The 344461-nt window shown below is 65.9% G+C and carries 363 protein-coding genes, 4 tRNA genes, 1 other RNA gene, 1 pseudogene and 1 riboswitch (1 of these 370 running past the window's edge); of the genes and pseudogenes, 177 read left to right on the plus strand and 192 right to left on the minus strand.

The genetic code is table 11. From position 1 onward, the window contains the following. Both EZM81_RS04930 and EZM81_RS04935 read left to right on the plus strand, forming a co-directional pair. Positions 1-124: the final stretch of a heme NO-binding domain-containing protein gene (locus tag EZM81_RS04930; RefSeq protein ID WP_136645000.1), read on the plus strand. It extends 452 nt beyond the left edge of the window; only the last 124 of its 576 coding nucleotides appear in the window; its start codon lies off the left edge, out of view; its stop codon occupies positions 122-124. A 13-nt stretch (positions 125-137) separates the two neighbouring features. Then, on the plus strand, positions 138-1127 hold the full coding sequence (locus EZM81_RS04935; protein WP_136645001.1) for a GGDEF domain-containing protein: 990 nt from the start codon (positions 138-140) through the stop codon (positions 1125-1127). A 9-nt stretch (positions 1128-1136) separates the two neighbouring features. On the opposite strand, the gene EZM81_RS04940 is transcribed toward EZM81_RS04935, so the two are convergent. The 10 genes from EZM81_RS04940 to EZM81_RS04985 form a co-directional block, all read right to left on the minus strand. Next, entirely contained in the window at positions 1137-2177 is a 1041-nt protein-coding gene (locus EZM81_RS04940) for an ABC transporter ATP-binding protein (RefSeq protein ID WP_136645002.1), read from the minus strand. Further along, positions 2174-2974 carry an ABC transporter permease gene (locus EZM81_RS04945; RefSeq protein ID WP_136645003.1) on the minus strand — a complete coding sequence of 267 codons (801 nt, stop codon included), beginning with the start codon at positions 2972-2974 and terminating at the stop codon, positions 2174-2176. Before EZM81_RS04945 ends, EZM81_RS04940 begins: the two co-directional genes overlap by 4 nt. After that, complete coding sequence (locus tag EZM81_RS04950) at positions 2964-3830, minus strand: ABC transporter permease subunit (protein WP_248298136.1); 867 nt, start codon at positions 3828-3830, stop codon at positions 2964-2966. The genes EZM81_RS04945 and EZM81_RS04950 overlap by 11 nt, the downstream gene beginning before the upstream one ends. A 135-nt stretch (positions 3831-3965) precedes the next feature. Then, on the minus strand, positions 3966-5180 hold the full coding sequence (locus EZM81_RS04955; protein WP_136645004.1) for an ABC transporter substrate-binding protein: 1215 nt from the start codon (positions 5178-5180) through the stop codon (positions 3966-3968). Between the two features lie 185 nt (positions 5181-5365). Further along, the gene (gene parE, locus EZM81_RS04960) at positions 5366-7321 is read right to left on the minus strand and encodes a DNA topoisomerase IV subunit B (RefSeq protein ID WP_136645005.1); all 1956 of its coding nucleotides are present in this window, start codon (positions 7319-7321) and stop codon (positions 5366-5368) included. 486 nt (positions 7322-7807) lie between these two features. Continuing rightward, the gene (locus tag EZM81_RS04965; RefSeq protein WP_135448949.1) at positions 7808-9016 is read right to left on the minus strand and encodes an FAD-binding oxidoreductase; all 1209 of its coding nucleotides are present in this window, start codon (positions 9014-9016) and stop codon (positions 7808-7810) included. A 58-nt stretch (positions 9017-9074) separates the two neighbouring features. Next, the gene (locus tag EZM81_RS04970) at positions 9075-9551 is read right to left on the minus strand and encodes a TrmO family methyltransferase (protein WP_211195385.1); all 477 of its coding nucleotides are present in this window, start codon (positions 9549-9551) and stop codon (positions 9075-9077) included. Between the two features lie 105 nt (positions 9552-9656). Continuing rightward, the gene (locus EZM81_RS04975; protein WP_136645007.1) at positions 9657-10169 is read right to left on the minus strand and encodes a copper chaperone PCu(A)C; all 513 of its coding nucleotides are present in this window, start codon (positions 10167-10169) and stop codon (positions 9657-9659) included. Positions 10170-10345: 176 nt separating this feature from the next. Beyond that, positions 10346-10708 (minus strand): hypothetical protein, encoded by a 363-nt coding sequence (locus tag EZM81_RS04980; RefSeq protein ID WP_136645008.1) that lies wholly within the window; start codon positions 10706-10708, stop codon positions 10346-10348. Between the two features lie 31 nt (positions 10709-10739). Continuing rightward, positions 10740-11651, minus strand: coding sequence for a hydrogen peroxide-inducible genes activator (locus EZM81_RS04985; protein ID WP_136645009.1), 912 nt, complete (start codon positions 11649-11651; stop codon positions 10740-10742). Positions 11652-11814: 163 nt separating this feature from the next. Here EZM81_RS04985 and katG point away from each other — a divergent pair, with 163 nt between their 5' ends. Continuing rightward, complete coding sequence (katG, locus tag EZM81_RS04990) at positions 11815-13983, plus strand: catalase/peroxidase HPI (protein ID WP_136645010.1); 2169 nt, start codon at positions 11815-11817, stop codon at positions 13981-13983. A gap of 161 nt (positions 13984-14144) precedes the next feature. On the opposite strand, the gene EZM81_RS18215 is transcribed toward katG, so the two are convergent. The 7 genes from EZM81_RS18215 to ileS form a co-directional block, all read right to left on the minus strand. Next, positions 14145-14300 carry a hypothetical protein gene (locus EZM81_RS18215; protein WP_169052312.1) on the minus strand — a complete coding sequence of 52 codons (156 nt, stop codon included), beginning with the start codon at positions 14298-14300 and terminating at the stop codon, positions 14145-14147. A 137-nt stretch (positions 14301-14437) separates the two neighbouring features. After that, on the minus strand, positions 14438-15022 hold the full coding sequence (locus EZM81_RS04995; protein ID WP_136645011.1) for a hypothetical protein: 585 nt from the start codon (positions 15020-15022) through the stop codon (positions 14438-14440). Between the two features lie 89 nt (positions 15023-15111). Further along, the gene (metG, locus tag EZM81_RS05000; RefSeq protein WP_136645012.1) at positions 15112-16830 is read right to left on the minus strand and encodes a methionine--tRNA ligase; all 1719 of its coding nucleotides are present in this window, start codon (positions 16828-16830) and stop codon (positions 15112-15114) included. Positions 16831-16929: 99 nt separating this feature from the next. After that, entirely contained in the window at positions 16930-17766 is an 837-nt protein-coding gene (locus EZM81_RS05005; protein ID WP_135448941.1) for a DMT family transporter, read from the minus strand. 166 nt (positions 17767-17932) lie between these two features. Then, positions 17933-18160, minus strand: a complete 228-nt coding sequence (locus EZM81_RS05010; RefSeq protein WP_240783996.1) for a DUF3253 domain-containing protein — start codon at positions 18158-18160, stop codon at positions 17933-17935. Further along, on the minus strand, positions 18157-18681 hold the full coding sequence (locus tag EZM81_RS05015) for a methylated-DNA--[protein]-cysteine S-methyltransferase (RefSeq protein WP_136645013.1): 525 nt from the start codon (positions 18679-18681) through the stop codon (positions 18157-18159). Before EZM81_RS05015 ends, EZM81_RS05010 begins: the two co-directional genes overlap by 4 nt. Continuing rightward, the gene (gene ileS / locus EZM81_RS05020) at positions 18623-21553 is read right to left on the minus strand and encodes an isoleucine--tRNA ligase (protein ID WP_136645014.1); all 2931 of its coding nucleotides are present in this window, start codon (positions 21551-21553) and stop codon (positions 18623-18625) included. The genes EZM81_RS05015 and ileS overlap by 59 nt, the downstream gene beginning before the upstream one ends. A 297-nt stretch (positions 21554-21850) precedes the next feature. Between ileS and EZM81_RS05025 the strand changes: the two genes are divergently transcribed. Then, entirely contained in the window at positions 21851-22216 is a 366-nt protein-coding gene (locus EZM81_RS05025) for a DUF2237 family protein (protein WP_135448938.1), read from the plus strand. On the opposite strand, the gene EZM81_RS05030 is transcribed toward EZM81_RS05025, so the two are convergent. The 10 genes from EZM81_RS05030 to EZM81_RS05075 all read right to left on the minus strand — a co-directional run bounded on the left by EZM81_RS05030 (position 22213) and on the right by EZM81_RS05075 (position 30239). Next, positions 22213-22734 (minus strand): helix-turn-helix transcriptional regulator, encoded by a 522-nt coding sequence (locus EZM81_RS05030; protein WP_136645015.1) that lies wholly within the window; start codon positions 22732-22734, stop codon positions 22213-22215. The genes EZM81_RS05025 and EZM81_RS05030 overlap by 4 nt on opposite strands. A gap of 38 nt (positions 22735-22772) precedes the next feature. Then, positions 22773-23144: a hypothetical protein gene (locus tag EZM81_RS18220; protein ID WP_169052308.1), complete on the minus strand. Its 372-nt coding sequence runs from the start codon at positions 23142-23144 to the stop codon at positions 22773-22775. 85 nt (positions 23145-23229) lie between these two features. After that, positions 23230-23667, minus strand: coding sequence for a PepSY domain-containing protein (locus tag EZM81_RS18225; protein WP_169052309.1), 438 nt, complete (start codon positions 23665-23667; stop codon positions 23230-23232). 209 nt (positions 23668-23876) lie between these two features. Further along, positions 23877-25109, minus strand: a complete 1233-nt coding sequence (gene trpB, locus EZM81_RS05045; RefSeq protein ID WP_135448934.1) for a tryptophan synthase subunit beta — start codon at positions 25107-25109, stop codon at positions 23877-23879. A 123-nt stretch (positions 25110-25232) separates the two neighbouring features. Continuing rightward, positions 25233-25901: a phosphoribosylanthranilate isomerase gene (locus EZM81_RS05050; protein WP_136645017.1), complete on the minus strand. Its 669-nt coding sequence runs from the start codon at positions 25899-25901 to the stop codon at positions 25233-25235. Then, the gene (locus tag EZM81_RS05055; protein WP_136645018.1) at positions 25901-26254 is read right to left on the minus strand and encodes a LapA family protein; all 354 of its coding nucleotides are present in this window, start codon (positions 26252-26254) and stop codon (positions 25901-25903) included. Before EZM81_RS05055 ends, EZM81_RS05050 begins: the two co-directional genes overlap by 1 nt. A gap of 68 nt (positions 26255-26322) precedes the next feature. After that, positions 26323-26604 (minus strand): integration host factor subunit beta, encoded by a 282-nt coding sequence (gene ihfB, locus EZM81_RS05060; RefSeq protein ID WP_135448931.1) that lies wholly within the window; start codon positions 26602-26604, stop codon positions 26323-26325. Positions 26605-26782: 178 nt separating this feature from the next. Further along, the gene (gene rpsA / locus EZM81_RS05065; protein ID WP_136645019.1) at positions 26783-28462 is read right to left on the minus strand and encodes a 30S ribosomal protein S1; all 1680 of its coding nucleotides are present in this window, start codon (positions 28460-28462) and stop codon (positions 26783-26785) included. Between the two features lie 189 nt (positions 28463-28651). Next, positions 28652-29140: a hypothetical protein gene (locus EZM81_RS05070; RefSeq protein ID WP_136645020.1), complete on the minus strand. Its 489-nt coding sequence runs from the start codon at positions 29138-29140 to the stop codon at positions 28652-28654. A 508-nt stretch (positions 29141-29648) separates the two neighbouring features. Beyond that, on the minus strand, positions 29649-30239 hold the full coding sequence (locus tag EZM81_RS05075) for a d(CMP) kinase (protein ID WP_135448928.1): 591 nt from the start codon (positions 30237-30239) through the stop codon (positions 29649-29651). 361 nt (positions 30240-30600) lie between these two features. On the opposite strand from EZM81_RS05075, the gene EZM81_RS05080 reads away from it, so the two are divergent. Beyond that, positions 30601-30822: a hypothetical protein gene (locus EZM81_RS05080; protein WP_136645021.1), complete on the plus strand. Its 222-nt coding sequence runs from the start codon at positions 30601-30603 to the stop codon at positions 30820-30822. A gap of 35 nt (positions 30823-30857) precedes the next feature. On the opposite strand, the gene aroA is transcribed toward EZM81_RS05080, so the two are convergent. The 3 genes from aroA to EZM81_RS05095 all read right to left on the minus strand — a co-directional run bounded on the left by aroA (position 30858) and on the right by EZM81_RS05095 (position 33503). Beyond that, a complete protein-coding gene (gene aroA / locus EZM81_RS05085) occupies positions 30858-32204 on the minus strand; it encodes a 3-phosphoshikimate 1-carboxyvinyltransferase (RefSeq protein ID WP_136645022.1) in 1347 nt (448 codons plus the stop codon). Between the two features lie 64 nt (positions 32205-32268). Continuing rightward, entirely contained in the window at positions 32269-33066 is a 798-nt protein-coding gene (gene hisN / locus EZM81_RS05090; RefSeq protein WP_135448926.1) for a histidinol-phosphatase, read from the minus strand. A gap of 77 nt (positions 33067-33143) precedes the next feature. Next, positions 33144-33503, minus strand: coding sequence for a helix-turn-helix domain-containing protein (locus EZM81_RS05095; protein ID WP_135448925.1), 360 nt, complete (start codon positions 33501-33503; stop codon positions 33144-33146). Positions 33504-33870: 367 nt separating this feature from the next. Between EZM81_RS05095 and EZM81_RS05100 the strand changes: the two genes are divergently transcribed. Then, entirely contained in the window at positions 33871-34839 is a 969-nt protein-coding gene (locus tag EZM81_RS05100) for an NADPH:quinone oxidoreductase family protein (protein ID WP_136645023.1), read from the plus strand. Here EZM81_RS05100 and EZM81_RS05105 read toward each other — a convergent pair. Beyond that, the gene (locus EZM81_RS05105; RefSeq protein WP_135448923.1) at positions 34827-35678 is read right to left on the minus strand and encodes a LysR family transcriptional regulator; all 852 of its coding nucleotides are present in this window, start codon (positions 35676-35678) and stop codon (positions 34827-34829) included. The two genes, EZM81_RS05100 and EZM81_RS05105, sit on opposite strands and share 13 nt — an antisense overlap. A gap of 109 nt (positions 35679-35787) precedes the next feature. On the opposite strand from EZM81_RS05105, the gene EZM81_RS05110 reads away from it, so the two are divergent. Continuing rightward, positions 35788-36018, plus strand: a complete 231-nt coding sequence (locus EZM81_RS05110; protein ID WP_136645024.1) for a DUF1127 domain-containing protein — start codon at positions 35788-35790, stop codon at positions 36016-36018. Positions 36019-36147: 129 nt separating this feature from the next. After that, the gene (locus EZM81_RS05115) at positions 36148-36885 is read left to right on the plus strand and encodes a Bax inhibitor-1/YccA family protein (protein WP_135448921.1); all 738 of its coding nucleotides are present in this window, start codon (positions 36148-36150) and stop codon (positions 36883-36885) included. A gap of 60 nt (positions 36886-36945) precedes the next feature. Here EZM81_RS05115 and EZM81_RS05120 read toward each other — a convergent pair whose 3' ends face one another. From EZM81_RS05120 to EZM81_RS05165, 10 genes are all read right to left on the minus strand, one after another. Beyond that, positions 36946-37467, minus strand: a complete 522-nt coding sequence (locus tag EZM81_RS05120; RefSeq protein WP_136645025.1) for a GNAT family N-acetyltransferase — start codon at positions 37465-37467, stop codon at positions 36946-36948. Positions 37468-37542: 75 nt separating this feature from the next. After that, entirely contained in the window at positions 37543-38235 is a 693-nt protein-coding gene (locus EZM81_RS05125) for a VIT1/CCC1 transporter family protein (protein WP_135448919.1), read from the minus strand. Positions 38236-38390: 155 nt separating this feature from the next. Next, on the minus strand, positions 38391-38558 hold the full coding sequence (gene rpmG, locus EZM81_RS05130; RefSeq protein WP_135448918.1) for a 50S ribosomal protein L33: 168 nt from the start codon (positions 38556-38558) through the stop codon (positions 38391-38393). 100 nt (positions 38559-38658) lie between these two features. After that, on the minus strand, positions 38659-39003 hold the full coding sequence (locus EZM81_RS18230; RefSeq protein WP_169052313.1) for an EF-hand domain-containing protein: 345 nt from the start codon (positions 39001-39003) through the stop codon (positions 38659-38661). 396 nt (positions 39004-39399) lie between these two features. Beyond that, positions 39400-39797, minus strand: an RNA gene (gene rnpB, locus EZM81_RS05140) — RNase P RNA component class A. 12 nt (positions 39798-39809) lie between these two features. Continuing rightward, a complete protein-coding gene (locus tag EZM81_RS05145) occupies positions 39810-40535 on the minus strand; it encodes an N-acetylmuramoyl-L-alanine amidase (RefSeq protein WP_136645027.1) in 726 nt (241 codons plus the stop codon). Continuing rightward, a complete protein-coding gene (locus EZM81_RS05150) occupies positions 40532-41281 on the minus strand; it encodes a hypothetical protein (RefSeq protein WP_136645028.1) in 750 nt (249 codons plus the stop codon). Before EZM81_RS05150 ends, EZM81_RS05145 begins: the two co-directional genes overlap by 4 nt. Before the next feature lie 32 nt (positions 41282-41313). Further along, the gene (gene gatA, locus EZM81_RS05155) at positions 41314-42792 is read right to left on the minus strand and encodes an Asp-tRNA(Asn)/Glu-tRNA(Gln) amidotransferase subunit GatA (protein ID WP_136645029.1); all 1479 of its coding nucleotides are present in this window, start codon (positions 42790-42792) and stop codon (positions 41314-41316) included. Further along, positions 42789-43076: an Asp-tRNA(Asn)/Glu-tRNA(Gln) amidotransferase subunit GatC gene (gene gatC, locus EZM81_RS05160; RefSeq protein WP_135448913.1), complete on the minus strand. Its 288-nt coding sequence runs from the start codon at positions 43074-43076 to the stop codon at positions 42789-42791. The genes gatA and gatC overlap by 4 nt, the downstream gene beginning before the upstream one ends. A 26-nt stretch (positions 43077-43102) precedes the next feature. Then, the gene (locus EZM81_RS05165) at positions 43103-43768 is read right to left on the minus strand and encodes a ceramidase domain-containing protein (protein ID WP_248298137.1); all 666 of its coding nucleotides are present in this window, start codon (positions 43766-43768) and stop codon (positions 43103-43105) included. Positions 43769-43832: 64 nt separating this feature from the next. Between EZM81_RS05165 and EZM81_RS05170 the strand changes: the two genes are divergently transcribed. After that, the gene (locus tag EZM81_RS05170) at positions 43833-44531 is read left to right on the plus strand and encodes a metal-dependent hydrolase (protein WP_136645031.1); all 699 of its coding nucleotides are present in this window, start codon (positions 43833-43835) and stop codon (positions 44529-44531) included. Between the two features lie 39 nt (positions 44532-44570). Here EZM81_RS05170 and EZM81_RS05175 read toward each other — a convergent pair whose 3' ends face one another. Then, positions 44571-45017 (minus strand): nucleoside deaminase, encoded by a 447-nt coding sequence (locus tag EZM81_RS05175; protein ID WP_136645032.1) that lies wholly within the window; start codon positions 45015-45017, stop codon positions 44571-44573. Positions 45018-45111: 94 nt separating this feature from the next. Between EZM81_RS05175 and EZM81_RS05180 the strand changes: the two genes are divergently transcribed. The 6 genes from EZM81_RS05180 (at position 45112) to EZM81_RS05205 (ending at position 51640) form a co-directional block, all read left to right on the plus strand. Continuing rightward, on the plus strand, positions 45112-46167 hold the full coding sequence (locus EZM81_RS05180) for a pseudouridine synthase (protein ID WP_136645033.1): 1056 nt from the start codon (positions 45112-45114) through the stop codon (positions 46165-46167). Positions 46168-46367: 200 nt separating this feature from the next. Continuing rightward, positions 46368-47231, plus strand: coding sequence for a 5-bromo-4-chloroindolyl phosphate hydrolysis family protein (locus EZM81_RS05185; protein WP_136645034.1), 864 nt, complete (start codon positions 46368-46370; stop codon positions 47229-47231). A 17-nt stretch (positions 47232-47248) separates the two neighbouring features. Next, positions 47249-48421 carry a toxic anion resistance protein gene (locus tag EZM81_RS05190; protein ID WP_136645035.1) on the plus strand — a complete coding sequence of 391 codons (1173 nt, stop codon included), beginning with the start codon at positions 47249-47251 and terminating at the stop codon, positions 48419-48421. A gap of 16 nt (positions 48422-48437) precedes the next feature. Next, positions 48438-49376 (plus strand): DUF2927 domain-containing protein, encoded by a 939-nt coding sequence (locus EZM81_RS05195; RefSeq protein ID WP_135448906.1) that lies wholly within the window; start codon positions 48438-48440, stop codon positions 49374-49376. Between the two features lie 19 nt (positions 49377-49395). Next, positions 49396-50496, plus strand: a complete 1101-nt coding sequence (locus EZM81_RS05200) for an SPFH domain-containing protein (protein ID WP_136645036.1) — start codon at positions 49396-49398, stop codon at positions 50494-50496. A gap of 7 nt (positions 50497-50503) precedes the next feature. Then, entirely contained in the window at positions 50504-51640 is a 1137-nt protein-coding gene (locus EZM81_RS05205; RefSeq protein WP_136645037.1) for a primosomal protein N' (replication factor Y) - superfamily II helicase, read from the plus strand. On the opposite strand, the gene EZM81_RS05210 is transcribed toward EZM81_RS05205, so the two are convergent. Continuing rightward, positions 51641-51829, minus strand: coding sequence for a hypothetical protein (locus EZM81_RS05210; RefSeq protein WP_135448903.1), 189 nt, complete (start codon positions 51827-51829; stop codon positions 51641-51643). A 49-nt stretch (positions 51830-51878) separates the two neighbouring features. Between EZM81_RS05210 and EZM81_RS05215 the strand changes: the two genes are divergently transcribed. Continuing rightward, positions 51879-52196 carry an antibiotic biosynthesis monooxygenase gene (locus EZM81_RS05215; RefSeq protein ID WP_135448902.1) on the plus strand — a complete coding sequence of 106 codons (318 nt, stop codon included), beginning with the start codon at positions 51879-51881 and terminating at the stop codon, positions 52194-52196. 357 nt (positions 52197-52553) lie between these two features. Here EZM81_RS05215 and ppk2 read toward each other — a convergent pair whose 3' ends face one another. Both ppk2 and EZM81_RS05225 read right to left on the minus strand, forming a co-directional pair. Then, positions 52554-53477, minus strand: coding sequence for a polyphosphate kinase 2 (gene ppk2 / locus EZM81_RS05220; RefSeq protein ID WP_248298138.1), 924 nt, complete (start codon positions 53475-53477; stop codon positions 52554-52556). Positions 53478-53785: 308 nt separating this feature from the next. Next, positions 53786-55537: a LuxR C-terminal-related transcriptional regulator gene (locus EZM81_RS05225; protein WP_169052314.1), complete on the minus strand. Its 1752-nt coding sequence runs from the start codon at positions 55535-55537 to the stop codon at positions 53786-53788. 112 nt (positions 55538-55649) lie between these two features. Here EZM81_RS05225 and EZM81_RS05230 point away from each other — a divergent pair, with 112 nt between their 5' ends. Then, positions 55650-56309, plus strand: coding sequence for a glutathione S-transferase family protein (locus tag EZM81_RS05230; RefSeq protein ID WP_136645040.1), 660 nt, complete (start codon positions 55650-55652; stop codon positions 56307-56309). 34 nt (positions 56310-56343) lie between these two features. Here EZM81_RS05230 and EZM81_RS05235 read toward each other — a convergent pair. Next, positions 56344-56429 (minus strand) — tRNA-Leu (locus EZM81_RS05235). A gap of 100 nt (positions 56430-56529) precedes the next feature. Between EZM81_RS05235 and EZM81_RS05240 the strand changes: the two genes are divergently transcribed. Beyond that, the gene (locus EZM81_RS05240) at positions 56530-57543 is read left to right on the plus strand and encodes a hypothetical protein (RefSeq protein ID WP_136645041.1); all 1014 of its coding nucleotides are present in this window, start codon (positions 56530-56532) and stop codon (positions 57541-57543) included. Positions 57544-57655: 112 nt separating this feature from the next. On the opposite strand, the gene EZM81_RS05245 is transcribed toward EZM81_RS05240, so the two are convergent. Then, entirely contained in the window at positions 57656-58210 is a 555-nt protein-coding gene (locus EZM81_RS05245; RefSeq protein ID WP_136645042.1) for a LuxR C-terminal-related transcriptional regulator, read from the minus strand. 107 nt (positions 58211-58317) lie between these two features. Between EZM81_RS05245 and EZM81_RS05250 the strand changes: the two genes are divergently transcribed. Together EZM81_RS05250 and EZM81_RS05255 are read left to right on the plus strand one after the other, a co-directional pair. Further along, positions 58318-59022, plus strand: coding sequence for a CoA transferase subunit A (locus EZM81_RS05250; protein ID WP_135448896.1), 705 nt, complete (start codon positions 58318-58320; stop codon positions 59020-59022). Further along, positions 59022-59663, plus strand: a complete 642-nt coding sequence (locus tag EZM81_RS05255; protein WP_135448895.1) for a 3-oxoacid CoA-transferase subunit B — start codon at positions 59022-59024, stop codon at positions 59661-59663. The genes EZM81_RS05250 and EZM81_RS05255 overlap by 1 nt, the downstream gene beginning before the upstream one ends. 217 nt (positions 59664-59880) lie before the next feature. Here EZM81_RS05255 and EZM81_RS05260 read toward each other — a convergent pair whose 3' ends face one another. Then, positions 59881-60756 carry a lytic transglycosylase domain-containing protein gene (locus tag EZM81_RS05260; RefSeq protein WP_135448987.1) on the minus strand — a complete coding sequence of 292 codons (876 nt, stop codon included), beginning with the start codon at positions 60754-60756 and terminating at the stop codon, positions 59881-59883. Positions 60757-61102: 346 nt separating this feature from the next. Between EZM81_RS05260 and EZM81_RS05265 the strand changes: the two genes are divergently transcribed. The 13 genes from EZM81_RS05265 (at position 61103) to EZM81_RS05325 (ending at position 73239) form a co-directional block, all read left to right on the plus strand. Continuing rightward, positions 61103-61303 (plus strand): hypothetical protein, encoded by a 201-nt coding sequence (locus tag EZM81_RS05265; RefSeq protein ID WP_136645043.1) that lies wholly within the window; start codon positions 61103-61105, stop codon positions 61301-61303. A gap of 203 nt (positions 61304-61506) precedes the next feature. After that, positions 61507-61692 (plus strand): hypothetical protein, encoded by a 186-nt coding sequence (locus EZM81_RS05270; protein WP_135448893.1) that lies wholly within the window; start codon positions 61507-61509, stop codon positions 61690-61692. A 120-nt stretch (positions 61693-61812) separates the two neighbouring features. Beyond that, positions 61813-62655, plus strand: coding sequence for a Flp pilus assembly protein CpaB (gene cpaB / locus EZM81_RS05275; protein ID WP_136645044.1), 843 nt, complete (start codon positions 61813-61815; stop codon positions 62653-62655). A gap of 207 nt (positions 62656-62862) precedes the next feature. Then, positions 62863-64257 (plus strand): type II and III secretion system protein family protein, encoded by a 1395-nt coding sequence (locus EZM81_RS05280; RefSeq protein ID WP_136645045.1) that lies wholly within the window; start codon positions 62863-62865, stop codon positions 64255-64257. Between the two features lie 4 nt (positions 64258-64261). Next, positions 64262-64906, plus strand: a complete 645-nt coding sequence (locus tag EZM81_RS05285) for an OmpA family protein (RefSeq protein WP_136645046.1) — start codon at positions 64262-64264, stop codon at positions 64904-64906. 257 nt (positions 64907-65163) lie between these two features. Next, on the plus strand, positions 65164-66423 hold the full coding sequence (locus EZM81_RS05290; RefSeq protein WP_136645047.1) for an AAA family ATPase: 1260 nt from the start codon (positions 65164-65166) through the stop codon (positions 66421-66423). Positions 66424-66437: 14 nt separating this feature from the next. Next, complete coding sequence (locus EZM81_RS05295) at positions 66438-67877, plus strand: CpaF family protein (protein WP_136645048.1); 1440 nt, start codon at positions 66438-66440, stop codon at positions 67875-67877. An 8-nt stretch (positions 67878-67885) separates the two neighbouring features. Further along, positions 67886-68854 (plus strand): type II secretion system F family protein, encoded by a 969-nt coding sequence (locus tag EZM81_RS05300; protein ID WP_135448887.1) that lies wholly within the window; start codon positions 67886-67888, stop codon positions 68852-68854. A 7-nt stretch (positions 68855-68861) separates the two neighbouring features. Next, positions 68862-69848, plus strand: coding sequence for a type II secretion system F family protein (locus EZM81_RS05305; RefSeq protein ID WP_136645049.1), 987 nt, complete (start codon positions 68862-68864; stop codon positions 69846-69848). Positions 69849-69892: 44 nt separating this feature from the next. Continuing rightward, positions 69893-70450 carry a tetratricopeptide repeat protein gene (locus EZM81_RS05310; protein WP_136645050.1) on the plus strand — a complete coding sequence of 186 codons (558 nt, stop codon included), beginning with the start codon at positions 69893-69895 and terminating at the stop codon, positions 70448-70450. Between the two features lie 54 nt (positions 70451-70504). Next, complete coding sequence (locus EZM81_RS05315) at positions 70505-71362, plus strand: lipopolysaccharide assembly protein LapB (protein ID WP_136645051.1); 858 nt, start codon at positions 70505-70507, stop codon at positions 71360-71362. Next, on the plus strand, positions 71362-71859 hold the full coding sequence (locus EZM81_RS05320) for a prepilin peptidase (RefSeq protein WP_240783990.1): 498 nt from the start codon (positions 71362-71364) through the stop codon (positions 71857-71859). The genes EZM81_RS05315 and EZM81_RS05320 overlap by 1 nt, the downstream gene beginning before the upstream one ends. 63 nt (positions 71860-71922) lie before the next feature. Continuing rightward, positions 71923-73239 (plus strand): ATPase, encoded by a 1317-nt coding sequence (locus EZM81_RS05325; protein WP_135448883.1) that lies wholly within the window; start codon positions 71923-71925, stop codon positions 73237-73239. A 55-nt stretch (positions 73240-73294) separates the two neighbouring features. Here EZM81_RS05325 and EZM81_RS05330 read toward each other — a convergent pair whose 3' ends face one another. Both EZM81_RS05330 and mgtE read right to left on the minus strand, forming a co-directional pair. Continuing rightward, positions 73295-73846: a 5-formyltetrahydrofolate cyclo-ligase gene (locus EZM81_RS05330; protein WP_135448882.1), complete on the minus strand. Its 552-nt coding sequence runs from the start codon at positions 73844-73846 to the stop codon at positions 73295-73297. After that, positions 73843-75213 (minus strand): magnesium transporter, encoded by a 1371-nt coding sequence (mgtE, locus tag EZM81_RS05335; protein ID WP_135448881.1) that lies wholly within the window; start codon positions 75211-75213, stop codon positions 73843-73845. The genes EZM81_RS05330 and mgtE overlap by 4 nt, the downstream gene beginning before the upstream one ends. Positions 75214-75335: 122 nt before the next feature. Here mgtE and guaD point away from each other — a divergent pair, with 122 nt between their 5' ends. The 7 genes from guaD (at position 75336) to EZM81_RS05370 (ending at position 81680) form a co-directional block, all read left to right on the plus strand. Next, positions 75336-76619: a guanine deaminase gene (guaD, locus tag EZM81_RS05340; RefSeq protein ID WP_135448880.1), complete on the plus strand. Its 1284-nt coding sequence runs from the start codon at positions 75336-75338 to the stop codon at positions 76617-76619. Between the two features lie 89 nt (positions 76620-76708). After that, the gene (locus tag EZM81_RS05345) at positions 76709-77521 is read left to right on the plus strand and encodes a TIGR00282 family metallophosphoesterase (protein ID WP_135448879.1); all 813 of its coding nucleotides are present in this window, start codon (positions 76709-76711) and stop codon (positions 77519-77521) included. Between the two features lie 175 nt (positions 77522-77696). Further along, positions 77697-79475 carry an SLC13 family permease gene (locus tag EZM81_RS05350; protein ID WP_135448878.1) on the plus strand — a complete coding sequence of 593 codons (1779 nt, stop codon included), beginning with the start codon at positions 77697-77699 and terminating at the stop codon, positions 79473-79475. A gap of 10 nt (positions 79476-79485) precedes the next feature. Then, positions 79486-79842 (plus strand): hypothetical protein, encoded by a 357-nt coding sequence (locus tag EZM81_RS05355; protein ID WP_136645052.1) that lies wholly within the window; start codon positions 79486-79488, stop codon positions 79840-79842. A 155-nt stretch (positions 79843-79997) separates the two neighbouring features. Next, positions 79998-80738 (plus strand): YebC/PmpR family DNA-binding transcriptional regulator, encoded by a 741-nt coding sequence (locus tag EZM81_RS05360; protein WP_136645053.1) that lies wholly within the window; start codon positions 79998-80000, stop codon positions 80736-80738. Positions 80739-80831: 93 nt separating this feature from the next. Next, positions 80832-81290, plus strand: coding sequence for a cytochrome c (locus EZM81_RS05365; protein WP_240783989.1), 459 nt, complete (start codon positions 80832-80834; stop codon positions 81288-81290). A gap of 183 nt (positions 81291-81473) precedes the next feature. Beyond that, positions 81474-81680 carry a cold-shock protein gene (locus EZM81_RS05370; protein WP_135448984.1) on the plus strand — a complete coding sequence of 69 codons (207 nt, stop codon included), beginning with the start codon at positions 81474-81476 and terminating at the stop codon, positions 81678-81680. Between the two features lie 55 nt (positions 81681-81735). On the opposite strand, the gene EZM81_RS05375 is transcribed toward EZM81_RS05370, so the two are convergent. Then, a complete protein-coding gene (locus EZM81_RS05375; protein ID WP_136645054.1) occupies positions 81736-82614 on the minus strand; it encodes a LysR family transcriptional regulator ArgP in 879 nt (292 codons plus the stop codon). An 82-nt stretch (positions 82615-82696) separates the two neighbouring features. Between EZM81_RS05375 and EZM81_RS05380 the strand changes: the two genes are divergently transcribed. Together EZM81_RS05380 and EZM81_RS05385 are read left to right on the plus strand one after the other, a co-directional pair. Further along, a complete protein-coding gene (locus EZM81_RS05380) occupies positions 82697-83077 on the plus strand; it encodes an ACT domain-containing protein (protein WP_135448875.1) in 381 nt (126 codons plus the stop codon). After that, positions 83070-83672, plus strand: a complete 603-nt coding sequence (locus EZM81_RS05385; protein WP_135448874.1) for a LysE/ArgO family amino acid transporter — start codon at positions 83070-83072, stop codon at positions 83670-83672. The genes EZM81_RS05380 and EZM81_RS05385 overlap by 8 nt, the downstream gene beginning before the upstream one ends. Positions 83673-83685: 13 nt before the next feature. Here the strand turns inward: EZM81_RS05385 and EZM81_RS05390 are convergent, their stop codons facing one another. The 3 genes from EZM81_RS05390 to EZM81_RS05400 form a co-directional block, all read right to left on the minus strand. After that, positions 83686-84003 (minus strand): ribonuclease E inhibitor RraB, encoded by a 318-nt coding sequence (locus EZM81_RS05390; protein ID WP_135448873.1) that lies wholly within the window; start codon positions 84001-84003, stop codon positions 83686-83688. A 390-nt stretch (positions 84004-84393) separates the two neighbouring features. Beyond that, complete coding sequence (locus tag EZM81_RS05395; RefSeq protein ID WP_136645055.1) at positions 84394-85734, minus strand: 8-oxoguanine deaminase; 1341 nt, start codon at positions 85732-85734, stop codon at positions 84394-84396. A 130-nt stretch (positions 85735-85864) separates the two neighbouring features. After that, entirely contained in the window at positions 85865-86596 is a 732-nt protein-coding gene (locus EZM81_RS05400; protein WP_136645056.1) for an SDR family oxidoreductase, read from the minus strand. A gap of 106 nt (positions 86597-86702) precedes the next feature. Between EZM81_RS05400 and EZM81_RS05405 the strand changes: the two genes are divergently transcribed. After that, on the plus strand, positions 86703-87803 hold the full coding sequence (locus EZM81_RS05405) for a hypothetical protein (protein ID WP_136645057.1): 1101 nt from the start codon (positions 86703-86705) through the stop codon (positions 87801-87803). 36 nt (positions 87804-87839) lie between these two features. Here EZM81_RS05405 and galE (EZM81_RS05410) read toward each other — a convergent pair whose 3' ends face one another. The 6 genes from galE (EZM81_RS05410) to EZM81_RS05435 all read right to left on the minus strand — a co-directional run bounded on the left by galE (EZM81_RS05410) (position 87840) and on the right by EZM81_RS05435 (position 97596). Further along, positions 87840-88826 (minus strand): UDP-glucose 4-epimerase GalE, encoded by a 987-nt coding sequence (gene galE / locus EZM81_RS05410; protein WP_135448869.1) that lies wholly within the window; start codon positions 88824-88826, stop codon positions 87840-87842. A gap of 17 nt (positions 88827-88843) precedes the next feature. After that, complete coding sequence (locus EZM81_RS05415) at positions 88844-92080, minus strand: calcium-binding protein (RefSeq protein WP_136645058.1); 3237 nt, start codon at positions 92078-92080, stop codon at positions 88844-88846. Between the two features lie 181 nt (positions 92081-92261). Next, positions 92262-93566 carry a UDP-glucose/GDP-mannose dehydrogenase family protein gene (locus EZM81_RS05420; RefSeq protein WP_135448867.1) on the minus strand — a complete coding sequence of 435 codons (1305 nt, stop codon included), beginning with the start codon at positions 93564-93566 and terminating at the stop codon, positions 92262-92264. Between the two features lie 129 nt (positions 93567-93695). After that, entirely contained in the window at positions 93696-94052 is a 357-nt protein-coding gene (locus EZM81_RS05425) for a hypothetical protein (RefSeq protein ID WP_136645059.1), read from the minus strand. A gap of 10 nt (positions 94053-94062) precedes the next feature. Continuing rightward, positions 94063-96537: a DUF2793 domain-containing protein gene (locus EZM81_RS05430; protein WP_136645060.1), complete on the minus strand. Its 2475-nt coding sequence runs from the start codon at positions 96535-96537 to the stop codon at positions 94063-94065. A gap of 165 nt (positions 96538-96702) precedes the next feature. Continuing rightward, the gene (locus tag EZM81_RS05435; protein WP_248298139.1) at positions 96703-97596 is read right to left on the minus strand and encodes a DMT family transporter; all 894 of its coding nucleotides are present in this window, start codon (positions 97594-97596) and stop codon (positions 96703-96705) included. A 138-nt stretch (positions 97597-97734) separates the two neighbouring features. On the opposite strand from EZM81_RS05435, the gene EZM81_RS05440 reads away from it, so the two are divergent. The 7 genes from EZM81_RS05440 to pdeM all read left to right on the plus strand — a co-directional run bounded on the left by EZM81_RS05440 (position 97735) and on the right by pdeM (position 106453). After that, entirely contained in the window at positions 97735-100122 is a 2388-nt protein-coding gene (locus EZM81_RS05440; protein ID WP_136645061.1) for a ligase-associated DNA damage response DEXH box helicase, read from the plus strand. 449 nt (positions 100123-100571) lie between these two features. Beyond that, complete coding sequence (locus EZM81_RS05445) at positions 100572-101591, plus strand: UDP-glucuronic acid decarboxylase family protein (protein ID WP_136645062.1); 1020 nt, start codon at positions 100572-100574, stop codon at positions 101589-101591. Continuing rightward, a complete protein-coding gene (gene galE / locus EZM81_RS05450) occupies positions 101588-102577 on the plus strand; it encodes a UDP-glucose 4-epimerase GalE (protein WP_136645063.1) in 990 nt (329 codons plus the stop codon). Before EZM81_RS05445 ends, galE (EZM81_RS05450) begins: the two co-directional genes overlap by 4 nt. Further along, positions 102567-104402, plus strand: coding sequence for a glycosyltransferase (locus tag EZM81_RS05455; protein WP_136645064.1), 1836 nt, complete (start codon positions 102567-102569; stop codon positions 104400-104402). The genes galE (EZM81_RS05450) and EZM81_RS05455 overlap by 11 nt, the downstream gene beginning before the upstream one ends. A gap of 12 nt (positions 104403-104414) precedes the next feature. After that, on the plus strand, positions 104415-105305 hold the full coding sequence (locus EZM81_RS05460; RefSeq protein ID WP_135448860.1) for a glycoside hydrolase family 26 protein: 891 nt from the start codon (positions 104415-104417) through the stop codon (positions 105303-105305). Between the two features lie 97 nt (positions 105306-105402). After that, a complete protein-coding gene (locus EZM81_RS05465; protein ID WP_136645065.1) occupies positions 105403-105666 on the plus strand; it encodes a hypothetical protein in 264 nt (87 codons plus the stop codon). A gap of 142 nt (positions 105667-105808) precedes the next feature. Then, a complete protein-coding gene (pdeM, locus tag EZM81_RS05470; RefSeq protein ID WP_136645213.1) occupies positions 105809-106453 on the plus strand; it encodes a ligase-associated DNA damage response endonuclease PdeM in 645 nt (214 codons plus the stop codon). Positions 106454-106470: 17 nt separating this feature from the next. Here the strand turns inward: pdeM and folD are convergent, their stop codons facing one another. From folD to ruvC, 19 genes are all read right to left on the minus strand, one after another. Beyond that, positions 106471-107361: a bifunctional methylenetetrahydrofolate dehydrogenase/methenyltetrahydrofolate cyclohydrolase FolD gene (gene folD / locus EZM81_RS05475; protein WP_136645066.1), complete on the minus strand. Its 891-nt coding sequence runs from the start codon at positions 107359-107361 to the stop codon at positions 106471-106473. Positions 107362-107375: 14 nt separating this feature from the next. Beyond that, positions 107376-108254 (minus strand): bifunctional 5,10-methylenetetrahydrofolate dehydrogenase/5,10-methenyltetrahydrofolate cyclohydrolase, encoded by an 879-nt coding sequence (locus EZM81_RS05480; protein ID WP_135448857.1) that lies wholly within the window; start codon positions 108252-108254, stop codon positions 107376-107378. A 7-nt stretch (positions 108255-108261) separates the two neighbouring features. Beyond that, positions 108262-108573 carry a chorismate mutase gene (locus tag EZM81_RS05485; protein WP_136645067.1) on the minus strand — a complete coding sequence of 104 codons (312 nt, stop codon included), beginning with the start codon at positions 108571-108573 and terminating at the stop codon, positions 108262-108264. Positions 108574-108638: 65 nt separating this feature from the next. Beyond that, positions 108639-110315, minus strand: a complete 1677-nt coding sequence (locus EZM81_RS05490) for a formate--tetrahydrofolate ligase (protein ID WP_136645068.1) — start codon at positions 110313-110315, stop codon at positions 108639-108641. Between the two features lie 225 nt (positions 110316-110540). Then, positions 110541-111125 carry an MOSC domain-containing protein gene (locus tag EZM81_RS05495; protein ID WP_135448854.1) on the minus strand — a complete coding sequence of 195 codons (585 nt, stop codon included), beginning with the start codon at positions 111123-111125 and terminating at the stop codon, positions 110541-110543. Between the two features lie 13 nt (positions 111126-111138). Continuing rightward, entirely contained in the window at positions 111139-112116 is a 978-nt protein-coding gene (locus EZM81_RS05500) for a magnesium transporter CorA family protein (protein WP_135448853.1), read from the minus strand. A 94-nt stretch (positions 112117-112210) separates the two neighbouring features. Then, entirely contained in the window at positions 112211-114139 is a 1929-nt protein-coding gene (gene ftsH / locus EZM81_RS05505) for an ATP-dependent zinc metalloprotease FtsH (protein WP_136645069.1), read from the minus strand. A gap of 82 nt (positions 114140-114221) precedes the next feature. Next, entirely contained in the window at positions 114222-115418 is a 1197-nt protein-coding gene (gene tilS, locus EZM81_RS05510; protein WP_248298140.1) for a tRNA lysidine(34) synthetase TilS, read from the minus strand. Beyond that, positions 115409-116239: a tol-pal system protein YbgF gene (gene ybgF, locus EZM81_RS05515; protein ID WP_135448850.1), complete on the minus strand. Its 831-nt coding sequence runs from the start codon at positions 116237-116239 to the stop codon at positions 115409-115411. Before ybgF ends, tilS begins: the two co-directional genes overlap by 10 nt. 3 nt (positions 116240-116242) lie before the next feature. After that, complete coding sequence (gene pal, locus EZM81_RS05520) at positions 116243-116770, minus strand: peptidoglycan-associated lipoprotein Pal (RefSeq protein WP_135448849.1); 528 nt, start codon at positions 116768-116770, stop codon at positions 116243-116245. Positions 116771-116852: 82 nt separating this feature from the next. Continuing rightward, entirely contained in the window at positions 116853-118193 is a 1341-nt protein-coding gene (tolB, locus tag EZM81_RS05525; protein ID WP_135448848.1) for a Tol-Pal system beta propeller repeat protein TolB, read from the minus strand. A gap of 99 nt (positions 118194-118292) precedes the next feature. Continuing rightward, on the minus strand, positions 118293-119423 hold the full coding sequence (locus EZM81_RS05530) for a cell envelope biogenesis protein TolA (RefSeq protein ID WP_136645071.1): 1131 nt from the start codon (positions 119421-119423) through the stop codon (positions 118293-118295). Positions 119424-119431: 8 nt separating this feature from the next. Continuing rightward, positions 119432-119938 carry a protein TolR gene (tolR, locus tag EZM81_RS05535; RefSeq protein ID WP_136645072.1) on the minus strand — a complete coding sequence of 169 codons (507 nt, stop codon included), beginning with the start codon at positions 119936-119938 and terminating at the stop codon, positions 119432-119434. 3 nt (positions 119939-119941) lie between these two features. Continuing rightward, positions 119942-120637 carry a protein TolQ gene (tolQ, locus tag EZM81_RS05540; protein ID WP_135448845.1) on the minus strand — a complete coding sequence of 232 codons (696 nt, stop codon included), beginning with the start codon at positions 120635-120637 and terminating at the stop codon, positions 119942-119944. A 209-nt stretch (positions 120638-120846) separates the two neighbouring features. Next, entirely contained in the window at positions 120847-121251 is a 405-nt protein-coding gene (gene ybgC, locus EZM81_RS05545; RefSeq protein WP_135448844.1) for a tol-pal system-associated acyl-CoA thioesterase, read from the minus strand. A 28-nt stretch (positions 121252-121279) separates the two neighbouring features. Continuing rightward, positions 121280-121900 carry a hypothetical protein gene (locus EZM81_RS05550; RefSeq protein ID WP_136645073.1) on the minus strand — a complete coding sequence of 207 codons (621 nt, stop codon included), beginning with the start codon at positions 121898-121900 and terminating at the stop codon, positions 121280-121282. A 172-nt stretch (positions 121901-122072) separates the two neighbouring features. Further along, positions 122073-123101, minus strand: a complete 1029-nt coding sequence (ruvB, locus tag EZM81_RS05555) for a Holliday junction branch migration DNA helicase RuvB (RefSeq protein ID WP_136645074.1) — start codon at positions 123099-123101, stop codon at positions 122073-122075. Further along, entirely contained in the window at positions 123098-123772 is a 675-nt protein-coding gene (gene ruvA, locus EZM81_RS05560) for a Holliday junction branch migration protein RuvA (RefSeq protein WP_136645075.1), read from the minus strand. Before ruvA ends, ruvB begins: the two co-directional genes overlap by 4 nt. Beyond that, complete coding sequence (gene ruvC / locus EZM81_RS05565; RefSeq protein ID WP_136645076.1) at positions 123769-124278, minus strand: crossover junction endodeoxyribonuclease RuvC; 510 nt, start codon at positions 124276-124278, stop codon at positions 123769-123771. The genes ruvA and ruvC overlap by 4 nt, the downstream gene beginning before the upstream one ends. A gap of 320 nt (positions 124279-124598) precedes the next feature. On the opposite strand from ruvC, the gene EZM81_RS05570 reads away from it, so the two are divergent. After that, positions 124599-124802 carry a DUF1127 domain-containing protein gene (locus tag EZM81_RS05570; protein WP_136645077.1) on the plus strand — a complete coding sequence of 68 codons (204 nt, stop codon included), beginning with the start codon at positions 124599-124601 and terminating at the stop codon, positions 124800-124802. A gap of 112 nt (positions 124803-124914) precedes the next feature. On the opposite strand, the gene EZM81_RS05575 is transcribed toward EZM81_RS05570, so the two are convergent. From EZM81_RS05575 to EZM81_RS05595, 5 genes are all read right to left on the minus strand, one after another. After that, on the minus strand, positions 124915-125262 hold the full coding sequence (locus EZM81_RS05575) for a hypothetical protein (protein WP_136645078.1): 348 nt from the start codon (positions 125260-125262) through the stop codon (positions 124915-124917). A 121-nt stretch (positions 125263-125383) separates the two neighbouring features. Further along, positions 125384-126256, minus strand: a complete 873-nt coding sequence (locus tag EZM81_RS05580; protein WP_136645079.1) for a 50S ribosomal protein L11 methyltransferase — start codon at positions 126254-126256, stop codon at positions 125384-125386. A 76-nt stretch (positions 126257-126332) separates the two neighbouring features. Further along, positions 126333-126986 (minus strand): peptide-methionine (S)-S-oxide reductase MsrA, encoded by a 654-nt coding sequence (gene msrA, locus EZM81_RS05585; protein WP_136645080.1) that lies wholly within the window; start codon positions 126984-126986, stop codon positions 126333-126335. A 50-nt stretch (positions 126987-127036) separates the two neighbouring features. Then, the gene (locus tag EZM81_RS05590) at positions 127037-128269 is read right to left on the minus strand and encodes an MFS transporter (RefSeq protein WP_136645081.1); all 1233 of its coding nucleotides are present in this window, start codon (positions 128267-128269) and stop codon (positions 127037-127039) included. A gap of 185 nt (positions 128270-128454) precedes the next feature. After that, a complete protein-coding gene (locus EZM81_RS05595; protein WP_136645214.1) occupies positions 128455-130629 on the minus strand; it encodes a primosomal protein N' in 2175 nt (724 codons plus the stop codon). 132 nt (positions 130630-130761) lie between these two features. On the opposite strand from EZM81_RS05595, the gene fsa reads away from it, so the two are divergent. From fsa to EZM81_RS05615, 4 genes are all read left to right on the plus strand, one after another. Continuing rightward, positions 130762-131415, plus strand: coding sequence for a fructose-6-phosphate aldolase (gene fsa / locus EZM81_RS05600; protein WP_135448834.1), 654 nt, complete (start codon positions 130762-130764; stop codon positions 131413-131415). A gap of 301 nt (positions 131416-131716) precedes the next feature. Then, positions 131717-132415, plus strand: a complete 699-nt coding sequence (locus tag EZM81_RS05605) for a DUF484 family protein (protein ID WP_136645082.1) — start codon at positions 131717-131719, stop codon at positions 132413-132415. Further along, a complete protein-coding gene (locus EZM81_RS05610; RefSeq protein ID WP_136645215.1) occupies positions 132412-133335 on the plus strand; it encodes a tyrosine recombinase XerC in 924 nt (307 codons plus the stop codon). Before EZM81_RS05605 ends, EZM81_RS05610 begins: the two co-directional genes overlap by 4 nt. A gap of 54 nt (positions 133336-133389) precedes the next feature. Further along, entirely contained in the window at positions 133390-134094 is a 705-nt protein-coding gene (locus tag EZM81_RS05615; RefSeq protein ID WP_135448979.1) for a phosphatidylcholine/phosphatidylserine synthase, read from the plus strand. A 10-nt stretch (positions 134095-134104) separates the two neighbouring features. Here EZM81_RS05615 and EZM81_RS05620 read toward each other — a convergent pair whose 3' ends face one another. Next, positions 134105-134740, minus strand: a complete 636-nt coding sequence (locus EZM81_RS05620) for an ImuA family protein (protein ID WP_136645083.1) — start codon at positions 134738-134740, stop codon at positions 134105-134107. Positions 134741-134835: 95 nt separating this feature from the next. Here EZM81_RS05620 and EZM81_RS05625 point away from each other — a divergent pair, with 95 nt between their 5' ends. From EZM81_RS05625 to EZM81_RS05635, 3 genes are read left to right on the plus strand one after another with little or no spacing between them, the layout of a single operon-like run. Further along, entirely contained in the window at positions 134836-135876 is a 1041-nt protein-coding gene (locus EZM81_RS05625; protein ID WP_135448831.1) for an aldo/keto reductase, read from the plus strand. A gap of 59 nt (positions 135877-135935) precedes the next feature. Beyond that, positions 135936-136529, plus strand: coding sequence for a hypothetical protein (locus tag EZM81_RS05630; RefSeq protein ID WP_136645084.1), 594 nt, complete (start codon positions 135936-135938; stop codon positions 136527-136529). Beyond that, positions 136526-137017 (plus strand): lipocalin, encoded by a 492-nt coding sequence (locus tag EZM81_RS05635; RefSeq protein ID WP_371685721.1) that lies wholly within the window; start codon positions 136526-136528, stop codon positions 137015-137017. The genes EZM81_RS05630 and EZM81_RS05635 overlap by 4 nt, the downstream gene beginning before the upstream one ends. A gap of 74 nt (positions 137018-137091) precedes the next feature. Here the strand turns inward: EZM81_RS05635 and EZM81_RS05640 are convergent, their stop codons facing one another. After that, entirely contained in the window at positions 137092-137958 is an 867-nt protein-coding gene (locus tag EZM81_RS05640; RefSeq protein WP_136645086.1) for a helix-turn-helix domain-containing protein, read from the minus strand. Positions 137959-138067: 109 nt separating this feature from the next. Here EZM81_RS05640 and EZM81_RS05645 point away from each other — a divergent pair, with 109 nt between their 5' ends. Next, complete coding sequence (locus EZM81_RS05645) at positions 138068-139060, plus strand: fatty acid desaturase (RefSeq protein ID WP_371685722.1); 993 nt, start codon at positions 138068-138070, stop codon at positions 139058-139060. Here the strand turns inward: EZM81_RS05645 and EZM81_RS05650 are convergent. Further along, positions 138980-139588, minus strand: a complete 609-nt coding sequence (locus EZM81_RS05650; RefSeq protein WP_136645088.1) for an NUDIX hydrolase — start codon at positions 139586-139588, stop codon at positions 138980-138982. The genes EZM81_RS05645 and EZM81_RS05650 overlap by 81 nt on opposite strands. Then, positions 139581-139997 (minus strand): DUF983 domain-containing protein, encoded by a 417-nt coding sequence (locus tag EZM81_RS05655; protein ID WP_135448825.1) that lies wholly within the window; start codon positions 139995-139997, stop codon positions 139581-139583. Before EZM81_RS05655 ends, EZM81_RS05650 begins: the two co-directional genes overlap by 8 nt. 149 nt (positions 139998-140146) lie before the next feature. Here EZM81_RS05655 and EZM81_RS05660 point away from each other — a divergent pair, with 149 nt between their 5' ends. Genes EZM81_RS05660 through EZM81_RS05675 form a run of 4 tightly spaced genes read left to right on the plus strand, consistent with a single transcriptional unit; the run spans position 140147 to position 142147 of the window. Then, positions 140147-140689 (plus strand): EF-hand domain-containing protein, encoded by a 543-nt coding sequence (locus EZM81_RS05660; protein WP_169052316.1) that lies wholly within the window; start codon positions 140147-140149, stop codon positions 140687-140689. A gap of 44 nt (positions 140690-140733) precedes the next feature. Next, positions 140734-141342 (plus strand): RNA polymerase sigma factor, encoded by a 609-nt coding sequence (locus EZM81_RS05665; RefSeq protein WP_135448823.1) that lies wholly within the window; start codon positions 140734-140736, stop codon positions 141340-141342. Continuing rightward, positions 141332-141670 (plus strand): dihydroorotate dehydrogenase, encoded by a 339-nt coding sequence (locus tag EZM81_RS05670; RefSeq protein WP_135448822.1) that lies wholly within the window; start codon positions 141332-141334, stop codon positions 141668-141670. The genes EZM81_RS05665 and EZM81_RS05670 overlap by 11 nt, the downstream gene beginning before the upstream one ends. Positions 141671-141673: 3 nt before the next feature. After that, positions 141674-142147 (plus strand): periplasmic heavy metal sensor, encoded by a 474-nt coding sequence (locus EZM81_RS05675; protein WP_135448821.1) that lies wholly within the window; start codon positions 141674-141676, stop codon positions 142145-142147. Between the two features lie 4 nt (positions 142148-142151). Here EZM81_RS05675 and EZM81_RS05680 read toward each other — a convergent pair whose 3' ends face one another. Further along, positions 142152-143537 (minus strand): diguanylate cyclase, encoded by a 1386-nt coding sequence (locus tag EZM81_RS05680; protein ID WP_136645090.1) that lies wholly within the window; start codon positions 143535-143537, stop codon positions 142152-142154. A gap of 128 nt (positions 143538-143665) precedes the next feature. Between EZM81_RS05680 and EZM81_RS05685 the strand changes: the two genes are divergently transcribed. The 3 genes from EZM81_RS05685 to EZM81_RS05695 all read left to right on the plus strand — a co-directional run bounded on the left by EZM81_RS05685 (position 143666) and on the right by EZM81_RS05695 (position 146316). Continuing rightward, the gene (locus EZM81_RS05685) at positions 143666-143950 is read left to right on the plus strand and encodes a DUF3572 domain-containing protein (protein WP_135448820.1); all 285 of its coding nucleotides are present in this window, start codon (positions 143666-143668) and stop codon (positions 143948-143950) included. 14 nt (positions 143951-143964) lie between these two features. Next, a complete protein-coding gene (locus tag EZM81_RS05690; protein ID WP_135448819.1) occupies positions 143965-144657 on the plus strand; it encodes an HAD family hydrolase in 693 nt (230 codons plus the stop codon). A gap of 102 nt (positions 144658-144759) precedes the next feature. Then, on the plus strand, positions 144760-146316 hold the full coding sequence (locus EZM81_RS05695; RefSeq protein ID WP_136645091.1) for a trimethylamine methyltransferase family protein: 1557 nt from the start codon (positions 144760-144762) through the stop codon (positions 146314-146316). A 9-nt stretch (positions 146317-146325) separates the two neighbouring features. Here EZM81_RS05695 and EZM81_RS05700 read toward each other — a convergent pair whose 3' ends face one another. Continuing rightward, a complete protein-coding gene (locus EZM81_RS05700) occupies positions 146326-147024 on the minus strand; it encodes an SDR family oxidoreductase (protein ID WP_135448817.1) in 699 nt (232 codons plus the stop codon). A gap of 130 nt (positions 147025-147154) precedes the next feature. On the opposite strand from EZM81_RS05700, the gene EZM81_RS05705 reads away from it, so the two are divergent. Continuing rightward, positions 147155-148189 carry a LacI family DNA-binding transcriptional regulator gene (locus EZM81_RS05705; RefSeq protein WP_136645092.1) on the plus strand — a complete coding sequence of 345 codons (1035 nt, stop codon included), beginning with the start codon at positions 147155-147157 and terminating at the stop codon, positions 148187-148189. 91 nt (positions 148190-148280) lie between these two features. Here the strand turns inward: EZM81_RS05705 and EZM81_RS05710 are convergent, their stop codons facing one another. The 3 genes from EZM81_RS05710 to EZM81_RS05720 are packed head-to-tail and all read right to left on the minus strand — an operon-like array spanning position 148281 to position 151447. After that, a complete protein-coding gene (locus tag EZM81_RS05710; protein ID WP_136645093.1) occupies positions 148281-149423 on the minus strand; it encodes a Gfo/Idh/MocA family protein in 1143 nt (380 codons plus the stop codon). 10 nt (positions 149424-149433) lie between these two features. Next, positions 149434-150324: a TIM barrel protein gene (locus EZM81_RS05715; protein WP_135448814.1), complete on the minus strand. Its 891-nt coding sequence runs from the start codon at positions 150322-150324 to the stop codon at positions 149434-149436. Between the two features lie 7 nt (positions 150325-150331). Continuing rightward, positions 150332-151447 (minus strand): Gfo/Idh/MocA family protein, encoded by a 1116-nt coding sequence (locus EZM81_RS05720; RefSeq protein WP_136645094.1) that lies wholly within the window; start codon positions 151445-151447, stop codon positions 150332-150334. Between the two features lie 115 nt (positions 151448-151562). Here EZM81_RS05720 and iolD point away from each other — a divergent pair, with 115 nt between their 5' ends. From iolD to EZM81_RS05740, 4 genes are read left to right on the plus strand one after another with little or no spacing between them, the layout of a single operon-like run. Next, on the plus strand, positions 151563-153425 hold the full coding sequence (iolD, locus tag EZM81_RS05725) for a 3D-(3,5/4)-trihydroxycyclohexane-1,2-dione acylhydrolase (decyclizing) (RefSeq protein ID WP_136645095.1): 1863 nt from the start codon (positions 151563-151565) through the stop codon (positions 153423-153425). Beyond that, the gene (gene iolC / locus EZM81_RS05730) at positions 153425-154402 is read left to right on the plus strand and encodes a 5-dehydro-2-deoxygluconokinase (RefSeq protein WP_136645096.1); all 978 of its coding nucleotides are present in this window, start codon (positions 153425-153427) and stop codon (positions 154400-154402) included. The genes iolD and iolC overlap by 1 nt, the downstream gene beginning before the upstream one ends. A gap of 10 nt (positions 154403-154412) precedes the next feature. Next, complete coding sequence (locus EZM81_RS05735) at positions 154413-155267, plus strand: 5-deoxy-glucuronate isomerase (RefSeq protein WP_136645097.1); 855 nt, start codon at positions 154413-154415, stop codon at positions 155265-155267. Further along, positions 155264-156103 carry a class II fructose-bisphosphate aldolase gene (locus EZM81_RS05740; RefSeq protein ID WP_136645098.1) on the plus strand — a complete coding sequence of 280 codons (840 nt, stop codon included), beginning with the start codon at positions 155264-155266 and terminating at the stop codon, positions 156101-156103. Before EZM81_RS05735 ends, EZM81_RS05740 begins: the two co-directional genes overlap by 4 nt. Positions 156104-156109: 6 nt before the next feature. On the opposite strand, the gene EZM81_RS05745 is transcribed toward EZM81_RS05740, so the two are convergent. The 9 genes from EZM81_RS05745 to miaB form a co-directional block, all read right to left on the minus strand. Then, positions 156110-156802: a tRNA (guanosine(46)-N(7))-methyltransferase TrmB gene (locus EZM81_RS05745; protein WP_136645099.1), complete on the minus strand. Its 693-nt coding sequence runs from the start codon at positions 156800-156802 to the stop codon at positions 156110-156112. Positions 156803-156943: 141 nt separating this feature from the next. Continuing rightward, positions 156944-158110 (minus strand): methionine adenosyltransferase, encoded by a 1167-nt coding sequence (gene metK / locus EZM81_RS05750; RefSeq protein WP_136645100.1) that lies wholly within the window; start codon positions 158108-158110, stop codon positions 156944-156946. A gap of 7 nt (positions 158111-158117) precedes the next feature. After that, a riboswitch (SAM-SAH riboswitch) is annotated at positions 158118-158167 on the minus strand. Between the two features lie 35 nt (positions 158168-158202). Further along, positions 158203-159681 (minus strand): apolipoprotein N-acyltransferase, encoded by a 1479-nt coding sequence (gene lnt / locus EZM81_RS05755; protein WP_136645101.1) that lies wholly within the window; start codon positions 159679-159681, stop codon positions 158203-158205. Then, entirely contained in the window at positions 159682-160569 is an 888-nt protein-coding gene (locus tag EZM81_RS05760) for a transporter associated domain-containing protein (RefSeq protein ID WP_135448806.1), read from the minus strand. Further along, entirely contained in the window at positions 160559-161110 is a 552-nt protein-coding gene (gene ybeY, locus EZM81_RS05765; protein ID WP_136645102.1) for an rRNA maturation RNase YbeY, read from the minus strand. Before ybeY ends, EZM81_RS05760 begins: the two co-directional genes overlap by 11 nt. 292 nt (positions 161111-161402) lie before the next feature. Continuing rightward, positions 161403-162410 carry a PhoH family protein gene (locus tag EZM81_RS05770; protein WP_136645103.1) on the minus strand — a complete coding sequence of 336 codons (1008 nt, stop codon included), beginning with the start codon at positions 162408-162410 and terminating at the stop codon, positions 161403-161405. A 187-nt stretch (positions 162411-162597) separates the two neighbouring features. Then, the gene (locus EZM81_RS05775; protein WP_136645104.1) at positions 162598-163017 is read right to left on the minus strand and encodes a hypothetical protein; all 420 of its coding nucleotides are present in this window, start codon (positions 163015-163017) and stop codon (positions 162598-162600) included. 5 nt (positions 163018-163022) lie between these two features. Next, the gene (locus EZM81_RS18495) at positions 163023-163571 is read right to left on the minus strand and encodes an OmpA family protein (RefSeq protein ID WP_305791168.1); all 549 of its coding nucleotides are present in this window, start codon (positions 163569-163571) and stop codon (positions 163023-163025) included. A gap of 195 nt (positions 163572-163766) precedes the next feature. Beyond that, the gene (gene miaB / locus EZM81_RS05785) at positions 163767-165080 is read right to left on the minus strand and encodes a tRNA (N6-isopentenyl adenosine(37)-C2)-methylthiotransferase MiaB (RefSeq protein ID WP_136645106.1); all 1314 of its coding nucleotides are present in this window, start codon (positions 165078-165080) and stop codon (positions 163767-163769) included. Positions 165081-165200: 120 nt separating this feature from the next. Here miaB and EZM81_RS05790 point away from each other — a divergent pair, with 120 nt between their 5' ends. After that, positions 165201-166070, plus strand: a complete 870-nt coding sequence (locus tag EZM81_RS05790) for a hypothetical protein (RefSeq protein ID WP_135448801.1) — start codon at positions 165201-165203, stop codon at positions 166068-166070. A gap of 156 nt (positions 166071-166226) precedes the next feature. Here the strand turns inward: EZM81_RS05790 and irrA are convergent, their stop codons facing one another. Next, the gene (irrA, locus tag EZM81_RS05795; protein ID WP_135448800.1) at positions 166227-166637 is read right to left on the minus strand and encodes an iron response transcriptional regulator IrrA; all 411 of its coding nucleotides are present in this window, start codon (positions 166635-166637) and stop codon (positions 166227-166229) included. Positions 166638-166946: 309 nt separating this feature from the next. Here irrA and fabA point away from each other — a divergent pair, with 309 nt between their 5' ends. The 3 genes from fabA (at position 166947) to EZM81_RS05810 (ending at position 169623) form a co-directional block, all read left to right on the plus strand. Next, a complete protein-coding gene (fabA, locus tag EZM81_RS05800; protein WP_135448799.1) occupies positions 166947-167456 on the plus strand; it encodes a bifunctional 3-hydroxydecanoyl-ACP dehydratase/trans-2-decenoyl-ACP isomerase in 510 nt (169 codons plus the stop codon). A gap of 142 nt (positions 167457-167598) precedes the next feature. After that, positions 167599-168828 (plus strand): beta-ketoacyl-ACP synthase I, encoded by a 1230-nt coding sequence (fabB, locus tag EZM81_RS05805; protein ID WP_136645107.1) that lies wholly within the window; start codon positions 167599-167601, stop codon positions 168826-168828. A gap of 6 nt (positions 168829-168834) precedes the next feature. After that, on the plus strand, positions 168835-169623 hold the full coding sequence (locus EZM81_RS05810; protein ID WP_136645108.1) for an enoyl-ACP reductase: 789 nt from the start codon (positions 168835-168837) through the stop codon (positions 169621-169623). A gap of 156 nt (positions 169624-169779) precedes the next feature. Here EZM81_RS05810 and EZM81_RS05815 read toward each other — a convergent pair. From EZM81_RS05815 to EZM81_RS05830, 4 genes are all read right to left on the minus strand, one after another. Further along, positions 169780-169853: transfer RNA gene (locus EZM81_RS05815), tRNA-Gly, on the minus strand. Positions 169854-170038: 185 nt separating this feature from the next. Further along, a complete protein-coding gene (locus EZM81_RS05820; protein WP_136645109.1) occupies positions 170039-170998 on the minus strand; it encodes an alpha/beta fold hydrolase in 960 nt (319 codons plus the stop codon). A gap of 3 nt (positions 170999-171001) precedes the next feature. Further along, positions 171002-172093: a nitroreductase family protein gene (locus EZM81_RS05825; RefSeq protein ID WP_136645110.1), complete on the minus strand. Its 1092-nt coding sequence runs from the start codon at positions 172091-172093 to the stop codon at positions 171002-171004. 152 nt (positions 172094-172245) lie between these two features. After that, positions 172246-172902, minus strand: a complete 657-nt coding sequence (locus EZM81_RS05830) for an SOS response-associated peptidase (protein WP_136645111.1) — start codon at positions 172900-172902, stop codon at positions 172246-172248. A 478-nt stretch (positions 172903-173380) separates the two neighbouring features. Between EZM81_RS05830 and EZM81_RS05835 the strand changes: the two genes are divergently transcribed. Both EZM81_RS05835 and EZM81_RS05840 read left to right on the plus strand, forming a co-directional pair. Then, positions 173381-173719: a DUF952 domain-containing protein gene (locus EZM81_RS05835; RefSeq protein ID WP_135449163.1), complete on the plus strand. Its 339-nt coding sequence runs from the start codon at positions 173381-173383 to the stop codon at positions 173717-173719. After that, on the plus strand, positions 173716-174777 hold the full coding sequence (locus EZM81_RS05840; protein ID WP_136645112.1) for a quinone-dependent dihydroorotate dehydrogenase: 1062 nt from the start codon (positions 173716-173718) through the stop codon (positions 174775-174777). Before EZM81_RS05835 ends, EZM81_RS05840 begins: the two co-directional genes overlap by 4 nt. A gap of 25 nt (positions 174778-174802) precedes the next feature. Here EZM81_RS05840 and EZM81_RS05845 read toward each other — a convergent pair whose 3' ends face one another. Continuing rightward, positions 174803-176758 (minus strand): methylmalonyl-CoA mutase family protein, encoded by a 1956-nt coding sequence (locus tag EZM81_RS05845; protein ID WP_136645113.1) that lies wholly within the window; start codon positions 176756-176758, stop codon positions 174803-174805. Between the two features lie 188 nt (positions 176759-176946). Here EZM81_RS05845 and EZM81_RS05850 point away from each other — a divergent pair, with 188 nt between their 5' ends. The 10 genes from EZM81_RS05850 (at position 176947) to EZM81_RS05890 (ending at position 185923) form a co-directional block, all read left to right on the plus strand. Continuing rightward, entirely contained in the window at positions 176947-178281 is a 1335-nt protein-coding gene (locus EZM81_RS05850; protein ID WP_136645114.1) for a 1-acyl-sn-glycerol-3-phosphate acyltransferase, read from the plus strand. A gap of 129 nt (positions 178282-178410) precedes the next feature. Continuing rightward, positions 178411-179703, plus strand: coding sequence for a crotonyl-CoA carboxylase/reductase (gene ccrA / locus EZM81_RS05855; protein ID WP_135449167.1), 1293 nt, complete (start codon positions 178411-178413; stop codon positions 179701-179703). Positions 179704-179844: 141 nt separating this feature from the next. Then, a complete protein-coding gene (locus EZM81_RS18240) occupies positions 179845-180021 on the plus strand; it encodes a hypothetical protein (protein WP_169052317.1) in 177 nt (58 codons plus the stop codon). A gap of 47 nt (positions 180022-180068) precedes the next feature. Then, the gene (locus EZM81_RS05860; protein WP_136645115.1) at positions 180069-181631 is read left to right on the plus strand and encodes an ATP-dependent RecD-like DNA helicase; all 1563 of its coding nucleotides are present in this window, start codon (positions 180069-180071) and stop codon (positions 181629-181631) included. A 21-nt stretch (positions 181632-181652) separates the two neighbouring features. Then, on the plus strand, positions 181653-181889 hold the full coding sequence (locus tag EZM81_RS05865; protein ID WP_135449169.1) for an Lrp/AsnC ligand binding domain-containing protein: 237 nt from the start codon (positions 181653-181655) through the stop codon (positions 181887-181889). Positions 181890-181915: 26 nt separating this feature from the next. Next, positions 181916-182320, plus strand: coding sequence for a hypothetical protein (locus EZM81_RS05870; RefSeq protein WP_136645116.1), 405 nt, complete (start codon positions 181916-181918; stop codon positions 182318-182320). An 82-nt stretch (positions 182321-182402) separates the two neighbouring features. Beyond that, positions 182403-182762 carry a DUF6455 family protein gene (locus EZM81_RS05875; RefSeq protein WP_136645117.1) on the plus strand — a complete coding sequence of 120 codons (360 nt, stop codon included), beginning with the start codon at positions 182403-182405 and terminating at the stop codon, positions 182760-182762. 160 nt (positions 182763-182922) lie between these two features. Continuing rightward, positions 182923-183627 carry a purine-nucleoside phosphorylase gene (deoD, locus tag EZM81_RS05880; protein WP_136645118.1) on the plus strand — a complete coding sequence of 235 codons (705 nt, stop codon included), beginning with the start codon at positions 182923-182925 and terminating at the stop codon, positions 183625-183627. Then, complete coding sequence (glyA, locus tag EZM81_RS05885) at positions 183624-184943, plus strand: serine hydroxymethyltransferase (RefSeq protein WP_136645119.1); 1320 nt, start codon at positions 183624-183626, stop codon at positions 184941-184943. The genes deoD and glyA (EZM81_RS05885) overlap by 4 nt, the downstream gene beginning before the upstream one ends. Further along, complete coding sequence (locus EZM81_RS05890; protein WP_135449173.1) at positions 184940-185923, plus strand: aldo/keto reductase; 984 nt, start codon at positions 184940-184942, stop codon at positions 185921-185923. Before glyA (EZM81_RS05885) ends, EZM81_RS05890 begins: the two co-directional genes overlap by 4 nt. Positions 185924-185947: 24 nt before the next feature. On the opposite strand, the gene EZM81_RS05895 is transcribed toward EZM81_RS05890, so the two are convergent. The 16 genes from EZM81_RS05895 to EZM81_RS05970 all read right to left on the minus strand — a co-directional run bounded on the left by EZM81_RS05895 (position 185948) and on the right by EZM81_RS05970 (position 197406). Then, the gene (locus EZM81_RS05895) at positions 185948-186823 is read right to left on the minus strand and encodes a DUF1989 domain-containing protein (RefSeq protein ID WP_136645120.1); all 876 of its coding nucleotides are present in this window, start codon (positions 186821-186823) and stop codon (positions 185948-185950) included. A gap of 111 nt (positions 186824-186934) precedes the next feature. After that, positions 186935-187129 carry a hypothetical protein gene (locus EZM81_RS05900; RefSeq protein WP_135449175.1) on the minus strand — a complete coding sequence of 65 codons (195 nt, stop codon included), beginning with the start codon at positions 187127-187129 and terminating at the stop codon, positions 186935-186937. Between the two features lie 7 nt (positions 187130-187136). Next, on the minus strand, positions 187137-187913 hold the full coding sequence (locus EZM81_RS05905; protein ID WP_135449176.1) for a succinate dehydrogenase iron-sulfur subunit: 777 nt from the start codon (positions 187911-187913) through the stop codon (positions 187137-187139). Positions 187914-187924: 11 nt separating this feature from the next. Next, positions 187925-189076: a glycosyltransferase 61 family protein gene (locus EZM81_RS05910; protein WP_136645121.1), complete on the minus strand. Its 1152-nt coding sequence runs from the start codon at positions 189074-189076 to the stop codon at positions 187925-187927. A 2-nt stretch (positions 189077-189078) separates the two neighbouring features. Continuing rightward, positions 189079-189372 carry a hypothetical protein gene (locus EZM81_RS05915; protein ID WP_135449178.1) on the minus strand — a complete coding sequence of 98 codons (294 nt, stop codon included), beginning with the start codon at positions 189370-189372 and terminating at the stop codon, positions 189079-189081. A gap of 4 nt (positions 189373-189376) precedes the next feature. Then, complete coding sequence (locus tag EZM81_RS05920; RefSeq protein ID WP_135449179.1) at positions 189377-189694, minus strand: hypothetical protein; 318 nt, start codon at positions 189692-189694, stop codon at positions 189377-189379. Further along, on the minus strand, positions 189694-190053 hold the full coding sequence (locus tag EZM81_RS05925) for a hypothetical protein (protein ID WP_136645122.1): 360 nt from the start codon (positions 190051-190053) through the stop codon (positions 189694-189696). The genes EZM81_RS05920 and EZM81_RS05925 overlap by 1 nt, the downstream gene beginning before the upstream one ends. Continuing rightward, entirely contained in the window at positions 190053-191855 is a 1803-nt protein-coding gene (sdhA, locus tag EZM81_RS05930; RefSeq protein WP_135449181.1) for a succinate dehydrogenase flavoprotein subunit, read from the minus strand. Before sdhA ends, EZM81_RS05925 begins: the two co-directional genes overlap by 1 nt. A 10-nt stretch (positions 191856-191865) precedes the next feature. Next, complete coding sequence (gene sdhD, locus EZM81_RS05935) at positions 191866-192237, minus strand: succinate dehydrogenase, hydrophobic membrane anchor protein (protein ID WP_135449182.1); 372 nt, start codon at positions 192235-192237, stop codon at positions 191866-191868. A gap of 8 nt (positions 192238-192245) precedes the next feature. Beyond that, positions 192246-192632, minus strand: a complete 387-nt coding sequence (gene sdhC, locus EZM81_RS05940) for a succinate dehydrogenase, cytochrome b556 subunit (RefSeq protein ID WP_136645123.1) — start codon at positions 192630-192632, stop codon at positions 192246-192248. A gap of 205 nt (positions 192633-192837) precedes the next feature. Then, a complete protein-coding gene (locus EZM81_RS05945; RefSeq protein ID WP_136645124.1) occupies positions 192838-193473 on the minus strand; it encodes a TorF family putative porin in 636 nt (211 codons plus the stop codon). A 105-nt stretch (positions 193474-193578) separates the two neighbouring features. Further along, on the minus strand, positions 193579-194601 hold the full coding sequence (locus EZM81_RS05950) for a MaoC family dehydratase (protein ID WP_135449185.1): 1023 nt from the start codon (positions 194599-194601) through the stop codon (positions 193579-193581). Further along, positions 194598-194801, minus strand: coding sequence for a DUF1737 domain-containing protein (locus tag EZM81_RS05955; protein WP_135449186.1), 204 nt, complete (start codon positions 194799-194801; stop codon positions 194598-194600). Before EZM81_RS05955 ends, EZM81_RS05950 begins: the two co-directional genes overlap by 4 nt. A 95-nt stretch (positions 194802-194896) precedes the next feature. After that, on the minus strand, positions 194897-195442 hold the full coding sequence (locus EZM81_RS05960) for an NnrU family protein (protein ID WP_136645125.1): 546 nt from the start codon (positions 195440-195442) through the stop codon (positions 194897-194899). Between the two features lie 36 nt (positions 195443-195478). Next, entirely contained in the window at positions 195479-196321 is an 843-nt protein-coding gene (locus EZM81_RS05965) for a CoA ester lyase (protein ID WP_136645126.1), read from the minus strand. A gap of 335 nt (positions 196322-196656) precedes the next feature. After that, a complete protein-coding gene (locus tag EZM81_RS05970) occupies positions 196657-197406 on the minus strand; it encodes a sulfite exporter TauE/SafE family protein (RefSeq protein WP_136645127.1) in 750 nt (249 codons plus the stop codon). Between the two features lie 156 nt (positions 197407-197562). Between EZM81_RS05970 and mdh the strand changes: the two genes are divergently transcribed. The 12 genes and pseudogenes from mdh (at position 197563) to lpdA (ending at position 210893) form a co-directional block, all read left to right on the plus strand. Further along, positions 197563-198525 carry a malate dehydrogenase gene (gene mdh / locus EZM81_RS05975; protein WP_135449190.1) on the plus strand — a complete coding sequence of 321 codons (963 nt, stop codon included), beginning with the start codon at positions 197563-197565 and terminating at the stop codon, positions 198523-198525. 453 nt (positions 198526-198978) lie between these two features. Then, complete coding sequence (locus EZM81_RS18245) at positions 198979-199149, plus strand: hypothetical protein (RefSeq protein WP_167850952.1); 171 nt, start codon at positions 198979-198981, stop codon at positions 199147-199149. 107 nt (positions 199150-199256) lie between these two features. Further along, positions 199257-199811, plus strand: a complete 555-nt coding sequence (locus EZM81_RS05980; RefSeq protein ID WP_248298141.1) for a class I SAM-dependent methyltransferase — start codon at positions 199257-199259, stop codon at positions 199809-199811. A 291-nt stretch (positions 199812-200102) separates the two neighbouring features. After that, complete coding sequence (locus EZM81_RS05985) at positions 200103-201284, plus strand: hypothetical protein (RefSeq protein ID WP_136645129.1); 1182 nt, start codon at positions 200103-200105, stop codon at positions 201282-201284. 259 nt (positions 201285-201543) lie between these two features. Beyond that, positions 201544-202737: an ADP-forming succinate--CoA ligase subunit beta gene (sucC, locus tag EZM81_RS05990; protein WP_135449193.1), complete on the plus strand. Its 1194-nt coding sequence runs from the start codon at positions 201544-201546 to the stop codon at positions 202735-202737. Positions 202738-202742: 5 nt separating this feature from the next. Then, a complete protein-coding gene (gene sucD / locus EZM81_RS05995; protein ID WP_135449194.1) occupies positions 202743-203627 on the plus strand; it encodes a succinate--CoA ligase subunit alpha in 885 nt (294 codons plus the stop codon). 69 nt (positions 203628-203696) lie between these two features. Beyond that, positions 203697-206666 (plus strand): 2-oxoglutarate dehydrogenase E1 component, encoded by a 2970-nt coding sequence (locus EZM81_RS06000; protein WP_136645130.1) that lies wholly within the window; start codon positions 203697-203699, stop codon positions 206664-206666. 13 nt (positions 206667-206679) lie between these two features. After that, positions 206680-207912, plus strand: a pseudogene (gene odhB / locus EZM81_RS06005) (2-oxoglutarate dehydrogenase complex dihydrolipoyllysine-residue succinyltransferase); the annotation flags it as partial. A gap of 115 nt (positions 207913-208027) precedes the next feature. Beyond that, entirely contained in the window at positions 208028-208801 is a 774-nt protein-coding gene (locus tag EZM81_RS06010; RefSeq protein ID WP_169052318.1) for a hypothetical protein, read from the plus strand. Continuing rightward, a complete protein-coding gene (locus EZM81_RS06015) occupies positions 208798-209028 on the plus strand; it encodes a hypothetical protein (RefSeq protein WP_136645132.1) in 231 nt (76 codons plus the stop codon). Before EZM81_RS06010 ends, EZM81_RS06015 begins: the two co-directional genes overlap by 4 nt. Beyond that, positions 209025-209420 carry an MAPEG family protein gene (locus EZM81_RS06020; protein ID WP_136645133.1) on the plus strand — a complete coding sequence of 132 codons (396 nt, stop codon included), beginning with the start codon at positions 209025-209027 and terminating at the stop codon, positions 209418-209420. The genes EZM81_RS06015 and EZM81_RS06020 overlap by 4 nt, the downstream gene beginning before the upstream one ends. Positions 209421-209504: 84 nt before the next feature. Further along, complete coding sequence (gene lpdA, locus EZM81_RS06025; RefSeq protein WP_136645134.1) at positions 209505-210893, plus strand: dihydrolipoyl dehydrogenase; 1389 nt, start codon at positions 209505-209507, stop codon at positions 210891-210893. Positions 210894-210902: 9 nt separating this feature from the next. On the opposite strand, the gene EZM81_RS06030 is transcribed toward lpdA, so the two are convergent. The 4 genes from EZM81_RS06030 to EZM81_RS06045 form a co-directional block, all read right to left on the minus strand. Next, complete coding sequence (locus EZM81_RS06030; RefSeq protein ID WP_136645135.1) at positions 210903-211646, minus strand: class I SAM-dependent methyltransferase; 744 nt, start codon at positions 211644-211646, stop codon at positions 210903-210905. Positions 211647-211775: 129 nt separating this feature from the next. Then, a complete protein-coding gene (locus tag EZM81_RS06035) occupies positions 211776-212687 on the minus strand; it encodes a pirin family protein (protein WP_135449201.1) in 912 nt (303 codons plus the stop codon). Between the two features lie 144 nt (positions 212688-212831). Further along, entirely contained in the window at positions 212832-213476 is a 645-nt protein-coding gene (locus EZM81_RS06040) for a GntR family transcriptional regulator (protein ID WP_135449202.1), read from the minus strand. Between the two features lie 32 nt (positions 213477-213508). Beyond that, on the minus strand, positions 213509-214201 hold the full coding sequence (locus tag EZM81_RS06045; RefSeq protein WP_135449203.1) for a M48 family metallopeptidase: 693 nt from the start codon (positions 214199-214201) through the stop codon (positions 213509-213511). Between the two features lie 122 nt (positions 214202-214323). Between EZM81_RS06045 and EZM81_RS06050 the strand changes: the two genes are divergently transcribed. The 4 genes from EZM81_RS06050 to EZM81_RS06065 all read left to right on the plus strand — a co-directional run bounded on the left by EZM81_RS06050 (position 214324) and on the right by EZM81_RS06065 (position 217284). Beyond that, positions 214324-214659, plus strand: a complete 336-nt coding sequence (locus EZM81_RS06050) for a TIGR02300 family protein (protein WP_135449204.1) — start codon at positions 214324-214326, stop codon at positions 214657-214659. Positions 214660-214765: 106 nt separating this feature from the next. Then, positions 214766-214841, plus strand: a tRNA-Ala gene (locus EZM81_RS06055). Positions 214842-215102: 261 nt separating this feature from the next. Beyond that, positions 215103-216440 carry a DEAD/DEAH box helicase gene (locus tag EZM81_RS06060; protein WP_136645136.1) on the plus strand — a complete coding sequence of 446 codons (1338 nt, stop codon included), beginning with the start codon at positions 215103-215105 and terminating at the stop codon, positions 216438-216440. A gap of 265 nt (positions 216441-216705) precedes the next feature. Beyond that, positions 216706-217284 carry a thymidine kinase gene (locus tag EZM81_RS06065; protein ID WP_135449206.1) on the plus strand — a complete coding sequence of 193 codons (579 nt, stop codon included), beginning with the start codon at positions 216706-216708 and terminating at the stop codon, positions 217282-217284. Here EZM81_RS06065 and EZM81_RS06070 read toward each other — a convergent pair. Continuing rightward, the gene (locus tag EZM81_RS06070) at positions 217257-218192 is read right to left on the minus strand and encodes a DMT family transporter (protein ID WP_135449207.1); all 936 of its coding nucleotides are present in this window, start codon (positions 218190-218192) and stop codon (positions 217257-217259) included. The genes EZM81_RS06065 and EZM81_RS06070 overlap by 28 nt on opposite strands. A gap of 181 nt (positions 218193-218373) precedes the next feature. Here EZM81_RS06070 and EZM81_RS06075 point away from each other — a divergent pair, with 181 nt between their 5' ends. Then, on the plus strand, positions 218374-219396 hold the full coding sequence (locus EZM81_RS06075) for a hypothetical protein (protein ID WP_136645137.1): 1023 nt from the start codon (positions 218374-218376) through the stop codon (positions 219394-219396). Here the strand turns inward: EZM81_RS06075 and EZM81_RS18250 are convergent, their stop codons facing one another. The 8 genes from EZM81_RS18250 to EZM81_RS06110 form a co-directional block, all read right to left on the minus strand. Beyond that, on the minus strand, positions 219397-219561 hold the full coding sequence (locus EZM81_RS18250) for a hypothetical protein (RefSeq protein ID WP_167850954.1): 165 nt from the start codon (positions 219559-219561) through the stop codon (positions 219397-219399). It abuts the gene before it with no gap. Positions 219562-219632: 71 nt separating this feature from the next. After that, entirely contained in the window at positions 219633-219944 is a 312-nt protein-coding gene (locus EZM81_RS06080; protein ID WP_135449209.1) for a hypothetical protein, read from the minus strand. A gap of 1 nt (position 219945) precedes the next feature. Continuing rightward, on the minus strand, positions 219946-220578 hold the full coding sequence (gene upp, locus EZM81_RS06085) for a uracil phosphoribosyltransferase (RefSeq protein WP_135449210.1): 633 nt from the start codon (positions 220576-220578) through the stop codon (positions 219946-219948). Further along, positions 220579-221556 carry an adenosine deaminase gene (locus tag EZM81_RS06090; RefSeq protein WP_248298142.1) on the minus strand — a complete coding sequence of 326 codons (978 nt, stop codon included), beginning with the start codon at positions 221554-221556 and terminating at the stop codon, positions 220579-220581. 72 nt (positions 221557-221628) lie between these two features. Continuing rightward, the gene (locus EZM81_RS06095) at positions 221629-222825 is read right to left on the minus strand and encodes a phosphopentomutase (RefSeq protein ID WP_136645139.1); all 1197 of its coding nucleotides are present in this window, start codon (positions 222823-222825) and stop codon (positions 221629-221631) included. Continuing rightward, positions 222825-224135 carry a thymidine phosphorylase gene (locus EZM81_RS06100; protein ID WP_135449213.1) on the minus strand — a complete coding sequence of 437 codons (1311 nt, stop codon included), beginning with the start codon at positions 224133-224135 and terminating at the stop codon, positions 222825-222827. Before EZM81_RS06100 ends, EZM81_RS06095 begins: the two co-directional genes overlap by 1 nt. Further along, positions 224132-224545 carry a cytidine deaminase gene (locus tag EZM81_RS06105; RefSeq protein WP_205909965.1) on the minus strand — a complete coding sequence of 138 codons (414 nt, stop codon included), beginning with the start codon at positions 224543-224545 and terminating at the stop codon, positions 224132-224134. The genes EZM81_RS06100 and EZM81_RS06105 overlap by 4 nt, the downstream gene beginning before the upstream one ends. Before the next feature lie 114 nt (positions 224546-224659). Continuing rightward, positions 224660-225742, minus strand: a complete 1083-nt coding sequence (locus EZM81_RS06110; protein ID WP_136645140.1) for a cupin domain-containing protein — start codon at positions 225740-225742, stop codon at positions 224660-224662. 139 nt (positions 225743-225881) lie between these two features. On the opposite strand from EZM81_RS06110, the gene EZM81_RS06115 reads away from it, so the two are divergent. The 4 genes from EZM81_RS06115 to EZM81_RS06130 all read left to right on the plus strand — a co-directional run bounded on the left by EZM81_RS06115 (position 225882) and on the right by EZM81_RS06130 (position 232157). Next, complete coding sequence (locus EZM81_RS06115; RefSeq protein WP_136645141.1) at positions 225882-228161, plus strand: NADP-dependent malic enzyme; 2280 nt, start codon at positions 225882-225884, stop codon at positions 228159-228161. Positions 228162-228426: 265 nt separating this feature from the next. Then, positions 228427-230313 carry a propionyl-CoA synthetase gene (locus tag EZM81_RS06120; protein WP_136645142.1) on the plus strand — a complete coding sequence of 629 codons (1887 nt, stop codon included), beginning with the start codon at positions 228427-228429 and terminating at the stop codon, positions 230311-230313. Positions 230314-230352: 39 nt separating this feature from the next. After that, a complete protein-coding gene (locus EZM81_RS06125; RefSeq protein ID WP_136645143.1) occupies positions 230353-230745 on the plus strand; it encodes a hypothetical protein in 393 nt (130 codons plus the stop codon). Then, complete coding sequence (locus tag EZM81_RS06130) at positions 230742-232157, plus strand: sigma-54 dependent transcriptional regulator (RefSeq protein WP_136645144.1); 1416 nt, start codon at positions 230742-230744, stop codon at positions 232155-232157. The genes EZM81_RS06125 and EZM81_RS06130 overlap by 4 nt, the downstream gene beginning before the upstream one ends. Before the next feature lie 72 nt (positions 232158-232229). Here the strand turns inward: EZM81_RS06130 and EZM81_RS06135 are convergent, their stop codons facing one another. Further along, positions 232230-232988 (minus strand): NAD kinase, encoded by a 759-nt coding sequence (locus EZM81_RS06135; protein ID WP_240784021.1) that lies wholly within the window; start codon positions 232986-232988, stop codon positions 232230-232232. Positions 232989-233194: 206 nt separating this feature from the next. On the opposite strand from EZM81_RS06135, the gene glyA (EZM81_RS06140) reads away from it, so the two are divergent. Further along, the gene (glyA, locus tag EZM81_RS06140; RefSeq protein ID WP_136645145.1) at positions 233195-234490 is read left to right on the plus strand and encodes a serine hydroxymethyltransferase; all 1296 of its coding nucleotides are present in this window, start codon (positions 233195-233197) and stop codon (positions 234488-234490) included. Between the two features lie 210 nt (positions 234491-234700). Here glyA (EZM81_RS06140) and EZM81_RS06145 read toward each other — a convergent pair whose 3' ends face one another. Beyond that, positions 234701-235192: a GNAT family N-acetyltransferase gene (locus tag EZM81_RS06145; protein WP_136645146.1), complete on the minus strand. Its 492-nt coding sequence runs from the start codon at positions 235190-235192 to the stop codon at positions 234701-234703. Between the two features lies 1 nt (position 235193). Then, the gene (locus tag EZM81_RS06150) at positions 235194-235457 is read right to left on the minus strand and encodes a YjhX family toxin (RefSeq protein WP_135449222.1); all 264 of its coding nucleotides are present in this window, start codon (positions 235455-235457) and stop codon (positions 235194-235196) included. Positions 235458-235921: 464 nt separating this feature from the next. On the opposite strand from EZM81_RS06150, the gene hrpB reads away from it, so the two are divergent. Together hrpB and EZM81_RS06160 are read left to right on the plus strand one after the other, a co-directional pair. Continuing rightward, positions 235922-238456 (plus strand): ATP-dependent helicase HrpB, encoded by a 2535-nt coding sequence (hrpB, locus tag EZM81_RS06155; protein WP_136645147.1) that lies wholly within the window; start codon positions 235922-235924, stop codon positions 238454-238456. After that, positions 238453-238725, plus strand: a complete 273-nt coding sequence (locus tag EZM81_RS06160; RefSeq protein WP_136645148.1) for a DUF167 domain-containing protein — start codon at positions 238453-238455, stop codon at positions 238723-238725. The genes hrpB and EZM81_RS06160 overlap by 4 nt, the downstream gene beginning before the upstream one ends. On the opposite strand, the gene EZM81_RS06165 is transcribed toward EZM81_RS06160, so the two are convergent. Beyond that, entirely contained in the window at positions 238698-238940 is a 243-nt protein-coding gene (locus EZM81_RS06165; RefSeq protein ID WP_135449225.1) for a hypothetical protein, read from the minus strand. The two genes, EZM81_RS06160 and EZM81_RS06165, sit on opposite strands and share 28 nt — an antisense overlap. Positions 238941-239077: 137 nt before the next feature. Between EZM81_RS06165 and EZM81_RS06170 the strand changes: the two genes are divergently transcribed. From EZM81_RS06170 to EZM81_RS06185, 4 genes are all read left to right on the plus strand, one after another. Continuing rightward, entirely contained in the window at positions 239078-239785 is a 708-nt protein-coding gene (locus EZM81_RS06170; RefSeq protein WP_136645149.1) for a M48 family metallopeptidase, read from the plus strand. 66 nt (positions 239786-239851) lie between these two features. Next, positions 239852-240103, plus strand: a complete 252-nt coding sequence (locus EZM81_RS06175; RefSeq protein WP_136645150.1) for a DUF6455 family protein — start codon at positions 239852-239854, stop codon at positions 240101-240103. Positions 240104-240236: 133 nt separating this feature from the next. Beyond that, entirely contained in the window at positions 240237-240620 is a 384-nt protein-coding gene (locus EZM81_RS06180) for a YigZ family protein (protein ID WP_135449228.1), read from the plus strand. 29 nt (positions 240621-240649) lie between these two features. Next, positions 240650-241366 carry a GNAT family N-acetyltransferase gene (locus EZM81_RS06185; RefSeq protein WP_136645151.1) on the plus strand — a complete coding sequence of 239 codons (717 nt, stop codon included), beginning with the start codon at positions 240650-240652 and terminating at the stop codon, positions 241364-241366. A gap of 139 nt (positions 241367-241505) precedes the next feature. Here the strand turns inward: EZM81_RS06185 and EZM81_RS06190 are convergent, their stop codons facing one another. Continuing rightward, positions 241506-241724 (minus strand): hypothetical protein, encoded by a 219-nt coding sequence (locus EZM81_RS06190; protein WP_169052319.1) that lies wholly within the window; start codon positions 241722-241724, stop codon positions 241506-241508. Between the two features lie 516 nt (positions 241725-242240). Here EZM81_RS06190 and mce point away from each other — a divergent pair. Together mce and EZM81_RS06200 are read left to right on the plus strand one after the other, a co-directional pair. Continuing rightward, positions 242241-242645 (plus strand): methylmalonyl-CoA epimerase, encoded by a 405-nt coding sequence (gene mce, locus EZM81_RS06195; RefSeq protein WP_135449231.1) that lies wholly within the window; start codon positions 242241-242243, stop codon positions 242643-242645. Beyond that, a complete protein-coding gene (locus EZM81_RS06200; protein ID WP_135449232.1) occupies positions 242642-242911 on the plus strand; it encodes a DUF1467 family protein in 270 nt (89 codons plus the stop codon). Before mce ends, EZM81_RS06200 begins: the two co-directional genes overlap by 4 nt. Positions 242912-242962: 51 nt before the next feature. Here EZM81_RS06200 and EZM81_RS06205 read toward each other — a convergent pair whose 3' ends face one another. Next, positions 242963-243559: a GcrA family cell cycle regulator gene (locus EZM81_RS06205; RefSeq protein ID WP_135449233.1), complete on the minus strand. Its 597-nt coding sequence runs from the start codon at positions 243557-243559 to the stop codon at positions 242963-242965. A gap of 77 nt (positions 243560-243636) precedes the next feature. Continuing rightward, positions 243637-244734, minus strand: a complete 1098-nt coding sequence (locus EZM81_RS06210) for a Hint domain-containing protein (protein ID WP_169052320.1) — start codon at positions 244732-244734, stop codon at positions 243637-243639. 386 nt (positions 244735-245120) lie between these two features. Here EZM81_RS06210 and EZM81_RS06215 point away from each other — a divergent pair, with 386 nt between their 5' ends. The 3 genes from EZM81_RS06215 (at position 245121) to EZM81_RS06225 (ending at position 247951) form a co-directional block, all read left to right on the plus strand. After that, positions 245121-246311: an aspartate aminotransferase family protein gene (locus EZM81_RS06215; RefSeq protein WP_136645154.1), complete on the plus strand. Its 1191-nt coding sequence runs from the start codon at positions 245121-245123 to the stop codon at positions 246309-246311. A gap of 77 nt (positions 246312-246388) precedes the next feature. Then, on the plus strand, positions 246389-247315 hold the full coding sequence (argF, locus tag EZM81_RS06220) for an ornithine carbamoyltransferase (protein ID WP_135449236.1): 927 nt from the start codon (positions 246389-246391) through the stop codon (positions 247313-247315). A gap of 141 nt (positions 247316-247456) precedes the next feature. After that, positions 247457-247951 (plus strand): DUF1993 family protein, encoded by a 495-nt coding sequence (locus EZM81_RS06225; RefSeq protein ID WP_135449237.1) that lies wholly within the window; start codon positions 247457-247459, stop codon positions 247949-247951. Positions 247952-248047: 96 nt separating this feature from the next. On the opposite strand, the gene EZM81_RS06230 is transcribed toward EZM81_RS06225, so the two are convergent. From EZM81_RS06230 to EZM81_RS06245, 4 genes are all read right to left on the minus strand, one after another. Next, complete coding sequence (locus tag EZM81_RS06230; protein ID WP_136645155.1) at positions 248048-249244, minus strand: MFS transporter; 1197 nt, start codon at positions 249242-249244, stop codon at positions 248048-248050. Positions 249245-249349: 105 nt separating this feature from the next. Beyond that, a complete protein-coding gene (locus tag EZM81_RS06235) occupies positions 249350-250063 on the minus strand; it encodes a sirohydrochlorin chelatase (protein WP_136645156.1) in 714 nt (237 codons plus the stop codon). A 93-nt stretch (positions 250064-250156) separates the two neighbouring features. Beyond that, entirely contained in the window at positions 250157-251305 is a 1149-nt protein-coding gene (locus EZM81_RS06240) for an aromatic ring-hydroxylating dioxygenase subunit alpha (protein ID WP_135449240.1), read from the minus strand. 61 nt (positions 251306-251366) lie between these two features. Continuing rightward, positions 251367-252008, minus strand: a complete 642-nt coding sequence (locus EZM81_RS06245; protein ID WP_136645157.1) for an SGNH/GDSL hydrolase family protein — start codon at positions 252006-252008, stop codon at positions 251367-251369. Positions 252009-252157: 149 nt separating this feature from the next. On the opposite strand from EZM81_RS06245, the gene EZM81_RS06250 reads away from it, so the two are divergent. The 10 genes from EZM81_RS06250 (at position 252158) to EZM81_RS06295 (ending at position 262149) form a co-directional block, all read left to right on the plus strand. Next, positions 252158-253225, plus strand: a complete 1068-nt coding sequence (locus tag EZM81_RS06250) for a LacI family DNA-binding transcriptional regulator (protein ID WP_136645158.1) — start codon at positions 252158-252160, stop codon at positions 253223-253225. 159 nt (positions 253226-253384) lie between these two features. Further along, positions 253385-254701 carry an ABC transporter substrate-binding protein gene (locus tag EZM81_RS06255; RefSeq protein ID WP_136645159.1) on the plus strand — a complete coding sequence of 439 codons (1317 nt, stop codon included), beginning with the start codon at positions 253385-253387 and terminating at the stop codon, positions 254699-254701. Positions 254702-254860: 159 nt separating this feature from the next. Beyond that, complete coding sequence (locus EZM81_RS06260; RefSeq protein WP_135449244.1) at positions 254861-255805, plus strand: carbohydrate ABC transporter permease; 945 nt, start codon at positions 254861-254863, stop codon at positions 255803-255805. Between the two features lie 148 nt (positions 255806-255953). Beyond that, entirely contained in the window at positions 255954-256895 is a 942-nt protein-coding gene (locus EZM81_RS06265; RefSeq protein WP_135449245.1) for a carbohydrate ABC transporter permease, read from the plus strand. Continuing rightward, positions 256892-257080, plus strand: a complete 189-nt coding sequence (locus EZM81_RS06270) for a hypothetical protein (RefSeq protein WP_135449246.1) — start codon at positions 256892-256894, stop codon at positions 257078-257080. The genes EZM81_RS06265 and EZM81_RS06270 overlap by 4 nt, the downstream gene beginning before the upstream one ends. 3 nt (positions 257081-257083) lie before the next feature. After that, positions 257084-258178 carry an ABC transporter ATP-binding protein gene (locus EZM81_RS06275; RefSeq protein ID WP_135449247.1) on the plus strand — a complete coding sequence of 365 codons (1095 nt, stop codon included), beginning with the start codon at positions 257084-257086 and terminating at the stop codon, positions 258176-258178. Then, positions 258171-259163 (plus strand): ABC transporter ATP-binding protein, encoded by a 993-nt coding sequence (locus EZM81_RS06280; RefSeq protein ID WP_136645160.1) that lies wholly within the window; start codon positions 258171-258173, stop codon positions 259161-259163. The genes EZM81_RS06275 and EZM81_RS06280 overlap by 8 nt, the downstream gene beginning before the upstream one ends. Positions 259164-259175: 12 nt before the next feature. Further along, positions 259176-260798, plus strand: a complete 1623-nt coding sequence (locus EZM81_RS06285; RefSeq protein ID WP_136645161.1) for a dihydroxyacetone kinase subunit DhaK — start codon at positions 259176-259178, stop codon at positions 260796-260798. Between the two features lie 39 nt (positions 260799-260837). Then, positions 260838-261131 carry a hypothetical protein gene (locus EZM81_RS06290; RefSeq protein WP_136645162.1) on the plus strand — a complete coding sequence of 98 codons (294 nt, stop codon included), beginning with the start codon at positions 260838-260840 and terminating at the stop codon, positions 261129-261131. 49 nt (positions 261132-261180) lie between these two features. Further along, positions 261181-262149, plus strand: coding sequence for a phosphoribosylaminoimidazolesuccinocarboxamide synthase (locus EZM81_RS06295; protein WP_135449251.1), 969 nt, complete (start codon positions 261181-261183; stop codon positions 262147-262149). On the opposite strand, the gene EZM81_RS06300 is transcribed toward EZM81_RS06295, so the two are convergent. Next, complete coding sequence (locus EZM81_RS06300; RefSeq protein WP_136645163.1) at positions 262136-262549, minus strand: Hsp20/alpha crystallin family protein; 414 nt, start codon at positions 262547-262549, stop codon at positions 262136-262138. The two genes, EZM81_RS06295 and EZM81_RS06300, sit on opposite strands and share 14 nt — an antisense overlap. 190 nt (positions 262550-262739) lie before the next feature. Here EZM81_RS06300 and EZM81_RS06305 point away from each other — a divergent pair, with 190 nt between their 5' ends. Continuing rightward, a complete protein-coding gene (locus EZM81_RS06305; RefSeq protein ID WP_136645164.1) occupies positions 262740-263663 on the plus strand; it encodes a carbohydrate kinase in 924 nt (307 codons plus the stop codon). After that, complete coding sequence (dtd, locus tag EZM81_RS06310; RefSeq protein WP_135449254.1) at positions 263660-264103, plus strand: D-aminoacyl-tRNA deacylase; 444 nt, start codon at positions 263660-263662, stop codon at positions 264101-264103. Before EZM81_RS06305 ends, dtd begins: the two co-directional genes overlap by 4 nt. Before the next feature lie 4 nt (positions 264104-264107). Here the strand turns inward: dtd and EZM81_RS06315 are convergent, their stop codons facing one another. The 4 genes from EZM81_RS06315 to EZM81_RS06330 all read right to left on the minus strand — a co-directional run bounded on the left by EZM81_RS06315 (position 264108) and on the right by EZM81_RS06330 (position 269388). Further along, the gene (locus EZM81_RS06315) at positions 264108-264632 is read right to left on the minus strand and encodes a hypothetical protein (RefSeq protein WP_135449255.1); all 525 of its coding nucleotides are present in this window, start codon (positions 264630-264632) and stop codon (positions 264108-264110) included. A 132-nt stretch (positions 264633-264764) separates the two neighbouring features. Continuing rightward, entirely contained in the window at positions 264765-266657 is a 1893-nt protein-coding gene (locus tag EZM81_RS06320; RefSeq protein ID WP_136645165.1) for an acyl-CoA synthetase, read from the minus strand. A gap of 114 nt (positions 266658-266771) precedes the next feature. Next, complete coding sequence (locus EZM81_RS06325; RefSeq protein ID WP_169052321.1) at positions 266772-268556, minus strand: ABC transporter transmembrane domain-containing protein; 1785 nt, start codon at positions 268554-268556, stop codon at positions 266772-266774. A gap of 70 nt (positions 268557-268626) precedes the next feature. Next, positions 268627-269388: a DeoR/GlpR family DNA-binding transcription regulator gene (locus EZM81_RS06330; RefSeq protein ID WP_135449258.1), complete on the minus strand. Its 762-nt coding sequence runs from the start codon at positions 269386-269388 to the stop codon at positions 268627-268629. A gap of 246 nt (positions 269389-269634) precedes the next feature. Between EZM81_RS06330 and glpD the strand changes: the two genes are divergently transcribed. From glpD to EZM81_RS18255, 10 genes are all read left to right on the plus strand, one after another. Then, positions 269635-271239 carry a glycerol-3-phosphate dehydrogenase gene (gene glpD / locus EZM81_RS06335; RefSeq protein ID WP_135449260.1) on the plus strand — a complete coding sequence of 535 codons (1605 nt, stop codon included), beginning with the start codon at positions 269635-269637 and terminating at the stop codon, positions 271237-271239. A 9-nt stretch (positions 271240-271248) separates the two neighbouring features. Continuing rightward, positions 271249-272337: an ABC transporter ATP-binding protein gene (locus EZM81_RS06340; RefSeq protein WP_135449262.1), complete on the plus strand. Its 1089-nt coding sequence runs from the start codon at positions 271249-271251 to the stop codon at positions 272335-272337. 1 nt (position 272338) lies between these two features. After that, the gene (locus EZM81_RS06345) at positions 272339-273409 is read left to right on the plus strand and encodes an ABC transporter ATP-binding protein (protein WP_135449264.1); all 1071 of its coding nucleotides are present in this window, start codon (positions 272339-272341) and stop codon (positions 273407-273409) included. A gap of 3 nt (positions 273410-273412) precedes the next feature. Next, positions 273413-274285, plus strand: coding sequence for a carbohydrate ABC transporter permease (locus tag EZM81_RS06350; RefSeq protein WP_135449267.1), 873 nt, complete (start codon positions 273413-273415; stop codon positions 274283-274285). Further along, on the plus strand, positions 274285-275088 hold the full coding sequence (locus EZM81_RS06355; protein WP_135449269.1) for a carbohydrate ABC transporter permease: 804 nt from the start codon (positions 274285-274287) through the stop codon (positions 275086-275088). The genes EZM81_RS06350 and EZM81_RS06355 overlap by 1 nt, the downstream gene beginning before the upstream one ends. Positions 275089-275090: 2 nt before the next feature. Continuing rightward, positions 275091-275495 carry a DUF2160 domain-containing protein gene (locus EZM81_RS06360; RefSeq protein WP_205909966.1) on the plus strand — a complete coding sequence of 135 codons (405 nt, stop codon included), beginning with the start codon at positions 275091-275093 and terminating at the stop codon, positions 275493-275495. Positions 275496-275580: 85 nt separating this feature from the next. After that, entirely contained in the window at positions 275581-277302 is a 1722-nt protein-coding gene (locus EZM81_RS06365; protein ID WP_136645166.1) for an ABC transporter substrate-binding protein, read from the plus strand. 212 nt (positions 277303-277514) lie between these two features. Then, positions 277515-278999, plus strand: a complete 1485-nt coding sequence (gene glpK, locus EZM81_RS06370) for a glycerol kinase GlpK (protein ID WP_136645167.1) — start codon at positions 277515-277517, stop codon at positions 278997-278999. Then, positions 278996-280123 carry an iron-containing alcohol dehydrogenase gene (locus tag EZM81_RS06375; protein ID WP_135449275.1) on the plus strand — a complete coding sequence of 376 codons (1128 nt, stop codon included), beginning with the start codon at positions 278996-278998 and terminating at the stop codon, positions 280121-280123. The genes glpK and EZM81_RS06375 overlap by 4 nt, the downstream gene beginning before the upstream one ends. A 115-nt stretch (positions 280124-280238) precedes the next feature. Continuing rightward, positions 280239-280415 carry a hypothetical protein gene (locus tag EZM81_RS18255; RefSeq protein WP_169052322.1) on the plus strand — a complete coding sequence of 59 codons (177 nt, stop codon included), beginning with the start codon at positions 280239-280241 and terminating at the stop codon, positions 280413-280415. Positions 280416-280574: 159 nt separating this feature from the next. On the opposite strand, the gene EZM81_RS06380 is transcribed toward EZM81_RS18255, so the two are convergent. Then, on the minus strand, positions 280575-281345 hold the full coding sequence (locus EZM81_RS06380; RefSeq protein WP_135449277.1) for an alpha/beta fold hydrolase: 771 nt from the start codon (positions 281343-281345) through the stop codon (positions 280575-280577). A 95-nt stretch (positions 281346-281440) separates the two neighbouring features. On the opposite strand from EZM81_RS06380, the gene EZM81_RS06385 reads away from it, so the two are divergent. The 3 genes from EZM81_RS06385 (at position 281441) to rpmB (ending at position 283346) form a co-directional block, all read left to right on the plus strand. After that, positions 281441-281812, plus strand: a complete 372-nt coding sequence (locus EZM81_RS06385) for a hypothetical protein (protein ID WP_135449279.1) — start codon at positions 281441-281443, stop codon at positions 281810-281812. Positions 281813-281950: 138 nt separating this feature from the next. Next, the gene (meaB, locus tag EZM81_RS06390) at positions 281951-282925 is read left to right on the plus strand and encodes a methylmalonyl Co-A mutase-associated GTPase MeaB (protein ID WP_136645168.1); all 975 of its coding nucleotides are present in this window, start codon (positions 281951-281953) and stop codon (positions 282923-282925) included. Between the two features lie 133 nt (positions 282926-283058). Continuing rightward, complete coding sequence (gene rpmB, locus EZM81_RS06395; protein WP_135449282.1) at positions 283059-283346, plus strand: 50S ribosomal protein L28; 288 nt, start codon at positions 283059-283061, stop codon at positions 283344-283346. Positions 283347-283763: 417 nt separating this feature from the next. On the opposite strand, the gene EZM81_RS06400 is transcribed toward rpmB, so the two are convergent. Continuing rightward, positions 283764-284072, minus strand: coding sequence for a hypothetical protein (locus EZM81_RS06400; protein ID WP_135449284.1), 309 nt, complete (start codon positions 284070-284072; stop codon positions 283764-283766). A gap of 355 nt (positions 284073-284427) precedes the next feature. On the opposite strand from EZM81_RS06400, the gene lepA reads away from it, so the two are divergent. Further along, the gene (lepA, locus tag EZM81_RS06405; protein WP_135449286.1) at positions 284428-286227 is read left to right on the plus strand and encodes a translation elongation factor 4; all 1800 of its coding nucleotides are present in this window, start codon (positions 284428-284430) and stop codon (positions 286225-286227) included. 72 nt (positions 286228-286299) lie between these two features. Here the strand turns inward: lepA and EZM81_RS06410 are convergent, their stop codons facing one another. From EZM81_RS06410 to EZM81_RS06425, 3 genes are all read right to left on the minus strand, one after another. Further along, positions 286300-287037: a TIR domain-containing protein gene (locus tag EZM81_RS06410; protein ID WP_248298143.1), complete on the minus strand. Its 738-nt coding sequence runs from the start codon at positions 287035-287037 to the stop codon at positions 286300-286302. Positions 287038-287355: 318 nt separating this feature from the next. Continuing rightward, positions 287356-287832 (minus strand): BrnA antitoxin family protein, encoded by a 477-nt coding sequence (locus tag EZM81_RS06420; RefSeq protein ID WP_136645169.1) that lies wholly within the window; start codon positions 287830-287832, stop codon positions 287356-287358. 130 nt (positions 287833-287962) lie between these two features. Beyond that, the gene (locus EZM81_RS06425) at positions 287963-289954 is read right to left on the minus strand and encodes an AsmA family protein (protein ID WP_136645170.1); all 1992 of its coding nucleotides are present in this window, start codon (positions 289952-289954) and stop codon (positions 287963-287965) included. A gap of 164 nt (positions 289955-290118) precedes the next feature. Here EZM81_RS06425 and rimO point away from each other — a divergent pair, with 164 nt between their 5' ends. The 3 genes from rimO (at position 290119) to EZM81_RS06440 (ending at position 292270) form a co-directional block, all read left to right on the plus strand. Then, a complete protein-coding gene (gene rimO, locus EZM81_RS06430) occupies positions 290119-291513 on the plus strand; it encodes a 30S ribosomal protein S12 methylthiotransferase RimO (RefSeq protein WP_136645171.1) in 1395 nt (464 codons plus the stop codon). 64 nt (positions 291514-291577) lie between these two features. Further along, positions 291578-291820: a CDGSH iron-sulfur domain-containing protein gene (locus EZM81_RS06435; RefSeq protein WP_136645172.1), complete on the plus strand. Its 243-nt coding sequence runs from the start codon at positions 291578-291580 to the stop codon at positions 291818-291820. Between the two features lie 84 nt (positions 291821-291904). Continuing rightward, positions 291905-292270: a thiol-disulfide oxidoreductase DCC family protein gene (locus EZM81_RS06440; RefSeq protein WP_248298144.1), complete on the plus strand. Its 366-nt coding sequence runs from the start codon at positions 291905-291907 to the stop codon at positions 292268-292270. Here the strand turns inward: EZM81_RS06440 and EZM81_RS06445 are convergent. The 6 genes from EZM81_RS06445 to EZM81_RS06470 all read right to left on the minus strand — a co-directional run bounded on the left by EZM81_RS06445 (position 292267) and on the right by EZM81_RS06470 (position 298137). Then, a complete protein-coding gene (locus EZM81_RS06445; protein ID WP_136645174.1) occupies positions 292267-292629 on the minus strand; it encodes a diacylglycerol kinase in 363 nt (120 codons plus the stop codon). The genes EZM81_RS06440 and EZM81_RS06445 overlap by 4 nt on opposite strands. 59 nt (positions 292630-292688) lie before the next feature. Further along, positions 292689-293162, minus strand: coding sequence for a DUF1993 family protein (locus EZM81_RS06450; RefSeq protein WP_136645175.1), 474 nt, complete (start codon positions 293160-293162; stop codon positions 292689-292691). Continuing rightward, positions 293162-294958, minus strand: coding sequence for an aspartate--tRNA ligase (gene aspS, locus EZM81_RS06455; RefSeq protein ID WP_136645220.1), 1797 nt, complete (start codon positions 294956-294958; stop codon positions 293162-293164). The genes EZM81_RS06450 and aspS overlap by 1 nt, the downstream gene beginning before the upstream one ends. A gap of 148 nt (positions 294959-295106) precedes the next feature. Further along, positions 295107-295715: an aminotransferase class IV family protein gene (locus EZM81_RS06460; protein WP_371685723.1), complete on the minus strand. Its 609-nt coding sequence runs from the start codon at positions 295713-295715 to the stop codon at positions 295107-295109. Continuing rightward, complete coding sequence (locus tag EZM81_RS06465; RefSeq protein WP_136645177.1) at positions 295673-296809, minus strand: aminodeoxychorismate synthase component I; 1137 nt, start codon at positions 296807-296809, stop codon at positions 295673-295675. The genes EZM81_RS06460 and EZM81_RS06465 overlap by 43 nt, the downstream gene beginning before the upstream one ends. Positions 296810-296907: 98 nt before the next feature. After that, complete coding sequence (locus EZM81_RS06470) at positions 296908-298137, minus strand: urate hydroxylase PuuD (protein ID WP_136645178.1); 1230 nt, start codon at positions 298135-298137, stop codon at positions 296908-296910. 95 nt (positions 298138-298232) lie between these two features. On the opposite strand from EZM81_RS06470, the gene EZM81_RS06475 reads away from it, so the two are divergent. Further along, the gene (locus EZM81_RS06475; protein ID WP_136645179.1) at positions 298233-299153 is read left to right on the plus strand and encodes a LysR family transcriptional regulator; all 921 of its coding nucleotides are present in this window, start codon (positions 298233-298235) and stop codon (positions 299151-299153) included. A gap of 3 nt (positions 299154-299156) precedes the next feature. Here the strand turns inward: EZM81_RS06475 and EZM81_RS06480 are convergent, their stop codons facing one another. The 3 genes from EZM81_RS06480 to uraH all read right to left on the minus strand — a co-directional run bounded on the left by EZM81_RS06480 (position 299157) and on the right by uraH (position 302177). Next, entirely contained in the window at positions 299157-300149 is a 993-nt protein-coding gene (locus EZM81_RS06480) for a phosphatase PAP2 family protein (protein WP_169052323.1), read from the minus strand. Between the two features lie 67 nt (positions 300150-300216). Then, positions 300217-301644, minus strand: coding sequence for a DUF2125 domain-containing protein (locus tag EZM81_RS06485; protein ID WP_169052324.1), 1428 nt, complete (start codon positions 301642-301644; stop codon positions 300217-300219). A gap of 179 nt (positions 301645-301823) precedes the next feature. Continuing rightward, complete coding sequence (uraH, locus tag EZM81_RS06490) at positions 301824-302177, minus strand: hydroxyisourate hydrolase (protein ID WP_136645182.1); 354 nt, start codon at positions 302175-302177, stop codon at positions 301824-301826. Between the two features lie 138 nt (positions 302178-302315). Between uraH and puuE the strand changes: the two genes are divergently transcribed. From puuE to EZM81_RS06510, 4 genes are all read left to right on the plus strand, one after another. Beyond that, complete coding sequence (puuE, locus tag EZM81_RS06495; RefSeq protein WP_136645183.1) at positions 302316-303731, plus strand: allantoinase PuuE; 1416 nt, start codon at positions 302316-302318, stop codon at positions 303729-303731. Then, on the plus strand, positions 303728-304570 hold the full coding sequence (locus EZM81_RS06500; protein WP_135449318.1) for a bifunctional allantoicase/(S)-ureidoglycine aminohydrolase: 843 nt from the start codon (positions 303728-303730) through the stop codon (positions 304568-304570). The genes puuE and EZM81_RS06500 overlap by 4 nt, the downstream gene beginning before the upstream one ends. 88 nt (positions 304571-304658) lie before the next feature. Further along, complete coding sequence (locus EZM81_RS06505; protein ID WP_136645184.1) at positions 304659-305135, plus strand: ureidoglycolate lyase; 477 nt, start codon at positions 304659-304661, stop codon at positions 305133-305135. Between the two features lie 83 nt (positions 305136-305218). Then, positions 305219-306634, plus strand: a complete 1416-nt coding sequence (locus EZM81_RS06510; protein WP_136645185.1) for a uracil-xanthine permease family protein — start codon at positions 305219-305221, stop codon at positions 306632-306634. Between the two features lie 64 nt (positions 306635-306698). Here EZM81_RS06510 and EZM81_RS06515 read toward each other — a convergent pair whose 3' ends face one another. Next, positions 306699-307052, minus strand: a complete 354-nt coding sequence (locus EZM81_RS06515; protein ID WP_135449321.1) for a cupin domain-containing protein — start codon at positions 307050-307052, stop codon at positions 306699-306701. Positions 307053-307198: 146 nt separating this feature from the next. Between EZM81_RS06515 and EZM81_RS06520 the strand changes: the two genes are divergently transcribed. Continuing rightward, positions 307199-307771 (plus strand): GNAT family N-acetyltransferase, encoded by a 573-nt coding sequence (locus tag EZM81_RS06520; protein WP_167850962.1) that lies wholly within the window; start codon positions 307199-307201, stop codon positions 307769-307771. Positions 307772-307851: 80 nt separating this feature from the next. Here EZM81_RS06520 and EZM81_RS06525 read toward each other — a convergent pair whose 3' ends face one another. Then, complete coding sequence (locus EZM81_RS06525; RefSeq protein ID WP_135449325.1) at positions 307852-308706, minus strand: SH3 domain-containing protein; 855 nt, start codon at positions 308704-308706, stop codon at positions 307852-307854. A 139-nt stretch (positions 308707-308845) separates the two neighbouring features. Between EZM81_RS06525 and EZM81_RS06530 the strand changes: the two genes are divergently transcribed. The 4 genes from EZM81_RS06530 to EZM81_RS06545 all read left to right on the plus strand — a co-directional run bounded on the left by EZM81_RS06530 (position 308846) and on the right by EZM81_RS06545 (position 311772). Further along, positions 308846-309307 carry a RidA family protein gene (locus EZM81_RS06530; protein WP_135449327.1) on the plus strand — a complete coding sequence of 154 codons (462 nt, stop codon included), beginning with the start codon at positions 308846-308848 and terminating at the stop codon, positions 309305-309307. Further along, positions 309304-310077: a glycerophosphodiester phosphodiesterase family protein gene (locus EZM81_RS06535; RefSeq protein WP_136645186.1), complete on the plus strand. Its 774-nt coding sequence runs from the start codon at positions 309304-309306 to the stop codon at positions 310075-310077. The genes EZM81_RS06530 and EZM81_RS06535 overlap by 4 nt, the downstream gene beginning before the upstream one ends. Before the next feature lie 95 nt (positions 310078-310172). Beyond that, positions 310173-311330 carry a GNAT family N-acetyltransferase gene (locus tag EZM81_RS06540; RefSeq protein WP_136645187.1) on the plus strand — a complete coding sequence of 386 codons (1158 nt, stop codon included), beginning with the start codon at positions 310173-310175 and terminating at the stop codon, positions 311328-311330. Positions 311331-311406: 76 nt separating this feature from the next. Beyond that, positions 311407-311772 (plus strand): 4a-hydroxytetrahydrobiopterin dehydratase, encoded by a 366-nt coding sequence (locus tag EZM81_RS06545; RefSeq protein ID WP_136645188.1) that lies wholly within the window; start codon positions 311407-311409, stop codon positions 311770-311772. 93 nt (positions 311773-311865) lie between these two features. Here EZM81_RS06545 and EZM81_RS06550 read toward each other — a convergent pair whose 3' ends face one another. After that, positions 311866-312351 (minus strand): peroxiredoxin, encoded by a 486-nt coding sequence (locus EZM81_RS06550; RefSeq protein WP_136645189.1) that lies wholly within the window; start codon positions 312349-312351, stop codon positions 311866-311868. An 88-nt stretch (positions 312352-312439) separates the two neighbouring features. On the opposite strand from EZM81_RS06550, the gene EZM81_RS06555 reads away from it, so the two are divergent. The 5 genes from EZM81_RS06555 (at position 312440) to EZM81_RS06575 (ending at position 318245) form a co-directional block, all read left to right on the plus strand. Next, positions 312440-313642 carry an NAD(P)/FAD-dependent oxidoreductase gene (locus tag EZM81_RS06555; RefSeq protein WP_136645190.1) on the plus strand — a complete coding sequence of 401 codons (1203 nt, stop codon included), beginning with the start codon at positions 312440-312442 and terminating at the stop codon, positions 313640-313642. Next, on the plus strand, positions 313639-314199 hold the full coding sequence (rsmD, locus tag EZM81_RS06560; protein WP_135449339.1) for a 16S rRNA (guanine(966)-N(2))-methyltransferase RsmD: 561 nt from the start codon (positions 313639-313641) through the stop codon (positions 314197-314199). The genes EZM81_RS06555 and rsmD overlap by 4 nt, the downstream gene beginning before the upstream one ends. Then, positions 314196-314852: an HAD family phosphatase gene (locus tag EZM81_RS06565; protein ID WP_136645191.1), complete on the plus strand. Its 657-nt coding sequence runs from the start codon at positions 314196-314198 to the stop codon at positions 314850-314852. Before rsmD ends, EZM81_RS06565 begins: the two co-directional genes overlap by 4 nt. Positions 314853-315048: 196 nt before the next feature. Then, positions 315049-317073: an NADPH-dependent 2,4-dienoyl-CoA reductase gene (locus EZM81_RS06570; protein WP_136645192.1), complete on the plus strand. Its 2025-nt coding sequence runs from the start codon at positions 315049-315051 to the stop codon at positions 317071-317073. Between the two features lie 266 nt (positions 317074-317339). Beyond that, positions 317340-318245: a LysR family transcriptional regulator gene (locus EZM81_RS06575; RefSeq protein WP_135449345.1), complete on the plus strand. Its 906-nt coding sequence runs from the start codon at positions 317340-317342 to the stop codon at positions 318243-318245. Positions 318246-318264: 19 nt separating this feature from the next. On the opposite strand, the gene EZM81_RS06580 is transcribed toward EZM81_RS06575, so the two are convergent. The 3 genes from EZM81_RS06580 to EZM81_RS06590 all read right to left on the minus strand — a co-directional run bounded on the left by EZM81_RS06580 (position 318265) and on the right by EZM81_RS06590 (position 320645). Then, complete coding sequence (locus tag EZM81_RS06580; protein WP_136645193.1) at positions 318265-319146, minus strand: OmpA family protein; 882 nt, start codon at positions 319144-319146, stop codon at positions 318265-318267. A gap of 90 nt (positions 319147-319236) precedes the next feature. Beyond that, positions 319237-319929, minus strand: coding sequence for an N-acetyltransferase (locus EZM81_RS06585; RefSeq protein WP_136645194.1), 693 nt, complete (start codon positions 319927-319929; stop codon positions 319237-319239). Beyond that, positions 319926-320645, minus strand: a complete 720-nt coding sequence (locus tag EZM81_RS06590) for a molybdopterin-binding protein (protein ID WP_135449351.1) — start codon at positions 320643-320645, stop codon at positions 319926-319928. Before EZM81_RS06590 ends, EZM81_RS06585 begins: the two co-directional genes overlap by 4 nt. A 114-nt stretch (positions 320646-320759) precedes the next feature. On the opposite strand from EZM81_RS06590, the gene map reads away from it, so the two are divergent. Beyond that, on the plus strand, positions 320760-321569 hold the full coding sequence (gene map, locus EZM81_RS06595) for a type I methionyl aminopeptidase (RefSeq protein ID WP_136645195.1): 810 nt from the start codon (positions 320760-320762) through the stop codon (positions 321567-321569). An 87-nt stretch (positions 321570-321656) separates the two neighbouring features. Here map and EZM81_RS06600 read toward each other — a convergent pair whose 3' ends face one another. From EZM81_RS06600 to EZM81_RS06615, 4 genes are all read right to left on the minus strand, one after another. After that, positions 321657-322043, minus strand: a complete 387-nt coding sequence (locus tag EZM81_RS06600) for a hypothetical protein (protein WP_135449354.1) — start codon at positions 322041-322043, stop codon at positions 321657-321659. 8 nt (positions 322044-322051) lie between these two features. Then, the gene (locus tag EZM81_RS06605) at positions 322052-322825 is read right to left on the minus strand and encodes a DUF6478 family protein (protein WP_136645196.1); all 774 of its coding nucleotides are present in this window, start codon (positions 322823-322825) and stop codon (positions 322052-322054) included. A gap of 5 nt (positions 322826-322830) precedes the next feature. Further along, a complete protein-coding gene (gene ilvD, locus EZM81_RS06610) occupies positions 322831-324564 on the minus strand; it encodes a dihydroxy-acid dehydratase (protein ID WP_135449358.1) in 1734 nt (577 codons plus the stop codon). Positions 324565-324641: 77 nt separating this feature from the next. Further along, positions 324642-325601, minus strand: a complete 960-nt coding sequence (locus EZM81_RS06615; protein WP_136645197.1) for a zinc-ribbon domain-containing protein — start codon at positions 325599-325601, stop codon at positions 324642-324644. 188 nt (positions 325602-325789) lie between these two features. Between EZM81_RS06615 and EZM81_RS06620 the strand changes: the two genes are divergently transcribed. Genes EZM81_RS06620 through EZM81_RS06630 form a run of 3 tightly spaced genes read left to right on the plus strand, consistent with a single transcriptional unit; the run spans position 325790 to position 328076 of the window. Next, positions 325790-326461 carry a cell division ATP-binding protein FtsE gene (locus tag EZM81_RS06620; RefSeq protein WP_135449362.1) on the plus strand — a complete coding sequence of 224 codons (672 nt, stop codon included), beginning with the start codon at positions 325790-325792 and terminating at the stop codon, positions 326459-326461. Beyond that, positions 326458-327354 carry an ABC transporter permease gene (locus EZM81_RS06625; protein ID WP_136645198.1) on the plus strand — a complete coding sequence of 299 codons (897 nt, stop codon included), beginning with the start codon at positions 326458-326460 and terminating at the stop codon, positions 327352-327354. The genes EZM81_RS06620 and EZM81_RS06625 overlap by 4 nt, the downstream gene beginning before the upstream one ends. Continuing rightward, the gene (locus tag EZM81_RS06630; RefSeq protein ID WP_136645199.1) at positions 327351-328076 is read left to right on the plus strand and encodes a 1-acyl-sn-glycerol-3-phosphate acyltransferase; all 726 of its coding nucleotides are present in this window, start codon (positions 327351-327353) and stop codon (positions 328074-328076) included. Before EZM81_RS06625 ends, EZM81_RS06630 begins: the two co-directional genes overlap by 4 nt. A gap of 108 nt (positions 328077-328184) precedes the next feature. Here EZM81_RS06630 and EZM81_RS06635 read toward each other — a convergent pair whose 3' ends face one another. The 4 genes from EZM81_RS06635 to EZM81_RS06650 form a co-directional block, all read right to left on the minus strand. Beyond that, positions 328185-328670: a hypothetical protein gene (locus EZM81_RS06635; RefSeq protein ID WP_135449368.1), complete on the minus strand. Its 486-nt coding sequence runs from the start codon at positions 328668-328670 to the stop codon at positions 328185-328187. Next, positions 328667-328981 carry a multidrug efflux SMR transporter gene (locus EZM81_RS06640; protein ID WP_136645200.1) on the minus strand — a complete coding sequence of 105 codons (315 nt, stop codon included), beginning with the start codon at positions 328979-328981 and terminating at the stop codon, positions 328667-328669. Before EZM81_RS06640 ends, EZM81_RS06635 begins: the two co-directional genes overlap by 4 nt. Further along, entirely contained in the window at positions 328978-329937 is a 960-nt protein-coding gene (locus EZM81_RS06645) for an acetyl-CoA carboxylase carboxyltransferase subunit alpha (protein WP_135449372.1), read from the minus strand. The genes EZM81_RS06640 and EZM81_RS06645 overlap by 4 nt, the downstream gene beginning before the upstream one ends. A gap of 263 nt (positions 329938-330200) precedes the next feature. Next, on the minus strand, positions 330201-331163 hold the full coding sequence (locus tag EZM81_RS06650) for an L-malyl-CoA/beta-methylmalyl-CoA lyase (RefSeq protein WP_136645201.1): 963 nt from the start codon (positions 331161-331163) through the stop codon (positions 330201-330203). 185 nt (positions 331164-331348) lie between these two features. Between EZM81_RS06650 and dgcA the strand changes: the two genes are divergently transcribed. The 4 genes from dgcA to EZM81_RS06670 are packed head-to-tail and all read left to right on the plus strand — an operon-like array spanning position 331349 to position 334176. Continuing rightward, entirely contained in the window at positions 331349-332311 is a 963-nt protein-coding gene (gene dgcA, locus EZM81_RS06655; RefSeq protein ID WP_136645221.1) for an N-acetyl-D-Glu racemase DgcA, read from the plus strand. Positions 332312-332314: 3 nt separating this feature from the next. Continuing rightward, positions 332315-333178 carry a D-amino-acid transaminase gene (locus EZM81_RS06660; protein WP_136645202.1) on the plus strand — a complete coding sequence of 288 codons (864 nt, stop codon included), beginning with the start codon at positions 332315-332317 and terminating at the stop codon, positions 333176-333178. 45 nt (positions 333179-333223) lie between these two features. After that, complete coding sequence (locus tag EZM81_RS06665) at positions 333224-333880, plus strand: AzlC family ABC transporter permease (protein ID WP_169052325.1); 657 nt, start codon at positions 333224-333226, stop codon at positions 333878-333880. Further along, complete coding sequence (locus tag EZM81_RS06670; RefSeq protein ID WP_136645204.1) at positions 333877-334176, plus strand: AzlD domain-containing protein; 300 nt, start codon at positions 333877-333879, stop codon at positions 334174-334176. The genes EZM81_RS06665 and EZM81_RS06670 overlap by 4 nt, the downstream gene beginning before the upstream one ends. On the opposite strand, the gene EZM81_RS06675 is transcribed toward EZM81_RS06670, so the two are convergent. The 3 genes from EZM81_RS06675 to EZM81_RS06685 all read right to left on the minus strand — a co-directional run bounded on the left by EZM81_RS06675 (position 334173) and on the right by EZM81_RS06685 (position 336074). Continuing rightward, a complete protein-coding gene (locus EZM81_RS06675; RefSeq protein ID WP_135449381.1) occupies positions 334173-334823 on the minus strand; it encodes a hemolysin III family protein in 651 nt (216 codons plus the stop codon). The two genes, EZM81_RS06670 and EZM81_RS06675, sit on opposite strands and share 4 nt — an antisense overlap. Before the next feature lie 182 nt (positions 334824-335005). Next, the gene (locus EZM81_RS06680) at positions 335006-335320 is read right to left on the minus strand and encodes a DUF1244 domain-containing protein (RefSeq protein ID WP_135449383.1); all 315 of its coding nucleotides are present in this window, start codon (positions 335318-335320) and stop codon (positions 335006-335008) included. Between the two features lies 1 nt (position 335321). Continuing rightward, positions 335322-336074 carry an N-formylglutamate amidohydrolase gene (locus EZM81_RS06685; protein ID WP_135449386.1) on the minus strand — a complete coding sequence of 251 codons (753 nt, stop codon included), beginning with the start codon at positions 336072-336074 and terminating at the stop codon, positions 335322-335324. A gap of 138 nt (positions 336075-336212) precedes the next feature. Between EZM81_RS06685 and pyk the strand changes: the two genes are divergently transcribed. The 4 genes from pyk to rplT all read left to right on the plus strand — a co-directional run bounded on the left by pyk (position 336213) and on the right by rplT (position 338599). Next, on the plus strand, positions 336213-337658 hold the full coding sequence (gene pyk, locus EZM81_RS06690; RefSeq protein ID WP_135449388.1) for a pyruvate kinase: 1446 nt from the start codon (positions 336213-336215) through the stop codon (positions 337656-337658). A gap of 31 nt (positions 337659-337689) precedes the next feature. Beyond that, the gene (locus tag EZM81_RS06695; protein ID WP_135449390.1) at positions 337690-337914 is read left to right on the plus strand and encodes a hypothetical protein; all 225 of its coding nucleotides are present in this window, start codon (positions 337690-337692) and stop codon (positions 337912-337914) included. Positions 337915-338023: 109 nt separating this feature from the next. After that, positions 338024-338224: a 50S ribosomal protein L35 gene (gene rpmI / locus EZM81_RS06700; protein ID WP_135449392.1), complete on the plus strand. Its 201-nt coding sequence runs from the start codon at positions 338024-338026 to the stop codon at positions 338222-338224. A 12-nt stretch (positions 338225-338236) separates the two neighbouring features. Continuing rightward, positions 338237-338599 (plus strand): 50S ribosomal protein L20, encoded by a 363-nt coding sequence (rplT, locus tag EZM81_RS06705; RefSeq protein ID WP_135449394.1) that lies wholly within the window; start codon positions 338237-338239, stop codon positions 338597-338599. Between the two features lie 72 nt (positions 338600-338671). Here rplT and EZM81_RS06710 read toward each other — a convergent pair whose 3' ends face one another. The 3 genes from EZM81_RS06710 to EZM81_RS06720 form a co-directional block, all read right to left on the minus strand. After that, the gene (locus tag EZM81_RS06710; protein ID WP_135449395.1) at positions 338672-339445 is read right to left on the minus strand and encodes a sulfite exporter TauE/SafE family protein; all 774 of its coding nucleotides are present in this window, start codon (positions 339443-339445) and stop codon (positions 338672-338674) included. A gap of 135 nt (positions 339446-339580) precedes the next feature. Then, complete coding sequence (locus EZM81_RS06715; protein WP_135449397.1) at positions 339581-340006, minus strand: Rrf2 family transcriptional regulator; 426 nt, start codon at positions 340004-340006, stop codon at positions 339581-339583. A 53-nt stretch (positions 340007-340059) separates the two neighbouring features. After that, positions 340060-340135: transfer RNA gene (locus tag EZM81_RS06720), tRNA-Trp, on the minus strand. A gap of 116 nt (positions 340136-340251) precedes the next feature. Between EZM81_RS06720 and EZM81_RS06725 the strand changes: the two genes are divergently transcribed. Next, positions 340252-340479 carry a DUF2798 domain-containing protein gene (locus EZM81_RS06725; RefSeq protein ID WP_136645205.1) on the plus strand — a complete coding sequence of 76 codons (228 nt, stop codon included), beginning with the start codon at positions 340252-340254 and terminating at the stop codon, positions 340477-340479. Here EZM81_RS06725 and EZM81_RS06730 read toward each other — a convergent pair. The 5 genes from EZM81_RS06730 to EZM81_RS06750 all read right to left on the minus strand — a co-directional run bounded on the left by EZM81_RS06730 (position 340476) and on the right by EZM81_RS06750 (position 344258). After that, positions 340476-341141 (minus strand): CatB-related O-acetyltransferase, encoded by a 666-nt coding sequence (locus EZM81_RS06730; protein ID WP_135449401.1) that lies wholly within the window; start codon positions 341139-341141, stop codon positions 340476-340478. The two genes, EZM81_RS06725 and EZM81_RS06730, sit on opposite strands and share 4 nt — an antisense overlap. A 178-nt stretch (positions 341142-341319) precedes the next feature. Further along, complete coding sequence (locus tag EZM81_RS06735; RefSeq protein ID WP_136645206.1) at positions 341320-342888, minus strand: GMC family oxidoreductase; 1569 nt, start codon at positions 342886-342888, stop codon at positions 341320-341322. Positions 342889-342903: 15 nt separating this feature from the next. Then, a complete protein-coding gene (locus EZM81_RS06740; RefSeq protein WP_136645207.1) occupies positions 342904-343428 on the minus strand; it encodes a Twin-arginine translocation pathway signal in 525 nt (174 codons plus the stop codon). A gap of 45 nt (positions 343429-343473) precedes the next feature. Then, positions 343474-343869: a VOC family protein gene (locus EZM81_RS06745; RefSeq protein ID WP_136645208.1), complete on the minus strand. Its 396-nt coding sequence runs from the start codon at positions 343867-343869 to the stop codon at positions 343474-343476. A gap of 92 nt (positions 343870-343961) precedes the next feature. Then, positions 343962-344258 carry a ribbon-helix-helix domain-containing protein gene (locus EZM81_RS06750; protein WP_135449409.1) on the minus strand — a complete coding sequence of 99 codons (297 nt, stop codon included), beginning with the start codon at positions 344256-344258 and terminating at the stop codon, positions 343962-343964. Positions 344259-344461: the final 203 nt, after the last annotated feature.

Consider the following 344461-nt stretch of genomic DNA (forward strand, 5'->3'; position numbering starts at 1 on the left):
GGCGGACGATTACGGTGTGCTCTGTCTGATCGAACCCGGGCCGCTCGGGACCATCCAGGTGAAAATCCTGGACTGTGCGCATTCCGCGGCCCGCCGCTTCGATCTTGCCCGACCGGACCACTAGGAGGGAAAAGGCCATGCCCGGACCCGTCTGCCCTTTGCCTGTCGATGGCCTGTCGCGCTTCATGCCGATGTATCTGTTGCTGGATGGCGAGGGAACGATTCTCAGCGTGGGGCCGACGCTGGCCCGCGTGCTGGATGGCATCCCGCCCCCGGGCGCAAGGTTCGAAGATCTATTCGAAGTTCGCTCTCCGGGTGGTGCGGTGACGGTGGCCGAGGTGCTGGACCGCGCCGGACAGCGCTTTCGCCTGATGCCGCGAAACCGGTCGAAGATCGGCCTGCGCGGGGTCGGCATGCGGCTTGACGAGGGCAGGCTGATCCTGCTGAACCTGTCGTTCGGGATCGATCTGATTGCCGCGGTGCGCAAGTTCTCGCTTTCGGACGCCGACTTTGCCGCAACCGACCTGGCCATGGAACTGCTTTACCTTGCCGAGGCGAATGCCGCCGTCACACGCGAACTTCGGGCCCTTAACCTGCGGCTGGAAGGGGCACGCATGGCGGCCGAGGAAGAGGCGCTGACCGATCCGCTGACCGGGCTGCGGAACCGGCGCGCGGCCGATCTGCTTCTGGAACGACTGTGCGCCGCCAAGGCTGGTTTCGGCCTGCTGCACATCGACCTCGACTATTTCAAGAAGGTGAACGATAGCCTTGGTCACGCCGCCGGTGATCACGTTCTGGCAACTGTTTCCCGCATCCTTGCTGACCAGATCCGGGCTGATGATTGCGCGGTGCGGATCGGCGGTGACGAATTCGTTGTGATCATCGTGAACCGGACCGAGGAACGGGTTCTGCGCACGATTGCGGAACGGATCATTGCACGCGTGTCGGACCCGATCGATGCCCAGGGCAGCGAGGTGCGGATCTCGGCCAGCGTGGGCATCGCCCGCTCGGTCGATCTGACGCCCTGCGAGCCAGCCCGCATTCTGGCCGAAGCCGACCGCGCGCTTTATGCGGCAAAGCGTGCCGGCCGTGGCCGGGCGGTTCTGCTTGCCCCGCAAGGCAACTGATAACCGGCGTCAGCCGGCTGCGTCGGGTATTACCCACAGCGCATCGACAGGAAGTGACACCTGGATCGGATCCCCCGGCGCAAAGTGGCGTGCCGTGTCGGGCGCGACCAGCGCCTCCAGCCTCTGCCCGGCAAGCACCATCGTCAGCCGGGTCTGGCTGCCCAGAAACGTTCGTTCCAGCACCTGTCCGACACGTGCATCCGGGCCAGGGCCAAGGCGCAGCGCCTCGGGGCGGATCGTCAGTGTGCCTGGCCCTTCGGAGGCGTCCGACGGCAGCGGCAGGCGACCGAGCGCACATTCGAAGGCACCTTGCACACAACGACCCGGCAGAAAGTTCACCCCGCCGATAAAGCGCGCCACGGCAACCGAGGCCGGGCGCGCGAAGATCTCGTCCGGCTCGGCTTCCTGCGCAAGGCGCCCGTCCAGCAGCAGTGCCACGCGGTCGGCCAGAACAACGGCCTCGCTCTGGTCATGGGTGACGACCAGGGTGGTAATCCCGGTCTCGCGCTGCAGCGCGCGGATCAGGCCGCGCATCTCTTCGCGCAGCGCGGCGTCAAGGTTCGAAAGCGGTTCATCAAGAAGAAGCAGCCTCGGCCTCAGCACAAGGGCGCGGGCGAGCGCACCGCGCTGCTGCTGGCCCCCCGACAGCTGGTGCGGACGGCGCGATCCGAGGCCGGAAAGCTGCACGCGCTCCAACATCGCGCCGACGCGGTCGTGGATCTCGGCCGAGGGCAGGCCGCGCATCCTGAGGCCGAAGCCGACGTTTTCTGCCAGAGTGAGATGCGGGAAGAGCGGCGCATTCTGGAACACCATGACCACCCCGCGCCGTTCGGGTGGCAGGGGCAGCAGCGACCGGTCGTCCAGCCGGATGTCACCCGTGTCAGGGGCCAGAAGGCCCGCGACCATGCGCATCACGGTGGTCTTTCCCGCGCCCGAAGGGCCAAGAAGCGCCGTCACCCCGCCCCGTGGAACGGTCAGCGACAGATCCCGGACCGTCGGGCGCACCGCGCCGGGATAGGTCTTCGTCAGCAAATGAAGCTCAAGGGTCACGGGCCGGCCATCAGTGCAGGATGCCGGCCCGTCACCTGCCGCGCGGTCAGTGCGACGACCAGGACGCCGGGCAGGATGTAGATCAGCGCGATGGCCCCGGTCACGTCGTTGCGGCCGGCAGCGGCAAAGCTGTAGAGCAGGAGCGGCAACGTCTGAACCCGCCCACTGCCGACCGCGAGGGTCAGCAGATACTGCGACCATGAAACGAGGAAGGCGAAAAGGCAGGCGGTCAACAGACCAGGCGCGATGGCCGGCAGGGTGACATGACGCCAGACCTGCCAAGGCGCCGCACCCAGAGAGCGGGCCTGATCCTCGTGTGCGGTGTCGAACCGGGCAAAGACGGCGGCCATGATCAGCACCATGTAGGGCAGCGTGGGGATGAGGTGGGCAAGGATCACCCCACCCGTGCCGCCGGTCAGGCCAAGGCGCAGGAACACGCCATGCAGCCCCGGCGCGATAGCGATGGCCGGTATCAAGGCCGGGGCGATCATCAGCAGCAGGACCAGCCGCTTGCCGCGGAAATCGTGCAGCCCCAGCGCCCGGCCCGCAGGCACCCCGACAAGGGCGGCAAGGGCGGTGGTCGCCAGTGCGATCCAGAAGGTGATCCAAAGGCTTTGCAGAACGCCCGAGGGGGCGGAAAGGGCGTAGTCCCATGCCTTCAGCGACCAGGCGCGCGGCAGCAGGTCGGGGAAACGCCAGCCATGCGCAAGGGACCAGATCGCCAGCGGCACCATCGGCAGGATCAGGGCCAGCGCCAGCAGGGCTGCGCCGATGATCTGCCAGTGATTAGACCGCATCGCGCCCCCCTTTCCGCAACGCCACACGCGCGTAAAGCGCCAGCAGGACGGCACCGATCAGGGCGATGACAATGGCCATGGCATGGGCCTGGGGCCTGGCGGCCAGATCGATTGCGGTGAAGCTGCGCCATGCGGCGACCGGCAGCGCCTCGGGCGCGTGGGCCCCCAGAATCAGAGGTATCTCATAGGCCCCGAAGGCAAAGGCAAAGACAAGAGCCGAGGCAGCGGCAAGCGCGGGCATGAGCAGCGGCAGCAGGACATGGCGAAACACCTGCCAGCGGTTTGCGCCAAGGCTGCGAGCGGCGGCTTCATGCTCGGGCCTGATCGACTGCAGACTGGCCAGCAGGATGAGGCCGATGAAGGGAACCTCTTTCCAGACGTAGGTCAGGATGATGCCGATGGCGAAAGGATCATGGGTGAGCGGCGGAAATTCTGACGGTGCGCCGATCAGGCCGCCGGCGTGGGCAAGGCGGGCAAAGCTGCCGGATTGGGACACAAGATAAAGGATGCCGACGGCGCCGACGACATGCGGGATGGTAAGGTTGATCTGGAAGAGGAACGAGATGATCGCCCGACCAGTGAAGGTCTGACGCAGCAGAAGCGCAGCACCAAGCGCAAAGGTGGACGCAATCAGCGTGGAAGCGGTTGCGATCCACAGCGAAAGGCCCAGCGAGGTCAGAAAACCGGGTGCGGTCAGGACGGCAGCATAGGCGCCAAGATCGGGATCCGTCAGGCCAAGGGCGGGTATGTAGCGGAATGAACGCAGCAGCGAAAGGCCCAGCCCGGTCAGGAAAAGCCCGCCGAGCACCAGAAGCGCGGGCGCCAGCATCAGGGCAAGTCGGGTACGGTCGGTCACACGGGGACTTTCGCTGCGGTGGCTTGAGTTAAGTCACTCCAGCTTGCGCGAAGCGGGACAGACGGACAAGCGGGGCCCGCCATCCATGCACCTCGCGCAGGCCTTGCGACGGGGCGAATACGGCATGAAAAGCAGTCAGTTCCCGACGTTTGCCTTCCAGCCTTCCTCGATGGCTACCAGCCAATCGGCCTGAAGTTCGGGCAAGGCAGCACGGGCCAGCTCCTCGGAAGGGACTACCGACGGGTGGCCCTTGATCGCGGCAAAGCCAGCCTGAACCTCGGGCGTGGTGCGGGTGATCTCGATGGCGGGGGCGGCGCCCCAGACCTCGGTCCTGGCTTTCTCGAGCTGAGCCTCGCCCGACAGCAGCACATTCTGCACGACCATCGCGGCCGCCTTGTTGGGCGAATTGAACGGGATCAGCGTGTAGTTGGTATTGCCTATGGTGCCATCGGTCAGACCGAACGATCGCACCGTATCGGGGTAGATGCCTGCCTGCACCGCAATGCCGAACTGTGCGGAATCGTAATTGAAGGTAAAGGCCACCTCGCCGTTGGCGAACAGTTCGTTCAGCTGAGTGATTGTGGTCGGATAGGTCGCGCCCCCGCGCCAGAGGAAGGGTTCGATCTCGTTCAGGATGGCCCAGGTTCTTGCCGCCACCACATCGAAAGTCGCCTGGTCGAAGGGCCCCAGCAGCGCGTCGGGCCCGCCGGCGGCATGATAGAACACATGCCGCACGAAGACAGAGCCGGTGAAGTCCGGCGGCGCGGGATAGGTGAATCGGCCAGGGTTGGCCTTGATCCAGTCGATCAGCGCGGCCATGTCCTGCGGCGGGTCGGGCAGCGTCGCGCTGTCGTGGGCGAAGGCGAACTGGACGGTGTTCCACGGCACTTCGCAACCATCGACCGGCACGCCGAAATCGTTGGCTATGGCCGGGTTGTCCCAGTTCACCAACGCGTTGTTCGGCAGAAGATCGGTGTAACCGCAGAAGGCCAGGTCGGCCTGTTTCATCGACCGGAAGTTCTCGCCGTTGATCCAGATCAGATCGACGCTGCCGGAATCCGTGATCCCAGCCTCCTTTTCGGTCAGGACAAGGTTCACGACCTCGGCCGCATCGGTGATCGGCACGCGGTTCAGCGTGATGTCATGGTCGCGCTTCAGCACAGCTGCGACGTAATCGCTGACATAGGCATTGATGTTGTCGGCGCCCCCCCACATGAACCAGTTGACCGTGCCACCGCGCGCCTGTTCGACGATTTCGTCCCAGGTCATCGCCTTCAGCGCCTCGCCATCGGCGGTATCGGCAGCGGCGGCGGTGGTCAGAAGCAGAAAGACGACAAGGCTGCGAAGCATGACAGGATCCCGGTTACATGGCGTGGCCTTTTCAAGCCGAAAAATGCGGCCCCTGCCAGTCACATGCGCATGTGCCGGCTGAAATGGCCCGGATGATGCGACCACCGCGCGACGACATCGATGTGCGGGGGCGGGTCCGCAAGGGCGAAGAAAGAAGAGCTGTCACATAATCCGCGCAAGTCGGATCACACATCCAGCTCCTCCACGAACCTCGCGTTCTCCTGGATGTACTGGAACCGCAGCTCGGGCTTCTTGCCCATCAGCCGCTCCACCAGATCATTCGTATCTCCCGGCTCGTCCTCGTCGATCGACACCCGGATCAGCTTGCGCGTCGCGGGGTTCATCGTGGTCTCCTTCAGGTCCTTGGCGTCCATCTCTCCCAGGCCCTTGAAGCGCTGCACGTCGATCTTGCCCTTGCCGCCCAGTCCCTTCGCAAGCCAGGCCTCCTTCTCGGCATCGTCGGCGACATAGACCCGCCGCGCCCCCTGCGTCAGCCGGTAGAGCGGCGGGCAGGCGAGGTAGAGATGGCCCTTGTCGATCAGGGGGCGCATCTGGGTGAAGAAGAAGGTCATCAGGAGCGAGGCGATATGCGCGCCGTCCACGTCGGCGTCGGTCATGATGATGATCTTCTCATAGCGCAGGTCGTCGAGGCGGAACTTCGACCCCATGCCGGTCCCCAGCGCCTCGCAGATGTCGCGGATCTCGGCGTTCTCGGTCAGCTTGGCGGAGGCGGCGCCGAGGACGTTCAGCACCTTGCCGCGCAGGGGCAGGAGCGCCTGGAAATTGCGGTCGCGCGCGCCCTTGGCGGAACCGCCCGCGCTGTCGCCTTCAACGATGAACAGCTCGGTCCCCTCGCGCGACTTGGCAGAGCAGTCGGTGAGTTTGCCGGGGAGCCGCAGCTTCTTGGTCGCGGTCTTGCGGGCGGTTTCCTTTTCCTCGCGCCGCCGCAGGCGTTCCTCGGCGCGCAGGACGAGGAAGTCGAGGATCGCGCCGGCCGATTTCGGGTCGGCGGCAAGCCAGGTGTCGAAATGGTCGCGGACGGCGTTTTCGACCCATTTCGCGGCTTCCTCGGTGGACAGCCGGTCCTTGGTCTGGCCGACGAAGCTGGGTTCGCGGATGAAGATGGACAGAAGCGCGCAGCCACCGGTCAGCAGGTCCTCGCGGGTGATCTGGTCGGCCTTGCGGTTCTTCACCCGCTCGCCATAGGCGCGGATGCCCTTCAGGATTGCGGCCCAGAAGCCGGTCTCGTGCGTGCCGCCTTCCGGCGTGGGGACGGTGTTGCAGTAGCTGTGCAGCCAGCCGTCCTGCCCCGGCGTCCAGTTGATCGCCCATTCGACCGAACCGGGGACGCCGTATTTCTCCTCGAAGCTGACGCGGCCGGCAAAGGGGCGTTCGGAGTAGGTGGTGACCTTGCGGAGCGAGTCGTTCAGGAAGTCGGCCAGGCCGCCGGGAAAGTGGAAAGTGGCCTCCATCGGCGTGTCGCCGTCAGGTATGGCCGATTTCCAGCGGATTTCCACGCCCGAAAAGAGATAGGCCTTGGACCGCGTCATCTTGTAGAGGCGGGCGGGTTTCAGCGTCTGGTGGCCGAAGATTTCCGGGTCTGGGTGGAAGGTGACCCAGGTGCCGCGGCGGTTCGGGGTGGGGCCAAGCTTCCGCACCGGACCTTGGGGGATTCCGCGCGAGAAGCTTTGTTCGTAAAGTTCCTTGTTGCGGGCGACCTGAACGACCATGCGGTCCGAGAGCGCGTTGACCACCGAGGAGCCGACGCCGTTCAGGCCTCCGCTGGTGGAATAGGCCTTGTTCGAGAACTTGCCCCCGGCGTGCAGCGTGCAGAGGATGACCTCGAGTGCGGACTTGTCGGGGAATTTGGGGTGGGGGTCCACGGGGATACCGCGGCCGTTGTCGCGCACGGTGACCGAGCCGTCGTCATGCAGTTCGACCTCGATGCGGGTCGCATGGCCGGCCACGGCCTCGTCCATCGCGTTGTCGAGAATTTCGGCGACCATATGATGAAGCGCCCGTTCGTCGGTGCCGCCGATATACATGCCGGGTCGCTTGCGGACCGGTTCCAGCCCTTCCAGCACCTCGATCGAGGAGGCGTCATAGGTCGCGGCGGCCTGGGAGAGGAGGTCGTTCGGCATCTAGGTTATCCTGCTAAGGCGTCAGGCATTAGATCACCCATGGGGGGACAGGCGCAAGATGTGGGGGCTGAAACCGCCGCGCCTGTGGCCCAGGGATCATCCGTCGAACCGGCGCCCGCCATCTGGGCCAGATCGTGGACCTTTGCCTGAAGAAGGACGGGTCGGGCCTTCAGGTCTTCAAGGCGGCCAACAACGAGAATGCAGTGCTGCAACCGAATATGGAACTGCTGGCGCGCCTCTTCCTCAACGTTCGGCTGTCGCGCCAGGTGGGCCAACGCGCGGGGCTTCTGTCCAACCGGAAGATCCGCAAGGCTCCCGGATTGCGGAAGAACAATGCCCGCGGAATTCCCTGCCCTGAACCCGCCCTCACCGAGGGGCGCCACGCCAGGCCGGAAGTTCTGCCCCTCGCCTTGGCCGCGCCGACAAGCAGACAGAGCCAAAGGATGCCGCTTCGTCGGTCCGGGCCAATTGCACGGAACCCACCCCTCAGATCACCGCAGCTTCGACGACGCCGCGGCCCTCGGCGACCCGGTCGTAGTGGAAGGGTGACAGGTCCAGGCTGCGGTAGGCGCCATGAATGATCCATTCCGCCGTGCCGCGCCCCATGGCCGGGGCCTGTTGCAGCCCATGGCCTGAAAAGCCGTTCAGGAACAGGAAGTTCGTGATTTCAGGGTGCGGACCGGTCACCGCATTCTGGTCAAGCGTGTTGAAATCGTACTGTCCGGCCCATTCGCTGATCACCTTCACCGCCTCGAATGCAGGGATGCGCGTGGCGATGGCGGGCCAGATCTTTTCCAGCCAGAGGTCGGGGTCCATCGTGAAATCGTCCGGGTCGGCCTCTGGGTCGTGGTCGGCGTGGCCGCCGGCCATGTAGGTGCCGCCGCCGACCTCGCGCACGAAGGCGCCGGTAGGGTCGATGGTCAGGGGCAGCGGTCGGTCCAGCGGGGTTTCCGCCTGGATCACCCAGTTGTAGCGCTTGCGCGGTTCGATGGGCAGGCGGATGCCGGCCATCGCCGCCACGCGCCCCCCGCGCGTGCCAGCGGCGTTCACGATCAGGCCGCAGCCGATGCGTCCGCCAGAGGCAAGACGGACCCCCGTCACCCGGCCCTGCCCCACGTCAAGACCCGTGACCTCGTCGGCCAGATATTCCACCCCGGCTTCGCGCGCCTTGCGGCGGAACCAGTCGAAGACGGTGTAGCCGTCGAAATAGCCCTCGTCCCGCGTGTTCAGGCTGCCAAGGATAAGGTCGTCCACCCGGCAGAAGGGGAATTCGGCCGCGATCTGGTCGGGGGTCAGCAGCCGCGTGCCTGCCCCGGCTGCGGCCTGCACCGCCTGATTGGCGCGCAACGTGGCAGCGAATTCGGGGGTGTCCGCCAGGTAGAGATAGCCAAAGTTCTGGATCTTCAACTCAGGCACGCGCTCATCGCCGCCCATCTGCTGGCGCAGCGACTGCACGAATTCCGCCCCGAACTGCGAGATGCGGATGTTCAGCTCGGTCGAGAACTGCTGGCGGATGCAGGAGAAGCTCAGCGCAGTGGCGGCCTTCTGATAGGTCGGATCACGTTCGACAACAAGAATGCGCCCCCCAAAGCCCAGGCGTGTCAGCCACCAGGCGGCAGACGAACCCATGATCGCCCCGCCGACGATGACGACATCGTAGTGCCCATGTTTGGGTTGCGCTGCATCACCCGGCATCCCGGCCCCCCTCCTGCACCGTGCTTGTCCGCGGGTGTAGCCGAGCCTTCCAGCCGCTTCAATCGGCGCCGGTTTCCGGTGGAACATCGACCGAGCGAAGCCAGGGTTTCAGGTCGAGCAGTGGCGTGCCGTCATAGGCATCCAGCGCATCGAAGATCAGCGTGCCGTTTTCGGCATCAAGGTCGAGCAGCCGCACTACAGCCAGGGCAATCGGGTTCGGACGGGCGGGCGACCGTAGCGCGAAGGTGCCGGTCGGCCGGTCGCGGTGCGCCGGCTGCTGCACGATCAGATCGCGCCGCGCCGCGCCCGTCCAGTAAAGAAGAATTACCGCCTGGCCCGGTGAAAGGCCCTGAAGGCCGGGGCGGAAGGGCGCATTGATCCGGGCCTGACAATCTCCGCCCAGCGCACGCGCCTCGCGCAGGTTCTTCGGGCAGCGTCCGCGCGTCCACGGAGTGCGCAGATGGCCGATAAAGCAAAGCCCGGCGTCGGTCGCGCTGCCCGGATCGAAGGGCAGAGCAACTTCGCCGGGCCGCATGGGTCTGTCTGCAGGCATGGGCACCTAATCCGTGTCAGGCGGGGCTGGACGGCCTTTGGCGCAGTCTGGCCCCGTCCGCACGGCCATGCCAGCAGAAACCTCGGCTCAGCCGCCCGTTCCGTGGCCCATGGAGGAATGGTCCATCGGCGCCGCCCCTTGCTGCCCCGTGGGCGGGTCGATCTGGAACTCGATCTCAACCCGACCGGCCCGTTCGAAGATCAGGATACCCTTGTGCATTTCGCCTTCGGTCAGCTTGGCCTTCAGGCCCATGAACATGATGTGGTAGCCACCATGTTGCAGATTGACGGTCCCGCCCGGGGGAATCTCGATGAATTCGACGGGGGTCATGGTGCCAACGCCGTTTTCATCGACCTTGCTTTCATGCACCTCAACCTTCATCGCGATGTCGCTTTCGGCGCCGATCAGGCGGTCGGGTTCGGTGCCGGTATTCACGATGGCCATGAAGCCCCCCGCAGCCTTGGCGCTGGCGGGCGGCTGGGGAATGTGGGGGTGGATGATCTGGATATCGCCGGCCGTCACCTCATGGGCGAAGGCCGAGGGGGCAAGGGTCGGGGCAGCCAGCAGAAGCGCTGCGGCAAGAGCAAGAAGTCGGACCATGTGTCGGTTCCTCGGATTGGTTGATCTGGAAAGGGGCCCCTTCCGGCGCGGGGCCGGAAAGGGCCAGTCGGGGGCCCGACGATCTTGCGGGACGCCTCCCGCCATGCGGGCCACGGGAAAGGGAAAAGGCAGGCGGAGGCTTCAGAAAGCCGCTCGGCACCGCCGGGTGGCAGCGGTCAGGCGGAGGGCGGGCCCTGCGGGCTGTGCGCGGGGTCGAGGATCCGGGCCGTGATCCGCGCTTCGCGCGGAGCGGCAACGCAGGCGACAAGAGCAAGCTCAAGGTCGATCAGTGCCGTGGTTGCAGGCGGCAGGTCGGCAGATCCCGTGATCTGGCAGGCCAGACAATGGGCATCGCGCGAACTGCCGACTGGTGCACCACCACAGAGGTCATCCGGCGTCACGCCATTGGCCAGCGCGAAAGCAAGCGCCTGATCCTGCGCATCGGGCATCTTGTGCGCAAAGCCGGTCGCGGTCAGCGAGACCGTGACGGCAACCAGCAGCAGAAGCCGGTGAAGGACATGGAAGACTTTCGCGACCATGCGCAGGGCATGGGGCAAAGCGACGGCGCAGTCAAGCCGCCGAAGCGGCCTGCGGCATCACGTCCGGGGGATGCAGCACGACGGCAAGCTCTGCCAGACGGTCGGCCAGCGGGTTCGACTTGCGCCAGACCAGGCCGATGGTCCGACCCGGACGCGGCCTCGGCAGACGGTCGATGACCACGGCGGCGGATCGGGTTTCCAGGGCGGCGGCCATTTCCGGGATCAGGGTCACGCCGATTCCGGCCGCGACCATCTGCACAAGGGTGGACAGTGACGAGCCCTCGATGATCTCGCCCGCGGGCAGGCGCGGCAGCTTGCAGACGCTGATCGCCTGGTCGCGGAAGCAGTGGCCTTCCTCCAGCAGCAGCAGCTGCATCCGGCCCAGCTGGTCCAGCGTCGGGACCGGCTGACCCGCCTGCGCGGCGGGGCGGACCAGCAGGAATTCCTCGTCGAACAGCGGATGTTCGGCCAGCGATGGCTCGGAAACCGGCAGGGCCACAAGCGCCAGGTCGATCCGCCCCTCGGTCAGGTCGCGCACCAGCCGCGAGGTCACCGCCTCGCGCGGGTGGACGGACAGGTCAGGAAAGCGGTCGGCGAGCTGCCGGATGAGGTGCGGCAGGAAATAGGGCGCGATGGTGGGGATCACGCCCAGCCGCAGACGCCCCGACAGAGGCCCGGACGAGGCGCGGGCCAGCGCAGCCAGTTCATCGACGCTGCGCAGAACATCGCGAGCACGCTGGGCGAAATCCTCGCCCAGCGGCGTCAGGCGAATCTGCCGTGGCCCGCGTTCGACCAAGGGGGCGCCAAGGATGTCCTCAAGCTCCTTCACCTGCAAGGACAGCGCGGGTTGCGAGATGGCCGAAGCCTCCGCCGCCCGGCCGAAGTGGCGATGGCGAGCCAGCGCCTCGAAATAGCGCAGGTGTTTCAGTGTCAGCTGTGACATCAGAATAAATTATCGCAGCGATTGGAAAATGAAAATTCCTTTTATCAATGGCTCGTGTTACCGGTTTGACATGGCCTTTGCGGACAATTGGTCGCCCTTCCGGTTCCGAAGGGCGCATCCCACATGTCTGCAAGGCAGCCACGAGCCATACGAGGAGAGCAAGATGGACGGCAACGATATTGGACGGTCGGGGAAATGCCCGGTCGTGCATGGCGCGATCACCGAAACCGGAAACTCGGTCATGGAATGGTGGCCGAAATCCCTGAACCTCGACATCCTGCATCAGCACGACACCAAGGTGCAGCCGCTCAAGGGCTTCAACTACCGCGAGGAAGTGAAGAAGCTGGACTTCGACGGGCTGAAGCGCGACCTGATGGCGCTGATGACCGACAGCCAGGACTGGTGGCCGGCCGACTGGGGCACCTACGCGGGCCTGTTCATCCGCATGTCCTGGCACGCGGCGGGCACCTACCGCATGGCTGATGGCCGTGGCGGGGCCGGCACCGGCAACCACCGCTTCGCCCCCCTGAACAGCTGGCCCGACAACGCCAACCTCGACAAGGCCCGCCGCCTGCTTTGGCCGATCAAGAAGAAATACGGCAACCGGATCAGCTGGGCTGACCTGATGGTGCTGGCCGGCACCGTGGCCTACGAATGGGCCGGGCTCAAGACCTTCGGCTTCGGCTTCGGGCGCGAAGACATCTGGCACCCCGAAAAGGACACCTGGTGGGGGTCGGAAAAGGAATGGCTGAAGGACGAACGCTACCCCACGAAGGAGGATCGGACCTCACTGGAAAATCCGCTGGCGGCGGTGGTCATGGGGCTGATCTACGTCAACCCCGAAGGCGTTGACGGCAAGCCCGACCCGCTCAAGACGGCGCAGGACGTGCGCGTGACCTTCGCCCGCATGGCGATGAACGACGAAGAGACCGTGGCGCTGACCGCCGGCGGCCACACGATCGGCAAGGCGCATGGCAACGGCAGTGCAGCGAACCTCGGGCCCGAGCCCGAAGGCGCCGACATCTCCGAACAGGGTCTGGGCTGGATGAACCACAAGACCCGCGGCGTCGGCCGAGACACCGTGACCAGCGGCATCGAAGGCGCCTGGACCACGCACCCGACCAAGTGGGACAACGGCTATTTCCACCTGCTGCTGAACTATGACTGGGAGCTGAAGAAGTCCCCCGCCGGGGCCTGGCAGTGGCAACCGGTCAACATCAAGGAAGAGGACATGCCGGTCGATGTGGAAGATCCCTCGATCCGCCGCATGCCGATCATGACTGACGCCGACATGGCGATGAAGATGGACCCCATCTACCGCGAGATCAGCGAGCGTTTCGCCAAGGATCACGCGGCCTTCTCGGACGCCTTCGCCCGCGCCTGGTTCAAGCTGACCCACCGCGACATGGGGCCGAAGGTCCGCTACCTCGGTCCCTGGGTGCCGCAGGAAGACCTGATCTGGCAGGATCCGGTGCCGCAGGGCCCGACCGGCTGGGACGTGGCGGCGGTCAAGGCGAAGATCGCGGCCTCCGGCCTCTCCATCTCGGACATGGTCGCCACCGCCTGGGATTCGGCGCGCACCTTCCGCGGCTCTGACAACCGGGGCGGCGCGAACGGCGCCCGCATCCGGCTCGCCCCGCAGAAGGACTGGGAAGGCAACGAGCCCGCCCGGCTGGCGCGCGTCCTGTCGGTTCTGGAACCCATCGCCAAGGAGGCCGGCGCCTCGGTCGCCGATGTCATCGTCCTTGCGGGAAATGTCGGTGTCGAACAGGCCGCCAAGGCTGCCGGCGTTGACGTGACCGTGCCCTTCCACCCCGGCCGCGGCGACGCGACCGCGGAACAGACCGATGCCGACAGCTTCTCGGTCCTGGAACCCGTCGCCGACGGCTTCCGCAACTGGATGAAGAAGGACTATGTCGTCACCGCCGAAGAGCTGATGCTCGACCGGGCGCAGCTGATGGGCCTGACCGCGGTCGAGATGACCTGCCTTGTCGGCGGCATGCGGGCGATGGGCACCAACCACGGCGGCACCGCGCATGGCGTCTTCACCGACCGTCCGGGCGCGCTGACGAACGACTTCTTCGTCAACCTGACCGACATGGCCTACAAGTGGGTGCCGAAGGGGACGAACCTCTACGAAGTCCAGGACCGCAAGACCGGCGCCGTGAAATGGACGGCGACTCGGGCGGATCTGGTGTTCGGATCGAACTCGATCCTGCGCGCGTATGCCGAGGTCTATGCTCAGGACGACGCGAAGGAGAAATTCGTGAACGACTTCGTGGCAGCCTGGACCAAGGTGATGGAAGCCGACCGCTTCGACCTTCGGGCCTGAGACGGAACGGGGCGGCCTTCGGGCCGCCCCTTTTCATTTCGCCGGCACGGCGGCTTTATGCTGCTGCACTTCAAGGCGATGTCACATGCCCTACGCCGCACCGTGCTACTGGAACAGAGTGACGAGCAGCCGAACTTGCACGGCCGCAGGAAGGTGATGGATCAGTCCGATCCGGTGATGCTTGCACCGGATTGCACGGCGATCATCTGTTTCGGCGCGAAGACGACAATCAGCACACCGGCATAGACGGCAAGAAAAAGGGCAATGGCAGCGTAGGTTCTGAACGACTTGCGTCGGGATGGCAGAACATCTGTCATGTCGGGCTCCTTATTGTTGGCAGCGACTCGGGTCCCACGGTCATGACCTTACCATCAGAACGCGCGGCACGTCGCCCCAAGTTCTGCCCCTGAGCGGAACTTCGTCCCACTCAGACCCGCCTTAGGCGGAAATCCATCTAATCTGCACGAATTTCTGCGCGCGCGAAGGGAAGTTGTTGCCATGCGGCATCGAAAGACCGGCCAGTTTCCCGGCCGGTCGCATGCGGTGCTTCGGATACGGGATCACTAACAGACGTACCAGAAGTCGCAGTAGCCGTACCAGCCGCACCAGTATTCCCAATAGCAGGCCCCCGGGAGCGGGCTTCCGCTTCGCCGCGCAGGGCGTCGGCCCGGGCGACGATCAGCGGGTCATCGGGCGCCATGGCCATGGCCTCGGCCAGCACGGCACCAAGGTCCATCTGCTTGCCGCCGGATTCGATTGTGGTGCCTTCGGCAGCCTTCACCATCATCTGCACGGCGGAAAGCAGCGCAAGAGGATCCCGATTCGCAGGGCCATAGCTGAGCAGGGCGGTAGCGATGGTCAGGGTGCTTTTCGCCGCGGTCGTTTCGACCGGGTTCTTTCCGGGTGTGTCCTGGGCGATGGCGGGGGCCGCGCCGAGGGGTGGCAGAGCAAGAGCAGCAAGAGTTCTTTTCGTGGCGGTCGCCAGATAAAATGCAGAGGGCCAAGGCAAGGAATGGGTGCCGCGGTTGCCGCAGGGCAAGCCTGCCTCAGCGCCTGGCACCGATCACCTGAAATTCGCGGTCATGCATGTCTGATGCGGCACGGGACGGGATTGCACCGCCACAGCCATCAGGAGCGGACGCCCGAGAAACGGACCTGCCAGTCGGCACGCTCTTCGTCGGTGATCTTGCGGAACAGGTTGTCCGGCACCGTGAAGCCGTGGCCGGGCGGCAAGGCACGGATCGCGGTCGAGACATCGGCAGGCCAGGTCCAGTCATCTGAACCCATGGCCCGCATCATCGCGTCGGCAGCGTCGGGAATGAACGGGGCCGACAGGATGGCATAGACGCGAATCAGGTTGAGGCTCAGGCGCACGATGGCCTGGGCCTTCTCGGGATCGGTCTTGACCACCGACCAGGGCGCGGCCGATTGCAGATATTCGTTGCCGATCACCCAGATCGCGCGCAACTCGGCCGCAGCCTTGCGGACCTCCATCTGTTCCATGTGTCGGGTATAGTCCGCGATCCGCGCGCCAAGATCGGCGATCAGTGCAGTTTCCAGCGGGCCAAAGTCGCCCGCAGCAGGGATTTCATTACCGAACTTCGCCACCGCGAACTTGGTTACACGGGACACAAGGTTGCCCAGAACATCAGCCAGATCCTTGTTGACCGAGGCCTGGAAGTTTTCCCAGGTGAATTCGCTGTCCGCGCTTTCGGGGGCGTGCGACAGCAGCCACCAGCGCCAGTAGTCGGAAGGCAGGATGGACAACGCTTGGTCCATGAACACGCCGCGGCCCTGGCTGGTCGAGAACTGGCCGCCGTCATAGTTCAGATAGTTGAAGGATTTGAGGTAATCGACAAGCTTCCACGGCTCGCCCGACCCCAGGATCGTGGCGGGGAAACTGAGGGTGTGGAAGGGCACGTTGTCCTTGCCCATGAACTGGTAATAGGTCACGTCGTGGGCGCCCTTGTCGGTGCGCCACCAGCGTTCCCAGGCCGCGTCCCCAAGCCCGTGCGCATCGGCCCATTCGGCGGTCGCGGCAATGTATTCGATAGGGGCGTCGAACCAGACGTAGAAGACCTTGCCTTCCATCCCCGGCCAGGGCTGGTCGCCCTTCTTCACCGGGATGCCCCAGTAGAGATCGCGGGTGATGCCGCGGTCCTGCAACCCGTCTCCGTCGTTCAGCCATTTCTTCGCGATCGAGGTGGTCAGGATCGGCCAGTCGGTCTTCGAATCGATCCAGGCTTCCAGCTTGTCCTTCAGCGCGCGCTGTTTCAGGTAGAGGTGCTTGGTCTCGCGCACCTCGAGGTTCGTCGAGCCGGAGATCGACGAGCGCGGGTTGATCAGGTCGGTCGGGTCGAGCTGCTTGGTGCAGTTCTCGCACTGGTCGCCGCGCGCGGCCTGATAGCCGCAGTTCGGACAGGTGCCGGTGATGTAGCGGTCGGGCAGGAAGCGGTTGTCGTCGATGGAAAATATCTGCTTCTCCACCACTTCCTCGATGAAGCCGTTCTCGGCCAGCTTGCCCGCGAAATGCTGGGTCAGCCGGTGGTTGCGCTGGCTGGACGACCGGCCGAAATGATCGAAGGAGAGACGGAAGCCTTCGGCCAGCTTCTTCTGCACCTCGTGCATCTCGGCGCAGTATTGCTCGACCGGCTTGCCCGCCTTGGCGGCAGCCAGTTCGGCCGGCGTGCCGTGTTCGTCGGTGGCGCAGATGAACATGACCTCGTGCCCCATGGCGCGGTTGAAGCGCGCGAAGAGGTCCGCAGGCAGCTGGCTGCCTACCAGGTTGCCCAGATGCTTGATCCCGTTGATGTAGGGAATGGCCGAGGTGATGAGGATCCGTGCCATGTCTGCGCCTTCCTTGAGTCCGGCGCCTGATTATCCCAAGCCGGGGGAAAGGGCCAGCGGGTGCAGGGCCAGGGACCACGTGTCCCCGCGCCATCCCGGCTAAAGGCGCATCAGCATCACTCCGGCAACAATCACGACCGCAGCCAGCGCCTTCTCGCCGTTCATCCTTTCACCAAAGGCCAGCCAGCCGATCAGCACGGCAAAGAGGATCGAGGTCTCGCGCAGGGCCGCCACCACGGCAATCGGGGCCAGGGTCATCGCCCAGATCGACACCGCATAGGCCCCATAGCTTGCGGCCGAGGCAACCGCCCCCATGCGCCAGGCCTGCCAGTTCCGCGGGATCACGTCCCAGCCACGCAAGGCGAGCATGCCAAGGGTAAAGAAGGTTCCGTCCGCGACGAAGACCCATGCGACATAGGCCGCGGCCGACCCCGAGACCCGCGCCCCCATCCCGTCGATCAGCGTATAGGTCGCAGTAGCCAGCGCCGAGCCAAGCGCGAAGGGCAGAAGCTTGCGGTCCTCGCCGCTGGTGAAGACCCCCCGCGCCATCAGCAGGATACCCGCCGCCAGCACGGCAATGGCAAGGTATTCCCGCGCTGTGACGGCATCGGCCAGAAACAGCGCGCCGATCAGCGCCACCACCATCGGCGCGGCGCCGCGGGCGATCGGATAAACCCGGGAAAGATCGCCCCGGTCATAGGCATAGGTCAGGAAGAACTTGTAGGCGAAATGCGTGCAGCCCGCCGCGATCACCCAGGGGATCGCCGCCGGGTCGATTGCAGGGGTAAACAGCACCACCGCAAGGCCAATGGGAACTTCGACGATCGACAGGATCACCATCCCCCCGACCTTCGAGGTGCCGAGCTTGATCAGCGCGTTCCACAGCGCATGCAGGAAAGCTGCGCCAAGGACGGCCAGAAAGACGCCTAGGGTCAAAGCGCACCTGTCATGAAACCGTTACCGACTGGCTAGGCCTTTGCGTGCGGCGCGGCAAGCCGGGCGATAAGTCCAGACACAGGGTTTCTGTAGACCACGCGACCGGCAAGGGCATCTCCCCTCCCCCTTGCGGGAAGGGGATGGGGTTGGGGGGCACCGGTCGAAGTCACCGCAGCCGCAGCCGGATCGGCCCCTTCGCCGCAACCGGATCGACCTCGGCCCCGCCTTGGATCGCCATGATCTCGGGCATGGTGGCGGCCACGGCCCGCACCTCTGGCATCAGGGGCCGCCAGTCCACCGCCAGCGCCCTTGCCACTTCGGAAGGGCAAAGCGACCGGTCCCGCCCCCGGGCCAGGGCCAGATCGAGGATCACGGCGCGGATGCGCTCGGTCACAGGAGCAGCGCCCCCTCATGGCGCAGCAATGCGGCCTTGGTCTCGACCCCGCCCGGGGCGGAGAAGCCGCCGAACCAGTCGGTGCCGGTGACCCGGTGACAGGGGATGAGGATCGGCAGCGGGTTCGCGCCGCAGGCCTGGCCTACGGCCTGCGCCGGGGCGCCCAGCGCCTTGGCGATCTGGCCGTAGGTCCGGGTCTCGCCCATCGGTATCCCGGCCATCGCCCGGCGCACGTCGCCGTTCAGCCCCTCGCCCCAGTCGAGGGCCAGATCGAACCGCGTGAGGCGCCGGTCGAAATAGGCGCACACCTGCCGCGCCGCCTCTTGCAGAAGCGGCGAGGACTCGCCGGGGTCGTCGCGCCAGTCGACGCCCACGAGGCGCCCGCCGCCCTCGACCAGAGTGACCGGCCCGAAAGGCGTCGGGACGGTGATCCGCGTAGGGTGGGCAATCCTGCCCACGGGCTCAGCCCAGCGCGTCGTTGCAGCGCTGGCAGGTGCCGGGGTGCCTGTGCGTGCCCACATCCGGCAGCACCTTCCAGCAGCGTTCGCATTTCTGCCCGGTCGCGGGGTGGAACTGGACCGCCACCCCCGGCATATCGGCCAGCCGGAAGGCGCCTTCCGGCGGCTCGCCCGTGCGCAGGGTCAGGTCCGAGGTGATGCAGATCTCGGCGAAATCGACGCTGCCGAGGATTGCGGCCATGGCGGGCGAGACGAAGACCTCGGGCGCGGCCTCGAGGCTGGCGCCGATCACCTTCGCGGTCCGCTGCACTTCGAGCGCCCCGGTCACCACGCGCCGCGCGTCGCGGATCGTGTCCCATTTCTCGGCCAGCGCCGGATCGCGCCAGCTTGCCGGGGTCTCGGGGAAATCGACCAGGTGGACCGAGCTGTCCTCGCCGGGGAAGCGTTCCAGCCAGACCTCCTCCATGGTGAAGACCAGGATCGGCGCGAGCCAGGTGGTCAGGCGGTGGAAGAGGTGATCCATCACCGTCCGGCAGGCGCGGCGCCGCAACGAGCCGGGCGCGTCGCAGTAGAGCGCGTCCTTGCGGATGTCGAAGTAGATCGACGACAGGTCCGTGGTGCAGAAGGTGAACAGCTTCTGGAACACGCCCTGGAAGTCGTAGGCGGCATAGCCCTTGCGCACCTCGGCATCGAGTTCGGCGAGGCGATGCAGCACCCAGCGCTCCAGTTCCGGCATCTCGGCGGGCTCGACGCGCTCGGCCTCGGTGAAGCCCGACAGCGCGCCCAGCATGTAGCGCATGGTGTTGCGCAGCCGCCGGTAGCTGTCGGCCACGCCCTTCAGGATCTCCTTCCCGATGCGCAGGTCCACGGTGTAGTCGGACTGGGCCACCCAAAGCCGCAGGATGTCGGCGCCGTAGTCCTGGATCACCTCCTGCGGGGCGACGGTGTTGCCCAGCGACTTGGACATCTTCATGCCCTTCTCGTCGAGCGTGAAGCCATGGGTCAGAACCCCGCGATAGGGGGCGCGGCCCTTGGTGCCGCAGGCCTGCAGCATTGAGGAATGGAACCAGCCACGATGCTGGTCGGTGCCTTCGAGGTAAAGGTCGGCGATCCCGTCCGGGCTGCCGTCCTCGCGGTCGCGCAGGACGAAGGCATGGGTGGAGCCGGAGTCGAACCAGACGTCCAGCACGTCATAGACCTGTTCATAATCCGACGGATCGACGATGCCGGACAGCACCTTTTCCTTGAAACCTTGCACATACCACACATCGGCGCCCTCCGCCTCGAAGGCGGCGCGGATACGGGCGTTCACTTCGGCATTCTTCAGCAGGAAGTCCGGCGCATCCGGCCGCGCCCCCTTCTTCACGAAACAGGTCAGCGGCACGCCCCAGGCGCGCTGGCGGCTCAGCACCCAGTCGGGCCGGGCCTCGATCATCGAATGCAGCCGGTTGCGCCCCGTGGCGGGGGTCCATTCCACCAACTGATTGATCGAGTTCAGCGCCCGCTTGCGGATCGTGTCGCCATAGGTGGACATGCCGTCGTCCAGCACCTTGTCGATGGCGACGAACCACTGCGGCGTGTTGCGGTAGATCACCGGGGCCTTGGACCGCCAGCTGTGCGGATACTGGTGCTTGAACTTGCCCTTGGCAAACAGCGCGCCCGTGTAGGCCAGCTGCTTGATGACGCTGACGTTCGCCGGTCCTTCCTTGCCGTCCGGGGTGATGATGTGCTGCCCGCCGAACAGCGGCAGGTCGGCGCGATAGGACCCGTCTGCCTCGACGTTGTAGGTCATCGGCAGGCCGAACTTCACGCCCAGCTGATAGTCGTCGTCGCCATGGCTGGGCGCGGTATGGACAAAGCCCGTGCCCGCGTCGTCGGTCACATGCTCGCCCGGCAGCATGGGCACGTCATAGTCCCACTCGCCCTTGCCGCCCTCGACGCCGCGGAAGGGGTGGGCAAGGACCAGCGCCTGCAGTTCCGCCGCCGCCACCCCGCGCAGCCGCACATGGCCCGTGACCTTCGCCCCGGCCAGCACCCCTTCGGCCAGCTTGTCGGCCAGCAGAACCGTCTCGCCCACACGGGCCGCGGAGCCCTCGGCCACCTCGGTCACCTGATACAGGCCATAGGCGATCTCGGGGTTGAAGGCGACGGCGCGGTTCTGCGGGATGGTCCAGGGCGTCGTGGTCCAGATCACCACCGAGGCCTGCAAGAGATCGGCCTGCACGCAGCCATCCAGCCCATTCAGCGTATGCGCCGCCGTCACCGGGAACCGAACCCAGACCTGATGCGAGGTATGGTCGTGATACTCTACCTCCGCCTCGGCCAGCGCGGTCTTTTCCACCGGCGACCACATCACCGGCTTCGACCCCTGGTAGAGCGTGCCGTTCATCAGGAACTTCATGAACTCGTCGGCGATCACCGCCTCGGCATGGTAGTCCATGGTCAGATAGGGCTTGTCCCACTTGCCGGTGACGCCCAGCCGCTTGAACTCCTCGCGCTGGATGTCGATCCAGCCCTCGGCAAAGCGGCGGCATTCCTGGCGGAAGGCGACGGTGTCCACGTCGTCCTTGTTCAGCCCCTTCGCCCGGTATTGCTCCTCTATCTTCCATTCGATCGGCAGGCCGTGGCAGTCCCAGCCCGGCACATAGCGCGCGTCGCGGCCCATCATCTGCTGGCTGCGCACCACCATGTCCTTCAGCACCTTGTTCAGCGCGTGCCCGATGTGAAGGTGGCCGTTGGCGTAAGGCGGGCCATCGTGCAGGACGAACGGCGCCCGCCCCGCGGCCCGTTCCCGCAGCCGGTCATAGACCCCGATCCGCTCCCACCGGGCCAGCCAGTCGGGCTCGCGCTGGGGAAGCCCGGCCCGCATCGGAAAGTCGGTCTGGGGCAGGAAGACGGTTTCGCGGTAGTCGGGCAGAACGGTATCGGCGCACATGGGGGGATCGAACCTCGGATCAGGGCAGGACGGTCCGCAACGGACCAGCGGCTGAACGACAAACCCGGCGGCTGGATGCTCAGCCCGCCGGGCCGGTAATTCGCGCTGACACGACCAAGCCTCTCTGCATGCGCGGCCTTATAGACAAAGGCCCCGCCACGGTCCAGCCCGGCCTGCTGCGGCAAGAGCCAGGCCTTGGGGTCCGCCCGGGTACCCCGCCGGGACGTGGCATAGCCGGAAAGGCGCATGGACAGTTTTCCCCGTGGTGCTACCCTTTCGGCAATCAGGGGAATCGCCATGAAACTGCCTTCGCTCAACGTGCTTGGGGGGCCGCTCCAGCCCTGTTCGACCGATCCCGTGACCGGCTTCTTCCGCGATGGCTGCTGCAACACCGGGCCGATGGACCGTGGTCTGCATACGGTCTGTGCGCTGATGACGGCCGAATTCCTGGCGCTGTCGAAATATCTGGGCAACGACCTTTCCACCCCACGCCCGGAATACGGGTTCAAGGGGCTGAAGCCGGGCGATCAGTGGTGCCTTTGCGCCAGCCGCTTTCTTCAGGCGCATCAGGAGGGCGCGGCCCCGAAGGTGCGGCTTGAGGCGACACATCAGGCTACCCTTGCCATCGTGCCGCTGGAGATCCTGCAGGAAAACGCGCTTTAGGCCACGTTTCCGGGCACCGAGACCGGACGGATCCCGTTGTCGTCGCGCATCAGGTCGTCGATGAAGATGCTGAGAAGCTGCGGCCGCCCGGTCACCCCGGCCTTGCGGTAGATCGCATTGGTTTGCGCCTTCACCGTGCCCTCGCTGGTGGACCTTAGCGCTGCGATTTCGGCCGTGGACAGCCCTTTGATCGCAAACAGTGCCACGTCGCGTTCGGAAGGCGTCAGACCCCACTCCGCAAAGCGTTCCTCCAGCAGGTCCATGAAGGCCGCCGAGGCACGGCGAAGCTGCTCTTCCGCCCTGCTCCGGTCGCGGAGGGCTTGCCGAAGCATCAGGCCGCCCAGCACGACCCCCAGCACAAGCCCGACCGAGGCGCCGATCTCGATCAGTTCACGCATCTCCCAGCTGACCGGCGTGGTCCGCCAGCCCAGGACCGAGGACAGGATGTCGGAAACGAAAAAGAAGGCGCATACCGCCTGGACCAGAAAGATCGCAATGATCGGTGCCGCGCGTCGCAAGGCCCTACCCGAAGATCCCGGGTTGGCCGCATGGCCGGTCAATCGTCGTCATCGTCATCATCGTCGTCGTCATCATCGTCGTCGTCGTCATCATCGTCGTCGTCCCGAAGCCCGTCCGGTCTGTCGGAATCGTCGTCGATGATCCCGATCTGCGGATTTCCGCCCTTCAGCGGAATCCAAAGATCGCGCAGGATCTCGCCGGTTCGTGGATTGATGATGATCTCGCGCGTGCCATCGCGGCGCTTTGCCGTGATCCTGACCCGTCCAAGCAGGGTGCGCTCCTGCACAATGGACCGAAAGCCCTGCTTGCGCAGCTGCCGGACAACACTTTCGACATAACCTTCCGCCTGAGCGGGACCGGCCAGCGCCAGCGCTGCAAGTCCGCAAGCAAGGATGTCCCGGCGTTTCATCCGCGTCTCCCGCGTTCCGCGCGAATATGTGACATGATGAGGGCCCCGGCAAGGCCGGGGCCGCAGCCTGGTTCAGACGAGTGCGTCAATTGTCGTCATCATCGTCGTCGTCATCGTCGTCATCATCGTCGTCGTCGTCGCCGTCATCATCATCATCGTCGTCGTCGTCATCATCGTCGTCGTCGTCATCATCGTCGTCATCATCATCGTCGTCGTCGTCACCAAAGTCGTCATGAACGGTCTTCACCTGCTTTCCAGTGCGGCCGAGCTCATCAGCCTTGGCCAGTTCCTGTTCGTTCTTCAGGATATCGCCCGTCGCGTTGTCATAGATGACTTCGATCTTCGTATTGCCCTTGATGGCCTCGACCTTGGTCTGGGTCGGCCCCTGCTTCACTTCGACATAGTCGTAGCCATTGGCAAGGTAGGCATCAGCAAGCGCATGGGGGTCGATGGCGGCCAGCGCCATGTTGGCCGATAGTGCAACCGCTGCCGTGAACAGCGTCAATCTGGTCTTCAGTTTCATCCTGCGCATCCTTTCCCGTTTCCATCAGCCGATCCGACGCCAGAATGGCGACCATCGGACCTGCGGCAGCACCACGCCTTGCCGCATGGCAGGACAATCGCTGAAACGGGGGGAAGGAAAATCGTCTCCGGGTTTACGCGCGGGCAGATAGACATATGGTTTGCGGCCATAAACCCCAGTTTATGGCCGCATACGATGCGCGGGCGCGATCAGACCTTCATCTCCACGCCAAGATGCTTGGCCACGGTGAAGATGTCCTTGTCGCCGCGACCACACATATTCATCACGATGATCTGGTCCTTGGGCAGCGTCGGCGCCAGCTTCATCACCTGGGCAAGGGCGTGCGATGGCTCCAGCGCGGGGATGATTCCCTCCAGCCGGCAGCAGAGCTGGAAGGCTTCCAGCGCCTCGGCATCGGTGATGCTGACATACTCCGCCCGGCCCACGTCATGCAGCCAGGCATGTTCCGGCCCGATGCCCGGATAGTCGAGACCCGCCGAGATCGAGAAACCTTCAAGGATCTGCCCGTCGGCATCCTGCAACAGATAGGTGCGGTTGCCGTGCAGCACGCCCGGCCGCCCGCCGGTGAGCGAGGCGCAATGCTGCATCCGGTCGTCCACGCCCTTGCCGCCGGCCTCGACGCCCACGATCCGCACCGAAGGATCGTCGAGGAAAGGGTAGAACAGCCCCATCGCGTTTGACCCGCCGCCAATGGCGGCGACCAGCACGTCGGGCAGGCGTCCCTCGCCTTCCTGTTCGGCAAGCTGCCAGCGCACTTCCTTGCCGATGATCGACTGAAAGTCGCGCACCATGGCAGGATAGGGATGCGGGCCCGCCACCGTGCCGATGCAGTAGAAGGTGTCGCGCACGTTCGTCACCCAGTCGCGCAGCGCGTCGTTCATCGCGTCCTTCAGCGTGCCGCGCCCCGAGGTGACCGGCACAACCTCGGCACCCAGCAGCTTCATCCGGAAGACGTTTGGCGCCTGGCGTTCGACGTCATGCGCGCCCATGTAGACCACGCATTTCAGCCCGAACTTGGCGCAGACCGTGGCGGTGGCCACCCCGTGCTGGCCCGCGCCGGTCTCGGCGATGATCCGGGTCTTGCCCATGCGGCGGGCAAGGATGATCTGGCCCAGCACGTTGTTGATCTTGTGCGCGCCGGTATGGTTCAGCTCGTCGCGCTTCATGTAGACCTTGGCGCCGCCCAGATGCTCGGTCAGCCGGGGCGCGAAATAGAGGGGCGAGGGCCGGCCGACATAATGCTTCCACAGGTCGTCCATCTCGGCCCAGAAGGTCGGGTCGGTCTTGGCGTGATTGTAGCGCTCTTCCAGCTCCAGGATCAGCGGCATCAGCGTCTCGCTGACAAAGCGCCCGCCGAACAGGCCGAAGCGGCCCGCCTCGTCCGGTCCTGTCATGAAGCTGTTCAACCCGTCCTCGGCCATGACGCATCCCCCGTTGTTCCCCGTCGGATGTAGCGCCAATGCCGCGGCTGGGAAAGCCGGAGTTTTCAAAAACTCCGTCCCGAAGCCTGAGAAGACTCCGATGCGCTTTCCTTGAAGAAATCGCTAGCGCAGGATCGGGACGTCGTCCTTGACGCCCTGTGCGGCCTGGACGAAGGCTGCGATCTTTGCCGGATCCTTCACCCCCGGCACGTTTTCGACACCCGAACTGACATCGACCTGCCGCGCCCCCGTCAACCGGATGGCCTGCGCCACATTCTCGGGCGTCAAGCCGCCGGCAAGCATCCAGGGTTTCAGCCACTTGCGCCCGACCAGAAGCCGCCAGTCGAAGGCAAGGCCATTTCCACCCGGCAGGTCTGCCGCTCTCGGTGGCTTCGCGTCGATCAACAGCTGGTCGGCGGCAAGGCTCATCTCCATCAGACAGGCCAGATCGCCCTCATCAGCGACGCCAATCGCCTTCATTACCGGCAGGCCGTAACGTGCCTTGACCGCAGCCACCCGCTCCGGCGTCTCGTGGCCATGAAGCTGCAGCATGTCCAGCGGCACGGCCTCCACGATCATGTCCAGTGTCGGATCGTCGGCATCGACGGTCAGCGCGACCTTGCACAGGCCTTCGGGCGCCGAAAGCGCCAGGCTGCGCGCAACCTCCAGAGTCAGGTGCCGGGGGCTTTTGGGAAAGAACACGAAGCCGGCATAGGCCGCCCCTGCCGCCGCGACGGCCGCGACATCGGCCACGCTGCGCAACCCGCAGATCTTGACGCGGACCCGTTGCATCAACGCCGGTCCAGAAGCGCCAGAACGTCATCCTGTGGCGGAACCGAACGGGAATCCCGCAGCACCGCCAGTTCCCGTTCCAGCCGGGCCACCTCGCGCGCCTTCTGCGCCGCCGTCGCCCGATGCCCGTGTTCGCGGAACCATTCCCAGACGAAACCGATCAGGACACCTGCGATGATGCTGGCAAAGATCACCAGGAACAGGGGCAGGTTCATGCTCCAGGTCAGGCCGGTCAGCGCGGCCAGATCGTCAGGCAGCAGCCGCACCTCGATCGGCGCGCGATTTGCCAGCGCCAGGGTCAGAAGGCACAGGCCAAGCAGGCCAACGAAGGCAAGGCGAATATAGCGGATCATCTGGCCGATACCCCAAGGTTCCGACCAAGTATCGGACCGAACCGGTCCGCGCGCAAGGCGAACGGCGACTACTTCCCGTTCAGCCGATCGCGCAGAAGCTTGCCTGTCTTGAAGAACGGCACCTTCTTGTTCTCGACCTGCACCGCCTCGCCGGTGCGGGGGTTGCGGCCGACGCGCGCATCCCGCGACTTTACCGAGAAGGCCCCGAACCCGCGCAGTTCGACCCGGTCGCCACGGGAAAGCGCCTCGATGATCTCTTCGAAGACCGTATTCACGATCCGCTCGACATGGCGCTGGGTCAGATGCGGGTTTTCATCCGCGATCTTCTGGATCAGTTCGGAACGGATCATCCGTATGTCCCCCCTGTGGTTCGTGCCCTGGCAGGGACACCGCCACGATGTTGTTCTTTGGCGGACTATAGCGGCAGGATTCGGCCGCTGACAAATGAAATCCGGGACTTGGACCACGAATGCAAAAGGCCCCGCGTGTAGCGGGGCCTTCCGGTTCAATCGCAGGTCTGGCGCAGGCTCAGCCGCGGTCCTTCAGCGCGGCACCCAGGATGTCGCCAAGCGATGCGCCCGAATCGGACGAGCCATACTGTTCGACGGCTTCCTTCTCTTCGGCGATCTCGCGCGCCTTGATCGACAGGCCCAGCTTGCGGGTCTTGGGGTCGATGTTGGTCACGCGGACATCCACCTTGTCGCCCACCTGGAAGCGCTCGGGCCGCTGGTCGGCGCGGTCGCGGGCCAGGTCCGAACGGCGGATGAACGACTTGGCGCCGTTATATTCCACCTCGATCCCGCCATCCTCGATCGCGGTCACGGTCACGGTGATCACCGCGCCGCGCTTCACGCCGTCAACGGCCTCCGAGAAGGTGTCGTCGCCCAGCGCCTTGATCGAAAGCGAGATGCGCTCCTTCTCGACGTCCACCTCGGTGACGACCGCCTTGACCACGTCGCCCTTGCGGTAGTTCTGGATCGCTTCCTCGCCGCGCTGGTCCCAGCTGAGGTCGGACAGGTGCACCATCCCGTCGATGTCGTTCTCCAGCCCGATGAACAGGCCGAATTCGGTGATGTTCTTGACCTCGCCCTCGATGGTCGAGCCGATCGGGTGGTTTTCGGCAAAGACTTCCCACGGGTTGCGCTGGGTCTGCTTCAGGCCCAGGCTGACGCGGCGCTTGGCGCTGTCGATTTCCAGAACCATCACGTCAACCTCTTGCGAGGTCGAGACGATCTTGCCCGGATGCACGTTCTTCTTGGTCCAGGACATTTCCGAGACGTGGACCAGACCTTCGACGCCGGCTTCCAGTTCCACAAAGGCGCCGTAGTCGGTGATGTTGGTCACGCGGCCCCGGTGGACCGATCCGATGGGATACATCTTCTCGACCGAATCCCACGGGTCGGACTGAAGCTGCTTCATCCCCAGGCTGATGCGGTGGGTTTCCTTGTTGATCTTGATGACCTGAACTTTCACGGTCTCGCCGATCGACAGGATCTCCGACGGATGGTTGACACGGCGCCACGCCATGTCGGTGACGTGCAGCAGGCCGTCCACGCCGCCCAGATCAACGAAGGCACCGTATTCGGTGATGTTCTTGACCACGCCATCCACGACTTGGCCTTCGGTCAGGTTGCCGATGACTTCGGCGCGCTGTTCTGCGCGGGATTCTTCCAGGATCGCGCGACGCGACACGACAATGTTGCCGCGGCGGCGGTCCATCTTCAGGATCTGGAACGGCTGCTTCATGCCCATCAGCGGGCCGGCATCGCGCACGGGGCGCACGTCCACCTGGCTGCCGGGCAGGAAGGCCACTGCACCACCCAGATCGACGGTGAAGCCACCTTTGACGCGGCCGAAGATCGCGCCCTCGACGCGCTGTTCGGCGGCATAGGCCTTCTCCAGACGGTCCCACGCCTCTTCGCGGCGGGCCTTTTCACGGCTGATCTGGGCTTCGCCGCGGGCGTTTTCGACCCGCTCCAGATAGACCTCGACGGTGTCGCCCACGTTGACGTTCGGGGCCTCGCCGGGGTTTGCGAATTCCTTCAGGTCGATGCGGCCTTCCATCTTGTAGCCGACATCGATGATGGCCTGGCCCGCCTCGATGGCGATGACCTTGCCCTTGACGACAGTGCCCTCTTCGGGGGTGTCGATCTCGAAGCTTTCCTTCAAAAGGGCTTCGAATTCGTCCATGGATGCTTTAGCGCACATGTAGATCAGTTTCCTTTTCGTGTGTTTCACTGGCCAGGCGGTTGGCTCCGCCGGTCTTGGCCCTGAATACAAAAACGTGACCGCCCGGCCAGCCGGGGACGGTCGAGTCCTTTTCAGGATGGGCGGGCTATAGTGGCAAAGCGCCGCCGGGGCAAGGGAAAGCCTGCGCACTGCCGGCAATCTTCGGTGTCATGCAGCATCATCCGGGCCGGCGCCGGGCGCGCCCGTCCCCTTGCCGCCGTGCCCGGGCACCAGCAGCGCCAACAGAATCAGCGCAAGCCCCCCTGCAATCAGGAAGGCCGAACGGTGGCCGGTTCCCCCGGTCGCATGGGCCGTTTCGGCCTGCGGCGGATGCGGCTCGCCCCGCAGGATCGCGCTGGCCGCGTTGACCGCCGTCGCCGCCCAGAGCGCTCGGGTAGTCGCGCGCAATTCGGCCGAACGGCGGTTGCGCGCCGCAGTTATCCAGAGGACGAGAACTCCGAGCACGACCAGACCCGCTGCCAGCGCCAGAAGCGCCCCGATCGTGCCAAGATGCGTCGAAAGGTAAAGCACGGCCGCCAGGACACCAAGGATCCAGGCGGTCAGGAACAGAAACATGGCAAGGACAGCCACACCGGCGGCCGTGGCCCGGTCATGCAGAGCGCCCGCGATGACTGCCTTGAACCCTTCCAGCGCCAAACCGCGACACTCCTGCCCTGCATGTCCTGATACCGCATCAGACTGCCCGAACCCGGCTTGCCCTGCAAGCAAGGCGGGTATCCGTCGCATAACGGCTGCCTTGTCCGGCTTTGCAGGCCTGAACCAACCGCATTTCCGCCGCTTTTGACCGTCATGCTGACGACATGCGCAGTTCAGGTCTTGCGCTTACACTTGGCCTTGCCTTGTGGCCCTGGGCCGGATGGATCCCGTCCGCGGAAGTTGTGGGATGTGCACGCATTCTGGACGGCCTGGGGTCAGTCGATCCTGGCGGCGGGCGGGCTGGGACGGTTCAGGGCACGCCGCCCCCTGCGCGACACCGGGCTTCTGTTCCTTCCGCTTCCGGCAGTTCTGACGGCTCAGACCCTGCTGACCGGCGGCAGCGCCAGTCTTCTGCCTCCTGGCCTGGGCTCGGTGGCCATGCTTGCCCTGCCGGCTTGGCCACTTGCGATGATCGCCCGGCGGATTTCTGGCGCCCGCCGCAAGACGGTCACACCCGGCCGAGCCTTTCCGCCACCAGGGCGCAGGCCTTCGCCACGGCTTCGTCGATGCTGAGATCGCTTGTATCGATCAGAACAGCATCGGGGGCAGGTTTCAGCGGCGCATCGGCACGCCCCATGTCGCGCGCGTCGCGTTCGCGGACCTCGGCCAGCACACGGGCCTCGTCGCCACCCACCTCCAGCCAGCGGCGGTGGGCACGGACCTCCGGGCTGGCGGTGACATAGAGTTTCACCTCGGCCTCGGGACAGATCACCGTGCCGATGTCGCGCCCGTCAAGCACCGCGCCGCCTTCGGACCGCGCAAAGCGTCGCTGGAAATCGACCAGTGCAGCGCGCACCTCGGGGATGGCAGCGACCCGGCTGGCGGCCTGCCCCGCCTCAAGCGTTCGCAGGTCGTCGCGGGCCAGATCTTCGGGCCGCAGGTTGCGGGCCGCCTTGACCGGATCGCCGCCCATCGCGCCCACCGCACGATAAAGCAACCCGGTATCCAGATGCCGAAACCCGAAGCGTTTCGCGACCGCGCGGCTGATGGTGCCCTTCCCCGCCGCGGCAGGACCGTCGATTGCCACCGTGAAGATCATTCTCCCCATCCTTGCGCTTCTGTTCGGTGCCGGATGCCTCTGGCGGGAGTATTTGGAAAAGAGCTAGCCGAAAAGGGCCTTTTGCAGCGCGCCTTAGGGGGGCGGCAGGCGAATTCTTGTGCAGATACCCGGTTCTTCGCCTTGAAAGCATTCCGTGACAGTCATCATTCCCGAATCGATGTTCGCACTTCGTCGCCTGTGCCGTGTCTTGCTCTGGCCGCCCCGACAACGGCCACGGCCGGCCCTGCGACGGATTGGCGGGCCTGCCGGCCTTAGCGTTACAGGAGACGTGATACGCCATCCCCCTGACCTGCCCCGCAATTCCCGGTCGCAGGTTGGTGCCTGCACGCAGGAGAGGGCCGTGACTCTGCTGGCGTCCGACCTTGATACCGACGGTGCACCGGGGCGCAGCGGTCTGCAACCCGAACTGGTCCAACTCGGCCAGCATGGCGCCGGCCGGCAGGCCGATGTGGCCTGCGAGGCCGAGCGTGAAGCCGCAGCCTACCGGGTGCAGCGGCCTGGCTGCGCAAGCAGGATGAATTCCGCGAGGCGATCCTGCTGGGCTGGGCAGCCCAGGCGCTGAGCCGCCGCGCGGCCCCGCCGATGGACTACCAGGCGTCAGCCCCGCTCGATCTCGGCGCCAAGACCGCGCATCAGGCTTTCGAAGATCGGGAAAGATGTCTGGATCGGCGAGCCGTCATCCACCGCAACCGGAGCCTTTGCCGCCAGGCCGCAGACCAGGAAGCTCATCGCGATCCGGTGATCGATATGGGTCTTTACCGTAGCCCCGCCGGGCACGCCGCCCGCGCCCATCCCGTGGACGATCAGGGTATCCTCATCCTCTTCCACGCGCACACCGCAGGCTTCGAGGCCCCGGGCCATCGCGTCGATCCGGTCACTTTCCTTGACCCGCAGTTCCTTGACCCCGCGCATCACCGTCCTGCCGGTCGAGAAGGCTGCCACGACTGACAGGATCGGGTATTCGTCGATCATGCTGGGCGCGCGTTCGGGGGGCACATCGATCCCCTTCATGTCGCCCGAGAAGCGCACGCGCAGGTCGGCCACAGGCTCGCCGCCCTCTTCGCGGGGGTTTCGGAACTCGATGTCGGCCCCCATCTCGACCAGGGTCAGGTAAAGCCCGTTGCGCGTCAGGTTCTGGGAAACGCCGGGCACCAGGATGTCCGAGCCCTCGACGATCAGCGCGGCGCAGACCGGGAAGGCCGCGCTGGAAGGGTCGCGCGGCACGGCCACGGCTTGCGGGCGCAGCTCCGGCTGGCCCTTCAGGGTGATGACATGGCCCTCTTCGGTCTTTTCCACCTGCAGGTCGGCGCCGAAGCCGACCAGCATCCGTTCGGAATGGTCGCGGGTCGGCTCCTTCTCGATCACCACGGTCTCACCGGGCGCGTTCAGGCCGGCCAGCAGCACCGCCGACTTGACCTGGGCAGAGGCCACAGGCAGGGCATAGCGCACCGGCACCGGGTTGGCTGCGCCGACGATTGTCATCGGCAGCCGCCCGCCCTGCCGCCCGTAGGCACGGGCGCCGAAGAGGCTGAGCGGGTCTGTCACCCTCCCCATCGGCCGCTTGCGCAAGCTGGCATCACCAGTGAAGGTCGCGGTGATCGGCGTCGTCGCCATCGTGCCCATGATGAGACGGACGCCGGTTCCCGAATTGCCGCAGTCGATCACGTCATCGGGCTCGCGGAAGCCGCCAACGCCGACGCCGTTTACCGTCCAGTCGCCCTGCCCGCGCCGCGTCACCGTGGCACCGAAGGCGCGCATAGCCTTGGCGGTATCCAGAACGTCCTGGCCTTCCAGCAGACCCGTGATCCGGGTTTCGCCCACGGCCATCGCGCCGAAGATCAGGCTGCGGTGGCTGATCGACTTGTCACCCGGCACTTCGGCCACACCCCGCAATGGCCCGGACCTGCGGGATTTCATCGGTTGCGCATCGCCATGGCCGGACATCACAGACTCCCTCGTGTTCCGCGCGCCTGATAGCGCAAGCGGTGACGGGGGTCCACGGGGGAGATCAGCCGTTCAGCAGCGCCAGCGCCTCGGCATGGATCGCGGGATTGGCGGCGGCAAGGATCTGACCGCCCTCATGCGCCGGTCGGCCTTGCCAGTCGGTCACCACGCCGCCCGCCGCCGTGATCACTGCGATCGGTGCCTGCACGTCATAGGCCTGCAAACCCGCCTCGATCACCAGGTCGATCTGGCCCGCCGCGACCAGCGCATAGGCGTAGCAATCGGTGCCATATCGCACCAGCCTCGCCTTGGGCGCCACGCGGCGGAAGGCGGCTTCCTCGGCCGGGGTGCCGACCTCAGGGAAGGTAGAGAACAGGATCGCCTGCGACAGCGGCCGGGGCGCGCGGGTGGCAAGGGGCGCCTCTCCCAGCGGTCCCACGACACGGGCCCGGCCAAGCCCACCCTCGAAGCGTTCGCGGATGTAGGGCTGGTCGATGATGCCGTAGATCGGCCCGGTCTCGTCGCGGACCGAGATCAGGACGCCCCAGGTCGGCGTTCCCGAAAGGTAGCCGCGCGTCCCGTCGATCGGGTCCAGCACCCAGGTCAAACCCGAGCTTCCGGCAACCGGACCAAATTCCTCGCCCAGGATGCCATCCTGCGGGCGCCGGCGGGCAAGGACCGCGCGCATCCGTTCCTCGGACAGGCGGTCGGCCGCAGTGACCGGATCGAACCGTTCGGTTTCCTTGGTGTCGGCGGCAAGGTCACGGCTGCGAAAATGCGACAGCGTCGCCTGACGCGCCACATCTGCCAGTTCATGCGCGGTGGCGACCAGCTCGTCTGCCAGTGTCTGCGAGATGTTCAACGCACCCTCCTGCCCATGCAGGCAAGGCGCCTGCCCGGCGGGCGCTAATCGACCACCGGGGCAAGGTCAAGCGTGACTCAGGCAGCGTCGGACAGGACGCGCGCCAGATCGAACAGGCGGCGGCGCTGCGCCTCCGGGATCGCGTAGTAGGAGCGCACCAGTTCCAGCGCCTCCTTGTCGGCCATCATGTCGCTTTGCGCGGCAGCGGGCACCTGACCCTCGGCCAGGCCCTCGAAGAAGAACGAGATCGACACCCCCAGCGCATCAGCGATATCCCAGAGCCGAGATGCACTGACCCGGTTCATGCCGGTTTCGTATTTCTGAATTTGCTGGAACTTGATTCCAACCTTGTCGGCCAGTTGCTGCTGGGTCATGCCCACCATCCAGCGGCGATGACGGATGCGCTTGCCGACGTGGGCGTCTACGGGATGCTTCATTCTTCACTCCAGATACGGTGTCCGTTCCCCTGCCTCTCATCAAGCAAATTCCGTGCCAATCTTGCCCGTTTCAGCCTTGCGTGCAGAAAAAGTTGATCGGCGGCCAAAACCTGTCCTTTTGGATAGTGGCAATTATACGCATGTATAAGACACGGCACGGTTGTTTGGTGCAACACTCATGGCGAGCCGCGGCAATCTGTCACTCGCCCATAGCGTGAATATCGTTTTGCATTGCAAATCGCAAATCGCCACCAGTATCGTCGCATTTTGCAAAGATACAGTCATCCCGAATCCCGAAGACTGTGCTTCAGTCAAAAAACAATGTAGCCAGTCGAGCCAGTTGCGACAGATTCTTGCGGAGAAGATCATGCGCGCCTGGCAAGTGGCGGCCCTCGGCGAAGCCCCTGCGCTTGCGGAAATACAACCTCTGGTTCCAGGGAAAGGCCAGGCCCTCGTGCGCGTGATGGCCGCGGGCTTGAACTTTGCCGATCTTCTGATGGCGCAGGGACGTTATCAGGTGCGCCCTGCCCTGCCCTTCGTTCCGGGCATGGAATTTTCCGGCATCGTCACGGCCCTTGGGCCCGGCGCGGAAGGCCCCGCACCCGGCACGCGCGTGATGGGCACCTGTACCGGTGGCGCGCTGGCCGACTGCATCTGCGCGTCGGCCGACCGCCTGATCCCACTGCCCGATTGCGTGGGCGATGAAGAGGCGGCCGGGTTTCCCATCATCTACGGCACGTCGCACTTGGCTCTGACCCGGAAGGCGGGGCTACGGCCCGGCGAGACGTTGTTCGTTACCGGGGCTGCGGGCGGCGTGGGCCTGACGGCGGTCGAGATCGGCAAGCGGCTGGGTGCCCGGGTGATCGCCTCGGCCCGTGGGGCAGAACGGCTGGCAGTAGCGGCGGCGGCGGGTGCCGATGTGCTGATCGACAGCGAGGCAGAGGGCCTGAAAGACAGGCTGCGTGGGGAAGGCGGGGTCGATGTGGTCTATGACACGGTAGGCGGCCCTGCCTTCGATGCCGCGCTGCGTGCCTGCAGGCCAGACGGTCGGCTGCTGGCGATCGGTTTTGCCTCGGGCGAGGTGCCGCAGGTGCCCGCCAACCTGCTGCTGGTCAGAAATCTGGCCGTGATCGGCTTCTGGTATGGCGGCTACCAGGATCACGCGCCACAGGTCGTGGCCGATAGCATGGCCGAACTCTTGCGCTGGCGGGCCGAGGGGACGCTGCGCCCGCATGTCAGCCAGGTTCTGCCCTTCGAGGCGCTGCCCGAGGGGTTGGAGCTGCTGCGCACCCGCCGCGCAACGGGCAAGGTGGTGATCCGCGTTCAACAGCAGTAGGCGCAGCGCAGTTCGGCCATCAGCATGTCCACCGCTTCACCCGTGGCCGCAGGCGAGCGGTATAGCGCCAGCTTCATCTGACCCAAGGGCGGCAGCTGGTTTTCGGCGTCGATGACGGCGGTTCCCTCGGGAATGTTCCCGGCCATGCGTGCCGAAATCGCCAGGTCTGCCGCCACAGTCGCCTCGACCGCCTGTTCGCTTTCGCCGCCGGTGGCCAGTTCCCACGGGATTCCAGCCGCATCCAGCGCCGTCTGTGCAACGGGACGGAACATGCAGCCATCCTTGAACCCCAGCCGCAACGGGCGGCGTTGCCAGGCCGTGCCCTCGGGCGCGCCGATCCAGACCAGTGGCCGGGCCCCCAGGACCTCGGCCCCGGGGTCCGGCGTGTCCTCGGTGGTGACGATGACATCGAAGCCGCCGCGAGCGAATTCCTGCTTCATCGCCAAGGTGAAGGACGAGACCAGGTTCACCTGCACCCGCGGATAGGTCTGCGCCATCCGCTTGAGGATACCGGGGATCGCCGGATAGACCACGTCATGCGGCACCCCCAGCCGGATCGTGCCGCAGCAGGCCGTGGCGTTGAACCGCGACAGCGCCTCGTCGTTCAACGCCAGAATCCGGCGCCCGTAGGACAGCAGCTGTTCACCTTCGGGCGACAGGGCCAGCTTGCGCGCCGCCCGCAGGAACAACTGCATACCCAACGACTCTTCCAGCCGCTTGATCTGCATCGAGACGGCAGATTGCGTAAGGTTCAGATAGCCCGCCGCCCGCGTCACCCCGCCCACATCGGCGACGGTGACGAAGGACCGGAGGGCGGCAAGGTCGAGATTCCGCGGCATATCACAAACCCTGATGAATGGCTTCACGATCATTCGTTTCCATCATGCATCAGCTTCGGGCATTGTTCAAGAACGCTGATGGGGCAGACGCCCACCATCACAGGCTAACATGAAAGGTTCCGCCATGCGCCTTGCCGCCCTGATACGTCCCGCCCTTTCCGCACATTCACGCCGCCCGTTTCTGCAGTGGCTGGCGAAAGTTCTGACCCTGGCCCGTTCGCGGCAGGCACTGTCCCGCCTGGACGATCACCTTCTGCGCGACATCGGCCTGACGCGGGACCAGGCCGAGGCCGAGGCGCGCCGCCGAGCCTGGGACGTGCCACTGCACTGGAAGCTGTGAAAGGTTGACAGTTTTCAGCAGCTTTCGGACCGGAAAAGCTTGAAATGCATGTAGGCGATACCGATATTCGACGCACGTGGTACGCCGGACCCCCCGGCGTTGCCCTTAGGGACAACATCGGAGGCTGAAATGGCTCAGTTTGAAACGATCCGCAGCGTAGGCGTCGGTGCCCGCGCGCAGATCGACGAGGGGCTTCGCGCCCACATGAACAAGGTCTACGGGCTGATGTCCGTGGCGATGCTGGTGACTGCCGGCGTGGCATGGTCCGTCGGCACGTCGGATGCCCTGCTGTCGATCTTCCGCGACCCGATCACACTGCGCCCGAACATCCTGGGCTGGGTGATCATGTTTGCCCCGCTGGTCATGGTGTTTGCCTTCGGCGCACTGATCAACCGCCTTTCGGCGGCTGCGGCACAGCTGTTCTTCTACAGCTTCGCTGCCGTGATGGGTCTGTCGCTTGCCTGGATCTTCAAGGTCTTTACCGGCGTCTCGATCGCCCAGACCTTCCTGATCACCGCCATCGCCTTCGCGGGCCTGTCGCTTTATGGCTATGTCACCAAGCGCGACCTGTCTGGCTTCGGCACCTTCCTGATGATGGGTCTGATCGGCCTTCTGGTCGCGATGATCGTGAACATCTTTCTCGCCTCGTCGGCTCTGGCCTTCGCGATCTCGGTCATCGGTGTGCTGATCTTTGCCGGCCTGACCGCTTATGACACCCAGAACATCAAGAACACCTACATCCAGCATGCGATGGCGATGGATCAGGAATGGCTGGGCAAGGCTGCGATCATGGGCGCGCTGAACCTGTATCTGGACTTCATCAACCTGTTCATGTTCCTGCTGCAGTTCCTGGGCAACCGGGAATAGGGCGAACGGATAGGCCGATCGTGGGCCGGTCTTCGGACCGGCCCTTTCCTTTTGCGGACCTCAGCTCTTGGCCTGCCGCAGATCGGCCAGCATCCTTACAGCCGGGAAGATGATGCCCGGTGCCAGCGGCACGTCCACCGGATGCAGGGGCCTGAAACCGAGCGCCAGGTAGAAGGGTACCGCTGTCCGGGTGGACAGGCAGTCCAGCCACTCCACCCCTGCGCCGCACGCATCACGCATTACCTGCGCCATCAACGCCCGACCAATCCCCCGGCGTGTCATGTCCGGGTCCGTGGCCACGTGACGAACATTGCCGCTGTCGCCACTGCCTTCGGCACCCGCAAGATTTCCCCGTGTCCAGCCGCCCGCTGCAAGCACGCGGCCACGGACATCCTCGGCCAGGAAATAGGTGCCGGAGGCCAGCAGCTCGGGCCGCGCCCGGGCGATCCGCGGCACTGCCAGCACCAGGATCGAGGGCGGATAGTCTGCCGCGAGAAGGCGCGGGTAGCTGCGGGCCAGCAATGCATCCACTGCGGCAAGATCAGCCGGCGAGGCACGACGGAGCGAGATTGTCGGGGTCATGCCCACGACATGGGGCGGCGTGCCGAAAAGAAAAGGGGAAATCCATGATCGGACCGCGCCCGCCGACCCCTTGGTTCAGACGACAGCGCCGAAGAAATGCCCCACGGCCCAGGTCACGGCCATGGCGACCGCCCCCCAGAAGGTGACCCGCACCACCGCACGCGGAACATTTGCGCCCCCCGCACGGGCCCCGACCGCCCCAAGAACAGCAAGGAAGACTAACGACAAACCGCTAACCCAGAGCGCGATCTGCGCTTCGGGCGCCAGTGCGGCGGTGGCCAGAGGCAGCGCCGCCCCCACCGCAAAGGTCGCCGCCGAGGCCCCTGCAGCCACCAGGGGACGCGCCTCGGTATGTTCGAAGATGCCCAGCTCGTCCCGGACATGGGCGGCGAGAGGATCCTTGGCATGCAGGGCCTCGGCCACCTGGCGGGCCAGTTCGCGTGGAACCCCGCGTGCCTCGTAGATGCCCGCCAGCGCGCGCAGTTCCTCTTCGGGGTCGGCGGCAATCTCGGCCTGTTCGCGTGCAATGTCGGCGGCTTCGGTATCGGACTGCGAGGAAACTGAAACATATTCCCCCGCCGCCATCGACAGCGCCCCGGCAGCAAGGCCGGCAGCCCCCGCGACCAACACCTCGGCCCGGCCCGAGGCCGCCGCGACCCCCACGATCAGCGAAGCGGTCGAGACGATCCCGTCATTTGCCCCCAGCACGGCGGCACGCAGCCAGCCCACGCGCGCGACGTAATGCTCTTCCCGGTGATTGCGTTCCATTGCGCCTCTCCTTTTTCCAAGGCCAGAAGGGGCGACAACGGGGCTTTGGTCAATGACATAGGTCAGACGCCGCGCCGGCACGGCCCTGGCGGCACCGAAAATGCAAAGGGCCGCACCCGGAAGGCACGGCCCCTGAACTGAAGATCGGCGCGATCCTACTTGATCTTGCCTTCCTTGTATTCGACATGCTCCCGCTTCACGGGGTCATACTTCTTGATGACCATCTTCTCGGTCATGGTGCGGGCGTTCTTCTTGGTCACGTAGAAGTGGCCGGTGCCCGCGGTCGAGTTCAGGCGGATCTTGATGGTGGCGGGCTTCGCCATGGTCGCTACTCCTGCATCGGGGAATCCGTATCCCCCGGTGAAATCCTTGAAGCCCGCCTTTTAGCCAAGGCCGTGGCAGAGTCAACCGCTATTGGCGCGCTTATTGCCACATGGCGGCGCGCAGTTCCCAAGGTGTCACCTTGCCGTCGCCATCGCTATCGGCGGCCTCGTACTGCGCCTTCTCGGCGGCAAGGAATTCGCCCATCGTTACCTGTCCGTCGCCATTGGCATCCTTTGCGGCAAAGCGTGCGACCCGGCGCTCCTGCATCAGCTGCGGCGTACCCCAGGGGTTCATCATGCCCATACGGCCCGCGCCCATCTCGTCGGCGACCAGTACCCCGTCACCGTTCACGTCCATCGTGGCGAACATTGATTCGGCATGGGCCGCGGCTTCCTCGGCCGTGATCATGCCGTTCTGGTCAGCATCGATGGCGCCCAGCATCATGCCCGGCCCCATCCCGGAGCCCGGGCCCATACCGTAGCCTGGCCCCGCTCCGGCTCCAGGTCCCATCCCGTAGCCCGGACCCATCCCATAGCCCGGCCCCGCCCCAGCTCCAGGTCCCATCCCGTAGCCAGGCCCCATGCCGGCGCCTCGCCCGGCACCCCAGCCGGGTGCGCCCCACCAGCCCCATCCGGGTTGCCCCTGCGCCAATGCCGGAGACGATACGGCCAGTCCAAGCGCCGTGATGATCGCTACAGTCCTCAACATGTCTTCCTCCTGAAAGAAGCACGGCGGGAATGTCCACCGGTGCCGCCAGCCGACGCGAACGAACATTCGACCGCATTGATGCATGTCAATCGCACATATTTGTGACGGTTCTGCCGAGGAAGGCCGTAAGATGCGCGCGGAGAGCCTGTAAGCCGGATTCTGTCCGGGGCTGGCGCCCCTGGATGACCATTCCTCTGCCTGCCGTGTCGCCACGGCGGTCAAGCTGCCAACCCGGGCCTCTCGGGCGTTGGCTTCCCTGCGGCGGTATCCCCTGCCTTGCGGCTTCGGACCGGACCCGCGCGAGGCCCCTATTTGGCATTGCTCCGGGTGGGGCTTGCCGTGCCGGTCCGGTTGCCCGTCCCGCGGTGGGCTCTTGCCCCACCGTTTCACCTTTACCGCGCATGCGCGGAAGTCTGCTCTCTGTGGCGCTTTCCCTGGGGTTGCCCCCGCCGGGCGTTACCCGGCACCCTTGCCAACGGGAGTCCGGACTTTCCTCGGGCATTGCCGCCCGCGGTCATCCGGCCCTCCGCGCAAGGCCCGAGTTATGCGTCATCCTGCCGTTCGTCAACCGCGAGGCGGCGCAGCCCTGCGGCCAGCGCAAGGTCAGTCGCATCCAGCGGGCCTTGCGCCCAGGGCCGGAACCGCAGGCGAAAGGCGGCAAGCAGGGCGTCCGGCGCGGCATCCGGGTAGCCGAAGGCCCCGAGATCGGCCACGAAGCACGCCATTTCCTGCAAAGCCTGTTCCTCCACCCTTGTCGGGGAGGGAGGGGGTGGTGTGCCGCCCGGCGGGCAGGGTTCGGGCCACACCGACAGCCCCTGTCGCCCCAGCCGCCGCCAGTCAAAGCGGGGACCGGGGTCACCCTTTCGCTCGGGCGCCATGTCGCTGTGGCCGATGACTGCCCGAGGCGGCAGGCCATGACGTCGCAGAATGTCCGAAAGCAGATGTTCGAGTGCAGTCATCTGCGGCTCGGCAAAGGGTTCCGATCCGGAATTGACCAGTTCGATCCCGATCGAACGCGAGTTCACGTCCCCAGCCCCGCCCCAGGCACCGGCGCCGGCATGCCAGGCGCGTGCCCCTTCGTCGACCAGATGCAGCACGGTGCCGTCGCGGTCGATCAGGTAGTGTGCCGACACCTCGGACACCGGGTCGCAAAGCCGCTCCAGGGCCTCGGCGCAGGTCGGCATCGCGGTGTAGTGCAGCACCACAAGCTCCACCCGCGCTCCGCCCCGCCGCTCGCCGAAGTTGGGCGATGGGTGGGTCAGGCTCACCGCAGTGCGTTGCGGAAGGGACGCGGATCCCACGAGCAGGCGAAACCGTCTCCATCGGGGTCGAGGTTCAGCCGGTCGCGTTCCGGCCCGCCGCGCGCAAGGAAATCCTGTTGCGCCTGATCAGGCGAGGCGTATTTCGCGCAGGCGGCATTCGTGTCCCGCAGGGCCATGCCGCTGCGGCGATACATCTGAACGCCCGGCGCATGGGTGGTGGCCAGCGCGAATTCCACGATGTTCGGTCCGGTATCGCCCGGCCGCTGCGGCAGATCCTTCGGCTGCACGACGACATATTCCGCACGGTTACGCGCAATGCGTTCGGCATCGCTTTCGATCGTCTCGCGCGCGGCAACCGCGTTGAAATCCTGTTCGTCCGAAATCCCGGTATTGCCGACGATGGCCGCGACCTCACCGGATTCCTCTCGAATGCCCGCCGGCGCCCCGCCGCGCGGGCGGCTGGAACTGTCAGGCAATGGCGGCAACGGGGCCGGAGTGGCCGCGACAGGTGCGCGCCCTTCGGCCCGGTCGATTGCCGCAGCAGCGGCAGTGGGATCAAACCCGCCCATCGGCGGCGTGACCGCAGCCGGTGCTGGCGCAGTCGCGGCCGGAGCGGCCCCGCGGATGTAGCTGTTGTAATCCTGGAATCCGACACCGGAGCCCGAAGTATCGGTTGTCGCCGGGGTGCAGGCAGCCAGGAGCAACGCAAGGGCGCTTGCGCCAGCGACAGGAGCAGGATGAAGACGGCTCATTTACTGCCTCGACAGGGTGGTTTTGGCGCCCATTACCACCATTTTTCCGGCTTGGCCACAAAGCCGGCCCGCGTTTCCAACACATGTGCGTAATTCAGCAGACCCGCCTCGTCCCAGGGCCGCCCGATCAGCTGCAGCCCCAGCGGCAGCCCCTGCCCGTCCAGCCCCACGGGAACCGAGATCCCCGGCAGACCGGCCAGGTTCACCGTCACGGTGAATACGTCGTTCAGATACATCTTGACCGGATCAGCGTCCGCCATCTCGCCCAGGCCGAAGGCCGCGCTTGGCGTGGCCGGGGTCAGGATCGCATCGACGCCCGCGGCAAAGACCGTCTCGAAATCGCGCTTGATCAGCGCCCGCACCTTGCGCGCGCGGTTGTAATAGGCGTCGTAGAACCCCGCCGACAGCACATAGGTGCCCACCATCACCCGGCGCTGCACTTCCGGCCCGAAGCCCTCGGCCCGGGTCTTCTCGTACATCTCGGTCACGCCGTCGCCCGCCGCCAGCTTCGCCCGGTGGCCATAGCGCACCCCGTCATAGCGGGCTAGGTTCGACGACGCCTCGGCCGGGGCGATCACGTAATAGGCGGGCAGCGCATATTTCGTGTGCGGCAGGCTGATGTCGCGCACCTCGGCGCCAGCGTCCCGCATCATCTCGATGCCGCGCTGCCAGAGCGCCTCGATCTCCGCCGGCATCCCGTCCATCCGGTATTCCTTGGGAATGCCGATGACCTTGCCCCGGATGTCCCCGGTCAGGGCCGCCTCGAAGTCGGGCACCGGAAGGTCGGCGCTGGTCGAATCCTTCGGGTCGTGCCCGGCCATGGCCTGCAACATGATCGCCGCATCGCGCACCGATTTCGTCATCGGCCCGGCCTGATCCAGCGACGAGGCAAAGGCCACGATCCCCCAGCGGCTGACCCGGCCATAGGTCGGCTTGATCCCGACGATCCCGGTGAAGGCCGCCGGCTGCCGGATCGACCCGCCCGTGTCCGTCCCCGTGGCGCCCAGGCACAGGTCCGCCGCCACCGCTGCGGCCGAGCCGCCAGACGATCCCCCAGGCGTCAGAAGCCGGTCATCGACCTTCCAAGGGTTCACCGCATTGCCATAGCAGCTGGTCTCGTTGCTGGACCCCATGGCGAATTCGTCCATGTTCAGCTTGCCCAGCATCACCGCGCCCGCCTCGAACAGTTTCGCGGTCACGGTCGATTCGTATTCGGGCTTGAACCCCCGCAGGATGTTCGACGCCGCCTGGCTGAGGACGCCCTTCGTGCAGAACAGATCCTTGATCCCCAGCGGCACCCCGCACATCGAGGGCGCATCGCCCGCCCTGAGCCGCGCATCCGCCGCCCGCGCCTGCTCCAGCGCGATCTCGGGGGTCTTGTGCACGAAGGCGTTCAGCGCGTCGCCCGCATCGATCGCCGTCAGGCAGGCCATGGTCAGATCGACCGCACTGATCTCGCCCTTGCGCAGCGCATCCCGCGCCGCCGCGATAGTCCAGCTGTTCGCGCTCATTCCACCACCTTCGGCACGGCAAAGAACCCCTCGCGCGCGTCCGGCGCATTGGCCAGGATCTGCGCCTGGATGTTGCCGTCCGTCACCACGTCCGGTCGCCGCTTCAGCCGCATCGGCGTTACGCTGACCATGGGCTCGACCCCTGTCACGTCCACCTCGTTCAGCTGCTCCATGAAGCCCAGGATGCCGGAAAGCTGCCCCGCCAGCTTCGGCAGGTCCGCCTCCTCAACCCGGATGCGCGCCAGCTTTGCCACCTTGCGCGCGGTGTCGATGTCAATGGCCATGGGCCCCCCTTGCGGTTTGGCCCCGTTTAGCCCCGCGCCCTTGCCTTCGCAAGTCGGGCCTGCGCAAGGATGTGGCGGCGCCAGACCTCGATCATCCAGCCCAGCATCAGCGCGTTCAGGATGTGCCACAGGAAATGTGTCCCCAGAGGCCAGGCATCGCACAGGGGCTCGTCCAGCGTGCGGAAGGTCAGGCTGACGATCTGGATCACCGCGCCCAGCGCCATGCCCCATGCCGTGCGCGGGTGACTGCGCCCCACAATCCAGGCATAGGCCAGGATCAGGGGCGGAATCGGCGTATAGGCGGCGGATGATGTCAGCGGCAGGACCGCGCCCAGCGCCGACCCGGCGGCCACTGTATAGGGAAAGAAGCCCAGCACCGCAGCCCAGGGCCACCAGCCGCGCCAGCTCAGCAGATCACGGGTTGCGGCGAAAAGGTAAATCAGGATGAAGGCCAGGATCGGCAATACATCCGTCAGCGCCGTCAGCCCGTTGGCATGGGTGTGAAAAAGATATGAGCCCACCCCGATCACCGCCAGCACCACGCTCAGCACACGGCCCGTCGGCATTCCGGCGGTCCGGCGCCACATGACGACCGCCGCAATCAGGAAGGCCAGGTTGGTCACGGCATTCACCGGCTCGGCCCAGTAGGCGGGGCTGGTCCGTTCGCAATAGGCGTCGATCGGGTCAAACATGGTTGTCATCCGGCTTCGGGTCCTGGATGGTAGGGCCTTCCCGAAAGACCAGAAGGAGAAACCCATGCAGATCACATGGCTTGGCCATTCCGGCTTCCGCATCGAGATCGAGAACGCCATCCTCCTGATCGACCCGTGGCTTACCGGGAACCCCGTCTTTCCCGCCGGGCGCGAGGACGAGGCCGTCCGCGGTACAACCCATATCCTTCTGACCCATGCCCATGGCGATCATGCCTCGGATGCCGCAAGACTGGCGCGCAAGCTGGGGGTCAGGATCCATTGCATCCATGAAGTTTCCGAATGGATGAACGCGAACGGGCTTGCCGAAACGGTGGGCTTCGGCAAGGGCGGCACACTCGACCTTGGCGGCGCGAAGGTGACGATGGTCAATGCCGTCCATTCTGCCAGCGTCGATTTCGCCGGCAAGGGTCTGCTGCCCGCAGGCTCGGCCGCGGGCTTCATGATCGCGGGCGAGGGGCACACGATATATGTCTCGGGCGATACCGACATCATGGCCGACATGGCCTGGATGGCGGAATACCACCAGCCCGACATCGGCATCCTGTCCTGCGGTGGGCATTACACGATGGACATGGACCGCGCCGCCTGGGCCGCGCGCAAATACTTCAACTTCCGCTGGGTGATCCCCTGCCACTACAAGACCTTCCCGATACTGGCGCAGGATGCGTCCGCCCTGCGCGCCGGCCTGCCGCCGGGCGTCGAGGTGATCGAACAAGAAGTGCTGGACCCGATCCGCATCTGAGATCGGATCCGAAACTTCGTCGCGACGGACCGGAAGCCTCTAGCGTTTCGCGGCGAAGAACCCTTTCAGCAGCACCTCGGCCTCGGCCCCGCCGATGCCGTCGTAGACTTCCGGCACATGATGGCACTGGGGATGGGTGAACACGCGCGCCCCCACCGCCACGCCGCCCGACTTGGGGTCGGCGGCCCCGTAATACAGACGGTCGATCCGCGCCATGCTGATCGCGGCGGCACACATCGGGCAGGGCTCCAGCGTGACGTAGAGCTCGCACCCGATCAGCCGCTCCGATCCGGCAAGCCGGCAGGCCTCGCGTATCGCCAGCATCTCGGCATGTGCGGTGGGATCGGCAAGCTCGCGCGTGCGGTTGCCTGCCCGCGCCACGACCTGATCGCCCCGCACGATCACCGCCCCGACCGGCACCTCGCCCCGACCGGCCGCGGCCCGCGCTTCGTCCAGCGCCAGATCCATGAACGACCGGAAGGTCATCGCGGATTGCCTCTTCTTCCGTTCACAAATATCCTCGGGGGTCCGGGGGTGGAAAACCCCCGGGGTTGGCCACCCCGCGCCAAGGATCACCGCGATGGCGCCGAAAGACAAGCAATCCCCTGACCCGAAACCGGAAGGCGAGCGCATCGCCAAGGTCCTGTCCCGCGCCGGCATCGCCTCGCGCCGCGAGGCCGAGCGGCTGATCGAACTGGGCGAGGTCAGGGTCAACGGCAAGGTCATCACCTCCCCCGCCCTGAACGTCACCGCGAAGGACAGGATCACCGTCCGGGGCGAGCCCGTCGGCCAGCCCGAACCGCCGCGACTTTGGCTTTACTACAAGCCCGAGGGGCTGGTGACCTCGGCCGCCGACGAGAAGGGCCGCGACACCGTATTCGACCACCTGCCCGAGGACATGCCCCGCGTCATGTCGATCGGCCGGCTCGACATCAATTCCGAGGGCCTGCTGCTGCTGACCAACGATGGCGAGCTGAAGCGGCGCCTCGAACTCCCCTCGACCGGCTGGCTGCGGAAATACCGGGTGCGCGTGAAGGGCAACCCGACCGACCCTGACCTGGAACCGCTGCGCAAGGGGGTCACCATTGATGGCGAAAGGTTCCAGCCGATGGAGGTCAGGCTCGACCGCCATCAGGGTGCGAATGCCTGGCTGACGGTCGGCCTTCGCGAGGGCAAGAACCGCGAGATCCGCCGCGCCATGGCCCATATCGGGCTGACAGTGAACCGACTGATCCGGATTTCCTATGGCCCATTTCGCCTGGGCGAGCTGCAACCCGGCGAGGTCGAGGAGGTGAAGCCCCGCGTGCTGCGCGACCAGCTGGGCCTCGCCGAGACGCCGGAAACCCCGCGGCCTGCCACCCGCACCACCAGGCCCGCCGCCAAGCCAGCAGAAGGCTCGTCCGGCAAGACAAGGACGCGGACCCCGCCTAAGACCGCCGCCGAGGCGCAGACACGGTCCGGGCGCACCCCGCTCAAGCCCGGCTCGGGTCTGAAGCAGCTGTCGGAAACCTGGCAGCAGGCAACCCGTCCGCCCGGTCGCAAGACGAACGATCGACCGCCCTCGGAACGCGCTGCGAAGCCGCGCCCGATCCCCCCGAAACCCGGCCCGCGAACCGGGGGGCCGAAGAAGGGCTAGGTCCGCCGTCCACCCGAACAGGGCAAGATTGGTGCCGATTCCGCATGTTGCCGACTGGCAAGGTTGCGGGGCATCAGTTAAGCTTGCCTGCGGGGTTGTGTGTGCGGGAGGTGGCCCATGTCGGTATGCGGACTGCGGAACCTGTCGCTGCTGCTCCTCGTAATGCTAGTGGCCTATGTCGCCTGGTCGGGGGGCACGTGATGGCGGAACGCTATGGCGGCAAGTATTCGCCCCAGGGCAGCCGACCACCGGCAACGGCACACGGCACAAGCGCAGCCAGACCACAGGGTGGCTGGCGCGCCAGTGTCCTGTTTCTGACTGCGTTCCTGTTCCTGTTTCCCGCCTTCGGCGACGGCCCGCGCGAGATGCTGCTGGGCCTGCTGGCCGGCGGTCTGATCGTGCTTTCCGCCTGGCTTTCCCGCGAGGGCCTGAAGGCGGAAGCCGCCTACCACGCGCGCAGGATCGCCCGCCGCCCGGCCGTGCCGCGCAAGCTGCTTGCCGCAGCGATGACGGGCGCGGCGCTTGCCGTGGGTGGGCTGATCGCGGATCAGGGGCTGATCTACCCGGTGTTCTATGCGCTGGCAGGCATGCTTCTGCATCTGGGCGCCTTCGGACTGGACCCGATGACCGACAAGGGGATGGAGGGGATCGATGCCTTCCAGACCGGCCGTGTGGCAAGGGCGGTGGAAGAAGGCGAAAAGCATCTTGCCGCAATGAAGGACGCGATCCTGCGCGCCGGCGACCGGGCGCTGGAAAAACGGGTGGACCAGTTCGCAGCGGCCGCGCGCGGCCTGTTCCGCACGATCGAGGCGGATCCGGGCGACCTGACCGCAGCGCGCAAGTACATGTCCGTCTATCTGATGGGCGCGCGCGACGCGACGGTGAAGTTCGCAGACCATTATGCCCAGACCCGCGATGCCGGGGCGCGGGCCGACTACGAAGCCTTGCTGAACGATCTTGAAACCACCTTTGCGCAGAAGACCACAGCCTTCCTGTCGAACAACCGCACCGACCTGGATGTGGAGATTGCCGTGCTGCGCGACCGCCTGAAACTCGACCATTGACCTTTGGGAGATTGCCGATGTCCACCACCGTCCAGTCCGATGCCCAGGCCCTTCTGACCGAGGTCGAAAAGGTCACCGCCGTGATCCTGCCCGAACCCATGGCCGAGGTCGTGCCCCTGGAGGCCGCCCCCACCGACCAGGCCGAGGCGATCCGCAAGCGTATGGCCGAGGTGGACCTGACGAATACCCAGTCGATCATCGCCTTCGGCTCCTCCGCGCAGGCGGAATTGCAGGTGATCAGCCAGGCCATGTTGCAGGACGTAAAGAACAAGGATGTCGGCCCCGCGGGCGATTCCCTGCGCAAGATCGTCACCACGATCCGCGGCTTTGCCACCGACGAGCTTGACCTGCGGCGTGAGGCCAGCTGGTGGGAACGCCTTCTGGGCCGCGCCGCCCCCTTCGCGGAATTCGTCGCGAAGTATGAGCAGGTGCAGGGCCAGATCGACAGGATCACCGAGGAACTGCTGGCCCACGAGCACAAGTTGCTGAAGGACATCAAAAGTCTGGATGTCCTATACGCCAGGACGCTGGATTTCTACAACGAACTTGCCCTCTACATCGCGGCGGGCGAGGCCAAGCTGGCCGAGGTGGACGGCACCCTGATCCCGGCGAAGGAGGCCGAGGTCGCCGCCGCACCCGAGGCCGATCAGGTGATGAAGGCGCAGGAGTTGCGCGACCTGCGGTCGGCCCGCGACGACCTTGAACGCCGGGTGCACGACCTGCGGCTGACCCGGCAGGTAACGATGCAGTCGCTGCCATCGATCCGCCTTGTGCAGGAAAACGACAAGAGCCTTGTCACCAAGATCAACTCGACGCTCGTCAACACCGTACCGCTTTGGGAAACCCAGCTTGCGCAGGCGGTGACGATCCAGCGGTCGAAAGAGGCCGCGCAGGCGGTGCGCGACGCCAACGACCTGACGAACGAACTGCTGAAGTCGAACGCCGAGAACCTGCAACAGGCGAACCGCGCCGTGCGCGAGGAAATGGAACGCGGCGTCTTCGACATCGAGACAGTGAAACAGGCCAACGCGACCCTTATCGCCACGATCAGCGAAAGCCTCGCCATCGCCGACGAGGGCAAGGCCCGCCGGGCCGCCGCCGAAGCGGAACTGACGAAGATGGAGGCGGAACTGCGCGATGCCCTGGCGGCCGCAAGGGCCCGCCAGTCCGCCCCTGCAACCCCCGCCTGAGGACTGCCCCCCGAACATGCGCAAGACCCCGACCTGGACGATGCTGGTGGCCGTTACCGCCGCCCTGACACTTGCCGCCTGCGTCGCAACCGAGCCGGAGCCCGCGCCCCCACCGGCGCCGCAACCGCCGGCACCGGCAGTGCCCGAGCCCACACCCAAAAGCGCGGCTGCGACTGCCTATTATGCGCGCGTTCAGGCGATGCTGCTTTCCCAGGGGCTTCTGCGCACCGACGGCGGCAGCAACATTCCCTTCACCGACCGGATGCTGGCCGAAAACTTCATGCGCATCGCGCTGTTCGACGAATACCGCCGCACCGATCGCGGTTTCGTGCGGGAAGAGACCGAAGGCCGTCTGCGCCGCTGGGAAGTGCCGGTCCGCGTCGGCCTGCGGTTCGGGGCCAGCGTCCCGGCAGACCGGCAGGCCACCGACCGGTCGCGCATCGGCAGCTTTGTTGCCCGTCTCGCAGAGGTCACGGGGCACAACATCACGATGGACGATGCCAACGCGAACTTCGTCATCCACATCGTGTCCGAGGACGAACGCGAGGCACTTGGTCCGAAGGTCCGCGCCGTCCTGCCAACCCTGTCGCAAGCCGACCTGAACGGCATCCTGAACATGCCGCGCAGCACCTACTGCCTGGTCTACGCCCTTTCCGAAGGCAATTCGGGCGCCTATTCGCGCGCGGTCGCGGTGATCCGGTCCGAACACCCCGACCTGTTGCGCCTGTCCTGCGTGCACGAGGAACTGGCACAGGGGCTGGGCCTGCCAAACGACAGCCCCCGCGCGCGGCCCTCGATCTTCAACGACGACGAGGAATTCGCCTTCCTCACCGATCACGACGAACTGCTGCTTCAGATGCTATACTCACCCGAGCTGCGCCCCGGCATGACTGCCGACGAGGCACGGCCCATAGTCTTTTCCCTAGCGCGTCGCCTGATGGGTGGCGACAGTTGACCTTAGAACGGAGGGCGCCATGGTCTTCGAATTCCTTAAGGGCGAGTTCATCGACGTCATTTCCTGGCTCGACGACACCCGCGATACGATGGTCTGGCGGTTCGACCGGCGTGGTCAGGCGATCAAGATGGGCGCCAAGCTGACCGTCCGTGAAGGCCAGGCGGCGGTCTTCATTCACGAAGGCCAGTTGGCCGATGTGTTCGGCCCCGGTCTCTACATCCTTGAGACCAACAACATGCCGATCATGACCACGCTTCAGCACTGGGACCACGGCTTCCAGTCGCCGTTCAAGTCCGAGGTCTATTTCGTCAACACCACGCGCTTCAACGACCTGAAATGGGGCACCAAGAACCCCATCATGCTGCGCGATCCGGAATTCGGCCCGGTCAGGCTGCGCGCCTTCGGCACCTATTCGATGCGGGTCAGCGATCCCGGCAGGTTCATGGTGGAAATCGTGGGCACCGATGGCGAGTTCACGACCGACGAGGTTTCAAACCAGATCCGCAACCAGATCGTTCAGGCCGCGTCCGAGGCCTTGGCGAGGTCGGGGATCCCCGTCCTGGACATGGCCGCGAACCTTTCCGACCTGGGCAAGATCATTGCCAATGCGATCACGCCGAAGGTGGCTGAATATGGCCTGTCGATACCGGAATTCTACATCGAAAACATCAGCCTGCCGGAAGAGGTTGAAAAGGCCCTGGACAAGCGCAGTTCCATGGGCGTGGTGGGCGATCTGCAAAGATACATGCAGTTCAGCGCGGCCGAGGCCATGGGCCAGACGGGCAGCGCGATGGGTGCGGCGATGGGCGCCGGAATGGGCGCCGGCATGGGCATGGGCATGGCGCAAAACATGGGGCCATGGGGGGCCAAGCCCGGCGCAGCAGCAGCTGCTGCTCCTCCTCCGCCGCCGCCGCCTGCCGCGAAGGTCTGGCATCTGGCCGAGAACGGCGCAACGCAAGGCCCCTTCGGCGAAGGCGATCTTTCGCGCCTCGTGTCCGAAGGCAGGCTGACCCGGGCAACCATGGTCTGGACCCCCGGTCAGGACGGCTGGAAGATGGCCGCCGAGACCGACCTTGCCCGGCTTCTGGACAGCGTTCCGCCACCGCCCCCGCAGCCCTGACAGCCCGATGCCACAGGACGAATACCGCTGGCCCTGTTCTCAGTGCGGCGCACAACTGCGGTATACCCCGGGGCAGACGCATCTGACCTGCGCGCATTGCGGGCATGAGCAGGACATCCCTGCACAATCGGCCAGCAGTCGGGCAAGGGCCCTGCAAGAGCTTGATCTGGCGACAGGATTAAGGGGTGCCCTGCCCGCCTCGGATCTGGCCGAAGCACGGACGACAACCTGCCCTTCCTGCGGCGCGGTGATCGAGATAACAGGCGCGACACACGCCACGCAATGCCCCTTCTGTGCCACCCCCGTGGTGCTGGACACCGGCACCCAACGCCACATCAAGCCGCAGGCACTGGTGCCCTTTGCACTGACCGAAGCACAGGCACGCAAGGCGCTGATCGCCTGGATGGGCAGCCTGTGGTTCGCGCCGAACACGCTTCTGGAATATGCCCGCAAGGGCCGCGCGATGAACGGGGTCTATGTCCCCTTCTGGACCTTCGATGCCGTGACGGCCAGCCGCTACACGGGCGAACGCGGAGAATACTACTACGAGACGCGGACCGTGCAGGTGCGCGTGAACGGCAAGATGGAGACGCGGCGGGAACAGGTGCGCCATACGCGCTGGTATCCGGCATCGGGCCGCGTGGCGCGCGATTTCGACGATGTGCTGGTCATGGCCTCGCGCAGCCTGCCCGCCCGGCTGGGCAACGAGCTGACACCTTGGGATCTTGGGGCGCTGGTGCCATACAGCCCCGAATTTCTTGCCGGATTCCAGGCCGAAGGCTACACCGTCGATCTGCCCGAAGGTCATGCCCAGGCCCGCGATCGGATGGCGCAGGTGATCCGCGAGGACGTGCGCCGCGACATCGGCGGGGATGAACAGCGCATCCATGGCATCGAGACGCGCTGGTCGAACGAGACCTTCAAGCACATCCTGCTGCCGGTCTGGATGGCGGCCTACAAGTACAACGGGAAAAGCTACCGCTTTCTGGTCAACGGCCAGACCGGCGAGGTGCAAGGCGAGCGTCCCTGGTCGATCTGGAAGATCGCCTTTGCAGCGATTGTCTTGCTTTTCCTGATACTTGGTACGATCTACCTGTCCGACCCCGAGGCGCTGGGCCTGCCGCCAGCCGATTGGATGGACTGATCAGTCGGCCTTGCGCGACAGGATCAGTGCCCAGAAGGCATAGGCCCCGGCGGCAAGGAACAGCACGCCCCAGAAGGGGGCCTGCATCCACACAAACTCCACAATCCCCCAGCCGGTCGGCAGGATCACAGTGGCCCAACGCACCCAGGGCCGGGCAAAGAACGGGTCTTCGGGATCGAGAATCTTCATGCCTTTGCCCTTGGTCCGTGGCATCCTGACCCTAGAGAGGGAGGACGACATGCCCCATATTGTCAAGGATTTCCAAGGACAAACCGTCATCACCACCTTCGAGACCACCCCCGCGACCGCCTTCGACCTGGTCGAGGCGCTGGAGGCGGCCTATCGCGACTGCATCAGCCGTCAGCCGGGCTTCATCGCCGCCGGGCTGCACATGAACGACGCCCGGACACGGATCTGCAACTATTCGCAATGGCGAAGCCGTGCGGATTATCAGGCCATGCTGCGGACCGACGAGATGCGCGAACGGAACCGGAAGATCAACGAGCTTTGCAAAGGGTTCGAGCCGGTTATGTACGAGGTGGTGGGCGTCTTTTAGGCCTTGTCCTGCGTTCCACATACGCCGGATCGGCAGGAAGGGCCGAAGATACCGCACCTTTTGCCCTATTCCGCCAGTTCTCCTTGCCTCTCTGTGCGTCGTCGGGACAGCGCGTTGACCGTTGGGGCGAATCGGCACCCCGTCTTGCAGCCTGCCGCGATTGCCCTTACGGGCCCCCGCTGGCATACGAGGGGCCCAGCGCCGGTTGCCGACTGGCGCTGGACTGGCCGGGAAAAGCCCGCGAGAGAAGAATCTTCCCCCGCGGGCAACCCGCGCCACGACGCGTCTCTGGAGCTGACGGCCGGGGAACGGGGTCTGAGAGGCATGCGCGCGGCATGCCAGGCGTGCCGACAGCCCCTAGCCGCGCTGCATCGCCGGGTGGGTGGCCGCATCATAGATGCCCGGCCCTGTGCCGATCACCTGCGCCGCCCGTCCCACGATCAGCGGATCGGGGTGGCCCACCACCGCGTGGTCCTTGTTCGGATAGTCGATCGTGGACAGGAAATGCTTCATGCAGTTCAGCCGGGCACGTTTCTTGTCGTTCGACTTTACGATGACCCAGGGCGCATCGGCGGTATCGGTGTAGAAGAACATCGCCTCCTTGGCTTCAGTATAATCATCCCACCGGTCGAGCGATGCTTTGTCAATGGGCGAAAGCTTCCACATCTTCAACGGGTCGGTTTCCCGCGCCTTGAAGCGGGCGCGCTGTTCCTCGCGGGTGACACTGAACCAGTACTTGTAAAGCCGGATGCCAGAGCGGACCAGCATTCGCTCGAACTCGGGCGCCTGACGCATGAATTCCAGGTATTCGGTCGGCGTGCAGAACCCCATAACCCGCTCCACGCCGGCGCGATTGTACCAGCTGCGGTCGTAGAACACCATTTCGCCGGCGGTGGGCAGATGCGCGATATAGCGCTGAAAGAACCATTGCCCCTTTTCCACATCCGAAGGCTTGGTCAGCGCACAGACACGGGCATAGCGCGGGTTCAGATGTTCCATGAACCGCTTGATCGTACCACCCTTCCCGGCCGCGTCGCGCCCCTCCATCAGGATCACGAACTTCTGCCCGGTCTCCTGCGCCCAGATCTGCACCTTCAGAAGTTCCGCCTGCAGCCGGGCCTTTTCAGCCTCGTATGGCGCACGGCCCATGAGGCGCGCGTACGGATAGTGACCGCTTTCGAACGCCTGGTGCAAGGGCGTGGCGGCCACGGGAAATTTCTTCGGACCCGGCTTTTCATCGACCGGCTTCGCGTTCGGTTCGACCATGGGCGCCGATGTCATCGCTTCAATGCTTTGGCTGTCATCCATGCGGCTGATACCTCCGGTTCATGTCTCAGCTTTTTTTGAGATATTGACACAAAACCGTGATCTTTGCCTTGATGCGGATCAATCGGCCAAATCTTCACCGCCTAAAAAGGAACGGGGCGGCGCCAAAAAGGAACGGGGCGGCGAGGGTCCAGTTCCCGCCGCCCCGGATCATGAAAATGCATGTCTGAAAAGCCTTGCCGCCAATTCGCTGCGGACACTTTTTCGATACCAGAGTCGGGATCTGGCCACATACCCCAACTGCGGTAAGTCCGCGGCGACCTTCAGTCTTGCCGGGTGCAGAACATGGCCTCAACCGCATCAAGAACCTGGGGCCATTCGGCAAAGAACAACAGTTGTCCGGTTCCTGGCAGGAAGCGGATGTCGAGATGCGGATATTCGGCGGCCAGTTCGCGGATGGTCTGGACGGGCGACTGCGGATCCTGGTCGCCCTGCAACAGCAGGACCGGAACCCTTGCCATGCGGACCAGCGCCGACCAGTCGCGTTCCGACCCGAGGCATTCGGCGGTGAAGGCGGCATGGGCCGACCAGGTGCGGGTCATGCACACGTCCGATCCCTCTAGTACGGCCACCCGCACATCGGGGTGCGAGAAAGTCTCCATATCAGCCTGGCTGCCGCCGTTGACCTGGCGGAAGAAGGCCTCTTTCCCAAGACGCCGGGCCAGCGAAAACCCCGCCTGCACCAGAAAGGGCAACACCTTCGGGGCATGGCGGGCGTTAGCCAAGATGAAGCGCTGCCACTTGTCCATCCTTTCGTACTGGCTGGCCGAACGGATCGGCAGCTGGCATGCCGCACCCACGATCCCGCGCACGAGGTCGGGCCGTTTCAGCGACAGGTTCAGGGCAAAGCGCAGGTCGGCGCCCAGCGGGATCGCCACCGCGCCCGTCACCTGCAGATGATCCAGGATCGCGGCATAGTCGCGCGTGACGCCTTCCAGGTGATCGGCGCCCTTGGGCAAGGGTTCGGTCCGGCCATAGCCCTGACGGACCGGCACGATCACCCGCAGCCCCCGCGCCGCAGCCGCCCGTTCGGCTGGCGCAGGCCAGCGGGTCAGTCCGAAGTCGAGATGCATGTAGAGAACAGGCCGACCGCGCGGGTCGCCGAATTCGATCCAGGTCAGCCGCCGCCCGTCCGGCCCCCGGATTTCCCTGAAGGGCCTTTGTTCCAGCATGCCACGGGGGCCGCCGAACGATTCGCCCCCGGTCGGGATCAGCGCCACATCCATCAACCCCAGCACCACCCGTACCAGTTCGGACTGGCTGTGCGTTTCGGTCTTGGCGAGGACCGAACGGACCTGCGTGCGCACTGTTTCCAGAGACCTGCCCCGCGCTTCGGCGATGTCGCGCAGGGGCAGGCCCAGCGTCACGCCGCGCACGATCTCGACCTCGGCCGTAGTCAGACCGAAGGCCTCCTGCACCGTGGTTTCGAAACCCTCGGGCCAGACGAGTTCCGTCGAGACGACCAGCGCAAGGGGTCGCGCCGCACCGGCCTCGACCGGGCTGACACGAAGGATCACCGGACTGCCGGTCACGGTCGAACGGATGCGCAGCGTGACAACCTTTTCCGCCTTGCGGGCCGCAACCCGGCGAATCACACCCTTCAGCAGTTCCCTGTCCTCCTCGTCGAAGGGCAGGGCTGCGAAGGCTCCACCCTCGGAGATGCCGAAGGCCACCTCGGCGGGGCGATTGCAGGCGTGGATCGTGGCGCCGCCATCGCTGATGAAGGCCGCAGATCGCGGAATGTCGGCCAGGACCGAAGGCTTGCCGGCAGCTTCCTGAACGGCCTCGTAGCGGTCAAGAAACACCGTCGCACGCTGAAGATGCGCCTCGATCTCCGGATCCTCCAGCGGGATCGCACTGTCACGCAGGGGCGCGGCACGGTCTTCCCAGACCTCGAGCAGTTCCTCCAACCGGATCGGGTCCATCGCGACATCGTAAAGCCGCTCGACGATCTCGGCCCGGTGGTCGCGATCGGCAAGGATGGCTACGTTCGTCGATGGCCTGGACTCGGTCATATCCGAGTCCTTAGGCCTTTGCATGAATTCATCAAGACACCGGATGATCGCAGGCCCCTTTTTCGGGGCGGCACGACGGCATAGGCTTGCCCCGTCACAACAGGAGTCCTTGATGATCACCCTTTACGGCGTCTTCCGCAGCCGGGCCTCGCGGCCGATCTGGTTGCTGTACGAACTGGATCTGCCTTTCATCCATGTTCCGGTGATCCAGGCCTACCGCCTGCCTCAGGCCAGCGCGCCGGATGCGCCGCTGAATACGGCCTCGCCCGAGTTCCTGAGAGTCAACCCGCTGGGTCAGATCCCGGCTTTCGTCGAGGATGGCCTCGTGCTGACCGAAAGCCTTGCCATCACCAATCACATCGCCCGCACGCGGGGGGGCGCCCTTGGCCCGCAAGACGCGGCCGAGGCGGCGCTGATCGACCAGTGGACGCTGCTGGCAGTCACGGCGATCGAGGCCCCGGCGCTGGAGATCATGCTGGTCACCAACGCCGGCGGCGATGGAACCCCCGAGGGGCAGGCCGCCATCGCCATCGCCGCCGAAAGGCTGCGTCGGCCGTTGCAACGGCTTGAGACCCACCTGAAGGCTCATGGCCATCTGGTTGGCGGCCGGTTTACCGTGGCCGACCTGAACCTTGCCGAATGCCTGCGTTACGCCCAGGCACATCCGGCGCTGATCGGCGAATTCCCAGCGGTCGAGGCCTGGCTCAAGGCCTGCCAGGCGCGCCCGGCGTTCCAACGCATGTGGGCCGCGCGGATGGCCGAACCGGCTTGACGCGCGACGGCAGCCCACGGCATGCCGGTGGCTCTGGTGCCCGCGGCCGGATTTGAACCGGCATGGCCTTGCAGCCGAGGGATTTTAAGTCCCCTGTGTCTACCGTTCCACCACACGGGCAGCAGAACGCACGCACCATAACGATTTCGTCGGCCCCGGAAAGCCCCGGATTTGACAGGGGCTCCCGGAAGGTTACGGTCGGCCCCGGGAGGTATGCCCCATGGCCCGATCCGAATCCCTGCCGCAAGATGACCTGCGCCGGATCGTGGAGGCGAGCCTTGCGCATCTTCTTCGCCTGATCCAGCCGAACGGCAGGTTCGTCTATGCCCATCCGTTCGGTGCGCCCGACCGGCCGCTCGACGGCTACAACATGCTGCGGCATTGCGGGACGCTGTGGTTCATGCTGCGGGCGATCAACGACCTGGGGCTGCACCTGACCGAGGGCGACCGGCAGGCGCTGGTCCGGGCGGTGCGCCATGCCGCAGGCAGGTTCGACCGACCGTCCTGGCTACCAGGCCAGACGCTGGCACTGGTGACGAAAGGGGCCGTGAAGACCGGGGGCGTCGGACTGGCCCTGGTCATGCTGGCCGAAGCGCGGCGCGCAGGGCTGACCGGCGCGACGCCAGATGCGCCGGACGACACGATCGCCGCGCTGGCCGCCTACGGGAACGCGCAACGCGAAGGGACGGACTTCTTGCACAAACGGCAGTTCGAGGATGGCACCGTGCTACCCTTCCGCAGCGGGTATTACACGGGCGAATTGCTGTTCGGACTGTTCAAGACCGGCACGGCCGACGCCGGCGCGGTTGCCGCGGCCGAGGCCTTGATCTCAAGACGCTACGGCGTGGCCGAGCAGAGCCACTGGATGGCCTATGCCGCCTGCGAGGCAGCCGAGCGTGGCCTGATCGGCGAAGAGCGGCTCATCGGCTATCTGACCGATCTGATCGGTGCAATCCTTGACGATGTCACCTGTCGCAAGCGGCGCCAGTCCACCCCCATCGCCTGCCGCGCCGAGGCGCTGACGCGGTTCGTCCTGCTTTGCGACCGCTGGCCAGGACGCTTTGCCCCGGACCTGCGCCAGGCGGCGCTGGCGGCCGCCGACGAGAACCTGGCCCTGCAGATGGAATGGTATGGCGAGGGTCAGTTCGTGAAGGGCGACGGGGACGACAAGGTGCAGATCGATTACATCCAGCACAATGCCACGGCCTTCCTGAACCGCTGGCTGTGCGCCTGACCGCACCGGTCCAGGGGGCGGGTTCAGCGCAAAGCGGTGTCTTGATCGGCGCGTGCAACCGGATCGGGCGGCCCCGGGGCGGGGAAATCCTGGAAAGGGCGAAGCCGGGCCTTCAGCCCTCGACCGCGCCGGGGGCGGCCAGCAGGCGGCTGACAAGTTCGAAGCTGTTCCTGACCTGCATCTTGCGGATCATGTTGGCGCGATGAACCTCGACGGTGCGGGGCGAAGAGCCCAGCGCCTGGGCGATTTCCTTCGAGGTGAAGCCGTTGACCAGATAACGCGCGATGCGCCGTTCGGTGGGCGTCAGGGCGCCGGCCGGACCCTCGGCTTCCAGCGGCCGGTAGGTCCAGATCGCCAGGCGCTGCGGATCGTCGCGATCAAGCGCGGTGCCGCGGCCCTCCATCCAGACGACCTGCCCGTCCTTGCGGCGCATGAAGCGCTCGTCACGATAGACTTCGGTCTCGCGCATGGCGCGGCGGGCACGATCGCCGATCACCTCGTAATCAGTCTGGCCCGGGTAGAGGATGCGGATCGACTGGCCCTCCAGCTCGGCCGGGCGCCAGCCGAACACCGCCTCGACCCGCAGCGAGGCCCGCAGGATCACCCGGTCGGCCAGGATAAGGGTCGCGTCAGGGGCGTGGCGGAAGGCAAGGCGTTCTGGGTCCATGGATGGGCCTACGTAGGGGACTACGTATTCTTACGGATGGTGACGCGGGGCGCAATCTTTCAGGATCGGCAGCGACCGGCGGGTCGCCCGCCGGAGGGGAGAGCAAGATGAACAAGGTTTACCCAAGTGCCGCAGAGGCGCTGAAGGGCGTGCTGCACGACGGCATGCTGATTGCCTCGGGCGGCTTCGGCCTCTGCGGCATCCCTGAACTGCTGATCGCCGCGATCCGTGACAGCGGCGTAAAGGGGTTGACGGTTGCATCGAACAACGCCGGCGTGGACGGATTCGGCCTGGGGATGCTGCTGGAAACGCGGCAGGTTAAGAAGATGATCTCGTCCTATGTCGGCGAGAATGCGGAATTCATGCGCCAGTATCTGTCGGGCGAGCTGGAGCTGGAGTTCAACCCGCAGGGCACGCTGGCCGAACGGATGCGGGCGGGTGGTGCGGGAATTCCGGCCTTCTACACGCCGACCGGCGTAGGCACGGTGATCGCCGAGGGCAAGGAGCACAAGGAGTTCGACGGCAAGACCTATATCCTCGAGCGGGGGATCGTCGCCGACCTGTCGATCGTGAAGGCGTGGAAGGCAGACCCCTCGGGCAACCTGGTCTTCCGCAAGACCGCGCGGAACTTCAACGTGCCGGCGGCCACCTGCGGCAGGATCTGCGTGGCCGAAGTGGAAGAGATCGTACCCCTGGGAAGCATTGATCCGGACCACGTGCATCTGCCCGGCATCTATGTGCACCGGATCATCCAGGGGCCGCACGAGAAGCGGATCGAACAGCGCACTGTGCGCAAGCGGGAGGCAGTGTGATGACCGAGGCAAAGGGCTGGGACCGCAACGGCATGGCGGCCCGCGCGGCGCAGGAGCTGCGCGACGGGATGTATGTGAACTTGGGCATCGGGATCCCGACGCTGGTGGCGAACTACATCCCCGAAGGCGTGAACGTCACCCTGCAATCGGAAAACGGGATGCTGGGCATGGGCCCGTTCCCCTATGAGGGCGAGGAAGACCCCGACCTGATCAACGCGGGCAAACAGACGATCACCGAACTGCCGCAGACCGCCTATTTCGATTCGGCGACAAGCTTTGCCATGATCCGCGGCGGCAAGATCGCCATGGCCATCCTGGGCGGCATGGAGGTCAGCGAACAGGGCGACCTGGCGAACTGGATGATCCCTGGCAAGCTGGTCAAGGGCATGGGCGGCGCGATGGACCTGGTCGCAGGCGTGGGACGGGTTGTGGTAGTAATGGACCACACCTCGAAGCACGGCGAATCGAAGGTTCTGCGGGAATGCACACTGCCGCTGACCGGCAAAGGGGTGGTGGATCGGATCATCACCAACCTGGGCGTGCTCGACGTTGGCCACAAGGGCCTGCACATCGTGGAACTGGCCCCCGGCGTCACCGAGGCAGAACTGCGCGCCGCGACCGAAGCCACGATCGTTGACTGAGCATCAGGCCACGGGGCTATCGCACGTCGCGCCCCGTGATCTGCCCGCGCCGAATGGCAGGTGGCGTGACGGGGCCGACAGGCTACGTCACCCGGGCAGCGCAGAAGTTGGCCGACCGCAGGCCTTGCCCGATGCTTGCTTGTGCGGGTCTGCCGTCCTGCGGGTGCACGTCCGGCCGACGCACGCGACTGCGGGTGCGGCGGCGTTCATGGCAGTGTCACCCTGCCCCGCGCGCGTCCTCGCCGCGCGTCGAGATAACCCGGAACACGCAGGGGTCAGTCACCAGCTGCGGTGGCGTCAGGCACAGACCCTGGGCCACCTGCCAGGCGGCCAGCACCTTGGGCACATAGTCGCGCGTCTCGGCATAGGGCGGCACGCCCTGGTTCGCCCGGACCGCCCCCTCACCCGCATTGTAGGCGGCCAGAACCATCAGCGGATCGTTGTCGAACTCTTTCAGCAACCAGCTCAGATAGGCCACCCCGCCCTTGATGTTCTGGACGGGGTCCGTCGAATCGGTCACGCCGAACCGCCTGGCTGTGGCCGGGATCAGCTGCATCAGGCCGACAGCCCCTGCATGGCTGACCGCATCCGGCCGCCCGGCGCTTTCGATGCCGATCACAGCCAGCACCAGCGCCGGCGAGACATCGGTGCCGACCGTGGCCAGCAGGATATCCTTGCCATACCTGTCGGCGATGTCCTGCAGGTGCTGCATCCGTGGCGCGCGCACGGTTTCGCCGCCCGGGCCCTGCGTCAGCGCGGCAAGCGCCAGGTCATAGCGGCCGCGCACCTCGTTGATGCCGGCCGGAACCTTTTCCCAGAACCAGGCATAGGATGACTTCGGCGCCGGCCCCGATGGTGCGGCAGGCGCGGCGGCGGGCCTGTCCTGTGACCGGTCACGAATGGGGCGCGGATCGACCTTCGGCAGGGCGGCCAGATAGCGGGCCTGTTCTTCCGGGTCGATCTGAACGGTGATGCGCTTGCCGGGCTGGCTGTCACCGACCTTGATCCGCTTGAAGCTGAAATCGTCGGCAGAAGCCGCCCAGGGGCTTGCGGCACACAGAATCACTGCGATCGGTCGGGTGATGGTCCGCATCTGCGGGTGCCTGCTCGCTGTGTCGTCCGGCCCGAAGAATCGCAGCTTAAGGCCTGTGCTGCCAGCCATTTTCTGCATGAATCATGGCATTTTCGCCAGATTTGACCCGAAAACCACGCCCCAGGGTAGCACCGCAGAAATGGCGTTAAGGTTTCTTTCATTCATTTTCAATGGCTTGGCAATTTTCCACGGTTGCCCCAAGAATCCCTTGGATTGATCCCTCATTGTCCAAACTGATGCCACGATTCGGGGGCCATATGAGGCCATACCGAACGGCGCCGCCTCCGGGAAAGGTTGGTCCGCTACGGTTGACCGAGACCTGCGAACCTTAGAAAGGGATATGACCATGACCAAGTTTTCTGCCTTCCTGAAAGACGAAACCGGCGCCGTGACCGTTGACTGGGTGGTTCTGACCGCCGCTGTCGTCGGCCTGGGCCTGGTGGTCTTCAACTTCGTCCGTCCGGCCGTGTCGTCGCTGGCCCAGGGCATCGAGAGCGAATTGCAAGCTGCCGGTTCCTGCATGAATTCTACCGCCGCCACCTGCTGATAGCCTGACGGGCTTGTGGTGCTCCGGCCGCGTTCCCTGGTGTGCGCGGCCGGTTCCATTTTCCGGACAGGCCAGTGTGACCGTCCACACGGATGAGGCATCCGGAACCACGAATTGTCTGATATCGGCTGCAGTTTCGCCGCAATCAGCCTGAACAATCGGCTTGGCAAGCAGGTGTTGCAGCCGCGCAGATGGAGATGGGGATGGCCGACTGGAAGCAATTTGCGCAAGACGAATCCGGCGCCGTGACGGTTGACTGGGTCGTTCTGACAGCCGGTGTCGTTGCTATGGCGATGCTTGTGATGCCACCGATCAAAAGCGCGATTGGCGACATGGCGGGCTACATCAGGGATACGGTGTTGGCCTATGGCGACTATCTTCAGCCGTAACATCCGCTGATGCGCGACGGCAATCGGGGGCATCCGGCAGCTTGCGTGCTGGCGGCCCCTTCTGTCATCAAGGCCCCGGGCGATCCGGGTAATTCGGCGACCTAGCGTAGGGACAAGGAAATGAGAGCAGTCTTCCTGTTGGTACTGGTGGTCGGCATGGGGCTGGCGGGTGCCGCTGTCTACATGATCCAGGACTACATCGCGCAGACCGAAGCCTTGCTGCAGAAGGAGCGCGAATTCAACGCGAAGGCCGGCAAGCTGGTCGAGGTCTATGTGTTCAACAAGGCCCTGAACTACGGCGACCCGCTGAAGCCCGAGGATGTGCAGCTGATCTACTGGCCGGAACGCAACCTGCCCAAGGCCATCTTCCGCGACCAGGCCGAACTGTTCCCCGAAAACGCCAAGGGCCCGCGCTACGTCATGCGCGCCACCGAGGCCTTCGAGCCGGTTCTGGCCAGCCGGGTCACCGAGCCGGGTGAACTGGCGGGACTGACCGCCAAGCTGGAACCGGGGATGCGCGCCTTTGCGATCAAGGTGGGGGTCGCCTCGGGCGTGTCGGGCTTTGTCCAGCCCGACGACTATGTGGATATCTACTGGACCGGATCCATCCGCGGCTCTGAAGGCGAGGTCACCCGCCTGATCGAAAGTTCGATCAAGATCATCGCGGTGGACAATGCCTTCAACCAGGGTCAGGTCACAACAGGCGACGCCAGGACCGTGACCGTGGCTGCCACGCCGGATCAAGTGGCACGCCTGGCACAGGCCCAGTCGAGCGGCCGTCTGTCGATGTCGCTGGTGGGCGACCCGAGCGAGACGGTGACCGAGCTTGTCGAGGTCGACAGCAGGAAGCTGCTGGGCATCGAGGAGAAGAAGGTCGAAGAGGTCGAAGCCGAAAAAGTCTGCACGATCAAGTCGAACAAGGGCGGCGAAGTCGTCGAGACGGTGATCCCCTGCCGCGACTGACACCGGGGACCGGCATTCGGGGCGCGGCCACATGATATGGGGCCGCGCCCCATTCGTTTCTCTACAACTTGCGGCATGTTGCATGTTGTCCACATAAAGAAAACCTTACAAGCAACTGATTATTGCAAAAAAAACATTCGCCCCTCATTGTGGCAGGCGTAGGGGCATTGAAGACCCGGACGAGGCGTGGTCGAAAGGGCAGATCACATGAATATCAAACGATTTCTTGTTGCAGGCTACCTCGGTGCGGCTCTCGCATCGACGTCGCTGACGCCGGTTTCCGCCGAAGTCCTGCGCGTGATGCAGGGCCAGGCCTCCGGTGCGCTCAACGTCCCGATGAACCGGGCCGTTGTGGTCGAAAGCGACGTTCCGTTCGCGGAACTGTCGATCGCCAACCCGGGCATCGCCGACATCTCGACGCTGTCCGACCGATCCATCTATGTTCTGGGCAAGGCCCCGGGTCGCACGACACTTACGCTGCTGTCGCCGGAAGGGCAGCTGATCTCGAACGTCGATGTGCAGGTGACGCCGGATGTCGCCGAATTCAAGGAGCGTCTCCAGCAGATTCTGCCGGGCGAACAGATCGAGGTGCGCACCGCCAACGACGGCATCGTGCTGTCGGGCATGGTCTCTTCGACAGCGAAGATGGATCGCGCACTCGACCTGGCGAATCGCTATGCACCCGACCGGGTGTCGAACCTGATGGTTGTGGGCGGGACGCAGCAGGTGATGCTGAAGGTGCGCTTCGCCGAAGTGAATCGCAGCGTGTCGAAGAACCTGTCTTCCTCGCTTGCGGTGCGGGACAGCGGTTCGCTGCGCGGTGAAACCGGCAGCTATCTCGCCCCGGGCAACAACCTGGGTGGAACTCTGACGACACGCGGCGGGGTCAGCGGTGCGGTCGCCTTTGGCGGGTCGATCGGCGGGCTGGAACTGGAAGTGTTCCTTGAAGCGCTTGAATCCAAGGGCATGGTCCGTACCCTGGCCGAACCGAACCTGACCGCCCTTTCGGGCCAGGAGGCGAAGTTCCTTGCCGGGGGCGAGTTCCCCGTTCCGGGCGAATCGGAAGGGGGCGGGATCACCATCGAATACAAACCCTTCGGTGTGGAACTGAACTTCATCCCGGTGGTCGTCGATGGCAACATCATCAACCTGACGATCAACGCCGCGGTATCCTCGGTCGATCCGACCGCGGGGATCGTGGACGACCAGAACCGGATCATCCCTGCGTTCAAGCGCCGCGAAACCTCGACCACGGTGGACATGCGCGACGGCGACAGCTTTGCCATCGCGGGCCTGTTGCAGGATGACTTCCGCAACACCGCCTCACAGTTGCCATGGATCGGTGACCTGCCGATCCTGGGCGCGCTGTTCCGCAGTTCCGATTACCGGCGCGACCAGACCGAGCTGGTGGTCATCGTGACGCCGCACCTCGTGACCCCGGTCTCGGGTGCCGCGCTGGCCCTGCCGACCGACCGGGTGCGCATCCCGACGGAACGCGACCTGTTCCTGTTCGGCAACGTCGCGGGTTCGCCCAAGGGCGGCGCGGCGGGGGAAGTCGCCCGTCAGGATTTCAGCACCTCCTACGGCTATGTGATGGAGTAAGACGATGACCGCCACGCTTCTCAAGCTGATTGCGGCCTCGGCCCTCGTCTCGCTGACGGCCTGCGGCACCTACTCCACGAGCTGGGACCGTGAAATGGGCTCCGAGGTGGACAAGGGCCAGTTCGGCAATGCCACGATGAACAACACGCTGATCCAGACCGGTCAGATGAGCTATACCGTGGCCTTGGCCGAACGCTTCTCGGCCGAGGTTCCGGACACCATCAACTTCGAGTTCAACAGCGCCGAACTGACACCCGAAGCGAAGGAGATCCTGCGCAGGCAGGCCAACTTCATCAAGCAGTTCCCGGAAGTGCGCTTCCGTGTCTACGGCCACACCGACCTTGTGGGCTCTGCGGCATACAACCAGCGTCTCGGCCTGCGCCGGGCACAGGCGGCCGTGGCCTACCTCACTGCCCAGGGCATTTCGCGGTCGCGGCTCGAGGCTGTGGTCAGCTATGGCAAGACCCGGCCGATCGTGCAGACCAATGCACCCGAGGTCCGCAACCGGCGCACCGTGACCGAGGTCTCGGGCTTCGTGAGCAACCACCCGCTGGTGCTGAACGGCAAATACGCCGAGATCATCTGGCGCGACTACGTCCAGAGCGGCGCCGCCAAGAATGCTGGCACGGAAACCACGCTGACCGAATAGCGGGATCGTTTCCAGGATCAGCTGAATGATTAGGAAGGCCGGGCAAACGCTCGGCCTTTTCGTTTCCAGAACGTGGCGAAATCCCAGAAACAGGCAGTTTTGGCCCAAATATCGCCACCATTCCTGACCAACGTCCGGCTGATGGGGACGGTCGGGAATCCCACGTACCAGGATGAATGATGCCAAGGGCAGTTGCACGATGAAGCCAAGGCAAACCAGTGACTTAGTGCCCCCGCGCTGAAAGGACAGAACGCAAGATGACGAGCAAACCGACTGTTCAAATCGATCCTGCACCGATCCTTGCCTGCACGATTTCCCGCGACGTCCAACGATTCGATCTGCTGATCGACGACATGGAGCAGGAACTTGGCGAAGCTTGGGGTGACCTGAACTTCGAAGATGCGCTGGTCTTCCTGAAACAGCCCGACAGCACCGGCATGCAGTTCGTCGCCATCGCCGTGGACAGCGAGGACGAAAGCGAACTGTCCAAGATGAACGACGTGATCAAGGCCGCCAAGGCCAAGAAGATCAAGGTTCTGCTCATTGCCAACCAGGTCAGCCCCTCTGTTCTGCACCAGATGCTCAAACTCGGGGCTGATGATTTCGTGCCCTACCCCTTGCCGGAAGGTGCGCTGCACGACGCGATCGAACGGCTGCGCAAGCCGGCTCCGGTCATCCCAGAAGGCTTCGATCCGGTCACGGGGGCCTTCACCGGCACGGCGCGGCACAAGGGCGACCGCGACGGGGTGATCCTGCCGGTGCATGGCATGGCAGGCGGGGTGGGCGCCTCGACCTTCGCGGCGAACCTTGCGTGGGAGCTGTGCAATGTCCCGGACAGCGAAGGAACCCGCGTCTGCGTCATCGACCTTGATCTGCAATACGGTTCGATTGCGACCTACCTTGACCTGCCGCGCAAGGAGGCCGTGCTTGAGGTACTCAGCGACATGGGCGCGGTGGACAACGACAGCCTGCTGAAGTCGATGCTGACCTTCAACGACAAGCTGCATGTCTTTACGGCCCCTTCCGACATGCTGCCATTGGAGATGGTGACTGCCGAAGACATCGGACGTCTGCTGGACATGGCGCAGGCGAACTTCGATTTCGTGATCGTGGACATGCCATCAACCGTGGTCGGCTGGACCGAGGCGGTGCTGCAGCGCGCGCATCTCTACTTCGCGCTGCTGGAACTGGATCTGCGATCGGCACAGAACATCCTTCGCTTCATCCGCGCCCTGAAGGCCGAGGCACTGCCGCACGAAAAGGTGCGCTATGTGCTGAACCGCGCGCCGAAATTCACCGACCTTTCCGCCAAGGCCCGTGTGAAACGCATGGCCGAAAGCCTGGACATCTCGATCGAGGTGCAGCTGCCCGATGGGGGGGAACAGGTGACACAGGCCAACGATCATGGTCTGCCGATCGCCGAAAGCGCCGCGAAGAACCCGCTGCGCAAGGAACTGCAAAAGCTGGCCAAGTCCCTGCACGACCTGAACAAATCCGTCGAAGCCGCCAAGGCCTGAAGGGGGAATGATCCGTGTTTAGCCGCTTTTCCAAGTCCACGCCTCCCGCCCGCCCCGGTACGCCGTCTGCGGTGCCGGCCACGGCCGCGGTCGAGAAGCCCGGCCTTGCAACCCGTGCCGCACCGGCCGCTCCGCTGTCGCAGAAGGCCGCAGCCGAGGCCCTTGCCGCCGACCGCGAGAAGAAGCGCAAGGAACGCCTGACGGAACTGAAGGTTGCGATCCACAAGCGCCTTCTGGAAGACCTGAACCTTTCAGCACTGGAAACGGCAAGTGAACAGCAGCTGAAAAGCGAGATTGCCGCCCTTGCCTCGGAAGCGCTGGACGAGATGTCCGTCGCCCTGAACAAGGAAGACAGGCTTGCCCTGAACCAGGAACTCTACGACGAGGTGATGGGCCTTGGCCCGCTGGAGCCGCTGCTGAAGGACGAGACGATCAGCGACATCCTGGTGAACGGGCCCAAGCGCATCTTCGTGGAACGCGCGGGTCGGCTGGAATTGTCGGATGTCACCTTCCGCGACGAACGCCACCTGTTGCGGATCATCGACAAGATCGTGTCCGCCGTGGGCCGCCGCGTCGATGAATCGAATCCCTACTGCGACGCCCGGCTGGCCGATGGCAGCCGCTTCAACTGCATGATCCCGCCGATTGCCGTGGATGGCTCGCTCGTCTCGATCCGGAAATTCAAGAAGGACAAACTGAAGATCGAGGACCTGGTCCGCTTCGGCGCCTTCACCGAGGAAATGGCCGCCTACCTTCAGGCCGCCGTATCCTGCCGTTTGAACATCATCGTGTCGGGCGGGACGGGTTCGGGCAAGACGACGACGCTGAACGCGCTGTCCTCGTTCATCGACAACCACGAACGCGTGCTGACGATCGAGGACACCGCCGAACTCCAGTTGCAGCAGATCCATGTCGGCCGGATGGAAAGCCGCCCGCCGAACGTCGAAGGCAAGGGCGCCGTCACGCAGCGCGACTGCCTTAGGAACGCGCTGCGGATGCGCCCCGACCGCATCATCGTCGGGGAAACCCGGGGCGAAGAGGTCATCGACATGCTGCAGGCCATGAACACCGGCCACGACGGGTCGATGACCACGATTCACGCCAACAATCCGCGGGATGCGATCAGCCGCCTTGAAAACATGGTGGCCCTGGCCGGGATCGAGATGCCCTTGAAGGCGATGCGCAGTCAGATCGCATCCGCCGTCAACCTGATCGTTCAGGCCAGCCGGCTGCAGGACGGAACACGCCGGATGACCTCGGTCACGGAAATTACCGGCATGGAGGGCGAAGTGATCTCGATGCAGGAAATCTTCCGGTTCGAGCGCCTGGGGGTAGAGCCTTCGGGCAAGATCATCGGCCGGTTCAACGCGACCGGCCTGCGGTCAGCCTATTCGGACCGTTTCCGCCAGTGGGGCTTTGACCTGCCCGCTTCGATCTACGAACCGATCGCCTGAGGCCCGACATGCAGATCAGCGCAGCACCTCTCATCTATATCCTGATCTTCGTCGCCGTCGTGGTAATCGTCGAGGGCATCTATCTGACGGTTTTCGGCAAGTCGATCAGCCTGAACAGCCGGCTCAGCCGCCGGCTGTCATTGCTGGAAAAGAATGCGAACCGCGAACAGGTGCTGGAACAGCTTCGCAAGGAGATGAACCAGCACCTCAATTCCAAGAACATCCCGCTGTATTCCGTATTTGCCAAGAAGGCCCAGCGCGCGAACATCGCCTTTTCGCCCAAGGCCCTGATCGGAATCATGGGCCTTGTGTCGGTGCTGGCCTTCTTCATGCTGACGGTGATGACCGGTGCAGAATTCTCCGTCCGGGTGATCCTGGGGGCCACCATGGGCATCGGCGGCGTCTATTACTGGGTGAACAGCAAGGCCAAGAAGCGCATGGCGCTTCTCGAGGAACAGCTTCCCGATTCGATCGACCTCATGGTGCGGTCGTTGCGCGTGGGCCATCCTTTCTCCACAGCCATCGGAATTGTTGCCAAAGAAATCCCCGATCCCCTGGGTTCTGAATTCGGTGTGATCGCGGACGAGGCTGCCTATGGCCGCGACGTGACGGAGTCTCTTAAAGCCTTTGCCGAGCGGATGGACAGTCAGGACCTGCGGTTCCTCGCGGTTGCCGTGTCGATCCAGCAGCAGTCGGGTGGTAACCTGGCCGAAATCCTGGACGGCCTGTCCAAGGTCATCCGCGCGCGGTTCAAGCTGTTCCGCCGGGTCAAGGCCATCACGGCCGAGGCGAAATGGTCGGGCATGTTCCTGTCGGGCTTTCCGATCGTCGCGCTGATCATGATCAACGTGATCAAGCCCGACTATTACGACGGCGTGAAGGAAACGCCTGCCTTCGTTCCTGCGGCGCTGTTCGTGATCGTCTTCCTGATCATCAACATCATCTACATGAAGATGATGACCAACATCAAAGTGTGAGGCGGCCATGAACCCGTTTTCCGATATCAACGCGATGCTGGTCGAAATCCTTGGCCCCCTTGGCCCCCTGCTGGCCATTGGCGGGCTGGGCTTGCTGCTGGTGCTGATCGCGCTGCCCTCGGTGATGAAAAAGCAGAGGGACCGGTTCCGCGAGCTGAAGCAGGAACAGCCTGGTACAGGCGCGCCAGACAAGAAGCGCGCCCTGCGGCGCACCGAGCGGATCGACAAGCTGGACAAGTTCGCCAAGTTCCTGGAACCGCAGTCGAAGGAAGAGCTGTCGGCTGCCAGGCTGCGGATGCTGCGCGCGGGCTACACGTCGAAGGATGCAGTGCGCATGTTCCACGCGATGCAGTTCGTGCTGGGGATCACGTTCCTGGTCATCGGGATCATCGTGGCACTGATCAAATCCGCTAACGGCGAAATGTCGGGCACCCAGATGCTGATGTATACGCTGCTGCCCTGCGCCATCGGCTACTATCTGCCGCGCTACTGGGTCGATCGACGGCTGCAGCAGCGCCAGACCGAGATCATCGAGGGCTTTCCCGACGCGCTTGATCTGATGCTGGTCTGCGTCGAGGCCGGCCAGTCGCTGGACCAGTCGATCATCCGCGTGGGGAAGGAATCGCGCGCCGGATATCCGGCACTGGCGGACGAATTCGACATGGTCGCGCAGGAGGTGAAGGCTGGCAAGGAACGGGTGGTCGTGCTGAAGGACATGGCCGAGCGCGTGGGTGTGCCGGACGTGGCCTCGTTCGTGACGACCCTTGTGCAGTCGGCAACCTTCGGAACCTCGGTGGCCGAAGCGCTGCGGGTCTATTCGGCCGACATGCGCGACAAGCGGATCATGCGCGCCGAAGAGAAGGCAAACATGTTGCCGACGAAGCTGACCCTTGGCAGTATGCTGTTCACGGTTCCGCCTCTGCTTGTCATCCTGATCGGGCCGTCCGTGCACGGTATCGTGACGATGATGGCGCAGATGCGGGGCGGAGGCTGACAAGAACAAGCGGGCAGCAATCCGCGCCACAGGCAAGGGGCAGCGTGCGTCTCAGGGTCATCCTTCCGGTTCTGCTGCCTTTTGCGCTGGCCGCCTGCGTTCAGTCGCAGGGCGTGACACGCAACGCCCCCTTCGGCATCGATGCCCGTGGCAAGAGTGTCGATGGCCTGCTTGTCGGCCACAGGCTGATGGAAGCCGGGGAATACGAACTGGCGCTGAAGGCCTACTATCGGGCAGTGGGCGAACACGGGATGAACGTCGACACGCTGTCCGCCATCGGTTCGGCCAACCTGGCCCTTGGCCGGCTTGGACAGGCCGAACAGATTCTTCGCCGGGCGCTGGAACAGGATCCCACCTTCGTTCCTGCGATGAACAACCTGGGGGTCGTCCTGATGGAGCGGGGCGAATACGGCGAGGCGCGGGTCTATTTCCAGCGCGCCTTCGCGCAGGACAGTGGCCAAACGGACTCGATCCGTGAAAATCTGAAGCTTGCTATCGCCCGAAGCGAAGCAAGCGTGTATGATGCCGCGGAGGAACAGAAAGGCGGGTTCCGCCTCGTCCGGCAGGAGAAGGGCAGATACGTGCTTCTCACGCAGCTCTAGGACGGAGCCCCGAGCAGTAAGACGAAAGAACAGTCTTCAAGAAGGACGCGAAACATGCGCCACCCCGGACTTGTCGTGCTGTTTCTTGGCAGCGCCGTTGTCCTGTCTGCCTGCCAGAAGAATTCCGACGCCCAGGTGCAGCGGGCCCTCAAGGACGTCAACGTCATCGATGAAAGCAACCTGAACGATCTGATGCTGACGGTCGGCGATCCGAACGAGGCCGTCGCCTATTTCACGCGTGCGTCCCAGCAGAACCCCGACAGGGTAGATCTGCTGCGCGGCCTGGCAAAATCGCTGATCCGGGCCCAGAAGCCCACCGAGGCAGTCAGCGTCTGGCGCAAGGTCGTTGCCCACAAGGACGCGACGGCCGAAGACCGCGTGATGCTGGCTGATGCCCTGATCCGGTCGAACCAATGGGCCGAAGCGAAGGCCGAGCTGAACTCCATCCCCCCGACGCATGAAACCTTCGACCGCTATCGTCTGGAAGCCATGGTCGCGGACGCGGACAAGAACTGGAAGAAGGCCGACAGCTTCTATGAAATCGCCGCCGGGCTGACCACGAAGCCGGCTGGTGTGCTGAACAACTGGGGCTTCTCGAAACTCACGCGGGGTGATTCCGCCGGCGCCGAAAAGCTGTTCATCCAGGCGCTGACCTATGACCCATCGCTGTTCATCGCCAAGAACAATCTGGTCCTTGCACGGGCCGCACAGCGCAAGTACGACCTGCCGGTGGTGCAGATGACGCAGACCGAGCGGGCGGAACTGCTGTATTCCATGGCGCTTGCCGCGATCAAGCAGGGCGACATCACCGTGGGCAAGGGGCTGCTGCAACAGGCCATCGACACCCATCCGCAATATTTCGAAGCCGCCGCGCGCAGCCTTGCCGCCCTTGATTCGAACGTGCGCACCTGATGATCACCCCGACTGGCGCACTTATCCTGCTGGTTCCCGTGCTGCCCATCGCGATCTGGGCCTCGGTCAGCGACATGAAGCGGATGAAGATTCCGAACAAGGCAGTGCTGGCCATGGCTGCGGTTTGGCCGCTTCTGGGCTGGCTGGCCGTGCCGACCTGGAGCGCGTGGTTCTGGGGCTTCGGGATCATGGCGATCACCCTGGTGGCGCTTTACCTGCTGTACACGACCGGAACCTTCGGGGCCGGTGACGCCAAATATGCCGCCGCAATGTCGGGCATATTCGTGGGCACGCCGATCGATTGGCTGTTCGTCCTGATCGCCTCGTGCATGATCGGCGCGCTGATCGTTCACCGGATCATGCGCGGTATCCCGGCGGTGCGGCGCATGACACCGGACTGGGAAAGCTGGGTTCAGCGCCGGTTCTTCCCCTTCGGTCTGGCCCTTTCCGGGATGGTCGTCGTCTACCTTGTTGCCGCCATCTGGCCCCAAGTCTGACACAAGTTACGTCTACGACTCAAATCGAAGCAGACTGCGTCGATTGTCCACGGAGCTTGTCGAATGAACGCTGAAGCCCCGGTGTCGGGCGTCCAACCGCCGCCCTCGCCCCGTTCGCTGGCCGATACGGGCCTTTCTGTCGTGATGATGCGGGACATCCTGCTGAAGTCGATGTTCCGCACGAACCAGGATCAGGTTTCCGCCCTGTCCAAGATCGTCTGCCTGTCGGTGCCGCTGGTGCAGGAACTGATGGACATTGCCCGTTCGCAGAAACTGGTCACCGCGACCGGCACGCTGCATGCTACGGCCGGCAGCGAAATGGGCTACGAGCTGACCGATGCCGGGAAGGCCCGCGCGCTGGATGCTCTGTCGCAGTCGGAATACTATGGCGCCATGCCGGTGCCACTGGACCAGTACACGGCGCAGATCAGGCGCCAGTCGGTGCGCGACATCCGGCTGAACCGCGAACAGCTGATGGCCGGCATGGGCCACCTGATCCTGCCGCCTGATCTGATCGACAACCTCGGCCCGGCGGTGACCTCGGGCCGGTCGATCCTGCTGTATGGCCCGCCGGGCAACGGGAAATCCTCGATCAGCCACGGCATCCGTGCCGCGCTTGGCGACAAGGTCTATGTGCCGCGCGCCATCGAATATTCCGGCCAGATCATCAGCGTCTACGACCCGATCGTGCATTCCGCAGCCGAAATGGCGGTAGACGACCCGAACAGCCTGCGCCGCACCTCGAACCGTTTCGACAACCGCTATGTCTATTGCGAGCGTCCCAGCGTGATCACCGGCGGCGAACTGACGCTGGACATGCTGGACCTGAACTACAACCCCACGGCCCGCACCTACCAGGCCCCGCTGCAACTGAAGGCGACCGGGGGCATCTTCATCATCGACGACCTTGGCCGCCAGCAGGAACCGCCGCAGAAGATCGTCAACCGCTGGATCGTGCCCCTGGAAGAAAGCCGCGACATCCTGGCGCTGCAATCGGGCGAGAAGTTCACCGTGCCCTTCGACACACTGGTGATCTTTTCCACCAACTTCCACCCGAACCAGATCTTCGACGGCGCGGCCCTGCGCCGGATCTTCTTCAAGATCAAGATCGACGGGCCCAGCCAGGAGAACTTCCTCAAGATCTTCGCCATGGTGGCACGCAAGAAGAAGATGCCGCTGGACGAAAGGGCGCTGATGCATCTGATGAAGGTCAAGTTCCCGACCATCGACAACAACTATGCCAACTACATGCCGGTCTTCCTGATCGACCAGATGATCGCGGTCTGCGAGTTCGAGAACATCCCCTACCAGATGACACCGGAACTCATCGACCGCGCCTGGAGCAACATGTTCGTCCGTCAGGAAGAAATCGCGCACTGACGGACGGCGCGTCGTTCGACGTTGTCCTCCTCCCCGACAGCAAGGGGGGACAACGTCATCGACGGGAAAATTCGGTCACGCCCCGTTCCGTGACGATCGCATCCAGAGGCTGGTCGGTCGGCTCGGTCGGCACCTCATGTACCTCTTGCGCCGAATAGGCGAAGCCCACCGCCAGCACCGGGTGGCGGGCGCGAAGGCCTTCCAGCGTCCGGTCGTAGAAGCCGCCGCCATAGCCCAGCCGGTATCCCCGTGCGTCATAGGCCAGAAGCGGCACGATCAGCACCTGCGGCTCCAACCAGGCACCATCTTCCGGGATCAGGGCCTTGAAGGCGCCCTCGACCATCTTCGCGCCGGGCGACCATTCGCGGAACCGCAGCGGCTGGCCCTTGCCGATGATCACCGGCACACCCACAGGGCCCTGATGCGCGGCCATCGCCGGCAGGGGGTCGATCTCTGTCCGCATCGGCATGTAGCCTGAAAGCACCTTTCCGGCATGGGGCGACAGGTAGTCGGCCAGGATCTCGGCTGCCTGCCCCTGCCCCGCCGCGTGTGCCTCTGCCCGGCGGGCAAAGGCCGCCTGGCGCGCCAATGTCTTGATATCGTTCATAGCAGCATCACCGTTGCAAGCCCGAGGAAGGCAAAGAACCCCATCACGTCGGTAAGAGTGGTGACGAAGGTGCCGCTGGCCAGGGCAGGGTCAAGCCCCATCCGGTTCAAGGTCAGCGGCACCAGCACTCCGCCCAGTGCCGCGACCATCTGGTTCACGATCATCGCCATGGCCAGCACCAGCCCCAGATGCCAGTCGCCGAAGATCAAGGATCCGGCCGCGCCCAGTATGAGCGCAAGGCCCAGCCCGTTCAGAAGGCCCGCCAGCAGCTCCCGCCGCACGACGCGCGCCGCATTGGCCTGTGTCAGGTCGCGCGTGGCCAGCGCACGCACGGCAACCGCAAGCGACTGCGTCCCCGCGATCCCGCCGGTCGAGGCGACGATCGGCATCAGCGCGGCCAGCGCCACGATCGCGGCAATCGTTGCCTCGAACTGGCTGATGACCACCGCCGAAAGCGAGGCAGTGGCAAGGTTCACCACCAGCCAGGGCAGGCGTTGCTTCACCGTCTCGACCGGCCCGTCGCTGACCGAAGCCTCGTCGCCCACGCCAGCCAGGCGCAGCATGTCTTCCTCGTGCTCTTCGTCCAGCACGTTCATCGCGTCGTCGATGGTGATCACGCCCACCAGCCGCCCGGCCGCATCCACCACCGGGCAGGAAATCAGGTGATACTGGTTGAAGATATAGGCCACATCCGATTCAGGGTCGGTGGCCTCGACGGTGCGGAAACTGTCCTCGGTGATGTCCGCCAGCTTCGCCTCGCGGCCCGAGGACAGGATGCGCCCCAGCGTGGCGTATCCCACCGGCTTCATCCGCGGATCGACCAGGATCACGTGATAGAACTGGTCCGGCAGGTTCTCGGCCTTGCGCAGATAGTCGATGGTCTCGCCCACGGTCCAGTGTTCGGGCGCCACCACCACCTCGCGCTGCATCAGGCGGCCGGCGGAATATTCCGGGTAGGACATCGCCTGTTCGACCGCCACGCGGTCGGCATCCTCCAGCGCGTCGAGGATCACCTCCTGCTGCGGCTCGTCCAGGTCTTCCAGGATATCCACGACATCGTCGGTCTCCAGATCGCGGACCGCCTCGACCAGCACTTCGCGTGGCAGGGCCTCGACAACCTCTTCCCGGATCGCCTCGGAAATTTCCGAAAGGATCTCGCCGTCGATCTCGTGCGACCACAGCGCCAGAAGCGCCCGGCGGTCGGCCGGACCGATCTGTTCCAGAAGGTCGGCGATATCGGCGGCGTGCAGCGGCTCCAGCAGCGCATCGACCGCCTCGCGGTTGCCGGCCTCGACCGCCTCCAGAACCGCGTCGATCCGGTCCTGGCTCAGCATCTCTTCCTCGGTCTCGGCCAGATGTTCCGCCATGCGCCCCCCATCCGATTGCCGCGTGCCCGGAGAAAACAGTTTCACCGAAACAGGGGCAGCAGGCAAATTTACCCCGGACCGGAATGCCCTTAGTCTTGCGGCGTGACAAGGGGATAACATCCATGGATCTGCTGATCGGCCAGGTCATTCGCTTTGATGGCGACCCGTTCCGCGACGGACTGTCTGCCGCCCGGCCGATAAGCGGCGGCGCGGTCGCGATCGAGGGTGACCGCATCACCGCCGTAGGGCAGGCCGCCGATCTGCGCGCGCGTTTCCCGCAGGCTCGGGTCCATGATCATGGGACAAAGCTCATTTCCGCCGGCTTCATCGACGCCCATGTGCATTACCCGCAGACCGCAATCATCGCCTCCTGGGGCAAACGGCTGATCGACTGGCTGAACACCTACACCTTCCCCGAGGAGATGCGCTTTTCCGACCCTGCCTATGCCGCCGATGTCGCAGGGCGCTACCTTGACCTGGTGCTGGCGCGCGGCACGACCACGGTGTGCAGCTACTGCACCATCCATCCCGAAAGCGTCGATGCCTTCTTCACGGCCGCCCGGGCGCGCGGGATGCGGGCCTTTGCCGGCAAGACCTGCATGGACCGCAATGCCCCCGAAGGCCTGCGCGACACCGCGCAGTCGGCCTACGACGACTCGAAGCGGCTTCTGGGGAAATGGCATGGGCTGGACCGGCTGTCTTATGTCATCACGCCGCGCTTTTCGCCGACCTCTACGCCGGAACAGCTGGCCGCGCTGGGCGCGCTGTGGCGCGAACATCCCGAATGCCTGATGCAGACCCACCTCAGCGAACAGACAGACGAGATCGCCTGGGTGAAGACCCTTTTCCCGCAATCGCGCGATTATCTGGAGACCTACGAGGCGCACGGCCTTCTGCGCGAAGGCGCGGTCTACGGCCATGCGATCCACCTTACCGACCGCGAGCGCGCCCGGCTGATCGAGGCCGGCGCAAGCCTTGTTCACTGCCCGACCTCGAACACCTTCATCGGTTCGGGCCTGTTCGACATGGGGCTTGCGCAGTCGCTTCGCGTGGGGCTTGCAACCGATACCGGCGGTGGCTCCAGCTTCTCGATGCTGCGCACCATGGCCGCCGCCTACGAGGTCGCGCAACTGCGTGGCCAGTCGCTGCACCCCGCCCAGCTGTGGTGGCTGGCGACGCAAGGCTCGGCGCGCGCCCTGCATGCCGAAAACCGGATCGGCAACATCGCCCCGGGGATGGAGGCGGATCTCGTCGTGATCGATCTTGCCTCTACCCCCGCAATCGAACAGGCCACCCGCCGGGCAGGCGACCTGTGGCAGCAGCTTTTCCCGACGATCATGATGGGCGACGACCGCGCTGTGGCCGAAGTCTGGGTGGGCGGGCGGCGGCTTCTGCCCGCTGGTTGAGCGGCAGAACGGGTTCTGTGCCGAAGAATCTGTCGGCATTCTTGCCAATCCCCTTGCCCGAGCCCGAAGCGCCGCCTAAGCCCGTGACCATGAGATTGCTCTTTCTTGGGGATGTGATGGGCCGTTCGGGGCGGACGGCCATCATCGAGCGCCTTCCCGGCCTGCGCGAGGCCTGGGGTCTGGACTTCGTCGTGGTCAATGGCGAGAACGCCAGCCAAGGTGCCGGGATCACGGGCGAACATGCCAGGGCACTTCTGGCATCAGGTGCCGATTGCGTGACTCTGGGCGACCACGCCTTCGACCAGAAGGACATGCTGAGCTTCATCGAACAGGAACCTAGGATCATCCGTCCACTGAACTTCTCGAAGGTTGCGCCAGGCAAGGGGCACCGGGTGTTCGCGGCGACGCAGGGCCGCAAGGTTCTGGTGACGCAGGCGCTGGGCCAGGTGTTCATGAAACGGCCGTTCGACGATCCGTTCAGCGCGCTGGAGTCTGTCCTGAAGGCGCATACCCTGGGCAGTGTGGTGCAGGCGTCGGTTGTGGACATTCATGCCGAGGCAACGTCGGAAAAGATGGCGACAGGCCACTGGTGCGACGGCATGGCCAGCCTCGTGGTGGGCACGCATACACATGTGCCGACGGGGGATGCGATGATCCTGCCGAAGGGCACCGCCTACCAGACCGATGCAGGCATGTGCGGCGATTATGACAGCGTGATCGGGATGGAGAAGCTGGAGCCCCTGCGCCGGTTCATCACCGGAATGCCCAAGGCACGTTTCGAGCCGGCCGGGGGCGAGGCCACCCTGTCGGGGGTCTTTGTGGAAACCGACGACCGGACAGGTCTGGCGAAACGGGTGCGGATGGTGCGCGTGGGCGGGCGGTTGCAGGAGGCCGTGCCATGAACGGATCCGCGGCCGTGGCCCCCCCACCCCCTCCCTCCCCCACGCGGGGGGAGAGAGGCGCCCCATTCCGCAGGCGGCCCATGCTGTCAGGGCCGCGGGCAACGGGGATGGGCACTGTTCATCCTGCCGAACGGGCGGTGCAGCATCCCCCCGCCCGGCAGCGCGGAGGCGTCTGATGTTCGGCGTCGTCCTGCCGCCCGAGATCATGCCCTGGGTCGCGCTGGCGATCCTGGGCGGAATGCTCGTTCTTTTCGTGCTGGAGACCTATCCGGTCGAGGTCACCGCCATCGGCGGGGCAATGGTGATGCTGGTCCTGGGGATCCTGCCGCAGGATCAGGCGACACGCGCCCTGTCGAACGCCGCACCCTGGACGATCGCAGCGATGTTCATCCTGGCGGGCGCGCTGGTGCGCACCGGCACACTGGAAACGGCGACACAGTTTGCGCTGCGTCATGTGGAAAGGCGACCGGTGCGTGCGCTGGCGGCGATCGCACTGGGCGTGCTGGCAATGAGCGCCTTCCTGAACAACACACCAATCGTGGTCGTGATGATCCCGGTCTTCATGCGGTTGGCGCAGGCCATGCAACTGTCGCCCTCCAAACTGATGATTCCGCTGAGCTACCTGGCGATCCTGGGCGGGACGATCACGCTGATCGGCACCTCGACCAACATCGTCGTCGATGGCGTGGCACGGGCGCAGGGGCTGGACGGGTTCGGCATCTTCTCGATCACGCCTCTGGGGATCGCCGCTTCGATGGTGGGCGTTGCCTATCTGCTGCTGTTCACCCGGCGCCTGCTGCCCGACCGCGACAGCATGGCGGCGCTGCTGGGCGACCGGGCGCCGATGAAATTCTTCACCGAGGTCGCGGTGCCCGAAGACAGCCCGATCATCGGCCAGAGGATCAACGAGGTCGCCCTGTTCAAGGCTGACCGGATGCGGGTGGTCGATGTGCTGCGGGGCGACCTGTCGCTGCGCCGCGAACTGGCGGATGTGGTTTTGCAGGCGGGTGACCGCGTGGTGCTGCGCACACCAATGAGCGAGGTGCTGGCCCTGCAGGAATCAAGGGAACTGCGGCTGGTGGACAAGCTGTCATCGGTGCAGACCGCGACGGTCGAGGTGCTGATCACCCCCGGTTGCCACATGGTCGGCCGATCTCTGGGATCCATGCGCCTGCGCCGCCGCTATGGCGTCTATCCGCTGGCGGTGCATCGCCGGAACCAGAACATCGGCCGGCAGCTTGACGACCTGGTGGTGCAGGTGGGCGACACGCTGCTGCTGGAAGGTGCGCCTGGCGACATCCAGAAGCTGGCGGCCGACATGGAACTGGTGGACATCTCCTCTCCGTCGGAAAGGCCCTTTCGCCGGGCCAAGGCACCGATCGTGATCGCAGTCATGGCTGCGGTGATCGGGCTGGCGGCACTGGACGTGGCGCCGATCCTCTGGCTGGCGTTCGTTGGGGTCGGGATCGTGCTGGTTACCCGCTGTATCGATGCCGACGAAGCCTTTGGCGCCGTGGAAGGCCGGCTTCTGGCTCTGATCTTCGGAATGCTGGGCGTGGGCGCGGGGCTAGAGGCGTCGGGTGCAGTGAAGATGATCGTGGACTGGGCCGCGCCGCACCTGCACGGCATCCCGCCGATCCTGGTCATTCTGGGGATCTACGCGCTGACCTCGTTCCTGACCGAGATCGTGACGAACAATGCGGTGGCGGTAATCCTGACGCCGATCGCCATCGGGCTGGCAGTGGAACTGGGGGTTGACCCGCGGCCCCTGGTGGTGGCGGTGATGTTCGGGGCCTCGGCCTCGTTCGCGACACCGATCGGCTATCAGACGAACACGCTGGTCTATGGACCGGGGGGCTATCGCTTCAGCGACTTCCTGCGCATCGGCGTGCCGCTGAACATCGTGATGATGCTGGCGATGTCACTGTTGATACCCGTATTCTTCCCGTTCTGAGGAGATTCCGATGAGACAGCTGATCCTCGCGCTGCCGGTCCTCATGGCGGCCTGCGTCGCGCCCGGAACACCGCAGCCGCAGGCGGCACGGCTGTCAGCCGAGGCGCTGACGCTGACCTTGTCGGATGGCACGATCTGCCGGGCGCGCTGGGCCGAGGCCGGCGGCGTGGGCCGGATGGACGATTGCGGGCCGGGTTACGGCTACAGTGTCCGCGTGGTCGAGAACCCGAATGTGCTGCGCCAGCTCTGGACAGGCCTGACCGGGGCGCTGGGGGCCGAAGGCGCCGTGCCGCCGATGGCAGAGGTGGTCATCACCGATGCCATGGGGCGGGATCATGTCTTCGTCTCGCCGCCGCCGAGGGACTAGGGGGCGCTCGTCGTGCGTATGCGCCTTCCGTTCGCAGGGATGCGACGACGCAAAACGCAGCCATCACGGGGCGTTTCGGGGTGCCTGGGGTTGCCCTGATCGGCCTGGCGGGTGTAGAGGGGCGCATCACTCGAAATGGGACCGGAGTAAGGGCCATGGCAGGCCATTCGAAATGGGCGAACATCCAGCACCGCAAGGGCAAGCAGGATGCGATCCGCTCGAAGATGTTCTCGAAGCTGGCGAAGGAAATCACCGTCGCTGCCAAGATGGGCGACCCCGACCCCGACAAGAACCCGCGCCTCCGTCTGGCGGTCAAGGCGGCGCGGGCGGCCTCGATGCCGAAGGATGTGATCGATCGGGCGATCAAGAAGTCGCAAGCCGGAGATGCGGCGGACTATACCGAGATCCGCTACGAAGGCTATGGCGCCGGCGGGATTGCCATCATCGTCGAGGCGATGACCGACAACCTGAACCGCACGGCCTCGAACGTCCGCAGCTATTTCACCAAGGCGGGCGGCAACCTGGGTCAGACCGGCAGCGTCAGCCATGGCTTCGACCGGCTGGGCGAGATTTCCTATCCGCTGTCGGCCGGGTCGGCCGATGACGTGATGTTGGCCGCGATCGAGGCCGGGGCGGATGACGTGGTGACCGACGAGGATGGCCACTGGATCTACTGCCAGGTCGAGAACCTGTCGGCCGTTTCGGATGCGCTGGAAAAGACGCTGGGGGAATCCACCGAGTCGAAGCTGATCTGGCGGCCGCAAACCCGGACCGAGGTCGATCTGGAAACCGCGCAGAAGCTGATGAAGCTGATCGACCTGCTGGAAGAAGACGACGACGTGCAGACCGTCACGCACAACTTCGACGTGCCCGACGACGTGGCCGCGAAGCTCTGAATCCTTTCTCTTTCGCGGGCTCTTCTGCGGACAGGGGCCTCCGGCGACGGGGCACCTTGTCTTTTTGACATGACCTGCATCAAGGACAGGAACATGGCCGGGAAGCAGCCTTTTGCCAGCTTGAACGCGGAGGATGCGATGATCCGGGGCATGGTGATGGCGCTTCTGATGGGGCAGGCCACAGCGGCCTGGGCCGAAGGCGAGGTGACGGTCGGCAACGCCGGCGATGGCAAGGTGCTGTTCCAGAAGCATTGTGCGGTCTGCCATGGAACGGCGGCTACCGGCAACGGGCCCATGGCGCCTGTCCTGCTGATCCAGCCAGCCGACCTGACCACGCTGGTCGCCCGCCATGGCGGCGTCTTTCCGCTGGAACGGGTTGCCGCCCGGATCGACGGGCGCGACCCTCTGGTGTCACATGGCAGCGACATGCCGATCTATGGCGACTTCTTCGAGGGCCAGGATGTGACGATGAAAACCCATACCGGACAGCCCCTGATGACCAGCCAGCCGATTGCCGATCTCGTGGCCTGGCTTCTGACCGTCCAGCGATAGGGCCGCCATCGGCCAGCGATCTTTTCGCGCACCCCTTGCATTCTGCGGCCGGAAGGCGCATGTGCATGAGGCAGGGTTTCCTTCTTTCGTTTTCTGTCTGCTTCGGCCTTCAGCTTCGATCGACACGACACTTGGGCCGGGCCACCGCATTTCGCGGGTGGCAACATGACAGGAGAGATCACGATGGCCAATGGCACCGTGAAATGGTTCAACGCCACCAAGGGTTTCGGCTTCATCGCCCCCGCGCATGGGTCGAAGGACGTATTCGTCCACGTCACCGCGCTGGAGCGTGCGGGCATTCGCTCGCTGCCCGATGGGCAGGCCGTGACCTATGACATCGAGCGGGATCGCAACGGTCGGGAATCGGCTGTGAACCTGGCCTTGGCGTAAGCCTTATGTCCCTTCGGGGTCGGATGACGGGGGTGGCGAAAGCCGCCCCCGTTTCCTATTGCACGAGGCTTTCCCCTGCGGCGGCACGGATCGCCTGGGTCACCGGGCGCAGCGCCGGGGCGGCAAGGCGGGTGAACTGCCAGTGCAGCGCCACGTCAAGCGGCGTGCCGGGCACCAGTTCCACCAGTGCACCCGCGGCAAGATGCGGGGCTACAAGCACCTCCGGGTTCATGCCCCAGGCGAGTCCGGCAAGGCAGGCCTCGACAAAGGCCTGGGACGAGGCGATGCGATGGCTGGGAAAGGCCGGGTGGCGGGCCCCGGTCACCAGCGAGACCCAGCGTTCCTGCAGGCGGTCCTTGTCAGAGAAGGTCAGGCCGGGCGCGCGCGACAGGGTCTGCACCGTGACGCCCTCGGCAAACCAGCGTGCAGCAAACGCGGGCGTGGCGGTGGCGCGGTAGCGCAGGCAGCCCAGCGGGACCGTATCGCAGCCCTGCAATGGCCCCGCATGGGCGGTAATGGCTGCGACCACCTCGCCGCGCCGCAGCCAATCCTGGCTGACATCCTGATCGTCGATCACCAGATCGAACAAAAGCCCCTCGGTCGCGGCCAGCGCCGGGATCACCCAGGTCGCCAGACTGTCGGCGTTCACCGCAATGCGCAGAGTGGCGGGGCCTGCGGCAAGGCCGGGCAGATCTTGCGCAAGCGTCGTCTCCAGAAGGGCGATCTCGTCATGGTGGCGGATCAGTCGCAGGCCAGGCGGCGTTGCGGTGCAGGGCTGGCCGCGGCGGATCAGCAGGGTACCTGCCCGTTCCTCCAGTGCCTTGATCCGCTGCGAAACGGCCGAGGGGGTAATGTGCAGGTCAGCCGCCGCAAGCTCGAACGAGCCCCGGCGGTGGACTGCGGCCAAGGCAGCAAGCTGGGCGGGGTCTATCATTAGCCTGGCTAATCTTGACTCAGGAAGATTAACTGGATTGTTGCATCATCCCGCCGTAGGTCAAGGAAAACGGAAGGGAACCATGGCCGGACGCGATCTTGCGGTGCTTTTGCGAAGCATGCAGCCGGTGCTGCACCCAGATCCATATGGCTTTGCGGTGGCGGCCACCGCACTGCCCTTCCAGCCCTTTGCCACAGTGGCAGAAGACGAAGGTTTGACGGTCGTTGCGCCCCTAGCGGCAATGCAGGCGGCAGGGCTTGGGTCGGCCCCCTGGGCACGGATCAGCCTGACTGTCGTCAGCGACCTTGCGGCCGTGGGGCTGACGGCGGCTTTTGCGAATGCCCTGGCCAGGGTCGGCATCAGCTGCAACGTGATCGCCGGGGTGCATCACGACCATCTGTTCGTCCCGTGGGAGCAGCGCACCGACGCAATGGCGGCGCTGGAGACGCTGTCACATGCTTGAAGCAGCGCTGAACGGCTATCTGTTGGCTCTGAGCCTGATCCTGGCGATCGGGGCGCAGAATGCCTTCGTGCTGCGGCAGGGTCTGCGCCGGGAACATGTGGCGCCGGTGGTTGCAGTCTGCGCGATTTCGGATGCCCTGCTGATTGCAGCCGGGGTGGCAGGGTTCGGCACGCTATCGGCGCGGTTGCCCTGGTTCAGCGAGGCGATGCGCTGGCTGGGCGTGGCGTTCTTGCTGAGCTACGGCGCCCTGCGATTCCGCGCGGCCGCGAAGGGTGGCCAGGCGCTGCAGCCCAGCGATGCGGGCGCCGCGCCGCTGGCCAGTGTGCTGGCCACCAGCCTGCTGCTGACCTGGGCCAATCCGCATGTCTATCTGGATACGGTGGTGCTGATCGGCTCCATCTCGGCCCAACATGCCCCTAACCAGGCGATTTTCGGGGTAGCGGCCGCCTGCGCAAGCCTGAGTTTCTTTGCCGCGCTTGGGTTCGGCGCAAGGCTGCTGGCGCCTGTCTTTGCCCGCCCCTCGGCCTGGGTCGGGCTGGAGGTCGGCGTCGGCGTGACGATGTGGGCCATTGCGGCGGGGCTGGCCCTTGGCTGATCGCCAAGTGCGGCTATTCGGCCAGTTCCCAACCGTCGGGGTAGAAGTCGTGCTTCAGCGCGATCTCGGTTGCGATCCGCTCGTATTCCCAGATCGCCTCGGGCGTCACCGGAATCGGGCCGATTGCGGCGATCAGGGTTTCCCCGTCCTTGAGCCGCCTTGTGCGGAACCCGGCCAGGCGAAGGGCGCGTTCCAGCGCGGCCCAGCTGGCATCAAGCTCCTCGATGAAGAAGGCGTATTCGACGACCGCCGTCTTGGGCAGGCTGATCCCCTTCGACTGGCGGAAGGTCTGAAACGTTTCGCGCCGCTGAGCGGCATAGTCGTGCGGCATGGGCGGCCTCCTGCAAGGCGGGTTCTATCCTAATCGATGCCCGTACAGAAGCCCCGGTGCAACGCGGCGCCCAGGTCCGGCTGCGGGCGTTCAGCGCCCGGAAGATGCCCGGCTTGAGCTTTCGCCAGACGCCGTGCCTGCCTTCCGTCATGTTCCGCAAAGCCGTTTCGCAGCCACGGATGATCGGCTCTTCGCCAAGGGGCGCGAAGCTTCGGACGCTTAGGGTGCTGAGCACGGCGAAACGGCCGGCAGGTGCCGGATCCGGGTGACCAGGCGGCCCTTGGCATCCTTGGCGGCGAATCCCAGGACGATCGGATGGATGGGCCGCCTCTGCCAGAGCGCGGGCGTCCTTCTGGCCGCCACGAAAGGAAACGGCCGGGAAACCCGATGCTAGGCGACCAGCCGCCGCGCCAGTGCGCGCTGACGTTCCACGAGGCGCGGCAGATCCAGCGTGACGATCTGGCCGTCGCGCACCACCTGTCGCCCTTCGACGATCAGGTGGCGCACCCTTGTCGGCCCGCACAGCACCAGGGCAGCCACCGGATCCCATGCCCCGGCCGTCTCCATCCCCGAAACATCCCAGATGGCAAGGTCCGCGCGTTTGCCCGGCTCGATCCGTCCCAGGTCGTCCCGCCCCAGCACCCGCGCGCCGCCCAGTGTCGCAATTTCAAGCGCCTCGCGCGCGCTCATCGCATCGGCGCCCAGCGCGACGCGTTGCAGAAGCATCGCCATCCGCGCCTCGGCGATCAGGTTGCCAGCGTCGTTCGAGGCCGATCCATCGACAGCCAGCCCCACCCCGACCCCCGCATCCCGCAGGGCGCGGACCGGGGCAATGCCGGAACCTAGTCGACAATTCGAACATGGACAGTGGGCAACACCCGTGCGGCTGCGGCTGAAAAGTTCAATTTCCGAACCAACCAGCTTGACGCAATGCGCGTGCCAGACATCCGGCCCGGTCCAGCCCAGATCCTCGGCATACTGGCCGGGGCGGCAACCGAAGCGGTCCAGAGAATAGGCGATGTCCTCGTCGTTCTCGGCCAGATGGGTGTGCAGCATCACGCCCTTGTCCCGCGCCAGCAAGGCCGCGTCGCGCATCAGCTCACGGCTGACCGAGAAGGGTGAACAGGGTGCAAGGCCGACCCGGATCATGGCGCCCGCGCGCTGATCGTGGAATGCGTCGACAACGCGGATCATGTCGTCAAGGATCGCAGCCTCATCCTCGGCCAGCGCATCTGGCGGCAGGCCCCCTGCGCTTTCCCCGATCGACATCGCCCCCCGCGTCGGGTGAAAGCGCAGCCCCACCTCGCCAGCTGCCGCGATGGTATCGTCCAGCCGCGCGCCGTTGGGATAGAGATACAGATGGTCCGAGCTCAGCGTGCAGCCCGACAGCGCCAGTTCGGCCAGCCCGACCTGTGCCGAGACGAACATCTCTTCCGGTCCGAAGCGCGCCCAGATCGGGTAAAGCGTCTTCAGCCAACCGAACAGGAGCGCATCCTGCCCGCCCGGAACCGCGCGGGTCAGTGTCTGGTAAAGGTGGTGATGGGTGTTCACCAGCCCCGGCGTCACCACGCAGCCCCGCGCTTCGATCACCTCGGCCTCGGCCCGGGCCAACCCGTGGCCCACCGCAAGGATCACCCCGTCGCGCAAATAGACATCTGCGCCGGCAAGCTCCTCGCGGCGGGCATTCATCGTCACTACGGCATCGGCGTTTCGGATCAGCAGGTCGGACATCGGCGCACCCCTTCGCGCACCCTTCGGCCGTCAGCTGGCAAAGCCCAGGGACGACCGTCAGAAGGGGGAAGGACACGGGCGCCTTGTCCCCCCTATAGCCGCGCGCCTGCGGCTGGGGCAACCCCGTTGGTCAGACGTTCGACCAGCCGCCGTCGATCACATGCGCGACGCCTGTCGTGAACGACGATTCATCCGATGCCAGATAGACGACCAGCGCCGCGATTTCCTCGGCCGTGGCCAGCCGCCCTGCCGGCTGGCGCGCAAGGAAGGCCGCCCGAGCTGCCTCATAATCGCCCGAGGCCCGCATTCGTTCCCGCAGCGAGGGCGTATCGACCGTTCCGGGGCAGATCGCGTTGCAGCGGATGCCTCTGGCGACGAAATCGGCTGCGATGGCCTTGGTCAGCCCGATCACCCCGGCCTTGGTCACGCCATAGACCGCCCGGTTCGGCGCCGCGATGATCGAACCGACGACCGAAGCCATGTTGATGATGTTGCCATGGCCGCGTTCCAGCATGCCCGGCAGGACCGCCTTGCACATGCGGAACATGGAGGTCAGGTTCAGATCCAGGCTGAAGGCCCAGGTCTCTTCATCGCAGTCCAGGATCGTGCCGTTTGCCACAAATCCCGCGCAGTTGAACAGAACGTCCGGGATGCCGACCTCGGCAAAGGTCGCGGTGATGGCAACGGGGTCGCGCACGTTCAGCACCCGCGTCTCGCAAGACCCGAGGTCGGCCAGTGCCGCATCGTTCACATCGGTTGCGATGACGCGTGCCCCCTCCCGTGCCATGGCCAGAGCCGAGGCTCTCCCGATGCCTGCCCCGGCCGCCGTCACGAAGACTGTCTTGCCGTCCAGTCGTCCCATCCTGTCCTCCTGCCGTTTTGCGGGCAGACTAGCGCGGGGAAAACTGACATGCCAGTTCCCTTTGGCCCGTCGGCGCGCTAGCCTGTCCGGCAACGGAGGGTTGCCCATGATCCACGCGCTTCAGGCCAGAGGCATTCAGGTGGGTTTCGTCGCCCGGGGTGGCGTGCTGCGGCATCTCGCCGTCGAGGACGAAAGCACAACGATCGCACCCCTGCATCATGCCCCCTGGGCGCCTTGGGAGGTGCCAGCCGGTGCGCCCCCGCACCAGTCGTGGCTGGCGGGGGATTTCCTGGCCGCGCCGATGGGACCGGGGCCGGACGGGCTGCACGGGCTGCCTGCCAATGGCGACTGGCTTGTGGTGCCGGCTGGGTCCGGCACCCTGCGCGCGGTGCTGGAGGGCGCCGTCCTGGGTGCGACAGTGGTCAAGGAACTGTCGGTCAGCGACGACCACCCCTTCGTTTACCAGCGCCACCTGTTCATCGGTGGGAACGGCAGCCTTCCGGTATCAAACCATGCGATGATCGCGGTCCCGAACGGTGCCAGGCTAAGCTTCTCGCGCAAGCGCTGGTGGGAGACGCTGGCCGAACCGCTGGAGACGACCGGCGGCCGCTCGAAACTGGCCTACCCGCGCCGGGCCGAAGATGCGGCCGAGTTTCCCGCCGCAGACGGCGGAACGGTGAACCTGCACCGATACCCGTGGGGCGAAGCGCATGAGGATTTCGTGGCCGGGGTGGAAGACCCGGCCTCGCGCCTGGGTTGGACTGCCGTGGTTCGCCCGGCCGAAGGTGATCTGGTTCTGTCGCTGCGGAACCCCCGCGCCCTCCCCCTGACCATGCTGTGGCATTCGAACGGCGGGCGGGATTATGCGCCGTGGAATGGGCGGCACCGCGGCTGCCTCGGGGTAGAGGAAGGCGCTGTCCTGCATGTGCTTGGCCTGTCGTCGCGGGAAGATCCCGATCCGCTGACCGCCGCCGGCCAGCCCGCGCTGGTGACGCTGGACCCGCAGGGCACGGTCGAGGTGCGGCACATCCTGGGCGCGATCCGCTGGCCATCGGGTCAGTCGGTGGCGGGGGTGATGCTGGACGGCGACCTGCTGACCGTCACCGGCGACTGGGGCGCGGAACGCAAGGTGCCGATCCGGGAGGGATGGCTGGGGCTTGCCGCCGACCGGACGGCTGCCCCGCTGAGACTGGACTGGGATCTCTGACAGCCGGGCATCGGGAACCGCCGCGTTTTTCCGCGCCTACTCGGCAAACCCCGGCTTTTGGGCCCAGGCCCAGGCGTCGCCAATCATCTGGTGCAGTGTCGAATGCCGTGCATTCCATCCCAGTTCGGCCACCGCGCGGGTCGAGGACGACACCAGCGACGCCGCATCCCCGGGCCGCCGCTCGCCGATCAGCAGCGGCACTTCGCGGTTGGTGACCGCACGGCTGGCCTCGATCACCTCGCGCACGGAAAAGCCGCGCCCCGTTCCAAGGCAGAAGACAGCGTCACCGCGCCCGGCCAGAAGATACCGCAGACCCAGCACATGCGCTTCGGCAAGGTCGGTCACGTGCACATAGTCGCGCACGCAGGTGCCATCGGGCGTCGGATAGTCCGTGCCGTGCAGTGTCAGTGCCGGCCGCTTTCCCGCCACCGCCTCAAGCATCAGCGGAATCAGGTGGGTCTCCGGCCGGTGCTGTTCGCCGATCTCGCCTTCGGGATCCGCGCCCGCCACGTTGAAATAGCGGAAGATCACATGCCGGATCCCGAAGGCCCGACCGAAATCGCGCAGCATCCCCTCGATCGCCAACTTCGACCCGCCATAGGCATTGATCGGCATTTGCGGCGTCTCTTCGGTCAGAAGCACGCCGTCCTGATCGCCATAGGTCGCGCAGGTCGATGAAAAGACGAAGTGGCGCACGCCAGCGACCGCACAGGCCTCCAGCAGGTTCAGCGCGCCGCCCACATTCACACGCCAGTAGCGTGCCGGATCCTGCATCGACTCGCCCACAAGCGAAAGGGCTGCAAAATGCATTACCGCGACCGGGCGATGCTCGGCCAGCGCCGCGTCGATCGCCGCACGCTCCATCACGTCGCCGCAGACCAGCGGCCCCCATCTTACAGCCTCGGCCCAGCCGGTGGACAGATTGTCGAACGCAACGGGCGTGAAACCGGCGCGCGCCAGCGCCTTGCAGGCATGGGCCCCGATATAGCCCGCACCGCCCGTAACCAGCACCTTTTCGGTCATTGCCCCGGCCTTCGCGGTTACAGGAACAGGATGTCATCCGTCAGGAGTGATGCGTCGAAAACTCCCCGGATGTCCAGAGCGGACCCATGGCCCAAGTCAAAGACCAGGCCGTTCGATGTCACCATTGCTCCGGCGATGATCGCGTCGATCGCAGGGGGACCTCCATCCCACAAGCCAGCATCCAGCACGATCCTGTCCTGCCCGTCGGTGAAATCCATGATCACGTCCTGGCCGCCGGAGAATACGAAATGATCCACTCCCGCACCCCCGGTCAGCGTGTCGTTGCCACTGCCGCCGAAAAGCCAGTCATTGCCCGCGTCGCCGTTCAGAACGTCGTCGCCGTCACCGCCGACCAGCGTATCATTCCCGACCCCGCCGAAAAGGCTGTCGGCGCCGGCAGCGCCGTCCAGAAGATCGTTCCCGTTGCCTCCGTACAGCCGATCACCACCGCCATCGCCGTAAAGCAGGTCATGGCCATCCCCCCCGATCAGCGTGTCGTCGCCGTTGCCGCCGAAAAGCGTGTCGTTGCCGGCACGGCCGTCCAGAAGGTCGGCCCCCGCACCGCCGTAAAGCCGGTTCGCCGCCCCATCGCCCCGCAGCGTGTCGGCATGGGACGAACCCTCAAGCCCCTCGATCCCCACCAATACGTCGCCCTTCGCCTCGCCCGTGTTCGCCGAGGGCGTCGCCATGTCGACCAGAACACCAGAACCCGCATCCCCCCACGAGGCGATGTCGAACCCGGCGCCACCGTCCAGCCGATCCGCCCCGGCCCCGCCGAAAAGAACGTCGTCCCCCTCGCCGCCGTAAAGCACGTCGTTCCCGCCACCCCCGATCAGATGGTCCGAGCCGGACCGGCCCTCGATTCGGTCATCGCCGTCAAGGCCAAGGAGGAAGTCACTCTCGTCACTGCCGAAGATCGTGTCAGCAAGGTTGGTGAACTCGAACGCCTCGATGGAAATGAAGACATCACCCTGCGCATTTCCGGTGGCCTGGCCTGCGTCCTTCAGATCGAAGCGCATGCCCGCTGCACTGTCGGCATAACTTGCCGTGTCGAAACCGCTGCCGCCATCCAGCCGGTCGACCCCCGCACCACCCATAAGCGTGTCGTCACCATTGCCGCCGAAAAGGGTGTCGTTGCCCGCACGCCCGACAATCAGGTCGTTGCCGTCATTCCCCCAGATCCCGTTGGCCTGGGCATCGCCCCGCAGCGTATCGCCGTGGCGCGAGCCTTCAAGATCCTCCATCCCGACATAGCGGTCACCCGTGGCATCGCCCGTGTTGGCCTCGGGCGCTGCCATGTCGGCGACCAGTCCGCTGCCGGAGTCACGGTAGCTGATGCGATCACGTCCAGCGCCTCCGTCCAGCAGGTCCGCGCCAGGGCCGCCATAAAGCGTGTCGTTCCCGGCCCCGCCCCGGAGCGTGTCATTCCCGGCCCCACCGGACAACCGGTCATCCCCCTCGGCCCCGTCCAGCAGATTGTCGGCTGCATTTCCCGTCAACGTGTCGCCGTAGCGCGAGCCGATAAGGCCTTCGATGCCGTGATAGATCTGCCCGGCGGCAAGGCCCCTGTTCTGGCCGGGGGCCTGAAGGTTGACCACCTGCCCTTCGCTCGCCTGCGACAGATCGATCATGTCCAGTCCGGCGCCGCCGTAGATCGTGTCGGCCCCCGGGGTGACGATGAACCGGTCGTCGCCATCGGTGCCGGACAGCAGGTCGCTTTGAACGGTGCCGGTGATCACTCCCTCGGGCGGAGCAGAGGGCGGTGCGTGCCAGAGGCCGACGAAATCCGTCAGCCGGAACTGGCCTGGCAGGATCGGCTGACCGTTGGCCGAGCGGATTTCCAGCACCTCGTCGCCATGGATGACCAGAGCGCCCGTCGCGGTCGGGGTGATGGTCAGTGCGGCCAGCGAATGGATGCGCCCCCAGGCCGACAGGTCGATCCGGTCCATTCCGGGCTGGAAATCGGCGATGAGGTCCGGTGTGCCATCACGCGCCAGAACGAAAATGTCGGCCCCGGCACCGCCGTAAAGTGTATCGGATCCGCCTCCGTCCGACAGGATGTCGGCCCCGGCACCGCCGGACAGCAGATCGTCGCCGTCGCCGCCGAGCAGCATGTCACCTGCTGCCGAACCGGTCAGCGTGGCGGCCTCGGGCCCGGCCAACTGGATCGGGGCGAGCAGGCCGGGATCAAGTGTTAGGCGGGTGATGCCCGCCCCTTCGCCGGCGATGAACAGGTCGATCCTGCCGTCCACCACCCGGGCCGTCATCGCGGTGATGTTCTGCAAGGCAAGCCCGGGCACCTGCAACTGCTGGCCCACCATGACCAGCTGGCCATCGGGCAACATGGTCATCACGGTGATCCCACCATCACTGCCGCCGGCGAAAATGAACACGCGCCCATCGACGATCACGGTCGCGATGGACTGGACGGCGGCAAAGCGGGTGTCCAGCGTGTCGATCACATGATCGGCCACCCGCATTTCGCCGCCGGGTGCGATCTCGATGACGCTGATCGAGGAAGTTCCGGTCGAGGCGACGACCAGATAGGTGACCCCGGCCATCTCGACCACCCTGACCGCCGCAGGATCGGCGATGCCCAGACCCTGCGGCACGCCCAGCACCCTGGGTTGTCCAAGGGCGCCGTTTGCACCTAGGGGAAAGGTGCGGATGACATCGGCCTGAAGCGAAAGGCTGACCAGATGCATCTGCCCGCCCACGGTGACCACGGTCAGGCCTGAAATGTCGATGCCCGACTGCGTTCCCCCCAGCACACGGCTGCCGATCAGGGTCATGCTGCCATCCGGCGCGACGGAATAGGCGTGGATCGTGCTTTCGCCGCTGCGCGCGGCATAGAAGAAGGTATTGCCTGCGACCTGCACCACTGCCTGCGCGGACAGCGCGCCGCCCAGGCTGCCCGGAAGTTGCAATTGAGCGCCCAGCGCCCCTGTGCCGGTCAGGCCATGGGCCAGCACTCCTCCCGAATTCGTTCCGGTGACAACAAGATGCGGGGTTCCACCGACCATGAGCAGCTCCAGCCGGGCGGGTGCCGGAAGGGTACTGCCAGGCGCGATCTGCCGCTGGTCGACCAGGGTCATGGCCTGACCGATCTCCAACACCATCAGCCCACCGCCCGAGCGGGTTGCAGAGCACAGCAGAACCCTGCCGTCCCGCACCAGCAGTTCCATGTCGCTGATCCCCGAGACCAGATTCAGCGGTGCTGCAGTGAAAGTCTCAGCCACCTGAAACGCATACATCCCAGCCTCCGGCCCCGCGCACACCCGTTCGCACGGGACAAGGGATTGCCGGTCAATGGCTCACGCGCATGGTTCCATCCCGGCGCAATCCGGGCAATTCGACAGGGTTTTCCGCAAATACTACCAGTCCAGAGGCGACAGCCTGCTGCAGGTGCCGTCGGGGGCGGCGTGAAGGCCTGACCTAGCGGCCAACGCCGACATAGGCGGCAAAACCTGCCGCGCGCACTTCTGCCGGGTCGTAGACATTGCGCAGATCCGCCATCCGCGGCATCGTCATCTTGCGCGCAAGCCTTGCCAGATCGAGACCGCGGAATTCGTTCCATTCGGTCAGCAGCACCACCAGATCGGCACCGGTTGCTGCCTGGTAGGGATTGTCGACCCACTTCACACCGGGCAGCAACGCCTCTCCCTCGTGCTGGCCTTGGGGGTCGCAGACGCGCACCTTGGCCCCCGCCCCGACCAGCGCCGGAACGATGGTCAGCGACGGCGCATCGCGCATGTCGTCGGTGTTGGGCTTGAAGGTCACGCCAAGCACGGCAATCGTCCGGTCGCGCAAGGTTCCGTCGCAAAGATCGACGATCTTGTCGATCATACGCCGCTTCACCTCGTCATTGACCTTGATCACCGTCTCGACGATCTGCAACGGCACGGCAAAGTCCTGCCCCGTGCGGGCCAGCGCCTTGGTATCCTTCGGAAAACAGCTGCCACCGTAGCCCGGCCCTGCGTGCAGGAACTTGTCGCCGATGCGACCGTCCATTCCCATGCCGCGCGCAACCGCCTTGACATCGGCGCCCACGCGCTCGCACAGGGCGGCGATCTCGTTGATGAAGGTGATCTTGGTGGCCAGGAAGGCATTGGCCGCATACTTGATCATCTCGGCGCTTTCGAGGTCGGTATAGACCACCGGGAAATCCCGCAGCGACAGCGGCCGGTAAAGTTCGGCCATGACCTTGCGCGCCTTCTCTGTCTCCACACCGATCACCACGCGGTCGGGGCGCATGAAGTCATCGATGGCGGCCCCCTCGCGCAGGAATTCCGGGTTCGAGGCAACGTCGAAATCTGCTCTCGGATTGGCCTCGCGCACCACCTCGGCCACCTTGCGGTTGGTGCCGACCGGCACGGTGGACTTGGTCACCACCACCGCATAACCGGTCAGAGCCCGGCCGATTTCCGCCGCCGCCGCCATCACATAGCTGAGATCCGCATGGCCGTCGCCGCGCCGTGTGGGCGTGCCGACCGCGATGAAGACAGCCTCGGCCCCATCCACTGCAGCCGCCAGATCGGTCGTGAATGACAGCCGCCCCGCAGCGACGTTCTTGGCCAGCAGCGCATCTAGCCCGGGTTCGTAGATCGGCACCTCTCCCGCATGCAGCCGCGCGATCTTGCCCGCATCCTTGTCGACGCAGACCACTTCATGACCGAAGTCGGAAAAGCAGGCGCCAGACACAAGACCGACGTAACCCGTTCCGATCATAGCAATCCGCATCGGCTCTCTCTCCAGGTGACATGCATTCTGTCTATGCACGGCGACCCGACGTGTCAAATCCGGGAACGGGTCTGGCAGGTTCCTGGCTGGCCCGGGGATCCTGCCATGTCCCGGTTCACCGGCAGCCGCTCAAGGCTTCGGGAAACGCGCCTTCACAGCGGCCACTGCGGCAAGCCAGTCCTCGCGCCGGCATTCGTCGCGCTGCCATTTGAAGAACAACGGGTCCGCTTCTTCGCTGAGGGCCTCGCGCAGTGCCGCTTCGCGCGCAGCTTCCGCCACCTCTGCGGCAGCCTTCGCGCGGGCAAGCACCTCTTCTGCCGTGGGCTCGGCGATGGAAGGCGCGCTCCGCCTGACCCAGGTGCCATCGGGTGCCCGGCGATGCTCGGCCAGAAACGCCAGATCCCTGTCCATCGGTTCCGACCCTTCGCGCGGCTGGCTTCCGATCCAGCCGGGAATGCCATCTTCGGTAAAGACGACGTGCAGCATGTCTGCCTCCTCAATAATCCGTCTCGATGTAAAGGCTCATGACTGCCTGGCCGATGACCGACGACACCCCACCCACGCTGATGTAGCTCCACGGTGCGAGAAGCTGAGTCACTGGGGGAAGATCGGTTGTTACAGCACCGGTTGCCTCGGCCCCCGAAACCAGGTCTGTCACCGCGTAGTGCAGGATCTGCGTCGGTCCCGGCGGCGCGAACAACACAATCTCGTAGACGGCGGTCCGGTCCTGGCTTGGTTTCGGAAAGTCCGGGCCCAGGTCGATCTTCGTCGCCGTGCCTGTGGCGTCGTTGTGCAGGAACTGGATGGTCACGTCGGATGAATCGTAACCCATGCCGCACATGTTTGTCAGGGTCGAAGGATCGACGTCGCTAGGCGCGGAAACAGAACCCCGCATCCCGACAAAGGCACGGTGCGCCCCGTTCGCGACACCGGTCGCCGGCCCCCAGCGCCAGACCAGATGAAAGCCGCCCAGCCCAGCCGCCGTGCCACCAAGCCCCCACTGCAAGGCATTCGCCCGCACCCCCGCCACTGCCGTGGTCGAAGCGGTCGTCACCAGCCATTCGTGACGGCGCATGTAGCTATGCAGGTTTGTCGTGCCTACGCTGGCGGCCGTGGCCGTTCCCGCCGCCGCCGTCGCAATCCCCATGTTGGTAAGCGAACCCCCGTTTCCGGGCGGAAGGAATATCCCGATCTTGTTTCGCCCGAAATGCGGGCTGATGGTCGTGTCAAGCCCGCTCGCGCCAACGAAGGCGGGCATGATGCGCCCGCCGATCGATCGTCCGAACAGCTTCACCCCGCCTGGCGCCGGTGCCATCGGAGGCGCAATCGCCGGCAGGGACAGTTCGCTTCCTTCGATCCTGACATTGGCTGCGCCTGCAAACGACCCGCCGTCGTTCCACTGCACTGCCCCTGAACTGCCGCCCGGGCTGCCACCGGCACCACCCGGAGGCGCCGTCCAGGTTCCGTCGGCGCGCAGGAAGTTCGTCGTGCCCCCGCCCGAGGCAGGGACGAGGCCCTTGGTGCCGCTGGTGAAAGTATCCAGCAAGGCTGTCGCCTGCGCGCCGGTCAGATCCTCGGGATCGCCGGACCCGGCCGAGGACCGGCCCTTGATCGTGCCTGTCACCATGTCGGCCAGCTTGGCGTTGGTCACGGCATTGGCAGTAATCGTGGTCACCCCGTCTCCTGCGCTGGTCACGTCGCCGCTGTGGTTAGGGTGGGTATAGTTGTTTGCTCCGGTCGCAACACCGTCCAGCTTCGCCTTGTCCGCCGCCGACATGAAGCCTGCCGCGCCGGTCGTGGCCGTCGCGTGCAACGAACCTCCGGCGCGGTTACCGTGCGCCGTGTCGTTGAACCGACCCGCCGGCAATATGCCTGTGGCAAGATCGCTGGCCGAGCCACTGGTCGCCACGGCCGCCAGCCCGGTGATGCTGCTGGCCGGCTGCGTCCCGGTATGCGTGGCCCGGTCGCGCAGGGCCGCGTCGCTGGCATTGGCCGTGGCGCCATCGGCAATGTTCAGGATGCTGCGCGCCTGAACGGGCGTCAGCACCTCTGGCTCACCCTGGCCAGCGCTCGCGCGACCCAGAAAGCTGTCGGCCGGGATCCCGGCCAGCTTCGACAGACCGACCGCACCCGCATCTATTGTCCAGACCGTGCCGCTGCCCGACACGGTGATGTCACCCTTGTCGCCATCGGCGATCCCCCCGCCACCAACAGCCACCGGAAGCGTCACCCCGGCCGAGCGAACCTTCACCTCGCCCGTGGACGTGTTCAGCCACAGCGTTCCGTCCGGGGGCGAGGCCGGATCGACCGCCTGCCCACCCAGGTGGAGAGGATGCGGCAGCGTCACCTCGCCCGAAGCGGCATCCGCCGTCAGCGCCGTTGCCCAGGCGGAGCCGTCCAGACTGACCTTCACGCTGAAATCGTCGCTTCCCGCGGTCCCCATCTCGGCCCGGCCGGAAAAGGATGTCTGGAACAGAAGACTGCACGTGTCGCCCTCTGCCGCCTTGTTCACCTTCAGCTGATGCCCGGAACCGGCATGGTTCAGCAGCGTCGCCGGGGCGGATACCGCCAGCCGGTTCACCGCATCTGCAGTCGCGGCGACCCCCAGCTGCGTCACTGTCAGCGGCCCATCCGAGGGTGCCTTCCACACCAGCCCGTCAAAGACAGCCGTCTGCCCCTCAGCCAGCACATGCGCCCGCCAACCCGGCAGGGGTTGGGTAAATTGCCAGCCGGTTTCCGAATACAGCGCAATCCGTCCCGCCTGCCCCGCCCAGTCGCCACTTGCCCCCGCCGCAACGATATGCCGGTCCCCCACCGAAGGAAGCTGCGGCGGCACCGTCTTTACCCGGTCGATCACGGCAAGCTGGACGATCAGATCCAGCGCCAAAAGCGCCTCGTTGTGGGTGACATGCTTCTGCGCCTGGGCCGGAAGAATCAGGGGCAGCGACAGGATCGTCGTATCGTCGGGCATTGAAACCTCCGCAGGATCGCCGTGGCCCGCGACCCTAGGAAAGGTTTCTCTACAACTGCTCACCACCCCGCGCGCAGCACCTTGCCCGTGCGCAACACTGGCGGCCCCGCCCCTCACCTCCCCCTCGTGGAGAGGAGAGGGGAAGGCGGGGGGGCTGCGTGCCTCTTACGGCACGGGCTGCGGCGGAATCCGGCCCCGCCGCGCCTCAGCCCAGGTGTTGAGGCTGACCGCCCCCACGATCAGCGCCCCGCCCAGGATCACGAACCCGTCCACCGCCTCGCCGAAAACCAGGGCACCCAGCAATGCCGCCCAAAGGATCTGCAGGAAGGTCACCGGCTGCGTCACCGCCAGCGGCGCGGCCCGGAAGGCCCGCGTCATGGTGTAATGTCCCAGCGTGGCCAGCGCCGCGACGCCCGCCAGCCAGGCCACCTGCACCGCGCTGACCGGCTGCCAGACCCACCAGGCCATCGGCGCCAGCCCCATAGCCACGGTCACCGAAAGCACGGCCACCACCACGCTGGCAGGGGCCATCGCGCTCAGCCGCTTGGCGAAAATGTAGCTAACCGCAAAGCAGACCGTTGCCGCCATTTGCGCCAGATGCCCTGGTGTAACCTCGCGCAGCCCCGGCCGCAGAACGACCAGCGCTCCGGCAAGGGCCACAAGCACCGAAACAATCCGCCCCCTTCCCAGCCCCTCGCCCAGAAGAAGCCCCGCGATGACCAGCACGATCACCGGGTTCAGGAAGCCGATCGCCGCCATTTCGGCCACCGGCACACGCGCCATGGCCCAGAACCAGAAGACCACTGCCGCGACATGCAGCGCGCCGCGCCACAGGAACAGCGGCCAGATGCCGGTGGGCAGCCGTGTCCCACGCATCGCAATCAGCGCGGGCGCCAGGAAGGCCAGCCCGAAGACAAAGCGAATGAAGGCCGACTGCGCCGCCGGCATGTCGGTGCCCAGATGCCGGACAATGCCGTTTACCCCCACGAAGGCCAGACCCGTGGCCAGCATCCACAGCGCCCCCTCAACGGGGCGGCCCAGATCGGTCGTAGCACGCATGGCGCGACCTCACCCGAGCCGAAGGGAAAAGGCAAGATGGTCACTGCGGCGCTCTGCCCGGAGCGCCCGGCCCGACGGCGGGCCAGGGCAGGTCGCAACCGGGTTTCCCTGCACACGATCGCAGTCTATCTCTGCGCCATGCTGACGCTGCCCCCCGCCCTCTCCGACTGGTTCGCCGCCCAGGGCTGGACGCTTCACTCCCACCAGCTTCAGATGGTGGAACAGGCGCACGAGCCTTCCACCCTTCTCATTGCGCCTACGGGCGGCGGCAAGACGCTGGCGGGGTTCCTGCCCACCCTCGCCGAACTGGGGGCCGATCCTCCGGCCGGTATTCACACCCTTTATGTTTCGCCCCTGAAGGCGCTGACCGCCGACATCCGCCGCAACCTGCGCACGCCGATCGAGGGTGCGGGCCTCAGGATCCGGGTCGAGGACCGCACCGGCGATACCGGCTACATCCAGCGCCGCCGCCAGCGTGCCGATCCGCCGCATATCCTGCTGACGACGCCGGAAAGCCTGGCCCTTCTGCTGTCCTACGAGGACGCCCCCCGCATCTTCGCCGGTCTGCAACGGGTGATCGTTGACGAAATTCATGCGCTTGCCGAATCGAAACGCGGCGACCAGCTCGTCCTGCAACTCGCCCGTCTCAAGTCGCTGAATCCGCAGCTTCGCCGCGTAGGGCTTTCCGCCACCGTCGAGAATCCGGCTGCCCTGGCGCGCTTCCTTGGACCCGAAACCACGATCCTGCAGGCTGACCCCGGCCCCGACCCCGACATCTCGATGCTGGAAACCGCAGCCCCCCCGCCGTGGTCGGGCGGCGGCGGCCGTTACGCCATACCCGCGATCCTCGACCAGATCCGGCGCCACCGCACCACGCTGATCTTCCACAACACCCGCGCCCAGGCAGAACTTTTCTTCCACGACCTCTGGCTTTCCAACACGGATGACCTTCCGATCGGCATTCACCACGGCTCGCTTTCCCGCGAAAGCCGCCAGCGTGTAGAACAGGCCATGGCCGCTGGCGCACTGCGCGCCGTCGTGTGCACCGGCTCGCTCGACCTCGGCATCGACTGGGGGGACGTGGACCTGGTTATCCAGGTCGGCGCGCCGAAGAACGTCAAGCGCCTTGTCCAGCGCATCGGCCGCGCCAACCACCGCTACAATGCGCCCTCCAAGGCACTTCTCGTCCCCGCCAACCGCTTCGAGGTGGTGGAATGCCAAGCCGCCCTTGACGCAGTCCGCGCCCGCACCCTGGACGGAGAACCGCGCGGCCCCGGCCCCCGCGACGTCCTCTGCCAGCACATCCTTGCAACCGCCTGCGCCGGCCCCTTCGACGCCGATTCCCTCTATGCCGAGGTCATCTCCACCGGCCCCTATGCCCTTTTGACCAGGGCGGAATTCGACGCTTGTCTCGATTTCGTCGCCACCGGAGGCTATGCGCTGCGGGCCTATGACCGCTGGCAGCGCCTGAAGCAAAGTGGTGGGAAATGGCAGCTGCGCGATCCCCGCGCCGCCGCGGTGATCCGTCAGAATCTTGGCACGATCATCGACATCGAGACGCTGAAGGTCCGCCTGCGCAATCATGGCACTCCCTTGGGCGAGGTCGAGGAATCCTTCGCCGCCACCCTGACCCCCGGCGACACCTTCCTGATCGGCGGCCAGATCGTCCGCTACGAGGGGCTGCGCGAGATGACTGTCGAGGTATCTAAGACACCAGGCCGCGATCCAAGGGTCGCAGTCTTCAACGGCACCAAGTTCGCAACATCCACCCTGCTCGCCGAACGCATCCTGGGCATCTTCCAGCAGGACAGCTGGCCCGATCTGCCCGCCCACACCGCATCGTGGCTGGCCAAGCAGCGCGAGGTCTCGCGCCTGCCCGATCCGCACTCTCTCCTCCTCGAAAGCTTCCCGCACGACGGCCGCGAACATCTGGTGATCTACGGCTTCGCCGGTCGCAACGCCCAGCAGACGCTCGGACTGCTTGTCACGAAACAGATGGAGAGGCAGGGCCTTGCCCCGCTCGGCTTCGTCGCGACCGACTATGCCACGCTGATCTGGGGCCTTGACCCGGTCACCGACCCGGCACCGCTGTTCGATCTTGCCACGCTGCGCGACGGCCTGGACAGCTGGCTTGCCGGCAACGCCGTGATGAAGCGCACCTTCCGCGCGACCGCCATCATCGCCGGGCTTATCGAACGCAGCCACCAGGGCCGGCGCAAGACCGGGCGTCAGGCGACCTTCTCCTCCGATATTCTTTATGACACGCTGCGCCGCTACGATCCCGACCACCTCCTTTTGCAGATCACCCGGGAAGAGGCGCTGCGCGGCCTCATCGACTTTTCCCGCATCGAGGCCCTTCTGGCCCGCATCGGCCAGAATATCGACCTCCGCCGTCTTTCCCGCGTCACACCGCTGGCCGCCCCCCTGTTCTTCGAGCCGGGGCGCATTCCCGTTCATGGCGAGGGGCGCGACCGCCTGGCCAGCGCCCAGGCGCAGGCCCTGATGAAGGCTGCGGGCCTAGCCTGACCGATCCGCCTGCCCAAGTCCGGTAAGGCCCCGAGGGCGCCCTCGACACCACGCCTGGCGCCTCCGACTTCATGGCAAAATTGCGGCAAAGAGGTTCTTCGACGTGAAGCGCGCGCTCAGCGATTCGCAAGCTGCTATCGTTTTTGGTGCAGGAAAAAGCCACGCAACTACTTAAGATTGCATAGAGCCTTTCGATAGGCCAGACTTCATGCGAGATATCGCTTGCGGCCGATCAAATGTGTCCAAATGATGTCTAATTATGGCCCAACATTGACAAAAATGGGAAATCCTCGATAGTCGAGGGTGCCAGTGAATGCAGCGCCAGCAATAGCGCGAATGACGCGGAAAGGCATGGGCTTGCATAGCTGCCCGTCCGTCTGGACGGCCGCCATCGGCGGATGGTCCGGAATGGTCATTTGAATTGGCGGCGATTTGAAGGGTGGGGTTCAATGCGTGACTTCTTGGATACACCGGGCCATGGAAAGCGTGGTTTGCCGGGGCAAAAGGTAGTTGTGATCGCCGGCGGCGCCGGCTTTGTCGGATCGGCACTCTGCGCAAGGCTCATTTCTTCCGGCCAGTCGGTGATCTGTGTCGACAATCTCGTGACCGGATCGGCAGACAACATCGCGGCTCTGGCCAAGCATCCCCGCTTCCGCTTCATCCGTCAGGACATCATTTCGCCGCTGGCCATCTCGGGTCCGGTGGACGAAATCTACAACCTCGCCTGCCCGGCATCGCCGCCACGCTATCAGGCGAACCCGATCCACACCTTTCGCACCTCGATCGAGGGATCGCTCAACCTGCTGACCCTGGCCGAGCGCAAGGGCGCGCGGATCCTTCTGGCCTCGACGTCCGAGATCTATGGCGACCCCGAGATCTCGCCGCAGCCCGAAAGCTACAGGGGTTGCGTCAATACCGTCGGACCCAGGGCCTGCTATGACGAAGGCAAACGTGCGGCCGAGACGCTGTTCTGGGAATACGGCGCGCATCGCGGGCTCGAGACGCGGATCGCGCGCATCTTCAACACCTACGGCCCGCAGATGGATCCCGAGGACGGGCGCGTGGTGTCTAACTTCATCGTCCAGTCCCTGCGGGGCCAGCCGTTGACGGTATATGGCGACGGCTCGCAAACCCGCAGCTTCTGCTACGTGGACGATCTGGTGGAAGGGCTGATCCGGCTCATGGCAAGCGACGAGAAAATGCCCGTAAACCTAGGCAATCCCGGAGAGTTCACCATGCTGCAACTGGCCGAGCTGGTCCAGTCCAAGACCGGCCGCCGCACGCCCATCACCTTCCAGCCCCTGCCGCAGGACGACCCGCGCCAGCGCAGGCCCGACATCACCCGCGCCCGCGACGTCCTGGGCTGGGCGCCCACGGTGCCGCTGGACCGGGGCCTTGACAAGACGATCGCCTGGTTCGCCCAGCGCATCGGCGCCCCCATGCCTGGCAAGCCGGTTCTCGTGTCATGACCGCAGGGCCCGCCATCCTGGTCACTGGGGGCGCGGGCTTCATCGGCTCGCACACCTGCAAGGCACTGGCCCGGGCAGGGTTCCTGCCGGTAGCCTTCGACAACCTGTCGACCGGTCACCGCGACGCCGTCCGCTACGGCCCCTTCGTGGCAGGGGACGTGCGCGATGCAGGAGCGGTCGAGGTGGTCCTGCGCCAATACAGGGTGGAAGCCGTCATCCATTTCGCCGCATCGGCCTATGTCGGTGAAAGCATGATGAATCCCGGCCTCTATTACGACAACAATCTGGGCGGCATGATCGGACTGATCTCGGGCTGTCACGCGGCCGGGCTAGACCGGATCGTCTTTTCCTCAAGCTGCGCCACCTATGGCGTGCCCGACCGGCTGCCTATCGCCGAGACGACGCCGCAGATGCCGATCAATCCGTATGGTCGCACCAAACTGATCTGCGAACAGATGCTTGCCGACCACGCCGCCGCCCATGGTCTGCGCTATGCCGCGCTGCGCTACTTTAACGCGGCTGGCGCCGACCCCGAAGGCGAGCTGTTTGAATGGCACGAACCGGAAACCCACCTTCTGCCGCTGGCCCTGCGCGCGGCCACCGGGCAGGGGCCGGCACTTCAGGTCTATGGCACCGACTACCCCACGCCAGACGGCACCTGCATCCGCGACTACATCCACGTCTGCGATCTCGCTCGCGCCCATGTTCTGGCGCTGAGGCACCTTCTGGACGGGGGCGAGACGCTGCACCTTAACCTTGGCACCGGACAGGGCCTGTCGATCCGCCAGATCGTCGCCGGGATCGAGGCGATGACCGGTCGGCAGATGCCGGTGATCTGGGCGCCCCGCCGCCCTGGCGACCCGCCTGCTCTGGTCGCCGACCCGTCGGCCGCGCGCGACCGGCTGGGCTTTGTCGCGGAACGGTCGGATCTGACAACGCTTCTGACCGATGCCGCCCTTGTCTACGGGCTGCGCCATGCCGCGTGAGACGACCATCCCCTGGCTTGTCCCGCTTCTGTCGGTGCCCGAGCGCCGATGGCTGCAACTGCTGACTGGCCTGTGGATTGCAGCTGCCCTTTGGTTCTGGATCTGGTGGCTTGACCCCTCTCATGTCGATGGCAGCGCCGGCTGGGTCGGCTGGCTGAAATTCGGGATCGTGTCGCTGCTCATTGGCTGGATCACCTTCCTGCAGGCCTTCTTCCTGGCCTTCGCCCACCGTGCCGTCCGTTCGGCCGCGCCGGACCCGACGCATCTGGGTCTGCGGGTGGCAATGATCGTCACCAAGACCCCTTCCGAGCCCTTCGAGGTGGTGCGCCGCACGCTTGAGGCGATGCTGGCCCAGGACATCCCGCATGACACCTGGCTGGCCGACGAGAACCCCTCGCGCACCACGCTGGCCTGGTGCGCCGCAAGGGGGGTGCGCGTTTCGACAAGGCATGGCGTGAAGGATTATCACCGCCCCACCTGGCCACGCCGCACACGCTGCAAGGAAGGCAACCTCGCCTATTTCTATGATCACTGGGGCTATGCGAACTATGACGTGGTCTGCCAGCTTGACGCCGATCATGTGCCTCAGCCCGGCTATCTGCGCGAGATGCTGCGCCCCTTCGCCGACCCGGAGGTCGGCTATGTTTCGGCCCCGTCGATCTGCTCGTCCAATGCACCGCTGAACTGGGCGGCACGCACCCGACTGCACACCGAAGGCGGATTCCATGGCATCCTTCAGGCGGGCTATTCCAACGGCTTCGCCCCCATGTGCATTGGATCGCACTACGCGGTTCGCACCAAGGCGCTGCGGGAAGTCGGGGGCCTTGGCCCCGAACTGGCCGAGGATCATTCGACCACGATGATCCTGAACGCAGGCGGCTGGAAAGGCGTCCATGCGATCGACGCCATCGCGATCGGCGACGGGCCTGCGACCGTCGCCGACATGGTGACGCAGGAATTCCAGTGGTCGCGCAGTCTGGTCACGTTGCTCTTGCAGCACACGCCGCGCTACCTGCCCAGCCTGCCCCCGCGTCTGCGGGCGCAATTCCTTTTCTGTCAGCTGCTCTATCCCCTGATCGCGCTGACCTTCTGCGCCATGTATCTGCTGCCCATCGTGGCGGTGATCTTCGACATCCGCTATTCGGCGGTCACCTATCCCGATTATTTCGGGCATGTGCTGCCGATGATCTTCGTAATGCTGGCCATCGCATGGAGCTTGCACGGCATGGGCCATTTCCGCCCGGTCGATGCGTCGGTGATCAGCTGGGAGCGCATCCTCTTCCTCGCCCTGCAGTGGCCCTGGGTGCTGTGGGGATGCATCATGGCGATCCGCGACACGGTGACCGGCCGCTTCGTCGATTTCCGCATCACCCCCAAGGGCGAAGCATCGCGCGGCCGGCTGCCCTTCGGGGTGCTTCTCGTCTATGCGGCACTTGCGATGGGCTGCATCCTGCCGGTACTTTTCGGCCCGCGCCTGACCGAGGCGAAGGGCTTCTACCTGCTGACGCTGCTTTCGGGAACGCTCTATGTCTCGGTCGTTCTGGTGACGATCTGGCATCACCTTTCGGAAAACGGCTGGACCTTCTTCGGCACCCGCGCGGATGCGGGGCTGCAGATGGCGATGACCGTCCTGCTTGTCGGCCTGACTTTCGCCGCCTATTCTTCACGCGCGGCCGAAGGTGCCTATGGCATCACCCAGGGCCTGGAACGCATCAAGCTGGTGCAGATGCAGACCCGGGTGGCCGGTGCAGGATCGGGGCAGGCCGGACTGGCCGACTATCGTTTCACTTTTGAATTGGTTCGACCCCCGTCGGGCCTCAACTGAGGAGAGACTGCGATGAATGGCACAAGAAAAGTTGCACTGGCCCTGAGTCTCTGCCTGCCCCTCGCCCTGCCAGGCGAGGCAGCACCACCCGGCGACCTGCCCTTCGGCGTCTACGATCCCGATGGGCAATTCCAGGCCGACACGCAGGTGACGATCGAACATGTCTTCCTGCCCTGGGAGGACGTGAACCTGTCCTCGCTTCTGGATGTCGACCAGTATGCCCTGGCCCGCAACCGCGCCCTTCTGATTACCATCGAGCCATGGACGTGGACCCGCAGCGAACGCAACACGGCCAGGTTCCTGCGAGACGGGATCCGGGCGGGATACTACGATGCCAACATGCGTAGCATCTGTTCGGTGATCGGCACGCTGCAAAGCCCGATCTCTGTCCGCTGGGGGCATGAAATGGACTATGACGAAGGCCATTTCATCTGGGCCGGCTGGCGACCTGAGGACTATATTGCTGCCTACCGCCGCATGATCGACATCTGCCGGGACGAGGCGCCGAACATCAACGTTGTCTGGTCGCCACTGGGGCTGGAAAATGCGACCGAATACTATCCCGGTGACGATTATGTCGACATTGTGGGCATGTCGATCTTCGGACTGGAACCCTGGGAGGAGAAAGTCCTGGGAGGAGCGAAGACGTTCGAGGACTGGCTGACCGAACGCTATGATCGGCTCAAGGGCTTCGGCAAGCCGATCCTTGTGGCCGAGGTGGGCTATTCCGGCCGCGAAGCCTATGTAAACCTTTGGGAAAACCAGGTTCGCCAGACCCGGCCGAACATGCCTCTGCTGATTGGCTCGGTCTATTTCAACCAGCCCGAAGTCTACCCCTGGCGTGATGGCTTCGGACTGCCCGACTGGCGCGTGGACAAGCGCACCCTGCCGGACAATTCCTGAAATCGCCCATTTCCCGACCGATTTGGGCCAGAAAGACCGGCATGAATCCCTTGTTGACGTGCGGCGTTCGCGCCGCACCCATCAGGGGGATCGTGCGATGGCTAGAAAGCGCTTCGGGCTGGTCGCGGTGGCGGCAATAGCGGTCTTGTCCGGCATGCCGGTCCTTGCGTCAGAGGACCGTTCCTCGCGTCCGTCCGTCCAGTTCGACTGGTTCGCCAACGCAGCAAGGCCGATTTCGAATGCCGAAGCCATCGCCCGCACCCGCGCGGCGATCATCAAGGCGCGGGGCCTTGCCAGGGGAGCAAGCTGGGTCTGCTCGCCGGCCGGTTCTGGCAAGAAGGCCACCTGCTACAGGGGCTGATTTCGGGCGCATTCCGAGCCCAAATCTGGTCCGGGGTTGTTCGCTTCCACCGTTCAGATTGCGCTGGCGGCTCCGCGCGGTCTTTGTCATAGGATGATCCTGATCCCGGGCGTTCGCCCGTGAAACAGGCGTGTCACGACCGATGGTCCCTTGCAGTTTTTGGGGCGAAACCCTGCACCTGATGCCATCAGGGGCCATGTTCTGGCCCGCAAGTGGATTGCTTGCCGTTTCTGACCTGCATCTCGGCAGATCCGAACGCTTTGCACGCCGCAGCGGAGCGCTGTTGCCGCCGTATGAAACGCACGCGACTCTGGAAAAGCTCGACCGAGATATCGACGCCACGGGGGCCAGCACAGTCATCTGCCTTGGCGACAGCTTCGATGACCTTGCCGCCGCCAATGGCCTTGATGACACATCCCGTCTCTGGCTTGCCCGGTTGATCGCCGGGCGCACCTGGATCTGGATCACCGGCAACCACGACCCCGGCCCGATCGAACTCGGCGGCTCTCACCGGTCCGAACTCGGTCTGCGGCCCTTCACCTTCCGCCACATTGCCGACCCGGCAGACCGTGCAGAGATATCGGGACACTACCACCCGAAAGCCCAGCTTGCCGGCCAGTGGCGCCCCTGTTTCCTGGTCGACTCGAGCCGGCTTATCCTGCCCGCCTACGGCACCTACACCGGAGGCCTGCGCTGCGATGATCCGGCACTGGCCACCCTGATGGCGCAGGATGCACTGGCAGTCCTGACCGGCCCGCGCGTCCTTGCCATTCCGATGCCCAGGTAGGTGGCGTGCTGCCCAGCCTAAGCGGTCAGCCCTTCGGGCTCGGCCAGTCCATGCGCCCGGCAGCAGGCAGTCAGCGTGTTGGCCAGAAGGCAGGCAATGGTCATGGGCCCGACACCACCCGGCACCGGGGTGATCGCCCCCGCAACCTCTGCTGCGCTTGTGTAATGCACGTCGCCCACCAGGACACCCTTCCCATCGCGCTCGATCCGGTTGATGCCGACATCGATCACCGTAGCCCCCGGCTTCACCATGTCGCCGGTGATCATCTCTGGCCGGCCTACCGCCGCAACCAGGATGTCGGCGCGGCGGCAGACCTCGGCCAGGTTCTTCGTCCGGCTGTGCGCGATCGTCACTGTGCAGCTGTCACCCAGAAGAAGCTGCGCCATCGGCTTCCCGACGATGTTCGACCGGCCCACCACAACCGCCTCGAGCCCGGCAAGCTTGCCGTGGTGATCCCGCAGCATCATCAGGCATCCCAGTGGTGTGCAGGGCACCATTGCCTTCTGCCCGGTTCCCAGCAGCCCGACATTGGAAATGTGGAACCCGTCCACATCCTTCGCCGGATTGATCCGGTTGATGACCAGTTCCGAGTTCAGATGCCCCGGCAGCGGCAGCTGCACCAGAATCCCGTGCACCTTCGGGTCCGCGTTCAACCGGTCGATCAGTGCCAGAAGGTCGGCTTCCGATGTCTCGGCCGGCAGGCGATGCTCGAAGCTTGCCATCCCGACCTCGATCGTCGAGGCATGCTTGTTCCTGACATAGACCTTCGAGGCCGGATCCTCGCCCACCAGCACCACGGCAAGACCTGGCTGGATCCCGTTCTCCTCCTTCAGCCGTGCCACATGTTCCGCGACCTGCGCCCGCACCCGTGCCGCAAAGGCCTTGCCGTCTATCACCCTGGCCGTCATCGCCATCCCTCCCCCTAGACCGCCGCCGCAAAGGCAGTGCGGTAATGTTCCATCTGCAGCTGCGTCGCCAGCACCGCGTTCTTCATCAGGATCGCCACGGTCACCGGCCCCACCCCGCCGGGGACCGGCGTGATCCATCCCGCTACCTCGGCGCAACTGGCAAAATCCGCATCTCCCACAGTGCGGCCGTCAACACGGTTGATGCCTATGTCGATCAGCGCCGCGCCGGGTTTCAGCATCTCGCCGCGCACCAGGCCGGGCTTGCCTACCGCCACAAAGACGGCATCCGCCGCCCGGCTGTGCACCGCGACCTGGCGCGTCATGTGGTGGCAGACCGTGACCGTAGCCCCCAGCCCCATCATCAGGAAGGCGATGGGCTTGCCCACGATTTCGGAATGCCCGATCACGCAGACATCCAGCCCTTCCATCCTCAGCGGCAGGGTCTTCAGGATCTCGACCGCGGCGACTGCGGTGCAAGGGCCCAGCACCAGATCGTTGTACACGATATTGCCGATCGAGGCGGGATGCATACCCTCGACATCCTTCAGGGGATGTACGGCCTTCTGCAACGCCTTCACCGGGATGTGCGAAGGCAGCGGCCGCTGGATGATGATCCCGTTCACCCTCGGATCCGCGTTCAGACCTGCCAGCACGCCCTGCAATTGCTCCAGGCTGATCGTCTCGGGATAGTTCCGCGCCTCGAATCCAACGCCCGAGGCTTCGGCCGACTTCTGCTGGTTGCGGACGTAAAGCTCTGCCGCTGCCACATCGCCGACCGAGATCGACACCAGCCGCGGCGTCCAGCCCAGTGCCGTCAGCCGTGCGGCCTCAGCCCGCGTTTCCTCACGCATTCGGGCCGCAATGGCCTTGCCGTCAATCAGCGTGGCAGGCATCCCGCGCTCATCCCTTCCTCAGACTGTCCGGTCCAAGCTTGCTTTCCTCGCGCGCGATGGACCAGTCGATCAGCCGTCGCCAAAGCTTTTCCACCAGATCGGGCGGCAGCCCGTAGGTGGCAGCATGGCGGCGGACGTTCCGTACCACTTCCTCGACGCGGGCCTCGATCCGGGCGGGCAGGTCGGCCTCTGCCTTGATCTCGGCCGCGCGGTCGATATAGGCCGCCCGCTCTGCAAAGAGCCGGACGAGATCCTCGTCCAGCCGGTCGATCTCAGCCCGGATATGGGCCATTGTCGTGCAGTCTGCGGGCTTTCGCATCGTCGTCTCCCTGGGCGAGGCACCCCCGAGATAAGGGGATGCCCCGCCATAGGCAATGCGACCGCTTAGAACAGGCCCTCGACCTGGCCCTGTTCGTTCAGGCGGATCACCTCGGCGCTCGGCACCTTGGGCAGGCCCGGCATGGTCATGATCTCGCCGCAGATCACCACGATGAAGCCCGCGCCGGCCGACAGTCGCACCTCGCGCACCGGGACCGAATGGCCCGTCGGCGCGCCGCGCAGGTTGGGGTCGGTCGAGAAGCTGTATTGCGTCTTGGCCATGCAGATCGGCAGGTGACCATAGCCCGCGGCCTCCCAGGCCTTCAGCTGGTCGCGGATCGACTTGTCGGCCAGCACCTCGTCGGCGTGGTAGATGCGCTTGGCGATGGTCTCGATCTTCTGGAACAGGCCCATCTCGTCGGGATAAAGCGGCGCGAAGGTCGAGGCGCCGCTTTCGGCAAGCTTGACCACGGCGCGCGCCAGATCCTCGATCCCGGCAGAGCCCTGCGCCCAGTGCTTGCACAGAACCGCCTCGGCGCCCTGTTCGGCGACATAGGCCTTGACGGCGGCAATCTCGGCATCGGTGTCGCTGTAGAAGTGGTTGATCGCCACGACGACCGGCACGCCGAAGCTCTTGACGTTGGCGATGTGGCGGCCGAGGTTCGGACAGCCCTTCTTCACTGCCTCGACATTCTCGGTGCCGAGATCTGCCTTGGCCACGCCGCCGTTCATCTTCATCGCGCGGACCGTGGCCACGATCACCGCAGCGGCGGGTTTCAGCCCGGCCTTGCGGCACTTGATGTCAAAGAACTTCTCGGCCCCGAGGTCGGCGCCGAAGCCCGCCTCGGTCACGACGTACTCGCCCAGCTTCAGCGCCGTCTTCGTGGCGATGACGCTGTTGCAGCCATGCGCGATGTTGGCGAAGGGGCCGCCGTGGACGAAGGCGGGGTTGTTTTCCAGCGTCTGCACCAGGTTCGGCTGCATCGCGTCCTTCAGAAGCACCGTCATCGCGCCGTCGGCCTTGAGGTCGCGGCAGTAGATCGGCTTCTTGTCGCGGGTATAGGCCACCACGATATCGCCCAGACGCTTCTGCAGATCTTCCAGGTCGTTGGCGAGGCACAGGATAGCCATGACTTCCGAGGCGACCGTGATGTCGAACCCGGTCTGACGCGGGAAGCCGTTCGATACCCCGCCGAGGCTGACCACGATGTCGCGCAGCGCGCGGTCGTTCATGTCCATCACCCGGCGCCAGACCACGCGGCGCTCGTCGATGCCAAGTTCGTTGCCCCAGTAGATGTGGTTGTCGATCATGGCCGCCAGCAGGTTGTGGGCCGAGGTGATCGCATGGAAGTCACCCGTGAAGTGAAGGTTCATTTCCTCCATCGGCACGACCTGGGCCATGCCGCCGCCCGCCGCGCCGCCCTTCATCCCGAAGTTCGGGCCCAGGGACGCCTCGCGGATGCAGATCACCGCCTTCTTGCCGATCCGGTTCAGCCCGTCGCCCAGGCCCACCGTGGTCGTGGTCTTGCCCTCACCCGCCGGCGTCGGGTTGATCGCGGTGACGAGGATCAGCTTGCCGTCGGGCTTGCCGGCCAGGCTCTTGATGAACTCCTGGCTGACCTTGGCCTTGTCATGGCCGTAGGGCAACAGATGCTCGGCCGGGATGCCAAGCTTTGCCCCGATCTCCATGATCGGCTTCTTCTTCGCTTCGCGCGCAATTTCGATGTCGGTCTTGAAGGCCATGTCGCGTCTCCCACGGGGCAGGTTGTTCCGTTTGCGACGTGATACCGGGCGAAACGGCGATGCCTAGGCCGGTTTCCGACCTGAAAACCGCGAAATTCGCCCTGACCTGTTTCCCATAAGAAACCACGGCACCAAAGCCGGAAAATTCGGCTGTATCTGCCCATCCTCTGTGCGCAAACATCCCGCCGGGTGTCTGGGGGCTGCGCCCGCCCAGGGCCAGCCGGATCACCCGCGCCAGGGCCTTTGTGCCGGAACGTGCAACCGCAGCTCGTCGCCCAGCCGCAGGATCCCTTCGCGCTCGACCCAGGCCGTCACGCCCCGCTTGCCCGCGGCGGCTGCCTTGAACGCCTTGCCCTGCCCGGGCAATGCCCTGTCGATGGTCACCGCCGGCTCCTGACAAGGCAGGTTCTCCATGTCCACGACCAGCGTCACCCCGTCCGGCCCCTGCAACCGGCTCGACGGCGGGACATGGGTGAAATCCGGGATGCCCTCGACCACCAGAGAGGCGCCGACCCAGGCGTAATCCATCGCGCACAGCCCCATGTCGCGGGCGACCTCGGCCATTTCCTCGGCACTGACCACGCAAAGCTGCCGGACATTCCTGATCTCGGTGCCCTTCGGATGCTGCTTCACGACCCGGCTGCACGACGGCCGCGTCAGACCGGAATGCACCTCGCCCGCGAAGCCCGAGAAACTCAGCGGCATTTCCATCAGCGGCTGTGCGGTGATCACTAGCTTCTCCACCGGCACAGGCTGATAACCCAGCCAGACGACACGGGCCACATGGTCGGTCGGGATCAGGGCAGGCATCGCCTCTCCTCTTCTACAGCCATTTCTTCCAGCGAAAGATCAGCCAGGGCACCAGTGCCGAAAGAACCATCAACCCCAGCGCCATCGGATAGCCCCAGGTCCAGGACAGTTCCGGCATGTGCTCGAAGTTCATCCCGTAGATGCTGGCAATCAGCGTCGGCGGCAGGAATACAAAGGCAACGACCGAAAAGATCTTTATCACGTCCGACTGACGGATGCTGATCACCCCCAGCGTCGCATCCAGCAGGAAGCGGACCTTCTCGGCCTGCGCGCCAACCACTTCGTGCAGGCTGCGGATGTCCTGCAACAGGGTCTTGGCCCGGGTGCGCGTCGCCTGCCCCATGCGCAACGGTGAATGCGCTTCCTTGTCCACCGTCAGATAGCCCACCAGCCGCACAAGAGTACCCAGGCTTTCACTTGCCTTGGCGTTCACGTCCTCGGCCAGACCGATCCTGCGCAGCAGGTCAGACAGGTCCTCGCCGTTCGCGGCACCCCGGTCGGGGGCGAACAGTTGCCGCGACAGACCATCAAGCCGCCGTGCCTCGGCCTCCAGGATGTCGGCCAGCCGGTCCACCACCGCCTCCAGCAATCCCAGCAACGCATCGACCCCGCATTTCAGCGGCGTGTCGTGCCGCGAGGCCCAGTCAGCGAAAGAGTCGAAAGACCCCGGATGATGGTAATGCACGCTGACCAGCCTGTCGGGCAGCACAACGAAGGTGACCGGGCCAATCTCGATTGCCCGGGCGGCATCGGTGGCCACCACCTGCGCCGTCAGGAACAGCGCCCCGTCCTCGCGGTAGATCCGGGACGAGACCTCGATCTCCTGCATGTCCTCGCGCGTGGGAATGTCGATGCCAAGGGCCGCTTCGACCGCATCCTCTTCCGCTACGGTCGGCGCTCTCAGGTCGATCCAGATGGCGTCGCGCAGATGCTCGCGCGTCAGGTCCATCCGCACCAGCCGGTCTTCTGCTGTCCTGTGTGCCGCGATCACGCCCTTGCCTCCGTCTGCGGGTGGCACAGGGTAACGGCTGTCCCGCCCATGCAAAAGGCCCCGCCGAAGCGGGGCCTTACGTTGTCACATTCCGTCACAAGGGCGCTGGCTCGGGCTCGGGACCGGGCTTCGCGCCGCGGCCGCGCGTCTTGGGAATCGCCGCAACCGAGGCCCCACCGCCACCGCTCGGGGCCGGCTTGTCGGCATCGTCGTCGCCACCCAGGGGCTCTCCGGCAATCACCTTGCGGATCTCGTCGCCGGTAAGCGTCTCATACTCCAGCAAACCCTTGGCCAGACGCTCGAAATCCTCGTGGCGCTCCAGCAGGATGCGCCGCGCGGTCTCGTAGCCCTCGTCGATCAGGGCCTTCACCTCGGCCTCGATCAGCTGCTTGGTCTGCGCGCTGACCGAGAAGCCTGCCGTGTTGCCCTGATAGCCCTCGTGCGCCTCCGAGTAATCGACATTGCCGATCTTGTCGGACATGCCCCAACGCATGACCATGGCGCGCGCCAGGCTCGAGGCCTGCTGGATGTCGCCCACGGGCCCAGAGGACACGCCCTCTTCGCCATACTTGATGATCTCGGCCGCCTTGCCCGCCATGGTCATGGCGATGCGCTGCTTCGCCTCGTCCTTGTGCATCTGAAGCCGGTCCATCTCGGGCAGGCTGACCACCATCCCCAAGGCGCCGCCGCGCGGGATGATCGTCGCCTTGTAGACGGGATCACACTTAGGCAGCGTCAGACCGACGATGGCATGGCCGGCCTCGTGATAGGCGGTCTTTTCCTTCTGGTCGTCGGTCAGCACCATCGACCGGCGCTCTGCGCCCATCATCACCTTGTCCTTGGCGCGCTCGAAATCATCCATCGTGACGAAACGGCGGCCGACCCGCGCGGCCATGAGCGCGGCCTCGTTCACCAGGTTCATCAGGTCGGCCCCCGAAAAGCCGGGCGAGCCGCGCGCGATCGTCCGCAGGTCCACATCCGGACCCAGCGGCACCTTGCGGGCATGGACCGACAGGATCTTCTCGCGTCCCTTGATATCGGGGTTCGGCACATGGATCTGCCGGTCGAACCTGCCAGGGCGCAGAAGCGCGGGGTCCAGCACGTCCTTGCGGTTGGTGGCTGCGACGATGATGACACCCTCATTCGCCTCGAACCCGTCCATTTCCACCAGAAGCTGGTTCAGCGTCTGCTCGCGTTCGTCGTTGCCGCCCCCGATGCCCACGCCCCTCGCGCGGCCCACGGCGTCGATCTCGTCAATGAAGACGATGCAGGGGGCGTTCTTCTTGGCCTGCTCGAACATGTCACGCACACGGCTGGCGCCGACGCCTACGAACATCTCCACGAAGTCCGAGCCAGAGATGGTGAAGAACGGCACCCCAGCCTCACCTGCGATAGCACGGGCCAGAAGCGTCTTTCCGGTGCCCGGAGGGCCGACCAGCAGCGCGCCCTTCGGGATCTTGCCGCCCAGGCGGCTGAACTTCTGCGGGTTGCGCAGGAATTCGACGATCTCCTCAAGCTCCTCCTTGGCCTCGTCGATGCCGGCCACGTCGTCGAAGGTGACGCGACCCTGCTTTTCCGTCAAAAGCTTCGCGCGCGACTTGCCAAAGCCCATCGCGCCGCCGCGTCCCCCGCCCTGCATCCGGTTCATGAAGAACAGCCATATGCCGATCAGCACGATGAAGGGCAGCCACAGCGACAGAAGCGACATGAAGCCCGACTGCGCCTGCGGTTCGGCGGTGACTTCCACGCCCTTGGCGATCAGGTCTCGGGTCAGCGTGTCAGTCAGGATCTCACCCTGCGGACGGATCGTGACATAGGTGTTGCCGTCCTTCGCGCGGACCACCACCCGCTCTCCGTCCAGCACGACGCTTGAAACCTGCCCGTCCTCCACGCGGTTGATGAATTCCGAATAGCTGAGCGACCGTGACGACATCGTGGTCGTGTTGCCGGAAAACAGCTGGAACAGCGCCATGACCAGGATCAGCAGAACGACCCAGAACGCTATGTTGCGTGCATTGCCCACAAGGCATCTCCTCAATTGTCCGCGGGGCCCGGAACGGGCGCGGACCGTCTTTGTGCCCAAGATAAGCTTTTGCCGCCCGTGTTCAATCGCAGAGTCCGAAAAGGCCCTCGGGTGCGTCAAGACGTGCCGACCAGCCGTTCGGCCAGCCCGCAAGCGGTGCGGAATGCAGCACGTCGCCACGCCAGACGGCCGGCGTCACCGCCAGCACCTCACGCGACAGACCAGTCGCCCGCCAGCCGGGCACCTGCCGCAACCCTTCGCCGCCCAGGGAGCGCACCTCGCCCTCGGGGCCCGTCACCTGCCAGCGCCCGTCCCAGACCTCACCCACGGCAACCGGCCTGCCCAAAACCCGTGCCTCGCGGCACAGCCAGCCCCGCGTGAAACGTACCCCGGCCAGTGTCGCCGCGCGCCCTGCCCGCATGGCGCCAGCGAAACGTGCCAGATCGGCCGCGCGGGGCGCGTAATCCGCTCCATTCAGCCATCGCAGGGCGGCCACCAGCACCTGGCGCTGCACCTCCTCCGGCTCCTCCCAAAGCCCCAGCCCGACCTGCAAGGCCCCGGCCTCGACCCGCAGATGTGCGGCTGCCGCGCGCACCTGCACCGCCAGCGCCGCCTGCACCTGAGCCAGATGGCCCGCCACCCCCGCCAGACCCTCAGCCGTGATCCCGAGCGGCGCCAGAGCCGCCAGCACCGCCCGTGCCCTGACCCGCTGGAACCGGTTGTTCTCGTTGGTCGGATCGTCGATCCAGGCAATCCCTTGCGCTGAGAGCCAGTCGCGCAGCTCTGCGCGTCCTGCGTCCAGAAGGGGACGGTGGAAGGTGACCCCCTGCTCGGCCCAGATGCGCCGCATTCCCGACAGGCCGGCGATTCCCGCCTGCCGGGCAAGCCCCATCAGAAAGGTCTCGGCCTGATCGTCGCGGGTATGGCCAAGTGCGACATGGGCAATCCCTGCGCCCCGCGCCCAGTCGGCGATCAGTGCCATACGTGCGCGCCGCGCCGCATCCATCAGATTGCCCTGTATCTCACCATGCGTCCAGACCCGCACCTCATGGGCCACGCCAAGCGCCGTGCAATCACGCCCCACCGCTGCCGCCTCGGCGGCGCTTTCGGGGCGCAGGCCATGATCCACTGTCACCGCGCGCACCCTGAACCCCGCCCGCAGCGCCAGATGCAGAAGGGCGGTGGAATCCCCACCGCCCGACAGCGCAATGCCGATGGTCTGGCCCTCGGGCAACCGCTCGCGGATCAGCCCGATCAGCCGCTCCGTCCTTACCGGCACCCCAGCCCCTGCATTGCCACGCTGGCCTGCGAAGCCTGGATGCTGCCCGGAAACTCGATCCCGACCGCTGCAAGCGTCTGGCATCCGGCGTCGACCTGGCCCAGCGCGCCCAGCGCCTCGCCCAGCTTCAGCACCGAATCCGCGGCGAAGGTTCCGGTCGGGTTCGCGGTGTATGCGTCCAGGTAGGCCCGCGCGGCAGCCGAAGTCTCGCCCAGGCGGCTTAGCGCCTCGCCGCGCAGGAACATCGCCTCCTGAGTCAGCGGCCCGCCAGGATAGGATTGGGCAAAGGTCTCAAAGAGCGTTGCAGCACCGCGAAAGTCACCTTGACCGAGCACCTCCTTGGCCCGGTCGAAGTCCGCCTGTTCGCTGACGGCAAGCTCTGCCCCACCCGTTCCCGTGCTGACCCCGGGGTTCACCACGGCCGGTGCCGCCACCGCAGCGCCCGTGTCTCCCCCGAGGGTCGGCGTCGCGCCAAGGTTGCCCGGATCGCAGCCCGGCGTCACCTCGCACAGCCGGTATTCGATGTCACCGATCCGGTTGGTGCCATCCGCCACCACCCGGTTCACGCGCAGTTCCACCTCTTCGGCCCGTGCGGTCAGCCGGGCTAGCGTCGCCTCGATCGCGTCCATCCGCGACAGCGCATCACCGCCCGCTGCCCCGCTGGTCATCGCGCCGGTGGTCACCAGCTCGGCCTTGAGCGCGTTGAATTCGGCCGCGAGCATTGCCAGCTCCGCCCGGATGTCGGCCAACGTCTGCGTCCGGTCCTGGGCATGGCCCAGGACCGGCAGCAGCGAAAGGAACAGGACCAGAGCGAAGCGCATCGCTTACATGCCCGCCCCGGCCGACAGCACCGTGACGGCGCGGCGGTTCTGCGAATAGCAGGATTCGTCCGAACACACGGCAATCGGACGCTCCTTGCCGTAGCTGATCGTGCGCAGGCGGCTGGCCGGCACACCCTGGCTGATCAGGAAGTTCTGCACCGCCGCCGCGCGCCGCGCGCCCAGCGCCAGGTTGTATTCACGCGTGCCCTGTTCGTCGGCATGGCCCTCGATGATCGCGGCATAGCCGGTGTTGGTCAGCAGCCACTGTGCCTGCGCCGTCAGGATCTGCCTCGCTTCGGGGCTCAGCGTGGACTGGTCCACCGCGAACAGCACGCGGTCACCGACACGCTGGTTGAAATAGGCGATCGAGGACGGGTTGTTCGGATCACCCAGACCCGTGGTGTCGATCCCGCCCATGCCGCCCGGGCCGCCAGCGCCACCGGGGCCGCCGGAACCGTAACGGTCGGGGTTCTTGCAGGCGGCAAGTGCCAGCGCGGCGACAAGCAGCAGGGATTTCACGGCAAGGGTCATGGAGGTCATCCTTCTTGTTGGCTCGATTGTGGCCACAGTATCAGGTTTGCGCCGCCGTGGGAATCCGGCGGCGCGGCACGTTTCAGGGCAATAGCGGCGACCAGGCCGGATCGCTGGCCGGGCCGTCGGTCGGGATTTGCTTCAGGTTCCGTCCGGTGATGTCCACCGACCACAGCGTGGCCTGCCCGCCTGCGCCGCTGGTTTCACGGGTGAACATGATCACCCGCCCGTTCGGCGCCCAGGTCGGGCCCTCGTCCAGGAAGCTGGCCGTCAGCAGGCGCTCTTCGCTGCCGTCGGTGCGCATCACGCCGATGTGGAAGCGGCCCTGATGCTGCTTGGTGAAGGCGATCAGGTCGCCGCGCGGCGACCAGACCGGGGTGCCATAGCGCCCCTGCCCGCCTGAAATCCGCACGCCTTCGCCGCCGCTGGCCGGCATGATGTAAAGCTGCGGCGTGCCTGTCCGGTCGGACTCGAACACGATGCGGCTGCCATCGGGGCTGAAGCTTGGCGCCGTCTCGATCGAGGGGGCATTCGTCAGCTGCCGCAAGGCGCCGCTGCCCACGTCCAGTGCATATATGTCGGTATTGCCACCGCGTTCCAGACTGAAGACGATGGTGCGCCCATCGGGGCTGAAGCGGGGGGCAAAGGTCATCGTGCCCGGCTGTTCTTCCAGCGTCTGGCGGCGCAGCGTGGCAACGTCCATCAGGGTGATCCGGGGGAAACCGGTCTCGTAGCTGGTGTAAAGGATGCGGTCACCGGTGGGCGAGAAACGCGGGGCCAGCACGATGCTGCTGCTGTCCGTCAGATACTGGACGTTCGCGCCATCGTAATCCATCACTGCCAGCCGCTTGAGCCGCTGGTTCTTCGGCCCCGACTCGCTGACGAACACCACCCGGCTGTCGAAATAGCCGCCCTCGCCTGTGATCTTGGAATAGACGACATCGGCAACCTTGTGCGCCATGCGCCGCCAGCCCTGGGTCGTGCCCGCAAATTGCAACGCCGCACCCTCCAGCGTGGTGCCGTTGAACACGTCATAGGCCCGGAACTTCACCGTGATCCGGTCGCCCGCGACCGAAACCGCGCCCGTCACCAGAACCTGGGCATTGATGGCCTTCCAGTCCTCGAAGGCGATCCCGCCGTCGAAACTGGTGATCCGGCTGATGTAGGCCTCTTCGCCGATGTTGCGGAAGAAGCCCGTCCCGGTCAGGTCGGAAATCACCACTCGCGTGATGTCGCGCGCATACTGCCCTGCGCCGCCCTCGTCGATGAAGGTGGGCACCGCGATCGGCATCGGCTCGATCACGCCGGGACCGATCACGATGCGCGGCGGTGCGTTCTGCGCCATGGCCGGGTCCGCGACCGGGGCCGCAAGGACCGTCACGCCAAGGACCAGCGCAAACAGGGTTCGGAAGGCAGTTCTCATGGGTGCTGTCATCGGCCTCATGCTCCGTTTCTCGTGTCGTTGCCCGCGATCATGCGGGAGAAGTGGGACGTCTGGGCGACATTTCAGTGCTTCTGACGATCATCTGAACCGCATCCCGTTGGCATCGAAGACCAGATCCAGCACGCGCCAGGTGTCGTACTTGTCCGGCGGCAGCGGTATGCCGCCTTCGCTGTGGGTCCGGTTCACCGCCCGCCGCGCGATCTGGAACAGGTTGTCGATCGCCGCCTGGTTCGGACCATTCGACTCGATGAGCTGGAAATCTGTGGGGCGACCGTCCGGCCCGAAGGTCACCCGGATCACCACCATGCTGCGCAGGACATCGGTCGACGCAGCGCCAAGGTTCCAGCGCCGCGCGATGGCGCTGGAGATGTCGCCCATCTCGCCCCCGGTCAGCGGTGGCCCCTGGGGACGGTTCTGCCCGCCGGTGGGCGCCGGCGTCGGCGCCGGTTCCGAGGCCGCCTCGGCCAGGAGCGCCGCGATCGCATCCTCGGTTGCCTGGTTGTCGACCGGCTGTTCCTGCGGCGTCTCGCGCGGTGGCGCGGCGGCCGCCACCTCCGGCTCGGGCTGCGGGGGCGCAAGACGCTCGGGCTTGGCTCGCGGCCGGATCGAGGTGGTCATACCCGTCGCCGCCGTCTGGTCGCGATTCGCCTCGGTCAGCAGAACGTCGCCGGTTACCTCGGGCGCGGTTTCCTCGGTAGGGGTTTCCTGCACGACCTCGGCCTCGGCCGGCTGGTCGCTGACGGCGGGCGTCGGCGTGTCCGAAGTCGGCACCTCCGGCTGCACCTCGACCGGGCTTGGCGCCACGATCTCGGCCGCACGCGGCGCGGGCTGGATCTCGGTCGAGGGCGAGGGCAGCGGCTGCTCCACTTCAGCCTGCACGGCATCGCTGGGGGCAGGTTCTGGTTCCGGCTCTGGCACGGGTTCGGGCGCCGGCTGCGGGGCAGGTTCCGGGGCAGGCGGGGGTGCGGGTTCGGGCTCTGGCGCCGGCTGCGGATCGGGCCGTGCCTGCGGTCGCACCGGGGCCGGCTCTTCCACGGGATCTGGCGTCGCCGCTGCCTGAAGGGCCGCAAATTCGGCGCTGGTCAGGATCGAGACCTGCGTCGCAATGATCTCTTCGGCGGGTTTCGGCGCGAACAGCCAATCCCCGACCAGGACCCAGAGGATCACCCCTGCATGTCCGATCCCCGAATAGATCGTTCCCGTCTGCATCCCGCGCCCTAGCCGCCCGATCCCGCGTCGCCCGCAGCATCAGACGCGGCCCCGCCGCCAAAGCTTGGCCCCTGCGCATCGGTCACCAGACCGATCTCGTTGAAGCCGCCCGCGTTCAGCGCCCCCATCACCTGCGCCACCCGTTCGTAGGGAATCGTCCCGTCAGCCCGCAGGAACACCTTCTTCGAGGTCCGCTCGGCCGCGATCGCCCGCAGTTTCGGGATCATCTCGGCATCGGCCACCTCGGTCGTCTGGATCGCTATGCGCCCGTCCGCCGTGATGGAGACGGTCAGCGGTTCCTCCTGTTCCGTCGGCAAGGCACCTGCAGCCGTCTTCGGCAGTTCCACAGGCACGCCTACCGTCAGCATCGGTGCTGCCACCATGAAGATGATCAGAAGAACCAACATCACATCCACAAAGGGCGTGACGTTGATCTCGCTCATCGCGGCCGACCGGCCGCGACGCCTGACGCGCCGGCCACCACCACCGGCCGATTTGATGACCCCGGCACCCACGGCTCAGGAATCCAGCTGGCGCGACAGGATCGTCGCGAATTCGTCGGCAAAGCTTTCGTAGCCGCCCACGATCCGCTCGCTGTCGGCATTCAGCTTGTTGTAGAAAACCACCGCCGGAATCGCGGCCACCAGGCCGATGCCCGTGGCCAGAAGCGCCTCGGCGATACCCGGGGCCACCACGGCCAGGTTGGTGTTCTGGCTGATGGCGATCTGCTCGAAACTGTGCTTGATCCCCCAGACCGTCCCGAACAGGCCGATGAAGGGTGCGGTGGACCCCGTGGTGGCCAGGAAGCTGAGACCACGGTTCAGCTCTTCGCTTTCCCGCGCGATGGCCACGTTCATCGCCCGGTCGATCCGCGCCTGCGCACCTGCGATCAGCCCGCCGTCCTGCTTGTGGCTGCGGCGCCATTCCAGCATTCCGGCGGCGAAGATCTTTTCCGACTGGCCCTGCGGGTCTGGCCCGATCCTCTCGAACAGCTCGTCCAGCGGCTCGCCCGACCAGAAGGCCCGATCGAAAATCGTCGCCTCACCCCGCGCGCGGCGGAACTGGATGTGCTTCTGGATGATGATCGCCCAGGACCAGAAGGACATGATCAGCAAGGCGATCATGACCAGCTTCACCGTGAAGGTGGCACGGGCAAAGAGGGCGACCATGGAGAAATCGATCTCCTGCGCCATCGCAAGGGTGTTGGTGTCCATACGCCTGCTCTTGTTGATCGGGCCGTTTCCCAGCGCCGTTAGCCGAGTTTGTATCAAGATTGGAAGGGCTTTGCCAACACAATGGTGTGGGCAGCAAGGATTCGCCGCCCGGTGAGGGCGGATGCTGCTGGCCGGGTTTCCTGCTCGCGCGGCACAGGCGCCTCGGCGGCGAGGGGTGGCGCCATCAACGACGCCCCACCGTATCCGGTTCAGTGCACCGGCCCCGCCAGCCTTGCCCGCACCTCAGCTGGCAGCCGCGCGGCATGGCCGTCCTCTGTCAGGCAGACCAGGGTGACCTGCGCCACGAACAGCCGCTCGCCTGCGCGCGTAATCAGCTGTTCCAGCCCGATCCTGGCCCCGCCCAGCGCGGTCAACGTGGTCTCGACAAGAAGATCGTCGCCGAAGCGGGCGGGACGCAGGAAATCTGCCTCAACCCGCCGCACGGCAAAGACGATCCCGTCGCGCGCCTTCAGCGCCATCTGGTCCACGCCCAGCGACGCCACCCATTCCGTCCGGGCACGCTCGATGAACTTCAGGTAGTTCGCATAATAGACGATGCCCGCGAGGTCGGTGTCTTCATAATAGACGCGGGTGCGGAACTGGTGCGGGGTCATGGGCTCTCCGAACGGCCTCGGGGCCAGCCTAGCCCAGCCGGCACCGCGCCGCCAGCCGCAGCGCATGGCTCGCGTCCCGCGCCACGGCGGGCAACACCGGATCATATCCCGCCCGGATCACCGCGCCGATCTCGGGCCGCAGGATCACCCTTACCCCTACCCGTGCCAGCGGGGAACTGCCATCGAAAGCCCGATCCGACCAAAGCACGATCGTCTGCACCGCCTGGGCCAGCGCCAGGGTCTCAGCCGGCATCTCCGACAAGGCATCGTCCATCCGCAGAAAGACGAAGGCCGCCCTGATCGCGCCGCCCGCGTCAAAGCGGAAGATGCGATACTGGTTCGCCCCCGCCGCCTGCAGCCGCGCCACCAGCGCCGGCAGTTCCGGTACCAGCCGGCCAAGGTCGCGCAACTCCGGCAGCTCCGCCCAGTCGCGGAAGGCAAAGACCATCAGGTTCACCCCCAGTTCCGGGTCGGTCTCGGCCATCTTGTGCCCTGCCAGCGCCACTACCGCCTCGAAGGCCCCCTTGAAGACCGACAGACTCGCATCATCGACGCCAAACACCACGGGCACCACCGGCCGCCCCCAGCGCGCGAACAGATAGGCCCCGTCGCTGCGGGTGAACAATGCCTCTACCTCTGCCGGCTCCATGCCCCGCCTCCTTCGTATTCCCGGCTGCGGTAGCATCCGGCAGAGTTGCGACACAAGTCCTTGCTCCTTTCCATATACTCCGGGGGCATGGGGGTAAAACGCCCCATGCCCAAAGGAGAAGGGCGGCATCGCCCTCCGACGAGATGAAGGGCTTGCGCGGGACGCGCTCTGCTTATTTTCCTTCGAACAGATCCGCTTGGCCAGCCGCCTTGGGCGGCTGCAATCCCAGGTGCCGCCAGGCCTTCGCCCCCAGCAACCGCCCGCGCGGGGTGCGCAGGATGAGGCCCTGCTGCAAGAGGTAAGGCTCGATCACCTCCTCGATCGCATCCCTCGGTTCGCTCAGCGCCGCCGCGATCGTCTCCACCCCCACCGGCCCGCCGCCGTAATTCTCGGCCAGCAAGGTCAGATAGCGCCGGTCTGCGCCATCCAGCCCCAGATTGTCCACCTGAAGCCGGGTCAGCGCCCGGTCGGCCAGTTCCCGCGTGATCCGCCCGCCGGCCTCGACCAGCGCGAAATCCGCCACACGGCGCAGAAGCCGCCCGGCGATCCGCGGCGTTCCCCGCGCGCGGCGGGCGATCTCGCGGCAACCCTCCGGGTCCGCCGTCAGGCCCATCAGCCGGGCACCCCGGGCGACGATCTCGTAAAGCTCGGCCTCGGAATAGAATTCCAGCCGCGTCGGGATGCCGAACCGGTCGCGGAGCGGCGTGGTCAGCAGGCCCAGCCGCGTCGTCGCGCCGACCAGCGTGAAGGGTTGCAGATCGATCCGCACCGTCCGGGCCGCCGGGCCCTCGCCGATCACCAGATCCAGCGCGAAATCCTCCAGCGCGGGATAAAGCACCTCCTCCACCACCGGGGACAGCCGATGGATTTCGTCGATGAACAGCACATCGCGCGGCTCCAGATTGGTCAGGATCGCCGCCAGATCCCCCGGTTTCGCCAGTACCGGCCCCGAGGTCATGCGGAACCCCACCCCCAGTTCCCGCGCCATGATCTGCGCCAGCGTCGTCTTGCCGAGGCCCGGGGGCCCGTGAAACAGCGTGTGGTCCATCGCCTCGCCACGCATCCGGGCGCTTTCGATGAAGACTCTCAGGTTCGCCCGCGCCTCGGCCTGGCCGATGAAGTCGTCCAGCATCTGCGGCCGCAGCGCCTTGTCGGTATCCTCGGGTAGCCGGTCGGGCCGCAGCGTGGGGTCAGGGGTCATTTCGGCGCCAGAAGTTTCAGCGCGGCCCGGATCAAGGCCGCCGCGTCACCGTCGGGCAGGTCGCCCGCGACCGTCGCCACCGCCTGCGCCGCGTCGCCCTGCCCGTAGCCCAGATTCACCAGCGCCGACAGTGCATCGGCCGAGGCCGTCGCGCGGCGCGAGGCCGCCTCATCCGTCCGTGAGGGCGTCTTCGGTGCGGGCGCGCTTTCCACAAGCACGACCTCTGCGGCACCGGCGTCAACCGACAGCCCCGCGCCCGAGGCCATGATGCCCGGCGCCTTGGCCTTCAGTTCCAGGATGATCCGCTGGGCAAGCTTCGGTCCGACCCCCGGCGCCGCCTGAACCGCCCGCGCGTCGCCCAGCGTGATTGCACGGCCAACGCCTTCCGCGCCCAGCGTGCCCAAAATGGCCATCGAGGCCTTCGCCCCCACCCCCTGCACCGTCATCAACAGCCGATGCCATTCCTTTTCCAGAAGCGTCGGAAAGCCGAAGAGCTGCAACAGATCCTCGCGCACCAGCAGATCGGTATAAAGGCTGACCGCCTCACCCACCCTCGGAAGGGCGGCCAGCGTGCGGTCGCTGACATGGACGATATAGCCCACCCCGCGCACGTCGATCAGCACATGGTCCGGCCCCCGCCAGTCCAGCCGGCCCGAAATCCGCCCGATCATTCGGCAGCCCTCAGCGCGGCAGCCAGGCGGCCCGACGACTGCAGATGATGCGCATGGCAGATCGCCACCGCCAGCGCATCGGCCGCATCCGGCCCCGCGACCTTCACGCCCGGCAGATGCAGCCGCACCATATGATCGACCTGCACCTTCGCCGCATGCCCTACGCCCACCACCGTCTTCTTCACTGCATTTGGCGCATATTCCCCGACGCTCAGCCCGAACTGAGCCGGCGCCAGTAGGGCGATCCCCCGCGCCTGGCCCAGCTTCAGCGTCGCCACCGCGTCCTTGTTGACGAAGGTATGTTCCACTGCCGCCGCCTCGGGCTGCCAGAGCCGCAGCACCTCGGTCAGCTGGGCATGCAGCGACAGCAGCCGCACCGCCAGTTCGCCATCACTGCCGTCGGAATGGCAGATCCCGTTGGCGACGTGGATCAGCCGCGAGCCTGCCACGTCGATCACACCCCACCCCAGGTTTCTAAGCCCCGGATCGATGCCGATGACCCGCATCTTGGTCCTGTCCCTTGCCTCGCCACAAGGGCTAGCACGAAAAGGGAACATCCGCCAACGGCTTTCCGTATCCTCTTCGCAGGTCGGATTGCGATTTTGCGCTTGCAGAATACGACTTCCCGGCCCAGAAATGCGACACCAAGACCAGCCGAACGGATAACACGCTGCTAAAAAAGAATAAATTTGGCGCCTAGTCATGCAGCAACTGCAACGCGGCCATGCTGCGCTGTTGCTTGTTTTGCACATGCAGCACGACTATCTGGCAAGTCGTGGAGGGCGAAGCCTCCAAAGTGAGCAGTTTGTAAACAAGGATGAATGCCATGGCCGCTGTCGAGACGACCCGCCCGGCGCCCTTTGGCGCCATCACCTCTTACCGTGCGATCAACGCCCTGTCGAACGTCGCCGCCGCCTTGCGGGCCTGGAACGACGCCCGCGTGACGCGCAAGGCGCTGAACAAGCTTTCCGATCGTGAACTGGACGATATCGGTCTTTGCCGCGGCGACATCGAATTCATCGGTCGCTGAGGGCTGGAAGCCGAGGGCCCACGGCTGATGGGTCAGGATACGCAAGAGGCCGCATCGTCGATGCGGCCTTTTCATTTTGCATCACGCGATCCCTGGCTGGCTTCCCGTCGGATCAGCGCGGCAGCAGGGTCTGCAGCTGTGTGGAAATCGCGACGGTCACAGGATCGGCGTGCATCAACCAGGCGCCGACGGGGTCAAAACCGTTGCCCGCAGCAAGCGCGCTGACCCGGCTTTCATAGGTCTGGGCACCGATGTAATAATGGATGATGCCCTTCAGGCCGACCCCGACCAGAAGCGCCATCACCAGCGGGCGAAGGAACCGAAGGCTCCACGATCCGCGGCGCGACGAGGCCTTGCGGCCCAGTGTCCCCCTGGCTTCGAAACCGTAGCCCCTGGCATGCGCCTTCTCGATTCTGGCGACGCGGCTGTAGAATTCGTTAAGATTGGGATCTACCCACATGATCGTACCCCAGAGTGACAGCTCTGCATTGGGCGAGGTTGGTAGATTTTTATGGCGAAATTACGGCGAGTTGCCGGAATGGTGGGCTAACTGGGCTGCATGCCCAGCATTGTCCGCGATCTCACAACCTCTGTAGCACAAGAGTGGACCATTCCCCGATATCGTTGCGGGATTCGAGACGAAGTCCGGCCTCGCTGTAAGCCTCGATGACCGATTCGGCCTGCACGACCAGCAGGCCAGAGAGAATCGCCCTGCCTCCATGCGCCAGATTGGCGGCAATTGCCGGCGCGAGTTCGATCAGCGGGCCCTTTAGGATATTGGCGAAGATCAGGTCATATGGCGCTTCGGCCTTCAGCCGGGGATGGTCCAGTCCCGCGGCCTCCAGGCATTCCACCCGGCCTTCCAGCGCATTGATGGCGACATTCGCCTCTGCCACGTCTACCGCCACCCGGTCGATGTCGCTGGCAAGGACAGCAGCCTCCGGCAACGTCGCCGCAGCCGCCATCGCCAGAACCGCCGTGCCGCAGCCGATGTCGGCGACCTTCGCGGGCCGCCATCCCTCGGCCAGCAACCGATCGAGCGCCAGCAGGCAGCCCAGAGTCGTGCCGTGGTGCCCCGTGCCAAAGGCGACCGTTGCTTCGATCTGCAAGGGCACCCTCCCGTGGGGCACCTTGTCTGCGTCATGGCTGCCGAACACGAAGAAGCGTCCGGCCTCGACGGGTGAAAGTTCGCGGCGCACATGGGCCACCCAGTCCACTTCGGGCAGTTCCGACAGGGCGAATGGCTTGGCCCCGAAAGCGGTGGCCAGCACCTCGAGCATCACCTGATCCGGCGGTTCCAGGAAATAGGCGCCAACCTCCCACAGTCCGGAGCCGTCCTCGATTTCGAAAACGCCCACGCCGGTGGGTTCGGGCTCCATCCGCTCCATGGCCTCGGCCAAGGCCTGGGCGGCCTCTTCACCGGGCAGGGTGGTCAGGGCGGAATAGGTGGGCATCGGCGGCACTCCTTTTCCCCGCCCTTACGCCGACCGTGCCGGGCTGACAAGCGATCAGCGCCGCGGGGCGGCCCCTTCAGGCCGAAACGCCGGTACCGATCGGGCAGGCCACGCCGGTGCCGCCGACCCCGCAATAGCCGCCGGGGTTCTTCGCCAGATACTGCTGGTGATAGTCCTCGGCATAATAGAAGGTCGGCGCGGGCAGGATTTCGGTGGTGATCGGCCCCATTCCCGCCGCCTTCAGCGCCTTGCCATAGATCTCCTTCGAGGCCTTGGCGGCTGCCATCTGCGCGTCGCTGTACCAATAGATGCCCGACCGGTAGGTCGAGCCCACGTCATTGCCCTGCCGCATGCCCTGGGTCGGGTCGTGGCCCTCCCAGAAGACCTTCAACAGGCCCTCGTAGGTGATAACCTTCGGATCGTAGATCAGCCGCACCACCTCGTTATGGCCGGTCAGCTGGGTACACGTCTCCTTGTAGGTGGGGTTCGGGGTGTAGCCGCCGGCATAGCCGACCATGGTCAGCCACACGCCCGGCGTCTGCCAGAACTTGCGTTCTACCCCCCAGAAGCAGCCCATGCCGAACATGGCCTGTTCCATGCCCCCAGGCACCGGAGACTTCAGCGGGATGCCGGAGAGGAAATGCACCTCGGCCGTCGGGATCGGGTCGGTCCGTCCGGGCAGGGCCTTGTCGGGCGTGACCATTTCCACGGGCTTGCGGGTGAAGAACATGGCTGACCTCCGTTTGCGTGAATATAGGGCACCCTGCGGCCTGTGCCAGCCTACTCGGCCGGCTGCGGCAGGCCGCGCGACAGGATCGTCTCGTATCCCGGTGAGGGATGGCGCGGAATCAGGCAGATCAACCCGAAGGCCACCAGCGCCATCCCTGCGCCCAGCAGGAACACATGGTCGGGCGAGGTCGCCCAGAGATAGCCCAGCGCCGCCGGCAGGAAGACCGCCGCTATGTGGTTGATCGTGAAGGCCACCGCAGCGGTGGGCGCGATATCCTTCGGATCGGCGATCTTCTGGAAATAGGTCTTGAGAGAGAAGGACAGCGCGAAGAACAGCTGATCCAGGATGTAAAGCCCCCCGGCAATCACGATTCCCCAGCCGAACCAGTAGAGGCCCCCGTAGGCCAGGAACACCAGCGTGAGGCCGATGTATTCGAAGCCCATGACATTGCGCTCGCCAAACTTGCCCAGCGCGCGGCCCATGGACGGGGCGACCAGCATGTTGATCAGGTAGTTGGCCAACAGCAGCGCGGTCATCTCGCTGACCTTCATCCCGAAGCGTTCCACCATCATGAAGCCGGCAAAGACCACAAAGATCTGCCGCCGGGCCCCGGCCATGAACTGCAGCGCGTAATACAGCCAATAGCGCCGGCGCAGCACCATGTGCCGGTGCTGCGGATGGGGCGACTGGAACTGCGGATAGGCCAGCGCCGCGAACAGCACGATGGCCAGCGTCAGCCCGCCCGAGGCAAGATAGACCGTGTTGTAGTCCAGCCCCAGACGGTCCCACAGCACGACAATAGCGCCGTAGGCCGCCAGCGAGGCCCCGGCACCCACCGCGACGATCCGTCCCAGCACGATCGGAGCCCGGGCCTTGTCGATCCATTGCAGTTGCAACGACTGGTTGACCGTCTCGAAATAGTGAAACCCGATCGAGGACATCAGTGTGCAGACCAGCAGGCCTGTAAAGCTTGGGAACCAGGCCGTCACCGCCGTCGCCGCCCCCAGCAGACCAAGCGCCAGAAGTGCCAGCACCTGTTCGCGCATGACCAGCAGAACCAGGATCACCCCGATGGCCAGAAACCCCGGGATTTCTCGCACCGTATGCAGCCAGCCGATCTCCTTGCCCGAGAAGGATGCCACCTCGACGACAAAGTTGTTCAGCAGTGCCGACCAGGTAGCGAAACTCAGCGGCATCGCGGCCGCCATGAGGTAGAGCAGCGCCTCCGGCCGCCGCCAGGCAGGCAGGTGGCCGGTTTCCGAGCTGGGCATGAGGCGGGCCATGGGCCTGACTTAGCCAAACCGGGGGCCGAGGCAAAGGGCAAGGTTGTGCCGGGCACAATCCGCGGACCGCAGCTCCACCGATTTCTTCGCGGTAATCGGACCGGAGCCTTTAAAGGCTTCGGCGTGGAATTCTGCACGGTTCCGTGACCCGGCGGGGCTGCTGGATCGCCCCGGAATCCGACCCCTCACAAGAAACTCTGCGGATCGATGTCCACCGCCAGCCGCAGATCCCTCGGCAACTTGAACTGCGCCAGCCACTCCGCCAGCGCCGCCTGCAACGGGGCCCCCTTCCCGGCCTTCACCAGAAGCCGCACCCGGTGCCGCCCCCGCACGCGGGCGATAGGGGCCGGAGCAGGCCCCCAGACCTCGGCCCCGATCCGGCGCAGCGGCTCGGCCCGCCGTGCGAGCTCCGCCCCGAAATCGAACACCTGCGCGAGGTCGGTCGAGGACAGGATGATCCCCGCCATCCGGCCATAGGGCGGCACGCCCGAGGCGCGGCGCTCGGCCGCCTCGGCCCGCCAGAAGGCTTCCTCGTCGCCCCCGAGGATCGCGCGGATCACCGGATGGTCGGGCTGATGCGTCTGGAGCCAGGCCTCGCCCTTCCGGTCCGCCGTCCGCCCCGCCCGGCCCGCGACCTGCCGCATCAGCTGGAAGGTCCGCTCTGCCGCGCGCAGGTCGGACCCCTGCAAACCCAGATCCGCGTCGATCACGCCGACCAGCGTCAGGAGCGGAAAGTTGTGCCCCTTGGCCACGATCTGCGTGCCGATGATGATGTCCGCCCCGCCCGCGGCGATCTCGGCGATCTTCTCCTTCAGCGCGCGGGCACTGCCGAACAGATCCGACGACAGCACCGCTACCCGCGCGTCCGGGAACCGCGCCGCCACCTCCTCGGCCAGCCGCTCCACGCCCGGCCCCACGGCGGCCATCCGGCCCTCCACCCCGCAGGCAGGACAGGCCACCGGCACCGGCTTCGTCGCGCCGCACTGGTGGCAGACCAGCCGCTTCTGGAACCGGTGTTCGACCATCCGTGCATCGCACTGGTCGCAGCCCACCTGATGCCCGCAGGCCCGGCACAGCGTCACGGGCGCGAACCCGCGCCGGTTCAGGAACAGAAGCGCCTGTTCCCCCCGCGCCACAACCGCGCCGACCTTCCCGGCCAGGGTCTCGGAAATCCAGCGGTCCGCCGGCAGCTTCTCGGTCCGCATGTCGATCGCCCGAATCTCGGGCATCTCCGCCGCGCCGAACCGGCTGCCAAGGTCCAGCCGCCGATACTTCCCCGCCTCGACGTTGGCCCAGGTCTCCAGGGACGGCGTGGCGCTGGCCAGCACCACCGGGCAGCCGCAGATCGCCGCCCGCAGGACGGCCATGTCGCGGGCGTTGTAAAGGACGCCATCCTCCTGCTTGTAAGAGGTGTCGTGTTCCTCATCGACCACGATCAACCCCAGGTCCCGGAACGGCAGGAACAGGGCGGACCGGGCACCGACGACCAGCCCCGCCTCGCCCTCGGCTGCCATTCGCCAGAGCCGGCGACGCTCGGTCATGGTGACGCCGGAATGCCACTCGGCCGGCCGCGCGCCGAAGCGGGCCTCGACGCGGGTCAGGAACTCGGCGGTCAGCGCGATTTCCGGCAGAAGGACAAGCGCCTGCCGCCCCCGGCGCAGACATTCGGCCACCGCCTCCAGATAGACCTCGGTCTTGCCCGACCCGGTGACGCCCTTCAGAAGCGTCGCCGCATAGTCCCCGCGCGCGACATCGGCGACCAAGGCATCCCCCGCCGCCACCTGATCGCCCTGAAGCCGCATCCCCACATCGGCGCGCAAGCGAGGATAGGGCGTGTCGCGGGGGGCGTCCTCCTCGGCCACCACGCCCAGCTTCACCAGCCCCTTGATGACGCTTGCCCCGCAACCCGCGGCCTCGGCCAGCTCTCCCAGCGTGACCGGCGCGCCGCCATAGTCGCGCAGGGCCTCGATCACCCGGTGGCGCGCCTCGGTCAGCTGGTTCGGGACCGGCCCGGCCAGCCGATAGACCCGCCGCGTGGACGGCGGATCGCCCAGGCCAGGGGCGCGGGTGGCAAGCCGCAGCATGGCCGGCAAGGGGGTCAGCGTGTAGTCGGCCGCACGGGAAAGGAAGGCGCGCAGTTCCGCCCGCATCGGCCGGGCGTCCAGAACTCGGGTAACCGGGCGGATCTTGGCGGGGTCGAAGCCGCCTGCCCCCGGCCCCCAGACCACGCCCATGACCCGGCGGGGCCCCAGCGGCACCTCGACGAAATCCCCGTCGCCGCAGCCGCCCTCGGGCGCGCGATAGTCCAGCGTGCGCCCCCCCAACGCCCCGCCCAGGGCTTCGGTGATCAGCACCCCCACCAGGTCGCCCGCCCGATAGACCCGTTCGCCCAAGCTGCAACCTTTCGCTTTCCCGAGGTTTCGGGTAAACCGCCCCCCGAGAGCATTCAACCCCCGCGCGGCACCTGCCGCAACCGCCTCACGGAGAACCCCATGAAATTCTTCATCGACACCGCCGACGTAGACGCGATCCGCGAGCTGCACGATCTCGGCATGGTGGATGGCGTGACCACCAACCCCTCGCTGATCCTGAAATCGGGCCGCGACATCCTCGAAGTCACGAAAGAGATCTGCTCCTTTGTCACCGGCCCCGTCTCGGCCGAGGTCGTGGCGATGAAGGCCGACGAGATGATCGCCGAGGGCCGGAAACTCGCCGCCATCGCCCCGAACATCGCGGTGAAGGTGCCGCTGACGTGGGACGGGCTGAAGGCCTGCAAGGTGCTGTCCTCGGAAGGCTTCATGGTGAACGTCACACTCTGCTTCAGCGCGAATCAGGCGCTGCTGGCCGCCAAGGCGGGGGCGACCTTCATTTCGCCCTTCATCGGGCGGCTGGACGACATCAACCTCGACGGGCTGGACCTGATCGGCGACATCCGCACGATCTACGACAACTACGACTTCAAGACCCAGGTTCTGGCGGCGTCGGTACGGACGCCGAACCACGTCAAGGACTGCGCCCTTATCGGCGCCGATGTCGTCACCGCGCCCCCTTCCGTCATCAAGGCAATGGCAAGCCACGTGCTGACGGACAAGGGCCTCGACCAGTTCATGAAGGACTGGGCTAAGACGGGCCAGAAGATCCTGTAAGCGCACAAGCGGGCCCGCGAACCGGCCGAAGGGTGCGGCGCAGGCTGCGCTGCACCGCCACCAGCCCCATGCGCCTGGCATGCCCCACCTGGGCGGAGAGGATCCACCGCAAAACCCGTCGCGGAAGGTGCGTGGCGCGGGCTGCGGCCCCCCTGCCTTTGTGCCTGCTGTTCGGCAGGGTATGCGCGGGCCATGTTGCAGCGAACCCACAGCCGGGGCAGCGGTGGGCACAAACCCATCGCTTCGCACCGGAGCTTCGGCCTATAGTCCATGAAAGCGCATGGAAAAACCGGCGAGTGACATGATAGAGCCCGACCTTCGCGAGCGGATCCTTGCCCAACCCGACCGCGTTCTTGCCGACCGCGACGTGATGAATGCCCTGGTGGCAGCCAACGACCGCGCCATGGGGGAAAACATTGTCGATCTGCGCGGCATCGCTATGCGACGCCTGGAAGACAGGCTGGAAGACCTGGAGGACACGCACCGGTCCGTGATTGCCGCCGCCTATGAAAACCTGGCCGGCACGAACCAGGTGCACCGCGCAATCTTGTGCCTTCTCGAACCTGCCAGCTTCGAGGGCTTCATTGCCACGCTGGGGGACGAGGTGGCCCAGATCCTGCGGGTGGACGTGATCCGCCTGGTGCTTGAAACCGTTCAGGACAACGGCGATGCCGACCCTGCGCTCCGCCGGCTGGGCCAGATCGTCCATGTCGCCCCGCGGGGCTTCGTGCACAACTACATGACCAACGGCCGCAAGGTCGCGTCCCGCCCCATTCTGCTCCGCCCTGCCACCGGCCTTGCAGCAACCGTCTACGGGCCGGATGCCGCCGACATCCGTTCGGAGGCGCTGATGCGGCTGGACTTCGGGGCCGGACGGTTGCCCGGAATGCTGGTCTTCGGCTCTCAGGATCCGCATCAGTTCAAGGCGCAGCATGGCACCGATCTGCTTGCGTTCTTTGTCGGTGTCTTCGAACGCATGATGCGGCGGTGGTTGGGCTGACCCCCTTCCTTGCCCCGGCGCTTGCCGCCGCGCTGGACGAGTGGCTGAGCCAGCTGCAAGCGTTGCAGGGGGCATCCGCCAACACGGTCGAGGCCTACCGGCGCGACGTGTCACGCTATCTTTCCTTTCTGGCGCGGCACCGGGGCGGCGCCGAAGGGCTTGCAGGGGTTGCGGCCACCACGCAGTCCGACCTGCGCGCCTGGATGGCCGAAGAGCGCGGGCGCGGCCTTTCGCCCCGCTCGCTGGCCCGGGCCCTGTCCGCCGTAAAGGGATTTACCGCCTGGGCCGCCGACAGGACCGGGGCCGACGCAACCACGGTCCTGTCCGCCCGAGGCCCGAAATTCCGCCGGAAACTGCCTCGGCCGCTGACGGAAGACGGCGCCGCCCTGATGCTGACCGAGATCGGCAGCGACGCGCGCGAGGATTGGGTCGCCGCCCGCGACACCGCCATAGCGACCTTGCTTTACGGCCTGGGACTACGTATTTCCGAAGCCCTTTCGCTGACCGGGGCGGACCATCCGCTGCCGCCAACCCTGCGCATCACCGGCAAGGGCGGCAAGACCCGGATCGTGCCGGTAGTCCCGGTCGCCGCAGCCGCGGTTTCGGCCTATGTGCGGCTGTGTCCCTTCGATCTGGCGCCGGGCGAGGCGCTGTTCCGCGGCGCCCGCGGCGGCCCGGTCAATCCCCGGCTGATCCAGGCCGCTATGGAACGTGCCCGCCTGCGCCTGGGCCTGCCTGCCACAGCCACGCCCCATGCCCTGCGCCACAGCTTCGCGACCCACCTTCTGTCTGCCGGAGGCGACCTGCGCGCGATCCAGGAACTTCTGGGCCATGCCTCGCTGTCCACCACTCAGGCCTATACCGCGGTGGATGCCGCCCGGCTGATGGCGGTCTATGAAAAAGCCCATCCCCGCGCCTGACAGGGCCCCGATCCTGTTGCGCCATGGCGCGATATCGGCCATCAAGACGTGATGATGAGCCCGCGTCTCAAAGCCCTATCTGTGCATCTGCTTACTGCCACAGGCGCCGTGCTGGCAATGTTTGCCATGCTGGCTGCCGTGCGTGAGGACTGGAGCATGATGTTCCTCTGGCTGGTCGTCGCGCTGATCGTCGACGGGATCGATGGCCCGCTGGCGCGACGCTACCATGTGAAGACCAACTGGCCGACGTATGACGGCGTCCTGATGGATCTGATCGTGGATTACCTGACCTACGTTTTCATTCCGGCCTTCGCGCTTTTCCAGTCCGGCCTGCTGCCCGGCTGGACGGGGTGGCTTGCGATCATCGTGATCTGCTACGGCAGCGTCGTCTATTTCGCCGACACCCGGATGAAGACCAAGGACAAGAGCTTTGCGGGATTTCCGGCCTGCTGGAACATGGTGGTGCTTGTACTTTTCGCCACCCAGCCCAGCCAGACGGTGATCCTTCTGGTGGTGATCTTCCTGACCGCGGCCATGTTCACCAACCTCAAGTTCATCCATCCGGTCAGGACGAGCCGCTGGTATGAAATCTCGCTGACGGTCTGCATCGCATGGATCGCCCTTGCCGCCTGGGCCGCATGGTGGAACTTCGAGGAAGGTCCGGTTGCGCAATGGCTTCTGGTCCTGACCTCGCTTTACCTGATGCTTGCCGGCATCGTGCAGCAGATTGTCCCCGAAGGTATCCGCCGCGTGCGCTGAGCAACGGGCATCAGCTGGCAGAGGACAGCGTCTCCAACACCTCGTCCCCGTCGCGTCTGGCCAGCCGCCAGGCGGCGGGGGGCGCAAGACGGGCGCGCAGGCGCGTCAGGGTCCAGCGCGCCTCGTCCGACCACAACAGCGCGGGGCTGGGCGCCGGGGCCAGGTGCCAGCGGCTTTCCACCCCCGGCGCCCCACCCTCGCCCGGCAGCAGGATCAGCCCCAGGGGCGCATGCGCACCGTCGCGGCCCGCCGCCTCGCCCCCTGCGGCAGCGGCAAGGTGCAGCCGGCGGATCGGCGTCAGGCCCGGCGGCGCTGCCAGTTCGGCCACGACCAGGGGCGCGGCGCCCGAACGCAATGCCTCCTCCATGGCCCATAACAGGCCCTCGTCCCGCGGGGCTTCGACCAGAGTCAGCCGCGCAGGGTTGGCCAGGGGCTGCAAACCAGCCGCGTTCAGCCGTTCGGTCCCCCAGGCCGGGCGGATCCAGACCACCGGCCCGTCGCTGCGCGCCATCACCCCCGCCGCCAGCCGCACCCGGGACGGCCCGCAGAATTCATGCACCCGCCCCCGGCGCAGCGCCAGGTCGCCCGCCAGCGGTTGCAGGTCCTGCGGGCGCGGTGCAACCAGATGGTGGATCGGCAGACTCATGCGGAAAGGGTAGTACGTTCGCATTATGTTCTCAAGTCCGGGCCTTTGCCCCGTGACATATCCGGCCTAGCTTGGGCGAGTAGAATGGAGGCAAGATGAAGACCCTGACCCTTGGCAAGACCGGCCTGACGGTTTCCGAACTGTGTCTCGGCACGATGACCTGGGGCACGCAGAACACGGAAGCCGAGGGCCACGCCCAGGCCGATCTGGCGCTGGATCACGGCGTGACCTTCTGGGACACGGCCGAGATGTATCCGGTAAACCCGGTGCGGGCCGAAACGGTGGGCCGCACGGAAGAAATCATCGGTAGCTGGCTTGCCGCGCGCGGCGGGCGCGACCGGCTGGTGATCGCAACCAAGATCGCGGGCAAGGGCCAGATCATCCGCCCCGGCCAGCCGATCACCGGCGCAACACTGCGGGCCGCCTGCGAGGCCAGCCTCAAACGCCTGCGGACCGACTACATCGACCTTTACCAGCTGCACTGGCCGAACCGGGGCAGCTATCACTTCCGCCAGATGTGGCGCTATGCCCCGACCGGCATCGACAAGGCCGCCGAAACGGCGAACATGACTGATATCCTGACCACGGCGCAGGCTCTGGTGGCGGAAGGCAAGATCCGGGCGATCGGCCTGTCGAACGAAAGCGTCTGGGGGGCGGCGCGCTGGCTGCACCTGGCCGACAGCCTTGGCCTGCCGCGCATGGCGACGGTGCAGAACGAATATTCGCTGCTGTGCCGGCAGTTCGACACCGACTGGGCCGAGCTGTCCATCGTCGAGGACATGCCGCTTCTGGCCTTCTCGCCCCTGGCAACGGGCCTGTTGTCGGGCAAGTACGCCGGAGACGTGATCCCCGAAGGCTCGCGCCGCAGCGTGAACCCTGATCTTGGCGGACGGGTCACGCCGCAGGTCTTTCCCGCCGTGGCGGCCTATCTGGGGATCGCAGGGCGCCACGGGCTGGATCCCTGCCAGATGGCGATTGCCTTCTGCCGGACACGGCCCTTCACCACCATCCCGATCATCGGAGCTACGACGCTGGATCAGTTGCGCACCAATATCGGCGCCGCAGGGATCACACTTTCGTCAGAGGTGCTGGAGGAAATCGCGGAAACCCACCGTGCCTTCCCGGCGCCCTACTGACGGGGCTTGCGGCACGGGCCGGATCGGGGCACATCTCGGACGCGACCCGAAGGAGCGCGATGCCCCGTCCGACCCGACCTGTGCTTTTCCGCCTGATGCTGGCCCTTGGCCTGCCGCTTGTGGTGCAGGGGTGCCAGCTGTCGCCGCCGGGCGGGGGCGGGCAGTCGGCCGATGTGACACCGAACCCGGTGACCGGCGGCGCGATCGAGGTCACCGCACTGGATGACAGCCAGACCGCAGGTTCCGCGGTGCAGACACAGGCCAGTGCCGCTGTGACCGGACCCGGTCCCGCGTCCAGCCCGCAACCGGCAGCGTCGGCCGCCCCGGCAGACACCCCTGCATCCGCCCCCCCGCCCACTGCGGCGGATATGACCCTGCCCGAACCAGTGGCCGAAGTGCCAGAGATCCAGAAGTCAGAGGCCCAGTTGGCCTGCGAAAGGCGCAAGGGGCGCTGGGTGCCCATCGGCATAACCGGCCAGTTGCGAACCTGCGTCTTCTCGACGGGGGATGCGGGCAGGCAATGCAGCCGAAGCAGCCAGTGCGAGGGCGCCTGCCTGGCCAGGTCGGGCACATGCGCACCGTTCAAGCCGCTGATCGGCTGCCACGAGGTGCTGCTGGACAGCGGGATGCGGGCGACAGAATGCATCGAGTGATCCCTGCCCTGCTGGCGGCCCTGATGCTGGCTGCCTGCGTAACCTCACCGCAGCGGGTTGCGGGTTTCCGTCAGGCCGATGTGCCGATCTGGTCAGCCGCCGCCTTTGCGCCCGATCGGATTGCCGGAAGGTGGCAGCAGGTGGCGGGATATGCCGTCCGGCCGGGCGGATGTGCCTCAGGCGAACTGGAGGTGATACCCGCAGCAGGGGGCTACGCGCTGCGCGGAACATTGTGTCTGGACGGCAAGACTCAGCCGGTCGCTGCCTTGGCCCGCCCGGTAGGGCCCGGGCGGCTGGCTGTCGAGGGGCAGGAGGTCTGGTGGGTGCTGTGGGTCGACTCGGGCTACCGGACTTTGGCGATCGGCACGCCGTCGGGCCGGTTCGGTTTCGTGCTGGACCAGGGCGCGATTTCGCCCGACCGGCTGAGCGCCGCGCGCGAGATATTCGAGTTCAACGGCTATGTGCCTGGCGGCTTGCGCCCGTTCTGACGCATTCGGGCGTACTTGCCCATCTATCGGCCGATCCTGTCCGAGGTCGGCCAGGACAGGCCGTAAGGGCTGGATCAGCGACTCTCGCCCACCCGCGCGCAAAGCGCATCAAGATGCGCGGGCATGTCGCGCGCACCGACATCTGCCTCGCGCACCAGAAGGTCGAAATGCTGGGTGATCGTCTCGACCCGAGCCGTGTCGCGGAACGCAAGATAATGCCGACCAAGGTAGATCACCGCCAGAAGCGGGCCGAAGATTGTGACGGGGGCGGAAAACAGCTTGCGCGCATCGAACAGGCACAGGCGAAGCGACGGATAAAGCTGTGCGCAAAGCGTCTGCAGATGTCGCAGCTGTGCGAGGCGCAGGTCAGCAGACAGCCCCTCGTAATAGCCGGTGCCCGTGGCAAATGCCCTAAGTTCATGAACGGGCAGCGCGATTTCGTAATCTGACCCAGCGCCACGCATCCAGGCAAGGCGATCCTCGAAGGCGCCGATCGCCTGTTCGGCGGTGCGCCCCAGCTGCGGCTCGTATTCCCATTCCACCACGCCGCGGATCTTCAGCATGTCGGGCAGCGTGGCGGGCACATGGCGGATCTTGTAGCCCGCCGCTTCCTGATGCCAGGCGAAGATGCGTTCGTCGATCAACGCACGCGGCGCCTCGGTCAGGGTCAGCGATGCGGCCAGCAGGTCGGCGATGGGCTCGGGCCGGCCTGACAGGCCCAGCAGCCAGTCGGCACTGATTCCCAGTGCGCGCGCGCAGTCCGCGGCAAGCTGGGCGTTCGGCAGGCGCGTGCCCGGCTGCAACAGGGCCGAGATGGTGGACCGGTCCACCCCGGTTGCGCGGGCAAGTGCAGCCTGGGTGATGCCGCGCGCGGCCATCGCCTCGGCCAAACGGGCGCGAAAGACGGGGGCACGATCGCGCTTGTCTATTTTATCCATCATGCATTTGTTTATAGCATTATGCGTCGCCTTTGGTAGACAATATCCCGAATTCCGCTCCATCGGGGGCTTTGCTACCCTTGACGCCAGAGTCATATTTCCGGGGATCATCTTGCAGACTGCGACCCGGGCCGTCGAATGGCCCACCCTGATCGTCTTTGCCGCCACCTATGCGCTTTGGGCGCTGGCCAGCACCGTGCTGTGGCAGCTGTCACCCACCCTTGCCATCCTGGCTGCCGCACTGGCCATCGGGCAGTTTTCCTCGCTGACGCACGAGGTGCTGCACGGCCACCCGTTCCGCAACCAGACACTGTCCGAGGCGCTGGTCTTTCCGGGGTTGACGTTCTTCGTGCCTTACCTGCGGTTCAAGGACACGCATCTACAGCACCACTTCGACCCAGCGCTGACCGACCCCTATGACGACCCTGAATCGAACTACCTCGATCCGGCGGTGTGGGCGCGGCTGCCGATGCCGGTGCGAGCTCTGCTGCGTTTCAACAACACGCTGGCCGGGCGCATGCTGGTCGGCCCGGCGATTTCCACCTGGGCGCTGGTCACGGGCGATCTGGCGGCAATGCGCCGCGGCGACCGGCGGGTCTGGCTGGCCTGGGCGCTGCATGTGCCAGGTGTGGCACTGGTGCTTCTGTGGCTGGCCTGGGTGCCGATGCCGGTTTGGGCGTGGCTGGTCGCGGCCTATCTGGGCTGGAGCCTGCTGAAGATCCGCACCTACCTGGAACACCGCGCGCACGAGGCGGCCCGGGCGCGGACTGTCATAATCGAAAGCCGTGGCCCGCTTTCGCTTCTGTTCCTGAACAACAATTTCCATGTTGTCCACCACATGCACCCGAACGTGCCGTGGTATCGCCTGCCAGGGATGTATTTCGCCAACCGCGAACATTACCTGCGGCGAAACGAAGGCTACCGCTACCGGAACTATGCCGAGATCTTCCGCCACTATCTGTTCCGCGCCAAGGATCCGGTGCCGCACCCGATCTGGCCGGTGGACAAGGGCGGCGCCGTGACGTCAGACGAGACGCCGGAACTGCGGCGTGGGGCCAGAGTTGTCGAAGAACGGCACACCGGGCTGATCGCCTCCGGCCAATAGGGCGGCAACCTCTGCCAGCACCACCTCGGTCACGAAGGGCAGGTCCAGTGCGCGGGCCTGCGCCAGAGGCAACCAACCAAGATGCGAAAGTTCGCCCGAGGCGGCAGCGAAATCCTCGGGGTCGCCGGCCAGGTCATCGGCATCGGCCAAGAGGAAACGCGCATCAAAGCGGCGCGGACGGCCGGGCGGTGTGATCGCGCGGAACACGAAACGCAGGCCGCCCTGGCGCGGGCCGGAAAGGCGCAATCCGGTTTCCTCGCGCAGTTCGCGCAGGGCGGCGGCGACGGTAACATCCGGGGCGGGGGCGTCCTCGGGCGTCAGCAGCGCAAGGCGGCGGGCGCAGTCCACTGCCAGCCAGCCGCGCTGCGGCGCAGTGTGATCCTCCGGGTCGATCCCGCCACCGGGAAAGACGAATTTCGACGGCATGAACACCGCCCCGGCCCCACGCTGGCCCATCAGGACCTGCGGACCCTCATGACCACTGCGCGTCAGAATCACGGTAGCCGCGGGGCGGATCGGTTCAGACATCGGGGCTGGAACCGAAACCGTGCATCCGCTTGGCCCATTGCAACGCCACCATCGCCCCCTTCAGCCGCGGCAGAAGATACAGCGACAGCGCGACGGTGCCCACGGTGAAGATCGCGGCCAGCGTCAGAGGCTCGGGCCGCCAGGTGGTGAAGACCACCATCAGGAGGGGCGCCATCAGGTGGCCGACGATCAGAATCGTCAGATAGGCAGGCCCGTCGTCGGCGCGGTGGTGGTGCAGGGCCTCGCCACAGACCGGGCAGGTATCGCGCACGGTCAGATAGCCGCGCAGCATAGGCCCCGCCCCGCATTTCGGACAACGCCGCCGCCAGCCACGCAACAGGGCAGTGCGGACGGGGCGATCATCCTCCAACGCAGGAAAGACAGGGACGGCAGTATCGACAGGGCACATCGGACGGACTTTCGCAAAGGCGGGACTCGCCCCGCCGGACAGGGCCGGGACATTAGCGCCGCGGGCAGGGCAGGGAAAAGGGGGCAGTCGGCCCCTGTGTCCCGATGTCGCAAAGATTTGCGACGGAATGGCGGAAGCCGGACGTGAGAATGCGCAGAAGGGCCCTGGAAAGCGGCCTGGAAATGGAGATGACCATGCCTGCACGAACCAAGACCACCCTTGTTGCGCTTGCCCTGATCGGGTCAGCCGTCGCCACGGCCGCGCTGGCCGACATGGGGCCAGGCCGCGGCCCCGGCCCTGGCGCGATGCTTCTGCAGATGTTCGACGGGATCGACACGGACGGCGACGGCAAGATTTCGCCGGCAGAACTGGCCGCCCACCGCGAGGCGATGTTCACCGCGGCCGATGCGAACGGCGACGGGGTTCTGGACCGCGACGAGATCGCGGCGCACCAGATGGCCATGATGACCGAACGCATGGGCCAGCGTGCCGACCGGATGCTGCAACGGCGCGACGTCACCGGCGACGGCAGACTTTCGCTGGAGGAAATGGGCAAGGGCCCAGCCGAAATGGCCTTTTCGCGTCTCGATAGCGATGGTGACGGGCTGATCTCGAAAGAGGAACTCGAGGCCGCCGGCCAACGGATGGGCAAGAAGCGCAAGCAGGGCATGATGGGCCACGACTGGAACTGATCGGGCTTTGTCCCGGCCGCCGGACAGGCTAGACCCCTTGCAGCATGACCATGGCCTATGATGCGGACAGCGACACCTCGGACGAGGCACTGATGGTGCTCTATGCGAATGGAGACCGTCACGCGGCACTGGCTTTGACCCAGCGCATCACCCCCCGCATCCTGGCCTATGCCGTGCGGATGCTGGGTGGCGACCGGGCCGAGGCCGAGGATGTGGTGCAGGAAACCATGCTGCGGCTGTGGCGCGTGGCGCGCGACTGGCGGCAAGGCGAGACGAAGGTGACGACCTGGGCCTATCGGGTCGCCACGAACCTGTGCATCGACCGGCAGCGGTCGGTGCGGCGGAAGGGGCAGGTGGGGCTTGACGCCGCGCCAGAGCCCGTGGACGGGGCGCCAAGCCCCGACGGACGGCTTCAGGATGCCCGCCGACTGGCCGCGCTTGAGGCGGCACTGGCCGGACTGCCCGACCGGCAGCGTCAGGCCGTGGTGCTGCGGCATATCGAGGGGCTTTCGAACCCCGAGATCGCCGCCGTGATGGAGATCGGGGTCGAGGCTGTGGAAAGCCTGACTGCGCGGGGCAAGAGGGCCTTGTCCAATGCACTTGCAGGGCAGAAATCGGCGCTGGGATATGAGGATGACCGCGATGCGGGATAGGGATCTGGATGATCTGCTGGACATGGCCGCCCGAACGCGGCCCAAGCCCTCGCCAGGACTGATGGACCGGGTTCTGGCCGATGCGCTCGGCGAACAGGTACTGGCACCGGTCATGATGCAAGACGCGCCGCGGGTGGGCTGGCTTGCGCGCCTCGCTCAGGCCTTCGGCGGCGGTCCGGTCCTGGCCGGGGTGTGTTCCTTCCTGATCGTGGGCCTTGTGGTCGGCTACCTCGACCCCGCGACAGTCGACTACCTGACCGGCGGGGTCGCCTCAGCCGAGACGGTGGACCTGTTCCCTTCGACCGACTTCCTGATGACGGAGGGCTGAGTCATGGCAAAGCCGGCAGAAGGCATTGGCGCATCACGCTGGATCAAGATTGCGCTGGCGATTTCGGTGGCGCTAAACCTGACGGTTGCGGGCCTGGCGCTTGGGGCCTGGGTCAGGGAAGGCCCACCTCGCGACCGGATGCCGCGCGATCTGTCCTTCGGGCCGTTCAGCGAAGCGCTGGATGCGCAGGACCGCCGCGCCCTTCGCAAGGCGTTGCAGGACCGTGCCCCCGGCTTCCGCGAGGCAAGGGCGGCGACGCAAGAGGAATTCGCCACACTGCTTGTGGCCCTTCGCACCAGCCCGTTCGATGCCGACGCCATGCAGGCCGCGCTGGCGGCCATCGAGGTGCGTATGGCCGACCGGCTGGCCCTTGGCCGCGAGCTGATCGCGCGGCGGCTTCTGGAAATGTCGGATGCCCAGCGTCGTGCCTTTGCCGACCGGCTGGAAAAGGGTCTTCGCCGACGGTCCGGGAACTGAGATGTCAGGCGGCTGACAGGCGATAGGTGACCTGGTTGCGCCCTGCCCCCTTGGAATCAAGCAAGGCCAGGTCGGCCTGTTCCACCACCTTCTCGGCAGCGATGGGCTGATGCAGCCGCGGGTTCGCCACCGCCACACCGATCGAAACCGTGACCGAAAGGCGCTGCCGCGAGGCCAGCCGGACAGGCAGTTCCTCGACCGCCTCGCACAGACGTTCGGCCACACGCCGGGCCTCGGCCATCGAGCAGTCGGGCAGAGCGACCAGGAACTCCTCCCCGCCGATGCGGGCCAGCAGATCGGTGGATCGCAGATTGGCCGTCAGCCGACGCGCGACCTCGACCAGAACCTGGTCGCCTGCGGCATGGCCATGCTGGTCATTGACCAGCTTGAAGCGGTCAAGGTCGATCACCATCACCGCAAAGGGGCTGCCGGTGTCGGCAGCGGCGGCGGCGATGGCCTCAAGCTGCGGCATGGCGTGGCGGCGGTTGTAAAGCCCGGTCAGCGGATCGACGAGCGCAAGGCGCAGGCTGTCCTGCATGCGGGCACGTTGCCGGTCGCCCTGACGCTTGCGCCGTACCAGGCTGCTGGTGCGCAAGGCCAGTTCTGCAGGCGTGACGTTCGGGCCCACCACATCATCGGCGCCCAGATCGAAGGCCATCGCCGCATCGTCCCCCTCGCCGACCGGGCCAAGGACACAGACAGCGGAATGCCGCGTGGCCTGGTGGCTTTTCAGTTCGGACAGGAAGCGCAGCGCACCCGCCTCGTCGCTTCCGTCATCGCGCACGATGAACACATCCGGCACGCTGGCACCCGCGGGAAACTGTGCCGCCTCGGCCAGCGCCTGTGGCCGCGACAGCACCCGCAGGCGGCCGCGAAGGACGCCTGACAGCTCCCGTTGCAGGCGCCGCGCCTCGTCGATCCGGGACGAGACCAGCGCAACGCTGGCCGCAGGCTCGAACTTTGCCGCCGGTTCGGCAAGACCGGGGATCGGCGTCCCGCCGGCCGGGAAATCGTTGTCAGCCCGTGCGCGCAGCAGGTTGCGCACCCTCGCAAGCAAGACCTGATCGGCAGCAGGCTTCACGATCACATCGTCCGCCCCGGCAGAAAATGCGGCCAGACGTTCCCCCGCGTCCTGGGTGGCGGTAAGCACGATGACAGGAATCGCGGCGGTGCGCGGATCGGCGCGCAGACGGCGCAGAACCTCATGGCCAGGGATGTCGGGCAGGACCAGATCAAGCAGGATGAGATCCGGCCGCTGTTCGACGGCAGCGGTCAGGCAAGCTGCGCCATCGGCAGCCAGGATCGGCTCATAGAATGCCGCAGCCAACCGCGCCTTGTACAGGATGCGATTGGTCGCCACGTCATCGACTATGAGGACCCGCCCGCTCATCATCCGCTGCCACGACTCCTTCCCCAGACAGTGAACAGTGTGTTACCGAGGTGGTTAAGAAATCCTTTCCAAAGCCCCTGTGGCGGCCGGAATACCGGCCCGGGCAAAACGAAAACGCAGGACACCGCGTGAATAACCGACAGGACTCTGCGCAACTGCTCGCCATCCGGGCACTTGCCTGGCTGGCCTCCGACGAGGTGCTGATCCGTGAATTCCTGACGGCAACCGGAGCCGGCCCGGACGATCTGCGCGCGCGCGCCGCAGATGCGGACTTTCATCTGGCGATTCTCGATTTCCTGCTGATGGACGATCGGCGGGTGATGGCTTTCTGTGACGCGCATTCGCTCCCATATACGGAACCGCAGGCGGCCCGGGCCGCGCTGCCGGGCGGCGCGGTGCCGCACTGGACCTGAACTGTGGGGTGCCCATGATCGACGGACTGCTTTTCGACAAGGACGGGACGCTGTTCGACTTTCGCGTCAGCTGGGGCCGCTGGGCCGCCGGCTTTCTGGCCGACCTGGCGCGAGATGCCGACCATGCCCGGAGCCTGGGCCAAGCCATCGGCTTTGACGCCGCCACGCTGACCTTTGCCCCCGACAGTCCGGTGATTGCCGCCACCGCCGCGGACATCGCCGCGGCCTTGGCCCCGGAGCTGGGCGGGATATCGGTCGCCGAGCTGACCGAGCGGATCGACACCACCGCCGGCGCAGCCCCCATGTCGGAAGCGGTGCCCCTGCGTCCGCTGCTGTCCGGGCTGCGGTCGCGTGGCCTTCGGCTGGGTCTGGCCACCAACGATTCCGAGGCCCCCGCGCGCCAGCACCTGGCTGCCCACGGAATCACCGAATGCTTCGACTTCATCTCGGGCTACGATTCCGGCCATGGCGCCAAGCCCGGCCCGGGGATGTGCCTCGCCTTCGCCCACGGCCTCGGTCTGCAGCCGGCGCGGGTGGCGATGGTGGGCGACAGCCGCCACGACCTTCAGGCGGGCCGGGCGGCGGGGATGCGCACCGTTGCGGTGCTGACCGGTATCGCAAAAGCCCCCGAGCTGGCCGATCTGGCCGACGTGATCCTGCCCGATATCGGCGCACTGCCCGGCTGGCTGGACGCACAGGCCGCCTGAACCCGCACCCATTGTCCGAAAACGACGCTTTTGTGTCGCACGCATGGTTCCCATGCCGCTGCGGCTTCCGCCATCCTCGCCGCAAGACAAGGGAGATGGGCGATGAACCAGGAGCCGACCCGCAGGAAACGCGCCGGAGGACGTGCGGGGATGCAGACCCGCGCGGGAACGGCGGTAATCGACCAGATGCCCTGGCGCATCCCGGTAAACCCGGACCGGCCCATCGAGCCGCTTGATGCCGAGGGTGTCCAGCGCATTCACAAGACCGCGATGCGCATCCTGTCCGAAATCGGGATCGAGTTCCTGAACCCCGATGCAGTGGACAATCTGCGCCGCGCCGGCTGCATCGTGAATGGCACCAACGTCCGCATGGACGAAGCCTTCGTGATGGAGATGGTCGGCCGAGCGCCCGAAAGCTTTACCATCACCCCGCGCAACCCGGACCGCGAGATCGTGATGGGCGGCAACCACATGGTCTTCGTCAACGTCTCTTCCCCACCCAACGCCTGGGACATGGAACGCGGCAAACGCTCTGGCGATTTCGAGACGTTCAAGGAATTCATGAAGCTGACGCAGTATTTCAACTGCATCCACATCGCCGGCGGCTATCCGGTAGAGCCGGTGGACATCCATGCCTCGGTCCGTCACCTGGATTGCCTGTATGAAAAGCTGACGCTGACCGACAAGGTCGTGCATGCCTATTCGCTGGGCGCCGAGAGGGTCGAGGACGTGATGGAAATGGTCCGCATCGCCGGTGGGCTGACGGACGACGAGTTCCGCGCCAGGCCACGGATGTATACCAACATCAACTCGGTCAGCCCGCTGAAGCACGACTATCCGATGCTGGATGGCGCAATGCGGCTGGCGCGGCGCGGGCAGCCCGTGGTGGTAACGCCCTTCACGCTGGCCGGCGCAATGGCACCGGTGACCATGGCCGGGGCGGTGGCCCTTTCGATTGCCGAGGCGCTGGCGGCGATCGCGCTGCTGGAATACATCGCGCCGGGCTGTCCGGTGGCGATCGGCACCTTCACCTCGAACGTGGACATGAAGTCGGGCGCCCCCGCATTCGGCACGCCCGAATACATGCGGGCAACGCAGATGACCGGCCAGCTGGTGCGGTTCTACGGCGTTCCGTTGCGATCGTCCGGCGTCTGCGCGGCGAACGTGCCGGACGGGCAAGCGATGTGGGAAACCTCGAACAGCCTGTGGGCTGCGGTGCAAAGCCGCACCAACATGGTCTATCACGCGGCCGGCTGGCTGGAAGGAGGGCTGATCGCCAGCCCCGAGAAGTTCGTGATGGACTGCGAAGTGCTGCAGATGATCCAGCGCTATTTCGAAGAGGCGACCTGGGCCACGACCGAGGCGGACCTTGCCTTCGACGCGATCCGCGAGGTCGGACCAGGCGGGCATTACTTCGGCGTCCAGCACACGCAGGACCGCTATCAGCACGCCTTCTATGCGCCCTTCGTCAGCGACTGGCGCAACTACGAAGCGTGGCAGGCGGACGGTTCGGTCTGGACGGTCGAACGGGCGCACCGCCTGTACAAGCAGATCCTGGCCGAGTTCCAGCCACCGCCCATGAATGGCGACCATCAGGAAGAGCTGCGCCAGTTCGTGGCGCGGCGCAAGCAGGAAGGCGGGGCACCGACCGATTTCTGAGGCGCCGGCTCAGACGTGGCGGGTCAGTCCGCCATCGACCCGCAGGGTCTGGCCGGTAACATAGCTCGAATCGTCAGTCAGCAGGAAGGCCGCGGCCTTGGCCTGTTCCTGCACGGTGGCGATCCGCTTCAGCGCGGCAAGGTGGGCATACTTGCCGACATCCAGGCTGTCTGTGAAACCTGGCGCCAGGCAGTTCATGCGGATGTTCTGCGGCCCGTAGCGGTCGGCGTAAAGCTTGGTGAAGGACGAAACCGCCGCCCGGTAGGTGCAGGAGGCCGGGAACCAGAGCGAAGGCTCGAAGGCGGCGTAGGTCGTTACGTTGACGATGGACCCGCCGCCCTGCCGTTCCATCACCGGCGTGACAAGGCGCGCCATGCGCAGGACCGATTTCAGGATCATCTCATGGGCCAGATCCCAACCCTCGTCGGCGATTTCCAGCAGATCGCCCTTGGGCGGATGGCCGGTATGGTTCAGTACAGCGTCAATCCGCCCGTATGTGTGCAGCGCCAGATCGACGATGGCGGCAAGATCGGCTTCGCTCTGCGCCACCCCGCACCTGGCAACCCCGCCCAGTTCTGCCGCCAGCTTCAGGCAGTTCTCGGACGGCGACATCAGCACCACGGCATAGCCGCGGGCGTGCATCTCGCGCGCAACGGCCGCGCCGATGCCGCGCCCGGCCCCGGTGACGATGCAGGTTCTTCTGGTCACGGCGCTTCCCCCGGTGCTGCGGGGTCAGAATGCCCCTGCGTGCAGCACGGAACAAGTGGCTGCGGCATTGCCCCCGGGGCCGCTGCGTGTAGACTGCGCCCCTCAGGACGGAACAGAACCGGGACGGCGCATGGCAGTTACGCTGAAGGATGTGGCGGAACGCGCGGGCGTGTCGCGATCGGCCGTGTCGCGCGCCTTCACGCCCGGCGCGTCGGTCTCGCCCCGGACAAGGGCCAGGATCGAGGCGGCGGCCGAGGCTCTGGGCTATGCGCCGAACGCACTGGCCTCGGCGCTGACCACCGGGCGGACCAAGCTGATCGGCCTCGTCGTCACCAATTTCCACAACCCCGCGATCCTTGAGGTGTTCGATCAGTTCACCCGCGGCCTTCAGGATCAGGGGCTGAGACCGCTGGTGGTGAACCTCAGCGCCGCGACAGATCCGGCAGGATCGGTGCGCATGTTGCGCCAGTATTCGGTGGATGGCGTGATCGTCGCATCATCCACTCTGCCGACCGAATTTGCCGCGGCGTTCCGGCAGGCGGGTATTCCGGTGGTCCATGCTTTCGGCCGCCCTTCGGAGGCGCCCGAGGTGCCAATTGTCGGGATCGACAACATCGCCTGCGGAAGAATGGCCGCCGAGACGCTGATCGCAAGGGGGTATCGCAAGATCGGCTTTCTGGGCGGGCCCGAAGCGGCAAGTTCGACCCAGGACCGGGCAACCGGTTTCCTGGCCGCCCTCCGCGGCCAGCCCGGGATTGCTGTCAGCACCAGCTATGCCTCGGACTACACCTTCGACGCTGGCCGGGCCGAAATGCAGCGCCTTCTGGAAGGCGGCCCCGCCGAAGCCTATTTCTGCGGTGATGACCTGCTGGCCATCGGCGCACTCAGCGCCATCCGGGAGGCAGGCCTGTCAGTGCCCGGCGACATCGGGTTGATCGGGCTGAACGACATGGAAATGGCGCGGTGGCAGATCATCGGGCTGACCACGATCCGCCAGCCGATCGACCGGATCATTGCCGCCGCGATCAAGGCGGTTGCGGCCGCCATCGCCGACCCCGAGCACCCGGCAGAGGTGACGCTGTTTCCCTGCGAACTGATCGAACGCCAGACCCTGCGCTCGCTGGCACAAACGTCATCGCAGCCGCAACCGGTGCCTCGTCGATGACTTCGTCACTCCTCGCGCAGGTGCCGCGACGAGGAGACGGAGTCGAACGAGGAGCGGTCCGCTTTCAGCCGGGGCCCGGACCTACAAGCGTTCAACCGGCCTTGCGGAACATCGGCGGCCTGGCATCCGTCCAGGCTCCGCCCGCCCTTGCCGATGCCACCGCCGCATGCACGGCAGCCATCGAACGAACCCCGGCCGGTGCGGTCGGCAGGCCGTCACGCACTGCGCCACGGATTGCGTCGGCAAGGTCGCAGTAGATATTTGCCACCGCCAGCGGAAAGCCCTCGGGGTGGGCGATGGCCACGCGGGACAGGCGTCTGGCATCCTCGTAAAGTCCGGCCTCGCCCTTTTCGATGATCTGCGTCCGCCCGCCGACCGGCGTGTAGTAAAGCTGGTTCGGCTGTTCCGAGGCCCAGCGCAGGCCCCCGGTTTCGCCGAAGATCTGGATGTCGAAGCCGTGCTGCCGCCCGATCGCGACCGACGAAGTCCAGAGCCGCCCGACCGTGCCGCGCGACATGCGGAAGTTCACCATCGCGTCATCCTCCAGCATGCGGGACGGGATGGTCGAGGCGAAATCGGCGGAAAGCTTTTCCACTTCGTCGTCGCAGATGAAGCTGGCCATGTGCAGCGCATGGATGCCGCAGTCGGCGAACTGGCCGGAAACGCCGGCCATCGCCGGGTCATACCGCCAGCGGACGCGGGGGTTCTCGGCATCGGTGGCGTCGCCGTGGTGGCCGTGGCTGAAATTAGTGACCACCAGCCTGACCTTGCCAATGTCGCCATTGCGCACCATGGCGCGGGCCTGGCGGACCATGGGATAGGCGGAATAGCAGTAGTTCACCGCGCAGATGCGGCCCGTCCGTTCCGCGACGCGGACGATTTCCTCGCCTTCCTCAACCGTCATCGTCATCGGCTTTTCGCAAAGGACGTGGAACCCTGCCTCGAGAAAGGCCTTGGTGATCTCGAAATGGGTGGCGTTCGGGGTGGCTACCGTCACCAGATCGCAGCGGTCCGGGCGGTTCCGTTCGCCTTCCAGCATCTCTCGCCAGTCGCCATAGGCGCGGTCGGGGGCGATGCCAAGGCGCTGGGCATAGTCGCGCCCCGCCTCGGGCCGGTGGTCGAGAGCGCCGGCAACAAAGGCGAAATGCCCGTCGGCCTGCGCACCCAGCCGATGCGCCGGACCGATCTGGCTGCCTTCGCCACCGCCGATCATGCCCCAGTTCAGTTTGCCCATGGTCGCCCCCTCAGAAGCCGATGGATTGCAGATATTCACGGTTCTTCCGCGCGTCGTCGATGGGGCTTACGTCCAGCGTCGGGTCGCAGTCCTGTTCGACCGTGCACCATCCCTGGAAGCCCGCGTCCAACAGGATCTGGCGAATGGCGGGAAAGTCCACGTCCCCCTGCCCGAGGTTGCAGAAGATGCCTTGGCCGCAGGCGTCGTAGAACCCGGTGCCTTTCGCGATCACATCGGCCTTCACCTTCGGGTCGATGTCCTTGAAATGCATGTAGGAAATCCGCCCGATATGGCGGCGCATGAAGGCCACCGGGTCGAAGCCGGCGTAGGAATGATGGCCGGTGTCGAAGCAGATCTTCAGGATCTTCTCGTCCACCTCTTCCAGCAGCTGCTCCAGCTCCGGCTCGAAGTCGATGAAACCGGCGGCATGGGCGTGGATCCCGACGGTCAGGCCATAATCCTCGGCCCCCATCTTCGCCACGGTGGCGATGCGGTCGCGGAAGGCGGCCCATTCGGCGGGGCCCATCTGTTCGGCCGCATCGGGACGGCCGGCAGTCGGAGCGCGGCGGGGGGAAATGGAGTCGATCAGCACCAGATGCTGCGCACCATGCGCGGTCAGCGCCTTGCAGGTGCGGATGGCAGCGTCCATTACCTCGTCCCACCGGGCCGGGTCGTGGAAAGGTCGGAAGACCACGCCGCCAATCAGGGTAAGGTCGTGTTCCGCCAGCGCCTCGGCCAGGACCGCCGGATCTTCGGGCATGTAGCCGATGGGGCCAAGCTCAATCCCCTTGTAGCCGGCCTGCGCGCAGTCAGAAAGAACCTGCCGCCAAGGCGGGTTGCGCGGGTCGTCCGCGAATTCCACGCCCCAGGAGCAGGGCGCATTGCCGATACGGATGGTCATGGGATCCTCATGTGGGGGGAACGGCGAGCCAGCGCCCGCTGTCCGACGACTGGAAGGCGGTTTCGACGATCTGGGACACGGCAAGCCCGTCGCGGAAGGTGGGCCAGACGGGCTGACCGGTGTGGATCGCCGTCAGGAAATCGCGGGCCTCGATGATGATCTGGTCCTGGTAGCCGGTGCCGTGGCCGGGCCCCTGGCAGAAGGCGAGGAAGTCGGGATGCGCGGGGCCGGTCAGGATGCGGGTGAAGCCGCGCGTGGCCTCGGGTCCTTCGGCGCGATAGAGATGGACAGAGTTCTGATCCTCCTGGTCGAAGCGGATCGCGCCCTTCGTGCCGTGAATTTCATAGGCATAACCCATCTTCCGCCCCGTCGCCGTGCGGCTGATGTAAAGATGGCCCATAGCTCCGCTGGCAAAGCGCAGCATCATCTGGGCATGGTCGTCGTTCGTCACGGCCTCGGGTCCGTTCGGGCCAGGACGGGTGGCGTGCACCGTCTCGATCCGCGCCGACAATTCGGCGACGGGGCCCATGAGCGCCAGCATGCAGTTGATCGGATGGGGGGAAAGGTCGCCCATGCAGCCATTCGCCCGATCCCGCGTGCGCCAGTTGGCAGGAAGCGAGGGATCGGCCAGGAAATCCTCGGTATGCTCGCCACGGAACCAGGTGATGTCACCGATGGCGCCCTCGGCCAGCAGCCGGCGCACGAACTGTGTCGCAGGCGTGCGGACGTAGTTGAAGCCGATCATGTTCGGCAGACCGCTGGCCTCGGCCGCTGCGACCATGGCCCGAGCATCTTCAAGCGAGGCGCCCAGCGGCTTTTCGCAGAACACCGGCTTGCCGGCGGCGAAGGCGGCCTCGGCAATCGCGCGGTGCGTGGACTGAGGCGAGGCGATGACCACCGCCTGCACTTTCGGATCGGCAACCAGATCCTGCCAGTCACGGGCAGCGCGAGCGAAGCCATAGGCCTTTGCGTAGCGTTCTGCCGAGGCCAGGCTGGTTGCCGCGATCACCTCCAGCCGTGGGCGCAGCGCGGTGTCGAATACCGCACCCACCGCCGACAGCGCCACGGCATGGGCCTTGCCCATGTAACCCCCGCCGACCAGCCCGATTCCGATTTCCGCCATCGTTCCCCCCCAAGACCAGTATTGCAACCGGTTGCAAAAGCTGTATCGTTCCGTTGCACGGCGCGCAAGTCCCGTCATCGGGATTGGTGCCGGATCGGCTGCGGGAGGGCAAGTTATGGGTGACACGATCAGGCTGACGGTAGCCCAGGCCATCGTCCGCTGGCTGATGAACCAGTTCATCGAGATCGACGGGCAGGAGCTCCGCATCTGCGGCGGCGGCTTCGGCATCTTCGGCCACGGCAACGTGCCCTGCCTTGGCGAGGCGCTTTATCCGGTCCACAAGGAGCTGCCCCTTTACCGGGGCCAGAACGAACAGAGCATGGGCTTCGCCGCCGCGGCCTATGCCAAATACCACCTGCGCCGCCGCTTCATGTTCTGCACGGCAAGCGCGGGTCCGGGAACGGCGAACCTGCTGACAGCGGCCGCGCTGGCCCATGCCAACCGGTTGCCGCTGCTGATGCTGTGCGGCGATACCTTTCTGACCCGCCTGCCCGACCCGGTGTTGCAGCAGCTTGAACACTTCGGCAATCCGACCCTTGGCGTGAACGACGCCTTCAGGGCGGTAAGCCGTTACTGGGACCGAATCACCCATCCAGCGCAGGTGCTGCAATCGCTGCCGGCAGCACTTGCCACGATGCTGGACCCCGCCGATTGCGGCCCGGCCTTCCTGGGCCTGCCGCAGGATGTCCAGGGGTGGGCCTACGATTATCCGGTGTCGTTCTTTGCAAGGCGGCTACATCGGATCCGCCGCCAGTCGCCGGACATTGCCGAGGTGGCGGACGCGGCGGCGCTGCTGCGCGGGGCGCAGCGGCCCTTGATCGTCGCAGGCGGCGGGGTGCAGTATTCCGGCGCAGTGGCAGAACTGACAGCCTTCGCCGAGGCACACGCCATTCCGGTGGTGGAAACCATCGCGGGGCGGGCGAACCTGCTGGCGGACCATCCGCTGAACATCGGCCCCATCGGCGTCACCGGATCGGACAGTGCCAATGCAATCGCTGGGGCGGCGGATGTGGTGCTGGCCGTGGGCACGCGGTTGCAGGATTTCACCACGGGGTCTTGGACCGTTTTTGCAAAGGATGCGCGCCTGATCGGCCTGAACGCCGGGCGCCATGACGCGGCAAAGCACCTGTCGCTGCCCGTGGTGGGGGACGCAAGGCTGGGGCTCCTCGCGCTGGGTCAGGCGCTGTCAGGCTACCGGGCGCCACCCGGCTGGGTGATGAAGGCGCAGGATGAGCGCCATGCCTGGGATGCCTATGTGGCCGAGAACGTCCGCCCCGGAAACCGCCCGAACTCCTATGCCCAGGCGATCGGCGTGGTGAACGCGCTTTGCCACCCCCGCGACCGGATCGTGACGGCCGCCGGGGGGCTTCCGGCCGAGGTGACTGCGAACTGGCGCACGCTGGGGATCGGCACGGTGGATGTGGAATTCGGATTTTCCTGCATGGGATATGAAATTGCCGGCGGCTGGGGTGCCAGAATCGCACAAAGCGAACAGGAACCCGACCGCGACACCATCGTGTTCGTCGGCGATGGCAGCTATCTTCTCATGAATTCCGACCTGTATTCATCGGTCCTGACCGGAAAGAAGCTGATCGTTCTGGTGCTGGACAATGGCGGATTCGCGGTCATCAACAAGCTGCAGAACAATACGGGGCAGGAAAGCTTCAACAACCTGATCAGGGATTGTCCGACGGTCTCGCAACCTTTTGCGGTGGATTTCGAGGCCCACGCCCGCGCCATGGGCGCGGTGGCAGAGACCGTGACCAACCCCGCGGAACTGGCCGAGGCCTTCCAGCGCGCCAAGGCATCAGAGCGCACCCATGTCATCGTGATGCAGGTCGATCCCTACGAAGGCTGGACCACACAAGGCCATGCCTGGTGGGAGATCGGAACGGCCCAGGTGTCCGAAAATGCGGGCGTGCGGGCGAAACACGCCGAGGTCGAGGCCGGGCGCGCAGGGCAGCGCCGGGGCATCTGATGGCAGACCTTGCGCGTCTTTCCGACCGGAATTTCCTGGTGATCGGCCGGGCGGGGATGGACCTCTACGCCGACCCGCCCGGCACCCGCACAGAAGAGGCAACCCGCTTCACCGCCGCCCTTGGCGGGTCTTCGGCCAACATCGCGGCGGCCCTGGTGCGGCAGGGGTGCCGGGCATCGCTGGTGACCTGCGTCTCGGACGATGCGGTGGGGCGGTTCTGTCTGCACCAGCTGGATGCCTACGGGATCGACCGTACCCATGTCCGCAGTGTTGCGGGCGAGGCGCGAAATTCGCTCGCGGTGGTAGAGACACGGCTCGAGGACTGCCAGTCGGTCATCTACCGCAACAATGCCGCCGACTTCGCCATGACTGCTTCCGATATCGAGCGCCCCGATTATGCCCGATACGCGGCCCTGATCACCACCGGCACCGTGCTGGCGGCCGAGCCCTCGCGGGCGGCAGCCTTTCGTGCCTTTGAACTTGCCCGCGCGGCAGGGCTGCCACTGATCTTCGATGTGGACTACCGGCCCTATTCCTGGCCCTCAGCCGCCGTAGCGGCCGACGTCTATTCCCGCGCCGGCGCCTTGTGCGACGTGATCGTCGGCAATGACGTGGAATTCGGCTTCATGGCAGGAGACGCCGAAAAGGGCCTCGACAAGGCCCGCAGCCTGATCGCAAGCGGCGCGCAGATCGTCGTCTACAAGCGCGGCGAGAAGGGTTCTGTCACCGTTACACGCGACGGCGAATTCGCCACCGGCATCTTTCCGACACAGGCGTTGAAGCCCACCGGCGCCGGTGACAGTTTCCTTGGCGCCTTCGTTGCAGCCCTGGCAGAAGGGCGCCCGGTCGGCGAGGCCGTCCTGCGCGGCTCGGCCGCCGCAGCGATGGTGGTGGCCCGCGTCGGTTGCGCCCCCGCCATGCCGACGCGGACCGAGCTTGACGCCTTTCTTGCCACCCATCCCGGCCCGACCTTGTGAAAGGACCGCCATGCACATCGCCCCCTTCGACAACGCCAACCGCCCCATCGTTGATGTGAACGACCCGCAGGTGCCGCTGGTCTATTTCAACCGCATCCGGCTGCGTACCGGCGAAACCTTCGACTATCGCGTCGCGGGCTACGAAACCTGCGTTGTTCCGGCGACCGGAACGGTGACGGTCGAAACGGCGGGCCAGACCTTCGCCGGCATCGGCAACCGGGGCGCCGACGTCTGGGATGGCGAGCCGGAGGGGGTCTATGTCCCGACCGACACCGGCGCGCGGGTGACCGCGCTGACCGATACCGAAACCTTCATTGCCGGGGCGCGGTTTGCCGAGACCTTGCAACCTTTCGCCGTGCGCGCGACCGATCTGGACGTGGTGCAATACGGGTCGGACGACACCAAGACGCACCGCAAGATCAAGCACATCCTCGGCATGAAATACCACGACCGGGTGGGGCGGCTTCTGGTGAGTGAGCTGTTCACCGTCGGCGCGGGCGGCTGGTCCGGCTTTCCCAGCCACAAGCACGACACCGACCGCCGCGATGCGGACGGCAGGCTGATCGAGACCCGGCACGACGAATGCTACAACTTCCGCTTCCGGCCGGATTACGGCTCGGGGCTGCAGATGCTGCAGCGGGTAGATAATGAACCGGGCGACGCGTACCACATCGTCGATGGCTCGACGGTCAAGATCGACCGGGGCTATCATCCCTGCTGCGTGCTGCCGGGATACGAGATGTATTATTTCACCATCCTCGGCGGCCTTTCGCAGCGCAGCCTGACACAGTTCTTCCAGCCGACACACGCCGCGCAGCTGCAGACGATCCCGGGGATCATGGACATGGTGGCCAAGTTCAAATGACCCGCGCAACACTGGCCGATGTGCTGGGTCCGGCCCTGGCGCAGGGCCATGCCGTGCCGGGCTTCGTCTGCCTGGGTTGGGAGGATGCGCGGGCCTATGCCCTGGCGGCAGATGCCGAACGCGCGCCGGTGATCCTTCAGGCTGGCCCCGGAGCCAGGGCCCACATGCCGGTCGCGGTCTGGGGCGCGATGTTCCGGGCACTGGCCGAGAGCGTCTCGGTCCCGGTTGTGGCACATCTGGACCATGGCGGAAGCCTTGACGAGTGCCGTGCGGGCCTTCTGGCCGGGTTCACCTCGGTCATGTTCGACGGCTCGCGCCTGCCGCTGGACCAGAACATACGCCTGACCGCCGAGGTCGTGCGCATGGCCCATGCGGCCGGGGCGTCGTGCGAGGGCGAGATCGGCTTTGTCGGCTACGCAAAAGGCGCGGCCTCGGACGGAACCGACCCGGCCGAAGCCGCCCGCTTTGCCAGCGCAACCGGGGTGGATGCCATGGCGATCTCGGTCGGGAACCTGCATCTGCAACGGCAGGCGGGGCCGGGGCTGGACCTTGCGCGGATCAGGGCGATCGAGGCGGTCACCGATGTGCCGCTGGTGATCCATGGCGGCTCCGGGGTGCCGTGGGACCAGCGCCAGACGCTTGCGGCCAGCTCGCGCATCGCCAAGTTCAACATCGGCACCGAGCTGCGCCAGGTTTTCGGCCATGCGCTGCGCGCCGCACTGGACCGCGACCCTTCGCGCTTTGACCGGATCGAGATCCTGCGGGACACCGAAGCCCCCCTGGTCGAGGCCGCCCGGGCAATCCTGCGCAACCTGGGCGCCTCGGGCCGGGCCTGAGCCGGTTCACCCGCGGCGGCGGAAAGTCAGATAGTGCGGCGCGCGCCCCTCGCGAAGCGCCTTCTGCTCATAGCGGGTGGAAATCCAGTCGTCCCAGGCCCCGCCGAGCCCGGCCTCTGCCACAAGATCGAACCCGGCAGGCGGCACCTCCTCCAGCGTCTGGCGGACATAGTCGGGGATGTCGGTTGCAACCCGGAACTCGGCGCCCGGGGCGCAGGCGCGGGCCAGAGGCAAGAGGTAGCCCGGCGTGACGAAGCGCCGGCGGTGGTGGCGCGCCTTGGGCCAGGGGTCAGGGTAGTTCAGAAACACCTTTGACAGGCAGCCGTCCGGCAGCACGTCGAACAGATCGCGCACGTCGCCGGGATGGATCGCAACATTGTCCAGCCTGCCGTCGCGCAGCTTGCCCAGAAGCATGGCGATGCCGTTCACGAATGGCTCGCAGCCAATCAGGAAGACGCCGGGGTTGCGGGCGGCCATGTGTACCAGATGCTCGCCGCCGCCAAAACCCACCTCAAGCCACAACGGCCGACCGCCGGTGAAGGCCAGGTCAAGCTTGGCGCGACCGGGATTTTCCTGCCGCGTCACACCTTTCAGCGACCACGCGGCAAGGCCGGTTTCCAGATCGGCCTTTTGCTGCGCCCGCAGCGTCTTGCCACGGGTGCGGCCATAGAAATTGCGGTATTCGCCCGCGTCGGTCATCGGAAAGGCCCCGAAAGTGATCCGGGGCCTTCAAGCAGAGCCGAGGCCAAGGGTCAAGGCAGAGCCGCCTTGTTCGACGTCATCTTCCCGTCATGGCCACCCGGAACAAGCGCGTGGCGGCGACGACTGATCGGCTCTCGGCTATACCGCCTTCTTCAGCGCCTCGACCAGATCGGTCCTTTCCCAGCTGAACCCGCCGTCGGCATCGGGCGCGCGGCCAAAATGGCCGTAGGCTGCCGTGCGCTGGTAGATGGGCTTGTTCAGGTCCAGATGCGTGCGGATTCCGCGCGGGGTCAGATCCATGACCTTTGCCACCGCTGCCTCGATCACCGCCTCGGGCACCACGCCGGTGCCATGGGTATCGACGTAGATCGACAGGGGTTTGGCCACGCCGATGGCATAGCTGAGCTGCAGGGTGCAACGTTCGGCCAGGCCCGCCGCCACCACGTTCTTCGCCAGATAGCGCGCGGCATAGGCGGCCGAGCGGTCCACCTTGGTCGGATCCTTGCCGCTGAACGCGCCGCCGCCATGCGGGGCCGCCCCGCCATAGGTATCGACGATGATCTTGCGGCCCGTCAGCCCCGCATCCCCGTCCGGCCCGCCGATCACGAAGGTTCCCGTGGGGTTCACGTGCCATTCGGTCTTCTTCGTGATCCAGCCCTCGGGCAGAACCTCGCGGATGTAGGGCTCGACGATCCTGCGGATCACCTTCGAGGTCTGGCGCTTCGACACATGCTGGGTGGACAGCACGATCGAGGTCACCTCGACCGGCTTGCCGCCAGCGTAGCGCAGCGTCAGCTGGCTTTTGGCATCGGGCCCCAGCGTAGGTTCCGCGCCCGATTTGCGGGCCTCGGCCAGCCGGCGCAGGATCGCGTGGGCATACTGGATCGGCGCCGGCATGAACTCGGGCGTCTCAAGCGTGGCGTAGCCGAACATGATGCCCTGGTCGCCCGCGCCATCGCGGTCCACCCCCTGCGCGATGTGGGCGGACTGCTCATGTATGTAGTTGTGAACCTTGATCTTTTCCCAGTGGAACTTCTTCTGTTCATAGCCGATGTCGCGCACGCATTCGCGCACGATGCCGTCGATGCGGCCCATCATGGCATGGGTCGCCTCTTTCGACGACAGCCCCACCTCGCCGCCTACGACCACCCGGTTCGTCGTGGCGAAGGTCTCGCAGGCGACGCGGGCGTTCGGCTCTTCCCTGAGAAAGGCGTCAAGAACCGCATCCGAGATGCGATCGCAGACCTTGTCGGGGTGACCCTCCGAGACGGACTCGGAAGTGAAGACGTAATCAAGGCGGCTCATGGGGAAGTGCTCCGTTGGATGAATCCCCGCCACGCCAGGAAGCCGTTGTGGCGGTTCAAGTTGCATCTGACTAGACGGCAGCCGAATGGGCGTCAATGGGCGCGGAAACGCCGGCGCGGAAAGGCCAGCGGGACGAGGCCCACCAGCAACAGGAAGAAGGGCAGATCCCCCCAACGGGCGTAGGGCGTGGGCGGCAAGGCACCCGGGATGCGTGCTTCCAGCTTGCCAAGGGTGCCGAAGGGCAGGGCCTCGACGACGCGTCCCCGAGCGTCCACCACCGCCGTCACCCCGGTATTGGCCACCCGCAGCAGCGGCAACCCCTGTTCCACCGCACGCAGCCGGGCCTGGTCAAAATGCTGGAACGGGCCGGTCCGGATGCCGAACCAGGCATCGTTCGTGGCCTGCAGCATCCAGTCGGCCCGCTCTGGCGCGGTGGCCACGAAGCGTGGGAAGATCGCCTCGTAGCAGATGAGCGGCAGCACCTTGCCAAAGCGGCCAAGATCCAGCACCCGTGGACCCGGCCCCGCGGAATAGTAATTGCCCACCTGCGCGGCAAAGGCTGTCAGCCCGAACCAGTCATAGGCCAGGTCACCCAGCGGCATGTATTCGCCGAAGGGCACCAGATGCGCCTTGTCGTAACGCGCGATCTCTGCCCCTTCGTCCTGCAGCACACGCAGGCTGTTGTAGAACCGCCCCTCGCCCTCGCGCTGGATGCCGACAACGACCGGGCGACCACCCGAGGCCGCAGTGACCATCTCGGCCACCACCGGCGCATATTCCAGCATGAACGGCACTGCCGTTTCCGGCCAGAGCGTCAGGTCGGCAGCACCGCCCTGCGCCGTCAGGTCCAGAAGCCGGTCGAGGTGCATGTCGGCCAGAGCCTGATCCCACTTCAGCGATTGTTCGGCATTCGGCTGGACCAGGCGCACCACCCCCTCGCGCGGCTCGGGCAAAGGCTGGCCCAGCCGCCAGAGCCCGAAGCCGAAGGCAGCCGCCAGGATCACTCCCGACCCGGCAGCCCCGCGCCAGCGCCACGCTACCGGAAGCGCGGCTGCCAGCAGCATCATCAGGCTGAGGCCCGAAGGGCCGAGTAACGCAGCCACCTGATCGGCCGGCGTGCCGATGAAGCTGTGGCCCAGCATCGCCCATGGAAAGCCGGTCAGGATCACGCCGCGATGCCATTCAAGCGTGGCGAAGGCAGCGACGAAGCCCACGGCCGGTACACGGGTCATGACTGCAAGCGCCGCCGAGGCGCCCCAGAACAGGCCCAGCCCCACCGACAGGAACAGCACCGCGAAGGGCGCCATCCAGCCGTGGGTGGCCACGTCGATCAGGAAGGGTTCCACGATCCAGGACAGCGCCAGCGCGAACTGACCGGTGCCTGCAGCAAGCCCCAGCCGGAACGCCGCCCAGACCCGCCTTTCCTGTGCAATCAACCAGATCACCCCGGCCAGTGTCGCCACGGTCAGCGGCCAAAGGCCCCATGGTGCCTGCCCCAGCGCGCCTAACGCGCCCAGCACAAAGGCCAGCACCAGCCGGCGCCCGTGGGACCAGGTCGAGAGGACGATCATTCAGGCAGCGCCCGCCTGCTTGGCCTGGGGTAGCCGAAGGCGCAGCCGCTTGATCCGTCGGGGATCGGCATCGACCACCTCGAACTGCACGCCCGATTCGTGTTCGACCACCTCGCCGCGCGCGGGCACCCTGCCGATGCGCACATACACCAGCCCACCCAGGGTATCGATCTCCTCATCCTCCTCGCCGGTGCGCAAAGGCAGGCCGATGGCGGCCTCGATCTCCTCCAGCGGGGCGGTGGACTGGGCAAGAAACACGCCGGGCTTTTCCTCTTTCCACAAGGCGCCTTCCTCTTCGTCGTGTTCGTCCTCGATCTCGCCTATGACGGTCTCGATCAGATCCTCGATCGTTACCAGCCCATCGACTCCACCGTATTCGTCGATGACCAGCGCCATGTGCACACGCTCCTTCTGCATCTTCTGCAGCAGCACACCCGTCGGCATCGAGGGCGGGGCGTAAAGGATCGGACGCAGCAGCCGCTTCAGACTGAACCGGCCCGAGGCGCCAAAGCCATGCTGCAAGGCGAAATCCTTCAAGAGCACCAGCCCCTGCGGATGGTCGAGCGTGCCCTTGTAGACGGGCACGCGGGAAAAGCCGTGCTCGCGAAAGACCTCAACCAGTTCTTCCTTGCCGATGTCCAGCGGGACCGCCACGATCTCGGCCTTGGGCACGGCCACGTCGTCCACCCGCATCCGCCGCAGGACATGCAGGCCCTGCGGTGCGGGTGCGGTGCCGGATGCACCGTCATCGGCAGGTGTTTCGGAAGCGGGGCTGAATGCGGAAAGCAGCCTGCCGAAAAAGCCCCGCTGGCTGCGGTCGGAGGCGGGTTCGTCGGTCTCGCTCTGCGCACCCTGCGCTGCACCAGACCCGTCGGTGCTACTGCCCATCGGTCCTTTGTCCAGAAAGCGCCAATCCCTGGTCGCCCGCATAATATGGGTCAGGAACCCCGAGGCTGGCAAGTATCCGCACCTCCAGCGCCTCCATCAGATCGGCATCTTCGGGCTCGACGTGATCGTAGCCCAGTAGATGCAGCACACCATGCACGATCAGATGCGTCACATGATCAACCATGGGCTTGCCCTGCTCCTCGGCCTCACGCGCACAGGTTTCCCAGGCAATCGCAATGTCACCCAGGCTTTCGGGGTCATCGGCCGGTCCGGGGTACGGCAGATCCGGCGCCTCGCCGACAACCTCGGCCGCGCGTTCGTCGGATGGCCAGCTCAGCACATTGGTCGGCTGCGGCTTGCCGCGGAAATCGGCGTTCAGGACTGCGATCCGCGCATCGTCGCATCCCAACAGGCTGATCTGGAACCCTTCGGCCGGCAGTCCGAGATCGGCCAGAACCGCCCCCGCTGCACGTTCCGCCAGCTCGGCAAGGCCAAGCCCGTTCCAGCGCGCGTCCTCGACCAGTGTCTCGACCAGATCCATCCCTGCCCCCTAGCGCGGCATCTGGATCGCTGCAAATGGAATCGCGCGCGCGAAGGGGCGCAATCCTTTCATCTCGCCTCTGGCCGTTCCGGCCCAGCGGCTCGTGCGGCGGGGGTTTCACACCCCCGCACCCCCGTGGGATATTTGTGCAGAGAGGAAGGGGGGCTTCCTCTCTGGGTAAACATCCCGGGGAGCGCGAGGGGCAGCGCCCCTTTGCCACCGAGGAGGAGCACCGAGGCGTGACGACGAGAGAGGGGTTCTGAGCGCCGGCGCACCGCCGTGAAACCACCACTCACCCGGCGCTTTCGTCGGTTTCGTAGGCCTCGATGATCCTGGCGACCAGCGGGTGGCGAACCACGTCCTTCGCGGTGAAGTAGTTGAAGCTGACGCCCTTCACCCCCTTCAGGATGCGTTCTGCCTCGGCCAGGCCCGAAGGCATACCGCGCGGCAGGTCGATCTGGGTGCGATCGCCGGTGATGACCATCCGGCTGCCTTCGCCCAGGCGGGTCAGGAACATCTTCATCTGCATGCCGGTGGCGTTCTGCGCCTCATCCAGCACGACGAAGGCGTTCGAGAGCGTCCGGCCGCGCATGAAGGCCAGGGGCGCGATCTCGATCCGCTTTTCCTGCATCAGCTTTTCCACCTGCTTGGCCGGCAGGAAATCGTTCAGCGCGTCATAAAGCGGCTGCATGTAGGGATCGACCTTCTCCTTCATGTCGCCGGGCAGGAAGCCGAGCCGTTCGCCCGCCTCGACCGCGGGGCGGGACAGGATGATCTTCTCCACAGCGCCCGAGATGAACATCGTCACGCCCACCGCCACCGCCAGATAGGTCTTGCCGGTTCCCGCCGGGCCGATGCCGAAGCCCAGCTCGTTCTGGAAGAGGTTGGCCACATAGGCCTTCTGCGCCTCGGTCCGGGGTTCGATCGGCTTCTTGCGTGTCCGCAGCTCCATGCCGGTGGTGAACAGCTCGCCCTGCTCCGCGCCGGTCAGCGCCTCGCCCACAGGGCGGCCCATCCGCATTGCGCCGTCGATATCCCCTGCGGCCAACCCGCGCCCCGCTTCGAGGCGGGCATAAAGCGACCGAAGCACCGCTGCGGCCTGCTCTCTGGCGCCCTTTTCGCCGATCACCGCAAGGCGGTTGCCGCGCCGCAGGATGTGCACCCCCATCTGGTGTTCGATCTGCGCAAGGTTGCGGTCGAATTCGCCGCACAGGTCGATCAGCAATCGGTTGTCGGGAAATTCGAGGATGGTTTCCACGATATCCTCGGCGGTCGGGGGGGTCAGCGCACTGATGCCCAAAGGGCGCTCCTCATGCTAGGGGCCATGATATGACTGTGCAGCCGGATACGGTATCTGGCAAGAAAAACCGTGTCGGCACACCAAGTGTTGTGCGCAAACGTGCAGGAATTGTGACACTTCCCCCTGTCGGCGGCAGCAATCTGCCGCCGTCGCGAGGCTGCGACCGGCTTCGGCGGTTCTGGCGCGTTCAGTTCGCCGAATGCCCGCTTGCGGGGCCCGAGACCCGATCGGGAAGGCCTGCATCGCTGGTCTCGTACACACCGATCACCGTTCCCGGCGGATACTTGCCGTCACAGACCGGCAAGCCGGTCTTGGGGTCGAAACGGGGCGACGAATAGCCCTCGACGCCATCGTCGATGATCCAGACCTGGCAACCGTCGGGATCATAGGCGACGGCGGCCTGACCGTCGACCAGGCCGACAGAGTCGCGCCCGTAATCCTCGGCTGTGGCGATGACCGAGTCGGGCCCGCTGTAGCGCTGGGTGCCCTCGACACCCTCGAAGAAGGTGCCGCAGCCGGAAAGGGCCCCGGCCAGGGCCAGCATCAGGCCCGGACGAAGAGCCGCAATCGCCCGGCGCTGCATCTGCGATTTTCCTGCAAGCTTCATCGCGATCAGCCCTTCTTGCAGAGAATTTCGACACGGCGATTCTTGGCCATGCCGGCAGCCGTGCCGTTCGAGGCGACGGGCCGGGTCTCGCCATAGCCGACCTCGCTTTCCACAACCGCGCCGACCGATCGCGCCACGTCGGCCACGGCCTTCGCCCTAGCCTCGGACAGGGCCTGGTTGTAGGCCTCGGAACCGCGGCTGTCGGTGTGACCTGCGATCATGTAGGAAAAGGCTTCGGACTGGCGGAAGAATGTCTCGAGCTGGCGGCGGCCATCGGCCGTAAGCGACGAACTGGCAGTCGCGAAATAGGTGTCGGTGCTCTCCTCAAGGCAGCTTGCCTGCTTCAGGCAGACCGGCTTGCCCGTCCTGGGGTCGCGTCGCGGCACCATGTAGCCTTCGGTCCCGCCATCGGCCCACCAGTGCTGACAACCGTCAGGGTCAATCCAGACCCCCCATTCGATCTTGCCGGTGACCTGCCCATCCTGGGCTGCGGCCATCGGACCGACGACCAGGCAGGCCACCGCCACGGCACATGCAAGCGCAGGCCGGGACATGCTGTCCTTCCTCATCAGACTGTTCTCCCCTGTCCTGGCGGCAAGTTGGCAGCGCCGCCAAATCTGGACTTGATTTAGAGCAGATCGATCGGTGCGAAGAGAAGGAGTTCCTTGCGTCGGCCGGGCGCTTTCGTGCCGTTTCCATGCGATTGCAGGCTGGGGCATGCCGATCTGCAACAGTCGCGCCGCCAGGGTTCAGTCCGCCAGCAGCTCTGCCGCCAGCGAATTCGGTGCAGATCCGGTGACCCGCACCCGCACCAGTTGTCCGATTCGGCCAGCGGGGTCCTGAACATGTACCGCGTGCAGATGATCGGACTTTCCCACCATCTGCCCGGGCTTGCGGCCGGGCTTTTCATACAGCACCGCGACCTCGCGTCCCACCATCGCCTGCTGAACGGTACGCTGTTGTGCGGTAATCAGCGCCTGCAGCTCCTGCAGGCGCGCATCCGCCACCTCGGCCGGGACCGGGGTCTTTTCCGCAGCAGGAGTGCCTGGCCGGGCGGAATACTTGAAGCTGAAGGCCGCGCCAAAGCCCACTGCCCGGATCAGATCCAGCGTGGCCCGGAAGTCGGCGTCCGTTTCACCGGGGAAACCCACGATGAAGTCGGAACTCAGCAGGATGTCCGGCCGCGCGGCGCGGATGCGTTCGACCAGCCGCAGATAGGCTTCGGCCGTGTGCTTGCGGTTCATCGCCTTCAGGATCCGGTCGCTGCCCGACTGCACCGGCAGATGCAGATAGGGCATCAGCTGCGGCAGGTCGCCATGAGCCGCGATCAGGTCGTCGTCCATGTCGTTCGGGTGGCTGGTGGTGTAGCGTAGCCGATCCAGACCCTCGATCCGGGCCATCTCGCGCAGCAGTCGGCCAAGACCCCACGTCCCCCCCGGCCCCTCGCCGTGATAGGCGTTGACGTTCTGGCCCAGCAACGTGATCTCGCGCACGCCCTGTGCGACCAGCTTGCGCGCCTCGTCCAGAAGGCGCGCGACCGGCCGGCTGACCTCGGCCCCGCGGGTGTAGGGGACGACGCAGAAGGCGCAGAACTTGTCGCAGCCTTCCTGCACGGTCAGGAAGGCCGTTGGGCCACGCAGCGCACGGCGTTCGGGCAGATGGGCGAACTTGTCCTCGACCGGAAATTCGGTGTCCACCACCCGGCCCCGGGCCTCGACCATGGCGGGCAGGCGGTGATATGCCTGCGGACCGACGACCAGATCGACCATGGGGGCACGGCGCAGGATCTCTTCGCCCTCTGCCTGGGCGACACAGCCGGCGACGCCGATCTTCATCTCCGGTTTGTCTGCCTTCAGCGCGCGCAGGCGGCCAAGGTCGGAATACAGCTTCTCGGACGCCTTTTCGCGGATGTGGCAGGTGTTCAGCAGGACCAAGTCTGCCTCCTCCACCACATCGGTCGTGACATAGCCCTGCGCACCCAGGGCTTCCGCCATGCGCTCGCTGTCATAGACGTTCATCTGGCAGCCGTAGGTCTTGACGAAAAGCTTCTTCACGTCGGTCATGGGCGGGTCTCCGGGAACCTGCGGCTTCTACCCCGAAACCGCCCTGCCCCGCAACCGACCACCCTTGCATCCCTGCCAAGGATAGCCGAGTCTGCCGTCCGCCCCCGGACCCTGACCCAGATGCGCTATCCAACGCTTGCCGCCCTGCTTGATTCCAAGGCCTCCCAGATGGCGAAAGGCCCCCTGTCGATCGTCATGGCCGAGGACGAGGTCGAAATCGCCAGCACCATTGCCCACCAGCTGAAATGCGGTTTCCGCAACGTCATTCTTCTGGCGCCCGAGGGCATCGGGTTGCCGCCTGATCACGACGAGCGCATCCATATCGTTACGCACGACGTCTTTGCCGAGGCCGCCCTGCCCAATGCCGTGAACGCGATGATGGACCGCGTGGCCGGCGCCTGGGTCCATTACTGCTACAACACGGAATATCTGTTCTTCCCCTTCTGCGAAACGCGCCGCATCGGCGAGATGCTGGCCTTCCATGCCGAGGAACGGCGCGAGGCGATGCTGACCTATGTCATCGATCTTTATGCCGGCGATCTGACTGCCCAGCCGGATGCGGTCTCGCTTGGGGATGCGTGGCTGGACAAGTCTGGCTACTATGCGCTTGCACGGAAGGATCCGGCGCGGAACTGGCAGCCGAAGGAACGCCAGATGGATTTCTTCGGCGGCCTGCGCTGGCGGTTCGAGGAACATGTCCCCCGGACCCGGCGCAGGATCGACCGCATCTCGCTGTTCCGGGCAAGGGCCGGTCTGCGCCTTTCGCCAGACTTCACCCTGAACGATGAGGAAATGAACACCTATTCCTGCCCCTGGCACCACAACCTGACAGCGGCAGTCTGTTCCTTCCGCGCGGCCAAGGCTCTGCGCGCGAACCCCGGCTCGCGCGATGCGATCCAGACGTTCCGCTGGCGCAACTCGGTGCCGTTCGAGTGGCACAGCCAGCAGCTCATGGACCTTGGCCTGATGGAACCCGGCCAGTGGTTCTGACCTCTCAATCGCGACGCAGCGTCATCCTGGCATCACGGAAACGTGACAGGTGGCGCAGGGCAACGACTTATGCCATATGTGATAGAAGGTGGCCGTGCCATCTGGTGGCAGTCAACGGTGCGGGTGGGGGAAACTCCGCCCTTTTTCCGTTGCGGGTCAGGCCTTGCGCAGGCGGATCACGACATCGACCCGCGCCACTTCCATTCCTTCCGGCACCTTGGGAAGAGCGGCAATCTCCAGCTCTTCCGCCGGGGCGTCCGTCAGCATGTTGCTGTCTTCCCAATAGAAATGCGGATGGTCGTCGGTGCGGGTGTCGAAATAGCTTTTCGCCCCATCGACCACGACCTCGTTGATCAGCCCGGCATCGCAGAAGGCACGAAGCGTGTTGTACACGGTGGCAAGACTGACCTTCTCACCCGATTGGCGGGACAAGGCATACAGGCTTTCGGCAGTGACATGCCGGTTCTCGCCATCACCGATCAGCAGTTCGGCCAAGGCAAGCCGCTGGCGCGTGGGGCGCAGCCCCCCCGCCTTCAGCCAATCTGCCAGATGGTCCGTGCTGTTCACGCGACTGTCCTGCGGATGTTACATGTCACTGCATATAGGGCGGCGGCCCCCGGAACTTCAACGGAAATCCGCGGCCCCTGCGGTCACAAGGCTGCAAACACGCAGAAAACGGTTTGCATGATTGCGCCCCGCAGCAGTGCGAAACGGCAGTCCCGGCGGCATCCATCCCCCGGGGCCCGGGCCGCCTTCGGCTGAGGAGGAAGCCGGGGCTGCGACATTTCCACCCCTTCCGGCGCATGGGCGCCAGACTTGCCACCCTTCCGCACCGGATGCTAGGGAGGGGGAACTGACCCGGGGGGACCACAAGGTATGGCGTCGTATCCGACCTACTTCGACAAGGAAGCACTTCTGGCCTGTTCGCGGGGTGAGCTATTCGGCCCCGGCAACGCCCAGCTTCCCGCCCCGCCGATGCTGATGATGGACCGGATCACCGACATCTCGGAGGACGGGGGCCTGCACGGCAAGGGCCATGTCGTGGCCGAATTCGACATCACCCCGGACCTGTGGTTCTTCGAATGCCATTTCCCCGGCAACCCGATCATGCCGGGTTGCCTTGGGCTTGATGCGCTATGGCAACTGACGGGCTTCAACCTGGGATGGCGGGGCTGGCAGGGGCGCGGCTATGCGCTGGGGGTGGGTGAGGTCAAGCTGACCGGCATGGTGCGCCCCGACCGCAAGCGGCTAACCTATCATGTCGATTTCACCAAGGCATTGCAGACCCGTCGGCTGACCATGGGCGTGGCCGACGGGCGCGTAGAAGCTGATGGGGAAACGATTTACCTCGTCAAGGACATGAAGGTCGCACTCAGCGAGGCGTGACGGTCGCCCGAAGCAACCTGCTGCCTTGCCGAACAGCACCGCGCAGCTGCCCGCAAGTGCGGATGGGCGGATCCGGCCGCAACCTCCTTGCCCCCCTCCTCCCTCTCCCGTAAACAGGCGGAAGCTTACCAAGGGAGGCCAAATGCGCCGCGTCGTCATCACCGGGATCGGGATCGTCTCTTCAATCGGCAATTCCGCTGCCGAGGTCGAGGCCAGCCTGCGCGCCGGCAGGTCCGGCATCGTCTTTGCCCCCGACTATGCCGAACACGGCTTCCGCTGCCGGGTCCATGGCGCGCCGAACATCGTGCTGGAAGAACACATCGACAAGCGCGACCTGCGCTTCATGGGGGACGGCGCGGCCTACACCTTCATCGCCATGCAGCAGGCGGTGCAGGATTCGGGTCTGTCGCCCCAGGACATCTCGAACGAACGCACGGGCATCATCGTCGGCTCGGGCGGCCCTTCGACCAAATCCTTCTTCAAGGCACACAACATCGTCCGCGAAACCGGCAGCCCGAAGCGGATCGGCCCCTTCGGCGTGACCAAGGGCATGTCCTCGACCGTGTCGGCCTGCCTTGCGACGCCGTTCAAGATCAAGGGCGTGAACTATTCGATCACCTCGGCCTGCTCGACCAGCGCCCACTGCATCGGCAACGGAACGGAACTGATCCAGATGGGCAAGCAGGACATCGTCTTTGCCGGCGGCGGCGAGGAACTGGACTGGACGCTCTCCTGCCTGTTCGACGCGATGGGGGCGATGTCGTCGAAATACAACGACACGCCGGAACGCGCCTCGCGCACCTATGATGCCAACCGCGACGGCTTTGTCATCGCCGGCGGCGGCGGCATCGTCGTTCTGGAGGAACTGGAGCACGCCTTGGCCCGCGGCGCGAAGATCTATGGCGAAGTCACCGGCTATGGCGCCACATCGGATGGGCACGACATGGTCGCCCCCTCGGGCGAGGGGGGCGAGCGGGCCATGCGACTGGCGCTGTCCACGCTGCCCGAAGGTCGCAGGATCGACTACATCAACAGCCATGGCACCTCGACCCCCGTCGGCGACGTTATCGAGGTCGAGGCGATCCGCCGCGTCTTCGGCCGGGGAAAGACGCCGCCCATCGCCTCGACCAAATCCCTGACAGGTCACTGCCTGGGTGGAGCTGGCGTGTGGGAGGCGATCTTCTCGCTGATCATGATGAACGGGAATTTCATCGCCGCCTCAGCCAATGTCGAAACGCTGGACCCCGACCTGGACGAGGGCGAGATCGTGACCACGATGCGCGACAATGTAGAGATCGATTCCGTCCTGTCGAACAGCTTCGGTTTTGGCGGCACCAACGCCACCCTCGTCATGTCGAAATATCTGGGGTAACGCATCATGGCAGACCTCATGAAGGGCAAGCGCGGGCTTGTCATGGGCGTGGCGAACGACCGGTCGATCGCCTGGGGCATCGCCTCGGCACTGCATGCGGAAGGCGCGGAACTGGCCTTCAGCTATCAGGGCGAAGCATTTGGCAAGCGAGTGCAGCCGTTGGCGGCCTCGGTGGGGTCGGATCTTCTTCTGGATGTCGACGTGACGAACGAGGCCAGCCTTGACGCCTGCTTCGCCGAACTTGGGCGCCGCTGGGGAAGCCTGGATTTCGTCATCCACGCCATCGCCTATTCCGACAAGACGGAACTGACGGGTCGCTTCATCAATACGACCAAGGGCAACTTCCTGAACTCGCTGAACATTTCGTGCTTTTCGTTCATTGACATTGCCCGCCGGGCCGAACCGCTGATGCCGAACGGCGGTAGCCTGGTGACGCTGACCTTCCAGGGATCGAACCGCGTTTCGCCGAACTACAACGTGATGGGCGTGGCCAAGGCCGCACTGGAATCGGCCACCCGTTACCTGGCCAACGATCTGGGGCCGCAGAAGATTCGCGTCAATGCGATCTCTCCCGGGCCAATGAAGACGCTGGCGGGATCGGCGATCGGCGGCGCCCGGGCGACCTTCCGGCATACCGAGGAAAACGCCCCCCTGCGCGCCAATGCGACGCTGGAGGCGATCGGCGGCACGGCGGTCTGGCTTTGTTCCGACTACGGCGCCTGCACGACGGGCGAGATCGTCCATGTCGATGGCGGCTATCACGCGCTGGGCTTCCCGCAGGCGGAAAACCTCTGACAGCGCCGTTCCTCGTTCGGCGTCGTTACCTTGTCGTCAAACCGCCGCGCCCAGGCGTGCCGCCACTTATAAGTCGCCTGGGCGATGGCTGGTCCGTCTCCAGATCCAGAGTCGACAGATCCAGAATGGGTCGCGCCAGTCTTCGGGGGAAGGGTCTGGAGCGGGCGGCGGGAATCGAACCCGCGTCTCTAGCTTGGAAGGCTAGGGTCTTACCATTACACAACGCCCGCGCTGCACCCGCTAGGTATGCGGACTGATCCGCTTCGTCAAGGCGGCACACCTACTGACCGTACAAGTGCATGCGTTCAAGACACGCGCCCAGCCTGCGAAACAGGCAACCTGCGGCGATCCAGGCAAACCGGCACCCCGGGGGAAACACGGACCGGATGCGGCACAGCGATGCCGTGGCCTTCGGCTACGGACCCTGGACACGGAGGAAGCGTGCAATCCGGTCAGCAACGGCATCGTCACGGCCCAGCCAGATGTGTCCCCCGGTTGGAAAGACCTCCAGCTCGGAATGCGGAATGCGTTCCGCCAGAAGGCGCGCGGTGGCGGCAGTTCCGAACCGGTCATCCTCGCAGGACAGGATCAGAGTCGGTGCGACAATAGCCTCGTGCTTGGCAGTCGTCGGGGCACCGGCCCAGAAGGCATCGTTCTTCAATCCGGCAACCTTGCGGCTTACAGGAAAGATCTGGTCGAGGATCGCCTGCGCCCGCTGCCGCTCTGCGTCAGACACCTGATCCAGCAGCGCCGGGTCGGTGGCCAGCAGGGTGGCCATCATCTGCCCCGGCGCCAGCCGCGAAACCGCCCAGAAGCGGAAGTCCGACCCCAGAACAAGATCCACTGCCACCTGTTGCAGCGCGCTGAACTCCACGGGATCGCGGTTGGTCAAGTTCGCCGCCGGCACCAACAGCCCCAGATGCGAGCAGCGCTGGGGGTGACGCAGGGCGAATTCCGCCGCCGTCAAAGCCCCGGCCGACCCACCCAGGATCGGAAGGCGGTCGATGCCCAGATGGTCAAGCAGCCCGGCCAGCACATCTGCCTGGCTGGCGGGCGAGGCGTCCTCGGGAAAGGCACTTCCCAGATAGCCGAAGCGTGACGGCGCGACGATGCGAAAGCCGCGGCGCCGCAGGCCTGCCGCGAACAGAAGCCCCTGATCGAAGCCGCCACCGGTACCGTGAATCATCAGAACCGGCTGGCCATCGCCTGCCACTGCGAACTCCAGCGGCCCTGCCGGGCTGTCGATCACCTGCCCCTGCGCAAAGAGCCGGTTTCCTGCCTGTGCCCTGGCCTCGCGGAAGGCCCCTGCCGCAAACGCCACGCCTGCCAGCGCCCCGCCGGCCAACCCCAGAAGCACTGTGCGTCGGACCGCCATCCCCTAGGCCAGCACCGCGCTGACCGGGCGGCGCAGCGACATCGGCAGCGCAGGCGCGCGGCCGAACCGGACCACCAGATCGGGCCGGACCTCCGGCATGCCCAGCCAGCGCGCGAACTCTGCCCGGACCTGGGACACCTCCACCGGCTGGTTGACGTGCGCCGTGCGGATGCCCAAGGCGGTCGCTTCCAGGGCAAAGCGCTGAAAGCTGCGCCCGACCCTGATCCAGTGCTGCGGGTCGGCCGCTGCGCCGATGAAGACCGCCACCCCGGCCGAGGACCGGATCTGCGCCCGATACTTGTCGTTTTCGCTGTCCTTCCTGAAGACAAGGGGAAACATGCGCCTGCCGATCCACTCTGGCATGACCGGGTTGCCGGAACAGGCGGCGAAAAGCCCGTCGCCGGTCTCGACCGCACGCGCAGAGCTGAATCGGATCCAGTCCGCCAGTTCCTGCACGAAGGCCGGGTCATCCATCTGCGCGCTGTTGCCGGCAACCACGAAATCCAGAATCGCGTCGCGGTCGGCAGCATCGGTGAAGATCAGAACCGTCACGCCCTCTTCCCGCGCCGCCGCTTCAAGACGTGCAAGATCTGCGGCCGAGACCGGCTGCCCGTCATAGATCGATCGCGTGGACTGGCGCAGCGGGATCGCCTGGAAAAGATCCTGCCGCCCCGGCTGCGCCGATGACAGCGCAATGTCGATCTTCGGATCGGCCCCGGGTCCGATGACAACTTCACCGTGCCGGCCCAGTGCCGCCGCCGCGATGACCAGATTTTCAGTCGCACAGCCCAGACTTACGAACAGGTGGTGGTCGTCCGGATCCACCACCGCCGTCCGCCGCGACGGATCGGGCAGGATGCTGACGTTCTGGCCGTCAAGCCGGAACCGCCACGGCTGCGTGTTGTGACCATTGGCAGCCAGCGTGGCCATGCGGACCAGTTCTTGCACCGTCGCATCGCCGGCCGGAAGCCGCCGCTGCTGCTCGACCGTAGCCTGATAATCGCCCATGCGCGGCCAAAGACTGTAGCCGGCAGCGCCCGCTGCGGCGAGGACAAGTCCACTTCCCACCACGGTTCTGCGCGACAGCATGGTCATCACCTTGTCCTTCCGCTTGTCAGGCGGAAAGTCTCGGCCGCGTCACGGCCGAACGCCATGACATGGGTCAAGCGACCCGAAATCGCGCAAGTCGCCGGGACCTATCCCGTTCCGCCAGCATCGCCGGGGCAGACGACAGGCTCCCGCCTGCCTCAGGCCGCGATCGGCTCGATCAGGCCGGGACCCGAGGCCCGGTTCGAGTTTACCGCCGTCCCCACCCGGTAGGGGCGGGTCAACACCCCTTGGGCCGAGGCGCGCATCAGCACCGCCGCCCCGTGGCCGGCCTCGCCAAGCCAGAGGGGCCAGTCTTCCCGTTCCAGCACCACGGGCTCGCGGTGGTGGATTTCGGCCATCCCAGGACCGGCCTCGGTCGAGATGATGGCAACCGTATCCATGTCCCCCCAACGCTGCCAGACCCCGGCCAGCGCCATCGGCAGGCCATCTGCGCGGGTGAAATACCAGGGCAGCCGCACGCCGCCCTCGCCCTCGCTCCATTCGTAGAAGCCGCTCGCGGGCACGATGCAACGCCTCTTGCGGATCGCCTCGCGGAAGGCCGGCTTCGTCGCCACCGTATCCGACCTTGCGTTGATGATCAGCGGCCCGTCGTTCGGCGCCTTGTACCACTTGGGTATGAACCCCCAGCGCATCGCCCGAAGCCGCCTTCTGCCGCCTTCGGAGGTGACCACCGCCACCGCATTCGTCGGGCAGACGTTGTAGTTCGGCACAGGCGGCAGGTCATTGCCGGGCACGGCATCGAACAGCGCGGCCAGCGCCTCGGTGGGATAGGTGATGGTGAACCGGCCACACATGTGCCCGAGGCTAGCGCGGTCCGGGCCATCGCGAAACCCCTGCCACGGGAAGGCGCTTCCCTGCCCGCGGTTTTGGGAAAGGCGGTGTTGCCAGGTGTTCGAATTCCGCCAGCTGCGCACGCAGGCAAAGGAAAGGCACGGGCCACCTTCGCCAGGAGGCCGGCCGTCACGTCTGCCATGTCCGGCCCGAAATCATGGGGATTGGCCGCGCCGATGAAGCTGCGGCGGTCGCGATGGCAGTGAAGGGCTCGATCCAGGCATGGTGAACGCGGATGCGGATGGCATGCAGTGTGCAACTGGCCCATGCCAGCCGGACAGAAAGGCGCCAATGGCCCGAAACGAAAAAGCCTGTGGATCGTTGTTCGCCGTTCCTGTCGGCCGGATCATCGGAAGACGGTTGATACTGGTCGCTTTGCCCAACACGGCGCCATCTGCCCGGTGGGTTGACCCAATGGCCGCGACGGGGCAAAAGCGGCGCATGCTGATCCTGAAGATCTTCCGCCGCCCAGAATGGGACGCCTTCCGCGCCGCAGGCGAGACACGGGGGGCGCCGGTGGATCTGGCCGACGGCTACATCCATTTCTCAACCCCCTCACAGGTGGCCGAGACAGCGGCGAAATGGTTTGCGACCGAAAGCGATCTGGTGCTGGTGGCCTTTGACGCCGACCGCCTGGGTCCGGCCCTGAAATGGGAACCCTCGCGCGGTGGGCAGCTGTTCCCCCACCTTTACCGGCCGCTGCGGATCGAAGAGGTCGTCTGGGACAAGTCCCTTCCGCTTGGCGCGACAGGCCACATCTTCCCCGAGGGCCTGCTGTGAGCCTTCTGGAACGCGCGGGCCTTGCGCTGCTGCATCGGCTGGACCCCGAACGCGCCCACGCCCTGTCACTGGTGGCGCTGAAAGCCGGCCTTGTGCCGCTTCCCGGCCCGGTGACCACACCCCGGCTGGCCACGATGCTGGCCGGGCTGGAGCTTCCGAACCCCGTGGGGCTTGCCGCGGGTTATGACAAGAATGCCACCGCCATCCGCCCGCTTTCGCGTGCGGGGTTCGGCTTCATCGAGGTCGGCGCCGCCACCCCGCTGCCCCAGCCGGGCAACCCCAGGCCTCGCCTGTTCCGGCTGACCGAGGACCGGGCCGCGATCAACCGCTTCGGCTTCAACAACGATGGTGCCCAGGCGATCGCCCGGCGTCTTGCCGCGCGTGTGCGGACGCAGGTGCCGGTGGGGCTGAATCTCGGTGCGAACAAGACCAGCGACAACCGCGCCGCAGACTTCGCACGCGTGCTGGCCACGTGCGGCCCGCATGTCGATTTTGCAACCGTCAACGTCAGCTCTCCAAACACCGAGAAACTGCGCGACCTGCAAGGTTCCGCTGCCTTGGCGGCCCTCCTCGCGGGCGTAATGGAGGCCCGCGCCGACCTGCCCCGGCCTGTTCCTGTTTTCCTGAAGATCGCCCCCGACCTGACCCAGGACGAACTGGCCCAGCTTGCCGAGGTCGCCCTTGGCTCTGGCATTTCGGGCATCATCGCCACCAATACCACGCTGTCGCGCGAAGGTTTGAAATCTGCAAGCCGGGACCAGCAGGGAGGCCTGTCCGGGGCGCCGTTGTTCGAAAGGTCCACCAGGATTCTGGCGCAACTGTCCCGGCTGACCGAGGGGCGGTTGCCGCTGATCGGGGTCGGGGGAATTGCTTCGGCCCAGGACGCCTATGCCAAGATCCGCGCGGGCGCTTCCGCCGTGCAGCTTTATACGGCCATGGTTTACCAGGGCCTGTCGCTGGTGCCGCGCATCGTGCGCGGCCTCGACGCGCTGCTGGCCCGCGACGGCTTTGCCAGCGTTGCCGATGCGGTTGGCACCGGGCGCGACGAATGGATATAGTCCGGCGCCCCTTCGGCGGCAGAGGCTATTCGGCAGCGACAGGGGCGGGATCGGCAAGCGCCACAAGATCCAGCATGATCCGGTTCAGCTGGAAATCCTTGGGGGTATAGACTCGGGCAACACCCATGGCCTGCAATGCACGGGCGTCTTCGTCGGGGATGATGCCTCCGACCACAAGCGGTGTCCGCGACAAGCCAGCCTGGCGCAGCAGGTCCAGTGTCTCGCGGATCAGCGGCAGATGGCTGCCCGACAGGATCGACAGACCGATGACATCCGGCCGCTTGTCGGTGGCAGCGGCGACGATTTCGGCGGGTGTCAGACGGATGCCGTCGTAGGTGATCTCGAAACCGCAGTCGCGGGCGCGGGCGGCGATCTGCTCGGCGCCGTTGGAATGGCCATCCAAACCGGGCTTGCCCAGCAGCAACCGCAGCGGGCGCCCCAGTTTCGCTGAAACAGCGGCGACGGCCTCGCGCACCGGCTCCAGCCCCTCGGTGCGGTTCGAGGGGTGGGATGAGACGCCGGTGGGCGCCCGGTATTCACCGAAAAGCGCCCGCATCGCCCCGCCCCATTCACCTGTGGTCACACCCGCCTTCGCGCAGGCGATCGAAGCTGGCATGATGTTGTCGCCCGATTGTGCCGCCTGCCGCAGCGCGGCAAGGGCTTCGGCGACCTTGGCCGGGTCTCGGCTGGCACGCCATTCGGCCAGCCGGGCGCACTGGTCGGCTTCGGCCTGCGGGTCGGCCTGCATGATCGCGCCTTCCCCCGTGGCCAGTGGCGAAGGTTCGGTGGTGGTGAACCGGTTCACACCGACGACGGTCGTCTCGCCGGACTCGATCTTCGCCAGACGCTCGGCATTGGCCTCGACCAGGCGGGATTTCATGTAGCCAATGGCCGCGACCGCCCCGCCCATGGCGTCGATGTGAGCGAGTTCTTCCAGCGCGCCGGCCTTGAGTTCGTTGACCTTGCGCTCGATGGCAGGGTTGCCGTCGAAGAGGTCATCGAATTCCAGAAGATCAGTCTCGTAGGCCAGGATCTGCTGCATCCGCAGCGACCATTGCTGGTCGAAGGGACGCGGCAGGCCCAGCGCCTCGTTCCAGGCCGGAAGTTGCACGGCGCGGGCGCGGGCGTTCTTCGACAGGGTGACGGCCAGCATCTCCAGCAGGATGCGGTAGACGTTGTTTTCGGGCTGCTGCTCGGTCAGGCCCAGCGAGTTGACCTGCACGCCATAGCGGAAGCGGCGGAACTTCGCGTCCGTGATGCCATAGCGTGTTTCCAGGATCTCGTCCCACAGCGCCACGAAGGCGCGCATCTTGCACATCTCGGTAACGAAACGGATGCCGGCATTGACAAAAAACGACAGTCTGCCCGCCATTGCGGGGAAATCTTCGGCCGGGACTTTCACTTTCAGATCATCGAGCACCGCGCAGGCGGTGGCGAGCGCGAAGGCCAGCTCCTGTTCCGGCGTCGCCCCGGCCTCTTGCAGGTGGTAGGAACAGACGTTCATCGGGTTCCACTTCGGCAGATGCTTGCCCGTGTAGGCCGCAACATCGTTGATCAGCCGCAAGGAGGGCTCAGGCGGAAGGATATAGGTGCCGCGGCTGAGGTATTCCTTGATGATGTCGTTCTGCACGGTGCCTTGCAGCTTGGAGATGTCGGCACCCTGTTCCTCGGCCACCGCAATGTAGAGCGCCAGAAGCCAGGGGGCGGTGGCGTTGATCGTCATCGAGGTGTTCATCTGTTCCAGCGGGATGTCCCGGAACAGGGTGCGCATGTCACCCAGATGCGCGATCGGCACGCCGACCTTGCCGACCTCGCCGCGCGCACGGGGATCGTCCGAGTCGTAGCCGGTCTGAGTGGGCAGGTCGAAGGCGACGGAAAGCCCGGTCTGCCCCTTGTCCAGGTTGGTGCGATACAGCGCATTCGAGGCTGCAGCCGTGGAATGGCCGGCATAGGTGCGGAACAGCCAAGGTTTCTCGGACATGGGGCCTCGCGAGTCGGTCGGGTAATTTTGTTGCGCTCATGACGGCATACGCGACAGATCATGCCAATGTCAATCGCTGCACTGCGGCGACACTTCCTTTGCCGTCCTGCCTTGCAGCCGCAGGGTATGCGCGCCCGGATGCGGAAGAAGCCATCGACGCGGTTTCCGGTTTCGGGCAGTGTGGGTGAATGTTCGGCACGGTCGCAGTTCCGGTCTGGCTGCTGATCCTGATCCTCGGTTTTGCGGCGATCAGCTTTGCCACGCATTTCCTGTTCCCCTCGGTCCGCTGGTTCTTCCGCCGCAGGGCAGAACGCGCACTGATGCAGCTGAACGCGCGGCTCGACCGCAAGATCGATCTGTTCAAGCTGGCGCGGCGCTCCCACATGGTGGCGCGGCTTGCCTATGACCGGCAGGTGGTCGAAGCGGCCATGGCCCATGCCGCGGCAACCGGTGTGCCTGGCGAGGTCGCCCTTGAGGAGGCACGGCGCTATGCGCGCGAGATCGTGCCCGCCTTTTCGGCGACGCTCTACTTCGGCTTTGCCACACGGGCTGCAAAATGGCTGAGTCGGTTGCTTTATCGTGTACGGGTCGGCAAGGTGGACGAGCGGCTGGGCCAGCTGGATCCGAAGGCGACGATCATCTTCGTGATGAACCACCGGTCGAACCTGGACTATGTGCTGGTCACCTGGCTGGTCGCGGAGCGTGCGGCGATTTCCTACGCTGTGGGAGAGTGGGCGCGTGTCTGGCCGCTTAGCGCGATGATCCGGGCGATGGGGGCCTATTTCATCCGGCGCGGCAGCCGCAATGCGCTCTACCGCAAGGTTCTGGCGCGCTATGTGCAGATGGCGACCGCCGAGGGCACGACGCAGGCTCTGTTCCCGGAAGGCGGGCTGAGCCTTGATGGCCGTGTCGGGCCGGCCAGACTGGGGCTGCTTCACTATATCGTCGAGGGTTTCGACCCGGCAGGACGTGACGTGGCCTTCGTGCCGGTAGGCCTTGCATACGACCGGGTGCTGGAGGACCGTGTCCTGGTCGAGGCGGCCGCAGCCGGCGGAAGGCAGTTCAGAAACCGACCGTTCTGGGTGGCCTGGCATGCCGCCCGGTTCCTTTGGGCGCGGTTCAGGGGGCTGACACAGGGCTTTGGCACGGCGGCGGCCGGGTTCGGGGCGCCGGTCAGCCTGCGGGCCCATCTTGCCGAGGGCGGAACGGTCGAGACGCTGGGCGCGCGGCTGATGAGGGCGATCGCTGCGGTGGTGCCCGTGCTGCCGGTGCCGCTGGTGGCAAAGGCGATTGGCGATGGGGCGGCAAGCCGTGACGAGCTGCAGGATCGTGTCGCAACCCTGGTCGCGCGCTTGCAGGCGGCCGGGGCGGTCCTGAAGCTTCCGCCCCAGGGGCTGGCTGCCATCCTGAACGAGGGACTGACGCCGCTGATCCGCCGCGGGCTGGTGACCGAGGGCCTGCAGCCGGTGGCAACGGAACGTGCGCTTCTGGCATTCTATGCTGCTTCGGTACCGGAAGTTTAGGTCGCCGCACCGCGGCAGACATAAAATTACAAAATGTCTAATCAGACTATTGCAATATTGCGCGCAAGAATATTATCTGCCGCCATAGGCGCGGCGATTCTGCGGCGCGGCAACCATCTGGAGGCTGAGGTGGCTTTGGATACGCAAAATGCTCCGGTGATCTACGACGCGCCGAAGAAGGACCTTTACGAACTGGGCGAGATGCCGCCGCTCGGGCATGTACCGGCCAGGATGTATGCCTGGGCAATCCGCCGCGAACGGCACGGGGCGCCGGATCAGTCTTTCCAGGTCGAGGTTGTGGATACCTGGAAGATCGACAGCCACGAAGTCCTGGTCATGGTGATGGCGGCGGGCGTCAATTACAATGGCGTCTGGGCAGGACTGGGCCAGCCGATCAGCCCCTTCGACGGCCACAAGCACCCCTACCACATCGCCGGGTCGGACGCGGCTGGTATCGTCTGGGCGGTCGGCGACAAGGTCAAGCGCTGGAAGGTCGGCGACGAGGTGGTGATCCACTGCAACCAGGACGATGGCGATGACGAGGAATGCAACGGCGGCGACCCGATGTTCAGCCCCACCCAGCGCATCTGGGGCTATGAGACGCCGGACGGCAGCTTTGCCCAGTTCACACGGGTCCAGGCCCAGCAACTGATGCCACGTCCGAAACACCTGACCTGGGAGGAATCGGCCTGCTACACGCTGACGCTGGCCACGGCCTACCGGATGCTCTTCGGGCATGAACCCCACGACCTGAAGCCGGGCCAGAACGTGCTGGTCTGGGGGGCCTCGGGGGGCCTCGGGTCCTATGCAATCCAGCTGATCAACACGGCCGGGGCCAATGCGATCGGGGTCATCAGCGACGAATCCAAGCGCGATTTCGTTCTGGGCCTGGGCGCCAAGGGCGTCATCAACCGCAACGAATTCAAATGCTGGGGGCAACTGCCCAAGGTGAACTCGCCCGAATACAACGAATGGCTGAAGGAGGCGCGACGCTTCGGCAAGGCGATCTGGGACATCACCGGCAAGGGCGTGAACGTGGACATCGTCTTCGAACATCCGGGCGAGGCGACCTTCCCGGTGTCATCCCTGGTCTGCAAGAAGGGCGGCATGGTGGTGATCTGCGCCGGAACCACCGGGTTCAACTGCACCTTCGACGTCCGCTACATGTGGATGCACCAGAAACGCCTGCAGGGTAGCCATTTCGCACATCTGAAGCAGGCCAGCGCCGCCAACAAGCTGATGATCGAACGCCGGCTCGACCCGTGCATGTCCGAAGTCTTCCCATGGGCCGAAATCCCGAAGGCGCACACACTTATGTGGAAGAACCAGCACAAGCCCGGAAACATGGCCGTGCTGGTGCAGGCGCCGCGCACGGGGCTGCGCACCTTCGAGGACACGCTCGAAGCCAGCCTCGGCCGATAAGGCGCGCCCATTAATCTGCGGTTTACCGCCGCGGGACTATCTGTGTTCGGGTGGGCCAGCAGCCGCCGGCCCATCCCGCATCGAACCTTCGACGGGGTGGGCCCTGCGGCGGCCCGCAAATCCAAGCGTCCCGAGGGGGTCATGCGCCACGACTGGATCTTCGACGTGCTCTCGGACCTGCAGGACTATGCTTGGCAAAACGATCTGCCGGATCTGGCGCTGAAGGTTGAAGAGGCGCTGGCAGTCGCCCTGCGCGAGGTCGAGGTTGCGCCCGAACCGCCCGCCCTGACACTTTCCCTGCCCCGCCGCGCGCATTAGGCCCGGCGGGCCTACCGCTTGACGCATCCCGCGGCTATGGTGGCGCGATGCATCCCCCGGCGCTTCAGTTTTCCGACGATCAGGCCGAAGCCTACGATTGCCTTGCCACCGCCTTCCGCGGGGCAGGCATCGATCTGGTCGAGGGCGAACTGTCCCCGATCAGCGAGGGTCGGGCCACCGTCATGGCGGTGATCGGCAAGGCGGGCTCTGGCAAGACCATGCTTCTGGCCGAGCTTTACAGGGGGCTGCGGTCGGCCGGGGTCGAGGTAATCTCGGGCGACTACGAAGGGCGCAAACGCAAGGACCGCCGGACCCTGGCGATCCTTGCCCCCACCAACAAGGCCGCCAGCGTCCTGCGGCTGCGCGGGGTGCCGGCGACCACGATACACCGCATCCTCTACACCCCGGTCTACGACCCGGAATACGAGAAGATCGCCGAATGGCTGGCCGGAACGGGCACGCGGCCGGTGATCGACAGCCTTGCCATTGCGGGGCTGACGGATCTGGCGCTTGACCGGGCACAGGCCTTCTACCAGCAGGTGGCCAGCATCCCCGGCGCGCTGGCGGCGGCGGGGCTCAAGGGGTCGGACTTCATCAAGGGCTGGAAGCGGCGCGAGGAACCCCTGGACGTGGGCTTCGTCGATGAAAGCAGCATGCTGGACGAACGCCAGTTCGACGACCTGCGCGAGATCTTTCCGACGCTGGTTCTGTTCGGTGACCCGGCGCAGCTGGCCCCGGTAGGGCAGTCGGGGCAGATGGTGTTCGACCGCCTGGCCGAAGGACAAAAGCTGATCCTGCATCGCATCCACCGCCAGACGCTGGACAACCCGATCCTCGACCTGGCCCATGCGCTGGGCGATGAACGGCTGGATTTCGAGGATTTCGAGGCCCTCGTCCAGGAAACGGCGCGTCGGGATGGCCGGGTGGTCTGGGCAGAACGTGTGGAGGCGCAGCTGATGGCACGTTCGCCGGTTCTCGTCTGGCGGAACGCGACCCGCGTGCGACTGATCCAGGCTTTCCGCAATGCCTACGGCGCGCCTGAGGACCGGCTTCTTCCGGGCGAGCCCCTGATCTGCGACGGGATCGAACTGCCGCTCAAGCACCGCAAGAAGCGCATCGACCTTGAAGCGCGCGGCCTGATCAAGGGCGCGCAGGTGATCTATCTGGGCGAGGGTAACCGCGAGGGTTTTGCCCGCCTGCATGTGGTGGGGGCAGAAGAGCCGCAGGTTTCGGCGGCCTCGATCATCAAGATCGAGAAACCGGACGAGGAGGAACCCTTCATCCCCCATGCGGCGCGGATGGGCGCTGCCTTTCTGCACGGTGCGGCGGTGACGATCCACAAGGCGCAGGGCAGCCAGTGGGACGAGGTGCAGGTCTTTGCCCCCGACCTTTACGCCGCCGCCCAGTCAGGCCGCAGCGAGGCGGGGGTGCCCTTGTGGAAACGGCTGGCCTATGTCGCGATCACCAGGGCGCAGACCCGGCTGTTCTGGGTCGTGCGCAACCGGCTGGCTCGGCCCACCGCGCCCCTGACCGTGGATGATCTCAGGCGCGAACCAGCCCCTCTGAGCCTGACCGAGGCTTCCCCTTCCGGTGCAGGGGCCTTAGGATGACCATGCAAGAAGGAGGGTCCGATGGCCTTGGTATTCGTCCAGTTCCGCTGCACTCCGGGCATGACCTATCAGGTCGCCGATGCGATCTGGGATCGTGAGGTGGTCAGCGAACTGTATTCCACCAGCGGCGACTACGACCTGATCGCCAAGGTCTACATCCCTGACGATCAGGACGTCGGCCATTATCTGTCGTCGCGGCTTTTCGACATTCCCGGCATCCAGCGCACGCTGACCACGATGACCTTCAAGGCATTCTGACCCCCAGTTCGACCCGAGGGCCCGCCATGCATCGCCTGCTTGCCGTGTTTCTTGTCGCCAGTCCCGCCCTTGCCCAGGATCCGTCCTGGCCGGCCGAGTTCAACAGGGTAGTCAGCGAATCCGCCGGTTTCTGCGAAGGTGAATTCAGCCTTGCCGAAGGCACGGTGACCCGGATCGATCTGAGCGGCGACGGGATGCCGGACTGGCTGCTGGATACGGCGGGCTTCACCTGTTCGACCACGCCCTCGCTTTACTGCGGCATCCTGGGGTGCACCGTCTATACCGAGATCGATGGCGCGATCGGCATGCTGACCCTGAAATCGTGGGAGGTGGTTACAGAACAGGGCGAAACCTTCCTGACTGCGCCGGACCAGCAGGGCCAGCCCATCCGCTACCGCTGGACAGGGACCGACTGGGAACAGCCGGACTGATCCTGTCTGCTTGACCCACATCAATCCGGCCAGGCCCCGACCCTGCTAGGATGTCTGCGTCATCCGCAGCAGGGCCACGCCAATGTTCGACCGCATCCGCTCTCTCCTCCACCGGCTGCATCAGGTCAGCGAGGCCGAGGCCCTGACCGATCGTGACCTTGAGGATCTGGGCATGACCCGCGCTCAGGTTCTGGACTTTCTGCGCATGCCGCAGGACATCACCGAACGCGTCACCGCCATGGGCGCAATCTTCGGCGTGCCCGAGACCGAACTGAAACGCAACCATGCCCAATGGGTTGAACTGCTGACAGTCTGCGGCCACTGCGCGGAACGGGGCGCCTGCGCTCGGGTTCTCGACATGGGCGACATGGCAGACCCCGCGGCCATCGACTTCTGCAGCAATCGCGCGTCCTTCCTCGCTCTTGCGCCGCACGGCGCCTGACAGCGAAGCCCCCTTGCGCTGCTCGCCGACCGCCGCCTTAATGGGGCGCGGGTCGGTCTTGCGCCTTCAGACGGGGCAGACAGAAGGACGATCCGATCAAGACACAAAGATCTTCAGGGCTTTCATGGACTTGGCCATGGCGCCCGAAGCCGGGGGAATCATGACCGTCCACATCGGCGCCAAGCCGGGCGATATTGCCGAAACCGTTCTGCTGCCAGGCGACCCCTACCGCGCGCGCTGGGCGGCGCAGACCTTCCTGCAGGACGCGGTGCAGGTGAACGAGGTGCGCGGGATGCTGGGCTATACCGGCACCTGGCGCGGGCACAGGGTCACCATTCACGGTTCGGGCATGGGCATGCCCTCGCTGTCGATCTACGCCAACGAACTGATCCGCGACTATGGTGCCAGGACGCTGATCCGCGTGGGGTCGGCCGGTGCACTGCCCAAACATGTCAAGGTCCGCGACGTGATCCTGGCGCAGGCCGCCTCGACCGTAGGCTCGCCCTCGCGCACGATCCTGCGCGAGCTGAACTTCGCCCCCTGCGCCGATTTCGGCCTGCTGTCAAAAGCCTATGCCGCAGCCACTGCGATGGGCACGCCTGTCCACGTCGGCGGCATCTATTCGTCGGACACCTTCTACGACGAACGCCCAGACCTGACCGAGCAGCTTGTTCGTCACGGCTGCCTTGGGGTAGAGATGGAGACTGCCGAACTTTACCTGCTTGCCGCGCGGCATGGTGCCCGCGCGCTGGCCGTCCTTACCGTTTCGGACCACATCGCCACCGGCGAGGCGCTGCCGTCGGACCAGCGCGAGACCAGCTTCGGCGACATGATCAGGATCGCCCTGGAGGCCGCATTCGCATGACCCGCCTCGTCCCCCGCCCCTGGGTGCCGCAGACCTGCGAAACCCACATCCAGCGCCTTGCCGCGGCAGCAGCCAGCCCCTCGGCGCAGGTTGCGGCCCGGATCGGGCAACTTATCGACCGAAATCAGGAAATCCACGACCGCGACTGTTTCAACCTGAATCCTGCGACCAACGTGATGAACCCCCGGGCCGAAGCGGCGCTGGCCCGGGGCCTCGGGTCGCGCCCATCGCTGGGTTATCCCGGCGACAAGTATGAAATGGGGCTTGAGGCGATCGAGGAGATCGAGGTCATCGCCGCCGAACTTGCCGCCGAAATCTTTGATGCGGGCCATGCCGAAATCCGCGTCGGCTCTGGCGCGCTGGCCAATCTGTACGGGTTCATGGCTCTGGCGAAACCTGGCGACAGCATCATCGCCCCGCCCGCCAGAATCGGTGGACATGTTACGCACCATGCGGCCGGCTGTGCGGGGCTCTATGGGCTTACGACCCATCCGGCCCCCATAGATGCCGATGGCTATACCATTGATCTTTGTGGCCTTCGCGACCTTGCCCATGCGGTTCGGCCAAAGGTCATAACCCTTGGCGGCAGCCTGAATCTCTTTCCGCATCCGGTGGCCGAGGTTCGCAAGATCGCCGATCAGGTCGGCGCGAAGGTCTTGTTCGACGCTGCCCACCAATGCGGCATCATCGCCGGGCGTGTCTGGGCGAACCCGCTGACCGAAGGCGCACATCTGATGACGATGAGCACTTACAAATCCCTGGGCGGCCCCGCGGGCGGACTGATCGTGACGAACGATGCCACCATCGCCGAACGTCTTGACGCTATCGCCTTCCCCGGCCTCACCGCAAATTTCGACGCCGCGAAATCGGCGGCACTGGCGCTGACGCTTCTTGACTGGCGCGACCATGGGGCTGCCTATGCCCGGGCCATGGTGGATCTTGCGCGCGCTCTGGCGCAGGAACTGGTCAACCTTGGTCTGCCAGTCTTTGCCAGCGACAGGGGGGCCACCACCTCGCACCAGTTCGCGATCGAGGCTGCGGCCTTCGGTGGTGGTCAGGCGGCCTCCAGAACCCTGCGCAAGGCCGGGTTCCTTGCCTGCGGCATCGGCCTGCCCCTGCCCGAGGTGCCGGGCGACATGAACGGTTTGCGCATCGGCACGCCCGAACTTGTCCGCCGGGGTGTCACCCCAGCGGATGCGCCCGAACTTGCCGCGCTGATCGCCGAGGCCCTGCGGTCCAACGCCCCCGAAACCATCGCCCCCCGGACCCGCGCGCTGCGGGCCCGGTTCCAGGGCCTGCATTACGTGAACGCATGAAGACCCGTCGTCTTGGCCTGAACGGCCCCGAGGTTTCCGCACTTGGCCTCGGCTGCCTGTCCTTCGGTGGCATCTTCGGCCCGACGACCGAGGACGAAAGCCTGCGAACCCTTGATGCCGCCTGGGACCATGGGATCAATTTTCTTGATACGGCAAACGGTTACGGAAAGGGTCTCAGCGAATCGATCATTGGCAAGTGGCTGAGGACGCGTGGCCACCGCCCCCACATCGCCACCAAGGCCGCATTCACCGACGACCCCGCCCGCCGCGTCGACAACCGGCCAGAGCATATGCGCACCGAACTGGAAGGCTCGTTGCGGCGGCTTGGGGTGGATCATGTGACGCTTTTCTACGCCCACCGTCACGACCCGCAGATCCCAGCCGAAGACCTTGCAGGAACCATGCAGCGCTTGCACGAGGAGGGTAAGATTCTGGGCTACGGCCTGTCGGAAATCGGCCCCTATACGCTGGAACGCGCCCATGCGGTTCACCCGGTCATGGCAGTGCAAAGCGAATATTCGCTGTGGACACGCCAGCCCGAACTGGGTCTGATCCAGCGGTGCGCCCAGCTTGGCGTTGCCTTCGTGCCGTTTTCTCCGCTGGCCCGCGGGGTCTTCGGCACACCGATGGCCGATCCGGCAACCTTCCCGCCGGGGGAATTCCGCACCCGCATTCCCCGGTTCTACCCTGAAAACTGGCCGCACAACCTTTCGAAGCTGCAAGCCTTCCACCATATGGCCAGAAGCCGCGGCTTTGACCCCGCGGCGCTGGCCCTGGCATGGATTCTGGATCGCGGCCCGCATCTGATCCCGATCCCGGGCACCCGTACGGCCGAACACCTGAAGGCATGGATCCTTGCGCCCGAAATCGACCTGTCCGATGACGACCGGGCCGAGATCGACCGCATCCTGCCAGTCGGCTGGGCCTGGGGCGACCGCTACGATGACCCGCAGGCAGCGACGGTCGAGCGGTATTCCTGACACCGCGACCACCGAGGAAGGCCGTCAGGGACGACGAGCGGCGCCGTGGCTGCGGTCATAGGGGTTGGCCCCCGGCGGGGCCCATCCGACTGGCGGCGCCTTCGGCCGGAAAACCTGCACCAGCAGCGGATGGCAGGCTGCGGCGTCCGATGAATGTTCGGTCGAACAATCCCCGCCCGGGCAGGCGGAAAGAGCCCCCAGAAGGTCGATTTCTGCCATGAATTCAAGATAGTCGCCCGGACGCACCGGGCTTGCCTTCATGAAATACTGGCCCGTGTCGCGGGTGAAGCCGGTGCACATGAAGACATTCAGCACGTCATGCACGTGCAGTTCCGCCGCATGCAGCGGCAGACCGGCATGCGCCGCCACGGCGCGGGTCAGATTGGAATGGCAGCAGTGGTGATACTGCTCCCCGCCGGACAGAAGCGCATGGGTATAGGGATCGCATCGGGTGCCAATCACATCATGCACGCTGCCGCCGAAGGCGTCGAAACCATACCAGTCCAGCGTATCCTTGGTGATCGTCGCCATCGGCCGAAGGTAAGGCAGGCAGGACCACATCCTGTCGCCGGTGGACAGATGCGTGCCATGCAGCGCCCGCGTCTTTCCGGAAAAGAACCGCTCGGCCAGGTTGCCCGCCGCGAAAAGGTTCAGATCGCCCACCTGCGGGCCTTCCACGCTGACAATGCGGAAGAAGTGGCCGGCCGACACCTCGAAGCAACGCGCCTCGCGCGGGGGAACCAGCACTTCGTCGATCAGGCTCCAGCCCTCGCGCGCGGCGCGGTAGGCAAAGAGGTCGGGGCGCGGCAGGCCCCCGACCGGATAGCAGATCACGGGGGCAACGGCCTTGCGGGCTTCGGCATCGGCGGGGGCGGGGTGTTCGGGGCGGTCGGGCTTCATGACCGCAGACTTGCCGGGAACCGGCCCCGCCGCAAGCGCCGATTTCTTCGAAGAAATCGGCACAAAGCCTCCAAGGGCTCCGGTGCGGAGTTTTCGAAAACTTCGCCCCCCTTACCCCCTTGCCCGCAGGCAATCCTTGGGTTCGCGCCCCCGCGCCTCGGCCCCGCAGACCACGCAACGCCAGTAATCAGGCGCTACGCGGCGGTCCTGCCGCCAGCGGCAGTCGCGCGTCAGGGTCGTGGTTCGCCACCGGTGCCAGAGATAGAGATAAACTCCGACCGCCAGGATCAACAGGATCAGCGGCACGTGAGAATCACACCACCCGCTCGACCATCATCTTCTTGATCTCGGCGATCGCCTTGGCCGGGTTCAGCCCCTTCGGGCAGGTCTTGGCGCAATTCATGATCGTGTGGCAGCGATAGAGCTTGAACGGGTCTTCCAGCTGGTCCAGCCGTTCCCCCGTGGCTTCATCCCGGCTGTCGATGATCCAGCGATAGGCATGCAGCAGCGCGGCGGGGCCAAGATAGCGGTCCGAGTTCCACCAGTAGCTCGGGCAGGATGTGCTGCACGAGGCACACATGACGCATTCATAGAGCCCGTCCAGCTTCTTGCGATCCTCGATCGACTGCCGCCATTCCTTGGCCGGGCGGTTGGTCTTCGTCTCCAGCCAGGGCATGATGCTGGCGTGCTGGGCGTAGAAATGCGTGAGGTCCGGGATCAGATCCTTGATGACCGGCATGTGCGGCAGCGGGTAGATCTTCACGTCGCCCTTGATCTCGTCCAGGCCATAGATGCAGGCCAGCGTGTTGATGCCGTCGATGTTCATCGCGCAGGAGCCGCAGATCCCTTCGCGGCAGGACCGGCGGAAGGTCAGCGTCGGGTCGATCTCGGTCTTGATCTTGATCAGCGCATCCAGAACCATCGGCCCGCAGCTGTCCATGTCGACGAAATAGGTATCGACTCGCGGGTTTTCGCCGTCATCGGGGTTCCAGCGGTAGATCTGGAACTTGCGCACGTTCTTGCCTTCAGGCTTAGGCCAGGTCTTGCCGGTGCGGATCTTGGAATTCTTGGGCAGGGTGAACTGAACCATGGATCAGCCTTTCAATGGATCGCCGGGGCAGCGGCAGCGTCGGCAGCCAGCCCCGGCGGCGGGTCAAGGTCAAGGTCGGCCAGCATGTCCAAGTTCTCGACATGCTGTTTCAGGGAGGTCGGGTTGGCCGTCATCCAGCCGGCCAGATCATTGCTTACGGCTTGGCGATAGGCGGCATCGTCCCAGTGCGGGCGCAGGTCGATGCCCAGCCCGGCAAAGACGTGGAAAAGGATCTCGACGTCGTAAAGCGCAACTTCCAGGTCGGGCCGACTGCCACGCGTTTCGGTCGCACAGCCCAGCCGTCCTGCTAGCACCTGATGGTATGCAAGACGCGTGCAGCGCGGTGCAAGCTGGCAGCGTGCCGTATTACGCAGCGACCGGCGCCGCAGGACATGGATTTCCTGCCGCACCCGACCGATAAGGGTCCGACCATGCAACGCCGAGCCTTCCGAGAAAACCAGGATTTCGGCGCCTGCGTAGAGCGCAAGTTGGGAACGGATTGGCAAGTTGCCGGGGTCCACGACCGGCACACCCAACCGCGAGAGCAGCCCCGCAAGATAAGCCTCGCCGGCATGTCCGCCACGACCAGACGCCACCATCCCGGCCCGGGTCACGAAAACCAGCCGGTTGGGCACGGGCCGAAGGCTGTTCAGCCGGACCCTCTCTTCCAGAAGGTCCAGATATTGCGGCGACGTTGGCACGCCGCCCAGCATCTCGCCCTGGGCCGCGACATGAAGTTCCCGTACCAGAACGGGCGAGGTTACCAGATGGACGCGATCTCGCGGCACACCGTGCCAGTCCAGCACATCCCAGACGTGAAGCGGAATGCGGCCAACATCTGCACCAGGTTCGATGGTAAAGAGGAACAGATCCCGGGGCCGATCGCGCACCGATTGCGGCAAGCGGGTCAGATGCTCGGCCACGAGGTGGCCGAACTGGTGGATCAGATACCCACCCCAGACGGCTGGCTCGTCGATCATGGCGGCTTGCACAGGCATGGGCGCCGGGCGGTCCGATGGCCGACCGTCACGACAGTGCCTCGCGCTGACCTGGGCATCGAAGGAATGCCAGATCGGGCCGCCGATCGGCACCGATCGTCGCACCTTGCCGACCGGAACCACAGCCACATCGCGGAACAGCTGCATGGGCGCGAGGCCGGTCATCCCTACCCCTTCCAGCCCGGCATCTGGCCAAGCGGCCGCGACGGCGGTTGGCCGGTCTTCTGCTGGACACAAAGTTCGAATACCGCCGCAGGGTCCCGTCGCAGCAGGAAATCAGACGAGACCTCAAGCTCGATTGCGCCAGCGGTCTTGCCATTCGATCCAACCCCGACGCTTACCTCGCCGCGCGGCTGCTGGGCCAGCCGGGCACGCTCAAGGCACTGCCGCTCCGCCTCGGCCATCGACATCGATCCGCAGGCGGCCAGAAAGGAAAGAACCAGAAAGGCAAGGCGTTTCATGTGGCTACCTGATCGGAGGCACGCCATTGGCGGCGAAGCAGGATTGCGCAGCAGGCCGCAGCGCCAGATTGCGGATGTTCTCCTTGGTCTGTGTTCCGGCCTCGACGCCGATATCGCGGGCCAGCGCGCGGATCTCGGGCATGGTCGCGGCATCAAGGATGCACTCTGTCGCCGCCTGCGCCGGACCAGCCGGCATGTCACGGTTCACCACCGCAAAGACCACGTCGCCCGCGGCACGGCGCATCGTCCGGTCGGCCATCTCGGCCGGGTCGCAGGCGGCCAGCGCCAGAACGACAAGGGCAAGGGCAGGTCTGAGGGTCATCAAAAGCCTCCGATCACAAGGCCCTGCGCCGCCCGAAGCTGGCCGCCTGACAGGGCCCGGACAAGACATTGCGCCGCCTTGGGCCGTTGTGCCACAGTCCTGACCGTGGGCCAGGCGCGGTTGGCGACTTCCTGCGCGGACCCCGCCCCGGCCGCCTGTGCCAGCGCCAGCAACTCGGACGTCGATGCATTATCTATCACACAGTCGGAATAGGGCTTGACCGGCACACCGGGCAGATAGCGCTCCGCCGCCGTGTCGACCGCGGACCTCGCCAGGCTGCGCGTCGTCTCCTGCATCACGGCTTCGCCCGCCACGCAGGCGGGCAGGGCCATGAACAGAAGAAGCGAAGTGGCGCGCATCAGAATTTCCGCTCTGCCGGGGCGATCTTCTTCAGCGGGATGCCACCCTCGGCCTCTGAGGTCAGCGGTTCGGTGTGCACCGGGCGGTAGTCGAGGCTGACCTTCGCGCCATCGACCCAGGCCAGCGAGTGCTTGCGCCAGTTCACGTCGTCGCGATGCGGGTAATCCTCGTGCGCATGCGCGCCGCGGCTTTCGGTGCGGGCGTGCGCGGCATAGATCGTGGCCAGCGCGTTCGGCATCAGGTTCGTCAGCTCCAGCGTCTCCATCAGGTCGCTGTTCCAGATCAGCGACCGGTCGGTGACGTGCAGATCATCAAGCTTGGCCGCGATGGCGGTCATTTTCCTTTCGCCCTCGGCCAGGGTCGCCTCGGCGCGGAAGACAGCGGCATCGGCCTGCATGGTCTTCTGCATCTCCAACCGCAACTGGGCGGTGGGCACGTTACCCTTGGCATGGCGCAGGGCATCGAACCGGGCCAGCGCCTTGTCCACCGCGGCCTTGTTGGTGGCGGGCACCGCGGCGGCCCGATCCACCACCTGCCCGGCGCGGATCGCCGCGGCCCGGCCGAAGACCACCAGGTCGATCAGGCTGTTCGACCCCAGCCGGTTCGCACCGTGCACAGAGGCACAGCCAGCCTCGCCCACCGCCATCAGGCCGGGAAAGACGGCATCTGGGTCGTCCTTCGTCGGGTTCAGCACCTCGCCCCAGTAGTTCGTGGGGATACCACCCATGTTGTAGTGCACCGTGGGCAGCACCGGGATCGGATCCTTGTGCAGATCGACGCCGGCGAAGATGCGGGCGCTTTCGGTGATGCCGGGCAATCGTGCCTCCAGCGTCTCGCGGGGAAGATGGTTGAGATGCAGGTGGATATGGTCGCCGTTCGGTCCGCAGCCGCGGCCTTCGCGGATTTCCAGCGTCATGCAGCGGCTGACATAATCGCGCGGCGCCAGATCCTTGTAGTGTGGCGCATAGCGTTCCATGAAACGCTCGCCGTTGGCGTTGGTCAGATACCCCCCCTCGCCCCGCGCGCCTTCGGTGATGAGACAGCCCGAGCCGTAGATGCCGGTCGGATGGAACTGCACGAACTCCATGTCCTGCAGGGGCAGACCAGCGCGGGCCACCATGCCGCCGCCGTCGCCTGTGCAGGTATGGGCCGAGGTCGCGCTGAAATAAGCCCGGCCATAGCCGCCCGTCGCAAGCACCACCATCTTGGCGTTGAAGACATGGATCGTGCCGTCATCCAGTTTCCAGGCGACCACACCGGTGCAGGCGCCATCGGTGATGATCAGGTCCAGCGCGAAATATTCGATGTAGAATTCGGCGTTGTTCTTCAGGCTTTGACCGTAAAGCGTATGCAGGATCGCGTGCCCCGTGCGGTCCGCCGCCGCACAGGTGCGCTGCACCGGGGGGCCTTCGCCGAATTCGGTCGTGTGGCCGCCGAAGGGGCGCTGGTAGATCTTGCCCTCTTCGGTGCGGCTGAAGGGTACACCGTAATGCTCAAGCTCGTAAACGGCCTTGGGCGCCTCGCGCGCCAGGTATTCCATCGCGTCGGTATCGCCCAGCCAGTCCGACCCCTTGACGGTGTCGTACATGTGCCATTGCCAGTTGTCGGGCCCCATGTTGCCAAGGCTGGCGGCGATGCCGCCCTGTGCGGCCACCGTGTGGCTGCGGGTCGGGAAGACCTTGGTCACGCAGGCCGTGCGCAGGCCCTGTTCGGCCATGCCAAGCGTCGCGCGCAGGCCCGCGCCGCCGGCACCCACGACCACCACGTCGTAATCATGCGTCTCGTAAGGGTAGGCAGTCATATCGATTCCTTCACAGCGCGATGCGGGCCAGGGCGAACAGGCCGGTGGCCGCGATGACCCAGGCCAGCGAGACGACGAAGATGATCAGCATCCTGCGTGCCGTGCCCCGGGCGTAATCCTCGATCATCGTGGTCGCTCCCATCGCGAAATGGCGCATCCCCACGATCAGAACCAGCGCGGTCACGATCGCCGGGAAGGGGCGAGCGAAGGTCTCCAGCACCTCGGCCCGTGTGCCGCCCAGCGCGCTGCCGAAGATGTAAAGCCAGACCGGCACAAGAAAAGCCAGGCCCACGGCCGAAACGGTCATCGACCAGTGATGTTCCGTGCCGGCATGGGCGGCACCCTTGCCCTCGGCGCGCTTGCGGGGGGTCAGATAGCGCATGGCGTCCCTCACCGAACCAGAAAAATTGTGATCACAGTCAGCACGACCGAACCGATGATACAGGCCCAGCCCAGCTTTTCCGCCGTCGGGATGTCCAGCCCCTTGCCCGCGTCATAGTAAAGGTGCCGCAGGCCGGCCAGATAGTGATACCACACCGCCCACAGCGACCCGGTGAAGACCAGATCCCCGAACCAGCTGGTCGCAACCGCATTCGCCAGCGCAAAATAATCGTCCGAGGTCGCTGCGGCCAGAAGCCACCAGACCCCCAGCACGATCCCGGCGATCAGGGCATGGCCCGTGATCCGCGTCAGGATCGAGGTCAGCATCGGCACCTGCCAGCGATAGATCTGCAAATGCGGCGAAAGGGGGCGTTCTGCACGCCGGGCGTCTGCCATGGGTCTGGTCCTCACCTCTGGCGGCGCGGGCAGCGATCCGGCCCCCGCGCTCGGCTAACGTTCGTTGCCTTGAATAGCGCGGATTTCGCCCGTGTCACGCGCGAGAATGCCGCAGACGCAGGATGTTTCCGCTATCCGGGCAGATTTCTTGGCTTCGTGATCACGGGCATAAAATCCGTGATCACGAATTTCCGATGGAAGTCTTTCAGCGTGACAGCAGGGTCGAATCCCAGGTCAGGGCCAGACCGAAATGGCTGTCGGCATAGTCGGACCCATCGTAGTAGCGGAAGTCGACTGCCGTCGTCCGCCCCAGTGAATAGGTCATGCCCAGATCCCATTCGCGCTCGCTGCCTGCGTCCTCGACCTGAAAGATGCCGAACTGGCCCGATACTTCGAGGGCATCGGTTGCCGACCAGGCCGCCCCCAGATAGGCGCTGTTCAGATCCGATTGCGGATCATGCGCCAGGTCCAGCTTTCCGGTCACCGGACCAAGAGGCATGCCAAGGGCAAGAGTATATTCCCCGCAGCATTCGCCCCCGTCGTTCGGGTAGTAATAGCGGGTATAGCCGACATCATAGGTCAGCCCGCCCGCTGTCTCGTTTCGGTAGCCGAGGTAAAGGTCGACTTCATCCAGCAGGTCGTCACTGGCCACCTGCCCCCAGATGCCGACATAAAACCCGACGGCCTCGCCCTCGATATAGCCCGAGAGATAGGCGTTGGAACTTCCGCCCTCTTCCTTGTGCTTGTATTCCAGCTTGGCCCCGCCCAGAAGCTCGAACCCCTGCGCCCCGGCCATTCCTGCCGAAAAGGCCAACACTGCCACGCCTGCGATCATACGCATGCCACTGCCTCCGTTGTTGTTATTGATGTCATTGTGGCACAACCGGGCGCCGGGCTGAACCCCCGGATCGCCAGATATTGCGGTTCTTGGCCGGAAACCTGCCACCTATCGCGGCAGCAGCGCCCAGTAGTCAAGGTCCAGCAGTACCTCGGGCAGGTATTTCCCGTCCGCCCCCCGCAGCCTTCCGGCTGCGCCGCGTGTTGCCACCAGCCGAAGCCGCAACGCCCCGATACCGGGGACACCGGTTTCGGCGCCGTCAAGCACTTCGGACCAGGCCCGCACCGTGTCGCCAGCGAAACAGGGGTTCACATGCGCACCCGCGTTCAGGGCCACGATGAACTGGGCATTCGCCAGGCCGTTGAACGACAGCGCACGCGCCAGGCTGATGACATGGCCGCCATAGATCAGGCGCCGGCCGTCCTCGCGCTGCGTCACGTCGAAATGGACCTTGGCGGTGTTCTGCCAAAGCCGCGTGGCCAGCATGTGTTCGGCCTCCTCGACCGTGACGGCATCGACATGGTCGATCACCTCGCCTACCGCATAGTCGCTCCACCGGTGCGGTTCGCCCGCCAGTTCGAAGTCGTAGCGGCTGAAATCCAGACCCTCGGGCACCACCAGCGACTGCGGCGCCACCACGGGCGCCAGCTCCGGCACATGCACCGGCACCTCGACCTCGCGTCGCCGCTTCCTGACCAGCACCCAGCGGACATATTCCAGCACCACCTCGTCGCGCTGGTTCAGCCCGCGCGTGCGGACCCAGACCACACCGGTCGCCCCGGACGAGGTTTCCTTAAGCCCGATCACTTCGCTTTCCGCCCGCAGCGTGTCGCCCGGCCAGACCGGCTGCAGCCAGCGCCCCTCGGCGTAGCCCAGGTTCGCCACCGCGTTAAGGCTGATGTCGGGCACCGTCTTGCCGAACACCGTATGGAAGGCGATCAGATCGTCCAGCGGGCTGGCCCGCAAGCCCACCGACCGCGCGAACTCATCCGACGAATACACCGCGCCCCGCGCCGGATAAAGCGCGTGGTAAAGCGCCCTTTCCCCGCCACCCAGGGTGCGCGGAACGGCATGCCGGATCACCTCGCCCAAGGCGTAGTCCTCGAAAAAACGGCCAGGATCCGTCTTCATAGCTCGCCCAGCTTCAGATCGGGGTGATAGTCGCCCGCCACCTCCTTCACCACCGCCTGCCCGCAACGCATCACGCCGTTGGCCGCATCAAAGGCATAGCTGGGCGAGCCGTGCAGCGCCCAGCCCTTGTTCAGCGCCGCCGTCACCTTGTGACAGAACTCCGACGTGTCGTCCGCACTCAGGAACCGATAGAGCTTCATCGCCTCACCAATTTGCAGCAATCCGAACGGAATTGCCTTCCTCTCTGCCCAAACATCCCACGGGGGTGCGGGGGTGTGAAACCCCCGCCTCGCCCTCAGCCGAAGGGCCAGACGCCCAGCCAGTTGTGGACCCAGCCGATTGCCCCCAGCACCACCACCGCCCCGACGACCGCGCCGATTTCCCTGCCCACCGGAGCGGGCGCCGGGGGCGCCGGCCGCGGCTCGGCCCGATTGATCACGATCACCTCGACCACCGCCCAGGCCAGGATGCCCCCGAACAGGATCACGCTGGCAAGATCCCCGTTCACCAGCAGGTGCGCCACAGCCCAGACCTTGACCGCCGTCAGCTGCGGATGCCGGATCACGCGCGTGATCCGCGTCTTCATGCCGGATGCGGCATAGAGATAGACCGCGAACAGCATCAGCAGATTGTTCACATGCGTCAGGAACCCGGGCGGATACCACAGGTCGATCTGTTCCACGCCGCGATAGCCGATGACCATCAGCACCAGACCTGCCAGCACGCCCAGCGCAACCACACCCCGGCCCGCGTCGCCCATCGCCGCCCGCCGCGTCGGGGCCAGGCGCCTGAACAGATGCGCGGCCCACCACAGCGCCAGTCCCAGAACGATCAAGGTCATCACGGTCCTCCGAACGGTTTCGGTGCCACCTTGGCCCTAAACCGCCAGCGCCGCAATCGCCTCGGCCTTCTCGATCAGCGCCTTCGCGGTGGCCACATGCAGGTTCTCGACGATCCGGCCATCAACCACGGCCACGCCCTCGCCCTTCGCACGCGCCTCGGCATAGGCCTCGATCTGGCGGCGGGCCAGCGCCACCTCCTCCTCCGAGGGCGCAAAGACCGCGTTCGCGATTTCCAGCTGGGCCGGGTGAATCAGCGTCTTGCCGTCGAAGCCCATGTCGCGGCCCTGCTCGCATTCCGCGCGCAGGCCCGCCTCGTCCCGGAAGGCGTTGAACACACCATCGACGATCAGCTTGCCCTCTGCCCGCGCGGCCAGAACGCATGTCCCCAGCGCCGCCATCAGCGGCAAGCGGTCCGCGCGATGCCGCGCACCCAGCTCTCTGGCCAGATCGTTTGTGCCCATCACCATCCCCTCAAGCCGGGGATGGGCGGCGATGGCGGCAGCGTTCAGGCAGCCACGCGCCGTCTCAAGCATCGCCCATAGCGGCTTTGCCACCCGTGTCCCGACGGCGTCCAGGTCTTCCGGCCCGTTCACCTTGGGCACCAGCACCGCATCCGCGCCGGGATGGCCGGCAAAGGCCAGCATGTCCGCTGCGCCCCACGGCGTCTCCAGCCCGTTCACGCGCACGACCCGCAGCCGCCCGCCGAAATCGGCCCGGTGCAGCTCGTCAGACAGCAGCGCCCGCGCACGCACCTTTTCTTCGGGGGCGACGGCATCTTCCAGATCGAAGATGATCGCATCGGCCGGCAGCTCACGCGCCTTTTCCAGCGCTCGTTCCTTCGAGGCCGGGATGTAGAGGACAGACCGACAGGGACGCATGACGACTCACCTCCGCGCAAGATTCTTGCGCTTGAAAGCACGGATCGGACAGAAACGGCAAGCGCATTTTTGCCGCAGCGCAGCAAGAGCACCGCATCAACTGGGTCGAGGCCCTTGCTGGCAGCCTTTTCCCACGTCCGGCCCGCCACAGGCCAGTTCCATGAGGCAGCTCGCGCTTGCCCTGTCGCTTGGCTTCGCCGGGATCATCCTCGCCACCCGGCTTGCCTTTTCCAACCCGAACTGCGGCGGCCCTGACGGGTGATCGCGCGTCTGGTCGGACGCCACGCCCAAGCCCGCCACGCGATCGTTGCGCCCCCGCTTGCGCGAGGCCCGGGTCAGGCCAGCTTGCTCACGCCGTCCCAGATCAGCTTGACCGAGATCATGAGAAGCGCCCAGGTCACCAGCCGGAAGAACAGACGTTCCGGCATCAGCCGCACCAGCCTTACCCCGGCAAATACGGCGACGACCGAAGGCAGGGCCAACACTGCCGCAATCTTCAGGTTGCCGATGTTCAGCTGTCCCAGCGCGTAATACGGCATCAGCTTCACCGCATTGATCACCGCGAAGGCAATCGTCGTCGTCCCGGCAAAGACCGCCTTCGAAAGGCCGAGCGGAAGGGTATAGACCTGCCAGGGCGGCGCGCCCGCGTGGCTGACGAAACTGGTGAATCCCGCCAGCGCGCCCCAGAACAAGCCCGGCACCACCTCTGCCCGGCGCGGCTCTGCCACCGCTGGGCGGCGGGCAAGGATGTTCAGCGCGAAGGCAAAGCCGATCAGCCCGACCAGAAATGTGACCGCTGCCTCGGGAACCAGACTGGCCGTGGCCCAGCCAATGCCGATTCCCGCCACGGCACCCGGAAGGACGATGGCCAGCACCCGCCGGTCATAATGCCGCCGGTAGGCCCACAACCCGAAGACATCCGACACGACATAGACCGGCAGCAGCAGCCCCGCCGCCGCCACCGGGTTGATGACCAGCGCCAGGACAGGCACCCCCAGCATCCCGACCACCGGGACGCCGCCTTTGCTCATCCCGACCAGTGCCGCAGCGATCAGCGCTGCCGCCCAGAACCAAAGATCGTGCATCGCGCCCTCCGCCACGGGTTACCGCTAACGCCCTTTCGGGACAGCCGAAAGCGGCATTTTCTCGCATACAATTGTATACCGATTGCCCTGCAAGGCTGGACAGAACCCCGATAAGCGGCTACCCACAGCCCCGATTCACCCCATCAGGAGGCTCCCATGGCCAGACCCAAGATCGCCCTCATCGGCGCCGGTCAGATCGGCGGCACGCTTGCGCATCTCATCGCGCTCAAGGAACTGGGCGATGTCGTCCTGTTCGACATCGCCGAGGGCACGCCGCAAGGCAAGGCGCTGGACATAGCCCAATCGGGCCCGGTGGAAGGGTTCGATGCGGCGCTGAAGGGCACCAACGACTATGCTGACATCGCGGGCGCCGATGTCTGCATCGTCACCGCCGGCGTGCCCCGCAAGCCGGGGATGAGCCGCGACGATCTTCTGGGCATCAACCTCAAGGTGATGAAATCGGTGGGCGAGGGCATCAAGGCTCATGCGCCTAACGCCTTCGTGATCTGCATCACCAACCCGCTCGACGCCATGGTCTGGGCGCTGCGCGAATTCTCGGGCCTGCCACACAACAAGGTGGTCGGCATGGCAGGCGTGCTTGACTCGGCGCGCTTCCGGCATTTCCTGGCGGTGGAGTTCAACGTCTCGATGAAGGACGTCACCGCCTTCGTCCTTGGCGGACACGGCGACACGATGGTGCCTTCGGTGCGCTATTCCACCGTAGGCGGCATCCCGCTGCCCGACCTGGTGGCCATGGGCTGGACCACGCAGGAGAAGCTTGAAGCCATCGTCCAGCGCACCCGCGACGGCGGGGCCGAGATCGTGGGCCTGCTGAAGACAGGTTCGGCCTTCTACGCCCCGGCCGCGTCCGCCGTGGAAATGGCCGAAGCCTATCTGAAGGACCAGAAGCGCCTTCTGCCCTGTGCTGCCCATGTCAATGGCGCCTATGGCCTTGATGGCCTCTATGTCGGCGTGCCCGTGATCATCGGCGCGGGCGGGGTGGAGCGTGTGGTCGAAGTGAAGCTCGACGCCACGGAGAAGGCCATGTTCGAAAAGTCGGTCGATGCGGTGAAGGGCCTCGTGGCCGCCTGCAAGGGGATCGACGCGACTCTGGGCTGAGCGGCCCCTGATCTGAAGCGCTTGCCCGAACACCCCCGGACCCGTTTCCGGGGGTGTTTGCCTGTGATGCCACCGCCCGGCTTGCCGAACCGGCGCCGCCTGAGGACCGCGACCCGACCGGCCGTCCCTCGGCTGGCCTGCCCGCACCGCCCGGCAGCCCGGCCCTGCCCCATGTCGCCACCAGTCCGGCCGCGGCACCGTCCCTTCCTCTTGTACCTTTCCCCAAATACTCCCGCCGCAGGCAGCGCGGCTTTTCCAGCGGGCATGCACTGCTGGAAATGCACCGGGCACCGCCCGGTCAGGGTGTCGGGGATATTCTGCCGCGAACGGCCAAACGTTTGAAATCATGAACGAGCACGGAATGATCTACCACGGACGTGACCGCACCCCCTTGCCCTGCCGGGCGGAATCCGGCATCCCCAAGGCCAGACCCATAGCCCTGGAGGGCCCACCATGGACTATTCGAAATCCGGCAACCCCAAGGGTGCCCGCCGGGCACCGCGTGGGCCGGACCACGCCCAGAAGGGCGCGCCGAAATCGACCACGCCGCCGCGAGAAACCAAGGAACAGCTCCTCGCCCGGATGAAGGCTGCCGCGACCGCGAAGAAGGACCAGAAAGGCTGAGACCTGCCTCCCCCTACCTCGCCCCCGGCTTCTATGAGGACGCCATCGCGAAGGGCCGCCACCGCGAGATCGTCGGCGGTCGCTGGGACGAAACCGCCCGCATCCAGATGCAGATCCTTCTGAACGAGGGCATGACGCCGGAGGATCACCTGCTGGATATCGGCTGCGGCGCGCTGCGGCTTGGCCACAAGGCCGTGCCGTTCCTGAAGCCCGGTCACTACTGGGGCACCGATGCCTCGTTGGCCTTGATGCGGCACGGCCGGACAACCGAACTGCCGGACCCCGAGGCGCTGCCGCTTGACCATCTGATCGAGGACGCCGACTTCGTCTATCCCGGGGTGCCCGACGGGATCACGCTTGCCATCGCCTTCGGGGTCTTCACCCATCTGCCTGCCCCGGCGCTGACCACGGCGCTGCGCAACCTGCGCCGCTTTGGACGTCTCAAAGCCTTTCTGTTCACCGTCTTCATCGCCCCGGATGGTGCTGGTCCGTTCCGGCAGGCCGATGGCGTCGTGACCCATTCGGACCGCCCGCCCTATCACATCACCGCAGCTGCGGCCGAGGCGATGATCGGTTCAGCCGGCTTCACTCCGGCGCGCCGACCGGCACTTCTGCCCCGGGGTCAGGTGCTCTGGGCCGCCATCCCGCCGTGCACGCCCTAGACCGCCCGGATGCTGCCAAGGAAGGCCGGGGTCGCCAAGCCCCGGTTCGCCCCTTGGCTTCGGGCCGGCAGCAAGGGCTGCACCGACCCATGGGGGATGGGTTGCCGGGGCAGCAGGCCTGAAAAGACCGCTCGTGCAAAGACGTCGCGGGATCGCCCGTTAGCCGATCATCCGCCGCGTGCGGCACCGAATGCGGGCCGCAGGGGCGCCGCAGATCACGCAGCTGGATATCCTGACTTGCCACCGCATGGGCACGGCCGCACTCTCTGCCTGTCAACAGTGGAGGCCCGGATGCGCGCCCTTACCCTTGCCCTTCTGCTTGCCGCCGCGCCCGTCGCTTCCGAAACCCTGTCGGAAGAGATCGCCCGCACCGGAATTTCCGCAACCAAGGCAAGGCTGGCTGCCATGGCCGATCCTGCCAGCGAACAGCTGTTCGCGCTGGCCGGCCTGCGCTTCCTTGGGGGGGTAGAGGCCGCCCTGCAGCTGCGCTGGCAGACCGGTATGCGGGCCGACTGGTCCGAGCTGCCCATCCTGCGCCTGCCGATCCCGGAAAACCCCGCAGCCCGCCCCTTCGCAGCGGCTGATTTCACCACTCTGATCACCAATCTCGACGCCGAAATGGAGGCTGCCCGTGCAGCCCTGGCACAGCTTGGCGACCAGCCCTTCGCGCTGGACATCCGGCTTGCGGATCTGTGGTTCGACATCAACATGAACGGCACCCGCGACGATGGCGAGGAAATCGGCGCGGTAGCCGGCATTCTTGCCGGCGGACGCCGGGTCGGCATCCCGGTCGTCGATCCGGTGATCCGCTTCGACACTGCCGATGCCGCCTGGCTGTCGGCCTATACCCACTTCCTTTCTGGCTTTGCCTCGGTCGCGCTGGCCTATGACCCGGAGCCTGCGATCCAGCGGGTGATCGAATCCAGCAAGGCGATCTATGCGCTCTGGGGCGACACGCCGCCGCCGAACGCGATGGACATGATGTTCGGCCGCCAGGTGGACCGGCTGGCCATGGTGCTGCTGGCGCTGTCGAACACGCCCGACAAGGGCCGTGCCGCAAAGGCGCACGGCCATTTCATGTCGATGATCGCCGAGAACCGCCGCTTCTGGACGCTGGTCGAACTGGAAGAGGACAACCAGGGCGAATGGGTGCCGAACGACAGGCAGGTTTCGGCCATCGGCCTTGTCATGCCCCCCGGGACCGGGACGCGGTGGCAGGCAGTGCTGGCCGATGCCGAGGCGCTGCTGACCGGCGAGAAGCTGATCCCGCACTGGCGCTATGGGGCCGAGGCCGGGATCAACCTGAAGAAGATGTTCGACACCCCCCCGCCGGTGGACCTGGTCACCTGGATCCAGGGCGAGGGCTTCCTTCCCTTCGCGGAAAAGGGCGAGCGGATCGACATGGATTCCTGGCGCGACTTTGAACGTCTGGTCTCGGGCGATGCGATGCTGTTTGCCGTCTTCCTGAACTGATCGGGCCGGGATCCGGTGAAGGATCGTGCAGGTTTCCTTGCAGAATCCGGCCCGTGCCTTGCGGGTCGAATCACGGAGCCATTGGCAAGGAACGCTCGCGATCACAAATTTTCCAGTTGTGATCACGAAATTTCAGGGCGTGATCACATGATGCATTTTTCTGCGCCCTTCAGCGCTAACGGACGGAAATCCGCGTAGGATTACGCCTGCATTCATGCGATGAGGCCGGCAAGTTCATCAAGGGACAGGGTGCTGCGCCATGAACATCCACGAATACCAGGCCAAGGCGCTTCTGCGCAGCTACGGCATCCCGGTCAGCGATGGCCGCGTCGTGCTGAAGGCCGAAGAGGCCAAGACCGCCGCGGGCGAGCTGGACGGGCCGCTTTGGGTCGTCAAGGCGCAAATCCATGCAGGCGGCCGCGGCAAGGGCCATTTCAAGGAACCCGAGGCCGGCGAGAAGGGAGGCGTCCGCCTGGCACGCAGCGTGGGCGAGGCGGCCGAATTTGCCCGCCAGATGTTGGGCCGCACGCTTGTCACCGTGCAGACCGGCCCGGCGGGCAAGCAGGTGAACCGCATCTACATCGAGGACGGCTCGGACATCGAGAAGGAATTCTACCTTGCCCTGCTGATCGACCGGAAATCCAGCCGCATCTCGATCGTCGCCTCGACCGAGGGCGGCATGTCGATCGAGGACGTGGCGCATGCGACGCCCGAAAAGATCCTGACCTTCACCATCGACCCGGCGACCGGCCTGCAGGATTTCCACGGCCGCCGCGTGGCCTTTGCCCTGGGCCTCCAGGGCCAGCAGGTCAAGCAATGCGTGCAGATCGTGAAGAAGCTTTACCAGCTGTTCATCGACAAGGACATGGACATGCTGGAGATCAACCCCTTCTGCGTGCTCAAGGACGGCTCGCTGCGGCTTCTTGACGCCAAGATGGGCTTCGACGGCAACGCGATCTACCGCCACCCCGACATCGCCGCCCTGCGCGACGAGACGGAGGAGGATCCCAAGGAACTCGCAGCCTCTAAGTTCGACCTGAACTACATCGCGCTCGATGGCGAGATCGGCTGCATGGTCAACGGCGCGGGCCTCGCGATGGCCACCATGGACATCATCAAGCTTTACGGGGCGGAGCCCGCCAACTTCCTCGACGTCGGCGGCGGCGCGACGAAGGAGAAGGTGACGGAGGCCTTCAAGATCATCACCAGTGACCCGAACGTGAAGGGCATCCTCGTCAACATCTTCGGCGGCATCATGCGCTGCGACATCATCGCCGAGGGCATCGTCGCCGCCGTGAAGGAGGTCGGGCTGAAGGTGCCGCTGGTGGTGCGGCTGGAAGGCACCAATGTCGAGCTCGGCAAGAAGATCATCAACGAATCCGGCCTGAACGTGATCGCCGCCGACGACCTGTCGGACGCGGCAAGGAAGATCGTCAAGGCGGTGAAAGGCTGAAGCCCATGTCCATCCTCGTGAACAAAGCGACCAAAGTCATCTGCCAGGGCTTCACCGGCAGCCAGGGCACCTTCCATTCCGAACAGGCCATCGCCTATGGCACGCAGATGGTCGGCGGCGTGACCCCCGGCAAGGGCGGGACCGAACACCTCGGCCTGCCCGTCTTCGACAGCGTGCACGAGGCCGTGGCCAGAACCGGCGCCGATGCGACCGCGATCTACGTTCCCCCGCCCTTCGCCGCCGACTCGATCCTCGAGGCCATCGACGCCGAGGTGCCGCTGATCGTCTGCATCACCGAAGGCATTCCGGTCCTCGACATGATGAAGGTCAAGCGCGCCCTCATCAACTCGAAGTCGCGCCTGATCGGCCCGAACTGCCCCGGCGTCCTGACCCCCGGCGAATGCAAGATCGGCATCATGCCGGGCTCGATCTTCTCCAAAGGGTCGGTTGGGGTCGTGTCACGCTCGGGCACGCTTACCTATGAGGCCGTGAAGCAGACCACCGACGTGGGCCTTGGCCAGACCACTGCCGTCGGCATCGGCGGCGACCCGATCAAGGGCACCGAACACATCGATGTGCTGGAGATGTTCCTCGCCGACCCTGACACCCATTCGATCATCATGATCGGCGAGATCGGGGGCAGCGCGGAAGAGGAAGCCGCCCAGTTCCTCGCAGATGAAAGGAAGCGCGGCCGCTGGAAGCCCACCGCCGGCTTCATCGCCGGCCGCACCGCCCCGCCCGGCCGCCGCATGGGCCACGCGGGCGCGATCGTTGCCGGCGGCAAGGGCGATGCCGGGTCCAAGATCGAGGCGATGAAATCCGCCGGAATCGTGGTGGCCGACAGCCCTGCGGGCCTGGGCGAAGCCGTACTGAAAGCGATCAAGGGCTGAACTGGACCAGGGCGGGGGACGCCCCGCCTTTTCCCTCGGCGGTAGCTCCGCCCCAACAGGAAACGCGCGATGACCGACCAATCCCCGAACGCCGCCTTCGCCGCCTCGTCCTTCCTCGACGGGGCCAATGCCGATTATGTCGATCAGCTGGCCGCGCGCCACGCCGCCGACCCGAACAGTGTCGATCCTCAATGGGCCGAGTTCTTCAAGGCCCTCGGCGACAGCGAGATCGACGCCAAGCGCGCCGCGCAAGGCCCGTCCTGGGCGCGGGCCGACTGGCCGCCTACCCCGGCAGATGACCTGACCGCCGCGCTGACCGGCGAGTGGGCTGCGCCCCCGTCGGCGAAGGAAGCCCGCGCCGCCGGCGCCAAGATCGCCGCCAAGGCCGCCGAGGCAGGCGTCGCACTGTCCGAAGACCAGATCCAGCGCGCTGTGCTCGATTCCATCCGCGCGCTGATGATCATCCGCGCCTACCGGATCCGCGGCCACCTGGCCGCCGACCTCGACCCGCTGGGGCTGGCCGAGAAGAAGTCCCACCCCGAGCTCGACCCGGCCTCCTACGGCTTCACCGAAGCCGACATGGACCGGCCGATCTTCATCGACAACGTGCTGGGCCTGACACACGCCTCGATGCGCGAGATCATCGACATCCTGAAGCGCACCTATTGCGGCACCTTCGCGCTGCAATACATGCATATCTCCGACCCCGAACAATCGGCCTGGCTCAAGGAACGGATCGAGGGCTACGGCAAGGAAATCCAGTTCACGCGGGAAGGCCGGAAGGCCATCCTGAACAAGCTGGTCGAGGCCGAGGGCTTCGAGAAGTTCCTGCACGTCAAGTACATGGGGACCAAGCGTTTCGGCTTGGACGGGGGCGAGGCGCTGATCCCGGCGATGGAGCAGATCATCAAGCGCGGTGGCGCGCTGGGGGTGAAGGAAATCATTATCGGCATGCCGCACCGCGGCCGGCTGAACATCCTCGCCAACGTGATGCAGAAGCCCTACCGCGCGATCTTCCACGAATTCCAGGGCGGGAGCTACAAGCCCGAGGACGTGGACGGCTCGGGCGACGTGAAATACCACCTCGGCGCCTCGAGTGACCGCGAGTTCGACGGCAACAAGGTGCACCTCAGCCTGACCGCCAACCCCAGCCACCTCGAAGCCGTCAACCCGGTAGTGCTGGGCAAGGCGCGGGCCAAGCAGGATCAGCTCAACGACACCGCCGAACGGATCGCGGTGCTACCGGTGCTGCTGCACGGCGACGCGGCCTTCGCCGGTCAGGGTGTGGTGGCGGAATGCCTGCAACTGTCGGGCATCAAGGGCCACCGGACGGGGGGCTGCATCCACATCATCGTCAACAACCAGATCGGCTTCACCACCGCACCCGCCTTCAGCCGGACATCGCCCTACCCCACCGACATCGCGCTGATGGTCGAGGCGCCGATCTTCCACGTGAACGGCGACGACCCCGAGGCCGTGGTCCATGCCGCCAAGGTGGCCACCGAGTTCCGCCAGAAGTTCCACAAGGACGTGGTCATCGACATCTTCTGCTACCGCCGCTTCGGTCACAACGAAGGCGACGAGCCGATGTTCACCAACCCGGCGATGTACAACCGCATCCGCAAGCAGAAGACGACGCTCCAGCTCTACACCGAACGGCTGGTGGCCGACGGGCTGATCTCGGCCGGCGAGATCGAGGACATGAAGGCCGCCTTCCAGGCCCGCCTCAACGAGGAGTTCGAGGCCGGCAAGGCCTTTCTGCCGAACAAGGCCGACTGGCTGGACGGGCGCTGGAAGAACCTGCAGACCAAGGATCTGAACACCTACCAGCGCGGTGAAACCTGGATCAAGGCCGAGACCTTGGCCGAGGTAGGCGCCGCGCTGACCCGCGTGCCCCCGGGCTTCGATCTGCACAAGACCGTCGCCCGCCAGCTTGAGGCCAAGGCCCGTATGTTCGAGACCGGACAGGGCTTCGACTGGGCCACTGCCGAGGCGCTGGCCTTCGGCTCGCTTCAGCTCGAAGGCTTCCCCGTGCGTCTGGCGGGCCAGGACTGCACCCGCGGCACCTTCAGCCAGCGCCATTCCGGCTGGATCGACCAGACCACCGAGGAACGCCACTACCCCTTGAACCACATCCGCCCGGGACAGGCGCGGTATGAGGTCATCGACTCGATGCTTTCGGAATATGCCGTGCTCGGCTTCGAATACGGCTATTCGCTGGCCGAACCGAATGCGCTGACGATCTGGGAAGCCCAGTTCGGCGATTTCGCCAACGGTGCGCAGATCATGTTCGACCAGTTCATCAACTCGGGCGAGTCGAAATGGCTGCGCATGTCTGGCCTCGTCGTCCTCCTGCCCCACGGCTTCGAGGGCCAGGGCCCGGAACATTCCTCCGCGCGACTGGAACGGTTCCTGCAACTGTCTGCGGAAGACAACTGGATTGTTGCCAACTGCACGACGCCGGCGAACTATTTCCACATCCTGCGCCGTCAGCTGCACCGGACCTATCGCAAGCCGCTGATCCTGATGACGCCCAAGTCGCTCTTGCGCCATCCGATGTGCGTCAGCCGGGCCGAGGATTTCACCGACGGCTCGACCTTCCACCGCGTGCTGTGGGACGATGCGCAGAAGGGCAACTCGACCCTGAAGCTCAAGGCCGACGAGAAGATCCGGCGGGTCATCCTCTGCTCGGGCAAGGTCTATTACGACCTTCTGGCCGAACGCGACGCGCAGAAGCTGGACGATGTCTATCTGCTGCGGGTCGAACAGCTTTACCCCGTGCCGACGATCTCGCTCGGCCAGGAACTCGCGCGCTTCCCGAAGGCCGAGTTCATCTGGTGTCAGGAAGAGCCGAAGAACCAGGGCGCCTGGTCCTTCATCGAGCCCGAGATGGAGGCGATCCTGACACGTGTGCGCGGCAAGCCTACGCGCATGTCCTATGCCGGCCGCAAGGCCAGCGCCTCGCCCGCAACGGGCCTCGCCTCCCGCCACAAGCAGGAACAGGAAACCCTTGTCGCCCAGGCCCTTGGCCTGAACTGACCTCGGACAGACCGGAGAAATTGAGATGACTGACGTTATGGTGCCCGCCCTCGGCGAATCCGTGTCCGAGGCCACCGTGTCCACCTGGTTCAAGAAGCCGGGCGATGCGGTGAAGCAGGACGAGATGCTCTGCGAGCTCGAGACCGACAAGGTCTCGGTCGAGGTGCCCTCGCCGGTCTCGGGCGTCCTGGCCGAGATCCTCGCGCCCGAGGGCACGACGGTAGCCGCCAACGCGCGGCTGGCGATCGTGACCGAAGGCGCCGCCGCAGCGCCGAAGGCCGAGGCCGCCCCTGCCCCCGCGCCTGCCGCCGTGACCACTGCGCCCGCCGCCGCGAAATCGGTCGAGGACGCACCCAGCGCGAAGAAGGCCATGGCCGAGGCCGGCCTGACCCCTGACCAGGTTCAGGGCACCGGCCGTGACGGCCGAATCATGAAGGAGGACGTGGCTCGCACCGTGGCCGGAGCCGCAGGAACCGCCGCGGCCGCCGCAGCTCCGGCCCCCGCGCCCGCCGCCCTGCCCCGCGCCCCCGTTCCGGCCGAGGACGCCGCGCGCGAGGAACGGGTCAGGATGACCCGCCTGCGCGCCACCATCGCGCGGCGGCTCAAGGACGCGCAGAATACTGCGGCGATGCTGACCACCTACAATGAGGTGGACATGTCCGCGATCATGGAACTTCGCAACACCTACAAGGAGGCCTTCGAGAAGAAGCACGGCGTGAAGATGGGCTTCATGTCCTTCTTCGTGAAGGCGTGCTGCCATGCCCTGAAGGAGATCCCCGAGGTCAACGCCGAAATTGACGGCCAGGACATCGTCTACAAGAACTACGTCCACATGGGCGTTGCGGTCGGCACGCCCTCGGGCCTCGTCGTCCCGGTGGTGCGCGATGCCGACCGGATGTCCTTTGCCGAAATCGAGAAGAAGATCGCCGAACTCGGCGCCCGCGCCCGCGACGGGAAGCTCAGCATGGCCGAGATGCAGGGCGGCTCCTTCACCATCTCGAACGGCGGGGTCTATGGCAGCCTGATGTCCTCCCCCATCCTCAACCCCCCGCAGTCCGGCATCCTTGGCATGCACAAGATCCAGGACCGCCCCGTGGTGGTGAACGGCCAGATCGTCATCCGCCCGATGATGTATCTGGCACTCAGCTACGACCACCGGATCGTGGACGGCAAGGGCGCGGTGACGTTCCTCGTCCGCGTGAAAGAGGCGCTGGAGGATCCGCGTCGGCTTCTGATGGATTTGTGATCGCAATCGCGGAAGCACATAACGCCGGGGCGCCAACATCCCGACAGATCTGCGGAAAGGCAATCCAATGGCCTTAAATCAAAAGCACGATGTCTGTCTCATGTCTCCGGTACCGTTGCTTGACGACTTCGCCGCAGACCTAGCGACCGTTCTGACAGAGCCCATTGGAACCGAGGTTGAATTGCATGTCGGGCTGCATCGCCCGGGCAAGCTGGCATCGTTCGCTCCTCGAACGCGTCGAGGGCTTTACGTCGGAATGCAGACCGAGCACATGCTGGACGTCACGGGGCGGCCGATGTGGAAAAGGCATCTTCTTGAGACGATCCAGCAGCAGGCAGCATCTTTTGACCTAGTGCTGGACCTGTCCGAAGGGAACCGTCCGATCTACGAAGATTTGCCTGCTGAAGTCCGGTCGCGCATTCATTTCGGCCCGCACATTTTCCCCGCATCGGCGCCACCCATCGCGATGGCGGCGGACGGTCCGACGCTGTTTTTCGGTGGAACCAACCGTCACCGGATGCGCAATCTGCAACGCTTACGCCAGGACGGTGTCAAGGTGCACGAGGTGCCCACCAATACCTTCGGCGCGGCACTTAGGGCGGAAATGACGAAAGCCTCCAGCGTCCTAAACCTACATTTTGCCGAAGGAATCTACACAGAAGCCCCACGCATTTTGAAGGCGATGCTGGCTGGGCTTCCAGTTCTGTCCGAGCAACCGGCCGCTCCTTTTGTGGCTGATCTTCATTACCTGTCAGTGCCGCAGGCCAACAAAGCTACTAAAGAACGACTTGCAGAAATTTTCGCCAATATGTGTTGCTTACTGAGCACCGAATTCTCGCTGCTTGGCTTTCTGCGCCGCGTGGCAATGGACCAGGTGGTGTCAAAATGATCCCACTGTGCTCCTGTCTGTCCGCCCTGCTCCTCGCCTCCATCGCCACCGCCCAGGTCATCCCCACCGGCACACCCGCCGCCGCGCCGGAAACCCTCGCCCTGCCGCCCGACACCCCCTATTCCGAGGTGGCCCGCTACTGTCAGGCCCAGACCCAGTGGTTCATGCGCTGGAACCGGCGCGACTTCATCCAGCTTGCCACAGCCCTGCCCGAGGCCTTCGAATGACCCCCGAGCTCACCGCACTCGCCCTGGCCGGCCTCCTGCAAACGGTCCAGTTCCTCCTCTTCGCCATCCCCGCGAACCTGGAACTTGGCACCGGCTACACCTCGGGTCCCCGTGACACCCCGCCGCCCCGACCGCTCTCAACCCTCACCGGCCGACTGCAACGCGCAATGATGAACCATTTCGAGGGGTTGATCCTCTTCACCCTCGCGGTCGTCGTGGTCACCTTGGGCAACCAGTCCACCCCGGTCACACAATACGCCGCATGGACCTATCTCGCGGCCCGGGTGCTCTACATCCCGGCCTATGCTGCAGGCCTGCGCCCTTGGCGTTCGGTCATCTGGGCGATAGGCTTTCTGGCAACCCTGACGATGATCGCTGCAGCCCTCATCTGACTTCTTCTTCCGTTCGCAAATATCCCACGGGGGTCCGGGGGTGTGAAACCCCCGGTTCCCCAACCAGACCAGAGGATCCGACCCATGGCAGATTTCGACACCATCTTCATCGGCGCCGGCCCCGGCGGTTATGTCGGCGCGATACGCGCCGCACAGCTTGGCCAGAAGGTCGCCTGCGTCGAGGGGCGCGAGACGCTGGGCGGGACCTGCCTGAACGTGGGCTGCATCCCCTCGAAGGCACTGCTGCATGCCACGCACCTGCTGCACGAGACGCACGAGAACTTTGAAAAGATGGGCCTCATGGGCGCCGCCCCCAAGGTCGACTGGGTGAAGATGCAGGCCTACAAGGCCGATGTCGTTGCCGGCAACACGAAGGGCATCGAATTCCTGTTCAAGAAGAACAAGGTCACCTGGCTGAAGGGCTGGGCCACGATCCCCGCCCCCGGTCAGGTCAAGGTCGGGGACGAGATCCACACTGCGCGAAACATCGTCATCGCCACCGGTTCGGAACCCTCCACCCTGCCTGGCGTCGAGATCGACGAGCAGACCGTTGTCACCTCGACGGGCGCGCTGACCCTTGCCCAGCCCCCGAAATCGATGGTGGTGATCGGCGCGGGCGTGATCGGGCTGGAGATGGGCTCGGTCTATGCCCGGCTTGGAACGGAAGTGACGGTGGTCGAATATCTCGATGCCATCACCCCCGGCATGGATGCCGAGGTCGCCAAGACCTTCCAGCGCATCCTTGCGAAGCAGGGCCTGAAATTCATCCTGGGCGCGGCGGTGCAATCGGTAACCAAGAGCAAGAAGGGTGCCACTGTCAGCTACAAGCTGAAGAAGAATGACAGCGAGGCCACGCTGGAGGCCGAGATCGTCCTCGTCGCCACCGGCCGCAAACCCTATACGGCAGGTCTCGGCCTGGAGGCGCTGGGCGTCGAGATGGGCCCGCGCGGCACCATCAAGACCGACGCGCATTTCCAGACCAGCATTCCCGGTCTCTACGCCATTGGCGATACCATCGCCGGTCCGATGCTGGCCCACAAGGCGGAAGACGAGGGCATGGCCGTCGCCGAGATCCTGGCCGGGAAGCATGGCCACGTGAACTACGGCGTCATTCCGGGCGTGATCTACACCACGCCCGAGGTGGCGAATGTAGGCAAGACCGAGGAACAGCTGAAAGAGGAAGGCCGGGCCTACAAGGTGGGCAAGTTCCCCTTCATGGGCAACGCCCGCGCAAAGGCGGTGTTCCAGGCGGAGGGTTTCGTGAAAATCCTTGCCGACGCCACGACCGACCGCATCCTGGGCGCCCACATCATCGGCCCGGCCGCGGGCGACCTGATCCACGAGATCTGCGTCGCGATGGAATTCGGCGCCTCGGCGCAGGATCTGGCGCTGACCTGCCACGCGCATCCGACCTGGTCCGAAGCCGTGCGCGAGGCCGCGCTCGCCTGCGGCGACGGCGCGATCCACGCCTGACCCCGGCCTTCAGGTGCCGAGCGGTCTCGGCACCTCTTCATCCGACGGGTCGATGGCGATCGGCCGGAACATTGGAAACCCCTCGGCGACTTCCCGTACCGAGGGGGCAAAGTCGAACAGCCCGAAGAAGCGCGTGACACCAAAGCTTTCGATGGTCTGGTCCAGGTATTCGGCGACGATCCTGTCGTAATTGTCACGCAGCACCGTGTTGCCCGGCGACAGGTTCGTGACGCAAAGCATACCCGTCGGGCGCAGGTCCAGCATCGTCATCTTCAGGTCTGGGCGCCATTTCCGAAGGATAGGCACCAGCTTCCAGACATCCCCCGTCCATGCGCCGCGGACCGCAGCCAGATCGCGTGTTGTCCTCTCGCTGTCGATCGGCACGCAGTCGTGCATCAGGATGACGCCTTCCGGATCGCTGGCCGTTTCGGTGCCGATGAAGTCGCGCAGCAGATATTCGAACAGGTGCATCCCGTCCAGAAAACTCACGCCCGGCCGGATGCGGTTGGCTTGCAGGAAACCCGAGGCGAAGAAGTCGTCGCTGGTCGTCTGGAACAGATGCAGCGCCGGCTTCTGGCGGATCACGTCGATCCGCACCCGGAAACGGGGGTCCACGGCAATCGCCTTGCCGCGCACGGGGGCGAGGGACGCTCCGGTGCGACAGCCGATTTCCAGATACCAGTCGAACAGGATGCAGCGATGCAGTTCCGACAGGAAGTCGAGATAGTGATAGCCCCTGGGCCTGCGAAACATGGCGATCCCCCTGCCTGCGTCTGGCCACGGCGTCCGCGGCTGCCGACCGCGACCGGGCCGTCCGCCCCACCGCGGTGGTAGAAGCGGCAGGCGCCTGCCGCAAGCCTTGGCCGAGGGATCGGCCCCGCCTCAGTGCGCCGGTCGGATGAAGGTGCCGTTGCGCAGTTCCGCAAAGGCCTGGCGCAGTTCGGCCTCGGTATTCATCACGATCGGCCCGGCCCATGCCACCGGCTCTTCGATCGGCGCGCCCGAGATCAGCAGGAAGCGAACGCCCTCTGGCCCGGCCGTTACCGTCACCTCGTCGCCCGCACCGAAGCGGACCAGCGTCCGGTTGCCGGACAGGTCGCGGATGTTGACCTCCTGCCCGGCAACTTCCTTCTCCAGAAGTACGCCCTCGGGCCGCGCGGCATCGCGGAAGCTGGCCGATCCCTCGAACACATAGGCAAAGGCCCGGCGGCGGGTATCGACCCTGAACACCTTCCGCCTGCCCGCAGGTACGACGATGTCCAGATATTGCGGTTCGGCCGCGATGCCATCGACCGGGCTTTTCACGCCGCGGTAGTCGCCGATGACCACGCGAATGCTGGTGCCGTCATCCTCATGCCGTTCCGGCAGTTCCACCCCCGGAATGTCCTGATAGCGCGGGTCGGTCATCTTCAGATGCCGTGGCAGGTTGCCCCACAGCTGAAACCCGTGCATCCGGCCCTGCGCATCGCCTTTCGGCATCTCCTGATGCAGGATGCCGCGCCCGGCGGTCATCAGCTGGAGGCTACCCGGCCCCAGGATGCCCCGGTTGCCGAGCGAATCGCCGTGCTCCACCGTGCCGGCAAGGACATAGGTGATCGTCTCGATTCCCCGGTGCGGATGCCAGGGGAAGCCGGCCATGTAGTCGCGCGGATGATCGCCGCGAAAGTCATCGAACAGCAGGAACGGGTCGGCCTCTGTCGGATCCTGGAACCCGAAGGCACGGTGCAGATGAACGCCCGCCCCCTCGATATGCGGCAGGGCGCGGCGGGTCTCGATGACGGGACGGATGGACATGGGATGCCTCGTGGAATTGCGGTTGTCCTGAAGATGGGGCCTGCGGGTCCGCGCGCCAAGGCGAAAATGCGGGGGGTCATTGTGCGAAAAAGCACAAATCGACTGGCGCATGTTGCGACGCAGGCCGAATAGCAGGCGCGGCAGTCACCCTGTCAGATGCCGCAGGCCCTGCGTCACGTCGGTCCGCACGGCCAGCCGCAGGCCGGGTTCGTCCCCCGCCTTCAGCGCGGCCAGGATCATCCGGTGATGCTGCGGCGGTTCGCGGCGCTTCACCTTTTCATACACCGCCCGCATCGTCGGACCCAGTTGCAGCCAGACCGTTTCGCACATCGCCAACATCGCCGGGGTCTGGGCGCGCAGGTAGAGCGTTCGGTGAAACTCCAGGTTGGTGCGCACATAGGCAACGGCTTCGCCCTTCACCGCGGCTTCGGCATTGGCCATGTTGATCGCAGCCAGCCGCTCGATCAGCGCGAAATGCGCGCGCGGCAGGGCGCGGGCGGCCATCTCGGGTTCCAGCAGCGCACGAATCGCCGCCAGCTCCTCGATCCTTTCGGGGGTCAGCTCCGGCGTCGAAATCCGGCCCGAGGAGGAAAGCGTCAGCGCCCCTTCCGCCACCAGCCGCCGCACCGCCTCGCGCGCAGGGGTCATCGACACGCCGAACTGCTTGCCAAGGCCCCGCAGCGTCAGCGACTGGCCGGGATCCAGTTCGCCATGCATCACCTGCTGGCGCAGCGTTCGATACAGCTTTTCATGCGCGGCGGCATTGGGATCGGGGGGGCGGGTGCTCATGGCCGGCAGGGAACACCCCGCGCGGTCGGGGGTCAATCCTGAAAGCGCAGCCGGTGCAGCGCCTGGCCCTGCGCATGCAGCCAGGCGCGCTGCGCCTTCCAGCCGGGACAGATGCGCTCAACCACCGCCCAGTAGGCCGGCGAATGATTCAGTTCGACCAGATGCGCGACCTCATGGGCTGCGACATAATCCAGCACCGGGGGCGGGGCCATGATCAACCTCCAGGAATACATCAGCCGCCCGTCCGGTGAGCACGAGCCCCACCGCGACCGGGTATCGCGCAGCACCAGCGTCGAGTAGCGCCGCCCCACCAGCCCGGCATAACGGGTAGAGGCCGTTGCCAGCCGGTCGCGCGCCAGCACCTTCAGCCAGGCCGCCACCCTTGGTGCCGCGTTGGCCGGATCCCCAGGCACCAGCAGGCTGTCGCCTTCCACCCGGATCGACCGGCCTGCGCCCTGCTCCACGAGCAGCTGTCGCCCCTCGACCGGAACCACAGACCCCAGGCCCACCGGCCGCACGGCCGATTCGGGCATCGACTCGAGGGTCTGGCGCAGCCAGCCCTCGTGCCCCTTCAGGAAAGCCAGCGCCTCGCCCTCGCGCGCGCGCAGCGGCATCGACAGCGTCACCTTCCCGTCAAGCCGCGACACCCGAAGCGAGAATCGCCGTGCCCGCGCGGATCGCTTCAGATGCACCTCGACGGGCGGAGAGCCGGGCAGGATCGCCATGAAAACCCCTTGAAACCTGCGTCCAGGATAGCCATTTGCCGCGCCTCACGAAAGCCTTTGACAGTCGCCTGCACCTGTGGCAAGCGGCGTCATTCTGCTACCCACCGCTCGAAGGGATGACCATGCCCAAGGAAGAATGGGGCACGAAACGCATCTGCCCGACCACCGGCAAGCGTTTCTACGACCTGAACCGCAACCCGATCGTCAGCCCCTACACCGGCGAGATCGTGGATATCGAATCGGTCCGCCGCAAGATGGCCGCCAGCGTCATCTCGCGCATCGCGCCCGACAAGGACGAGGATGTCCTGGTCGAGGATCTGGAGACCGATGACGACCTGCTGGAAGCCGCCGCAAGCGACGACACCGAGCTGGACGATGACCTGCTGGAAGACGACACCGACGACAATGTGTCGCTCGACGATCTGGCCGACGTGGCCGGTGACGAGGAAGAGGTCTGAGACGGAAGCCGTGACAAGGGGGGCGTGAATTTTCCCCCTTGCACCCCCCGGCGACCTGTCCTAGACACCCGGCATCACGCCGCAGGGCGTGATGCTTCTCTCCGGTGGGGTCATAGCTCAGATGGGAGAGCGCTTGAATGGCATTCAAGAGGTCGGGGGTTCGATTCCCCCTGGCTCCACCAAAGAGAACGTGAAAGCGGGGCGGTTTTGACCGCCCCTTTTTCATTGCCAGTCCGGCAATGTCCGGCCGCATCGGCATGACTTGGCTTGACATCGGCAGGCCAAGGGCCCATGTCCCCCAAGTCCGAAGTCCGTGCCGCGTGAGCACCGAAAGGCCCGGACGAAAGGTTCCCACCATCACGCAGGGGCGCCGCCGCGCGGCACGGTCACGGACATTCGTCCGGGGCGAGGGTCGCGGGCCCTTTGACGTATGGAAGACCCCCATGACCTCGTTCGCCGACCTCGGCCTGTCGCCGAAACTTCTGAAGGCGCTGGAAAAGACCAGTCTGAAACAGCCCACGCCAATCCAGGTGCAGGCCATTCCCCACATCATGAAAGGCGCCGACCTGATGGGCCTGGCCCAGACCGGCACCGGCAAGACCGCCGCCTTCGGCCTGCCGCTCTTGCACCGTCTGCTTGACATTGGCCATCCTCCGGGCCCGAAACATGTGCGCGCGCTGATCCTTGCGCCGACGCGGGAACTGACTACCCAGATCAGGGACAATCTGGAAACCTTCACCAAGGGCACCGCTGTCAAGGTGACGATGGTCGTCGGCGGGGCCTCGTTGTTCAAGCAGGCTCAGGCCCTGTCGCGGGGAACGGATGTCCTGGTGGCCACGCCCGGCCGGCTGATCGACCTGCTGGAACGCGGCGACGTCAGCCTGGAAAAATGCGGCTACCTCGTCCTCGACGAGGCCGACCACATGCTCGACATGGGCTTCATCCATTCCCTGCGGAAGATCGCAAGGCATATCCCGCTGAAGCGTCAGACGCTGCTTTTCAGCGCGACCATGCCCAGGGACATCGAGGAAATCGCCGACACCTACCTGCGCAACCCGGTGCGCGTGCAGGTGGCCCCCCCGGGCAAGCCGGTGGAGCGGATCGTGCAGGGCGTCCACTTCATCCCGAACGGCGACAAGGCCAGGCTCCTGGAGGACTACCTCAAGAAGCACCCGGGCGAACAGGCCCTGGTCTTCGGCCGCACCAAGCACGGGTCGGAAAAGCTTGCCAAGCTACTGGCGTCCTGGGGCTTCAGGGTAGGCTCGATCCACGGCAACAAGAGCCAGAACCAACGCGACCGCACCCTGACAGAATTCCGGACCGGCGAGCTTGATGTTCTGGTTGCAACCGACGTGGCCGCACGGGGCATCGACATCCCCACCGTTCGGCATGTCTACAACTACGACCTGCCGAACGTGCCGGAAAACTACGTCCACCGCATCGGCCGCACCGCGCGTGCGGGGGCCCAGGGGACGGCGGTCGCCTTCTGCGCCCCGGCTGAGATGGTGGAACTGCAAGCCATCGAGAAGCTGCTGAAGAAGCCGATCCCGGTTATCGGCGGCGCGCCTTGGGCAGCCGAAATCGTCGCTGCGGCACCAAGGCCAGGCCAGAACCGGGGGCAGCGCCCGCAGCGGTCCGGCGGGCCGAAGCCTGCGGCCAAGCCGCAGGGCCAGCGCCCCGGCGGCAAGCCTGTGGCGGGGGCCCGGCCGCAGGGCGGCCAGGCCAGCCCGCGGCGCGGTTCTGGCGGCAAGCCCGGCCAGCCGCATCGCAGGCAGGGCTGAACGCGGGCATGGACCGCCACTCGAAGAACTGCCTCTCGATCAGATCGCCGCGCATTGCCCTTGTCGCCATGCCGTCGATCACATGGCAAGGGCCGTCGTCGCCCAAGTGTCCCATCGGGCAAGCAGGGTCGGGTCAAGGATCGGGCGATGCCCCGGCGGCATCAGGGACCGAAGCCCCTGCCGCCTGACAGTCATGGCGGTGCCAGGTTTCCTGCCCCGGCCATGGCGCTTGCGGGCTGTCCACGGCTCGGCTAAGCGGCGGCGCATGGCCAAGCTCTACTTCCACTATTCCACGATGAATGCGGGCAAATCGACCGCGCTGCTGCAAGCCTCGCACAACTACCGCGAGGGGGGCATGGCAACCTATCTGATCACCGCGCGCCTTGACAATCGCGCCGGGCAAGGCCGCATCGCCAGCCGCATTGGCATTGGCGAGGACGCCGACACCTTTGCCCCCGGCGAAGACATGTTCGCCAAGCTTCAGGCCCGTTTCGCTGCCGGAAAGGTTGCCTGCGTCTTCATCGACGAGGCACAGTTCCTGTCCAAGGAACAGGTCTGGCAACTGGCCCGCGCGGTGGATGACCTGGGCGTGCCGGTCATGTGCTATGGCCTGCGCGTCGATTTCCAGGGCAACCTCTTCCCCGGCTCGGCCGCGCTGCTGGCCTGGGCCGACGAGATGCGCGAGGTGCGCACCATCTGCCGGTGCGGCAAGAAGGCCACCATGGTCATCCGCCGCGGCCCCGACGGACGCGCGCTGAAACAGGGCGAACAGGTGGTGATCGGCGGGAACGAGACCTACGTCAGCCTTTGCCGCCGTCACTGGCGCGAGGCGGTCGGCGACTGAGGCCCGGACGGGCGGGCGATCAGCACACCCGCCAGCACGATCAGCGCCATGCCGGCGGCAGCCAGCCAGGTCAGCCTTTCCCCCCACAGCAGGTAGCCCCAAGCCGCCGACGCAGGCAGGATCACGTATTCGAACACTGCCACCCGCGAAGCCTCGGCCATCTGGTAGGCCTTGACGAACATCCCCACGCCCAGCAGCGACCCCGCGGCCTGCACGAAGGTCCACCACAGAAAGGTGCCGCTTGGCCAGACCGCTCCCCTCTGGACAAAACCCGCCGCGCCTTCGGCAACCGGCACGGGGAACACCGCAAGCATCACCATGCCGATCAGCCCGAAGACCCCGAGAATGCCGAAGAACCCGGCAACCAGCACCTCGGCGCTTTCGCCCTCGCACCACTGCCGGGTGGCGATGTTGCCCATGGCATACAAGGCCCCGGAAATCACTGGCAGCAGCGCGGCCAGCGTCGCCCCCTGCACCGCCTCACGGCCCAGGACCAGCACCACACCGGCAAATCCGACGGCCACGGCCAGCACCTGAATGCGGCTGATGCGCAGCCCATAGACCAGACGCTGGATCAGCAGCACGAAGATCGGCGCGGTGAACAGCCCCGCCGCGACCTGCGCCACCGGCAGGAAGGCCAGCGCCCCGAAATAGATCAGCATCGCCGAACCGTGGATCAGCGACCGCGCCACCACCGCGCGCGGGTTCTTCGGACGCAGTCGAAGACCCAGGGGCATGGCCAGGATGGCAAGCAGTGCAAAGGCCATAGCCGTGCGCGTGGCGTGGAACTGCCACAGTCCTGCATCCTGCGCGATCACCCGGACGTAATTGTCGGTGTAGGCGATTATGGTGGCATAGATCAGGATCGCGCCGAAGGCGGCCAGGGTCCGGTTCGGGGTCTCACTCATGATCTTGCCTGCCTCTTGTCTGCCCGTTCTGCCCGACATGGCACCGGCCAGACCGCCTGAACGCGACCTTGCAGCGCCGCTTGCAGGCCTTGCGACTGCGGAAATCGCCATGTCCAAGGCGATTGTGGATGCCCGGCGCTGGCGATAAGGTGCCGGGGAACAGGCAGAGACCCAGAGGCCGATGACGGCGCTGAAGAAGTATCAGAGGCTCGAATGTTCGGGCCTGTGGCGCGAGACACCGCACGACCAGCGCCGCGAGGTGCTGGTGCGCTTCGGCGAGGCGACGCTCATCCTGTCCGACCCGAAAAGCGGCGAGGCGATCAGCCATTGGTCCCTTCCCGCCGTGATCCGCATCAACAGGGGCGAGGAACCGCCGGTCTTTGCGCCGGGCACGGAATCGGCCGAAAGCCTGGAACTGACCGAACCCTACATGATCGCCGCGCTGGATGCGGTCCGCGCCGCTGTCACTGCCGCCGTGCCCCGCCCGGGGCGACTGCGCGGATTGATCCTTGGCGGACTGGCGCTGTTGGTGGTCGGGCTGGGCCTGTTCTGGCTGCCCGGCGCGCTGATCGGCCACACGGCCTCGGTTCTGCCGCCGGCACAGCGGGCCCAGATCGGGCAGCGTGTGCTTGACGATCTGTCGCGCGTGACGGGGGCGCCCTGCGACAACCAGCTGGGACTTGAGGCCCTTGCCCGGCTGGCCGGCCGCGTCTTCGGACCGGTCGATACGCCGATCCTCTACGTCATGCCCGAAGGGGTGGATCAGCCGCTCCACTTGCCCGGCGATGTCATCATCCTGCCGCGCCGGCTTCTGGAACAGGCCAACGGGCCGGAAGCTGCGGCCGGCGCGGCGCTGGTGGAAGGCCTGCGCGCCCGTGCGACCGATCCGATGGTGCCGCTTCTGGAATATGCGGGCCTGCGCGCCACCTTCCAGCTTCTGACCACGGCGGACCTGCCCGATACCGCCATCAAGGGCTATGGCGAAGCCGCGCTGCGCGCCGCACCTGTCAGGCTGTCCGACGACGAGCTGATCCGCGCCTTCGAGGCTGCGCAGATCCCCGCCACCCCCTATGCACTGGCCGTCGATCCCGACGGCGCAATCACCGGCGGTCTCGCTGCGGGCGATCCCTACAAGGGCCTGGCCCCCGCGCCACTTATTCCCGACGAATCCTGGGTCGCGCTGCAAGGCATCTGCGGCGCCTGATCAGGGCCCCACAACCATCACATCCGAAAAGCCCAGGACCAGATACTTCTGACGGGCCCGCGCCGCCGGTTCCACCGTAGCGAATGGCCCGGCACAGACCGTGACCCGGCCCGCGTTGCCCGTAGCCTGGCCCTGCGTTGCCGGGCGGTTCAGCGATCGCAGCATGGCAATCATCTTGATGCAGCGGAAGCCACATCGAAGCGGCCCACCGTGAACGGATGACGATTCGTGCCGCCCTAAGGTCCTGCCGATGCGGCCGGCGCTGAAGGGGCAACACCGTCTTCTGCCACGGGTACCCGCCGACCCGAAGGCGGATTGTCGCACATGGGTGCACCCTGCCGCGTGACCCTGGGCACCCAGACCGGATTTCCGGGCGTTCCCGCCCGCAGGAACAGGCAGCCCCGGCTGTCAACATACTGCTGGCCGGCATAGTCGGGCGGCGGCAGTTCGGCCGGGCGGATCAGTTCGGCCGGCGCCGGACCGGCCGGCACGATGGCAAGGGCAGCGCCCGCCAGCGCAGCCGACAGGCAGACCGCCCCACGCCGCATGCTACTTGGTCCCGAACATGCGGTCCCCGGCATCGCCGAGCCCGGGCACGATATAGCCGTGGTCGTTCAGATGGCTGTCCACCGCCGCCGTCACTATGGGCACATCCGGGTGCGCCTCTTTCATCCGGGCGATGCCCTCGGGTGCCGCAAGCAGGCACAGGAAGCGGATCTGCTTCGCTCCGGCCTTCTTCAGCAGCGACACTGCCGCCGCGCTGGAATTACCCGTCGCCAGCATCGGGTCGACCACGATGGCGATCCGGTCCTCCATCTGTTCGGGCAGCTTGCAGTAATATTGCACGGGCTGCAGCGTCTCGGGGTCGCGGTAAAGGCCGATGAAGCCCACGCGCGCCGCCGGGATCAGCTCCAGGATCCCGTCCAGAAGCCCGTTGCCCGCCCGCAGGATGCTGACAAGGGCAAGCTTCTTGCCCTCGATCATCGGGGCGTCCATTTCTTCCAGCGGGGTCTCGATCCGCTTGGTCGTCATCGGCAGTTCGCGCGTGACCTCATAGGCCAGAAGCAGGCTGATCTCGCGCAGAAGCTTGCGGAAACTGGCGGTCGAGGTGTCCTTTTCCCGCATCAGGGTCAGCTTGTGCTGAACCAGCGGGTGCGACACGACGGTCAGGTGATCCAGCATTCAGGCCTCCAGCTTCTGCGCAACTCTGGTTCTGGTATCGGCGTCACAAAAGGCAGCGTCAAGCGACTGGCGCGCGATGCGACGGAATTGCCCTTCATCCCAGTCGAAGGCACGGTGCAATTCCTCGTATTCCCGCGCCATCGTCGTATGGAAGAACGGCGGATCGTCGGTCGATACCGTGACCTTCACCCCGCGCCGGTCCAGTTCGGCGATCGGGTGGGCCCGGAACGAGGGGTAAAGCCCCAGCGCCACGTTCGATCCCGGACAGACCTCCAGCACGATCCCCGTCTCGGCCAGTTCATCGACCAGCGCCAGATCCTCGATCGCCCGCACCCCGTGCCCGATCCGTTCCACCGCAAGATCGCGCACCGCGTCACGCACGCTGTCCGGCCCGCCCCATTCCCCGGCATGTGCCGTCAACCGCAGGCCCGCCTCGCGCGCACAGTCGAAGGCCCAGCGGAAATCCTTTGGCGCGCCCATCCTCTCGTCGCCCGCGATGCCGAAGCCCACCAGCCAGTGGTCCGCCGTCTCGGCCGCGCAAAGCGCCGTTTCACGCGCCTTCTCTGGCCCGAAATGTCGGATGCAGGTGACGATGCCGCGCAGGATGATTCCCTGCTTCCGCTCTGCCTCCTCGGCTGCCTCGCGGATCGCGTGCAGATATTCCCGCCAGGCCGCCAGATCGCGCCCCCCGCAGAAATCGGGGGACAGGAAGGTTTCTGAATAGACCACGCCCGAGGCTGCGGATTCCTCCAGCACTGCAAGCGTCAGGCGCCGGTAATCCTCGGGCGTCTGCAGGGCCGAGGTCGCCGCTTCGTAGACCTTCAGGAAATCCCGGAAGTCTCTGTAGCGGTAGTTTCCCCGCGCATCGAAGATGCCGGATATGTCCAGATGCTTCTCGGCCGCCAGACGCCGGATGAAGGCTGGCGGCGCCGCGCCTTCCAGATGCAGATGCAATTCCACTTTCGGCAATCCGCTCACGGGACACTCCATCCCTTCTTCCGTTCACAAATATCCCACGGGGGTCCGGGGGTGTGAAACCCCCGGGGCCGGTCACAGAAAACTCCGCCCGGGCCCTTCCGGGGCCACCTCCAGATGCGCCGCCACGCTCGCCCCGACATCCACGAACCCGCGCAGGCCCACCTCGCGCCGGCCCAGGCCCCAGCCCACCACGGGCACCCGCTCGCGCGTGTGCTCGGTTCCGGCCCAGGTCGGATCGTTGCCGTGATCGGCGGTGAAGATCGCCAGATCCCCCGCCCGCAGGTTGGACAGGAACCGCGGGATCTGGGCGTCGAACCACTCCAGCGCACGGGCATAGCCTGACACGTCGCGCGGATGGCCATACAGCGTGTCGAACTCGACGAAGTTCGCGAAGGTCAAGGAACCGGGCTCCGCCTCGGCACCCAGCCGCACCAGATGTTCGAAAAGGTCAGCGTCCGACTTGCCCTTGTGCAGTGTCCCGATGCCCCGCATCGAGAAGATGTCGCCGATCTTGCCAATGGCATGCGTCGCCCGCCCGGCCCCGACCACCCAGTCCAGAAGCGTCGGAGAGGGCGGCGCGATGGCGAAATCCTTGCGGTTCGCAGTGCGCCGGAAATCGCCGCAGGTGCCGGTGAAGGGCCGCGCGATCACCCGGCCGACCTTGCGGGCGTGCAGCATCGGCGCCAGGTCGGCACACAGCTTCAGCAGCCGCTCCAGCCCGAAGGCCTCTTCATGCGCGGCAATCTGGAACACGCTGTCGGCGCTGGTATAGCAGATCGGCCAGCCGGTCCGCAGATGCTCCTCGCAATGTTCGGCGATGATCGGCACGCCGGAAGCATGGCAGTTGCCGAGGATGCCCTCGGTCCCGGCCAGCCGGCAGACCTCGGCCACGATGTCATCGGGGAAGGCGGGCACGGTGTCGGGGAAATAGGTCCAGTCCCAGGGCACCGGCACGCCGGCCAGCTCCCAGTGCCCGGACGGCGTGTCCTTGCCCTTCGACACCTCCTCTGCCGCCCCCCACAGCCCCTCGGGCACGGCATCCAGCCCCGGCGTGGCCGCGCCCGAAGCCAGCCGGATCGCCGCCCCCAGACCCAGCCGGTCGAGGTTCGGCATCCGCAGCGGGCCAGACCGGCCGGTCTCGGCCCGGCCCTCGGCGCAGGCCGCCGCGATGTGGCCCAGCGTGTTCGCGCCCGCGTCGCCGAAGGCTGCCGCATCGGGCGCCCCGCCGCAGCCGACCGAATCCATCACCACAAGAAAGGCGCGGGCCATCAGGCGATCCTCTTCTGGATCAGGGCGGGCGCTTCTGGCGCCTCCGGCCCGATCCGGTAGGCCGCCTGCACCGCGGTCACCGCCGCCCGCGCCGCATCCTCGCTGGCGGCGTGCACCTTGGCCAGCGGCACGCCGGCCCCGGTTTCCTCGCCGATCCCGGCCAGGTCCGACAGCCCGACCGAGGGGTTCACCTTGTCCCCCTCCCGCAACCGACCGCCGCCCAGATGCACCACCGCATGGCCCAGCGCCTCCCCGTCGATCGCCACGACATAGCCAGCTACCGGTGCCGGCACATCCAACACCACGGGCGCCGAGGGCAGCCTTTCCGGCCAGCGTTCGATGAAATCCGCAGGCCCCCCCTGTGCCGCGACCATGCGCCCGAAGATCTCGGCAGCCCGGCCCGACTGCAAGGCCTCGGCGATCCGGCCCGCGCCATCGGTCGCATTTGTCGCCAACCCGGCAAGGGCCAGCGCCTGGCCGCCCAGACTGACCGTCAAAGCCCGAAGCGGGCTGTAGCCCGAAGTGCCGGTCAACGTCTTCATCACCTCGATCACCTCCAGCGCGTTGCCTGCCGCGGTGGCAAGGGGCTGCGACATGTCGGTGATCAGCGCACTGGTCATGCAGCCTGCACCGCGCGCCGTCGAAACCAGCGCACGCGCCAGCGCCTCGGCCCGTTCCGGCGTCTTCATGAAGGCACCGCTTCCGCATTTCACGTCCAGCACCAGGGCCTGCAGCCCCGCTGCCAGCTTCTTGGCCAGGATCGACGCAGTGATCAGATCGATCGACTCCACCGTGCCCGACACATCGCGGATCGCATAAAGCCGCCGGTCAGCCGGGGCCAGATCGGACGAAGCTGCCACGATCGCACATTTCACTGCGTCGATCTGCGCCCGCAACGCCTGTTCCGTCAGGGCGGTGCGGAAACCGGGTATCGCCTCCAGCTTGTCCAGCGTGCCCCCGGTATGGCCCAGGCCCCGGCCGGAGATCATCGGCACATAGGCCCCGCAGGCCGCCAGCGCCGGGGCGAGCAGAAGCGAGGTGCAATCGCCGATCCCGCCGGTAGAATGCTTGTCCACCACCGGGCCGGGCAGGTGCCAGGACAGAACCTTTCCGCTGTCGCGCATGCCCAGGGTCAGCGCGACCCGGCCTTGCTCTGACAGCCCCTTCAGAAGTACCGCCATAGCGAAGGCCCCGGCCTGGGCATCCGTCACCTCGCCCGACGCAAGCCCCGCCGCGAACCAGCGCAGGTCGTCGGCCGAAGGCTCACCCCCGTCGCGGACCTTTGCGATGATCGAACGCGCGTCTGTCACGTCCGCTCCATGTGCGCGGCGGTAAACAGGCCGGGCAGAAGTTCGGCCACGGTCATCACTTTCTGCTTTCCATCGGTCGTGCACATTGTAACCCTCACTTCGGGGGCCGCGAATTCGGCAATCTTCTGCCGGCAGCCGCCGCAGGGGGGCACCGGGTCGGGGCTGTCGGCGATGACCAGAATCTCGGCGATCCGGTTATCCCCCGCCGCGACCATCGCGGCGATGGCGCCAGCCTCGGCACAGGTGCCTTCGGGATAGGCTACGTTCTCGACATTGCAGCCGACATGCACCGCGCCGCTTGTCGCGCGCAGCGCCGCCCCCACCTTGAAGCGCGAATAGGGCGCATAGGCCCTTTCCCGCACCGCCGTTGCGGCCTCAAGCAGCGTCATCGCCATCCCCTGTTTGACCATTTGGTCAGAGTGTGAGCCGAAGGCGCGCTTTCCGCAAGCGGGGTGTGCTTCGCATACGTCTCTGGCGTCTCGTCGCGGGTCGGCGATGGGAAGCCGAAGGCGCACGCAGAGGCGTCACATCGCCACCACCCGCGTCGGCGGATTGCCGGGCAGCGTTACCTCCAGGAGTTCCAGGTCCGGTGTCGGGTCGGCATAGCGCGTGGCCATGCCCGGCGGGATCACGAAGGCATCGCCCGGCTCCAGCCGGTAGGGGTCTTTCCCTTCGCCCTCCAGGGTCATGGCCCCCTTCATGACGAAGCTGAACAGGATGTCACCGTCATGCACCGTCCACGGCGCAGGCTCTCCTGCAGGCCGCGCCACCATGACCGAGGCCACGCCCTTCGTCGCCGCGTGGATCGTCGTGTCACGCGCCTCGAAGCCCGGGATCCGGAAGGGGCGGAAGATGCCCTCTGCCCCGATGTTGTGAACGAAACGCTGCCCCTCCCATTCCCGCTCGGGCCGGTAATGCGGGGTGGGCAGGGTCATCTCGTGGTCAATCTCGGTGATGTGTTCGGCCGGGACGCCGATCTCCACCACCTGCACCCCCTCGGAATGCAGCACCTTGTGGCGGATGCCCGGCGGCTGGATGAAGCAGTCGCCGGCATGGATACGGCGAACATCCCCCTGATCTTCATACAGAACATCCACCCAGCCCGCGACGCAGAAGATCAGCTGGAAGCCGACCTTGTGGAAATGCACCATGTCGGGCACCGGGCCGTCCGGGACGCGGATGTGGCTGGCGATCATCGCCCCGCCGAGGCGCGAGGGAATCAGGTCGCGATATTCCATCCCGGCCCGCCCGATCACCCAGGGCGCCTGATCGGCCAGGCGGCGCACCACGAAGGCATGTTCCGTTGCCGGCGTGACGACCGGGGGGTTCAGCTCGTCGATCTCCACCCGCGTGCCGTTTGGCGCGACCAGTTCCTTCGCGCCCCCGGCAAAGGTCGGATCGTCGGTCAGGATGCGGATCGTGCCTGGCGCCTCGGGCGCGCCCTTCTGGATGCGGATGCGCAGGCCATGGCCCGACAGAACCGCCACCTCGGGGTTGTCGGCGGGAAAGATCATGTCCAGCCGCATGCCCAGGGTCTTTGTGTAGAAGGGCAGATCCTCCCGCAGTTCATGCGTTGGCAGCCTGACTTCGGCGCGTATTTCCGTCATGGTCATCCCCGTGCTATGGCGGCATCGTGTCTGGCGCGGCTGTGATTTGCAAGCCGGGCGCGAATGGGCTTCAACCGATGCCGCATTGGCGAAAGCATAAAGATGGTTTAACGCTGAACCATCTTCGCGGGAGGAACGGATGGACGAGGCACGGCACGACGGCGCGCGACAGGCGGCACTGGACTACCATGAATTTCCCAAGCCCGGAAAACTGGAAATCCGTGCGACCAAGCCCCTTGCCAACGGCCGCGACCTGGCCCGCGCCTATTCCCCGGGCGTGGCCGAGGCCTGCCTCGAGATCAAGGCCGATCCGGCGACGGCCAGCCGTTACACCTCCAAGGGCAACCTCGTCGCCGTGATTTCGAACGGCACTGCGGTCCTTGGCCTCGGCAACATCGGGGCGCTCGCGTCCAAGCCGGTGATGGAGGGCAAGGCGGTCCTGTTCAAGAAGTTCGCCAACATCGACTGCTTCGACATCGAGGTGAACGAACCCGACCCGGTGAAGCTGGCCGAAATCGTCTGCGCGCTGGAACCCACCTTCGGTGCGGTGAACCTAGAGGACATCAAGGCGCCCGACTGCTTCATCGTGGAAAAGCTGTGTCGCGAGAGGATGAAAATTCCGGTTTTCCACGACGACCAGCATGGCACGGCGATCGTGGTTGGCGCTGCCGCAACGAATGCGATGATCGTCGCGGGCAAGCGGTTCCAGGACATCAAGGTGGTCTCCACCGGCGGCGGCGCGGCGGGCATTGCCTGCCTGGAAATGCTGGTAAAACTGGGGGTCCGTCGCGAGAACATCTGGCTTTGCGATCTGGAGGGTCTGGTCTATCGCGGCCGCGAGGCGCAGATGACCCCGCAGAAAGAGGCCTTCGCCCAGGGCGACCGTCCGGCAACCCTTTCCGATGTGATCGCGGGCGCCGACCTGTTCCTCGGTCTGTCCGGCCCCGGCGTGCTGACGCCCGAGATGGTGGCGAAGATGGCGCCGAACCCGATCATCTTCGCGCTTGCCAACCCCACCCCGGAAATCCTGCCAGACGAGGCTCGCAAGGTCGCCCCCGGCGCGATCATCGCCACCGGGCGGTCGGACTTCCCGAACCAGGTCAACAACGTCCTCTGCTTCCCCTTCATCTTCCGCGGCGCGCTGGACGTGGGCGCGACCACGATCAACGACGCGATGGAACTGGCCTGCATCGAGGGCATCGCCGCGCTGGCCCGCGCCACCACCTCGGCCGAGGCCGCCGCCGCCTACCGGGGCGAGACCATGGCCTTCGGCCCCGACTATCTGATCCCGAAGCCCTTCGATCCCCGGTTGATCGGCACCGTGGCAAGTGCCGTGGCCCGTGCGGCGATGGAAACCGGCGTCGCAACACGGCCCATCGAGGATCTCGACGCCTACAAGCGCAAGCTTGATGGTTCGGTGTTCAAGTCGGCCCTTCTGATGCGGCCGGTGTTCGAGGCCGCCCGCACTGCCGCCCGCCGCATAGTCTTTGCCGAAGGCGAGGACGAGCGCGTGCTGCGCGCGGCCAATGCGATCCTGGAAGAGACGACCGAGGTGCCAATCCTGATCGGACGGCCCGAGGTGGTAGAGGCGCGCTGCGAACGTTTCGGCCTGCCGATCCGGCCGGGGCGCGACTTCCACCTGGTCAACCCGGAAAACGACCACCGCTACCGCGATTACTGGGGCACCTATCACGAATTGATGGCCCGCCGCGGCGTCACACCCGACATCGCCCGCGCGGTGATGCGCACCAACACCACTGCAATCGCCGCGATCATGGTGCACCGCGAGGAAGCCGACAGCATGATTTGCGGCACCTTCGGCCAGTACAACTGGCACCTCGGCTATGTGCGCCAGATCCTCGCGCGCGGCGGCCTGCACCCGGTAGGCGCCCTGTCGATGATGATCCTGGAAGACGGTCCACTTTTCATCGCCGACACCCATGTGCATTCGGAACCCACCCCGCAGCAGATCATGGAAACCGTGATCGGCGCGGCTCGCCATGTCCGCCGGTTCGGCATCACCCCGAAGATCGCGCTCTGCACCCAGTCGCAGTTCGGCAACATGGACAATGCCTCTGCCCGCCGGATGCGCGAGGCGCTGGAACTGCTGGACGTCCGCGAGCCCGATTTCGCATATGAGGGCGAAATGAATATCGACGCCGCGCTGGACCAGTCGATCCGCGACCGGCTTCTGCCCAATTCGCGCTATGACGGAGCGGCAAACGTGCTGGTCTTCGCCTCGTCGGAAGTGGCCTCGGGCGTGCGCAACATCCTGAAGGTCAAGGCAGGCGGGCTGGAGGTCGGGCCGATCCTGATGGGCATGGGCAACAAGGCGCATGTGGTGACCCCGGCGATCACCGCGCGGGGCCTTCTGAACATGTCGGCGATCGCCGGCACACCGGTCGCGCATTACGGCTGACCGTTCGCAGATTTCTTCAAAGAAGTCGGCCCGAAGCCTTCAAGGGCTCCGGTGCGGAGCTTTCGAAAACTCCGCACCGCCTTTGCAAATCTTTCGTGCAACGGATCAGGCGATTTGCAGGCGGCCATTGGTTTGCAAATATTTGTCCCGTTACGCCGCAAATTCTGCAAATCTGTCGCACTCCGCTAACGGTAACACCGTTGCGCCCCGGGCATCCCATGGCATACCACCATCACGAGGAGACATCGGCAGGGGGGAGATCGCGATGGGCTATGCGCAGGTTTATGACCAGTGGCGGAACGACCCGGAGGGGTTCTGGCTCTCGGCAGCGGGGGGCATCGACTGGGTGAAGAAGCCCGCAAAGGCGCTGGATGACAGCCGCGCCCCCCTTTTCGAATGGTTCACCGACGCCGAGGTAAACACCTGCTGGAATGCCGTCGATCGCCACGTTGCCGCCGGCCGTGGCAAGCAGCCCGCGATCATTCACGACAGCCCCGTCACCGGAACGAAACACGTCATCACCTATGCCGAATTGCAGGACCGCGTCGCCCGTCTTGCGGGCGCGCTGAAGGCCCGCGGCATCGAAAAGGGCGACCGGGTCATCATCTACATGCCCATGGTCCCCGAGGCGCTGGAGGCGATGCTTGCCTGCGGGCGGATCGGCGCGATCCATTCGGTGGTCTTCGGCGGCTTCGCGGCACATGAACTTGCCGTCCGCATCGACGACTGCACGCCCAAGGCGATCATCGCCGCCTCCTGCGGGATCGAGCCCTCTCGAGTGGTCCACTACAAGCCGCTCCTCGACGCGGCCATCGACCAAGCCGCCCACAAGCCCGACTTCTGCGTGATCTTCCAGCGCGAGCAGGAGGTGGCCGCCCTCACCCCCGGCCGCGATCTAGACTGGCACGCCTTCCAGCACGGGGTGACGCCCGCCGACTGCGTGCCCGTCGCGGGCAACCATCCGGCCTATATCCTCTACACCTCGGGCACCACGGGGGCGCCGAAGGGCGTGGTGCGGCCCACCGCCGGGCATCTCGTGGCGCTGAACTGGACCATGCGCGCGATCTACAACGTCGGCGCGGGCGACGTGTTCTGGGCCGCCTCGGACGTGGGCTGGGTCGTCGGCCACAGCTACATCTGCTACGGCCCCCTGATCGCCGGCTGCACCACCGTCGTCTACGAAGGCAAGCCCGTCGGCACCCCAGACGCCGCCGCCTTCTGGCGCGTCATCAACGAACACAAGGTGCGCAGCTTCTTCGCCGCGCCCACCGCCCTTCGCGCCATCAAGCGCGACGACCCGGACGGCAAGCTGGTCCCCCCGCTGCCGACGCTCCAGGCGCTCTATCTGGCGGGCGAACGCGCCGACCCCGACACGATCCACTGGGCGCAGACCCACCTGAAGGTGCCGGTGATCGACCACTGGTGGCAGACAGAGACCGGCTATGCCATCGCCGCCAACCCGCTTGGCATCGAACATCTGCCGGTCAAGATCGGCAGCCCTTCCGTGCCCATGCCCGGATTCGACGTGCAGGTGCTGGACGAGGGCGGCCACCCGGTTTCCCCCGGCACGCTCGGCGCCATCGCAATCAAGTTGCCACTACCGCCCGGCACCCTTCCGACGCTGTGGAATGCCGAGGACCGCTTCCGCAAGAGCTACCTCGACCACTTCCCCGGCTACTACGAGACCGGCGACGCGGGCTATGTCGATGAGGACGGCTATCTCTACATCATGGCCCGCACCGACGATGTCATCAACGTCGCCGGCCACCGACTGTCCACCGGCGCGATGGAGGAGGTGCTTGCATCGCACAAGGACGTGGCCGAATGCGCCGTGATCGGCGTGGCCGACGAACTGAAGGGTCAGTCGCCGCTGGGCTTCCTCTGCCTCAACAAGGGTTCGAACCGCCCGCATGACGAGGTGGTGAAGGAATGCGTGCAACTGATCCGCGACCAGATCGGCCCCGTCGCCGATTTCAAGCGCGCCGTGGTGGTGGACCGCCTGCCCAAGACCCGCTCGGGCAAGATCCTGCGCGGCACCATGGTCAAGATCGCCGACGGCCAGCCCTGGAAGATGCCCGCCACCATCGACGACCCCGCGATCCTGGACGAGATCACGCTGGCGCTGCGCTCGATCGGCCTGGCCAAGGACTGAGACTGGACAGACCTGCCGTGCTCGGGCAATCTTTGCATTATGCAAAGCCCCCTGCACCCCCGCCCTGAGGTTCCGGCCCTGCCCGGCGGCTTTGACGCAGCCCGGCTGCGGCACCTTCTGCGCCTGGTCGGCCCGGAAGAGGCCCCGGCGCTGCTGGCACAGCTTCGGCTTGATCTTGCAGGCTGCGCCGAGGGCATCGCGCGGGCTGCTGCTGGCCCTGACTGGGACAACCTGCGCGAGGCCAGCCATGTGCTGATCTCGCTGGCCGGTTCGGCGGGCGCTTTGACCCTGCACGAACAGGCGCAGGCACTGAACGTGGCAGCGCATGCCCGTGACCCGGCGACGCTTGCCGACCTTCTGCCCCTGCTTCAGGCCGACCTCGCCGCCCTGATCGCCGTGGTCGATACCACCGCCGCCGAGGCACAGGAATGAAGACCCCGACAACTTCTCGCCCGCCGCTGCTGCTGATCGAGGATACCAGCTCGCTTCAGATGGTCTATCGCTCGATCCTTTCCGGGGCGGGGTTCCGCGTCTCGGTCGCGGGATCGGCTGCAGAAGGGCTTGCCCAGTTCCAGGCCCTGCGTCCCGCGGTGGTGCTGCTGGACCTGGTGCTGCCGGACCGTGACGGTTTGCAGCTGATGCAGGAATTCCTTGCCATGCAACCCGAAACTGCAATCATTGCCATTACCGCCAACGGATCGGTCAACCGCGCGGTCGAGGCGATGCGGGCGGGTGCGCATGACTTCCTTGTGAAACCATTCGATGAAAACCGCCTGCTCGGCGCGGTGCAGAACCTGCTCAAAGAACGCGGAGAGCGCCGGGCCGAGGAGTCAGGCATCGTGCCCTCGGTCGAGAGCGCAACCTTGCCCGATACCTCCGGCTTCATCGGCTCTTCCGAGGCGATGAAACGCATCCATGCCACCATCGCCTCGGTCGCGCGCTCCATGGCCACCGTTTTCATCACCGGCGAAAGTGGCACCGGGAAAGAACTTTGCGCTCTGGCCGTCCATGCCAATTCGGCCCGCGCCTCGGGCCCCTTCATCGCACTCAACTGCGGCGCCATCCCGCAGGACCTGCTGGAAAGCGAAGTATTCGGTCACATGAAGGGCAGCTTCACCGGCGCAATCTCTGACAAGCCGGGCGCGGCGGCGGCGGCCGACGGGGGAACGCTGTTCCTCGACGAGATCTGCGAAATGGCGCCCGCGCTGCAGACCAAGCTCCTGCGTTTCCTGCAGACCTCTACCGTCCAGCCCGTGGGGGCCACCCGGCCCCGCAAGGTGAACGTCCGCATCGTCTGTGCCACCAACCGCGACCCGCTGGATGCCGTCCGCCGCGGCCAGTTCCGCGAGGATCTATACTACCGCCTGTTCGTCGTGCCGATCCACATGCCGCCTCTGCGCGAGCGCGGCCATGACGTGATCGAAATCGCCGAGGCCGCGCTCCAGCGCTTTGCCGAGGAAGAAGGGCGACGGTTTCATGGCCTGACCCCGGAGACCCGCGCGTTGCTGCTGCAACTGCCTTGGCCGGGGAACGTGCGGCAACTGCTGAACGTGATCCGCAACGTCGTCGTGCTGAACAGGGGGGGCTGGGTGACGCCCGAGATGCTGCCTCCCGGACTGGCCGACGACCTTCCTGCCCGCGCGACATCCGGTCCGCAGCCGGACCCCGACCTGCCCACGACCGACAGCCTGGTCGGCTTGACCCTGGCCGAGGCAGAGCGGCTGCTGATCGAGGCAACACTTGCCCGCCACGGCAATTCGATCCCGCGGGCCGCGCGCGTGCTGGATGTCTCGCCCTCCACGCTATACCGGAAGATCGAGGGCTGGAAGGCGCGCGCCTCCTGACGACTGCCTGGCACGTCTTTGGCACACGGGCAGCCAAGATCCGGTCACACAAGCAACGCGCGTGCTACGGCGTCAGGTGAACTGCTCGCCGATCAGGCGTTCCTCCAGTCCGTGGCCCGGATCGAACAGCAGCCTGTGCGTGACCGAAGGCTCGGTCCTGACCTCGACGCTTGCGACATTGCGCACCGAGGACCGGCTGTCGGCATCCGCCATCACCGGCCGCTTTTCGGCCTCAAGCACCTCGAACCGCACCACGGCGGATGACGGCAAGAGCGCCCCCCGCCAGCGTCGGGGCCGGAAGGCCGACATCGCCGTCAGCGCCAGCACGTCCGATCCGATGGGCAGGATCGGCCCGTGCGCCGAATAATTGTAGGCGGTGGATCCCGCGGGCGTTGCCACCAACGCCCCGTCGCAGACCAGTTCTTCCAGTCGCACCCGCCCGTCGACCGAGATGCGCAGCTTTGCCGCCTGCGGCCCCTGGCGCAGAAGCGAGACCTCGTTGATCGCAAGCGCCTCGGTCACCCTGCCCTTTGCATTCACTGCCCGCATCGCCAGAGGATGGATCACCGTCTCTTCGGCCGCGCGCAGGCGCTCGATCAGGCCGTCTTCGGCATAGGCGTTCATCAGAAAGCCGATCGTGCCACAGTTCATGCCATAGACCGGCAGCCGGCGCCCATGCGCCGCGTGCAGCGTTTCCAGCATGAAGCCGTCACCGCCCAGCGCCACGATCACCTCGGCCGTCCGGGGCTCGGCCTGGCCATAGCGCGCGGTCAGCGCCGCCAGCGCCGCCACGGCGGCAGGGGCCCTCGATGCCGTGAACCTGATGCGCACCCTCGCCCCCCTTCCCGCCCGGCTGTTTCGAACCTTGACCCCGCGTGCCGGGAAACTCAAGCCTGCGCCAGCGGAGGCGATGGCCCTTCCTGTTCCGTGCGGCAAGAATATTTCGCCCCCGATCCGGATCATGTCGGATTCTTGCCTTTCCCGATGTGCCGCCATGCTCTAGATAGCGCGCACATCCACGCCCGGAGGACCTGACGATGAATGCACCCCACCGCGATACCGGCTTCTTCACCGAACCCCTGTCCTCCCGCGACCCGGAGCTGTTCGGGGCCATCACCCAGGAACTGGGCCGCCAGCGGCACGAGATCGAACTGATCGCCTCGGAAAACATCGTGTCCCGCGCGGTGATGGAGGCGCAGGGCTCGGTGATGACCAACAAGTATGCCGAAGGCTACCCGGGCAAGCGTTATTACGGCGGCTGCCAGTATGTGGACATCGCCGAGAACCTGGCGATCGAGCGCGCCTGCAAGCTGTTCGGGTGCAGCTTCGCCAATGTTCAGCCGAATTCGGGCAGCCAGGCCAATCAGGGCGTCTTCCAGGCGCTGATCAAGCCCGGTGACACCATCCTCGGCATGTCGCTCGATGCGGGCGGCCACCTGACCCATGGCGCTGCGCCGAACCAGTCGGGCAAATGGTTCCACGCCGTCCAGTATGGTGTGCGCAAGCAGGATCTCGAACTGAACTACGACCAGGTGCAGGAACTGGCGACCGAGCACAAGCCGAAGCTGATCATTGCCGGCGGCAGCGCCATTCCCCGGATCATCGACTTCAAGCGGATGCGCGAAATCGCCGACAGCGTGGGCGCCTACCTTCTGGTGGACATGGCCCATTTCGCGGGCCTCGTCGCTGCGGGGCTCTACCCCAGCCCCTTCCCGCATGCCCATGTCGCCACCACCACCACGCACAAGACGCTGCGCGGGCCCCGTGGCGGCATGATCCTGACCAATGACGAGGAGATCGCCAAGAAGGTCAACTCGGCGATCTTCCCCGGCATCCAGGGCGGGCCGCTGATGCATGTCATCGCCGCCAAGGCCGTGGCCTTCGGCGAAGCGCTGCGGCCCGAGTTCAAGGACTACCAGCGCCAGGTGATCGCCAATGCGAAGGCGCTGGCAGACGAGCTGATGAAGGGCGGGCTCGACATCGTGACCGGCGGCACCGATACCCACCTTATGCTGGTGGACCTGCGGCCCAAGGGCGTGAAGGGCAACGCGACCGAAAAGGCGCTGGGTCGCGCGCACATCACCTGCAACAAGAACGGTATCCCCTTCGACACCGAAAAGCCGACGATCACCTCCGGCGTCCGCCTCGGCACCCCGGCAGGCACCACGCGCGGCTTCGGTGAGCCCGAATTCCGCCAGATCGCCCGCTGGATCATCGAGGTTGTGGATGGTCTGGCAGCCAACGGCGAAGACGGCAACTCGGCGGTGGAGGCCAAGGTGAAAGCCGAAGTCGAGGCCCTCTGCCAGCGCTTCCCGATCTACCCGGAGCTTTGAACGGCGCAGGGTGCGCTACAGCGCACCACGCCGGGCACGCCACCGGGGGGCACCCGAGTGCGGGTTCAACCCGGTGGCCCCCTCCCCTTCAGTGCAGGGCTTGAGTGACAACGCCGAACCTCAGGTCATGGCCCTTGACGACCAGCAGCAGGCGAGACGGTTGTCCCGCCGGTCCTGGCGGCCGTGACAAGGGGGCCTCGGTCACTCCGATCACTGCAGGCCGAACGCGGGATGATGGATCAGATCGCCTTGGGGGTAACTGTCATCGAACGGCAGGGCCTGCACGAACCGTGGCGGGACAACGCCCAGCCGCAAGCCTGGAAAAGCCCTGAACCTGAACCGGGCATTGTAGTCGGGATCGCCGACAAGGGCCGCCCCCCTGCAGCGTCTCCGCAACAGGAGGATCGCTTCGGCCATGAGGGCGCTTCCGATCCCCTGGCCGCGCCGCATGGGCAGGACGGTAACAGGACCGATCAGGCCCCAGCCCGACACCGCACCGATCCGCGCATCCGAGGCGGCCAGATAACCCACGACCTGGCCCCGGTCCTCGGCGACGAGCGACAGGCTCAGGGCATTGTCTGCCCTGAGCCTGTCCACGATCGCAGCCTCTGTTCCGGTGGATTGTGGCAATAGCTTCATGGCCTCGGTCACGACCGCACGGATCGCCGGGGCATCACTGTCGATTTCATTGCGGATCAACATGTCATGCTCCCTGATTGTCGAGCTGCGCCCTTACGGAAAGGCGACCGCGTTTCGAGATGAGATAGGGCCCGCCGGACCGCGATTCGATCAGCCGCTTACGTCGAAGCTTGTTGAAGACAGTCATGTCCAGGTCGGACAGGATCATGCCTTCGCGCGTGATGCACATGACAGAGGTGATCTTGGGGCCATTCTCCCGCTCGTGCAGGATACGGCCGCCCAGCGCCAGAACGTGCAGCGCACGTTGTTCGTTTCTTGAGATGTTCATGGAAGTCTCGTGTGACAATGCAAACCAGGCCAGGCGCAAAGGCACCCGGCGGCCTTGGCCTCACGCGGCTCTCTGAAACTCAGAGAGCCGTGTCACACAAGCTCTGACATCCAGTCTCCATTGTCCGGGTGAAGAATGTTCTTCGCACCCCGTGTCCCGGGATAGACCATTCAGCGTCTCATCTCAACCCCGCACGACGGCGCCCGTGCAGGGGTCTGCTGCGCCTGCCGCCAGCCCGGCCAATCGCCGGACCGCCCCAGCCCCGGCAAACCACCCGCCCCCCGGCGGCCTGGCGACTGCCGCAGCGTTGCGCGAGGTTGGCGCGTCACGGGCCCGGGAGCACCCGGCTGCTGGGAAGTCGTGCCACGCCTTCCCGACGAGGTCACAGGACAGGATTCCAACCCCATCCCCTCTCCCGCACAAATGCCCTTCCGGAGACGCCACCCGCGCGCCATAAGCGGGGCATGTCGGACCTGCCCGTGACATCGATCCTGCCAGACCTGGCCAACGCCCTTGCCGCCCGGGGCATGGCCGTCCTCCAGGCCCCGCCCGGCGCGGGAAAGACCACGGTCGTGCCGCTTGATCTGCTGGCGCGGGGGCTGGTCACGGGCCGGATGATCATGCTGGAACCCCGTCGCCTGGCCGCCCGGGCAGCGGCGGAGCGGATGGCGGAAACCCTTGGCGAACGGGTCGGCCAGACGGTTGGCTACCGTATCCGGGGCGAAGCGAAGATTTCGTCCGCCACCCGGATCGAGGTGGTGACCGAAGGCATCCTGACCCGGATGATCCAATCGGATCCGGAACTTGCAGGCACGGGCCTCGTCATCTTCGACGAGTTTCACGAACGCAGCCTGAATGCCGATCTCGGCCTGGCGCTGTGCCTCGAAGTGCGGGGCGCATTGCGCGAGGATCTGAAGCTTCTGGTCATGTCGGCGACGCTGGACGCCGCGCCGGTGGCAGCCCTGATGGGCGGGGCCCCGGTGGTGACATCCGAGGGGCGCGCCTTTCCGGTGGATACGCGCTGGCTGCCCCGACCGCCCGACCCCTCGATGCGGCTGGAGGCGGTCGTCGCGGGCGCCGTGAAGGCGGCGCTGGCTGAAACGGAAGGCGGGATGCTGGTCTTCCTTCCCGGCGAGGCAGAGATCCGGCGGGTCGAAGCGATGCTTGCGGGCCTTCCCGGCGTGGCAGTGCGCCCCCTTTTCGGGGCCATGGACTTCACCGCGCAGCGGGCTGCCCTGGCGCCGGTCGAGGGGCGCAAGGTGGTGTTGGCCACCTCGATCGCCGAAACCTCGCTCACACTGCCCGACATCCGGGTGGTGGTGGACTCGGGGCGCGCGCGCCGGGCGCGGTTCGACCCGAATTCCGGCATGTCGCGACTGGTGACCGAGCGGGTGACCAGGGCCGAGGCAGAACAGCGCCGGGGCCGTGCCGGGCGGGTCGGGCCGGGGGTATGCTACCGACTGTGGACGAAGGGCGAAGAGGGCGGGCTGGCCCCCTTCCCCCCGGCCGAGATCGAGGTGGCCGACCTTGCCGGGCTGGCGTTGGAACTGGCGCTCTGGGGCGGGGCCGACCTGCCCTTCCTCACCCCGCCGCCCGCGGGGCCTCTGGCCGAGGCGCGCAGCCTGCTGATGGGGCTGGGGGCGCTGGACGAACGGGGGCACATTACCGCGCACGGTCGGACGCTGGCCGGCCTGCCCCTGCATCCGCGGTTGGCGCACATGCTGGCAGTGGCAGGGCCGAAGGCGGCTACGCTGGCCGCCCTGCTGGCCGAACGCGACCCCTTGCGCGGGGCGCCGCCCGATCTGACCTTGCGCATGCAGGCGGTGGCGCGACCGGGGCCCGAAGCCGACCGGGGCGTGATCGTGCGCATCCGGGCCGAGGCAAGGCGCCTGGCGGCAGCGGCACGCGCGATAGAGGGCGCGCCCCCTCGCCCATCCCTTCCTCACGAGGGGGAGGGGAGGCGCGCAATGGAACGGGGCGGGACAGCGGATCCGGGTGCCTCTCTCCCCCCGCGTGGGGGAGGGACGGAGAGGGGTGGCGATGCCGCAGGCTACAGCCTGGCCGAGATGGCTGCGCTGGCCTACCCCGACCGCATAGGCCTGCGCCGCAAGGGCGAGGCTCCGCGCTGGGTGCTGTCGGGCGGCAAGGGGGCGGCGATGGCGCCCGGCTTGCCCCTGTCGGGCGCGCGGCTGATCGTGGCAACCGATCTTGACGGCGACGCGCGCGAGGCAACGATCCGCCAGGCCGTGGCAATTTCCGAGGCCGAGGTCCGCAGACTTCATGGCGACCGCATCCGATGGGTCGAGGTCTGCGAATGGTCGCGCCGCGAAGGCCGGGTTCTGGCGCGGCGTCAGGAACGACTGGGCGCGCTGGTGCTGGACGACCGGCCCTGGGATGCGCCCCCCGAAGCCGTGGCAAGAGCGGCGCTCGATGGGGTGCGGCTTCTGGGTCTGCCCTGGACACCGGCCGCACGGCGGCTTCGGGCACGCGCCAGGCTTGCCCGCGGTGCCGACTGGCCAGGGGTGGAGGATGCCGACCTACTGGCCAGCGCCGAGGATTGGCTTCTTCCGCATCTGACCGGCATCAGGACCGAGGCCGATCTCCGGGGGTTCGACCTTCTGCCCGCGCTTCAGGCCCATCTTGGCTGGGACCGGCTGGCCGAGATGGACCGGCTGGTTCCCGGTCATTTCGAGACACCTCTGGGGCGGAAGATCCCGATCGACTATGAAGGGGAGGTGCCGTCGATCGAGGTCCGGTTGCAGGAAATGTTCGGGGTGACGGTTCACCCCGCGGTCGGGCAGGACCGGATGCCGCTTCGCATCACGCTTCTGTCCCCGGCGCAGCGCCCGGTGCAAGTGACGACCGACCTGCCACGCTTCTGGGCAACATCCTATGCCGATGTCAGAAAGGACATGCGCGGCGCCTACCCGCGCCACCCCTGGCCCGAGGATCCGACACAGGCGGAACCCACGCTGCGCGCCAAGCCGAGGGGGACATGACCGATCTTTCGCACCTCGCCCAACCGGGGGCGACCTTTGCCGTCCGTGTCACGCCGGGTGCCCGTCGTGCGGCGCTGGAACTGGCCGAAGGCGTCATCCGCATCAGCGTCACCGCCCCGCCCGAGGATGGCCGGGCAACCGAGGCAGCCCGTGCCGCACTTGCTGACGCGCTTGGCGTCGCCAGGACGCGGCTCACACTGATCCGGGGAGCGAAGTCGCGCGACAAGCTGTTCCGGCTGGATCAGCCGGGCGAACGCTCTAGCCGGTAGCTGCCTTCCGGCAGGTTCAGCGCGGCAGCGAGGTCACGCACCTGCCCCATCGACAGGGTGATGCGCATCACCTCGTCGGTGCGGGGATCGAGCTGATCGATCGTCACGCAATCCTCGAAGGCGGTAATGGTGACGTCCTCGGTCAGGGGCAGATCCTCACCCTCATCGACAAGGGTGATGACGGTCGAGTCGAATTCGTGCTCGATGGTGAACATACGCTCAGCCTATCCGCAGCCATCGCCCCCGGCAACGGGATTTGCGGCCTGACACATGCGTGATCCGGCCCCAGGGCAGGCTTTCCCCTGCCCTGCGTTTTGCTACCCTTCGCGGAACCACCCAGCGAGGACCTCCGATGCGCCTGCCCCTTCTTGCCGCCCTGATCCTGTCGCTTGGCGGGTGCGTCGCGACTGCGCCCACGCCACCACCGGTGCAGACGGTGGCGGCCTCCCCGGCACAGCCGCCACGCGCAGCTGCCGAAACCTTCCTGCGCGTCGTCGCCGCGGTAGAGCCGGTGGCGGAACAGGTCTGTCGCACGCGGGGCATCGTTCCGAATTGCGACTTCCGGATCGTGGTGGACGACCGACCGCGCCAGCCGCCGAATGCCTTCCAGACGCTTGACCGCCAGGGGCGGCCGGTGGTGGGTTTCACGCTGGCGCTGATCGCCGATGCCCGCAATGCCGACGAGCTGGCCTTCGTCCTTGGGCACGAGGCCGCGCATCATATCGCGGGCCACATCCCCCGGCGGCAGGATCAGGCCCTGACCGGGGCCCTGGTGGCCGGCGTGCTGGCCCAGGCCAGCGGCCTGTCGCCAGATGAGGTGCGCGCCGCACAGAACCTGGGGGCAGAAGTCGCCGCCCGCAGCTACAGCCGAGAGTTCGAATTGGAGGCCGATGCCCTGGGCGCCGAGATCGCATTGCTTGCCGGCTTCGACCCGATGCTCGGCGCGGGCTTCTTCGATCGCCTTCCCGACCCGGGCGACCGCTTCCTGGGCAGTCACCCGCCGAACGCACAGCGCAAGGCTGTCGTTGCCGCGACGGTACGGCGCCTGCGCGGCTATTGATCTGCGTCAAGGCAGTTGATCGGAGGCTTCTGCATTCTGATTGCAATGGGTCAGGAGGGCCTGGCGATGATCGGATATGCGGATTCCCCGAAGGCATGGTGGCTGACACGCGGCATGGCGCGTATCAGCGGGGTGAACCTGCCGCGGGCTGTGGTCGAGGGCTGGTTGCAGCGATCCGAGCTTGAAAGGCTGGTCGCGCGCTGCGCCGCCTGCACCCGTGGCGAACTTTGCGAGACCTGGCTGATGAAGTCAGGAAACGCCAGGTCGATGCCGGGTTTCTGCCCGAACAAGGCCGAGATCGAGGCCCTGAGCGCCTGAGCCTTCCCGCGCGCGGAGATCTGGCCTCTTCCCCTTGGCCCCGCGCTTTCCTGCGGCGCCTGACCATCCTCCCGGTCGGGCGCCGTCTTTTTTTTCGCTGCCAAGGGCGCCCGGTCCGTGCGATGCTGGCGCCATGATCGTTCTGGAAGATGTGCTGCGCGACCGTGGCTCGCGCTATGCTGCCTCGGCCGGCCCGGTGACCACCCGCGCCGGCATCGAGAGCTTTCTCGCCGAATTGCGCCAGCGCCGCCGCTTTGCCAAGGCCACCCATCACAGCTGGGCTGCCGTGCTTTCGAATGGTGGCCCCCTGAAGGGCGACGATGGCGAGGCGGGTGCCGGAGCGGTGATTCTGAAGATGCTCGAACGCGAGGGGCTGACTGATCACATCGTTGTCGTCACACGCTGGTATGGCGGAGTGAACCTTGGGGGCGACCGCTTTGCGCATGTGGTCACCTGCACGCGTGCGGCCCTTGCCGCGCTGCGCGACAGCTTGCAGGCAAAGGGTGCCCGGACATAGCCTCGCATGACATCGGCAGGGGGGCAGAAGTGAACGATCGGAAACTTGGCAGACCGGTGCCGGACTGGACCCCACCGCCCCGGCCAGACCGCGAAAGGCTGGAAGGCCGGCTGGTGCGACTGGAACCGCTTGTGGCCGATGCCCATGCCCTGGCGCTGCATGATGCTTTCGAGGGCCACGATGACCTGTGGGATTACATGCCCTACGGGCCTTTCACCTCGGGCACGGCTTATCATCGCTGGGCCAGGCAGCGCGAAGCGGGCGATGATCCGCAGTTCCTTGTTCTTGTCGATCAGGCAAGCGGGCTGCCGGGCGGCATCGCCAGCTATCTGCGGATCACGCCAGAGGCCGGTTCGATCGAGGTGGGGCACATCTGCATCGCGCCCCGGATGCAGCGTGGTGCAGCGGCGACAGAAGCCATGTTCCTGATGATGGACTGGGCTTTCCACGCAGGCTATCGGCGCTACGAATGGAAATGCAACGCGCTGAATCTTGCCTCGCGCCGGGCGGCACAGCGGCTGGGCTTCAGCTTCGAGGGTGTGTTCCGCAACCACCTGATCGTCAAGGGCCGGAACCGCGACACGGCCTGGTTCAGCGTGATCGACAGCGAATGGCCCGCCCTGCAAGAAGCCTTCCGTGTCTGGCTGGACCCCACGAATTTCGATGCCATGGGACGGCAGCGCGAACGGCTTTCCGATCTGACGCGGCTGGTGCGTGCCGCAAGCGACCCCGCGCTGGAGAGATGAGGGCTGCAAATGCCTGCACATGGCCACCGCCGGCTGCGCAATCAGACCACCCGGTGCAGGGCACGAAACCGTTCCCCCAGCGTCGCAGCATCGCCGCATGTGCCCGGCGCCCGACCCTGGTTGCTGCAATCGGCGCAGGCTACTCCATCACCTCGTCGCCAGCCGTCCGGGCAAGACTGCGGGCAAAACCCGTTTCATGGGCAGGATCGGCCCCGCCGGCTCTGATCAGGGCTGCCGCCCGGGCCAGATCGTCGCAATGCGCGATCGGATCACTGCATACGATGGCCGGTTCCGCGCCTTGGGGTTCGGGCCCGACCCCGGCCAGATGTTGCCCGATCCGGTTGCACAATGCCGGCAATCGACGGGATCAGTTTATCGAAGCGGGCCGGTGCACTGGCACCCGGCGCCGCATCGCCCCCGCAGGATCGTTGCCGATTGCCAGAACCGGCAGGCCCCGGGCGGCCACTGCCGCAATCAGCGCCTGACCGCGGCCGTCCGGCAGGCCAGCGATCCACGATCACCAGGTTCCGCCGATGGCAGGCCGGAAAAAAAGGCGCGGGGGCAAGGGTTTCTGCCCGGCGCAGCCGCGCGCCAAAGCGCTGGCAGCTCAGCCTTGGCATCTCGCACGCCAGACGGCTGTCTTCCGCCGCAAACCGGGTAAGCCCGCGCCAGGGCTATGCAGTGCCCTGCGCAACATCGGCAGTCGCCGGGCAGCCATCAGGGAAAGGGCATGATCGCTCTCCTTCAGCATGGGGCGAAACTGCGCCCGCTCCGGCAAGCGCGCGGCAAACGCCGCTGCGACCGACTGACGCTTGCATGGGGCGCCCCGCCCCCGCATAAGCCGGGTCAGAGAGCTTGCGAGGGATGAAGCCCCATGATCGGACGCCTGAACCATGTCGCCATCGCCGTGCCCGACCTGACGGCTGCGGCAGAGCAGTATCGCCATGCCCTTGGCGCCAAGGTCGGAGAGCCCCAACCCGAGCCCGACCACGGCGTGACGGTGGTCTTCATCGAGCTGCCGAACACGAAGATCGAACTTCTGCACCCCTTGGGCGAAAACTCCCCCATTGCCGGATTCCTGGAAAAGAACCCGGCCGGCGGCATCCACCACATCTGTTATGAGGTTGACGATATCCTTGCCGCACGCGACCACCTGAAGGCGACCGGTGCGCGTGTCCTGGGAACGGGCGAACCGAAGATCGGTGCGCATGGCAAGCCGGTTCTGTTCCTGCACCCAAAGGATTTCAACGGCTGTCTCGTGGAGCTTGAACAGGCATGAACATCACCGCCGCCATCGTGATGTATGCAGTCACCTGGTTCATGACCTTCTTTGTCGTGCTGCCGATCCGTACGGTAAGCCAGGCAGAAAGCAGAAAGGTCGAGCCCGGCACCCCCCCAGGCGCTCCGGCCCAGGAAATCGTCGGTCGCAAGGCCTGGCTGACCACCCTGATCGCCACACCCATCTGGGCGGTGATCTGCGGCATCATCCTGTCGGGCTGGATCACGGTGGCCGACCTTGACTGGTTCGGCCGGATGGGGCGCTGAGAAAGAAGGGGGGCCCTGCCCCCCTTGTCTTGCCGGACCGTCTGTCCCGCCTCAGCGGCGGCGGTCGCGACGGGCGCTCATCGGCTGGAAGGCCACGCCGACATGGGCCTCGCAATAGGGTTTGCCGGGCAGAGACGGCAGGCCGCAGAACCAGAAGTCGTCCGTCGCCGGGTCGCCGATCGGCCATTTGCAGGTGCGTTCGGTCAGCTCCATCAGGGTCAGCTTGCGGGCGCGCTTTTCCACCTCGCGCACCGAAGCCAGGGCCTCGGGGCTGATCTCGTTTAGGCTGGGCTGCGGCGGCAGCGGCTGACCGGCCGGGATGATCGCCTTGCGCACCGGAAGGGGCGTCACGTTCGTCGCCGGCGCCGCACCGGCCGGTGCGGCAGGACGCTGCGCCTCGCTCCGCGGCGCGGCGGGTGCGGGTTCGGGGCGGGCGGCAGGTTCGGCGCGGGGCGGGGCAGCAGCCGGCGCGGGTGCCTCGTCCTCGTCATCCTTGCCGCCGACACGGTTTGACAGACCCAGCCGATGGACCTTGCCGATCACCGCGTTACGGGTGACCCCGCCCAGCTCCTTGGCGATCTGGCTGGCCGACTGGCCCTCGCTCCACATGCGCTTGAGCGTTTCGACGCGCTCGTCGGTCCAGGACATCCCGTTCTCCACCTGTCATGTTGACGGGCCATTCTATCCGCGCCAGGCCGGTGGCTGCAAGGGCAGCCACGCAAGGCTCATCCGGGAAGGGCAAGCACTCGTGCTTCTGCCGACCCAACGATCGGGAAGGCCGCCCTTCGGCGTTCCAGGGGCATGTGCGGAAAGAGCGCCGCGATCTCCTGCCGCTGGGCAGCATCCAGCGCCAAAAGGCCGGCCTTGCCCGGATGGAAGCTTTCGAACAGCGCACCCTCGGCCAGGATCACCTCATGCCGGTCGAACAGCAGGTGGCAGAAGGTCGCCTGCGCCTGCGCCTGCGGCACCACCTGGCGGATCGTATTGCCGTTCACCAGCGCCTTCGCTGCAATCAGGACCTGTTCCTCGCCGAAGAAGACTTCGGCCCGCCAGTCGTGCAACAGCATCCGGTGGCCCGGCAAGACCAGAAGCGGCCGGATGTTGCCGCAGGCCGCGGCCTCGAAAAGCACGGGCCGAAGTTCGGGCCGGTGCAGGAAGACCTCCCTCGGGATGGCACGGCTTCCGATCCAGCGCAGCGGCTGCGAGCCGTTGTCCAGCGTCGTGACCAGATCGCCCACCCGCAGCTCCTCGATCTTGCGCGGGCCGTCCGGCGTGTCGATCAGCGCGCCCTGGGCGAGACCGAACAGGCTTGCCCAGCCAGCCGGGCCGACGGGCGCATCATCTGGCGCGATCGGGCCGTTCAATCCAAGAAGCCGCAGGGCATCGCCGGGCAGCGGGTCGATGGCCGCGACGATCGTGTAGTGCAGGTCCGGGTCGGGCGGGATCTCGCCGATCACGCCGACCTTCACATCGTCGATGCTGACCATGTGGAAGACATGGTCCTGATGCGGCACCCGGTTCGACCGCGCGATGATCCGGCATTCCAGACCGACGCGGGCGCCCGGCGTGCCGAACGGGCTTGCGGCAGCGACCACCGGCTGCACCCGGCCATCGTCGGCCGCGGCATGGGTCATGGCGGGCTCACCATGCCGCACCCAGACGGTCGTTGTTGCCGGGCCTCCGGGGTTCAGCCAGAACCGAGCGCCCGGGACGCAGAAGCCCCGGGCCGCGCCAGCCCCGACCCGTTCAACCCCGGACTGACCTGTGTCGTCGGCAAAACTGAACTGGTCGAAGGCAAGGAATCCGAACTGGTAGACCGGCACTGCTGCTCTGTCCTTGTCTTCCCGGGCATTCGGCACGCACCGCGGCCTTCTTGAAGGTTCCATAGAAGATCGCACAAGCGGTTCACAAGCGCGATGCCAAACCTTCCGGCAAGGGAGGCACCCGATCTCTGCTGCGAATCCGGCAGCAGGGCGAACGCACCGGGCAGATTCCGGTTTACCCGGATGCGCCTGCGCGCTAATCGGGCAACCATGACCGCAGGAACACGCCCGCTTCTCGCCACGCACCGACGCCGCTGCGTCTGAACCCATCCTGCCGTCGCCGGATGGCCTTTCTGCATGTGCGCCCTCCGGTCAAACCTCCAGAGACGTTGACTAGGCCACCGCCCTCGGGCACCCATTGGCCTTGCATTGCAAAGGACCCTGCCATGATCCCGTCCGTTCTGCCGACCTACAACCGCGCTCCCCTGGCCTTTGTCCGGGGTGCGGGAAGCTGGCTCGAGGCCGAGGACGGGCGCCGATATCTCGATCTCGGCGCCGGGATTGCGGTGAACGCCCTGGGCCACGCCCATCCCGACCTTGTCAGGACGCTGACGGACCAGGCCGCCAGGCTCTGGCACGTCTCGAACGTCTACCGCATCCCGGAACAGGAACGGCTGGCCGATCTTCTGGTGGAGCGCACCTTCGCCGATACCGTCTTCTTCACCAATTCCGGCACCGAGACGACCGAGCTTGCCATCAAGATGGCACGCAAGTTCCATTACGAGAACGGCCACCCGGAACGGGTGGAGATCGTGGCCTTCGAAGGTGCCTTCCACGGCCGGTCGACCGGCGCGATCGCGGCGGCCGGATCGGAAAAGATGGTCAAGGGCTACGGTCCGCTGATGCCCGGCTTCGTCCACCTCAAATGGCCTGCGGGCGAGGCCGACCACGCTGCCATCCGCGCCGCCATCACCGAACGGACCTGCGCCGTCATCATCGAACCGATCCAGGGCGAGGGCGGCATCCGTGTCGTGCCCGATCAGTGCCTCAAGGGCCTGCGCGACCTGTGCGACGCGACCGGCACGCTTCTTGTCCTCGACGAGGTACAGTGCGGCATGGGTCGCACCGGGCGCCTTTTCGCACATGAATGGGCCGGCATGACCCCGGACATCATGCTCGTCGCCAAAGGCATCGGTGGCGGCTTCCCGCTGGGCGCGGTGCTGGCCACCGAACGCGCGGCCAGCGGAATGACCGCAGGCACGCACGGCTCTACCTATGGCGGCAATCCGCTGGCCTGTGCTGTGGGAGCAAAGGTCGTTGAGCTGGTCTCCGACCCTGCCTTCCTTTCCGAGGTCGCCCGCAAGGGCGCCATGTTCCGGCAGGGTCTCGAAAGCCTGGTCGCGTGCCATCCGTCCGTGTTCGAGGCCGTCCGCGGCGAGGGCCTGATGCTTGGCCTCAAGTGCAGGGTTGCGCCTGCGGACGTGGTGAAGGCGGGCTACGATGCAGGCGTCCTGACGGTAGCTGCGGCCGATAATGTCCTGCGCATCCTGCCAGCGCTGAACATCCCCGATGAAGACATCGCCGAGGCGCTCATCCGCCTCGACCAGGCGGCCGGCTATTTCGAGAAAGCCGCCTGACTTGCTCTTTTCCCAAATACTCACGGGGGTCCGGGGGTGTGAACCCCCCGGCACCCGGGTCCAACAAGCGAAATGACATGAACCACTTCCTCGACATCCACAAGACCTCCCCCGCCGATCTGCGGGCAATGATCGACAACGCGCGGGCGATGAAGGCCGCCAGGAACGGACGCCCGAAAGGGGCGCCCGACGACCATCAGCCGCTGAAAGGCCACATGGTTGCGCTGATCTTCGAGAAACCTTCGACCCGCACCCGCGTCTCTTTCGACGTGGGTGTGCGGCAGATGGGCGGCGAGACCATGGTGCTGTCGGGCAAGGAAATGCAGCTTGGCCATGGCGAGACCATCGCCGATACGGCCCGGGTTCTCAGCCGCTATGTCGATCTCATCATGATCCGCACCTTCGAGGAGGCGACGCTCCTCGAGATGGCCGAACATGCCACCGTTCCGGTGATCAACGGGCTTACGAACCGCACCCATCCCTGTCAGATCATGGCCGACGTGATGACCTACGAGGAACACCGCGGGCCCATCGCCGGAAAGAAGGTCGTCTGGTGCGGCGACGGCAACAACGTGTGCGCCAGTTTCCTTCATGCCGCGGGACAGTTCGGCTTCGACTTCACCTTCACCGGGCCGGAAACACTGGACCCGGAAGAGAAGTTCATCCAGTTCGCCCGCGACAAGGGATCCAGGGTCACCATCCAGCGCGACCCCTTCACCGCGGTCGAGGGTGCCGATCTGGTGGTGACGGATACCTGGGTCAGCATGCACGATCCCGAATCCGCCAAGGAGCGCCGCCACAACCAGTTGCGACCATATCAGGTCAACGAACAGCTGATGTCGCGCGCCAAGCCGGACGCACTTTTCATGCACTGCCTGCCCGCGCACCGCAACGACGAGGCAACCAGCGCGGTGATGGACGGCCCGCATTCGGTGATCTTCGACGAGGCCGAGAACCGCCTGCACGCCCAGAAGGCCATCATGCGCTGGTGCCTTGGCGTATGACTTTGGGCGCGCCATGGCGCGTTCCGGTCTGCGTTGCGGCAAAGGGGCCGGGATTCCTTCCGAATTCCGGTACCCTGCCCCGGCCCGTGGCTTGACAGTCTGCCCGCGCCGCCCGACCCTGAATCCGAAAGGAGACCCGCCATGCATCGCCGTTCCGTCGCTGTCTTCGACCGCTTCCTTGCCGCCCTGTCCGCCATCCTCGCCAAGGCCGAGGCGCATTGCGAGGCGCGGAAGATCAAGCCCGAAGTCATCCTGTCGGCCCGCCTGTTTCCCGACATGTTCCCGCTTGTGAAACAGGTGCAGCTGGCGTGCGACTTCGCTGCCCGCGGCACCGCCCGCCTTGCCGGAGCCGAGCCGAAGTGCTTCCCCGACACCGAGACTACCTTCCCCGAACTGAAGGACCGCATCGCCGCTGCGCGGGGCTACATGGGCGGCTTCCAGCCCGAGGACTTCGCCCATGCCGCCGAGCGGGAGATTCACTTCAAGGCCGGGGGCCATGACATGGTGCTGAAGGGCGAGGATTTCCTGTCCTTCTACGCCCTGCCGCAATTCTTTTTCCACGTCGCCACCGCCTACGACATCCTGCGCCATAACGGAGTGGAACTGGGCAAACGCGACTACATGGGTGGGCCCTGATCGGCAGCGCCCGCGCGATTCGGATCTGGCCGCGCGGATCGGACCACAGCGGCACCTCGATGGAGCGCATTGTGCCCCGTGCCGCCGCGCTGAATTTCAGGCGGGCCTGGCTTCGGCGGGCGGTAGGCGGCGCGCACCGTCGGCATCGGCCGCCCGCGCGGCCAGAAGGGCCACGATCACCAACAGAACCGACAGGCCCGCATAGGTCGGTCTGAAGCCTGCATGTTCGGCCAGGAAGCCGATCGTCGAGGGCGCGACCAGGATGCCGCAATAGCCGACCATGGTGACGATGGAAATCGCGCTGGCCGAGGGCAGTCGCGGATGATTGCCGGCGGCCGAAAACAGGATCGGCACCATGTTGGCGATGCCCAAACCCGTCACCGCGAAGCTGGCGATCGCCAGCCAGTCCCAGGGCGCCAGGGCCCCGCCCATCATCCCGGCCGCGCCCAGCAGGCCGGAAACCCGCAGGGTCCGCACCGCGCCGAAACGGTTGCGTACGCCGTCGCCGGCAAAGCGCATCACCGCCATCGCGCCTGCGAAGAAGGCAAAGCCCAGTCCCGAGACGAAGACATCGGAACCCAGCTCCTTCTGCAGATAGATTGCCGCCCAATCCAGCACCGCGCCCTCCGGCACCATGGCGAACAGCGCAAGGAAGCCCAACAGCCAGACATGGACATCCTTCGGAAACAGCCGCGGACCTTTCGGCGCGTTCGCAGGAATCCGCGCAGCCCGATCAGAGGGCAGCAGGAAGGGCATCGCACCGAATACGATCACCGCAACCACGGCGGCCGTCAGCAACGACTGCTCTTCGGACCCGCGATGCGCGATGACCCAGGCCCCGGCCGAGCCGCCGAAGAAACCGCCAAGGCTCCAGAATCCGTGGCTGGACGACATGATCGCGCGGTTCACGCGGCGTTCTATCTCGACCGCCTGGGCGTTCATCGCCACATCCATGCAGCCGACCATCGCGCCGAAGATCGCCATGAAGGCGGCCAGCAGCCAAAGATTTGGCGAAAAGACCACCATCGGCAGAACCGGGATCAGCGCGAGCGAAAAGACCGACAGCACCAGCCGCCCCCCGAAACGCGCAATAAGCCTGCCGGCGAACAGCATCGCTGTTACAGCCCCCAGGCCAAGGACCAGAATCAGCAGGCCCAGAACCGATTCAGTCACATTATGGCGCGGCATCAGCAGCGGAATCTGTGGTGCCCAGGCGCCCATGACGAAGCCGTTCGCCAGGAACATCGCCGCCACCGCCCAGCGCGCCCGCGCCGCCTGCCTGTCTGTCCGCATGACCTGCCCCTTCGGATGTTAGCGCCTGTCATATGCCTGCGCACATCCGGGCGTAAGGGGTGCCGGGTCACATCGGGTTACAGGGTTGCAACGGAAGGCAGGCGATCAGCCCGCCGGACGCGCCCATCGGCAGGATCGGGCGCAGACCGGGGTGCCGCGCATCAGCGCCGCAGCAATGATGCCCGGAACGCGCGTATCGACACCCACGGGCGGAAGGATACGGCCTCGGAACCCGGCGGCATCAAGCGCGGCGGGAATGTCATCGGCAACATGCCCGCCTTCGGCGGCAAAGAAGGGCAGGCAGATGTCGCCGAAGCCGGCAAGCGTGGACAGCTGCGGCGCCTGGTCGATGAAACCGGTGCGGACCCGAGCGCCGGTTTCCTGTGCGATGCGGTCAGCCACGTGACAGGCGATGTCGGATGGCGCCGAGGACTTGAACGACCCGTGTGCGGCAAGGATCACCTCTTCCCCGCCGGCCTCCTGCACCAGCCGGACGCAAAGATCGTGGACCGCCGGATCGCAACCGAAGGGCTCCAGCACCGTCCAGCCCCCCGGACCGACCTTCGCGCCAGCCTCGGCCAGCTTTCCCGGAATATTGACCCGGGTGAACCACCCCCCGGCCATGAACAGCGGGAAGACCAGCCCTGCGGCGGAGCCTTCGACCGCCCGCGACAGGGCGCCCGATTCGGCAAGCGTCGCCGAGCTGATCTGCCAGCCCGGAAGCAGCCCCGCCACACGCCGGGCCAGCCCCTGCAGCGTACGGGCGGCAGGGCCGGGGTCGGAGGGCTGGCCATGGGCGACGATCAGGGCGTTCTGCATGGGCCAAGGGTGAACCGCCGCGCCCTGCCGTCAAGACCGGGCGCAACAGATTTCCGCGCAGGCATTGGCCGGAATTGTCTGATTCCCTGCCGCTCAGGGCATCCGCGAGGCGATGTATCGCGCAAATTCGAAATTCGGCCGTTCCAGATGGCTCAGCGCACCCGGAGCCGACATGTTGGCGCACAATCCGCGATAGACCCGTTCGACGCAGCCCTTGTCCTCGATGTTGACCTCATCAAGCAGCGCCTTGAGCGCGGCCAGATGCTTTTCGGCCTCGGGGTCGGCGCACCAGTCGGCACTCATCCCGCCACCGAAAAGCACGTTGACCGAACCGGGGCCATCGGGCGTCAGGCTGAGATACCAGAAATAGCCCGGCGTCAGCGTGATCAGCAGCGCCGGATAGATCGACAGCAGCCAGGTGATGCGGCGCTGGTCGCCCTGCAGCGTGGTGTTCGACGGGTGCGCCAGCGACAAAGGCAGCGTGTCGTTCTTGACGATGTAGTGATAGTTGAAGCTGGGATAGCCTTCCGGGCAGGTCATCTTCAGAAGATCCACCGTGCCACCGATTGTGCCCTGATGGCAGACGGGAAGGTGGTAGCTTTCCATGAAGTTCTCGGCCAGCACCTTCCAGTTCGTCGCCCAGCGGAATTCCTCGCGGAAGGTTTCGCGGTAACTGGCCATGTCAAGATAACCGACAAGGCTTTCGACATCCTTGAGCGCCTCGTGCGGGCTTGGCGCGTCCGGGTTCAGCGTGACCATGATCCAGCCAAGCCAGTCCTCGACGCGCACCGTCGGCAACCTGACGTCTTCCTTGCAGAAGCCTTCGTTCAGCGCCATCGCAGGCGCCCCGCGCAAGGATCCGTCAAGATTGTAGGTCCAGGCATGGTAGGGGCAGACGATGCTGCGCACGTTGCCCCGCCCTTCCAGAAGCGTGCTCATCCGGTGGCGGCAGACATTCGACATGGCGCGCAGCGTGCCGTCCCGGTCACGCAGGATGATGATCGGCTCGCCCGAGATATCCATCGTCAGATAATCACCGGGGTTGGCCAGAGCATCTGCCCGGCCCGCACACAGCCATTCCTTCGCGAAGATGTGGCGCTGTTCGGCCTCGGCGAATTCGGACGAGGTATAGACCGATTTCGGCATGGCATGAGCGCGCTCGAACGGCACGGAGACATTCGCGCGCAACTCGGACAGGGCAGAGAGGGCGGGGGCGGACAAGGCGGGGTCGTGGCGGGTCATGGGAACACCTTTTCAGTCATCCTGCAACGGGCGCGGCAGGCCGGAAAGCGGGAAGTCGACATCAGGCGGGAAAATTCCGCCGGATCGCCTCGGCAAAGGCTTCGGCCAGGGGGGCATTCGCGCCGGCCTCGTAATGGATGCCGTCCACGGGCGAGACGCGCACCACCTGACCGGCATCAAGGAAGGGCACATCCAGCCGCTGTGCCGCGGCCTCGATCTCTCGGGCCAGCGCCCGCGACTTGGCTGCACCTCCGGCGAACATGCCGGCAAGGCACCCGGCCTCCTCGATCGGCGGCGGCGCGACCAGAAGCACCCCCGGCGCGGACCCTTCGGGCCCGCAGCCCGAGGCCCGGATCACGCGCACCAGCCGCTCCAGAGACAGCGCGATGTCGCCCGCATTGACCGAAAAGCGTTCCTTCAGGTCATTGGTTCCCAGCATCAGCAGAACCACATCCACCGGCCGGTGGCTTTCCAGGATCGCGGGCAACACCGTAAGGCCGTTACGGTGTGCGCCTTCCACCGGGTCATCGTGCACCGTCGTCCGGCCTGGCTGACCTTCGGCAATCACTTCCCAGTCGGGCAGAAGCCGCGCCAGCCGCTCCGTCCAGCGTTCTTCCCGGCTGTAGCGGGCGGTGAAGCCCAGATAGGGCGCGGGCAGCGTGCCGTGGGTATTGCTATCGCCGTAACAAAGCAGGGTGCGCATGGGATCCTCCGGTTTCGGGCTGGGTGTATCCCATGTGACGGGGAATTGCAGCGGAATCCGCAGCCGGCGCGGATGCTCTGCACGGAAATCGTGATTGACGTACCTCAGGCCGCGCCCGATAGTCGGGGAAAGGGTTTCGGGAGCAGTCCGTGCGACCTACCGTGAATGACATCGCGCGCGAAGCGGGCGTCAGCCTTGCCACCGTGGACCGGGTTCTCAACGCGCGCCCCGGCGTGCGGGAAAAGACGATCAGGGCAGTGAACGAAGCCATCGCCCGGCTGGGCTATGTTCGGGATCTCACCGCAGCCAATCTGGCGCGAAGCCGCAGTTACCGCATGGCGGTGCTGCTGCCAGATACGGAAAGCCAATTTGTTCAAAGCCTTGCCGATGCGCTGATCGAGGCCGGCTCGCAGGCGGCGACCGCCAGGATCGAACTGAAGTTGCTGCGTTTTCCGGCCGAAGATCCGCACGCGCTGGCGGCGCTACTGGCGGGCCTGCCAGGGCGCGGCTACGCCGGGGTCGCGCTGATGGCGCCGGAAACCCCGGTCCTGCGCGATGCGGTGCGTGGCTTGCGCGCCAGGGGACTGCCGGTCGTGGCACTGGTCTCGGACCTGCCGAATACAGGCCGTGATCACTTTGTCGGCATCGACAACCGCGCCGCAGGCCGGACGGCCGGTGTGCTGATGGGCCGGTTCCTGGGTGGAGGGCCGGCCCAGGTCATGGTGATCGGCCAGTCGCTGCTGGCCCGCGACATGATCGAACGCCGCCGCGGCTTTGACGAGGTGATGCTGCGCGATTTTCCGGCCATCGAGGTGCTGCCTTCGCTGGAAACCCACGGATCGGAACGGCTTCTGCGGCAGGTCGTGGCAGAAACCCTGCTCCATGCGCCGGATGTGCGCGGCATCTACGCCATGGGAAACGGTCATCGTTCTCTGACCCAGATTGTTGAAGAAATGGGGCTCTCCGGCCGGTTGACCGTCATCTGCCACGAACTGACACCACACATGCGGGGGGCGCTGGAGGCCGGAACGGTCACAGCCGTCATCACGCAGAACCTGGGCCACCTTGCGCGCTCGACCCTGCGCGTGCTGCGCGCCAAGGCCGACAATCTGCCGCTGGACGAGGGGCAGGAACAGATCCGCATCGAGATCGTCCTGCGCGAGAACCTGCCGCCGGCCCCCGATTCGGTCCGCCAGAACCCGGCCGCCGCTGCCTGACACGCCCTCGGATCGTTCCGGCCGAATCCTGCGCGACAAAATGAGGTACGTTCCTCAAAAATGCTTTACAGAAGGCCTGCCCCGTGCCTATCGTCACGTCAATCCAAAGAAGGCCCGGCATCCGCACGGGCACGCCACAACCTTGATCGGGAGGATTGCATGAAACGGACCACTCTTGCCGCCTCGGCGGCCCTTGCCTTGGCATGGGCGGCACAGGCCAATGCGCAGGCCAACGAACTGACGCTTTGCTGGGCCGCCTGGGATCCGGCAAACGCGCTGGTCGAGCTGTCGAAGGACTTCGAGGCCCAGTCCGGCATCAAGATGAAGTTCGAATTCGTGCCCTGGCCGAACTTCGCCGACCGCATCCTGAACGAGCTGAACTCCGGCGGCCAGCTCTGCGACCTCTTGATCGGCGACAGCCAGTGGATCGGGGGCGCGGCCGAGAACGGCTGGTATGTCAAGCTGAACGACTTCTTCGACAAGGAAGGCATCAGCATGGACGACTTCGCCCCGGCGACCGTCTATGCCTATTCGACCTGGCCGAAGGGTACGCCGAACTACTACGCGCTGCCTGCCATGGGTGATGCGAACGGCTGGTTCTATCGCAAGGACTGGTTCAACCGCGACGACATCAAGGCCGCCTACAAGGAGGCCACCCGCCAGGACCTGCGCGAACCGCAAAGCCAGAAGGAGCTTCTCCAGATCGCCCAGTTCTTCCAGGGCCGCGAGATCGACGGCAAGACGGTCTATGGCGCCTCGATCTTCACCGAGCGCGGCTCGGAAGGCATCACCATGGGCGCGACCGGCGCGCTCTATGCCTGGGGCTTCAAGTATGAAAACACCCCAGGCAGCTATGACATGGAAGGTGCGGTGAACAGCCCCGAGGCGGTGGAAGCCCTTGAATTCTACAAGGAGCTTTACAAGACCGCGACACCTCCGGGTTATGACAACGCCTACATGGAACAGTCGCTGGATGCCTTCAAGTCGGGCCAGGTCGCGATGGCGATGAACTGGTTCGCCTTCTTCCCCGGCCTCTATGCCGATCCGAACGTGGGCGGCGACAAGATCGACTTCTTCGTGAACCCGCCGCAGAATGTGGCCGCCTCCACCCTGGGCGGCCAGGGCATCAGCGTGGTGGCCAACACCGACAACATGGATGGTGCGCTGGCCTACATCAAATGGTTCGCCGACCCGGAAGTGCAGAAGAAATGGTGGGCGGCGGGTGGCTATTCCTGCCACAAGGCGGTGCTGGAGGATCCGAACTTCGTCAACACCGCACCCTTCGCGGGCGACTTCCTCGAGGCGATGAACGGCGTGCAGGACTTCTGGCAGGAACCGGCCTATGCCCAGCTCCTGCTGGCCATGCAGGCCAGGCTGCACAATTACATCGTCGCCGACCAGGGCACTGCGAAAGAGGCCCTGGACGGCCTGATCGCCGACTGGACCGAAGTCTTCCAGGACGAAGGCAAGCTCTAGTCCCCCACTGCGCGACGCCTCCCGCCCGGCTGCTCCCCTCCCCCTCGTGGGGAGGGGATGGGGGCGGGGGGCACCCCCTCCCTCTCCCTCCCCCATGCAGGGGAAGGGGAAGCGCGCAGCCGCCTCGTTGCGCCAACATTTTCTGCACCGGATCACCCGATGACCAACCCCATCGAAGCCGCTGCCCGGGCCACGCCCGCCCCCATAGCCCGCCGTGTCCGGGGCTTGTCCGACCGCACCATCGCCTGGCTCTTCGTGGCGCCCACGATCTTCCTGCTCCTGGCAATCAACATCTTCCCGCTGATCTGGACGGTGCGGCTTTCCTTCACGAACTACGCCGCCAACCGCCCGAACCGCGAGGTGGAATGGGTCGGCCTGCGGAACTACACCCGGATCCTGACCGACGACGGCATCTGGGCCAACATGCAGACCACGGCGCATTTCCTGGTCTGGACCATCTTCTTGCAGGTGGTGATCGGCTTCACCCTGGCCTGGCTGATCAACCGGAAATTCAGGGGCAACGACCTTCTGACTACGCTGATCGTGCTGCCGATGATGCTGTCGCCCGCTGTGGTCGGCAACTTCTGGACCTTCCTCTACCAGCCGCAGATCGGGCTGGTGAACTATGCGGTAGAGCTGGTTACCGGCATTCCGGCCTCCAGCTTTTCCATGCTTGGCCCTGGCGGGCTGGCGAAATGGTCGATCATCATCGTCGACACCTGGATGTGGACGCCCTTCGTGATGCTTATCTGCCTTGCCGGCCTGCGGTCGATTCCCGATTACATATATGAAGCGGCCGAAGTGGACCGTGCCTCGAAATGGCGGCAGTTCTGGACGATCACCGTGCCGATGGTGCTGCCGTTCCTGATGCTGGCGGTGCTTTTCCGTGGCATCGAGAACTTCAAGATGTTCGACATGGTGGTGCTGCTGACCGGCGGCGGGCCGGGGAACGAGACACTGCTCGCCTCGATCGACCTGAAACGCGAGGCCTTCGAGAAATGGCGCACCGGCTATTCCAGCGCCTATGCGATCATCCTGTTCGTCACGGTCTTCGGCCTGGCCTCGATCTACGTCAAGGCCCTGAACAAGGTGAAGGAGCGGTGACGCCCATGGTCACACCAGTGCCCCAGCCCCCCCACCCCCATGCCCGGCCCGGCCGTGTCGCGCCAGCGCATCCATCCCGCGCCTCCCTCCCCCCTAAGTGGGGGAGGGATGGGGTTGGGGGGCACTCCGTCAGATCGGGAGCGCATCGATGAGCGCCTATTCCGTCACCGAACCTTCGAAGGCTTCGAAATGGCTCGCCGGCCTGCTGGTTGCCCTTTACACGCTCATCACGCTGCTGCCGCTGGTCTGGATCATCTCCACCAGCTTCAAGACCGGACCGGACAGCATCTCCTACCCGCCGAAGGTGATCTTCGAACCTTCGCTCGAAGGCTACGTCAACCTCTTCACCACCCGCACCCGCATCGCGGCCGAGGATTTTGCCGCCCTGCCCCCGCCCGAGACCTGGTATGACCGGATCGTCCGCGACCAGGGCATGGTCATCGCCGGGCAGTCGCGGTTTGGCGAAAGGTTCATGAACTCGGTCATCATCGGGTTTGGCTCCACGTTTCTGTCGATCTTCCTCGGCACGCTGGCGGCCTATGCCTTCAGCCGGTTCAAGGTGCCGCTGAAGGACGACCTCCTGTTCTTCATCCTCTCGACCCGGATGATGCCGCCCATCGCCGTCGCGATCCCGATTTACCTCATGTATCGCGAGCTGGGCCTGTCGGACACGCATCTGGGGATGATCCTGCTCTACACGGCGGTGAACATTTCGCTCGCCGTCTGGCTGCTGAAGGGGTTCATCGACGAGATCCCGCGCGAATATGAAGAGGCCGCGCTGATCGACGGCTACACCCGCTTCCAGGCTTTCCGGAAGGTCGTCCTGCCCCAGGCAGCAACCGGCATCGCCTCGACCGCGATCTTCTGCCTGATCTTCGCCTGGAACGAATACGCCTTCGCCGTGCTCCTGACCTCGGGCAACGCCCAGACCGCGCCGCCATTCATTCCCACGATCATCGGCGTCGGCGGCCAGGATTGGCCCGCCGTGGCTGCCGGGGCGACCCTGTTCCTGTTGCCGGTGATGATCTTCACCATCCTGCTGCGCAAGCACCTGCTGCGCGGAATCACCTTCGGAGCCGTCCGCAAATGACCGCCTTCCTCTCCGGCCTTCTGCGCCTGCGTCGCGGCCCCTGGGAGATGCTGGCCACGATCCTGATCGCGCTGGGCGTGGTGATGCTGATGCAGCCCTTCTTCCTGTGGGCCTATACCTGGTCCTTCCTCGTGACGCTGGTCGGGACGGTGATGTTCATCATCGTCTCGCATTTCCCGGAGTAAGCCTTGTCCGAGATCGTCATCAAGAACCTCCGCAAGGAATTCGGCGCCTTCACCGCGGTGCAGGGCTCGACCTTCACCATCCGGGATGGCGAATTCTTCATGCTGCTCGGCCCCTCGGGCTGCGGCAAGACCACGACCCTGCGCATGATCGCAGGGCTGGAGCTGCCGACCAGCGGCCAGATCCTGATCGACGGCGAGGATGTCAGCCAGAAGCCCGCCAGCCAGCGCGACATCGCCATGGTGTTCCAGATGTTCGCGCTCTATCCGCACATGAACGTGCGCAAGAACATCGCCTATCCGCTGGTCAGCCAGGGGGTGCCAAAGGCCGAGGTTCAGCGCAAGGTGGCTGAAGTCGCCCGCATTCTGCGGATCGAGCATCTGCTCGACAAAGGCGTGGGCGGGCTTTCCGGCGGCGACCGCCAGCGTGTCGCCCTGGGCCGCGCGATCGTCAGGAACCCCAAGGCCTTCATGATGGACGAACCGCTTGGCGCGCTGGACGCCGAGTTCCGCGAGATCATGGCCGAGGAGCTGCGCGCGCTGCACGACCGGATGGGGGCGACCACCGTCTATGTCACCCACGACCAGCTGGAGGCGATGCAGATGGGCGACAAGATCGTGGTGATGAACCACGGCGTCGTCGAACAGTTCGGCACGCCGCAAGAAATCTACGACCATCCCGCCACGCTGTTCGTGGCCGATTTCATCGGCAGCCCGGCGATGAACTTCCTGCGCTTCGAAGGAGCGGTGGCTGCGGGCGGAACAACGGTCACGCTGGGCGATACGCCCATCGACCTGCCCGCCCTTCAGGAGGATGCGGCAGGCAAGCTGGTGCTTGGCGTGCGGCCCGAACATGTCACGCTGTCGGACGTTGCACCTCTGCGGGCCCGCATCGAGGCGGTGGAATACCTGGGCACAACCCAGATCGTCACGCTTTCCACGCCGCATGGCACTGTGAAGGCGCGCACACCCTCGACCCTGCCGGCGAGGGTCGGCGACCTGACCGGCCTTGCCCTTAACACGCCGCGCCTCTCGCTTTTCGACGCCACCAGCGGCCGCGCCTTCCGTACCGCCGCCAATGCCGGGGTGTTTCATGGCTGAGGTCACGCTTTCCGACCTGTCAAAATCCTTCGGCGCAACACAGGCGCTGAGGGGTGTCTCGATGACCATTCCCGATGGCGCCTTTGTCGTGCTCCTCGGACCTACCGGCGCGGGCAAGACCACGACGCTGCGACTGATCGCGGGGCTGGAGAAACCTGACACCGGAGATGTCCGCATCGCCGGCGCGTCTGTGGTCAACGACACCCCCGCCCAGCGCGACGTGGCGATGGTCTTCCAGCAGTATTCGCTCTACCCCCATCTCAGCGTGCGCGACAACCTGGCCTTCCCGCTCCGCTCGCCCATGATCCGCATGCCCGAGGACCAGATCGCCCGCCGTGTGCGGGAAGTGGCCGAGGTGCTGCGGATACCGCACAAGCTGGACAACAGGGCCACCGCGCTTTCTGGCGGCGAGATGCAGCGCGTCTCGATCGGCCGCGCGCTGGTGCGCAACCCCCGCATCTACCTGATGGACGAACCGCTTTCGTCGCTGGACGCCAAGCTGCGCGCCGATCTGCGGGTGGAGCTGAAGCGCATCCACCAGGATCTGGGCGCAACCTTCCTTTACGTCACCCACGACCAGATCGAGGCGATGACCATGGCGACCCATATCGGCGTTCTCGACCAAGGCCGCCTCGTCCAGTTCGGAACGCCCCGCGAAATCTACGAAAACCCCGTCTCGACCTATGTCGCCTCACGCCTTGGCCAGCCGCACATCAACCTGTTGCCCGCCGATGCCTTCCCCGGTGCACCACATGGCGCCGCGACGATCGGCTTGCGCCCGGAACACATCATCACCGGCGAGGGCAAGGCGGCCATCATCCAGCGCATCGAACATCTGGGCGATCAGACCCGCCTGCACCTGACACTTGGCCCCCATGCGCTGGTGACGCTGACCGACCCGCACAGCACCCTGACCCCGGGCGAAACCCTGCACATCCGCCCGCTGAACCCCCTCTGGTTCGACCGCGACGGCAACCGCATCTGAAAGGCCGCAGCCATGAAGCAGTTCATCAACTCCCGCGACACGCTTGTAACCGAGGCCATCGACGGCCTTCTGCGCACCTCCGGCGGCAAGCTGGCGCGGCTCGACGGGTACCCGCATATCAAGGTCATTGTCCGCACCGACTGGGACCGGTCGAAGGTGGCGCTGGTCTCGGGTGGCGGGTCGGGGCATGAACCTAGCCACGCCGGTTTCGTCGGGCAGGGGATGCTCACGGCCGCGGTATGCGGCGATGTCTTCGCCTCGCCTTCGGTGGATGCCGTGCTGGCGGGCATTCTTGCGGTCACCGGCAAGGCCGGCTGCCTGCTGATCGTCAAGAACTACACCGGCGACAGGCTGAACTTTGGCCTGGCCGCCGAACGCGCCCGGGCCTTCGGGCTGAAGGTTTCCATGGTCATCGTCGATGACGACGTGGCGCTGCCCGACCTGCCCCAGGCGCGCGGGGTCGCCGGCACGCTTTTCGTCCACAAGATCGCCGGTGCCATGGCCGAATCCGGCGCAGACCTCGACACGATCACCGAGGCCGCCCAGACGGTGATCAAGGGCGCCATCTCCATCGGCATGTCGCTGGACACCTGCACCGTCCCCGGCTCGCCGAAAGAAGAGCGCATCGGCGCCGGCAAGGCCGAGCTGGGCCTTGGCATCCATGGCGAGGCCGGGATCGAACAGGTCGATTTCGACGGTGCGCGTTCGGCCATGCAGATGGTGGCCGAGAAGCTGCTGCCCCATACCGGGCCGGGCGACCATGTGGCGCTTCTGAACAACCTCGGCTCCACCACGCCCCTGGAAATGTCGGTCCTGGCCGAGGAACTTGCCCGTTCGCCCCTGGGCGCCAAGGTCAAGTGGATGATCGGCCCCGCGCCGCTGATGACCTCGCTCGACATGCACGGCTTCTCGGTCTCGCTGCTGCCGGTGGACCACGCACAGGTCACCAGTCTTGCTGCGCCCGTGGCCCCTCATGCCTGGCCGGGCCTCTCCCCGTTCGGGCAGGTCGCCGTGCGCCCCCTGCCCGACGGGCTTGCCCCGATCCAGCCAGTGCCCTCCGCCCACCCCGCCCGCCGGGCGCTGATCGAGCGGTGCTGCAAGGCGCTCATCGCCTGCGAGGCCGACCTGAACCAGCTGGATGCCAAGTCCGGCGACGGTGACACAGGCAGCACCCTTGCCGGGGCCGCAAGGGCGCTTCTGGCGGCCTTGGACCGCCTGCCCCTGGCCGACCCCACGCAGCTTTACCGTGCCATCGGCATGGAACTGTCGCAGACGATGGGCGGCTCGTCCGGCGTCCTGCTTGCGATCTTCTTCGCCGCAGCGGGCGATGCCTCGGCCTCGGGCAAGCCCTGGATCGGCGCCCTGTCCGCGGGACTTGACCGCGTGATGCAGGTGGGCGGCGCCGCCCCCGGCCACCGCACGATGATCGACGCGCTTGCCCCGGCGCTGGCGGCCATGCCGGACGGACTGGCCGCTGCGGCAAGGGCAGCGCGTGAAGGGGCCAACGCCACAGCCGCAATGACACGCGCCAAGGCGGGCCGGGCAAGCTATCTGGCGGCCGACAAGCTGAAGGGTCACAACGACCCCGGCGCAGAAGGCGTGGCGCGTCTGTTCGAGGATCTGGCAAAGGGGTGACTTAACCAGCTGTTAACCAGTCCCGTCCATGCTGGCGGCATGAGATGGACCTTTCCAATGATGTTCCTTGCCGCCTGCGGCGCCTCACCGGCGGTAGAGTTCATGGGGGCGACCCGCACCGATGTCACGGTGGCGGGGCGCAACTACACCGTCTTTCAGAAGGGTGAACGGGTCGAGGTCATCCGCCTTGGCCATGCCCGACGTGGGGAACATCAGGCAATCCGTGCCACCATGATCGAACTGATCCCGCGTGTCACCGGATGTCGCCTGCTTGAACACAGCCTCAGGGGCGACAGCGGCGAAATGCGCGGCAGCCTCGACTGCCCGGCTTGACTTGGGGGCGTGAAAGCCCAAGAAGCAGGCAGCTTACCGGGGGCCTGCCATGCCGAAGATCGACCTTTCCCGCCGCTTGCCCGAAGCGCGGATCCCCGAATTGCCGAACCCCTATTACGGCAAGGTGCGCGACTGCTACGACCTGCCTGACGGCACGCGCCTTCTGATCTCGTCCGACCGGATTTCCGCCTTTGACCGCATCCTTGCGGTGATACCGTGGAAGGGCCAGGTCCTGACCCAGCTTGCGCGCTACTGGTTCGACCGGACCGCCGACATCGCCCCGAACCACGTCATCGGCTACCCCGACCCGAACGTGGTGCACTGCAAGCGGGTGACGATCCTGCCGGTGGAAATCGTCGTGCGCGGCTATCTGGCCGGCACCACCTCGACTTCCATCCTGACGCAATACCGGGCAGGCAAGCGCGAGATGTATGGCCACCGCCTGCCCGACGGGCTGCGCGACAACGAGGCCCTGCCGCAGCCGATCATCACTCCCACCTCCAAGGCCTTCGACGGCGGCCACGACGAGCCGCTGACGGCGGCAGAGATCGTCGGAACAGGTCTGCTGACGCAGGCGCAGTGGAACGAGGTCAGCGCAAAGGCGCTGGCGCTGTTCGCGCGCGGCCAGCAGATGGCGGCCGAACGCGGGTTGATCCTTGTGGACACGAAATACGAATTCGGCACCGATGCCCAGGGCAACATCCTGCTGGCCGATGAGATCCACACCCCTGATTCGAGCCGCTACTGGATCGCCGAGGGCTATGCCAAGGCGTTCGAGGCCGGCACCCGCCCGCCCAGCTTCGACAAGGACGTGATCCGCTCATGGGTGGTGGCGCGCTGCGATCCCTACCGCGACCCGATTCCCGCGATTCCCGAGGAGATGATCGAAAAGACCGCGATGGTCTATATCGACGCCTACGAACGCATCACCGGCCAACCCTTCATCCCCGATGCAAGCGGGGAAACCCCGCTTGCCCGGGTGAGGGCCAATCTTGCCCGGTTCTTCAGCCCTTCGTGATCGGCACGCGCGCGGCGGCCTTCTTCTCGGGCTTCTTGGGGACGGTCACGGTCAGGACTCCATCCTTCATCTCGGCCTTCACACCGGCCGAATCTGCATCGGACGGCAGGCGGAAGCTGCGGCTGAAGCTGCCGAACTGGCGTTCCGAGAAATACCAGGTATCGCCCTTTTCTTCGCGTTCGCTCTTCTTTTCGCCCTTCACCTGCAGGACGCCATCCTCGACCGTCACCTGGACATCGTCCTCGCCCACACCCGGCAGCTCCATCGCGATCCTGTAGCTGTCGCCGCTCTGGCTGGCTTCGGCGGCAGGCGACAGCCAGTCTGCCAGACGGGAGCCCATCATGCGGAACGGCTCGTAAAGGCTGGGCCAGAAGCTGCCCGGTGCTGACTTCTCTACCATGGAATCCTCCCATTCTTTTGCTGAATGCGGGCATTCTGGTGCGTTGACCGGCTTGCGCCATGACCTTGATCAAGGCGAAAAGCTTCTGGCATCAGGGAATCACGAACGCTATGTGCAACCGGGGCTTCGGCACGCTGTTTGCGCTAACGGCCACGGCACCCTATCCTGCCGAGGGCCAAGGGAGGGGACGATGATTCTGAGTTGCGGCGAAGCCCTGATCGACATGCTGCCCCGGACATCGACCGAGGGCGAGGCCTGCTTTGCCCCTTACGCCGGGGGCGCCGTGTTCAACACGGCCATCGCGCTTGGGCGGCTTGGGGCGCCGTCGGCGTTCTTTTCCGGTGTCTCGACCGACATGCTTGGCGAAATCCTGGCGGATGCGCTGGTCGCCTCGAAGGTGGATACCCGTTTCCTCGCGCGGTCGGACCGCCCCACGACCGTGGCCTTCGTCAAGCTGGTGAACGGTCAGGCAACCTATGCGTTCTATGACGAGGCGACGGCGGGCAGGATGCTTTCCACCGCCGATCTGCCCGACCTTCCGCCCGATGTGCAGGCCCTGTTCTTCGGAGGCATCAGCCTGGTGAACGACCCGGCCGCCTCGACCTACGAAGCGTTCCAGGCGCGCGAATGCGGCACCCGTGTCACCATGATCGACCCCAACATCCGCCCCGGCTTCATCGCCGGCAAGGAAGCCGCCTACCGCGACCGCATCGGGCGGATGATCGCTCGGGCCGATATCGTGAAGCTTTCGGACGAGGACCTGCACTGGCTGGAAGGCCCGGGAGACCCGACGGAGCTCGCGCGCGGCATCCTGTCAAGGGGTCCGAAAGTCGTGTTCGTCACCGAAGGTGCAAGGGGCGCGCGCGCGGTGACTGCAACACAGAACCGGTTTGTGGCGGCCCAGAAGGTTGCGGTCGTAGATACGGTCGGCGCGGGCGATACGTTCAACGCGGGCGTGCTTGCGGCCCTGCATCGCGCCCGGGTGCTGACGAAAGCCGGGGTGGCGGCACTGCCGGATGCCACGCTGGATGCGGCTCTTGACCTTGGCACGCGGGCGGCTGCGGTCACGGTCAGCCGTGCGGGGGCCAATCCCCCCTGGGAGGTAGAACTGTGAGGGCGGTTCTCCAGCGCGTCACCCATGCCGAGGTGCGTGTGGACGGCGAGCTGGTCGGCGCGACTGGCACGGGGTTCCTGATCCTTGTCTGCGCCATGGCCGGCGACACCGAGGCGCAGGCGGAACGGCTGGCGGCAAAGGTCGCGAAGCTGCGGGTGTTCCGGGACGAATTCGGCAAGATGAACCTCTCCATCCGTGACATCGGCGGCGGCGCGCTGGTTGTCAGCCAGTTCACGCTTGCCGCCGACCTGCGCGGCAACCGGCCAGGCTTTTCCACCGCCGCACCGCCCGATCTGGGCGAGCGGCTCTATCACCATTTCAGCGACAGGCTGCGGGCCGAGGGTGTGCCCGTCGCCAATGGCCGATTCGGCGCCGACATGGCCGTAAGTCTTGTGAACGACGGGCCGGTGACCATCTGGATGGACACCGACCAGCTTTAGGCCGTCAGTTGAACGGGTTGCCCGGCGTCTGCCGCTGGATCACGTTGCCGCATTCGACAAGCGCATCAATCGAAGCCCGCGACCCGGCCAGCGAATAGTTCTGCACATCCGAACCGGCGGCCGTGCGCAGATACAGCCGGTTGCCTCTGGCGACCTCGACAATGAAATCGACCCCCGCCTTGTCATCCGGAAGAAAGAACAGAACCGAATTCTTGTAAAGCTCGGCATTGGTCAGGTTCCACGGCGCGCGGCGGTCGATCTGAACCTGCAGGTCGGCCCTGTCCCCCTCGCCGAACTGCCAGGCGGTCGAATAGAACTGCAGCTGCACCGACCCATCCGGGAAGGTCCAGATCGAGAAACTTTCGCCGGGCGCCGAGACCTGGGCCACGCAGCCCAGTGACCCGTCATCCCAGCCGACGATTTCGACCTGCCAATGCTTGTGGGAAAACAGGACCTCGGATTGCTGTGCCGAGGCAGCCCCCCCGACAACCGCCAGCGCCGCGGCGGCAGCGAACATGTGCAGTCCCATCTTTCCCGTCCCGTCTGTTTCGTTCCCAGATCGCTTTTCGCCCCTGGTCACGATTCAGGCAAATGAATCTTTTAGTCATCTTCGGGGCAGGTCTCGGGAGAGTTCGGGACAACCCCAGATCAGGGGGGCGGGTCAGGAATTCCATTCCCACGGGTTGCTGAACTGGCCCAGAACGGCTGCTACTGCCGCATCCTCGACCGGGGCGAGGCGATCCAGCCTGGCGACAAGGCCGCGCTTCTTGTCCTCGACGACCACGCCCACGCGGGCGGGGATCCCTGCCTCGGACAGTGCCGCATCGAATACGCGCGCGATCGCCAGCCGCCGCAGATCAGGCTTGAAGACCTTGCCGACAGCTGTCTTGGGCAGTTCGGGCAGCACCTCCAGATACTTGGGCAGGGCTGCGCGTTCGTGGATGTGCTGGCTGGCATAGGCCATCAGATCGTCAACCGTGGCCGAGGCCCCCTTGACCAGTTCGACATAGACGCAGGGCAGTTCGCCCGCGTGGGCATCGGGCTGGCCGACCGCACCGACGAAGGCCACCGCCTCATGCCCCATCAGCGCCTCTTCGATAACCGCCGGGTCGATGTTGTGCCCGCCCCGGATGATCAGATCCTTCGCCCGTCCGGTGATGAACAGATAGCCGTCGGCGTCGATCCGGCCCAGGTCGCCGGTGCGCAGGAAACGGCCTTCGGCGAACAATTCGTGGTTCTTGTCGGCCTCGGTATAGGTCGAGCCCGCGTAGACGCCGGGGTTCGAAATGCAGATCTCGCCCACCTCGTCAACCGCGCATTCGCGAAAGCCGATGGCGCCCTGACTGGTCAGGATGCGGACATGGGTATAGGGAAACGGCAGGCCGACGGACCCGATCTTCTTCACGCCCTCTGGCGGGTTGATCGAGACAAGGCAGGTCGCTTCGGTCAGGCCGTAGCCTTCGACGATCTCGATACCGGTTTCCTTCCTGAAGCGGTTGTAAAGCTCGACCGGCAGGGGCGAGGAACCGGAGAAGGCGTTCTTGAGGCTGGAGATGTCGGCATTGACCGGGCGCTGCATCAGCGCGGCAAGCGCCGTCGGGACGGTGATGAGGTAGGTCACGCGATAGCGTTCGATCAGCTTCCACAGGTTGTCGAACACCCCCTCGCCCCGATAGCCCTGCGGGGTGGGAAAGACCACATGCGCACCGCTGGCGATCATCGACATCAGGATCGGATAGCAGGCGAAGACGTGGAACAGGGGCAGAGGGCACATCACCACGTCGGTCGGCTTGAACAGCAGGCTGGCCCCAAGCCAGCCATTGTAGACCATGCCGGAAACCTTGTGCTGCGCGACCTTGGGCATGCCGGTGGTGCCGCCGGTGTGGAAATAGGCGGCAACGCGGTCGTGGTGGCTGTCCCTGAAGGTCAGCCGGTCGGCCGGCATTTTCGCCATCTCGACGGCGAAATCCTTGATGTTGGCAGTATGCTGCGGCGGATTCTTCGGCCGGATCCAGGGCACGATGACCTTCTTCAGCCCGGACAGATAGGGCACCAGGTCCACCTCCAGCACCGTCCGCACGTTCGGCGCGAACTGGACCGCTTCCGAAACCTTCTGGGGCAGGTCGGTCTTGGGGAAGGCCTTCAGCGTGACCACGACCTTGGCATTCGTCTCGCGCAGGATGGCGCTTATCTTTTCCGGTTCAAGCAAGGGGTTGATCGGATTCACGATCCCCGCCACCGCCCCCCCCAACAGGGTGACGGCAGTCTCCGGCGCATTTGGCAGGATGTAGGCGACCACGTCCTTTTCCCCCACACCGAGAGATCGGAACAGGTTCGCAGCCCGCGTGACCTGGCCATGCAGTTCCGACCATGTCAGCGTGACCTTCTTCGTCCCCGGCCCCGAAAGTAGCTGATAGCTGATCGCCGGCCGGTCGCCATGGGCATCCCGTGCGCGGCTCAGGAATTCGTACATGCTGCGCGCCTGGCCGCGGTCTTCCCAGGCGGCCTCGGCCTCAATGGCCTTTACATCCGCGGGCGTTGCGAATCTGGTCATCGGTTCCTCCCCTGTGCTGCCCGCTGTTGATCCGCAGGCTTCAGGGCAGGTTGCGGGAACGGGGCGGGTTTGTGAAGCTGCTTTGTCCCCGCTTCCCGGCCGGGAAACGCAACGTCAGGCCGCGCCGTCGGTGAACTGAAGCCGCGCCAGCCGCGCGTAAAGCCCGCCTTCGGCTACCAGGGCGTCATGCGTGCCCTGGGCCACGATACGGCCGCCCTCGAAGACCACGATCCGGTCTGCCCGCTTGACCGTGGCAAGCCGGTGCGCCACCACCAGCGTCGTCCTGCCTTCGGAAAGTCTTTCGACCGCCGCCTGCACCAGGCCTTCGCTTTCCGCATCCAGGGCGCTGGTCGCCTCGTCCAGAAGCAGGATCGGCGCGTCGCGCAGGATGGCGCGGGCGATGGCCACCCGCTGCTTCTGCCCGCCCGACAGCATCACGCCGCGTTCGCCCAGCCAGCTGTCATAGCCCTGCGGCAGCGCGGTCAGGAAGTCATGCGCAGCGGCGGCGCGGGCGGCGGCCTCGACCTCGGCATCCGTGGCATCGGGACGGCCGAAGCGGATGTTCTCGCGCGCCGAGGCGGCAAAGATCACCGGGTCCTGCGGCACCAGCGCGATGGCCTGGCGGAAATCGGCGCGGGCCAAGTCGGTCAGGGGTATGCCGTCCAGCGTGATCTGGCCCGACTGCGGATCGTAGAACCGCATCAGCAATTGCAGGATCGTGGTCTTGCCAGCCCCGGAAGGCCCGACCAGCGCGACCGTCTCGCCCGGGCGCACATGCAGGCTGACCCCGTTCAGCGCGCTGGCCTCGGGCCGGGCGGGATAGCGGAAAGTCACATCCTGAAAGGCGATCTCGCCGCGCACCGGCCGGGGCAAAGGCACCGGGCGCACCGGATCGCGCACGGTGTCCTCGGCGTTCAGCAATTCGACAAGGCGTTCCGTCGCACCCGCCGCCCGCTGCAATTCGCCCCAGATTTCCGACAGTGCCCCCACGGCACCGGCCACCATCACCGCGTAGATCACGAACTGGATCAGCTCGCCCACGCTCATGGCCCCGGCCCGGACGTCGCGCGCACCGACCCACAGGACACCGACGATTCCCGCAAAGGTCAGGAAGATCACGATCACAGTCATCACCGCGCGTGTCCTGATCCGCGTCTTCGCGCTCACGAAGCTTTTTTCGGTCACATCGGCGAAGGTGGCCCGGGTGGGCCCCTCATGGGTGAAGGCCTGCACCGTCTGCACCGACAGAAGCGCCTCGGAAGCCGCGCCCGAAGAGTTGGCGATCCAGTCCTGGTTTTCGCGCGACAGCCGGCGCAGCCGGCGGCCCAGCACGACGATCGGCACCACGATCGCCGGCACGATCAGCAGGACCAGCCCCGTCAGCTTGGCCGAGGTCAGGAACAGCAGGACCAGCCCGCCGATCAGGATCAGCAGGTTGCGCAAGGCGACCGAGACGGAAGAACCGATGACCGACAGGATCAGCGTGGTGTCGGTGGTGATCCGGCTCAGCACCTCGCCGGTCAGGATGCGTTCGAAGAAGGCGGGCGACATGCCCAGCACCCGATCGAACAGCGCCTTGCGGATGTCGGCCACCACCCGTTCACCCAGCCGCGTGACCAGGTAGTAGCGCAGCCCCGTTCCCAGCGCGAGAAGCGCCGCAATGACCAGCGCGGCGCCGAAATACTGGTCCAGCAGGGCGGCATCGCCGTCGTTGAAGCCGTCCACCACCCGGCGCACGGCCAGGGGCAGGATCAGGCTGATCGCCGCCGTCAGGATCAGCGCGACCACGGCCAGCGCCGCCAGCCCGCGATAGGGCCGCAGGAAGGGGGCCAACCCCCGCAACGCGCCCAGCCGCTTCGACTTCGGCCGTTCCTCGACCGCTTGCGAGGTATCAGTCATCCACCCGCCTCTTGCCGTTTCGGCAACGGGTTTAGTCCGCACCGCCGCCGCCTACAAGCATGAGGGGGCTTCAGCCGGCAACCTGAACCTCGGTTCCCCAGGCTTCGCACTTGCGCATGAGGTCCTGCGGCAGGGGCTGGTCGGTGAACAGCGTGGTGATTTCCGACAGGGATGCCAGCCGCGCAGGGGCGGACCGGTCCAGCTTGGAATGATCCGCCACCAGAAACACCTTGCGCGATTGTCGGATGATCGCCTTCGAGACCCTTACCTCGGCCAGGTCGAAATCCAGCAGGTCGCCGTCACGGTCCAGGGCCGACACCCCGATGACGGCATAATCGACCTTGAACTGTTCGAAGAACTGGGTGGTCAGCTCGCCCACCAGCCCGCCATCAGTGCGCCGCAGCGCACCGCCTGCCACAACGATCTCGCAGCCCGGATTGGCGACCAGCGTGTTCGCCACGTTCATGTTGTTGGTGATGACGGTAATGTTGCGATGGCTCAGCAGCTCACGCGCCACCGCCTCGGTCGTGGTGCCGAGGTTCAGGATCAGGCTGCAATTGTCCGGGATCGCCGCCGCGCAGGCCTTGGCAATGGCGGCCTTGGCGCCCTCGTTCATCCGCCGCCGCGCCTCGTAGCCGATGTTCGCCACGCCCGTTCGCAGCACCGCCCCGCCATGCACCCGGTCCAGATGCCCCGCATCGGCCAGGTCGGACAGATCGCGCCGGATGGTCTGCAAGGTCACATCAAAGCGCTGGGCAAGATCCTCGACCATGACGCGCCCCTCGGCCCGGGCGAGTTCCAGGATTTCCGTCTGACGGAAGTTGAGAGCCACGTTCCCTTCCCTTCGTATCCCGCGCTTTTGCTTTCTGCCACGTCCCGGCGCACCTGTCAGCGGCTTTGTTGGGCTGTGACATTTTCGCTTTCTTGCGTTTGCAGAAGAATCCCGCTGCACTTGCAGCATTTTCCACAATAGTTTGCGCGTAGATGTTCGTTTTGGAAAAAAGCGCGCGTAAACGAAAAATTCTGGGTTGACGGAATCGTGACGATCGGCACAGGTTGTGCCCGGGGAGGAACCCGCGTGACAGACGTATCGGCAGGGGTCGCAAGCGACCTCTTCATCATCGGGGGCGGAATCAACGGCTGCGGCATCGCGCGCGACGCGACTGGCCGCGGGTTGACGGTGACTTTGGCCGAACAGGGTGATCTGGCCCAGGGCACCTCTTCTGCTTCGACCAAGCTTTTCCACGGGGGCCTGCGCTATCTGGAATATTTCGAGTTCCGCCTGGTGCGCGAGGCGCTGGAGGAACGCGAGACGCTGCTGGTCGCCATGCCGCACATCAGCTGGCCCATGCGCTTCGTCCTGCCCCTGTCGCCGGACATGCGCTTCGACAGCGACACGCCTACATCGCGGCTTCTGGGCTGGGTGATGCCCTGGGCCAGGGGGCGTCGGCCCGACTGGCTGATCCGGCTGGGGCTCTTCCTCTACGACACGATGGGCGGACGGAAGATCCTGCCACCGACCCGCACGCTGGACCTGACGCGGGATCCGGCCGGCAGGCCCCTGAAACCCGGGTTTCGCAAGGCGTTCGAATATTCCGACTGCTGGGTGGAGGATTCGCGCCTTGTTGTGCTGAACGCCCGCGACGCGGCCATGCGTGGGGCGCGGATCCTGACCCGGACCCGCGTGGTCAGCGCGGAACGCCGGGACGATCTGTGGCACGTCACCACCGAAGGCCCGCACGGTCGGCAGGAGCACATGGCGCGCGTCCTGGTCAATGCCGGCGGGCCGTGGGTCGAAGAGGTGATCCGCAATGTTGCCCGGATCAATTCGTCGGAAGGCGTACGGCTGGTGCGCGGCTCGCACATCGTGACGCGCCGGCTTTTCGACCATGACCGCTGCTATTTTTTCCAGGGAACCGACGGGCGGATCATCTTTGCCATCCCCTACGAGCAGGACTTCACCCTGATCGGCACGACCGACAAGGACCATCAGGGCGCGCCCGGGGATGCCCGCTGCACCGACGAAGAGCGCGACTACCTTCTGGCCTTCGCCAGCCAGTACTTCGCCAATCCCGTGACGAAGGAGGATGTGGTCTGGACCTATTCCGGTGTCCGGCCGCTGTACAACGACGGGGCCAAATCGGCCACCGCGGCCACGCGCGACTATGTGCTCAGCCTCGACCGCAACGGCGCGCCCCTTCTGAACGTGTTCGGCGGCAAGATCACCACATACCGCCGTCTGGCCGAATCTGCCCTGGCGAAGCTTGCACCCTTCTTCCCGAAGGCGACTTCCGCCTGGACCGCCCGCATGGCGCTTCCGGGCGGCGATTTTCCGCATGACGGTGTGGCCGCACTGACCGCAAAGCTGAAGGGGCGGTATCCGTTCCTGACCGATTACTGGGCAGGCCGGATGATCCGTGCCTACGGGACCGAAGCCTTCACCATCCTGGGCAACGCGGGCAGCGCCGAGGCGCTGGGCCGGGATTTCGGCGCCACCCTGACCGAAGCCGAGGTTCGATGGCTGATGGCGCAGGAATGGGCGGTGACCGCCGCCGACGTCGTCTGGCGCCGCTCGAAGCTGGGGCTGCGGATGACGGCCGAACAGATCGAAGAACTCGACCGTTTCATGGCCGGACAGGTCGGGGCGGACGCGGGCCGGGCAGTCAGCCCGGCGGCGGAATAGGGGACTGGAATGACGCTTGAACTGAAAGGGGTCTCACGGTCGGTGGCGGGCAGGGTGCATATCCACCCGACCGATCTGACCCTGCAGAACGGCACGATGAACGTGCTGCTTGGTCCGACCCTGTCCGGCAAGACCAGCCTGATGCGGCTGATGGCCGGGCTCGACCAGCCGACCACGGGACGTGTCCACTGGGAAGGCCGCGACGTGACCGGCGTGCGCGTGCAAGACCGCAAGGTGGCGATGGTTTACCAGCAGTTCATCAACTATCCGGCGATGACGGTCTACGACAACATAGCCTCGCCCCTGCGGCTGATGGGCCGGCCCAAGGACCAGATCGACCGCGCGGTGCGCGAAACGGCGGAAATGCTGCGCCTGACCCCCATGCTGACCCGCAAGCCGCTGGAACTGTCCGGGGGCCAGCAACAACGCTGCGCCCTGGCGCGGGCGCTGGTCAAGGGCGCGGGTCTGGTGCTGCTGGATGAACCACTGGCGAACCTGGACTACAAGCTGCGCGAGGAACTGCGGGTCGAGATCCCGCGCATCTTCGAGGCCTCGGGCGCGATCTTCGTCTATGCCACGACCGAGCCGGAAGAAGCGCTGCTCCTTGGCGGCAACACCGCCACCCTTTGGGAAGGCCGGGTCACACAGTTCGGGCCGACGCCGCAGGTCTACAGGCTGCCGGGCGATTCCACCACGGCGCGCGTCTTCAGCGACCCACCCATGAACTTCGTCTCCTGCCGGAAGGAAGCCTCCCGCCTGACCTTTGGCGAGACTGCCCATGCCCCGGCCACAGGTGCCGCGCGTGACCTTGCCGACGGCAGCTATCTGGCCGGCTTCCGGGCGAACCATGTCACGCTGAACCGCCATTCCGGCGACGCGGTGGAATTCCGCTGCACGATCGGCGCAACCGAGATCACCGGGTCGGAAACCTTCCTGCATCTGGACCATGGCGCGGACCGCTGGGTCGGGCTTGTGCACGGAGTGCATCCGATGGACGCAGGCACCCGGGCCTCGGTCTATGTCGATCCGGCGCATGTCTATCTGTTCGACCAAACGGGCCGCCTTGCGGCGCCAGCCCCTTACGCGATGGCGGTGTGACATGTCCCGGATCACGCTTTCGAACCTTGCGCACAGTTACCTGCCGAACCCGGCCAGCGAGGCCGATTTCGCGCTGAAGGAAATGGACCATGTCTGGGAGGACGGCGGGGCCTATGCGCTCCTGGGCGCCTCGGGCTGTGGCAAGACCACACTTCTGAACATCATTTCGGGCCTGCTGCGCCCCAGTCAGGGCCGGGTTCTGTTCGGCGACCGCGACGTGACCGACGCGCCGACGACCGAACGCAACATCGCCCAGGTGTTCCAGTTCCCGGTCGTCTACGACACGATGACCGTGCGCGACAACCTTGCCTTCCCCCTGCGCAACCGGGGGATGGACGCGGCCTACATCGCCCGCCGGGTGGACCAGATCGCCCGCATGATCGGGATGGAGGACATGCTGACCCGCAAGGCGCGCGGGCTGACTGCGGATGCCAAGCAGAAGATCAGTCTCGGCCGCGGCATGGTGCGCGAGGACGTGAACGCGATCCTCTTCGACGAGCCGCTGACCGTCATCGACCCGCACATGAAATGGGAACTGCGCACCCAGCTGAAGTCGCTGCACCGCGAATTCGGCCATACGATGATCTACGTCACCCATGACCAGACCGAGGCGCTGACCTTCGCCGACAAGGTCGTGGTGATGCACGACGGCCGCGTGGTGCAGATGGGCACCCCCGAGGATCTGTTCGAGACCCCGGCGCATACCTTCGTGGGCTATTTCATCGGCTCGCCTGGGATGAACCTGCTGGACGCTGAGATTTCAGGATCCGAGGCGAGCGTGCAAGGCGCGAAGATCGCCCTTGGCGCGACCTATGGTCCAATGACGGGCCGTACCCAGATCGGCATTCGCCCGGACTATGTGACCATCTCTGACGAGGGGCTGCCGGTAAAGGTGAAACGCGTCGAGGACGTGGGCCGCCACCGGATCGTCCGGGCCGAGTTCCAGGGCCAGCCGCTGAACGCGATCCTGCCCGAAGGCATGAGCGTGCCAGCCGAGGCGCGCGCCGGCTTCCCGCCGGCAAAGATAAACGTCTACGCGAACGACTGGCGCGTTGCGCCGGCGGGGGGCTGAGCCATGGAAAAGACCCAGAACAACAAGGCCTGGCTCCTCGTCCTGCCGGTGCTGGTGCTGGTCGCGTTCTCGGCCGTGCTGCCGCTGATGACGGTGGTCAACTATGCCTTCAACGACACGTTCGGAAACAACCAGTTCTTCTGGACCGGCATCGAATGGTTCGATGACATGATCCATTCCGAACGCCTGCGCGCGGCGCTGGGCCGGCAGGTGATGTTCTCGCTCATCATCCTGGCGATCGAGGTGCCCCTTGGCATCTTCATCGCCCTGAACATGCCGAAGAAGGGCTTCTGGGCCAGCCTCTGCCTCGTCCTGATGGCCCTGCCGCTTCTGATCCCGTTCAACGTGGTCGGCACGATCTGGCAGATCTTCGGCCGGGTGGACATCGGCCTTCTCGGGCGGGCGCTGCAAGGCATGGGCATCGACTACAACTACACCAATGACCCGCTGGATGCCTGGATCACCGTCATCGTGATGGATGTCTGGCACTGGACCTCGCTGGTGGCGCTTCTGGCATATGCCGGGCTGCAGTCGATTCCGCAGGCCTATTATCAGGCCGCCAGGATCGACCAGGCCACGCGCTGGTCCGTGTTCCGCTACATCGAGCTGCCGAAGATGAAGGGCGTCCTGCTCATCGCCATCCTGTTGCGCTTCATGGACAGTTTCATGATCTACACCGAGCCCTTCGTCGTCACCGGTGGCGGTCCGGGCAACTCGACCACCTTCCTGTCGATCGACTTGGCGAAGATGGCCACAGGCCAGTTCGACCTGGGCCCCGCCGCCGCCTTCTCGATCATGTACTTCCTGGTCATCCTGCTGATCTCGTGGGTTTTCTACACCGTGATGACCAACCTCGACCGCGAGGAGGCCCGCTGATGCGCATCCGGTCCAATGCCATCGTGATGACGATCTACCTGTTGTTCCTATTGGTGCCGATCTACTGGCTGGTGAACATGAGCCTGAAGACGAACACCGAGATCACCTCGTCCTTCACGCTCTGGCCGCAGAACCTGACCTTCCGCAACTACATGGTCATCCTGACCGACCCCAGCTGGTACATGGGCTATGTCAACAGCCTGATCTATGTCGTGCTGAACACGGTCATCTCGATCACCGTCGCGCTGCCTGCGGCCTACGCCTTCAGCCGCTACAGCTTCATGGGCGACAAGCACCTGTTCTTCTGGCTGCTGACAAACCGCATGGCGCCGCCGGCCGTCTTCGCGCTGCCCTTCTTCCAGCTCTATTCGGCGATGAACCTGATCGACACCCATATCGCCGTGGCCCTGGCGCACTGCTTGTTCAACGTGCCGCTGGCCGTCTGGATCCTGGAAGGCTTCATGCGCGGCGTCCCGAAGGAAATCGACGAGACCGCCTACATCGACGGCTACAGCTTCCCGACCTTCTTCGTGAAGATCTTCATGCCGCTCATCGCCAGCGGGATCGGCGTCGCCGCCTTCTTCTGCTTCATGTTCTCGTGGGTGGAACTGCTGCTTTCCCGCACGCTGACCACGACCTTCGCCAAGCCGATCGCCGCCACCATGACCCGCACGGTCTCTGCCTCTGGCATGGATTGGGGGGTGCTCGCAGCCGCCGGCGTCCTGACCATCGTGCCAGGCGCCTTGGTGATCTACTTCGTCCGCAACTACATCGCCAAGGGCTTCGCCCTGGGGAGGGTGTGACCATGACCGCATCCCGCTGGACTGTGATCTACCTTGTCATCGCGGCGATCATGCTGGCCATCCTTGCTGTGCTCTATGCCGCCGTGCCAGTGAAGGACGGGGCGAAGGAATGGACCGGCCAGCTGATCCCCGGCTTCTGGATGGCCTGGACCTTTCCGGTCGCCCTCTTCTTCTGGTGCATCGCGGCGCTGCTGATCGTGATGACGCTGCTTGCCATCCGCTTTCCGGAAACCCCGCGTGTCGGCATCCTGCGGATCGAGACAACGCGCGGCGACCGGCTGTTCATCACGCTTCTGGGTTCGGCCTTCATCCATCTTGGCTGGCTCTACGTTGCGGGCCCCGACGCACTGTGGGGCGCGCTCATCCTCTGCCTCGCCTATGCCGCAGCGGTTTTCCGCTGGGTCTAGTGGGGAAAGCAAGACCCTCGGGCGGAGGAGACAGAATCGCCCGGGGCCACAACCGAAACGTCTCAACATTCTGGGAGGAATCACGATGAGACTTCGCACAACCGCAACGGCCATGGCGCTTGCGCTCATGGCCATGCAGGCCCCCGCCTGGGCCGACATGGAGGCGGCGAAAGCCTTCCTCGATGCCGAGATCGGCGATCTGTCCAGCCTTTCCCGCGCCGAACAGGAAGCGGAGATGCAGTGGTTCATCGACGCCGCCAAGCCCTATGCGGGCATGGAGATCAAGGTGGTCTCGGAGACCATCACCACCCACGAATACGAATCCAAGGTGCTGGCCCCGGCCTTCACCGCGATCACCGGGATCAAGGTCACCCATGACCTGATCGGCGAAGGCGACGTGGTGGAAAAACTGCAGACGCAGATGCAGTCGGGCGAGAACATCTATGACGCCTACATCAACGACAGCGACCTGATCGGCACCCACTGGCGCTATCAGCAGGCCTACAACCTGACCGACTGGATGGCGAACGAGGGCAAGGCCGTCACCAACCCCAACCTCGACATCAACGACTTCATCGGCATCAAGTTCACCACCGGGCCGGACGGCAAGATCTACCAGCTGCCCGACCAGCAGTTCGCAAACCTCTACTGGTTCCGCTACGACTGGTTCACCGACCCCAAGACCATGGAGGACTTCAAGGCCAAGTATGGCTATGACCTTGGCGTGCCGCTGAACTGGTCGGCCTATGAGGACATCGCCGAATTCTTCACCGGCCGCGACATGTCCTACATCGGCGGTCCGGCGACCGGCGTCTATGGCAACATGGACTACGGCAAGAAGGATCCCAGCCTCGGCTGGCGCTACACCGATGCCTGGATGTCGATGGCCGGCATGGGCGACATCGGCGAGCCGAACGGCCTGCCGGTCGATGAATGGGGCATCCGCGTGGACGAGAATTCGCGTCCCGTCGGATCCTGCGTGGCCCGCGGCGGCGCGACCAACGACGCGGCGGCGGTCTATGCCGTGACCAAGGCGATCGAGTGGCTGCAGAAGTACTCGCCGCCGGAAGCGCAAGGCATGACCTTCGGCGAGGCCGGTCCGGTTCCGGCGCAGGGCTCGATCGCGCAGCAGATGTTCTGGTACACCGCCTTCACCGCTGACATGGTCAAGCCCGGCCTGCCGGTGATGAACGAGGACGGCACGCCCAAGTGGCGCATGGCCCCCTCGCCGCATGGCGTGTACTGGAAGGAAGGCATGAAGGTCGGCTATCAGGACGCCGGGTCCTGGACCCTGCTCAAGTCCACCCCGGTGGACCGCGCCCAGGCGGCCTGGCTTTACGCCCAGTTCGTCACCTCGAAGACCGTGGACGTGAAGAAGTCCCATGTCGGCCTGACCTTCATCCGCGAATCGACCATCCAGCACCAGAGCTTCACCGACCGCGCACCACAGCTTGGCGGTCTGGTCGAGTTCTACCGCTCTCCCGACCGGGTGCGCTGGTCGCCGACCGGGACGAACGTGCCGGACTATCCGAAGCTGGCCCAGCTGTGGTGGCAGAACATCGGCGACGCCATGTCGGGGGCCAAGACCCCGCAAGAGGCGCTGGATGCACTCTGCGCCGAGCAGGAGAAGGTGCTGGAACGTCTGGAACGCTCTGGCGTGCAGGGCGACATCGGCCCGAAGCTGAACGAGCCGCAGGATCCGCAGGTCTGGCTTGATGCCCCCGGCGCCCCGGTCGCGAAGCTCGAGAACGAGGACGAAGAGCCCAAGACCATCAGCTATGACGAGCTGATCAAGTCCTGGCAGTAAGCCTTCCGGGGCGGGCGGTGCCGCATGGCGCCGCCCGCGCCAAGTTTCTTGCAAGAAATTTGGCAAGAATTTTCGAAAATTCTTGCCCAAGCCGCTGGCGCCGGGCATCGGACAACCGTTAAGGTTTTCTGGCTGCCTACGGGCAAGCGCTTGAAATCGCTCGACCCTACCTGTCTGTCCCGCGTGGACGCAGCTTTCCGCAGGCTCGCCCCATGACCCACATCCTTGCCATCGATCAGGGCACCACCTCTTCCCGCGCGATCCTCTTCGATGCATCGCTGCGGCCGGTCGCGACCGCGCAGGAGGAATTCGCCCAGCACTACCCCAGCCCCGGCTGGGTGGAACATGCCCCGGCCGATCTCTGGTCCACCGTCGCGGCAACTGCGCGGGCCGCGATCGAGAAGGCGGGGATCAAGGCCACCGACATTGCCGCCATCGGCATCACCAACCAGCGCGAGACGACCCTGATCTGGGATCGCGCCACCGGCCAGCCGATCCACCCCGCCATCGTCTGGCAGGACCGCCGAACCGCCGAGACCTGCGCCGATCTCAAGGCCGCCGGGCACGAGGCCATGATCACCGAACGCACGGGCTTGCTGCTTGACCCCTATTTCTCGGGCACCAAGGTCAAGTGGCTGCTTGACAATGTCGAAGACGCCCGCCCCCGGGCCGAGCGGGGCGAGCTTGCCTTCGGCACGGTGGACAGCTGGCTGATCTGGAACCTGACCGGCGGCAAGGTGCATGCTACCGACGCCACAAACGCCTCGCGGACCATGCTTTACAACATCGCCGAAGGCCGCTGGGACGCAGACATCTGCCGGCTTCTGGGAGTGCCCATGGCCCTCCTGCCCGAGGTGAAGGACTGCGCCGCCTATTTCGGCACCACCCGGCCCGATCTTTTCGGCCGCGAGATCCCGATCCTTGGCGTTGCGGGCGACCAGCAGGCGGCAACCGTGGGCCAGGCCTGCTTCAGCCCCGGCATGATGAAGTCAACCTACGGCACCGGCTGCTTTGCCCTGCTGAACACAGGGCGGGACAGGGTGCCCTCGAAAAACCGACTGCTGACCACCATCGCTTACCAGCTGAAGGGCAAGCCGACCTACGCGCTCGAAGGCTCGATCTTCATCGCCGGCGCCGTGGTCCAGTGGCTGCGCGACGGGCTGAAGATCATCCGAGATGCGAAAGAGACCCAGCCCCTTGCCGAAGCCGCCGAAGAGGCGCAGGGCGTGATCCTTGTCCCCGCCTTCACCGGGCTTGGCGCGCCCTACTGGCGGCCCGACTGCCGGGGCGCTGTCTTCGGGCTGACCCGCAACTCCGGCCCCGCAGAATTCGCGCGCGCGGCGCTGGAAAGCGTGGGCTACCAGACCCGCGACCTGCTGGAAGCGATGCGCGCCGACTGGGGCACCGAAGCGCAGGGCGTCCTGCGGGTTGATGGCGGGATGACCGCCAGCGACTGGACCATGCAGTTCCTGGCCGACATCCTGGGCGCCCCGGTGGACCGGCCGAAGGTGACCGAGACGACAGCCCTAGGCGCGGCCTACCTTGCCGCAATGCAGGCGGGCGTGGCAGGCGGGCCGGAGGAGTTCGCAAAATCCTGGGCGCTCGACCGCCGGTTCGAACCCGCGATGGACGCCGCCACCCGCGACGCTAAATACGCCCGCTGGCGCAAGGCCATCGCCGCCACGATGTCGGTATGACCCCCTTCGGCATCACAGCGCCCGGTCGCATCCTCTTTGGCCGGGGCGAGGCAGCGAAGGCCCCGAACCTGATCCGCGCCCTAGGCGCGCGCGTTCTGGTGATCCATGGCGCAAACCCTGCCCGGGCGGCCTGGCTGGTGACGGCCCTGGGGCCGGATACGCTGGCCCTGCCTTGTGCGGGCGAACCCACGCTGGCCGACCTTCAGACCGCCCTTGCCACCGCGCGCGCGCACCGGCCGGATTGTGTGGTCGCGCTGGGGGGCGGGGCGGCGCTGGACCTCGGCAAGGCGCTGGCGGCGCTGATCCCCGCCCCCGACGGGCCGATGGAGCATCTTGAGGTTGTGGGCAAGGGCCTGCCGCTGACCGCCAACCCCTTGCCCTACGTCGCGCTGCCTACCACGGCTGGAACCGGAGCCGAGGTAACGAAGAACGCGGTCATCGGCTTGCCTGATCTGGGCCGCAAGGTCAGCCTCCGCGACGACCGGATGGTGGCGCGGCTGGCCATCGTCGATCCGGCGCTGACGGACGGTTGCCCGCGGACGGTGACTCTGGCCTCGGGCCTCGACGCCGTGACGCAGGTTATCGAGCCCTATGTCTCGCTCAAGGCCACACCCTACACCGATGCGTTGGCGCGGCCCGCCATCGCCACCGGGATGCAGGCGCTGATGCGCCTGATGCGGGGCGAAGAGGCCGAGGCGCGGGATCGCATGGCTTGGGTCAGCTTGTGCGGCGGGCTGGCGCTGGCCAATGCAGGGCTGGGCGCGGTGCACGGGCTGGCGGGCGTGATCGGCGGGATGACCGGCGCAGCCCATGGCGTGATCTGCGGCGCGCTGCTTGGCCCGGTCCTGGCCGCGAACCGGGCAGCGGCAACGGGCGCGGCCCGGGCGCGGCTGGACGAGGTCTGTTCCATCATTGCCACGCAACTTGGCTGCTCGGTCGAGGCCGCGCCCCTTGCGCTTCAGTCCTGGGCGCGGGGAGCCGGCTTGCCCGGCCTTGCCGAGCTGGGCCTCGCCGCAAGCGACCATGCCCGGGTTGCCGAGGCGGCCTGCTCGGCCTCGTCGATGAAGGGAAACCCAGTCCCGCTGTCGCCAGAGGCACTGTGCATGGTGCTGGCGACCGCCTGACGGCGATGTGCCGCACGAGGGGGCACCTCCTCGCGGAAACTTGATCGGGATCAAGGCATGCCTGACCGGGCCCCGCCAGTTTCGGCACAGGCATCAATCGCAGAAGGGTTCCGCAATGCGCCTGATGATGATCCTGTTTTCCATGATTGGCGTGGCGATGGCCGGGTCAGGGGTCATACTGGTCCTGTCCCTTGGCTACGTCACGCTATGGCCAATCGTCGGGGCAGCGGCGGCGGGGGCGATCCTCGCCTTGCCGGTCAGCTGGTTCGTCGCCCGGCAGATCCAGACCTGAGCCGGCCCGAGGCAAGGCGCAGCAGCGGCCAAAAGGTGCATTCCCCATTCCGTCAGGAACGGCGAGAGGGCGGCAGCGACCCGTCTCATTCTGCCCTGCTGCCTGCATCACGCGAGCTGGCGGGCGCCTGCTGCACTGTGCAGGCGGTTCGGCGCAGTTCTAGGTGTCCAGGAAGACCCTGACGGTTTCCTCGAATTCACGCGGCTTCTCGGCGTGCAGCCAGTGCCCTGCGCCGGGGATCCTTGCAAAACGCGCCTTTGGGAACAGGGCCCGGATCGTCTCGCGGTGCTCGGGGCGGACATAGGGGCTTTCCGCCCCGGTCAGGAACAGCACGGGTCCGTCGAAGCGCCCCTGTGTGCCGGGCCAGCCGACGATCTTCGGCATCTCGGCTTCCAGAACTTCCAGGTTCAGCTTCCAGCGCGGCGGGTGCTGGCGCAGATCCAGCGATTGCAGGAAGAAGGCCCGCAGCGCCGGATCCCCCACCCCCGCCGCGGCAAGTGCGGCATCGGCCTCGGCGCGCGAGGTGATGCGTGTCAGATCCAGAGAGGCCATGGCGCGGGCATGGCGCGTCTGGTCATGTTCGTAGGCCACCGGGGCGATATCGGCGACGATCAGCCGCCGGATCAGCCCCGGCTGCGTCAGCGCCAGCTGCATTGCCGCTTTCCCCCCCATCGAATGCCCCAGCAGATCGACAGGTGCGCCGATGGCCCTTATGACTTCTGCCAGGTCGGCTGCCATCTCGGGATAGCCATGCACCGGAAAGCGCGGGCTGTCGCCGTGGTTGCGCATGTCCACTGCCACGACATCCCGGCGGTCGGCCAGCCGGCGCGCGATCACCCCCCAGTTCCGCCCCGAACCGTACAGGCCATGGGCAATCACCAGGGTCGGGGCAAGGGACGCAGCGGCCGGATGGCGGATCGTGGCAAGCATGGCGACTGTCTAGCCCTGTCGGTGTGGCGTGACCAGACCGGTTGAATAGCGCCTGCCTTGGCCTTAGCTTCACAACCGAACCAGGAGGGTCAGGCATGAGCGCGGTTGCGATCCAGCAGATGGCCGATCGGGTGGCGCAGCTTCTTGAAGAGCGCCTGGCCGTGAGCGGGCGCGATCTGGCGGCAAAACTGCGCCGCGGCGGGCGGCTGCTGCCCAGGCGAGTGCGCGAGGGGGCCGAACTTCTGGCTGTTTCGGCCGAACGGGCGCAGAACCCAAAGCTTCTGGGCCAGATCGACATGGGCGCGGTAGCTGAAGCCTATGACGCCTGCGTGCGCCACCTGACCGCCATCGACCCCGCCAGTCGCCGGAAGGAAACGATTGCCGGCATGGTGGGCTTTGTCGGCTACGGCATCCTGTTCCTGATCGTCGCGGTCATCGCCGTGCTGGTCTGGCGCGGATTTCTGTAGCCCCGCCCCCTGAGGGTGGCAGAGCGGGCCCACCGGCGCATCCTGCGGCAAGGCAAGACCCTGTTGCCACAGCCATTCGACGCAAAAAACTTCTGGCCGCCCCTCGCCAAGTCTGGTCCGATCCGGCACAAAGCCGGCATGGACACCGCAGACCGCGCCCGACTGATCCGTAACGGCGACCGCCGGGCGCTTGCCCGTGCGATCACGCTGGTCGAAAGCGCCCGCCCCGACCACAGGGCACAGGCGCTGGCGCTGCTGGACGCGCTGCGCGAACCGAGGCGCGAGGCGCTGCGCATCGGGCTGTCCGGCACGCCGGGCGTCGGCAAGTCCACCTTCATCGAAACCTTCGGCCTGATGCTGACCGGGCAGGGCCTCAAGGTCGCCGTGCTGGCGGTCGATCCCTCCTCGGCGCGCTCCGGCGGCTCGATCCTCGGCGACAAGACGCGAATGGAACGGCTCTCGCGCGACCCGCGCGCCTTCATCCGCCCCTCGCCCAGCCAAAGCCAACTCGGCGGCGTCGCACGCCGCACGCGCGAGGCGGTGGCCTTGTGCGAGGCCGCGGGCTTCGACGTGGTGCTGATCGAGACGGTGGGCGTCGGCCAGTCGGAAACCGTGGTGGCGGAACTCTCCGACCTCTTCCTCCTCCTCCTCGCCCCGGCGGGCGGGGACGAGTTGCAGGGCGTGAAACGCGGGATCATGGAGATGGCCGACCTGATCCTGGTCAACAAGGCCGACGGCGACCTGAAACCCGCCGCTCTGCGCACGGTGGCCGACTATGCCGGGGCGCTGCAACTCCTGCGCCGCCGCCCGCAGGATCCACCGGGCTTCCCCAAGGCGCTGCCGGTCTCGGCTCTGGCCGACGACGGGCTGGACGCCGCCTGGGAGGCGATGCAGACGCTGGTCGCCTGGCGCAAGGAACACGGCCACTGGGACCGCACCCGCGCCGCCCAGGCCCGCCACTGGTTCGAGGAAGAGGTGCGCCAGGGCCTTCTGGCCGCGCTTTCGCGCGAGCCGCAAAAGGGTCTGATGGCCAGCCTCGGCGACCGGGTGGCCGAGGGCGCGCTTACCCCCGAGGCCGCGGCGGCAGAGATGCTGCGGCTGCTTGGGCGCTAAGCTCAGGACCGGCCGGATCGCGCGCCTTCCCGCTTGACCTTGGCGCGCGTTCCCCGTAAACGCCCCCAATCGCATTCGAGGGCCGGGGATTCCCCGCCTTCCCCCGCTTTTGACGAATCGAAGGAACACCGCAATGTCGCGCGTCTGCGAACTCACCGGCAAGGGACCGATGACGGGCAACACCGTCTCCCACGCCAACAACAAGTCCCGCCGCCGGTTCCTGCCGAACCTGAACGAGGTTACGCTGATCTCGGACGTGCTGGGGCAGTCGTTCAAGCTGCGTGTTTCGGCAGCCGGCCTGCGCTCGGTCGATCACCGGGGCGGTCTTGACGCTTATCTGGCCAAGGCCAGGGACGAGGATCTTTCGCCCGCCGCGCTGAAGATCAAGAAAGAGATCGCCAAGGCCCAGGCTGGCGCCTGAGCCATCGCAATCACGTAATAGGGCCCCGTCTTCCGGTCGAAGGCGGGGCCCTTTCGCATGGGCGGCTTCGCGCCCTCCGGAGACCAAAGGCGCACTTCCCGGTTGACTGTGCGGGAATCACGGCCGCCCCTTCCCGTCATGTCGCCTTGATAAGGAAGCAAGCAGCGTCCTTGTCCCGTCGGTGATCTTTGGTACACACCTGACCCGTGCCCAGAGGTGCAACCCGAACCATGCCGGCATCTGCGTTCCGGAAGCCCCTGACGCCGATTGCGCCGAAGGATCGGGAACGGCCCGATCCATGTCACGGACCCGATCCATGCGATCGGCACCGATATCCATGAACTGGGCACTCACGGCGATCGGCTTGCCTGCAAGCCGAAGAAGTGGCGCGCGCGGTCTTCCCGCCTGCCAGCGGGTTCAGCGGCCGCAATAGGCCTCGGCTGTCTGGCCGAAGGTCTTGTAACGCTCCCAGAAGGCATCGTCCGCCTTGGTCTGCGACACCCAGGTCGCATGGGCAAGATCGGGATCGCGGAAGAACTTCGCCGCCCGCCGTTGATCGGCACCCGACAATGTCATGTCCGCCGCCTGCTGGATGCAGCTGCAAAGGGCCCTGTTGCCGCCGCGGTCTGATGCCATGCAGGCCCGCTGGATCGGACCGGCCCATACGGCGGCGGACATCATCGAGACGCTGGTCGCCACCGCGACTGCAAGGATATGGATCTTCATATGCTCTGCCTCTGTTGCCGGGCCGACAGACGGGCAAGCCCCCCTCCGCTCCGGTCGTTTTCCTATGGAAACTATGACCGCACCAAGACTTTTTTTCAACCTTGCCATGGGCTTGGCGAAAACCGGCCGATCGGCGCAATTCCTCGCGGACCCGAGCGGCCCCTGCCACAACATCCGGTGCCCCGGGGGCCGGAAGCATCCTGGCCCACACGAAAACGTGAGACACTCTGCCGCATCGGTCGGCATTTCCCCTTCCTGCCAGCACCTCAGCCGGCGCGCCCGCTGGGACGAGAAGCCGAAACCGCATGAGGAGCCCCCCCTTTCGCGGCACCTCGGCTCAGGCTATACGCGCCCCATGATCGAGCTCGACCGCATCCGCAACTTCTCCATCGTGGCGCATATCGACCACGGCAAATCCACGCTGGCCGACCGCCTGATCCAGATGACGGGCACGGTGGCCGAACGCGACATGAAGGCCCAGCTGCTGGACTCGATGGACATCGAGCGCGAACGCGGCATCACGATCAAGGCCAACACCGTCCGCATCGAATACCCCGCGAAGGACGGCAAGACCTATATCCTGAACCTGATCGACACCCCCGGCCATGTGGATTTTGCCTACGAGGTCTCCCGCTCCATGCGCGCGGTCGAGGGATCGCTGCTGGTCGTGGACGCCTCCCAGGGCGTCGAGGCACAGACGCTGGCCAACGTCTATCAGGCGCTGGACGCGGGGCACGAGATCGTACCCGTCCTGAACAAGATCGACCTGCCGGCGGCCGAACCCGAGCGGGTCAAGCAGAACATCGAGGACGTGATCGGCCTCGACGCCAGTGACGCGATCCCGATTTCCGCCAAGACCGGTCTCGGCATCCCCGACGTGCTGGAAGCCATCGTCCACCGCCTGCCGCCGCCGAAGGGTGATGCCAACGCGCCCCTCAAGGCCATGCTGGTGGACAGCTGGTATGACGCCTACCTCGGCGTCGTCGTGATGATCCGGGTCGTGGACGGGGTGATCCGCAAGGGCGACCGGATCAAGATGATGCAGACCGGCGCGGTCTATGGCATCGACAAGCTCGCCGTCCTGAAGCCGCAGATGGTGGACATCGAGGAGCTTGGCCCCGGCGAGATCGGCGTCTTCACCGCCTCGATCAAGCAGGTCCGCGACACGCGCGTGGGCGACACGATCACGCACGAGAAGCGGCCCTGCGACGCGCCGCTTCCCGGCTTCAAACCCTCGGTCCCGGTCGTCTTCTGCGGTCTCTTTCCGGTGGACGCCAACGACTTCGAGGCGCTGCGCGACGCGATCGAGAAGCTTGCGCTGAACGACGCCTCCTTCACCTACGAGATGGAGACTTCGGCCGCCCTGGGCTTCGGCTTCCGCATGGGCTTCCTCGGCCTTCTCCACCTCGAGGTCGTCCGCGACCGGCTGGAACGCGAATACGACCTTGACCTCATCACCACCGCGCCTTCGGTGGTCTTCAAGCTGCACATGAAGGACGGCGAGGTCCGCGACCTCCACAACCCCGCCGACATGCCCGACCTGACCTACGTGGACCATATCGAGGAGCCGCGGATCAAGGCCACGATCATGGTGCCGGACGAATATCTGGGCGACATCCTGAAGCTTTGTCAGGACCGCCGCGGCATCCAGCTGAACCTGACCTATGCGGGCAACCGGGCGATGGTTGAATACGACCTGCCGCTCGCCGAAGTGGTCTTCGACTTCTACGACCGGCTGAAATCGGTGACCAAGGGCTACGCGAGCTTCGACTACCAGATCAGCGGCTACCGCGAGGACAATCTGGTGAAGATGTCGATCCTGGTGAACGACGAACCCGTGGATGCGCTGGCGATGATGGTCCACCGCGACCGCGCCGAGGCCCGCGGCCGGTCGATGGTCGAGAAGCTGAAGGACCTGATCCCGCGCCATATGTTCAAAATCCCGATCCAGGCGGCCATCGGCGGACGGGTGATCGCGCGCGAGACCATTTCAGCGATGCGCAAGGACGTGACGGCGAAGTGCTATGGCGGTGATGCGACCCGGAAGAAGAAGCTTCTGGAGAAGCAGAAGGCCGGCAAGAAGAAGATGCGCCAGTTCGGGAAGGTGGAGATCCCGCAGGAGGCGTTCATCTCGGCTTTGAAGATGGATGGGTGAGGCGCGGCTGCACTCATTGGGATTGCAGCCTTCCGAATGGAAGTGATTTGACCACCTGATAGCAAGTCTTTATTAGAGGTCCTTTACCGCAATAGGATAGCCTTGCGCGCTCATTTCCTTTGCTAGTAGGGGTCCAGCATCTTTTTGCAGGTTATCCTTGAACGGAATGTATATGAGGCCCTGAATGTCTGAGGGCCTTTTCATATTATCCTGCTGCTTCATGAGGATTGCAACATTCTTGCGACCAAGCAGTGTGAGCATCATACCAAGTTCAAGCACCACGTTCTGCCTTGCTCGGAATGCCTTCTCGTCTTCATGACCTGCGCGATGTCCCTCGTCATCGGGTGTCGCCAAGACTATCGCAAATTTAGCTTCACCTGTCGCCTTCTCGAGTTTTTCGATGATGGTTTGCCCTTCATTCGGTAGCTGGTCCAGAATAAGCGGCTCAAGCTTCCAGCGTCTCAGCATGGCTTCAAGTTCAGTACGAGAAGCCATGTCATGGCCATAAACGACAAACACCTTGCTGAGAACCGGCTTCGGACCACCGTTGGCAGGCGCAGCTGCCACTACTTTTTGCTCTACCCCAAGACCCAAGCAGACCTTCACTGGATCCTGGTTCTTACCTTGGACAACTACCTTTCCGCTATCGTACACATTAACGATTGCCCCATTGGCGAGGGTCAACTTGCTACCCGTACCATTTGGCAGACGAGACACATCTACAAGTGCAAAACCTCCAGCTTGGAGGCAATCCTTTGCTTCGTCTATAGTCACATTCGCCCTCAGGTTCTTTGTCGGATATCCAAGCAACTTAGTCCCTTAACCAAGGGTATTGAGAATTTTTCCGCCAATCAAGAATAAGCAATGCGGCAACGCATATTGCGTGTGCCAAGCCACCTCCTGCCTAAATGACGTTCTCCGGTGCAATGGGTTTCACGCACCCCACCCCTTAAACCAAGCGGGACGCGCCGCCGATGACGGAACTCGTCACTGCACTGCCGCCCGTCGCGTCGGCGATCACCACGTCGCCGGCGGCACCGGCTAGGAGGCGTTCGCTGTTTGTCGTCAAGCAGTCCCAGAACGTCAGCAAGCGTAGGGTGCGTGCTCGCAAGCGCCATTCCTTACCCATCACCTCACCCACGGTCTTAACGCCTCCACCTCCGGCGGACCCTCCTCCGCATACCGCCGCTGCAACGCCTCCTGCAGCGCCACCCGGTCCGCCTCGACCGGCTTCCCCTCCTCCCCCTCGAACCCCGGCTTCGGCCCGTCATGGGCCCCCCGGTTGCGGTAATGGGAAATCGTCTCCGCCCCCCGGATCACCCCCGCCAGCCGGGCGTGCATGTAGCTGCGCAGGACGTCGTTGATCCGCGGCCCATAGTCCGGCCCCATCGACCGGCAGAACTTCAGCACATCCGCCTCCAGCCGCAGCGTCACCTTCTCCTTCCCGCTTGTCGGCCGCTTCTGCGCGATCTCGTGCCACTCCGCCGGGATGCGGCCCGTCATCTCGATGGAGTTGTGCAGGTCCCATTTCGGGTGCCGCATCACGTCCATCATGTAGGTCATCTGGGCGGCCTGGCGCGGGGTCAGTTTCCGAAGGTCGGGCATGGGCGGTCTCCTGTGCGGCCGCCATCCTGCGACGAAAAGGTTAACGCCCGCGAAAGCCAGCTACCTGCCAGACAGATGCCAGACGGAAGCCGGCAGGGGGGGCGAGCCGTTCGTTAACGCCCAAGGGCGTTCAGTTCCCGTTCAGGATCTCTTCCAGCGCGCGGCGTGCCTCGTCTTCCAGGGCTTCCTGCGCGCGGCGGATGGCGGCGTCTGCGGCCGATTCGCCCGGGGCGATCTCGACGCCCAGCTCCTGTTTCAGGCGGGCTTCCAGTTCGGCACGGGCGCGTTCTTCCGCGGCCTTTGCTGCCGCCCTGGCACGTTCCTCTGCCGCCTTTGCCTCGGCCTCCATCCGCTCGCGCGCGATGCTTTCCAGATCAAGCCGATAGCTCGGGTCGGACCAGGGCCCGGTGATCAAGAGGGGCACCATCACTCCGCCCGTCCCGTCCTCGGCTGCCAAGGCCGTGGGCCGGATGCGATAATCCAGCTCACGCGCGCCCAGCCCGATCTTGCCCGCGCCCGATGCGGTAAGGTAGGGCGCCACCAGCTTCAGGTCGCTGTTCGACAGGACACCGCCCTCGATGGTGAAGGTGCCGGCCAGAGCATCGAAGATCGTCCGCTGGCCTTCGCCCACATACCCCGCGTCCAGCGTCCGCAGCATCCCCGCAATATCAAGGCCCCGGAGTTCCCCCTTGCCCAGTTCCAGCGCCCCCTCGCCCTTGAGCCCTGCCATGATCTCGGCGACAGAGTTGCCGACGCCCAGGAATTGCAGCTGCACATCCCCGGTCGCGATCAGCCGGTCCCACCCGGCAAGATCGGACAGAAGCGGCTGGGTCTGCATCCCGGCAAGCGAGAGCCGGCCGCCGACCGACAATCCGCCGCGCCCGTTCACCACGAAATCGCCGGTCACCTGACCGCCGTACGCCACCATCTGCCGGATCTCGAACACGGCGCGGGACCGATCCACGGTGACGCGGCCGCGGGTCTCGCCCAGCTTCAGGGCACCCAGATCCAGAGATGGTGCCGAAAACGCGACATCGGCATCCAGCAGGCCAAGGGCGCTGACATCGATCCTGTCCTCGGGCCAACCCGGCGTCTGCGCCCCCTCCGGCGCTGCGTCCCTGACGGCGCCGATCATGATTGGCCCGGCAGTCACCGTGCCCGAGAGCTTTGGCCGTGCCTCGCCAGGCCGCAGGTCAAGGTCACCGGTGATACGGTTCCGGTCTGCCACGATCTCGGCCTCGCGCAGGAAGGCCGCGCCGGTGCCGTCCAGCGTCAGCTGGCCCGTGACCGTCAGCCGGTCCTGTCCCAGCCCCGGCCCGGGGCGCGACAGGTCGCTGCCGATCAGCTGCCCCAGGGCAGGAAGGTCTGCCAGGTTCGCCGTCAGCGCTCCATCTGCGGCCAGTGGGGCAAGACCGGCACGCCCCTCGAAACCGATCCTGGTGCTTCCTGCGGTCAGGCCCAGCGTGACCGGCACCACCCGCCCTGCGGCGAAGGCCGAGAAGACCCCGCCCTTCAGGTCCAGCCCCACCGCCTGACCGCCCGACAGTGCGCTGAGGGTCAATGTGAAGGGGCCGGCATAATCGGGGACGTTCAGCACCGCATCGACATCATCCAGTGCCACCAACCGGCCCGACTGCCGGTCGGCAAACCGCAGGCTGCCGTTGCGAACCGTGCCACGATCCAGGGTGAAGCCCGTCGCCGGGGCAGGCACCGCGCCGGCCCCGGCAGCCTCGCCGCCACCGAAGACCCAGTTCTCACGCCCGTCAGGCGCGCGCTCCAGGTTGATCTCGGGCCGCTCGGCCACCAGTCCGGTGATCCGAACCTCCCCCCCCAGCAGCGCCGAAAGGTTCACCTCGACCGCCAGGCTTTCAGCACGGAAAAGCGGCGCCGCGCCTTCGGCCCAGTCGGCATTGGCAATGCTGACCGGGCCGGTCGTCACCCCCAGCACCGGCCAGAGGCGCGGGCGGATCTCGCCCTCCAGCACCAGCTTGCGGCCCGTCATGCCCTCGAATTGCGCCGACAGCGCGGCGGCGACCCGTTCCGAAGGCACCATCGCCATGAGACCCAGCGCCAGCAGGACCAGAACCGCCAGCCCGGCTCCTATGCGGATGATCCAGCGCATGCCCGCCTCCTGGATTTTATGGTTTTGCTTCGAAGTTTATGCCCCACCGCACCCTGCTGCCAAGCCGGACCTCACCCCACGGCATCAAATGGCCGAGAGCCGTTCGCCCCCCCCGGCGCTCTGGCACCTTTCCACGGTAGCGCCTGCACCGTATAAGGCGGCCCATGTCACAAAACCCGCCCCTCCTTCGCCCCGACCTTGCCCGCGCCCAGGTGCCCGACACCCGTCGCACCAGATCTGACGGAACGGCCCAGCCGACCATCGGCATGGTCAGCCTCGGCTGCCCCAAGGCGCTGGTGGACAGCGAGCGTATCCTGACCCGGCTGCGCGCGGAAGGCTATGCGATCAGCCCCGATTATCAGGGCGCGGATGCGGTGATCGTGAACACCTGCGGCTTCCTCGACAGCGCCAAGGCGGAAAGCCTGGAGGCGATCGGCGAGGCCCTGCAGGAAAACGGCCGGGTGATCGTGACCGGCTGTCTGGGGGCGGAACCCGAGTATATCACCGGGGCGCATCCGAAGGTGCTGGCCGTGACCGGCCCGCATCAGTACGAGGCGGTGCTGGATGCCGTCCATGCCGCCGTGCCGCCCGCACCGCACCCGTTCATCGACCTCCTGCCCGCCTCGGGCGTGAAGCTGACGCCGCGCCATTACAGCTATCTGAAGATTTCCGAAGGCTGCAATCACAAGTGCCGCTTCTGCATCATCCCCGACATGCGCGGCCGTCTGGTCAGCCGCCCGGCCCATGCCGTGCTGCGCGAGGCGGAAAAGCTGGTCGAGGCAGGTGTGAAAGAGCTTCTGGTCATCAGCCAGGACACCTCGGCCTATGGGGTGGACCGCAAGCACGACCTGTCGCCGTGGAAGGGCGGCGAGGTCCGCGCGCACATCACCGACCTCGCGCGCGAGATGGGCAAGCTCGGCGCCTGGGTGCGGCTGCACTACGTTTATCCCTACCCCCATGTGCGTGACCTGATCCCGCTGATGGCGGAAGGGCTGGTGCTGCCCTACCTCGACATCCCCTTCCAGCACGCCCATCCCGACACGCTGAAACGCATGGCCCGCCCGGCGGCGGCGGCGCGGACGCTGGACGAGATCGCCGCGTGGCGCGCCATCTGCCCCGAGCTGACGCTGCGGTCCACCTTCATCGTCGGCTATCCGGGCGAGACCGAGGAAGAGTTCCAGACTCTGCTGGACTGGCTGGACGAGGCGCAACTGGATCGCGTGGGCTGCTTCCAGTACGAGAACGTGAAGGGCGCGCGGTCGAACGACCTGCCGGACCATGTGGCCCCCGAAGTGAAGCAGGAACGATTTGATCGCTTCATGGAAAAGGCGCAGGCAATTTCGGCGGCGAAACTTGCCGCGAAGGTTGGCAAAGTGCTATCTGTGATCGTGGACGAGGTGGACGACGAAGGCGCCACCTGCCGCACGATGGCCGACGCTCCCGAGATCGACGGCAACCTTTTCATCGACGAGGGCTTCGACGGCCTCGCCCCGGGCGACATCGTGACCGTCGAGGTGGACGAGGCCGGCGACTACGACCTCTGGGGCCGACTGGTATAGACCCATTGACAGGCGGGGGTCACGGCCCATCTTGCTGCCCAGCAAAACCCAGCAGGAGCGCCAGATGTCCAGCACCCCGATTGTCGCCGCAACCACCCCCTTCAAGGTCGAGGTCGAGGAAGGCAAGTCCTACTTCTGGTGCGCCTGTGGCAGATCGGCGCGTCAGCCCTTCTGCGACGGCAGTCACAAGGATACGGGCATTTCGCCGTTAAAGTGGACGGCCGATGCCTCCCGTACGGTGTTCTTCTGCGGCTGCAAGCAATCGGCCAAGGCCCCGATGTGCGACGGGTCGCACAAGTCCCTCTGACCCCCGACCGGTCGCTTGGCCCGGATGCGTGACCCACTGTCTCAGGCTCTGGCCGGCGTACCCCGCAGGGCCATGTCCCGGCCCATGACCGATGAAACCCGTGTTCTCTACAATCAGGACTGCCCTATCTGCCGGTTCGAGATCGAGGCCTATCGCCGGCGCGCCGGGTCTCTGGGATTGCCGATCCGGTTCGAGGGTCTCGACCAGGCCGAGGACTGGGGCCTGACCCCCGACCAGGCTGCCCGGCAACTGCACGTCCGGCAGAATGGCCGCGTCCTGTCGGGGATTGAGGCATTCCGGGCACTCTGGTCGGCCCTGCCGGGCTGGCGCTGGCTGTCGCGGGTCTGTGGCTGGCCCGTGATCCGCCCCTTTTCCGAGGTGCTTTATGCGCGGATCGTCGCGCCGGCCCTTTACCACGCGCATCTGCGCCGGCAGCGACGGCACCGCTAGCCCACCAGCACAACCGCCCAGGCCACCCCCGCCGCGATGGCCGCCAGCGCCACGCAGGCCGAGCCGCAGTCCTTGGCCTTCTTGGCCTTGGGGTGCACCTCGGGCGAGACGAGATCCACAACCTCTTCGACGGCGGTGTTCACCAGTTCCGCCGCCAGCACCAGCAGCCCCAACGCCAGGACCAGCGCCCGCTCGCCCGGCGTCAGGTCGAGGGAAAACGCTGCCGCCGCGGAAAGCACATTGGCCAAAGTCCATTGCCGCAGCGTCTTTTCCGTTGACCAGGCGGCGCTGAAGCCTTGCCATGACCAGAGCACCGTATTCGACAGCCGCCGCAGTTCGCCGCGGATAAGATCGCGCATGAGATCCCCCTTCACCCCGGCGGCAGCCTAGGCCGCTGGCCCTGCAGGGCGCAACTGGATCAGCCCTGGAAAGCGAAGCCCGGCGGATAGCTGTGGAAGCCGTCGAAATCCGCCTTGCCCAGCGGCACCCCTGCCGCGCGCAAGGCCGCATAGCCCATCGTCAGATGAAAGAAGAAGTTTGGCAGACCGTAAAGATACAGGAATTCGGTCCCGGTCTGCTGCAATTCGGCAAAGCCTGCGGTGTGGCGGATGATCCTGTCCTCGGCTCCCGCGAACTCGGCGGGACTCATGGCGCCCAGCATGGCGCGGGCTACTGCCAGCCTTGGCCCCAGCGCCTGCGGCAGGTCGGGCACCTCGCGCCCGGACAGGGGGCAGGCGATGCGCAAGCTGAAACCCGCGGCCGTGGCGAACTGCTGGCTGGCCGGGAAGGCATCGGCGATGCGCGCCTCCAGCGCCTCGGGCCCTGCCTTCTCGACCATCGCGGCCACGCGGGCCAGGTAGTGCCGGAAGACGGGGACCGAGGCGTGATACATCACGCCTCCTTCGGCAGGACGCGCAGGCGCAATTCACGCAGCTGTTCGTTGGTCGGCTCGGATGGCGCGCCCATCATCAGATCCTCGGCGCGCTGGTTCATCGGGAACATGATGACCTCGCGGATGTTCTGCGTATCGGCCAAAAGCATCACAAGCCGGTCAATCCCCGCCGCGCAACCACCATGCGGGGGCGCGCCATACTTGAAAGCCTTGACCATGCCGCCAAAGCGCTTTTCCACCTCGTCCCGGCCATAACCCGCGATTTCGAAGGCGCGATACATGATTTCGAGCTTGTGGTTGCGGATCCCACCCGAAATCACCTCATAGCCGTTGCAGGCCAGGTCATACTGGAAGGCCAGCACCTTCAGCGGATCGCCGTTCAGCGCCTCGAGCCCGCCCTGAGGCATCGAGAAGGGGTTGTGGCTGAAGTCGATCTTTCCTTCGTCGGTCTTTTCATACATCGGGAAATCGACGATCCACGCAAAGCGGAAGCAGTCCTTCTCGGTCAGCCCCAGCTCCTCGCCGATCACGTTCCGCGCCTTGCCGGCGATGCCCTCGAAAGCCTCGGGCTTGCCGCCCAGGAAGAAGGCCGCATCGCCCTTCTCCAGCCCCAGTTGCAGCCGGATCGCCTCGGTCCGCTCCGGCCCGATATTCTTGGCCAGGGGGCCAGCAGCCTCCATGCCGCTGCCATCCTCGGCCTCGCGCCAGAAGATGTAGCCCATCCCCGGCAAGCCCTGCTGTTGCGCGAATGCGTTCATCCGGTCGCAGAACTTGCGGCCCACGGGCTCGCCCGACGGCCCCTTGGGCGCGGGGATCGCGCGGACCTCGTTGCCCTCCTGCTCCAGCAGTTTGGCGAAGATCGCAAAGCCCGAGCCGCGGAAATGCTCGCTCACGTCCTGCATGCGGATCGGGTTGCGCAGGTCGGGCTTGTCGCTGCCGTACCACTTCAGCGCGTCGCGATAGGCGATGCGCGGCCAGTCGGAATAGACCTTCCGGCCCTTGCCGAAGGTCTCGAACAGGCCCCGGATCACCGGCTGGACGGCCGCGAAGACGTCGTCCTGCGTGACGAAGCTCATCTCGATGTCCAGCTGGTAGAAGTCGGTGGGGCTGCGGTCGGCGCGCGGATCCTCGTCGCGGAAACAGGGGGCGATCTGGAAATAGCGGTCGAAACCAGCCACCTGGATCAGCTGCTTGAACTGCTGCGGCGCCTGCGGCAGGGCGTAGAACTTGCCCGGATGCAGGCGCGACGGCACCAGGAAGTCGCGCGCGCCTTCGGGCGATGAGGCGGTGATGATCGGCGTCTGGAATTCGGTGAAGCCCTGGTCCCACATGGCATTGCGCAGCCAGCGCACCACGTTCGACCGCAGCATCATGTTCTGATGCATCGTGTCGCGGCGCAGGTCGAGGAAGCGGTAGGTCAGCCGCGTCTCCTCGGGGTATTCGGTGTCGCCGAAAACCGGCAGAGGCAGTTCATCGGCCGGGCCGAGGACTTCCATGTCGGTGACATAGACCTCGATCTCGCCGGTCGGGATCTTCGGGTTGACCAAGGCCGCATCGCGCGCCTTGACCCGACCATCGACGCGGATCACCCATTCGGCCCGCACCTTTTCAAGTGCGGCGAACGCCGGGCTGTCGCCATCGCACAGGATCTGGGTAATCCCGTAATGGTCGCGCAGGTCGATGAACAGCACGCCGCCATGATCGCGCACCCGGTGGACCCAGCCCGACAGGCGGACGGTTTCGCCCACATGGGCCTTGTTCAGCGCGGCGCAGGTGTGGCTGCGATAGGCATGCATCGTCGTTCCCCTTTCCAGGGCCACCAATTCCATCGCGCCGATACACCCTGCCCCGCGCCGCAAGTCAACCCCGCCGCTCCGGCCCCGCTGCCTGCCATTTCCAAAAATACTCTTCGGGGGTCCGTAGCGCGATGTGCCCCCTGCGGTCTCACCCGGGAAACCGGGCTGGAACAAGCCCCCGCAGCGCGTTGCCAACCCAGAGCCGCACCTTCGGCAGATCGTCTGCCAGCAGCACCTCCTCCGGGACGCCAAGCTCGGCGCGCAGCACCCCGGGCAGCAGGCCGCAGGCCACCGGCGGCGTGCGCATCCCCTGCCCGCGGTCGAAGAAGATGGTCGTGATCGTGCCCTCGCAGACCTCGCCGCGCTCGTTCAAGAACAGCACTTCATCCACGCCTTCGGGCAGGGCGGCGCGGGCCGCGTCATAGACCGCGCGCCGGGTGGATTTCACCCGCAGCCAGGGATCGTCCGACGCAAGCCGGGCCGTGGCCAGACCCACCCGCCATTCCGCCTTGGCGGGCGGCAGGGGGGCAACCTGCCACTCCACCTGGCCCGCGCGGTCCAGCGTCAGCCGCAGCCGGGCCGGGTGGTCGGGGCCAGAGGGCGCCAGCTCGGGGCAATCCCAGCCCAGCATCGCCGCCGACCGTTGCAGGCGAGAAAGATGCAGCGGCCAGCGCGGGGCCGCCGTCCCGTCCCAGAGCAGCGTCTCGATCAGTTTCAGCCCGGGCGCACCGCCGCCTTCACGAAGCGCGCTTTCCACAGCGCCTCCTCCCATTCGCCTTGCGCGGTCGAGCCATGCGTCAGCCCCCCGCCCACGTTCATCACGATCCGGTCGCCCGTCACCGAGAGCGTGCGGATCGCCACCGAGAAATCCGCGTCGCCAGAGGGCGACATCCAGCCCACCGCGCCGCAATAGACGCCGCGGGCATGGGGCTCGACCTCGCGGATGATCTCCATCGCGCGGATCTTCGGGGCGCCGGTCACGCTGCCGCACGGGAAAAGCGCCGTCATCAGGCCGGGCAGCGTCGCCGGCCGCTCCAGCACGCCTTCGACGGTCGAGGTCATCTGGTGGACCGTCGAATAGCTTTCGATGGCGTAAAGCGCCGGGACCTTCACCGTCCCCACCTTCGACAGGCGGCTGATGTCGTTGCGCAAGAGATCCACGATCATCAGGTTCTCGGCCCGGTCCTTCTCGGCCCCGCGCAATTCGGCGATGATCGCCGCATCCTCGGCCGCATCACGCCCCCTGGGCCGGGTGCCCTTCATCGGACGGGTGACGATCTTGCCCTGTCGGACCCGGAAGAACAGCTCAGGGCTGCGCGACACCACCACCGGCCCTACGCCCAGATCGACATAGGCCCCGTGCCCCACCGCCCCGGTGCGGCGGAAGGCGCCATAGAGGCCCAGCGGCGTGCCGGACGCCAGCCGCGCCTGCATCGGGAAGGTCAGGTTGACCTGATAGCAGTCCCCCGCCGCGATGTAGTCGAAGACCCGGCGCGCGGCATTGCCATAGGCGCGGCGGCCCACCAGGGGCACGGGCGCGGTCATCGCGGTCGCGCGCCCCTCTTCCGCCGCCCGTGCAAGCGCCGTCTCGGCCGGTTCCGGCGCGTCGAAGACCCCCAGCGCCACCAGCGGCCCGGGGCGGCGGCGGGGCATCAGGCGGGCGAGCTTCGGCTCCAGCGCATAGCCCGCCTCATAGGCGACATAGCCCGCGATCCAGGCACCCCTGGCCCGGGCGGCCTCGGCCCTTGCGAGGGCGCGGGGCACCTCCGCCGGCGCATGGGCGGCAATGACCGCACGCGGCGCGTCGAACAGCGCCGGCTTGCCCGAAGGTCCATGTTCCAGCAGGATCACCGCGCACGCGCCCCAGAAGCTTCTCGCGCCCCAGATAGGCCGATCCCGGCCCCCGCGCCAGTGGCTTTCCCGACACCGCCGCCCGGCTTTCCGACGCGTCAGATCGGGTCGGCACCAAGGCCGCGATACCAGCGCACGATGGCCGCGCGTTCCGAAGGCTCCATCCAGCTGAGGTTTCCCGGCGGCATGGCATGGCTGATCCCGGCCTGAAGGTAGATGCGCCGCGCCTCATGCGCGATCTGCGCCTCGGTTTCCAGCACCACGCCCTTGGGCGGCCAGTGCAGCCCCTCCCAGGCCGGTTCGGCCGCGTGGCACATCGAACAGCGGCCCTGAACGATGCCCACCACCTCGTCGAAGCCTTCAGCCGAGGCCAGCCGCAGCGCCTCGCCCCGAAGTGCGGCCTCCTGGGGCGGAGTGTGCATCGGCGCGGTCGAAAGCCAGGCGATGATGAGGAACAGGATCGCCGTCACCCCCCAGGTCCAGTGCGGATTGCCCTTGCGCGCGTGGCGGGTGTTGAACCAGTGCCGGATCGTCACACCCATCAGGAAGACCAGGCTGGCGATGACCCAGTTCCACTGGGTCGCAAAGACCAGCGGATAGTGATTGGACAGCATCAGGAAGATGACCGGCAGGGTCAGATAGTTGTTGTGGGTGGACCGCTGCTTGGCGATCTTGCCATATTTCGGGTCGGGCTTGCGGCCAGCCTTGAGGTCGGCCACCACGATCCGCTGGTTCGGCATGATGATGAAGAAGACATTGGCCGACATGATCGTTGCAGTGAATGCCCCCAGATGCAGCATCGCCGCACGGCCACTGAAGACCTGCGTGTAGAACCAGCTCATCCCCACGAGAACGACGAACAACGCCACCATCAGCACATTCTGGTCGGCGTTCACGAAAACCTTGCACAGGGTGTTGTAGGCCACCCAGCCGAAGGCCAGCGAGGCCATCGAGATGCCAACCGCCTGCCAGACCTGAAGCTCCATCACCGTGGGGTCGATCAGGAACATCTCGGCGCCCAGATAGTAGACCAGAACCAGAAGCGCGAAACCTGACATCCAGGTGAAATAGCTTTCCCATTTGAACCAGATCAGATGGTCCGGCATCTGTGCCGGTGCGACCAGATATTTCTGGATGTGGTAGAACCCCCCACCATGAACCTGCCATTCCTCGCCGTCCGCTCCGCTGGCCAGGTTGCGGTCGCGATGCAGGCCAAGGTCGAGCGCGATGAAATAGAAGCTTGATCCGATCCAGGCGATTGCGGTGATCACATGCAGCCAGCGGACCGCGATTTCCAGCCATTCCCACAGGACCACCCAGTCATACATCGCGGCCTCCCTTCGTTGTGCCGAAACGCTATCCCGGCGCGGACCTTTCTGTTAATCCATCGAAAGCCCGCATCACTTTCAAGCCGTGCCGAACAATGTCCTATGTCAGCAACATCCGCATGTTCGTCCGCGTCTATGAATTGGGCAGCATGTCGGCGGCGGCGCGCGACCAGCGCACCTCGCCCGCGGTCGCTTCGGCGCGGATCTCGGAACTGGAAAAGCACCTCGGCGTGCGCCTGTTCAGCCGCACCACGCGCAGCCTGCAACCCACCGAGAACGGCCGCATCTTCTATGACGGCGCCCGCCGCGTGCTGGAGGCGATCGACGAGGCCGAAGCAGCCGTGATGGACGTGACGCAGAACCCGCGCGGGACGATCTTTGTTGCGGCGCCCCTGGGGATCGGCCGACGCTTCATCGCGCCGCGCGTGCCGGCCTTCAAGGATCTCTATCCGCAGATCGACGTGCGGCTGCGCCTGTCGGACCGCAACATCGACGTGGTGGCCGAAGGTATCGACGTGGCCTTTCACCTGGGGCTTCTGGACGATTCGACGTTGAAGGTCCGCACCATCGCAGATTGCCCCCGTCTGCTGTGCGCCGCCCCCGCCTATATCGCCCGCCGCGGCATGCCCGAGGACGGTGAGGCGCTGGTGCGTGATCGGCACGATTGCCTGAACCTGCGCTTTCCCGGCGCACGCGAGTTCCAGTGGACCCTGGTCACCCCCGAAGGCCCGCGCCGGTTCGAGATCACAGGGCCTTTCGAAAGCGATGATGGCGACGTCCTGACCGGCTGGGCACTTGACGGGCGCGGCATCGTGCTGAAACCGCTGTTCGAGGTGGCCGATCACCTGCGGTCGGGCGCGCTGGTGCCCGTGGCCACCGCCACGCCGCCCCTGCCGATCCAGCTGTCCACGCTCAGCCAGCACCGCCGGCTGAAGGACCCCAAGGTCCAGCTGTTCACCGATTTCATGGCGGCGCAGATCAAGGAGGACCTGCGCCGGGCCACTAGGGCCGACTAGGGGTCACTGCCGCTCATCTCGAAGCGGCGCCGCGACCCTGACCGGCCCGAAGAGCCCCGCATTCTTCGGGTGCCGCGCCCAGGCCCAGGCGATTGCCAGTGCCACGACCGCCCCGGCCAGCAGGTCGATGAAGTAATGGCCGCCATAGACCGGTGTCGAGGCGATCATCACCGCCGCGTAAAGCGCCGTCGGGATCACCAGCCAGCTTCGCCAGGTCGCGGCAACCATCAACAGCCCCGCCGCCGTATGGAAAGACGGGAAGGTGACCAGCCCCGGCAGGTTTCCCAGCACCAGTTCGACCGGCGCACCGCTGCGCAGGCGCTCCAGCGAGGTCAGGTGGTATAGCCCCGGCTCCATCGGAAAGGCGGAAAGGTCGGCACCGGCGCCAAGATAATAGTCCACGGCGGCGCGGGCCGGAAACAGCGCCCCCAAGAGCGTGCAGAAGACGGCCGTGAAGGTGAAGGTCTCGAGAAAATAGATCGAACGACGGGGGTGCGAGAACAGGCACAGCAGCAGATAGGCCAGCAGGCTGAGAAAGGTCAGCGAGGTATAGGACTGCGCCATAAGTCCGCGCCACAGCGGGCTTGAGCCGACCCAGTCGAAATAGGCTGGCCAGTCGAGCCCCAGCGCCGCGTCCCAGCGGGCCAGAAGCTCATCGGCCAAAGGCCAGGCCAGGGCCATCGTGGTGTGGTTCAGAAGCCGGATGACGTCCCAGGCAAGGATCAGGAAGGCCAGGCCGGATGCAAGCAGGATCAGTCGCGAGGCGACCGGATGGTCATGGTCGAAACGCCACAGGACCAGGACGACAAGCCCGACCAGACCGGCGACAGCCGTCATGGTCGAAAGCGGCCCGCGTGGATCAAGAAAGGTCGGCCCGACCGCCAGCAGAACCGCCACGATCAGGCAAGAGACCAGCAGACACAGAAGCGCAGCACTGCCGGGCATCAGATGCCGTGCCGTGGCCCACTTGCGCACATGCTGCATGACAGGGTCCAAGAACGCCGTTCCTGCATGGGGATCGGCCGGCGCACGGAACCCCGCACGCCGATCGCAGACATCTCACTTACTGGATACGCTGGCCGTTCACATAGATCTCGAAGCCTTCCTTGGCCTCAATCTTCGAGGTCAGCTCGTCGGGGTTCGCGCCCGGCGACATGAAGGCCCCCATCATCATCCGCGCACCCATCGCGTCTTCATCCGCCATCAGGCCTGCCGCGATCAGCCCGTCGATCAGCGCGTTGGCCCCGGTGATCGAGACATTCGCCTCGCCGAGGGGCATCGGAATGCCCATCGAGTTGTCGAAGGTGAAGGCCCCGGTCCCGGCCAGCGCCGCGCCCGCGACCTTCAGGCCAAGCTCGGTGATGTTCAGCGTCTCCAGCGCCGGAACGGGCGGCTCGATCCCCTTTTCGCTGGCCTCGATCATCCCGATGAAGTCGAGTTTGGTCTTGCCCGTGATATCGACAGCCAGATCCGCGGCATCCCGCTTCAGCGCACCGGCAGGGTCGATCAGCGCCCAGGCTTCCTCGTTCACGCTGAACTGGCTCAGCTTCATCACAAGCCCGTACTCGCCCGCCGTTTCGGTCGCGATCACCGGTGAGGTCAGGCCGAACCGGATCGGTCCCGAGGTCACCCTGACCGGGGTCGGCATGGCATCCGAGGTCACGTCCAGCTCAAGCCCGGCCCCGGAGGACTGGATGTCGAAGGTGTCCTTGTTGAACATGAGTGATGCATCGCCCCCACCGGCCTTGATGGCCATGTTCATCGGGAAGTCCGGGCTTTCCTGGTTCATCGAGCCATTCGAGTCGCCCTGCCTTGTGGTCACTGTCAGCGCCAGACCGTCCTGCAAGGCCGCGCCGAAGACGGAAGGCTCATTGGCCGCAGCCAGCGAAACCGATGCCGGCAGGGTCAGGCCCAGCGTCAGCTCGACCCCGTCGGTTTCGCTTTTCGTGGTCTGCTTCATCTGCATCATCGGGTCATCCACCGCCGTCTCGTAGGCCAGCTTGTCGGCCTTCAGCGTCAGTCCGAAGTTGCGGTTGGCACCCGGCCTGTCGGAATAGCTGCCGGCAAGACCAGCAAAGCCGAAGGTGCCCGCAGATTTCACGTCCTGGGCGGGTGTCTCGTCGAAGGAATAGCCCGGCGTGACGGTATCGTAGACGACATCCAGCTTGTCCGCGCCGAAATCGTAGACCAGGCCATTGCCGTCCTGGCGGGCAGTCAGCGCCAGGCCTTCATGGACCAGCTTGAAAGACCCGCTGCCGTGGTCGGACCATTCTGCCCCGATGTCGGCGCCGGGCACGATCGAAACCGATCCGTCCCCGGTCTCGGTCAGCACCATGTCGGAAATCGTGAACGCGGGGCCGCCGGGGGGTGCGATGGAAATTCCGTTCAGCGTCAGCTTGCCGCCATCCTTGTTCTCGGTGGCGGCCTTGACCTCCAGGCCGACCATGGCGGCTGCATCCTGCCAGGATTGCCAGACCTGATCCGCCGTCAATGCAGCGTGGGCGGTCCCACCCATGAGAAATGCAAATGCCGGGACAGCAAATGAAGTCGTTCTAATAAACATGCGGTTCTCCTTTAACCGAAGCAGGCGACCCCATTACCAAACCCTGTCTGGGGTCGAACCGCAAGTGACCCTTTCACGACCACTTCCCGGGTATCGGTCGACAAGGGTCATGACCCCCGGTAGGTCGAATAGCCGAAGGGCGAAATCAGCAGCGGAACGTGATAGTGCTGGCCTGCATCCGCCACACCGAAGCGGATCGGGATTTCGTCCAGGAACAGGACTCCTTCGCCCGCCTGCCCGCTGGCCCGCAGGTAGTCGCCTGCCGAGAAGACCAGCTCATAGCCGCCCGCCGTCAGATCGGCCCCCTCCAGCAGTGGGCCATCGGTGCGCCCGTCGGAATTGGTGACGACCTCCTTCAGCTTGTGGCGTTCCTGCCCGGACAGACGGTAAAGCGCGATCCTCACCCCGGCTGCGGGCGTTCCCCGCGCGGTATCCAGCACATGCGTCGACAGCCGTCCCATAACTTCCTCCGTTTGCGCCCATCACAGCATGAAAGCGGTGAGCCCGCGACCCTGCATTGCACGCAAATGACCTTTCGTGAAATGCTGAAAGTATCTGTTGCCACTCTGGCCTAATCTCGTTGCGACAGGAGGTGCCCCTTGAACCGCTACCCTCGAGATTTCCGCGGCTACGGACCCAACCCGCCCGATGCTGCATGGCCCGGTGGCGCGAAGATCGCCATCTCTCTGGTGCTGAATTACGAGGAAGGCGGCGAGAACTGCCTGCTGCACGGCGACGCCCAGTCCGAGGCCTTCCTGTCCGACATCGCAGGTGCCCAGCCCTGGCCGGGCCAGCGGCACTGGAACATGGAATCGCTTTACGACTACGGCGCGCGGGCCGGGTTCTGGCGGCTGCACCGGCTGTTCATCGGATTGCAGATCCCTGTCACAGTCTACGGCGTGACCTCGGCACTGGCGCGCAACCCCGAACAGGTGGCCGCGATGAAGGCCGCGGGGTGGGAAATCGCCAGCCATGGCCTGAAATGGGTCGATCACCGCGACATGCCCGAGGAGGTGGAGGCCGCCCAGATTGCCGAAAGCTTCCGTCTGCACGAGGAAGTCGTGGGCCAGCCGCCGCAGGGCTGGTATACGGGCCGGTGCAGCATGAACACCGTCAGGCTTGCGGCCGAAACCCGGCGGTTGGCCTGGATTTCCGACAGCTATGACGACGACCTGCCCTACTGGCGCGAGTTCGGGGATCACGACCAGCTGGTAATCCCCTACACGCTGGAAGCCAACGACATGCGCTTTGCCACCGCGCCGGGCTACATCACGGGCGAACAGTTCTTCCAGTATCTGAAGGACACGTTCGATACGCTTTACGCCGAAGGCGCGGCGGGTGCGGCGAAGATGTTCTCGATCGGCCTGCACTGCCGTCTGATCGGCCGCCCCGGCAGGATTGCCGGACTGAGGCGCTTTCTTGACTACGCGCGCGGCCATTCCGGCGTCTGGTTCGCCCGCCGGATCGACATTGCCGACCACTGGCGGGCGACCCATCCGCACAGGCGGTTCGAGCGGCCCTCGCAAATGTCGCGTGAACGCTTCATCGAACGGTTCGGCAGCATCTTTGAACATTCCCCCTGGATCGCGGACCGCGCCTTCGACCTGGAACTCGGCCCAGCGCATGACAGCGCGGCGGGCCTGCACAACGCGCTGGCGCGCGTCTTCCGATCGGCCTCGCCCGAGGAACGGCTGTGCGTCCTGCGCGCCCACCCGGACCTTGCCGGGAAGCTCGCCGCCGCGAAACGCCTGACGCCGGAGTCAAGTGCCGAACAGGCCAGCGCCGCCCTCGACGCACTGACCGACGACGAGCGCAGCCGCTTCCAGCGGCTGAACGAGGCGTATGTGGCCAAGCACGGCTTCCCCTTCATCATCGCCGTGCGCGACAACACCAAGGCCAGCATATTGCAGGCCTTCGAAACCCGCATCGGCAACGACACCGCCACCGAATTCGTCACCGCCTGCGCCCAGGTGGAACGCATCGCCGAACTGCGCCTGAAGGACCAGCTTCCATGACCGGCTATTTCGCCCCCCCCGGCGGCCTGCCGCCGCAAAGCCAGCTGATGACCCAGCGCGCGGTCTTCACCGAGGCCTATGCCTTCATCCCGCGCGGCTGCTTTTCCGACATCGTGACCAGCTTCCTTCCAGGCTGGGAGCGCACCCGCCTGTGGCTCATCGCGCGGCCCATGACGGGCTTTGCCGAGACCTTCAGCCAGTATGTGATGGAGGTTGCACCCGGGGGCGGTTCGGACGCGCCCGACCGCGAGACCGGCGCGGAGCACTGGCTGTTCTTCACGGAAGGCCTGGCCACCCTGACCATCGGCGGGACCGGATACGAGATGGAGGCAGGCAGCTACGCCTACATCCCTGCCGCCACGGCCTGGACGCTGCTTGCCGAAGGCAGCGGCCCGGCCCGCTTCCACTGGCTGCGCAAGCTTTACGAACCCGTCCCCGGCCTGCCAGCGCCCGACCCAATCGTGATCAACGAACGCGACGTGCCGATCCGCTGGATGCCCGATACCGCGGACCGCTGGGGCACCACACGCTTCGTCGAACCCGACGACCTGCGCCATGACGCGCATGTCAACATCGTCACCTTCCAGCCGGGCGGCACGATCCCCTTCGAGGAGACGCATGTCATGGAGCACGGCCTCTACGTCCTGGAAGGCAAGGCGGTCTACAAGCTGAACCGCGACTGGGTCGAGGTCGAGGCCGGCGATTTCATGTGGCTGCGCGCCTACTGCCCGCAGGCCTGCTATGCCGCCGGCCCGGGGCGCTTCCGCTATCTGCTCTACAAGGACGTGAACCGCCACGCGAAACTGCGCGGGCCCGGCGCCTTCGGGGCCCTGCGGTGAGGACGGCACGTCGTTGCCTTCGGCTTTCCTCGCGGGCGATCCCGCGCCCCCCGGCGAGGCGAAGCCCAAATCGTACGAGGAGCCTGGGATGAGCGTCATCCGCCCCGAACCCCTGACCGCCGCAGCCTTCGCCCCCTTTGGCGATGTGCTGGAGCCCTCGGGCGACTTCCGCCTGATCAACAACGGTCTCTGCCGCCGCCACCACGACCGCGCGAAGCTCGACTTCGGCGCGGACGGCCGGGCAGGCATTTCGATCTTCGACGCCGAACCCAGGGCGATGCCTTACGTCTTCGACCTGATCGAACGCCATCCCGACGGGTCGCAGGCCTTCCTGCCGATGACCCAACACCCCTTCCTCGTCATCGTCGCGCCCGATCCCCAGGCAGAACCGCGCGCCTTCCTCACGAACGGCGCGCAGGGCATCAACCTGCACCGGGGCACCTGGCACGGCGTGCTGACGCCCCTTCACGCCCCCGGCCTTTTTGCCGTGATCGACCGGATCGGACCGACCCCGAACCTGGAGGAATACCGTTACACCCAACCCTGGATGGTGGTTGCCCCGTGATTCGGCCCGTCTGACCGGATCGCACCCCAGGGCAGGGCGAAGACGGCACGAACATGAATGCCCCGAGGGAAAGGACAGACCGAATGACCGCTGCCGCAATCGGAACGCCAGAGCAGCTGCGCGACCCCGACTATCTGCCGCCGCTTGCACAGGCCGTGCCGCTGGGCATCCAGCATGTGCTGGCGATGTTTGTTTCGAACGTGACCCCCGCGATCATCGTCTGCGGCGCGGCTGGCATCGGCTTCGGGTCCGATCAGGCGGCGCTGGGATTCCCGGACATGACCTACATGATCCAGATGTCGATGCTGTTTGCCGGCGTCGCCACCCTGTTGCAGACCATCGGCATCGGGCCAGTCGGCGCGCGCCTTCCCATCGTGCAGGGCACCTCTTTCGCCTTCGTGCCGGTGATGGTTCCCGCCGTCGCCGGTCTGGGCACGGCGGGGCTTGCGGGCCTGATGACGGGCGTCGTGCTGGGCGGCCTGTTCCATTTCTGCCTAGGCTTCATCGTCGGACGCATCCGCCATGCCCTGCCGCCGCTTGTCACCGGCCTGATCGTGCTGATGATCGGCCTCGCACTGGTGAAGGTCGGCATTCAGTATGCCGCAGGCGGTGTCCCGGCGATGGAGGCCGGCATGCACGCCATCGCCGAAGCCAGGGCCGCCGGAACCGAGGTTGACTGGTCAACCATCAGCTTTGGCCGCTTCGACCAGTGGCTGCCCGCAGTGGTGGTGATCCTTGTGACGCTGGCGCTCAAGTTCTTCACACGGGGTTTCCTGGCCGTGGCAGCCGTGCTTGTCGGCATCCTGGTGGGCTATGTCGTGGCGCTGGCCATGGGCCAGGTCAGCTTTGCCGCGGTCGAGCGTGCCGGTGTCTTCGCCCTGCCGAACCCCTTTCGCTGGGGCTTCGAGCTGAACGCGGCCATCGTCATCGGCATGTGTTTCATGGCCGTGGTCTCGGCAATCGAGACGGTGGGCGATGTCTCGGGCATAACCAAGGGCGGCGCAGGACGCGAGGCGACCGACCGCGAGATACAGGGCGCGACCTTTGCCGATGGTGCGGGTTCGACACTTGCCGGGGTGTTCGGTGCGCTGCCAAACACCTCGTTCAGCCAGAATGTCGGCCTTGTCGCCATGACGGGAGTGATGAGCCGCCACGTCGTCACCATCGGCGCACTGTTCCTGATCCTGTGCGGCCTGGTGCCCAAGATCGGCGCCGCAATCAACACCGTGCCGATCAACGTTCTTGGCGGCGGCGTGGTGGTCATGTTCGGCATGGTCTGCGCAGCCGGCGTCAAGATGCTGTCCGAGGTTCGCTGGAACCGCAGGAACATGGTGATCTTCGGCACCGCCCTTTCGGTCAGCCTGGGCCTGCAACAGGTGCCCGAGGCACTGCAACACATGGGCCGCACGGCGCAGATCCTGCTGAGTTCGGGCCTTCTGCCCGCGGCGGCAATCGCCATCGGGCTGAACCTTGCGCTGCCAGAAGATCCGGGCGACTGATCCCCGCCCCCGCGCGCCCTGCGGCACCTTCCCCGGGGTCCGGCGCGGGCACCGGGCTGCGGGACTATTTCAGCTTGATGCAGAAATGCTTCCGCACCGGCGCCTCGATGGTCCAGGTTCCCTTGAAACCCGGTTCCACCACGAAGGCATCGCCCGGCCGCATCGTGACCGGCTGGCCCCCGTCCGGGGTGATGGTGATCTGCCCCTCGATCAGGTGCACGAATTCGTAGAACCTGTAGGTGGCATGCCAGGTGCCGACCGTCGCTTCCCAGGTGCCGCTGATCACGCTGCCATCGGCCGAAGTGTGCTGCACCCAGGTCTTCATGCTGGGCGCGCCCTCGGTCTTCACCCAGCCTTCCAGATCGGTCGTCATCGGCTCGGGGCCGGGGGCGGGCAGACGGAATACGGTGTCGGTCATGGGTTTCTCCCTGTCAGTGACCCTTGGTAGGATCGCAAGATCGGGCAGGCAAGTGCGGCATGCGCCATTTCCCGGCGGTTTTCGCCTTGCGGTGCTGGCGGCGGTCTGCTTCATCCGGGGCATCAGGGATGACGGAAGAGGGTTCCATGCTGATCCGCGAAGCCAAGGCGTCCGACGCCGAGCATCTGGTGCGCTTCATCAACATGGCGGCCGACGACCTGCCCCTGCATTTCTGGAAGAAGTCCGCCGGTCCGGGGGCAGATCCAATCGCCTTCGGCCGCGAACGTGCCGCGCGCGACAGTGGTAATTTTTCCTACCGGAACGCCTGGCTGGCCGAGGTCGAGGGCGAGGTCGCGGCCTGCCTTCTGGGCTATCCCGCCGCCGACGAACCCGAACCGATCGATCCCGGCACCCCGGCGATCTTCGTGCCGCTGCTGGAGCTCGAGGCGCTGGCGCCCGGCTCGTGGTATCTGAACGTGCTGGCCACCTATCCGCAGTTCCGCGGCAGGGGGCTTGCTTCTGCGCTGCTCGCCCGGGCCGAGGACATCGCCCGCGAGGCCGGACGCAGCACGATAAGCCTGATTGCCGAGGACACGCACCTTGACGCCCTCCGCCTGTACCGCGCCAAGGGCTATAACGAAGTCGCCCGCCGGCCCGTGGTTCGCGAGGACTGGCAGGTCGATGCGACAGAGTGGATCCTTTTCACGCGACCGCTCTGACCTCGCCTTTCCATCCGCGCAACACGCGAGGAGTGGCCAAGTCAGAGACGATCGCGCCGGGCCCGAGGCCCGGCGTCGGCCTACTTCTCGCGCAGGTAACGGGCGTTCACCCAGCCGGTGACCTCTACCCCGCTGGTGGTGCGGATACGGCACCAGCGGGTCTGGCCCGATTGCTCGCAGCCCAGGTTGCGCACCCGCACCCCTTCGGACAGCCGCGCGATGACCTCGGCCTGGGTCGATGGCCGTGTCCTCACGTTCAGCGTGTCACCCGCCGGAAGACCCCGCACCACATAGAAGTCGGGCCCGGCGCCACCGCCGCCACCGGGTGCAGCCGATTCGCGCAGGAAGCGGGCGTTCACCCAGCCTGTCACGTCCATGCCGATGGTCGAACGGATCCTGCACCAGCGCGACGCGCCGCTGTTCCTGCACCCGAGGTTCCGCACGATCTCGCCATTCCGCAGGGTCGCCAGCACCTCCGAACCCGGCCGCGGCTCAAGGCGAACGCCCAGACGTTCGTTGTTGCCCAGCCCCCTGACCACCCAATAGTCCGGCCCACCGGCCAGATCATCATCCGTGGGAGGGGCAGCGCCCTCTACCAGGAAGCGGCCAGAGACATAGCCGGACAGCTTGCCGTCCAGGGTCGAGACCTCGCACCACCGTGCGCTGCCGCCGCCAATGCAAAGGCCCTTGTTCACCCGCGTTCCATATCCCAGGGAACCGACGACGGGAAACAGCACCGAGGGCCCGGCGCGCAGGTTGACCCTTGCATTGGTCGCGATGTTGCCAATGGTCACGATTCCAGGGCCGGTCACCGGCTCGGCGCGTTCCGAGACCTGGGCCTGTGCCCGGTCTGCAAGCATCGGCTGCAAGGCAATCAGCGCCCCGAATATGAGTGAGGATAACCAGGTGAAACGGCGGCGGCGCAGATCAGGCATCGGCAACTCCTCGACTCATGCTGTACTCTCACTAGCCCTTATACCACAGCGCAAGCACGCAAGCACCGCCGTCGTGCCCGCCCCTTGCCCCACCCCCCGCCAGGGGCTAACGTCCGCCCGAACCGAAAGGATTACTCCCATGCACCCGATCGAACAGCGCCTCGCCGAACTTGGCGTAACCCTGCCCGACGCCCCCGCGCCTGCCGCGAACTATGTGCCCTTCGTGCAGACCGGGAACCTTGTCCACATCTCCGGCCAGATCAGCCAGAACGAGAACGGCCTGATCAAGGGGCGCCTGGGTGAGGATCTTTCGTTCGAACAGGGGGCCGAGGCCGCCAGACGCTGCGCCATCTCGCTGCTTGCGCAGTTGAAAAAGGCCTTGGGCGGCGACTGGAACCGGCTGTCGCGCGCGGTGAAGCTGGTGGGCTTCGTCAACTCCACCCCCGATTTCACCGACCAGCCCAAGGTGATCAATGGCGCCTCGGACTTCCTTGTCGCGGTTCTGGGCGATGCCGGCCGCCATGCCCGATCGGCCGTTTCGGCCGCATCCCTGCCCCTTGGGGTCGCGGTCGAAATCGAAGCGATCTTCGAGCTGAAATGACCCGCGTCCCCCTGCCGGACGGCTTCCTTCGCCTGCCCATCGCGCACCGCGCGCTGCACGACCCTGCCGCAGGGCGGATCGAGAACTCGCCCGCTGCCGTAGCGGCGGCGGTGGCAGCAGGCTACGGGATCGAGATCGACCTGCAACTGTCGAAGGACGGGGAGGCAATGGTCTTCCACGATGAAACCCTCGACCGCCTGACGGACGAGACCGGGCCGGTAAATGCGCGCACGGCTGCCGAACTCGGGCATGTCCGATTGAAGGGCTCGACCGATACGATCCCCACATTGGCGCAGGTTCTGGCACAGATCGACGGCCGGGTGCCCCTGCTGATCGAGATCAAGGACCAGTCCCTGACCATGGGGCCGACCGACGGACGGCTGGAGGCCGCCACAGCCGATGCGCTGAAGGGGTATGCCGGCCCGGTTGCGCTGATGTCCTTCAACCCCGCCTCGGTCGCCCACATGTCGCGCCTGGCCCCACACCTGCCGCGCGGGCTGACCACCTCGGCCTACGATCCCGACGACTGGGCGCCACTGCCGGCCGACACCTGCGCCCGGCTGCGCGAAATTCCCGATTATGACGCGACCGGATCAAGCTTCATCAGTCACGAGGCACACGATCTGAACCGGCCGCGCGTGTCGGAGTTGAAGTCACAGGGCGCGGTGATCCTGTGCTGGACGATCCGTTCGCCGGAAGACGAGGCACGGGCCCGAACCATTGCCGACAATGTGACCTTCGAGGGCTACGCGGCACCGCTGCCCGCTTGACGCGGCGCCGCCCCGACACAGTTGCTCCTTGCGAAATACTCTGCGGGGGTCCGGGGGTGCAAACCGCCGGGCCTGCACCAGCCGCGAAAGCTCCGATGGCCGACCTGACCCTTCTCGACAGCCTGACCGGGATCGCCGCCCCCGACTGGGACGCGCTGGCAGCCCCGGAACAGGCGACCGGCCGTCCGATCGACCCCTTTACCACCCACCGCTTCCTTTCGGCGCTGGAAAGTTCCGGCTCGACGGGCCCCGGCACGGGCTGGCAGGCACGACCCCTGTTCCTGCGCGAGGGCGCAAGGCTCCTTGCCGCCGCGCCGCTTTACGTCAAGACCCACAGCCAGGGAGAATACATCTTCGATCACGGCTGGGCCGACGCACTGGAACGGGCGGGTGGCCGTTACTATCCGAAACTGCAGATCGCCGTTCCCTTCACCCCGGCCACCGGGCGTCGCTTCCTTGGGCCGGATGAATACCGTGAGACGCTTCTTCGCGCCGCCATCGGCATCACCGCCCAGAACGGGCTGTCCTCGCTCCACGCAACCTTCTGCACTGCAGAAGAGGCCAACGCCCTGGAAGGCATCGAGGGAACCTTGCACCGCATCACCCAGCAATTTCACTGGGAGAACCGGGGTTACGCCAGCTTCGAAGATTTCCTGTCGGACCTTGCCAGCCGCAAGCGCAAGATGATCCGCAAGGAACGCGAAACCGCCCGCGCCTCGGGCCTGACGATCCGCGCGCTGACCGGCGACCAGATCGAGCCGCGGCATTGGGATACCTTCTGGGCCTTCTACCAGGACACCGGCAGCCGGAAATGGGGCCGGCCCTACCTGACGCGCGCGGCCTTCACCGCCTTTCACGAGACCATGCGCGACGACATGCTGCTGATCCTTGCCTGCGACGGCGACCGGCCCGTGGCAGGTGCGCTCAACTTCATCGGCCGCGATACGCTTTTCGGCCGTTACTGGGGCTGCATCGAGGATCACCCCTGCCTGCATTTCGAATTGTGCTATTATCAGGCGATCGACTGGGCCATCGCCCATCGCCTGAGCCGGGTCGAGGCCGGGGCCCAGGGTGAACACAAGCTTGCGCGCGGCTATCTGCCGGTCGAGACCCATTCGCTGCACTGGATCGCCGATCCCGGCTTCCGCGCCGCCGTCGCGCGCTACCTGCAGGCGGAACGGCGCGCTGTGGGGCAGGAAATCGAGGTGCTGACCGCCTATGGCCCCTTCCGCCGCTGCGAGGCGCGGGATTAGGGTCAGGCAGCCTCTCCCTCACCCATCAGGGGCCGGGCAGCCACCCGGCTCCGCCATTGCGAGAAAGGACAAGACCATGGCCGACCTCCTGTCACCGGAAGACCGTGCGACACAGCTGCCGCCCCTCGCAGAAACCGGCTGGGCCGCCGTGCCGGGGCGCGACGCAATCCGCAAGATCTGGAAATTCCGCGGCTTTTCCGAAGCCTGGGGCTTCATGTCGCGCGCGGCGCTGGCGGCGGAAAGGCTGAACCATCACCCGGAATGGCGAAATGTCTACAACGTCGTCGATGTCACGCTGACCACGCATGACTGCCGGGGCCTGTCCCGCCTTGACATCGACCTCGCCCGCGTCATGGACCGTTTCGCCCCCGAGGCGGAAATCCAGCGCGACCACGGCGAACCCGTAACCAGCCTGTGCCAGGCCCGAACGCGCCAGGCCTGAGGGTGATGGCCGCTCTTCGAAGACTTCGTCCCCTCGCCGACCGGACGCTGACACGGGTACGAAGTCGAACAAGAACGAAGGCAAACGTCGCCGCTAGAGCTGCGCCAACAGATGTTCGCCCGCGGAAATTTCGCACCCTGTCCCGGGCTCCGGGTTGAAGCGGGTCACGACGCCATCCTCGACCAGCGCCGAATAGCGCCTGGACCGCGCGAAGAACCCCAGGTGCGGCACGTCGAAAGCCATGCCGATGGCCTTCGTGAAGCTGGAATCCGCGTCCGCCAGCATGGTGATTCCCGCCGCCGTCGCCCCCGTCGCCTCGCCCCAGGCCTTCATCACGAAGGGATCATTCACGGAAATGCAGATGATCTCGTCCACGCCCTTGTCGGCAAAGGCCTTCGCAGCGCGGATGAAGCTTGGGACATGCGCGGTCGAACATGTGCCGGTATAGGCCCCCGGCAGACCGAAGATCACCACCTTGCGGCCCTTCAGCCGCTCGGACAGCTTCACCGACTCCGCCCCGCCATCGCCCATGCGCAGAAGCGTGGCTTCGGGCAATCTGGAGCCCACTGCAATCGTCATTCTGATGTCCTTTCGTCAAGCTGCGCGTTGCGCCCGTTGCCCGGTGGGTTATAGGGTCCGCCGCAGGACGTTCCAGAGGGGTAGCGCAATGCGGATCGTGATCGTTGGCGCCGGACAGGCCGGGGCAGCCCTGGCCGCGAAACTGCGGGCGCAGGGCCACGCGGGCGAGATCGTGATGCTGGGCGACGAACCCGCGCAGCCCTATCAGCGACCGCCTCTTTCCAAGGCCTATCTGCTGGGTGAAATCGGCGAGGACCGTCTGTGGCTGCGCGCGCCCGAATTCTGGGCCGAGAACCGGATCGACCTGCGCCTCGGCCAGCCGGTGACTGCCATCGACGCTGCGGCGCGCACGGTCACGGTCGCAGGCGAAGCTCTCTCCTACGACCAGCTTGCGCTGACCACCGGCGCCACGCCACGCCGCCTTCCCATGGCGATCGGCGGCGGACTGGACGGCGTCTTCACCGTGCGCACCCTGGCCGATGTCGATGCCATGCGGCCCGAATTCCACGCCGGCCGCAAGGTCATCATCGTCGGCGGCGGCTATATCGGGCTTGAGGCGGCAGCGGTGGCCTCGAAGCTCGGGCTTCAGGTTACCGTGCTGGAAATGGCCCCCCGGATCCTGCAGCGGGTGGCCGCGCCCGAGACCAGCGCCCATATCCGTGCCCTGCACCAGTCGCACGGGGTGACCATCCTCGAATCGACGGGCCTTGACCGGCTGGAGGGCACCTCGCGCGTCACCGGCGCCCGGTTGGCTGACGGCCGCGTGCTGCCGGCCGATTTCGTGATCGTCGGCGTCGGCATCACCCCCAACACCCAGCTGGCCGAGGCGGCAGGCCTGGCCATCGAAAATGGCATCGCCACCGACGCCCTTGGCCGCACCTCCGACCCCGCGATCTGGGCAGCGGGGGATTGCGCCTCGTTCCCATGGGGCAGCGGCAGGCTGCGGCTGGAATCGGTCGGCAACGCCATAGACATGGCGGAAGCTGTCGCCGCGAACATGCTGGGCGCGAACGAACCCTACCTCGCGAAACCGTGGTTCTGGTCGGACCAGTATGACCTGAAGCTTCAGATCGCGGGCCTGAACACCGGCTACGATCACATCGTCACCCGGCGGGGCGAAGGCGATGCGGTCAGCTTCTGGTATTACCGTGGCGCAACGCTTCTGGCGGTGGATGCGATGAACGACGCCCGCGCCTACATGGTCGGCAAGCGGCTGATCGAAGCCGGCAAATCCCCCGCGCCCGAGGTGATCACGGCGACCCCCGACCTGAAGGCGCTGCTGAAGGGATGAGGATCATCGGCGGCACCCGGCGCGGCCTGAAACTGGCCGATGTCGGCGAAGGCGACCCGGCCGCACACCTGCGCCCGACCTCGGACCGGGTGCGCGAGGCGATCTTCAACCTGCTGATCAACGCCCATGGCAATCCGGTGTCGGGCGCGCGGGTGCTGGATCTCTTCGCCGGCACCGGCGCCCTGGGGCTTGAGGCTCTCAGCCGCGGCGCCGCCGAGGTGACCTTCGTCGATGACGGCACCCGGGCGCAGGCGCTTTTGAAAGCCAATGTCGCAAAGATGCGCGCCGAAGGTGAAACCCGCATCCTGCGCCTGAACGCCACCCGCCTGCCGCCAAATCCCGGCGCGCCCTTCACGCTGGTCTTCCTTGATCCCCCCTATGGCAAGGGGCTGGGCGAGGCGGCGCTTGCCTCGGCGCTGGCAGGCGGCTGGCTGGCACCCGGTGCCGTGATTGTCTGGGAAGAGGGCACCATCCCGGCTGCACCCGCCGGTTTTGCGCCCTTCGACCAGCGGCGCTATGGCGATACTGTTGTGACGCTGTTGAAGGCTACCGCATGAACCGCCCCGCTGCCGTGCTGTTCGACTGCGACGGGGTGATCGCCGACAGCGAAGGCCTGACCTTCGACCTGATGATCGCAGACTTTGCCGCGCACGGCCTGGTGCTGACCCGTCATCAGCTGGAATCCGACTACATCGGCGGCACGATCGAGACGGTGGCCACCCGCGCCCGCGCCGCCGGGGCACGGCTGCCCGACGATTGGGTGCAGGCTTTCTACGCCCGGATGTATGCGGTGCTACGCCGGGGCACCCCTCTCACCCCCGGCATCCTCGACATCTTCGACAGGCTCGACGCGGCAGGCATTCCCTATGCCGTCGGCTCGAACGGCCCGCCTGAAAAGATGCGGATCAGCCTGGGCCAGCACGGGCTGATCCCACGGTTCCGCGCCGTGCTGTCGGGTCAGGCGATCGGTCGCCCGAAACCCGCCCCCGATGTCTATCTCGCCGCAGCCGCCGCCTGTGGCGCCCCGCCTGCCGCCTGCGTGGTGATCGAGGACAGCCCCTCGGGTGCCATGGCCGCACTCGCCGCCGGCATCCCCTGCCTGGGCTTCGCCCCCCATGGACCCGACACCCCGCCGGCGCGCGGATTGATCGGCCTTGGCCTGCCCCTCTTCCACCGCATGGCCGACCTGCCCGCCCTTCTTGACCTCTGATCCTTCCCCTCTGCCCAAATATCCCGGGGGGATCGGGGGGCAGCGCCCCCCGTGAACCCGTCAAGATACAGGGTTGCCCTCGCCAACAGGATCCGCGGCAGCTCCATCCGCACGGTTCCACTGCCGCCCGTGACGCGGCGTTGCGGGTGACAAGGCCTGCGCGCCCGGCCATTCTGCCAACGAACAAGAGGCCGCCATGTCCAGCTACCCCAACCTTCTGTCCCCCATCACCCTGGGCACCATCACCTTGCGCAACCGCAGCCTGATGGGCTCGATGCATACGGGGCTAGAGGAAACCGGTGACTGGGGCCGCATCGCAGCCTTCTACGCCGCGCGGGCGAAAGGCGGGGCGGGCCTGATCGTCACCGGCGGCATGGCCCCGAACCGCGAGGGCGGGGTCTTTCCGGGTGCGGCTGGCCTGTTCACGGATCGGGACATCGCCAACCACCGCCGGGTGACGGATGCCGTCCATGCCGAGGGCGGGCACATCGTCATGCAGATCCTGCACGCCGGGCGCTATGCCTATGGCAAGGACTGCGTGGCGCCTTCGGCGATCAAGTCCCCCATCTCTCCCTTCCCCCCGCGCGAACTGGACGAAGCGGGAATCGAGAAGCAGATCGCCGACATCGCAACGGCCGCCACCCGTGCCATCGCGGCGGGCTATGACGGGGTAGAGGTCATGGGATCCGAGGGCTATTTCCTGAACCAGTTCCTCGTCGCCCACACCAACCGCCGCAGCGACCGATGGGGCGGAACCTATGCCAACCGGATGCGCCTGCCGGTCGAAGTCGTGCGCAGGGTGCGCATAGCCCTGGGGCCCGAGGCGATCCTGATCTACCGGATCTCGCTGATCGATCTGATTCCCGACGGCTCGACCTGGGACGAGGTGGTGCAACTGGCAAAGGCGATCGAGGGGGCGGGGGCAACTGTCCTGAACACCGGCATCGGCTGGCACGAGGCACGGGTGCCCACCATCGCCACCTCGGTTCCACGCGCGGCCTTTGCCCACCTCACCGCACGCCTCCGCCCCGAGGTCGGCATTCCCGTGATCACCTCGAACCGGATCAACACGCCCGATCTGGCCGAACGTCTGCTGGCCGAGGGCATGGCCGACATGGTGTCCATGGCCCGGCCGTGGCTTGCCGATGCAGAGTTCGTCGCCAAGGCCGCCAGCGGTCGCGCGGCGGAAATCGCACCCTGCATCGCCTGCAATCAGGCCTGCCTCGACCACACCTTCTCGGGTCGGCTGACCTCTTGCCTCGTCAATCCTCGCGCCTGCCACGAGACAGAGCTGACCTATCCCCTCGCCCCCGCGGCGAAACGCATTGCCGTGGTTGGCGCCGGCCCGGCCGGAATGATGGCCGCCATCGTCGCGGCCGGACGGGGCCACGATGTCACCCTGTTCGAGCGGTCGCCCGAAGTCGGGGGCCAGCTGAACCTTGCAAGGCGCGTGCCGGGGAAGGAGGAATTCCACGGCCTCGTCGCCTGGTTCGCGACTATGCTTCGCCAGCCCGGGATCACCCTGCGCCTCGGCGCCCAGGCCACGGCCGACGATCTGTCCGGCTTCGACGAGGTGGTGGTCGCAACCGGCGTCATTCCGCGCGATCCCGGGATTCCCGTGGAACCGGGCGCGCGCGTCTTCAGCTACATCGACATCCTGAACGGTGCCGATCCGGGCCGCCGCGTGGCCATCATCGGCGCGGGTGGCATCGGCTTCGACGTGGCCGAAACGCTTGTGCAGGAAGGCCCCAGCCCCACGCTGGACCCCGCGCTCTGGCGGCGGGAATGGGGCGTGGCCGCACCATGGGACGCACGGGGCGGGCTGGATCCGGACGGCCCGCACCCGCACCCTGCCGCGCGCGAGGTGCATCTGCTGCAGCGCAAGGCGGAAAAGCCTGGCCGGCAGCTTGGCAAGACCACCGGCTGGATCCACCGCGCCAGCCTCGCCATGAAACGGGTCAGGATGCGCGGCGGAGTGAACTACGAAAGGATCACCCCCGAAGGCCTGTGGATCAGCCAAGGGGCGGACCGCACGCAACAGGAACTGCTCGCGGTCGATGCCGTGGTGCTTTGCGCCGGGCAGGAACCCGAACGCGGGCTCAGTGCAGAACTGCACCGGCGCGGCCTTCGCCACCACCTGATCGGCGGGGCGGATGTGGCCGCCGAGCTGGACGCAAAGCGCGCGATCGATCAGGCCGCGCGCCTGGCCGCGCGCCTGTAGCGCGGGCGGGGCGATGCCCCCCGCGGCCTCACCTGTTGCCGGGGCTTTCCAGTCGATCCTGGCGTTCGGCCTGCATGCCTTTCGCACCGGTTCGGTTGCGCCGGCACACCGTCGCGTCGCGCGCGAAGAGGGGCCGGGTTTCTCTGCCATCAACGATCCCTGACATTACCCCGGATAGGTCGCGCCTTTGCCGCCATGCTGCCCGATTTGGCAGCGACACATTTCTGCAAAGAAAACCGGCGTGTCTGCTGCCAAGAGGGCAAGAAATGGATCGACTGACCGAGATGGAGGCCTTTGCCACTGTCGTGGACCAGGGCGGCTTCACCGATGCAGCCAAGAAGATGGGAATTTCGAAATCTGCGGTTTCGAAGCATGTCTCTGCGCTTGAGGCGCGTCTTGGCGCCAGGCTTCTGAACCGGACGACCCGCCGCGTCAGTCCGACTGAGATCGGCCTGGCCTACTATGACCGCGCCCGGCGCGTGCTGAACGATGCGGGCGAGGCGGACGCCCTTGTCACCTCGATGCAATCTGCACCTTCGGGCCTCTTGCGGGTGTCGGTCGCCACCGACTTCGGGGTGAACCTGTTGTCGCCGATCCTCGGGGATTTTCTGCTGGAATACCCCGACATCACGGTAAACATGGTTCTGAACAACCGCTATGTCGAACTGATCAGCGAAGGCTTCGACATGGCGATCCGCGTCGGCGATCTGGAAGACAGCAGCCTGCGCGCGCGCAAGCTGACCGAAACGACGAAGCGAATGATCGGTGCACCGTCCTATTTCAAGAAATACGGTCGGCCGCAGAAGATCGACGATCTGAACGACCACAAGCTCTTGCACTATTCGAACCAGGCCAATGGCAATGTCTGGAAGATCACCGCTCCCTCCGGCGAAAAACGGCAGGTCCGTTCGGTCGGCTGGCTTACGGTGAACGACGGGCAAAGCCTGCTGAACGCGGCAATCTCGGGCCTGGGTATCGCCTATCTTCCCAGCTTCCTTTATGCCGACGCCATGCGGCAGGGATTGGTAGAGGAAGCGATCCCCGGCCTTCCGGTGGAAACCCTTGGCATCTATGCCGTCTATCCCCCCGGCAGGTTCACCCAGCCCAAGGTTCGGGCTTTCATCGACTTTCTGGCCAAACGCTACATGGACAAGGGCCCCGACAACTGGTGAAGGCCGGAACCTGGCCGGCTCAGCGCGTCGAGGTGACGATCACCTCTACCCTGCGGTTCTTTTGCCGGCCCTCCTCGGTCTGGTTCGTGGCCCGCGGTGCCAGGAATCCCACGCCTTCGGCCGAGATCCTCGCCCGATCGACCCCATAGCGTTCGATCAGCGCCTGAGCCACCGCCTTTGCCCGGCGCTCTGACAGGGCGATGTTCGCAGCCAGACTGCCGGACGCATCAGTGTGGCCGACCAGCGCGACCGTCGCCGTGGGATTTGCCTTCAGCCATGCCGCCACGGCGGCCAGAGACGCATAATCCCCCTCGGTCAGACTGGCCGAGCCGCTGGCGAAAACCAGATCTTCCAGCACCGCCGAACCGGTCGAATCGAGGGCGGCGGCGATCCTGTCGTCAGCGGGTGCAGGGTCAACCCCGCGCGGCGACTCGATGTCTAGATCGACCACCGGCCCGGTCGTTTCGGGTGCCACCGTCGACACCAGAGGTGCCGCCGAGACCCTTGTGATCTGGACATAGGCCGTCAGCGCAGATCGGCTGACCAGGACCGTCACAGCCTCGCCCTCCTTCTCGGCCGCCAGAAAGCGGAAATCGCCCAGATCGACATGCATGTCCGGTTCCGGCAGGACTTCGGTGCCGTAGCGGAAGTCGAAGCCGCCGCAGGCCCGCGTCGCGCATTCCATCAGCACCGTGAAACCGGCCGCCTCGATCTGCGCGCGCAGCGGGGCAAGGACGCCCAGCGTGGTCATGCCCGGGGCTTCCAGCTGATAGGCGCGCTGTTCGACCGCGCCTTCGACCATCCGCACCGGCAATTGCCGGCCATCGAACGGGGCAAGGGGCAGGGCATAGCTGCCCGGCACTTCGGAGCGATTTGCCTCGGCCAAGACGGGGGCCGGCAATTCCAGCGTCAAAGCCTGCGCGGGAAGCGTGAGGCAAGACAGAAGCCATGAAAGAAGGTGTCGCACTACTGCCCGCGCCGCATTCCGCGATCATTTCATCCGGTAATGATACTGTCCCACAACTTCCATCCCAAGGCGAGCGTAGAGCGCGCGGGCGGCAGTGTTCCGCTCTGTCACCACCAGCGACAGCCGTTCGGCACCCAGCGCCGCAGCCCAGTTGGCCGCGGCATGCACCAGCGTTCCACCCACGCCCCTGCCCCGCCGGTCGGGCCTGACCTCCAGTGCATGCAGCATGGCTTCGGTGCCATGCAGGGCGACGAAGGCCACGCCGGCGGGCCTGTCCTCGTGCCGCGCCAGAATCGCCACCTTGGCCCCCCGGACGCGTTCCATCACCGCCAGCCGGGCCGCGCCAATGCCGCCCTCGGCCCACAGCGAGGCAGCGATTGCGAGCGGCGGCCAATGCGGAAAGGCGGCCAGCGGGGGCAGGTCTGCCGCAAGTGCCGCAATCGGCGCGGAACACACCACGACCGGATCGACAATCCGCCAGCCCCGCGCCGCCAGCGCCGCATCCAGCGCGGCATCGGAAGGGCGGATCATCACCAGCGGCTCTGCCATCGCCCCAAGCCGGTCAAGATCGGCCGCGTCCCAGTCGCCTTCACAGCTTGCAGCGGATACCCGCTTGCCGCCTCCCGCACCGTCGCGGAAGTCGAACGCCCCCTCGCGCCAGCGCCGCGCCGGGGGCCATGTCGCCTCCATCACTGCCGACAATGGGTCGTGCGTCATCCGAAAAGCTGCGTCAGCCGGACCATGGCCGCATCGACCCGCGCCGGATCGGTGCCCCGTATCACCAGGTTCGTGCCATGCGCCCCGTTCTGAATGAAGGGATAGGATCCCATCGAGAGGTCAGGAAACTCGGCCGCCAACGCGCCGAAGGCCCCGGCAATCTCGCCCTCGCCCCGGTTCACCCGCAAGGACTGCGACAGAAGCGGCGGCCCGCCGGTCAGCCTTGGCAGAACGCTGGCCACCATCGCCTGAAAGATGTTCGGCACGCCTGCCATGACATGCACGTTGCCGATCGTGAACCCCGGCGCGGTGGACACGGGATTGTCAATCAGCGCTGCCCCGTCCGGGATGCGCGCCATCCGCTGCCGCGCCTCGTTGAACGGCAACCCCGCCCGGTCGTAATGCGCCTGCAACAGGGCCATGGCATCTGCGCGGTGGCCGATCTTCACCCCCATCGCCTCGGCGACCGCATCTGCGGTGATATCGTCATGTGTCGGGCCGATACCCCCGCTGGTGAAGACATGGTCATATTTCGCCGAAAGGGCACGCACCGCCGCCACGATCTCGTCGTGTACGTCGCCCACCACGCGCGCCTCGCGCAAGGCGATGCCGATGCGGGTCAGTTCGCCGGCCAGATAGTGCAAATTCGAATCGCGTGTGCGGCCGGACAGGATTTCGTCGCCGATCACAAGCATCGCCGCGGTTGGATTGGTCATCGTTTCCCCCTTGCTCGGATCGGGTATAGCCCCGCCTCATGCGGTTTCAAACCCCGCCCTCTGGCCAATTCCGCCGAAGGCTCTTATGTAGACCCCAGAGAAGAGAGAGACGCCTTGGACGAACAGCGCGCCCGCATCACGAAGGACGGTATCCGCATCTACGAGGATGCGGATTTCGCCGGTATGCGCGCGGCAGGCCGGGTCGCGGCCGAGATCCTGGATGCCGTGGCGCCGCTGGTGGTGCCAGGCACGACGACCGGGGCGATCGACGATTTCATCACCGAGGAGATCCGCCGCCGCGGCGTCACCTCGGCCACCATCGGCTACAAGGGCTATCGGCACGCGTCCTGCATCAGCGTCAACCATGTGGTCTGCCACGGAATTCCGGGGCCCAAGGTGCTGATGGATGGTGACATCCTGAACGTGGATGTGACGGTCATCGTGGATGGATGGTATGGCGATACCAGCCGGATGTATGTGGCCGGCAGTCTGTCGCGCAAGGCGGAACGCCTGATCGAGGTCACGCACGAGGGCCTGATGCGCGGCATCGCTGCGGTGAAACCGGGAAACACCTTCGGCGACATCGGCCATGCCATCCAGGCTTACGTTGAATCGCAGCGCATGTCGGTGGTCCGCGATTTCTGCGGGCACGGCCTGGGCCGCGTGTTCCACGCCCCGCCGAACGTGCTGCACTACGGCCGTCCCGGCACCGGCCCGGTGCTGGAAGAGGGGATGTTCTTCACCATCGAGCCGATGGTGAACCTGGGCCGGCCTGAAACCAAGGTGCTTGCCGACGACTGGACTGCCGTCACCCGCGACAAGTCGCTTTCGGCGCAGTTCGAACATTCGGTGGGGGTCACGGCCACGGGCTGCGAGATCTTCACCCTGTCGCCGGCCGGCAAGTTCCACCCGACCTGGGGCTGATCCCCGGCGTACCGCCCCAAAGTTCAACTGCGTCTCCTCGTCGGTGCGCCGCGCAAGGCGTCAATGCGTCCTCGAAAGCGGGCGCAACTACGGCGGCCCTATCTGGGCGGCCGTTTCCGCGCAATGCCGACGGAAGGCCCGCTTCAACAGGTCCAGCTCGGCCCGCAGCAGGGCGATCTCGGCACGCAGGTCATCTTCCAGCGGCACCCCGGCGACCACGCTGACCTGCGCAAGCACCAGGTCGCCCATTCCGATCAGGACCGTATGCACCCCTTCGGTCAGCAGGGCGACGGGCAGCGGCACCCGCACCGTGAACTGACCCGCCCTGCCAGGCACGGGTAACACGTCCACGCCTGCAAGAACCCGGCCCTGGTGGGTGGCCTCGATGACCGGCGCATCCGGGGCACCGGACAGCACGCCCTCCCACAGGCCATGGGCAAACCGGGTCTGGGTCAGGGTCGGCGTGACGGTCATCGGCGTCTCTAGAATTCTGCACGGGGGCGACGGCTCAGCACCAGATCGCGCAGGATGATGCGGGCGTTGGCCACATCATTGAAGATCAGGTCCAGCCAGGCGCCCTCGATCGGGGCGTCGCCAAGCCCGCCGCTGGCCAGGTCGAAGTCCACCATCGCCTCTCGCCCCTCATCCGGCAGCGCGCGGACCATCTGCGTCACATTGTGGCCCTGGCTGCAATTCAGCCGGGCAAAGCCGCGCAGGGGCCGGTCGCTGTCGATCACCGCATCAACCCGCACCAGATGCCGCGCCTTCAAACCCGTGATCCCGGACGCAGGCAGGCGCAGGTCCAGCGACAGGAAGCTGCCGCGGAACCCGAACACCTCGACCGCAAGGCCATGGGGCGCCCGGTCGGCAGCGTCGTGATTGCGCAATTGCCGTACCGCGACCTCGCCCAGGGGGCAATCATGATGCAGGGTCAGATCGTCGCTGACCTTGGTGCGGGGGTCGGCAGCCACGGAGCCGGGCCCGGGCAGCGGGCCGCGCCAGGCATCGGCCCGCCAGGCCCAGTCGGTGCCCAGCGGTGGACGCGGCACGCCCGCCCCTGGGGCCGGCAGCGCCAGTCGCTGGTCCGCAGCATGGATCACCCGGTCGATCTGCCGTCGCAGAGCCCGTCCTTCGGCGCGCAGCGCACGCAGCTCGAAGGGCTCGGTCTCAGCCGCCGCGTCGGCGGCCCGCGCCCATCGTGCCTGCACACTGCGCAGGTGCCAATGGTCCAGGATCTGCGCCAGCCGCCCGGCCATCGATCCTATTGGTCCATGTAGACGTGGCTTTCCGCCTTCGCCCCCGGATGCGTGACTGCCCCCCAGCGCGCACCGCCGACCAGACGGGCGAACTTGTGCACGGCACCGCTGGTATAGGCCGTCTTGCGCGGCCCCTTCCATTCGGCCTTGCGCTTCGCCAGTTCTTCATCCGACAGGGCCACCGACAACTCGCCGGTCAGCGCGTTCAGAGTGATCATGTCGCCGTTCTTCAGCAGCGCGATCGGCCCGCCATGCGCGGCCTCGGGGCCGACGTGGCCGACGCAGAAGCCCCGCGTCGCGCCCGAAAAGCGGCCGTCGGTGATCAGCGCCACCTTCTTGCCCATGCCCTGACCGGACAGCGCCGCCGTGGTCGCCAGCATCTCGCGCATGCCGGGGCCGCCCGCCGGGCCTTCGTTGCGGATGACGATGACCTCGCCCTCCTTGTATTCGCGTTTCTTGACCGCCTCGAATGCCTCCTCCTCGCATTCGAAGACGCGAGCCGGGCCGGTAAAGACCTGCTCGGCCTCCGTCATGCCGGCGACCTTCACGATGGCCCCGTCGGGCGCGAGATTGCCGCGCAGCCCGACCACGCCGCCCGTCTTCGTGATCGGCGCGCTGATCGGATGGATGACCTTGCCGTCCGGCTCGCCGCGGATCTCCTCCAGGCTTTCGCCCAGGGTCTTGCCGCTGGCGGTGATGCAGTCCAGGTGCAACAGTCCCGCCTTGGCCAGTTCCTTCATGACCACCGGCACGCCGCCAACCTCGTAGAGGTCTTTCGCCACATACTGCCCGCCCGGACGCAGGTTCACGAAATAAGGCGTGTCGCGCATGATGTCGGCCACGTCGAACAGGTCGAAGTCGATCCCAGCCTCGTGCGCGATGGCCGGCAGGTGCAGCGCGGCATTGGTCGAGCCGCCGGTGCAGGCCACCACGCGGGCGGCGTTCTCCAGGCTCTTGCGGGTCACGATGTCGCGGGCGCGGATGTTCTTCTCGATCAGGTTCATCACCGCCACGCCCGAGGCCTCGCAGAACTGGTCGCGGCTTTCATAGGGTGCAGGCGCGCCCGAGGAGTTCAAGAGCGCCAGCCCGATCGCCTCCGAGACGCAGGCCATGGTGTTCGCCGTGTATTGCGCCCCGCAGGCACCGGCCGAAGGGCAGGCCACCCGCTCCATGATCTCGAGCTCGGCCTCGGACATGGCGCCGGCCTGCACCTTGCCCACGCCCTCGAACAGGTCCTGCACGGTGATGTCGCGGCCCTGATAGCGGCCGGGCAGGATCGACCCGCCGTAGATGAAGACCGACGGCACGTTCAGCCGCACCATGGCCATCATCATCCCCGGCAGGCTCTTGTCGCAGCCCGCAAGACCCACCAGCGCATCATAGCAATGCCCGCGCATCGTCAGCTCGACCGAATCCGCGATCACCTCGCGGCTGGCAAGGCTCGAACGCATCCCCTCGTGCCCCATGGCCACGCCATCGGTCACGGTGATCGTGGTGAACTCGCGCGGGGTGCCGCCGCCCTTCTTCACGCCCTGCTTGACCACCTGAGCCTGCCGGTTCAGCGCGATGTTGCAGGGTGCCGCCTCGTTCCAGCAGGTCGCCACGCCCACCCAGGGCTGGTGGATCTCTTCCTCGGTGATCCCCATGGCGTAGAAATAGCTGCGGTGCGGCGCGCGCGCCGGGCCTTCGGTCACATGGCGGCTGGGAAGCTTCGACTTGTCGAAACGGGCTTTGGTCATGGCGGTTCCTCGCGGATCATGGGCTGGCCGCAAGGGATAAAGGCCCGCCCGCGCAGGGGCAAGCCGAATTGGCTGCATCAGTTGCCGTTGATCGCCAGGGTAGCCGACCGCATCAGGCTGTCGAGGTGCAGACGAAGGCTGTCGATGGCAGCCACATAGCTTGCCAGCGGGCCATCAAGCGCCGGCACCAGGCTGCGCAGATAAGGGGCCGCCATGTACAGGATCGAGGCAAGGATCGCCAGGGTCATCACCAGCAGAAATCCGCTGCGAAAGCCTCGGACGGGTTCGGGCGGAGGAGGGGTGACAGCCGCTTCCTCGGGCTCCTCGACCGGGAACTCTTCGGGCCGGAGGGTTGAGTTGATCTCTTCGACATCGGGGAAAAGATCGCGCCGGGCGGCAGGCTTCGGTTCGGCATCGCTTTCCTGCTGCGCAGCGGAAGCAGGCACCACGGTCGGGGCGGGCGCGGGTGCGACGGGGCCGGGCGAGACCGGGATGGGCGGGGCGGCGTCCAATCCCAGATCGGGCTGGGTCTCCAGCGGGACTGCCTCGGCGCGACGGGCCTTGGCCTCGCGCTCGGCCTCCTCGCGCAGGATCGCAAGCACGGATTCATCCACGACATAGGCGGGCCCGGCCTTTGCCGGCGCGGTGTCGGCCTCGGGTTCCGCGGCCTCCTCGTCGGCCGCGGCTGCCTCTGCCTCCTCGACTGGCGCCTGCCCGGACCGTGCCTCTGCGGTCGGCTCTGCCGGCAAGACGGCGGTTTCGGTCGCAGCTTCGGGCGCCACCTCGGCCGCGGCTGGCGCAGCGGGCGGGGGCTCGGGCAGCGGTTCGGCAGGCGGCGCTGCTGCGGGGGCAGGGGTCCGTGCGGCCGGGGCCGGGCTGGCCGGGCCGTCCCCGGCCGGGGCCGACCCTGCGGGACGAGGGCGCATCTGGAACCAGGCATGGCCGCAGTTCGCGCACTGCACGTCGCGCCCCGTGTCCGGTATGGCGTCGTCGGGCACCTCGTACTTGGCCTCACAGTTCGGGCAAACCAACCGCATTCGTATCCCTCAAAGCCTTGATCCGGCTCCACCTATGGGTTTGTAACGCTTGATTCCTGTCGTTCCAAGGCTTTGTCGCTCGGTCTTGTGCAATCCTTTGCCCCTGTGCGATGGAAAGCGCAGTCCGGCGGGCACCGTCACAGGCCTGCCGCCTTCGAAACGCCGCCTGCCCTGCCCGGAGGAGCATCGTGATCGCCTTTGAGAATGTGGCCTACAGCTATGGCGGGGGCGATCTTCTGTCCGACGTGACATTGCGCCTGGCGCCGGGGTCGTTCCATTTTCTGACCGGTCCCTCGGGCGCGGGCAAATCGACCTTCCTGAAACTGGCCTATGCCGAACTGCTGCCGACCGCCGGTCGCGTCACGCTGTTCGACCGCGACGTGACCACGCTTTCGCGCGATGACGTGGCACGCACCCGCCGGCGGATCGGGATCGTGCATCAGGACTGCAAGTTCCTTGATCATCTGTCCGTCGCCGCAAACATGGCGCTGCCCTTCACCGTGTCCGACCGGGAAAGCGACCCGCAGGATCTGGATGAGCTTCTGGCCTGGGTGGGGCTTCGGCACCTGGCCGACGCACTGCCGCCCCAACTGTCGGGCGGCGAACGTCAGCGCGCCGCGCTGGCCCGCGCCGTCATCGTCGATCCCGACGTGATTCTTGCGGACGAGCCCACCGGAAACGTGGATTGGGAGATGTCGCTGCGAATCCTGACCCTGCTGGTCGAGCTGAACAAGATGGGCAAGACCATCGTGGTGGCCACCCACGACCTGAACCTGATCCGCCAGGCGAAGGCGCAGGTGCAGGCGCGTGTGCTGCGCATCGCAAAGCACCGCGTCCAGCTTGCGGGGGCCGACCTGTGAGGTTTCCCAGGGCCCAACCCGCCAGCCCCGCGACCCGCGCGCTTCAGGTCGTGCCGCCTTCGGGTCCCACCGCATGGCTGGCCACCTTCACCGCCGGCGCCATGACCTTTCTGTGCGTCTTTGCACTGGCGCTGTCGCTTGCCTCGGGGCGCCTGGCCGACCGCTGGTCAGAGGCGCTGGCCCGCACGGCCACCATCCGCCTGTCGGCCCCGGCAGAGCAGATGGAGATCCAGACCGCCGCGATCCTTTCGGTGCTCGCCACCACCCCCGGCATAGCAAGCTACCGCGCGCTGGATGAGGCCGAGACCCGCGCCCTGCTGGAGCCCTGGTTCGGCCCAGGCCTGCCCGTCGAGGCCCTGCCGATCCCCCGGCTGATCGAGGTGGTCGAAGGCGATCCGGGCTACGATTCCCAGGGCCTGCGGCAGCGTCTTGCCGCCGAGGCGCCTGGCGCGCTGCTGGACGACCACACCCGCTGGCGCCGCCCGCTGGCCGAGGCGGCCGAGCGGCTGCGCATCCTTGGTGTCCTCTCCATCGCGCTGATCGGCGCGGCGATGGCCGCGATGATCACCCTTGCCGCCCGCGCCGCGCTGGCCACCAATGCCGAGGTGATCCGCGTCCTTCGTCTGGTCGGCGCACGGGACAGCTACATCGCCCGCGCCTTCGTCCGCCGATTCACGCTGCGCACGCTTGCCGGGTCGGCCGTCGGCACCGCAGCGGGGATGGCCGGGGTAGCCGCCCTTCCCGCCGCCGACGCCGCCGGCGGCTTTCTGACCGGCCTCGGCTTCACGGGCGCCGGCTGGCTCTGGCCGCTGGTCTTGCCTCCGCTTGCCGCGCTGGTCGCCTTCCTTGCCACCCGCCGCGCCGCGTTTCAGAAACTGCGAGAGCTGACATGACCCCGATCCGCTGGATTCTGTCGCTGGTTTTCATCATCCAGATGTATGTGGTCATGGCGATCATGGCCCTGGCCTTCGCCCCTTGGGCAATGGTGTCTCGCCGGGGCGCAAGGATCGGTGTGCGCACCTATTGCCGCTGGGTCATCATCTCGTTGCGGGTCCTGACCGGATTGCGCTGCGAGGTGCGCGGAACCCCGCCCAGGGGCGAGGCGCTGGTCGCCGCCAAGCATCAGAGCTTTCTCGACATCATCCTGATCATCAGCGCCGTCCCGGCCGCCAAGTTCATCATGAAGCGCGAACTGCTTTATGCCCCGTTCCTTGGCCAATATGCCCTGCGCATCGGCTGCGTGCCGGTGGACCGCGGCAAACGGGGCGCGGCGATTGCGAAGATGAAGGCCGATGTGGCGAAGGGGGCTGCCGAACCTGGCCAGCTGATCATCTATCCGCAAGGCACCCGCGTCGCGCCTGGGGCGAAAATGCCCTACAAGGTCGGAACAGGCCTGCTTTACCAGCAGCTTGGCCAGCCTTGCCATCCCGTCGCAACCAATGTCGGCCTGTTCTGGCCCAAACGCGGCATCCTGCGCAAACCCGGCCTTGCCGTGGTCGAGTTCCTGCCCCCCATCGCGCCCGGCCTGCCCATCCCCGAATTCATGGCGCGGCTGGAAGAGGACATCGAAACCCACTCGAACCGCCTGATGGCCGAGGCGGGGTTCGGCGGCTGACAAGGACAAGGCGCCCCGCCGCGGGCAGCAAGAACATCGGGGGCCGCCCTTCGGCACCCGCACCCATCGCTTCAAGGCATGGTCAGCCCACCGTGCGAGGGCCCCACCTCAGCTCAGCGGGCAATCGGCGACCTCAAGATCCAGCGCAAGGCGGGCATTCGGCCCGTATCCCAGGCCGGATACGTTGATGTAAAGCGCGCCGCCCTCGGCCCAGACCTCGGTCACGCGCATCGTGGTTCCCTCGGGGGCGATGGCGACGCGATCGAACAGGGCGCAGTCCGTGACAAAGCGCAGCACATAACCGTTGAACCGGGCCTCATAGAACCTGCCGATCCCGCGCGGGTAGGACAGTTCGATCCGGGTCGGCCCGATCTCGACGGTGACCGGCACCACGTCCAGCCCGCCGGTCAGGCCTTCGGGTTCCAGCCCGAACTCGACCCCCTGCCCGACCATGACGGTCCGCCCACGGGCCTGAAGAAAGGGCTGCTCGCGGTCGTCCCAGGTTTCCACCGTGAAGGTGACAAGCCGCCCTTCCAGCGTTCCGGCCTGCACTTGCGCGGCCAGCAGCGCGGCAAGTGCCACCCACCGCATCATGCAAATTTCAGCGCCACGATTCCGGCGAGGATCAGAAGAATGCCGAAGACCCGCACAGCGTTGACCGCCTCGCCGAACAGGAACACCGCCGCAATCGCCGTGCCGATGGCGCCGATACCCACCCAGACGGCATAGGCCGTGCCGACGGGCAGGGCCTTCATCGCCAGCGACAGCAGATAGAATGATCCAAGCGCCATCACGACGGTGGCAACTGTCGGCCAGGGTTTCGTGAAACCCTCGGAATACTTCAGCCCCAGCGCCCAGCCCATTTCCAGACCGCCGGCCAGCATCAGGATCAGCCAGGGGCTCAAGCCGCCAGCCCCTTGGAGCCCATGTCCAGGAACTTCTGCCGCCGGTCGCGGATAAGCGTTTCGGGCTTCTTGCCGGACAGATCCTTCAGCATGGCTTCGATCGCCTTGCCCACGGCCTCGATGGTTTCCTTCGGGGCCCGTTGCGCACCGCCGACCGGTTCCTTCACGATCCGGTCGATGATGCCCAGCTTCTGCAGATCCTGCGCTGTCAGACGCAGGGCCTCGGCCGCTTCGCGCATCTTCTCGGCGTCCTTCCACAAGATGCTGGCGCAGCCCTCGGGCGAAATCACCGAATAGACGCTATGTTCCAGCATCGCGACCCGGTTCGCCGTTGCCAGCGCCACCGCCCCGCCGCTGCCGCCCTCTCCGATCACCACGCTGACCAGGGGCACGCCGATCGACAGACACTTCTCGGTGCAGCGTGCAATCGCCTCGGCCTGGCCGCGTTCCTCGGCCCCCTTGCCGGGATAGGCGCCGGGTGTGTCAACCAGCGTGATCACCGGCAGGCGAAACCGGTGGGCAAGGTCCATCAGCCGGATCGCCTTGCGATAGCCCTCGGGCCGGGCCATGCCGAAGTTGCGCTCGATGCGCGACTTGGTGTCGTTGCCCTTCTCGTGCCCGATCACCATCACCGGCTGGTCCTGGAACCGCGCGATTCCGCCCATCACCGCCAGGTCGTCGGCAAAGGCGCGGTCTCCGGCAAGGGTGGTGAATTCGGTGAACAGACCCTCGATGTAATCCTTGCAATGCGGCCGGTCGGGGTGCCGCGCGACCAGGCACTTCTGCCAGGGCGTCAGGTTCCTGTAGAGATCGCGCAGCGCCGCCTCGGCCTTGCGGTCCAGCGCCTCGGCCTCCTTGGTCAGATCCATGCCGCCGCCCGACCTGGCCAGGGCGCGCAGTTCTTCGGCCTTGCCTTCGATCTCGGCGAGCGGCTTCTCGAATTCCAGGTAGTTCATCGCACATCCTTCCCGCGGGCCGCCCCTATATGCCCCCGGGCCCGGCCTGATGCAACTCGGCTTGCCAAAGCCGGATGCATGGATGCGTCACGGCACCGAAAACAGCAGCGCCCCGGACCGCCGGTCCGGGGCGTGCATCCTCCCTTTCGCCGCGCGGGGCCTCCCCTCCCCGGGTGCGCGGCTCAGGCATCCTTTGCAGACTGCCCGATGTGCGGGCTTCCTAACGGGAAGGCTGCCCGTTCCGCGGGCGGTTTGTCAACGATTCATGACGCCCCGGCAATCATTTCGGCCTGCCGCACGATCACCTCGGCCTGGCGCATGCTGGCGATGTCCACCAGCCGGCCCTTGTAGGTTGCGGCACCTTGGCCCGCGGCCTTGGCGGCCTCCATCGCGGCCAGGATCTCGCGCGCTTCGCGCACGGCGGCTTCCGAAGGGGTGAAGACCTCGTTCGCCAGCGCCACCTGCTTCGGATGGATCGCCCATTTCCCCACCATGCCCAACGTAGCCGACCGCCGCGCCTGAGCGCGGAAGCCCTCATCGTCGCTGAAATCCCCGAAGGGGCCGTCCACGGGCAGAATGCCATGCGTCCGGCAGGCCGCCACGATTGCCGCCTGCGCCCAATGCCAGGGGTCGGCCCAGTATTTCTGCCCCTCGCGCAGCATGTAGTAGTTTTCCTGCGTGCCGCCGATGCCGGTCGTCTGCATCCCCATGCTGGCCGCGAAATCCGCCGCGCCAAGGCTCATCGCCTGCAGGCGGGGGCTACTGGCCGCAATCTCCTCGACATGGGCGATGCCGGCCGCTGTCTCGATGATGACCTCCAGGCTGATCCGCTTCTGCCGGCCCGCCGCCGCCTCGCAGGCAGTGACCAGGGCATCCACCGCATAGACATCCGCCGCGCAGCCCACCTTGGGGATCATGATCTGGTCCAGCCGCTCGCCCGCCTGTTCCAGCAGGTCCACGACATCACGATACCAGTAGGGCGTATCCAGCCCGTTGATCCGCACGCTCAGGGTCTTGCGCCCCCAGTCCACCCCGGAAATCGCCCGGATGATGTTCGCCCGCGCCTGCGCCTTGTCGGCCGGGGCGACCGAATCCTCGAGATCAAGGTTGATCACATCCGCCGCGCTGGCCGCCATCTTGGCGAACAGTTCGGGTCGCGAACCCGGGCCGAAAAGTTGGCACCGATTGGGGCGGGCGGGGGCGGGGGGTTGCAGGCGGAAACTCATAAGGCGGGCCTTCGGGCAATCATGTTTCTCAGGATGCTGCATCTGCGATATATTCTTGCGCGCCAGACCGCAAGCCCGATTTCGCAAACGCAGCAAACCCGCCGCTCATCTGGCCTGACGGCTTTCTTCGCTTGCGTGTGGCGCGTGGCCAGCGAAGAAAGCCGTCAGTGTTGATGAGCGACCCGATGATCACCGTCACCGAAGACCGTTTCCGCCTGGCGCAGGCCTTTACCATCAGCCGGGGGTCGAAGACCGAGGCGCAGGTGCTGACCGTGCGCGTCTCCCGTGACGGGCAGACCGGCCGGGGCGAATGCGTCCCCTATGCCCGCTATGGCGAGACGATGGCCAGCGTCCGGGCACGGATCGAGGGACTGCCCCCCGACATCACCCGGCAGGCCCTGCAATCCGCCCTGCCCCCCGGCGCCGCGCGCAATGCCGTCGACTGTGCGCTCTGGGATCTGCAGGCGAAGCAGGCGGGCCGCCGGATCTGGGACATCGCTGGTCTGCCCGCCCCCGGCCCCGTCGTCACCGCCTATACCCTGTCGCTCGCCCCGCCCGAGGCCATGCGCGCCGCCGCCGCCGCCAACGCTCATCGCCCGATCCTGAAGATCAAGCTGGGCACCCCCGATGACATGCCGCGGCTGGAGGCCGTCCGGCAGGGCGCGCCCCGCGCCACGATCATCGTCGATGCCAACGAAGGCTGGACGCCCGAGGTCTACGCCGACCTTGCGCCGCATCTTCTCCGCCTTGGTGTGGCGCTGGTGGAACAGCCGCTGCCTGCCGGGCAGGATGACATGCTGGCCGGCATCGAAAGGCCTGTCCCGGTCTGCGCGGACGAGTCCTGCCACGACCGCGCCAGCCTGGCTGCGCTGAAGGGGAAATATGACGCGGTGAACCTGAAGCTGGACAAGACCGGCGGGCTAACCGAAGCACTGCTGACCCGCGACCTTGCCCGCCAGATGGGCTTTCGGGTCATGATCGGCTGCATGGTTGGTTCCTCCCTCGCCATGGCCCCGGCGGTGCTGCTGGCACAGGGCGCGGAATGGACAGACCTTGACGGCCCCCTGCTTCTGGCCGAAGACCGCGAAGCGCCCCTGTACTATGACGCGGCAGGGGCCCACCCGCCCGATGCCAGCCTTTGGGGATAGACCATGACCCGCACCGTCTATGTGAACGGCACCTACCTGCCCGAAACCGAGGCGAAGGTTTCGATCTTCGACCGCGGATTCCTGATGGCCGACGGGGTTTATGAGGTGACAAGTGTGCTGGACGGCAAGCTGATCGACTTCGACGGCCACATGAATCGGCTGAAACGCAGCCTGCGCGAACTGGAGATGACCTGCCCGCTGAGCGCGGACGAACTGCTGGCGATGCACCGCGAACTGGTCGCGCGGAACGGGATCGACCAGGGGATGATCTACCTTCAGGTCACGCGCGGCAATCCGGGCGACCGCAGCTTCCTGTTCCCCGATGCCTCGGTGCCCGGCACGGTCGTGGCCTTCACCCAGAACATCCCGCACCTCGCCGACGCGCCCGCCGCCAAGACCGGGTTCAGGGTCATCACCATCCCCGACCTGCGCTGGTCGCGCGTCGATATCAAGACCGTGCAACTGCTTTATCCCTCGATGGGAAAGATGGCCGCCAAGAAGGCCGGCGTCGATGACAGCTGGTTCACCGACGAGGCGGGCATGGTGACCGAGGGCACCTCGAACAACGCCTACATCGTCAAGGGTAACCGGATCATCACCCGCCAGCTTGGCAGCGACATCCTGCACGGCATCACCCGCGCCGCCGTGCTGCGCCTTGCGACCGAGGCGCAGTTCGAGATCGAGGAACGCCCCTTCAGCCCCGCCGAGGCTCAGCAGGCGGACGAGGCCTTTGCCACCGCCGCCTCGATCTTCGTGATGCCCGTGGTCGAGGTAGATGGAATGCCCGTGGGCACCGGGAAGCCGGGCCCTGTCGCAACCCGCCTGCGCGAGATCTATCTGGAAGAGATGCGCAAGGCCGCGCTCTGACCCGTGGCCGCCGCGCCGTTCACGCTTGCAGGGTTTCGGCGCGGATTGCGCGACGGACTTCCCCTTGGCCTGTCGATCTTTGCCTACGGGTTGGGCTTCGGTCTGGTGGCCGCGCAGGCAGGGTTCGGCATCGCAAGAGCCGTGACCACAAGCGCGGCGATCTACTCCGGCTCGGCGCAGCTTGCAGCGGTGAACCTGTTGCAGAGCGGGCAGGCGACGCTATGGGCGCTGTTTGCCACCATCCTGGTTGTCAACGCCCGCTACATCCTGTTCGGCGCGGCGTTGCAGCCCTGGCTCTGGCAGGCCGGGCCGCTGCGGGCCTATGGCAGCCTGCTGCTGTTGGGTGATGCCAACTGGATGCAGACGATGCGCGCGATCCGGGCGGGGGAAGAGGACCGGGCCTATCTGGCGGGCACCGGCACGCCCATGCTGGCGGGCTGGCTTTCGGGTACCGCCCTTGGGGCTGGAACGGTCGGCCTTCTGCCGCGCCCCGAGGTTATGGGGCTTGATCTGATGCTGGCGGCCTTCGCCGCAGCGATGGCGGCGGCGATGGTGCGGGCGCGCACCGACCTGGTGCCGATTGCGGCAGGCGCCGGCGCGGCGCTGGCGATTGCACCAAGCCTCGGCCCCGGGGCGGCGATCATCGGGGCGGGACTGGCGGGCGGCGCTGTCGCCGCACTGATGCACCGGAATGCGGCATGAGTCATGATTTCCCCACCCTGCTTCTGGTCATGGCGGCGGCCGCCTTCCTCTGCCGCGCGGCGGGCTTCACGCTGATGCGGCTTGTCCCGGTTTCGGCCCGGATCGAAGCGGCGCTGCGAGCCACGCCGCTTGCCGTGATGTCGGGTATTGCGGCACTGGCCGTGCAGTCGGGCGGTCTGGCCGAGGGGGTGGCTCTGGCGGCAGTGGTGGGGCTGACGGTCTTGATCGGAAGCGATGTGGCCGCAGCCCTGCTGGGCGTTGTTCTGGTGGCCCTTCTGCGGTGGGCAGGGCTTTAGGCCGTCTGCACCAGATGCAAGGTGACAGCCGCGTAAAAAACCGCGCTCGCCGCCAAAACGCAGACATGCCAGATCGTGTAGTGGAAGGGCAGCCGCTCCAGAAGGAAGAAGGCCACGCCCAGGGTGTAAAGCACACCGCCGGTCACGATCAACGCCAACACCGGCAGCGAAATGGCCGCAAAGATCCCGCCCCCTGCCAGCAGGCCGGCCCACCCCATCAGCAGCGCCAGTGCGACGGCGGCCAGCTTCAGCCGGTCGGGCGCAAAGGCGCGGATCGCGGCCCCGGCCAGGGCGGCAGTCCATAGCCCGGCCAGCAGCCATCCCGCATCGGCGCCCGAGAGCAACGCGAAGGGCGTGTAGGTCGCGGCGATCTTCACCAGGATAGCGGTATGATCGAGGCTCTGGAAGATTCGCCGCGGCCGTGGGCGGGTGCTCATGTTGTACAGAGCCGAAAAGCCCAGCATCGCAATCAGCGCCAAACCATATACCGTCGTTGCCGCCACTGCCGGCCCATCGCCGCGCAGGACGACGGCCAGCGTGATCAACACCGGCACGGCAACCAGCGCAGCAGCCACGCCGAGGACATGGACAACGGCATCGCTGATCCATTCGGCGCGCGAATAGTCTTGGCGGACGGCAAGAAGCATTCTTGCAAGATAGCATGCCATCTGCACTTCTCCCATGCCCCGGCCGGGCAGAGAGACATCAACTTTCCGGGTCCGGCCTTTGGATCTAGGCAGGCCAAGCCGTCTTGCAATTCGCACAGCGGGCACTGACCGTGCGCTGCGCCAGAATTCCGTGAGAGCCCGGTCAGAAGAAGGGGCGGAACTCAGTCCCGCTTGCCAACATTTTCGGCGAAAGCCTTGTCGAAGGCGGCCTTCTTCGCCGCATCCGCCTCGGTCTGGTGCCGCGCCACCCAGTCGGCGTAGGGCATGCCGTAGACGATTTCGCGCGCCGCGTCCTTGGTCAGATCGATGCCGCGTTCGGCCGCGGCCTCCTGATACCAGCGCGACAGGCAGTTGCGACAGAAGCCCGCCAGGTTCATCAGGTCGATGTTCTGCACATCGGGGCGCTTCTGCATCAGGTGATGCAGCAGGGCGCGGAAGGTGGCGGCTTCCAGCTCGGTGCGGGTCCGGTCGTCCATGTCAGAGGCTCTCCATGACTTCGGTCAGGATCGGGGCCAGACGCGCGGCCCAGCGGGCCTGTTGCGCCGGGTCTGCGATCAGGTCGTTCCTCAGTTCGATAAGTGTGTTGTGCCGGCCCAGACGCAAGGCATGTCGGTCGATCGCGTCACCAGGCAGGTGCCCGGAATAGGGTTCGTTGTCGCCGACGCAAAGATCGGCCTCCTGCTTCAGCCGGGCGATCAGCGGCTTCGAGAAACGCTCGTCCAGATGCGAATACAGCACGCCCACCTGCCAAGGTCGGGGCGGGCGGCCCTTCAGGCAGGGGGTGAAGGAATGGATCGCCACGATCACCCTGTCGGGACGCAGCGCCGCCAGCCGGGCGTAGGCTGCATGATAGGGGCGGTAAAGCCGGTCAAGCCGTTCCTCGACCGCCGCGGGCGTTATGCCCCGGTTGGCCGGGATGATGGTGCCATCGTAAAGCTGCATCACCAGGGTCGGATCGTCCTCGCCACGGTTGGGGTCGATGACGAGGCGCGAGAAATCCGACAGGATCACCGGACTGTCCAGCAGGCGGCCAAGTTCCCGCGCTACCCCGGCGGCGCCTACGTCCCATGCGATATGGCGTGCCATATCCTCTGCCGGAATGCCCAGATCTCCGCCGTTCACCCAGGGCGGCACGCGGTTCGAGGCATGGTCGCAGGTCACCAGCCAGCGGCCGGGGCGGTGTTCTCCGTCGATCGTGAAGGCCAAGGCGGTCCTCTTCCGAATGCTCATCCTTCCCTTACGGTCGTTCTTCGCGCAAGGCCAGCGACCAGCGTCCGAAAGGCGGCGGGAAGGCGTTGCGGGACGACCGCGATTGCGCCATAAGGCACGCGGCCCACATCAACCGGAATTTCAAGCAGGAGGATGGCGATGCGCCGCCACCGCAACGTGAAGATTGTGGCCACACTTGGCCCCGCGTCCAGCAGCTACGAGATGATCCGCGCGCTTTTCGAGGCCGGGGCAGACGTGTTCCGCCTGAACATGAGCCACGGCGGCCACGACGACATCCGCAAGCGGCACGAGATCATCCGCCAGGTCGAAAGGGATCTGGGCCGCCCGATCGGCATTCTTGCCGATCTTCAGGGGCCGAAACTGCGTGTCGGCGTCTTCGCCAACGGGGCCGAGGAACTGGTCGAGGGCGCGGCCTTCCGCATGGATCTTTCCACCGTGCCAGGCGACGCGAACCGGGTGAACCTGCCCCACCCCGAGATCTTCGCCGCGCTGGAGCCCGGTGCGACGCTCTTGGTCAATGACGGCAAGATCCGGCTGCGGGTCAGAACCTGCGGCAAGGACTTTGCCGAATGCACGGTCGAGGTCGGCGGCACGATTTCCAACCGAAAGGGCGTGAACGTGCCCGATGTGGTGCTGCCGCTGGCAGCCCTTTCGGAAAAGGACCGCAGCGACCTGGAATTCGTCTGCGAACTGGGCGTGGACTGGCTGGCACTGTCCTTCGTCCAGCGCCCCGAGGACGTGATCGAGGCCAGAAGCCTGGCCAAGGGCCGCGCCGCGATCCTGTCGAAGATCGAGAAACCCGCTGCGGTCAAGGCCTATGACGCGATCCTTCAGGTCAGCGACGGCATCATGGTGGCCCGGGGCGACCTGGGCGTGGAACTTCCCGTCACCTCGGTGCCACCTATCCAGAAGCGGCTGGTCCGGGGCGCGCGGGCAGCGGCCAAGCCGGTGATCGTGGCCACGCAGATGCTGGAATCGATGATCGAATCACCGGTGCCTACCCGGGCCGAGGTGTCGGACGTGGCCACGGCCATCTACGAAGGTGCCGACGCGGTCATGCTGTCTGCGGAATCGGCTGCCGGCAAATACCCGGTCGAGGCGGTGACGACGATGGATTCCGTCGCCGTGAGCGTCGAGAAGGATCCGACCTACCGCGCGATCATCGAGGCCAGCCGCCATGTGCGACGGGAATCCGTGGCCGACGGCATCGTGGCGGCGGCACGCGAAATCGCCGAAGCCACCAACATCAAGGCGATCTGCTGCTTCAGCCAGACCGGCAACACCGCGGCCCTCGTCGCCCGCGAACGCCCGCATGTGCCGATCATCGCGCTGACCCCGCTGATGTCCACCGCGCGGCGCATGGCGCTGACCTGGGGGGCGCATTGCGTCATCACCGAACCGCAGGAACGCTTCAAGGGAGCCGTGCTTGCCGCCGTCGGCGCAGCCCGGGCCAGCGGCTTCGCCACCGAGGAAGACCAGATCGTGGTCACCGCGGGTGTGCCCTTCAACGTCAAGGGCACCACGAACATCCTGCGCGTCGCGCCCTGTGACGAGCGATTGATTTCGCGCGTCGATCCGGGGTAATCTGACCGGGCGAAGGCCAGGGAAAGGTATCATGGATACGGATCTGGTTCTGACGGTCGGAATCGTCATTGCCGTCCTGTCGGTACCTTCCCTGCTGTCGGCCTGGGCCGAAAGCCGTACACCAAGGGTTGGGGTGGTCATGCTAATCGTGGCGATCGGCATGGTGCTGTTTGCAGTCATGACGCGGCCCGGCGGCTATTCGTTCGAAGAAGTTCCCAACGTAATGCTGAACGTCTTCGCGCGCGTGATCCGCTGAACGCAGCCCCTTGCGCCTTCGGCCGGCAGCGCCTATAGGGGCGCCTTCAATACCCGCACGGCCGGCCCAGGTGGCATGCCGAGTCGTGCCTGAAACCACGGAGATGGAAATGCCCAAGATGAAGACCAAGTCGGCGGCGAAGAAGCGCTTCAGCTTCACGGCCACCGGTCGGGTGAAGGCCGGCGTCGCCGGCAAGCGCCACGGCATGATCAAGCGCACCCCGAAATTCGTCCGCGACGCGACCGGCACCATGCTGCTGTGCGACAGCGATGCGAAGATCGTCAAGAAATACATGCCCTACGACCGGTAAGGAGAGCCTCAGATGTCCCGCGTCAAGTCCGGCAAGGTCACGCACGCCCGTCACCGCAAGGTGATCAAGCAGGCGAAAGGCTACTACGCCGCCCGTTCCACCAACTTCCGCACCGCCACCCAGGCGGTGGACAAGGCCAATCAGTATGCGACCCGCGACCGCAAGACCCGCAAACGGAACTTCCGTGCGCTGTGGATCCAGCGGATCAACGCGGCCGTTCGGCTGTTCGATGCCGACATGACCTATTCACGCCTGATCAATGGCCTGGCCAAGGCCGGGATCGAGGTTGATCGCAAGGTTCTGGCCGATCTGGCCGTGCACGAGCCCGAGGCCTTCAACGCCATCGCCGACAAGGCGAAGGCCGCTCTGGCCTGAGCCGGGCGAACCGTTCCGATGCGAAAGGCCCCGCGATGCCGCGGGGCCTTTTTCTTTCGCCTTGCCGCTGCCTCAGATCAGGCGCGCGATCTGCCAGACCGACAGCGCCACGATCAGCACCCCCACGATCAGCGTCAGCATGCGCACCGGAAGGATACGCGTGACATAGCCGGCCAGAGGCGCTGCCGCGACCCCGCCCAGGATCAGCCCCAGCACCGGCCACAGATGGGACGCCAGCCCCTCGGCCTCTTCCCAGTGGCCGCTCAGCAGTGCTGTCAGGAAGGCTGCCGACACGGATGCGGTCAGGAAGAATTCGACCGTGTTCACCGTGCCGATCATCTGCCGCGGATTCCCGCCCGAGCCGATGAGCCCGGTGGTCACCACCGGACCCCAGCCGCCGCCGCCGACCGCATCCATGAAGCCCCCCACCGCCCCCAGAGGCAGAACCACGGCGCTGCGGTGGTGGTCCACCGGCCGGATGTCCCGAAGGCCGCGATAAAGGATGTAAAGCCCCATCAGTCCAAGATAGGCCGCAACCCAGGGCCGAAGCGCGTTGCCGTCCATGGCGGTGATCGCATAAGCCCCCAGCACCCCACCGGCAATGCCCGCCGGCGCCAGCCTGAGGAACAGCCGCCAGTTCACGTTGCGGTGCCAGACATGGGATGTCGCCGAGGCTGCGGTGGTGAAAAGCTCGGCCGCGTGGACGCTGGCCGAAGCAGCGGCAGGGGGCACCCCGAAGGCCAGCAGCACTGACGAGGACACAACCCCGTATGCCATGCCCAACGCGCCATCGATGATCTGGGCCAGAAAGCCCACGATCACGAACAGAGTGAATAGGTCTTCCATGAAGGTCTCCTGCCTCAATTATCCCTATTCTCTACCGACTTTATATGAAATCAAGACGTGCCCGGGCCATCCGCAGCAATAGGAACCGTGTCGCGCGCTCCGGACAGGATCGGGGCAGATGTTCGCTGCCGTCGTTCAGACGAAGGAAATCTTCGCGCCGCCGATCGCCTCTTTCAGCGAGGTGCCCTCAAGCAGCAGCGCGGTCGTGTCGCGCACCGCCAGTAGAACCGGGCGAATCTCGCAGGTCTCTACCGAGACGCAGTCAGGACAGGGGCTGTAGGCGGTCAGGCTGGCGCAAGGGGCCAGCGCCAGCGGCCCGTCGATGCAGCGCAGGACATCGGCAAAACTGATCGCCTCGGCACCCCGGGCCAGCACATAACCGCCCTGGGGGCCGCGCCTTGCCATGACCAGTCCACGCAACTTCAGCGCAGCCAGGATCTGTTCCAGGAACTTGCGGGGAATCCGCTCTGCCTCGGCGATCTCGGCGACCGTGGCCGATGCGTCCTTGCGGGCAAGGTAAAGCATGGCATGCAGAGCATAGCGGGCGCGTTGGGTCAGCATGAGACCCGTGCTAGCACCCCATGCGCGGCCATGCAAAGCGTATGACAGGAAGGTGGCAGGGGCAGCAGGGCTCGAACCCGCGACCTACGGTTTTGGAGACCGTCGCTCTACCAGCTGAGCTATACCCCTATACGCGCCACGGGTTACGGCAGCCGCAGGGCAAGGTCAAGGGCTTCCGTGTGCGCCCACGGCTTGCACAGGGGCGCAGAGACGGCTAGCCATCGCGCATCCTGCCGGAGGCTGCCATGTTCCCTGCCCGCCTTGCCCCGATCCTGTTCGGCTTCGTCCTGTCCGGCCTGATGAGCCTGATCGTATCGGGCCTGTCCACATTCCGTGCCGTCGGGCTGGTCCATGGCTTCCCCATCCTCTGGCTGGGCAACTGGGCGGTCAGCTGGGCCATCGCCTTCCCAACCGTGCTGGTCGTCGCGCCGCTGACGCGGAAGATCGTGGCAAGGCTCGTGCGGCAGAACTAGGCACCATCCGACGCCAGGGCCTGAAGCCGGGCGATGTCGGCCTGCAACAGCGCCGGGATCGCCGCCCTGATCCGGTCAATCGGCCAGTCCCACCAGGCCAGCCGCAGAAGAGCCTCGATCGTCGCTTGCGGATAGCGCGGGCGGATCAGCCGGGCGGGGTTGCCGGCAACGATGGTGTAGGGCGCGACATTGGCCGTGACCACCGCCCCCGCCCCGATGATCGCCCCATCCCCGACCTTCACCCCCGGCAGGATCAGACCGCCATGGCCGATCCAGACGTCATTGCCGATCACCGTATCGGGCAGGCCCTGGAACGCGGCCTTGTAGCCCTCGATCGTCGCCGGATCGAAGACCGGGAAGGGATAGGTCGTCAGCCCATCCATTGCGTGGTTGGCCGAAGCAGTGATGAAGCGCACGCCATGCGCGATCTGGCAGAAGCGGCCGATCACCAGCCGTTCGGACGCGCCGGGGTAGAGATAAGGCGCCAGCCGCGCCGCCCAGTCGTGGTGCGGGGCGGGGGGCGGGTCGAAATCGTTGGCGTAGGTGAAATCGCCAACCGAGATGTTGGGGTGATCGATCACCCGGTTCAGATGGACCATGTTCGGATGGATGGTGCCATCCGCGAATGTCAGCGGATACACGCGCAACGGGTCAAGAGCCATGATCGGACCTTTCGTGAACGGTTCAAGGGGAACGTTCAGCGGGTCAGGTCCATCGGTGCCTCCATTGCGATTTGGGCTGCTTAGCATCATGCGGGGCAAAAGAAAAGCCGGGCGCCCCGGTGGAGGCGGGGCGCCCGGCCGGACGCCGGCGGCAGACCAGGCTGCCGCCTGCCCCGGGTCAGATGTTGCCGGCGCTCATCTCGCGGGCAATGTGGTCGGCCTGGCGAATGGCCAGCGCCACGATGGTAAGCGTCGGGTTCTCGGCTGCGCCCGTGGTGAACTGCGACCCGTCCGATATGAACAGGTTGGCGATGTCATGCGTCTGGCCCCAGCGGTTGCAGACGCCGTCCTCGGGCTTTTCCGACATCCGGCAGGTGCCCAGGTTGTGCGTGCTGGGATAGGGCGGGGTCGGGAAGGCACGGGTCGCGCCCACCGCCTCGTAGATCGCCATGCCCTGCTGGTAGGCATGGTTGCGCATGGCGATGTCGTTCGGGTGGTCGTCGAAGTGGACATTGGCGACCGGCAGGCCGAACTGGTCCTTCGTCTCGGAGAGCGTCACCCGGTTCGTCGCCTGCGGCATGTCCTCGCCCACGATCCACATCCCGGCCATGTTCTCGTAATGGTCGAGCGCGGTGGTGAAGCTGCGCCCCCAGCCGCCGGGGTTCAGGAAGGCCGCCATGAACGGCAGGCCCAGGCTCAGCGTCTCCAGCTCATAGCCGCCGACGAAGCCGCGGCTGGGGTCGTGCCGCGCCTCGTCCTGGATGATCCCGGCCATGGTCGTGCCGCGCCACATGCGCACCGGCTTGTCGAAGATCGCATAGACCGATCCCGTGGTATGGCGCATGTAGTTGCGGCCCACCTGGTCGGACGAGTTCGCAAGACCGTTCGGGAACATGCCGGAGGCCGAGTTCAGCAGCAGCCGCGGGGTTTCAAAGCTGTTCCCGGCCACGCAGACGATGCGGGCCTTCTGCATCTGCAGGTTGCCGTCCCTGTCGAAATATTCGACCCCGGTCACCTTGCCTGCATCGTTGTGCAGGATCCGCGCGACATGGGCGCGCTCGCGCACTTCCAGATTGCCCGTCGCCTCGCCCGCCGGGATGTCAGTATAGGCCGCCGACCACTTGGCCCCCCACTTGCAGCCCTGGAAGCAGAAGCCGGTCTGCTGGCAGGCCATCCGGCCATCGTAATCGGCCGAGTTGATCGCCATGCGGCCGGTGTGGACCTCCTTGTAGCCCAGGGCCTTCGCGCCCTTCTCGAAGACGCGGTAGTTGTTGTTCCCCGGCAGGCCGGCGCGGTCGCCGGTGCGGGTCACGCCCAGCTTGGTTTCGGCCTTCTCATACCAGGGTGCCATCTCGGCCGCGTCGATCGGCCAGTCGAGCAGCGTCGCCCCCTCGACCTTGCCATAGGTGGTCAGCGCCTTCCACTCGTGGTCCTGGAACCGGATCGAGGCGCCGGCCCAATGGGTTGTGGTGCCACCCACGGCCTTCACGATCCAGGCCGGCAGCCCGGAGAAGTCCTTCGCCACCCGCCAGCTGCCGCTGGTGGTGCGGGCATCCAGCCAGGCCAGCTGGGTGAAGCTTTCCCATTCGTCGTTGATGTAGTCCTCGGGCAGGTAACGCCCGCCGGCCTCCAGCGCCACGACCTTGACGCCCTTCTGCGCCAGCTCGTTGGCCAGCACCCCGCCGCCCGCGCCGGTGCCAATGATGACGACCACGGAGTCGTCGTTCAGGTCGAATTTCGCAACCATGTCTGACCCCTCCCCTTACAGCCAGTCGATGTCGTTGAAGCCGCGCTCGATGTAGCCGCCCTTGCTGAAGCTCTCGCCCTCATAGCCGAAGATCGGCCAGATCTCCTTCTGGTTGTAAAGGCCGGTCACAAGCCCCGCCCGCACGGTCTGGAAGAAGGGCGTCGTCTCCATCGCCTGGAGAAGCTTCACCCGGTCCTCCTCCCAGCCGGTGCCTACATAGCTGGGGAATCCCGCGGCCTGCGCGGCGGCATCCAGCGACGCGACGCCCTCGGCGACCATGGCCTTGTGGTCCTCGGAATCGTAGCCCTTCACCGCGATGGCATAGAAACGGTCCGGCACCTGGTCATGCGGATAGATGTCGCGCGCCATCTGCAGCAGCGTCGCCATCTGTTCGGGGGTGATCGCCGTCACCTCCAGCGCCCAGGCAGCATCGGGCGCGGCGATGAAGCCTGCCCCCGTCACTGCCAGCGCCCCGGCCGCCGAAAGGCTTCGCGACAGAAGCTGACGCCGGGTCAGCCCCCTCAGGTCATGTCTTGTCATTGGTTCCTCCCTTGCTTTTGGCTGGGTCGGACCGCCCCTCCCTCCTCAGAGATAGCGGCCGCCCCGTTGCAGGACCTCGATCTGGTAGCCATCGGGGTCCGCGATAAAGAAGAAGCGGGCGATGACCGTTCCCGCCGGTGCAAAATCGACCAGCTTGCGCGGGGCAAGTCCCGCCGCCGTAAGCCGCGCGTGCTCGGCGACCACGTCATCGACGCTGACCGCGAGATGGCCATAGCCGTCGCCCAGGTTGTAGGGCTCGGTCCGGCCCTTGTTGATGGTCAGCTCAAGCTCGAAGGTGCTTTCGGGATTGGACAGATAGACCAGGGTGAAGGTCTCGAAATCCAGCCGGTCGGCGACCTTCAGCCCGAAGGCCGTGTCATAGAATGCCAGAGACCGCGCCTCGTCCAGGACGCGGATCATCGAGTGGATTGCCTTGGCCATGCCTTACCCCATCTTGCCGAGCAACGATATTGGTAAGGTTAGTGAACCACTTTCCGGCCCGGGTAGTAGCGGACTACTACAGTCGCACTTTTCTACTCGGCGGCGAAACGGTCCTGTTGCGGCACCTGGTCCAGCTCTCCCAGATGGATCGTACAGGCGCACCGCAGAAGCGAGGTGAAATTCGACGTCTCACCGTGCTGTTCCAGCACCTCGGAATGCAGCTTCGACAGGAAGGCGGGCGTGGATGTGCCCTCTTTCGCCGCCATCTGGTCCAAGATGCCCCAGAAGGCGCGTTCCAGACGGATCGAGGTGGACTGTCCGTTCAGCCGCAACCGGCGGGTGACGTATTCATAGCGGGCCGGGTCCTGCCCGGCGAACATCTGACACATCGCTGGCCTCCCCCATGTGGTCAGGGGATCAGTGTGGTGCCAGTGAAACGAATCGTCAATTCACGCTTCGACCGATGCGAAAGGGGCCGCCCGGACGGGCGGCCCCCGAAAGGTTGCTCGGCGCGGGACTTTGCCCCGCGGCACGCCTCAGGCGATGATTTTCGAGACGACGCCTGCGCCGACGGTGCGGCCGCCTTCGCGGA

This window comes from Tabrizicola sp. YIM 78059 (genome assembly GCF_004959785.1).
Classification (GTDB): Bacteria; Pseudomonadota; Alphaproteobacteria; order Rhodobacterales; family Rhodobacteraceae; genus Tabrizicola; species Tabrizicola caldifontis.

Excerpts from the sequence above, each read along its gene's own strand:
- EZM81_RS04935 (WP_136645001.1), top strand. The coding sequence starts at position 138 with ATGCCCGGACCCGTCTGCCCTTTGCCTGTCGATGGCCTGTCGCGCTTC.
- EZM81_RS04945 (WP_136645003.1), bottom strand. The coding sequence starts at position 2,974 with ATGCGGTCTAATCACTGGCAGATCATCGGCGCAGCCCTGCTGGCGCTG.
- EZM81_RS04955 (WP_136645004.1), bottom strand. The coding sequence starts at position 5,180 with ATGCTTCGCAGCCTTGTCGTCTTTCTGCTTCTGACCACCGCCGCCGCT.
- parE (WP_136645005.1), bottom strand. The coding sequence starts at position 7,321 with ATGCCGAACGACCTCCTCTCCCAGGCCGCCGCGACCTATGACGCCTCC.
- EZM81_RS04965 (WP_135448949.1), bottom strand. The coding sequence starts at position 9,016 with ATGCCGGGTGATGCAGCGCAACCCAAACATGGGCACTACGATGTCGTC.
- EZM81_RS04970 (WP_211195385.1), bottom strand. The coding sequence starts at position 9,551 with ATGCGGCCCGGCGAAGTTGCTCTGCCCTTCGATCCGGGCAGCGCGACC.
- EZM81_RS04975 (WP_136645007.1), bottom strand. The coding sequence starts at position 10,169 with ATGGTCCGACTTCTTGCTCTTGCCGCAGCGCTTCTGCTGGCTGCCCCG.
- EZM81_RS04980 (WP_136645008.1), bottom strand. The coding sequence starts at position 10,708 with ATGGTCGCGAAAGTCTTCCATGTCCTTCACCGGCTTCTGCTGCTGGTT.
- EZM81_RS04985 (WP_136645009.1), bottom strand. The coding sequence starts at position 11,651 with ATGTCACAGCTGACACTGAAACACCTGCGCTATTTCGAGGCGCTGGCT.
- katG (WP_136645010.1), top strand. The coding sequence starts at position 11,815 with ATGGACGGCAACGATATTGGACGGTCGGGGAAATGCCCGGTCGTGCAT.
- EZM81_RS18215 (WP_169052312.1), bottom strand. The coding sequence starts at position 14,300 with ATGACAGATGTTCTGCCATCCCGACGCAAGTCGTTCAGAACCTACGCT.
- metG (WP_136645012.1), bottom strand. The coding sequence starts at position 16,830 with ATGGCACGGATCCTCATCACCTCGGCCATTCCCTACATCAACGGGATC.
- EZM81_RS05015 (WP_136645013.1), bottom strand. The coding sequence starts at position 18,681 with ATGTGGGCACGCACAGGCACCCCGGCACCTGCCAGCGCTGCAACGACG.
- ileS (WP_136645014.1), bottom strand. The coding sequence starts at position 21,553 with ATGTGCGCCGATACCGTTCTGCCCGACTACCGCGAAACCGTCTTCCTG.
- EZM81_RS05025 (WP_135448938.1), top strand. The coding sequence starts at position 21,851 with ATGAAACTGCCTTCGCTCAACGTGCTTGGGGGGCCGCTCCAGCCCTGT.
- EZM81_RS18220 (WP_169052308.1), bottom strand. The coding sequence starts at position 23,144 with ATGAAACGCCGGGACATCCTTGCTTGCGGACTTGCAGCGCTGGCGCTG.
- EZM81_RS18225 (WP_169052309.1), bottom strand. The coding sequence starts at position 23,667 with ATGAAACTGAAGACCAGATTGACGCTGTTCACGGCAGCGGTTGCACTA.
- trpB (WP_135448934.1), bottom strand. The coding sequence starts at position 25,109 with ATGGCCGAGGACGGGTTGAACAGCTTCATGACAGGACCGGACGAGGCG.
- EZM81_RS05050 (WP_136645017.1), bottom strand. The coding sequence starts at position 25,901 with ATGCAACGGGTCCGCGTCAAGATCTGCGGGTTGCGCAGCGTGGCCGAT.
- EZM81_RS05055 (WP_136645018.1), bottom strand. The coding sequence starts at position 26,254 with ATGATCCGCTATATTCGCCTTGCCTTCGTTGGCCTGCTTGGCCTGTGC.
- ihfB (WP_135448931.1), bottom strand. The coding sequence starts at position 26,604 with ATGATCCGTTCCGAACTGATCCAGAAGATCGCGGATGAAAACCCGCAT.
- rpsA (WP_136645019.1), bottom strand. The coding sequence starts at position 28,462 with ATGTGCGCTAAAGCATCCATGGACGAATTCGAAGCCCTTTTGAAGGAA.
- EZM81_RS05075 (WP_135448928.1), bottom strand. The coding sequence starts at position 30,239 with ATGATCTTCACGGTGGCAATCGACGGTCCTGCCGCGGCGGGGAAGGGC.
- aroA (WP_136645022.1), bottom strand. The coding sequence starts at position 32,204 with ATGTCCGGCCATGGCGATGCGCAACCGATGAAATCCCGCAGGTCCGGG.
- EZM81_RS05095 (WP_135448925.1), bottom strand. The coding sequence starts at position 33,503 with ATGAAGCATCCCGTAGACGCCCACGTCGGCAAGCGCATCCGTCATCGC.
- EZM81_RS05100 (WP_136645023.1), top strand. The coding sequence starts at position 33,871 with ATGCGCGCCTGGCAAGTGGCGGCCCTCGGCGAAGCCCCTGCGCTTGCG.
- EZM81_RS05105 (WP_135448923.1), bottom strand. The coding sequence starts at position 35,678 with ATGCCGCGGAATCTCGACCTTGCCGCCCTCCGGTCCTTCGTCACCGTC.
- EZM81_RS05110 (WP_136645024.1), top strand. The coding sequence starts at position 35,788 with ATGAAAGGTTCCGCCATGCGCCTTGCCGCCCTGATACGTCCCGCCCTT.
- EZM81_RS05115 (WP_135448921.1), top strand. The coding sequence starts at position 36,148 with ATGGCTCAGTTTGAAACGATCCGCAGCGTAGGCGTCGGTGCCCGCGCG.
- EZM81_RS05120 (WP_136645025.1), bottom strand. The coding sequence starts at position 37,467 with ATGACCCCGACAATCTCGCTCCGTCGTGCCTCGCCGGCTGATCTTGCC.
- EZM81_RS05125 (WP_135448919.1), bottom strand. The coding sequence starts at position 38,235 with ATGGAACGCAATCACCGGGAAGAGCATTACGTCGCGCGCGTGGGCTGG.
- rpmG (WP_135448918.1), bottom strand. The coding sequence starts at position 38,558 with ATGGCGAAGCCCGCCACCATCAAGATCCGCCTGAACTCGACCGCGGGC.
- EZM81_RS18230 (WP_169052313.1), bottom strand. The coding sequence starts at position 39,003 with ATGATGCTGGGCGCCATCGATGCTGACCAGAACGGCATGATCACGGCC.
- EZM81_RS05150 (WP_136645028.1), bottom strand. The coding sequence starts at position 41,281 with ATGAGCCGTCTTCATCCTGCTCCTGTCGCTGGCGCAAGCGCCCTTGCG.
- gatA (WP_136645029.1), bottom strand. The coding sequence starts at position 42,792 with ATGAGCGCGAACAGCTGGACTATCGCGGCGGCGCGGGATGCGCTGCGC.
- gatC (WP_135448913.1), bottom strand. The coding sequence starts at position 43,076 with ATGGCCATTGACATCGACACCGCGCGCAAGGTGGCAAAGCTGGCGCGC.
- EZM81_RS05165 (WP_248298137.1), bottom strand. The coding sequence starts at position 43,768 with ATGTTTGACCCGATCGACGCCTATTGCGAACGGACCAGCCCCGCCTAC.
- EZM81_RS05170 (WP_136645031.1), top strand. The coding sequence starts at position 43,833 with ATGCAGATCACATGGCTTGGCCATTCCGGCTTCCGCATCGAGATCGAG.
- EZM81_RS05175 (WP_136645032.1), bottom strand. The coding sequence starts at position 45,017 with ATGACCTTCCGGTCGTTCATGGATCTGGCGCTGGACGAAGCGCGGGCC.
- EZM81_RS05180 (WP_136645033.1), top strand. The coding sequence starts at position 45,112 with ATGGCGCCGAAAGACAAGCAATCCCCTGACCCGAAACCGGAAGGCGAG.
- EZM81_RS05185 (WP_136645034.1), top strand. The coding sequence starts at position 46,368 with ATGGCGGAACGCTATGGCGGCAAGTATTCGCCCCAGGGCAGCCGACCA.
- EZM81_RS05190 (WP_136645035.1), top strand. The coding sequence starts at position 47,249 with ATGTCCACCACCGTCCAGTCCGATGCCCAGGCCCTTCTGACCGAGGTC.
- EZM81_RS05195 (WP_135448906.1), top strand. The coding sequence starts at position 48,438 with ATGCGCAAGACCCCGACCTGGACGATGCTGGTGGCCGTTACCGCCGCC.
- EZM81_RS05200 (WP_136645036.1), top strand. The coding sequence starts at position 49,396 with ATGGTCTTCGAATTCCTTAAGGGCGAGTTCATCGACGTCATTTCCTGG.
- EZM81_RS05205 (WP_136645037.1), top strand. The coding sequence starts at position 50,504 with ATGCCACAGGACGAATACCGCTGGCCCTGTTCTCAGTGCGGCGCACAA.
- EZM81_RS05210 (WP_135448903.1), bottom strand. The coding sequence starts at position 51,829 with ATGAAGATTCTCGATCCCGAAGACCCGTTCTTTGCCCGGCCCTGGGTG.
- EZM81_RS05215 (WP_135448902.1), top strand. The coding sequence starts at position 51,879 with ATGCCCCATATTGTCAAGGATTTCCAAGGACAAACCGTCATCACCACC.
- ppk2 (WP_248298138.1), bottom strand. The coding sequence starts at position 53,477 with ATGACATCGGCGCCCATGGTCGAACCGAACGCGAAGCCGGTCGATGAA.
- EZM81_RS05225 (WP_169052314.1), bottom strand. The coding sequence starts at position 55,537 with ATGACCGAGTCCAGGCCATCGACGAACGTAGCCATCCTTGCCGATCGC.
- EZM81_RS05230 (WP_136645040.1), top strand. The coding sequence starts at position 55,650 with ATGATCACCCTTTACGGCGTCTTCCGCAGCCGGGCCTCGCGGCCGATC.
- EZM81_RS05240 (WP_136645041.1), top strand. The coding sequence starts at position 56,530 with ATGGCCCGATCCGAATCCCTGCCGCAAGATGACCTGCGCCGGATCGTG.
- EZM81_RS05245 (WP_136645042.1), bottom strand. The coding sequence starts at position 58,210 with ATGGACCCAGAACGCCTTGCCTTCCGCCACGCCCCTGACGCGACCCTT.
- EZM81_RS05250 (WP_135448896.1), top strand. The coding sequence starts at position 58,318 with ATGAACAAGGTTTACCCAAGTGCCGCAGAGGCGCTGAAGGGCGTGCTG.
- EZM81_RS05255 (WP_135448895.1), top strand. The coding sequence starts at position 59,022 with ATGACCGAGGCAAAGGGCTGGGACCGCAACGGCATGGCGGCCCGCGCG.
- EZM81_RS05260 (WP_135448987.1), bottom strand. The coding sequence starts at position 60,756 with ATGCGGACCATCACCCGACCGATCGCAGTGATTCTGTGTGCCGCAAGC.
- EZM81_RS05265 (WP_136645043.1), top strand. The coding sequence starts at position 61,103 with ATGACCAAGTTTTCTGCCTTCCTGAAAGACGAAACCGGCGCCGTGACC.
- EZM81_RS05270 (WP_135448893.1), top strand. The coding sequence starts at position 61,507 with ATGGCCGACTGGAAGCAATTTGCGCAAGACGAATCCGGCGCCGTGACG.
- cpaB (WP_136645044.1), top strand. The coding sequence starts at position 61,813 with ATGAGAGCAGTCTTCCTGTTGGTACTGGTGGTCGGCATGGGGCTGGCG.
- EZM81_RS05280 (WP_136645045.1), top strand. The coding sequence starts at position 62,863 with ATGAATATCAAACGATTTCTTGTTGCAGGCTACCTCGGTGCGGCTCTC.
- EZM81_RS05285 (WP_136645046.1), top strand. The coding sequence starts at position 64,262 with ATGACCGCCACGCTTCTCAAGCTGATTGCGGCCTCGGCCCTCGTCTCG.
- EZM81_RS05290 (WP_136645047.1), top strand. The coding sequence starts at position 65,164 with ATGACGAGCAAACCGACTGTTCAAATCGATCCTGCACCGATCCTTGCC.
- EZM81_RS05300 (WP_135448887.1), top strand. The coding sequence starts at position 67,886 with ATGCAGATCAGCGCAGCACCTCTCATCTATATCCTGATCTTCGTCGCC.
- EZM81_RS05305 (WP_136645049.1), top strand. The coding sequence starts at position 68,862 with ATGAACCCGTTTTCCGATATCAACGCGATGCTGGTCGAAATCCTTGGC.
- EZM81_RS05315 (WP_136645051.1), top strand. The coding sequence starts at position 70,505 with ATGCGCCACCCCGGACTTGTCGTGCTGTTTCTTGGCAGCGCCGTTGTC.
- EZM81_RS05320 (WP_240783990.1), top strand. The coding sequence starts at position 71,362 with ATGATCACCCCGACTGGCGCACTTATCCTGCTGGTTCCCGTGCTGCCC.
- EZM81_RS05325 (WP_135448883.1), top strand. The coding sequence starts at position 71,923 with ATGAACGCTGAAGCCCCGGTGTCGGGCGTCCAACCGCCGCCCTCGCCC.
- EZM81_RS05330 (WP_135448882.1), bottom strand. The coding sequence starts at position 73,846 with ATGAACGATATCAAGACATTGGCGCGCCAGGCGGCCTTTGCCCGCCGG.
- mgtE (WP_135448881.1), bottom strand. The coding sequence starts at position 75,213 with ATGGCGGAACATCTGGCCGAGACCGAGGAAGAGATGCTGAGCCAGGAC.
- guaD (WP_135448880.1), top strand. The coding sequence starts at position 75,336 with ATGGATCTGCTGATCGGCCAGGTCATTCGCTTTGATGGCGACCCGTTC.
- EZM81_RS05345 (WP_135448879.1), top strand. The coding sequence starts at position 76,709 with ATGAGATTGCTCTTTCTTGGGGATGTGATGGGCCGTTCGGGGCGGACG.
- EZM81_RS05350 (WP_135448878.1), top strand. The coding sequence starts at position 77,697 with ATGTTCGGCGTCGTCCTGCCGCCCGAGATCATGCCCTGGGTCGCGCTG.
- EZM81_RS05355 (WP_136645052.1), top strand. The coding sequence starts at position 79,486 with ATGAGACAGCTGATCCTCGCGCTGCCGGTCCTCATGGCGGCCTGCGTC.
- EZM81_RS05360 (WP_136645053.1), top strand. The coding sequence starts at position 79,998 with ATGGCAGGCCATTCGAAATGGGCGAACATCCAGCACCGCAAGGGCAAG.
- EZM81_RS05365 (WP_240783989.1), top strand. The coding sequence starts at position 80,832 with ATGGCCGGGAAGCAGCCTTTTGCCAGCTTGAACGCGGAGGATGCGATG.
- EZM81_RS05370 (WP_135448984.1), top strand. The coding sequence starts at position 81,474 with ATGGCCAATGGCACCGTGAAATGGTTCAACGCCACCAAGGGTTTCGGC.
- EZM81_RS05375 (WP_136645054.1), bottom strand. The coding sequence starts at position 82,614 with ATGATAGACCCCGCCCAGCTTGCTGCCTTGGCCGCAGTCCACCGCCGG.
- EZM81_RS05380 (WP_135448875.1), top strand. The coding sequence starts at position 82,697 with ATGGCCGGACGCGATCTTGCGGTGCTTTTGCGAAGCATGCAGCCGGTG.
- EZM81_RS05385 (WP_135448874.1), top strand. The coding sequence starts at position 83,070 with ATGCTTGAAGCAGCGCTGAACGGCTATCTGTTGGCTCTGAGCCTGATC.
- EZM81_RS05390 (WP_135448873.1), bottom strand. The coding sequence starts at position 84,003 with ATGCCGCACGACTATGCCGCTCAGCGGCGCGAAACGTTTCAGACCTTC.
- EZM81_RS05395 (WP_136645055.1), bottom strand. The coding sequence starts at position 85,734 with ATGTCCGACCTGCTGATCCGAAACGCCGATGCCGTAGTGACGATGAAT.
- EZM81_RS05400 (WP_136645056.1), bottom strand. The coding sequence starts at position 86,596 with ATGGGACGACTGGACGGCAAGACAGTCTTCGTGACGGCGGCCGGGGCA.
- EZM81_RS05405 (WP_136645057.1), top strand. The coding sequence starts at position 86,703 with ATGATCCACGCGCTTCAGGCCAGAGGCATTCAGGTGGGTTTCGTCGCC.
- galE (WP_135448869.1), bottom strand. The coding sequence starts at position 88,826 with ATGACCGAAAAGGTGCTGGTTACGGGCGGTGCGGGCTATATCGGGGCC.
- EZM81_RS05415 (WP_136645058.1), bottom strand. The coding sequence starts at position 92,080 with ATGTATGCGTTTCAGGTGGCTGAGACTTTCACTGCAGCACCGCTGAAT.
- EZM81_RS05420 (WP_135448867.1), bottom strand. The coding sequence starts at position 93,566 with ATGCGGATTGCTATGATCGGAACGGGTTACGTCGGTCTTGTGTCTGGC.
- EZM81_RS05425 (WP_136645059.1), bottom strand. The coding sequence starts at position 94,052 with ATGCTGCACGTCGTCTTTACCGAAGATGGCATTCCCGGCTGGATCGGA.
- EZM81_RS05430 (WP_136645060.1), bottom strand. The coding sequence starts at position 96,537 with ATGCCCGACGATACGACGATCCTGTCGCTGCCCCTGATTCTTCCGGCC.
- EZM81_RS05435 (WP_248298139.1), bottom strand. The coding sequence starts at position 97,596 with ATGCGTGCTACGACCGATCTGGGCCGCCCCGTTGAGGGGGCGCTGTGG.
- EZM81_RS05440 (WP_136645061.1), top strand. The coding sequence starts at position 97,735 with ATGCTGACGCTGCCCCCCGCCCTCTCCGACTGGTTCGCCGCCCAGGGC.
- EZM81_RS05445 (WP_136645062.1), top strand. The coding sequence starts at position 100,572 with ATGCGTGACTTCTTGGATACACCGGGCCATGGAAAGCGTGGTTTGCCG.
- galE (WP_136645063.1), top strand. The coding sequence starts at position 101,588 with ATGACCGCAGGGCCCGCCATCCTGGTCACTGGGGGCGCGGGCTTCATC.
- EZM81_RS05455 (WP_136645064.1), top strand. The coding sequence starts at position 102,567 with ATGCCGCGTGAGACGACCATCCCCTGGCTTGTCCCGCTTCTGTCGGTG.
- EZM81_RS05460 (WP_135448860.1), top strand. The coding sequence starts at position 104,415 with ATGAATGGCACAAGAAAAGTTGCACTGGCCCTGAGTCTCTGCCTGCCC.
- EZM81_RS05465 (WP_136645065.1), top strand. The coding sequence starts at position 105,403 with ATGGCTAGAAAGCGCTTCGGGCTGGTCGCGGTGGCGGCAATAGCGGTC.
- pdeM (WP_136645213.1), top strand. The coding sequence starts at position 105,809 with ATGGTCCCTTGCAGTTTTTGGGGCGAAACCCTGCACCTGATGCCATCA.
- folD (WP_136645066.1), bottom strand. The coding sequence starts at position 107,361 with ATGACGGCCAGGGTGATAGACGGCAAGGCCTTTGCGGCACGGGTGCGG.
- EZM81_RS05480 (WP_135448857.1), bottom strand. The coding sequence starts at position 108,254 with ATGCCTGCCACGCTGATTGACGGCAAGGCCATTGCGGCCCGAATGCGT.
- EZM81_RS05485 (WP_136645067.1), bottom strand. The coding sequence starts at position 108,573 with ATGCGAAAGCCCGCAGACTGCACGACAATGGCCCATATCCGGGCTGAG.
- EZM81_RS05490 (WP_136645068.1), bottom strand. The coding sequence starts at position 110,315 with ATGGCCTTCAAGACCGACATCGAAATTGCGCGCGAAGCGAAGAAGAAG.
- EZM81_RS05495 (WP_135448854.1), bottom strand. The coding sequence starts at position 111,125 with ATGCCTGCCCTGATCCCGACCGACCATGTGGCCCGTGTCGTCTGGCTG.
- ybgF (WP_135448850.1), bottom strand. The coding sequence starts at position 116,239 with ATGCGCTTCGCTCTGGTCCTGTTCCTTTCGCTGCTGCCGGTCCTGGGC.
- pal (WP_135448849.1), bottom strand. The coding sequence starts at position 116,770 with ATGACCCTTGCCGTGAAATCCCTGCTGCTTGTCGCCGCGCTGGCACTT.
- tolB (WP_135448848.1), bottom strand. The coding sequence starts at position 118,193 with ATGAGAACTGCCTTCCGAACCCTGTTTGCGCTGGTCCTTGGCGTGACG.
- EZM81_RS05530 (WP_136645071.1), bottom strand. The coding sequence starts at position 119,423 with ATGCAGACGGGAACGATCTATTCGGGGATCGGACATGCAGGGGTGATC.
- tolQ (WP_135448845.1), bottom strand. The coding sequence starts at position 120,637 with ATGGACACCAACACCCTTGCGATGGCGCAGGAGATCGATTTCTCCATG.
- ybgC (WP_135448844.1), bottom strand. The coding sequence starts at position 121,251 with ATGACCCCGCACCAGTTCCGCACCCGCGTCTATTATGAAGACACCGAC.
- EZM81_RS05550 (WP_136645073.1), bottom strand. The coding sequence starts at position 121,900 with ATGGAGCCGGCAGAGGTAGAGGCATTGTTCACCCGCAGCGACGGGGCC.
- ruvB (WP_136645074.1), bottom strand. The coding sequence starts at position 123,101 with ATGACCCCTGACCCCACGCTGCGGCCCGACCGGCTACCCGAGGATACC.
- ruvA (WP_136645075.1), bottom strand. The coding sequence starts at position 123,772 with ATGATCGGGCGGATTTCGGGCCGGCTGGACTGGCGGGGGCCGGACCAT.
- ruvC (WP_136645076.1), bottom strand. The coding sequence starts at position 124,278 with ATGCGGGTCATCGGCATCGATCCGGGGCTTAGAAACCTGGGGTGGGGT.
- EZM81_RS05570 (WP_136645077.1), top strand. The coding sequence starts at position 124,599 with ATGGCCGCTGTCGAGACGACCCGCCCGGCGCCCTTTGGCGCCATCACC.
- EZM81_RS05575 (WP_136645078.1), bottom strand. The coding sequence starts at position 125,262 with ATGTGGGTAGATCCCAATCTTAACGAATTCTACAGCCGCGTCGCCAGA.
- EZM81_RS05580 (WP_136645079.1), bottom strand. The coding sequence starts at position 126,256 with ATGCCCACCTATTCCGCCCTGACCACCCTGCCCGGTGAAGAGGCCGCC.
- msrA (WP_136645080.1), bottom strand. The coding sequence starts at position 126,986 with ATGTTCTTCACCCGCAAGCCCGTGGAAATGGTCACGCCCGACAAGGCC.
- EZM81_RS05590 (WP_136645081.1), bottom strand. The coding sequence starts at position 128,269 with ATGGCCCGCCTCATGCCCAGCTCGGAAACCGGCCACCTGCCTGCCTGG.
- fsa (WP_135448834.1), top strand. The coding sequence starts at position 130,762 with ATGAAATTCTTCATCGACACCGCCGACGTAGACGCGATCCGCGAGCTG.
- EZM81_RS05605 (WP_136645082.1), top strand. The coding sequence starts at position 131,717 with ATGATAGAGCCCGACCTTCGCGAGCGGATCCTTGCCCAACCCGACCGC.
- EZM81_RS05615 (WP_135448979.1), top strand. The coding sequence starts at position 133,390 with ATGAGCCCGCGTCTCAAAGCCCTATCTGTGCATCTGCTTACTGCCACA.
- EZM81_RS05620 (WP_136645083.1), bottom strand. The coding sequence starts at position 134,740 with ATGAGTCTGCCGATCCACCATCTGGTTGCACCGCGCCCGCAGGACCTG.
- EZM81_RS05625 (WP_135448831.1), top strand. The coding sequence starts at position 134,836 with ATGAAGACCCTGACCCTTGGCAAGACCGGCCTGACGGTTTCCGAACTG.
- EZM81_RS05630 (WP_136645084.1), top strand. The coding sequence starts at position 135,936 with ATGCCCCGTCCGACCCGACCTGTGCTTTTCCGCCTGATGCTGGCCCTT.
- EZM81_RS05640 (WP_136645086.1), bottom strand. The coding sequence starts at position 137,958 with ATGATGGATAAAATAGACAAGCGCGATCGTGCCCCCGTCTTTCGCGCC.
- EZM81_RS05650 (WP_136645088.1), bottom strand. The coding sequence starts at position 139,588 with ATGTCTGAACCGATCCGCCCCGCGGCTACCGTGATTCTGACGCGCAGT.
- EZM81_RS05655 (WP_135448825.1), bottom strand. The coding sequence starts at position 139,997 with ATGTGCCCTGTCGATACTGCCGTCCCTGTCTTTCCTGCGTTGGAGGAT.
- EZM81_RS05660 (WP_169052316.1), top strand. The coding sequence starts at position 140,147 with ATGCGCAGAAGGGCCCTGGAAAGCGGCCTGGAAATGGAGATGACCATG.
- EZM81_RS05665 (WP_135448823.1), top strand. The coding sequence starts at position 140,734 with ATGACCATGGCCTATGATGCGGACAGCGACACCTCGGACGAGGCACTG.
- EZM81_RS05670 (WP_135448822.1), top strand. The coding sequence starts at position 141,332 with ATGCGGGATAGGGATCTGGATGATCTGCTGGACATGGCCGCCCGAACG.
- EZM81_RS05675 (WP_135448821.1), top strand. The coding sequence starts at position 141,674 with ATGGCAAAGCCGGCAGAAGGCATTGGCGCATCACGCTGGATCAAGATT.
- EZM81_RS05680 (WP_136645090.1), bottom strand. The coding sequence starts at position 143,537 with ATGAGCGGGCGGGTCCTCATAGTCGATGACGTGGCGACCAATCGCATC.
- EZM81_RS05690 (WP_135448819.1), top strand. The coding sequence starts at position 143,965 with ATGATCGACGGACTGCTTTTCGACAAGGACGGGACGCTGTTCGACTTT.
- EZM81_RS05695 (WP_136645091.1), top strand. The coding sequence starts at position 144,760 with ATGAACCAGGAGCCGACCCGCAGGAAACGCGCCGGAGGACGTGCGGGG.
- EZM81_RS05705 (WP_136645092.1), top strand. The coding sequence starts at position 147,155 with ATGGCAGTTACGCTGAAGGATGTGGCGGAACGCGCGGGCGTGTCGCGA.
- EZM81_RS05710 (WP_136645093.1), bottom strand. The coding sequence starts at position 149,423 with ATGGGCAAACTGAACTGGGGCATGATCGGCGGTGGCGAAGGCAGCCAG.
- EZM81_RS05715 (WP_135448814.1), bottom strand. The coding sequence starts at position 150,324 with ATGACCATCCGTATCGGCAATGCGCCCTGCTCCTGGGGCGTGGAATTC.
- EZM81_RS05720 (WP_136645094.1), bottom strand. The coding sequence starts at position 151,447 with ATGGCGGAAATCGGAATCGGGCTGGTCGGCGGGGGTTACATGGGCAAG.
- iolD (WP_136645095.1), top strand. The coding sequence starts at position 151,563 with ATGGGTGACACGATCAGGCTGACGGTAGCCCAGGCCATCGTCCGCTGG.
- iolC (WP_136645096.1), top strand. The coding sequence starts at position 153,425 with ATGGCAGACCTTGCGCGTCTTTCCGACCGGAATTTCCTGGTGATCGGC.
- EZM81_RS05735 (WP_136645097.1), top strand. The coding sequence starts at position 154,413 with ATGCACATCGCCCCCTTCGACAACGCCAACCGCCCCATCGTTGATGTG.
- EZM81_RS05740 (WP_136645098.1), top strand. The coding sequence starts at position 155,264 with ATGACCCGCGCAACACTGGCCGATGTGCTGGGTCCGGCCCTGGCGCAG.
- EZM81_RS05745 (WP_136645099.1), bottom strand. The coding sequence starts at position 156,802 with ATGACCGACGCGGGCGAATACCGCAATTTCTATGGCCGCACCCGTGGC.
- metK (WP_136645100.1), bottom strand. The coding sequence starts at position 158,110 with ATGAGCCGCCTTGATTACGTCTTCACTTCCGAGTCCGTCTCGGAGGGT.
- lnt (WP_136645101.1), bottom strand. The coding sequence starts at position 159,681 with ATGATCGTCCTCTCGACCTGGTCCCACGGGCGCCGGCTGGTGCTGGCC.
- EZM81_RS05760 (WP_135448806.1), bottom strand. The coding sequence starts at position 160,569 with ATGGGCAGTAGCACCGACGGGTCTGGTGCAGCGCAGGGTGCGCAGAGC.
- ybeY (WP_136645102.1), bottom strand. The coding sequence starts at position 161,110 with ATGGATCTGGTCGAGACACTGGTCGAGGACGCGCGCTGGAACGGGCTT.
- EZM81_RS05775 (WP_136645104.1), bottom strand. The coding sequence starts at position 163,017 with ATGAAGCTTGCAGGAAAATCGCAGATGCAGCGCCGGGCGATTGCGGCT.
- EZM81_RS18495 (WP_305791168.1), bottom strand. The coding sequence starts at position 163,571 with ATGTCCCGGCCTGCGCTTGCATGTGCCGTGGCGGTGGCCTGCCTGGTC.
- miaB (WP_136645106.1), bottom strand. The coding sequence starts at position 165,080 with ATGACCGACGTGAAGAAGCTTTTCGTCAAGACCTACGGCTGCCAGATG.
- EZM81_RS05790 (WP_135448801.1), top strand. The coding sequence starts at position 165,201 with ATGCGCTATCCAACGCTTGCCGCCCTGCTTGATTCCAAGGCCTCCCAG.
- fabA (WP_135448799.1), top strand. The coding sequence starts at position 166,947 with ATGGCGTCGTATCCGACCTACTTCGACAAGGAAGCACTTCTGGCCTGT.
- fabB (WP_136645107.1), top strand. The coding sequence starts at position 167,599 with ATGCGCCGCGTCGTCATCACCGGGATCGGGATCGTCTCTTCAATCGGC.
- EZM81_RS05810 (WP_136645108.1), top strand. The coding sequence starts at position 168,835 with ATGGCAGACCTCATGAAGGGCAAGCGCGGGCTTGTCATGGGCGTGGCG.
- EZM81_RS05820 (WP_136645109.1), bottom strand. The coding sequence starts at position 170,998 with ATGGCGGTCCGACGCACAGTGCTTCTGGGGTTGGCCGGCGGGGCGCTG.
- EZM81_RS05825 (WP_136645110.1), bottom strand. The coding sequence starts at position 172,093 with ATGACCATGCTGTCGCGCAGAACCGTGGTGGGAAGTGGACTTGTCCTC.
- EZM81_RS05830 (WP_136645111.1), bottom strand. The coding sequence starts at position 172,902 with ATGTGTGGCCGGTTCACCATCACCTATCCCACCGAGGCGCTGGCCGCG.
- EZM81_RS05835 (WP_135449163.1), top strand. The coding sequence starts at position 173,381 with ATGCTGATCCTGAAGATCTTCCGCCGCCCAGAATGGGACGCCTTCCGC.
- EZM81_RS05845 (WP_136645113.1), bottom strand. The coding sequence starts at position 176,758 with ATGTCCGAGAAACCTTGGCTGTTCCGCACCTATGCCGGCCATTCCACG.
- EZM81_RS05850 (WP_136645114.1), top strand. The coding sequence starts at position 176,947 with ATGTTCGGCACGGTCGCAGTTCCGGTCTGGCTGCTGATCCTGATCCTC.
- EZM81_RS18240 (WP_169052317.1), top strand. The coding sequence starts at position 179,845 with ATGCGCCACGACTGGATCTTCGACGTGCTCTCGGACCTGCAGGACTAT.
- EZM81_RS05860 (WP_136645115.1), top strand. The coding sequence starts at position 180,069 with ATGCATCCCCCGGCGCTTCAGTTTTCCGACGATCAGGCCGAAGCCTAC.
- EZM81_RS05865 (WP_135449169.1), top strand. The coding sequence starts at position 181,653 with ATGGCCTTGGTATTCGTCCAGTTCCGCTGCACTCCGGGCATGACCTAT.
- EZM81_RS05870 (WP_136645116.1), top strand. The coding sequence starts at position 181,916 with ATGCATCGCCTGCTTGCCGTGTTTCTTGTCGCCAGTCCCGCCCTTGCC.
- EZM81_RS05875 (WP_136645117.1), top strand. The coding sequence starts at position 182,403 with ATGTTCGACCGCATCCGCTCTCTCCTCCACCGGCTGCATCAGGTCAGC.
- deoD (WP_136645118.1), top strand. The coding sequence starts at position 182,923 with ATGACCGTCCACATCGGCGCCAAGCCGGGCGATATTGCCGAAACCGTT.
- glyA (WP_136645119.1), top strand. The coding sequence starts at position 183,624 with ATGACCCGCCTCGTCCCCCGCCCCTGGGTGCCGCAGACCTGCGAAACC.
- EZM81_RS05890 (WP_135449173.1), top strand. The coding sequence starts at position 184,940 with ATGAAGACCCGTCGTCTTGGCCTGAACGGCCCCGAGGTTTCCGCACTT.
- EZM81_RS05895 (WP_136645120.1), bottom strand. The coding sequence starts at position 186,823 with ATGAAGCCCGACCGCCCCGAACACCCCGCCCCCGCCGATGCCGAAGCC.
- EZM81_RS05905 (WP_135449176.1), bottom strand. The coding sequence starts at position 187,913 with ATGGTTCAGTTCACCCTGCCCAAGAATTCCAAGATCCGCACCGGCAAG.
- EZM81_RS05910 (WP_136645121.1), bottom strand. The coding sequence starts at position 189,076 with ATGACCGGCCTCGCGCCCATGCAGCTGTTCCGCGATGTGGCTGTGGTT.
- EZM81_RS05915 (WP_135449178.1), bottom strand. The coding sequence starts at position 189,372 with ATGAAACGCCTTGCCTTTCTGGTTCTTTCCTTTCTGGCCGCCTGCGGA.
- EZM81_RS05920 (WP_135449179.1), bottom strand. The coding sequence starts at position 189,694 with ATGACCCTCAGACCTGCCCTTGCCCTTGTCGTTCTGGCGCTGGCCGCC.
- EZM81_RS05925 (WP_136645122.1), bottom strand. The coding sequence starts at position 190,053 with ATGCGCGCCACTTCGCTTCTTCTGTTCATGGCCCTGCCCGCCTGCGTG.
- sdhA (WP_135449181.1), bottom strand. The coding sequence starts at position 191,855 with ATGACTGCCTACCCTTACGAGACGCATGATTACGACGTGGTGGTCGTG.
- sdhD (WP_135449182.1), bottom strand. The coding sequence starts at position 192,237 with ATGCGCTATCTGACCCCCCGCAAGCGCGCCGAGGGCAAGGGTGCCGCC.
- sdhC (WP_136645123.1), bottom strand. The coding sequence starts at position 192,632 with ATGGCAGACGCCCGGCGTGCAGAACGCCCCCTTTCGCCGCATTTGCAG.
- EZM81_RS05945 (WP_136645124.1), bottom strand. The coding sequence starts at position 193,473 with ATGCGTATGATCGCAGGCGTGGCAGTGTTGGCCTTTTCGGCAGGAATG.
- EZM81_RS05950 (WP_135449185.1), bottom strand. The coding sequence starts at position 194,601 with ATGAAGACGGATCCTGGCCGTTTTTTCGAGGACTACGCCTTGGGCGAG.
- EZM81_RS05955 (WP_135449186.1), bottom strand. The coding sequence starts at position 194,801 with ATGAAGCTCTATCGGTTCCTGAGTGCGGACGACACGTCGGAGTTCTGT.
- EZM81_RS05960 (WP_136645125.1), bottom strand. The coding sequence starts at position 195,442 with ATGACCTTGATCGTTCTGGGACTGGCGCTGTGGTGGGCCGCGCATCTG.
- EZM81_RS05965 (WP_136645126.1), bottom strand. The coding sequence starts at position 196,321 with ATGCGTCCCTGTCGGTCTGTCCTCTACATCCCGGCCTCGAAGGAACGA.
- EZM81_RS05970 (WP_136645127.1), bottom strand. The coding sequence starts at position 197,406 with ATGCACGATCTTTGGTTCTGGGCGGCAGCGCTGATCGCTGCGGCACTG.
- mdh (WP_135449190.1), top strand. The coding sequence starts at position 197,563 with ATGGCCAGACCCAAGATCGCCCTCATCGGCGCCGGTCAGATCGGCGGC.
- EZM81_RS18245 (WP_167850952.1), top strand. The coding sequence starts at position 198,979 with ATGGACTATTCGAAATCCGGCAACCCCAAGGGTGCCCGCCGGGCACCG.
- EZM81_RS05980 (WP_248298141.1), top strand. The coding sequence starts at position 199,257 with ATGCAGATCCTTCTGAACGAGGGCATGACGCCGGAGGATCACCTGCTG.
- EZM81_RS05985 (WP_136645129.1), top strand. The coding sequence starts at position 200,103 with ATGCGCGCCCTTACCCTTGCCCTTCTGCTTGCCGCCGCGCCCGTCGCT.
- sucC (WP_135449193.1), top strand. The coding sequence starts at position 201,544 with ATGAACATCCACGAATACCAGGCCAAGGCGCTTCTGCGCAGCTACGGC.
- sucD (WP_135449194.1), top strand. The coding sequence starts at position 202,743 with ATGTCCATCCTCGTGAACAAAGCGACCAAAGTCATCTGCCAGGGCTTC.
- EZM81_RS06000 (WP_136645130.1), top strand. The coding sequence starts at position 203,697 with ATGACCGACCAATCCCCGAACGCCGCCTTCGCCGCCTCGTCCTTCCTC.
- EZM81_RS06015 (WP_136645132.1), top strand. The coding sequence starts at position 208,798 with ATGATCCCACTGTGCTCCTGTCTGTCCGCCCTGCTCCTCGCCTCCATC.
- EZM81_RS06020 (WP_136645133.1), top strand. The coding sequence starts at position 209,025 with ATGACCCCCGAGCTCACCGCACTCGCCCTGGCCGGCCTCCTGCAAACG.
- lpdA (WP_136645134.1), top strand. The coding sequence starts at position 209,505 with ATGGCAGATTTCGACACCATCTTCATCGGCGCCGGCCCCGGCGGTTAT.
- EZM81_RS06030 (WP_136645135.1), bottom strand. The coding sequence starts at position 211,646 with ATGTTTCGCAGGCCCAGGGGCTATCACTATCTCGACTTCCTGTCGGAA.
- EZM81_RS06035 (WP_135449201.1), bottom strand. The coding sequence starts at position 212,687 with ATGTCCATCCGTCCCGTCATCGAGACCCGCCGCGCCCTGCCGCATATC.
- EZM81_RS06040 (WP_135449202.1), bottom strand. The coding sequence starts at position 213,476 with ATGAGCACCCGCCCCCCCGATCCCAATGCCGCCGCGCATGAAAAGCTG.
- EZM81_RS06045 (WP_135449203.1), bottom strand. The coding sequence starts at position 214,201 with ATGGCGATCCTGCCCGGCTCTCCGCCCGTCGAGGTGCATCTGAAGCGA.
- EZM81_RS06050 (WP_135449204.1), top strand. The coding sequence starts at position 214,324 with ATGCCCAAGGAAGAATGGGGCACGAAACGCATCTGCCCGACCACCGGC.
- EZM81_RS06060 (WP_136645136.1), top strand. The coding sequence starts at position 215,103 with ATGACCTCGTTCGCCGACCTCGGCCTGTCGCCGAAACTTCTGAAGGCG.
- EZM81_RS06065 (WP_135449206.1), top strand. The coding sequence starts at position 216,706 with ATGGCCAAGCTCTACTTCCACTATTCCACGATGAATGCGGGCAAATCG.
- EZM81_RS06070 (WP_135449207.1), bottom strand. The coding sequence starts at position 218,192 with ATGAGTGAGACCCCGAACCGGACCCTGGCCGCCTTCGGCGCGATCCTG.
- EZM81_RS06075 (WP_136645137.1), top strand. The coding sequence starts at position 218,374 with ATGACGGCGCTGAAGAAGTATCAGAGGCTCGAATGTTCGGGCCTGTGG.
- EZM81_RS18250 (WP_167850954.1), bottom strand. The coding sequence starts at position 219,561 with ATGCTGCGATCGCTGAACCGCCCGGCAACGCAGGGCCAGGCTACGGGC.
- EZM81_RS06080 (WP_135449209.1), bottom strand. The coding sequence starts at position 219,944 with ATGCGGCGTGGGGCGGTCTGCCTGTCGGCTGCGCTGGCGGGCGCTGCC.
- upp (WP_135449210.1), bottom strand. The coding sequence starts at position 220,578 with ATGCTGGATCACCTGACCGTCGTGTCGCACCCGCTGGTTCAGCACAAG.
- EZM81_RS06095 (WP_136645139.1), bottom strand. The coding sequence starts at position 222,825 with ATGGCCCGCGCCTTTCTTGTGGTGATGGATTCGGTCGGCTGCGGCGGG.
- EZM81_RS06105 (WP_205909965.1), bottom strand. The coding sequence starts at position 224,545 with ATGGTCAAACAGGGGATGGCGATGACGCTGCTTGAGGCCGCAACGGCG.
- EZM81_RS06110 (WP_136645140.1), bottom strand. The coding sequence starts at position 225,742 with ATGACGGAAATACGCGCCGAAGTCAGGCTGCCAACGCATGAACTGCGG.
- EZM81_RS06115 (WP_136645141.1), top strand. The coding sequence starts at position 225,882 with ATGGACGAGGCACGGCACGACGGCGCGCGACAGGCGGCACTGGACTAC.
- EZM81_RS06120 (WP_136645142.1), top strand. The coding sequence starts at position 228,427 with ATGGGCTATGCGCAGGTTTATGACCAGTGGCGGAACGACCCGGAGGGG.
- EZM81_RS06125 (WP_136645143.1), top strand. The coding sequence starts at position 230,353 with ATGCAAAGCCCCCTGCACCCCCGCCCTGAGGTTCCGGCCCTGCCCGGC.
- EZM81_RS06130 (WP_136645144.1), top strand. The coding sequence starts at position 230,742 with ATGAAGACCCCGACAACTTCTCGCCCGCCGCTGCTGCTGATCGAGGAT.
- glyA (WP_136645145.1), top strand. The coding sequence starts at position 233,195 with ATGAATGCACCCCACCGCGATACCGGCTTCTTCACCGAACCCCTGTCC.
- EZM81_RS06145 (WP_136645146.1), bottom strand. The coding sequence starts at position 235,192 with ATGTTGATCCGCAATGAAATCGACAGTGATGCCCCGGCGATCCGTGCG.
- EZM81_RS06150 (WP_135449222.1), bottom strand. The coding sequence starts at position 235,457 with ATGAACATCTCAAGAAACGAACAACGTGCGCTGCACGTTCTGGCGCTG.
- hrpB (WP_136645147.1), top strand. The coding sequence starts at position 235,922 with ATGTCGGACCTGCCCGTGACATCGATCCTGCCAGACCTGGCCAACGCC.
- EZM81_RS06160 (WP_136645148.1), top strand. The coding sequence starts at position 238,453 with ATGACCGATCTTTCGCACCTCGCCCAACCGGGGGCGACCTTTGCCGTC.
- EZM81_RS06165 (WP_135449225.1), bottom strand. The coding sequence starts at position 238,940 with ATGTTCACCATCGAGCACGAATTCGACTCGACCGTCATCACCCTTGTC.
- EZM81_RS06170 (WP_136645149.1), top strand. The coding sequence starts at position 239,078 with ATGCGCCTGCCCCTTCTTGCCGCCCTGATCCTGTCGCTTGGCGGGTGC.
- EZM81_RS06175 (WP_136645150.1), top strand. The coding sequence starts at position 239,852 with ATGATCGGATATGCGGATTCCCCGAAGGCATGGTGGCTGACACGCGGC.
- EZM81_RS06180 (WP_135449228.1), top strand. The coding sequence starts at position 240,237 with ATGATCGTTCTGGAAGATGTGCTGCGCGACCGTGGCTCGCGCTATGCT.
- mce (WP_135449231.1), top strand. The coding sequence starts at position 242,241 with ATGATCGGACGCCTGAACCATGTCGCCATCGCCGTGCCCGACCTGACG.
- EZM81_RS06200 (WP_135449232.1), top strand. The coding sequence starts at position 242,642 with ATGAACATCACCGCCGCCATCGTGATGTATGCAGTCACCTGGTTCATG.
- EZM81_RS06205 (WP_135449233.1), bottom strand. The coding sequence starts at position 243,559 with ATGTCCTGGACCGACGAGCGCGTCGAAACGCTCAAGCGCATGTGGAGC.
- EZM81_RS06215 (WP_136645154.1), top strand. The coding sequence starts at position 245,121 with ATGATCCCGTCCGTTCTGCCGACCTACAACCGCGCTCCCCTGGCCTTT.
- argF (WP_135449236.1), top strand. The coding sequence starts at position 246,389 with ATGAACCACTTCCTCGACATCCACAAGACCTCCCCCGCCGATCTGCGG.
- EZM81_RS06225 (WP_135449237.1), top strand. The coding sequence starts at position 247,457 with ATGCATCGCCGTTCCGTCGCTGTCTTCGACCGCTTCCTTGCCGCCCTG.
- EZM81_RS06230 (WP_136645155.1), bottom strand. The coding sequence starts at position 249,244 with ATGCGGACAGACAGGCAGGCGGCGCGGGCGCGCTGGGCGGTGGCGGCG.
- EZM81_RS06235 (WP_136645156.1), bottom strand. The coding sequence starts at position 250,063 with ATGCAGAACGCCCTGATCGTCGCCCATGGCCAGCCCTCCGACCCCGGC.
- EZM81_RS06240 (WP_135449240.1), bottom strand. The coding sequence starts at position 251,305 with ATGACCCGCCACGACCCCGCCTTGTCCGCCCCCGCCCTCTCTGCCCTG.
- EZM81_RS06245 (WP_136645157.1), bottom strand. The coding sequence starts at position 252,008 with ATGCGCACCCTGCTTTGTTACGGCGATAGCAATACCCACGGCACGCTG.
- EZM81_RS06255 (WP_136645159.1), top strand. The coding sequence starts at position 253,385 with ATGAAACGGACCACTCTTGCCGCCTCGGCGGCCCTTGCCTTGGCATGG.
- EZM81_RS06260 (WP_135449244.1), top strand. The coding sequence starts at position 254,861 with ATGACCAACCCCATCGAAGCCGCTGCCCGGGCCACGCCCGCCCCCATA.
- EZM81_RS06265 (WP_135449245.1), top strand. The coding sequence starts at position 255,954 with ATGAGCGCCTATTCCGTCACCGAACCTTCGAAGGCTTCGAAATGGCTC.
- EZM81_RS06270 (WP_135449246.1), top strand. The coding sequence starts at position 256,892 with ATGACCGCCTTCCTCTCCGGCCTTCTGCGCCTGCGTCGCGGCCCCTGG.
- EZM81_RS06280 (WP_136645160.1), top strand. The coding sequence starts at position 258,171 with ATGGCTGAGGTCACGCTTTCCGACCTGTCAAAATCCTTCGGCGCAACA.
- EZM81_RS06285 (WP_136645161.1), top strand. The coding sequence starts at position 259,176 with ATGAAGCAGTTCATCAACTCCCGCGACACGCTTGTAACCGAGGCCATC.
- EZM81_RS06290 (WP_136645162.1), top strand. The coding sequence starts at position 260,838 with ATGAGATGGACCTTTCCAATGATGTTCCTTGCCGCCTGCGGCGCCTCA.
- EZM81_RS06295 (WP_135449251.1), top strand. The coding sequence starts at position 261,181 with ATGCCGAAGATCGACCTTTCCCGCCGCTTGCCCGAAGCGCGGATCCCC.
- EZM81_RS06300 (WP_136645163.1), bottom strand. The coding sequence starts at position 262,549 with ATGGTAGAGAAGTCAGCACCGGGCAGCTTCTGGCCCAGCCTTTACGAG.
- EZM81_RS06305 (WP_136645164.1), top strand. The coding sequence starts at position 262,740 with ATGATTCTGAGTTGCGGCGAAGCCCTGATCGACATGCTGCCCCGGACA.
- EZM81_RS06315 (WP_135449255.1), bottom strand. The coding sequence starts at position 264,632 with ATGGGACTGCACATGTTCGCTGCCGCCGCGGCGCTGGCGGTTGTCGGG.
- EZM81_RS06320 (WP_136645165.1), bottom strand. The coding sequence starts at position 266,657 with ATGACCAGATTCGCAACGCCCGCGGATGTAAAGGCCATTGAGGCCGAG.
- EZM81_RS06325 (WP_169052321.1), bottom strand. The coding sequence starts at position 268,556 with ATGACTGATACCTCGCAAGCGGTCGAGGAACGGCCGAAGTCGAAGCGG.
- EZM81_RS06340 (WP_135449262.1), top strand. The coding sequence starts at position 271,249 with ATGACGCTTGAACTGAAAGGGGTCTCACGGTCGGTGGCGGGCAGGGTG.
- EZM81_RS06345 (WP_135449264.1), top strand. The coding sequence starts at position 272,339 with ATGTCCCGGATCACGCTTTCGAACCTTGCGCACAGTTACCTGCCGAAC.
- EZM81_RS06350 (WP_135449267.1), top strand. The coding sequence starts at position 273,413 with ATGGAAAAGACCCAGAACAACAAGGCCTGGCTCCTCGTCCTGCCGGTG.
- EZM81_RS06355 (WP_135449269.1), top strand. The coding sequence starts at position 274,285 with ATGCGCATCCGGTCCAATGCCATCGTGATGACGATCTACCTGTTGTTC.
- EZM81_RS06360 (WP_205909966.1), top strand. The coding sequence starts at position 275,091 with ATGACCGCATCCCGCTGGACTGTGATCTACCTTGTCATCGCGGCGATC.
- EZM81_RS06365 (WP_136645166.1), top strand. The coding sequence starts at position 275,581 with ATGAGACTTCGCACAACCGCAACGGCCATGGCGCTTGCGCTCATGGCC.
- glpK (WP_136645167.1), top strand. The coding sequence starts at position 277,515 with ATGACCCACATCCTTGCCATCGATCAGGGCACCACCTCTTCCCGCGCG.
- EZM81_RS06375 (WP_135449275.1), top strand. The coding sequence starts at position 278,996 with ATGACCCCCTTCGGCATCACAGCGCCCGGTCGCATCCTCTTTGGCCGG.
- EZM81_RS18255 (WP_169052322.1), top strand. The coding sequence starts at position 280,239 with ATGCGCCTGATGATGATCCTGTTTTCCATGATTGGCGTGGCGATGGCC.
- EZM81_RS06380 (WP_135449277.1), bottom strand. The coding sequence starts at position 281,345 with ATGCTTGCCACGATCCGCCATCCGGCCGCTGCGTCCCTTGCCCCGACC.
- EZM81_RS06385 (WP_135449279.1), top strand. The coding sequence starts at position 281,441 with ATGAGCGCGGTTGCGATCCAGCAGATGGCCGATCGGGTGGCGCAGCTT.
- meaB (WP_136645168.1), top strand. The coding sequence starts at position 281,951 with ATGGACACCGCAGACCGCGCCCGACTGATCCGTAACGGCGACCGCCGG.
- rpmB (WP_135449282.1), top strand. The coding sequence starts at position 283,059 with ATGTCGCGCGTCTGCGAACTCACCGGCAAGGGACCGATGACGGGCAAC.
- EZM81_RS06400 (WP_135449284.1), bottom strand. The coding sequence starts at position 284,072 with ATGAAGATCCATATCCTTGCAGTCGCGGTGGCGACCAGCGTCTCGATG.
- lepA (WP_135449286.1), top strand. The coding sequence starts at position 284,428 with ATGATCGAGCTCGACCGCATCCGCAACTTCTCCATCGTGGCGCATATC.
- EZM81_RS06420 (WP_136645169.1), bottom strand. The coding sequence starts at position 287,832 with ATGCCCGACCTTCGGAAACTGACCCCGCGCCAGGCCGCCCAGATGACC.
- EZM81_RS06425 (WP_136645170.1), bottom strand. The coding sequence starts at position 289,954 with ATGCGCTGGATCATCCGCATAGGAGCCGGGCTGGCGGTTCTGGTCCTG.
- rimO (WP_136645171.1), top strand. The coding sequence starts at position 290,119 with ATGTCACAAAACCCGCCCCTCCTTCGCCCCGACCTTGCCCGCGCCCAG.
- EZM81_RS06435 (WP_136645172.1), top strand. The coding sequence starts at position 291,578 with ATGTCCAGCACCCCGATTGTCGCCGCAACCACCCCCTTCAAGGTCGAG.
- EZM81_RS06440 (WP_248298144.1), top strand. The coding sequence starts at position 291,905 with ATGACCGATGAAACCCGTGTTCTCTACAATCAGGACTGCCCTATCTGC.
- EZM81_RS06445 (WP_136645174.1), bottom strand. The coding sequence starts at position 292,629 with ATGCGCGATCTTATCCGCGGCGAACTGCGGCGGCTGTCGAATACGGTG.
- EZM81_RS06450 (WP_136645175.1), bottom strand. The coding sequence starts at position 293,162 with ATGTATCACGCCTCGGTCCCCGTCTTCCGGCACTACCTGGCCCGCGTG.
- aspS (WP_136645220.1), bottom strand. The coding sequence starts at position 294,958 with ATGCATGCCTATCGCAGCCACACCTGCGCCGCGCTGAACAAGGCCCAT.
- EZM81_RS06470 (WP_136645178.1), bottom strand. The coding sequence starts at position 298,137 with ATGTATGACTGGGTGGTCCTGTGGGAATGGCTGGAAATCGCGGTCCGC.
- EZM81_RS06475 (WP_136645179.1), top strand. The coding sequence starts at position 298,233 with ATGTCCTATGTCAGCAACATCCGCATGTTCGTCCGCGTCTATGAATTG.
- uraH (WP_136645182.1), bottom strand. The coding sequence starts at position 302,177 with ATGGGACGGCTGTCGACGCATGTGCTGGATACCGCGCGGGGAACGCCC.
- EZM81_RS06500 (WP_135449318.1), top strand. The coding sequence starts at position 303,728 with ATGACCGGCTATTTCGCCCCCCCCGGCGGCCTGCCGCCGCAAAGCCAG.
- EZM81_RS06505 (WP_136645184.1), top strand. The coding sequence starts at position 304,659 with ATGAGCGTCATCCGCCCCGAACCCCTGACCGCCGCAGCCTTCGCCCCC.
- EZM81_RS06510 (WP_136645185.1), top strand. The coding sequence starts at position 305,219 with ATGACCGCTGCCGCAATCGGAACGCCAGAGCAGCTGCGCGACCCCGAC.
- EZM81_RS06515 (WP_135449321.1), bottom strand. The coding sequence starts at position 307,052 with ATGACCGACACCGTATTCCGTCTGCCCGCCCCCGGCCCCGAGCCGATG.
- EZM81_RS06520 (WP_167850962.1), top strand. The coding sequence starts at position 307,199 with ATGCTGATCCGCGAAGCCAAGGCGTCCGACGCCGAGCATCTGGTGCGC.
- EZM81_RS06525 (WP_135449325.1), bottom strand. The coding sequence starts at position 308,706 with ATGCCTGATCTGCGCCGCCGCCGTTTCACCTGGTTATCCTCACTCATA.
- EZM81_RS06530 (WP_135449327.1), top strand. The coding sequence starts at position 308,846 with ATGCACCCGATCGAACAGCGCCTCGCCGAACTTGGCGTAACCCTGCCC.
- EZM81_RS06535 (WP_136645186.1), top strand. The coding sequence starts at position 309,304 with ATGACCCGCGTCCCCCTGCCGGACGGCTTCCTTCGCCTGCCCATCGCG.
- EZM81_RS06540 (WP_136645187.1), top strand. The coding sequence starts at position 310,173 with ATGGCCGACCTGACCCTTCTCGACAGCCTGACCGGGATCGCCGCCCCC.
- EZM81_RS06545 (WP_136645188.1), top strand. The coding sequence starts at position 311,407 with ATGGCCGACCTCCTGTCACCGGAAGACCGTGCGACACAGCTGCCGCCC.
- EZM81_RS06550 (WP_136645189.1), bottom strand. The coding sequence starts at position 312,351 with ATGACGATTGCAGTGGGCTCCAGATTGCCCGAAGCCACGCTTCTGCGC.
- EZM81_RS06555 (WP_136645190.1), top strand. The coding sequence starts at position 312,440 with ATGCGGATCGTGATCGTTGGCGCCGGACAGGCCGGGGCAGCCCTGGCC.
- rsmD (WP_135449339.1), top strand. The coding sequence starts at position 313,639 with ATGAGGATCATCGGCGGCACCCGGCGCGGCCTGAAACTGGCCGATGTC.
- EZM81_RS06565 (WP_136645191.1), top strand. The coding sequence starts at position 314,196 with ATGAACCGCCCCGCTGCCGTGCTGTTCGACTGCGACGGGGTGATCGCC.
- EZM81_RS06570 (WP_136645192.1), top strand. The coding sequence starts at position 315,049 with ATGTCCAGCTACCCCAACCTTCTGTCCCCCATCACCCTGGGCACCATC.
- EZM81_RS06575 (WP_135449345.1), top strand. The coding sequence starts at position 317,340 with ATGGATCGACTGACCGAGATGGAGGCCTTTGCCACTGTCGTGGACCAG.
- EZM81_RS06585 (WP_136645194.1), bottom strand. The coding sequence starts at position 319,929 with ATGACGCACGACCCATTGTCGGCAGTGATGGAGGCGACATGGCCCCCG.
- EZM81_RS06590 (WP_135449351.1), bottom strand. The coding sequence starts at position 320,645 with ATGACCAATCCAACCGCGGCGATGCTTGTGATCGGCGACGAAATCCTG.
- EZM81_RS06600 (WP_135449354.1), bottom strand. The coding sequence starts at position 322,043 with ATGACCGTCACGCCGACCCTGACCCAGACCCGGTTTGCCCATGGCCTG.
- EZM81_RS06605 (WP_136645196.1), bottom strand. The coding sequence starts at position 322,825 with ATGGCCGGGCGGCTGGCGCAGATCCTGGACCATTGGCACCTGCGCAGT.
- ilvD (WP_135449358.1), bottom strand. The coding sequence starts at position 324,564 with ATGACCAAAGCCCGTTTCGACAAGTCGAAGCTTCCCAGCCGCCATGTG.
- EZM81_RS06615 (WP_136645197.1), bottom strand. The coding sequence starts at position 325,601 with ATGCGGTTGGTTTGCCCGAACTGTGAGGCCAAGTACGAGGTGCCCGAC.
- EZM81_RS06630 (WP_136645199.1), top strand. The coding sequence starts at position 327,351 with ATGACCCCGATCCGCTGGATTCTGTCGCTGGTTTTCATCATCCAGATG.
- EZM81_RS06635 (WP_135449368.1), bottom strand. The coding sequence starts at position 328,670 with ATGATGCGGTGGGTGGCACTTGCCGCGCTGCTGGCCGCGCAAGTGCAG.
- EZM81_RS06645 (WP_135449372.1), bottom strand. The coding sequence starts at position 329,937 with ATGAACTACCTGGAATTCGAGAAGCCGCTCGCCGAGATCGAAGGCAAG.
- EZM81_RS06650 (WP_136645201.1), bottom strand. The coding sequence starts at position 331,163 with ATGAGTTTCCGCCTGCAACCCCCCGCCCCCGCCCGCCCCAATCGGTGC.
- dgcA (WP_136645221.1), top strand. The coding sequence starts at position 331,349 with ATGATCACCGTCACCGAAGACCGTTTCCGCCTGGCGCAGGCCTTTACC.
- EZM81_RS06660 (WP_136645202.1), top strand. The coding sequence starts at position 332,315 with ATGACCCGCACCGTCTATGTGAACGGCACCTACCTGCCCGAAACCGAG.
- EZM81_RS06670 (WP_136645204.1), top strand. The coding sequence starts at position 333,877 with ATGAGTCATGATTTCCCCACCCTGCTTCTGGTCATGGCGGCGGCCGCC.
- EZM81_RS06675 (WP_135449381.1), bottom strand. The coding sequence starts at position 334,823 with ATGCTTCTTGCCGTCCGCCAAGACTATTCGCGCGCCGAATGGATCAGC.
- EZM81_RS06680 (WP_135449383.1), bottom strand. The coding sequence starts at position 335,320 with ATGGACGACCGGACCCGCACCGAGCTGGAAGCCGCCACCTTCCGCGCC.
- EZM81_RS06685 (WP_135449386.1), bottom strand. The coding sequence starts at position 336,074 with ATGAGCATTCGGAAGAGGACCGCCTTGGCCTTCACGATCGACGGAGAA.
- pyk (WP_135449388.1), top strand. The coding sequence starts at position 336,213 with ATGCGCCGCCACCGCAACGTGAAGATTGTGGCCACACTTGGCCCCGCG.
- EZM81_RS06695 (WP_135449390.1), top strand. The coding sequence starts at position 337,690 with ATGGATACGGATCTGGTTCTGACGGTCGGAATCGTCATTGCCGTCCTG.
- rpmI (WP_135449392.1), top strand. The coding sequence starts at position 338,024 with ATGCCCAAGATGAAGACCAAGTCGGCGGCGAAGAAGCGCTTCAGCTTC.
- rplT (WP_135449394.1), top strand. The coding sequence starts at position 338,237 with ATGTCCCGCGTCAAGTCCGGCAAGGTCACGCACGCCCGTCACCGCAAG.
- EZM81_RS06710 (WP_135449395.1), bottom strand. The coding sequence starts at position 339,445 with ATGGAAGACCTATTCACTCTGTTCGTGATCGTGGGCTTTCTGGCCCAG.
- EZM81_RS06715 (WP_135449397.1), bottom strand. The coding sequence starts at position 340,006 with ATGCTGACCCAACGCGCCCGCTATGCTCTGCATGCCATGCTTTACCTT.
- EZM81_RS06725 (WP_136645205.1), top strand. The coding sequence starts at position 340,252 with ATGTTCCCTGCCCGCCTTGCCCCGATCCTGTTCGGCTTCGTCCTGTCC.
- EZM81_RS06730 (WP_135449401.1), bottom strand. The coding sequence starts at position 341,141 with ATGGCTCTTGACCCGTTGCGCGTGTATCCGCTGACATTCGCGGATGGC.
- EZM81_RS06735 (WP_136645206.1), bottom strand. The coding sequence starts at position 342,888 with ATGGTTGCGAAATTCGACCTGAACGACGACTCCGTGGTCGTCATCATT.
- EZM81_RS06740 (WP_136645207.1), bottom strand. The coding sequence starts at position 343,428 with ATGACAAGACATGACCTGAGGGGGCTGACCCGGCGTCAGCTTCTGTCG.
- EZM81_RS06745 (WP_136645208.1), bottom strand. The coding sequence starts at position 343,869 with ATGGCCAAGGCAATCCACTCGATGATCCGCGTCCTGGACGAGGCGCGG.
- EZM81_RS06750 (WP_135449409.1), bottom strand. The coding sequence starts at position 344,258 with ATGTGTCAGATGTTCGCCGGGCAGGACCCGGCCCGCTATGAATACGTC.